This is a genomic window from Plantactinospora sp. CNZ321, assembly GCF_004217235.1.
In genome coordinates this window covers 5,470,263-5,931,635 of record NZ_SHKQ01000001.1, presented here as the reverse complement: position 1 = coordinate 5,931,635, position 461,373 = coordinate 5,470,263, and the positions used below count along the sequence as shown (strand labels likewise).

General features: G+C 72.4%; 368 protein-coding genes, 4 tRNA genes and 15 pseudogenes (2 of these 387 running past the window's edge). 212 read left to right on the top strand and 175 right to left on the bottom strand.

The genetic code is table 11. From position 1 onward, the window contains the following. The 5 genes from EV371_RS25555 to ispG all read left to right on the top strand — a co-directional run. Positions 1-1,193 carry the 3' portion of an ATP-binding protein gene (locus EV371_RS25555; RefSeq protein ID WP_165436833.1) on the top strand. Its footprint begins 1,045 nt before the window's first position, so 1,193 of the gene's 2,238 nt are visible here — the last part of the coding sequence; the start codon falls outside the window, past its left edge; its stop codon occupies positions 1,191-1,193. Positions 1,194-1,213: 20 nt separating this feature from the next. Further along, entirely contained in the window at positions 1,214-1,855 is a 642-nt protein-coding gene (locus EV371_RS25550; RefSeq protein ID WP_349340527.1) for a response regulator, read from the top strand. Between the two features lie 109 nt (positions 1,856-1,964). Continuing rightward, the gene (gene dxr, locus EV371_RS25545) at positions 1,965-3,176 is read left to right on the top strand and encodes a 1-deoxy-D-xylulose-5-phosphate reductoisomerase (protein ID WP_130464296.1); all 1,212 of its coding nucleotides are present in this window, start codon (positions 1,965-1,967) and stop codon (positions 3,174-3,176) included. Further along, positions 3,176-4,417: a site-2 protease family protein gene (locus EV371_RS25540; protein WP_130464295.1), complete on the top strand. Its 1,242-nt coding sequence runs from the start codon at positions 3,176-3,178 to the stop codon at positions 4,415-4,417. Before dxr ends, EV371_RS25540 begins: the two co-directional genes overlap by 1 nt. 7 nt (positions 4,418-4,424) lie before the next feature. Further along, complete coding sequence (gene ispG, locus EV371_RS25535; protein ID WP_130464294.1) at positions 4,425-5,597, top strand: flavodoxin-dependent (E)-4-hydroxy-3-methylbut-2-enyl-diphosphate synthase; 1,173 nt, start codon at positions 4,425-4,427, stop codon at positions 5,595-5,597. Positions 5,598-5,754: 157 nt separating this feature from the next. Here the strand turns inward: ispG and EV371_RS25530 are convergent, their stop codons facing one another. The 8 genes from EV371_RS25530 to EV371_RS25495 all read right to left on the bottom strand — a co-directional run bounded on the left by EV371_RS25530 (position 5,755) and on the right by EV371_RS25495 (position 16,763). Beyond that, positions 5,755-6,327, bottom strand: a complete 573-nt coding sequence (locus EV371_RS25530; protein ID WP_130464293.1) for a helix-turn-helix transcriptional regulator — start codon at positions 6,325-6,327, stop codon at positions 5,755-5,757. Positions 6,328-6,493: 166 nt separating this feature from the next. Then, positions 6,494-8,599: a CotH kinase family protein gene (locus EV371_RS25525; protein ID WP_486484786.1), complete on the bottom strand. Its 2,106-nt coding sequence runs from the start codon at positions 8,597-8,599 to the stop codon at positions 6,494-6,496. Positions 8,600-8,602: 3 nt separating this feature from the next. Beyond that, positions 8,603-9,469 carry a VTC domain-containing protein gene (locus EV371_RS25520; RefSeq protein WP_130464292.1) on the bottom strand — a complete coding sequence of 289 codons (867 nt, stop codon included), beginning with the start codon at positions 9,467-9,469 and terminating at the stop codon, positions 8,603-8,605. Beyond that, on the bottom strand, positions 9,466-10,068 hold the full coding sequence (locus tag EV371_RS25515; RefSeq protein ID WP_130464291.1) for a DUF4956 domain-containing protein: 603 nt from the start codon (positions 10,066-10,068) through the stop codon (positions 9,466-9,468). Before EV371_RS25515 ends, EV371_RS25520 begins: the two co-directional genes overlap by 4 nt. A 265-nt stretch (positions 10,069-10,333) precedes the next feature. After that, positions 10,334-11,923, bottom strand: a complete 1,590-nt coding sequence (locus EV371_RS25510; RefSeq protein ID WP_130464290.1) for a glycosyl hydrolase 53 family protein — start codon at positions 11,921-11,923, stop codon at positions 10,334-10,336. Between the two features lie 165 nt (positions 11,924-12,088). Next, positions 12,089-13,693, bottom strand: coding sequence for an arabinogalactan endo-1,4-beta-galactosidase (locus tag EV371_RS25505; RefSeq protein ID WP_130464289.1), 1,605 nt, complete (start codon positions 13,691-13,693; stop codon positions 12,089-12,091). A gap of 197 nt (positions 13,694-13,890) precedes the next feature. Further along, the gene (locus tag EV371_RS25500; protein WP_130464288.1) at positions 13,891-14,499 is read right to left on the bottom strand and encodes a dihydrofolate reductase family protein; all 609 of its coding nucleotides are present in this window, start codon (positions 14,497-14,499) and stop codon (positions 13,891-13,893) included. 101 nt (positions 14,500-14,600) lie between these two features. Continuing rightward, positions 14,601-16,763: a beta-galactosidase gene (locus EV371_RS25495; RefSeq protein ID WP_130464287.1), complete on the bottom strand. Its 2,163-nt coding sequence runs from the start codon at positions 16,761-16,763 to the stop codon at positions 14,601-14,603. Positions 16,764-16,945: 182 nt separating this feature from the next. On the opposite strand from EV371_RS25495, the gene EV371_RS25490 reads away from it, so the two are divergent. The 5 genes from EV371_RS25490 (at position 16,946) to EV371_RS25470 (ending at position 22,183) form a co-directional block, all read left to right on the top strand. Next, positions 16,946-18,247: an extracellular solute-binding protein gene (locus EV371_RS25490; RefSeq protein WP_130464286.1), complete on the top strand. Its 1,302-nt coding sequence runs from the start codon at positions 16,946-16,948 to the stop codon at positions 18,245-18,247. 45 nt (positions 18,248-18,292) lie between these two features. Further along, positions 18,293-19,222 (top strand): carbohydrate ABC transporter permease, encoded by a 930-nt coding sequence (locus tag EV371_RS25485; RefSeq protein WP_130464285.1) that lies wholly within the window; start codon positions 18,293-18,295, stop codon positions 19,220-19,222. 1 nt (position 19,223) lies between these two features. Further along, positions 19,224-20,141, top strand: coding sequence for a carbohydrate ABC transporter permease (locus EV371_RS25480; protein ID WP_130464284.1), 918 nt, complete (start codon positions 19,224-19,226; stop codon positions 20,139-20,141). Positions 20,142-20,232: 91 nt separating this feature from the next. Further along, positions 20,233-21,261: a substrate-binding domain-containing protein gene (locus EV371_RS25475; RefSeq protein WP_207230608.1), complete on the top strand. Its 1,029-nt coding sequence runs from the start codon at positions 20,233-20,235 to the stop codon at positions 21,259-21,261. 82 nt (positions 21,262-21,343) lie between these two features. After that, positions 21,344-22,183, top strand: a complete 840-nt coding sequence (locus EV371_RS25470; RefSeq protein WP_130464283.1) for a GNAT family N-acetyltransferase — start codon at positions 21,344-21,346, stop codon at positions 22,181-22,183. A gap of 73 nt (positions 22,184-22,256) precedes the next feature. Here the strand turns inward: EV371_RS25470 and EV371_RS25465 are convergent, their stop codons facing one another. Continuing rightward, the gene (locus tag EV371_RS25465; RefSeq protein WP_130466211.1) at positions 22,257-23,558 is read right to left on the bottom strand and encodes a cation:dicarboxylate symporter family transporter; all 1,302 of its coding nucleotides are present in this window, start codon (positions 23,556-23,558) and stop codon (positions 22,257-22,259) included. Between the two features lie 252 nt (positions 23,559-23,810). After that, positions 23,811-24,662, bottom strand: coding sequence for a DUF998 domain-containing protein (locus EV371_RS25460; RefSeq protein ID WP_130464282.1), 852 nt, complete (start codon positions 24,660-24,662; stop codon positions 23,811-23,813). Between the two features lie 236 nt (positions 24,663-24,898). Between EV371_RS25460 and EV371_RS25455 the strand changes: the two genes are divergently transcribed. The 3 genes from EV371_RS25455 to EV371_RS25445 all read left to right on the top strand — a co-directional run bounded on the left by EV371_RS25455 (position 24,899) and on the right by EV371_RS25445 (position 28,540). After that, positions 24,899-25,717 carry an SAM-dependent methyltransferase gene (locus EV371_RS25455; protein ID WP_130464281.1) on the top strand — a complete coding sequence of 273 codons (819 nt, stop codon included), beginning with the start codon at positions 24,899-24,901 and terminating at the stop codon, positions 25,715-25,717. Positions 25,718-25,719: 2 nt separating this feature from the next. Further along, the gene (locus EV371_RS25450) at positions 25,720-27,936 is read left to right on the top strand and encodes an EAL domain-containing protein (protein ID WP_130464280.1); all 2,217 of its coding nucleotides are present in this window, start codon (positions 25,720-25,722) and stop codon (positions 27,934-27,936) included. Between the two features lie 100 nt (positions 27,937-28,036). After that, entirely contained in the window at positions 28,037-28,540 is a 504-nt protein-coding gene (locus tag EV371_RS25445; RefSeq protein WP_130464279.1) for a DUF456 family protein, read from the top strand. 417 nt (positions 28,541-28,957) lie between these two features. Here EV371_RS25445 and EV371_RS25440 read toward each other — a convergent pair whose 3' ends face one another. Continuing rightward, positions 28,958-30,070: an ImmA/IrrE family metallo-endopeptidase gene (locus EV371_RS25440; RefSeq protein ID WP_207230607.1), complete on the bottom strand. Its 1,113-nt coding sequence runs from the start codon at positions 30,068-30,070 to the stop codon at positions 28,958-28,960. Beyond that, positions 30,067-30,780: a hypothetical protein gene (locus tag EV371_RS25435; RefSeq protein ID WP_130464278.1), complete on the bottom strand. Its 714-nt coding sequence runs from the start codon at positions 30,778-30,780 to the stop codon at positions 30,067-30,069. Before EV371_RS25435 ends, EV371_RS25440 begins: the two co-directional genes overlap by 4 nt. 218 nt (positions 30,781-30,998) lie before the next feature. Here EV371_RS25435 and EV371_RS25430 point away from each other — a divergent pair, with 218 nt between their 5' ends. Further along, the gene (locus EV371_RS25430) at positions 30,999-31,634 is read left to right on the top strand and encodes a YHS domain protein (protein ID WP_130464277.1); all 636 of its coding nucleotides are present in this window, start codon (positions 30,999-31,001) and stop codon (positions 31,632-31,634) included. A gap of 16 nt (positions 31,635-31,650) precedes the next feature. On the opposite strand, the gene EV371_RS25425 is transcribed toward EV371_RS25430, so the two are convergent. From EV371_RS25425 to EV371_RS25415, 3 genes are all read right to left on the bottom strand, one after another. Continuing rightward, positions 31,651-34,692: a BTAD domain-containing putative transcriptional regulator gene (locus tag EV371_RS25425; protein ID WP_130464276.1), complete on the bottom strand. Its 3,042-nt coding sequence runs from the start codon at positions 34,690-34,692 to the stop codon at positions 31,651-31,653. An 83-nt stretch (positions 34,693-34,775) separates the two neighbouring features. Beyond that, complete coding sequence (locus tag EV371_RS25420) at positions 34,776-36,407, bottom strand: SulP family inorganic anion transporter (RefSeq protein WP_207230606.1); 1,632 nt, start codon at positions 36,405-36,407, stop codon at positions 34,776-34,778. Then, the gene (locus EV371_RS25415) at positions 36,404-36,736 is read right to left on the bottom strand and encodes a metalloregulator ArsR/SmtB family transcription factor (protein ID WP_130464275.1); all 333 of its coding nucleotides are present in this window, start codon (positions 36,734-36,736) and stop codon (positions 36,404-36,406) included. The genes EV371_RS25420 and EV371_RS25415 overlap by 4 nt, the downstream gene beginning before the upstream one ends. 177 nt (positions 36,737-36,913) lie before the next feature. On the opposite strand from EV371_RS25415, the gene EV371_RS25410 reads away from it, so the two are divergent. The 4 genes from EV371_RS25410 to EV371_RS25395 all read left to right on the top strand — a co-directional run bounded on the left by EV371_RS25410 (position 36,914) and on the right by EV371_RS25395 (position 40,921). Beyond that, the gene (locus EV371_RS25410; RefSeq protein ID WP_207230605.1) at positions 36,914-38,284 is read left to right on the top strand and encodes a glutamine synthetase family protein; all 1,371 of its coding nucleotides are present in this window, start codon (positions 36,914-36,916) and stop codon (positions 38,282-38,284) included. A 199-nt stretch (positions 38,285-38,483) separates the two neighbouring features. Then, a complete protein-coding gene (locus tag EV371_RS25405) occupies positions 38,484-39,257 on the top strand; it encodes a 3-oxoacyl-ACP reductase (RefSeq protein WP_130464274.1) in 774 nt (257 codons plus the stop codon). A gap of 82 nt (positions 39,258-39,339) precedes the next feature. After that, the gene (gene map, locus EV371_RS25400) at positions 39,340-40,197 is read left to right on the top strand and encodes a type I methionyl aminopeptidase (protein ID WP_130464273.1); all 858 of its coding nucleotides are present in this window, start codon (positions 39,340-39,342) and stop codon (positions 40,195-40,197) included. A gap of 13 nt (positions 40,198-40,210) precedes the next feature. Next, positions 40,211-40,921, top strand: coding sequence for a VIT1/CCC1 transporter family protein (locus EV371_RS25395; protein WP_130464272.1), 711 nt, complete (start codon positions 40,211-40,213; stop codon positions 40,919-40,921). Positions 40,922-40,977: 56 nt separating this feature from the next. On the opposite strand, the gene EV371_RS25390 is transcribed toward EV371_RS25395, so the two are convergent. The 3 genes from EV371_RS25390 to EV371_RS25380 all read right to left on the bottom strand — a co-directional run bounded on the left by EV371_RS25390 (position 40,978) and on the right by EV371_RS25380 (position 42,543). Then, a complete protein-coding gene (locus EV371_RS25390) occupies positions 40,978-41,478 on the bottom strand; it encodes a nitroreductase/quinone reductase family protein (RefSeq protein WP_130464271.1) in 501 nt (166 codons plus the stop codon). A gap of 137 nt (positions 41,479-41,615) precedes the next feature. Beyond that, on the bottom strand, positions 41,616-42,038 hold the full coding sequence (locus EV371_RS25385) for a ferritin-like domain-containing protein (protein WP_130464270.1): 423 nt from the start codon (positions 42,036-42,038) through the stop codon (positions 41,616-41,618). A 52-nt stretch (positions 42,039-42,090) separates the two neighbouring features. Then, positions 42,091-42,543 (bottom strand): hypothetical protein, encoded by a 453-nt coding sequence (locus EV371_RS25380; RefSeq protein ID WP_130466207.1) that lies wholly within the window; start codon positions 42,541-42,543, stop codon positions 42,091-42,093. A gap of 242 nt (positions 42,544-42,785) precedes the next feature. Here EV371_RS25380 and rimP point away from each other — a divergent pair, with 242 nt between their 5' ends. The 11 genes and pseudogenes from rimP to EV371_RS25325 form a co-directional block, all read left to right on the top strand. Beyond that, positions 42,786-43,475: a ribosome maturation factor RimP gene (gene rimP / locus EV371_RS25375; protein ID WP_130464269.1), complete on the top strand. Its 690-nt coding sequence runs from the start codon at positions 42,786-42,788 to the stop codon at positions 43,473-43,475. Further along, positions 43,472-44,527, top strand: a complete 1,056-nt coding sequence (nusA, locus tag EV371_RS25370; protein ID WP_130464268.1) for a transcription termination factor NusA — start codon at positions 43,472-43,474, stop codon at positions 44,525-44,527. The genes rimP and nusA overlap by 4 nt, the downstream gene beginning before the upstream one ends. Before the next feature lie 15 nt (positions 44,528-44,542). Continuing rightward, positions 44,543-44,887 carry a DUF448 domain-containing protein gene (locus EV371_RS25365; protein ID WP_130464267.1) on the top strand — a complete coding sequence of 115 codons (345 nt, stop codon included), beginning with the start codon at positions 44,543-44,545 and terminating at the stop codon, positions 44,885-44,887. A 93-nt stretch (positions 44,888-44,980) separates the two neighbouring features. Beyond that, positions 44,981-47,959 carry a translation initiation factor IF-2 gene (gene infB, locus EV371_RS25360; protein ID WP_130464266.1) on the top strand — a complete coding sequence of 993 codons (2,979 nt, stop codon included), beginning with the start codon at positions 44,981-44,983 and terminating at the stop codon, positions 47,957-47,959. A 157-nt stretch (positions 47,960-48,116) separates the two neighbouring features. Beyond that, a complete protein-coding gene (locus EV371_RS25355; protein ID WP_130464265.1) occupies positions 48,117-48,410 on the top strand; it encodes a DUF503 family protein in 294 nt (97 codons plus the stop codon). Between the two features lie 160 nt (positions 48,411-48,570). Beyond that, entirely contained in the window at positions 48,571-49,086 is a 516-nt protein-coding gene (gene rbfA, locus EV371_RS25350) for a 30S ribosome-binding factor RbfA (RefSeq protein WP_130464264.1), read from the top strand. After that, complete coding sequence (locus EV371_RS25345; RefSeq protein WP_486484785.1) at positions 49,083-50,165, top strand: DHH family phosphoesterase; 1,083 nt, start codon at positions 49,083-49,085, stop codon at positions 50,163-50,165. The genes rbfA and EV371_RS25345 overlap by 4 nt, the downstream gene beginning before the upstream one ends. Positions 50,166-50,217: 52 nt before the next feature. Next, positions 50,218-50,625: a hypothetical protein gene (locus EV371_RS25340; protein WP_130464263.1), complete on the top strand. Its 408-nt coding sequence runs from the start codon at positions 50,218-50,220 to the stop codon at positions 50,623-50,625. Beyond that, positions 50,622-50,831 (top strand): DUF6186 family protein, encoded by a 210-nt coding sequence (locus EV371_RS25335; protein ID WP_130464262.1) that lies wholly within the window; start codon positions 50,622-50,624, stop codon positions 50,829-50,831. The genes EV371_RS25340 and EV371_RS25335 overlap by 4 nt, the downstream gene beginning before the upstream one ends. A 654-nt stretch (positions 50,832-51,485) precedes the next feature. Beyond that, positions 51,486-51,797: a hypothetical protein gene (locus EV371_RS25330; protein WP_130464261.1), complete on the top strand. Its 312-nt coding sequence runs from the start codon at positions 51,486-51,488 to the stop codon at positions 51,795-51,797. A 45-nt stretch (positions 51,798-51,842) separates the two neighbouring features. Continuing rightward, a pseudogene (locus EV371_RS25325) lies at positions 51,843-52,028 on the top strand (alpha/beta hydrolase); the annotation flags it as partial. 87 nt (positions 52,029-52,115) lie between these two features. Here EV371_RS25325 and EV371_RS25320 read toward each other — a convergent pair. Both EV371_RS25320 and EV371_RS25315 read right to left on the bottom strand, forming a co-directional pair. After that, complete coding sequence (locus EV371_RS25320; protein WP_130464259.1) at positions 52,116-53,690, bottom strand: hypothetical protein; 1,575 nt, start codon at positions 53,688-53,690, stop codon at positions 52,116-52,118. A gap of 520 nt (positions 53,691-54,210) precedes the next feature. Then, on the bottom strand, positions 54,211-54,474 hold the full coding sequence (locus EV371_RS25315) for a hypothetical protein (RefSeq protein ID WP_130464258.1): 264 nt from the start codon (positions 54,472-54,474) through the stop codon (positions 54,211-54,213). Positions 54,475-54,711: 237 nt separating this feature from the next. On the opposite strand from EV371_RS25315, the gene EV371_RS25310 reads away from it, so the two are divergent. From EV371_RS25310 to EV371_RS25285, 6 genes are read left to right on the top strand one after another with little or no spacing between them, the layout of a single operon-like run. After that, positions 54,712-56,478 (top strand): S1 family peptidase, encoded by a 1,767-nt coding sequence (locus tag EV371_RS25310; RefSeq protein ID WP_130464257.1) that lies wholly within the window; start codon positions 54,712-54,714, stop codon positions 56,476-56,478. Then, a complete protein-coding gene (locus EV371_RS25305; protein ID WP_130464256.1) occupies positions 56,475-58,697 on the top strand; it encodes a tetratricopeptide repeat protein in 2,223 nt (740 codons plus the stop codon). Before EV371_RS25310 ends, EV371_RS25305 begins: the two co-directional genes overlap by 4 nt. Positions 58,698-58,740: 43 nt before the next feature. Then, positions 58,741-60,255 carry a VWA domain-containing protein gene (locus EV371_RS25300; protein WP_165436832.1) on the top strand — a complete coding sequence of 505 codons (1,515 nt, stop codon included), beginning with the start codon at positions 58,741-58,743 and terminating at the stop codon, positions 60,253-60,255. Beyond that, positions 60,252-61,469 carry a hypothetical protein gene (locus EV371_RS25295; RefSeq protein ID WP_130464254.1) on the top strand — a complete coding sequence of 406 codons (1,218 nt, stop codon included), beginning with the start codon at positions 60,252-60,254 and terminating at the stop codon, positions 61,467-61,469. Before EV371_RS25300 ends, EV371_RS25295 begins: the two co-directional genes overlap by 4 nt. 8 nt (positions 61,470-61,477) lie before the next feature. Beyond that, positions 61,478-62,866: an ABC transporter substrate-binding protein gene (locus tag EV371_RS25290; protein WP_130464253.1), complete on the top strand. Its 1,389-nt coding sequence runs from the start codon at positions 61,478-61,480 to the stop codon at positions 62,864-62,866. 41 nt (positions 62,867-62,907) lie between these two features. Beyond that, positions 62,908-64,371 carry a hypothetical protein gene (locus EV371_RS25285; protein WP_165436831.1) on the top strand — a complete coding sequence of 488 codons (1,464 nt, stop codon included), beginning with the start codon at positions 62,908-62,910 and terminating at the stop codon, positions 64,369-64,371. Positions 64,372-64,392: 21 nt separating this feature from the next. Here EV371_RS25285 and EV371_RS25280 read toward each other — a convergent pair whose 3' ends face one another. From EV371_RS25280 to EV371_RS25270, 3 genes are read right to left on the bottom strand one after another with little or no spacing between them, the layout of a single operon-like run. Next, on the bottom strand, positions 64,393-65,217 hold the full coding sequence (locus EV371_RS25280; protein ID WP_130464251.1) for a hypothetical protein: 825 nt from the start codon (positions 65,215-65,217) through the stop codon (positions 64,393-64,395). Continuing rightward, positions 65,214-65,882, bottom strand: a complete 669-nt coding sequence (locus EV371_RS25275) for a hypothetical protein (RefSeq protein WP_130464250.1) — start codon at positions 65,880-65,882, stop codon at positions 65,214-65,216. The genes EV371_RS25280 and EV371_RS25275 overlap by 4 nt, the downstream gene beginning before the upstream one ends. Continuing rightward, on the bottom strand, positions 65,879-66,493 hold the full coding sequence (locus EV371_RS25270; RefSeq protein WP_130464249.1) for a hypothetical protein: 615 nt from the start codon (positions 66,491-66,493) through the stop codon (positions 65,879-65,881). Before EV371_RS25270 ends, EV371_RS25275 begins: the two co-directional genes overlap by 4 nt. Before the next feature lie 182 nt (positions 66,494-66,675). Here EV371_RS25270 and EV371_RS25265 point away from each other — a divergent pair, with 182 nt between their 5' ends. Both EV371_RS25265 and EV371_RS25260 read left to right on the top strand, forming a co-directional pair. Beyond that, the gene (locus tag EV371_RS25265) at positions 66,676-68,028 is read left to right on the top strand and encodes an MATE family efflux transporter (RefSeq protein WP_130464248.1); all 1,353 of its coding nucleotides are present in this window, start codon (positions 66,676-66,678) and stop codon (positions 68,026-68,028) included. A gap of 383 nt (positions 68,029-68,411) precedes the next feature. Next, on the top strand, positions 68,412-68,852 hold the full coding sequence (locus EV371_RS25260; RefSeq protein WP_130464247.1) for a DUF5980 family protein: 441 nt from the start codon (positions 68,412-68,414) through the stop codon (positions 68,850-68,852). Between the two features lie 74 nt (positions 68,853-68,926). Here the strand turns inward: EV371_RS25260 and EV371_RS25255 are convergent, their stop codons facing one another. Next, positions 68,927-69,940: a DUF5954 family protein gene (locus EV371_RS25255; RefSeq protein ID WP_130464246.1), complete on the bottom strand. Its 1,014-nt coding sequence runs from the start codon at positions 69,938-69,940 to the stop codon at positions 68,927-68,929. A 252-nt stretch (positions 69,941-70,192) separates the two neighbouring features. Between EV371_RS25255 and EV371_RS25250 the strand changes: the two genes are divergently transcribed. After that, a complete protein-coding gene (locus EV371_RS25250; RefSeq protein ID WP_130464245.1) occupies positions 70,193-71,344 on the top strand; it encodes a right-handed parallel beta-helix repeat-containing protein in 1,152 nt (383 codons plus the stop codon). An 18-nt stretch (positions 71,345-71,362) separates the two neighbouring features. Here EV371_RS25250 and EV371_RS25245 read toward each other — a convergent pair. Continuing rightward, positions 71,363-71,581, bottom strand: a pseudogene (locus EV371_RS25245) (transposase); the annotation flags it as partial. Between the two features lie 255 nt (positions 71,582-71,836). On the opposite strand from EV371_RS25245, the gene EV371_RS25240 reads away from it, so the two are divergent. Continuing rightward, positions 71,837-73,057: an IS110 family RNA-guided transposase gene (locus EV371_RS25240; protein ID WP_207230562.1), complete on the top strand. Its 1,221-nt coding sequence runs from the start codon at positions 71,837-71,839 to the stop codon at positions 73,055-73,057. A gap of 1 nt (position 73,058) precedes the next feature. On the opposite strand, the pseudogene EV371_RS25235 reads toward EV371_RS25240, so the two are convergent. After that, positions 73,059-74,057 (bottom strand): annotated as a pseudogene (locus EV371_RS25235) (IS256 family transposase); the annotation flags it as partial. 185 nt (positions 74,058-74,242) lie between these two features. Between EV371_RS25235 and EV371_RS25230 the strand changes: the two are divergent. Together EV371_RS25230 and EV371_RS34630 are read left to right on the top strand one after the other, a co-directional pair. Then, a complete protein-coding gene (locus tag EV371_RS25230) occupies positions 74,243-74,743 on the top strand; it encodes a DUF7008 domain-containing protein (RefSeq protein ID WP_486484784.1) in 501 nt (166 codons plus the stop codon). Next, positions 74,740-74,982: a DUF7008 domain-containing protein gene (locus EV371_RS34630; RefSeq protein WP_486484783.1), complete on the top strand. Its 243-nt coding sequence runs from the start codon at positions 74,740-74,742 to the stop codon at positions 74,980-74,982. The genes EV371_RS25230 and EV371_RS34630 overlap by 4 nt, the downstream gene beginning before the upstream one ends. Positions 74,983-75,307: 325 nt before the next feature. Here the strand turns inward: EV371_RS34630 and EV371_RS25225 are convergent, their stop codons facing one another. Then, positions 75,308-75,484, bottom strand: coding sequence for a DNA-binding protein (locus EV371_RS25225; RefSeq protein WP_130466205.1), 177 nt, complete (start codon positions 75,482-75,484; stop codon positions 75,308-75,310). A gap of 227 nt (positions 75,485-75,711) precedes the next feature. On the opposite strand from EV371_RS25225, the gene EV371_RS25220 reads away from it, so the two are divergent. The 3 genes from EV371_RS25220 to EV371_RS33545 are packed head-to-tail and all read left to right on the top strand — an operon-like array spanning position 75,712 to position 78,508. Beyond that, positions 75,712-76,023 (top strand): DivIVA domain-containing protein, encoded by a 312-nt coding sequence (locus EV371_RS25220; RefSeq protein WP_486484970.1) that lies wholly within the window; start codon positions 75,712-75,714, stop codon positions 76,021-76,023. Then, positions 76,023-76,334 carry a hypothetical protein gene (locus tag EV371_RS25215; RefSeq protein ID WP_349339117.1) on the top strand — a complete coding sequence of 104 codons (312 nt, stop codon included), beginning with the start codon at positions 76,023-76,025 and terminating at the stop codon, positions 76,332-76,334. Before EV371_RS25220 ends, EV371_RS25215 begins: the two co-directional genes overlap by 1 nt. Then, a complete protein-coding gene (locus EV371_RS33545; RefSeq protein WP_165436830.1) occupies positions 76,331-78,508 on the top strand; it encodes a hypothetical protein in 2,178 nt (725 codons plus the stop codon). The genes EV371_RS25215 and EV371_RS33545 overlap by 4 nt, the downstream gene beginning before the upstream one ends. Positions 78,509-78,572: 64 nt before the next feature. Here EV371_RS33545 and EV371_RS25210 read toward each other — a convergent pair whose 3' ends face one another. Beyond that, entirely contained in the window at positions 78,573-79,154 is a 582-nt protein-coding gene (locus tag EV371_RS25210) for a Uma2 family endonuclease (protein ID WP_130464244.1), read from the bottom strand. Positions 79,155-79,352: 198 nt separating this feature from the next. On the opposite strand from EV371_RS25210, the gene truB reads away from it, so the two are divergent. The 5 genes from truB to EV371_RS25185 all read left to right on the top strand — a co-directional run bounded on the left by truB (position 79,353) and on the right by EV371_RS25185 (position 85,974). Further along, on the top strand, positions 79,353-80,246 hold the full coding sequence (truB, locus tag EV371_RS25205) for a tRNA pseudouridine(55) synthase TruB (RefSeq protein WP_130464243.1): 894 nt from the start codon (positions 79,353-79,355) through the stop codon (positions 80,244-80,246). Between the two features lie 48 nt (positions 80,247-80,294). After that, positions 80,295-81,239, top strand: coding sequence for a bifunctional riboflavin kinase/FAD synthetase (locus tag EV371_RS25200; protein ID WP_130464242.1), 945 nt, complete (start codon positions 80,295-80,297; stop codon positions 81,237-81,239). A gap of 227 nt (positions 81,240-81,466) precedes the next feature. Then, positions 81,467-81,736 (top strand): 30S ribosomal protein S15, encoded by a 270-nt coding sequence (gene rpsO / locus EV371_RS25195; protein WP_130464241.1) that lies wholly within the window; start codon positions 81,467-81,469, stop codon positions 81,734-81,736. A 312-nt stretch (positions 81,737-82,048) separates the two neighbouring features. Beyond that, positions 82,049-84,439 (top strand): polyribonucleotide nucleotidyltransferase, encoded by a 2,391-nt coding sequence (locus tag EV371_RS25190; protein ID WP_130464240.1) that lies wholly within the window; start codon positions 82,049-82,051, stop codon positions 84,437-84,439. A gap of 158 nt (positions 84,440-84,597) precedes the next feature. Further along, a complete protein-coding gene (locus EV371_RS25185; protein WP_130464239.1) occupies positions 84,598-85,974 on the top strand; it encodes a M16 family metallopeptidase in 1,377 nt (458 codons plus the stop codon). Positions 85,975-86,037: 63 nt separating this feature from the next. Here EV371_RS25185 and EV371_RS25180 read toward each other — a convergent pair whose 3' ends face one another. Genes EV371_RS25180 through EV371_RS25170 form a run of 3 tightly spaced genes read right to left on the bottom strand, consistent with a single transcriptional unit; the run spans position 86,038 to position 88,807 of the window. Then, positions 86,038-87,567 (bottom strand): FtsX-like permease family protein, encoded by a 1,530-nt coding sequence (locus tag EV371_RS25180; RefSeq protein ID WP_130464238.1) that lies wholly within the window; start codon positions 87,565-87,567, stop codon positions 86,038-86,040. Next, the gene (locus tag EV371_RS25175) at positions 87,564-88,268 is read right to left on the bottom strand and encodes an ABC transporter ATP-binding protein (RefSeq protein WP_130464237.1); all 705 of its coding nucleotides are present in this window, start codon (positions 88,266-88,268) and stop codon (positions 87,564-87,566) included. The genes EV371_RS25180 and EV371_RS25175 overlap by 4 nt, the downstream gene beginning before the upstream one ends. Then, on the bottom strand, positions 88,265-88,807 hold the full coding sequence (locus EV371_RS25170; protein WP_130464236.1) for a PadR family transcriptional regulator: 543 nt from the start codon (positions 88,805-88,807) through the stop codon (positions 88,265-88,267). The genes EV371_RS25175 and EV371_RS25170 overlap by 4 nt, the downstream gene beginning before the upstream one ends. A 101-nt stretch (positions 88,808-88,908) precedes the next feature. On the opposite strand from EV371_RS25170, the gene dapB reads away from it, so the two are divergent. After that, positions 88,909-89,706, top strand: coding sequence for a 4-hydroxy-tetrahydrodipicolinate reductase (gene dapB / locus EV371_RS25165; protein WP_486484969.1), 798 nt, complete (start codon positions 88,909-88,911; stop codon positions 89,704-89,706). 45 nt (positions 89,707-89,751) lie between these two features. On the opposite strand, the gene EV371_RS25160 is transcribed toward dapB, so the two are convergent. Next, complete coding sequence (locus EV371_RS25160) at positions 89,752-90,345, bottom strand: GNAT family N-acetyltransferase (RefSeq protein ID WP_130464234.1); 594 nt, start codon at positions 90,343-90,345, stop codon at positions 89,752-89,754. Between the two features lie 35 nt (positions 90,346-90,380). Between EV371_RS25160 and EV371_RS25155 the strand changes: the two genes are divergently transcribed. Beyond that, positions 90,381-91,685, top strand: coding sequence for a glycosyltransferase 87 family protein (locus EV371_RS25155; protein ID WP_349339125.1), 1,305 nt, complete (start codon positions 90,381-90,383; stop codon positions 91,683-91,685). Between the two features lie 9 nt (positions 91,686-91,694). On the opposite strand, the pseudogene EV371_RS25150 reads toward EV371_RS25155, so the two are convergent. Continuing rightward, a pseudogene (locus EV371_RS25150) lies at positions 91,695-92,135 on the bottom strand (GNAT family N-acetyltransferase); the annotation flags it as partial. Positions 92,136-92,215: 80 nt separating this feature from the next. On the opposite strand from EV371_RS25150, the gene EV371_RS25145 reads away from it, so the two are divergent. Further along, positions 92,216-93,445: a DNA glycosylase AlkZ-like family protein gene (locus EV371_RS25145; RefSeq protein WP_130464232.1), complete on the top strand. Its 1,230-nt coding sequence runs from the start codon at positions 92,216-92,218 to the stop codon at positions 93,443-93,445. Between the two features lie 107 nt (positions 93,446-93,552). Then, positions 93,553-94,119, top strand: a complete 567-nt coding sequence (locus EV371_RS25140; protein ID WP_130464231.1) for a DUF2752 domain-containing protein — start codon at positions 93,553-93,555, stop codon at positions 94,117-94,119. 82 nt (positions 94,120-94,201) lie between these two features. On the opposite strand, the gene EV371_RS25135 is transcribed toward EV371_RS25140, so the two are convergent. From EV371_RS25135 to EV371_RS25125, 3 genes are all read right to left on the bottom strand, one after another. Beyond that, the gene (locus EV371_RS25135) at positions 94,202-94,582 is read right to left on the bottom strand and encodes a VOC family protein (RefSeq protein ID WP_130464230.1); all 381 of its coding nucleotides are present in this window, start codon (positions 94,580-94,582) and stop codon (positions 94,202-94,204) included. Between the two features lie 96 nt (positions 94,583-94,678). Further along, the gene (locus EV371_RS25130; RefSeq protein WP_486484782.1) at positions 94,679-98,110 is read right to left on the bottom strand and encodes a S8 family serine peptidase; all 3,432 of its coding nucleotides are present in this window, start codon (positions 98,108-98,110) and stop codon (positions 94,679-94,681) included. Positions 98,111-98,396: 286 nt separating this feature from the next. Beyond that, complete coding sequence (locus EV371_RS25125; RefSeq protein WP_130464229.1) at positions 98,397-99,512, bottom strand: helix-turn-helix domain-containing protein; 1,116 nt, start codon at positions 99,510-99,512, stop codon at positions 98,397-98,399. A gap of 689 nt (positions 99,513-100,201) precedes the next feature. Between EV371_RS25125 and thyX the strand changes: the two genes are divergently transcribed. From thyX to EV371_RS25100, 5 genes are all read left to right on the top strand, one after another. Beyond that, complete coding sequence (thyX, locus tag EV371_RS25120; RefSeq protein WP_130466202.1) at positions 100,202-100,945, top strand: FAD-dependent thymidylate synthase; 744 nt, start codon at positions 100,202-100,204, stop codon at positions 100,943-100,945. Between the two features lie 46 nt (positions 100,946-100,991). Next, the gene (gene dapA / locus EV371_RS25115) at positions 100,992-101,915 is read left to right on the top strand and encodes a 4-hydroxy-tetrahydrodipicolinate synthase (RefSeq protein WP_130464228.1); all 924 of its coding nucleotides are present in this window, start codon (positions 100,992-100,994) and stop codon (positions 101,913-101,915) included. 64 nt (positions 101,916-101,979) lie between these two features. Beyond that, positions 101,980-103,668 (top strand): ribonuclease J, encoded by a 1,689-nt coding sequence (locus tag EV371_RS25110; RefSeq protein WP_130464227.1) that lies wholly within the window; start codon positions 101,980-101,982, stop codon positions 103,666-103,668. A 145-nt stretch (positions 103,669-103,813) separates the two neighbouring features. Continuing rightward, positions 103,814-105,448, top strand: a complete 1,635-nt coding sequence (locus EV371_RS25105) for an alpha-lytic protease prodomain-containing protein (protein ID WP_130464226.1) — start codon at positions 103,814-103,816, stop codon at positions 105,446-105,448. Between the two features lie 204 nt (positions 105,449-105,652). Then, positions 105,653-106,123: a DUF2784 domain-containing protein gene (locus EV371_RS25100; RefSeq protein WP_130464225.1), complete on the top strand. Its 471-nt coding sequence runs from the start codon at positions 105,653-105,655 to the stop codon at positions 106,121-106,123. Here the strand turns inward: EV371_RS25100 and EV371_RS25095 are convergent. Then, complete coding sequence (locus EV371_RS25095; protein WP_130464224.1) at positions 106,065-107,675, bottom strand: type III secretion system chaperone family protein; 1,611 nt, start codon at positions 107,673-107,675, stop codon at positions 106,065-106,067. The two genes, EV371_RS25100 and EV371_RS25095, sit on opposite strands and share 59 nt — an antisense overlap. A 353-nt stretch (positions 107,676-108,028) precedes the next feature. Between EV371_RS25095 and EV371_RS25090 the strand changes: the two genes are divergently transcribed. The 8 genes and pseudogenes from EV371_RS25090 (at position 108,029) to pspM (ending at position 117,657) form a co-directional block, all read left to right on the top strand. Next, positions 108,029-110,500 carry an FtsK/SpoIIIE family DNA translocase gene (locus tag EV371_RS25090; RefSeq protein ID WP_130464223.1) on the top strand — a complete coding sequence of 824 codons (2,472 nt, stop codon included), beginning with the start codon at positions 108,029-108,031 and terminating at the stop codon, positions 110,498-110,500. Positions 110,501-110,603: 103 nt separating this feature from the next. Beyond that, entirely contained in the window at positions 110,604-111,527 is a 924-nt protein-coding gene (locus EV371_RS25085) for an ornithine cyclodeaminase family protein (RefSeq protein ID WP_130464222.1), read from the top strand. A gap of 167 nt (positions 111,528-111,694) precedes the next feature. After that, positions 111,695-113,206 carry a 30S ribosomal protein S12 methylthiotransferase RimO gene (gene rimO, locus EV371_RS25080; RefSeq protein WP_130464221.1) on the top strand — a complete coding sequence of 504 codons (1,512 nt, stop codon included), beginning with the start codon at positions 111,695-111,697 and terminating at the stop codon, positions 113,204-113,206. 97 nt (positions 113,207-113,303) lie between these two features. Beyond that, positions 113,304-113,978: a CDP-diacylglycerol--glycerol-3-phosphate 3-phosphatidyltransferase gene (pgsA, locus tag EV371_RS25075; protein WP_130464220.1), complete on the top strand. Its 675-nt coding sequence runs from the start codon at positions 113,304-113,306 to the stop codon at positions 113,976-113,978. A 157-nt stretch (positions 113,979-114,135) separates the two neighbouring features. Further along, entirely contained in the window at positions 114,136-114,663 is a 528-nt protein-coding gene (locus EV371_RS25070) for a nicotinamide-nucleotide amidohydrolase family protein (RefSeq protein WP_130464219.1), read from the top strand. Positions 114,664-114,983: 320 nt separating this feature from the next. Beyond that, a pseudogene (locus EV371_RS25065) lies at positions 114,984-115,292 on the top strand (helix-turn-helix domain-containing protein); the annotation flags it as partial. Positions 115,293-115,975: 683 nt separating this feature from the next. After that, entirely contained in the window at positions 115,976-116,839 is an 864-nt protein-coding gene (locus tag EV371_RS25055; RefSeq protein ID WP_130466201.1) for a PspA/IM30 family protein, read from the top strand. 38 nt (positions 116,840-116,877) lie between these two features. Next, a complete protein-coding gene (gene pspM, locus EV371_RS25050) occupies positions 116,878-117,657 on the top strand; it encodes a phage shock envelope stress response protein PspM (protein ID WP_130464218.1) in 780 nt (259 codons plus the stop codon). Positions 117,658-117,695: 38 nt separating this feature from the next. Here the strand turns inward: pspM and EV371_RS25045 are convergent, their stop codons facing one another. The 9 genes from EV371_RS25045 to EV371_RS25005 all read right to left on the bottom strand — a co-directional run bounded on the left by EV371_RS25045 (position 117,696) and on the right by EV371_RS25005 (position 132,222). Then, the gene (locus tag EV371_RS25045; protein ID WP_130464217.1) at positions 117,696-121,349 is read right to left on the bottom strand and encodes a multicopper oxidase domain-containing protein; all 3,654 of its coding nucleotides are present in this window, start codon (positions 121,347-121,349) and stop codon (positions 117,696-117,698) included. Between the two features lie 185 nt (positions 121,350-121,534). Further along, positions 121,535-122,425 (bottom strand): DNA-formamidopyrimidine glycosylase family protein, encoded by an 891-nt coding sequence (locus tag EV371_RS25040; protein WP_130464216.1) that lies wholly within the window; start codon positions 122,423-122,425, stop codon positions 121,535-121,537. Positions 122,426-122,551: 126 nt separating this feature from the next. Next, positions 122,552-122,797: a CPCC family cysteine-rich protein gene (locus EV371_RS25035; protein WP_349339139.1), complete on the bottom strand. Its 246-nt coding sequence runs from the start codon at positions 122,795-122,797 to the stop codon at positions 122,552-122,554. 109 nt (positions 122,798-122,906) lie between these two features. Then, the gene (locus EV371_RS25030) at positions 122,907-123,683 is read right to left on the bottom strand and encodes an SAM-dependent chlorinase/fluorinase (RefSeq protein ID WP_130464215.1); all 777 of its coding nucleotides are present in this window, start codon (positions 123,681-123,683) and stop codon (positions 122,907-122,909) included. A 70-nt stretch (positions 123,684-123,753) separates the two neighbouring features. Beyond that, the gene (locus EV371_RS25025) at positions 123,754-124,689 is read right to left on the bottom strand and encodes a siderophore-interacting protein (protein ID WP_130464214.1); all 936 of its coding nucleotides are present in this window, start codon (positions 124,687-124,689) and stop codon (positions 123,754-123,756) included. Positions 124,690-124,796: 107 nt separating this feature from the next. Continuing rightward, positions 124,797-126,047 (bottom strand): FAD-dependent oxidoreductase, encoded by a 1,251-nt coding sequence (locus EV371_RS25020; protein ID WP_130464213.1) that lies wholly within the window; start codon positions 126,045-126,047, stop codon positions 124,797-124,799. Positions 126,048-126,132: 85 nt separating this feature from the next. Continuing rightward, the gene (locus EV371_RS25015) at positions 126,133-126,738 is read right to left on the bottom strand and encodes a helix-turn-helix transcriptional regulator (RefSeq protein WP_130464212.1); all 606 of its coding nucleotides are present in this window, start codon (positions 126,736-126,738) and stop codon (positions 126,133-126,135) included. Positions 126,739-126,796: 58 nt separating this feature from the next. Then, positions 126,797-127,267: a hypothetical protein gene (locus EV371_RS25010; protein ID WP_130464211.1), complete on the bottom strand. Its 471-nt coding sequence runs from the start codon at positions 127,265-127,267 to the stop codon at positions 126,797-126,799. Positions 127,268-127,425: 158 nt separating this feature from the next. Continuing rightward, the gene (locus tag EV371_RS25005; RefSeq protein WP_486484781.1) at positions 127,426-132,222 is read right to left on the bottom strand and encodes a DEAD/DEAH box helicase family protein; all 4,797 of its coding nucleotides are present in this window, start codon (positions 132,220-132,222) and stop codon (positions 127,426-127,428) included. Positions 132,223-132,394: 172 nt separating this feature from the next. Here EV371_RS25005 and EV371_RS25000 point away from each other — a divergent pair, with 172 nt between their 5' ends. The 9 genes from EV371_RS25000 (at position 132,395) to EV371_RS24960 (ending at position 142,109) form a co-directional block, all read left to right on the top strand. Further along, positions 132,395-132,832: a hypothetical protein gene (locus tag EV371_RS25000; protein ID WP_486484780.1), complete on the top strand. Its 438-nt coding sequence runs from the start codon at positions 132,395-132,397 to the stop codon at positions 132,830-132,832. 125 nt (positions 132,833-132,957) lie between these two features. Next, the gene (locus EV371_RS24995) at positions 132,958-134,205 is read left to right on the top strand and encodes an IS110 family RNA-guided transposase (RefSeq protein ID WP_130464209.1); all 1,248 of its coding nucleotides are present in this window, start codon (positions 132,958-132,960) and stop codon (positions 134,203-134,205) included. A gap of 397 nt (positions 134,206-134,602) precedes the next feature. Continuing rightward, positions 134,603-137,584, top strand: a complete 2,982-nt coding sequence (locus tag EV371_RS24990) for a Na+/H+ antiporter subunit A (protein ID WP_130464208.1) — start codon at positions 134,603-134,605, stop codon at positions 137,582-137,584. Then, positions 137,581-138,075 carry a Na(+)/H(+) antiporter subunit C gene (locus tag EV371_RS24985; RefSeq protein ID WP_130464207.1) on the top strand — a complete coding sequence of 165 codons (495 nt, stop codon included), beginning with the start codon at positions 137,581-137,583 and terminating at the stop codon, positions 138,073-138,075. Before EV371_RS24990 ends, EV371_RS24985 begins: the two co-directional genes overlap by 4 nt. Continuing rightward, a complete protein-coding gene (locus EV371_RS24980) occupies positions 138,072-139,577 on the top strand; it encodes a Na+/H+ antiporter subunit D (RefSeq protein WP_130464206.1) in 1,506 nt (501 codons plus the stop codon). The genes EV371_RS24985 and EV371_RS24980 overlap by 4 nt, the downstream gene beginning before the upstream one ends. After that, the gene (locus EV371_RS24975) at positions 139,574-140,272 is read left to right on the top strand and encodes a Na+/H+ antiporter subunit E (RefSeq protein ID WP_486484779.1); all 699 of its coding nucleotides are present in this window, start codon (positions 139,574-139,576) and stop codon (positions 140,270-140,272) included. The genes EV371_RS24980 and EV371_RS24975 overlap by 4 nt, the downstream gene beginning before the upstream one ends. Next, entirely contained in the window at positions 140,269-140,529 is a 261-nt protein-coding gene (locus EV371_RS24970; RefSeq protein WP_130464205.1) for a monovalent cation/H+ antiporter complex subunit F, read from the top strand. The genes EV371_RS24975 and EV371_RS24970 overlap by 4 nt, the downstream gene beginning before the upstream one ends. Continuing rightward, complete coding sequence (gene mnhG, locus EV371_RS24965; protein ID WP_349339146.1) at positions 140,526-140,903, top strand: monovalent cation/H(+) antiporter subunit G; 378 nt, start codon at positions 140,526-140,528, stop codon at positions 140,901-140,903. Before EV371_RS24970 ends, mnhG (EV371_RS24965) begins: the two co-directional genes overlap by 4 nt. Positions 140,904-141,104: 201 nt before the next feature. After that, on the top strand, positions 141,105-142,109 hold the full coding sequence (locus tag EV371_RS24960) for an Imm1 family immunity protein (protein ID WP_130464204.1): 1,005 nt from the start codon (positions 141,105-141,107) through the stop codon (positions 142,107-142,109). 26 nt (positions 142,110-142,135) lie between these two features. On the opposite strand, the gene EV371_RS24955 is transcribed toward EV371_RS24960, so the two are convergent. Continuing rightward, on the bottom strand, positions 142,136-142,519 hold the full coding sequence (locus EV371_RS24955; RefSeq protein WP_130464203.1) for a sensory rhodopsin transducer: 384 nt from the start codon (positions 142,517-142,519) through the stop codon (positions 142,136-142,138). After that, complete coding sequence (locus EV371_RS24950; RefSeq protein ID WP_130464202.1) at positions 142,519-143,709, bottom strand: D-arabinono-1,4-lactone oxidase; 1,191 nt, start codon at positions 143,707-143,709, stop codon at positions 142,519-142,521. Before EV371_RS24950 ends, EV371_RS24955 begins: the two co-directional genes overlap by 1 nt. Positions 143,710-143,987: 278 nt before the next feature. Between EV371_RS24950 and EV371_RS24945 the strand changes: the two genes are divergently transcribed. Genes EV371_RS24945 through EV371_RS24935 form a run of 3 tightly spaced genes read left to right on the top strand, consistent with a single transcriptional unit; the run spans position 143,988 to position 147,491 of the window. Then, a complete protein-coding gene (locus EV371_RS24945) occupies positions 143,988-145,352 on the top strand; it encodes a CNNM domain-containing protein (RefSeq protein WP_130464201.1) in 1,365 nt (454 codons plus the stop codon). Further along, a complete protein-coding gene (locus EV371_RS24940; RefSeq protein WP_130464200.1) occupies positions 145,349-146,413 on the top strand; it encodes a hemolysin family protein in 1,065 nt (354 codons plus the stop codon). The genes EV371_RS24945 and EV371_RS24940 overlap by 4 nt, the downstream gene beginning before the upstream one ends. 52 nt (positions 146,414-146,465) lie before the next feature. Next, positions 146,466-147,491 carry a sporulation protein gene (locus EV371_RS24935; protein WP_165436829.1) on the top strand — a complete coding sequence of 342 codons (1,026 nt, stop codon included), beginning with the start codon at positions 146,466-146,468 and terminating at the stop codon, positions 147,489-147,491. A gap of 56 nt (positions 147,492-147,547) precedes the next feature. Here the strand turns inward: EV371_RS24935 and leuE are convergent, their stop codons facing one another. Both leuE and EV371_RS24925 read right to left on the bottom strand, forming a co-directional pair. Then, positions 147,548-148,216, bottom strand: coding sequence for a leucine efflux protein LeuE (gene leuE / locus EV371_RS24930; protein ID WP_130464198.1), 669 nt, complete (start codon positions 148,214-148,216; stop codon positions 147,548-147,550). Further along, positions 148,213-149,496 carry a GNAT family N-acetyltransferase gene (locus EV371_RS24925; RefSeq protein ID WP_130464197.1) on the bottom strand — a complete coding sequence of 428 codons (1,284 nt, stop codon included), beginning with the start codon at positions 149,494-149,496 and terminating at the stop codon, positions 148,213-148,215. Before EV371_RS24925 ends, leuE begins: the two co-directional genes overlap by 4 nt. Positions 149,497-149,535: 39 nt before the next feature. Between EV371_RS24925 and EV371_RS24920 the strand changes: the two genes are divergently transcribed. From EV371_RS24920 to rny, 11 genes and pseudogenes are all read left to right on the top strand, one after another. Continuing rightward, the gene (locus EV371_RS24920) at positions 149,536-150,876 is read left to right on the top strand and encodes an aminotransferase class I/II-fold pyridoxal phosphate-dependent enzyme (protein WP_130464196.1); all 1,341 of its coding nucleotides are present in this window, start codon (positions 149,536-149,538) and stop codon (positions 150,874-150,876) included. A 71-nt stretch (positions 150,877-150,947) separates the two neighbouring features. Beyond that, on the top strand, positions 150,948-151,646 hold the full coding sequence (locus EV371_RS24915; RefSeq protein ID WP_130464195.1) for a UdgX family uracil-DNA binding protein: 699 nt from the start codon (positions 150,948-150,950) through the stop codon (positions 151,644-151,646). A gap of 72 nt (positions 151,647-151,718) precedes the next feature. Then, positions 151,719-152,861, top strand: coding sequence for an acyl-CoA dehydrogenase family protein (locus tag EV371_RS24910; RefSeq protein ID WP_130464194.1), 1,143 nt, complete (start codon positions 151,719-151,721; stop codon positions 152,859-152,861). A gap of 170 nt (positions 152,862-153,031) precedes the next feature. Next, positions 153,032-154,375, top strand: coding sequence for an MFS transporter (locus EV371_RS24905; RefSeq protein WP_130464193.1), 1,344 nt, complete (start codon positions 153,032-153,034; stop codon positions 154,373-154,375). A gap of 42 nt (positions 154,376-154,417) precedes the next feature. Beyond that, positions 154,418-154,618, top strand: coding sequence for a DUF3046 domain-containing protein (locus tag EV371_RS24900; RefSeq protein WP_130464192.1), 201 nt, complete (start codon positions 154,418-154,420; stop codon positions 154,616-154,618). A gap of 216 nt (positions 154,619-154,834) precedes the next feature. Then, positions 154,835-155,449: pseudogene (gene recA, locus EV371_RS34625) on the top strand (recombinase RecA); the annotation flags it as partial. Next, positions 155,441-156,313: pseudogene (locus EV371_RS34620) on the top strand (LAGLIDADG endonuclease); the annotation flags it as partial. The pseudogenes recA and EV371_RS34620, both read left to right, overlap by 9 nt. Positions 156,314-156,484: 171 nt before the next feature. Next, positions 156,485-156,988, top strand: a complete 504-nt coding sequence (locus EV371_RS34615; RefSeq protein ID WP_486484968.1) for a hypothetical protein — start codon at positions 156,485-156,487, stop codon at positions 156,986-156,988. A 24-nt stretch (positions 156,989-157,012) separates the two neighbouring features. Then, positions 157,013-157,747, top strand: coding sequence for a regulatory protein RecX (locus EV371_RS24890; protein WP_130464191.1), 735 nt, complete (start codon positions 157,013-157,015; stop codon positions 157,745-157,747). 175 nt (positions 157,748-157,922) lie between these two features. Further along, positions 157,923-158,213: a hypothetical protein gene (locus tag EV371_RS24885; RefSeq protein ID WP_486484778.1), complete on the top strand. Its 291-nt coding sequence runs from the start codon at positions 157,923-157,925 to the stop codon at positions 158,211-158,213. 575 nt (positions 158,214-158,788) lie between these two features. After that, a complete protein-coding gene (gene rny, locus EV371_RS24880; RefSeq protein ID WP_130464190.1) occupies positions 158,789-160,564 on the top strand; it encodes a ribonuclease Y in 1,776 nt (591 codons plus the stop codon). Positions 160,565-160,682: 118 nt separating this feature from the next. Here the strand turns inward: rny and EV371_RS24875 are convergent, their stop codons facing one another. The 7 genes from EV371_RS24875 to EV371_RS24840 all read right to left on the bottom strand — a co-directional run bounded on the left by EV371_RS24875 (position 160,683) and on the right by EV371_RS24840 (position 166,568). Beyond that, positions 160,683-161,564, bottom strand: a complete 882-nt coding sequence (locus EV371_RS24875) for an ABC transporter permease subunit (protein ID WP_130464189.1) — start codon at positions 161,562-161,564, stop codon at positions 160,683-160,685. Continuing rightward, a complete protein-coding gene (locus EV371_RS24870) occupies positions 161,561-162,217 on the bottom strand; it encodes an amino acid ABC transporter permease (protein WP_130464188.1) in 657 nt (218 codons plus the stop codon). Before EV371_RS24870 ends, EV371_RS24875 begins: the two co-directional genes overlap by 4 nt. An 88-nt stretch (positions 162,218-162,305) precedes the next feature. Next, positions 162,306-163,241, bottom strand: coding sequence for a glutamate ABC transporter substrate-binding protein (locus EV371_RS24865; RefSeq protein WP_130464187.1), 936 nt, complete (start codon positions 163,239-163,241; stop codon positions 162,306-162,308). Between the two features lie 59 nt (positions 163,242-163,300). Further along, positions 163,301-164,053 (bottom strand): ATP-binding cassette domain-containing protein, encoded by a 753-nt coding sequence (locus EV371_RS24860; protein WP_130464186.1) that lies wholly within the window; start codon positions 164,051-164,053, stop codon positions 163,301-163,303. Between the two features lie 320 nt (positions 164,054-164,373). Beyond that, positions 164,374-164,469 (bottom strand) — tRNA-Sec (locus EV371_RS24855). Between the two features lie 331 nt (positions 164,470-164,800). After that, entirely contained in the window at positions 164,801-165,151 is a 351-nt protein-coding gene (locus tag EV371_RS24850; RefSeq protein ID WP_130464185.1) for a hypothetical protein, read from the bottom strand. Between the two features lie 1,117 nt (positions 165,152-166,268). Continuing rightward, positions 166,269-166,568 carry a hypothetical protein gene (locus EV371_RS24840; RefSeq protein WP_130464183.1) on the bottom strand — a complete coding sequence of 100 codons (300 nt, stop codon included), beginning with the start codon at positions 166,566-166,568 and terminating at the stop codon, positions 166,269-166,271. A 372-nt stretch (positions 166,569-166,940) separates the two neighbouring features. Here EV371_RS24840 and cutA point away from each other — a divergent pair, with 372 nt between their 5' ends. Then, entirely contained in the window at positions 166,941-167,273 is a 333-nt protein-coding gene (cutA, locus tag EV371_RS24835) for a divalent-cation tolerance protein CutA (protein WP_207230604.1), read from the top strand. On the opposite strand, the gene EV371_RS24830 is transcribed toward cutA, so the two are convergent. Then, on the bottom strand, positions 167,251-168,432 hold the full coding sequence (locus EV371_RS24830) for a helix-turn-helix domain-containing protein (protein WP_130464182.1): 1,182 nt from the start codon (positions 168,430-168,432) through the stop codon (positions 167,251-167,253). The two genes, cutA and EV371_RS24830, sit on opposite strands and share 23 nt — an antisense overlap. 672 nt (positions 168,433-169,104) lie before the next feature. Between EV371_RS24830 and EV371_RS24825 the strand changes: the two genes are divergently transcribed. After that, entirely contained in the window at positions 169,105-169,587 is a 483-nt protein-coding gene (locus EV371_RS24825) for a hypothetical protein (RefSeq protein ID WP_130464181.1), read from the top strand. On the opposite strand, the gene EV371_RS24820 is transcribed toward EV371_RS24825, so the two are convergent. After that, the gene (locus EV371_RS24820) at positions 169,533-169,832 is read right to left on the bottom strand and encodes a DUF2277 family protein (protein WP_130464180.1); all 300 of its coding nucleotides are present in this window, start codon (positions 169,830-169,832) and stop codon (positions 169,533-169,535) included. The genes EV371_RS24825 and EV371_RS24820 overlap by 55 nt on opposite strands. A 79-nt stretch (positions 169,833-169,911) precedes the next feature. On the opposite strand from EV371_RS24820, the gene miaB reads away from it, so the two are divergent. Further along, positions 169,912-171,405: a tRNA (N6-isopentenyl adenosine(37)-C2)-methylthiotransferase MiaB gene (miaB, locus tag EV371_RS24815; protein WP_130464179.1), complete on the top strand. Its 1,494-nt coding sequence runs from the start codon at positions 169,912-169,914 to the stop codon at positions 171,403-171,405. Positions 171,406-171,474: 69 nt separating this feature from the next. On the opposite strand, the gene EV371_RS24810 is transcribed toward miaB, so the two are convergent. Continuing rightward, positions 171,475-172,683, bottom strand: coding sequence for a DUF349 domain-containing protein (locus tag EV371_RS24810; RefSeq protein ID WP_130464178.1), 1,209 nt, complete (start codon positions 172,681-172,683; stop codon positions 171,475-171,477). 201 nt (positions 172,684-172,884) lie between these two features. Between EV371_RS24810 and EV371_RS24805 the strand changes: the two genes are divergently transcribed. The 3 genes from EV371_RS24805 (at position 172,885) to dapF (ending at position 175,745) form a co-directional block, all read left to right on the top strand. Next, entirely contained in the window at positions 172,885-173,778 is an 894-nt protein-coding gene (locus tag EV371_RS24805) for a class III extradiol dioxygenase subunit B-like domain-containing protein (RefSeq protein ID WP_486484777.1), read from the top strand. After that, on the top strand, positions 173,775-174,725 hold the full coding sequence (gene miaA / locus EV371_RS24800) for a tRNA (adenosine(37)-N6)-dimethylallyltransferase MiaA (protein WP_130464177.1): 951 nt from the start codon (positions 173,775-173,777) through the stop codon (positions 174,723-174,725). The genes EV371_RS24805 and miaA overlap by 4 nt, the downstream gene beginning before the upstream one ends. A 174-nt stretch (positions 174,726-174,899) precedes the next feature. Continuing rightward, positions 174,900-175,745, top strand: coding sequence for a diaminopimelate epimerase (gene dapF, locus EV371_RS24795; protein WP_130464176.1), 846 nt, complete (start codon positions 174,900-174,902; stop codon positions 175,743-175,745). 73 nt (positions 175,746-175,818) lie between these two features. Here the strand turns inward: dapF and EV371_RS24790 are convergent, their stop codons facing one another. Further along, a complete protein-coding gene (locus tag EV371_RS24790; RefSeq protein WP_207230603.1) occupies positions 175,819-177,345 on the bottom strand; it encodes an NAD-dependent malic enzyme in 1,527 nt (508 codons plus the stop codon). A 605-nt stretch (positions 177,346-177,950) separates the two neighbouring features. Between EV371_RS24790 and hflX the strand changes: the two genes are divergently transcribed. Together hflX and EV371_RS33540 are read left to right on the top strand one after the other, a co-directional pair. Next, complete coding sequence (gene hflX, locus EV371_RS24785; RefSeq protein ID WP_130464174.1) at positions 177,951-179,402, top strand: GTPase HflX; 1,452 nt, start codon at positions 177,951-177,953, stop codon at positions 179,400-179,402. A gap of 123 nt (positions 179,403-179,525) precedes the next feature. After that, complete coding sequence (locus EV371_RS33540; protein WP_165436828.1) at positions 179,526-181,319, top strand: hypothetical protein; 1,794 nt, start codon at positions 179,526-179,528, stop codon at positions 181,317-181,319. Positions 181,320-181,436: 117 nt separating this feature from the next. Here EV371_RS33540 and lexA read toward each other — a convergent pair whose 3' ends face one another. After that, on the bottom strand, positions 181,437-182,222 hold the full coding sequence (gene lexA, locus EV371_RS24775) for a transcriptional repressor LexA (protein WP_349339162.1): 786 nt from the start codon (positions 182,220-182,222) through the stop codon (positions 181,437-181,439). A 265-nt stretch (positions 182,223-182,487) separates the two neighbouring features. Here lexA and EV371_RS24770 point away from each other — a divergent pair, with 265 nt between their 5' ends. The 10 genes and pseudogenes from EV371_RS24770 to EV371_RS24745 all read left to right on the top strand — a co-directional run bounded on the left by EV371_RS24770 (position 182,488) and on the right by EV371_RS24745 (position 191,268). Next, a complete protein-coding gene (locus EV371_RS24770) occupies positions 182,488-182,814 on the top strand; it encodes a LysM peptidoglycan-binding domain-containing protein (protein ID WP_130464172.1) in 327 nt (108 codons plus the stop codon). A gap of 301 nt (positions 182,815-183,115) precedes the next feature. Beyond that, positions 183,116-183,628, top strand: coding sequence for a transcriptional regulator NrdR (gene nrdR / locus EV371_RS24765; protein ID WP_130464171.1), 513 nt, complete (start codon positions 183,116-183,118; stop codon positions 183,626-183,628). Between the two features lie 70 nt (positions 183,629-183,698). Continuing rightward, positions 183,699-184,175: pseudogene (locus EV371_RS33965) on the top strand (vitamin B12-dependent ribonucleotide reductase); the annotation flags it as partial. Between the two features lie 9 nt (positions 184,176-184,184). Next, positions 184,185-185,057, top strand: a pseudogene (locus tag EV371_RS34610) (LAGLIDADG family homing endonuclease); the annotation flags it as partial. Positions 185,058-185,234: 177 nt separating this feature from the next. Continuing rightward, positions 185,235-186,431 (top strand): annotated as a pseudogene (locus EV371_RS33955) (adenosylcobalamin-dependent ribonucleoside-diphosphate reductase); the annotation flags it as partial. Between the two features lie 90 nt (positions 186,432-186,521). Beyond that, positions 186,522-187,709: pseudogene (locus EV371_RS33950) on the top strand (LAGLIDADG family homing endonuclease); the annotation flags it as partial. Next, a pseudogene (locus EV371_RS33945) lies at positions 187,710-188,924 on the top strand (TSCPD domain-containing protein); the annotation flags it as partial. Positions 188,925-189,145: 221 nt separating this feature from the next. Next, the gene (locus EV371_RS24755) at positions 189,146-190,081 is read left to right on the top strand and encodes a DUF2332 domain-containing protein (protein ID WP_130464169.1); all 936 of its coding nucleotides are present in this window, start codon (positions 189,146-189,148) and stop codon (positions 190,079-190,081) included. A 172-nt stretch (positions 190,082-190,253) separates the two neighbouring features. Continuing rightward, the gene (locus tag EV371_RS24750) at positions 190,254-190,535 is read left to right on the top strand and encodes a DUF5522 domain-containing protein (RefSeq protein ID WP_130464168.1); all 282 of its coding nucleotides are present in this window, start codon (positions 190,254-190,256) and stop codon (positions 190,533-190,535) included. A 187-nt stretch (positions 190,536-190,722) separates the two neighbouring features. Next, positions 190,723-191,268, top strand: coding sequence for a hypothetical protein (locus tag EV371_RS24745; RefSeq protein WP_130464167.1), 546 nt, complete (start codon positions 190,723-190,725; stop codon positions 191,266-191,268). Between the two features lie 10 nt (positions 191,269-191,278). Here EV371_RS24745 and EV371_RS24740 read toward each other — a convergent pair whose 3' ends face one another. Further along, positions 191,279-191,965, bottom strand: a complete 687-nt coding sequence (locus EV371_RS24740; protein WP_130464166.1) for an iron-dependent transcriptional repressor DtxR — start codon at positions 191,963-191,965, stop codon at positions 191,279-191,281. Between the two features lie 98 nt (positions 191,966-192,063). Between EV371_RS24740 and EV371_RS24735 the strand changes: the two genes are divergently transcribed. Further along, on the top strand, positions 192,064-192,936 hold the full coding sequence (locus EV371_RS24735; protein ID WP_130464165.1) for a sulfurtransferase: 873 nt from the start codon (positions 192,064-192,066) through the stop codon (positions 192,934-192,936). A gap of 196 nt (positions 192,937-193,132) precedes the next feature. After that, on the top strand, positions 193,133-194,314 hold the full coding sequence (locus tag EV371_RS24730; RefSeq protein WP_130466194.1) for an acetoin utilization protein AcuC: 1,182 nt from the start codon (positions 193,133-193,135) through the stop codon (positions 194,312-194,314). 115 nt (positions 194,315-194,429) lie between these two features. On the opposite strand, the gene EV371_RS24725 is transcribed toward EV371_RS24730, so the two are convergent. Next, positions 194,430-195,380 carry a TetR family transcriptional regulator gene (locus tag EV371_RS24725; protein WP_165436827.1) on the bottom strand — a complete coding sequence of 317 codons (951 nt, stop codon included), beginning with the start codon at positions 195,378-195,380 and terminating at the stop codon, positions 194,430-194,432. A 169-nt stretch (positions 195,381-195,549) separates the two neighbouring features. On the opposite strand from EV371_RS24725, the gene EV371_RS24720 reads away from it, so the two are divergent. Together EV371_RS24720 and EV371_RS24715 are read left to right on the top strand one after the other, a co-directional pair. Continuing rightward, positions 195,550-196,476 (top strand): ATP-binding cassette domain-containing protein, encoded by a 927-nt coding sequence (locus EV371_RS24720; protein ID WP_130464163.1) that lies wholly within the window; start codon positions 195,550-195,552, stop codon positions 196,474-196,476. Then, the gene (locus EV371_RS24715) at positions 196,473-198,101 is read left to right on the top strand and encodes an anibiotic ABC transporter (protein ID WP_130464162.1); all 1,629 of its coding nucleotides are present in this window, start codon (positions 196,473-196,475) and stop codon (positions 198,099-198,101) included. The genes EV371_RS24720 and EV371_RS24715 overlap by 4 nt, the downstream gene beginning before the upstream one ends. 201 nt (positions 198,102-198,302) lie before the next feature. On the opposite strand, the gene sigB is transcribed toward EV371_RS24715, so the two are convergent. Continuing rightward, a complete protein-coding gene (sigB, locus tag EV371_RS24710; protein WP_130466193.1) occupies positions 198,303-199,253 on the bottom strand; it encodes an RNA polymerase sigma factor SigB in 951 nt (316 codons plus the stop codon). Positions 199,254-199,644: 391 nt separating this feature from the next. On the opposite strand from sigB, the gene EV371_RS24705 reads away from it, so the two are divergent. Then, entirely contained in the window at positions 199,645-200,433 is a 789-nt protein-coding gene (locus tag EV371_RS24705; RefSeq protein WP_130466192.1) for a sporulation protein, read from the top strand. A 107-nt stretch (positions 200,434-200,540) separates the two neighbouring features. Here EV371_RS24705 and dtd read toward each other — a convergent pair whose 3' ends face one another. The 5 genes and pseudogenes from dtd to EV371_RS24680 form a co-directional block, all read right to left on the bottom strand. Then, positions 200,541-200,963 (bottom strand): D-aminoacyl-tRNA deacylase, encoded by a 423-nt coding sequence (gene dtd / locus EV371_RS24700; protein ID WP_130464161.1) that lies wholly within the window; start codon positions 200,961-200,963, stop codon positions 200,541-200,543. A gap of 4 nt (positions 200,964-200,967) precedes the next feature. After that, on the bottom strand, positions 200,968-202,452 hold the full coding sequence (locus tag EV371_RS24695) for a DUF7782 domain-containing protein (RefSeq protein ID WP_207230602.1): 1,485 nt from the start codon (positions 202,450-202,452) through the stop codon (positions 200,968-200,970). 103 nt (positions 202,453-202,555) lie between these two features. Continuing rightward, the gene (locus EV371_RS24690) at positions 202,556-203,758 is read right to left on the bottom strand and encodes a CPBP family glutamic-type intramembrane protease (protein ID WP_130464160.1); all 1,203 of its coding nucleotides are present in this window, start codon (positions 203,756-203,758) and stop codon (positions 202,556-202,558) included. Positions 203,759-203,914: 156 nt separating this feature from the next. Then, positions 203,915-204,354, bottom strand: a pseudogene (locus EV371_RS24685) (cupin domain-containing protein). 124 nt (positions 204,355-204,478) lie between these two features. Further along, complete coding sequence (locus tag EV371_RS24680; RefSeq protein ID WP_130464159.1) at positions 204,479-205,066, bottom strand: hypothetical protein; 588 nt, start codon at positions 205,064-205,066, stop codon at positions 204,479-204,481. A gap of 426 nt (positions 205,067-205,492) precedes the next feature. Between EV371_RS24680 and EV371_RS24675 the strand changes: the two genes are divergently transcribed. The 3 genes from EV371_RS24675 (at position 205,493) to EV371_RS24665 (ending at position 208,271) form a co-directional block, all read left to right on the top strand. After that, positions 205,493-205,927 carry a VOC family protein gene (locus tag EV371_RS24675; protein WP_130464158.1) on the top strand — a complete coding sequence of 145 codons (435 nt, stop codon included), beginning with the start codon at positions 205,493-205,495 and terminating at the stop codon, positions 205,925-205,927. A gap of 291 nt (positions 205,928-206,218) precedes the next feature. Next, positions 206,219-206,797, top strand: a complete 579-nt coding sequence (locus EV371_RS24670) for an HhH-GPD-type base excision DNA repair protein (protein WP_130464157.1) — start codon at positions 206,219-206,221, stop codon at positions 206,795-206,797. 256 nt (positions 206,798-207,053) lie between these two features. Continuing rightward, on the top strand, positions 207,054-208,271 hold the full coding sequence (locus tag EV371_RS24665; protein WP_130464156.1) for a low temperature requirement protein A: 1,218 nt from the start codon (positions 207,054-207,056) through the stop codon (positions 208,269-208,271). 66 nt (positions 208,272-208,337) lie between these two features. Here EV371_RS24665 and EV371_RS24660 read toward each other — a convergent pair whose 3' ends face one another. Both EV371_RS24660 and EV371_RS24655 read right to left on the bottom strand, forming a co-directional pair. Then, positions 208,338-208,655, bottom strand: a complete 318-nt coding sequence (locus tag EV371_RS24660; protein WP_486484776.1) for a hypothetical protein — start codon at positions 208,653-208,655, stop codon at positions 208,338-208,340. A gap of 84 nt (positions 208,656-208,739) precedes the next feature. Beyond that, positions 208,740-209,027 carry a hypothetical protein gene (locus EV371_RS24655; protein ID WP_130464155.1) on the bottom strand — a complete coding sequence of 96 codons (288 nt, stop codon included), beginning with the start codon at positions 209,025-209,027 and terminating at the stop codon, positions 208,740-208,742. 156 nt (positions 209,028-209,183) lie between these two features. Between EV371_RS24655 and EV371_RS24650 the strand changes: the two genes are divergently transcribed. After that, on the top strand, positions 209,184-209,540 hold the full coding sequence (locus EV371_RS24650) for a DUF3099 domain-containing protein (RefSeq protein WP_130464154.1): 357 nt from the start codon (positions 209,184-209,186) through the stop codon (positions 209,538-209,540). Positions 209,541-209,635: 95 nt separating this feature from the next. Here the strand turns inward: EV371_RS24650 and EV371_RS24645 are convergent, their stop codons facing one another. After that, complete coding sequence (locus tag EV371_RS24645; protein WP_130464153.1) at positions 209,636-210,637, bottom strand: PfkB family carbohydrate kinase; 1,002 nt, start codon at positions 210,635-210,637, stop codon at positions 209,636-209,638. Further along, positions 210,634-211,551: a pseudouridine-5'-phosphate glycosidase gene (locus EV371_RS24640; protein WP_130464152.1), complete on the bottom strand. Its 918-nt coding sequence runs from the start codon at positions 211,549-211,551 to the stop codon at positions 210,634-210,636. The genes EV371_RS24645 and EV371_RS24640 overlap by 4 nt, the downstream gene beginning before the upstream one ends. Positions 211,552-211,658: 107 nt before the next feature. Between EV371_RS24640 and EV371_RS24635 the strand changes: the two genes are divergently transcribed. The 3 genes and pseudogenes from EV371_RS24635 to EV371_RS24620 all read left to right on the top strand — a co-directional run bounded on the left by EV371_RS24635 (position 211,659) and on the right by EV371_RS24620 (position 214,671). After that, a complete protein-coding gene (locus EV371_RS24635; RefSeq protein WP_130464151.1) occupies positions 211,659-211,877 on the top strand; it encodes a DUF3039 domain-containing protein in 219 nt (72 codons plus the stop codon). Positions 211,878-211,916: 39 nt separating this feature from the next. Next, a pseudogene (locus EV371_RS24630) lies at positions 211,917-212,555 on the top strand (trimeric intracellular cation channel family protein); the annotation flags it as partial. A 391-nt stretch (positions 212,556-212,946) separates the two neighbouring features. After that, on the top strand, positions 212,947-214,671 hold the full coding sequence (locus EV371_RS24620; RefSeq protein ID WP_130464150.1) for a DEAD/DEAH box helicase family protein: 1,725 nt from the start codon (positions 212,947-212,949) through the stop codon (positions 214,669-214,671). 232 nt (positions 214,672-214,903) lie between these two features. Here EV371_RS24620 and EV371_RS24615 read toward each other — a convergent pair whose 3' ends face one another. Further along, positions 214,904-215,137 carry a DUF7455 domain-containing protein gene (locus EV371_RS24615; protein ID WP_130464149.1) on the bottom strand — a complete coding sequence of 78 codons (234 nt, stop codon included), beginning with the start codon at positions 215,135-215,137 and terminating at the stop codon, positions 214,904-214,906. A 244-nt stretch (positions 215,138-215,381) separates the two neighbouring features. Further along, positions 215,382-217,028 (bottom strand): RNA polymerase sigma factor, encoded by a 1,647-nt coding sequence (locus EV371_RS24610; protein WP_130464148.1) that lies wholly within the window; start codon positions 217,026-217,028, stop codon positions 215,382-215,384. A gap of 288 nt (positions 217,029-217,316) precedes the next feature. On the opposite strand from EV371_RS24610, the gene EV371_RS24605 reads away from it, so the two are divergent. Beyond that, positions 217,317-218,141: an inositol monophosphatase family protein gene (locus EV371_RS24605; RefSeq protein ID WP_130464147.1), complete on the top strand. Its 825-nt coding sequence runs from the start codon at positions 217,317-217,319 to the stop codon at positions 218,139-218,141. A gap of 112 nt (positions 218,142-218,253) precedes the next feature. On the opposite strand, the gene EV371_RS24600 is transcribed toward EV371_RS24605, so the two are convergent. Next, a complete protein-coding gene (locus EV371_RS24600) occupies positions 218,254-218,799 on the bottom strand; it encodes a LytR C-terminal domain-containing protein (RefSeq protein ID WP_130464146.1) in 546 nt (181 codons plus the stop codon). 424 nt (positions 218,800-219,223) lie between these two features. Here EV371_RS24600 and EV371_RS24595 point away from each other — a divergent pair, with 424 nt between their 5' ends. Then, the gene (locus EV371_RS24595) at positions 219,224-219,520 is read left to right on the top strand and encodes a DUF4193 family protein (protein ID WP_130464145.1); all 297 of its coding nucleotides are present in this window, start codon (positions 219,224-219,226) and stop codon (positions 219,518-219,520) included. Positions 219,521-219,718: 198 nt separating this feature from the next. Then, entirely contained in the window at positions 219,719-220,576 is an 858-nt protein-coding gene (locus EV371_RS24590) for a hypothetical protein (protein WP_486484967.1), read from the top strand. A 54-nt stretch (positions 220,577-220,630) separates the two neighbouring features. Here EV371_RS24590 and EV371_RS24585 read toward each other — a convergent pair whose 3' ends face one another. After that, a complete protein-coding gene (locus tag EV371_RS24585; RefSeq protein ID WP_207230601.1) occupies positions 220,631-221,260 on the bottom strand; it encodes a DUF3093 domain-containing protein in 630 nt (209 codons plus the stop codon). Positions 221,261-221,302: 42 nt separating this feature from the next. Here EV371_RS24585 and dut point away from each other — a divergent pair, with 42 nt between their 5' ends. The 4 genes from dut (at position 221,303) to EV371_RS24565 (ending at position 224,135) form a co-directional block, all read left to right on the top strand. Next, positions 221,303-221,890: a dUTP diphosphatase gene (gene dut / locus EV371_RS24580; protein ID WP_130464143.1), complete on the top strand. Its 588-nt coding sequence runs from the start codon at positions 221,303-221,305 to the stop codon at positions 221,888-221,890. A 110-nt stretch (positions 221,891-222,000) separates the two neighbouring features. Beyond that, on the top strand, positions 222,001-222,741 hold the full coding sequence (locus tag EV371_RS24575; protein WP_130464142.1) for a DUF3710 domain-containing protein: 741 nt from the start codon (positions 222,001-222,003) through the stop codon (positions 222,739-222,741). Between the two features lie 271 nt (positions 222,742-223,012). Then, a complete protein-coding gene (locus EV371_RS24570) occupies positions 223,013-223,393 on the top strand; it encodes a single stranded DNA-binding domain-containing protein (RefSeq protein WP_130464141.1) in 381 nt (126 codons plus the stop codon). A 43-nt stretch (positions 223,394-223,436) separates the two neighbouring features. Further along, positions 223,437-224,135, top strand: coding sequence for a DUF3159 domain-containing protein (locus EV371_RS24565; protein WP_130464140.1), 699 nt, complete (start codon positions 223,437-223,439; stop codon positions 224,133-224,135). Between the two features lie 104 nt (positions 224,136-224,239). Here EV371_RS24565 and EV371_RS24560 read toward each other — a convergent pair whose 3' ends face one another. Together EV371_RS24560 and EV371_RS24555 are read right to left on the bottom strand one after the other, a co-directional pair. Further along, a complete protein-coding gene (locus EV371_RS24560; protein ID WP_130464139.1) occupies positions 224,240-224,932 on the bottom strand; it encodes an NAD-binding protein in 693 nt (230 codons plus the stop codon). A gap of 1 nt (position 224,933) precedes the next feature. Next, positions 224,934-225,599: an NAD-binding protein gene (locus EV371_RS24555; protein WP_130464138.1), complete on the bottom strand. Its 666-nt coding sequence runs from the start codon at positions 225,597-225,599 to the stop codon at positions 224,934-224,936. A 209-nt stretch (positions 225,600-225,808) separates the two neighbouring features. Here EV371_RS24555 and EV371_RS24550 point away from each other — a divergent pair, with 209 nt between their 5' ends. Then, positions 225,809-227,941 carry an amino acid permease gene (locus EV371_RS24550; RefSeq protein ID WP_130464137.1) on the top strand — a complete coding sequence of 711 codons (2,133 nt, stop codon included), beginning with the start codon at positions 225,809-225,811 and terminating at the stop codon, positions 227,939-227,941. Continuing rightward, the gene (locus EV371_RS24545; protein ID WP_130464136.1) at positions 227,928-229,355 is read left to right on the top strand and encodes a TRAM domain-containing protein; all 1,428 of its coding nucleotides are present in this window, start codon (positions 227,928-227,930) and stop codon (positions 229,353-229,355) included. The genes EV371_RS24550 and EV371_RS24545 overlap by 14 nt, the downstream gene beginning before the upstream one ends. Positions 229,356-229,474: 119 nt before the next feature. On the opposite strand, the gene EV371_RS24540 is transcribed toward EV371_RS24545, so the two are convergent. Then, on the bottom strand, positions 229,475-229,726 hold the full coding sequence (locus EV371_RS24540; RefSeq protein WP_130464135.1) for a hypothetical protein: 252 nt from the start codon (positions 229,724-229,726) through the stop codon (positions 229,475-229,477). Between the two features lie 414 nt (positions 229,727-230,140). On the opposite strand from EV371_RS24540, the gene dxs reads away from it, so the two are divergent. Continuing rightward, positions 230,141-232,132 (top strand): 1-deoxy-D-xylulose-5-phosphate synthase, encoded by a 1,992-nt coding sequence (gene dxs / locus EV371_RS24535; RefSeq protein ID WP_130464134.1) that lies wholly within the window; start codon positions 230,141-230,143, stop codon positions 232,130-232,132. Positions 232,133-232,326: 194 nt separating this feature from the next. On the opposite strand, the gene EV371_RS24530 is transcribed toward dxs, so the two are convergent. Further along, positions 232,327-233,517, bottom strand: coding sequence for a hypothetical protein (locus tag EV371_RS24530; protein ID WP_130464133.1), 1,191 nt, complete (start codon positions 233,515-233,517; stop codon positions 232,327-232,329). Positions 233,518-233,705: 188 nt separating this feature from the next. On the opposite strand from EV371_RS24530, the gene EV371_RS24525 reads away from it, so the two are divergent. Continuing rightward, complete coding sequence (locus tag EV371_RS24525; RefSeq protein ID WP_130464132.1) at positions 233,706-235,688, top strand: DUF6311 domain-containing protein; 1,983 nt, start codon at positions 233,706-233,708, stop codon at positions 235,686-235,688. Between the two features lie 143 nt (positions 235,689-235,831). After that, positions 235,832-237,715 carry a DUF6311 domain-containing protein gene (locus tag EV371_RS33940; RefSeq protein WP_486484966.1) on the top strand — a complete coding sequence of 628 codons (1,884 nt, stop codon included), beginning with the start codon at positions 235,832-235,834 and terminating at the stop codon, positions 237,713-237,715. 40 nt (positions 237,716-237,755) lie between these two features. Here the strand turns inward: EV371_RS33940 and EV371_RS24515 are convergent, their stop codons facing one another. Then, complete coding sequence (locus EV371_RS24515; RefSeq protein ID WP_207230823.1) at positions 237,756-239,576, bottom strand: hypothetical protein; 1,821 nt, start codon at positions 239,574-239,576, stop codon at positions 237,756-237,758. 187 nt (positions 239,577-239,763) lie between these two features. Between EV371_RS24515 and EV371_RS24510 the strand changes: the two genes are divergently transcribed. From EV371_RS24510 to EV371_RS24500, 3 genes and pseudogenes are all read left to right on the top strand, one after another. Further along, positions 239,764-241,110 carry an outer membrane protein assembly factor BamB family protein gene (locus tag EV371_RS24510; protein WP_130464130.1) on the top strand — a complete coding sequence of 449 codons (1,347 nt, stop codon included), beginning with the start codon at positions 239,764-239,766 and terminating at the stop codon, positions 241,108-241,110. 79 nt (positions 241,111-241,189) lie between these two features. Then, the gene (locus tag EV371_RS24505; protein ID WP_130464129.1) at positions 241,190-241,876 is read left to right on the top strand and encodes a response regulator; all 687 of its coding nucleotides are present in this window, start codon (positions 241,190-241,192) and stop codon (positions 241,874-241,876) included. Between the two features lie 8 nt (positions 241,877-241,884). After that, positions 241,885-243,030: pseudogene (locus tag EV371_RS24500) on the top strand (sensor histidine kinase); the annotation flags it as partial. Between the two features lie 254 nt (positions 243,031-243,284). Here the strand turns inward: EV371_RS24500 and EV371_RS34605 are convergent. Further along, entirely contained in the window at positions 243,285-244,370 is a 1,086-nt protein-coding gene (locus tag EV371_RS34605; RefSeq protein WP_486484775.1) for a DUF2637 domain-containing protein, read from the bottom strand. 334 nt (positions 244,371-244,704) lie between these two features. On the opposite strand from EV371_RS34605, the gene EV371_RS24490 reads away from it, so the two are divergent. Then, positions 244,705-245,088 (top strand): VOC family protein, encoded by a 384-nt coding sequence (locus tag EV371_RS24490; RefSeq protein ID WP_130464128.1) that lies wholly within the window; start codon positions 244,705-244,707, stop codon positions 245,086-245,088. Positions 245,089-245,285: 197 nt separating this feature from the next. On the opposite strand, the gene EV371_RS24485 is transcribed toward EV371_RS24490, so the two are convergent. The 3 genes from EV371_RS24485 to EV371_RS24475 all read right to left on the bottom strand — a co-directional run bounded on the left by EV371_RS24485 (position 245,286) and on the right by EV371_RS24475 (position 250,076). Then, positions 245,286-246,188, bottom strand: a complete 903-nt coding sequence (locus EV371_RS24485) for an RNA polymerase sigma-70 factor (protein WP_130464127.1) — start codon at positions 246,186-246,188, stop codon at positions 245,286-245,288. Between the two features lie 598 nt (positions 246,189-246,786). Next, entirely contained in the window at positions 246,787-248,886 is a 2,100-nt protein-coding gene (locus tag EV371_RS24480) for a 3-hydroxyacyl-CoA dehydrogenase NAD-binding domain-containing protein (RefSeq protein WP_130464126.1), read from the bottom strand. Continuing rightward, on the bottom strand, positions 248,883-250,076 hold the full coding sequence (locus tag EV371_RS24475; RefSeq protein WP_130464125.1) for an acetyl-CoA C-acyltransferase: 1,194 nt from the start codon (positions 250,074-250,076) through the stop codon (positions 248,883-248,885). Before EV371_RS24475 ends, EV371_RS24480 begins: the two co-directional genes overlap by 4 nt. Positions 250,077-250,285: 209 nt before the next feature. On the opposite strand from EV371_RS24475, the gene galE reads away from it, so the two are divergent. After that, on the top strand, positions 250,286-251,323 hold the full coding sequence (gene galE, locus EV371_RS24470; RefSeq protein ID WP_130464124.1) for a UDP-glucose 4-epimerase GalE: 1,038 nt from the start codon (positions 250,286-250,288) through the stop codon (positions 251,321-251,323). A gap of 203 nt (positions 251,324-251,526) precedes the next feature. Here the strand turns inward: galE and EV371_RS24465 are convergent, their stop codons facing one another. Both EV371_RS24465 and EV371_RS24460 read right to left on the bottom strand, forming a co-directional pair. Then, entirely contained in the window at positions 251,527-252,849 is a 1,323-nt protein-coding gene (locus tag EV371_RS24465; protein ID WP_130464123.1) for an HRDC domain-containing protein, read from the bottom strand. Between the two features lie 123 nt (positions 252,850-252,972). Then, positions 252,973-253,545: a DUF3000 family protein gene (locus EV371_RS24460; protein ID WP_130464122.1), complete on the bottom strand. Its 573-nt coding sequence runs from the start codon at positions 253,543-253,545 to the stop codon at positions 252,973-252,975. A 159-nt stretch (positions 253,546-253,704) separates the two neighbouring features. Here EV371_RS24460 and hemE point away from each other — a divergent pair, with 159 nt between their 5' ends. Genes hemE through hemQ form a run of 3 tightly spaced genes read left to right on the top strand, consistent with a single transcriptional unit; the run spans position 253,705 to position 257,019 of the window. After that, positions 253,705-254,787, top strand: coding sequence for a uroporphyrinogen decarboxylase (gene hemE / locus EV371_RS24455; RefSeq protein WP_130464121.1), 1,083 nt, complete (start codon positions 253,705-253,707; stop codon positions 254,785-254,787). 19 nt (positions 254,788-254,806) lie between these two features. Continuing rightward, positions 254,807-256,285, top strand: a complete 1,479-nt coding sequence (gene hemG, locus EV371_RS24450; RefSeq protein ID WP_486484774.1) for a protoporphyrinogen oxidase — start codon at positions 254,807-254,809, stop codon at positions 256,283-256,285. Next, the gene (hemQ, locus tag EV371_RS24445) at positions 256,282-257,019 is read left to right on the top strand and encodes a hydrogen peroxide-dependent heme synthase (RefSeq protein WP_130464120.1); all 738 of its coding nucleotides are present in this window, start codon (positions 256,282-256,284) and stop codon (positions 257,017-257,019) included. The genes hemG and hemQ overlap by 4 nt, the downstream gene beginning before the upstream one ends. Positions 257,020-257,117: 98 nt before the next feature. On the opposite strand, the gene EV371_RS24440 is transcribed toward hemQ, so the two are convergent. From EV371_RS24440 to msrB, 3 genes are all read right to left on the bottom strand, one after another. Continuing rightward, positions 257,118-257,600, bottom strand: a complete 483-nt coding sequence (locus tag EV371_RS24440; protein ID WP_130464119.1) for a GNAT family N-acetyltransferase — start codon at positions 257,598-257,600, stop codon at positions 257,118-257,120. A 93-nt stretch (positions 257,601-257,693) separates the two neighbouring features. Beyond that, positions 257,694-257,957 (bottom strand): Prokaryotic metallothionein, encoded by a 264-nt coding sequence (locus tag EV371_RS24435; protein ID WP_130464118.1) that lies wholly within the window; start codon positions 257,955-257,957, stop codon positions 257,694-257,696. Between the two features lie 36 nt (positions 257,958-257,993). Continuing rightward, complete coding sequence (gene msrB, locus EV371_RS24430; RefSeq protein ID WP_130464117.1) at positions 257,994-258,422, bottom strand: peptide-methionine (R)-S-oxide reductase MsrB; 429 nt, start codon at positions 258,420-258,422, stop codon at positions 257,994-257,996. Between the two features lie 131 nt (positions 258,423-258,553). Between msrB and EV371_RS24425 the strand changes: the two genes are divergently transcribed. Both EV371_RS24425 and ligD read left to right on the top strand, forming a co-directional pair. Then, positions 258,554-259,087, top strand: coding sequence for a hypothetical protein (locus EV371_RS24425; RefSeq protein WP_130464116.1), 534 nt, complete (start codon positions 258,554-258,556; stop codon positions 259,085-259,087). A gap of 68 nt (positions 259,088-259,155) precedes the next feature. Beyond that, positions 259,156-260,187, top strand: a complete 1,032-nt coding sequence (gene ligD / locus EV371_RS24420; protein WP_130464115.1) for a non-homologous end-joining DNA ligase — start codon at positions 259,156-259,158, stop codon at positions 260,185-260,187. 264 nt (positions 260,188-260,451) lie between these two features. On the opposite strand, the gene EV371_RS24410 is transcribed toward ligD, so the two are convergent. From EV371_RS24410 to EV371_RS24400, 3 genes are all read right to left on the bottom strand, one after another. After that, the gene (locus EV371_RS24410) at positions 260,452-260,919 is read right to left on the bottom strand and encodes a GNAT family N-acetyltransferase (protein WP_130464113.1); all 468 of its coding nucleotides are present in this window, start codon (positions 260,917-260,919) and stop codon (positions 260,452-260,454) included. 111 nt (positions 260,920-261,030) lie between these two features. Beyond that, complete coding sequence (locus tag EV371_RS24405) at positions 261,031-262,599, bottom strand: alpha/beta hydrolase (RefSeq protein WP_486484773.1); 1,569 nt, start codon at positions 262,597-262,599, stop codon at positions 261,031-261,033. Between the two features lie 31 nt (positions 262,600-262,630). Next, positions 262,631-263,725 (bottom strand): ATP-dependent DNA ligase, encoded by a 1,095-nt coding sequence (locus tag EV371_RS24400; RefSeq protein ID WP_130464112.1) that lies wholly within the window; start codon positions 263,723-263,725, stop codon positions 262,631-262,633. 140 nt (positions 263,726-263,865) lie between these two features. Here EV371_RS24400 and EV371_RS24395 point away from each other — a divergent pair, with 140 nt between their 5' ends. Then, on the top strand, positions 263,866-264,090 hold the full coding sequence (locus EV371_RS24395; protein WP_130464111.1) for a hypothetical protein: 225 nt from the start codon (positions 263,866-263,868) through the stop codon (positions 264,088-264,090). A 32-nt stretch (positions 264,091-264,122) separates the two neighbouring features. Here EV371_RS24395 and EV371_RS24390 read toward each other — a convergent pair whose 3' ends face one another. Next, positions 264,123-264,326, bottom strand: a complete 204-nt coding sequence (locus EV371_RS24390) for a hypothetical protein (RefSeq protein WP_130464110.1) — start codon at positions 264,324-264,326, stop codon at positions 264,123-264,125. A gap of 191 nt (positions 264,327-264,517) precedes the next feature. Continuing rightward, positions 264,518-265,699 carry an FAD-dependent oxidoreductase gene (locus EV371_RS24385; protein ID WP_349340652.1) on the bottom strand — a complete coding sequence of 394 codons (1,182 nt, stop codon included), beginning with the start codon at positions 265,697-265,699 and terminating at the stop codon, positions 264,518-264,520. Between the two features lie 81 nt (positions 265,700-265,780). On the opposite strand from EV371_RS24385, the gene EV371_RS24380 reads away from it, so the two are divergent. Then, positions 265,781-266,467, top strand: coding sequence for a TetR/AcrR family transcriptional regulator (locus EV371_RS24380; RefSeq protein WP_130464109.1), 687 nt, complete (start codon positions 265,781-265,783; stop codon positions 266,465-266,467). 136 nt (positions 266,468-266,603) lie between these two features. On the opposite strand, the gene EV371_RS24375 is transcribed toward EV371_RS24380, so the two are convergent. Next, the gene (locus EV371_RS24375; RefSeq protein WP_130464108.1) at positions 266,604-267,647 is read right to left on the bottom strand and encodes a glutathione S-transferase C-terminal domain-containing protein; all 1,044 of its coding nucleotides are present in this window, start codon (positions 267,645-267,647) and stop codon (positions 266,604-266,606) included. 90 nt (positions 267,648-267,737) lie between these two features. Then, entirely contained in the window at positions 267,738-268,556 is an 819-nt protein-coding gene (locus EV371_RS24370) for an isocitrate lyase/phosphoenolpyruvate mutase family protein (RefSeq protein ID WP_130464107.1), read from the bottom strand. A gap of 69 nt (positions 268,557-268,625) precedes the next feature. Between EV371_RS24370 and EV371_RS24365 the strand changes: the two genes are divergently transcribed. Both EV371_RS24365 and EV371_RS24360 read left to right on the top strand, forming a co-directional pair. Beyond that, the gene (locus EV371_RS24365; RefSeq protein WP_130464106.1) at positions 268,626-269,645 is read left to right on the top strand and encodes a winged helix-turn-helix domain-containing protein; all 1,020 of its coding nucleotides are present in this window, start codon (positions 268,626-268,628) and stop codon (positions 269,643-269,645) included. Between the two features lie 206 nt (positions 269,646-269,851). Beyond that, entirely contained in the window at positions 269,852-270,352 is a 501-nt protein-coding gene (locus tag EV371_RS24360) for a DUF1990 domain-containing protein (RefSeq protein ID WP_130464105.1), read from the top strand. A 40-nt stretch (positions 270,353-270,392) separates the two neighbouring features. Here EV371_RS24360 and EV371_RS24355 read toward each other — a convergent pair whose 3' ends face one another. The 10 genes from EV371_RS24355 to EV371_RS24310 form a co-directional block, all read right to left on the bottom strand. Beyond that, positions 270,393-271,313 carry a DNA glycosylase family protein gene (locus tag EV371_RS24355; RefSeq protein ID WP_130464104.1) on the bottom strand — a complete coding sequence of 307 codons (921 nt, stop codon included), beginning with the start codon at positions 271,311-271,313 and terminating at the stop codon, positions 270,393-270,395. 297 nt (positions 271,314-271,610) lie between these two features. After that, entirely contained in the window at positions 271,611-272,597 is a 987-nt protein-coding gene (locus tag EV371_RS24350; RefSeq protein WP_207230597.1) for a Pecanex-like protein 1, read from the bottom strand. Between the two features lie 17 nt (positions 272,598-272,614). Further along, the gene (locus tag EV371_RS24345; RefSeq protein WP_130464103.1) at positions 272,615-272,854 is read right to left on the bottom strand and encodes a hypothetical protein; all 240 of its coding nucleotides are present in this window, start codon (positions 272,852-272,854) and stop codon (positions 272,615-272,617) included. A 913-nt stretch (positions 272,855-273,767) separates the two neighbouring features. After that, entirely contained in the window at positions 273,768-274,520 is a 753-nt protein-coding gene (locus tag EV371_RS24340) for a zf-HC2 domain-containing protein (RefSeq protein WP_130464102.1), read from the bottom strand. Continuing rightward, a complete protein-coding gene (locus EV371_RS24335) occupies positions 274,517-275,209 on the bottom strand; it encodes a sigma-70 family RNA polymerase sigma factor (protein WP_130464101.1) in 693 nt (230 codons plus the stop codon). The genes EV371_RS24340 and EV371_RS24335 overlap by 4 nt, the downstream gene beginning before the upstream one ends. Positions 275,210-275,396: 187 nt before the next feature. Then, a complete protein-coding gene (locus EV371_RS24330; protein WP_130464100.1) occupies positions 275,397-276,254 on the bottom strand; it encodes a fused MFS/spermidine synthase in 858 nt (285 codons plus the stop codon). 114 nt (positions 276,255-276,368) lie between these two features. Next, positions 276,369-277,340 (bottom strand): hypothetical protein, encoded by a 972-nt coding sequence (locus EV371_RS24325; protein WP_130464099.1) that lies wholly within the window; start codon positions 277,338-277,340, stop codon positions 276,369-276,371. Beyond that, positions 277,337-279,820: an AAA family ATPase gene (locus EV371_RS24320; RefSeq protein WP_130464098.1), complete on the bottom strand. Its 2,484-nt coding sequence runs from the start codon at positions 279,818-279,820 to the stop codon at positions 277,337-277,339. The genes EV371_RS24325 and EV371_RS24320 overlap by 4 nt, the downstream gene beginning before the upstream one ends. Further along, positions 279,820-280,965, bottom strand: coding sequence for an exonuclease SbcCD subunit D C-terminal domain-containing protein (locus EV371_RS24315; RefSeq protein WP_130464097.1), 1,146 nt, complete (start codon positions 280,963-280,965; stop codon positions 279,820-279,822). Before EV371_RS24315 ends, EV371_RS24320 begins: the two co-directional genes overlap by 1 nt. A 138-nt stretch (positions 280,966-281,103) precedes the next feature. After that, positions 281,104-282,930, bottom strand: coding sequence for an ATP-binding protein (locus EV371_RS24310; protein ID WP_486484772.1), 1,827 nt, complete (start codon positions 282,928-282,930; stop codon positions 281,104-281,106). Positions 282,931-283,232: 302 nt separating this feature from the next. On the opposite strand from EV371_RS24310, the gene EV371_RS24305 reads away from it, so the two are divergent. Beyond that, positions 283,233-284,624 (top strand): glycerophosphodiester phosphodiesterase, encoded by a 1,392-nt coding sequence (locus tag EV371_RS24305; RefSeq protein ID WP_349340658.1) that lies wholly within the window; start codon positions 283,233-283,235, stop codon positions 284,622-284,624. A 47-nt stretch (positions 284,625-284,671) separates the two neighbouring features. Here EV371_RS24305 and EV371_RS24300 read toward each other — a convergent pair whose 3' ends face one another. Further along, a complete protein-coding gene (locus EV371_RS24300) occupies positions 284,672-285,415 on the bottom strand; it encodes a pyrimidine reductase family protein (RefSeq protein ID WP_130464096.1) in 744 nt (247 codons plus the stop codon). 149 nt (positions 285,416-285,564) lie between these two features. On the opposite strand from EV371_RS24300, the gene EV371_RS24295 reads away from it, so the two are divergent. From EV371_RS24295 to EV371_RS24270, 6 genes are all read left to right on the top strand, one after another. Next, positions 285,565-286,110, top strand: a complete 546-nt coding sequence (locus EV371_RS24295; protein ID WP_130464095.1) for an IS1096 element passenger TnpR family protein — start codon at positions 285,565-285,567, stop codon at positions 286,108-286,110. A gap of 395 nt (positions 286,111-286,505) precedes the next feature. Beyond that, positions 286,506-287,816 (top strand): extracellular solute-binding protein, encoded by a 1,311-nt coding sequence (locus tag EV371_RS24290; RefSeq protein WP_130464094.1) that lies wholly within the window; start codon positions 286,506-286,508, stop codon positions 287,814-287,816. 127 nt (positions 287,817-287,943) lie between these two features. Next, positions 287,944-288,927, top strand: a complete 984-nt coding sequence (locus EV371_RS24285) for an ABC transporter permease subunit (protein ID WP_130464093.1) — start codon at positions 287,944-287,946, stop codon at positions 288,925-288,927. A 62-nt stretch (positions 288,928-288,989) separates the two neighbouring features. Then, the gene (locus EV371_RS24280) at positions 288,990-289,823 is read left to right on the top strand and encodes an ABC transporter permease subunit (RefSeq protein WP_130466182.1); all 834 of its coding nucleotides are present in this window, start codon (positions 288,990-288,992) and stop codon (positions 289,821-289,823) included. After that, positions 289,820-291,253: a GH1 family beta-glucosidase gene (locus tag EV371_RS24275; RefSeq protein ID WP_130464092.1), complete on the top strand. Its 1,434-nt coding sequence runs from the start codon at positions 289,820-289,822 to the stop codon at positions 291,251-291,253. The genes EV371_RS24280 and EV371_RS24275 overlap by 4 nt, the downstream gene beginning before the upstream one ends. 175 nt (positions 291,254-291,428) lie before the next feature. Next, positions 291,429-292,472, top strand: coding sequence for a substrate-binding domain-containing protein (locus EV371_RS24270; RefSeq protein ID WP_130464091.1), 1,044 nt, complete (start codon positions 291,429-291,431; stop codon positions 292,470-292,472). A gap of 69 nt (positions 292,473-292,541) precedes the next feature. On the opposite strand, the gene EV371_RS24265 is transcribed toward EV371_RS24270, so the two are convergent. Together EV371_RS24265 and EV371_RS24260 are read right to left on the bottom strand one after the other, a co-directional pair. Beyond that, the gene (locus EV371_RS24265; RefSeq protein WP_130464090.1) at positions 292,542-293,819 is read right to left on the bottom strand and encodes an acyl-CoA dehydrogenase family protein; all 1,278 of its coding nucleotides are present in this window, start codon (positions 293,817-293,819) and stop codon (positions 292,542-292,544) included. 76 nt (positions 293,820-293,895) lie between these two features. After that, positions 293,896-295,005, bottom strand: a complete 1,110-nt coding sequence (locus EV371_RS24260; protein ID WP_130464089.1) for a phosphotransferase — start codon at positions 295,003-295,005, stop codon at positions 293,896-293,898. A 211-nt stretch (positions 295,006-295,216) separates the two neighbouring features. Here EV371_RS24260 and EV371_RS24255 point away from each other — a divergent pair, with 211 nt between their 5' ends. The 4 genes from EV371_RS24255 (at position 295,217) to EV371_RS24245 (ending at position 300,554) form a co-directional block, all read left to right on the top strand. Further along, positions 295,217-296,017, top strand: a complete 801-nt coding sequence (locus tag EV371_RS24255) for an ACT domain-containing protein (protein ID WP_349340661.1) — start codon at positions 295,217-295,219, stop codon at positions 296,015-296,017. A gap of 70 nt (positions 296,018-296,087) precedes the next feature. Then, positions 296,088-296,654: an ACT domain-containing protein gene (locus tag EV371_RS34600; RefSeq protein WP_486484771.1), complete on the top strand. Its 567-nt coding sequence runs from the start codon at positions 296,088-296,090 to the stop codon at positions 296,652-296,654. Positions 296,655-296,693: 39 nt separating this feature from the next. Then, complete coding sequence (locus tag EV371_RS34595; RefSeq protein ID WP_486484770.1) at positions 296,694-297,176, top strand: GNAT family N-acetyltransferase; 483 nt, start codon at positions 296,694-296,696, stop codon at positions 297,174-297,176. A gap of 522 nt (positions 297,177-297,698) precedes the next feature. Next, positions 297,699-300,554, top strand: coding sequence for a glycoside hydrolase family 9 protein (locus tag EV371_RS24245; RefSeq protein WP_486484965.1), 2,856 nt, complete (start codon positions 297,699-297,701; stop codon positions 300,552-300,554). A gap of 214 nt (positions 300,555-300,768) precedes the next feature. Here EV371_RS24245 and EV371_RS24240 read toward each other — a convergent pair whose 3' ends face one another. Further along, entirely contained in the window at positions 300,769-301,074 is a 306-nt protein-coding gene (locus EV371_RS24240) for a hypothetical protein (RefSeq protein WP_130464087.1), read from the bottom strand. 94 nt (positions 301,075-301,168) lie between these two features. Further along, positions 301,169-303,175, bottom strand: coding sequence for a glycoside hydrolase family 3 protein (locus tag EV371_RS24235; RefSeq protein ID WP_349340664.1), 2,007 nt, complete (start codon positions 303,173-303,175; stop codon positions 301,169-301,171). Between the two features lie 365 nt (positions 303,176-303,540). On the opposite strand from EV371_RS24235, the gene EV371_RS24230 reads away from it, so the two are divergent. The 3 genes from EV371_RS24230 to EV371_RS24220 all read left to right on the top strand — a co-directional run bounded on the left by EV371_RS24230 (position 303,541) and on the right by EV371_RS24220 (position 306,086). Then, entirely contained in the window at positions 303,541-303,933 is a 393-nt protein-coding gene (locus EV371_RS24230; protein ID WP_130464085.1) for an integrase, read from the top strand. Between the two features lie 111 nt (positions 303,934-304,044). Then, positions 304,045-304,608 (top strand): SigE family RNA polymerase sigma factor, encoded by a 564-nt coding sequence (locus tag EV371_RS24225; protein ID WP_130466181.1) that lies wholly within the window; start codon positions 304,045-304,047, stop codon positions 304,606-304,608. After that, positions 304,605-306,086: a WD40 repeat domain-containing protein gene (locus tag EV371_RS24220; protein ID WP_130464084.1), complete on the top strand. Its 1,482-nt coding sequence runs from the start codon at positions 304,605-304,607 to the stop codon at positions 306,084-306,086. Before EV371_RS24225 ends, EV371_RS24220 begins: the two co-directional genes overlap by 4 nt. 73 nt (positions 306,087-306,159) lie before the next feature. Here the strand turns inward: EV371_RS24220 and bsaP are convergent, their stop codons facing one another. Both bsaP and bioB read right to left on the bottom strand, forming a co-directional pair. Continuing rightward, entirely contained in the window at positions 306,160-306,360 is a 201-nt protein-coding gene (gene bsaP, locus EV371_RS24215; protein ID WP_130464083.1) for a biotin synthase auxiliary protein BsaP, read from the bottom strand. A 2-nt stretch (positions 306,361-306,362) separates the two neighbouring features. Continuing rightward, positions 306,363-307,358, bottom strand: coding sequence for a biotin synthase BioB (gene bioB / locus EV371_RS24210; protein ID WP_130464082.1), 996 nt, complete (start codon positions 307,356-307,358; stop codon positions 306,363-306,365). Between the two features lie 298 nt (positions 307,359-307,656). On the opposite strand from bioB, the gene EV371_RS24205 reads away from it, so the two are divergent. The 4 genes from EV371_RS24205 to EV371_RS24190 all read left to right on the top strand — a co-directional run bounded on the left by EV371_RS24205 (position 307,657) and on the right by EV371_RS24190 (position 311,982). Continuing rightward, positions 307,657-308,793 (top strand): aminotransferase class I/II-fold pyridoxal phosphate-dependent enzyme, encoded by a 1,137-nt coding sequence (locus EV371_RS24205; RefSeq protein WP_130464081.1) that lies wholly within the window; start codon positions 307,657-307,659, stop codon positions 308,791-308,793. Positions 308,794-308,839: 46 nt separating this feature from the next. Beyond that, positions 308,840-309,544 carry a dethiobiotin synthase gene (bioD, locus tag EV371_RS24200; protein ID WP_130466180.1) on the top strand — a complete coding sequence of 235 codons (705 nt, stop codon included), beginning with the start codon at positions 308,840-308,842 and terminating at the stop codon, positions 309,542-309,544. Between the two features lie 65 nt (positions 309,545-309,609). Further along, positions 309,610-311,265 (top strand): histidine kinase, encoded by a 1,656-nt coding sequence (locus tag EV371_RS24195; protein ID WP_130466179.1) that lies wholly within the window; start codon positions 309,610-309,612, stop codon positions 311,263-311,265. A 102-nt stretch (positions 311,266-311,367) separates the two neighbouring features. Then, complete coding sequence (locus tag EV371_RS24190) at positions 311,368-311,982, top strand: response regulator (RefSeq protein ID WP_486484964.1); 615 nt, start codon at positions 311,368-311,370, stop codon at positions 311,980-311,982. Between the two features lie 51 nt (positions 311,983-312,033). On the opposite strand, the gene EV371_RS24185 is transcribed toward EV371_RS24190, so the two are convergent. Together EV371_RS24185 and EV371_RS24180 are read right to left on the bottom strand one after the other, a co-directional pair. After that, positions 312,034-312,852: an ABC transporter permease gene (locus EV371_RS24185; RefSeq protein WP_486484769.1), complete on the bottom strand. Its 819-nt coding sequence runs from the start codon at positions 312,850-312,852 to the stop codon at positions 312,034-312,036. Further along, positions 312,852-313,790 carry an ATP-binding cassette domain-containing protein gene (locus EV371_RS24180; RefSeq protein WP_130464079.1) on the bottom strand — a complete coding sequence of 313 codons (939 nt, stop codon included), beginning with the start codon at positions 313,788-313,790 and terminating at the stop codon, positions 312,852-312,854. The genes EV371_RS24185 and EV371_RS24180 overlap by 1 nt, the downstream gene beginning before the upstream one ends. A 261-nt stretch (positions 313,791-314,051) precedes the next feature. Between EV371_RS24180 and EV371_RS24175 the strand changes: the two genes are divergently transcribed. Continuing rightward, on the top strand, positions 314,052-314,591 hold the full coding sequence (locus tag EV371_RS24175; protein ID WP_130464078.1) for a signal peptidase II: 540 nt from the start codon (positions 314,052-314,054) through the stop codon (positions 314,589-314,591). Between the two features lie 117 nt (positions 314,592-314,708). Here the strand turns inward: EV371_RS24175 and EV371_RS24170 are convergent, their stop codons facing one another. Together EV371_RS24170 and EV371_RS24165 are read right to left on the bottom strand one after the other, a co-directional pair. Next, positions 314,709-315,872, bottom strand: coding sequence for a cytochrome P450 (locus tag EV371_RS24170; RefSeq protein ID WP_130464077.1), 1,164 nt, complete (start codon positions 315,870-315,872; stop codon positions 314,709-314,711). Positions 315,873-315,881: 9 nt separating this feature from the next. Beyond that, positions 315,882-316,574 (bottom strand): 50S ribosomal protein L11 methyltransferase, encoded by a 693-nt coding sequence (locus EV371_RS24165; protein WP_130464076.1) that lies wholly within the window; start codon positions 316,572-316,574, stop codon positions 315,882-315,884. A 276-nt stretch (positions 316,575-316,850) separates the two neighbouring features. Here EV371_RS24165 and EV371_RS24160 point away from each other — a divergent pair, with 276 nt between their 5' ends. Together EV371_RS24160 and EV371_RS24155 are read left to right on the top strand one after the other, a co-directional pair. Then, positions 316,851-317,744, top strand: a complete 894-nt coding sequence (locus EV371_RS24160; RefSeq protein WP_130464075.1) for a hypothetical protein — start codon at positions 316,851-316,853, stop codon at positions 317,742-317,744. A gap of 355 nt (positions 317,745-318,099) precedes the next feature. Next, positions 318,100-319,395 (top strand): extracellular solute-binding protein, encoded by a 1,296-nt coding sequence (locus EV371_RS24155; protein WP_165436826.1) that lies wholly within the window; start codon positions 318,100-318,102, stop codon positions 319,393-319,395. Between the two features lie 233 nt (positions 319,396-319,628). Here EV371_RS24155 and EV371_RS24150 read toward each other — a convergent pair whose 3' ends face one another. Both EV371_RS24150 and EV371_RS24145 read right to left on the bottom strand, forming a co-directional pair. After that, positions 319,629-320,603 (bottom strand): IniB N-terminal domain-containing protein, encoded by a 975-nt coding sequence (locus EV371_RS24150; RefSeq protein WP_130464073.1) that lies wholly within the window; start codon positions 320,601-320,603, stop codon positions 319,629-319,631. Between the two features lie 360 nt (positions 320,604-320,963). Beyond that, complete coding sequence (locus tag EV371_RS24145) at positions 320,964-321,935, bottom strand: WYL domain-containing protein (protein WP_130464072.1); 972 nt, start codon at positions 321,933-321,935, stop codon at positions 320,964-320,966. Positions 321,936-322,050: 115 nt separating this feature from the next. On the opposite strand from EV371_RS24145, the gene EV371_RS24140 reads away from it, so the two are divergent. Next, positions 322,051-322,485: a VOC family protein gene (locus EV371_RS24140; protein ID WP_130464071.1), complete on the top strand. Its 435-nt coding sequence runs from the start codon at positions 322,051-322,053 to the stop codon at positions 322,483-322,485. A gap of 151 nt (positions 322,486-322,636) precedes the next feature. Here EV371_RS24140 and EV371_RS24135 read toward each other — a convergent pair whose 3' ends face one another. From EV371_RS24135 to EV371_RS24105, 7 genes are all read right to left on the bottom strand, one after another. Continuing rightward, positions 322,637-323,530, bottom strand: a complete 894-nt coding sequence (locus EV371_RS24135) for a hypothetical protein (RefSeq protein WP_130464070.1) — start codon at positions 323,528-323,530, stop codon at positions 322,637-322,639. 233 nt (positions 323,531-323,763) lie between these two features. Next, a complete protein-coding gene (locus EV371_RS24130) occupies positions 323,764-325,947 on the bottom strand; it encodes an SGNH hydrolase domain-containing protein (RefSeq protein WP_130464069.1) in 2,184 nt (727 codons plus the stop codon). Positions 325,948-326,158: 211 nt separating this feature from the next. Beyond that, positions 326,159-327,640: a rhamnulokinase gene (locus EV371_RS24125; protein WP_130464068.1), complete on the bottom strand. Its 1,482-nt coding sequence runs from the start codon at positions 327,638-327,640 to the stop codon at positions 326,159-326,161. Positions 327,641-327,719: 79 nt separating this feature from the next. Further along, positions 327,720-329,783 (bottom strand): bifunctional aldolase/short-chain dehydrogenase, encoded by a 2,064-nt coding sequence (locus EV371_RS24120; protein ID WP_130464067.1) that lies wholly within the window; start codon positions 329,781-329,783, stop codon positions 327,720-327,722. A 2-nt stretch (positions 329,784-329,785) separates the two neighbouring features. Beyond that, positions 329,786-330,949 carry an L-rhamnose isomerase gene (rhaI, locus tag EV371_RS24115; RefSeq protein ID WP_130464066.1) on the bottom strand — a complete coding sequence of 388 codons (1,164 nt, stop codon included), beginning with the start codon at positions 330,947-330,949 and terminating at the stop codon, positions 329,786-329,788. 1 nt (position 330,950) lies between these two features. Beyond that, positions 330,951-331,319 carry an L-rhamnose mutarotase gene (locus EV371_RS24110; protein ID WP_130464065.1) on the bottom strand — a complete coding sequence of 123 codons (369 nt, stop codon included), beginning with the start codon at positions 331,317-331,319 and terminating at the stop codon, positions 330,951-330,953. Between the two features lie 154 nt (positions 331,320-331,473). Continuing rightward, complete coding sequence (locus EV371_RS24105) at positions 331,474-332,508, bottom strand: substrate-binding domain-containing protein (protein ID WP_207230595.1); 1,035 nt, start codon at positions 332,506-332,508, stop codon at positions 331,474-331,476. A gap of 422 nt (positions 332,509-332,930) precedes the next feature. On the opposite strand from EV371_RS24105, the gene EV371_RS24100 reads away from it, so the two are divergent. Beyond that, complete coding sequence (locus tag EV371_RS24100; RefSeq protein WP_130464064.1) at positions 332,931-333,890, top strand: DUF6807 domain-containing protein; 960 nt, start codon at positions 332,931-332,933, stop codon at positions 333,888-333,890. A gap of 152 nt (positions 333,891-334,042) precedes the next feature. Here the strand turns inward: EV371_RS24100 and EV371_RS24095 are convergent, their stop codons facing one another. The 4 genes from EV371_RS24095 to EV371_RS24080 all read right to left on the bottom strand — a co-directional run bounded on the left by EV371_RS24095 (position 334,043) and on the right by EV371_RS24080 (position 337,503). Further along, positions 334,043-334,939, bottom strand: a complete 897-nt coding sequence (locus EV371_RS24095) for a carbohydrate ABC transporter permease (protein ID WP_486484768.1) — start codon at positions 334,937-334,939, stop codon at positions 334,043-334,045. Next, positions 334,936-335,901: an ABC transporter permease subunit gene (locus EV371_RS24090; RefSeq protein ID WP_130464063.1), complete on the bottom strand. Its 966-nt coding sequence runs from the start codon at positions 335,899-335,901 to the stop codon at positions 334,936-334,938. Before EV371_RS24090 ends, EV371_RS24095 begins: the two co-directional genes overlap by 4 nt. Positions 335,902-336,131: 230 nt before the next feature. Beyond that, on the bottom strand, positions 336,132-336,713 hold the full coding sequence (locus EV371_RS24085; RefSeq protein WP_130464062.1) for a TIGR03086 family metal-binding protein: 582 nt from the start codon (positions 336,711-336,713) through the stop codon (positions 336,132-336,134). Between the two features lie 187 nt (positions 336,714-336,900). Then, positions 336,901-337,503, bottom strand: a complete 603-nt coding sequence (locus EV371_RS24080; RefSeq protein ID WP_130464061.1) for a TetR family transcriptional regulator C-terminal domain-containing protein — start codon at positions 337,501-337,503, stop codon at positions 336,901-336,903. A gap of 798 nt (positions 337,504-338,301) precedes the next feature. Here EV371_RS24080 and EV371_RS24075 point away from each other — a divergent pair. The 3 genes from EV371_RS24075 to EV371_RS24065 all read left to right on the top strand — a co-directional run bounded on the left by EV371_RS24075 (position 338,302) and on the right by EV371_RS24065 (position 338,565). Further along, positions 338,302-338,374 (top strand) — tRNA-Gly (locus EV371_RS24075). Positions 338,375-338,406: 32 nt separating this feature from the next. Beyond that, positions 338,407-338,477 (top strand) — tRNA-Cys (locus tag EV371_RS24070). 13 nt (positions 338,478-338,490) lie between these two features. Then, positions 338,491-338,565: transfer RNA gene (locus EV371_RS24065), tRNA-Val, on the top strand. A 421-nt stretch (positions 338,566-338,986) separates the two neighbouring features. Here EV371_RS24065 and EV371_RS33535 read toward each other — a convergent pair. The 4 genes from EV371_RS33535 to EV371_RS24050 form a co-directional block, all read right to left on the bottom strand. After that, positions 338,987-339,145 carry a hypothetical protein gene (locus EV371_RS33535; RefSeq protein ID WP_165436825.1) on the bottom strand — a complete coding sequence of 53 codons (159 nt, stop codon included), beginning with the start codon at positions 339,143-339,145 and terminating at the stop codon, positions 338,987-338,989. 422 nt (positions 339,146-339,567) lie between these two features. Further along, positions 339,568-340,350, bottom strand: coding sequence for a hypothetical protein (locus EV371_RS24060; protein ID WP_130464060.1), 783 nt, complete (start codon positions 340,348-340,350; stop codon positions 339,568-339,570). A 35-nt stretch (positions 340,351-340,385) separates the two neighbouring features. Beyond that, complete coding sequence (locus tag EV371_RS24055) at positions 340,386-343,562, bottom strand: RHS repeat-associated core domain-containing protein (RefSeq protein ID WP_486484963.1); 3,177 nt, start codon at positions 343,560-343,562, stop codon at positions 340,386-340,388. Continuing rightward, positions 343,559-347,659: an IPT/TIG domain-containing protein gene (locus EV371_RS24050; RefSeq protein WP_130464058.1), complete on the bottom strand. Its 4,101-nt coding sequence runs from the start codon at positions 347,657-347,659 to the stop codon at positions 343,559-343,561. Before EV371_RS24050 ends, EV371_RS24055 begins: the two co-directional genes overlap by 4 nt. Before the next feature lie 187 nt (positions 347,660-347,846). On the opposite strand from EV371_RS24050, the gene EV371_RS24045 reads away from it, so the two are divergent. Further along, positions 347,847-348,998 carry a Dyp-type peroxidase gene (locus tag EV371_RS24045; protein WP_207230594.1) on the top strand — a complete coding sequence of 384 codons (1,152 nt, stop codon included), beginning with the start codon at positions 347,847-347,849 and terminating at the stop codon, positions 348,996-348,998. Here EV371_RS24045 and EV371_RS24040 read toward each other — a convergent pair. Continuing rightward, a complete protein-coding gene (locus EV371_RS24040; RefSeq protein ID WP_130464057.1) occupies positions 348,985-349,446 on the bottom strand; it encodes a helix-turn-helix domain-containing protein in 462 nt (153 codons plus the stop codon). The genes EV371_RS24045 and EV371_RS24040 overlap by 14 nt on opposite strands. Before the next feature lie 596 nt (positions 349,447-350,042). Between EV371_RS24040 and EV371_RS24035 the strand changes: the two genes are divergently transcribed. Together EV371_RS24035 and EV371_RS24030 are read left to right on the top strand one after the other, a co-directional pair. After that, the gene (locus tag EV371_RS24035) at positions 350,043-351,461 is read left to right on the top strand and encodes an extracellular catalytic domain type 1 short-chain-length polyhydroxyalkanoate depolymerase (protein ID WP_130464056.1); all 1,419 of its coding nucleotides are present in this window, start codon (positions 350,043-350,045) and stop codon (positions 351,459-351,461) included. Between the two features lie 468 nt (positions 351,462-351,929). After that, positions 351,930-353,747: a carbohydrate-binding domain-containing protein gene (locus tag EV371_RS24030; RefSeq protein ID WP_130464055.1), complete on the top strand. Its 1,818-nt coding sequence runs from the start codon at positions 351,930-351,932 to the stop codon at positions 353,745-353,747. Between the two features lie 190 nt (positions 353,748-353,937). On the opposite strand, the gene EV371_RS24025 is transcribed toward EV371_RS24030, so the two are convergent. Continuing rightward, the gene (locus EV371_RS24025; RefSeq protein WP_207230593.1) at positions 353,938-354,411 is read right to left on the bottom strand and encodes a CcdC protein domain-containing protein; all 474 of its coding nucleotides are present in this window, start codon (positions 354,409-354,411) and stop codon (positions 353,938-353,940) included. Between the two features lie 65 nt (positions 354,412-354,476). On the opposite strand from EV371_RS24025, the gene EV371_RS24020 reads away from it, so the two are divergent. The 5 genes from EV371_RS24020 (at position 354,477) to EV371_RS24000 (ending at position 358,848) form a co-directional block, all read left to right on the top strand. After that, positions 354,477-355,094, top strand: a complete 618-nt coding sequence (locus tag EV371_RS24020) for a TetR family transcriptional regulator C-terminal domain-containing protein (RefSeq protein WP_130464053.1) — start codon at positions 354,477-354,479, stop codon at positions 355,092-355,094. Between the two features lie 294 nt (positions 355,095-355,388). Further along, positions 355,389-355,883, top strand: a complete 495-nt coding sequence (locus EV371_RS33935; protein WP_207230592.1) for a hypothetical protein — start codon at positions 355,389-355,391, stop codon at positions 355,881-355,883. A 142-nt stretch (positions 355,884-356,025) separates the two neighbouring features. Continuing rightward, the gene (locus EV371_RS24010; protein WP_165436824.1) at positions 356,026-357,318 is read left to right on the top strand and encodes a serpin family protein; all 1,293 of its coding nucleotides are present in this window, start codon (positions 356,026-356,028) and stop codon (positions 357,316-357,318) included. A gap of 155 nt (positions 357,319-357,473) precedes the next feature. Then, positions 357,474-358,202 carry a methyltransferase domain-containing protein gene (locus tag EV371_RS24005; RefSeq protein WP_130464051.1) on the top strand — a complete coding sequence of 243 codons (729 nt, stop codon included), beginning with the start codon at positions 357,474-357,476 and terminating at the stop codon, positions 358,200-358,202. A 136-nt stretch (positions 358,203-358,338) separates the two neighbouring features. Further along, positions 358,339-358,848 (top strand): DUF1877 domain-containing protein, encoded by a 510-nt coding sequence (locus EV371_RS24000; RefSeq protein WP_130464050.1) that lies wholly within the window; start codon positions 358,339-358,341, stop codon positions 358,846-358,848. Positions 358,849-359,232: 384 nt separating this feature from the next. Here the strand turns inward: EV371_RS24000 and EV371_RS23995 are convergent. The 5 genes from EV371_RS23995 to EV371_RS23970 form a co-directional block, all read right to left on the bottom strand. After that, positions 359,233-360,656, bottom strand: a protein-coding gene (locus tag EV371_RS23995) for an IS3 family transposase (RefSeq protein ID WP_486484910.1) whose coding sequence is annotated in 2 segments (ribosomal slippage) — positions 359,233-360,305 and positions 360,305-360,656 — 1,425 coding nt in all. Because the reading frame shifts where the segments join, the coding sequence is not laid out codon by codon here. 1 nt (position 360,657) lies between these two features. Continuing rightward, the gene (locus EV371_RS23985; RefSeq protein ID WP_130464049.1) at positions 360,658-361,632 is read right to left on the bottom strand and encodes a hypothetical protein; all 975 of its coding nucleotides are present in this window, start codon (positions 361,630-361,632) and stop codon (positions 360,658-360,660) included. Between the two features lie 51 nt (positions 361,633-361,683). Then, entirely contained in the window at positions 361,684-362,466 is a 783-nt protein-coding gene (locus tag EV371_RS23980; RefSeq protein ID WP_130464048.1) for a hypothetical protein, read from the bottom strand. Positions 362,467-362,566: 100 nt separating this feature from the next. After that, positions 362,567-365,341: a BTAD domain-containing putative transcriptional regulator gene (locus EV371_RS23975; RefSeq protein ID WP_130464047.1), complete on the bottom strand. Its 2,775-nt coding sequence runs from the start codon at positions 365,339-365,341 to the stop codon at positions 362,567-362,569. 111 nt (positions 365,342-365,452) lie between these two features. After that, positions 365,453-366,547, bottom strand: a complete 1,095-nt coding sequence (locus tag EV371_RS23970; protein ID WP_486484767.1) for a glycoside hydrolase family 5 protein — start codon at positions 366,545-366,547, stop codon at positions 365,453-365,455. A 337-nt stretch (positions 366,548-366,884) separates the two neighbouring features. Between EV371_RS23970 and pta the strand changes: the two genes are divergently transcribed. Next, on the top strand, positions 366,885-368,966 hold the full coding sequence (pta, locus tag EV371_RS23965) for a phosphate acetyltransferase (RefSeq protein WP_130464046.1): 2,082 nt from the start codon (positions 366,885-366,887) through the stop codon (positions 368,964-368,966). Further along, positions 368,963-370,090 (top strand): acetate/propionate family kinase, encoded by a 1,128-nt coding sequence (locus tag EV371_RS23960; RefSeq protein ID WP_130464045.1) that lies wholly within the window; start codon positions 368,963-368,965, stop codon positions 370,088-370,090. Before pta ends, EV371_RS23960 begins: the two co-directional genes overlap by 4 nt. 31 nt (positions 370,091-370,121) lie before the next feature. On the opposite strand, the gene EV371_RS23955 is transcribed toward EV371_RS23960, so the two are convergent. After that, entirely contained in the window at positions 370,122-370,631 is a 510-nt protein-coding gene (locus EV371_RS23955) for a hypothetical protein (protein WP_130464044.1), read from the bottom strand. 325 nt (positions 370,632-370,956) lie between these two features. Between EV371_RS23955 and EV371_RS23950 the strand changes: the two genes are divergently transcribed. Then, positions 370,957-373,299: a protein kinase domain-containing protein gene (locus EV371_RS23950; RefSeq protein ID WP_130464043.1), complete on the top strand. Its 2,343-nt coding sequence runs from the start codon at positions 370,957-370,959 to the stop codon at positions 373,297-373,299. Between the two features lie 94 nt (positions 373,300-373,393). Here EV371_RS23950 and EV371_RS23945 read toward each other — a convergent pair whose 3' ends face one another. The 8 genes from EV371_RS23945 to eccCa form a co-directional block, all read right to left on the bottom strand. Next, positions 373,394-375,637 (bottom strand): transglutaminase TgpA family protein, encoded by a 2,244-nt coding sequence (locus EV371_RS23945; RefSeq protein WP_130464042.1) that lies wholly within the window; start codon positions 375,635-375,637, stop codon positions 373,394-373,396. Continuing rightward, complete coding sequence (locus tag EV371_RS23940; RefSeq protein ID WP_130464041.1) at positions 375,634-376,761, bottom strand: DUF58 domain-containing protein; 1,128 nt, start codon at positions 376,759-376,761, stop codon at positions 375,634-375,636. The genes EV371_RS23945 and EV371_RS23940 overlap by 4 nt, the downstream gene beginning before the upstream one ends. Beyond that, entirely contained in the window at positions 376,761-377,744 is a 984-nt protein-coding gene (locus EV371_RS23935) for an AAA family ATPase (protein WP_130464040.1), read from the bottom strand. Before EV371_RS23935 ends, EV371_RS23940 begins: the two co-directional genes overlap by 1 nt. A 16-nt stretch (positions 377,745-377,760) precedes the next feature. Further along, positions 377,761-380,352: a fibronectin type III domain-containing protein gene (locus tag EV371_RS23930; RefSeq protein ID WP_130464039.1), complete on the bottom strand. Its 2,592-nt coding sequence runs from the start codon at positions 380,350-380,352 to the stop codon at positions 377,761-377,763. Positions 380,353-380,511: 159 nt separating this feature from the next. Continuing rightward, complete coding sequence (locus EV371_RS23925) at positions 380,512-381,324, bottom strand: hypothetical protein (protein WP_130464038.1); 813 nt, start codon at positions 381,322-381,324, stop codon at positions 380,512-380,514. Then, a complete protein-coding gene (locus EV371_RS23920; RefSeq protein ID WP_130464037.1) occupies positions 381,321-383,387 on the bottom strand; it encodes a hypothetical protein in 2,067 nt (688 codons plus the stop codon). The genes EV371_RS23925 and EV371_RS23920 overlap by 4 nt, the downstream gene beginning before the upstream one ends. Positions 383,388-383,438: 51 nt before the next feature. Next, a complete protein-coding gene (locus EV371_RS23915; protein ID WP_130464036.1) occupies positions 383,439-384,131 on the bottom strand; it encodes a hypothetical protein in 693 nt (230 codons plus the stop codon). 109 nt (positions 384,132-384,240) lie between these two features. Then, complete coding sequence (eccCa, locus tag EV371_RS23910; RefSeq protein ID WP_130464035.1) at positions 384,241-388,203, bottom strand: type VII secretion protein EccCa; 3,963 nt, start codon at positions 388,201-388,203, stop codon at positions 384,241-384,243. A 78-nt stretch (positions 388,204-388,281) separates the two neighbouring features. Between eccCa and eccD the strand changes: the two genes are divergently transcribed. From eccD to EV371_RS23890, 4 genes are all read left to right on the top strand, one after another. After that, a complete protein-coding gene (gene eccD, locus EV371_RS23905) occupies positions 388,282-389,667 on the top strand; it encodes a type VII secretion integral membrane protein EccD (protein WP_130464034.1) in 1,386 nt (461 codons plus the stop codon). Positions 389,668-389,672: 5 nt separating this feature from the next. After that, positions 389,673-391,106 (top strand): type VII secretion protein EccB, encoded by a 1,434-nt coding sequence (eccB, locus tag EV371_RS23900; protein ID WP_130464033.1) that lies wholly within the window; start codon positions 389,673-389,675, stop codon positions 391,104-391,106. A gap of 189 nt (positions 391,107-391,295) precedes the next feature. Further along, entirely contained in the window at positions 391,296-391,604 is a 309-nt protein-coding gene (locus EV371_RS23895) for a WXG100 family type VII secretion target (RefSeq protein WP_165436823.1), read from the top strand. 22 nt (positions 391,605-391,626) lie between these two features. Further along, positions 391,627-391,914 (top strand): WXG100 family type VII secretion target, encoded by a 288-nt coding sequence (locus tag EV371_RS23890; RefSeq protein WP_130464031.1) that lies wholly within the window; start codon positions 391,627-391,629, stop codon positions 391,912-391,914. Positions 391,915-391,977: 63 nt separating this feature from the next. Here the strand turns inward: EV371_RS23890 and EV371_RS23885 are convergent, their stop codons facing one another. Continuing rightward, a complete protein-coding gene (locus EV371_RS23885) occupies positions 391,978-393,348 on the bottom strand; it encodes a S8 family serine peptidase (protein ID WP_130464030.1) in 1,371 nt (456 codons plus the stop codon). Positions 393,349-393,524: 176 nt separating this feature from the next. On the opposite strand from EV371_RS23885, the gene EV371_RS23880 reads away from it, so the two are divergent. Genes EV371_RS23880 through EV371_RS23845 form a run of 5 tightly spaced genes read left to right on the top strand, consistent with a single transcriptional unit; the run spans position 393,525 to position 412,803 of the window. Beyond that, positions 393,525-393,926, top strand: a complete 402-nt coding sequence (locus tag EV371_RS23880) for a YbaB/EbfC family nucleoid-associated protein (RefSeq protein ID WP_130464029.1) — start codon at positions 393,525-393,527, stop codon at positions 393,924-393,926. Then, positions 393,923-394,264: a hypothetical protein gene (locus tag EV371_RS23875; protein ID WP_130464028.1), complete on the top strand. Its 342-nt coding sequence runs from the start codon at positions 393,923-393,925 to the stop codon at positions 394,262-394,264. The genes EV371_RS23880 and EV371_RS23875 overlap by 4 nt, the downstream gene beginning before the upstream one ends. 22 nt (positions 394,265-394,286) lie before the next feature. Then, positions 394,287-412,022 carry a toxin glutamine deamidase domain-containing protein gene (locus tag EV371_RS23855; RefSeq protein ID WP_165436822.1) on the top strand — a complete coding sequence of 5,912 codons (17,736 nt, stop codon included), beginning with the start codon at positions 394,287-394,289 and terminating at the stop codon, positions 412,020-412,022. Then, positions 411,976-412,239 carry a hypothetical protein gene (locus EV371_RS23850; protein WP_130464025.1) on the top strand — a complete coding sequence of 88 codons (264 nt, stop codon included), beginning with the start codon at positions 411,976-411,978 and terminating at the stop codon, positions 412,237-412,239. Before EV371_RS23855 ends, EV371_RS23850 begins: the two co-directional genes overlap by 47 nt. Positions 412,240-412,242: 3 nt before the next feature. Next, the gene (locus tag EV371_RS23845) at positions 412,243-412,803 is read left to right on the top strand and encodes a hypothetical protein (protein WP_130464024.1); all 561 of its coding nucleotides are present in this window, start codon (positions 412,243-412,245) and stop codon (positions 412,801-412,803) included. A gap of 54 nt (positions 412,804-412,857) precedes the next feature. On the opposite strand, the gene EV371_RS23840 is transcribed toward EV371_RS23845, so the two are convergent. Beyond that, positions 412,858-414,549: a right-handed parallel beta-helix repeat-containing protein gene (locus EV371_RS23840; protein WP_130464023.1), complete on the bottom strand. Its 1,692-nt coding sequence runs from the start codon at positions 414,547-414,549 to the stop codon at positions 412,858-412,860. An 85-nt stretch (positions 414,550-414,634) separates the two neighbouring features. Here EV371_RS23840 and EV371_RS23835 point away from each other — a divergent pair, with 85 nt between their 5' ends. Then, entirely contained in the window at positions 414,635-416,344 is a 1,710-nt protein-coding gene (locus EV371_RS23835) for a type VII secretion protein EccE (protein WP_130464022.1), read from the top strand. Beyond that, positions 416,341-417,078, top strand: coding sequence for an SseB family protein (locus EV371_RS23830; RefSeq protein WP_130464021.1), 738 nt, complete (start codon positions 416,341-416,343; stop codon positions 417,076-417,078). Before EV371_RS23835 ends, EV371_RS23830 begins: the two co-directional genes overlap by 4 nt. 141 nt (positions 417,079-417,219) lie before the next feature. On the opposite strand, the gene EV371_RS23825 is transcribed toward EV371_RS23830, so the two are convergent. Next, a complete protein-coding gene (locus EV371_RS23825) occupies positions 417,220-418,452 on the bottom strand; it encodes an RCC1 domain-containing protein (protein ID WP_130464020.1) in 1,233 nt (410 codons plus the stop codon). 353 nt (positions 418,453-418,805) lie between these two features. On the opposite strand from EV371_RS23825, the gene EV371_RS23820 reads away from it, so the two are divergent. After that, positions 418,806-421,952 (top strand): AfsR/SARP family transcriptional regulator, encoded by a 3,147-nt coding sequence (locus tag EV371_RS23820; RefSeq protein WP_349340442.1) that lies wholly within the window; start codon positions 418,806-418,808, stop codon positions 421,950-421,952. 40 nt (positions 421,953-421,992) lie between these two features. Here the strand turns inward: EV371_RS23820 and EV371_RS23815 are convergent, their stop codons facing one another. The 8 genes from EV371_RS23815 to EV371_RS23780 form a co-directional block, all read right to left on the bottom strand. Beyond that, complete coding sequence (locus EV371_RS23815) at positions 421,993-423,096, bottom strand: glycoside hydrolase family 183 protein (protein WP_130464019.1); 1,104 nt, start codon at positions 423,094-423,096, stop codon at positions 421,993-421,995. 166 nt (positions 423,097-423,262) lie between these two features. Next, positions 423,263-424,672 carry an ABC transporter substrate-binding protein gene (locus tag EV371_RS23810; RefSeq protein ID WP_130464018.1) on the bottom strand — a complete coding sequence of 470 codons (1,410 nt, stop codon included), beginning with the start codon at positions 424,670-424,672 and terminating at the stop codon, positions 423,263-423,265. Between the two features lie 40 nt (positions 424,673-424,712). Beyond that, on the bottom strand, positions 424,713-425,543 hold the full coding sequence (locus EV371_RS23805) for an ABC transporter permease subunit (RefSeq protein ID WP_130464017.1): 831 nt from the start codon (positions 425,541-425,543) through the stop codon (positions 424,713-424,715). Continuing rightward, complete coding sequence (locus EV371_RS23800) at positions 425,540-426,487, bottom strand: ABC transporter permease subunit (protein WP_207230591.1); 948 nt, start codon at positions 426,485-426,487, stop codon at positions 425,540-425,542. The genes EV371_RS23805 and EV371_RS23800 overlap by 4 nt, the downstream gene beginning before the upstream one ends. Positions 426,488-426,856: 369 nt before the next feature. Continuing rightward, complete coding sequence (locus EV371_RS23795; RefSeq protein WP_130464015.1) at positions 426,857-427,717, bottom strand: hypothetical protein; 861 nt, start codon at positions 427,715-427,717, stop codon at positions 426,857-426,859. 80 nt (positions 427,718-427,797) lie between these two features. Further along, entirely contained in the window at positions 427,798-428,130 is a 333-nt protein-coding gene (locus EV371_RS23790; protein WP_130464014.1) for a helix-turn-helix transcriptional regulator, read from the bottom strand. 78 nt (positions 428,131-428,208) lie between these two features. After that, positions 428,209-430,380: an RNA polymerase recycling motor ATPase HelR gene (helR, locus tag EV371_RS23785; protein ID WP_130464013.1), complete on the bottom strand. Its 2,172-nt coding sequence runs from the start codon at positions 430,378-430,380 to the stop codon at positions 428,209-428,211. Positions 430,381-430,836: 456 nt separating this feature from the next. Then, complete coding sequence (locus tag EV371_RS23780) at positions 430,837-431,667, bottom strand: class II fructose-bisphosphate aldolase (protein WP_130464012.1); 831 nt, start codon at positions 431,665-431,667, stop codon at positions 430,837-430,839. 122 nt (positions 431,668-431,789) lie between these two features. On the opposite strand from EV371_RS23780, the gene EV371_RS23775 reads away from it, so the two are divergent. From EV371_RS23775 to EV371_RS23755, 5 genes are all read left to right on the top strand, one after another. After that, positions 431,790-433,130: an FGGY family carbohydrate kinase gene (locus EV371_RS23775; RefSeq protein ID WP_165436821.1), complete on the top strand. Its 1,341-nt coding sequence runs from the start codon at positions 431,790-431,792 to the stop codon at positions 433,128-433,130. Next, positions 433,127-434,128, top strand: coding sequence for a 1-phosphofructokinase (gene pfkB, locus EV371_RS23770; protein ID WP_130464010.1), 1,002 nt, complete (start codon positions 433,127-433,129; stop codon positions 434,126-434,128). Before EV371_RS23775 ends, pfkB begins: the two co-directional genes overlap by 4 nt. Positions 434,129-434,209: 81 nt before the next feature. Then, positions 434,210-434,932 (top strand): methyltransferase domain-containing protein, encoded by a 723-nt coding sequence (locus EV371_RS23765; RefSeq protein WP_130464009.1) that lies wholly within the window; start codon positions 434,210-434,212, stop codon positions 434,930-434,932. A 595-nt stretch (positions 434,933-435,527) separates the two neighbouring features. After that, a complete protein-coding gene (locus EV371_RS23760; RefSeq protein ID WP_130464008.1) occupies positions 435,528-436,088 on the top strand; it encodes a CBS domain-containing protein in 561 nt (186 codons plus the stop codon). Then, positions 436,085-436,282 carry a hypothetical protein gene (locus EV371_RS23755; protein ID WP_130464007.1) on the top strand — a complete coding sequence of 66 codons (198 nt, stop codon included), beginning with the start codon at positions 436,085-436,087 and terminating at the stop codon, positions 436,280-436,282. The genes EV371_RS23760 and EV371_RS23755 overlap by 4 nt, the downstream gene beginning before the upstream one ends. Before the next feature lie 25 nt (positions 436,283-436,307). Here EV371_RS23755 and EV371_RS23750 read toward each other — a convergent pair whose 3' ends face one another. Both EV371_RS23750 and EV371_RS23745 read right to left on the bottom strand, forming a co-directional pair. Further along, the gene (locus EV371_RS23750; RefSeq protein WP_130466173.1) at positions 436,308-436,670 is read right to left on the bottom strand and encodes a DUF488 family protein, N3 subclade; all 363 of its coding nucleotides are present in this window, start codon (positions 436,668-436,670) and stop codon (positions 436,308-436,310) included. Positions 436,671-436,734: 64 nt separating this feature from the next. Further along, a complete protein-coding gene (locus EV371_RS23745) occupies positions 436,735-436,998 on the bottom strand; it encodes a hypothetical protein (protein WP_130464006.1) in 264 nt (87 codons plus the stop codon). Positions 436,999-437,463: 465 nt separating this feature from the next. On the opposite strand from EV371_RS23745, the gene EV371_RS23740 reads away from it, so the two are divergent. The 7 genes from EV371_RS23740 to mnhG (EV371_RS23710) are packed head-to-tail and all read left to right on the top strand — an operon-like array spanning position 437,464 to position 443,967. Next, the gene (locus EV371_RS23740; protein ID WP_130464005.1) at positions 437,464-437,949 is read left to right on the top strand and encodes a cation:proton antiporter regulatory subunit; all 486 of its coding nucleotides are present in this window, start codon (positions 437,464-437,466) and stop codon (positions 437,947-437,949) included. After that, a complete protein-coding gene (locus tag EV371_RS23735; protein ID WP_130464004.1) occupies positions 437,943-440,813 on the top strand; it encodes a Na+/H+ antiporter subunit A in 2,871 nt (956 codons plus the stop codon). Before EV371_RS23740 ends, EV371_RS23735 begins: the two co-directional genes overlap by 7 nt. 14 nt (positions 440,814-440,827) lie before the next feature. After that, positions 440,828-441,241, top strand: coding sequence for a Na(+)/H(+) antiporter subunit C (locus EV371_RS23730; RefSeq protein WP_130466172.1), 414 nt, complete (start codon positions 440,828-440,830; stop codon positions 441,239-441,241). After that, positions 441,238-442,743, top strand: coding sequence for a Na+/H+ antiporter subunit D (locus tag EV371_RS23725; RefSeq protein WP_130464003.1), 1,506 nt, complete (start codon positions 441,238-441,240; stop codon positions 442,741-442,743). The genes EV371_RS23730 and EV371_RS23725 overlap by 4 nt, the downstream gene beginning before the upstream one ends. After that, complete coding sequence (locus tag EV371_RS23720; RefSeq protein ID WP_130464002.1) at positions 442,740-443,294, top strand: Na+/H+ antiporter subunit E; 555 nt, start codon at positions 442,740-442,742, stop codon at positions 443,292-443,294. The genes EV371_RS23725 and EV371_RS23720 overlap by 4 nt, the downstream gene beginning before the upstream one ends. Beyond that, entirely contained in the window at positions 443,291-443,620 is a 330-nt protein-coding gene (locus EV371_RS23715) for a monovalent cation/H+ antiporter complex subunit F (protein ID WP_130464001.1), read from the top strand. The genes EV371_RS23720 and EV371_RS23715 overlap by 4 nt, the downstream gene beginning before the upstream one ends. Further along, the gene (gene mnhG / locus EV371_RS23710; RefSeq protein ID WP_130464000.1) at positions 443,617-443,967 is read left to right on the top strand and encodes a monovalent cation/H(+) antiporter subunit G; all 351 of its coding nucleotides are present in this window, start codon (positions 443,617-443,619) and stop codon (positions 443,965-443,967) included. The genes EV371_RS23715 and mnhG (EV371_RS23710) overlap by 4 nt, the downstream gene beginning before the upstream one ends. Before the next feature lie 149 nt (positions 443,968-444,116). Here mnhG (EV371_RS23710) and ygiD read toward each other — a convergent pair whose 3' ends face one another. After that, positions 444,117-445,001 carry a DODA-type extradiol aromatic ring-opening family dioxygenase gene (ygiD, locus tag EV371_RS23705; RefSeq protein ID WP_486484766.1) on the bottom strand — a complete coding sequence of 295 codons (885 nt, stop codon included), beginning with the start codon at positions 444,999-445,001 and terminating at the stop codon, positions 444,117-444,119. A gap of 597 nt (positions 445,002-445,598) precedes the next feature. Between ygiD and EV371_RS23700 the strand changes: the two genes are divergently transcribed. From EV371_RS23700 to metG, 3 genes are all read left to right on the top strand, one after another. Continuing rightward, a complete protein-coding gene (locus tag EV371_RS23700; protein ID WP_130463999.1) occupies positions 445,599-446,420 on the top strand; it encodes a rod shape-determining protein in 822 nt (273 codons plus the stop codon). Positions 446,421-446,587: 167 nt separating this feature from the next. After that, positions 446,588-446,908 carry a TraR/DksA C4-type zinc finger protein gene (locus EV371_RS23695; RefSeq protein ID WP_130463998.1) on the top strand — a complete coding sequence of 107 codons (321 nt, stop codon included), beginning with the start codon at positions 446,588-446,590 and terminating at the stop codon, positions 446,906-446,908. A 348-nt stretch (positions 446,909-447,256) separates the two neighbouring features. Further along, positions 447,257-448,816 carry a methionine--tRNA ligase gene (metG, locus tag EV371_RS23690; protein ID WP_130463997.1) on the top strand — a complete coding sequence of 520 codons (1,560 nt, stop codon included), beginning with the start codon at positions 447,257-447,259 and terminating at the stop codon, positions 448,814-448,816. Positions 448,817-448,858: 42 nt separating this feature from the next. Here the strand turns inward: metG and EV371_RS23685 are convergent, their stop codons facing one another. From EV371_RS23685 to EV371_RS23650, 8 genes are all read right to left on the bottom strand, one after another. Next, complete coding sequence (locus EV371_RS23685; RefSeq protein ID WP_486484962.1) at positions 448,859-450,085, bottom strand: MFS transporter; 1,227 nt, start codon at positions 450,083-450,085, stop codon at positions 448,859-448,861. Between the two features lie 128 nt (positions 450,086-450,213). Beyond that, positions 450,214-450,975, bottom strand: a complete 762-nt coding sequence (gene narI, locus EV371_RS23680; RefSeq protein ID WP_130463995.1) for a respiratory nitrate reductase subunit gamma — start codon at positions 450,973-450,975, stop codon at positions 450,214-450,216. Further along, positions 450,972-451,592, bottom strand: a complete 621-nt coding sequence (narJ, locus tag EV371_RS23675) for a nitrate reductase molybdenum cofactor assembly chaperone (protein ID WP_130463994.1) — start codon at positions 451,590-451,592, stop codon at positions 450,972-450,974. Before narJ ends, narI begins: the two co-directional genes overlap by 4 nt. After that, positions 451,589-453,268 (bottom strand): nitrate reductase subunit beta, encoded by a 1,680-nt coding sequence (narH, locus tag EV371_RS23670; RefSeq protein WP_130463993.1) that lies wholly within the window; start codon positions 453,266-453,268, stop codon positions 451,589-451,591. The genes narJ and narH overlap by 4 nt, the downstream gene beginning before the upstream one ends. Next, positions 453,268-456,933 carry a nitrate reductase subunit alpha gene (locus EV371_RS23665; RefSeq protein WP_130463992.1) on the bottom strand — a complete coding sequence of 1,222 codons (3,666 nt, stop codon included), beginning with the start codon at positions 456,931-456,933 and terminating at the stop codon, positions 453,268-453,270. The genes narH and EV371_RS23665 overlap by 1 nt, the downstream gene beginning before the upstream one ends. 187 nt (positions 456,934-457,120) lie before the next feature. After that, a complete protein-coding gene (locus EV371_RS23660) occupies positions 457,121-457,741 on the bottom strand; it encodes a vitamin K epoxide reductase family protein (RefSeq protein ID WP_207230589.1) in 621 nt (206 codons plus the stop codon). Further along, positions 457,741-458,490, bottom strand: a complete 750-nt coding sequence (locus EV371_RS23655) for a thioredoxin domain-containing protein (protein WP_207230588.1) — start codon at positions 458,488-458,490, stop codon at positions 457,741-457,743. Before EV371_RS23655 ends, EV371_RS23660 begins: the two co-directional genes overlap by 1 nt. Before the next feature lie 70 nt (positions 458,491-458,560). After that, positions 458,561-459,001 carry a hemerythrin domain-containing protein gene (locus EV371_RS23650; protein WP_130463990.1) on the bottom strand — a complete coding sequence of 147 codons (441 nt, stop codon included), beginning with the start codon at positions 458,999-459,001 and terminating at the stop codon, positions 458,561-458,563. 189 nt (positions 459,002-459,190) lie between these two features. Between EV371_RS23650 and EV371_RS23645 the strand changes: the two genes are divergently transcribed. The 3 genes in view from EV371_RS23645 to EV371_RS33925 are tightly spaced (each overlapping or abutting the next) and all read left to right on the top strand, a layout consistent with a single transcriptional unit that may run on beyond the window. Continuing rightward, positions 459,191-459,946: a helix-turn-helix domain-containing protein gene (locus EV371_RS23645; protein ID WP_130463989.1), complete on the top strand. Its 756-nt coding sequence runs from the start codon at positions 459,191-459,193 to the stop codon at positions 459,944-459,946. Then, the gene (locus tag EV371_RS23640; RefSeq protein ID WP_486484765.1) at positions 459,943-461,208 is read left to right on the top strand and encodes a hypothetical protein; all 1,266 of its coding nucleotides are present in this window, start codon (positions 459,943-459,945) and stop codon (positions 461,206-461,208) included. Before EV371_RS23645 ends, EV371_RS23640 begins: the two co-directional genes overlap by 4 nt. Next, positions 461,205-461,373, top strand: partial view of a hypothetical protein gene (locus tag EV371_RS33925; RefSeq protein WP_207230587.1) — the start only. 1,067 nt of this gene lie beyond the right edge of the window; only the first 169 of its 1,236 coding nucleotides appear in the window; it begins with the start codon at positions 461,205-461,207; the stop codon falls past the right edge of the window. Before EV371_RS23640 ends, EV371_RS33925 begins: the two co-directional genes overlap by 4 nt.

Here is a 461,373-nt window from a genome sequence, read left to right as displayed (position 1 = left end):
GGATGATCCGGATCGGCGGTGCGGCGCGCATCCAGAGCCGTCCCGGGCACGGCACCACCGTCACCCTCAGCTGTCCCCGTGCCGTCCCCGAGGTCAGCGGCAACGACCAGGAGATCATCGCCACCTCGTTCCAGCGCGGGCTGCGCTGGGCCGTCGTCGTGATGAGCCTGGCGATCCTGCTGTTTCTCGATCTGCCGCGGCTGCTGTCCAGCCGCGAGGCGTACGCCGTGTTCTGGCCCCAGATCGTCACCTGGGCCGGCCTGGTCGCGGTGACCCTGGCCGTGGCCGTCGCGACCTGGCGCGACCGCCCGCTCGGCCGGTGGCGCCCGCCGCTGCTCGGGTTGGTCTTCGCGCTCTCCGCCCTGGCGACGATGTCGGTGCGGCCGGAGTACCTGCTCGGTGCCGCGCACTGGTCGGAGGGGGACGCGGGCTGGCAGGTCGTACTGCTCATGATGGACGCCCGGATTCCGGCGTTCGTCGCCGTGCTCGCCGCCCATTACCTCATGACGTTCGGGCAGGCCGCCCTCGCCGGCCAGGCTGCCCTGAGTGTCGCCGGCGCGGTCAGCGCGACCTGGGCCGTCCTCGCCTACCAGCTCGCGATCGCGATGATCGCCGCCGTGCTGCGGGGGATGGCGGCCTCGTCCGCCCAGGCGCTGCGCGCCGCCGAACGGGTGCGCACCTCGGAGGCGGTCGCCCGGCACCTGCACGCGGACCGGACCAGCCGGCTCTCCGGGCTGGGGGCCGGCACCGTACCCCTGCTCACGGGCCTGGCCTCCGGCGAGCTGGACCCGGGCGACGAGTCCGTGCGCCGGATGTGCGCGGCCGAGGCCGCCCGGATGCGCCGGCTGATCGCCGCCGAGGACACCGCCGACTCGTTGTCGCACGAGCTTCGGGCCTGCATCGAGCTGGCCGAGCGCAACGGCGTCGCGGTCTCCTTCGCGGAGTGCGGCGACCGCCCCGAACTGCCACCGCTGGTCCGCCAGCGGCTCATCGAGCCGGCCATAGCCGCCCTCGCCACCGCCCGGGGCAGGGCCCGGCTCACGGTCGCCAGCACCGGCGGGACGGTGACCGTCAGCGTCGTCGCCGCGTGCCCGCCCCCACCACCGATGCCGGACGGCGGCGGGGTCCGGCAGTCCATGACGGTCGTCGGAGATCGCCTGTGGATCCAGGCCGCCTGGCAAGAAGAGCGATGACTGCGCTGACAGGGGGAACGATGATCACTGCGGTAGTCGTGGACGACCACCCCGTCGTCATCGCCGGGGTGCGCGCCTGGTGTGCCCTGGCCGACCCGCCCATCGACGTCGTCGCCGCCGGCCCGACCGTCTCCGTCGCCTGGCTCGACCCGGGTGACAGGGCCGACGTCGTCGTCCTGGACCTCCAGCTGGACATCGCCGGCCCCGCATACGGTGACCTCAAGCGACTCGTCGACGCGGGTCGCCAGGTGGTCGTCTACAGCATGCGGAGCGACCGGGACAGCGTCCTCGCCGCCCTGGACATCGGCGCCTTCACCTATCTCACCAAGGCGGAGGGCGAGGAGCACCTGGTCGCCGCCATCACGGCCGCCGCGGCCGGGACCCCGTACACCCCACCCGCCCTCGCCGGTGCCTTCGGCACCGACGAGCGTCCCCACCGCCCACGGCTCTCCCCCCGCGAGCAGCAGGTGCTGATCGAATGGTTCCACTCCGAGTCGAAGGAGATGGTCGCCCGCCGCCTCAACCTCACCGTCCATCGGGTCAACTCCTGCCTCGAACGGGTACGCATCAAGTACGCCAACCTCGGCCGCGAGGCACCGACCAAGGCCGCCCTCGTCGCCCGGGCCCTACAGGATGGCCTGATCACCACCGATGAACTCTGACCCGGAACGTGATCGCCCCCGTCGTCCGACGAGGCCGGGGGCGGCACCTCGGGGGCGAAGGGCCGAGGCTCCCGGCGGAGGCCCGGAGCCGGTCCGCAAGAATGGCGGGGTGAGTTCTCCGCGCGAGATCGTCCTGCTCGGTTCGACCGGCTCGATCGGCACCCAGGCGATCGACATCGTCCGGCGCAACCCGGATCGGTTCCGGGTGGTCGCGCTCGGTGCCGGTGGCGGCAACGTGGCCCAGCTCGCCGCCCAGGCCCTCGAACTGGGGGTCGAGGCGGTCGGGGTGGCCAGGTCGTCCGCCGCCCAGGACCTGCAACTGGCCTTCTACGCCGAGGCCACCAAGCGGGGCTGGGCCAGCGGCGACTTCAAACTTCCCAAGATCGTTGCTGGGCCGGCCGCGATGACCGAGCTGGCCGAGTGGCCGTGCGACATCGTGCTCAACGGCGTCGTCGGTTCGCGGGGGCTGGCGCCCACCCTGGCGGCGCTGCGCGCCGGGCGTACCCTGGCGCTGGCCAACAAGGAGTCGCTGGTGGCCGGGGGACCGGTGGTCCGGGCCGCCATGGCGCGACCGGACCAGATCGTGCCGGTCGACTCCGAGCACTCGGCGCTGGCCCAGTGCCTGCGCGGCGGCACCCGGGCCGAGGTGCGCCGACTGATCCTCACCGCCAGCGGCGGGCCGTTCCGGGGCCGGCGGCGGGAGGAGCTGACCCGGGTCACGCCCGAGCAGGCGCTGGCCCATCCCACCTGGAACATGGGGCCGGTGGTCACGATCAACTGCGCCAACCTGGTGAACAAGGCGCTGGAGGTGATCGAGACCCACGAGCTGTTCGGCGTGCCGTACGACCAGATCGACGTGGTGGTGCACCCACAGTCGATGATCCACTCGATGGTCGAGTTCGTCGACGGCTCGACGCTGGCCCAGGCCAGCCCGCCGGACATGCGGCTGCCGATCGCACTCGCCCTCGGCTGGCCGGACCGGGTCGCCGGGGCCGCCCCCGCGGTCGACTGGACGGCGGCGCAGAGCTGGCGCTTCGAGCCGTTGGACGAGGCGGCGTTCCCGGCCGTACGCCTGGCCAAGCAGGCGGGTACGGTCGGCCGCTGCCGCCCGGCGATCTACAACGCGGCCAACGAGGAGTGCGTCGCCGCCTTCCTCGCCGGCCGGCTGCCGTTCCTCGGCATCGTCGACACCCTGGAGCGGGTGTTGGAGGCGGCACCGGATTTCGCCGAACCGGGTAACGTCGAGGAGGTGCTCGCCGCCGAGTCCTGGGCGCGGGCGCATGCCCAGGAGATCATCGCGGAAGCGGTGGAAGGAGCCTGATGCTGTATCTGCTCGGGGTGGTGGCATTCGCCCTGGGGATCCTGATCTCGGTGAGCCTGCACGAGGCCGGGCACATGCTCGTGGCCAAGCGGTTCGGGATGAAGGTCACCCGCTATTTCGTCGGTTTCGGCCCCACCATCTGGTCGTTCCGGCGGGGTGAGACCGAGTATGGCGTCAAGGCGATCCCGCTCGGCGGATTCTGCAAGATCGTCGGCATGACGCCGCAGGACGACGACGTCGACCCGGCCGACGAGCCCCGGGCGATGTGGCGCTACCCGCTCTGGAAGCGGACCGCCGTGATGGCCGCCGGTTCGGTGGCGCACTTCACCCTCGCCATCGTCACCCTCTGGTTCGCCGCCATCTTCATGGGGCTGCCCAACCCCGACTACCCGACCACCACCGCCGAGATCCGCAACGAGCCGGCCCGGATCGAGATCGCGCCCTGTGTGGTTCAGGAGAACGAGGCCCGGGCCTGCCAGCCCGGCGACCTGGCGAGCCCGGCGGCCCAGGCCAACCTCCGCGACGGTGACGTGATCACCGCGATCGGCACCATGCCGGTGGCCAACTGGGGCGACATGCTGGACGCCATCCGGGCGACCAAGCCCGGGCCGGTGGAGGTGACGTACCTGCGGGACGGCGCGAGCCAGGGCACCCGGGTCAACCTGGCCGAGGTGCAGCGCCCGCCGCAGGACCAGGTGGACGGCCCGGTCGGCCCGGTCTCGGCCCTGGGGGTCGGGCTCGGCACTCCGCCGGTCATCACCTACAGCCCGGCCGGTGCCTTCGGGGCCACCGCCGACTTCACCGGTCAGATGGCGGTCAACACCGTCAAGGCGCTCCAGCGGCTCCCGCAGAAGGTCCCGGCCCTCTGGGAGGCGATCAGCGGCGAGAAGCGTGACATCGACACCCCGATCAGCGTGGTCGGGGCGAGCCGGCTCGGCGGCGAGGCGGTCCAGCACGGGCTCTGGGAGGTCTTCGTCCTCCTCTTCATCTCGCTGAACTTCTTCATCGGCGTCTTCAACCTGCTTCCGCTGCTGCCGCTGGACGGCGGGCACATCGCCATCGCCTGGTTCGAACGGGTCCGGTCCTGGCTCTTCGCCCGGCTCGGCAAGCCCGACCCCGGGCGGGTCGACTACTTCAAGCTGATGCCCGTAACGTACGCTTTGATCCTGATCGGCGGCGCGTTCACCCTGCTCACCATCACCGCCGACGTGGTCAATCCGATAACCCTGATCCAGAGGTGAAGACAGAGTGACCGCCGTCAGCCTCGGCATGCCCGCCGTACCGCCGCCACCGCTGGCGACCCGGCGGGTCAGCCGACAGATCAAGGTCGGTTCGGTGCTGGTCGGCGGCGGCGCGCCGGTGTCGGTGCAGTCGATGACCACCACGCTGACCGCCGACGTCAACTCGACGCTCCAGCAGATCGCCGAACTGACCGCCTCCGGCTGCCAGATCGTCCGGGTGGCGGTGCCGTCGCAGGACGACGTGGAGGCGCTGCCCGCGATCGCGAAGAAGTCGCAGATCCCGGTGATCGCCGACATCCACTTCCAGCCGAGGTACGTCTTCGCGGCGATCGACGCCGGCTGCGCGGCTGTCCGGGTCAACCCTGGCAACATCCGGCAGTTCGACGACAAGGTCAAGGAGATCGCGGCGGCGGCCTCGGCGGCCGGGGTGCCGATCCGGATCGGGGTCAACGCGGGTTCGCTGGACAAGCGCCTGCTGGCCAAGTACGGCAGGGCCACCGCCGAGGCGCTGGTCGAGTCGGCGCTCTGGGAGTGCTCGCTCTTCGAGGAGCACGGCTTCCGGGACATCAAGATTTCGGTGAAGCACAACGACCCGGTGGTGATGATCCGGGCGTACCGGCAGCTCGCCGAGGCGTGCGACTATCCGCTGCACCTCGGGGTGACCGAGGCGGGGCCGGCGTTCCAGGGCACCGTCAAGTCGGCGGTGGCGTTCGGCGCGCTGCTCGCGGAGGGGATCGGCGACACCATCCGGGTCTCGCTCTCCGCCCCACCGGTGGAGGAGATCAAGGTCGGCTCGGCCATCCTGGAGTCGCTGGGGCTGCGCGAGCGCGGGCTGGAAATCGTTTCCTGTCCCTCCTGCGGCCGGGCCCAGGTCGACGTCTACAAGCTGGCCGAGGAGGTCACCGCCGGTCTGGAAGGGCTGCCGGTGCCGCTGCGGGTGGCGGTGATGGGTTGCGTGGTCAACGGTCCCGGCGAGGCGCGGGAGGCGGATCTCGGGGTGGCCTCCGGCAACGGCAAGGGGCAGATCTTCGTCAAGGGCAAGGTGATCAAGACCGTGCCCGAGGGGCAGATCGTGGAGACCCTGATCGAGGAGGCCGTGCGGCTCGCCGACGAGATGGGTGCCGAACTGCCCGAGGAACTGCGCGACATGGTCGTCAAGCCCACCGTGACGGTGCACTGACCGCCGTCAAGCCCACCGTGACGGTGCACTGACCGCCGTCAAGCCCACCGTGACGGTGCACTGACCGCCGTCGGGCAACCGTGACGGCGCACTGAGCGCCGTCCGGCGAACCGTCCCGGTTGCCCGACCGCCAGTCCGGCTTACCCGCCGGCTCCGCCTACTCCGACTCGGCGAGGATGGCGTACAGCTTGCGCCGGGTCTCGTCGAGCACCTGGGCGGCCCGCTCCCGCTGGTCGTCCGTACCGGTCATCATGACCTGGCGCAGTGCGTTCATCGCCTGGAAGCCGGCCTCGCGGATGTCGTGCCAACTGTTGATGGTGTCCTGGGCGAACTCGGCCCACGGTGGCTGCTCCGCCGCCGCGGCCGCCTCCGCCTGCCCGGCCTCGGTGAGCCCGAAGCGCCGCCGCCCGCCGCCCGACTCGGTGCTGCCGGCGATCAGACCCTCGTCCTCCAGGAGTTGCAGGGTCGGATAGATCGACCCCGGGCTCGGCCGCCAGGCACCGCCGGTGCGCGAGTCCAACTCCTGGATCATCTCGTAGCCGTGCATCGGCCGCTCGGTCAGCAGCGCCAACACCGCGACGCGGACGTTCGGCCGCCGTCCCCGGCCGCCGCCACGTCCCCGGCCACCGCCCCGGCCGTGCCCGTAACCGTGTCCTGGCGGCGGGAAGCCGAAGCCGAAGCCTCGCCTCCGGCCCTCCTGCATCTGGTGAAACCCTCGGTGAAACCCCATCCGAGCCTCCTCTGAGTGTCGCTGATACGTTCACGATATATCGCCAAGCTATCGACGACAACCGGGTTGGCTCCAGGCTGTCGGCTCGGCGGGGTGGCCCGGAACACGCTGCCGGCGCCGACCAGGGGGTCGGCGCCGGCAGGGGCTTTGCGCTAGTTGCGGAGGGTCAGGACGCCGTACACGTCGGGGTGGGCGGGCTGTTGGTGCCGTTCCAGGTGCCGAGGAACCCGAAGGTGGCACTGGCACCGGCACCCAGTGCCCCGTTGTACGCGACGTTGGTCGCGGTCACCGAGGCACCGCTGGTGGTGACCGTCGCCTCCCAGGACTGGCTGACCGTCTGGCCGTTGGCGTACGTCCAGTTGACCCGCCAGCCGGTGATCGCGGCCGAGCCGGCGGTGACCCGTACGCTGGCCTGGAAGCCGCCGTTCCACTGGCCGACGACGCTGTAGGTCGCCGTACACGTGCGGCCCGAGGCCGGCGGAGTGGTGGCGGGCGGCGTCGGCGGCCGGGTGGTGGCCGGCGGAGTCGTCGGTGGAGTCGTCGGCGGATTGGTCGGACCGCCGGAGCCCCAGCCGCCGGTGGTGTCCAGCCACGCCGCCCGCTGGAACATCCAGTCCCGCATGTACTGCACCTGTCCCTGCCAGGTCGGCGAGGTCGGGGTGTAGAACGGGCCGAGCATCCGGGTGCTCAGGTTCGGCCAGCGCTGGAAGTTCCGCTGTGCGGCGGCGGTCAGCGGGGCGGTCAACCGGTCGATCCGGGCCTGGAGTTGGGCGTTGGAGAGCACCCCCTGGCGGAGCTGCTGCCAGCGAGCCTTGACCCGGTTGACGAAGGCCGGGTCCTGGAGCAGCCGCTGGAACCAGTCGTTCGCACTCGGGGACCGGGTTTGCTGGTGCTGCCAGCCGGCAATCTGGTCGTTCTGGAAGTAGCCACCGACCCCGAACGTCAGGTCGAAGTCCCAGAGCGGGCCGGCGACGATCTTGCTGTCCCGGTCCTTGTGGAAGTACGCGCTGCGCAGGTACGCGTCCATGCCCCGGCTCAGCTCGTTGACGATGAGCTGGTTGACGAAGGAGTCGACGTCGATGAAGGACGAATAGCCGGTCACCGGATCGGCGAACCCGGGACTGCGCAACAGGTCGTGGAACTGCTGGATGTGCTGCCGCAGCCATTCTGCCTGCTCGGGTTGCAGCGGGTCGGGGTCGACCACCTCCAGGTAGTGCCAGCAGGTCGCGTCGGCGCCCTGGCAGGGCAGGATCGGCTCCTCCGCCGCCATCCACTCGAACTTGAAGATGTAACCGCCGGTCAGCTTCGGCAGCGTGATGTCGTCCTCGTCGAGTTGCTTCAGGTCGAGCCGGTTCTTCGAGTTCTTGATGGTCTCGATGATCAGGTAGACCCCGAGGTAGTCGTTCGTGGCCACCGGCTGCGCGTCGGTGTTCACGTACACCTCGGCGAAGGCGAAGCGCGGGGCGTACAGGCCCATGTCCTGGCCCAGGCCGTGCATGAAGGCGTCCCGGATCAGCGCCTTGTCGGTGTACGGCCCGCGCAGCACCCAGTCGGAGTCGGCCGGCATGCCCAGCAGCGGCAGGTCGACGTCGTCGTCGGCGTTGTCCCGCAACTCCAGCCGGTACGGCGTCTTCGGGAACATGGCGCTGGACTGTCCGCGCAGGTGGAAGGCGCCCCGGCTGACCAGGCTGGGCGCGGCGGAGAGCGAGGTCGTTCCGTTCACCGGGGAGAACTGCATGACGGCGGCGTCGATGTACTCCCGCCCGGGTGCCCCGGCACCGTACGCGTCCAGCAGCAGGACCGGGAGGTCGTGGTTGGTGCTCACCGCGCGGGCGACGTACATGGCGGTGCCGGGCTCGCCGGTGGCGGCGCCGCCGACGTACGCCTGGGCCCGCAGTTGGGTGGTGCGGGTGAACCTCAGCGGGGTTCCGGAGTAGACCGGTGAGCTGGCCGTGGGGGGTTGGCCGTCGGTGGTGTACCGGACCTCCGCCCCGCTCACCGTGCTGCCCAGCGCGACCGAGACCTCTGCCTGGAAGGTGCCGCTCGGCACCGAGAAGGTGATGTCACCGGTCGGATCCGCCTGGGCCACCGCCGGATCGGCGGGGCCGCTCGCCGGTGCGCCGGCGGCCGCGCCGCCGCTGCCCGCCGTCGTGTCCTGGGCGACCGACACCGGACGGTCGGACCCGCCGCCCGGTCCCGGCGCGGGGCCCAGGGCCGGGCCCATCGCCGCGGCGACCAGGGCGCCCGCCAGGTAGTAGCCGAGTGTGCGCATTTCCTACTCCGTTCCAGAGCTGGTGGGGGGACGGACCGCGCTCGCCACGAGGCTGGGGCCGGGCCGCTCGGCGTCGGGGTGGGTTCGGTGGCCGTCGGTGGCCCCGAGGAGGGTGAAGTGCCTGCGCAGGGTGCGGCGCCAGGGTGCGCACGGCAGGTCCGGCCGGAGTGCGGCCAGCCCGGTGGCGTACTTGGAGATCCGCACCGGGCGGTGACCCCGCGCCCAGAGCAGGCGGTCCACGCAGGACGCGGTCGAGCCGGTCTTGGTCTCGACCACCGCCAGCCCCGGCAGCCGCAGCGGCGGACCGGTGTCGCCCTCCCAGGTCAGCTCGGTGTCGATGGTCACCCGGCTCACCGTCGCGGTTAGGAAGAGCGTGCTGCGCTGGTACCGGGTGACGAGGACGGGGGCGAAGGCGCGGTCCCCGACCTCGATCGACTCCCTCGCGAGTACCTCCTCGACGAACCGCCGCCCGGCCGAGAGGCTCGTCTCGTGGTCCGGCTGGTACGGCAGTCGGTCCTTCACGGTGTTGCCCCGGGGGCCCCGGGTCTTCACCTCCAGCCAGCACTCCGCCGAGTCCAGATAGGTCCGGGTGCGAACCTTGAACCGGCGACGCCGGCGCTGGGCGGTGAGCAGATAGCTGGTCAGCTCCGGGGTGTCGAAGTACACGGAGCGGTAGCTGAAGCAGCGGCGTCCGTCGATCTCCAGGGCCAGGGTGTCCGGACCGACCTGGGCGACGATGTCCCGCGCCTCGCTGACCGGCAGCACGTACTTGCGGTCCACCCGGGTCTGCAACGCGGCCCGTTCGGTGAGCTCGTCGAGGCAGATCGGTTTCAGGTGCGCCGGTGGGGCGCAGTCGACGGCGGTGGTCATCGTGGCACCGCGCCGCTGGTCACCGGGACGTTACGGACCGCCTGCCGCACCGACGGGTGCGAGTACCGGACGTCCACCAGGGTGGTGTCGTTCACCAGGTCGAGGCGCTGGACGCTGGCGGAGTGGACCCGGGCGCCGAGCTTCTGTTCGAGGTAGGCGACCAGCGCGACATGGTCGGTGATGGCCGAGTCGAGGAACATGCTCTGCCGTCGGTAGTTGCGGAACAGTCGCGGATGGTCGCCGACGAACATCACCACGAGGATCAGCGCCATCATGGTCGGGACCTGCCACGCCGGACCGCCGCCGAGAGCGGAGAGGATGCCGAGCGCCAGCGCCGAGAAGTAGTACGCCACCTCGTGCTGGTCGAGCTCGGTGGAGCGGAGCCGGATGATGGAGAGCACTCCGAAGAGCGCCAGACCGAGACCCAGGCCGGTGCCGGTGCTGCTGGTGCCGAGCGAACTCGCCACCGCCATCACCCCGATGTTCACGCCGAGGTACGCGGCGACGAGGTCGCGACGCCGGTGGCGTGGAAAGTAGAGCCCGAACACGAGCAGAGTCACTGCGACGATGTCCGCCGCAAAGAGGGCGAGTTGGGGCATGGGTCCTGTCCTCCTGGATACATCCGGTGGCCGGTTGGTAAACGGACGCCGACTACCAGGTTACATTGAAGGACTTCGATCCCGAGTCCGCTCCACCGCTAACAGCTTGTAACGGGTTTTATTTACAGCCGTCTATCCTACGGGAGGGTGCCCGGGCACCGCCGACCGGGCGCCCGTCGCCAACACGCGAGGGCGGCTCCCGCCCGGACCAGCCGGAGGGGAGCCGCCACAGGTCTGCCGACCGGTCCCGGCCGGTCGACCCGGGTCACACCGAACCGAAGACCGCCAAACCCGGCAGCGCACGGTCGCCGTAGTCGAAGAGCGCCTGGTTTTCCCAGCCGTTGCCGGAGGACGGGTTGGTCGGGTCCCAGCCGTTGCCGGGCACCGCCGTCCAGGTGGGCTCCCAGTAGAAGACCCCCAGGCCCCGCCCGTTCGGCACCGCGCGGACGACGTCGAAGACCGCCCGCAGCGCGTCCGCCTGGCCCTGCGGGGTGGCCGGATAGCCGCCGGCGGACTGCAACGAGGAGTTGAAGATGTTCGGCTCGCTGTCGTCGGCGTTCAGGGTGAAGCCGTACGCGGTCTCGGCGACCAGCACCGGCCGGCCGTACCGGGAGGCGAGGTCGTTCAGGTTGGCCTGGAGACTGCCGAGGGAGCCGTGCCAGTAGAGGTAGTGCGACACCCCGATCACGTCGAACGGCACCCCTCGCGAGGTGGCCTGGTCGAACCACCAACGGTGCTGCGAGTTGTTGCCGCCCTCGGCCAGGTGCAGCATCACCTGGGTCGAGCCGTTCACCGCCTTCACCGCGTTGCTGCCGGCGGTCAGCAGGGCGGCCAGGTTGGCCCAGTTGTTGCTGCGCCCGTCCGGCCAGAGCATGCCGTCGTTGATCTCGTTGCCGACCTGCACCATGTCGGCCGTCGTACCCTGCGCCCTCAGCGCGTTCAGCACGTCGTACGTGTGGTTGTAGACCGCGTCCCGGAGCTGGTTGAAGCTGTAGCCGCTCCACGCGGCGGGCTTGTTCTGCTTGCCCGGGTCGGCCCAGCTGTCCGAGTAGTGGAAATCGACCAGCAGCCGCATCCCCCGGGCCTTGATCCGGCTGGCCATGGTCAGCACCCGGGCCTTGTTGTTGTAGCCGTCGGCCGGGTTGACCCAGACCTTCAGTCGGGCGTAGTTGACCCCGTTCGCGGTGAGCAGTTGCAGTGGGTCCCGCTCGGTGCCGGCCGCGTCCCGGTAGACGCCGCCGCGGTCCTGGCTCTTGAGCAGGGTGGAGATGTCGACGCCGCGGATAGGGACGCCCCCGCCCGGGTTGCCGGTGCCGCCGCCGGTGAACTCGACGTCGTCCACGTTGATCCAGTTGCCGGCCCGGGCGTCGGAGACCACTGCGGCGGTGCACTGCCCGCTGGTGACCTGGGCGGTCACCGATACCTGGGTCCAGGTGGAGGTGGTCGGGATGTTGGTTCGCTGCTCGGCGCCGCCGCAGTTGCGCAGCGCCAGGTACGCGGCGACCTGGCCGCCACCGGAGCGGACCCAGGCCCGCAGCGTGTACGACCCGGAGCCGAGCCCGGTGAGCTGCTGGTAGGTCTCCACCCGGTAGGCGCCGGAGGCCCAGTGCGACAGGCGGTAGTTGCCGGACCGCCCGCCGGCCTCGGTGAAGCTGGCACTCTGCTGGCCCGAGCCGGACGACTCGGACCAGCCGGGCGGGCTCTGGCTGGCACCGGAGGACTCGAAGCCCGGGTTGCTGATGGTGGCGGCGGCGCGGACGGGGCTCGGGGCGGGGCCGGCGACCAGGCCGGTGGCGAGCAGTACGGCGCCGAGAGCGGCGGCTGCCGTACGGAGCGGATGGGACGGACCGCTCATGGGACTTCCTTCCGTCGAGGGGATGGGTGCCCGGCGTACCCGCGCTGGTACGCCGGCCGGCAGGTCGGATGCCGTCGGCGTCGCGGCGGTACGCCGGCCCACCTGGCGTTCATCTGGCGGCGCCGCGTTCATCGGGTGGCGTCCGTTCATCGGGTGGCGTCGCGTTCATCTGGCGGCGTCGCCGAGTACCCGCAGTCCGGGCAGGGCCCGGCCGGAGTAGTCGAAGAGTGCCTGGTTCTCCCAGCCGTCCCCGGAGGTCGGGTCGGCCGGATCCCAGCCGGCTCCGGCGACCGCGGTCCAGGTCGGCTCCCAGTAGAAGACGCCGAGCGCACCGGGGACGGCGGCGACGGTGGTGACCATGTCGCGGATCGCGTCGGCCTGCCCCGCGGGCGTGGCCGGATAGCCGCCGGCCTGTTGCAGCGAGGCGTTGAAGATGTTGGTCTCGTGGTCGTTCTCGGCCAGCGTGAAGCCGTACCCGGTCTCCACCATCAGCACCGGCTTGCCGTACCGGGCGGTGAGGTCGAGGAGGTTGGCCTGGAGCGAACCGAGTGGGCCGTGCCAGTACGTGTAGTGCGAGACGGCGACGAGGTCGAACGGCACGCCCCGGCTGACCGCGTTGTCGAACCACCACCGGTGCCCGCCGTTGTTGCCACCCTCGGCCAGGTGCAGCGCGACCCGACTGCGTGGCGAGGCGTCGGTGACCGCGGTGCTGGCGGCGGTGAGCAGCGCCGCCAGCCCGTCCCAGTTGTCCCAGCGCCCGTCCGGCCAGAGCAGCCCGCCGTTGATCTCGTTGCCGACCTGCACCATGTCGGCCGGGGTGCCCTGCCGGCGCAGGCTGGACACCACGTCGTAGGTGTGGTCGTAGAGCGCCTTACGGAGCTGGTCGAAGGGCAGCTCCGCCCAGGCGGCGGGCTTGAACTGCTTGCCCGGGTCGGCCCAGGTGTCGGAGTAGTGGAAGTCGACCAGCAGGCCCATCCCGAGCGCCTTTGCCCGGCGCGCCTTGGCCAGCACGTCCGCCTTGTCGCTGAACCCGTCGGCCGGGTCGACCCAGACCTTCAGCCGGGCGTAGTTGACGCCGTTCTCCGCGAGGATCCGCAGCGCGTCGCCGGGCCGTCCCCGGTGGTCGCGGTAGACCGCGCCGTGGTGCTCGTTCTTGGTCAGGTGCGAGACGTCGGCTCCGGCGATGCGTAGCGCGGGGGCGCCGGCCGGCCGGGTGGCCGGGCGTAGCGTCAGGTCGTCGAAGTGCGCCCAGTCCCCGGCGTGGCCGTCGGAGACCAGCGCCACGGTGCAGCGGCCGGTGCTGACCCGGGTGGTCAGGGCCACCTCCACCCACCACTCGGCGCCGGTGCGGGGCAGGTCGACGCGGCGGCCCGGCCCGCCGCAGCCGGTGAGCGAGACGTACGCGTCGCGCTGGCCGCCGCTGGCCCGCACCGAGACCCGCAGGGTGTGGTCGCCCCGGCGCAGCCCGGTGAGCCGCTGGACGGTCTCCACCCGGTACGACCGGTCGGCCCAGTGGGTGAGCCGGTTCCCGCCTGACCGGCCGCCCGGCTCGACGTAGCTGGCGGACCGCTGGCCCCGCTCGGACCAGCCGACGGGCGAGCCGTCCGGGCCGGCCGCCTCGAAACCCGGGTTCCGCACGGTTCCCGATGGCACGGTTGCCGTCGGCACGGAGAACCCGGTGCCGGTTCCGGCCGCCGCCGGGGATGGCTGGGCCACGACGACGGTGGCGATCAGCGCGACGGCGGCGGAGGCGACTCTTGGCTGCTGCATCGACAAACGCTCCTCGGTGGACTCGACCAAGGGGCCCAGGCGGCTCCGCCAGGGCCTCGACCTCGCCCACCAGCGCCGTGATTGGGAGCGCTCACAACCCGAAGTTTGCCGGTGCTGGCTGCAATAACGCTGGATTTAGGCGGATGGCGAGCGATTGCTCCTGTGAGCGCTCACAGAACCATCCGCATCCAACGATGTCAAGAGGTCTCCGACGCTCGCCGCCGCCGCTGGTACGTCGCGATGATCACCCCGGTCGTGGTCGGAACGGCATCGACCAGCTCCAGTGTGTCGTACCCCGTCTCGCCCTCGGCGAACAGCTTCGTCCCGGAGCCGAGTGTGATCGGGTGGATCGACAGTGTGTAGATGTCGACCAGGCCGGCCCCGGCCAGCGACCGCACCAGCTCGCCGCTGCCGAGCACGACCAGGTCGCCCTCGACCTCGCGCGTGAGCGCGGCCACCGCCGCGGTCGCGTCACCCTTCAGCAGGGACGAGTTCTGCCAGGGCAGAGGCTCGGCCAGGCTCCGCGAGGCGACGTATTTGTGCTTGCGGTTGAGGACCTCGGTGTACGGGTTGCCGTCGGTCTGCCTCGGCCAGTAGCCACAGAACTTCTCGAACGTGCGGCGGCCGAAGAGCAACGCGCCGTCCGCACGCATGCCCCGGCCCATCGTCTCCGCCATGACGTGGTCGGCGTACGGGGTGGCCCAACCGCCGTGCCGGAAGCCACCCCGGGTGTCCTCGTCCGTCCCGCCCGGTGCCTGCATGACCCCGTCGAGCGTCACGTTCACCACCACAACGAGCTTTCCCATCGTGCTCTCCCCGCCTCCAGGGCCAGTCCGTCGCCGGCCCGTCACCAGCTAGACGAACGAGCCGCCCCGACATCGACAACGGACGGGACACGACCGCTGGATCAGGTGCGCAGCACCCGTACGCCGCCGGCCGGCACCCGGAGCACTCGATCGTGGACGGTGCCGTCGACCAGGTCGGTGCCGCTGGCCGGCAGTTCCGCGTCGCGGTCGGCGTGGTTGATCGCGACCAGGAACCGGCTGCCGTCCGCACCCGCGCGCCGGACCAGCTCGACCCCGTCCGGCACCCCGTCCGGCGGGACCAGGCCCGCGTCCCGGTACGCCGCCCGGAGCACCGGGGCCAGCCCGGCGGTATCCAGCCGGGTGGAGACGTACCAGGCGTGGCCGGCACCGAGAGCGTGCCGGGTGACCGCCGGTCCACCGGCGGCCGGACCGTCCCGATAGCTCCACACCGGCGTGGCGCCCTGCGGCACCACCACCTCCGCCCAGACGTCCGCGCTGATCTCCGCGCCCGCCGTCGCCCCGGTCGTCCCAGCCCCGGTCGGCCCGGTCGTCCCGGTCGGCCCGGTCGGCCCGGCCTCGGTCGGCCCGGTCGTCCCAGCCCTGGCCGGCCCGGCCGTCACCGTCTCGACGAGCCGGACCGTCTCGCCGGAGCGCAGCGGCAGGAACTCCTCCACGGTCAGCCCGAGCAGGTCGCGCAGCGCACCGGGATGGCCGCCGGGATGCACGGTGTCGTCGGCGTCCACGATCCCGGAGAAGTACGAGACCAGCAGCGTCCCACCGCCCGCCACGTACCGGCGCAGGTTCTCCGCCGCGGCCGGCGTGGTCAGGTAGAGACTCGGTACGACGACCAGCGGGTAGCCGTCGAGTGCCCGCTCCGGGTGGGCGAAGTCCACGGTGATCCGGTCCCGCCAGAGCCGCTCGTACCAGGCCGCCATCCGCTCCCGGTAGTCCAGGTCGACCGAGGGCCGCCAGTCCAGCTCAACGGCCCACCAGGACTCCCAGTCCCAGAGCACCGCCGCGTCGGCGACCACCCGGGTGCCGCGCAGCGGTTCGAGGCTGGGCAACTCGGCGCCGAGCGCCACCACCTCGCGCCAGATCCGGGTGTCGGTGCCGCCGTGCGGCAGCATCGCGCTGTGGAACTTCTCGGCGCCGAACCGGGACGCCCGCCACTGGAAGAAGAGCGCCGACTCGGCGCCCCGGGCCAGGTGGGCCAGGCTGTTGCGGCGCAGTTCGCCGGGGCGCTTGGCGATGTTGCGGGGCTGCCAGTTCACCGCCGAGGTGGCGTGCTCCATCAGCAGCCACGGCCGACCCCCGGCTACCCCCCGGGTCAGGTCGGCGCACATCGCCAGCTCGATGTGGTTGTCCGGTTCCTCGGCCCGCAGGTAGTGGTCGTTGGAGATCACGTCCACCTCGGCGGCCCAGCGCCAGTAGTCGATCGTCTTGCAGTTGGCGATCATGAAGTTGGTGGTCACCGGCACGCCGGGGGAGAGCCGGTGCAGGATGTCCCGCTCCCGCCGGAAGTTCGTCAGGTGCGCGTTGGAGGAGAAGCGCAGGAAGTCGAGCTGCTGGGCCGGGTTCACCGCGGTCGGCGCGGCGAGCGGCGGCTCGATCTCCGCCCAGTCGGCGTACCGCTGGCCCCAGAACGTGGTGCCCCAGGCCGCGTTGAGCCGGTCCAGGTCGCCGCCGTACCGGTCACGCAGCCAGTCCCGGAACGCCTCGGCCGAGGTGGCGCAGTAGCAGAGCGCGTTGACGCCGCCGTACTCGTTGTGCGAGTGCCACAGCACCAGCGCGGGGTGGTCGGCGTAGCGGCGGGCGAGCTGTTCGGTGATCCGCGCGCTGGCCTCGGCGTACGCGGGTGAGCTGGGGCAGAACGACTGTCGGGCGCCCCCGCCCTGCGGCACGCCGTGCCGGTCCACCAGCCGGGCCTGCGGGTGGCGGCGGCGGAACCAGGCCGGCGGTGCGGCGGTCGGGGTGGCCAGGTCGACGCCGATCCCGCCGTCGTGCAGCAGGTCGAGCAGCCGGTCGAGCCAGCCGAACTCGAACCGACCCTCGGCCGGTTCCAGCAGGGCCCAGGAGAAGATCCCGACGCTGACCAGGTTCACCCCGGCGACCCGCATCAGCTCGACGTCCTCGGCCCAGACGGATTCCGGCCATTGCTCCGGGTTGTAGTCGCCGCCGTACGCCAGGCGGGCCAGCCGGGGCAGCGGTCCGGCCCGGCCGGCAACGTCCTCGGTGGCTACCACAAGGTGCGGGGTCTGACTCATGCGGGATCTCCGAACTGTGCGCGCTCCCAACGGTAGTGGGCATGATTGCACACCGATCTACAAGGTAAACAAGTGCCAAACCGTGTCTTGACATGATCGATCCAGGGTCCAAGACTGTGAGCGCTCCCAGTTGTTTCTGGTCGATCACGAGCCGATGACACCACGGAAACTGAGAGGTTGAGATGACCCGTACGCTCGGCGCGAAGATCCTGGCGGTGGCTCTCGGCGCCAGCCTGGTCGCCGCCTGCACGTCCAATGCGAACGACGACCCGGCAGAGCCGGCCGGCCCGGTCGAGCTGACCTTCTGGTCCTGGGCGCCCAACATCGAGAAGCTGGTCGACCGGTGGAACGCCGACAACCCGGAGACCAAGGTGACGCTCAGCAAGCAGGCCGGTGGCGGCGACATGGTCACCAAGCTGCTCACCGCGGCCAAGGCGGGCAACCCGCCCGACCTCGCCCAGGTCGAGTACCAGTCGCTGCCCACCCTGGTCAGCAACGACGTACTGGCCGACATCGCCGAGCAGGCCAAGCCGCTTGCGGAGAAGTTCTCCGAGGGCAGCTGGCAGCAGGTGACCCTCGGCACCGACGCCGTCTACGCGATCCCGCAGGACGCCGCGCCGATGATGCTCTACTACCGGACCGACCTCTTCGCGCAGTTCGGGCTGACCGTGCCGAAGACCTGGGAGGAGTTCGCGCAGACCGCCCGTACGCTGCGCGGCAAGACGAAGAAGCACTTCCTCACCACCTTCTCGGCCAACGACCCGGGCTGGTTCGCCGGGCTGGCCCAGCAGGCCGGCGCGAACTGGTGGGGGATCGACGGCGAGTCCTGGCGGGTCACCGTCAACGACGCCGGCACCAAGAAGGTCGCCGACTACTGGGGCGGGCTGGTCGGCGAGGGCGTGGTCGACGGCAAGCCGATGTACACCCCGGAGTGGAACAAGTCGCTCAATGACGGCACCCTGCTGGCCTGGCCGAGCGCGGTCTGGGCCCCCGGCGTACTGGTCGGCAACGCGCCGGCCACCAAGGGCAAGTGGGCGATGGCCCCGCTGCCGCAGTGGAGCGCCGGTGAGAACCGGACCGGCAACTGGGGCGGCTCCTCCACCGGGGTCACCGAGGCCTCCAGGCACAAGGCGGCGGCGGTCCGCTTCGCCACCTGGCTTAACACCGACCCGGCCGCCACCACCATGCTGGTCCGGGAGTGCGCCGTCTACCCGGCGGCCCGGGAGGCCCAGTCCGGCCCGGCGCTGGCCTCACCGCCGGACTTCTTCGCCAACCAGGCGGACTTCTACCCGCTGGCCAAGCAGATCGCCGACACCGCCGCCGGGGTCACCTGGGGACCGAACGTCAACGTCACCTACGAGGCGTACCAGGACGCGTTCGGCAAGGCGATCACCGCCAAGACGCCGTTCGGCGCGGCGGTCGACGCGATGCAGACCGCGACCGTGGACGACATGCGCAAGAACGGCTTCACCATCGCCGGCTGACCAGCCGGGCAGGCAAGACCGACCGGCCGACCGAACGGAGAGTCGATGCCCACGGCCACCCCCGGGGTGCGCCGCCGGGGAAGGCGTACGGGAATCCCGTACGTCTTCCTCGCCCCGGCGGTGATCCTGTTCCTCGCCTTCTTCCTCGCCCCGATCGGGTACGCGGGGTACCTGAGCCTGCGCAAGGTCCGGATCTCCGGGCTGGGGCTCGGCCGGGGCTCCCGGACCGAGGTCTTCGCCGGGCTGGAGAACTACCGCAACGCCGTCACCGACTCCGAACTCTGGTCCGGGGTGCTGCGGGTGCTCGGCTACGGGGCGCTGCTGCTGCCGACCATGCTGGGGCTGGCGCTGCTCTTCGCCCTGCTGCTGGACCGGCCCCGGGCCCAGCTCGCCCAGTTCAGCCGTACCGCGATCTTCCTGCCGTACGCGGTGCCGGCGGTGATCGCCAGCCTGCTCTGGGGCTTCCTCTACCTGCCGGCGACCAGCCCGCTGAACGACCTGCTGGCCCGGTTCGGGCTGCCCGAGCCGGACCTGCTCGGCACCGACGTCGTCTTCTACGCGGTGGTCAACATCGCGCTCTGGGGCGGTGTCGGCTTCAACATGATCGTGCTCTACACCGCGCTCCGGGCCATCCCGCCGGAGCTGTACGAGTCGGCCCGGCTCGACGGCTGCTCCGAGATCCAGATCGCGCTCCGGATCAAGATCCCGCTGCTCGCCCCGGCCCTGGTGATGACCACGCTGTTCACCATGATCGCCACGTTGCAGGTGTTCAGCGAGCCGATGACGCTGGCGCCGATGACCAACTCGATCTCGTCGACCTGGACCCCGCTGATGAAGATCTACCGCGACGCGTTCGCCACCGACGACCGGTACGCCGCCGCGGCCACCTCGGTGCTGATCGCCGCGATCACCCTGGTCCTGTCGCTGGGCTTCCTGCGCCTGGTGCAGAAGCGGGCCTTCGGACAGGAGCAGTGAGATGGCCGGAGCCGACACCGTCACCACCCCGACCACGCTCGCCGCACCCGGGCCGCCGGCCCCGACCCCTGCCGGTGGCCGGGGCCCCGGCCGGCTGTCCCGGCTGGTACCGACCGCGATCCTGCTGATCGGGGCGTTCTACTGCCTGCTGCCGGTGGCCTGGGTGGTGGTTGCCGCCAGCAAGGACGCGGCCACCCTCTTCACCAGTTCGACCTTCGCCCCCGGCGACGCGCTGATCGCGAACGTGACCGACCTGTCGACGTACCGGGACGGGCTGTTCTGGCGGTGGATGCTGAACACCGTGCTCTACGCCGGGGTCGGAGCGGCGCTCTCCGCCGCCGTCTCCGGGCTGAGCGGCTACACCCTGGCCAAGTTCCGGTTCCCCGGCCGGTCGGTGGTGTTCAACGTGCTGCTGGCCGGGGTGCTGGTCCCGGGGATCACGCTGGCCGTGCCGCAGTACCTGCTGCTGGCCAAGGTGGGGCTGACCGACACGTACTGGTCGGTGCTGCTGCCCAGCATCATCAGCCCGTACGGCATCTACCTGGCCCGGATCTACGCGGCGGCGGCGGTACCGGACTCGGTGGTCGAGGCGGCCCGGGTGGACGGCGCCAGCGAGATCGGCATCTTCCGCCGGGTGGCGCTGCCGATGATGGTGCCCGGCCTGATCACCGTCTTCCTGCTCCAGTTCGTGGCGATCTGGAACAACTTCCTGCTTCCGTTCATCATGCTCGCCAACGACGAGCGGTTCCCGGTGACGCTCGGCCTCTACACGCTGCTCAACCAGGGCAACACCCAGCCGGCGCTCTACCGGCTGGTGATCGCCGGGTCGCTGCTGTCGATCATCCCGCTGGTGGCGCTCTTCCTCTCGCTGCAACGCTACTGGCGCATCGACCTGCTCTCCGGGTCGACCAAGGCGTAGCGGGTTGTCTCGGGACGGCGGCGGAACCGGGGCGAGCTGTGTCACAAGCTCCGGTGCCGCCGCCGGCTGCCGGCGCGGGGACAATGACAGGGTGACCGCGCCTGATCGCAGCCGTATCCGCCGGACGAGGCCCCGCCCGACCATGGACGACGTGGCGGCGGTGGCCGGCGTCTCCCGGGGCACCGTCTCCCGGGTGCTCAACGGCGGGCACAACGTCAGCGGCCCGGCCCTGGAGGCCGTCCGGCGGGCGATCCGCAAGACCGGTTACGTGCTCAACCAGCATGCCCGGAGCCTGGTCACCCAGCGCTCGGACTCGGTGGCGTTCATCCTCTCCGAGCCGCAGGACCGGCTCTTCGAGGACCCGAACTTCAACATCCTGCTCCGGTGCTGCACCCAGGAGCTGGCCGAGCACGACATCACGCTGCTGCTGACGATCGCCGGCACCCAGGAGGACCGCAAGCGGGTCGGCCGGTACGTCACCGCAGGCCACGTGGACGGCGCACTGGTGGTCTCCACCCACGCCGGCAGCCCGCTGTTGGACGAGCTGGACTCCCGGGGCCTGCCGTTCGTCGTCGTCGGCCGCCCGCTCGGCCGGGACTCCGACGTCAGCTACGTGGCCGCCGACGACCGGGGCGGCGCCCGGCAGATGGTCAGCTACCTGCGGTCCCGGGGGCACCGGACCATTGGCACCATCACCGGCCCGCTGGACACCTCCGGCGGGGTGGACCGGCTCGCCGGCTACCACGACGTGCTGGGCGAGACCGACCCCCGGCTGGTGGTGACCGGCGACTACACCCACGACGGCGGTGAGGCGGCGATGGAGCGGCTGCTGCGCCAGGTGCCGGAGCTGGACGCCGTCTTCGTCAGCTCGGACCTGATGGCCACCGGCGCGATCGCCGCGCTGCACCGGGCCGGCAAGCGGGTACCGGACGACGTCGCGGTCGGCGGCTTCGACGACTCGAAGGTCGCCACCACCTCCGTACCCCGCCTCACCACCGTCCGGCAGCCGTGGGCGCGGATCAGCGCCGAGATGGTCCGGCTGCTCCTCGGCCACCTGGCCGGCGACTCGCACGCCGCGGTCATCCTCCCCACCGAGCTGGTGATCCGGGAGTCCGCGTAACGGCCGGGGTGTCCGGACCCGCCCGGAGCCGGCGCGGTGATCCGGCCCGTTCCGTGGCCGATGATCTGGCACGCTGGAGGGCGTGCTGATGGTGCCGGTACGCCAGCTCGGAGAGGCCGAACGCGGCGCGGTGGAGCGGATCCTCGACCACGACCCCTTCGCCGCCGCGCAGGTGGCCGAGCGGGTCGCCGCGAACGGTCTGTCCTGGTGGCGGGCGGACGGCCGGGTGCTCGGCTACGGCTCGCGGGACAACCTCGAAGCAGTCTGTTGGCTGGGCGGCCAGGTCACCCCGGTCTGCGCCGGTGCAGCGGCGATCGCCGCCTTCGCCGAGGCGCTCGGTGCCGAGGAACGCACCTGCTCGTCGATCGTGGGGCGGGCCGAGGGGGTACTCGGGCTCTGGGAGCGGCTCTCCGGGCGGTGGGGACCGGCTCGGGACGTACGCCCGAACCAGCCGCTGCTGGCCACCGGGGCGGTGCCGCGGGTGGCGCCGGACCCGGACGTGCATCCGGTCCGGGCAGGCGAGATCGAGGCGCTCTTCCCGGCGGCGGTGGCGATGTACACCGAGGAGGTGGGAGTCTCGCCGCTGGCCGAGGATGGCGGGCGGGCGTACCGGCAGCGGGTCGCCGAACTGGTCCGGGCCCGCCGGGCGTACGCCCGGATCGTCGACGGCCAGGTGATCTTCAAGGCGGAGCTGGCGGTCGTCACCCGGCGCACCGCGCAGATCCAGGGGGTCTGGGTCGATCCGGCCTGGCGGGGGCGGGGGATCGGCGTCGCCGCGATGGCGGCGGTGGTCCGGGACGCGCTGGCCCGGGTCGCCCCAACGGTGAGCCTCTACGTCAACGACTACAACGCCCCGGCCCGCCGGGTCTACGAGCGTTGCGGATTCCGCTCGGTCGGCACCTTCGCCACCGTCCTGTTCTGAGCTGCCCCGTTCCGGAGACGGATCGTGGTCTTCTGCTGCCCCTCCAGGGGCAGCAGAAGACCACGATCAACCGTCAGGCGGGTTGTGGGGCTGGGGCGGGGTCGCGGGTTGGGTGGTCGGTGGGCGGGTTCTCGTCCAGCAGTTCGCGGCGGCCGGCCGCGTCGTACGCGGCCCGGTCCAGTACGCCCTCCCGGGCGGCCACCACGGTCGGCACCAGCGCCTGCCCGGCGACGTTCGTGGCGGTGCGGATCATGTCCAGGATCGGGTCGATGGCGAGCAGGAGACCGGCCCCGGCCAGTGGCAGGCCCAGCGTGCTCAGGGTCAGGGTGAGCATCACCAGCGCCCCGGTCAGCCCGGCGGTCGCGGCCGAGCCGACCACCGAGACGAAGGCGATCAGCAGGTAGTCGAGCGGGCTCAGGCCGATCCCGAAGACCTGGGCGACGAAGATCGCGGCGAGGGCCGGGTAGATGGCGGCGCAGCCGTCCATCTTGGTGGTCGCGCCGAACGGCACGGCGAACGCCGCGTACTCGCGCGGCACGCCGATCCGTTCCACCGAGCGCTGGGTCACCGGCATGGTGCCGACCGACGAGCGGGAGACGAAGGCCAGCTCGATCGCGGGCCAGGTGCCGGCGTAGAAGCGCAGCGGGTTGAGCCTGCCGGCGACGATCAGCACCAGCGGGTAGACCACCAGCAGCACGATCGCGCAGCCGACGTAGACGGCGGTGGTGAACTTGGCCAGCGGCGCCAGCAGGTCCCACCCGTACGCCTCGACGGCGTGCCCGATCAGCCCGAGGGTGCCGATCGGCGCGAGCCGGATCAGCCACCAGAGCGCCTTGTGGGTGATCGCCAGCAGCGCCCTGTTGACGTTGACGAACGGCTCGGCGGCGGCGCCGACCAGCAGTGACGCGACCCCGGCGACCACGGCCAGGAAGACGATCTGGAGCACGTTGTTCTCGACGAACGCGCCGACCGGGTTCTCCGGGATGATGCCGGTGAGGAAGTCGGTCCACGAGCCGGTCCGCTCCGGTGCCTGGGCACCGGCGACGTCCAGGGTGACGCCCCGGCCCGGGTTGGTCAGCAGGCCCAGCCCGATACCGACGGTGACCGCGATCAGCGCGGTGATGCCGAACCAGAGCAGGGTCTTCAGGGCCAGCCGGGCGGCGTTGGCCACCCCGCGCAGGCTGACCACGCTGACCACCAGGGCGGTGAAGACCAGCGGCGGTACGGCGAGCCGCAGCAGCTGGACGAAGATGCCACCGATCTCGTCGAGGGTGGTGCCGAGCCAGGAGATGTCGGCGGCCCGGGCCAGGTAGCCGAGCGCGATGCCGAGGACCAGACCGGCGAGGATCTGTGCGGAAAATGGAATCTTGCGAATGGCGGAGAATACCGAAGTCATCGAACGGAATCCCTACATCTGGATCCGGCGGCGCGGTCTGCTGGCCGGGGGCACGCCGGATCTGCGGTCTGCGGTCGGCGGGACGGGTCAGCCGAGACAGCAGCCGCTGGCCTGTAGTCGCAGATCGACATAGAGGCGCACGGTCAGAAACCAGACGTTGGTCATCGTCAGGAGACGATACGACGCCGCAGCCGGCAATGAAAGGACAGGTCTCCGTGAGGCGCCTTACAGCTACCGGCTGAGGCTCCCCATCGGTGGCCCATCCCGCTCCCGGTCGGCGGCGCCGTCAGTGAGGTTCGGGATCGTGGGTGTGGAGACGACCAGCGTGGCGGGTGGCCGGGTCAGCGCCATGGTCAGCGCGGTGGCGACTGCCCAGCCGGCCAGGTCGAGCAGGAGCAGCCGTTCGACCGCACCCATCAGGACGCTCCGGCCGACCAGCAGCATGGCGAGGCCGGCGACCGCCGACAGTGGCAGCGCGACCGCGGCGGCGATCGCCGAGATCCGGCGCAGCGGCCGGGCCGCCCCGGTCGTCCCGGCCACCGCCAGCATCGCGAAGACCGTGCCGGCCACCGCCGCGACGCTGGCGCCGCCGTGCACCAGGTCGGCCAGGGTCACCTGGTCGAAGGGCGGCAACGGGCAGGCGGAGCGGCAGCTCACCCCGGCCGAGACCACCGTGGCGACCGCGCTGGCCACCAGCAGCCCGGCCGCCAGCCGCAACGCGGCGGGCAGGGCCGCGCCGAGCAGTACCAGCCCGGCGGCGGTGGCCAGTAGCCCGACCCGGTACGGCCAGAGCGTCGTACTTCCCGACGCGCCGGCCTCGCTGACGTAGGCGGCGAGTTCCGAAGCCGGACCGGCGGCCACGGCGACGGCCACCGCGACGGTGCCGAGCAGCGTGCAGGTCGCGGCGGCGAGCGCGACGGCCGGCCGGCGGACGCCGCCAACCTCCCGGCGGGTCACCGCACCTTCCCCGCGGGTCACCGCACCTTGCCGGCGGGTCACCTCAACCTTCCGGCGGGGCACCTCGACATCCCGGCGGGTTACCTCGACCTCCCGGTGGGGCACCTCGACCTCCCGGCGGGTCATCTCCCGGCGGCCGGTCGGACGACCGGGCCATCGACATCGGTCTCCCGGAGGAACTGTGCCTGCGCCATGCGGCCAAACCTATCCCGCCGCCGGGCCGCCGGTAGAAGATCCGCTGGGCAGGCCCTAAAGTGTGGGTCCATCACCACGACCCGCCGGTTCGCCGGTGCTGCCTGCCGGGGGCACAGGTCGTGGCCGACCAGCCCCTGCACGGGCCGGAGTGACGAGCTGAGGCGGACATGCGACTTCCGGACGGGCTACCCGCGGACATCGATCTGACCCGGCCCAGTGCCGCCCGGGTCTACGACTACTTCCTCGGTGGCGCACACAACTTCGAGATCGACCGGCAGCTCGCCGAGCAGATCGCCGGGATGACACCGAACCTGGCCGAGACGATGCGGGCCGGTCGGGCGTTCCTGCGCCGGGGCGTACGGATGCTGGTCGACGAGGGCATCGATCAGTTTCTCGACATCGGCTCCGGCATCCCGACCGTAGGCAACGTGCACGAGGTCGCCCAGGCGCTCAACCCGGCCGCCCGGATCGCGTACGTCGACATCGACCCGGTGGCGGTGGCGCACAGCCGGTCGATCCTGGCCGGCAACGAACACACCGGGGTGATCCATGCCGACCTGCGGGAGCCGGAGCGGATCCTGGCCGAGGCCGAGAAGCTGGGCGTGATCGACTTGCGCCGCCCCGTCGCCGTACTGCTGGCCGGGGTGGTGCACTTCATCCCCGACTCGGACGACCCGCAGCGGATCCTGGCCACCCTGCGCGCCGCCACGGTGCCCGGCAGCTACCTGCTGATCTCGCACTCGACCTACGAGGACCAGCCTCCGGAGATGCTGGACGCGCAGCGCCTCTCCGCCCGGACGTCGACCGAGATCACACTCCGTTCCCGGGCCGAGATCACCGCGTTCTTCGGCGACTTCACCCTCGTCGAGCCCGGGGTGGTGCACATGCCGCTGTGGCGACCGGACGAGCCCACCGATCCCGGCGAGCACCCGGAGCGGCTCGGCGCGTTCGGCGGCGTCGGCCGGCACGACCGCGACGCGGGCTAGCGGTGTCGACCTCGGCCGCCGGAGCCGGCGGCGACGAGTCGGCGGACGACGAGCCGCCATTCTCCGCCGCTGGCCCGGGCGTCGACCAGCCCGGCGCGCAGCGGTACGCGGAACGCTGGGCGCGGGAGGTGGCCAGCTGCGGGTACGTGCCGACGAGTACCGCCGAGAACCGGCGACAGATGCTGGCACACACCGTACGGCTGGCCGAGGCGGTGCTGGCCGAACCGTTCACCCCACAGCCCGGGTACGAGGTCGGCCGAGCCCTGGTCGAGGCGCACCTGACCGGGCCGGACGTGCTGGACCGGTCGGTACGCGCCCTCGGCGAGCGGTTCCGCCGGGTCGTCCTGCCGGACCTCCCCGAGCCGGTGGCGACACCCCGGATCGCCGCCCTCCAGGGCACCCTGTCGGCGGGATTCGCCGGTGCGCTGCGCCAGCGGACCCTCGGTCAGCAGGAGCGGATCGCCCAGTCCGTCTTGGAGGCCCGGGACCGGGTCGAGCGGGCTCTGCGGGACAGCGAGGCGCGGTTCCGGGCCGTCTTCGTCGACGCCGCGATCGGGATCGGCATCGCCGACATCGACGGGCAGATCGTCGATGTCAACCCGGCCTTCGCCGAGCTGCTCGGCTACTCCATCGCCGAACTGCGTGAGATCAACGTGGCCGCGCTGTTCCATCCCGACGACGCGGCCGGGATGTGGGAGCTGTACCAGGAGCTGATCGAGGGCAAGCAGGACGCCGTACGGGTCGAGAAGCGCTACTACCGCAAGGACGGCAGCGCGGTCTGGACCGATCTCGCGGTCTCGCTGATCCGGCACGACGACGGGCGACCCCGGTTCACCGTGGCGATGGTGGAGGACATCACCGAACGGCACGAGCTACAGCAGCGGCTGCGCTACCAGGCCCTGCACGACCCGTTGACCGGGCTGCCGAACCGTACCCTCTTCTTCGACCGGCTCGGCGAGCTCTTCGCCACCGGCGCGCCGGACGACCGGGTCGGGATCTGCTTCCTCGACCTCGACGGCTTCAAGGCGGTCAACGACAGCCTCGGGCACGACCTGGGCGACAACCTGCTGGTCACCGTCGCCCGGCGGCTCGCCGACTGCGTGGCGGAGCAGGGGCACCTGGTCGCCCGGATGGGCGGCGACGAGTTCGTGATCCTGATCGACCACAACGCCGGCTGCCGGGCGGTCAAGGCCGTGGCCGACCTGGCGTTGGCGGCGGTCGCCGAGCCGGTGCAGGTCGGCGAGCACCGGCTGTCGGTGTCGGCCAGCATCGGCGTGGTCTCCGGGCCGCTCGCCACCACCTCGGTCGCCGAGCTGATGAAGGCCGCCGACGTCACCCTCTACTGGGCCAAGGCCGAGGGGCGGAGCCGGTGGGTGAGCTACGACCCGGCGCGGCGGGCCCGCGAGCAGACCCGGTCGGCGCTGATCGCCGGCATGTCCACGGCGCTGCAGCGGGGCGAGTTCATGGTCGAGTACCAGCCGATCGTGACCCTGGCCGACGAGGCGATCTGTGCGGTGGAGGCGCTGGTCCGGTGGCGACATCCGGAGCTGGGGCTGCTCGGCCCGGACGGCTTCATCGGGCTGGCCGAGGAGACCGGGCTGATCGTCGAGCTCGGCCGCTGGGTGCTGACCCGGGCCTGCGAGGCGGCCAGCCGATGGCACCGGGAGTTCCCCGACGCCCGGCTGGTGATCAGCGTGAACCTGGCCGCCCGGCAGGCCCGGGACCCGGCCGTCGTCGGCACGGTCTCGGACGTGCTGCGTCAGACCGGGCTCCCGGCCGACCTGCTGCAACTCGAACTGACCGAGAGCGCGGTGATGGCCACCGCCGGCGAGCCGCTGCCCGCGCTGCGCCGGCTGGCCGCCCTCGGGGTACGCCTCGCGATCGACGACTTCGGCACCGGCTACTCCAACCTGGCGTACCTGCGCCGGCTGCCGATCCACAACCTCAAGCTCGCCGGCCCGTTCGTCGAGGGGATCCGGTCCAGCGACCGGCAGGGCCTGGTGGACGGCCGGATCGTCGACGCGCTGGTGCGGCTCGCCCACGCGCTCGGGTTGACCGTCACCGCCGAGGCGGTGGAGACGCCCGGCCAGGCGGACCAGCTCCGGGCGCTCGGCTGCGACGCCGCCCAGGGCCGCTACTTCGCGGCGCCGGCGCCGGAGGGCGAGATCACCAGGTGGCTGACCGCCCGCGCCGAGCGACGTCGGGACCGGGTCACCTGATGTCAGCAGGCAGCAGTCAGCGGCCAGCAGTCAGGTGCCGGGTGGCGGCGCCGGGTGGCGGGTGCGGCGTGACCGGCGGCGGTAGGGCACCCTGGGGAGCGTGGACGTGACCGACACCGAGTCAGTGGTGACCCTCCTGTGTGGCGTGGCGATCGTGATCGGCGTCTGCGGGGTGATCGTGCCGATCATCCCCGGGCTGATCCTGTGCTGGCTGGGCGTACTGGTCTGGTCGTTCTTCGGTGACGGCGAGGGGTTCGGCCGATGGGTGGTGCTCGGCCTGGCCACTGTGATCACGCTGCTCGGCAGCACGATCAAGTACCTCTGGCCGGGGCGGAACCTGAAGCGCAGCGGGGTGCCGACGAGTTCCCTGCTCGCCGGGGGCGTACTCGGGCTGGTCGGCTTCTTCGTGGTGCCGGTGGTCGGGCTGGTGCTCGGCTTCGTACTCGGGCTCTGGCTCGCCGAACTGGCCCGGCTCGGGGACGCGAAGCAGGCCTGGCCGTCCACCCGGCACGCGCTGTCGGCGGTCGGGCTCGCCCTGCTGGTCGAGTTGGCCGCGGCGCTCGGCATCACCGCCGTCTGGCTGGTCGGCCTCGTCCTCACCTGATCCTGGCGAGGCGGATCCGCAGACCCTTGCCGGTGCCAATGCGAGTGCGAGCGCGAGCGCGAGCGCCTGTGCCTGTGCCTGTGCGGACGCGGTGCGGTGCGGCGGCGCGGGGCGGGCGCTGGCACGACCTGCGCCGTACCTGATGAGAGAGGTGACCGCGCCCCGCGCCGCCGCGGGAGGCCGGGTTGTCCGAGAACCCGGCGTCGGGCCCCGGGTGGGCCCGTTCGGGTCCGGCGATGCCGGACCGGCGCGCCGGGCTTGCGCGATGCCGTCCGGTCAGGCCAGGGACCCGGCACGTCGGCATCGACGTGCGGTGTGCGGTTCCTGCCTTGTCACGGCTCTGATCATCCTCGGCGTAACGCCGGGTCGGCAACGCAATTACCGGCGTCGGTGCCCACGCTGCGGAGTCAAGTCGCCTCAACTGAGGGTGATGTCCAGTTCGGGTACGTGCTCGGTGGCGGCGGCCAGCACCGCGTCGGTGAGCGTCGGCGGCAGGCCGGCCAGGGTCGCCAGTCGGTCGACGGTTACCTGCTGCCGGCCGAGGAGTTCGACCGCCCTGCCGAGCAGCGACGGCTGCTCGCGGGGGCCGAGGTCGCCCGGCTCCGGAAAGCCCCACTGGGCGAGCAGCGCCATCCCGCGCCGGTAGGTGTGCTCCCGGTAGACGCCGAGGTCGTGACCCCGGTAGACCAGCGCCTTCAGGCTGATCCCCCAGCGGCGCTTGACCTCGTGCAGCCGGTCGAAGTCGAGCCGGGGCGGCAACTCGTCGCGCAGTACGGCGCTCGGGGCAAGGAACTCCGAGGCGAACGCGGTCGCCTGCCGCTCCAGAAGCTGGCTGCCCGGCTCGGCGTCGTGGTGCATCAGCAGGTGACCCAACTCGTGCGCGGCGTCCATCCGGGACCGGGCCCGATCGTCCTTGCCCGGGTTGAGGAAGACGAACGGCCGCTGGCCGTACCAGTGCGAGAACGCGTCGACCCGTTCGGAGACGTCCGGCAGGGCGAGCACGATCACGCCGGCCGACTCCAGCAGCCGCACCATGTGCGGTACCGGGGCGCCCCCGAGGCCGAACGCGTCCCGGGCGGCGACGGCGGCGGCGCGTACGTCGGCGGGGCCGGTCGGCTCGGCCAGCTCCAGGTGCGGCAGGCGCAGCCGGGGGAGTCGGAGCTGGCGTTCGACCACCTCCACCACCCGCCAGGCGAGTTCGCCGAACGCCTCCGCCTGGTCCCGTTCGGCCTGGCTGGTCGTGCGCAGGCTGCGGAAGTGCGCCTGCCCGGAGGTGACCGGGACGGGAAAGCCGGCGGCGAAGAACTCGACCGGCATCGAGAGCGCCAGGGCCAGCCGGGCCAGCGTGGCCGCCGACGGGCGGGCCTGGCCCAACTCGTACTGGCTGACCGCCGCGGCCGTCACCCCGACCTGCCGGGCCAACTCGTTCTTGCGCATCCGCCGCCACCGGCGGGCCAGCGCCAGCGCGTGCGGCGCGAACGCGGCGGCGGCTGCGGCGGCGGGTACCGGCGGTCGGAGCCGACCCGTCACGCGGACCGCTCGCCCGGACGGCCGAATGCCGGGCCGAACGCATCGGACCGGCCGCTCCGGTCGTCGGGCTGGATGGCCAGCAGGTCCAGCTCGGGGATCGGCGGCTCATCGATGCGGGGCTGCGGCACCGCCCCGGCCACGACCGGCAGCGGTGCCCCGGCGGTGGCCGGCTCACCGAACCAGAGGCGTACCTCGAACCAGGGCGAGCCGCTGTCCCGGTTGTCCCGGGGCAACCCGATGTAGGCAACCGCCTCGCCGGTGACGATGTCGCCGGTGTGCGCGATCCGGATGTGCCGCTTCGGCGGTACCACCTCGGCGAAGACCTCGGGGAACTGTCCCTCGTCGTCGAAGGCGAGCTGCCCGTCGCGGCTGTTCTCCACCGCGCCGCCGAGCCGGGCCTCGCTGCCCTCCCAGCGGATCGACTCGATCCCACCCTGCAGCGAGTAGAGCCGGACGACGTAGCCGGCGCAGAGGATCTCCAGCGAGTTGTCCTCCAGCCGGACCCGGATCCCGTCCACCCCGTCGAACTCGGCCTTGCCCAGGTTGGTCAGGTTGCGCCAGACGGTGGTGCCGAAGCTCATCGCGTCGTCGCCGAGCTCCGGCTCGTGCCGGTCCGCGGCGCGCCGGTAGACCTGCTGGATCAGCCGACCCAGCCGGTCCAGCACGCCCCGCTCGTCCAGCGCCGCCACCGCTTCGCCCAGCAAGCTCATGCGGGAAAACCTAGCCGATGCCCCGGATGATATTGCCAAAATCAAGTGCCGACACGCCACGACTGGCAGCGGTCCGACCCGCCACGGCTGCGAGCGGTCCGACCCGCCACGACTCGGAGTGCTCCGACAGGCGGGCGGCTGCGAGCGCTCCGACAGACGGCTGCGAGCGCTCTGACAGCCGGGAGTGCCAACCTGCCGGACAGGAGGTGTAGCAGAGAATGATCTTTATCGAGGTGATCGCCGTCAAGGGGCGGCTAGACCCGGCGGAGCGCGCGCGGGTGGCCAGGCGACTCGGATCGCTGGCGGAGTTGGGGGGTGGTTCGGATGGTTCGCAGACGCAACCCGGCACGGCGGAGGTCTTCCGAACGATGTTCCAGGTGGTGATCCACGAGCCGGAGGTGTGGGTGACCGGCGAGGAATTGGTCACGTCCGCCGATCCGGCCCGCTACGTCGTCCGGGCGTATGTTCCCGCACCCTGGCGCAAGGACCTCAGCCAGGTGCTCATCACGCACGTGACGAGGGTGCTCTCCGAGGCCGGCGGTGGGACCCCGGCCGAACCGGCGGGTGCGGCCGCCGCCCGGGTGCAGGTGCACGTGCTCGGCGTCACGGAAGGGTCCATCGGGATCGGCGGCGAGGCCAGGACCTCCACCGACCTGGTGGACATGCTGGGTGCGCCGTACGAGGCGGACCTCGCCGCCGGACGAGCGGTCCGGGACCCGCTCTGCGGGGTGATCATCCCGCTCAACGAGCACGCCGTCACCCTCGAAATCGCCGGTACCCTGTACGGCTTCTGCTGCCGGGGGTGTCGGGACGCCTTCCTCGCCAAACGGGATGCGGAGGGCGTGCCGGTGTGAGGACTGGCCCGCCGCCTCAGATGTCGCCGACCAGCTCCAGCGCACCGTCGCGGTCCAGGCGTCTGCCCCGGTCGTACGCGGTCCGGTAGCCGGCGCTGCCCAGCATGGCCGGTAGGTCCCGGGTCAACCGGAGCACGTCGGGGTTTCGGGCGCTCGGCGCCCCGGCCAGGGCATGTGCGGCGCCGAGCACCTGGGCCGCCTGCGCCGACCGGCCGGAGCGCCGGAGCAGATCGGCCACTCCGACCCCGACCATGGCCACCATCGGCAGGTCGGGCATGGTGAGCGCGAGCGCGTACGCCTGGCCGAGGTGTCGAGCCGCCGCGTCGAGATCGTCGGTGGCGACGGCGAGCCGGCCCGCTCCGGCTGAGTACAGCGCCCGGTACGCCGGGTCGCCGTCGACGTCGGCCAGTTCAAGGAGGTGTTTCGCCTCCCCCAGGTCTCCGTCGTACCGGGCCAGGTCCGCCAGCCCGAGCCGGGCCAGCGCGACGTGCCGGGTCGACGGTGCCTGGTCGAGCACGTCCCGCAGTTCGTCGCGGGCTGTCGCGAGATCGCCCGCGTCGATCCGGACCATCGCCGCCCAGACCCGCTGGTCGGCGTCGGTGCCGAGAACGCGGAGCAGCGCCATCGTCTCGTCCAGTGCCGCGACCGCCCGGTCGTAGTCGCCGGCCGACAGGTGGGTGGAGGCCAGCGACATCAGCGACAGGGCCAGGCCCCAGCGGTCGCCGGCTTCGCGGAAGCCGGCGACCGCGTCGGTCAGCGCCTGACGACCGGCGTGGGCGTCACCGGCCGTGCCGAGCAGGAACGCCCGGGCCAGCCAGAGCATCGCCCGGGTCCACGGCTCGGGGTGGGACAGGTGCCCGTCGAGGGCGGAGATTCCGGCGCCGAGATCGCCGTCGACCAGGGCGAGCAGCGCCCGGGCGAGCGCGGCCACCGGCCCGGTTCCGGATACCGGCCCGGCCACCGCCGACGCGTCGGCGAGGTCGCCGGCGAGCATGGCGCTGAGCAGGAAACTCGCCACCGCATCCAGCCGGACGTCCTCAGGCACGGCGCCCGGCACCCCGAGCGCGTCGCGCAGCCGGCTCGCCCCCTCGGCGTGGTCGCCGTGGATCGTCCAGAACTGTCCGAGGGCGGCGCCCAGACGTACGGCGGTCGCGGCGTCGGCGTCCTCGACCGCGAAGCGCAGCGCGGTGCTCAGGTTCTCGCGTTCGGCGGTGAGCCGGGCGATCCACGGAAGCTGGTCGGCGCGACGCAGGTGCGGAGCGGCCCGTTCGGCCTGGTCGAGGTAGCACGCGGTGAATGCGGCCCGGGCAGCGGCCAGCCGGCCGGTGTCGGTGAGGCGTTCCAGGCCGTACGCCCGGATCGTTTCGAGCATGCGGTAGCGGCCGCGGCCGGCGTCGAACTGGAGCAGGGACTTGTCGACGAGGGCGTGCAGGAGCTCCGAACCGATCCCGACGTGCTCCGCGGCGGACGCGGTCAGGCTCGTGGGGAACACGGCGAGCCGTTCGGCCGCGTCGCGCTCCGCCTCGTCGAGCAGGTCCCAGCTCCAGGAGACGACCGCGCGCAGCGTCCGGTGCCGGGGTAGGGCGGTGCGGCTTCCGTGGGCGAGCAGCGTGAACCGGTCGTCGAGCCGGGCGGCGAGATCGGTGACGGACATCGACCGGAGCCGGGCGGCGGCGAGTTCGATCGCCAGCGGCAGGCCGTCCACCCGGCGGCAGATCTCGGCCACCCTCCGATCCGCAGGAGGGTCGGGTTGGACGGACCGGGCCCGATCGGTGAACAGCCGTACCGCGTCGGCCGGGTCGAGCGGCGGCACCGGGCAGATCGCCTCGCCGGGGATGTTCAGCGGTTCGCGGCTGGTGGCGAGCACCCGCAGTCGCGGACAGCGGCCGAGGAGGTCGGCGGCGAGCCGGGCGGCGGCGTCGACGAGATGTTCGCAGTTGTCCAGCACGAGCAGCGGCTCCCCGACGGACAGCACCTCGACCAGCCTGGTCGGCAGGTCGGCGGTGACCCGGAGGCCGAGCGGGGCCGCGACGGCCCGGGGGACGTCGTCGGGATCGGTCACCGGGGCCAGCTCCACCAGCCAGGCCGGACCGGGCAGGTCGGCCAGTACCGTACCGGCGAGCCGGGTCTTGCCGACCCCACCCGGCCCGACCAGCGTGACCAGCCGGTACGTCCGGAACTGCTCCGCGATCCGTCGCCGCTCGGTGTCCCGGCCGACGAAGCTGGTCAATGCCGCCGGCAGGTTGCCCCGGGCAGGCCGGCCCGCTTCCGCCTCCGCGCTCTTCTCCGGTCCGGCGTTCTGGTGGCCCCGCCCGGTGACCGCGGTCGGCTCGCCGCGTAGCAGCATCAGGTGGATCTTCCGCAGCTCCGGCCCGGGGTCGTTGCCCAGTTCGTCGGCGAGCATCCTCCGGTACGCCTCGTAGGCGGCGAGCGCCTCGGCCGGCCTGCCATCGGCCTGCAGTGCCCGGATCAGCAGCACACGCAACCGCTCCCGCAGCGGGTACGTCGTGGTGAGCTGCTCCAGCCTGGCGATGGCCGGTCCGGCGGCGCCGGTCGCCAGTTCCGCCGCCAGCAGGTCTTCGTCGGCCGTCAGCCGCAACTCCCGCAGCCGCGCGATCACCGCCCCCGCGTACCGGGTCTGGGCGACGTCGGCCAGCGGATCCCCGCGCCACAGCGCGACCGCCTCCCGCAGCCGGGCGGCGGCGAGTGGCGCGTTCCCACCGTCCAAGGCTCTGCGGCCCTCCCGGGCCAGCCGCTCGAACCGGAACGTGTCCACCGAGGCGGGCGCGACATCGAGCAGGTAGCCGGTCGGTGTCGAGCGCAGCACCGACCCGTCGGGTAGGGCGTGCCGCAGTCGGGACGCGAGCGAGTGCAGCGCGTGCGTCGGCCGTCGGGGCCCGCCGTCCGGCCACAGCGCCTCGACGAGGGCCTGGGTGCTGACGACCCGGCCGGGGTCCAGGGCGAGCCGGATCAGCAGCGCGCGTACCCGTACCCCGCCGACGTGCATCGGCGCGTCGCCGGCCACCACCTCCAGCGGTCCCAGTAGACCGATCCGCATGACACCACTGTGCCACCGCCGTGCGGTCGTCCCGGACGGCCACCCGGATGTTGGCGCCGGACCCGGGCAGCGTCCGGCGGCGGCTATCCCGAGCGCAGGGCGGCGATCGCGGTCGGGGCATCGACGTGCACCCGCTCCCGCAGCAGGGCCAGCACACCCAGGGCGGCAAGCGCCCGGCGATGCTCCGGGCGGATCCCGGACAGGTGCACCGTGATGTTCCGGTGGTGCAGGTCCTCGATCGCGTCGCGCAGGGCCAGCGCGCCGGAGGCGTCGATCGCGGTGACCCGGGACAGCCGCAGCAGCACCACGTCGACCCCGTCGACCCGGGAGAGCGCGTGCCGGAGACGGTGCGCGGCGGCGAAGAAGAGCGGTCCGCTCGGCCGGTACACGGCGAGATGCGGCAGGTGTTCGCCGTGCGGCACCTGGTCGACCCGCATGGAGCCGGCGACCTTGCGCAGGGCCAGGCCCCCGGCGACGATCAGGCCGAGGAGCACCGCGGCCACCAGGTCCAGCAGCACCGTCGCGCCGGCGGTGAGCACCAGGACGAGCGCGTCGGAGCGGCCGGCCCGGACCAGCGCGCGCAGCACGCCGACGTGCACCATCCGGACGGCGGTGGCCAGCAGCACCCCGGCCAGCGCCGCGATCGGGATGCCGGCGACCAGCGGGGCCGCGGCGAGCATGACCACCGCGAGGACGAGGGCGTGCGACAGGGCGGCGAGCCGGGAGACCGCTCCGGCGCGTACGTTGACGGCGGTCCGGGCGATGGCGGCGGTGGCGGGTACCCCGCCGAAGAGCGGCGTCACGATGTTCGCGATGCCCTGCCCGAACAGCTCCCGGTCCGGGTGGTGCCGTTCACCGCGCCGCATCCCGTCGGCCACGGTGGCGGAGAGCAGTGACTCCAGGGCCGACAGCGCCGCGACGGCGACCGCCGAGGTGAGCAGCATCCCGACGGCGTCCAGCCGGAGGAAGGCGAGCGTCGGCTGGGGCAGCGTCGACGGCAGCGCGCCGATGCGGGCGACGTCGATGTGCCACACCTGGGCACAGACGGTTGCCGCCCCGACCGCGAGCAGGGCGGCGGGCACCTGCGGCCGCCACTTCAGCACGACCAGCACCAGGACCGCGACCCCGACCGAGAAGGCCGCCGACGGCCAGTGCGGGTGCGCGGCGAACGCCGCCAGCGCACGTACGGCAATCGACAGCACCTGCTCGCCGTGCGCCGGCACCCCCAGGGCGGCCGGCACCTGTTGCAGGAAGATGACGATCGCGATGCCGGCGGTGAAGCCCTCCACCACCGGGGCGGGTACGAACCGGACGTAGCGTCCGGCCCGGACGATCGCGAGCCCGACCAGGATCAGGCCGGCGAGCAGGCCGACGGTGAGCACCCCGCCGGGTCCGAACTGCGCGACGATCGGGACCAGCACGACGGTCATCGCCCCGGTCGGCCCGGACACCTGGAGGTTGGAGCCCCCGAAGACGGCCGCCAGTGCACCGGCGACGACGGCGGTCACCAGCCCGGCGGCGGCACCGAGTCCGGAGGCGACGCCGAAGCCGAGCGCCAGCGGCAGCGCGACCACCGCGACGGTGAGCCCGGCGAGCAGATCGGCCCGGGGGTTGCGGCGTACCGCGGCCAGGTCGGCCCGGCCGGGCAACAGGCCGGCGAAACCCACCCTGTCTCCGGCGTCGGCACCCGCCCGGCCTCCGGCGTCAGCGTTCACTCGGGCTCCACCGTCAGCGACGCCAGCAGTTCGGCCTGGCCCCGCAACATCTCGGTGAGGATGCGCCGGGCGGCCCGCATCAGGTCGGCCACGTCCGGGCCGGCCAGCGCGTAGACGACGGTCGCGCCGTCCCGGGTCGACACCACGATCCCGGCCCGGCGCAGCACCGCGAGCTGCTGGGACAGGTTGGAGGCCTCTACCTGGGTCTCGGCCAGCAGTTCGCGTACCGGTCGGGGACCCTCGCCGAGGAGTTCGAGCACGCGTATCCGGATCGGATGCCCGAGCATCCGGAAGAAGTCGGCCTTCGCCTGGTACAACGGAACTTGCATGTGTGCAATTGAAGACTTCTTCAAATAGACACCTCGACCCGGGGGTGGCGATCGTGATCTCGGTCACCCGGCGCACATCAGTTGACGTGGATCTTCGGAAGGCGCACGATCTCGGGCAGAGGCGTGACGCCGGTCACACCTTGCGTCCCGCCCTGGATCCGGACGAAGGAGACGCCGATGAGGGCCCGAATTCCAGCACTGAGCCTGGAGGCGCTCCGGGTGGCCGTCGACGGCGGCGAGATCGACACCGTGGTGCTCGCCCTGGCGGACATGCAGGGGCGGTTGCAGGGCAAGCGGTTCCACGCGCCGTACTTCCTCACCGACGTGCTCCGGCGCGGCAGCGAGGGCTGTGACTACCTGCTCGCCGTCGACGTGGAGATGAACACCGTCGACGGGTACGCGATGTCGAGCTGGGAGCGCGGCTACGGCGACCTGGCCATGGTCCCCGACCTGAGTACGCTGCGCCGGGTCCCCTGGCAGCCCGGCACCGCGATGCTCCTGGCCGACCTGCGCTGGCCGGACGGCAGCGGAGAGGTGCTCGCCTCGCCCCGGCAGATCCTGCGCCGCCAGCTCGACCGGCTCGCCGGGCACGGGTTGACCGCGTACGCCGGCACCGAGCTGGAGTTCGTGCTCTACCGCGACTCGTACGAGGAGGCCTGGCGCCGGGGTTACCGCGAGCTGACCCCGGCGAACCTCTACAACGTGGACTACTCGCTGCTCGGTACCGCCCGGGTCGAGCCGCTGCTGCGGCGGATCCGCACCGAGATGGCCGGCGCCGGGCTGACCCCGGAAAGTGCCAAGGGCGAGTGCAACCTCGGCCAGCACGAAATCACCTTCCGGTTCGCCGACGCCCTGACCTGTGCCGACAACCATGTCGTCTACAAGAGCGGGGCCAAGGAGATCGCCGCCCAGGAGGGCATGTCGATCACCTTCATGGCGAAGCCGAACGAGCGCGAGGGCAGCTCCTGCCACATCCACTTCTCGCTGCGCCGTGCCGACGGGCGGTCCGCGATGCTCGGCGACGGTCCGGCCCGGCTGTCGCCGACCGGCACCCGGGTACTGGCCGGGCTGCTGGCGACGATCCCGGACTTCAGCCTCCTGCTGGCGCCGAACGTGAACTCGTACAAGCGGTACCAGCCCGGGTCGTTCGCCCCGACAGCGCTGCGCTGGGGCGCCGACAACCGCACCTGCGCGCTGCGGCTGGTCGGGCACGGCCAGGGGCTGCGGGTGGAGAATCGGCTGCCCGGTGCCGACGTCAACCCGTACCTGGCGATCGCGGCGCTGGTGGCGGGGGCGGTGCACGGGATCGAGGCGGAGTTGGAGCTGGAGCCGGAGTTCGTCGGCAACGCGTACGCCGACGAGTCCGCGCCCCGGGTGCCGGGTACGCTGCGGGACGCCCTCGGCCGCTGGACGGCGTCGCCGCTGGCCGCCGCCGCGTTCGGGGCCGAGGTGGTGGCGCACTACGCCAACCAGGCGCGGGTGGAGTTGGCCGCCTTCGACGCGGCGGTGACGGACTGGGAACTGCGCCGCGGTTTCGAACGCCTCTGAGTCGACGCCCGGTGACGAGACGTCGACGCCCGGTCGAGGTGACCCTCTTCCGGAGTCGGACTGCCCCGGCTATCGACCACGGGCCGGAACATCGGCGAGGATGCCGGAAGCGCGCCGGTGCCTGCCGAGCCGGCGCACGGGCCGGTGCAGGGGTCGGCGCAGGGGCCGGTGCAGGGGCCGGCGACGGAAAGGAGCCGCGATGGCGCTGAGTGATCGACTGGCCGGGCGGGTGGCGGTGGTGACCGGGGCCGGCAGTGGGATCGGGCTGGCCACCAGCCGCCGGCTCGCCGCCGAGGGGGCATACGTGGTCTGCGTCGACATCGCGGACGACGCCGGGCGGACCGCCGCCGACGAGGTGGGCGGCGAATTCGTGGCCTGCGACGTGAGCGACGAGGCGCAGGTACGCGATCTCTTCGACCAGGTCGCGGCCCGGCACGGCCGGATCGACATCGCGTTCAACAACGCCGGCATCTCGCCGCCGGAGGACGACTCGATCCTGGAAACCGGCCTGGACGCCTGGGAGCGGGTGATCCGGGTCAACACCACCAGCGTCTACCTCTGCTGCAAGTACGTCATCCCGCACATGTTGCGCCAGGGCAGCGGCTCGATCGTCAACACCGCCTCCTTCGTCGCGCTGATGGGGGCGGCCACCTCGCAGATCGCCTACACCGCCAGTAAGGGCGGGGTGCTGGCGCTGACCCGGGAGCTGGGCGTGCAGTTCGCCCGGCAGGGGATCCGGGTGAACGCGCTCTGCCCGGGGCCGATCATGACCCCGTTGCTGCGGGAACTCTTCGCCGAGGACCCGGAGCGGGCGGCCCGGCGGCTCGTGCACGTGCCGATGGGGCGGTTCGGCGAGCCCGTTGAGATCGCCGCCGCGGTCGCCTTCCTGGCCAGCGACGACGCCTCGTTCATGACCGCCGCCCAGTTCGTGGTCGACGGAGGGATCACCGGCGCCTACGTCACCCCGCTGTGAGGCTCCGGGTGACCTGCCGCCGGGTGTCGTACGGGTCACCGAGGCGTGAGCGCGGCCGGGCGGCGACGTTAGGCTGGAAGTCATGACCGTCCGTGCGCCGTTGACCCCTGGCACCCTCTCCCCGTGGCGCCAGGTGCCCTCCCACATCGTCCGCCCCGAGTACGTCGGCAAGAAGCGGCCGAAGGAGTGGCGCGGCTCGCACGTCCAGTCCGCCGAGACGATCGAGAAGATGCGGGTCGCCGGCCGGATCGCCGCCCAGGCCACCCAGCTCGCCGGTGAGCACTGCAAGCCCGGCGTCACCACCGACGAGATCGACCGGGTGGTGCACGAGTTCCTGATCGACCACAACGCCTACCCCTCCACCCTCGGCTACAAGGGCTTCCCCAAGTCGTGCTGCACGAGCCTCAACGAGGTGATCTGCCACGGCATCCCGGACTCGACGGTGCTGATGGACGGCGACATCATCAACGTCGACGTGACGGCGTACCTGGACGGGGTGCACGGGGACACCGACGCCACCTTCTGCGTCGGCGAGGTGGCCGAGCCGGCCCGGCTGCTGGTGGAGCGGACCCACGAGGCGATGATGCGCGGCATCCGGGCGGTGGCACCGGGCCGGCAGATCAACGTGATCGGCCGGGTGATCGAGTCGTACGCCAAGCGGTTCGGCTACGGGGTGGTCCGGGACTTCACCGGGCACGGTATCGGCGAGGCGTTCCACAGCGGGCTCTACGTGCCGCACTACGACAGCCCGCGGCCGACCGACGTGATGGAGCCGGGGATGACGTTCACGATCGAGCCGATGATCACCCTCGGCACCCACGAGTACGACGTCTGGGAGGACGGCTGGACCGTGGTGACCAAGGACCGGCGCTGGACGGCCCAGTTCGAGCACACCATCCTCGTCACCGAGGATGGCCACGAGATCCTCACCCTGCCGTGACGGGCCGGCACCCGTGACCGACGCGGCCGTGTCGGTCGGCGAGCCCCACCACGCCGACGTCTCCGGCGGCTGGCTGCGTCCCGCCGTGTTCGGCGCGATGGACGGGCTGGTCACCAACATCGCCTTGATCGCGGGCGTCGGCGGCGGTGGGGCCGCGTCGCACACCATCGTGCTGACCGGCTTCGCCGGGCTGGTCGCCGGGGCGATCTCGATGGGGCTCGGCGAGTACACCAGCGTGCAGTCGCAGAACGAGCAGGTGGCCGCCGAGGTTGCCAAGGAGCGCCGCGAGCTGGAGCGGAACCCGTCCGGCGAGGCCCGGGAACTCGCCGATGCCTGGGTGCGGCGAGGGCTGCCCCGGGACCTCGCCGAGCAGGTCGCGGACGTACTCCGGCACAACCCGGAGGAGGCGCTGCGGGTACACGTCCAGGAGGAGCTGGGAGTCGACGTCGACGAGCGGCCCAGCCCGTGGACCGCCGCCTTCTCGTCGTTCCTCTGCTTCTCGGTCGGGGCCGTGGTGCCGCTGCTCACCTACCTGCTCGGCTTCTCCAACCTGTGGCTGGCGCTCGGGGTGGGCGGTCTCGGCCTCTTCGTCGCGGGTGCGGTCGTCGCCCGGTTCACCAACCGGAGGTGGTGGGTCAGCGGTGGCCGACAACTACTGCTCGGCGCGGCGGCCACCGCCGCGACGTACCTGGTCGGCCGGCTCGTCGGCGTCGGCGTGAGCTGACGGTACGTCGATCGGGCGGTCCGCCGCCGGGCCGGAGGTCGCCGTGCTCCGCTGACCTACCCGGGCGGGGAGGGACGCCGTTCGAGTCGGAAGACCCGGATGTCGCGTCCGCCGGCCCGCCGGACATAGGTCCGGTACGCCGGCCACTCGGCGACCAGCAGCCCCCACAGCCGCTCCCGTTCGGCGCCGGTGACCGGCCGGGCCTGGACCGGGATCCGGTTGCCGTCGACGGTGACCGTGGCGTTCGGCTCGGCGAGCAGGTTGAGCGCCCAGGCAGGCTGCTCGGGGCGCCCCCAGTTCGAGCCGGTCACCACGAACGCGTCGCCGTCGGGCACGTAGAGCAGCGGGTTGCTGCGCGGTCGCCCGGACCGACGCCCGGTGGTGGTGATCAGCAGCGACGGCACCACGCCGAGCGCCACCACCCGGCCCCGGGTCAGCCTGGCGACCAGCCGGTCGGCCGGGACCAGTAGCGGCGTGCAGGCGGCGAACCAGCGTGCGTGGCCGAGTCGGCGTACGGCCCGGCCGAACGCCGAGACCGGTCTTTCCAGAGCGGACATCGGTACAGTGTGCCGGCTGACGCCCGCCCCGGTGGCCCGCACCGCCGTCCGTCCTTGCGAAGACCGCGGGCAGACTTCCCCACGCCCCGCCCCGCCCCGGTCGGTTCGGTCGGGCCCGGTCGGTTCGGTCGGCCCGGTCAGGTCGGGCGGCCCGGGAACGGCACCGTGGCCGGGTTGACCCCGGCCGTCCTGCGCCACCGGGTGGCCCGGACCGCCGCGTCGGTGAGCCCGTTCAGCGCCCGGGTGCGGTCGGCACCTTCGGTCGCCGGCAGCGCGGCCCGCCAGACCGCCGCGGTCCGCTCCTCGACCTCGACCGCCAGTCGCAACGCGCTCGCCTCGTCGGTGACCGCGAACGGCAGCTCGTACGCCGGCTCGGCCACCGGCACCGGACCGCCCCGTTCGGTGAGGAGCAGCACGAGCCCGTCCCGCCGGCTGCGGTGTGCCGCCTCGGCGGAGCGGGCCTGCTCGGCGGCGCCATCCGAGAGCCGTACCCCGACCAGCCCGTACGCGTAGATCGCCGCGTGCTCGGCGGCCAGTGCCGCCGCCAGCGCCTCGGACATCAGACCGCCTTCCCCTGGTCCCGCTCTCCCCGGGGCCGGTCGCCGCGCCCGGTCACCGGAGCACCTCCAGGTGCGTCGCCCGGGCCGCGGCGATCGAGCCGACCAGCGCGGCGCGGTCGGCCGGCGCCCCGGCGCAGGCCTGCGCGGCGGCCTCCCGGCCCTGCCGCTCGGCCTCCCGCAACTGGCCGAGGAGCGCCGTGGAGGACCCGGCGCCGGGGTCGGTGCCGGGGACGGTGGCGGTGGGGCTCGGCAGGGCGGTGCCGGTCACCCGGGACAGTTCCGCGGCGTGCGCCCGGTGTGCCTCGGCGACCGGGCGGAGCCGGTCGGCCAGGTCGGGAAACGCGGCGATCGCGGCCTCGTGCCGGGCGGCGAGGTCGAGGGCACCGGTGATCAGCGGCGCCAGTGGGTCCGGTGGCGGCGGATCGGGCTCGCCGCCGAAGAGCCCACAGCCGCTGAGCGAGCCGGTGGCACCTACCAGCGCCGCCAGGGCGACGGCCTGTACCACCTCGCGCCGGGACCGCCCCGCCGCGCCGATCGTCTGGTTCGGGTTGCCGCTGCGCACCCGGCAAGTCAACACCATCGGTGCCGCCGACGGGGCCGGCGCGCTCACCGCGGCGTCGTCGGTGCGCCGATCGGGCTCCGGGCCCGCCAGCACGTTACGCTCTGCGCAGCCGCCGGACACGTCAGTCCGGTGGCACGCTGGTATGGCTGCCGGACGGAACCGGCGATCACGAGGGAGGCGCGGAGATGACGCAGCGTGGCCGGAACGCCGGTCGGCCCAGGGCGGGTCGCCGGACTCCGGACCGTCCCCGCGAGGACCCGTCCGCGCGTCGGCTCCGGCTCCGTGCCGTGATCGAACCGGTGGTGACCGCCGCCGGCTACGACCTGGAGGACCTCTCGGTGTCCCGGGCCGGCCGGCGGTACGTCGTCCGGGTGGTCGTGGACGGCGACGGCGGGGTCAGCCTCGATGCGGTGGCAGACGTCTCCCGGCTCCTCTCCAAGGCGCTCGACCAGGCGGAGGAGACCGGTGGAGACCTGGTCGCCGGGGAGTACCAGCTCGAGGTGAGCTCGCCCGGCGTGGACCGACCGCTGACCCGGCCCCGGCACTGGCGACGCAACGTCGGCCGGCTGGTCAAGGTGACCGTGCGAGGCCCGGGTGAGCGCCCGGAGCCGGGCGGCGTCGACGAGTGGCCGCCGGCGGCCGGGGACCGGCAGCTGACCGCCCGGGTGGTCGCGGCCGACGACGAGCGGGTAGTGCTGGAGACCGACGCCGGACCGGTCGGCTGGGCGTACCCCGATCTCGGGCCGGGTCGGGTCCAGGTGGAGTTCAGCCGGCTGGACGAGATCGCCGAGGACGATCCGACCGGTGCCGGCGATGATGACTATGACGACGTCGGCAACGGCGACGACGAAGATGTGGAGGGCGAGGAGCGGTGAACATCGACCTCGCGGCGTTGCGCGCCCTGGAGCGCGAGCGGGAGATCCCGTTCGACACGATTCTCGCGGCGATCGAGACGGCGTTGCTGACGGCGTACCGGCACACCGAGGGGGCCCAGGCACACGCCCGGGTCGAGATCGACCGCAAGACCGGTGCCGCCCTGGTGTACGCACAGGAGCAGGACGCCGAGGGCGCGGTGATCCGGGAGTTCGACGACACGCCGCACGACTTCGGCCGGATCGCCGCGATGACGGCGAAACAGGTCATCCTGCAACGGCTTCGCGAGGCCACCGACGAGGTGCACTTCGGCGAGTACGTCGGCCGGGACGGCGACCTGGTCACCGGGGTGGTGCAGGCGCACGAGGCGCGCAGCGAGAAGGGCATCGTCTCGGTCGACCTCGGCAAGGTCGAGGCGGTACTGCCCCAGTCCGAGCAGGTCCCCGGCGAGTTGTACGAGCACGGCCAGCGGATCCGCTGCGTGGTCGTACACGTGGCCAAGGGCTTCCGTGGCCCGCAGATCACCCTTTCCCGATCGCACCCGAACCTGGTGAAGAAGCTCTTCGCCCTGGAGGTGCCGGAGATCGCGGACGGCACCGTGGAGATCGCCGCGATCGCCCGCGAGGCCGGCCACCGGACCAAGATCGCAGTCCGGTCCACCGTGGCGGGCGTGAACGCCAAGGGCGCCTGCATCGGCCCGATGGGGCAGCGGGTCCGGGCGGTGATGAGCGAGCTGCACGGCGAGAAGATCGACATCATCGACTGGTCGGAGGATCCGGCCCAGTTCGTCGGCAACGCGCTCTCGCCGGCCAAGGCACTCCGGGTCGAGGTGGTCGACGCGACGACGCGTACGGCCCGGGTGACCGTGCCGGACTTTCAGCTCTCACTGGCCATCGGACGGGAGGGGCAGAATGCCCGGCTTGCCGCCCGGTTGACCGGTTGGCGGATCGACATCCGTCCCGACACCGAGCAGATGCCGAGCCAGGCGTCGGCGGGACGGCAGGGCGGTCCTGATCACGCGGCCGAGGCGGACGGCGCGATCTCGGCCGGGTAGGGGTAGACTTTCCCAGTGGTACGACGCGCGGAGCCGGAGCGCACCTGTGTGGGCTGTCGGCACCGGGCGCCGGCCGGCCAGCTGCTGCGGATCGTCGCGGTCGGCGATGAGACTGGTCACAGCCTCCGACCCGATCCGACCCGTAAGCTGCCGGGGCGGGGAGCGCACCTGCACCCCGATCCGGCCTGCTTCACGCTGGCAGTGCGGCGTCGGGCCTTCGGGCGGGCGCTGCGTGTCGCTGGCGTACCCGACGCGAGTGAGTTGGCCGAGCACCTCCAAGGCGTCGACGACCACGACCGGCCATCCGGCCGGGCGGGATCGACGCAACGGAACCCGAGCAAGGTAGGACGACCGACATGAGCACACGATGAAGTCCCAGAAATGACCAGGCTTCAAGTGCACGAGTGAGGTCGCTGCGGGTGCTGCCCGCACGACCTCGGAGTGAGGAGTGCAGTGGCAGGCAAGGCCCGCGTACACGAGCTGGCTAAGGAGCTCGGGGTCGAAAGCAAGACCGTTCTCGCCAAGTTGAAGGAAATGGGCGAGTTCGTCAAGTCAGCGTCGAGCACCGTCGAGGCCCCGGTGGCCCGGCGGCTGCGTGGCGCCTTCGTCGCGTCTCCGGAGCCGGCGGCACCAGCCGCCGCCCCGACGCCACCGCCGGCACCCAAGGCGGCTCCGGCACCGGGTCCGGGAGAGCCGAAGGTCGCCGCGAAGCCGGGACCGCCCCGTCGGCCGACACCGCCGACGAAGCCCAAGGGCCCGGTGCCCGGTCCGCCGCAGACGGCGACGCCGGTCGCCAAGCCGGCGAGCGCGCACGACATCGAGCTGGCCGCCGCCGAGGCGCGCGCGGCCGCGCTGAAGGCCGAGCAGGAGGCGACGGTCAAGGCCGCCCAGGCGGCTCGGCAGCAGCGCAACGACACGGTCCGGCGGGAACCGCCGGCCGACGGCGGCCCCACGAACCGGCCGAAGCCGGGTCCGGGTGCCGTTCCGCCGCGCCCGGGTGGTGCCCCGTCGGGCGCCCGTCCCGCGCCGCCCGGCGCCCCGACGCCCGGCCCCGGCCGGCCCGGTGGCCGTCCGCCGGCGCGCAGTGGCGGTAACAACCCGTTCGGCATCACGCCGGGCGGGCAGCGTCCGGCTGCCTCGGGTGGGCCTCGGCCCAACCCGGCCAACATGCCGCCGAGGCCGAGCCCGGCCTCGATGCCGCCCCGGCCGAGTCCGGCGTCCATGCCGACGCAGCGGCCCGGTCGTCCCGGTGGCGGCCCCGGTCGCCCCGGTGGCGGTGGCGGCGCCGGTCGTCCCGGCGGTGGCGGTGGCGGCTTCCGTGGCGGCCCCGGTGGCGGCGGCGGTGGCGGCTTCCGTGGCGGCCCCGGTGGCGGCGGCGGAGGCGGTTACCGCGGTGGTCCCGGTGGCGGCGGCGGTGCCGGTGGTGGCTACCGCGGTGGTCCCGGCGGCGGTGCGCCGGCCGGTGGCGGTCGCCCCGGTGGTGGTGGCCGTGGCCGTGGCGGCGGTGCCGCGGGTGCCTTCGGGCGTCCGGGCGGCAAGCCGACCCGGGGTCGCAAGTCGAAGAAGCAGCGCAGACAGGAGTTCGACAACCTGTCCGCACCGACCATGAGCTCGGGCGCCCCGCGCGGTCAGGGCCAGGTCATCCGGCTGCCTCGCGGCGCGTCGCTGTCGGACTTCGCGGACAAGATCAACGCGAACCCCGGTTCGCTGGTCCAGGAGATGTTCAACCTGGGCGAGATGGTCACCGCGACCCAGTCCGTCTCCGACGACACGCTCCAGCTGCTCGGTGAGCATCTCGGCTTCGAGATCTCGATCGTCAGCCCGGAGGACGAGGATCGCGAGCTGCTCGCCCAGTTCAACATCGACCTGGACGCCGAGGTCGACTCGGACCGGCTGGTCAGCCGCCCGCCGGTGGTGACCGTCATGGGTCACGTCGACCACGGTAAGACCAAGCTGCTCGACGCGATCCGCAAGGCGAACGTGGTCGAGGGCGAGGCCGGCGGCATCACCCAGCACATCGGCGCGTACCAGGTGCGTGTGCCGCACGAGGGTGAGGACCGGGCGCTGACCGTCATCGACACCCCGGGTCACGAGGCGTTCACCGCCATGCGTGCCCGTGGTGCCCAGGTCACCGACATCGTGGTGCTGGTGGTCGCCGCCGACGACGGCGTCATGCCGCAGACGATCGAGGCGCTCAACCACGCCAAGGCGGCGGACGTGCCGATCGTGGTGGCGGTCAACAAGATCGACAAGCCGGAGGCCAACCCGGACAAGGTTCGCCAGCAGTTGACGGAGTACGGTCTGGTCGCCGAGGAGTACGGCGGTGACACCATGTTCGTCAACGTGGCGGCCAAGCCGGGCATCGGCATCGAGGACCTGCTCGAGGCGGTCCTGCTCACCGCCGACGCGTCGCTGGAGCTGACCGCTCCGATCGACGGGCCGGCCCAGGGTGTGGCGATCGAGGCGCACCTGGACAAGGGTCGCGGTGCGGTGGCCACGGTGCTGGTGCAGAAGGGCACCCTGCGGGCCGGCGACTCGATCGTCGCCGGTGGGGCGCACGGCCGGGTCCGGGCCATGCTGGACGAGAACGGCAAGCCGGTCACCGAGGCCGGGCCGGCGCGTCCGGTCATGGTGCTCGGTCTGACCGCGGTGCCGGGAGCGGGTGACACCTTCCTGGCCGCCGAGGACGACCGTACGGTCCGGCAGATCGCCGAGCAGCGGCAGGCCCGGCGGCGGGCGGCGAGCTTCGCCAACTCGCAGCGGCGGCCGAGCCTTGAGACGATCATGGAGCAGCTCAAGGAGGGCGAGAAGACCTCGCTCAACCTGGTGCTCAAGGGTGACGGCTCCGGCTCGGTGGAAGCGCTGGAGGATGCGCTCTTCAAGCTCGACATTCCGGCGGAGGTCCAACTGCGGATCATCCATCGGGGTGTTGGTGCCATCACGGAGAGCGACGTCATGCTGGCCAGCGCCTCGTCCGAGGCGGTCACGATCATCGGCTTCAACGTCCGGGCCTCGAACAAGGTCCGGGAGATCGCCGACCGCGAGGGTGTGGAGATCCGGTACTACACGGTCATCTACCAGGCCATCGAGGAGATCGACGCCGCGCTGAAGGGCCTGCTCAAGCCGGAGTTCGAGGAGGTCGAGCTGGGCAGCGCGGAGATCCGCGACGTCTTCCGCTCGTCCAAGATCGGCAACATCGCCGGTTGTATCGTCCGGTCCGGTGTCATCCGCCGCAACGCCAAGGCGCGGCTGCTGCGTGACGGGACGGTCGTGGCCGACAACGTCACGATCAGCTCGCTCAAGCGGTTCAAGGACGACGCCACCGAGGTCCGGGAGGGCTTCGAGTGCGGTCTGACGTTGAGCAACTTCAACAACGTCCAGGTCGGGGACATCATCGAGACGTTCGAGATGCGCGAGAAGCCGCGCGCCTGAGCGAGTCGAGTCGGATACCGGTGGCCGGAACCCGTGCGGTTCCGGCCACCGGCCTGTCCGGGGTCGACGGCCTGTCCGGAACCGCCGGTGGTCCGGGGCGGCGGGTGGGGCGGAAAGGCGTCGAGCAACGGGGCGCAGATGCCGTACCCTTCCCGCCGTGTATACCGGAACCGCCCTTTTCGACCTGCTGCTGCCCGGAGACTCGCGCTCCCTGAAGGCGAAGCGGTCCTACGTGCGCCCCATCGTCGCCGCACTGCGCAAGTTCGAGGTCTCGGCCGCCGAGGTGGGGGCGCTGGACCTGTACGGCCGGGCCCAGATCGCCGTCGCCCTGGTCGCCTCCGAGCCGGAGCACGTCGGTACGGTGCTGGACGCCTGCGAGCGGCTGGTCGCCGGCCGGCCGGAGGTCGAGTTGCTCTCCGTGCGGCGCCGGTTGCACGGTGCGGACGACTGAATCGGCCGCTGGCCGGGGGTATTCGGCCGGTACGGCCAATGGCGACGGCGGCGGCGAGGCCGCAGGATGCGCGGGTAGTGTTTCCCAGGTCGGCCGGTCCGGCCGCGGCGCCCAGCGCCGCCGGTCCGGCCCGGAAGCAGATGGGCGTGGAGGTGCGGAGATGACGGACCAGGCCAAGGTGCGTCGGCATGCGGAGCGCGTGCGGGAACTGGTGGCGTCGGTGGTGCGTACCCAGATCAAGGACCCCCGACTCGGCATGATCACCATTACCGACGCCCGGATCACCCCCGACCTGCGGGACGCGACCGTCTTCTACACGGTGCTCGGCGACGCATCCGACCAGGCGGCCACCGGCGCCGCGCTGGAGAGCGCCAAGGGACTGCTGCGGAGCACCGTCGGCAAGGCACTCGGGCTACGTCACTCGCCCAGCCTGACCTTCGTCCTGGACGACGTGCAGGACCAGGTGAAGCAGATCGACGAGCTGCTGGCGGCGGCCCGTTCCGCCGACGCGGAGGTGCAGCGGCTGGCCGCCCGGGCCGCGTACGCGGGCGAGCCGCAGCCGTACAAGCTCGACGCATCCGACGACGAGGTCGACTCCGACGGCGACGAGGTCGACTCCGACGAGGGGCGGGACGAGGACCGGCCGCCGGCCGGAGACGGCGGAGACCGGCGGTGAGCGGCGTACTGCTCACCGACGTGTCCCAACCGACAGCCGGAGTGCCGACCGAGGCCGAGTGGGCGGCGGCGGTCTCGGCGATCACCCGGCTCCCCGCCGACGGCCGGGTACTCCTGATCTGCCACGTCAACCCGGACGGGGACGCGCTGGGCAGCATGCTCGGCTTCGGACTCGGGCTGCGCCGGCTCGGCGTACGGCAGATCCAGGCCACCTTCCCTGGGCGCCCGGAGGTGCCGGAGCCGCTCCAGGCGATGCCCGGCCAGGAGTTGCTGGTCCCGGCTACCGCCGCCGACCCCGACCCGGACCTGGTGATCTGCTTCGACGTCGCCGCCGTCTCCCGGCTCGGTGACCTGGCCGACCGGCTGGACCGGGCCGGTACCGCCATCGTGCTGGACCACCACGCCTCGAACACCCGGTTCGGCGGGATCCACCTGGTCGACCCGGACGCCGCCGCCACCTCGGTGGTGGTGGAGAAGCTGCTGGTCCGGCTCGGTGTGCCGCTGGACGCGGGGATCGCCGAGTGTCTCTACGTCGCACTGGCCACCGACACCGGCTCGTTCCGGTTCGACATGACGACGCCGGCCGTGCACGAGATGGCCGCCCGGCTGCTGGCCACCGGTATCCGTCCCGGCGAGATCTCCCGGCGGATCTTCGACACCCGGCCGTTCGGCGCGGTCCGGCTCTACGGCGACGTGCTCGGACGTACCCGGTTGGAGCCGTTGGCCGCCGGTGGGCTGGGGCTGGTCTGGACGTACGCGACCCTGGACGACCTGGCCCGGCACGGGCAGCGCCCGTACACCCTGGAACCGCTGATCGATTCGGTGCGCTGCACCGCCGAGGCGGACGTGAGCTGCGTACTCAAGCAGGTCGCGGAGGGTGAGTGGGCGGTCTCGATGCGCAGCAAGGGCGCCACCGACGTGAGTCGGGTGGCGGTGGCCCTCGGCGGTGGCGGGCACCGGCTGGCGGCGGGCTTCACCGGTTACGGGTCGGCATCCGAGGTTGTCGAGGCGATCCGGGCGGGGCTGACGGATGCTACCCCGAGCGGCTCCACCTCGGCGGACCAGCAAGATCGGGAGTGACGCGGGCGGCATCTGCCTTTTCGCAGGGCGGTGCCACGGGGACAATCGGCTCATGGAACAGCAGCCGGAGCTTCCTGCGGATCTGCCCCGGGCCTGGGACCGACCGGTCGTCACGGTTCCGACCCTCACCGTACTTTCCCTGATCGGCGGGCAGTTCCCGTCGTTCTCGACGCAGGCGAACATCTACGCCATCGGCACCGGCGGCGCGCTGGTGTGGATCGGGCTCTCCAACCGGGTGCCCCGGCGGCCGGTACCGCACCGGCTGCGGTCCGGCGCCGTCTGGTGGCTGCTGCCGATACTCGTCTTCGGGGTCTTCGAGGCCAGCACCTTCATGCTCGGCTCCCGGGACGACTTCCCGACCTTCTCCAAGATCGCCGACCCGCTGCTGGACGACTCGTTGATCCGCTCGGTCGGCTACCTCGCGTGGCTCTCCGCGTTCTGGGGGCTGGTGCGCCGATGAGGTACGTCGCGATCGGTGGCTTCACCGTGGCGCTGCTGCTCTTCGTGGCGGTCGAGTGGGCCGCCCGCCGGGAGGGCTCCCGGATCCCGACCTTCGGCGACGTCTGCGCCTACGTCATGCGGTACGAGGTGGGCCCGGTGCCGGTCGGCCGAATCGCCCTGTTCGGCTTCTGGTGGTGGGTGGGCTGGCACTTCTTCGCCCGCTGACCGCGACCCGGTCGTCCTCTCCGGTCATCCGGTGGCGTGCTGTGGCGCCGAGTCGGCTGGCCAGCCGACACCGTCCCGGATCGCGGGAATGCCGCACAGGATGTGGACCTGAACGATAACTTGGGTAAGGGAACTGAACGATACCTAGGGTCGGCGCTATCCAGCGTCGACGCCACCTGGGGTTTGTCGCACCCGTCCCACCCGTGACCAGGTGTGGCAACCCGTCGCAGACCGCCTGCCTCCCAGGGTCGATCGACCCGGGGGTCACGCCGTTCCGGCCGCCCCGTCCGGAGACCCCGGACCCGTCCCGGCCGATCAGCAGGACCCTGTCGCGGTGGACCGCGCCGTGCGGCGCCACCCGCCCTGGAAGGAGCCACGCCATGGCCGCCAAGCCGACCCCACCCAAGCCAGAGAACACCGACGAGGCTCGTGAGCAGGCTCGTCGCGCCCTCCAGACGTCGATGGACACCCGTCAGTGACCGGTCGCGGGGCGGCGTAACGGGTCAGATCCCGGCCGCCCAAGGAGCCGGCGCGGCCACCCTGTCGGTTGTGGACGATCGAATGGCCGTGCCCGGTACGTTGACGTTGGTATATTGCTTCCCCGACGGGCCCCGTTTGCCGGGTGACGGCCCCGAAGCCTGACGGGGAGGCGGAATGACGCAGCCGGTCCGGGTCAACGTGCCCGGGGTGCGGACGGTGGGTGGCGAAATCGTCAGCCACGGCACCGAACTCAAGCGCAATGTCGCGGCGGTCGAGGGCCAACTGGTGCCGCCCGCTGGACCCGGGGTGAAGGGCTGGGCCACCCTCGACGCGGTGACCAAGGCCTCGGACGGCTGGGAGGCATATCTCAAGGGGCTCGGCGGCCGGATCGAGGCGTCCGGACAGTCCCTGATCGACTCCGCCAACAACTACCAGAGCTCGGACGAGCGCGCCGGCCAGCGCTACGGCGGGATGCGAGTCCGATGAGCGTTCGCCGCCCCGGTCGCCGGGGACCCGACCGCGGGGCTATCCGATGAGTTCCAGAACGGACTGCGGGCCACCCACGACGGCGAGCCGTCCCGCCACGTCGTACTCGGGCACAGCTGCGGCTCGACGGTGATCGGGCATGCCGCCACCGGGGCCGGGATCAACGCCGACGCCGTGGCCTTCGTCGGCTTCCCGGGCGTGGACACCAACGGGAGTCGATCCGGACAGGTCACCTGCGGGCCGTGAACCGTCCGGGGACCGGGCGCCCCGGAGCCGGCGCCGATGGAGGGCGACCAGGGTCCATGAGTGCAGACCGGTTCACTTCCGCCAGGAGGGCAGCATCCGTTGGGACATCTCGCGCCAGAACCATCGGACCCGGTGCCGTGAGGTGAGCCAGGAGATCGAGCCGGGCACCCAGGGCCATCGGTGCCCAACCAGGTCGATCTGGCGCGCGCAGAAGACCTCGTCCATCGGGTACGCGAGTCCTTCGCTCTGCGGTGGCAGGGGGCAGAGCCGGTAGGGGCAGTCGCCGAGGCAGGTCGAACCGGGTTCGGCTGGCCGGCTGGCCCGCCAACTGTGGCCGGGCTGCATCGGGGTCGGATCGACGGTGAGGCAGGGTGGCAGGTCGGTGCGGTTCGCCTGCGCGAGCCGGCGGGCGCGGTCGGCCGGCGGGTTGTTCGGCCGGTCGGCGAGGTTCAGCAACAACATGACGTCGGCGAGCAGGCGCTGCGCCTGCTTCGTCAGGACCGTCCACCCCACCGCCTCCGGGCACCAGGAGTCCTGGTAGCGCCGGACGTTCGGCTGCGAGGTGTAGGAGCCGATCCGTCGGACGATGTCCTGCTCGTCGACCCAGCAGTGCCGTTCCGGGTGCCCGCTTCGCAGCGCCTGCACGCAGAGGTCCCCGGCCTTCCGGACGAACGGGTGCACGGCCGGTCGGTCCGGTGCGGGGGCCTCGGCTCCGCCGCCGGCGATGCTGAGCCAGAAGTCGACCAGGCCGCGTGGGTCGGTCGTGGGCCCGTACGTCGGGAGTCCACGGCGCGGGTCCTCCGGCAGTGACAGCAGGGTGAGCGCCTGTACCAGAGCGAGCTGGGAGTACCAGTACCGACTGTGCCGGAGTGCGGTTTCGGCGTGTTCGATCAGCCGTAGCCGGTGTGCCGCGCGGTCTTCCGGGATCCGGCAGTTTGCGGCGAGCCGGAAGCCCTGGGCGAGGTGCATCTCGTCGATGATCCGGTCGTCGGTGTCGGACCCGGTCAACAGGTCGAGCCAGTGCCGCAGGTTCTGCCGGGCCGCCTCGTGGTCTTCCGGCCCGTCGTCGGGCCTGCTCGATACGCAGTGCAGCGGGGCCAGCCAGGCGAGCATCTGGCGCTCCTCGGGCGATCTCACGGGCGGGGCGGACTCGTCCGGTGGACCGGTGCCGATCGCGGTTCGGGGCGGTGGTGCCGGCTCCGGCCACCCGGGCAGTCCGCGTACCGTGCCCGGCCCGAGCCGGGCGATTTCGCGTACGGCGGTGAGCCGGATCCGGTACGACGACGCCGCCTGGTGGATCATCTGGAAGAACCGCTGGTATCCGGGTTCGGGGACGTCCATGCCGGCGCGCCGTCGACTGTCGAGCAACTGGGCGGCGGCGCCGAACCGGCGGATCAGGACCTGCTTCGCCTCCTCCAGCGGCCGGTCCGTGATCGAATGGTCTTCATGCAGGTCGGGCCAGCGGTCGGCGATCTGGTCGACCAACTGCCGGTGCCGGGACTCGGTGAGCCGGCTGTCGATGTCCAACGCGGCGGCGAACGTCTCGACGGCCTTGGTCCGGTCTCCCCGGAAGATCTTGACTCCGCCGGGCCGTACGTCGACCGGCGTGCTCCACTCCGTGGCGGCCTCGTGCAGCCAGGCGACCACCTGCCTGGCCGTCTCCTGCCGGCCGGGGTCGCCGACGGAGTAGCAGGAGTAGAGGGTGAGCGCGGCGAGCAGTTCCCGGGCCGAGCGGTGCCCGAACGCCAGCGTCAGGAAGAACCACTCGCGCTCAGGTGCTGACTGCCGCCCCGATTCCGGCTGCCGCCCCGATTCCGGTGGATGGTCCGACAGCGCGTCTGGATGGTCCGACAGCGCGTCGCGAAACGGCGGGAGGACGGCGTCGAGGAGCCGGGCACCCAGGTACGCCTGGATGACGCCGTGCTGGAATCAGACATAAATTGAACAAACACCGCAAAGTCAGGCTAGTGCAGTTGGTGATGGCCCGATGTCGGGTCCCGGAGGTCGTGCCAGCGCTTCGTCTGCAGGGGCGACGGGTGGGCGGACCGGGAAATAGTGCCTTCACCCGACGCACCGACGCCGGAAGGCAATATTTCCCTGAACTGGCAAGCCTCGAAGGACTACCGCCCCGCGTTGGGGATCGGCCCGGCTGTCCGGCTCCTCGCTGTCAGCCCAGGACGCTCACGTACTGGCGAGCGGCGGCGGCGCTGCCCTGGATGAGGGTGGCTGCCTCGGTGAGCCGCTGCTTACTCTGCTCCGCACGCTGGATCGCCTCAGCGATCATGGCGTGGTTGGTGCCAGCGGCCACCGCACGGAGACGGGTCAGCACCTGCTCGGTGTTCTCGATCGACGACCGGATCTGGTTGAGCGTGGTGTTTCCCTGCTCGGCGGCCTGGGCGAGCGCGGCTTTGACTTCCTCGATGCTGGCCATTCGAGTCCTCCCCGATACCGGATGCCCTGCTGCGGCTGAGCCTGTGTCAGGCCGACCCAAGCCACGTCCAGTGGCGGTTGAACACTATCGGAGACGGTCCAGCCAGTCATCCGGCCTGGCGGCCAGCCGGTCATCCGGTCCGGAAGCGTCGCCGAACTCCGGGGGCCAGCAAGGAAGACCGATTTCCGACCTTGTTACGGGTGGCATCGATCCGACGCGTGCGAATAACGTTGCCGTGTGTCGCATTCGGGCCGCGCTCAGTGGCGGGCATGCATCCGGGACGAGCGCGCCGGAGTCCGCGGTGCCGGCGTCGTCCTCGGCGACCGGCACGTGCTGACCTGTGCACACATTCTCCTCCCGGGCCGGCCCCCCGAGCCGGGCGAGGTACCCGGCAGACCGTCCCGGGACTTCGAGGTGGAACTCGTCGGAATCCGTCCGGGCGTACCGCCGGTCCGGGCCCGGGTGGTCGACGGCTGCTGGAAGCCGCCGCAGGACGACCAACGGGCCGACCTGGCTCTGCTCCGTCTCGCCGAGCCGCTGCCGTCCGACACCGGACCGCTGCTGCGCCGGCTGCCGTCCGGCGCCCGGCGCACGGTACGGATGTTCGGCTTCCCCGCGATCGTTCCGACCGGGGTCTGGGCCCGGGCTCGGCTTGCCGGGGACGGTGGGCCCGGCGGCGAGTGGATCCAACTCGACTCCGAGTCGACCGGTCCGGCCGTGGAGCCCGGGTTCAGCGGCACCGCGGTTTTCGACGAGGAGACCGACCAGGTGCTCGGGATCGTGGTCAGCTACCTCGCCGGCCGGGGCTCGGCACTGTCCTGGATGATCCCGGTCGAGACGATCATCAGGTACCTGCCCCGGGTCCGCGAGTGGGTCAGCGGCGACTCGGCGGTCGACGCGAGCTTCGCCGCCCCGGCCGGCCCGGTGGCCACCGACGAGACGGTGGTCCGGCAGCTCACCGACTTCCTCGCCCCGGGCGCACCGCCGGACGCGCAGATCATCGTCACCGCCCCGGGCTCGGCGGCGCACGCCGCCCTCCGCGACGTCGTCGTGCGGGCCAGTCGGGAGTTCCGGCCCACCGACCGGGGCGGACCCGGGTCGACACCGGTAGGGGAGCCCTCGCCGGGCCGGATCGATCTGGCGCTCGACGTCTCGAGCCGGACCGTGGACGAGGTCAGCAGCCGGATCGTCAACTGGATGAGCGTCGGTGCCGCCCCGGAGAAGTCGCTGGCCGACAGCATGGCCGGTGAACCACCGGCGATGAACCTGGTGCTCGACGGCGTGGACCGGGCGGCCGATCCGGCGGCGCTCGTCGCCGAGGTGGTGCGACCCATTGCCGACCGGGTGGCCGGACGCGACATCCGACTGTTGCTGGTCTTCCACGACGACCACGCGCCGAGCCTGACGAACGCCGCGCTCGAACTGCTGGCCGCCCGGGTCGCCGACGTACGGGCGGCGGAACAGTCCGTTCGGGAACGGTACGCGTATGTCGCCGCCCGGGTCAGCCCGGTGCGGGCGCCGTCCTCGCACGAGCCGGGGCTGCGGCTGCGACTGACCGCGCTGCGGGCGGCCGCCATCCGCCCCGGCGACACCCCGCTGCTGCCCGGCATCGAGTCGTGCCGACGCAGGGCCGACCGGGCACTCGACGCCGCCAGGCAGACCCGCCGGCAACTGGAGGCACTCCTCGACGAACGCGACCGGCTGCGGGACCGGCTGGACGGTTACCGGTCCGGCGTACCAGCGCCGCTGCGCGAGGACCGGGACCTGACCGCGCTGTACCGCGAGGCCCACGAGGCGCTCTGGCAGGGGCCGGCGGACCTCGCCGCCTGCGCCGTGCTGGTCGACCGGTATGCCGCGACGATCCGCCGCGGTGCCGCCGAGCACGACGAGCACGACGAGCACGACGAGCAGCGTGCCGCCGAGCCCAGGGGGCAGCGTGCCGCCGAGTCGGACGATCCGGGACGGGGCGACGGGCGGGGCGACGGGCGGGGTGCGGCGTGGTGACGGAGAGGTGCAATCGTCCGGACTGCACCGGGACGGTGGACGAGACCGGCTTCTGTGACACCTGCGACCGCCGGCCGCTGCCGGCCCCGATCACCGTGCCGCCGGCGTCCTCCGGCACCGGTTCGACGGTCTCCGGCGGCCCGTCCTGGCTGGTCGGCGGCTTGGTGCCGTTGCCGGAGCTGGAGCCCGCCGACCCGGTCAGCCGGCTGCGCGGCGACACCGAGGTGCCCGAGTCGAGCCGGTTCTGCAACGGATGCGGAGCGGAGGTCGGCCGGGGATACGCCGGCCAGCCCGCGTTGCCCGAAGGAGCCTGCGGCTGGTGCGACACGCCTTTCTCCTTCGTGCCGAAGCTGCGCCGGGGCGACCTGGTGGCCGACCAGTACGAGGTCGACGGCTGCCTGGCCCGGGGCGGCCTCGGCTGGGTCTACCTGGCCCGGGACACCCACCTGGACGGCAACCCGGTCGTCCTGAAGGGACTTATCACCAACGACGCGGCGGCGCTCCGGCTGGCGGTCGCCGAACGCCGCTTCCTGACCACCGTCGACCATCCGAACATCGTTCGGATCTTCAACTCGGTCACCCACCGCGATCCACAGAGCGGCGAGCAGACCGGTTACATCGTGATGGAGTACCTCAACGGGCAGTCGTTGCAGGACGTGCAGGAGGCCGCCGCCCGGGGTACCGCCCCGCTGCCGATCGAGCACGTGCTCGCGTACGGGCACGAGATCCTCGCCGCGCTGGAATACCTGCACGATCGGGGCCTGCTCTACTGCGACATGAAACCGGCGAACGTGATCCGCTGCCCGAACCGGATCAAGGTGATCGACATCGGTGGCGTACGCCGGATCGACGACCGCGCCAGTCCGGTGGTGGGTACCGAATTCTTCCAGGCCCCACCCGAGGAGGTCCGCCGGCACGGGTTGACCGTCCGGTCGGACATCCACACCGTCGGCCGGACCCTCCAGGTGCTCTTCGAGGTCAGCGACGAGGGGAGACCGGCGGCCCCGGCCGGCCCCGACGGGATCGCGTTCGGGGTGGAGTCCTTCGTCCGGCTGGTCAACCGGGCCGTCGCCGGGTACGACCGCCGGTTCGCCAGCGCGGCGGAGATGTCGCAGCAACTCAAGGGGGTGCTCCGGGAACTGCTGTCGGTGCGCACCGGCCGTCCCCATCCGGCGCGGTCGACGGTCTTCGCCCCGACGCCGGTGCTGCTGGACGGCGGGCTCGGGGCCGTACCGGGGCTGGAGGTCTGGATCAGGGGCGGGACCGGGCTGCTCGACATCGCGCCGCCGGCGCCGTCCTGGGCCGCCGGCGGCCTGCCACCGCCGATGGTGGACCCCGACGACGAGGCGGTGGACCTGCTGGCGACCGCCGGGGCGGCGGACCCGCGCGGGCTGATCGAGAAGCTGACCAACTCCGGCCTGCGTTCGCCGGAGGTCCGGCTCGCGCTCTGCCGGGCGTACCTGGAAGCGGGTGACCTGGACAGCGCGGCCGGCTCCCTGGACGCGGCGGTCTCCGACCTCGGCGCCCGGGCCGACCACGACTGGCGGATCCGCTGGCACCGGGGCCTGCTCGGGCTGGCTGACGCGGACGTGGCGGCGGCCGAGACCGAGTTCAACGCGGCCTACTCCGACTGCCCCGGCGAGATCGCCCCGAAGCTCGCCCTCGGCTTCTGCGCCGAGCACCTGGCCGACTACTCCCGGGCCGGCCGCTGCTATCAGGCGATCTGGCGGCGTGACCGGAGCGAGGGCAGTGCCGCGTTCGGGCTCGCCCGGCTACGGCTGCGCGACGGCGACCGGGCCGGGGCGGTGCGGATCCTGGACGAGGTGCCGAGGGAGACCCTGCACTACGAGCGGGCCCGGGTGGCCGCGGTCCGGATCCTCTGCGGCCGGCTACCGTCCGGCGGCCCGACCGCCGACGACGTGGCCGAGGCGGTACGCCGGCTGCCCGCGCTGCACCTCGACGGCGGCAACCAGACCGGAGAGGCCAGGGAGAGGTTGACCGCGCTGGTCCAGGCGGCGGCGCTCGACCTGTTCCGCGACGGCGCCGGGAACGGCCTCGGCGACGGCGGTGAGGTGCTCGGGCCGAGGCCGACCGAGCACGACCTACGGCAGCGGCTGGAGCGGTCGATGCGGGTGCTCGCCACGCAGGCCCGGACGCTCGACGACCACGGCGCACTGGTGGACCTCGCCAACACGGTGCGGCCGAGGACCCCGTGGTGACGGTCCGCTGGGAGGCGGCGGCGATTCGATGGGAGGTGCCGCGGTGACATTGGAGCCCGGTGGGAACAGCCCGCCACACGTCTTCGGGCTGGAGGTCGTGCAGAACCCGTACCGGTCGACCGCGGACACCGGCATGGCGGTCCTGCTCCGGGTGACGGCGCGGTCCCCGGCCGACGCGGCGGTGCCGGCGCCGACCTCGGCCGGGGTGGTGGTGCTGGTCGACTGCTCCAGCTCGATGAGCTACCCGCAGTCCAAGATAACGGCGGCCAAGCAGGCCACCCGGGCAGCGATCGACTGCATCCGGGACGGCAGCCGCTTCGCGATCGTCGCCGGAACCGACACCGCCCGGATGGTCTATCCCGCGCGGTCGTCGATGGCGGTGGCGAGTGACAGCACCCGGGCGGCGGCGAAGCAGGCCGCCGGACACCTCTACGCCAGCGGCGGCACCGCGATGGGACGCTGGCTGCGGCTGGCGGACCAACTGCTGAGGCCGTACCCGGAACTGGCGCGGCACGCGATCCTGCTGACCGACGGCCGCAACGAGCACGAGACGCCGGAACAGCTCGAAGAGGTACTGACCGGTTGCGCGGGCACCTTCGTCTGCGACGCCCGCGGCATCGGCGAGGACTGGGACCACCGTCAACTGTTGCGGATCACCTCCGTGCTGCGCGGCACGGCCGAGGCGATCGGCCAGGTCGACGAGCTGGTCGCCGACTTCGAGTCCATCATGGACAGGGCGATGGACAAGCAGGTGCCGGACCTGCGGATCCGGCTCACCACCGCTGCCGGGGTACGGGTCCGGTCGGTTCGCCAGGAGACGCCGACGATCTCCGACCTCACCGAGCACGCGACCGTGGTGGACGACCGGACCACCGAGTTCTACACCGGCTCCTGGGCGGGGGACGAGACCCGCGACTTCCTGGTGGACCTCTCGATCGGGTACGGATCCGACGGCGACCGGCCACCGATGGAGGAGGAGGTCCGGGCCGCCCGGGTGGATCTGCTGATGGCGGGGGAGCGGTGCGCCGCCCCCCGGCCGATCGTGCTGCGCTGGACGGACGACCCGGTGGCGCCGACCCGGATCGAGCCGGTGATCGCCCAACGCCTCGGGCAGGAGGAACTGGGCGATGCCGTCACCGCCGGCTGCGACGCCCTGGAGGCGGGAGACCGGCAGACCGCCGAGGCACAGCTCGGCCTCGCCGTCGGCCTGGCGGAGCGGCTCGGCAACACCGAGGTCCTGCGCCGGCTGGTCGGGCTGGTGGAGGTCACCGGCGACCCCGACCGGCCGGTACGGCTGAAGGAGGACTGGACCCGCAGTGCGCTGCTGCGGGTGGCGATCAGCTCGGTGATGGTCGGCGACGGCGAGTCGCCGTGGCAGGCCCGCCGGAAACAGCCCCTGCCGCGGCAGACCCCGCGGTCGGCGGAGCCGGCGGCGGGGACGGGCGCCGCCGACCAGGCCTGTCCGTGCGGACGGATCTCACCGCCGGGCAGGGCGCGCTGCGAGGCGTGCCGTCGCCCGTTCGGCGCGCCTCCGGCCGATGACGGGGAGCGCCGATGACGACTCCGGTCGGCTCGACGAAGCCCAACCGGACGAAGCCCAACCGGGCGGAACCCAACCGGGCGGTGACCAGCCGGACGGAGCCGGCGGCGGGCGGTGCGGTGCCGCCGAGCACGACCCGGGGTACGCTGCTGCGCCTGCTCGGCTGCCTGCTCGGCGCGACCGTACTGGTGCTGGCCAGCTCCCTCGCCGTGATCTGGGGCACCCACCGCAGCGCCGAGACCGTACGCACCCGGAGCGTGCCCGCGGTGATGGAGCTGGCGGCGGTGCGTACCGCCCTGGTCCGGGCCGACACGGCGGCGATCACCAGCTTCCAGACCCGACAGTCCGGGCTCGTCGGGCCGGGCGAGGAGTACCAGAACCAGATCGCCGTCGCCAGCCAGGGCCTGGCACAGGCCGCCGAGGACATCGGATCGGAGGGCGGCAGCAGCGGACAGATCCAGGTCGTGGAGGGGTTGCTGGTCGCCTACGTCGGCCTGATGGGGCAGGCCCACGCGCACTACCGGCAGAGTGGGCCGGGTGGTCTGGCCACCGCCTACGCCTGGTACGCCTCCCGGCTGCTGCACTCCGACGACGGAATCCTCGCCCAGCTCGACACGCTGCTGGCGGCCGAGACCGAGGCGCTGGAAGCGCGGCTCTCGTCCGGCTGGCTGAGCCCCGGCACGACGCTGCTCTGGGTGCTGCCGGTGCTGCTCCTGCTCTGCCTGCTCGTCGGCGCGCAACGCTACCTGCGCCGGCGGTTCCGCCGGACGGTCAACTGGGGCCTCGCCGCCGCCACGGTGCTGCTCGTCGTTCTCACCGCCGGTACGTCGTTCGTGTTGGTCTCGAAGGAGCAGCTCGCCGACGCCCACGCGGAGCTGTCGGAGGTCCGCCGGCTGTCGGCCGAGCAGTCCGCCGGCGCCGACCACCAGGGGATAGCCGCGCTCGACGAGCTCCTCGCCGGGTTCTGCTCCCGGGCGGACGGGTGCACGGTGAGCAGCGACGTGTTCCGGGGCGGTCTCGAAGCCGGGTCGCCGGCACCGGCCGTGTCCGCGCCGCCGGTGGCGGACCGGGAGGTGCTACGCCGGGCCGGGGAGGTCGACGACCAGGCGGCGCTGGCCACCGGGGCGACCTCCGGCGCGTTCGTCGTACTGCTGCTGGCGTCGCCGATCGCGCTCCTGGTCTGGCTGGGGCTGCGTCCGCGCATCGAGGAATACCGGTACCGGTCGAGATGAGACTCCGCATGCGACGCATCCGTGCCCACCTGGCCCTGCTGCCGGTACTCCTCCTCGGCCTGGGCCTGGGCGGCTGCCTGGGGCAGCACGACGAGGAGACGGTGACCGTGCTCGCCTCCTGGACCGGCGCCGAGGAGGCGAGCTTCAGGGACGTGCTCAACGCTTTCGAGGAGCAGTACGACGTCGAGGTCGACTACCGGGGCACCCGCGCGGTGCGGCAGATCCTCCTCGCCGAGGCGCAGAAGGGTACCCCACCGGACGTCGCGGTGCTGCCGACCCTGAGCGAGTTGGCGGCGTACCTGCGGCGGGGAGTACTCCGGCCGCTCGACCGCGATCCCGCGTCGTCGATGAGCCCACAGTGGCGCAGGCTGGCCCAGCTGAACGCGACCGGCGGGCTGGACGTGGTGCCGATCAAGGCCGACCTGAAGAGCCTCGTCTGGTACCTGCCGGAGCGGACGCCGTTCGACGCGGCCGGACCGCCGCGAAGCTGGGAGGCGCTGGTCGAGGCCAGCGAGGCACTGGCGGCGGCCGGGAGGACGCCGTGGTGTGTGGGGATGAGCGCCACCCCGGGCTCCGGCTGGCCGGGGACGGACTGGCTGGAGGACATCCTGCTGCACCGCTGGGGGGTGGCCGCCTACGACGCCTGGTCGGCCGGCCGGCTGCGCTGGGACTCCCCGGAGGTGCGGGCCGCCTGGACGGAGTGGGGGCGGCTCATCCATCATCCGGGGATGGTCCGGGGCGGTAGCGCCGCCGCCCTGCTGACCGAGTTCACCGACGCCGGCAGGCCGATGTTCACCAGTGAGCCCGGCTGCCTTCTCGAACACCAGGCGTCGTTCGTGATCGGCATGCGGGCGGGATACCCGGACGACGGGCCGGGCCGGGTCATCCAGGCGGCGGACGTGCGGGCCGCGGACTTCTTTCCCTTCCCGACCTTCGACGGCGCCGGTCCGGACGGCCGGGGTCGGGACGGCTCCATGGTCTCCGCCGACTTCGCCGGGCTGTTCAGCGACAAGCCGGCAGCCCGTCACCTGATCGAGTTCCTGGCCACCGACGAGGCACAGCGGATCTGGCAGGGCAGCAGCGCCGGCAGCTTCTTCTCGGTCAACCAAGAGGTCCGGCAGAGCATCCCGACCAAGCCGGCGGTCGGTGACCGGCCGGACCGGCGGCCCGAGGTGAGCGACCGGGTGGCGGAGACGCTGACGGCGAGTCGGAGCCCGCTCTGTCTCGACGCCTCGGACGTGATGCCGAGCGGGATGGCGAACGCGTTCCAGCACGCCGTACTCGAGTACCTGCAATATCCCGACCGGCTCGACTCGCTGTTGGAGGATCTCGAACGACTCCGCGCCGGCACCGCGCCGGACGAGTGGCTGCCGGGCGCCTGCAGCGCGCCCCGGTAGAGCGCTGCACGCCGTCCGGACCCGGCGGTACCCTGTCGGCCGTGATCGGGGGCTCGGATGGCACGGCGGCGGTTACCCGAACGGTGACGCGGGCGCCGCGCCGGCGCCGTACGCTCAGCGCGGCGCTGCCGGAGGCGCTCGCCGTACTCGGCAACTCGCTGCGGCTGCTGGTCCGGCACTGGCCGGTGCTGTTCGCGCTCTACTTCGCCGGGGCAGCGGCCCGAGAGTTGGTCGTGCTCGGCGCGGTGCAGGTGAGCAGGATCAACGGTGTCCTGGGGCTGCTGGTCGCCGTCCTGGGGCCGATCGCCACCCTCACCGCGCTGGTATTGATGCTGCGCATCCTGCGCCCGTCCCTGCCGTGGCTCTCGGCCGTGCCGACCGAGCCGGCCGCTCCCGTCAGGACCCAGCCGGCAGCTCCCGTCAGGACCCAGCGGGCAGCTCCGGTTGGGAGCCAGCCGGCGGAGGACGGGACGGTTCGTCCGCCGCACCGCAGGAGTCTCCTCGACCACCTGGGCAGCGCGCTCGTGCCGTTCCTCGCCGTCTACGCCTCCTGGGGGTACCTCCAGGAGAACCTCACCGACTACCTCTACCGGGTCTTTGTCGACACCTACCTCGCCGACGCCGCCATCTTCACCGACCCGGGCAGGGTCGCCGAGAACGCGGATCGCCGGATCCCGCTCGGCCTCACCGGCACGATCATGGCGGTGGTGGCCGTCGCGGTGGTGCTGCGCTGGCTGCTCGGCAGGTGGCAGGAACGGTCCCGGATGGGCTGGCTCGGCATCCCCGGCGCCTACGTCGAGATCATCTGGATCTCCGTCGTCGCCGCCACGATCGCGCAGGCACAGGACCCGCTGCTGCAATGGCTCCGGGAGCGCCGGGTCGTCGTCTGGCTGCTCGACTCCTGGCATGCGCTGGTCGACCAACTCGGACCGCTGTCCGAGCCGGTCCGCGCCGCCGGGGCGTTCCTGGTCGGTGCGGCCGGGTCGGTGCAGGTGGCCATCGTCGTACCGCTGGCCTGGCTGACGGTCGGTGCCGTCGTCTACGGCCATCAGCTCACTCCACCACCGCCGACCGAGACCGACCTGGCGGAACGGGCTGCCCGGCGGTGGCGGGCGCTGCCCCGACCGTTACGCGCGATCGGCACGAACCTCGGTGCAGACCTCCGCGAGCGGTTCACGCCGATGGTGCACGGCGTACGGCTGATGGTTCGGGCCGGTCTGGCTCCGATGCTCCTCTTCTGCCTGGCGTTCCTGCTGGCCCAGACCGCCCGGGAGTGGCTCTGGGAGGCGGAGCGGTTGATCATCGGCGGGCAGGACCTCCAGTCGGTGTGGATCCCGCTCTCCGGGCAACTGGGCCTGCTCAACGACGCGGTCGGCACGGTGCTGCTGGCCTGTCTGCTGGGTGCCGCCGTGGACCGGGTCCTGCGGCTCCAGCCGCCGTCGGCACGCGCCGCCGAGCCGTCGACCGCCGAGTCGTTGGCGGAGGAGTCGTCGCCGGGGGTGTAGGGGGGAGTCGTCGGTCGGGGATCAGCCGAGCGGCAGCCGGGCGTAGCGCGGTCGTTGGGTCGCCTTGACGATCCACACCGCCGCCGGGACCGCCGAGTCGGGCAGGACGAAGTACGCCTCCGTCTGGAAGGACCGCACCGCCGGGTCGTCCGCGACGCACCGGGGAATCGGCAGACCCGCCCCGCGAAGCTCGGCCGGGTTCCAGCTGAACAGCCGACCGTCCCGGTCTTCCAGATAGGACAGGCACCCGATCAGCGCCTCCGGAGTGGAGGGCTCGAACACCAGCACCGCGCGCCAGACGCGTACGCCCGCCGGCAGCGTGACCCGCCGGCTGCCGCGCGCCGGCACAGACGGCGCCTCGACCAGCTCCACCAGCCGGATCCGGGTATCGGAGAACCCCACCCATCCGTCGGCACCGACCCCGACCGGTTCGAGGTACTCCGCCTGGGAGTACCGCTGGTAGCCGTCCCGCATCCCCGGGCCGAGGGCCAGGACGAGGGCCGGCAGCAGAGCCAGCAGACCCCAGCGGTTACGTCGCCACCAGCCGAGCTGCCCGGTGCCCGAGCCGCCGGGCTCAGCCGGTGTCGCGGTCATGGGCGTTTCGTCGCCGCCGGAATGCTGGCGCGGGCCGGCCGAGGCGATGGCCGCGAGGGCGGCTGTCGGTGGCGGGTCGGGGTCGACCACCGGCAGTACCGCCGTGTCGACCTCGGCGTACCGGAGGATCACCGTCGGCGGGCCGGTCGACGGCGGCGGCGGGGCGAGTGGGTCCCGGTGGGGTGGTGCGGGCGGCGGGGCAGCGAGCGCGTCCGGACCCGGGCCGGGCGGGACCGGCGATGGTCGGGTCACGGTGTCACCGCTGCCGCGCTGGCCAGCGGTACCGGTGCCGGAGCGTTCGCCCACTCGTCGACCCGCGCCCGGTCGACGGCGGGCAGCGGCACCTCGGCCAGGTCGTCCATCCGGAGGTCGACCTGCTGCTGGGCGAAGTGTGCGGAAAGTCGGGTCGCCGCGTCCCTGGGCACTTCGAAGGCGAGGTCGCCCTCGACGGGTATCCCCGGCTGGAGGACCCGGCCGGCGCCGACCAGCGACTGGGTGAACCGGGTGGTGGCCCGGAACTCCCGGCCCCGCTGGTCGCGCAGGGCCGCGTACCCGATGCTGGTCGCCTTCTCCCGGGTCGTCAGGCGGACCCGCAGGACGATCCAGACCCCCGCCGTGTCGTACGCCTGGCCGCCGCCGGCAACCTTGGCGGCGCCTCGGACGCTCAGCACGGCGGCGTCGAACTGCCGGGTCGTCACCGTCTCGCCGAACCTGCCCGCCTGGACGAACGGCCGCTCCCGGGCCTCGGCGGCGCCGCCGTTGACCGGCCGCCAGTTGGCGATGGCGCCGCCGAGGGCCAGCGCCGCGACGATCAGGGTGCCGGCGCCGGCCCGGAGGCCGATCCGCTGTACGGGGCCGGGCGGCGCCCGATGACCGACGACGGAATTCGGGTCCGGATCCTCGGCCGGTACGGTCATCCGGCCCTCCGGTCCTGCACCGGCACCTCGACCTCGGCCCGGCGCTCGGGATCGCGCCACTCCCAGCTGTCGCTGATGGTGTCGAGTCGGCGCGTCGTGCCCCAGACCTGCACGGTCACGCTGGTCGGCACGGGAACGGCGTCGTCCTGCTGCCAGAGGAAGGCGAGCCGTTCGGGCAGGCCGGGGTTGAGATGGCTCGGCCTGCTGCCGTCGCGTACCAGCAGGACCTGACTCGCCCGCTCCTCGGTGACCCCGGCGACACCGGTCAGCCGGATGGTGTCCTTGAAGTCGGTACGGCTCTCGTCGGCCGTGTTCTCGACCGTCGCCAGTACGGTGAACCAGCGCCTGCCGTCGCGGAGGTGGAGCCTCGGTAGCTTTCCGACCAGCCGGCCGCCGGTGACGGTGACGTTCCACGGCCCACCGTCGACGACCTCGCCGACCGCGACGGTCGGCGCCTCCGGCCTGGCCACCGTGTCCAGGCCGCCGAACAGGCCCGAGGCGGCGAGCCCGGCCACGCCGGTGCCGAGGCCCAACCAGCGCAGTGGCACGGCCAACAGTCGGGCAGCCAGTCCCGATCGGCCCGCTCCCGGCCCCCCGCCGTGGTTCGACACGATCCCGCAGCATAGGCACTCGTCGCTGATCGGGCCAGTGCGGCGCGGTCGGTCCCACGGGGTGGACGCACCGGCGGGGGTCAGCTCGACAGCGCGCGTCCAGGACGGTGCCTCCCGGCCCGGAGTGGTAAGCCATGACCTTGCTTGCGTTCCTTACGAATGTCGTGCCAGCATCGTTCTCGATGAGTCAGCCCACCATCCCGACCGCGGGGGCCGCCTCCCCGCCGAGGGCGGTCGACGCCTCCGCGCGGAGGATCCTCGGACTCGCCCTGCCGGCCGTGCTGGTGCTGGCCGCCGAGCCGCTCTACGTGCTGGTCGACACCGCCGTGCTCGGGCACCTCGGCGCGGTGCCGCTGGCGGCGCTCGCCGTCGGTGGCCCGGTGATGACCCTGGTCGTCTGGATCGGCACCGTCACCGCGTACGGCACCACCGGGCGGGCGGCCCGCCGGTTCGGGTACGGCGACCGGGCCGCCGCCGTCGCCGAGGGCGTCCAGTCGTCCTGGCTCGCCCTCGGCGCCGGCCTGCTGCTGACGGTCGCCATGCAGTTCGCGGCGGGTCCGCTGGCGCGTACCGTCGCCGGAACCGGATCCCCCGAGGTGGCCGACGGCGCGGCACACTGGCTGCGGATCGCGGCGATCGGCGCCCCCGGTCTGCTGCTCGCGGCGGCCGGCAACGGCTGGATGCGCGGCGTGCAGGACACCCGACGGCCGCTCTGGTTCGTGCTCGGGCCGAACCTGCTCTCCGCGCTGCTCTGCCCGCTGCTGGTCTATCCGGCCGGCCTCGGCCTGGCCGGCTCGGCGATCGCGAACGCGGTGGCGCAGACCCTCTCCGGGCTGCTTTTCGCGGCCGCCCTGGTCGCCGAGCGGGTGCCGCTGGCGCCCCGGCCCCGGGTGATCGGCCGGCAGCTCGTGCTCAGCCGGGACCTGCTGATCCGGGGCGCCGCCTTCCAGGCCAGCTTCCTCTCCGCGACCACCGTGGCGGCCCGGTTCGGGGTGGCGGCCGTCGGCGCGCACCAGATCGCCCTGCAACTCTGGTTCTTCACCGCGCTGCTGCTCGACGCGCTGGCCATCGCCGCCCAGGCGCTGGTCGGGGCGGCGCTCGGCGGCGGCGACAGGGCGAGCGCCCGGCTGCTGGGCCGGCGGATCGCGATCTACGGCGGCCTCTGCGGCGTCGCCTTCGCGATCGTCATCGGGGCCGGTGCCGGGGTGGTGCCAAGCTGGTTCAGCGACAATCCACAGGTACGCGAGCAGGCGATGGTCGCCTGGCCGTGGTTCGTCGCGATGCAGCCGCTGGCCGGCGTCGTCTTCGCGCTCGACGGGGTGTTGATCGGCGCCGGTGACATCCGCTTCCTGCGCAACCTGACCGTGCTCAGTGGCTTCGGCGTCTTCCTGCCGGCGATCTGGCTCGCCTACGCCCTGGATCTCGGTCTCGGCGGCATCTGGGCCGGGCTCACCCTGTTCATCGTGGCCCGGCTGGTCGGACTGCTGCTCCGGATGCGCTCCGGCCGCTGGGCCGTACTCGGCGCCACCCGGTGAGTACGGCCGTCGGCGGCTCCTACCGAAACATGCCCACTGATACCGGAACATGCCACTGACCGAGAACTGTGATAGGTGACAGGTGCAGGTAGCCTGCCAGACGCCCACCCGTACCACGTCTGGGCCGACGTCGAGTTCGGAGGCACGGACGGGTCGGTCCCTGGCGAACCGTGAGGCGAAGCGGCCCGAGGAGCGGTGGGGACCGATCGACTGCGGGTAGTCGCGCACCTGTGGTGCCGGCGCGCGTCGCCGCCCGCTGTCCGCTGTCCGCCGTGCGGCGCCGACGGCTCGCGCGCTGTCTCAAAGCCGTCTGAAATCCGTTTGGCAGGCTCGCCGGTGAGTGGCGCTCCCGCGCCACCCGGACGAAAGGGTACGAGCTGGTGATGAAACGCTCCCGTACAGTCCTGCGGATCGCCGCCACAGCGGTGGCGACGATGATGATCGCCCTTGTCGGAGGCGCGGCGGCCTCGGCAGCGCCTGCTCCGACCACCACCGGCACCCCACCGAGTTGGACGCTCGTCGACGTGGGGCAGCGGCTCTGTGCCACCCCCGACGACCCACGTACGCTGTATTTCTTCGTGGTCCTCGACGGGACGTGGTCGGTGCCGATCACCGCCAGCTACACCGGTATGCCCGCCGGCACCGAGGTTTACAGCCCGCTGGTCGCCCAGCCCGGCTCCGGAGACGGCCACCGCGTGCAGATCTGGGCCGCCTTCCGGCTGAACGGCGCACCGCTCGGCCGGTACGTCCCGAAACTGTGGGCTGCGGACGGTGTCGTCACGCAGAGTGTCCCGGTTGTTCTCGACATCCGGTCGTGGTGTTGAGGACGTTTCGGGCCTGAGCTGACAGTCGTGTCGGGCGTCCGGGTGTGGCCACGCGGTACGCCCGACACGGGCGGTCAGTCGGGGTCGGGCATCAGGCCCTGGGCGCGGAGGTCGGCGACGTGTCGGGCCGGTGGTGGTTGGGAGTCGTGGTCGGAGGGGCGCGGCCCTTCCGGTCCGTCGGGGCCGACCCGGACGAAGGTTTCGATCCGGGTGACCCGGCACCGCACGCCGTTGATCTCGAAGTCGTCGGTACGCGGCGGCTGGTGTGCCGCGCGGGCGCGCTCGCACGCCGCCATGAACTCCTCGATCCCGGTGCTCTCGTCCATCCGGGGTCGCACGATGGAGAAAGAGCAGGCGTCCCGGGCGGCCTGTGGGGTCGGGTAGGCGTCGAACGACTTGGGTCGCCAACTGCCGTCGACGTACCCGCCGATGGTGAAACCGACCGGGAGCAGCACCACGTTGGGGTGGGTGTCCATGGCCCGGTAGGAGTCGGCGCGGACCTCCTCGGGGACGGTTTCCGCGCGATGGAAGGCGGAGGTCATCTCCATCCGGACGATGCCGTCGGTGAGTCCCGTGCCGGCGGTCGGGTCGATGACGAACCCGTCCACCTGGGACGGAGCTTTCTCCGCTTCGCCGGGCGGGTACGGGTCGGGGTCGGTGGGTCGGGGTGGCTCGGGCCCGTCCGGCCCCATCCGGATGAACGGTTGGGCGCGGATTATCCGGTATCGGCGGCCGTTGACGGTGAGGTCGTTGACGGGTTCCCAGTCGAGCAGTTCGTACGCGGTCTCGCACTCGGCCCGCTCGGTCGCGTGCTCGGGGGTGTCCGGTGTTTCACTGTGCCGCTTGCGGAGGTGGTGGGCGAGGCTGTCCCGGGCGTACTGCGGCTCTTCGGCGTCGAGCCGGATGATCCGCCACCGGCCGGCATCCAGTTCTTCGGCGAGGCCGAAGATCGGGGCACCCCACATGGTCTTGGGGTAGGCGAGCGAGCGACGCCGGGCGTCGTCCTCCGAGATCATCGAGACGGGATCGTCCCGCTGCTCGATCTTGATCAGCAGATGATCAGGCACCTGCATACCGTCATAGGTCATGCACGCATTGTGTTCCCTCGGTCACCGAGACGCAGCCCCGCCACCACCACAGTTCGTCCACGAATCTCAGCGTCTTCCCCACAACGCTCCACAAAAGCTTGACAAAGCCGGGATGGCTGCGGCCGGGCATCGGTCGGGGCGCGTCGTACGGGTGACCGTCGCGAGGTGCGCGTGACATCATGACGGTGCGAGAAATCGATCTCCGTCGGTGCCTCCAGGCGGTCGACGGGTCCGGGTACGGGGGGAGCGTCCGTGAGAAGTCTCAGGCATCTGTTCGCGGTGATGGTGCTCGGGCTGTCGACGGTGGTGGTGTGCACGTCGCCCGCCGCTGCCGAGGACGTCCAGGCCAGCTCTGCCCAGGGCGTCCAGATCATCTATCTGAACGCGGCCGGCGACGACGCCCGGGACGGCGCGACGCCCGCCACCGCGGTCCGCAGCCTGGCGCGGGTGCAGCAGCTCGTCGCCGCCGGTCCGCTCGACATGGACGTCGAGGTGCGCATCCACGCCGGCACGTACGTGGCCCAGGGCATCGTCTGGCAGACCTACCGTCCGGGCCACACAATTTCGTTCATGCCGGACGACTACGAGTACGGCGAGGGCATCGGGGGCATCGCGGCGCGGCCGGTGTTCCAGAACCGACGAGCCAGCGGATCGGGCCGGTACATCACCGGACCGTGGTTCTATGCCTGTCCCGGCAACCCCGGCCAGCCACTCGCGGAGGGCGGGACGTCCGGGTTGCGGTTCTACTACCTGCAGGTGGAGTACTACGCCAGCTCGGCCATCTCGCTGGACGGCTCGGCGGGGTCGTGCGGCGGCGGCTACCAGCGCTCGTCGGCGCCGGGCCTGCCCTCGGCGCGCGGACTTGACGGAAACACCGTCTTCGGGATGCTCCTCACGAAGATCGGCAACGCCTACACCGGCGGCTCGTGCGACAACCCCGACTTCCTGCGGTGCGGCTACGGCGGAATCGTGCTCACCGAGTCATCCGACAACCGCATCGAAAACAACCACTTCGTGGACCTGCGGAACTCCGAGAACAGCTATATCCACGCCATCTACGTCACCCACAAGAGTTCCCGCAACCGGTTCGTGGGCAACCGGGTGACCGGGGTGAGCAGCGAGCCGATCAAGGTGCGCGACGGCAGCAACTTCAACACGTTCGAGCAGAACGTCTTCGGCGCCAACGGGTTCCTCCGCTCCTCGCCGTCGATGGTCCACTACCGGGAGGAGGTGAACGAGGCCTCTGACGAGTGCGCGTCGTACCACGTCCGGTTCGCCAACAACGACCTCGGCACCTATCTCGTCGGCAGCACCGCCAACCTGCCGGCGTGGCTGATCACCCCGGCCGGCGCGACGTACAAGGGTGCCGCGGTGTGCCCGGGGGTCTGTCAAGTTAACGGCTGATCTTGGTTGTTGAGGTGGTCAGTCGTTGGCCGGGGTGAGCCGGCCATCGAAGGCGAGCTGGAAGGCGTTCAACGGTGCCTTCCAGCGCATGGTCCACCGCCGGCGTCCGGTGCCGGTGGGGTCGAGGCTCATCAACGCCATGTAGACGCACTTGAGTGCTGCGGCCTCGTTCGGGAAGTGTCCGCGGGCGCGGACGGCCTTGCGGATACGGGCGTTGACCGACTCGATCGCGTGCGTACCCGGTATGAAATCAGGTGGAGGCCCGCGTGGTGTTCCGCTGGTCCGGCACTCTTGGTCGGGCATACGGTGTGACCGTCCGGAACAGGGGCCTTCGGGGAACACGTATGGGCAGGCCGTTCTTGCTCGATGGGCTGCGAGCCCGTGTTAGTAGTTGGCCGCCCCTGCGACTGGTCCGGCTGCGCTGCGAGCGCGTATCCGTAGGTGTCGTTCCGTCCCAGCGGTTCCCCACCGATCGAGCAGCGGAGGGAGCAGATGATGGTCCGCTATATCGGTATGGACGTGCACCGCGAGTTCGCGCAGCTGGCGGTCGTCGAGGACGGCCTCGTGCGTGACGAGGGCCGCATCGGCGTGACGTCGGAAGCGCTGCGGCAGTGGGCCGCCGGCCTACGGGCTGATGACCAGGTCGCGTTGGAAGCGACGGGTAACAGCGACGCGATCGCGACCCTGTTGACCCCTGTCGTCGGCCGGGTGGTGGTGTCGAACCCGTCGAAGACCCGGGCGATCGCGGAGGCGAAGGTCAAGACCGACAAGGTCGACGCCCGGATTCTGGCGCAGTTGCTGGCGGCGGACTTCCTGCCGCCGGTGTGGCTGCCCGACGAGCGGATCCGTAGCCTGCGGCGGCAGGTGACCCGCCGCGCTCACCTGGTGCGCCAGCGCACCAGGATCAAGAACCAGGTCCACGCGATCCTGGCCCGCAATCTCGTCCCGACGCCGCCGGTGTCGGACCTGTTCGGCAAGACCGGACGGCACTGGCTGTCTCGACAGCCGCTACCAGCCGACGAGTCTTCCAGCGTGCGGGCGCTGCTGCGGCAGTTGGACTTCCACGGTGAGGAACTCGCCGTCGTGGATAAGGAACTCGCAGTCGAGGCGTTCGCCGACCCGGCCGTCGCTCGGCTGATGACCATTCCCGGCGTCGACGCGATCGTGGCGATCTCGATCGTCGCCGCGGTGGGTGACTTCACCCGGTTCAGGGACGCGGACAAGCTCGTCGCCTATGTCGGGCTTAACCCGAAGGTGCGTCAGTCCGGGAACTCTGCGCCGGTGCACGGCCGGATCAGCAAGGCCGGACGGGCGCACGTGCGTGGCGTCCTGGTCGAAGCTGCCTGGTCCGCCAGCCGAGCCCCGGGACCGTTGCGCGCGTTCTTCCAACGCGTCAAGGCACGACGCGGGTTCCCGACCGCTGTGGTCGCCACCGCCCGGAAGATGACCGCCCTGGCCTGGCACTTGGTGACCAAGGACCAGGACTACGCCTTCGCCCGCCCAGGCCTGGTCGCGCACAAGCGGCGCAAGCTCGAACTCGCCACCGGAGCACCCTCACGGCGTGGCAACCACGGAACCCCGGGTGCGGCCTACAACGACAAGCAACGACGCGCTGCCGAGACCGCTGCCGTCGAACAGGCCGAACGCGCCTACGAGGTCTTCGTCGCGCACTGGCAACCACACAATCCGGCAAAAACCCGAGCGAAGACTTGACGATTTCATCCGTGGAGCAGATGACCTTGCGGATCTCCACGTCGAAGGCGAGGAAGGGCACGAACTCGGCCCAGGCGTTCTCCCACAGCTTCACGATCGCCGGGTACTTGCGGCCCCATGCCTCGGCGAACTCCAGGAACCGTTCAGTCGCGGCATCCTCGGTCGCCGCGGTGTAGACCGGCTTGAGCGCCTTGGCGATCTTGTCCCAGTCCTGGCGGGCCGCGTAGCGGAACGAGTTGCGCAGCAGGTGGACTACACACGTTTGAACGATCGTGCGGGGCCACACCGTCGCGACGGCGTCCGGCAGGCCCTTGAGCCCGTCGCAGACGAGCATCAACACGTCCTGAACGCCGCGGTTCTTCAGCTCGGTGAGCACATGCAGCCAGTGCTTGGCGCCCTCGCCGCCGTCACCAGCCCAGATCCCCAGGATGTCGCGGTGCCCGTCGACAGTGACCGCCATGGCCAGGTAGATCGGCCGGTTCGCAACCTGACCATCGCGGATCTTGACGTTGATAGCATCGATAAACACAACCGGATACACCCTGTCGAGAGGCCGGTTCTGCCACTCGGCCATGCCGTCCATGACCTTGTCGGTGATGGTGGATATGGTCTGCTTCGACACCTCGGCGCCGTAGACCTCGGCCAGGTGCGCGGCGATCTCCCCGTGGGTCAGACCCTTGGCCGACAACGACAGCACCATGTCGTCGACGCCGGTCAGGCGCCGCTGACGCTTGCGCACGATCTGCGGCTCGAACGTCCCGGCGGCATCGCGTGGGACCCGGACCTCGACCGGCCCGACATCGGTGAGCACGGTCTTGGCCCGGCTGCCGTTACGAGTGTTCCCGCTGCCCCGACCCGCCGGATCGTGCTTGTCATAGCCGACGTGGTCGGTGATCTCACCGTCCAACGCCGACTCCAGCACACGCTTGGTCAGCTGCTGCAGCAGCCCACCCTCGCCGGTCAACCGCAGCCCGTCACCACGAGCCCGATCGACCAGCATCGCGATCAACTGCTCATCCGTGACCGCACCCACCGGCCCAGCGGCCGGCTGTCCCACGGTGGTCTCGGTCGTCATCTGGCGTCTCTCCCTTGATCGGTCGATCAGCCGTTATTTGTACAGTCCCGTGCCCGGCCCTGCCGGCGGGTGAGGTGCGGCTGATCACGGCGAACAACACCTACTGACTGGTGCTGCGGTGGTGGTCTGTCGGGCGTCGGCCGGCACCGTGTCCGTCCGGGCCGTGGCACGCCGCCGTCGCCTCGATCGGGTTTCTCCCGCCGGGGAACGGGGAACCGCGTTGGTCGGGATCGCAACGGCCGGAGTGTAAGCGGCGGTGGTCCATCGAGGGGTGGGAAAAGACGCAGGCCGCCGCGCTACGGGACTGGCTGCTGGATCGGCTGGAAGCGTCGGAGTTGTGGGGCGGGACGCCGGAGCCGCTGTCGGTGACGCAGTTCGCCGCCCGGGTACGGCATGACAAGGACTTCCGGTCGGTGCTGGATCTGTGGGTCGGGCACGAGGACTACAACCTGGCGAAGACGATCGACACGCTGGTTGCCGACGAGCATGTGCCGCATCTGCCGGCGCAACGGTACAAGCCGTCCGGGCTCCGGAGGCGGGCGCAGTGGGAGCGGACCCGGGCGTTGCAGCGTCGGGAGGACGCGGGGGAGAAGGTCGAGATCGACGTGTGAAGTACGCATCGGCGGACTTCGTGCGACCGTCGTACTGGCGGGCGCGGGGCAAGCTCGATGTGCCGAAGGAGCGGTTCATCTCCTATCCGGGCGCGAGCCGGGACACCGACGGCAGCGAAGTGCTCGGCTGGGCCGGCTGGGACCACCTGGCCCAGACGCAGGCGCTGGCCATGGTCTACCTGGATCGGAAGGCGCAGGAACTCTGCGTCGAGCCGCCGTCGACGGCTGGTCCCACGTGATCCTCGACGGAAAGCTGTTCGACTGCGACCGGCTCACCGAGACCACCCTGCCGGTCAAGGGTGAAACGATCGACGCCTGGTACTCCGGAAAGCACCGCGACTTCAAGGTCTCGGATCTCGAAGGCTGGCCAGATGGGCGGCGGCCCGTCTCAGCTCAATCCGGGCTCATGCCCCACGTAGACGCCTCGGACCTGCTGGCCGTAGACGAGGCGTTCGGCCTTGAGCTGGATCACGGTCTCGTTGCCCCCGCAGCACTCCATCAGCCGCCTGACCCGGCATCGAGCTATGCGCCTTCTGGTCGGCGTCGGTGTTGGCGGGCTGCCGGCTATTCGTCCAGGTCTGGACGGTGTTCTGCGATCCAGCGCTCGACGTCCTCGGCCAGCCATACGCGTCCCTGCCGCAACTCGGCCACCGGCTCCGGGAAGCTCCGGCGCTGTGTCAGCTCGTAGACGCGCTGCTTCGAAATCCCGCCCAGGCGCACGCGGATCTCGTGCGTGCCCATGAGCCGGAGTTTTGCCACGCTCACGACGGTAGGTTTCGCGGTCCTTGACCATCGGCAGGTTGATCGCAGACAACCTGCCTGAGGGACTTGACCTAAGGCAAGTACAGCGGCAAGCTGAGCTTCGAGTCGAAGTGCCCCATGCCTGGCCGGCGTACCTCCGGTCGGGCCGAGGTCACCGTCCATGTCCTGCTCCGACGTCGGGAAGGTTGGTGAAGGTGGTGGGCTATCTGCTCTGGTTGGTGTTACGGATAGACCGGCAGCCGCTGCGGCGGCTCGGGCCGGCGTACCGGTCGGGAACGTACCGGCCGCTGATGCCGTCCCAGGTGCGGACCCGTCGGTTCACCCCGGTCGGCTTCGGGCGGCGGCGCGGAGTCGACCCGGACGAGGTCGCCCAGTTCCTCGACCAGGTCGCCGGTGACCTGGCGCGGGCGTACACCGAATTGGCGGGCGTCCGGAAGCAGAACGCCCGGATCAAGGACGCCATGCGGCGCTGGCAGGCCCGGCCGGCGCCGACCGCCCACGAACTGGCGGGGCGCTGATGACCGAGCGGTACGTCGTACACGTGCCCTTCGCCGCGCCGACCCCGGCGACCGCCCGCATCCTCGCCCGGACGGCGGCCCGGACCCTCGCCCGGTTGCCGCAGGTCGACGTGGCCGAGGCGACCGTCTCGGCCGAGGACGACCAGATCGTGCAGTCCCGGCTCTTCTGCGACCGGCTGCTCGGCGGCGGCCGGCGGTGCGCCTTGCGCGCCGAACACCAGACCCCGTGCGCGGCCGTCGTGACCCCGGACGATCCGGAGGCGGACGGCACCGACCCGGCAGCCTTGCGGGTGTCGGAGCCGGCCGGGTGACCGGGCCGGTTCCGGCCGGGCCGCCGGTGCTGCCCTGCCGCGAGTGCGACGGCATGAGTTTCACCCTCGTCCCGTGCCGCTGCACCTACTACGGAGACCGGCTGCTGGTCAGCGAGGAGGATCGAACGCCCAGGGAGCCCTACCACGACTGCCTGGAATGCGACGGGGTCGGCACCGTCGGCCGGCCGTGCCACATCTGCCGGCAGACCGGCCGCCGTCGCGCCCAGTTCGTCCTCACCATGGCGAATCTGGACACCGGCACCCTCGCCTCGGTGAACGTCGTACCCGGGGTGGTGGAACCGCAGCGCTGGCCGGCCGACCACCGGACCTGGTGCCTGCCGCTCCCCCCGCTGCTACACGAACTGGCCGCCCGCGTCGGGGCCAAGTCCTGGACCGAGGTACGCCGGCCCGGCCCGCCGGAGGAGCCGGTGGTCCTGCTGCCGTCGCGCTGGCGCCCGGACCTGCCCCCGGCGGACCGGGAACTGCTGGAGGCGGAGGCGATCGCCGCGCAGTCGTACGATCCGTGGTGGCTCTACCTCGGCAGGACGACGAGTGAACCTCCCCGAGATCCGGCCGCCGAGCTGGCCCGGCGCTGCCGCCTCGCCGACCTGCTCTGCCTAGACCTGGTGATCGAAACCCGCCGGGACCGTAACGGCACCGGACTGAGCTGGCACCTGCGCTACGAGGTGCCCGACAGCCCCGTCCCCGCCGAGGGGCGCGGCCACGCCGACGACCTGCCGAGCGCGATCATCGGCACCAGCGAGCTGGACGCCCTCTACGGGCTGGAGGAACGCGGTCGCAGCGTCCCGGCGTACCGGTTGAGCTGCCCCGACCTGCCTCCGGCCGGCCCCGCCAGCATCGACCTCGACCAGCTCGAACGCCGGATCCTCGCCGACTGCGTCGACCTGCGGACCGGCGAACCGACCGCCGGTGCGCAGGCGATCTGGCGCGACGGCCGGTGGCACCACACCAGCCTGCGGGTCACCGACACCACGGACAATCTCAGCGAATCGTCGACCGGGCAGATCCACCAGCGGCGCAGGGTGCTGCTGCGGCGCGGCTGGCAGCCGCCGGCCCCGTCGTGGCAGGGCGAGCCTCTCCCGTACGCCGAATGCCCCGACTGCGACCCGGACAGCAACCTGCGGCGCTGTCACTGCCGACTCGGCGCCGGGGTCGCCGAACCCGACTGCCCGGCCTGCGCCGGCACCGGCCGCAGCCCGTCGGCGCTGCGCTGCCACACCTGCCGGGGCAGCCGCCGGCTGCACCAGACCGTGACCGTCACGATCACCGACCTGACCTGTCGGGTCGTCCACCTCACCTGGCAGGCCGACCCGACCGGCTGGCAGACCGGTGAACTCGGCTGGCACATCGCCCCGGACACCGTGCCGGGTGGGGAGCGGAGCTGGCGGACCGGGCGCCGGGTAGCCGCCCCGCACGTCGCCACCCAGCCCGGCGGCAAGCCGCTGCACCAGCTCCCCGGGCGGTTCCGGCTGGCGGAGTGGGCGGCCACCTTCGGGGTACGCCCCGACGACCTGATCGAACTCGACGGCGGCGGCGACCTCGATCACGACCTGCGGCACGGCACCGTCACCCTGCACCGGCCCGGGGACGACCCGCTGACCGCACACCTGACCGCAGCCGCCCGGGGCCGGCCCGGCGCCCGGCTATTCATGCTGGCCCGTCGCCCCGACGTACCGTCCCTGGCCGACCTGGTCCGGCTCGCCCTCGGACTGCACCTGACGCTCACGGTCACCGTCGTCGACCACGTCCGCAACACCGGAGACCTCCGGCTGGTGCAGGGCGAACGCTGGGAGGTGAACGTCGGCCCCGCCAGCGGGCCGGTCACCCCGGCCGACCGGCCGATCCGGTCCACTCCGGAGGCGGCGATCGCCTTCTGCCTCGACTATCTCGGACTCGCCATCGCCGGCACCGTCCCCGACGATCCGGTCGACCCGATCCCGGTGCCGCAGTGTCCGAACCCGATCGAGGTGGCCGACCCGGTGCCGCTGCTGCGCCGACTCGCCCGACACCACGCCGGCCAGCCCGTGGCCGTGCACTTCACGGCCGCCACCTGCGAGATCGTGCTCCGCGAACCCGACGGCGTACGCCCGCTCGTCACCGCGGCCACCCTGCCCGCCGCGATCGGCGCCCTCGGCCTGGCCCCGGGCGGGTGACCCGCCGGGCAGGTGCGACCCCGCCGGAACGGCCCTGTTGGACCCCGCCGGAACGGCCAGGACGTCAGAGCCGGTCGAACCCGGTGAGGTCGATGTCCAGATCGAAGGGCTCGGCGAGCTTCAGCCGGCCGTGGAAGATGCCGGTCGGCCGGTAGGCGCGGGACGACGCCGCCAAGGCGTGGACGTAGACGGTGGGTTGCCCGGAACTCTCCTCGACCCGCCAGAAGTGCGGGATGCCCACCTGGGCGTAGATCTGCGGCTTGCGTTCCCGGTCGCGCAGCACGGAGTCGGGCGAGACCACCTCCACCGCGAGCACCACCGCGTCCGCCGGATACCAGGTCTGGTCGTTGTCGACGTCGGCATCGGCGTGCACCACGATCAGGTCCGGCTCGGGGCGCTGCTGCGGGCCGAGCACCACCGACATCTCCCGCCGGACCCGGAACCGGTCCGTCGGCGCGGCGACGGCCAGCGCCTGCTCCAGCAGCCGGAGCACCTTCATGTGGAAGAGCTTCTGCGGGCTGACGAAGACGAGGCTTCCGTCGATGAACTCGGCGTGCGAGGGAAGGCCGGGAATCCGGTCGAGATCATCGGCGGTGAAGCCACCGGGCGGCGGGCGGAACCGTTCGTACACCGGCTCGGCACTCATCGCCTCACCCCTGCGGTCGACCTGCCCGTGACGCTCAGCATAACGAAGAGGGCCTTTCCGGCGTGGTGGTGCGCGCGGCAGCCCGTCCTTATGCGCGTACGGCGATCGGTAGCCTGACCGTCACGTTTCGGCGGCGTACGGTGGCGGCCGGCGGAGCGGCGGAGCGCGCGTCAGAGGGCTCTGGCACGCTGGTATCCCGTGAGCGGTGACGGTCTGATCGTGGTCGACAAGCCCGGCGGCATGACGTCGCACGACGTGGTGGCCCGGATCCGGAGGCTGGCCCGGACCCGTCGGGTCGGGCACGGCGGCACGCTGGATCCGATGGCGACCGGAGTACTGGTGATCGGGGTGGGCCGGGCGACCCGGCTGCTGACCTACGTGATCGGGGCAGGTAAGAGCTACACCGCGACGATCCGGCTCGGCCAGTCGACGGTGACCGACGACGCCGAGGGCGAGGTGGTCGGCACCGCCGACGCCGCCGGGGTCACCGAGGAGGCGGTACGCGCCGCCATGCTGCCGCTGACCGGTGAGATCGACCAGGTGCCGAGCGCGGTCAGCGCGATCAAGGTCGACGGACAGCGCGCCTACAAGCGGGTACGCGACGGCGAGGCGGTCGAGTTGGCCGCGCGTCGGGTCACGGTCTTCCGCCTCGACGTGCTCGACTCTCGTCGCAACACCGTCGACGGGCTGGCCGTGTTGGACGTGGACGTGGCGGTGGACTGCTCCTCCGGGACGTACATCCGGGCGCTGGCCCGGGACCTCGGCGCCGCGCTCGGGGTCGGCGGGCACCTGACGGCGCTGCGGCGTACCGCCGTGGGCGGCTTCACCCTGGCCGAGGCGGCGACCCTGCCGGAGCTGGAGGAACGCGCCCCGGACGTGGTCAACCTGACCGTCGAGGCGGCCGCCCGGCGGTTCTTCCCGCAGCGGCAGGCCAGCGCCGACGAGGCGAAGGTGCTCTCGCACGGCGGCCCGCTCGACCCGGCCGGCATCACCGGGCCGTACGCCGTCTTCGATCCGGCGGGCGGCCTGATCGCTATCGTCAGCGACCGGGACGGCCGAGCCCGGGCGGAGATCGTGCTCGCCCCGGCCTGAACGAGCGACCGAGCCGGGCAGGCGCACGGAAGGATGAAGGGACCAGGGATGCAGCGGTGGCGGGGGTACCACGGGGCGCCGGTGGGCTGGGGCCGGTCGGTGGTGACCATCGGGGTCTTCGACGGGGTACACCGGGGACACCAGGCGATCATCGGGCACGCCGTGAAGCGTGCCCGGGACATGGGCGTGCAGTCGGTCGTGGTCACCTTCGACCCGCATCCGGCCGAGGTGGTCCGGGCCGGGTCCCACCCGGCGGTACTGACCGAACAGGCCCGTAAGGCGGAGCTGATCGAGGCGCTCGGGGTGGACGTACTCTGCGTGGTCCCGTTCACCCCCGACTTCTCCCGGCTGTCGCCGGAGGCGTTCGTGCACGACGTGCTGGTCGAGCAGTTGCACGCCGCCCTGGTGGTGGTGGGGGAGAACTTCCGGTTCGGCCACCGGGCGGCCGGCGACGTGGCGCTGCTGGAGCGGTTGGGCCGGACCTTCGGCTTCGGGGTGGAGGAGGCGCCACTGGTCGCCGACGCCGACACGGTCTTCTCGTCCACCTACATCCGGGCCTGTGTCGCGGCCGGTGATGTGACCGCCGCCGCCACGGCGCTGGGCCGGCCGCATCGGGTGGAGGGCGTGGTGGTCCGGGGTGACCAGCGGGGGCGGGAGATCGGCTTCCCAACCGCCAACCTGCTCTGCCACCGGTACGCGGCGGTGCCGGCGGACGGCATCTACGCGGCGTGGCTGATCCGGCGGGGCGGCCGGGCGGGACAGCGCGCCGAGCGGCTACCGGCGGCCGTGTCGATCGGCACGAATCCCACGTTCTCCGGGCGGGAGCGCCGGGTCGAGGCATACGTACTGGACTTCTCGGGCGATCTCTACGGGGAACGGCTCGCCCTGGACTTCGTGGCGTACCTGCGGGAGATGCGCGGTTATGACGGCATCGAGCCACTGGTCGCGCAGATCAACGCCGACGTCGAGCAGACTCGCCGGGTGCTCGCCTGACCGCGGCCGCGGCGGACCGTCTGACCAGGGCCAACTTTCCCGGCCGGATGATCCGCCCAGGTCGGGCGTGCCCTGACTCGGCCGAACCCGGACAGGCTGGTAGCCTGGCGGGGACGTCGGATTACCGGCGTGGCCTCGCGTGCCTGCACGACGCCGCGGGTGCGAGGTCGCCCCGGCCCGGTCGCCGACCGGCCCGGGCGGACACGACAATCCGGAAACAGGGAGATATGGCGCTCGACCAGGCAAGCAAGGCCAAGATCCGCCAGGAGTACGCGACCGCCGAGGGTGACACCGGTTCACCCGAGGTGCAGGTGGCGGTGCTGACCAAGCGGATCGCCGACCTCACCGAGCACCTCAAGGTGCACAAGCACGACCACCACAGCCGTCGTGGTCTGCTGCTGCTGGTGGGTCGCCGTCGGCGGCTGCTCAACTACATGCAGAAGAAGGACATCAACCGCTACCGGTCGCTCATCGAGCGGCTCGGTCTGCGGCGGTGAGCTGAGCGGGGGAGCGGCCGTCCCGGTGACGGTCCGGCGGCAGGAGGTCGCCGAAGGCACCGACGGGCAGCCGCTCCACCCGCCCCACCTCGCCACACCCGTAACCAGGGGCCAGCGCGACCACCCGATGGGGAGCCGGTCGACGCACCGGTCCTCGGTAGTGGCCCCCGGGCCGGCCGGCACTGCCGGCGCCCCGGGCGCTTCGATCGAAGACCGGTTGTCTGAGCAGCTCCTCTGGCCACGGTCTCGCACCGGTGGATACCGGCGCGGAGGGCAGTCGCGGGCCCCCGATCGAAGGAGTGCTACCGCACCATGACCGAAACGTCCAGTCCCAACAGCACAGGCACGCTGGGTACCCAGCACCGCACCGCGGTGATCGACAACGGGCCATTCGGCACCCGTGAGATCACCTTCTCCACCGGGCGGCTCGCCCGGCAGGCCGCCGGCTCCGTCCTCGCCCAGCTCGGCGAGACCGTGGTCCTCTCCGCGACCACCGCGGGCAAGCAGCCGAAGGAGCAGTTCGACTTCTTCCCGCTCACCGTCGACGTCGAGGAGCGGATGTACGCGGCGGGCCGGATCCCCGGCTCGTTCTTCCGGCGCGAGGGGCGGCCCAGCGAGGACGCGATCCTCACCTGCCGGCTGATCGACCGGCCGCTGCGCCCGTCCTTCGTCAAGGGACTGCGCAACGAGGTGCAGGTCGTCGAGACCGTGCTGGCGCTCGACCCGCAGCACCCGTACGACGTCGTGGCGATCAACGCCGCGTCGCTCTCCACCAAGCTCTCCGGCCTGCCGTTCTCCGGCCCGATCGGGGCGACCCGGATGGCGCACGTGGACGGCCAGTGGGTCGCCTTCCCGACCATCGAGGAGCTGACCCGGGCCACCTTCGACATGGTGGTCGCCGGTCGCGCCCTGCCGGACGGCGACGTGGCGATCATGATGGTCGAGGCGGAGGCCACCGAGCACACCGTGGCACTGGTCGCCGGTGGGGCTCCGGCGCCGACCGAGGAGGTCGTGGCGAGCGGCCTGGAGGCGGCCAAGCCGGCCATCCGGGAACTGTGCCGGGCGCAGAGCGAGATCGCCGAGATCGCCGCGAAGCCGGTCGCCGAGTTCCCGGTCTTCCTCGACTACAACGACGACGTCTACGAGGCGGTCGCCGGGGTGGCGCGCGGTGAGGTCGCCGAGGCGCTGAAGATCGCGGGTAAGGCGGACCGCGAGGAGGCGCTGGAGCGGATCAGGGACCGGGTCGTCGAGGAGCTCGCTCCGAGCTACGAGGGCCGGGAGAAGGAGATCGGCGCGGCCTTCCGTTCGCTGAACAAGTCCGAGGTACGCTCCCGGGTGCTCCGCGAGCAGGTCCGGATGGACGGTCGCGGCGCGCGGGACATCCGGCCGCTGAGCGCCGAGATCGCGGTGCTGCCCCGGGTGCACGGCTCGGCGCTCTTCGAGCGCGGCGAGACCCAGATCCTCGGCGTCACCACGTTGAACATGCTCCGGATGGAGCAGGCGCTGGACACCCTCTCCCCGGAGAAGACCAAGCGCTACATGCACAACTACAACTTCCCGCCGTACTCGACCGGTGAGACCGGCCGGGTCGGGGCGCCGAAGCGGCGCGAGATCGGACACGGCGCGTTGGCGGAGCGGGCGCTGATCCCGGTGCTGCCCAGCCGTGAGGAGTTCCCGTACGCGATCCGCCAGGTTTCCGAGGCGCTCGGCTCGAACGGCTCCACCTCGATGGGGTCGGTCTGCGCCTCCACGCTGGCGCTGCTCAGCGCCGGTGTGCCGCTGAAGGCGCCGGTGGCCGGCATCGCGATGGGCCTGATCTCCGACGAGGTCGACGGCAAGACGCAGTACGTGACGCTGACCGACATCCTCGGTGCCGAGGACGCCTTCGGCGACATGGACTTCAAGGTCGCCGGCACTCCGGACTTCGTCACGGCGCTCCAGCTCGACACCAAGCTCGACGGCATCCCGTCGGACGTGCTGGCGGCGGCGCTGCAGCAGGCGTACGAGGCCCGGCAGGTCATCCTGGGCGTGATGCAGGAGGCGATCGAGGGCCCGGCCACGATGTCGGACTACGCGCCGCGGGTGACCACGGTGAAGATCCCGGTCGACAAGATCGGCATGGTGATCGGGCCGAAGGGCCAGACCATCAATGCCATCCAGGACGAGACCGGTGCCGAGATCTCGATCGAGGACGACGGCACCATCTACGTTGGCGCCACCAACGGCCCGTCGGCGGAGGCCGCGGTCGAGCGGATCAACGCGATCGCGAACCCGACGCTGCCGAAGGTCGGCGACAAGTTCCTCGGCACGGTGGTCAAGACCGCCGCGTTCGGGGCGTTCGTCTCGCTGCTGCCCGGCCGGGACGGCCTGCTGCACATCTCGAAGGTGGGCGACGGCAAGCGGGTCGAGCGGGTCGAGGACTTCCTCAACGTCGGCGACAAGGTCGAGGTGCAGATCGCCGACATCGACGCCCGCGGCAAGATCTACCTGGACAAGGTGCGGCCGGAGGGCGAGGAGGCGCCGGCCCAGCAGGCCGGTGGCGAGCGTCCGGCCGGCCGGGACCGCGGCGACCGTGGCCCGCGCGACCGCAGCGACCGGGACCGGGGCGACCGCGGTCCGAGCCGGGGCGACCGCGAGGGCGGCGAAGGTGGCGGCGAGGGCGGTGGCGGCGAGCCGCGCCGCCGGCGCAACCGGCACAGCTGATCGATCGCGCCGCGCCGGCCCCTGCCGCACCCGACCGGGTGGCGAGGGCCGGCGCGGCGCGCGGCATCATCGCACCGAACCGGTGTACGGGTGCCGTGCCGCACTGTCCGGCTGCGGCGTCCGCCGCGCCGTCGACGTACAGGTAGGAGCCAGGTCCTTTGAGTCGGGCGAAGCGAGTGTCGGGTGCGGATGGCGTCGGCGGTGTTGCCGCTGCGGCGGCCCGGGCGGTGACCCGGGTGGTGGACAGCGACCCGCTCGGCGGCACCGTACGCCGCACCGTGCTCCCCAGCGGCCTGCGGGTCCTCACCGAGGCGATCCCCGCGATGCGGAGCGTCTCGTTCGGCATCTGGGTGGCGGTCGGGTCCCGGGACGAGACGGGGCCGCAGTCCGGTGTCTCGCACTTCCTGGAGCATCTGCTCTTCAAGGGCACCCGTCGGCGCAGCGCGCTGGACATCTCGGCGGCGATCGAGGCGGTGGGCGGCGAGACGAACGCCTTCACCACCAAGGAGTACACCTGCTACTACGCGCGGGTGCTCGACCAGGACCTGCCGCTGGCCATCGACGTGATGTGCGACCTGGTCGCCGACTCGGTGCTGGCCGCCGCCGACGTGGAGACCGAGCGCGGGGTGATCCTCGAAGAGATCGCCATGCACGACGACGAACCCGGCGACGAGGTGCACGACCTGCTGGCCAGGGCGGTCTACGGCGACCATCCGCTCGGCCGGCTGATCTCCGGCACCGAGGAGACGATCTCGCCGATGTCCCGCCGGCAGATCCAGAGCTTCTACCGGCGTCGCTACACCGCGCCGTCGATCGTGATCGCCGCCGCCGGCAACCTCGACCACGGCGAGGTGGTCAAGCTGGTCCGGCAGGCGCTGGAGGGGACGGCACTGGACGGCGAACCAGCCGCGCCGGCACCGCTGCGCCCGGCCGACACCGGGGTACGCACCAGCCGGCCGGGCAGCATCGTCGAGCAGAAGGAGACCGAGCAGGCGCACGTCGTACTCGGCTGTCCCGGCATCGGCCGGCTCGACGACCGGCGGTTCGCGCTCGGGGTACTCAACAACGTGCTGGGTGGCGGCATGTCCAGCCGGCTCTTCCAGGAGATCCGCGAGCGGCGTGGCCTGGCCTACTCGGTCTACTCCTACTCCAGCCAGTACGCCGACACCGGCCTCTTCGCGGTCTACGCCGGCTGCGCCCCTGGCAAGGTCGACGAGGTTCTGGAGCTGGTCCGCGCCGAGCTGGCCGAGGTCGCCGCGCACGGCGTCACCGAGGCCGAGCTGGCCCGGGGCAAGGGCATGGCGAAGGGCTCCTACGTGCTCAACCTGGAGGACACCGGTTCCCGGATGAGTCGGCTGGCAAAGGGCGAGCTGCTCTTCGGTGACCTGCTGCCGGTTGACGCGCTGCTGGACCGGGTCGACGCGGTCAGCGCGGACGAGGTGAACGCCCTTGCTGCCGACCTGCTGGCCCAGCCGATGTCGCTGGCCGTGGTGGGTCCGTTCGGCGCGGACGACTTTCCGACCGCAGCCGGCTGAACCGGAGCGCGGACCACACCACGGCGCGGACCACCCGGCGTCTCGGGCACGTCGCTGACCGGTTCAGTCGGCCCGTAGCTCCGACGGGTTGGTGCTGGAGCGTTGCAGGAGCAGGCTGACGCCGACCACGGTGAGCACGACGAGCAGCGCGGCGCCGGCCAGGGCGGCGACGTTGGCCCAGGGCACCGGTACCGGAAAGGTCAGGGTGATATTCTCCCAGCCGACGTGCGTGGCCTGGTACGCCGGATCGGCGCATTCCACGGCGGTTCCGGTGCAGATGGTGCGACCCCGGTCGCCGGTCGCGGTGTCGGTGAACGAGCGCACGGCGAACATGCCGGCCAGGCAGGCTAGGGCGATGCCCGGCAGTGTCGGGATGAGAACCTGCCAGCACTGGGCGCGGGCGAGCACCGCCCGGGGGGTACCCGCCGCGACGAGCGCGGCGAGGGTACGGCGTCGGGCGACGGCGGACTCGACCAGGGCGACCAGCAGCGCGCAGGCGGCGAGGCCGAGCAGGCCGAGCAGTACCGTGTTGACGAGGTTGAAGACGTCGGCCCGGAACGCGAGGGTGCCGCTGGGGTCCCAGGGGGTGCCGCCGTAGCGCTGGGTGAACTCCCGGGACACGGCACCTCGGACCTCCGCATTGGTGACGAGCCAGGCGTACAGCATCATCGCACCGCCACCGAAGGCGGTCACCACCTGCATGACGGTGTAGGTGCGGGTGGCCTGGTAGGGGTCAACGAGGATCCGGCGGGCCGCGATGAGCACGCTCGGGCGTTTGGTCAGGCGCAGCAGCAGCCGTGCCGTGATGTGCCCGAGCCAGGCCGTGCCGAGCATCAGCCCGAGCAGCAGCAGCACCGTGCAGATCAGGATCGCGCCAATCCGGATCCCGTCCTCGGCGGTACCCAGCCGGTTCTGCCGGACGAACTCGGTGCGGGACGCGGCCTCCAGCGCGGTGAAGCCGAATAGCCCGACCAGGCCGAGCAGCCCCGGCCAGGCCCGTACCCGCCGCCGTTGCGCGGCGCGGACCAGACCGAACGGGGTGATCGCGACCCGTCGCAACAGCACGACGGTGAGCGCCGTCGCCAGCAGCGGAACCCCGAGCGCGACACCGACGATTGCCGGTACCGCCGGCAGCACGTCGGTGGGTAGTGTCCGGGTACCGCCGGGACCGGGATTGTCCAGCAGCGCGCGGCCGGCGAGGTATCCGGCCAGGCCGAGGAGCGTGCCGATGGTGGCCGCCACCCCGGTCTCGGCGGCGGCCACCTGGACCACCTGGGCCGGGGACGCGCCGGCCAGCCGGAAGGCCGCCAGGCGTCGGTCCCGGCCGGGTGCTCCCAGCCGGGCGCACTGCCCGAGAAGGAACAGCGCCGGCACGGTGAACAGGATCATCGCGAACGCCAGGTTCGCCAGCATCGACTCGGTGTTGAACATCCGGTTGTGGTACCGGTCGAGGGCCGGCGGCACGGCGAGCACGGTGGCGGCACAGAGCAGGATCAGGGTCGCCATCGCGGCGCCCAGCGCGGTGATGCCCACTCGGGCCCGGTCGGCGCGGGTTCCGGCGAAGGCCAGCCGCAGCACGTCCGCCGGTCTCACCGGACCTCCTCGACGACGAGCCGGCCGTCCGACTCCACCGTGCCGTCCCGCATGGTGATCTCCCGATCGGCGTACGCGGCCACCTGGGCGTCGTGGGTGACGAGTAGCACGCAGGTGCCCTGCTCACGGGCGAGCCGGACCAGTCCGGCGAGCACCTGCTCGCCGGAGAGACTGTCCAACGCCCCGGTCGGCTCGTCGGCGAAGAGCACCTCCGGTTCGGTCACCAACGCCCGGGCGAGCGCGAGCCGCTGCTGCTGTCCGCCGGACAGCTGGCCCGGGTACTTGTCGGCCAACTCGGCGATGTCGAGTTCGGTCAGCCAGCGCCGAGCGGTCACGGCGGCATCGCGGTAGCGCATCCCGCCCAGTTGCAGCGGCAGGGTCACGTTCTCGGTCGCAGTCAGGTCCGCCACCACCTGGCCGAACTGGAACAGCACCCCGAACACGGTCCGGCGCAGCCGCGACCGAACCTGTTCGCTCTCCGCCGCCAGGTTCCGGCCCTGGAACCACACCTCACCCCGGTCCGGCCGGAGGATCCCGGAGAGGCAGTGCAGCAGGGTTGACTTCCCGCAGCCGCTCGGTCCGGTCACGGCGACGATCTCGCCCCGACCCAGCGAGAGCGAGACGTCGTGGAGTGCGACGGTCTGCCCGAACGCCTTGCTGAGCTGCCGCGCCTCGATCGAGGTCGTCGTCGGGTCGGTCACGCCGACACCTCCGCCCGCAGCGCGGTGACCCGGTCGAGGGTGGTGGCCATCCAGCGCAGGTCGGCGTCGAGATGGTTGAGCAGGTAGTCCGCCGCGGCCAACTCGGTGACCGAGGTACCTGCGGTGGTCTTGACCTTCGTCAGTTTCCGCATCAACGCCAGGTGGCTGGCTCGCTGGGCGGTCAACAACGACCGCGCGGCGGTCTCGTCCGGGGTGGCCAGCAACGCGACGATCACCTTGATGAAGAGTTCGGCGGTGATCTGCGGGCTGGACGGCACCACCTGGCGCAGCCAGCCGTCCAGTTCGGACCGGCCCTGGTCGGTGAGCCGGAAGGCCACCCGGTCCGGACCGCCCACCCGTTGCGGGGCCGTCTCGGCGACGTAGCCGTGCCGCAGCATCCGGGCCAGCGTCGTGTACAGCTGGCCGAACGCGAGGGGTCGGACACCGGGCAGCCTGCGGTCGTACTCCCGTTTGAGCTCGTAACCGTGCCGGTCGCCCTGCGACGCGAGGAGGCCCAGCAGAACGTGCGAGGTTGACATGACGGCGACTATTCCTCATGGGAATAGTTGGGTCAAGCAGCGGCCGGGACACCCGGCGGACCTACCCCGGCCGGTGGGATAGGTTGTGCCGCGTGAGCGACGTGCGTGAACCCGGGGTCGGATCCGCTGCCGGGGCGTCCGGCCGACCGGGCGGGAGCCCATTGCGGGTCGCCGTGCTGGGTGCCGGTGGCCGGATGGGCGTCGAGGTGTGCCGGGCGGTGGAGAGCGCCGACGGACTCGACCTGGTGGCCAGGATCGACCAGGACGACCAGCTCTCCGGCGCCGCCGACGCGGGCGCCGAGGTGGTGGTCGACTTCACCAACCCGGACGTGGTGATGGGCAACCTGCGGTGGTGCGTCGAGCAGGGCATCCACGCGGTCGTCGGCACCAGCGGCTTCACCGGACACCGACTCGACGAGGTGCGTGACTGGCTCTCCGACAAGCCAGGGCTGGGCGTGCTGATCGCGCCGAACTTCGGCATCGGGGCGGTGCTGATGATGCAGTTCGCGGCCCGGGCGGCCCGCTACTTCGAGTCGGTCGAGATCATCGAACAGCACCATCCGAAGAAGCTCGACGCACCGAGCGGTACCGCCACGCACACCGCACGGCTGATCGCGCAGGCCCGGGCCGAGGCGGGTCTCGGCGCGGTGCCGGACGCCACCACGGACGAGGTGCCGGGTGCGCGCGGCGCCGACGTCGACGGGGTACGCGTACACGCCGTCCGGGCCGTCGGTCTGGTCGCGCATCAGGAGGTGCTGTTCGGCACCGCCGGTGAGACGTTGACCATCCGACACGACTCGTACGACCGGGCGTCGTTCATGCCCGGCGTGCTGCTGGCCGTGCGGGCGGTCCCGCACCGTCCCGGGCTGACCGTCGGCATCGACACGCTGCTGGACTGAAGCGACACGGGGCCGGTCCACGGGCGGCCGGCCGCTTGTGGCGGCTCAGCCCTGCCCGGCCTCGGCGGGCTCGGGCTCGACGGCGAGCGAGACGTGCAGCCGCAGCTGCGGCACCAGCAGGTCGTCGACGTCGAGCGCCCGGGCGGCCCCGTCCGGCTCCCAGCCGGCCGCGCCGAGGAACTTCCGGGTCGCGGTGTCTCCGTCGAAGGCCCAGGCCACCGCCGTGTCGAAGCCGTCGGTGCGCCACAGGTCGACGCTGGCGGCGAGCAGCCGGCTGCCGTGTCCGCGCCGGCCCCATCTCGGCTCGACCAGCAGGTCGGTCACCGCGACGACGCCCGGGCCGAGCGCCTCGGTCGGTTCCTCCGGTGCGAGCGCCTGCTCGTCGGGGGGGCCGGATGCGGCAAATCCCACCAGATACGATTGTTCGGCCTGCTCGACGGCGACCAGGACACGGTGCCGTTCGGAGGGTGGCGCCTCGACCGCCGCACTCCACCGGCGACCGAGCCACTCCTCGTCCAGGTTGTCGAGCACGTGCTTGGGCAGCATCCTCCGGTAGGCGACCCGCCAGGTCGCGAGTTGGATGCGTGCGATCTCGCCGGCGTCTGACGGACGCGCCGGGCGGACGTACCCGAGAGCCATGAGTGAGAAGCCTACGCAGGGCAGGGAGGGCGGTAATGGCGCAGGGTGCCGGTTGGCGTACCCGGTACCAGGTGCTATTCGTGATCGCGTTGGTGGTGCTGGTCGCCGGTTTCCTCTCCGTGGCGACGGCCCGGCACGGCTTCTTCGATCTCCGGGTCTACTACGGGGCGCTGCACCACTGGGTACGCGCCGACGGCGAGATCTACGACTGGCTCAAGCCGGACAGCAAGTACGGCTTCACCTATCCGCCGTTCGCGGCGCTGGTGATGCTGCCGCTGGCGTACCTGAACTGGCCGGCGGCGATGGTGATCAGCGTCGCGCTGACCGTGCTGGCCAGCGCGCTGCTGATCTGGTGGCTGGTCGACCCGATCGTCCGGCGGACGGGCTGGACCCGGTGGTTCACCCTGGCCGTCGCGTTCTGCCTGGCGGCGGCTTTCGAGCCGATGCGCGAGACGGTCAACTTCGGCCAGGTGAACATGCTGCTGCTGTTCCTGGTCGGCGCCGACCTGCTCTGGCTGGTCGCCCCGGTGACCCCGTTCGGGCGGCGGCTGCCGCAGCGCTACCGCCGCTTCGCCGGGGTCGGGGTCGGGCTGGCCACCGCGATCAAGCTGACCCCGGGCATCTTCATCGTCTACCTGCTGGTCACCGGCCGCTGGCGGGCGGCGCTGGTGGCCAGCGGCACCGCGACCGCGGTCACCCTGCTCGCCGCCGGGGTGGCCCCGGACGCGTCCCGGGAGTTCTGGACCACCGCGCTGTGGGACACCGACCGGGTCGGTTCGCTGTCGTTCATCTCGAACCAGTCGTGGCAGGGTGTGGTCGCCCGGCTCGACCCGGACCATCCGAGCACGCTGCTCTGGCTGGTGCTGGTGGCGGCGACGGTGGGTGTCTGGATCTGGCGGGTCCGGGGCTCGGCGGCGGTCGGGGACGAGGCGACCGGGCTGGCGCTGACCGGCGTGGTGCAGAGCCTGGTCAGCCCGGTCACCTGGGTGCACCACCTGGTCTGGCTGATCCCGGCGCTGATCCTGCTGGTCGACAACGCGTACGCCGCCCCGGCCGGCAGCGGGCGGCGGCGCTGGCTGCTGCGGTTCGCGGTCTTCGCGTACCTGGTGCTGATCAGCCGGCTGGTCTGGATCTGGGAGCGCCGCTTCGACGGCCTGCTCGGCTTCCTGGGCAGCAACTTCTACGTCTGGATCAGTGTCGCGCTGCTCTTCGCGCTACCGCTCCGGGGGCCCCGGCAGCTCGCCGAGCCGGGCGGCGTAGCGGAGTTCGACAAGCCCAAGCGGCGGCCGTCCCCCCGACCGCTGCAGTTCGTAGGTCGACCGCTCACCATCCGCGACTAACCCGGCCCGTTCGTAGAACCGGCGGGCCCGCAGGTTGTCGGCGAGTACCCAGAGTCGCAGCTCGGTCCAGCCGACCGCGGTCAGCTCGGCGACGGAGGCGGCGAGCAGTCGCCGGCCGACCCCGGCGCCCCAGTGTCCGGGCCGGACGTGCAGGCCGAGGATCTCGGCGTACCGGTGGTCGAGGCGGTCCGGGTCCTGGTCGGTGCGGTACGGCCCGACGGTGGAGAAGCCGAGTACCGTTCCGTCGCCGCCCCGGGCGACCAGGGTCCGGAACGGGTGATCGGGCTCGGCGGTGCCGAGGTCCCGGCGGCGTTGCGCCCAGGCGGCGACGTTCAGCCGGGCCAGCACCTCGGACGGCATGATCTCGGCGTACCCGGCCTGCCAACTCCGGACGTGCACCTCGGCGATGGCCAGGGCGTCGTCGGGGTCTTCGGGGCTGACGGCTACCATCAGGACGGTTTTATCCGGTTTCGCGGGCCAGGTCCAGCTCCTGTGCGACGTGTCGGACCCATCGGTTAGGGTCCCGGACGATGGCCGTACCTGAATCGTTGTCGCTGTCCCAGGCCCGGCGGATCGCGCTGGCCGCCCAGGGCTTCGCCGATCCGGCGCCCGGAGCCGTGCCGAACCGTCGGCACCTGCGCCGGGTGCTCGACCGGCTCGGCCTGCTCCAGATGGACTCGGTCAACGTCCTGCAACGCGCGCACTATCTGCCGCTCTACAGCCGGCTCGGGCCCTACCCGGCCGAGCTGCTCGACCGGGCCGCCTACCGCCGTCCCCGGGACCTCTTCGAATACTGGGGGCACGAGGCTTCGCTGATCCGGGTCGACCTGCACCCGGCGCTGCGCTGGCGGATGGCCGCCGCGCACACCGACGCCTGGGGCGGGATGCGCCGGATCGCCGTCGAGCAGCCGGCCCTGGTCGCCCGGGTTCTCGACGAGGTGCGGGCCGGCGGCCCGATGACCGCCGCCGAGATCGAGCACGACGCGCCCCGGGAGACCGGCAACTGGGGCTGGAACTGGTCGGCCGTCAAACGGGCCTGCGAGTTCCTGTTCTGGGCCGGTGAGCTGACCGCCGCCTCCCGGAACAGCTCCTTCGCCCGGGTCTACGACATACCGGAGCGGGTGCTGCCGCCGGAGGTGCTGGCCGCGCCGACCCCGGAGCCGGCCGACGCCCACCGCAGGCTGGTCGGGGTCGCCGCCCGGGCGCTCGGGGTGGCGGCCGAGCCGGAGCTGCGGGACTACTTCCGGTTGCCGGTCGCGGGCGCCCGGACCGCCGTCGCCGAGCTGGTCGACGCGGGCGAGCTGCTGCCGGTCACGGTGCAGGGCTGGCGGCTCCCCGCCTACCTGCACCGGGAGGCCCGGCTGCCCCGGTGGATCCGGGCCAGCACCCTGGTCAGCCCCTTCGACCCGCTGATCTGGGAACGGTCCCGCACCGAGCGCCTCTTCGGGTTCAGCTACCGGATCGAGATCTACGTCCCGGCACCGCAGCGGGTGCACGGCTACTACGTGCTGCCGTTCCTGCTCGGGGACCGGTTCGTCGCCCGGGTCGACCTGAAGGCCGACCGCAGGGCCGGCACGCTGCTGGTGCCGGCCGCCTGGGCCGAGCCCGGCACCGATCCGGTCGAAACCGCCGGGGTGCTCGCCGCCGAGCTGCACCGACTGGCCGGCTGGCTCGGCCTCGGCGCGGTGGCGGCCCCCGCCGGGGGAGATCTCGCCGGGCCGCTCGGCGCCGCCCTCGCCGGCATGCTCGCGGTACGGTGAGACGAGCCGGCCGGCGACCGCCGGGCCGGCCGGGCGAGGTGTCGCGGCCGTGGCGAGCGATGCCGACGCCGTGCCGGACGAGATGCGCGACGACGGGTGGGGCGGGAATGACGAGCGTTGACGAGAACCGGTCCGGCGGCTCCGGCCCGAACCCGGCCGACGCCCCGACCGGCTACCCGGACTACTCGGGCTATCCGGGCTATCCGCCGCCGTACCCGGCTCCCGAGCCCGATCGGCTGACCCGGTTCGTCACCCGCATCCAGGCGCGGGCGCCGCGCTGGCTCGCCCCGGTGGCGGCGCTCGGCTGTCTGGCCAGCGCCGCCGGGTACACGCTGCTCGTCGACCCGACCCGCAGCGCGCCCGACGCGGCGCCGTCCTGCATCCTCAAGCTGACCACCGGGCTGGACTGCCCGGGCTGCGGCGGCACCCGCGCCTTCTGGTACCTCCTGCACGGCGACCTGCCGGCGGCGGCCCGGCACCACCTGCTCTTCGTCTTCGCCGTGCCGGTCCTGCTCTACCTCTACGTCGCCTGGGCCGGGCGGCAAATCTTCGGCTGGCGACTGCCGCAGCTGGAGATCACCCCAAAGGCGATCGGCATCTTCCTCGCCGCCTGGGGAGTCTTCTCGGTGCTACGCAACCTGCCGTGGGCCCCCTTCGACATGTTCTACGTCTGAGCGCGGCCCGACCCGCCGCCTGCGGCCTGCCCGGCGCTTGCGGCCGGGCCCGGCGCTTGCGGTCGGGCCGGGTCCGGGCCGGCTATGTCTGCGGGTCCCGGTGTGACGAGCCGACCCGGTGCAGCGTGCCGTCCGGGTCGACGAAGGCGAACTCCCGCAGGCCGTAGGGGGTCTCCCGGACCTCGCCCAGCCGCCCTTCGACCCCCGACTCGGCCCAGCTCGCCCGCAGCGCGTCGGCGTCGGAGACGTAGAGGTAGACGGCCGACGCCGTCCGGGCGGGGTCGTGCTCGGCCCACTCCGTGAGGTGCAGGGAGACGGGCCCGCGCTCGACGAAGCCGTACCGCTCACCGCCGTCGTACGCCCGCACGGCGAAGCCGAGCCGTCGGTAGCGGTCGAGCGCGCTGTCCAGGTCGCGTACCGGCACCACCGGGGCGACCCGGTCGAAGCTGACCTCCTCGGCCATCCGATCCTCCACGTCGTCGACTCGGTATCCGTGGTGTGCTCCGCTGTCGGGTGCGACGTCTCGGACCGTACCGCGCCCGGCTGACACGTACGCCGGTCAGCCGATCTTGTACGCCCGGATGACCGACTGCGTCACCGTGTTCCCGGCGGTGTCGGTGGCGCTGGCCCGCAGCGAGACGTACCCCGGCTCGGCCGGATGCCGCAGCACCGCCTGCCCGGCGGTCACCTCCGCCGGAGTCCAACTGCCTCCGTCGTCGTACGAGACCTCCACGCTCAGGGTCTCGTTGGCGCCGGCTCCCGACTCGGGCTGGGCCGTCACCGCCACCGGTACGGTGCCGGTCTGCCCGGCGGGGGTGCTGTTGTCGCTGTCCACCCGGGGCGAGAACCGGACCGTGGAGACCGGCAGCCGGGCCGGCACATCCCCGTCGACGTGCCCGGAGCGGAAGGTCCAGGTCACGCTGACCCGGGTGGAGAGCGTCGCCGGCCCACCCCGTTCCGCCGTCATCGTCAGCCGGTAGTCGCCGGTCTCCGGCGGAAGTTCGATCGTCGCGTTCACCCCGTCGAGATCGGCCAGCACCCTGCCGTCGCGTTCCAGCGTGATCCGACCGGTGGCGATCGACGAGAAGCCGGCCCGGCCGACGCCGTCGCCGTAGAGCGGGGCCTGGACGGTGAGGGTGTCACCGAGCCGGGTCACCCACTGGTGCTCGTACGGCGGTGCCGCCACCGTCGGCCCGAACACCCCCCGGCTCCACTGCTCCTGGTACGACTGCCCGACCCGGTACGTCATCGGCGGCGCCACCAGGCTGGTCAGGTACGCCTGCTCCGCCCCGGAACCGGTCGTCTCGTCGATGGACCGGAACCACTGCGCCCGGCCGTCGGTGTTGTAGTACTCGATCCGGGTCGACGGCAGCGGGAACGTCATCGCGTGCGCGAATCCGCCCATCACCGACTCCGGCAGCACCGCCCAGGCCAGTTTCCGGCCGCTGCTGCCAGAGGACTCGTGGCCGTGGTCGGCCCGGACCGTGGCCAGGTCGGCGGCGGTCACCTGCCGGGTGAATCCGCTGCCCATCCGCCCCTCGTCGAGCCAGCACAGCAGGTAGGCGTACGAGTGGTCGGCCGGGTCGGCCGGGGCGAAGGTGGCGGTGGTCCGGGAGACGAAGCCGGCGGTCGCCCGGTCGGGACCGACCCGGCCGGTACGCAGCCGTTCGAAGGTGCTGCCGAGGGTGCCTACCTCGACGGTGCGCCCGGCGGCCAGCACACTGGTGGCCAGTTCGGCGAAGACCTGCCGGGCTCCGCTGTTCGGCACGGTCACCGAGATCGGCCGACCGAGCCGGGCGTCGAGCACGACGTTCCGGTCGCCGCTGACGTCCAGTTCGGGCTGGGCGAGGACGCTGGTCAGATAGGTGCCGTCCAGCGGGCTGGTGATCGCGGTGAGCGCCGAGTAGCGCCCCTTCGGCACCCGGAGGGTGGCCGTGCCGTCGCCGGTGACCGGCATCGAGATCGATGCGGCTCTGTCCAGCCCGGCCAGCATGGTCAGATAGCCGGTGGTCGGCTCGCCGGCCTGGCCGAGGTGCGAGACCTTGACGTCGTAGCTCTCCACCTCGCGGTCGACCGCCAGCGGGATGGGGACACTTCCGCCGCCGCTCACGGTCGCGGTGAGGTGGCCGGTGAGCTGTCCCAGCGGGCCGCCGTCGCCGGCCGTGTCGGTGGTGACGGTCGCCTCGGCGGTGCCGCCGGCCGGCACGGTGACGCTGGTCGGCGCGACCGCGAACATCCCGGCCGGTACGGCGACGCCGTCCGGTGCGACCGCCCGGACCCCGAGTCGCAACGTCACCGGCGCGGTCCCCGCGTTGTGGTAGCTGACCGTACGTCGGACGGGGGTGTCGTCGTCGTGTGGCCAGGCCTGCCGGCCGAAGCTCAGGCTCGGCGGGTCGGCGGTGACCCGCTGGTCGAGCGCCCCGGCGACGTCCAGCCGGCCGGCGCCCTGGGCGAAGACGCTGAGTTCGGGGTGGGGCCGGGCGGCCGCCATCAGCGCGGCCTTCAGGGTGGCCGCCGACAGTTCCGGCCGCTGTTGGGCCAGGATGGCGGCGGCCCCGGCGACGTGCGGGGCGGCCATCGAGGTGCCGGACATGCTGATCCCGCTCCCCGCGGGCACGTCCGGGCCGGAGTCGATGCTCCGGGCGGCGACGATGTCCAGGCCGGGCGCGGTCAGGTCGGGCTTGATGGCGCCGTCGCCGAGCCGGGGGCCCTGGCTGGAGAAGCCGGCGAGTCCGTCGGACTTGCTGACCGCGCCCACCGCCAGCGCCGCGTCGGCGGTGGCCGGCGAGCCGACCGTACCGGTACCCGGAGTGTTGCCGGCCGCGACCACGAAGAGCGTGTCGTGCGCCTCGGTCAACTGCCCGACGGCCTGCTCTATCGGGTCCACCACCGGACTGTCCATGCCGGTCAGGCTCATGTTGACCACCCGGGCGCCGGACTCGGCCGCCCACTGCATCCCGGCGATGATCGCCGACTCGGCACAGCCGCCGGCCGCGCAGACCTTGCCGTCCAGCAGTCGGGCGCCGGGGGCGACACCCCTGAACCGGGCCGCGCCGGTACCGGCCACTGTGGAGGCGACGTGGGTACCGTGTCCGGCGGTGTCCCGGTCGTCCTCGACGCCGTCGGTGAAGTTGCGCTCCCCGGTCACCTGGCCGGCGAGGTCGGGGTGGGTTGCGTCGATGCCGGTGTCCAGCACCGCGACCGTCACCCCGCTGCCGTCGAAGCCGGCGGCCCAGGCGGCCGGGGCGCCGACCTGTGGCACGCTCTCGGCGAGCGCGGGCCGGCGCAGGCCGTCAAGCCAGACGGTGCGAACCGTCGCCACCATGGCGACCCCGTTCGGCTCGGTACCGTTCGGCTCGGTTCCGTTCGGCTCGGTACCGGCCAGCTCGGTCCAGAAGCGGGGCAGCCCGGCCCGCTCCACCGCGATGGCCTGCCCGGCGACCGAGGGGAGGTCGCGGACCAGTCGCGCGCCGGCCCCGACGAGTGCGCGTTCTCCCTGCACCCGGTCGTCGGCACCGGCATACGTGACCACCAGCGGCAACTCCGCCCGGCGGTCGTAGCCGAACTCCAGCAGGGCGGTGACGTCGAAGAGCCGCTCGTCCAGCCGCCCGCTGCGGACCAGGGCGAGGGCGTCGGTCGGAATGACGTGCAGCCGGTCGACGACTCTCCGGGTCAGGAACCCGATGCCGGTCCGGCCGGGTCCCGGCTCCACGCTCGCCCTGAGGTCGGCGGTGACGGTGACCCGGTCCCCGGTGACCAGGCTGACCGTCCGGGCACCGGTACCCGCCGACGGGTCCGCCCCCGGCGTGCCGGTCGGGGTGGCCGGCCCGGCCGGCCCGGCGTATCCGGTGAGGCCCGGCGGTCCGGCCGTCGCGGCGGAGCCGGCCGAGGGTGCCGGTACGGCGATCGCGAGCAGTAGGGCGAGACTCGTTACTCCCCGCGTAAGCCTTTTAAGTGGATCCATGGTGTGCCTCCCCTGGATACCGGTCATACCGGCACTCTCCACCTCGACCGAAACACATCGTCGGGGGCACAGCAACATAGACGTCCATAGATTGAGATGGTCGCTGGCCGGCCGGTTGTCCAGGCCGGCCCCGGCGCCGGCTATCTCAGCGGGGTGACCCTCGCGCTCGACGGCGGGCTGACGGCGTGATTCGGATCAGCCCGGCCCGTCTCGGGAGCGCGCTCGCGCTGCTCCGTCCGGTGCAGTCCATGGTCGTACCGGACAGCACCGTGCTGGCCGGGCGGCGGCCGGCGCCCGTACTGGTGGCGGCTGGTCAGCGGTGGTCCTCCGGCATGCCGAGCCGGACGCCCAGCGCGGGCGTCGCGAGCTGCCACAGCACCCCGCCGTCCACTCCGAGTACCGCGCCCAGGTCGCGTAGCTCGACCTCGGTGGGCATCCGCCGGGCGGCGAGGATCTGGGCCACGGCGGTCGCGGGCATTCCGGTCCGGACGGCCAGCTCGGTGACGGTGGTCCGGCCGAGTTCGGCGTACGCGCAGAGGTACTGGGCAAGTGCCCGGTGCAGCAGCGGCGCGGCCGGCTCGATGTGCTGGGAGAGCTGCCCGAGCGAGCCGCGTCGCCGCCGTTCGAGGGCGGCCGACAGTTCGGCGGCACGGTGAGCCGACCCGGTGCCCGGCTCTCCGAGCAGCAGCACCTGCACCGTCAGCCGGGCGCAGTCGGCCCGCAGGTCCGCGATGTCGATCGCGATGTCCCGGCCGGGGCCGCCCGTGCCGGAACCGCGCCGGTACTGCCCGCTCGGCTGGTTGGCCTCCGGCCGGGCGTCCCCGAGCGGCGCGCTGTTCGGGGTACGGCCGCGTCGCGGCGTGCCGTGCCGGCCGGGTGCGGGCCCGTTCGTCCGGCGTACCGTGCCGATCGGCGCCGGACCGGCCGCGGTCCGACCCGGCCAACGTTCGGCGAGCCGGCCAGACCGGACGTTGCTTCCCGGACCCGCGATGCCGACCGGCTCGGCGACATTGTCGGAACCGAGATTGTCGGAACCGAGATTGTCCGGGCGGAGCCTGTCGGGGACGGTCCTCGCCGACCTGGCACGGTGTACAGCCCGTCGGGCGGCGGCCCGGTGCAGGGCGGCGGCCTCGGCCCGGACTCCGTCCCGGGACGCGTGCTCCGGCAGGCAGTCGATGATCATTTCCGTCGTGGACCAGGGCGGGCCGTGCCGGTATCGGCCGGAAAGGTGCTCGGAGAGGGTCTGCCGGGTGTAGCCGACCGGCAGGATGCGGCGCGCGGCGGCGGTACGCAGGACTTCCGCCTGTCCGCCCGCCAACCCCGGCCCGGCGACGAGGTGCCGGACGTAGAGCGTGTACGCCGCCGCCTCCGGGGTGGCGCAGCGGGCGCGGATCGTGTCGTCGTCGATGCCGGGGGGTCCGGGGGGCATGTCGGTTCGTCCTTGCCGAGGAGGTGGTCGCGACAGCGGCGCTGGGTGTCGGAACCGCGGGGGTAGGGCGGCGGTGCTCTTTTCCGACAGTCGACGGACCGGCGAGAGTACCTGCGGCTGCTCGCCGGTCCACCCGGCTGGCGGGCGGACCGTGGTCCTCCGTACCACCCGGTCGGCAAGCCCGGGCCGGCGCGGAGGACCACCTCCGAAGATCACTGATCGTGGAAGGTCGATGACAGAATGCCTCATCGCGCCCGACTGTGGGGAACCGGGTTGCTGCTCCTCGGCACCGCCGTGGCGACCGCGACCGCCCGGGCCTGGCTCCGCCGCCGCCATCCGGTGCCCGGCCACCCGGTTCGGTCGGACGATCCGCCGCAGGCCGGCCGATTCCGGCACCGCCCCCGACATCGGCGCCGGTCCGCCATCTCCCGCCCGCGCCGCCAGTAACCCCACGAAGCGCCAACCGGCAGCCGCTGTACGACGCGCAGGAAAGTGCTATTTCCCGGAAGGGGTGGCTACGTCGCGTACAGAGGCCACTACTTCCCCGATATTGCGCGATCATTCCCGGTCTCCGCCCCGGATCGGGTGTGACACCGGGGGGCGGGAGGTGCCGCCGACGGTTAGGTAGACAGGGCAGGGGGTCGTCGGGGGATCGTGCGGGGGCGACTAGAGTCCGAGGAATGCCGGAGATGGTGGTCCCCCAGGTCAAGGTCATCGCGTGGACGCACTTCGAGCCACCCGAGGACGTACCGTGGTCGACCGACGCGGACGGCGGCCAGGCGCTGGCCGAGTTCGCCGGCCGGGCCTGCTACCAGTCGTGGCGCAAGCCCAACCCGGCCACCGCGACCAACGCGGGCTACCTCGCGCACATCCTGGAGAGCCAGCACCTCTCGGTGCTGGAGCACGGCACGGTGACCTTCTACTTCACCGGCGTGTCCCGCGCGTTCACCCACGAGCTGGTCCGGCACCGGCACTTCTCCTACTCCCAGCTCTCCCAGCGCTACGTGCCGGAGCGCGAGGCCGCGATGGTGGAGCCCTCGGTGATCGCCGAGGACGCCGAACTGCACAAGCGGTTCGTGGAGGCGAGCGAGGCGAGCCTGCGGGCCTACAACGATCTGCTGGAGGGGTTGGAGCGGCGCTTCGCCGACGTCGAGAACCCGACGCTGCGCCGCAAGCAGGCCCGGCAGGCTGCCCGGGCGGTGCTGCCGAACGCCACCGAGACCCGGATCGTGGTGACCGGCAACTACCGCGCCTGGCGGCATTTCGTGGCGATGCGGGCCACCGAGGGCGCCGACGTCGAGATCCGTGAGCTGGCCGTCGAGTGCCTCCGGCAGCTTCAGCGCGTCGCGCCGAACGTCTTCGGCGATTTCACCATCAGCGCCCTGCCGGACGGTACCGAGATCGCCTCCAGCCCGTACGCCCAGTTGTCCTGAACCCTTCCCCGCCGGCCGGGCGGCGGCAGTCCGATAGGTTGTTCGCATGACCCACCACCACCCTGCCAACGCCGACCGGGCGGCGCCCCGCCCGTTCGGGCGCCTGCTCACCGCGATGGTGACCCCGTTCACCCCGGACGGTTCGCTGGATCTCGACGGCGCCGCCCGCCTCGCCGGCTACCTGGTGGACGAGCAGGGCAACGACGCGCTGGTCGTGAACGGGACCACCGGCGAGTCGCCGACCACCACGGACGCGGAGAAGGAGCTGCTGATCCGCACGGTGGTCGAGGCGGTGGGCGACCGCGCCCAGGTGGTCGCCGGGGTGGGCACCAACGACACCCGGCACACCATCGAGCTGACCGGTGCCGCCGAGAAGGCCGGGGCACACGGGCTGCTGGTGGTCACGCCGTACTACAACAAGCCGCCGCAGGCCGGGCTGGTCCGGCACTTCACCGAGGTGGCCGACGCCACCGCGCTGCCGGTGATGCTCTACGACATCCCGCACCGCAGCGGCGTGCCGATCGCCACCGAGACCCTGCTGCGACTCGCCGACCACCAGCGGATCGTCGCGGTGAAGGACGCCAAGGGCGACCTGGTCGCCAGCTCGGTGGTGACCGCCCGGACCGGGCTGGCCTTCTACTCCGGCGAGGACGCGTTGGCGCTGCCCGCGCTGGCGGTCGGCGGGGTCGGCCTGGTCGGCACCTCGACGCACCTGACCGGGGCGCCCACCAAGCAGATGATCGAGGCGTACGACCGGGGGGACATCGCCGAGGCGCTGACCCTGCATCGGCGGCTGCTGCCGCTGTTCACCGGGATCTTCCGCACCCAGGGCGCCATCCTGGTCAAGGCGGCACTGGCCGCGCAGGGCCTGCCCGCCGGGCCGGTACGTCCACCGCTGGTCGAGGTCACCTCCGACGAGATGGCCCAGTTGCGGGCGGACTGCGCGGCCGCCGGGCTGGAGCTGCCATGACGGGAGTCGGGAACACCGGTGGGAAGCGGGTTCGGGGCGACGGACGGGGATGCGGAGTGCGGGCATGAGCCAGCCGGGAATTGAGCTGGAGCTGCCGCCGGAGTTGCCCGAGGGCGGGCTCCGGATCGTGCCGCTGGGCGGCCTCGGCGCCATCGGGCGGAACATGACCGTCTTCGAGTACGGCGGCAAGCTGCTGATCGTCGACTGCGGCGTACTCTTCCCCGACGTCGAGCAGCCCGGCGTCGATCTGATCCTGCCGGACTTCGCGCCGATCCTGGACCGGCTCGCCGACGTACAGGCGATCGTGCTCACGCACGGGCACGAGGACCACATCGGGGCGGTGCCGTACCTACTCGCCCACAAACCGGATATTCCCCTGGTCGGCTCGCAGTTCACCCTCGCCCTGGTCGAGGCGAAGCTGGCCGAACGGCGGATCGAGCCGTACACCCTGACGGTCCGGGAGGGTGGCCGGGAGCGGCTCGGCCCGTTCGAGTGCGAGTTCTTCGCGGTCAACCACTCGATCCCGGACGCGCTCGCGGTGGCCGTCCGGACCCCGGCCGGGCTTGTCCTGCACACCGGCGACTTCAAGATGGACCAGCTTCCGCTGGACGGCCGGATCACCGACCTGGCCGGCTTCGCCCGGCTCGGGGCGGAAGGCGTCGACCTGCTCCTCTCGGACTCGACCAACGCCGAGATCCCCGGCTTCGTCTCGTCGGAGCGGGAGATCGGGCCGGTGCTCGACTCGATCTTCGCCAAGGCGCGCGGCCGGATCATCGTCGCGTCGTTCGCCTCGCACGTGCACCGGGTGCAGCAGGTGCTGGACTCCGCCGCCGAGTACGGCCGGAAGGTCGCCTTCATCGGCCGCTCGATGGTCCGCAACATGGGCATCGCCCGCGATCTCGGGCTGCTGCGCATCGAGCCGGGCCTGGTGGTCGGGCTGGACGAGGCGACCACGCTGCCGCCGGACCAGATCGTGCTGATGTCCACCGGTTCGCAGGGCGAGCCGATGAGCGCGCTGGGCCGGATGGCCACCGGCGACCACCGGCACATCACGGTCGCCCCCGGCGACACGGTGGTGCTGGCCAGCTCGCTGGTGCCGGGCAACGAGACCTCCGTCTACCGGGTGATCAACCAGCTCTCCCGGGCCGGCGCGACCGTGATCCACAAGGATGTGGCGAAGGTGCACGTCTCCGGGCACGCCCCGGCCGGCGAGCTGCTCTACCTGCTCAACGTGGTCCGGCCGAGCAACCTGATGCCGATACACGGCGAGTGGCGGCACCTGCGCGCGCACGCCCGGCTCGGCATCGAGTCCGGGGTCGCCGCCGACCGGGTGGTGCTCTGCGAGGACGGCGACGTCGTGGACCTGGTCGAGGGGCATGCCCGGGTGGTCGGCCACATCAAGAGCAGGTACGTCTACGTCGACGGCCTCGCCGTCGGTGACGTCGGCGAGTCGCTCCTGACCGAGCGGCGCATCCTCGGCGACGGTGGGTTCATCTCGGCGACCGTGGTGGTCGACTCGGTCACCGGCAAGGTGGTCGGCGGTCCCACCGTCTCCGCAAAGGGCTTCTCGGACGACCCGGACGCGTTCAACCCGGTGATCCCGCTGATCACCGAGGCGCTCGGTCGGGCGGCGACCGAGGGGATCACCGATCCGCACCAGTTGCAGCAGATCGTCCGTCGTACCGTCGGCCGCTGGGTGAACGACGCGTACCGGCGGCGTCCGATGATCGTCCCGACCGTGGTCGAGGTTTAGGCGCTGGGGCCCTTCCTTCTACGTATCGGGGGCGTTGTCGGTTCAGCCGATCGGCTGTGAGATTGCCCATCACCGATCCGTTCATCGTCGGCCGTTCGTCGGCCGTACCTCCCCGCGGGCTGCCCGAGGGTGAAGGAGACGGTTGATGGATCGCGGACGCGCGACGCGGAGCCGGCGAGGCACGGTCAGTCGGCGGAGTACGGCACAGCGGCGGGGAATCGCGATCGGGGTGACGGTGGCGACCGTCGCCGGGCTGGCGGCGGTGACCTGGCCGGCGCTGGCCGGTGAGGACCCGCCGCGATCGGAATCGGCGCCCTCCGGCCCGGCCCGGCAGCTCGTCGACGCGCTGCGCCGGGACCTGTCCCTGACCGAGCCGCAGGCACGCGCCCGGCTCGAACGGGAGCAGTGGGCCCGTGCGACGACGCAGCGGCTGCGTACCGAACTCGGGACCGGTTACGGCGGCACCTGGCTCGCCGCCGACGGCAACCGGTTGATGGTGGCGGTGACCGACCAGGCGGCCGCCGCCCGGGTACGCGCCGCCGGGGCCGAACCGAAGCTGGTCACCCGGAACTCCCGGCAACTCGACACGGTCAAGGCGGGCCTGGACCGGATCGCCGACGACGCCACCCCGGACATCGCCGGTTGGTACGTCGACGTGTCGAACAACCGCGTCGTGGTACGCGCCCAGCCCGGTACCGAGGCCGCCGTGCGGCGGTTCGTCCGGGCCAGTGGCGCCCCGGCCGGCGTGGTCGAGGTGGTCGCCTCGGCGGAGGCACCGGTGCCGCTGATCGACGTACGGGGTGGTGACCCGTACGTGATCGACGACCGGGCCCGCTGCTCGATCGGCTTCTCCGTCGTCGGGGGATTCGTCACCGCCGGCCACTGTGGAGCACCGGGCGCCACCACCAGCAGCCCGGACGGGGTCGCCCAGGGCGTCGTCTCGGCCTCCTCGTTCCCCGGCGACGACTGGGGCGTGGTGGAGACCAACGACGACTGGGTCCCGCAGCCGGTGGTCAACGACTTCGACGGCGGCACGATCCCTGTCGCAGGTGGGCAGGAGGCGCCGGTCGGCAGCTCGATCTGCCGCTTCGGCGCCACCACGGGTGCCCGGTGTGGCACCGTCGAGGCGCTGAACGCCACGGTCGTCTACCCGGAGGGTACGGTCACCGGGCTGACCCGGACCAACGTCTGCGCCGAGCCGGGTGACTCCGGCGGCTCCTGGATCTCCGGCGACCAGGCCCAGGGGGTCACCTCGGGCGGCTCCGGCGACTGCACGGTGGGCGGCACCACCTTCTTCCAGCCGCTGACCGAGATTCTCCAGGTGAATCAGCTCACCCTGGTCACGACCGCGAACGGCCCGGCGGCACCCCCGGCCGACCCGCCGGCCGCGACCGACCCGCCGGCAGCCAGCGAGCCACCCGCGACCGACCCGCCGGCCGCGACCGAGCCGCCGAGCCCGCCGCCGGGTTCCGAGTGCGCCGGGCACAAGGTGCGGAAGGCGGCGACCCTCGGGGCGGGACACCGCCAGGTGCAGCCCGCCGGTCGCTACTTCCGGGCCGGGCATGGTCGGCAGGTCGGCTGCCTGGACGGGCCGGTCGGGGCCAACTTCGACCTGGTACTCCAGCGGTGGAGCCGGGGCGGGTGGCGTACTGTCGCAGTCTCCGCCGGGCCGACCGCGGACGAGTCGATCTCCTACCGCGGCAGTGCCGGCTTCTACCGCTACCGGGTGGAGTCCCGGCGCGGCTCCGGCCCCTACACCCTCGGCTTCTCGGTGCGTTGAGCGGGCAGGCCCGCGCTGATCAGGTCGATCTGCGCCGAACGGGCCGCGCCTGCACTGAACCGGCCGATCCTGCACTGGGCCGCCGAGTCGGGTCGAGGCGGTCGGGTGCCGGGGATGATCCGAGTGTGCCGGCCGGCGGGCTGAGTATTCGTACCCGGTCCGCCGGCCGCCCGGCTGGGTAGCCTCTGTCCGGGGGAGGCGGCAATGGGTTACCGATTGTTGATCATGCTGGTCCTGGCCTTGCACTTCGGCTTCGTGGCCTATCTGGTGCTCGGCGGGTTCCTCGCCTGGCGTTGGCCGAGGACCGTCTGGCTGCATCTCGGTGCCGCCGGCTGGGGCGTGTTGGTGATCGCCGCTCACCTGGTCTGCCCGCTGACCTATCTCGAGCACTGGGCGCGGCGTCGGGCCGGCGACCCCGACGTCGGGCAGGGTTTCATCGACCGCTACATCGAGGGCGTGTTCTACCCCGAGGGGTACGCCGCGTTCGCCCAGGCGCTGGTCGCGGCGCTGGTCCTGACCTCCTGGCTCGGCCTGTTCGAACGGCTCGGCCTGTTCGAACGGCTCGGCCTGTTCGAACGGCTCGGCCTGCTTCAGCGGCTCGGCCTGTTCCAGCGGCTCAGGGCAGCCCGGCCACCGCGGCCGCGAAGGCGGCTCCGCTGGCGAGGGTCGCGTTGACCAGTACGGCGAGCTGACCGGCGGCGACGTCGTACTCCAGGTCGGTGCTGACGTCGCCGGCCAGCGCCAGTTCCCCCGCACCGAGATCCACGACGTACGCCTTGGGCAGCGGGCGGTCGCGGTTCCAGGTGTCGCAGAACTCGTACGCCTCGGCGAGCCGGCCCGCCGGCAGCCGGCGCTCGGCCGTCACCCGGGCATGCAGGATCTCTCCCCGCTCACCCAACCGGCAGAACTCGATCAGCGCGCCGCCCCACCGGCCGCCGACCGTGCCGGTCGGACCGAGCAGGTGATGGTCCGACCGGTCCCGCAGTACGTCCACGATCGCCGCCACGGTGAGCGGGCCCACCACCGCGAAGCCGTCGTCCGGGTCCCGGCACGCCACCGGTTCGGACTCGACCCCCGCCACCGGTCCCGGCTCGGTGTCCCGCTCCGGCTCGGTCTCCGGCTCCGGCGGTAGCCGTATCCGGCCGGGTACCGGGCGTTCGGCCAGCCAGGCGGCGAGCCGGCCGGACTGGTGACCCGTCCCGTTGCGAGCGTCGAACCGGCCCGCCAGGTCCTCGGCGGTGGCGGTCAGCTCGGTGTCCAGCGCGGCGACGGTCAACTCGGCGGCGCGCCGCCCGCCGTACCCGGGGCGATGGATCGGGTGCCGTGCGAAGCCGGCCGGACCGGCCAGTCGGCAGAGCACCGCCCCGGCGGCGGCGAATTCCAGCGCGGACGCCTCGTCGCAGCGGCGGTCCAGCTCGGGTAGGTGCCGGGCGAGGATCTCCAGTCCACGGTCGTAGTGACCGGTCAGCGCGGAGAACCGCAGGTGATCGGCGAGGAACGGGAACGCGGCCCGCTCCCGCCGATGTCGCCGGTACGCGCGTACGTGTGCGTCGGCTGCCTCGTCGGGACGGCCGAGCCGCAGGTACGCCAGTTGGATGGTGGCCAGTGCCCGCTCCGGTTGGTCGGGGCAGCGCGGTGTGCCGGCGAGTACCGGCTCGACCAACTCGACCGCCTCACTCCACCGGCCCCAGCCGGTGAGCAACCTCGCCTGGTCGGCCAGTTCGCAGGCGGCGCAGCCGCTCCACTCGTCCAGGGGCGCGGCCCGCCACCGCGCCAGCCACCGCCGGGCGGTCGGCTCGGCACCGAGGTGGTCGGCGATCCGGCAGCGCAGGGCGTACGCCGGCCGGAGGCTCTGCCCGGCCGCCCGGAGCCGCCGCTCCACATCGTCGAGGGCGGCCCCGGCCCGGGCCAGTCCGATCCGGGAGGTGCCGCAGAGTGCGGCCACCGCCTCTCGGTGGTAACCGGGCAGCCGGGCGGTGTCTGTGGCGTCGAACGCCTTCGGTGCCTGGTCGACGACGTCGAGACACCACCGCACCGGTGAGAGCATCCGCCACGGTTGGACCTGCCGGTGCACCTCGACCAGTGCCAGCCGGGCCGCGAAGCCCAGCCGGACATCCCCGTCGGCGTCGGCGTACGCGACGATCCGGTCCAGTTCGGCGACCTTGGTCGCGTCGTCCGGCCGGTCCCGGGCGTCTGCCAGGGCGGCGAGCAACTCGTCGCGGGTCACGCGGACGCGGGGCGGGAGCGGGTCAACGACAGGTTCTCGCTTTCACGGGACGGGGTCGGGTTCTCGCTTCGCGGGGGTGGGGTCGGCGTACGGGTCGGAGCGACGACCGTCGGTGAGTTTACTCAGCGTCATAGCTCGGTCACGACAGCACGCGGCTGCCGGCAGGTCGAGGTGTCGCCGAGAACCGGCTCGCCGCCATGACCCGGGCCTGCGGTACCGGGAGGTCAGATCGCCGACGGCGGGGGTACCGGGAGTGTGGACGGTGTTGCCGGCTGTGATCTGCGCTGTTAGCTGCCCAGACACGACGCGCAAAAGCGGGGAATCTTCAGCGCGCGCGGCTAACGTGTGAACTTATGGCGGGCCGTGCCTCCTCTCAGGCGAACCGGCGCCGGGGCGGGTCGACGACCCGGTCCGGCGGTACTCGGGCGGGCAACACCCGGGCGCGACAGTCGGCCCGGGGCCGGGGCGCGGCCGCACGCCGACCCACCCGGCCCAGTCCGGCGGCGTACGTCGGCCGGGCGATCGGGGCGACCTGGATGGGGTTGGCGCACGGCGTCGGCTGGGTCATGCGGGCGGCCGGCCGGCAGGCGGCGACCGCCCGGGACCTCGATCCGGAGCACCGCCGGGACGGCGCCGGTCTGCTCCTGCTCGGGCTGGCGATCCTCAGCGCCGTGGCGGTCTGGTTCTCCTCGGCAGGGCCGCTGGGCGGCCGCCTCGCCGACACCATCCGACTGTTCTTCGGCGCGATCTCGATCGTGTTGCCGGTCCTGCTGCTGATCGGGTCGGTCAGGCTGATGCGTGCCCCCGCCGAGCCGGAGCACCGGGGTCGGGGACTGGTCGGCTGGACCGCGCTGATCGTCGGCACGGCGGCGCTGCTGCACATCGGACAGCAGCCGGCCGACAACGACGAGCGGGACTACGCCGGCGGTTTGATCGGGGCCGGCGTGGGTGGCCCGCTGGAGAACGCGGTCAGCGCCTGGGTCGCCGTACCGCTGCTGGTGCTGCTGCTGCTCTTCGGGCTGCTGGTGGTGACCGCGACCCCGATCAACAAGGTGCCCGAGCGGCTCGGCCTGCTCGCCGGTGCGGTGCTGGGCCGGCCGGAGTCCGAGGAGGACGCCGAGCCGGCGTCGACGCGCGGCGCGGAGGGGCGGCGGTCGCGCCGCCGCCCGTCGCCGCTGCCGGTGCCGGGGGACGAGGACGAGTCCGGCTACGAGATCGACGCTCCGGCGCACGAGACGGTGCCGCTGCCGCGCAAGCCCAAGGGCAAGGTGCCGGCCGCCCGGAAGACTTCGGAGCCGCCGGAGCACTCGCCGGCACCGACCCGGGCCGAGCAGTTGGCGATCACCGGGTTGGCCGGCGACTACACCCTGCCGCCGGCGAACCTGTTGCGCCCCGGCGGTGCGCCGAAGACCCGCAGCCGGGCCAACGACGAGGTGATAGCCGCGCTGACCGGCGTCTTCGACCAGTTCGACGTGGACGCGGCGGTGACCGGCTTCACCAGGGGGCCGACCGTGACCCGGTACGAGGTCGAACTCGGGCACGGCGTGAAGGTCGAGCGGATCACCCAGCTCTCCCGCAACATCGCGTACGCGGTCAAGTCGCCGGACGTGCGGATCCTCAGCCCGATCCCGGGCAAGAGCGCGGTCGGGGTGGAGATCCCGAACAGCGACCGGGAGGACGTGGCGCTCGGCGACGTGCTCCGGTCCCGGGCGGCGGCGAGTGACCACCACCCGATGCTGGTGGCGCTCGGCAAGGACATCGAGGGTGGCTTCGTCGTGGCCAACCTCGCGAAGATGCCGCACATCCTCATTGCCGGCGCGACCGGCGCCGGCAAGAGCTCATGCCTGAATAGTCTACTTGTGTCCATTTTGACCCGGGCCACTCCCGACGAGGTGCGGCTGTTGCTGATCGACCCGAAGCGGGTCGAGATGACCAACTACGAGGGGATCCCGCACCTGGTCACCCCGATCGTGACCAACCCGAAGAAGGCGGCGGACTCGCTGGACTGGGTGGTCCGCGAGATGGACATGCGCTACGACGACCTGGCCGCCGCCGGGGTACGCCACATCGACGACTACAACCGCAAGGTCCGGGCCGGCCAGATCAAGCCGCCGCCGGGCAGCGAGCGGGAGATCCGGCCGTACCCGTACCTGCTGGTGATCGTGGACGAGTTGGCCGACCTGATGATGGTGGCCCCGCGCGACGTGGAGGACTCGGTCGTCCGGATCACCCAGCTCGCCCGGGCCGCCGGCATCCACCTGGTGCTGGCCACCCAGCGCCCGTCGGTCGACGTGGTGACAGGTCTGATCAAGGCGAACGTGCCGTCCCGGCTCGCCTTCGCCACCTCGTCGCTGGCCGACTCCCGGGTCATCCTCGACCAGCCGGGCGCGGAGAAGCTGATCGGCCGGGGCGACGGGCTCTTCCTGCCGATGGGCGCCTCCAAGCCGGTGCGCATCCAGGGCGCCTGGGTCACCGAGCCCGAGATCAACGACATCGTCAAGTTCTGCAAGGACCAGCGGGAGCCGGAGTTCCGGCCGGACGTGCTCACTCCGGCGCAGGACACCAGGAAAAAGGTCGACGAGGACATCGGCGACGACCTCGACCTGCTGGTGCAGGCGATCGAGCTGGTGGTCACCTCGCAGTTCGGCTCGACCTCGATGCTCCAGCGGAAACTGCGGGTCGGCTTCGCCAAGGCGGGCCGGCTGATGGACCTGATGGAGACCCGGGGCATCGTCGGGCCGTCCGAGGGTTCCAAGGCCCGGGACGTACTGGTCAAGCCGGACGAGCTGGAGGAGGCGCTGGCGGCGCTCCGGCCTGACGAGTGACCGGACGGGTGCCTGGACGGGGGACCGGACGAGGGCTCGGGCGGAGCCGGGGCCGCGGACCGGCGGTTGACCTCAACCATGGTTGACGGATCAGAATCCGGTTATGACCCAGTTCATCACCGACGCCGAGGTGGCGGCCCGACTGGATCCCGAGACGGCGATCCGGGCGATCCGGGACGCGCTGCTGGCGGCGTACCGAGGCCGGCTCGTCGCCCCGCCCCGGGTGGCCGCACCGATGGCGGGTGGCCGGCTGGTACTCGGCGCCGGACAGCTCGGCGGCGAGTGGTACGGCTTCGGCTCGTACGACACCTTCGGGCATGCCGAGGGCGAGCAGGTGGTGGCCCTGCACGACGCCGCTGCCGGACGGGTCCGGGCGATCGCGGTCGGCGAGGAGATCGGATCCCGGCGTACCGGTGCGCTCGGCGGGGTGGCGGTACAGGCGCTCGCCCGGCCGGACGCGGCCACACTCGGGCTGGTCGGTGCCGGTGGGCAGGCGTGGGCACAGGTCTGGGCCATCGCGGCGGTACGCCGGCTGCGCGAGGTCACCGTCTTCTGCCGTACCCCGGCCGGGCGGGAGAAGCTCGCCGCCCGGATCCGGGCCGAACTGGGCATTCCGGCCCGAGCGGTCGCCACCGCCCCGGAGGCGGTACGCGACCGCGACGTCGTGGTGCTCGCCACCACCAGTCCCACCCCGGTGATCTCGGCCACCGACCTGAGCCCCGGCAGCCACCTCAACACCATCGGGCCGAAGCAGGTGGGTCGGGCCGAGTTCGGCTCCGACCTGCTGGACCGGGCGGATCTGCTGGTCACCGACTCGCTGGCCCAGGCCGGGGCGTACGACCCACCGATGCTCGGCACCGTCGGGACGTACGCCGGACGGTTGCGGGCGCTGGGCGCGGTGCTGGCCGGCGCGGAGCCCGGCCGGACCACGGCGGACCAGGTGACCGTCTTCTGCTCGGTCGGCCTGGCCGGCAGCGAGGTGTTCCTGCTCGACCGGCTGACCCGTGAGCCGGGCTGGACCGGCTGACCCCCCGACTGCGGGGGCAGCCGGCACTGCGCCGCCGGATCGGGCCGCCGTGCTGGCTACCGGATCGGGCTGCCGTGCCGGCTACCGGATCGGGCCGCCGGTTGGGGTGACGCGCGGTGCGGGGCAGCCACCGTGCCGAGGCGGCGCCGCTCTCCCGGTAGGCTCGGATGGTGTCTGCCGATTCCTCCTCCTCGAACGCCGGCCGCCGGGTCGCGCTGCTCACCCTCGGCTGTGCCCGTAACGAGGTCGACTCGGAGGAGTTGGCCGCCCGGCTGCACGCCGACGGCTGGCAGGTGACCACCGACGGCGAGGGCGCCGACGTGGTGCTGGTCAACACCTGCGGCTTCGTGGAGAAGGCCAAGCAGGACTCGATCCAGACGCTGCTGGCCGCCGCCGACACCGGGGCCAGGGTCGTGGCGGCGGGCTGCATGGCCGAGCGGTACGGCCGGGAGCTCGCCGAGGGCATGCCCGAGGCCGGCGCCGTGCTCAGCTTCGACGACTACCCCGACATCTCGGCCCGGCTCGACGACGTGCTGGCCGGCAAGCAGCTTCCCGCGCACGCCCCCCGGGACCGGCGCGAGCTGCTGCCGCTGACCCCGGTGGCCCGGCAGGGCGGGGCGGTCGTGCTGCCCGGGCACGGCGGGACGGGCGGCCGTCCGGCCGGCGGCACCCTGCTGGCCGACGAGCACACCCCCGCGCACCTGCGCCCGGTGCTGCGGCACCGGCTGGACTCCGGCCCGGTCGCCTCGCTGAAACTCGCCAGCGGCTGCGACCGGCGCTGCGCGTTCTGTGCCATCCCGACCTTCCGCGGCGCCTTCGTCTCGCGCACCCCCGACGACCTGCTCGCCGAGGCGGAGTGGCTGGCCCGCTCGGGGGTCCGGGAGCTGGTACTGGTCAGCGAGAACTCCACCTCCTACGGCAAGGACCTCGGTGACCCCCGGCTGCTGGAGAAGCTGCTGCCGCAGCTCGCTGCCGTCGAGGGCATCGTGCGGATCCGGGCCAGCTACCTCCAGCCGGCCGAGACCCGCCCCGGGTTGGTCGAGGTGATCGCCACCACCCCCGGGGTGGCGCCCTACTTCGACCTCTCCTTCCAACACTCCAGCGAGGCGGTGCTGCGCCGGATGCGCCGGTTCGGCTCGACCGACCGGTTCCTCGAACTACTCGCGTCGGTGCGGGAGTTCGCCCCCGACGCCGGGGCGCGGAGCAACGTGATCGTCGGCTTCCCGGGCGAGACCAGGGCGGACGTGAAGGAACTGGAGCGCTTCCTCACCGCCGCCCGGCTGGACGCGGTCGGTGTCTTCGACTACAGCGACGAGGACGGCACCGAGGCCGCCGGTCTGTCGGGCAAGGTGTCACCGTCCACGATCAAGCGACGGTACGACCGGCTCTGCGCGCTCGCCGACGAACTCTGCTCGCAGCGGGCCGAGGAGCGGCTCGGCGCGGTCGTCGAGGTGCTGGTCGACTCGGTGGACGGTGGCCTGGTGGAGGGCCGGGCGGCCCACCAGGCGCCCGAGGTGGACGGCTCGACCACCCTGGTCGCTCCGGCCGGCGGCGGGGTCGACCTGGCCGCGCTACGCCCGGGTGACCTGGTCCGGGCCAGGGTCACCGGCACCGAGGGCGTGGACCTGGTGGCTGTACCGGAGGAGATGGTCTCGGCGGCGCCGCGTGGGGCGGGGTGACCGGGATGGCAGTGACGGTCCCGTCGGTGGCGGTCCCCGAGCGCGTCAACATCGGCGTCGGCATCGGGACGGCACCGTGACCGAGGCGGCGGATTCGATGTCGGCCACCGCGGGCGCGCCGGTGCCGGCCGGCACGGTCGAGCCGACGACGGGTCGGGGCGGTGCGGGTACCGAGCCGCGCCGGGTGGCGGCCGTCGATCCGGTACCCGGTCGGGTCGGTCCGGTCCCGGTGGTGAACGCGGCCAACGGGCTCACCGCGCTCCGGCTGGCGCTGGTGCCGGTCTTCGTCGGGCTGGTGGTCAGCTCGGGGATGGTGCACTCCGGCTGGCGGGTGGCCGCCTGCCTGACCTTCGCCGTCGCCTCGGCGACGGATCTGGTCGACGGGTGGATCGCCCGGCGCTGGGCACTGGTCACCTCGTTCGGCAAGGTGGCCGACCCGATCGCAGACAAGGCGCTCACCGGCACCGCTCTGGTCTTACTGTCCTGGTATGACCGGATTCCCTGGTGGATCACCGTACTCATCCTGGTCCGCGAGTTCGGCATCACGCTGATGCGCTTCTGGGTGATCAGGTACGGCGTCATCGCGGCCAGCCGGGGCGGCAAGGCCAAGACCGCCGTCCAGATCCTGGCCATCGTCTGGTATCTCTGGCCGGTGCCGGAGAGCGTGACCGGGGTCGGCCCCTGGATCCTCGGCGTCGCCGTGGTGGTGACCGTGGTGACCGGGCTCGACTACCTGGTCCGGGCGCTGCGGCTGCGGCGCCCGGCACCCTGACCGGCGTACCGGACGGACGGGCAGAAGCTGGACGGGGCAGAACGCCAACGCTGGACCGGCGGAACGTCGAGCGGACAGAACTCTCGACGGGTGGAACCCTGGACCGGACACACACGCAGGACCGACGGGACGCGGTGCCTGACCGGAGGAGGATCGGATGGACGACGACCCGGCCCGGGCGGCCGACAACGGGGCGGCGGCGGTCGTGCACGCGCTCGTCGACCGGGGCGCCACCCTGGCGGTGGTGGAGTCGCTCACCGGTGGCCTGCTGGCCGCCACGATCGTCGACATCGCCGGAGTCAGCGGGGTGTTCCGGGGCGGCCTGGTGGCGTACTCGACCGAGTTGAAGTCGTCGCTGGCGGGCGTACCGGCCGAGCTGCTCGCCGAGCGGGGCGCGGTCGACCCGGACGTGGCGGTGGCACTGGCCGAGGGAGCACGGACGCGCTGCGGCGCGGACTGGTGCCTCTCCACCACCGGGGTGGCCGGCCCGGAACCGCAGGACGGCAAGCCGGTCGGACTCGTCTTCGTGGCGGCGGCCGGACCCGCCGGCACCGTCGTACGCCGACTCGACCTGGACGGCAACCGGCTGCGGATCCGGATCGGCGCGGTGAGCGGGGCTCTGCACCTGCTCGCCGAGCGGCTGCACGCCGAGGCCGTCGAGAGTCCGGTCGGCGGCGGGCGCTGATCGCCCCCGTCGGTCGGCGCATTTCCCCTCGTTTCTCCACCCTGCCCAGCGGTGCAACCAGATCGGCCGACGGAGGGTGTGAAGATCGGACGGGCGGGGCGGGATGTCGCCGACGGACGCAGCGGGTACCGTTGCGGGAAGGCTCGGGCAGTCGACGTCGCGGGCACCCCGCAACGTGGTGGCACAGTTGCTGTCGCAACGACGAGGCGGCAGTTGCTGTCGCAACGACGAGGTAGCACAGCTGCGCAGGGCAGTGGGGTCGAGGTGACGGCGCGGTCCGACGTCCGGGAGAGTGTGATGCCCGCGACACGGGAGGTGCGATGGTCCTGCTACGCCGGGTGATCGGTGACGCGCTGCGCGCACGTCGGCAGGGACAGCACCGGACCCTGCGCGAGGTCTCCTCCGCCGCCAACGTCAGCCTCGGCTATCTCTCCGAGATCGAGCGGGGCCAGAAGGAAGCGTCGAGCGAGCTGCTGGCCGCCATCTGTGCGGCGCTCGGCGCCCGCCTCTCCGAGCTGCTCCGCGACGTCAGCGACACCGTCGAGGTGGCCGAGGGGCTGCCCGGGGTGCTGGCGCCGGTTCAGGAGAGCCCGGCGTCCGGGCGGGGCGGGGCGAGGCATCCGGAGTCCGGAGGAACGGTCGAGGAGGCCGCCCCGGCGTACCCGGGACCGGCCCGCCAGCCCGGTGCCGCCGAGTCGACCCGCCAGCCGGCGACCGCCGAGCCCGTATGGCAGTCCGCTGCCGCCGAGCCCGTACGGCAGTCCGCTGCCGCCGAGCCGGCACGTACCGAGCCCGCGGCGCAGTCGGCGCTGGTCGAGGCGTCCCTGGTCCGGCCGGCGCTGGCCGACCGGGCCCTGCGTACCCTCGCCGAGGGCGGCGTGCACCCGCTCGGCGCCGAGCCGGTACGTCAGATCACGACCGATGGCACCGTTTCGGTGACGGTACGGCAGGAATCGCCGCTCAAGGCGACCCTGCGAACCACCCGCCGGATCCGCCCGACCACCAACCCGGAGCGGGACGTCGTCTGCGTCGGCTGAGTCCCGCTGAGTCCCGCCTCGTCGGCCGAGTCCCACTTCGATCGGGTTCAGCTCCACTGACCGGTCCCTCAGGGCTCCCCGCGACCCGAAGGTGTGGCTCGCCGGGGGCGAACCGCGTTACGGTGGGCCCCTAGCGGCATATCCGGTGGATATCCCCCTGAGGTCGTATGCCGGGGTGGCGCGATCCTGGGACGATGGAGATCCTGTCGCGCGGGCGCCTTTCCTGGGCCGGCGGCACGGCCACCGGACTGATGACACTGAGGGGATACCGGGAGATGGCGAACCCGTTCGTCAAGGGCTGGCGCTACATGATGGCACTGTTCGGCGCCAAGATCGATGAGTACGCCGATCCCAAGGTGCAGATTCAGCAGGCCATCGAGGAGGCACAGCGCCAGCACCAGGCGCTCGTCCAGCAGGCCGCCGCGGTGATCGGCAACCAGCGCCAGCTGGAGATGCGGTTGTCCCGGCAGATGTCCGAGGTCGAACGGTTGCAGGGGATGGCCCGCCAGGCCCTGGTACTCGCCGATCGTGCCCGGGCCACGGGCGACGAGACCGAGGCGGCGAAGTACGAGCAGAGCGCGCAGACCGTCGCCACCCAGCTGGTTGCGGCCGAGCAGTCGACCGAGGACCTCAAGGCCCTGCACGACCAGGCGATCGGTGCCGCCGCCCAGGCACGCCGGGCGGTCGAGAACAACTCGATGATCCTGCAGCAGAAGCTCGCCGAGCGGGCCAAGCTGCTCAGCCAGCTCGAGCAGGCCAAGATGCAGGAGAGCGTGGCCAAGTCGCTGGAATCGATGTCCGCGCTCGCCGCGCCGAGCAACACCCCCTCGCTCGACGAGGTGCGGGACCGGATCGAGCGGCGCTACGCCAACGCGATGGGCCGGGCCGAGCTGGCCGGCAACTCCGTCGAGGGTCGGATGCTGGAGATTCAGAAGTCCACCCTCGACCTGGCCGGCGCGTCCCGGCTGGAGCAGATCCGGTCGAGCATGGCCGGCGAGAAGCTGGCGGGCGGGACCGCCAACCCGGCGGTCGAGTCGGCGGCTCCGGCCGCCGATCCGGCCGGGGTGGCCCGGCTGGACGAGATCCGGGCCAGTCTCGGCCGGGACAAGCAGGCCGGCGGCGGTAGCGCTGCGGGCTGAGCCGGCGTGGTCCGGCGGTCATCGGGAGTGAGGTCGAAATGGCGGATCTGCGAACCCGCCACCTGCGCCGGCTGCGGAGCCTGCGCCGGTCGGTACGGCGGTGGAGCGTGCTCGCGGGCGGTCTCGGCGGTGCCGCGGCGGTCCTCACCCCCTACCAGGGGCTGGGGCTGCCGGATGCGGCCTGGGCGGCGGCGGCCGGCGGTTCGGTGATGCTGGCCGTCTGGCGCTGGGCGGACCTGCGGGAGCTCTCCGCGCAGCCGGTGCCACCGGCTCCCGAGCCCGTGACCTCGGAACATGTCCGCGCCCGGCTGGTCGCCGCGGTCGAGCGGCTGCCCGCCGGGCGCCAGGCTCTCGTCGAGGTACGCCGGCAGCGCGCCCGGGTCGCCCTGCGCGGCACGGCCGCGGCCGAGCCGTGGCTCCGGCTGGACCGGGCCGCGACGACGATGGCCGGGCTCGCCGGCCGGTTGACCGGTCCCGCCGGCCCGGCCGTGCTGGAGGCGACGGTGGCGGAGGAGTCCCTCCGGGATCTCGCCGAGCGGGTGGCCAGTGTGGACCGGGCGGTACGGGTGGCGCCCGCCGACACCCGGGCCGAGCTGGAGACCGCGCGCCGGCACCTCACGGCCCAGCTCGACAGCGGTGTGTCGGCGTACGAGCGGCTGGTCGCGGCGGCGGCGGGCTTCGTGGCCGAGGAGGGGCGTGAGTACGACCACAACTCCTCGGTGATCCGGCTCACCGAGGCGACCGACCTGCTCCGGGGCGTCGCCGGTGGCCTGGCGGATCTGCGCTCCCGTACCGGCCCGACCGAGGCGATCTCCTGACGGCGTCGCCGGACCGGTCCGGCCCGACCGGGTGAGCGTCAGGCCGGGGTACGGATCGAGACCGAGCGGCTGACCCCGGAGGTACCGGCGGCGTTGCCGGCCTGGATGCGGTAGTGGTAGACGGTGTCGCGGGCCAGCCCGGTGTCGGTGAACGAGCGGGCCCCGCCCGGGATCGGCACCGTCGCCACCCCGGTGCTGAAGCCGGCGTCGGTGGCCCGGTGCACGGTGAAGCGGGCGACCGTGCAGGTCAGCGGCACCACCCAGCTCAGCAGCAGGCTGATCCCGCCCCGGCGGTCGGTCACGCCGTCGAGCGTCACCGTGAGGTCGGTCGGGGCCGCCGGCACCGCCGGGGTGACCAGGGTGCAGACGTTCGACCAGGGTGACGAGGCGCCGAGATAGCAGGTACGCACCCGGTAGTAGTAGGTGGTGTCCGGGGCGACCCGGGGGTCCGGGCAGCTTCCGGTGACCGGGACGGTACTGGCGACCAGACCGCTGGTGAAGGTCGGGTTGGTGGCCCGTTGCAGGTCGACGGTGGTGGCGAAGGAACGGTTCACCCAACCCCGGTTGACCCGCAGCGGCGGGTCGCTCGCCACCGTGGCGACCAGCCCGGTCGGCGGGTACAGCCGCACCACCGCGCTGGCCGTGTTCGAGTACGCCGAGTGGGCGACGCCGTTCTCGGCCCGGACCCGGTAGTGGTAGGTGATCCCGGGGGTGACGGTCGAGTCGACGTACCGGTTGTCGCCGGCCGGGACGGCGAACGCGTGCAGGTCGCGGGTGAAGCCGGCGTCGGTGGCCCGCTGCACCCGGCTGCCGGTGGGCAACGGGCCCGGCGTACCGGTGCCCCGGGAGTTGTCCGTCCAGGCCAGGACGATCGCCGGAAGCATCGTCGCCGAGCCGGGTTCCGGCGTGACGGCGAGCCCGGTCGGCGCGGCCGGCGAGAACCGCAGCACCATCGGCCGGGCCATCTGCGCGTCGGCATGGCCGAGCAGTTGGCAGTGCCAGACGTACTCCCAGCCGAAGTTGTGCGGCCGGTTGGTCACCGCCGCGGGTTCGCCGGTCGCCGGGTCGACCTGGGTGTAGCCCTCGGACGTCCCGGCCGGCCGGGACGGGTCGTGCAGCCGGGTGCTGTCCGCGACGGTGAACGGCAGCGGCTCGGGCAGCGTCGGCCGGATCGCCACGACCGTCGCCTCGAACGGGTTCATCCGGACGGTGTCCTTCCAGCCGACCTCGTTCGGCTCGGGCGGCTTGATCGCCCCGTCCCGGCCGACCCGGTTGACGAGCTGGACGTCCACGTGGTGGAAGTGGACGGACTGGGTGTCCATCCCGGTGTGGGTGATCCTCCAGAGCTGAGTGTTGTCGCCGGGGGAGCCGACCGGAACGGCCGGGTCGGAGGGGAGCAGCACCTCGGTCGGCGGATCGATCCGGGTCAGCGGGATCGTGGTCTGGACCAGCGAGCTGGTCTTCGGCAACTCGGTACCGAGCAGGAAATTCATCCGGCCGTACTCGGGGTCGAAGTCGGCCACGATCGCCTTGGGGCGCAACGGCAGGGTGACCGGTGAGTCACCGGCGTACGGAGTGAAGGTGATCGAGGTCTCCTCGACCGGGGCGTACGTGTTCCGGGGCGTGACGGTGCCGAACGCGGCGTCGTACGCCTTCTGCGGCACGATCGGCGGCGGCTGGCTCTGCCCGTACGCCCGGGGGAGCGCGCCCCGGAGCCGGTCGGTGTCGAACGGCGGCGCCGGCGCGCCGACCACCTGGATCTGCATCAGGGTCCGGGTGTTCGGGCCGTAACCGGGGCGGGTGGTCGGCGGGCCGCCCGACGTAGTCCGGTCCGGTGCACCGGTGTAGTGGTCGTTGCGCGGGTCGAACCCCGGCATCGGCGCCGGAGCGTCGTTGTAGAGGATCAGGTTCGACCCGGACGGTACCGACGAGAAGTCGACGATCACGTCGGCGCGTTCACCGGGGGCGAGCAACAGGGCGTGCTCGGTGACGTTGAGCACCGTCACGTCCCGCCGGTTGTACTGGTAGTTGATCGGCTGGCTGGGCAGCACCGCCACCTCCGGCAGCAGCCCGCCATCGGAGCCGATCTGGATCCAGTCCGGGCCGGCCGCGTTCGGGTCGGGGACCCCGCCGCACCGGCCGTCGGTCGGCCAGGCCGGCGGGAAGTCCGGGTTCGGCCGGGCCGCGACCATCGGCACCTCGCCGGCGTCGCCGTCGCGCAGCGTGCCGTCCGGATGCCACATCGGCGCGTTCGAGGCCGCGTAGTAGAGCTGGAGGTTCAGGCTGCGGTCGTTGCAGGCGTTGAGGATCCGGAACCGGTACGCGGCCGGGCGCAGCCGCAGGTACGGATAGGCGGCGCCGTTGACCAGCGGCGTGTCTCCGAACGCGTCCGGCACCGCCGACGGGACGGGGGTGCTTGGCTGGACCGGCGGCTCCCACGGCCGGATCGCCGGGTCGTAGTACGGGTTCGGCGCCGGTCCGTGGGTGATCCCGGTGAACGGCGGCCAGAACCAGGGCCCGTAGTCCCACCGCCCCATCGGGTTCGTCCCGGACTCGTTGTAGGGGTTCTGGCTCGGCATGTAGACGTGCGGGAACCAGAGACTGCCGGAGCCGCCCCAGCGGGCCACGTCCCAGGTCGGGTCCTGGGCGGCGAGCTGGATCTCGTCCGGTACGAAGGTTTTGTCCTGGAGTACCAGCACGATCTCCTCGGCCGGCAGTACGCCGTCGTCGACGAGCTGCCGCGCCACCGGATCCTCCAGCCGGTAGAGGCCGACCTGTCCGGAGTAGACGGTGAGCCGGGCGATCCCCTCCGCCTGGTCGTGGAGCCAGAGCAGCCGGCCGCTCTGCTTGTTGGGGTAGTAGGCGGTGCTCGCCCCGGCGGCCGGCTCGGGCATGTCCGGCACGCTGGCGTGACCGGCGCCACGCGGGTAGGCGGTCGGCTCACCGGCCGGGGTCGTCCACTGTGCCGGGCCGCCGTTGCTGATCCACGGGGTACGGCCGCCGTGCAGGTGCACCGCGGACCGGTTCTGCGGATAGCGTGCGGTCCCGCCGAGCGGACCCGTACCGGCACCCGGCAGGGTCGGGTCCACCGGCAGGAACAGCGCGCCCGCCTCGCCGATCGGCAGCCGGTTGACGTACTTGACCCGGACCGGGCGGTCCCGCTCGGCCAGGATCAGCGGCCCGAGGTGGTACGGCCGGGCCGGCGGGGTCACCGTGTTGTGCCCGGTGGCGTCGGTACCGTTGTTGAGCTGCCGGTACCCGCGCAGCCGGGTCGGCGGCAGGTCGGGGTGCAGTCGCTGGTGGTACTCCTGCACGCCGATCTCGTAGTAGTCGCAGCCCGGGTAGGTGGTGGTGTCCGGCACCGCGACCGGGATCAGGTTGCCCAGCTCGTTGGCGGTGTCGCCGGTCCGGGGCAGCGAGGTGACGAACTTGCGGATCCCGGTGCCCGCCGCCACCCGTCCGGCGGCGTCGCAGACCGGCAGCGGACTGTACGCGAAGTTCGGTACGAAGCCGAAGTAGTCCGGCGGGGCGGTCGGGTCCAGGGTGGGCGCGGCCAGCGGATCGCTGCTGGTCCGGGCGGCCGGCACCACCGTACCCGGTGCCCGGCCGGTGCCGGTCGGTCCACCGCCTCCGTCCTGTCGCCTGGCCTGCTCCGCCCGGGCAGCCCGGCTCGCCGCGAACCTCTTGAACATGACCGCACCCCTTCCCCGGGAAGATCAGCTCGACCGGATCGCTCCGCCGTCAGCGCCCGACGTCCCGCGACCGGTCCACCCTGACCGGCCCGGCGAGCTGCTGACGATCCGTAAGCAGTCAACCGCTTACCGCCAGTGTTGGATACGGTGGCCAGCTGGTGAAGGTGTCTCGACTTCGGAAACCTTCAGTACGTGGGGTGACCGGGGTCGGTGGGGGAGCGCCGCTCGGGCTCGGGCTGGCAGACCGGGCACCAGTAGGTGACCCGCTCCTGCTGCTCCCGCTTGCGGATCGTCGTGCCGCACCGGCGGCACGGCTCGGCCCGGCGGCCGTAGACGTAACTGGTCCGGCCCCGGCGCAGCGACCCGGTCGTGCTCTGCGTCCACCGCCCCCGGTTCGCCATCAGCAGCCGATGCGCCAGCGCCACCATGCCCGGCAGGTCCGGCACCTCCCGGACCGGCGTCCACGGTGACACCCCGCGCAGGAACAGCAGTTCGGACTTGTAGAGGTTGCCGATCCCGGCGAGGGTGGTCTGATCGAGCAGGGCCTCGGCGATGCTCCGACCCGGCCGGGCGGCGAGCCGGCGGACCGCCTCGGCCGGATCCCAGTCCGGGCCGAGCAGGTCCGGCCCGAGGTGCCCGACCAGCGACGGTTCCTCGGCGGTCGGGACCAGGGCGAGATCGTGCAGGTGGTAGCCGACCGCCACCGCTGCGGCGGTACGCAGCACCACCCGGATGGTGTGCGCGGGCCGGGCCGCCCAGCGCTCTCCCGGGGCGTACGTCCGCCAGGCGCCGTCCATCCGCAGGTGCGAGTGGAGGGTGAGCCGGGCCTCGCCGTCCGCGGTGCCGGTCGGTTGCCGTGTGCTGTCCGCGGTGCCGGTCGGTTGCCGTGTGCTGTCCGGAGTACGCAGCCGCAGCAGCAGGTGCTTGCCCCGGGCGGTGGACTCCAACACGGTCGCGCCGGTCAGGTCGGTGGCGGCGAGCCGGGGCACCCGGAAGTCGGTGGCGGTCAGCCGGTCACCGGCCAGGGCACGGTGCAGCGCGCGGGCCGTGTTCCATACGGTGTCGCCTTCGGGCACCCGTCCATCCTGATCCAGGCGTACGACCGCCGGTAGCGTACGCGCCGATCCGGAGGGCCGGTACGTCGCGGCTTACCCCGGGGGTGGGCGGCGGGGAGTCCGTGCCCTAGCGCCGTCCACCCGGGGTCAGGGCAACTCCTCGGGACGGGGCTGGCGGACCGCGTCCTGGTAACGCGGGTGGCTCGCGCCGTAGATGGCGTAGTTGAGCCGTGCGTCGGACAGGCTCAGGTCGCCGTTGGGGCCGCCCCGGGCGGTGTCGGCGTTCTGGTCGGTGGAACCGTCGTCGGTCCAGAAGCAGACCGGGCAGGTGCCGCCGCCGGTCCGGTGCGCGCAGCATGGGCAGGCGGCGACATCGATCGTGTGTTTCCCCACGCGGTAAGCATTTCACAGCGGCCCGGCGTGGGCACAGTAGACAGTTTCGTCATCCCGAGGTGCCCGACAGGGCGCGGATCAGCACCGGTACGCCGGCCGGCCCGGACCGTCACTCCAGCCGCAGCACGTCCCCCGGGCCGACGCCGAGGAGTTCGTCGGCGCGTCCCCCGTTGACCGCCACCGCCAGCCGGTCGGCCGAGTCCGGATAGACCACGAGTTCGCCGGCCCGGGCGTCGGCGAAGGTCCCGCCCCGGACCGCCCGCCGCCCGCCGATCCGGACCACCTGACCGAGGAGTCGCAGCGTGGAGCCGGGAGCGGCGAGCTGGACGTTGCCGAAATGGTCGACGGTCAGTACCTCGGCCTCCAGCCAGCCGTCGCCCGCCACGAGCACTGGTTCGGGCAGCCGTACCAGGGTTGCCGGGTCGACGGCCGGGCCGGCGTCGGTCAGGGATGCGCCGAGCGCGAACCGGGCGGCGGCCGGGGCGAAGATGTCCCGGCCGTGGAAGGTGCGGGACGGCTCGGGGAACCACTCCGGGCTGGTCAGCTCCGCCACCTCCACGATCCCGCCGAGGGCCTCCGCAGCCCGGGGGAGCAGCCCGTTGTCCGGCCCGACCAACACGCCGCCGGGGGTACGCAGGGCGACGCCACGTCGCGCGGTCCCCACGCCCGGGTCGACCACCGCCACGTGTACCGCCGGTGGAAGGTGTCCCACCGTCTGGGCCAGTACGGTGGCGCCGCGGGCGACGTCCCCGGCCGGCACCAGATGGCTGACGTCGATCACCCGGACCGTCGGCGCGATCCGGGCGACGACCCCGTGACAGGCCGCCACGAACCCGTCGGAGAGGCCGTAGTCGGTGGTCAGGCTGAGCCATGCGTAACCGGGCACAGCCGTCAAGGGTAGCCCGGCGAGGTGTTCGGTGCCGCTGGCTGGCGCCGCCGGGGGGCGCGGCTGGGCCTCAGGCCGCGTCGTCCGCCCTGCCGAGTCGCCAGTAGCCCATGAAGGCGACCGACTCGCGGTCGAGGCCGCGTTCGGAGACCAGATGCCGGCGCAGTGCCCGGATCACCCCGGACTCGCCGGCCAGCCAGGCGTAGTGCCCGTCGCCGGACAGGCCGACCGGCACCTCCCAGAGTTCGTCGTCGACGGACTCCTCCGAGGCGTCGCGTTGGGCCGGCCGGTCCGCCGGGAGAAGCCGTTCGGCGGCGGCCCGGACCGCCGGGATCAGCAGGCTGCCGTGCGCCGCACCCGAGCGGGGCAGCCAGCTCACGGTCACCAGCGGCGGAGCCGGAAGGTCGAGCACGTCCGCCGGTTCCGGCACCTCCAGCAGCACCTCGCCCCGGCTCTGCGCGGGCAGCCGTTCGACGATCGCGGCGATCGCCGGTACCGCCGTCTCGTCCCCGGCGATCAGCAGCGTGCGGGTGGCGAGCGCCGGCTGGAACTCCCGGCCGCCGTGGTCGCCGGGGTAGCCGTGGTCCGGTCCCATGATCTGGACCTGGTCACCGACTGCGGCGGCCAGTGCCCAACGGGCCGCCGGACCGTGTGCGCCGTACGAGCCGCCGTCGGGGTGCAGCACGATGTCGACGTCGACCTCGCGGACCTCCCGGCGTACCGCCCTCGTGGTGTAGGTGCGGAACGGGTTGCGCAGCTCGGTGGGGAGGGCTCGCCAGCGCGGGTACCAGTCGGTGCCCTGGGGAAGGTGGCGGAAGCCGTGTGCCGGGATCGGGAAGACGAGTTTGATCCGTTGGTCGTAGCCGGGATCGGCGAAGGTGGCGAAGTCGTCGCCGGTGAAGGTCACCCGGAGGAAGGAAGGGCTCAGCCGGTGCAGCCGGACGACCTCGGCCGGAAAGAACCGCCACGGGGCGACCAGCGAGGGGGCGGTGGAAAGCTGGGTCATCAGGCCAACCTCTCGGTACGACGCCGTCAGGTCCGACGGGCGCGGCGTGCCGCCAGGAGCGGCGTCGTTAGGTTAGCCTAACCTCGGAGAAAAGTCAGCCGAGGGGGTCACCCGTTACCCCGTCCCCAGCGGGTCGACCGGGTCCGGCGTACCGGCCCGGCCACCGCGGTGACCGGCTCGTCCCAGACGATCCGGTGGTCGAACTGCCAGGCCATCCGCTCCGGCTTGACCAACCGCATGGCCAGCGGCATCAGCAGGTCCCGCAGCACCCGCCCGACCGGGCCGGCCGCCTTGTCCCGGTTGGTACGTGCACCTATCGCGATGACCCGCTCCACCCGGGCTCGGCGCAGCCGCTCGTACGCGGCGAACGCCTCGGGATGCGGCAGGTCACGCAGGCAGCGGGCGAGCTGCACGGCGCTCTCCACGGCGAGTGAGGCTCCCTGGCCCGAACTGCTGGAGGGCGCGTGCGCGGCGTCGCCGATCAGCACCGACCGGCCCCGGCTCCAGGTCGGTACCGTCGGCAGGTCCTCCATCGGCCCGATCACCAGCAACTCCTCCGGTGTGGTCCGGTGCAGCAGCTCCGGCGCCGGGGTACGGGTGTCGTCGGCGAACGCCTCACGCAGCACCTCCAGCCAGCGCTGTGGGCTGGTCTGCCGTGCCTGCGCGGTGGTCATCGGGGCCTGGCGCGGAAGGTTGACGAACCAGCCGCCGCTGCCGTCGTCGAGAATCTGGTAGCCGAAGAAGGCGCGCTTGCCGAAGACCATGTGCATCCGGTCGCCGGTATCCGGCAGCCCGGTGCTCGCCATCTGGGCGCCGAAGCTGAGCAGGCCGCTGTAACGGGGGTGGGGAGCCGCCGGATCGATCAGCGAACGGGTGCTGGAGCGGAGGCCGTCGGCACCGATCAGGATGTCGGCGCTGGCCCGCGTACCGTCGGAGAAGTGCGCGGTCACCGCGTCGGCGGTCTCGGTGAGGTCGACCAGCCGGCGGCCGTGCTCGATCCGCACGCCCCGACCGGCCGCCTCGGCGTAGAGCGCCCGGTAGAGGTCGGGCCGCCAGACGAACCGCGTGCCCGGCAGGCCCGGCGGCGAGCTGAACTCGGCCAGCCGTCGGCCGGTCCAACTCTGGATCACCATCGCCGCCATCGGCACGCCGACCCGGCTGACCGCCTGGTCGGCGTCGAGTACGCCGAGCGCGGTCAGCCCGTTGGGCGCGATGCTCAGTCCGCCACCGATCCCGTCGGCGGTGCCCTGGTGGGCCTCGTAGACCGTGGCCTCGATGCCGGCCTTGTGCAGTGCCATCCCGGCCACCGGACCGGCGATGCCGCCGCCGATGACCAGTGCGGTACGGGTCCGCGCCATGGTCTCCTCTTCCGTTCCTCTCCCGGTGGGGCCCCGTGCCCCCGCCGGGTGCTCGTTTCCGGGGTGTCGTGCCCGGGGTTCTCGTTCACGGGGCCGACCGGCCGTGGAAGTCGGCCCACAGCCGAACCCAGTCGGTCTCCGGATCGGTGATCCGGTCGAGAAGGCGTTCGACGAACGCCGACTCCGCCTCCAGCAGCGCGAGCCGGTAGTCCTCCTCGACCAGGAACAGCCCCGGTACGCCCTGGGCCAGCGCCCCGTCGACCACGGCACGGATCTCGGCCCGCCGCGCGGCGAGCCGGTCCAGCCGGCGGCGCAGCAAGGCGGACACGTCACTGGGCGGCAGCGCCCCGATCAGCGAGAGCGCGGCCACGAACTGCGGATATTCGTGTCGGGGCTGCTCGACGAGTTCGTGCAGCCAGTCGCGTAACTCGGCTCGGCCCGGGTCGGTCAGCGCGTAGACCGTCCGTTCCGGACGCTGTCCCTCGCGGTTGGTCTCCCGGGCCGTGATGAAGCCGGCCCGGACGAGCTGCTGGACCACCATGTAGAGCGAGCCGTGGGTGAATTTGATGCTGCGATCGTCACCGTTGTCGCGCAGCATCCGGCTCAGCTCGTAGGGGTGCATCGGTCGCTGGCTCAGGTAGGAGAGCACGGCGAGCCCGAGCAGGTTGCCGACCTTGCGCTTCGTGGTCATCTACGTCTCCGCGTCGGGACGCGGGCCGGGCGCACGGCCCGCGTGGGCTGCGCGGCGGTTAGCCGGAGTGCGCCGGGTCGGCCACTCCGGGCGGCCGGCCCTCGCGGTGCGCCCGCCGCAGGTCGACCCAGTATTCCCGGGAGAGCATCGCGGTCAGCACGGCGAGGCCGCTGCGGCGGATCCGGACGTCGGCGTGCCGGAGTGCTCCGGTGAGCACGATCCGCCGGCCTCCGGCCGCCTTCGGCCGTTCCGGATCCGTGACCCGGGACCGGCCGGTCCGGGACAGGTCCCAGTCGGTGATCACGGCGTCGTCCGGGACGAGCAGCGTGAGGGTGGCGTGCGCCAGGTCGGCGGTGATCCGGAGGTCGCCGGCCGGGATCCGCGGCGACCGCAAATCGAGCACGGCGACGCCACGGTGGGCGCGCACCTCGAACTCGCGGCTGGTCGTCCAGTGGCCGAGCCGCTTGGTCACGGTGTGTCGCGCGGATAGCCGGACGGGGGTGTCGGGGCTGGTCTGTGCGGTGGGCATCCGGGTGCTGCCTCCTCTGTCTCGTGCGGCACAGCTGATAGTCAGCTCCGACTATCCGGTAATGAATAGTCAGTGTCAACTATTAGGTTGAGGCGTGAGGCCCACCGCGGGCCGTGCGCATGGTGCCTGGGGCGGGTTGGTTGGCCGACCGGTTCGGATCAGCCGCGCAGCCGTAGCCCGCGCGGCGTCGTCCGGAAGCCGGCGTCGGTCAGCGCGGCGCGCAGCGGCGAGGCGTGCACCGAACCGCCGTCGGCGCGTTCCACCGCCAGCGCGCCGAGCGCCCCGGAGGCGACCGCCGAGGCCAGCGCCTGGGCGGCGGCGGTCAGCGCAGCGCTGTCGTCGGTGAACGAGAGCAGGGTCCGGCCGCCGCGCTCGACGTAGAGCACCAGCGCACCGTCGACCAGTACCACCAGCGCACCCGCCTTACGCCCGGCCCGGTGCCCGGTCGCCGTGCCGGCCGAGCCGCCGGCGGGGTCGACCGTGGCGTCGCCGGAGTCGATCACCCGGGCTGGCCAGGGCAGCGCGGCGCCGTACGGGTTGGCCGGGTCGGTGGCGGCCAGCACCCGGGCCCCACCGACCCGGCGGCGCAACTCCTCCGGATCGGCGAGCGCCCGCAGCCGGTCCACCGCGCCGGGTACCGCGAACTGGGCCGCGCCCAGCCCTTCGACGAAGTAGCCACGGCGGGCCGCCCCGCGCTCCTCCAGAGCGGAGAGCACCGGGTAGACGCCGGCGAAGCCCCCGGCCACCCCTTCGGCGACGACCGCTCCCCGGGTCACCACCCCGTGCCGCTCCAGCAACACGTCGGCGAGTGCGGCGGTCCGGCGGGTCGGGTCGGTGTCCCGCTCGGGGAGTCGGGACCAGCGCCCGGCGACCGTCGGCGGCCCGCCCCGGGCCGGCAGCGCCGGGCGACCCGGCCGCCGGTAGCGGGTCCGGGGCGCACCGGTACGCGGCCGGTGCGCACCACCGCCGCCGAGTACGGCGCGCAGCGGCCCGAGGGTGTCGTTGGTCAGCCAGCCGGCCCAGACCAGCTCCCACACCACCCCGACCAGCGTCGCGTCGTCGACCGGACCGGCAGCCCAGCCGGCGCCCCGTTCGCTTGCGGCGGCGCCCCGTTCGCCGGCGGCGACCCGTTCGGCCAGTGACCGGAAGAAGAGCGCCTGTCCGTCGGCGAGCGCCGCCAACACCGCCTCGTGCAGCGGGGTCAGCGCCAGCGTCTCGTCCGGCGGCGGCAGCAGTAGGGCGGCGCTGTCCGCGTACGTCAGGGTGATCCAGCCGTCGCCCCGGCCGATCGCGCCGGAACCCGCCCACACCACCTCGCCGCTGGCGCACAGTTCGTCGAGATAGCCGGGGGAGTAGTCGGCGACCCTGGCGGGCAGGACCAGACTCTCCAACGCGGACGCCGGCACCGCAGCCCCCTGCAACTGCTCCACCACGGCGGCGACCGCCTCCACGCCCCGGGCCGCCGCACCGACCTGCTGCCAGCGGGGCAGGAAGGTGGCCAGCGCCCGGGCCGGCACCGGCTCGATCTCCCGGCGCAGCGCGGCCAGGGAGCGGCGGCGCAACAGGCGCAGTACCTCGGCATCGCACCACTCCGGTCCGGCGCCGGTCGGCGAGAACTCGCCGGAGACCACCCGCCCGTCGGCCCCGAGCCGACGCAGCGTCTGCTCCACCACGAAGACCCCGAGCCCGAACCGGGCCGCGCAGGTGGTCGCGGCGAAGGGGCCGTGCGTCCGGGCATACCGGGCGACGAGATCGCCGAGCGGGTCGGCCACCGGTTCGAGGTACGCCTGCGCCACCCCCACCGGCAGGGCCACCCCGAGCGCGTCCCGATAGCGACCGGCGTCCTCGACACCGATCCAGCGCTCCTGCCCGGCGACCCGGACCCGGAGGATCCGCCGGGCCGCCGCCAGCCCGGTCAGCCACTCCGGTGCGACCCCACGCTCGGCCAGGTCGGCGTCGGAGAGGTCGCCGAGCAGCCGCAGCAGCTCGACCGCGTCCTCGGCGTCCCTGGGGCGGCGCTGCTCGGTCAGCCAGCGCAACTGCCGCTCGGTCTCGGCCACCACCGCCGGGTCGAGCAGCTCCCGCAGGTCGACCCGGCCGAGCAGCTCGCCGAGCAGGGCCGAGTCGAGCGCCAGCGCGGCGGCCCGTCGTTCGGCCAGCGGGGCGTCGCCCTCGTAGAGGAACGCGCCGACGTAACCGACGAGCAACGAGCGGGCGAACGGTGACGGCCGGGGCGTCTCCACCTCGACCAGCCGGACCTTGCGGGCGGCCACCTCCCGCATCAGCGCCACCAGGCCGGGCAGGTCGAAGACATCCTGGAGGCACTCCCGGGCCGCCTCCAGGGTGATCGGGAAGTCGGCGTACTCCCGGGCGACGTCGAGCAGTTGGGCGGCCCGCTGGCGCTGCTGCCAGAGCGGCTGACGGCGGCGCGGGTCGCGGCGCGGCAGCAGCAGGGCGCGGGCGGCGCACTCCCGGAACCGGGCGGCGAACAGGGCCGACCCACCCACCGACTCCTCGACCAGGGCCGCGATCTCGTCGGGGTCGAAGGTCACCAGTTCGGCGCCGGGCGGATCGTCGGCGGTGTCGGGCAGCCGGACGACGATGCCGTCGTCGGAGGGGACCACCTGGGCGTCGACGCCGTACCGCTCGGTGAGCCGGCGGGCGATGGCCAGCGCCCAGGGCCCGTTGACCCGGGCGCCGAGCACGCAGTGCACGGCGAGCCGCCAGTCGCCCAGCTCGTCGCGGAAGCGCTCCACCAGCACCGTCCGGTCGTCCGGCACCGCCCGGGTGGCGGCCTGCTGATCGCGCACGTACGCCACCAGGTTGCCGGCCGCCCAGTCGTCCAAGCCGCCGGAGCGCAGCGCCGCCCGGGCCGCCTCGTCGTCGGCGCGGACCAGTCCGCGCAGCCGGCTGCCGAGCGCCCGGCCCAGCTCGACCGGCCGGCCGAGCTGGTCGCCCTTCCAGAACGGCATCCGAGCCGCCTGACCGGGTGCGGGCGAGACCAGCACCCGGTCCGGGGTGATGTCCTCGATCCGCCAGGACGACGAACCGAGCAGGAAGACGTCGCCGACCCGGGACTCGTAGACCATCTCCTCGTCCAGCTCACCCACCCTGGCCGCCCTACGACCACGCCGGCTCGGCCCGCCTGACACCGCGCCGTGATCCGGAGTGGTCGCGGCACCGGCAAGGAAGACCCCGAACAGTCCCCGGTCGGGGATGGTGCCGCCGCTGGTCACCGCCAGCCGCTGCGCCCCGGGTCTGCCGGTGAGCACGTCGGCGGCCCGGTCCCAGACCAGCCGGGGGCGCAGTTCGGCGAAGGCGGTGGAGGGATAGCGCCCGGAGAGCATGTCGAGCACGGCGTGCAGGGCCGAGTCGGGCAGCTCGGCGAAGGGCGCGGCGCGGCGTACCAGCGCGGTGAGGTCGGCGACCCGCCACTCGTCGAGGGCGACCATCGCGACGATCTGCTGGGCGAGCACGTCCAGCGGATTGCGTGGATAGTGCAGTTCCTCGATGGCACCGTCGGTCATCCGTTCGGCCACCACGGCGCAGGAGAGCAGGTCGCCCCGGTGCTTGGGGAAGACCACCCCCCGGGAGACCGCGCCGACCTGGTGCCCGGCCCGGCCGACCCGTTGCAGGCCGGCGGCGACGCTCGGCGGGGCCTCGATCTGCACCACCAGGTCGACGGCGCCCATGTCGATGCCGAGTTCCAGGCTGGAGGTGGCGACCACCGCCGGCAACTGGCCGGACTTGAGCGCCTCCTCGATGTGCCGGCGCTCCTCCCGGGACACACTGCCATGGTGTGCCCGGGCGATCACCGGCGCCGCCCCGGTCGCCGCGCCGGACTGTGCCATGATCTCCGCCGGCAGCCGGGGCGGCGCGGCCGGCCGACCCGGCGCGGTCCGACCACCCCTGTCCCGGTCGCCGAACGCCGGGCGGCGGCCCCCAACCCGGTCGGTCGGGTCGGGCAGCCCGGCCCCGTCGGTCGGGTCGCGGGGCAACCCGATCCCGTCGGTCGGGTGGGGAGTCAGCTCGGCCTCGTCGGCGGCCAGCTCGTTGAGCCGGGCGCAGAGCCGCTCCGCGCTGCGCCTGGAGTTGGTGAAGACGATGGTCGACCGGTGCGACCGGACCAGGTCGTAGACCCGTTCCTCGACCGCCGGCCAGATCGACGCCCGGCGCGGATTGCCCAGCTCGTCCTCCGGCGCCTCCTGCTCGTCCAGCCGGGTCATGTCCTCGACCGGCACCTGCACGCTGACCTCGATGGTCTTCGCGGTCTCGGGCTGCACGACGGTCACCGCCCGGGCGCCGCCGAGGAAGCGTGCGGTGGCGTCGATCGGGCGCACCGTCGCGGAGAGCCCGATCCGCTGCGCGGGTGCGGGCAGCAGGTCGTCCAGCCGTTCCAGGGAGAGCGCCAGGTGGGCGCCGCGCTTGGTGCCGGCGACCGCGTGCACCTCGTCCACGATCACGGTCCGCACGCCGCGCAGCGAGTCCCGGGCGGCGGAGGTGAGCAGCAGGAAGAGTGACTCCGGCGTGGTGATCAGAATGTCCGGCGGCGTACGCGCGAACGCCCGCCGCTCGTCGGCCGGGGTGTCCCCGGTGCGCATCCCGACGGTGATCTCCGGCGGCGGGAGACCCAGCCGGGCCGCCGCGTGCCGGATGCCGGTGAGCGGGGCGCGCAGGTTGCGCTCGACGTCGACGGCGAGCGCCTTCAGCGGGCTGACGTAGACCACCCGGCAGCGCTGCCGTGGGTCGGCCGGGGCCGGCTCGCGAGTGAGCCGGTCCAGTGACCAGAGGAACGCGGCGAGGGTCTTGCCGGAGCCGGTCGGGGCGACCACCAGTGCGTTGTGGCCGGCACCGACCGCACGCCACGCCCCGGCCTGGGCGTCGGTGGGTGCGGCGAACGCCGCGTCGAACCACTCCCGGGTCGCCGCACCGAAGGCCGCCAGCACATCGCTCACCGACCCATGGTGCCCGGTCGGTCCGACAGGTTCACCGGAACGGTTGTCCGCATGCCCGGTTGATCGTTGTTTTCGCCTGAGATGGGGACTAAGTCTCACTTAACTGCTTGCGAATGAAGTGCAACGTACAGTAACTTTTCCGAAACCCAAGCCCTGCGCCAAGGGGGTACGGATGACCGGCGCTCCGCGCGATGTCCCCGCCGCCACGGACGTGCTGACCCGTCGGGTCGAGGCCTATCTGACCGTGGCGCGGGCCGGCCTGCGCGGCGCCGACCTCGAACTTGCCGAGCGGCTCGTCGACTGCCTGCGCCAGTTGGTCGCCGCCACCGCCACCGCCAGCGCGGCGGACCGGGCCCGGGTCCGGGCCGCGGTGCACGCCCTGGTGCTGCGCCGGGCGGCGCACGGCCGGGTGCTCCCCCGACGCTCCCTCGCCACCGCTCAACATGTGATCAACCAGGTCGTCCGGCAGCTCGGCCGGGCCGACCTGGCGGTGCCGACCCTGTCAGTAGTCCGCGTGCCTGGCGGCGCGACCCCGAGCGGGGTGAAAATCGGGCTGGGCCGTCCGGATGTCGTCGTCTCGTCTTGGCGCTGTGAGCCCGTCTGTCAGTAGGACGCTGAGGATCTTGATGACAGGCACCCGGAACTGTTGCTTCGAGCACGCGTGTCAGACTCTTCAGCCTGTTGATCCTCCCGGACGGCCCGCCTTGATGGCCGGTGAGGGAAGGAGACACGGCCATGGATGTGGTGAATCGTCGATGCGCGGGCATCGACATCAGCAAGACCGACGTCAAGGTGTGTGTCCGGACGCCGGGGTCGGGTCAGCGGCGTCGCCGAGAGGTTCGGACGTTCACCACGATGACCGCGGATCTGCTGGTGATGCGGGACTGGCTGCTGGCCGAGCAGGTCACGGTGGTCGGTATGGAGGCCACCGGCGCCTATTGGAAGCCGGTGTTCTACCTGCTGGAACACGATATGGACTGTTGGCTGCTCAACGCCCGGCACATGAAGGCGGTGCCTGGACGCAAGACCGACGTCAAGGACTGTGAGTGGATCGCTCAACTGGTCGAGCACGGTCTCGTGCGGGCCAGTTTCGTGCCTCCGGAGCCGATCCGACAGCTACGGGACCTGACCCGCTACCGCACGGAGATCATCAGAGAGCGGACCCGGGAGGTTCAGCGCCTGGAGAAACTCCTGGAGGATTCGGGGGTCAAGCTGTCGGCGGTGGTGTCGGACCTGACCGGCAAGTCCGCCCGAGCGATGCTGGAGGCCCTGATCGCCGGCGAGCGTGACCCGCAAGTGCTGGCCGAACTCGCCATGGCCAGCATGCGCCGCAAGCGGTCGCTACTGACCCAGGCGCTCACCGGCCGGTTCGGCGACCACCACGCGTTCCTGGCTCGTGTCATGCTCGACCGCATCGATGCGTGCACCGCCATGGAACAGCGCCTCAGCGACCAGATCGATCAGCAGGTGCGGCCCTTTCGTCGCCAACTCGACCTGATCGAAACCATCCCTGCCGTCGGTCGCCGCGCCGCCGAGGTCATACTCGCCGAGATCGGCGCCGATCCCAGCCGGTTCCCCACCGCCGCTGACCTGGCCTCCTGGGCAGGCATGTGTCCCGGTAACAACCAGTCCGGCGCGCGCAGCGCACCCGCCCCCACCCGCCACGGAGATCCCTGGCTCAAGTCCGTCCTGGGACAGGTCGCCGTTAACGCCGCCCGCACCAAGGGCACCTACCTGGCAGCCCGCTACCGGCGTATCGCCTCACGACGAGGCAAGAAACGCGCCCTCGTCGCGGTCGGCCACTCCGTCCTGATCGCCGCATGGACCATGCTCACCCGCGACCTGCCCTACCACGACCTCGGCGGCGACTACTTCACCGAACGACTGGACCCGCACCGCAAAGCCCGCCACGCCCGACGACTCCTCGACCAGCTCCACCAACTCGGCTACCAGACCACCATCCAACCCATCGAAGCCACCTGATCTCAACCCTCGGCAGGACGCCCGATTTTCGTGTCAGACGCCCCGGACGGCACCGCTGCCCGTACCACCCTCCAGTCCCGCACGGCACCGGCCATCCTCGATCAGGGCCCGACCCACGGCGTCGACTCGCCGTGCACCGTCGGGTGATCCCGCGTACCGAAGCCGACTGGCCACCGAAGACGGCCAACTCCACCGATTGTTCGGCCTGGCCCGCCCGCCTGGCCGCTGACTCGCCGCCTGGCCGCTGACTCGACAGCCTTGGCCCGCATGATTGCCGACTCTGACCCCACTCGGGTGGTTTCGGGCAATTCCGCGCGTCGGGCCGGAGTCTGGCGTGTGATCTGTCTGAGTCCACGTCCCCCGGGCCGGACCATATCGACACATACCTGGAGTACGCATGCTGACGCTGCTGGCGCTGCACCTGGTGGCCGCGGCGCTGGCACCCGCGTTGGTACGCCGGTGGGGTCGCCGGGCCTTCCTGCCGTTGGCGGCCGTCCCGGCCAGCGCGTTCGGGTGGGCGCTCTGCTACGCCGGCACGGTCCGGGACGGGCAGGCGATCGTCGAGGCGTACCCCTGGGTGCCGAAACTGGGCCTCGAACTGGCGCTGCGGGTCACCACCCCGTCCTGGCTGCTGATGCTGCTGGTCAGCGGGATCGGCGCGCTGGTACTGGTCTACTGCGTCCGCTACTTCGACGCCGACGAACCCGGGCTCGGCCGGTTCGCCGCGATCTTCGTCGGCTTCGCCGGAGCCATGCTCGGAGTGGTGGTCGCCGACAACCTGCTGCTGCTCTACGTCTGCTGGGAGCTGACCAGCGTCTTCTCGTACCTGCTGATCGCGCACCACCCGGAGCAGCAGGCCAGCCGGCGATCGGCCAACCAGGCGCTGCTGGTCACCACCCTGGGCGGCCTGGTCATGCTGATCGGCTTCGTCATGCTCGGCCAGCACGCCGGCACGTACCGGTGGTCGGAGATCGCTGCCCGACCGCCGCCCCCCGGCGGGTACCTCGGGATCGCGGTGGTGTTGATCCTGGTCGGCGCGCTGAGCAAGTCGGCGATCTTCCCCACCAGCTTCTGGCTGCCGGCCGCGATGGCCGCGCCGACTCCGGTCAGCGCGTACCTGCACGCCGCCGCGATGGTGAAGGCCGGTGTCTACCTGGTCGCCCTGCTCGCCCCCGCCTACGCGCAGGTCGGGCCGTGGCGACCGGTGATCTACGTGACCGGGGTCGTCACCATGCTGGCCGGCGGCTGGGCCGCACTGCGCCAGGTCGATCTGAAGCTGCTGCTGGCGTACGGCACGGTCAGCCAGCTCGGGCTGCTGGTCGTGGTCTTCGGTGCCGGCACCCCGGACGCCGCGCTCGCCGGCGTCGCGATGCTGCTCGGGCATGCCCTGTTCAAGGCGACCCTGTTCCTGGTGGTCGGGATCGTCGACCGGCGGGCCGGGACCCGGGACCTGACGGTGCTCTCCGGGCTCTGGCGGCGGATGCCGGTGGTCTGCGCGACCGCCGTACTCGCCGCGGCCTCGATGGGCGGGGTGCCGCCGCTGCTCGGCTTCGTCGCCAAGGAGGCGATCCTCGGTGCGTTCACCGCGGATCCGCCGTTGCTCGCCGCGCTGCTGCTCGGCACCGTACTGACCACCGCGTACAGTGCCCGGTTCGTCTGGGGTGCGTTCGCCGGCCGGTCCGGGGCGGAGCCGACTCCGGCCCGCCCGGTCGAGACCGTCCTGCTCGCCCCGGCGGCGCTGCTCGCGGTCGCCGGGCTGGTGCTCGGGGTACTGGCCGGGCCGCTCGGTGAGACAGTCGCGCCGTATCCCCACATGTTCGGGAAGGTTGCGCACCAGCTCACGTTCGTGCCGGCCCCCGGCCTCGTCCTGGGGCTGTCGGTGCTGGCCTTCGTCGCTGGGCTGCTGCTCTTCGCGCTGCGTGCTCCGGTCGGCGCGGTACAGGCCCGGCTGCGGGCCCCGTTCGACGGGGACACCGCCTACCAGGTGCTGAGCCGGGGATTCGACCGGGTCGCCGTGGCGGTCACCGGTGCGACGCAACGCGGTTCGCTGCCGCAGTACCTCGGCATCATCCTGGTCGCCCTGGTGCTCGTGCTGGGCGCCGGGCTGTCGGATGGCCCGTGGACGGGGCGGATCGGGTCCCTGGACCACCCGCGGCAGGCCGTCGTCGGGGTGGTGCTCGGGATCGCCGCGGTGCTGGCCGTCCGGGCCCGGCGCCGGCTTACCGCGGTGATCCTGGCCGCCGTCACCGGTTACGGCACCGCGATGCTGTTCGTGCTGCACGGCGCGCCCGATCTGGGGGTGGCCCAGTTCCTGTCGGAGACCGTCACAATCGTGATCTTCGTGTTGGTGCTGCGCCGGCTGCCGGCCCGGTTCTCCGTCCGGCCGCTGCGGCGCAGCCGGTGGGCCCGGGTCGCTCTCGGGGTGGCGGTCGGGATGGTGGTCGCCGCGATCGCCGTCGCCGCGACCGGCGCCCGGCGGGCGCCGCCGATCTCGGCCGAATTCCCGGAGGCGGCGCACTCCTTCGGGTACGGCCGCAACGTCGTCAACGTGACCCTGGTGGACATCCGGGCCTGGGACACCATGGGCGAGATATCCGTGCTGGTGGTGGCGGCGACCGGGGTGGCGAGCCTGATCTTCCATCGGCGACGCGGTCCGGACCGGCCCCGGCGGGACGACCTCAGGCCGCCGCCCGGCCCCGAGCGGGTCTGGCTGCGGGCCGGGTCGACGCTGCGGACCCGGCGCCGGTCGATCGTTTTCGAGGTCGTCGTCCGGCTGATCTTCCACACGGTGGTGATCTTCTCCATCTTCCTGCTCTTCGCCGGCCACAACGCCCCCGGCGGCGGCTTTGCCGGTGGCCTGGTGGCCGGGCTGGCCCTCGCGGTCCGTTACCTCGCCGGTGGCCGGCACGAACTCGACCAGGCGGCCCCGGTCGACGCCGGAGTGGTGCTCGGGGTCGGCCTCTTCGTGGCCGTCGGCACCGGCCTGCTGGCCATGACCACGGGCGGCGAGGTGTTGCGCAGCACGCTGCTGAAGCCGAAGCTGCCGCTCGTCGGCGACCTGCACCTGGTCACCTCGATCTTCTTCGACATCGGCGTCTACCTGGTCGTGGTCGGCCTCGTGCTGGGCATCCTGCGCAGCCTCGGCGCCGAGGTGGACCGGCAGATCGAGGTGGTGGACGAGCCGGGCACGGGTCTGCGCACGGACCGGCCGGCCGGTCCGGCGCAGCGAGCGGCAGCCCGTACGGGTGTGGCACCGGGTGTGGACGCTGCAGCGGGTGCGGCAGCCGGTGCGGCGGAGGCTCCGGACGGGGCGGACGCCGGACCGGACTCCGGGTCGGCCCACGGGCTCGGGCCGGGCGGCACGGAGGACCCGCGATGACCCCGAACCTGGTACAGGCACTGGTCGTCGGGGTGCTGTTCGGCTGCGGGGTCATCCTGCTGTTGGAGCGCAGCCTCAGCCAGGTGCTGATCGGGGTGCTCCTGTTGAGCAACGGCACCAACCTGCTGCTCCTGCTCGGCAGCCGGTCCGGCGGGGCACCGATCGTCGGGGTCACGCCGGAAGCGGAGATGAGCGACCCACTGGCTCAGGCGATGGTGCTGACCGCCGTCGTGATCACCCTCGGCCTGACCGCGTTTCTCCTGGCGATGGCGTACCGGAGCTGGCAGTTGACCGGGCACGACGAGGTACGCGACGACCCGGAGGACCGCCGGATCGTCCGCCGTGCCGAGCGGCGCGAACTCGCCGGTCCGGACGACAACGCCGGCGAGGGACCCTGGCCCCCGTCCGGCGGGCCGGTGGGCACCGACCCGGAGCAGGTCGACCCGGAGCCGGCGCCGCGCCGGCTGGACGACGAGGCGGGCCGGGCATGACGTACCTGGTACCGCTGCCGGTGGTCGTACCGTTGCTCGGCGCGGCGCTGGCCCTGGTCCTGGCCCGCCGGCGGATCGCGCAGCGGACGACCAGCGTCACCGCCCTGGTCGTCACCCTCGTCGTCGCGGGCATGCTGCTCTGGCAGGCGCACTGGTACGGCCCGTTGGTGATGCACGTCGGCGGTTGGCCGGCTCCGCTCGGCATCGTCCTGGTCGCCGACCAGTTGGCCGCGCTGATGCTGGTGGTCTCGGCGGCGGTGACGCTCTGCGTGCTGCTCTACTCGATCGGGGAGGCCCGGACGGATCCCGGCGAGCGCACGCCGGTGGTCATCTACCACCCCACCTACCTGGTGATGACGGCCGGCGTGACCAACGCCTTCCTGACCGGCGACCTGTTCAACCTCTTCGTCGGCTTCGAGATCCTGCTGGCGGCCAGCTACGTGCTGCTCACCCTCGGCGGCACCCAGGAACGCATCCGGGCCGGTGCCACCTACGTCGTGGTCGGCCTGATGTCGTCGCTGATCTTCCTCGTCGCGGTCGGTCTGGTGTACGCCTCCACCGGCACCCTGAACCTCGCCCAGTTGGCGAGCCGGCTCGACGACCTGCCGGCCGGCCTGCGGTTGGCGCTGCACTGCGTACTGCTGCTCGCCTTCGCCATCAAGGCGGCGATCTTCCCGCTGGCGGCCTGGCTGCCGGACAGCTATCCGACCGCGCCGGCCCCGGTCACCGCGGTCTTCGCCGGCCTGCTGACCAAGGTCGGCATCTACGCGATCATCCGGACCGAGACGCTGCTCTTCCCCGACAACCGCGTCGGTGACCTGCTGCTGGTGCTGGCCCTGCTGACCATGCTGGTCGGCATCCTGGGCGCGATCGCGCAGTCGGACATCAAGCGGCTGCTGTCGTTCACCCTGGTCAGCCACATCGGATACCTGCTCTTCGGGGTCGCGCTGGCCTCGGGGCCCGCCCTGACCGCCGCGATCTTCTACGTCGTGCACCACATCACCGTGCAGACCACCCTGTTCCTGGCGGCCGGCCTGGTCGATCGGCGGGCCGGCAGCACCAACCTGGACCGGATCGGCGGGCTGGCCCGGGTCGCCCCGCTGCTCGGGGTGCTGTTCCTGGTGCCGGCGCTGAACCTCTCCGGGATCCCGCCGTTCTCCGGATTCCTCGGCAAGCTCGGGCTGTTCCAGGCCGGGGTGTCGGTCGGCGGGGTGCTGCCCTGGCTGCTGGTGGTCGCCGGCACCGCCACCAGCCTGCTCACCCTCTACGCGACGACCAGGGTGTGGAGTCTGGCGTTCTGGCGCCCGCCCCGGCTCGCCGATCCCGAGGCGTCGGCCCGGCTGCCCCGGCTGATGGTCGGCGCCACCACCGTCCTGGTGCTGCTCGGGGTGGGACTGACGGTGGCGGCCGGCCCGCTCTTCGCGGTCAGCGCCCAGGCCGCCGACGACCTGCGGGAACGCGCCCCGTACGTGCGGGCGGTGTTCCCGGGTGGCCCGCCGTGACCGACGACGCCCGGGTGTCCGGCCGGGACCCGTCGCGCCGGGTCGTGCCGGGCTGGTCGACGTTGCGACACAGACTCCGTTACCCGCGGCGCTGGCGGGCGCTGCGGCACCCGGCTCCGGATCGGCGACGCCGGGCTCCGGAACGGCGGCGCTGGCGGGACCACCTGATCACGGTCGGCTGGCTGGTCGTGGTCTGGAGCCTGCTCTGGGGCAGGTTCACCGTCGGGAACCTGCTCGGCGGCGTGCTGGTGGCCGTGGTGATCCTGGTCTTCCTGCCGCTGCCCCGGGTCACCTTCGGGGGCCGGCTCCGGCCGCTGGCGCTGGCGAGGTTCGTCGGGTGGTTCGTCGTCGAACTCGTGGTCGCCAGCGCGCACGTCAGCTGGGTCGCGCTCCGGCCCGGGCGGCCCCGGAACGCGATCGTCGCCGTCCGGCTGCGGGTGCGCACCGACCTCAACCTGGCACTGACCGCAGAGGTGCTGTCGCTGCTCCCCGGCACGCTGATCGTGGAGGCCGACCGGGAGACCGGAACGCTCTACGTGCACGTGCTGGACGTGCGCGGCGCCGAGGACCTGGACCGGAGCCGGGAACGCGTCCTGGACCTGGAGGCCCGACTGGTCCGCGTCGTCGGTTCCGGGACGGAACTGCGGCTGCTCACGCCGACCACTGGGAACGCCGAACCGGGAGGACCATCATGACCGTCGTCGCCGTTGTCGTCGCCGTCCTGCTCTCGACCGCGGCGGCGCTGGCGCTGGCCCGCGTCGTACGCGGCCCGGCGCTGTTGGACCGGGTGGTCGCCGCCGAGGTGCTGACCTCGATCATGATCGGGGCGCTCGGTGCCGAGGCGGCGATCAACAAGCATTCCACCACGCTGTCGATCCTGCTCGGGCTCAGCGCCCTGGGCTTCGTCGGCTCGGTGGCCCTGGTGCGCTTCGCCGCCGGGGAGGAGGCGTGAACGGCGAGGTCGTGCTCGACGCGCTGGTCGGGATCTTCCTGGTCGCCGGTGGGCTGCTGAGCCTCGTCGCCGGAGTCGGGCTGGTCCGCCTCCCGGACGTGCTCAGCCGGATGCACGCGGCGACCAAACCGCAGGTGCTCGGCGTCCTGCTGATCCTGCTGGCGCTCGCGGTGAGCCTGCGCAACGGCGCCGACCTGGCCGCACTGGCGCTGATCGGCGGGCTCCAGCTCACCACCGCGCCGCTCGCGGCCCAGATGATCGCCCGGGCCGCATACCGGACAGGGCGGATCCACCGCGAGTCGCTGGACGCCGACGAACTGGCCGGGCAGCGGATCGGCCCCCCGGACGACCACCCTGACCAGGACCGGGCGTGATCAAGGAGGGTGTCCGACGTGTGCCACCCCGGCGGATCTCCTGGCGGAGGACCGCGCGGTGGGCGGAGCAGAGCGCGCCGCCGGCCGGTCAGGTCGGTCCGGCGGGGTGGCGACTCGGGTGGCGATCGTGGTCTGATCACTGCCGTCGCGGCCCTGACAACCGGCCGCGACGGTCGATGACGGCAGGATGCGGGGGGATGGATGGACGGGACAGCCGACCAGATCGAGGCGGTACGGCGCAGCGGTGCGTCCTCGTTGGATTTGTCCGGCCACTCGTTGGGAACCCTGCCGGAGTCGTTGGCTGAGCTGACCGGCCTGACCAGGTTGATCTTGGTTGACAATCAGCTGTCGGCACTACCGGAATGGCTGGGGAACCTGACCGCCCTCACCGAGCTGGGCCTGGGCAACAACCAGCTCACCGTGCTGCCGGAGTCGCTCGGCAACCTGACCGGCCTGACCTGGCTGGGCCTCTCCGGTAACCGGCTGTCGACGCTGCCGGAGTCGCTCGGCAACCTGACCGCCCTCACCTGGCTGGACCTCTCCGGTAACCGGCTGTCGACGCTGCCGGAGTCGCTCGGCAACCTGACCGCCCTCACCTGGCTGGACCTGACTGACAACGAGCTGTCGGCGCTGCCCGAGTGGCTCGGTGACCTGACGGCGTTGACCCGACTGGATCTGACCAACAACCAGCTCACCCGGCTGCCGGAGTCCCTGGGGTCCCTGGCCGCGCTCACCCGGCTCGATCTGGTCGGTAACCGCCTCACCGTCGTGCCGCAGTGGCTGCGTGATCCCACGACGCGCCGCCAGCCGGTGAACGCGCCCGTCCAGGCGTGGATCGATGACACCTGCACCACCGTGACCGGTGCCACCGACCTCGACGACGTGTTGGACCGGGTGCCGTCCAGCGGCGTATCGCTGGTCAGCGAGGACGGAGTCCGGTCCCTGCACGTCACCCTTGACGGCGGGCGATCCGGGCTGGTGTGGGAGGACGAGCGCGACGTACTGCTCAGTTGGGGACCCGTACCGCCGGGCGCGCCACCCGGCATGACAGCCGGTGACGCCGAGTACGTCTTCTCCGACCCGTGGTTCACCGTCGAAGGTGCCGAGCCCGGCGAGATCACCGAGGGGCTGGCCCGGCAAGCGGCCCACGAGTTCCTGGGCACCGGCCGTCGACCCAGCAACGTCCAATGGGTCGACAAGCCATAGTCGGCACGTTGGTTGGTCGTGGGGGTTCAGGAGTCGGCGGGAAAGGCGATCGTGCCGGTCAGTCCGAGGGCGCCGGGCAGCCGGGTGTCCTGGCGCAGGAACTGCACCACGACCGGGACCGGCGAGCGGACGACGCAGCCGAACCGCCGGCCCAGCACGATCGCCTCGGGATCGACCAGGTCGTTGAGGCGTACGTGCCGGATCCGGCGCGCGCCGACGGTGACCGGGTACGGGCCGACCGGCTCCCGGTCCTCGTAGTAGACGGTGATCCGCAGCTCGGCCGGCTCGTCCCCGGTGTTCAGCACGGACAACTGGTCGAAGCTGGTGAATTCCGGTTCCGCACCGTTGCTCGGGAACGGGATCCGGCCATCCGGGATCACCCATACCCGCCCGCCGAGCCCGGCCGCCATCAGCCGTCCCTCAGCAGCCGGGCGAGGTCGGGAGTCAGGAAGACCTCGTCCGGGTCGAGCCGGCGGCGGACGTCCTCGAAGCTGTCCCACCGTGGATAGATGCCGCGCAGCGCCCGGGCGGTCAGCGAGTGCTTCTTGCCCCAGTGCGGGCGGCCGTCGTGCTGCCGGAACACCGCCTCGACGTCGGCGAAGTACTCCGTGTACGGCAGGGAGTTGTTCTGTAGGCAGGCGATCGTCGTGCTGGTGCGGCCGTATTCGGGACTGAGCCAGATGTCGTCCGCGGCGACGGTGCGCACCAGGACCCGCCAGGCCACCCCGACGCGGTGCCGGTCCAGGATCCGGCGCCGGATCTCGGTGAAGCAGGCGTGGAAGGCCTCCGACGGAATGGTGTACTCGATCTCCTCGAAACGCAGCTCGCGGTGCCGGGGGATGGTCCGGTGGCTCGGGCCGGCCTCGGCGATCCGGGGTTCGCCGACCGGGGTGAGTTCCGGCTCCTCACCGCGGTGGTTGAGGGTGCGGATCTGGGTGGTGTCGGTGCGCGGATACCAGTAGAAGTCCATGTTCCGGTTCTGCCGCTGCAACTGGTGCAGGTGGTCGAGGGTCCAGGCGATCGACGAGCACCAACTGCGCCGCCGCAGGTCGTAGCTGGGGGCGAGTCGTAGCGTCAGCGTGGTCACCACGCCGAGCACGCCGAGGGAGAGCCGCGCCGCCGGCAGCAGGTCGGGGTTCTGCGATCCGGAGATCTCCAGCACCTCGCCGGTGCCGGTCACCAGCCGTACCCCGGCGACCTGGGTGGAGAGGTTTCCGAAGCGCAGCCCGGTCCCGTGCGTACCGGTGGCGGTGGCGCCGGCGATGGACTGCACGTCGACGTCGCCCAGGTTGTCCATGGCGAGCCCGGCCTCGTAGAGCGATTTGCCCAGTTCGCCGAGCGGCACCCCGGCGCCGACGGTGGCCAGTTGCAGATCGTCGTGCCGGTGCAGGGTCCGGGGCAGCGCGGCCAGGCTGACGAGTACGTCGTCGGTCCGGACCAGGGGACTGGAGGAGTGACCGGAGCCGACCGGCCGCAGCTTGGTCGAGGTCTGCCGGGCCCGTTCGACGAGTGCCCGGACGGCGTCCTCGCTCTCCGGCATGGCGTACTCCCGAGGGGTGAACCGGAGGCTCCCCGACCAGTTGCGCCACTCCCGCCCCAACGCGCCCTCCCTTCCCGGCTGCCGGCCGGCAGCCGCGCGGCGAGTTCCCGGACCGACCGACCGGGACGGATCGGGACATGCGTCTCTACCCGGCCGACGGTCGGGAAAACGGCTCTGTTCGGGGCCGGGCCGGCGGTGGTTGTCCGGGCGGTGTTCCGCGGGGCTCGGTAGGATGGCCTGGTGATCGACTCAACTGTCCAGGAGGGCAGCTGTAGCCAGCCGGGTCGGACCCGGCGTCTTCCGCACCAGCCGCGACGACGGGGAGCGCTGAGTACCCCGTGTTGATCGCGCTCGGTCTCCTGTTGATTGTTCTGCTCACCGTGGCGACCGGGTATTTCGTCGCCCAGGAATTCGGTTATGTCGCCGTGGATCGGGGCAAACTACGCCAGCTTGCCGACGACGGTGACGTCGCCGCGCAGCGTGCCCTCACGGTCACCGGCCGGCTCTCCTTCATGCTCTCCGGAGCCCAGCTCGGGATCACCGTCACCGCCCTGCTCGTCGGTTACGTCGCCGAGCCGTACCTCGGTGACGGCCTGGCCGAGCTGCTCGGCACGGCGGGCGTCTCGGCCGCGGTCAGCACCCCGCTCGCGGTCGCGCTGGCCCTGGTGATCGCCACCGTCGTGCAGATGGTCTTCGGTGAACTCGCCCCGAAGAACCTCGCCATCGTCCGGGCGGAGGCGCTGGCCCGCGCCCTGAGCCGTTCCACGCTGATCTACCTGGCCGTCGCCGGGCCGGTGATCCGGCTCTTCGACGCCGCCGCGACCCGGCTGCTGCGCCGGGTCGGCATCGAGCCGGTGGAGGAGTTGCCCAGCGGGGCGACGCCGGAGGACCTGGAGCAGATCATCGCCGAGTCGCGCGAGGAGGGGCACCTCGACGCCGAAATGTCCACCCTGCTCGACCGGGGTCTCGACTTCCGGCAGCTCACCGCCGCCGAGGCGATGGTGCCCCGGGTCGACGTGTTCACCGTCCGGGCCGACGAACCGCTCAGCCGGCTGGTCGAGCTGCTCGACACCGGGCACTCGCGCTTCCCGGTGCGCGGCACCGAGGGCGTGGACGACCTCGTCGGAGTGGTCGGCATCGCCGACGTACTCGGGGTGCCGCCGGCGCAGCGGGCCAGCACCCCGATCGGGGCGGTCGCGGTACCCCCGTTGCTGGTGCCGGCGACGCTGCCGCTGCCGACGGTGCTGGACCGGCTCCGGGCCGGGCACCGCCAGCTCGCCTGCGTGGTCGACGAGTACGGCGGGTTCGCCGGGGTGATCACCCTGGAGGACATCGCCGAGGAGCTGGTCGGGCCGATCCGGGACGAGGACGACCCGCCCGAGCGGGCCCCGGTCCGGCAGGCCGACGGCTCCTGGGTGGTGCCGGCCCGCTGGCGGATCGACGAGGTCGCCGACAGCACCGGGATCACCCTGCCCGAGGCCCCCGAGTACGACACCCTCTCCGGCCTGGTGATGCGGGAGCTGGGCCGGATTCCCGAGGTCGGCGACCGGCTGGAGATCCGGCTCTCCGCCGAAGGCGAGCCGGATCAGGAGGCGAGCCTGCCCCGGGCCCACGTCGAGGTGCTGGCGGTCGACCGGCACGTCGCCGACTCGGTCCGGCTCCGGGTGCTGGTGCCGCAGGGCGAAGCGGAGCGCACCCGGTGAGTACGACCTGGGCGTTGCTGGTCTCCGTGTTGCTGCTCGCGCTGAACGCCTTCTTCGTGGCCGCCGAGTTCGCCCTGCTGGCCGCGAAGCGCTACCGGTTGGAGCAGGCCGCGGCCTCCGGCGGTCGGGCCGCCCGGGCCGCGCTGGACGGAGTACGCGAGCTGACCCTGATGCTGGCCGGCGCCCAGTTCGGCATCACCGTCTGCACCCTGGGCCTGGGCGCGCTCGCCGAACCGGCGATCGAGCGCCTGCTCAGCCCACTGCTGCATGCCGTCGGCCTGCCCGAAGCGGCCAGCCACGTGATCGCGCTGGTCTTCGCGCTCGCGCTGGTCACCTTCCTGCACCTGGTGGTCGGCGAGATGGCGCCGAAGTCGTGGGCGATCACCGACCCGGAGCGGTCGGCCGTGCTGCTCGCGCTGCCGTTCCGGGCGTTCGCCCGGGTGGCCCGGCCGATCCTCTCGGCGCTGAACGGGCTCGCCAACGTGACACTGCGGCTCGTCCGGGTACGCCCGGAGGAGCAGTTGGCGGTGGCACACGGGCCGGAGGAGCTGCGGATGCTGCTCCAGCAGTCGCACGAGCACGGCCTGCTCGCCGCCGACCAGCACGAGATGCTGACCAGCATGCTCGAACTCCAGGGCACCACCGTCGCCCAGGTGATGGAGCCGGTCGAGACGATCGTCTCGGTACGCCCGGACGACTCCGCGGAGCGGATCGAGGAGGTGTGCCGGTCGAGCGGCCGGTCCCGGCTGGCCGTCTTCGAGACGCCCGGTGAGGTGGCCGGGCTGGTGCACGTCCGGGAGGCGGTCCGGGCCACCACCGCCGGCCGGCCCGCGACGGCGCGGGAGCTGATGACCGAGCCGTTCACCCTGGAGGCGACCGCGACGGTCACCGAGGCGGTGGCGGCGATGCAGGCCGAGCAGGTGCAGTTGGCAATGGTCAGCAACGGTGCCGGTGCCGGGCGACCGGTCGGCTTCGTCGCGTTGGAGGACCTGCTGGAGGAGGTCATCGGGGAGTTCGACGACGAGACCGACCCGATTCCGCGGGGCCGCCGGCTGCGTTGAGCGACCGGGTCGACGACCAGCCGACCCGCTGCGTCGGCGGGAGGGGGCGACGGTGGGTTTCGGGGGACTCCTGCCGGGTGCGGGCCTGACCGTGCGGACCACGCTGACCAATCCGAGTACCCGGCCGGGGCTGTCGCTGCCCGGTCGGGTCACCGTCACCGCCGGCGGGTCGCCGGTGACCGTCGACGGTGTGACCCTCGGCCTGGTCACCCGGGTCGAGCCGGCCGGCGGCGAGCTGGAGTACCAGCCGGTGGAGTTCCACCGGACCGCCGCCGCCGGGGCGTTCGTGCTGGCGCCGGGCGAGCGCCGGATCCTCGACTTCGGCGTGCCGGTGCCCTGGGAGACGCCGGTGACGGTGGTCAACGGGCACTGCCTGCTCAACCTGCGGATGGGACTGCGGGCCGAGGTCGCGGTCAGCACGCTGCTCGACCGCGGCGACCTGCGCCCGGTGTACGTGCACCCGCTCCCCGCCCAACAGGGCGTGCTCGCCGCGCTGGCCGAGCTCGGCTTCGAACTGCGCCAGGTCGGGCTACTCGCCGAGCGGCTGCCCGGGATCGACCAGCGGCTGCCGTTTCACCAGAAGATCGCGTACTGGGCGGCACCGCTGTACGGTGGCCCGTTCAGCGAACTGGAGGTGTCGTTCTTCACCGACCCGTACCGGGTGGAGGTGCTCTTCGCGCTGGACCGCCGGGTGGCGCTGGCCGGCGCCGGGCACCTCAGCTTCAGCCGGTTCCGGGTGGCCCACCGGGGCGCGGCCGAGCTGGACTGGATCACCGTGGTGGACAGTTGGCTCCGGTACGCCGTACAGCGGCACTCGGCCACCGCCGCCGGCTATCAGGTCCGTACGGAACGCAGCCCGTCGCCGCCGCCCCGCCCGACCGACCCCGACCGGTCGCACCCCGGCCCGTCCGGCACCAACACCCGGGACAGCGGGCAGCCGGGCGAGGAGCCCCGGGGGGCCGCACCGGCGGCGGGCCACGACCCGGACCGGGGGTTGCGCCCGATCGGCGGTGGCGAGGGCGGCATCGGCGGCGGCGCGGGCGGAGCCGGCGGCTCCGGCGGCGGCAGCGGAACCTGAAAGGACGAGCCCCCTCTCATCGCTTTCCGTTGTAGCGGGGGCCCTTTCTTTCCACCTCAGCCGGCGCTGGCGGTGGCGAGCTTGATGCCGAAGCCGAGGAAGAGTGCCCCGATCCCGGTGGTCGCGCCGGCGGCCAGCCGCCGGCGGCGGCGGAACTGTACGGCCAGGAACGTGCCGCTGAAGATCAGCATGGTCAGGTAGAGCGCGCTGGTGACCTGGGCGATCGCGCCGAGCAGCAGGAAAGACAGTGCCGGGTAGGGATAGGTCGGATCGACGAACTGGATGAAGAAGGAGATGAAGAAGAGGATCGCCTTCGGGTTCAGCAGGCTGATCACCGCCGCCCGGCGGAACGGTCGGTCCGCCGCCGCCGGCCGGGTGTCGACCAGTGGCGCGACCGCCGGGTCGTGCCGGGTACGCCAGCGCCGCCACGCCCCGCGGAGCATCGTCAGCCCGACGTAGCCCAGGTAGGCCGCGCCGGCGTACTTGATCACCATGAAGATCGGCGGGTACGCCTTGAGCAGCGAGGCGACCCCGGCGGCGGAGAGCACCATCAGCACCGCGTCGCCGAGGAAGACCCCGGCGGCCGCCCGGTAGCCGGCACGTACCCCGGTCTTCGCGGCGGTGCTGAGCACGTAGAGCGAGTTCGGCCCGGGCAGCAGGATGATGGCGACCGTGCCCAGCACGTACGTCCAGATGTCGGTGATCCCCAGCACGCCGGTCATCATCGCCCCACCGACACGGCCTGTCGAAGCCTTTCCTGGAGCCTGAGCTGTGCCTTCGGCCACTCGTCGGCGAGCATCACGTACTGCACGGTGTCCCGCCACGAGCCGTCCGGCCGGATCCGGTGTCGCCGGAGCACCGCCTCCCGGGTCGCGCCGAGCCGCTCGATGGCGCGCTGCGACCGCTCGTTGCGGATGTCGGTGTGCCAGACCACCCGCTCCGCGCCGAGTTCGTCGAAGGCCCGGGCCAGCAGCAGCAGCTTCGCCTCGGTGTTCACCCCGGTGCGCCACCAGGGCCGGCCCAGCCAGGTGTGTCCGATCGCGACGCGGCGGTGCCCGGGGTCGATCTCGTAGTAGGAGGTGGTCCCGACCACCTCGCCGGTGGCCGCGTCGAGCTGCACCCACGGCACCCGCTCGCCCCGCCAGTGCGCATCCAGGGCGGTCCGGACGATCTCGGCCATCCCGGCCGGGTCGCGCGGCTGGACGACGCTCAGGTGGGACCAGACCTCCGGCGCGCGGGTCGCCGCGTACAGGGCGTCGACGTGCGACTCGGCCAGTGGCTCGAGCCGGACGTGCGTGCCGGCCATCGCCGCCGGGGTGTGCCAGCGGGAGCGGTCGGTGCGCAGGTACGCCGGCAGCGGGGCGGTCACCCCGACGTCCGGCTCGGGCCGCCCGGCGACGGTACGCAGCGGCAGCACCCCGGCCCAGTGCGGCAGATCGTGGTCGGCGGGCTCGTCGCGTACGCCGCCGCTGCGGGTGCGTAGCGAGACCTCGCGCAGCGGCAGAGCCAGCAGGGCGGTCTCGGCCAGCTCCCGGCGGCTCGGCGGGCGGCTGTCGGCGCTGCGCCCCCGACCGACCTTCTCGACCAGCGCGGTGAGCACCCTCCGCTGCTCCGACTCGTCGCCGACCAGGTGTGCGGTGCCGTGCGCGACCAGCGAGCGGTAGTTGGCGCTGTGGTGGAACTGGGAGCGCCCGTAGACCAGCCCGTCCAGCTGGGTCACCGCGACGCAGACCGGCAGCCCGGTGTCGCTCCGGGCGGCCAGCAGCGGCCGGCTGCCGGTCGAGCCGTGCAGGTAGAGCGTGTCGCCGACCCGGACGTGCAGGGTGGGCAGGAGTCGGGGCTCACCGTCCACGACGAACCCCAGGTGGCAGTGGTACGCCTCGTCGAGCAGCTCGTGTGCGGCGTCCCGTCGGTAGCTCATCCTCGACCGGTCGCGGGTGGCGGTGGTCCGCCGGGTCTGCGGGTAGCTCTCGGGTGGATCGTTCGGATGCTGGTGCTCGGCCATCTCGCGCTCGCCCTTTTGTTATAGTACAATCTCTGAACTGTGACAGCACATTATCAGATCGTCGGCACCACGGCGGCCCAGATATCGGCCAGCGTGGAAACCGGGGTCCGGACCGGCGAGCTGCCGGCCGGTGCCGCACTGCCCGCCGTCCGGACCCTGGCGCAGCGGCTCGGGGTCAGCCCGGCCACGGTCGCCAAGGCGTACCAGGGACTGCGCCAGCGCGGGGTGGTGGAGACCGCCGGCCGGCACGGCACCCGGATCCGCCCCAAGCCGCCGGTCACCGGCCGCCGCGCCGCGCTGCGGCTGCCCACGCCACCCGGCGCGCTCGACCTGTCGGTCGGCGAACCCGACTCCCGGCTGCTCCCGCCGATCGGCCCACAGTTGGCCGCGCTGGCCGGCGCCACCGGTGCCTCGGTCAACTACCGGGGCGGCGGGATACTGCCGGAACTCGTCGACGTCGCTCGGGAACGGCTGGCCGCCGACGGGGTGCCGGCCGAGGCGGTGACGGTGACCGGGGGCGCGTCGGACGGCATCGAACGGCTGCTGGTCAGCAACCTGAGCCCGGGCGACACGGTCGCGATCGAGGATCCGGGCTGGGCCAACACCATCGACCTGGTCGCCACGCTCGGCCTGCGGGCGGTGCCGATGCCGGTCGACGACGCCGGCCCCACCCCGGCCGGGTTGCGCGCCGTGCTGGCCGCCGGCGCCCGGGCGGTGGTGGTGACCAGCCGGGCACAGAACCCGACCGGGGCGGCGGTCACCGCCGAGCGTGCGGCGGCGCTGCGCGCGGTACTGGCCGACCACCCCGACGTACTGCTGGTCGAGGACGACCACGCCGCCGAACTGGCCGTCGAGCCGCTGCACAGCCTGGCCGGCACCACCCGGAACTGGGCCTTCGTCCGTTCGGCCAGCAAGCCGTACGGTCCGGACCTGCGGCTCGCCGTGCTCGCCGGGGACGAGGTGACCGTGGCCCGGGTGGCGGGCCGGCTGAGGGTCTGCTCCGGCTGGGTTTCCACCCTGCTGCAACGGCTCACGCTCGCGCTGTGGCGGGATCCGGCGGTCGCCGAGCGGATCGCGGTGGCCCGGGCCAGTTACGCCGACCGGATCGCCGCGCTGCGCGCCGCACTCGCCGAGCGCGGGTTGACCGGGCACGGACGTACCGGGATCAACGTCTGGTTGCCGGTGCCCGACGAGACCCGGGCGGTCGCGGTGCTGCGCGACGCCGGCTACGTGGTGGCGCCCGGCGCGCTGTTCCGGTTGGCCAGCGGGCCGGGCATCCGGATCACGGTCAGCCCGCTCGCCGCCGCCGACATCGCGCCACTGGCCGACGCGGTGGCCCGGGCCGCCGCGCCCGCCACGACGCCCACCCCGAGTGCCTGAAAGAATCTTGCGACCGCCACGCCGGCCGCGTGGAGTGCGTGAGCCGTGGGGTACGGGGTAGAACATGCGCTATGCCTGAGACGGAGACCGCCCCCGGAGCGCAGGAGTTCATCCCACCCGATGCCGACAGCCTGGCCGAGTTGCGCGCGGCGGCCGGCGGCTGCCGGGGCTGCGAGCTGTACCGGGACGCCACCCAGACGGTCTTCGGCCGCGGCGACGAGCGGGCCCGGGTCGTCTTCGTCGGCGAGCAGCCCGGCGACATGGAGGACCAGAAGGGACTGCCGTTCGTCGGGCCGGCCGGCCACCTGCTGCGACGCGCGGTGGACGAGGCCGGCATCGACCCGACACAGCTCTACATCACCAACGCGGTCAAGCACTTCCGCTTCGAGATGCGCGGCAAGCGCCGGCTGCACAAGACCCCCGACCGGGTGCACATTGTCGCCTGCCGGCCCTGGCTGGTCGCCGAGTTCGCCCGACTGCACCCCGAGGTCGTGGTGGTGCTCGGCGCGACGGCGGCCAAGGCGCTGCTCGGACCGTCGTTCCGGGTCACCCAGTCCCGGGGCGTACTGCTGCCGTGGCCCGAGTCGGCACAGCGGCCGGAGGACTTCGCCAAGGTACCGGTCGGGCCGACCGGCGAACGCGAGTCGGTCGCGCCTACCCGGCTGGTCGCCACCATCCACCCGTCCGCGGTGCTCCGCGCCGACGACCGGGACGCCGCGTACGCCGGCCTGGTCGCCGACCTGAGGGTGGTGGCCGGGGCGCTGGGCTGATCGCCGTACCGGGGGAGGCGCGTCCCGGCCGGCCCTTGGGTCCGCCGGTGGCGCCGGGGCAGACTGACCGGCATGGAACAGCACCTCTACCAGCCCGTGCACGACGAGTTCCGCCAGCTGTGCCGGACGTTCCTCCAGCGCGAGGCGGTGCCGCACCACGACCGGTGGGAGGCGGACGGCATCGTGGACCGCCAGGTGTGGCGCCGGGCCGGTGCCGCCGGACTGCTCGGAACGGACATCCCCGAGGAGTACGGCGGCGGCGGTCAGCGGGACTTCCGGTTCAACGCCGTACTCGTCGAGGAGATCGTCGGCAGCGGCTGTTCCGGGCTCGGGTTCGGGCTGCACAACGACGTGGTGGCGCCGTACCTGAGCGAGCTGGCCAGCGACGAGCAGCGGGCGCGCTGGCTGCCCGGCTTCTGCACCGGTGACATCGTCACCGCGATCGCGATGAGCGAGCCGGGCGCCGGAAGTGACCTGGCCGGGATCCGCACCACCGCGACCCGGGACGGCGGCGACTACGTCCTGAACGGACAGAAGACCTTCATCACCAACGGCGAGCTGGCCGACCTGGTCGTGGTGGTGGCGAAGACCGCGCCGGAGCGCGGCGCGCACGGCGTGAGCCTGCTGGTGGTCGAGCGCGGCGCACCCGGCTTCAGCCGCGGGCGGCGGCTGGCCAAGGTGGGGCTGAAGGCCAACGACACCGCGGAACTCTTCTTCGACGAGTGCCGGGTGCCGGCGGCGAACCTGCTCGGTACGGAGAACAGGGGCTTCTACCACCTGATGGCGAACCTGCCCCGGGAACGGCTCGGCATCGCGGTCGCGGCGGTCGCCGCCGCCGAGCGGCTGCTCGCGGTCACCCTCGAACACGCCCGGTCCCGCCAGGCGTTCGGCAGGCCGATCGGCGCCTTCCAGCACAACCGCTTCCTCCTCGCCGAGCTGGACACCGAGGTCACCATCGCCCGCACCTTCCTGAACCACTGCGTCGTCGAGTTCAACGCGGGCCGGCTCTCCGCGGTGGACGCGGCGAAGGTCAAGTGGTGGACCACCGAGTTGCAGAACCGGGTCGCCGACCGCTGCGTCCAGCTGCACGGCGGCTACGGCTACATGCTGGAGTACCCGGTCGCCCGGGCCTGGCTGGACGGCCGGGTGCAGACCATCTACGGCGGTACCACCGAGATCATGAAGGAGATCATCGGCCGCGACCTGGGTCTGTGAGGCGTCGACGGTCCGCGCTACGCCGTCGGCGAATCGGGGTTGAACCGGGCCCGAAGGCCGTGCTTCGATCCGCGGGTAAGGATGGCACCCGCCCACCGCTCCTTAGGGGCGGACGGTGTGTGCCTCCCGCCGGCAGCGGCGGGTCCGAACGGGGGACGGGGGCGGTTGGCATGACGGCGGAAGTAACCACCGAAGTCGACGGCCGTCCCGGCGCGACGGCGCCGGCCGAGGTCGCCCGGATCCAGCGGCGCACGCTGCTGCTGCTCTGCCTCACCCAGATCGTCGGCGGCACCGGGATGACCATCGGGATGACCGTCGGGGTGCTGCTCGCCGCCCGGCTCGGCGGCACCGGGATCTCCGGTCTCGTGCAGAGCGCCTCGGTGGTCGGCGGCGCACTGCTCGCCGTACCGGTGAGCCGGATCATGCGCGACGGGGGCCGGCGGCCCGGTCTGATCGTCGCGTACCTGACCGGCGCGCTGGGCGGTGTCCTGATGATCGCGGCGGCGGTCGCCGACTGGGTACCGCTGCTCTTCGTCGGCGCGTTCTTCTTCGGCGGTGGCACCACCGCCGGGCTCCAGGCCCGGTACGCCGCCGTCGACCTGGCCGAGCCGGCCCGCCGGGGCCGGCACCTGTCGATCGCCGTCTGGGCCACCACCATCGGCGCGGTGACCGCCCCGAACCTCGCCGCGCCGGCCGACCGGGCGCTGGCCTGGACCGGGGTACCCACGCTGGCCGGCCCGTTCGTCTTCAGCGTGCTCGCCTTCGGGCTGGCTGCCGGCGTACTCCTGGTGTTCCTCCGGCCCGACCCGCTGCTGACCGCGCGCCGGCTAGCGGCCGCCGCCGCATCCGGCACCGGCGCATCCGGCACCGCCGCACCCGGCACCGGCGCCCGGTCCGGGCGGGACGACGGCCTGCGCGGCGCCTTCCGGGTGATCCGCGACCTGCCGGCGGCCCGGCTCGGCATCTCCGCCGTCGCGACGGGGCACCTGGTGATGGTCGGGGTGATGGTGATGACCCCGGTACGCCTCGGCGAGTGGCACTCCGACGCCCACCTGCTCCGGGTGGTCGGCATCGTGCTCAGCCTGCACATCGCCGGGATGTTCGCGCTCGCCCCGGTGGTCGGCTGGCTCACCGACCGGGTCGGCCGGCGGGCCGTGATCCTCGGCGGGCTCGGCCTGCTCCTCGCCGCCTGCGCCGTCGCCGGGACCGCCGGGCACGACACCGTCCGGATCTCGATCGGGCTCACCCTGCTCGGGCTGGGCTGGTCCGGCACGATGGTGGCCGGCTCGACCCTGCTGTCGGAGTCGGTGCCGGCCGAGGTACGCCCGGCGGTGCAGGGGCTCTCCGACCTGACCATGGGGCTGGCCGGGGCGCTCGCCGGGGCGCTGAGCGGGTTTGTCATCCAGGTTGCCGGCTATCCGGTGCTCAACGCGCTGGCGGCGGTCGCGGTGGTCCCGCTGCTGGCGCTAGCGTTGCGGACGGCGCCGCCGCGGGTGCGGGCAACCGGTGCCTGAGGACGGGCGGGCGGGTGCCCGTCGCGGAAGGGGATTGGTGCGGTGCGGCTGACGGACTTCTGGGCGCGGCTGGAGCAGGCATTCGGCCCGGCGTACGCCGGCAGCATCGCCGCCGACCAGGTGTTGCCGCAGTTGGGGGGCCGGACCATCCGGCAGGCGCTGGAGGCCGGCGAGGAGACCGTCGTGGTGTGGCGGGCGGTCTGCGCGGCGTACCCGGACCGGGTGCCGGCCCGGCTACGCTGACCTTTGATCGACGCGCGTCTCAAAGTGATCGTTTGGGCACTTGCAGTAGTTTGGCGTGTCGTGTGCCGAGTCGTACACCTGTTCGGCTATTGTCCACAGCATGGTGCTCGTCCACAGGTCACGGCCGGCCGGCTGTTTTCTGTCGGACCGAGGGCCTAGCGTGTGCGCGTGACGAAAAGCTCAGCGAAGATGCCGGCGAAGGCAGGGGTGGCAACCATGGCGGCAGGACCTGACCGGGAGAAGGCACTCGACCTTGCTCTCGCTCAGATCGACAAGCAGTTCGGCAAGGGCTCGGTGATGCGGCTGGGGGAGCGGCCGGTCATCCAGACCGCCGTGATCCCGACCAGCTCCATCGCGCTCGACGTGGCGCTCGGCGTGGGGGGCCTGCCGCGCGGCCGGGTCGTCGAGATCTACGGACCGGAGAGCAGCGGTAAAACGACCGTCGCGCTGCACGCGGTCGCCAACGCGCAGAAGGCCGGCGGCATCGCCGCGTTCATCGACGCCGAGCACGCCCTCGACCCTGAGTACGCGAAGGCGCTCGGTGTGGACACCGACGCGATGCTGGTCTCCCAGCCCGACACCGGTGAGCAGGCGCTGGAGATCGCCGACATGCTGATCCGGTCCGGCGCGCTGGACATCATCGTGATCGACTCGGTCGCCGCGCTGGTGCCGCGCGCCGAGATCGAGGGCGAGATGGGCGACAGCCACGTCGGCCTCCAGGCCCGGCTGATGAGCCAGGCGCTGCGGAAGATCACCGGTGTGCTCAGCCACACCGGCACCACCGCGATCTTCATCAACCAGCTCCGGGAAAAAATCGGTGTTATGTTCGGTTGTGGATCATGGGACACGAGGGTGACCCTGGCCGACGGATCCCAGGAGCTTCTCGGCAAGATCGTCACGGAGAAGATGGACGTCGAGGTGCTCTCCTACGACGGCGACCTGGGTTGTCTCCGGCCGCGCCGGGTCGTCAACTGGTTCAACAACGGTAAGACCGAGGAGTTCCTGCGGTTCAAGGTGGATCGGGCCGGCGGCGGCGCGGGGCATGGTCGAGCGATCATGTCCATGACCCGTAACCACCTCATCATGACCCCCGGTGGTTGGCGCGAGGCCGGCGAGCTCGCGGTCGGCGACCGGGTGATGCTCGCACAGCCGCACCTGCTCGGCCCCTCACAGTGGCAGATCGTGCTCGGCTCGCTGATGGGAGACGGCAATCTCTCGCCTGCCGCCCGGCCCGACAGTGAGAGCGGACGGTTCCGGATGGGACACGGCGCCAAGCAGGCGGCCTACCTGGACTGGAAGGTCTCGCTGCTGGCCAACGTCCCACACTGCCGCAGTTCCAACGCCAAGGGGGCCGTCTTCGCCGACTTCACACCGCTCGCCGAGCTGGGCGAGTTGCGTCAGGCGGTCTACCTGGGCGACGGCAGGAAGCACCTGAGCTGGGACTACCTCAAGGAGCTCACTCCGCTGGCCCTTGCTGTGTGGTACATGGACGATGGGACGTTCACCCTGCGCTCGAAGGGGCTCCAGGAGCGGACCAGGGGCGGCAGCGGTCGCGTCGAGATCTGTGTCGAGGCGATGAGCGAGGGAAGTCGGCAACGTCTCCTGGAGTACCTGCGCGACGGTTGGCGCCTCGACGTCAAACTGACCCGCCGAGGTAAGCGGCAGGTCAATGTTTTGCGGTTCACCACTGCCGCGTCGGAGAAGTTCCAGGAACTCGTGGCGCCCTACATCCCCGAATGCATGGAGTACAAGCTTCTGCCGAAGTTCCGTGGGCAGTGCGCTGTGGTGCCGGAGTTCATGGCACCCGTCGTGCATCCGCTTCCCGCGCGGATTCTCGACATTGAGGTGCGGCGCGACTACAAGAGGATGGATCGGTTCGACATCGAGATCGAGAGTTCGCACAACTACCTCGCGGACGGCATTCTGGTGCACAACAGCCCCGAGACGACCACCGGTGGTCGGGCGCTGAAGTTCTACGCCTCGGTCCGGCTCGACGTGCGACGCATCGAGAGCCTCAAGGACGGCACCGACGTGGTCGGCAACCGGACCCGGGTCAAGGTCGTAAAGAACAAAGTTGCGTCCCCATTCAAGCAAGCAGAGTTCGACATCATGTATGGCAAGGGCATCTCCCGGGAGGGCTCGCTGATCGACGTCGGCGTGGAGCAGTCGATCATCCGCAAGTCCGGCGCCTGGTACACCTACGACGGTGACCAGCTCGGCCAGGGCAAGGAGAAGGCCCGCGAGTTCCTGCGGGAGAACCCGGACGTGGCGGCCGAGATCGAGAAGAAGATCCTGGAGAAGCTCGGTGTCGGACTGGCGGCCGGGACGGACGCGACCGGCGGGCCGGAGCTGCCGCCGGTGGACTTCTGACGTCTCGACTGAGTCCACATCAACGTGCCAGGACGACGTGGAGCCCGTACGGGCCGGGGGTGGGACGCCGCCCCGTCGGCCCGTACGGGCAGCAGCGGCACCGGCCGTGCACGCCGGGGCCGGTCAGGTGGCTCCGGCACCCCGTCCGGGCGGTGGCCCGCCGGGGCGGCGGGACCGGATGATCCGGCAACCGACGAGTCGCCGACGCCTGCTCGTGACGACGCGGAGCGGGCCCGGGAGATCTGCCTGCGGCAGCTCGCCGTGCGCCCGCGTACCCGGGCCGAGCTGGCCACCGCGCTCGCCCGGCGGGGCATTTCCGAAGAGGTGGCCGCCCAGGTTCTCGACCGCTACGACGAGGTCGGCATCATCGACGACGCCGCTTTCGCCCGGGCCTGGGTGAGCAGCCGTCACCAGGGCCGAGGGCTCGCCCGTCGGGCGCTCGCCAACGAGCTGCGCCAGCGGGGCGTGGACGCCGACATCGCGACCGAGGCGCTCGGCGAGTTGGACGAGTCGACCGAGGCCGAGACCGCCCGGCAACTGGTCGTCCGGAAACTGCGTACCGCCACCGGCTCGCCCGAGGCGGTCTTCCGGCGGTTGGTCGGAATGCTGGCCCGGAAGGGCTATCCGCCCGGGGTGGCGATCCGGGCCGTCAAGGACGCGCTGGCCGAGCGGGACGCCGAGGCGGCCGAGTTCGCCGACCAGATCGACGCGGACGCGCTGGCCGAGGCCGGCGCGGAACCCGATCGCGACGCTCTCTAGTAGTACTTTGTCGAGGGGGGCATTGGCGGCGACACGGACATCGTTGCGGCGGTGGGCGGGCGTGCCCAGGTGGGTTCGGGTCGTGGTGATCGCCGCTGTTTGTGTCTTTGCGTATGGCGGGATTGTTCACTTGGGCGATGTGCTCGGTGTCCGGCCGGGTGGTCCAGGTCCGTCCGTGCCGGCGTGGCTGATGTGGTACTTCACCTCGCTGACCGTCTTCGACCCGCTTGCGGCGCTGTTGCTGGCGCTGCGCCGGCTTGAAGGGCTGTTGCTCGGCTGTCTGGTGCTCGCCAGCGACGCGGTGGCGAACGGGTATGCCAACTACGTGCTGGACACCGCGCCTGGGATCACGCTCGGCCGGATCGGGCAAGCGTTCGTCACGGTACTCGCGGTTGCACTTGTCGCTGCGGCGCCCGGGGTTGCACCCTGGCTGCACGGGCCGGGACGTCTCGGACTACTGCCATGATCGAAAGACGGTGCCGGGTCAGGCTGCTCGAGTGGCCGGTTGGCTGCCGGCTGGGAGCGCTTCCGTTTCGACCGCCAGAGGTGGTCACCGAGGCCCGAGGCAGGAGTCGGATTCCGGACTCGCCCCCTTATGCCCACCCCGCTATCAGCCTCCAGTGAGCGTGCCGTCGCGCTACGTCAGGCACCTGGCCGGATCATGAGTTTCTTGACCGAATGCCCCATCGCGACCTAGCCTCGCCTTAGACGAGTTTTCCCGACCATCGCAGGCTAAGCGCACAACATAGATCGCGTAACAGTACGGCATCACTTCGGGCCAGTTCAGTGGCCAGATACTCGGTTACCGGGCGGGCCGGTCCGGCAACCGCAGCACCAGCAGCACCCGGTCGTCGGCGGTGTCCCCGGGGGCACTGCCCGGTGGCCGTACCCTCGGCCAGCCGCCTCGGTCGGGCGTCGTGACAGCCGTAGGGGCATCCTCACCCACGGGATGCCACTCCGGCGCTTGACGGGCACAGGGGAGGCGGCCATGACCGAGCGGGCCAGGATCGGTAGCGGGTTCAGTCACGCCGGAGCGCACCGGTGAGCGGCCTCGAAGGGATACTGCTGGCGGCCATCGTAGGGCTGGTCGCGCTGGTGCTCGTCGCGATCAGCCTGGGCGCCCGGGCGCTGCGCCGGATCGGCAGCGTGGCCGCCGCGCCGCCGCCGGACGATCCGGCCTTCGTCGCCGAGAAGGACCGGCAGGAGCAGTCGCTGGCCGCGCTGCGTACCGCCGCGGACGAGGCGTCGTCCAGCGTCGACACGGCCAAGTCGGCCGCCGCCGCGGCCCGGGCCGACGCTGCGGCCGCGAAGGCCGAGGCGAGCGCCGCCCGGGCCGAGGCGCAGCGGGTGCTGGACGCCGCCCGGGCCGAGGCCGACACCGTACTGGACCGGGCACACCGGCAGGCCGAGGCGGACGCCGAGCAGGTGCGCGCGGCAGCCCGCCGCAGCGGCGAGCGGGAGATCTCGCTGCTCGCCTCCACCACCCGGGAACAGGCGGCGGAGGTGGAGCGGCGAGCCCAGCGGATGGACGATCGGGAGCGGCTGCACACCGAGGAGGTGGAACGGCTCGCCGAGCGGGAGCGCCAGCTGACCGCCGCGACCGCCGAGCTGGCGGCCCGGAAGGCGGCGCTGGTCGCCCGGGAGACGGCCCTGGCCGAGGCGGAGGAGCAGCGCAAGCGGGAGCTGGAGCGGATCGCCGGGCTGACCGCCGACGCGGCCCGGGCCGAGCTGGTGGAGGCGATCGAGGGACAGGCGAAGCGGGAGGCGGCGATCCTGGTCCGGGACATCGAGGCCGACGCCCGGAACACCGCCGAGCAGCGGGCCCGGCACATCGTGGTCGACGCGATCCAGCGGGTGGCCAGCGAGCAGACCGCGGAGAGCGTGGTCAGCGTGCTGCACCTGCCCGGCGACGAGATGAAGGGCCGGATCATCGGCCGCGAGGGGCGCAACATCCGGGCCTTCGAGTCGGTCACCGGGGTCAACCTGATCATCGACGACACTCCGGAAGCCGTACTGCTCTCCTGCTTCGACCCGGTGCGCCGGGAAATCGGCCGGTTGACCCTGGAGAAGCTGGTACTCGACGGTCGGATCCACCCGCACCGCATCGAGGAGGTCTTCGAGACCGCCAAGCACGAGGTGGAGCGGCTCTGCCAACGGGCCGCCGAGGACGCCCTGGTCGAGGTGGGCATCACCGAGATCCATCCCGAGATGGTGAGTCTGCTGGGGCGGTTGCGCTACCGGACGTCGTACGGGCAGAACGTGCTCAAGCACCTGGTCGAGACCGCGCACATCGCCGGGATCATGGCCGCCGAGCTGCGGCTGGACGTGCCGCTGATCAAGCGGTCCGCGTTCCTGCACGACATCGGCAAGGCGCTCACCCACGAGGTGGAGGGAAGCCACGCGCTGATCGGCGCCGACCTGGCCCGCAAGTACGGCGAGGCGGAGGAGGTCGTGCACGCGATCGAGGCGCATCACAACGAGGTGCCGCCGCAGACCGTCGAGGCGGTGCTGACCCAGGCCTCCGACGCCTGTTCCGGCGGTCGGCCGGGCGCCCGCCGGGAGAGCCTGGAGGCGTACGTCAAGCGGCTGGAACGGATCGAGGAGATCGCCGGCGGCAAGTCGGGCGTGGAGAAGGTCTTCGCCATGCAGGCGGGCCGGGAGATCCGGGTGATGGTCAAGCCGGACGACGTCGACGAGATCGGCGCGGCGGTGCTGGCCCGGGACGTGGCGAAGCAGATCGAGGAGGAGCTGACCTATCCCGGTCAGATCCGGGTGACCGTCGTACGCGAGTCCCGGGTCACCGAGATCGCCCGCTGACGGCCCGTCCTCCTCGAACCCGCTGGTGAAGCCAGCCTCACGCCCCGGCCTGAATGCCATTTGGTGGCGGCCGGGAGGTGAGGCTGGCTGCGTGAGGAGAGCGGCGGCGCGGACTGCCTCAGCCGACGCTGGCGGTCCCGCTCGCGGGGTTACCGATGTCCTCGGTTTCCGCCACCGGGGCGGCCGTCTTCGGAGTCCGCATCATCCGTTTCTGGAGCCACCAGGCCAGCATCGAGAGCAGGCCGCAGATGGAGATGTAGATGACGGCGATGATCAGGTACGTCGGCACGTACGGCAACCCGAACGACAGCCGACCGCCGATCGTCTTGCCGACGTAGAGCAGCTCCGGATAGGTGATGATGAAGCCGAGCGCGGTGTCCTTGAGCAGCACGACCAGCTGGCTGACGATCGCCGGCAGCATCGAGCGCACCGCCTGGGGCAGCAGGATCAGCCGGAGTACCTGGTTCTTCCGCAGGCCGATCGCGTACGCGCCCTCGGCCTGGCCCCGCGGAACGGCGTTCAGGCCGGCCCGGAAGATCTCGGCCAGCACCGAGCCGTTGTACAGGGTCAGCCCGATGACCAGGGCCCAGAGCTTGTCGATCGGCCAGCCGTACTGCAGCGGCACGTAGTAGCCGAAGAAGATCAGGATCAGCAGCGGGATGGCCCGGAAGAGTTCGACGACGAAGCTCGCCGGCGCCCGCAGGATCCACCGGTCGCTGAGCCGGGCGCTGGCGAAGACGGCGCCGAAGAGCAGGGCGAGCACCGTGGCGATGCCGGCCGCCTTGAGGGTGGCCCAGAGCCCGTTGAGCAGCTCGATCTGTACGGCCTCGAACTTGAACTGCTCCCACTTCAGCGCCTCGAACTGGCCGGTCTGCCACAGCCGGTAGCCCACGAAGGCGATCAGACCGGCGATCCCGGCGATCGCGAGGATCCCGATCAGGCCGTTGCGGCGGCGTGCTTTCGGCCCCGGCAGGTCGTAGAGAACCGTCGCCTGACTCACCGTGCCACCGTCCACTTACGCTCGAGGAACCGCTGGAGGTAGACCAGCGGAAGGATGAGGATGAGGAAGCCGATCGTGATCCAGAGCAGCACGGCGAACTGCGGTTCACCCCGCTCGGCCATGTACGCCGGGATGGCACCGGCCTCCAGCACAGAGAATCCGGCGGCGATGGTGGTGTTCTTGAGCATCGCGATCATTACGCTCATCATCGGCGGCACCATGGAACGGAACGCCTGTGGCAGGACGATCAGCCCGAGTACCTGGTCGAAGGTCATGCCCAGGGCGCGGGCCGCCTCGGCCTGTCCGGCCGCCACGGTGTTGACGCCGGACCGGACCACCTCGCAGACGAATGCGGAGGTGTAGAGCGTGAGCGCGATGCAGGCGGCCGGGAAGTAGTCGATGTTGACGTCGAGTTTCGGCACCGCGAAGACGAGGAACGCGAAGACCAGCGTCAGTGGGGTGTTACGCAGCAGGTTGACGTACGCCGCCCCGAACGCGCGCAGCGCGGGAACCGGGGATACCCGCATCGCACCGAGCAGGGTGCCGAGAACGAGGGTGAAGACGGCGGAGATCAGAAAGAGTTCGACGGTATTGGTGAACCCGTCGACGAACAGGTCCTGGTTGTCCGTCAGTACACGGAAGAACTCGCCCATGCCTCGCTCTCAGTCGTCGCCAGGCCGGGCGGGGAGCGGGAACTCCCCGCCCGGCGTCGTTAGCAGATCAGCTAGCCTTTAGCGGCTCTCAGTACCGCTCCAGCGTCGGCGGGCTCGCCGGGGAGCCGGACTTGCCCAGCGTGCCGTCGTAGATCTTCTGCCAGGTGCCGTCGGTGAACGCCGCCTCGATCTGGTCGTTGACGTAGTCCCGCAGCGCCTTGTCGTCCTTGGGCAGGCCGATGCCGTATTTCTCGGTGCTGAACGGCTCGCCGACGACCTTGAGCTCACCGGCCGCCTGCGCCGCATAGCCCTTGAGGATGGCGTCGTCGGTGGTGAGCGCGTCCACCTTGCCGTCCAGCAGCTGCGACACGCACTCGGAGTACGTCTTGAACTCGACGATGTTCTCCGGCTCGGTCAGGCCCTCGTCCCGGATCTTCTGGATCGGGGTCGAACCGGTCGCGGAGCAGACCTTCTTGCCCTTGAGGGTGTCCTTGCCGGTGATCGCGCTCTCGTCCTTGCGGACCAGCAGGGACTGCCCGGCGACGTAGTACGGCCCGGCGAAGGAGATGTCGTTCTTCCGCTTGTCCGTGATCGAGTAGGTGCCGACGTAGTAGTCGACCTCGCCACCCTTGATCGCGGTCTCCCGGTTCGCCGACGGGATCTCCTTGTATTCGATCTTCGACGGGTCGATCCCGAGCTTGCTCGCGATGTACTGGGCGATCTCGATGTCGAAGCCGCAGCGGGTGCCCTGGGCGTCCTTGTAGCCGAGGAAGGGCTGGTCGAACTTGACGCCGACGGCGACCTTGCCGGCCGCCTTGATCTTGTCGTAGGTCGGGCTGCCGGTGATGGCGACGTTGGAGGCCGGGGTGAAGGTGGTGCCGGACGACTGGCAGGTGTCGCCGATCGGCGCGTCGGAGCCGTTGCCGGCGCCACTCGGCGTCGGCGCGCCCTCTTCACCGCAGGCCGCCACCGACAGGGCGAGCGCCGCCATAGCGGTCAATGCCGCCATGCGTGCGATACGCATTATCTTTCTCCTCCTCTTGGTGGAGCGGCGCCCGCAGCGACGCTCCACATACTGGACAACTAGTGGGTCAGGATCTTCGACAGGAAGTCCTTGGCCCGCTCGCTGCGCGGGTTGCCGAAGAACTCGTCCGGCGGCGCGTCCTCGACGAGCTGGCCGTCGGCCATGAAGATGACCCGCTTGGCAGCGTGCCGGGCGAAGCCCATCTCGTGGGTGACCACGACCATCGTCATGCCGTCGGTGGCCAGCGAGGTCATCACGTCCAGCACCTCGCCGACCATCTCCGGGTCCAGCGCGCTGGTGGGCTCGTCGAAGAGCATCGCCTTCGGCTGCATGGCCAGGGCCCGGGCGATCGCGGCCCGCTGCTGCTGCCCGCCGGAGAGCTGGGCGGGGTACTTGTCTGCCTGGCTCGCGATTCCGACCCGCTCCAGCAGCTGCATGGCGCGGTCCCGGGCGACGGCCGGCTTTTCCTTGCGGACCTTGATCGGGCCGAGGGTCACGTTGTCCAGAATGCTTTTGTGGGCGAAAAGATTGAACGACTGGAAGACCATGCCGACCTCGCTGCGCAACCGGGCCAGGGCCCGCCCTTCGGCCGGTAGCGGCTGACCGTCAAACGTGATCGTCCCGGAGTTGATCGGCTCCAACCGGTTTATCGCGCGGCACAGCGTCGACTTTCCGGAGCCGGACGGGCCGATGACCACGACCACCTCGCCCCGCTGCACGGAGAGGCTGACGTCCTGCAACACGTGCAACGGGCCGAACCACTTGTTGACGCCGTCAAGCCTGATGAGCGGCTGGTCGGTCGTACCGGTCACGTCGTCTCCTCGCTGCGCTCGTCGGCGCCATGACCCGGTGTGCTGAGCCGGCTGACGCCGTCGCTCCGCTCGGTCATGCCCCTACCTGTCTCGTCCACGATCTGTCGCACCGGATTCCGCTGAATCGGTGACGCAACTCTAGGGGACCTGACGTGCTGGAATGCAATCGAGTTCATCACGGGGCGGTAACACCGCCAGCGCCGATCGGGGCTGTCTGCTAGGACTTGTTGACTCTGAGTGACGCCCCGCTGATGGTGCCTCTCGAGCGACGCGGACTGCTGGTGACCGAACCTGACATCGGAGTGCAGCGGGGGATGAGCTGGCGGAGGCGTACGGGAATCGAACCCGCCCGACCGAGCTACTCGGTCGCATCGGTTTTGAAGACCGTGAGGACCACCAGGCGCCTGCCCGCCTCCGTGGCCAGCGGCGTTGTTCCGCCCCTGATCGTAGGGGGTGCGCCATTCGGGTGCTTCGCGGAGCCGCCTATCAGCCCCATCGACTGGACCCGGCATGGACACGTCGCGACACGACCCTGATCACCGACCTGCCGGACACGCTGGAGGTGTTCGTCGCGCTCACTGCGGCGCATCAGGGCGTAGCCACGTCCGCCCGCGCCACCCGTACCGGCGGGGACCCCGGTGCCCTGTCAGCGGGGCTAGGTTCGGTAGCCCTGGCTGCGGGGGTGAGACACGCAGCACGGCGGCCCCGGTCTCTTCAGGTGCCGGGGCCGCATCGTCGTGCGGGGCGTCAAACCCGGGCGGCTTGTACGCCCTTGGAGTGGTAGTCGGCGCGCGCTGCCGGGCCCTGACCCCAGTTAGCGGTGCATCCCTCGATCGCGTGGATCGCGCTGCGGATGACCGCCATCGACTTGCTGATGGCGGTCGCTTCGTCATCGGCGGCGATGACGAGCTCCACTACTACTGCCCCGCGGTCCGCTTCGCTCGACGTGGCAACGTCTCCAATGTCGCTGTTGCAGGCTTCCAGGTCGAGTAGCGCGTCCATCAGCCGCTCGCCTTCCCGGTGAAGCTCCTCCGTCGGCAGTCGTGAGCCGCCTGGCAGCCGTACGGCGAACTCGTGGGCGATGTGTACCTGCATCATCTGCTCTTACCCCCTCCTTCGTCGCTCCAACAACTCTTCTGCCGGGCCCACTTGATCACTTCTCTGCCATAGTTCGGGTTTGATGGAGTCAGGTGGACCTGTCGCTGGTGTAACCCGCAGGGGCAGCGGACGGTGTAGTACTTCGGCGGGTCAAGAATCTTGTACCCATGTCGGTGAAGGACCTTCAGTACAACCTCAAGATCCTTCTTTGGGTGCTTCTTCCAGTAGCCCAATACTGCCTCCTGAGAGGGGCTCAGGGTAGCGTTTGTGCAACACAGGACAGGTCCCCGGTGACAAATCGGACAAGGGCATACGTGCTTTGACGCCCAGCATGACTGTCACACGGCGAATCGGACAACCGTACGGATGGTTACCGCTTGATGTCGGAGCGGTGCTGAAGCGGCCCTGATCATGCAGCGCGGCCCTGTCCCAGCGGTAGTCCTTGACGGCGGGGACGAACAGCTGGTGATGCTCTGGCCCACCCTGATCACCGCCCTGGCCCGGGACCCGGACCGAGCGGCGACGAGCGGGTCAGCGGAGCCGGCGCCGTCGACCCGGCCCGCCCGGTCAGCTCCGGAGTCCTCTCGGCGCTCGCCACCCTGCACCGCGACGTCCCGAAGGCCGCCCGACGCTGCGCCGAGATCCTCGGCCAGCCACACCGGGCCACCCGGGACATCCCCGGCCACCTCCGGCTTCTGCCGACCTGGCACGCCCGGATGATGGCCACCAACGCCGCAGAGCCGCCCAGCAGCTCGGCACCGAGGTGACCGGGTGGCTCGGCCTCTCACTCCCGGCGCGCTCGGCCTGATCGTCCCCGACCGGCGCTGCTGGGGTACTGCCCGAACCACGACGACCCGCTGACCCTGCCCGCTCCGGCTGCCGTCAGTCGACGGCAGGCTGCCGAGCTGTGGATAACTGGGTGCCCTGTGGATGGACGCCTGATCATGCTCCGGGTGTGGTAGGCGGGCTGTCCGGCCAGCACGCCGGGCAGGCACACAACCGCGTAACCGTGCCGGCGCCATCACCGATGATGACCGCACCCGGGCAGCCGTGCGGCGTGTCGCTCGGCAACGGTGGCGGCCGGTCCGCGAGCCAGCACGACATACAGATCGTCGTCTCACCCATCGGCGGCCAGCCGTCCCCGTAGCGTCTGCGTCACCTCACGCAGCTCCTCGGCGGTCACCTTGTCCGGGTGGGCAGCGCGGGTCAGGATCTCCGCGGCCTGCCCCGGCACCGGGTCGCCGATCCGGGTGAAGTCGCCGATCCGGGTGAAGTAGTCGACGGCCCACGTCAGGTACCGGCACTGCCCGTCGTCGTCGCACTGCCAGCAGCGGGCACTGTTGCGGTGCATGTGCAGGAACCGGCGGGCCGACAGGTCCTCCAGCGTCGCCGACCAGCCGTCGAACATGCTGGTCATCGACGACGCCTTGGCATCCGCACCCAGCGACGCAGCTCCGGATCCCACCGGTAGTCCTTGACCTGGTGGAGCCGCATCCAGATCCAGCCGCGAGTACGCCACAGCAGCACGTGATCACCTCCGGTACGCCACGGCGCCCCGGAGCACAGGTCACGGAGCGCCGCTCATGTGGTGGATGGTCAGGCCGGTCCGGAGCGTCCGGGGGGACGGCGCCCCGGACCGGCCGGGGCCGCACGGTTGCGACCGGTGGTCCGACGTCCACCGCCGTGCGTCCCCGCCCGTCAGCCTCGCCGGTCAACCCAGGCGCAGGACAGCCACGGCGCGTCCCCCTGGCTGTCCGCCGCGCTGTCCGCGGACGGCTACCCTCTCCCTGTGACCGACTATCTGGAAGTGGCCACGGCAACCGAGACGGGGGAGGCCGCGGTGGCGCTCGCCGAGCATGCCGTCGGGGCCCGGCTGGCAGGCAACGCACAGGTTGTTGGGCCCGTGACCAGCGTGTTTTGGCACCTCGGCGAACAGGGCACCGGGGAGGAGTGGCGTCTGCTGCTCTACACCACGGCGAACCGCTACGCGGAGCTGGAGGCACTGCTGCTGGAGCGTCACCCGTGGGACAACCCGCAGGTGACGGCCACCCCGATCGTGGCCGGATCCGCGGCATGCCTGGCCTGGCTGTCCGAATCGGTCAGCCCCGAGGCCGGCCGCTGACCAGACCTCGCAGCTCGGTGGTGCAGGGCAGCAGCGCGTACGGGCCAAGCCGACCCAGGAACGCCTCGATCCGCTGCCCTGGCCGGGTCGATCCCACCCCGGTGGACAGCCGGACGGCGCGGCCGGCGGTGGCGCAGCCCTGCTCGACCTCGTTCGCGTCCAGGTAGGCGTCCGCCAGCCACGACAGGTACAGGGCCTTGTCCCGGGCGTGCGTGTCCTCGTACCGGCCGAGCACTGCCTCGAGGATCGGGATCGCCCGCATCGGCCGCCGCAGGACGGCCCAGCAACGACCTGCCATGATCTCCGCCTCGCGGTGGTCGACCCAGTACACCCAGTCGGGCTCGGGCCGGCCGTGGCGCTCAGTGAGGCACGTGGCTCCGAGGTCCAGATGCCGCTCTGTGTCGTCTGCGTGCCCGTTAACGGCGTGCACCCACGCGCGACGCAGATGCAGCAGCGCCCGGACGACCGGTGTCGCCGACTCGGCAGCCGTGTCGTACGCCGCCGTCATCGTCTCCGTCGCCCGGCGGCCAAGCGCCAGCTCCTGGTAGGCGAGGAAGACCATGGCGTTACCCGCCAGCGGCAGATCCCCGATGTCACGTGCGACCGCCAGACTGGACCGGTACCAACGCTCGGCGTCGTCGTGCCGGCCGGCGTCGAACGCCGCCCAGCCGGCCATCTGCGCTTGTTCCGCGAAGACCCTGAGTAACTCGCGCCCGGTGCTCTCTGTGTAGCTGCCGTCCTGGACGATCCGCAGCGTCGATTCCAGTTCGGTCGAGTACATCGCGACCGTGTCGGCGCCGCCGAGGTAGTCGTCGATCCGCCGTAGCCGGGCGGTCCGATCGGCGATCTGCTGGGGTGTGTCGGCACCGACCCGGCGGCCGTGGTGGAGGATCGCGTGCGGGAGCGCGACGGCCAGGCCAGCCCGGGCGATCACTTCCCGGCGGCGCATGCCGGTGCCGGCCAGTGCGGCGAGCGCCCCGCCCGCCCCGAGCGCCTCGTCGATGCGCTCGGCCGCCTGCGGCGTGGGCTCCTTCATCCCGGTCTCCAGCTCGTGCAGGTAGCTCTTGCCGTAGAAGGCGGTGGCGGCCAGCTTGCGCAGCGACATGCCGCGCTCGGTACGCAGTTCGCGCATCCGAGCCGCGAACCCGGTTTCAGGCATTGAGACTCCCAGGTAGCGGTCTGGGCGGCGGGCCGCCGGCCGCTACTCCGGCGCCCGCCACTTCGGACGGTACAGCCAGCGGTAGCGTGGCGTCACGCGTCGTCGGATGACCTCTCGACTGCTCGCCGCGCCATCTCTGCTGGCCGGTCGCACTCGATCTCGGCGCGGATCTGACCCAAGATCTCGGTCAGCCGTTCGTGACCTCCCGGCCCTTGGGATGTCCGGGTCGAGTGGTTCGACGTGGCTCACGTTCGGCGCGATGACCGGGGCGGCCAGAAGGTGCCGCCCCCGGCTACCGGGGAGGCGTTCGTCCCGCCGCACCTGCGGACGACGTCACGGGGCGGACGGCGGTCACCGGCGGTCTGGGGTCACGGGACCGGAGCCCGAACTGTCCGGTGGGCGACCCGGATCGCCCGAACAGGACACGCTCGGTGAGCGCCTCCGGCGAGCTGCGCCGGAACCGAGTCCTTCTCCGACTACAATAGGTAGTCAAGGGTCGTCTATTTCGGCGGATATGGTCACAGACCGGTAACTTAGCCGCTCTCGACCTGGTGTGCCCGGCACCATCGGGGGTGAGGCCGTCACACCCAGGTACGGGATGTCCGGTCCGACGGGGGATGCCCGACCGAGACCCGGCATCCAGCCACGAACGATTACGGCGAGGAGGCGGCAATGATCGAGCTGTGGAACTGGAGGACGGAGGGGCGCGTCGCCGCCTCGGAGATCCGCCTCGCACTTGCCGACGCGCTCGACGTACCGGTGCTGCCGCTCGGCGGGGTCGACCTGGCCCGGGTGCCGTCCGGCGCGCTGCTGGTGGACGTCTGGCACCGTCCCGGCGACTTCCCGAGCTCCGTCGACTGCTACGGCGTGCCGGCCGGGCTGCCGGAGGTCGGCGCCGTCGCGGCGTTCGCCCGCCGGCTGGGCCGGGCCTGTCTGCTGCCGGACGACACCCTCGACGCCGGCCGGCACCTGCTGGTCGCGGCGGACGGCACCATTCGGCCCGTGCACCACGACGTGCGCGACACCGAGGAGGGCGAGATCCTCTCCGAACAGCGGCTCTGCACCGTACTCAGCCCGCGCTGCCGGGGGTGGTCACCCTGTCAGCGGTCGCGCTGGGTCCCGGACTCGGTGATCCCGGCGCTCGCCGCCGCCTGACCGTTCGCCGCCGCCTGGCCGTTCGCCGCCGCCTGGCCGGAGCCCTTCACCACGAGCTGGTCGAGCAGGGTCCGGGTCGCCTCGGCCACCGCGGCCACCGCCGCGTCGAAGGCCGCCGCGTTGTGCGCGGCCGGGGTGCGGAAACCCGAGATCTTCCGGACGTACTGCAACGCCGCTGCCTCGATGTCCGTCTCGGTGACGACCTCGGCGTACGGCTGGCGAAGGGTCTTGATGCTCCGGCACATGGCGCTACCTTCCGGTCGAGCGGGGTGGACGTCCCGGGGGAACAGCCTTCCCGGGCCCTGCGGATACTCTGTCACTGTCATGACTACCGCAGCCCCCGGCAGCCCGCGTACCTATCAGGTGCGCACCTACGGCTGCCAGATGAACGTGCACGACTCCGAGCGGATCTCCGGACTGCTGGAGCAGGCCGGCTACGTGCGCGCGGCCGATTCCGACGATCCGGACGTGGTGGTCTTCAACACCTGTGCGGTGCGCGAGAACGCCGACAACCGGCTCTACGGCAACCTCGGGCACCTCCGCCCGGTCAAGAACAAGCGTCCCGGCATGCAGATCGCGGTCGGCGGTTGCCTGGCCCAGAAGGACCGGGGCGAGATCGTCCGCCGGGCCCCCTGGGTCGACGTGGTCTTCGGCACGCACAACATCGGTGCGCTGCCGGTGCTGCTGGAGCGGGCCCGGCACAACGCCGCCGCCGAGGTGGAGATCCTGGAGTCGCTGGAGATCTTTCCCTCCACGCTGCCGACCCGTCGCGAGTCGACGTACGCCGGCTGGGTGTCGATCTCGGTGGGGTGCAACAACACCTGCACCTTCTGCATCGTGCCGGCGCTGCGCGGCCGGGAGAAGGACCGCCGCCCCGGCGACATCCTGGCCGAGGTTCGCGCCCTGGTCGCCGAGGGTGTGCTCGAGGTCACCCTGCTCGGCCAGAACGTGAACTCGTACGGCGTCGAGTTCGGTGACCGGCTCGCCTTCGGCAAGCTGCTCCGGGCCACCGGGGAGGTCGACGGGCTGGAACGGGTCCGGTTCACCAGCCCGCATCCGAAGGACTTCACCGACGACGTGATCGCGGCGATGGCCGAGACCCCGAACGTCTGCCACTCGCTGCACATGCCGCTGCAGTCCGGCTCGGACGACGTGCTCCGGGCGATGCGCAGGTCGTACCGGGCCGAGCGCTACCTCGGGATCATCGAGAAGGTCCGGGCGGCGATGCCGGACGCGGCGATCACCACCGACATCATCGTCGGCTTTCCCGGCGAGACCGAGGCGGACTTCGTCCGCACCCTGGAGGTGGTCCGGGAGGCGCGGTTCGCCTCGGCGTTCACCTTCCAGTACTCGAAGCGTCCCGGCACCCCGGCTGCGACCATGCCGGACCAGTTGCCCAAGCAGGTGGTCCAGGAGCGGTACGACCGGCTCATCGCGGCGGTCGAGGAGATCACCTGGGCGGAGAACCGGAAGCTCGTCGGTACCCCGGTCGAGGTGCTGGTCGCGGTCGGCGAGGGACGTAAGGACGAGCGGACCGGACGGCTCTCCGGCCGGGCCCGGGACGGCCGGCTGGTGCACTTCGCCGCCGGCTCGTACGAGGGGCGGATCCGGCCCGGTGACGTCGTGCGGACCACGATCAGCTACGCCGCGCCGCACCACCTGAACGCCGACGGGGAGCCGCTGGCGCATCGGCGTACCCGGGCCGGTGACGCCGCCGAGGCGGGGCGTGCCCCGCGTACCGGAGGGGTGTCGCTCGGGCTGCCCACCGTCGGCGTGCCGCCACCGCTGCCCGCGTCCGCGGCGGCCTGCGACCGCTGAGGCGTGCGCGGGCCGGCATCAGGATCGACCGGCGCCCCCGGGCGGACCAGGTCCACCCGGTGGCCCGGCTCAGCTCGACTGTTCGGCCAACTCCAGGAACCGTCGCTTGGCGGTGAGGGCCTGCTCGGCCTCGCGGATTCGCTTCGCGTCGCCGGCTGTCCTGGCCCGCTCCAGCCGCTGCTCGGCCTCGGCCACCTGGTCGCGCATCTGCGCGAGCAGCGGGTTGGCCGACGGCTCGGTCCGCCGCCACGCCGAGTCCATCGCCTGGCGGACCTTCTCGTCCACCGCACGCAGCCGCCGGTCCAGGTTGGCCGCCGCGTCCCGGGGAACCCGGCCCGCCTCGTGCCACTGTCCCTGGATTTCCCGCAGCTTCGCCTGCGCGCCGCGCGGGTCGGCGTCGACGTCGAGCGCCTCGGCCTCGACGAGCAGGGCCTGCTTGCGTTCCAGGTTGCCGCGCTGCTCCGCGTCCCGGGCCGAGAAGACCTCGCTCCGCCGGGAGAAGAAGCTGTCCTGGGCCCCCCGGAACCGTTCCCAGAGTCGCTCCTCGGCCTCTTTGGAGGCACGCGGCGCCGCCTTCCACTGTGCCATCAGTTCCCGAAGCCGGTTGGCGGTGGCGGCCCAGTCCGTCGAGTCTGCCAGCGACTCGGCCTCGACGACCAACTCCTCCTTGGCCGCCTGGGCCTGCTTGCGCTGGGCGTCCAGGGTGGCGAAATGCGCCCCGCGCCGCCGGGTGAAGCCGTCCCGAGCGGCCGCGAACCGCTTCCACAGCTCGCCATCGGTCTTCTTGTCGACGCCGCGGATGGTCTTCCACTCGTCGAGGATCTCCTTGAGTCGGTCGCCCGCGGTCTTCCACCCGGTGGACTCCGCGGCGAGCTTCTCGGCCTCCTCGACCAGCGCCGTCTTCCTGGCCACCGCCTCGGCCCGGGCGGTTTCCCGGGCGAGGCGGGCCTCGCCCGCCTTGCTCTCGGCGAGTGTGGCCAGCCGGTCCAGTCGGATGGCGAGCGCGTCCAGGTCGCCGACCACGTGCGCCTCGGGGAGCGACGCCCGTAGCCGCCGGATGGTGGCGAGCGAACCCGACGGGTCCGCCGCCCCGGAATTGAGCCGGGCCTCTGTCAGGTCGACCTCGGTGACCAGGTCGGCGAAGCGGCGGGCGAAGTGGGCGAGGCCTTCCTCCGGCGCACCGGCCTGCCAGGAACCGACCATACGCTCGCCCTCGGCCGTCTTGACGTAGACGTTTCCGTCCGCATCCACCCGTCCAAAGGCAGTCCAGTCACTCATGAGCCCATCCTCGTTCTCCCGGCGCTGCCGGAGATGGGGGTCCCCGGCGGTCGCCGCCACGGCGCAGCAAAGTTTCTCCCGGCATTGTCACAGGTCCAACCCCGTCCGCGTCGAGCGCCTATCGTCGACCGTGACCATACGGTGTCCTTGACCGCACCCGGATCGTCTGCCCTTCGGGTGTAAGGTTCGCCCCCCGCTACGGTGGTGGGCGTGCCATTGGTCGCCGCCGCCGTCTGCCCGCACCCGCCGATGATCGTTCCGGAACTGGCCGTTTCCGCGTCCGGCGAGCTGGATGATCTCCGCCTCGCCTGCGCCGGGGCGGTCGATCGGGTGCTGGCGACCAGGCCGGACCTGGTAATCGTGGTGGGGGCCGGCGAGCGGACCGTCCGGCACGGGCCGGGCGACGCCGGCAGCTTCCGACCGTACGGGCTCGATCGGGTGCTGCGACTGGGTCCCGACGGTACCCGGACCGGGCGGGCGGACCTCCACCCGGAGCTGGAGGGCAACGACCTCGAACTGCCGCTGAGTCTGCTGATCGGTGCCTGGCTGCTGGACCGCGCCGGTGCCACCGGGCCGCGCCGGGGACAGAGCGTCGCCACGGATACCCCGGCGGACGAGTGCCGGCGGATCGGTGCCGAACTGGTCGCGGATCCGGCCGGCCGCATCGCGCTGCTGGTGATGGGGGACGGGTCGGCCTGCCGGGGCCCGCGCGCACCGGGTTACGACGATCCGCACGCCCAGCCGTACGACGACCGGGTCGCCGCGGCTCTCCGGGACGCCGACGGTTCCGCGCTGCTCGGGCTGGAGCCGGAGCTGTCGACCCGGCTGCTGGTCGCCGGCCGGGCGTCCTGGCAGGTGCTCGCCGGTGCGACGGCCCGCAGCGGCGGATCCTGGCACGGCGACCTCAGCTACTACGCGGCGCCCTACGGAGTCAGCTACTTCGTCGCGACCTGGACCCCGTCCCGGCCGACCGGATCGCCCGGATCCGGCGGCGCGCACCGGCCGCCGCGATCTGCCGAACCGCACCGGCCGCCGCGATCCGCCGAACCGAAACGGCCGCCGCGATCCGGCGCGCCGGACGGAGCGCCGGTATGAGCGGGCGTGCCCGGATCGTCGCGGTGGTCGGCCCCACCGCCACCGGCAAGTCCGACCTGAGCATCGACCTCGCCAAGGCCATCGGCGCCGAGGTGGTCAACGCCGACTCGATGCAGCTCTATCGCGGGATGGACGTCGGGACCGCCAAGCTGACCCCGGCCGAGCGCGCCGGGGTACCGCACCATCTGCTGGACATCTGGGCGGTGACCGAACCGGCGAGCGTGGCGGCGTACCAGACACTGGCTCGGGCGGCCGTTGCCGACATCCTGGACCGGGGCCGGGTACCGCTACTGGTCGGTGGCTCTGGGCTCTATGTCCGGGCGGTGCTGGACGAGTTCGAGTTCCCCGGCACGGATCCGCTGGTCCGGGCGCGGTTGGAGGCGGAACTCGCCGAGTCGGGACCGGCGCCGATGTACGCCCGGCTGCGCGCCGCCGATCCGGTGGCGGCGGAGAACATTCTGCCCGGCAACGGGCGACGGATCGTACGGGCGCTGGAGGTGATCGAGCTGACCGGTGCGCCGTTCACCGCCGCACTGCCTCGACCGACCCCGTACTACGACGCCGTGCAGCTCGGGGTGGACCGGGCGACGGAGGCGCTGGACGAGCGGATCGCCCTACGGGTGGACCGGATGTGGGCCGACGGGCTGGTCGCCGAGACCCGGGCCCTGGTCGAGCGGGGACTGCGGGACGGCCGGACCGCCAGCCGGGCGCTCGGTTACCAGCAGGTGCTGCGGCTGCTCGACGGCGAGATCTCCGAGCCGGAGGCACGGGCCGACACGATCCGGGCGACCCGACGGTTCGTCCGGCGGCAGCGCTCCTGGTTCCGTCGCGATCCCCGGATCCACTGGTTGGACGGGGCCCGGCCGGACCTGGCGGAGGCGGCCCTCGCACTGCTCGCCGACCCGTCCGCCACCACCCCGGTGGAGCCGGCCCGCGACCCCCGCTGACCCGTCGCCGGCCTGCCACCGCCCACGTCACCACCGTTACCGCGCCAGATCCTCCCTCGGGACCGCTGGAACCGTGGGGACCGATGGTGCCGGAGGGGCTGCCCGGGCGCACCGATGGTGGGCTCGGGTGAGGGTGCCCGGCGGGGACGGGGTCCGCTCGGGGATGATGGAGGAGTGCGGTTCACCAAGGGCCACGGCACCGGCAACGACTTCGTGCTCCTGCCCGACCCAGATGGCCAACTCGGCCTGACCCCGTCGATCGTGGCGGCGCTCTGCGACCGTCGGCGCGGCATCGGCGCGGACGGCGTGCTGCGGGTCGTCAGGGCGGCCAAGCACCCGGACGCGGTCGGGTATGCCGGCGCCGCCGAGTGGTTCATGGACTACTGGAACTCCGACGGCTCTTTCGCGGAGATGTGCGGCAACGGGGTACGGGTCTTCACGAAATATCTGATCTCCAACGGGCTGGCCGAGCCGGTCGACGGCAGCCTGCCGATTGCCACCCGGGCCGGCGTGGTCCGGGCCGAGGTGACGGCCGGGGAGATCGCGGTGGATCTTGGGCGCCCCCGGATCACCGGAGGAGCGGTGGCCACCCTCGGCGGGCTGACCCTGGCCGGTACCGCCGTGGACTGCGGTAACCCGCACCTGGTCTGCGTACTGCCGGCGAGCGTCGCGCTGGCCGGACTCGATCTCACCCGTCCACCCGGGTTCGACCCGGCGGCGTTTCCGACCGGGGTGAACGTCGAGTTCGTCGCTGCCGGGGAGCCGGTCGACGGCGCCGATCTGCACGTGCGGATGCGGGTCTACGAGCGGGGCTCGGCGGAGACGCTCTCCTGCGGCTCCGGCGCCTGCGCGGTGGCGGCGGTGGCGTTGCGGGACGTTGGGCGTACCAGTGGCGCGGTGGCGGTGGACGTGCCCGGCGGCCGGCTGACGGTGACCCTGGACGACGAGAGTTGTTGGCTCGCCGGCCCGGCGGTGCTGGTCGCGCACGGCGAGATCGACCTGGCCGCGTTCACCGTCTGAGTCTCCCGGTCGCCGGTCGCCGGTCGGCCTCCTCAAGCTCCGGTACGGACCCTGGCGCGGGTCGCCGGGACGGTCAGCTCGACAGCGGGCTGGCCGGGGCGGCGGCCTCGGCGGCGACCTCGGGCAGGTCGGCCGGCCCGGGGTCCGCGGCCGGCGGGGGAGCGGGCTGCTGCGCCGCGGCCCGGACCGCCGCGGCCACCGCCGGTGCCACCCGGGAGTCGAAGACGCTCGGCACGATGACCGTCGGGTTGATCTTGTCTGCCCCGACGACGTCGGCGATGGCCCGGGCGGCCGCGATCGCCATCTCCTCGGTGAACTGCTCGGCGTGCGCGTCGAGCATGCCGCGGAAGACGCCCGGGAAGGCGAGCACGTTGTTGATCTGGTTGGGCTGGTCTGACCGACCGGTGGCGACCACAGCCGCGTGCCTGCGCGCGTCCCGGGGATCCACCTCCGGGTCCGGGTTGGCCAGCGCGAAGACGATCGAGTCGGGGGCCATCGCGGCGACATCGTCGCCGGTGAGCAGGTTGGGAGCGCTCACCCCGATGAAGACGTCAGCCCCGCGCAGGGCCGCCTTGAGCTCGCCGGAGAAGGCGTCCCGGTTCGTGTTCTCGGCGAGCCACTGCCAGGCAGGGTTCAAGCCGGCCAGGTTGCGGTGCAGCGGCCCCTGTCGGTCGTACGCGATGATGTCGCCGACGCCCTGCCGGAGCAGCAGTTTCATGATGGCCGTACCGGCGGCACCGGCACCGGAGACCACCACCCGGACGTCGGCGAGCTTCTTGCCGACCACCCGGAGGGCGTTGGTGAGCGCGGCGAGCACCACGATCGCGGTGCCGTGCTGGTCGTCGTGGAAGACCGGAATGTCGAGCAGTTCACGCAGCCGGGTCTCGATCTCGAAGCACCGTGGCGCGGCGATGTCCTCCAGGTTGATCCCGCCGTACTGCGGGGCGATCGCGCGGACGATCGAGACGATCTCGTCCGGGTCCTGGGTGTCCAGCACCACCGGCCAGGCGTCCACCCCGCCGAACCGCTTGAAGAGTGCGGCCTTGCCCTCCATCACCGGTAGTGCCGCCGCCGGACCGATGTTGCCCAGCCCGAGTACGGCCGAGCCGTCCGTCACCACCGCGACGGTGTTCCGCTTGATGGTCAGCCGCCGCGCGTCGGCGGGGTTCTCCGCGATGGCCAGGCAGACCCGTGCGACTCCCGGGGTGTACGCCCGGGAGAGCTCGTCCCGGTTGCGCAGCGCCACCTTCGGGGCAACCTCGATCTTGCCGCCCAGGTGCAGCAGGAAGGTCCGGTCGGAGACCTTGCGAACGTCCACCCCGTTCAGCCCGGTCAACGCCTTCACCACCTGGTCGGCGTGGGTGGCATCGGCGGTGTCGCAGGTCAGGTCGACGACCACAGTGGTGGGATCGGAGTCGACCACGTCGAGCGCGGTCACGATGGCGCCGGCCTCCCCGACGCAGGTGGTCAGCCGGCCGATGGCCGAGGCGTCCGCCGTTACGCTGATCCGGATGGTGATCGAGAATCCGGCGCTCGGCAGTCGGGTGATCGCCACGTGGTCCTCCGTCGTATTCCGCGGCTTCGTTGCCGTTGTCTGCATTCTCGCGTGCCGGGCCGGAGCCGCCATCGGCCGGGCCGGCCTCCGTCGCCATCCGACGACCCGCACCACCCTAGGCCGGGTCGCCGACGCCGCCGAAGCCAGCCCGGGCGGTTGAGACACCATCGACGTACCCTGCGGGGTTCTTACCGGGCCGGCGCCCGGCCGGGAATGTTCCGGCGGTGCCGCCCGTTGCGCAAGCTGCGGTTGCCTCGCGCCCGACGCGGTCGCCGGGCGGCCGCGTCAACGGTCGATGCCAACGGCTGATGCCAGCGGTCGGTGGCCAACGTTCGATGGCCAACGTTCGGGACGCCGACGGCTGGTCTGCATAGCGGGTGCGGGCATATCCGGGTGCGTGCGAGGGACGCGCGTGTCACGATTGAATGCCACCGGCGCGCACGGCCCACACCGATCCACCCGGAGAAGCCGCAAAGCGCCCAGACGGCGTGAGAGGCTCGAGATGGCCGCCCGCCCGGGCAACCGGAAACCCGGGCAACGAGACCCGCAAAAGAGACTCCGGGCAACCGGAGACCCGGCAACGGGAGCGTCAGGCCCGAGCGGAGACCGGAAACATCGAGACCGGAAACACCCAGATCAGGAGGAACGGCTTGCGAGACCAGGAAAGCTTCGTTCGGTTGGCCGACGAGGACCTTGACGCCATCGTCATCGATGGCGACGTCACCACCGGCGAGCTGGAACTGGAGGACCGCCAGGCGCTTCGCCGGGTCGCGGGCCTCTCCACCGAACTCGCCGACGTCTCCGAGGTCGAATACCGGCAGCTCAGGCTGGAGCGGGTGGTCCTGGTCGGCGTCTGGACGGACGGCACGGTGACCGAGGCGGAGAACTCCCTCGCGGAGCTCGCCGCGCTCGCCGAGACGGCCGGCTCGCAGGTGCTGGAGGGCCTGATCCAGCGGCGCAACCGGCCGGATCCGGCCACCTACATCGGCCGGGGCAAGGTCGACGACCTCGGCTCGGTGGTGGTGGCCTCCGGCGCCGACACGGTGATCTGCGACGGCGAGCTGTCCCCGTCCCAGCTGCGCAACCTGGAGCAGCGCACCAAGGTCAAGGTGGTCGACCGGACCGCGCTGATCCTCGACATCTTCGCTCAGCACGCCAAGAGCCGGGAGGGTAAGGCCCAGGTCGAGCTGGCCCAGCTCGAATACCTGCTTCCCCGGCTGCGTGGCTGGGGTGAGAGCCTTTCCCGGCAGGCCGGCGGTAGCGGCCGTGGCGGTGGCGCCGGTGGTGGCGTCGGGCTCCGTGGTCCCGGTGAGACGAAGCTGGAGACCGACCGGCGCCGGATCCGTATCCGGATCTCCCGGCTCCGCCGCGAGATCAAGAACATGCGGACCGCCCGGATCACCAAGCGGGCCCGCCGGGCCCGCAACGGCGTGCCGGCCGTGGCCATCGCCGGCTACACCAACGCCGGCAAGTCCAGCCTGCTCAACCGGCTGACCAATGCCGGGGTACTGGTCGAGGACGCCCTCTTCGCCACGCTGGACCCGACGACCCGCCGGGCGTACGCCTCGGACGGCCGGGTCTACACCCTGGCCGACACCGTCGGGTTCGTCCGGCACCTTCCGCACCAGATCGTCGAGGCGTTCCGCTCCACGCTTGAGGAGGTCGCCGACGCAGACCTGGTCGTGCACGTGGTGGACGGTGCGCACGCCGACCCGGAGGAGCAGGTCCGGGCGGTACGTGAGGTGCTGGCCGAGGTCGGTGCGGACAAGCTCCCCGAGCTGCTGGTGGTCAACAAGACCGACGCGGCGGACGAGGAGACCCTGCTCCGGTTGAAGCGGGAGTGGCCGGACGCGGTCTTCGTCTCCGCGCGCACGGGGGCCGGCGTCGCGGACGTCCGGGCGGCGATCGAGGCCCGGTTGCCCCGTCCGGCGGTGGAGGTCCGAGTGGTCCTTCCCTACGATCGGGGTGACCTGGTCGCCCGGGTACACCGCCGGGGCGAGGTACTCGGCACGGCGCACCTGCCGGAGGGGACGAAACTGCACGTACGGGTGGACGAGGCGCTCGCCGCGGAACTGGCGCCGTACCGGGAGGTAGTGGCGTGACCGGCCGCTCCGTTGGCCGGTGACGGGCTCCATCGGCCCGGTGACGGACTTCGTTGGCCCGGTGACGGAGGGTTGATCACGCCGCGTCCCCGGTTGGCGGCGACTGCATGCGACACTGAGCGGATGCGGCGAGTCCTCTCCATGGTGCCGGTTGTCTCCGGCGTGCTCGGGTTGAGCCTGGGCCTGGTCGGAGCCAGTCTCGGTTTCGGAGCTGTCGCGGCCTCCGCCGCCGCCGGCAAGAAGGTCTGCACCATCACCGACGAGCGGATGACTGAGCTCTCCGGCATGATCGCCACGTCGAGTGGTTACGTGATGATCAATGACGGAAGTGAGGATCCGTCCCGGGAGCGGGTCTTCCTGCTGGACACCAAGTGCAAGCTGAAGAAGACCGTCCAGTACGCGAGCAACCCGCTTGACCCGGAGGATCTCGCGCTCTCTCCGGACGGCAAGACGGTCTGGATCGCCGACACCGGCGACAACGGCGACGAGCGGCGGACCAGCGTCGTGCTCTGGAGCATGCCGGTCAGCGGTGCCAGCAAGCCGGTGCTGCACCGGCTGACCTTTCCCGGCAACAAGCGGCACGACGCCGAGGCGCTGCTGATCGGGTCCGACAACGTACCGCTGATCATCACAAAGGCGACCGGCAAGGCCGAGATCTACCGCCCGAAGGCGGCCCTGAAGAAGAACAACGACGAGGGTGTGCCGCTGGCGAAGGCCGGTGAGATCACCCTGCCGAAGTCCTCCACCGCCAACCCGTTCGGCGCGGCGGGCCGGGTGACGATCACCGGCGCGGCGCGGTCGCCGGACGGCAGCCGGATCGCCCTGCGTACCTACGCGGACGCCTTCGAGTGGGACGTTCAGGACGACGACCTGGTCAAGACACTGACGACTGGGAAGCCTCGGATGACGCCCCTGGCCGACCCGTTCGGCGAGGCCATCGCCTACACCCCGGACGGCAAGAATCTCCTCACCGTTTCGGACGTCGCGTCACTCGACCAGGACCTGGACGTGACGGTGCTGAGCTACACCCCGAGCAACGAGGTGGCGGCCGCGGCCGACGGCTCCGGTACCGACAAGAAGAAGTCCGCGAAGTCCTGGACGGATTCGTTGACCCTCGACGACATCACCTACCTCATCGCGGCCGTGGGGGTGCTCGGCGCCCTGCTGGTCGGGCTCGGCGTCTTCGGGATCGTGCGGTCCCGCCGCCGGCCCAGGGAGGACGGCCTGGGAGCCGTTGGACCCGACGGTGACGACGTCGATCCGAGGGCCGGCCGGGAGGGCGCCTCGGGCGGCGACCGGGACCGTCCCGGTGGCCGGCGAGCCGACCACGACGACGGGGCGGACTGGGGTCCGGCCCGGTCCGGCGGGTACGACGACGGCTACCGCTCCGATCGCCCGGCCGACGACTACGAGCCGGTCGGCCGGGGCAGGCCGTCCGGCGGTGTGTACGGCGGGAAGCCGGTCGACGGCGGCGGTGTGTACGGCGCGAAGCCGGCCGGCGGAGGCGGCGTGTACGGCGGCGGCCGTCCTCCGGGCGGCGCCGGCGGCCGGCCCCATGGTGGCGGTCGCCCCCCACAGGGCGGTGGCGTCGGTCGCCCCCCGGGTGGCGGTGGTCGCCCACCAGCCGGCGGCGGCGTGTACGGCGCTCCCGCTGGCGGTGGTGGTGCTCCGGCCGGCCGGCCGCGGGCCGGTGGCGGCGGTGTCTATGGCGGCCAGCCGCCGGGCGGCGACGGCCACGGTAACGGCAACGGTCGGGGTGCTCGCCCCGGGCCGGACGACCAGTGGGGCGATCAGCGTGGCGGCCCGCCGTGGAGTGGCCAGGGCGCCGGGCCCCGGGGCGGCGGGCCCCGGGGTGCCCAGTACGGCCAGCCCCGGCAGCGCTCCGGCGGGCATCCCGACGACTACGACTACCGCTGATCCGAGCACACCACCGGCCCGGCCGCGCAGATTCCGGCTCGATCCACCGCTGCTCCGGGATGGGTCCGACCCGCGTCGGGCCCATCCCGCCGGCGGTGGGGACCAACGGCCGGTCCGTCAGATCCGGCGGAGCACCGCCACGACCCGGCCCATGATGGTGGCGCTGTCCCCGGCGATCGGGTCGAAGGCGGAGTTGGCCGGCATCAGCCAGACGTGCCCGTCCCGGCGGCGGTAGGTCTTGACCGTCGCCTCGCCGTCCAGCATCGCCGCGACGATCTCTCCCGAGTTCGCGGTCGGCTGCTGGCGGACGACCACCCAGTCGCCGTCACAGATCGCCGCGTCCAGCATCGAGTCGCCCTTGACCTGGAGCATGAAGACCTCGCCCTCGCCGACCAGTTCGCGGGGGAGCGGGAAGACGTCCTCGACGGCCTGCTCGGCGAGGATCGGGCCACCGGCGGCGATCTGACCGAGCAGGGGCACGTAGGCCGGGGTCGGGCGCTGCGCCCGGGCGGTCTCGTCGTCGATCATCTCGCTCGGCGGGCGGACGTCCACCGCCCTTGGGCGGTTCGGATCGCGCCGGAGGAATCCCTTGCGTTCCAGTTCCTTGAGCTGATAGGCCACGCTCGACGGGGAGACCAGGCCGACTGCCTCGCCGATCTCCCGGACGCTGGGCGGGTAGCCGTAGCGCTCCACCCAGTCCCGGATGAACTCGAGGATGCGGCGCTGCCGGGCGGTGAGGTCGGCGGTGACCAGGTCCGGGAAGGCGCTCACCACCGGCGTCACCGCACGCAGTGCGGGGGCGCCCTCCCGGCTCCGCGTTCCGGCCGCGCGTCGGCTGGCCCGGGTGCCAGGTGTGGCGCTCTTCTGGGGCTTCTGCCGGCTCGTCCGGTCCTCGGTCGACACGTCGTCCTCCTGATGGCGGTGGGGGTGCCTTGGCGGCTCGTGGTGCGTCGTGGCTCGTGGTGCGTCGTGGCTCGAACCCGGTCCCGCGTGTCGCACGGTCCCGTTGTCGATGGTCAAAACCGTATAGGTGAGATCACGTAGTTTCAAACATCTGTACGACATTCTGTGCGGCGTGTCGCCTCCGTCGGCTCGACATCGAACGCGTGTTCTGATAAACCATCGTACGTCCGTTCGTTCGAACTGATGTTCGACCTTGGAGGTCGCGATGGGTGCGACGGGATATCCGAGAACCTCCCAGGGTGGCGGCCGGCTGCGGCTCACCCGCCGGGGGCGGCTGGTCGTGACCCTGTTCCTGCTGCTCCTCGTCGCGGGACTGGCGGCGATCCTCTCGCCCGCCTCCCGGGCCGCCGATCCGCCGCGTTCGCCCGAGACGGCGGTGGTCCGGCCCGGTGACACCCTCTGGTCGGTTGCCGAGCGGCACCGGCCCGGCCGGCGCCCGTTCCCGGTGATCGACGAGATCCGCCGGCTCAACGGGCTCGACGACCACACGGTGCACGCCGGTCAGCGGCTGATCCTGCCGGCCAAGCGGTAACCACTCGCCGACAGCGCGGTTGGAGAAGTTGCGGGCCGCGCCACGCCCCGTTCAACTTGACCTCGGCTCGTCGGCGACATACGGTCGACCCCTAGATGTAGTAGTGACAAGGGTGTAAGTCGCCTAGAAGTTGGGGTTTCACTACCCACAGCTCTCAGGTTCGCGCAACGCCACGGGAGCCGCCGAAGGTGGCTGGCCCGTAGGTGCCGGCTGCCTGTGGGCGGGGCCGCGTTCGTGGCGGCCCGACGGGGTGGTGGTTCCGCCGGCCCGGCGGTTCCCGCGGTTGCGAAGGAGGTCGGCGATGCGGTGTCCGTACTGTCGGCACGCCGACTCCCGGGTGGTCGACTCGCGCGAGGCCGACGACGGCCAGCTGATCCGGCGCCGACGGGCCTGCCCGGAATGCGGCAAGCGGTTCACCACGGTCGAGGAGCCGGTGCTCGCGGTCGTCAAGCGCAGCGGGGTCACCGAGCCGTTCAGCCGGACGAAGATCATCGGCGGGGTGCGGAAGGCGTGTCAGGGCCGTCCGGTGGACGACGACGCGATCGCCCTGCTGGCCCAGCGGGTGGAGGAGACGGTCCGGGCCAAGGGCGCGGCCGAGCTGCCCAGTCACGAGGTGGGGCTCGCCATCCTGGGCCCGCTGCGCGAACTGGACGAGGTGGCCTATCTGCGCTTCGCCAGCGTGTACCGGTCGTTCGAGTCGCTGGACGACTTCGAGCGGGAGATCGACGCGCTGCGGTCGGCGGCGGTGGCGCGGAGCCGGTCGGCGGTGGACGGCGTCGGGGCCGCCCTGCCGGCGGGCGAGCCGGCCAGTTAGTTCTTTTGGGAAACAGATCAGCGAGGCCGTACGGCGGGAAGAGTCGTGCGTGCGTAAGGGGGCGGATGAGATGTCGGGGGAAGGTGTGACAGCAGGTAAGTCACGTACCCGGGCGGCGGCGGCGACGGCCGGCCTGAAGGTCGAGCGCGTCTGGACCACCGAGGGGGTGCACCCGTACGACGAGGTGACCTGGGAGCGCCGGGACGTCGTCATGACGAACTGGCGGGACGGCTCGATCAACTTCGAGCAGCGGGGCGTCGAGTTCCCGGAGTCGTGGAGCGTCAACGCGGCCAACATCGTCACCACCAAGTACTTCCGGGGCGCGGTCGGCACGCCGGAGCGGGAGTGGTCGCTCAAGCAGCTCATCGACCGGGTGGTGCGGACGTACCGGGCGGCGGGGGAGCAGCACGGCTACTTCGCCAGCCCGGCCGACGCCGAGGTCTTCGAGCACGAACTGGCCTGGATGCTGCTGCACCAGGTGTTCAGCTTCAACTCGCCGGTCTGGTTCAACGTCGGCACCGCCTCGCCGCAGCAGGTCAGTGCCTGCCAACCGTACGACTCGCTGGTGAGCACCCCGGGTGGACTGGTGCCGATCGGTCGGCTCGTCGAGGAGAACGCGGTCGGCACGAAGGTTTACGACGCCCACGGGCTGACCAAGATCCTCGCGGTAAAGGCCAATGGCGTGAAAGACGTGTTGCGGCTGCACACCAAGGCCGGTTACACGCTTGATGTCACCGCCGACCACCTGGTCTGGAAGTCGACGGGCGAGGAAAGCGGCCAGTTCGTGCCCGCCGGCACGCTCGTCGCTGGCGACGCCCTCCAGTGGCACCGCCGGGACGCATACGGCGAGGACGAGATTCAGCTACGGGAGATCGCCGAGGCTGCGTTGGCCGGATGGATGCAGTCGGACGGCTTCGTCGGGCAGTACCCGCACGGTACGAATCGGTCGATGACGATCGAGGCCATCACGGTCAACGACTACGAGCTCGACTGGGTGGTGACCGCGATCGACGAGGTGTTCCCGGGAGCACACCGACACGAGCGCGAGGTCGCGACCCAGGACGAGAACCCGGACTGCCGGCGTACCCGCCTCTACGGCGAGCACCTGCGGCCCTTCGTGGACAAGTGGGGCCTGCTGCACCGGGGGACCGCGATGGAGGTGCCGGCCGCCCTCTTCACGGCACCGCTGCCGGTGGTCGCCGCGTACCTGAAGAGCATTTTCCAGGCCGAGGGGTACGTCTCGGCGCGGGAAAGCTCCACCCGGGTGGCGGTCGACATGGTGTCCGAGAAGCTGGTCCGTGGCCTGCAACGGCTGCTGCTGCGTTTCGGGATCTTCTCCCGGGTCTCCTACAAGGCCGACAAGCGGGAAGATCGTCTCGGTTGCTGGTCGCTGGGGATCCAGAATGACGGCGACCGGCAGATCTTCGCCGACGAGATCGGGTTCGTCGATGTCTGGAAGTCGGACCGGCTGGAGCAGGGGTTCGGCAAGCCGGGTCGGGCCGCGAAGCCGACCAAGCGGGTGCAGATCGACCGGATCGAGCGGCTCGGCCCGATGGAGGTCTACGACATCCAGACCGAGTCGGGGGAGTACCTTTCCGACAATCTCCGCGTGCACAACTGTTTCATCCTCGCCGTCGACGACTCGATGGACTCCATCCTCGACTGGTACAAGGAAGAGGGGCTGATCTTCAAGGGCGGCTCCGGCTCCGGGGTGAACCTCTCCCGGATCCGCTCCTCCAAGGAACTGCTCTCCAGCGGCGGCACCGCCTCCGGCCCGGTCAGCTTCATGCGCGGTGCGGACGCCAGCGCCGGCACCATCAAGTCCGGCGGTGCGACCCGGCGGGCGGCCAAGATGGTCATCCTGGACGTCGACCACCCCGACGTCGAGGAGTTCGTGCTCACCAAGGCGCGGGAAGAGCACAAGATCCGCGCGCTGCGGGACGCCGGCTTCGACATGGACCTCGGTGGCTCCGACATCGTCAGCGTGCAGTACCAGAACGCCAACAACTCGGTTCGGGTCTCCGACGAGTTCATGCGGGCGGTGCAGGACGGCGGCACGTTCGACCTGCGCGGCCGACTGGACGGCAGCGTGATCGAGACTGTCGACGCCAAGGGGCTGTTCCGGACCATCTCCCAGGCCGCCTGGGAGTGCGCCGACCCCGGCCTGCAGTACGACGACACGATCAACGACTGGCACACCTGTCCGGAGACCGGGCGGATCACCGCCTCCAATCCCTGCTCGGAGTACCTGCACCTGGACAACTCCTCGTGCAACCTGGCCTCGCTCAACCTGATGAAGTTCCTTCGCGCCGACGGCGGCTTCGAGGTGGCGAAGTTCGTCAGGTCGGTCGAGCTGGTCATCACCGCGATGGACATCTCGATCTGCTTCGCCGACTTCCCGACCGAGAAGATCGGCGAGACCACCCGGGCCTACCGGCAGCTCGGCATCGGGTACGCCAACCTCGGCGCGCTGCTGATGGCGACCGGCCACCCGTACGACTCGGAGAGCGGCCGGTCGGTGGCCGCCGCGATCACCTCTCTGATGACCGGCACCGCCTACCGTCGCTCGGCCGAGCTGGCCGCGGTGGTCGGCGCCTACGACGGATACTCCCGCAACGCCGAGCCGCACAAGCGGGTGATGCGCAAGCACGCCGCCGCGAACGACGCGATCAAGCCGACCGGTACGGTCGCGACCGAGATCGTCCGGGAGGCCACCAGGCAGTGGACCCAGGGCAACAAGACCGGTGACAGGGCCGGCTGGCGCAACGCCCAGGCCAGCGTGCTCGCACCCACCGGATGCCTGACCCCGGACACGCTGGTCACGACCGACCGTGGCCTGACGCGGCTCGGCGAGATCGGCGACGTCTACGGCGATCGGTGGCAGGACCTGGACATGCGGGTCTCCACCGACGAGGGTGCCCGCAGGGCCACCAAGTTCTTCGTCAACGGGGAGGAGCCGACCCGGCGGGTGGTCACCGCCAGCGGCTACGCGATCCAGGGCACCCTCGTGCACCGGATCAAGATCGTCGACGCACAGTCCGGCGAGTGGGTCTGGAAGCGGATGGCGGACGTCGCCCCAGGGGACCTGGTTCCGATCCAGCTCGGCACGTTGGTCGGCGAGCCGCGTCGGGTGCCGCTGCCAGTGCTCGACCAGGCGTACTACGCAGGCGACCGTCGACTGCACGCGCCCGACCAGGTCGACACGGACCTCGCCGAACTGGTCGGCTACTTCATGGGCGACGGGAGCCTGCACGCCGAAGGTCTGCGGTTCTGCGTCGCAGACACCGATCTGGACGTCGTCGAACGGCTGCGGGTGCTGAGTAAGGGGCTTTTCGGTCTGGAGCCGGTTGTCACGGCACGGACCGGCTACCAGGAGGTGACGCTGCAGTCGGTGCGGTTGGCCCGGTGGTGGCAGACGGCCGGATTCGCCAAGGCCCTGCCGCAGGCCGACCACACCGGCAAGGGCTGGTCACCCAGGGTGCCGTCGGCGATCCTGGAGACCAACGACCCCGCTGTGTACGCGGCGTTCCTGCGCGGTCTGTTCGAGGCGGACGGTACTGTCGCCGCCGGTGTGCCGGCTGTCTCGACATCGACCGAATCGTTCGCCGCCGAGGTCCGGACGCTGCTGCTCACGCTCGGGATGGCCACCACCACCCGGCGGACGACCAGCGGTATGGGCCCCGACATCTGGCAGGTTCGGCTGCGCAACCTGGAGCACGCCCTGGCATTCGAGGAGATGGTCGGCTTCATCGGAGAGCGCAAGGCTCGCCTGCTGGTTGTCGAGCCGACCCAGACCGGCAACAGGGACCGGATTCACCTGCCTGGCGGGCTCTGGGAACTGCTCGTGCCGGCCGGCCACGAACTGCGTGACGCGGTCACCCAGTCGCTGCGCAAGACCGGCGGGGTGCCCCGGGCAGTGGCGATGCGGCTTTTCGCCGAGACCGGTGACGACCGGCTCGGGCATGCGCTCGGCTACCTCTTCGAGACGGTCGCGGCAAACGAGGACAGCGGTATCCAGCCGACGTACGACCTGTCGGTGCCGGAGAACGTCACCTACGTCGCCAGCGGCTTCGTCAGCCACAACACCATTGGCCTGATGATGGACTGCGACACCACCGGGGTGGAGCCGGACCTCGCGCTTGTCAAGTTCAAGAAGCTGGTCGGCGGCGGCTCGATGCAGATCGTCAACCAGACCGTGCCGCGCGCCCTGCGCAGCCTCGGCTACCCGGAGGAGCAGGTCGAGGCGATCGTCGAGCACATCTCCGAGCACGGCCACGTGATCGACGCACCCGGGCTGAAGCCGGAGCACTACGCCGTCTTCGACTGCGCGATGGGCCAGCGTTCGATCGCCCCGATGGGGCACGTCCGGATGATGGCCGCCGTGCAGCCGTTCATCTCCGGCGCGATCTCCAAGACGGTCAACATGCCGGAGGCGGCGACGGTCGAGGAGGTCGAGGAGATCTACTTCGAGGGCTGGAGGCTCGGTCTCAAGGCCCTGGCGATCTACCGGGACAACTGCAAGGTCGGCCAGCCCCTCTCCGCCGCCAGGAACGAAAAGGAGAAGGCGGTCGAGCCGGCTTCCGCGGAGAAGGCGGTCGAGAAGGTCGTCGAGTACCGGCCGGTGCGTAAGCGGCTGCCGAAGAAGCGCCCCTCCGAGACGGTCTCGTTCTCGGTCGGCGGGGCCGAGGGCTACCTCACCGCCTCGTCGTACCCGGACGACGGCCTCGGCGAGGTCTTCCTGAAGATGTCGAAGCAGGGCTCGACGCTGGCCGGGGTGATGGACGCCTTCTCGGTGGCCATCTCGATCGGCCTGCAGTACGGCGTGCCGCTGGAGACGTACGTCAGCAAGTTCACCAACATGCGGTTCGAGCCGGCCGGGATGACCGACGACCCGGACATCCGGATGGCGGCCTCGGTGATGGACTACATCTTCCGCCGGTTGGCGCTGGACTTCCTGCCCTACGAGCGCCGGGCCGAGCTGGGCATCTTCACCGCCAAGGAGCGGGCCGCGCAGCTGCGGGCCGAGGCCGAGGCGGAGAACGGGGTGGACCTCGCCGCGATGGCCGCCTCGGCGCCGGTGGAGACGACCAGGCCGGAGCCGGCGGCGGAGCGGCAGCAGGTCGAGGTGGTGGCGGAACGGCCGGCGCCGACGGTCGGCTCCTCCACCGAGCTGCTGGAGTCGGTGCTGGGAACGGCGGCCGATGCACCGCTCTGCTTCACCTGCGGCACCAAGATGCGCCCCGCCGGCAGCTGCTACGTCTGCGAGGGCTGCGGTTCGACCTCCGGTTGCAGCTGACCTGATCCGGATCGCGGTCGTAGCCGACGGCCGGAACCGCCCCTTGTGGGCAGCACCGACGGTTGTCACGGCGACCGCCCGACCCTCGACGGGGTCGGGCGGTCGCCGCGTTCCGGGACGGATGATCTCGCCGCGCGGGCCGGGCGGGACAGTGATCAGGGATACCCCGGCGCGAGGGCGCTCCGGTAGGACGTCGGCCGGGTCGCTGGGATCATCGGTACATGACGATCGCCCGCCGCTACCTGGAGTTCGGCACCCGTGAGGCCCGAGGCGTGTCGCCCGGGTACGAGCGGCTCTCCCTCGCGGTCTCCCGCGACGACGTACTGCTCAACCTGATCGGCACCCTGCCGCGGGCCAAGCAGCAGCCGAACCTGCTGTTCGGAGTGGTACGGCTGCTCGGCGGTCCGGTCGACGAACCGGCGGCGTTCCGCGAGTACACGGTGGCGAACTGGCCGGTGATCGCGGCCGAGATGCGTACCCGGGCGACCCAGACCAACGAGGCCGGCCGGTGTGCGCTGCTGCTGCCGGTACTCACCTCCCTGCCGCAGCCGCTCGCGCTGCTGGAGGTCGGTGCCTCCGCCGGGCTCTGCCTCTACCCGGACCGCTACGCCTACCGTTACGGTGACCACCGTCTCGGGGCTGGTGCGCCGGTGCTCGACTGCACCGCCACCGGAGTGGCGCCACCGACCCGGCTGCCGGAGGTGGTGTGGCGGGCGGGCCTGGACCTGAATCCGCTGGACGTGACCGATCCGGCCGACCTGGCCTGGCTGGACGCCACCATCTGGCCGGAGCACGCGTACCGGCGGGCCCGGCTGCGGGCCGCGGCGGCGGTCGTCGCGGCCGAGCCGCCGCTGCTGGTCCGGGGCGACCTGGTGGACGACCTGCCGGCGCTGGCCGCGCAGGCCCCGCCCGAGGCGACCCTGGTGGTCTTCCACACCTCCGTGCTCTACCAGGTGCCGGCGCCGCGCCGGCAAGCCTTCGCCGACCTGGTACGCGGGCTGCCCGGCCACTGGATCGCGAACGAGGCTCCGGAGGTGCTGCTCCACGACGGGTTGCCGGAGCCGCCGAGCGACGCGTTCCACAACGTGCTCGCGCTGGACGGCAGGCCGCTCGCCTGGACCCGGGGGCACGGCCAGTCGATGCTCTGGTTCGGATAGCGGCTGCCCCGACGCGTCCTGCGGTGGGCCGGTCCGAGGTCTCGGGAGCGTCCGGCGGTGGGCCGGTCCGGGGTCTCGGGAGCGTTCGGCGGTGGGTCTTGGGGCGTCGGGAGCGTCCGGCCGGCGGGGTCCGTTCGAGGTATCGGAAGCGGGTTGTCGTAGGGTCGGCGCGATGGGCGGTCCGGAGGAGCAGGAGAGCGGCCGGCGCCTGCCGCTGGCACCCCGCCGGCTCGACCAGCCGCACCCGTCCCGGCTTCCGGTGACGCATCCGGACCGGGAGCGGATCCTGACCGCGCACGCCGCCGCGCTCGCGGCCGGCGAGTCCGGCTATTCCGACCCGGCCACCGGGCTCTTCGTGCTCACCGCCGGGTTCCTGGCCCGGCGCGGCACCTGCTGCGGCCGCGGCTGCCGGCACTGTCCGTATCTGGATGACCCGACGCCGCCGACCGGCTGAGCCGGGGCACCGCCGTCGGTCGGTCCCGCAGGGGCGGGCCGCGCCGGGAGCGCTGCGGAGGAGGCGGTGCGAAGGGATGGGCTGCGGAGGAGGCGGTGCGGACCGGGGTTTCGCCGGGCGCGCCGAAGCCGTACGGTGTCCGACGGATTCCCCTGGCGTTCGGGCCGGGCGGGTGGGGAGGTGCGAGGTGCGCGGACGACTCTGCCTGATCGCTGGCGGTCTGCTGCTGCTGACCGGCTGTGCCGAGGAGGCCGCACCGCAGTCGGTCGGGCCGGCGCCGAAGGTGGTCCGGTTGCCGGCGTCGGCTGCCGGCGGTGCCTGTCAACTGGTGGAGTACGCGGCGATCGAGCAGGCCATTGGCACCAGGTTCGAGGTCGCGGCGGCGAGCCGGCATGGCAAGACGGACACCTGCGTGCTGCGTGGCGAGGCCGAGGCCCGACCGGAACTCGCGCTGTCGGTGACCCCGACCACCGCCGACGGGTCGATCTTCGCCGACGAGGTGGTGCCGAGCGGCGGCAAGACCGTCAAGGGGCTGGGCAAGGCCGCCTACCGGGCCACGACGGCTCCGTCGAAGACCGTCGGCAGCGCGATCGAGGTGGGCTGGCTCAGCGGTAAGGGGCGGCTGGTCAGCCTCCGCTTCACCTTCGCCGCCGGCGAGGATCGGGACAAGGCCGACGCCCTCGCGCCAAAAATGATCAATCTGGCGAAGATGCTCGAAAGCAACCGCCTCTGACCGGCGCCGCTCAGGCCGCGGCGACGAAGACCCGGGAGGCGACCTCCCGGGGCAGCCGTACCTTGTCGCCGGAACGGTCGATGGTGACCGCGTCCCGCTCCTGCGCCACCGTCACCATCGCGCCCGGGTCGACTCCGGCAGCGTGCAACTGCCGCAGTACGTCGCCTTCCTTCTGGACGCTCTCGCAGATCCGCCGGACCACCACGGGGCCGCTCAGGCCGGGGAAGGCGAGATTGCGTTCACCCTCGCTGAGCGTCTCCACCGCTACCTCCGGGTCGGGGCTCAGCGCCTCCAGGCCCGGGATCGGGTTGCCGTACGGCGACCGGGTGGGGCGGTCGAGCAGCTCGAAGACCTTCTTCTCCACCGCGTCGCTCATCACGTGCTCCCAGCGACAGGCCTCCTCGTGGGCCTCCTCGTAGGGCATCCCGATCACGTTGACGAGCAGGAGCTCGGCCAGCCGGTGCTTGCGCATCACCGAGATTGCCTGCGTGCGGCCGAGCACGGTGAGCTGGAGGTGCCGGTCGTCCTCGACGGTCAGCAGGCCGTCGCGCTCCATCCGGGCCACGGTCTGGCTGACAGTCGGACCACTCTGGCGCAGCCGCTCGGCGATCCGGGCACGCAGCGGCGGCACCCCCTCCTCCTCCAGTTCGAGGATGGTGCGCAGGTACATCTCGGTGGTATCGACTAGGTCGTTCACGTCAGTGGTCCTCCCGATCACGATGGTACCTCGGGGAACCGATATTCAGTGTCGCCGAGCTGGGGCGGTTCCGCACCGGATGGTGTTGACTGGACGGCGTGTCCGCACCGGATGATCTCCTCGTCGATGTGGCCGGGCTCACCGCCGAGCTGGCGTCCACCGAGCCGCCGGTCGTCCTGGACGTCCGCTGGCGGCTCGTCGGACCGCCCGGCCGCACGGACTACCTGGCCGGGCACCTGCCCGGCGCGGTCTTTGTCGACCTGGACCGGGAGCTGTCCGGGCCACCCGGGGCGGGCGGCCGGCATCCGCTGCCCGAGCCGGCGGCGTTGCAGCGGGTGCTGCGCGCGGCCGGCGTCCGCACGGGTGGCCCGGTGGTGGTCTACGATGGCGGCGACGGCATGGCGGCGGCACGGGCCTGGTGGACGCTGCGCTGGGCCGGGCATGCCGAGGTCAGGGTGCTCGACGGAGGCTTCCCGGCGTGGGTCGGGGCCGGGCTGCCCGTCAGCACCGAGCCGCCGGCGCCGACGCCGGGGGACGTGACCGTACGCCCGGGTGGCATGCCGGTGCTGGATGCCGGCTCGGCCGCCGAGGTGGCGGCGGCGGGGGTGCTGGTCGACGTCCGGGCGGCGGCGCGCTACCGGGGCGAGACCGAACCCGTCGACCCGGTCGCCGGGCACATTCCCGGTGCGGTGAACGTACCGGCCACCGAGTACGTCGGGGCGGACGGTCGGCTTCCGTCCGCCGAGGCGCTGCGGGTCCGGTTCGCCGAGGCGGGCGTCCGGCCCGGAGTGCGGGTCGGCGCGTACTGCGGTTCGGGGGTGACCGCCGCGCAGGCGGTGCTCGCCCTGCACCGGGCCGGGTATCCCGAGGCGGCCCTCTACGTCGGGTCGTGGAGCCACTGGATCACCGACCCCGAGCGGCGGGTCGCGCTCGGCGCCGATCCGGCCGACCCGGCGCCGGACGCCGACTGAGCCGGCGCTGCGTCGTGGTGCCGGCGCGCGGCACGTTGCGTTGTGGTGCCGACCTGCGGCACGTTGCGTCGTGGTGCCGACCCGCGGCACGTTGCGTCGCCGTGCGGCGGGCGCCTCGCGTCGCGGTGCCCGGCGCGCGGCGCTCCGGGGTATGCGGTCGCGGACGGTCCTCGGTCGTCATGCGACGATGAAGGACATGTCGGACGACACGGTGGTGGTCTGGGACGAGAGTCTGCTGGCGTACGACCTCGGTGACCACCCACTCGACCCGGTACGGGTCGAACTGACCGTGGCCCTGGCTCGGGAACTCGGCGTACTGGACCGGCCCGGCGTGCGCGTGGTGGCGCCCACCCCGGCCGACGACGCGGCACTCGCCCGGGTGCACCGGTCGGACTACCTCGACGCCGTCCGGGCGGCGCCGAGCGACCCGCTCTTCTCCGGATACGGCCTCGGTACGCCAGACAACCCGATCTTCGACCGGATGCACGAGTCCAGTGCCCTGGTGGCTGGGGCGAGCCTGGCCGCGGCCGAGGCGGTCTGGCGCGGCGAGGCCCGCCGGGCGGTCAACGTGGCCGGTGGCCTGCACCACGCGATGCCGAGCCGGGCGGCCGGGTTCTGCGTCTACAACGATCCGGCGGTGGCCATCGCCCGGCTGCTGGACCTCGGTGCCGAGCGGGTGGCCTACGTGGACGTCGACGTGCACCACGGTGACGGGGTGCAGGAGGTCTTCTACACGGATCCCCGGGTGCTGACGATCAGCCTGCACGAGACGCCGTTGGCGCTCTTTCCCGGCACCGGGTTCTCCGACGAGACGGGTGGCCTGGGGGCCGAGGGGAGCGCGGTCAACCTGCCGCTGCCGCCCGGCACCGGCGACGCGGGCTGGCTGCGGGGCTTCCACGCCACCGTTCCGGCGCTGCTGCGTGCTTTCCAGCCGCAGATCCTCCTCACCCAGTGCGGTGCGGACAGCCACCGGCTCGATCCGCTCGCCGATCTGCGGCTGAGCGTGGACGGGCAGCGGGCGAGCTATCTGGCGCTGCGAACGTTGGCTGACGAACTCTGCGAGGGGCGTTGGGTGGCCACCGGTGGCGGCGGCTACGCGCTGGTCGAGGTGGTGCCCCGGGCCTGGACGCACCTGCTCGCGGTGGCCACCGGCGACCCGATCGACCCGGCGACGCTGACTCCGCCGGGCTGGCGGGCGCTGGCCACGGCCCGCCGTCCGGAGCGGGAGGTACCGCTGCGGATGACCGACGAGGCGGACTGCTCGTACGAGCCGTGGCAGCCGACCGGTGAGCCGGATGCGGTGGACCGGGCGATCATGGCGACCCGCAAGGCAGTCTTTCCGCTGCACGGGCTCGACCCGCAGGATCCGGGGTCCTGACCCGCCACCGCCCGAGGATCTGGCACCGTCGTCCGATGCCCCGGCACCACCGTCCGTCGGCCCGGGGATCGGCACCGCCCGCAGCCCGTCGCAAAATAGTGTCGAAACCGTCTCGTTATGCCTCGGGACGGCTCGGCTCGGCTGCCCGCAGATGCCGGTAGAGAGTGGCCCGGGAGACGCCGAGGCTGGCGGCGATCTGGTCCACGGTGTGCAGGGCGGCCCCGTGCATGGCCCGCGCCGCCCGGACCTGCTCGGCGCTGAGCCCCGGTGGGCGCCCCGCCCGGCGCCGCCGACCCGGCTGGAGCCGCTCCGGGCCGGCGTGCCACCCCGCCGGAGCGGGGGACGGCGGTGCCGGGGTGAGGGACGGCGGTGCCGGGGAGTCGGATGCCGGCTCCGGAGCGTCGGATGCCGGTGCCGGTGCCGGTGCCGGGGCCGGGGCGGGGGACGGCGGTGCCGGGGCGTCGGATGGCGGTGCCGGGGCGATGGATGTCGGAGCGTCGCGTGACGGTGACGGTGACGGTGACGGGGCGCCGAGGAGTCGGGTAGCGCCGTCGAGCAGCGCCGCCCTCAGTTCGTCGTCCGGCACGTCGGCGAAGAAGACGATCGGATCGCCGAGCATGCCGGTCGCCTGGATTGCCCGGATCCGCTCCAGCCGGGTCGCGTCCGCTCCGGCGACCAGGTCGTACGCCTTGGTGGCGAGCCGCATGATCCGGGTATACGTGCTGCCCCGGGCGAGCAGCGTCAAGTCGTGGTAGAGCGTCTTCAACGGACGGCGGTGCCGTAGCAGGGTGTCGACCCAGCCCTCCAGCGCCGCCCAGCGGGCCGCCGGCCAGGGCAACCGGGCCGCCCGGTCCAGGGCCGCCTCCAGGTCGGAGACGAGCGGCTCGGCGAGCGCCACCAGCAGGTGCTCCTTGGTGGGGAAGTGGTAGAGGATGCCCGCCTTGGTCAGCCCCAGCCGGTCGGCGATCTGCCGCAGCGAGGTGCGCTGGTAGCCCTGCGCCCCGAACAGGTCGAGGGCGGTACGGAGGATCCGGCTCCTGGTGTCGAGGGCGGGCGATCGTTCCATTCGCCCAGCGTACCGACGACTGACCGACGATCGGGAGATCTGTGACGGTCGTCCTACCATCGGTCAGTACACTGGCGTCGAGACCGTCACGATCTGGCTTGGCGCGTCGTCCTGGCCGACAGACGGCGCGGAATCGGCAAGCGTAATCGGCAACTAGCAAGGGAGCGTCATGACCGCGATCTCGGTGGCCGGCCTGGTGAAGACCTTCGGAACCACCCGCGCGCTGGACGAACTGGATCTGACCGTCCGCTCCGGTGAGGTGCACGGGTTCCTCGGGCCGAACGGGGCGGGAAAGTCCACCACCATCAGGATCCTGCTCGGCCTGCTCCGCAAGGACGCGGGCGAGGTCGACGTACTGGGCGGCGACCCCTGGCGGGACGCCGTGTCGCTGCACCGCCGGCTGGCGTACGTGCCCGGCGACGTGAACCTATGGCCCAACCTCTCCGGTGGGGAGGCGATCGACCTCTTCGGCGCGCTGCGCGGCGGCCTGGACCGGGCCCGCCGGGACGAACTGCTGCAGCGCTTCGACCTCGACCCGACCAAGAAGTGCCGCACCTACTCAAAGGGCAACCGGCAGAAGGTGGCGATCGTCGCGGCGTTCGCCTCCGACGTGGAACTGCTGGTGCTCGACGAGCCGACCTCCGGGCTGGACCCGTTGATGGAGGCGGTCTTCCGGGAGTACGTCACCGCGCTGCGCGACGCGGGCAGGACGGTGCTGCTCTCCAGCCACGTGATGTCCGAGGTCGAGGCGCTCTGCGACCGGGTCAGCATCATCCGGGCCGGTCGTACCGTCGAGTCCGGCACCCTGGCCGAGTTGCGCCACCTGACCCGTACCCCGATGACGGTCGAGACGGAACGCCCGGTCGACGGGCTCGCCGACCTGGCCGGGGTGCACGCGGTTACCGTCTCCGGCGCGACCACCCGGTTCGAGGTCGAGTCCGGCACCCTCGACCCGGTGCTGGCTCACCTCGCCCGGTTCGGCGTACGGACCCTGACCAGTACGCCGCCGACCCTGGAGGAGTTGTTCATGCGGCACTACGGCGACGGTTCCGCCGCCGCACCCGGCCAGCGCCCGTTGCCGGCGGGTGCCCGATGACCGCGTTCACCGGCACCGCCCGGCTGACCCGGCTCGCGCTGCGCCGGGACCGGGTGAAGCTCCTGGTCTGGGCGCTGGCCGTGCCGGGAGTCGGCGCCGCGGTCGCGCAGAGCGTCGCCGGCATCTACGCCACCGAGTCCGATCGGATCGGCTACGCCACCACCAGCGCGGCGAGCGTGGTCGCCCGGGCGTTCAACGGCCCGGTCTCGGGGCCGAGCCTCGGGTCGGTGGTCACCGCCGAGGCGTACACCACACTGGCCCTGCTCGCCGCGTTGCTCAGCACCTTCGCGGTGGTCCGGCACACCCGGCAGAACGAGGAGACCGGGCGGGCGGAGCTGCTCGGCTCGGCGGTGGTCGGCCGGCATGCCCCGCTGACCGCGGCCCTGCTCACCGTGCTGGCCGCGAACCTGCTCAGCGGGCTGCTGCTCGCCCTGGCGCTCGCCGCCGGGGGCCTGCCGATGGCCGGCTCGCTCGCCCTCGGTGCGGCGATCGCCGGAATCGGGGTCTCGTTCGCGGCGGTCGCCGCGGTGACCGCCCAGATCTCCGGCACGGCGCGCGGCGCGAACGGCATGGCGGCGGCCGTCGTCGGGCTCGCCTTCCTGCTCCGGGCCGCCGGAGACGCCTGGGGAACCGTCTCCGCCGACGGGATGCGGGTGGTCAGCGCCTGGCCGTCCTGGATCTCCCCGCTCGGTTGGGCCAACCAGGTCCGGGCGTTCGACGGCAACCGCTGGCCGGTACTGGCCCTGACGGCCGGATTCGCGCTGCTCGCCGTCGGTACGGCGTTCGTGCTGACCGCCCACCGCGACCTGGGCAGTGGGGTACTGGCGGTCCGCCGGGGGCCGGCGGTGGCTGCCGGCAGCCTGCTCAGTCCCGGTGGTCTGGCCTGGAGGTTGCAGCGCGGTGTGGTGCTGGGCTGGGCGATCGGCGTCGTGGTGATGGGGCTGTCGATGGGCTCGGTCGGTGACCAGTTGGACAGCTTCGTCGGCGAGAACGAGGCCGCCAGCGAGCTGATCACCCAGCTCGGTGGCACCGACAAGCTGACCGACGCGTTCCTGGGCACCATGATGGCGATGTTCGCCCTCGCGGTGGCCGGCTTCGCCGTGCAGGCGGTGCTGCGGCTGCGGACCGAGGAGGCCACCGGAGCCCTGGAGGGGATACTCGCCACCGCGGTCAGCCGGCCCCGCTGGCTGCTCAGCCACCTGCTCTGGGCCGCGCTCGGCACGGTTGCCCTGCTGACGCTCGCGGGTGCCAGCACCGGGCTCGGCTACGGACTGGTCACCGGCGACGTACCCGGGCAGGTGGCCCGGCTCACCGTGGCCGGGCTGGTCCAGGCACCGGCGGCGCTCGTCGTCACCGGCCTGGTGGTGGTGCTGTTCGGGCTGTTGCCCCGGCTGTCGGTGGCGCTGTCCTGGTCGGCGTTCCTGCTCTGCGTCGTGCTGGGTCAGCTCGGCGCGTTGCTGGAGTTGCCGCAGCCGGTACTGAACCTGTCGCCGTTCACCCATCTGCCGGCGGTGCCGGCCGCCGACCCGAGCGCCACGCCGATGGTGGTGTTGCTCGGCGTCGCGGTCGCGCTGACCGCACTCGGCCTGGCCACGTTCCGCCGCCGGGACCTGGCGGTCGGCTGAGAATCCGGCGTCTCGGTTGAGAATCCGGCGGTCGGCTGAAAATCCGGCGGTCGGCTGAGACCCGACGGTCGGGTGAGACCCCGGTGGTCGGGTGAGACCCCGGCGGTCGGGTGAGGACCGACGGGCGGCCCCGGACCACGGGCACGCCACCGGGAGTCCTCGCCACCTGTGTCTGGTGGCGAGGACTCCCGGTGGTACGGCTCAGCTCGCGTACGCCTCCAGCCGGTCGGCCCGGGACGGGTGGCGCAGCTTCAGCAGGGTGACCTTCTCGATCTGGCGGATCCGCTCCCGGGAGAGCCCGAACTCCCGCCCCACCTCGTCCAGGGTGCGTTGCCGGCCATCGTCCAGGCCGAAGCGCAGCCGGATCACGGCCTGCTCGCGGTGCGAGAGGGTGGCGAGCACGATCTCCACCTCGTTGCGGAGCATGCCCGCCGAGACCGCGTCACCGGGCTCCTCGCGGGGGTCGACGGCGGCGACGAAATCCCCGAGGGCGCTCTCACCGTCCTCGCCGACGGCCTGGTCGAGGCTGACCGGCTCCCGGTCGTACGAGATGAGTTCGATGACCTGGAACTCCGGTACGCCCAGCGCGGCGGCGACCTCGGCCACGGTCGGCTCCCGGCCCAGCTGGGTCGCCAGGTCGCGGCGGGCCCGGACCATCCGGTTGACCTGCTCGACCATGTGTACCGGGATGCGGATGGTGCGGGCCTGGTCGGCCATGGCTCGGGTGATGGCCTGCCGGATCCACCAGGTGGCGTAGGTGGAGAACTTGTAGCCCTTGGTGTAGTCGAACTTCTCGACGGCCCGGATCAGGCCGAGGTTGCCCTCCTGGATCAGGTCCAGGAACGCCATGCCCCGCCCCGTGTACCGCTTCGCTATGCTGACCACCAGCCGCAGGTTCGCCTCCAGCAGGTGGTTTTTCGCGCCCCGCCCCTGGGCGGCGACGATCTCCAGGTCCGCCCGCAACTCCGCCGGCAGTACGCCCCGGGTGTCGCCGTTCAGCTTTTCCTCGGCGTAGAGCCCTGCCTCGATCCGCCGGGCCAGCTCCACCTCCTGTACGGCGGTGAGCAGCTTGGTCCGGCCGATACCGTTGAGGTACGCCCGGACCAGGTCGGCCGAGGCGCCGCGCTCGTCGGTCGCGTCGAGGTCGACCATGACAGGCCCGCCGTCTCCGGTCGGCTCGTTGTCGACGCCGGCCGCGCTGGCCGGGTGAGTGTGGCTCTCGCTGTTGTGCAGAACCATCATCTGTCGCCTCCCCGCTTCGACATGTGGCGCGTCCCAGCGGACAACCGCGCTGGTGACACATAGCTTGGCCGGTGGCGCGTGAAGCGGAGGTGAGGAGAGCGTCGGGTTGGCATGAAACCGGGAGAACGCGTGGCGATAATTCGTCCGCTTTTCCGTCCTTGAACCGATCGATCACCCGGTCGGCCGGGAGCCTGCCCGCGACGAGTGCTTGCCGGTGCCGGGCGACAAGCGCGGAGGGTGCTTGCCGGTGCCGATTACCGTGCGGGACGGGAACAGAGATCAATGACGAATGGAGGACGTGGTGGTCTTCAAACGGTTGATGCAGGCGATGGGTGTGGGCGGTCCGTCGGTCGAGACGGTGCTGACCAACCCGAACTGCCGGCCAGGCGGTTTTCTCGAGGGCCAGGTCCACGTCGCCGGCGGCGACCACCCGGTGGATGTCGAGTACGTCGCGCTCGGCCTGGTGACCCGGGTCGAGGTGGAGAGCGGTGACAGTGAGTACAACACCACCCAGGAGTTCCACCGGCAGCGGGTGACCGGCCCGTTCCGGTTGGAGAGCGGGCAGCGTCACGACATCCCGTTCCGCTTCGAGGTGCCGTGGGAGACTCCGCTGACCGAGATCGGCGGCCAGCACCTGCACGGGATGACCATGGGTCTGCGTACCGAACTGGAGGTCGCCCGGGCGGTGGACAAGGGTGATCTCGACCCGGTGGCGGTGCATCCGCTGCCCGCGCAGGAGCGCGTCATCGACGCCCTGGCGCAGCTCGGCTTCCGGTTCAGCCGGGCGGACGTCGAGCGCGGCCACATCTACGGCGTGCAACAGAGCCTGCCGTTCTACCAGGAGATCGAGTTCTATCCCGGACCGCAGTACGCCCGTGCGATCAACCAGCTTGAACTGACCTTCGTGGCGATGCCGCAGCAGCTGCAGATCGTGTTGGAGATCGACAAGCGGGGTGGGCTCTTCACCGAGGGCCGTGACGCGTTCGGCCGGTTCACCATCGACTACGCGTCGGTGGACCGGACCGACTGGACCAGACAGCTCGACAGCTGGCTGCGCCAGTCCATGCAGAAGCGCGGCCTGTTCTCCTGAGCTTCTCCGCTTCTGGGCCTTCGGCTTCTGGGCCTTCGGCTTCCTAGCCTCTGCGCTTCTGAGGCTGCCCGCGCTGCTCTGCCCGGCCGGGCCGGTGCTGCTGGCTCCTACAGCTCCAGCAGCACCGTACGCGGGCCGACGTTCACGCTCTCGACGAGCATGTGTGCCTGGAACCGGCCGGTCTCCACCTTGGCGCCCCGCAGCCGCAGCGCCTCGACGAACGCCGTCACCAGCGGTTCGGCCAGCTCGGCCGGGGCCGCCGCGCCCCAACTCGGCCGGCGGCCCCGCCGGGCATCGCCGTAGAGCGTGAACTGGCTGACCACCAGCAGCGGTGCCCCGAGGTCGGCGGCGGACCGCTCGTCGTCCAGGATGCGTAGCTCGTGCACCTTCCGGGCCATCGTCTCGGCGGTGGCCGGGCTGTCGGCGTGGGTCACCCCGAGCAGTACCAGCAGCCCGTCGGAGATCGCCCCGACCACCTCGCCGTCCACCGTCACGCTGGCCCGGCTGACCGTCTGCACCACCGCTCGCACGGCGTCAGTCTGCCACGGGCGCCAGGACGCCGCGTTCCATCAGGTGCGCAATGATCGGCCCGGCCGCGTCGGCAAGGTCCTCCGGCGGTACGTCGTGGGCCAGCGCCAGCACCGCCAGCTGCTCGCGCAGCGGCACCTGGCCGTTGGCCCCGCCGACCAGGGCCAGCACCAGCGGGTCCACCTCCTCGGTCCAGCGCAGCCCGTGCGACTGGACGAGGATCTGCCGGTCCACCGCCCAGCCGTCGTCGCCCATCGACGCCTCCTGGCGCAGCTTCAGCCCGTCGACCGCGCGGAACCGGGTCGCCAGCAGCGCCTCGCCGTCCCGGCCCCGCAGCCAGTCCTGCCGGTCGAACCAGGCCGCGATCTGCTCCCCCATCGGCGGCTGTACGGCCTGCCGCAGATCCTCGACCCGGAGCACCGGATCGGTGCTGCCGCCCCGGCGCAGGTTCACCACGCCGAAGCCGATCGCCTCGACCTTCTGCGCGTCGAACCAGTCCAGCCAGGCGGCGACCCGGTGCGGGTCCGCAGCCTCGCTGGCGTCGGCAAGCCACAGGTCGACATAGGCCATCGGGTCGGCGACCTCGCGCTGGATCACCCAGGCGTCCAGCCCGGTGCCGGCGAACCAGCCGGCGACCCGCTCGCCCCAGTCCTCCCCGGCCACGTGCAGCCAGTTCGCCAGGTACTGCATGGTGCCGCCCTCGGTGAGCAGTCCCGGTGCGGCGGCGGCCAGTTCGGCGCCGATCCCGTCGCCGACCCGGCCCGAGTCACGGTAGCTGTGCGTGGTGGTGCCGGGACCGACCACGAATGGCGGATTGCTCACCACCAGGTCGAAGCGACGACCGGCCACCGGCCTGACCAGGTCGCCCTTGCGCAGCTCCCAGTGGTGTCCGTTCAGCGCCGCGGTGGTCGCGGCGAACCGCAGTGACCGGTCGGAGACGTCGGTGGCGGTCACCGAGCGGGCGTGCTCGGCCAGGTGCAGCGCCTGCACCCCGCTGCCGGTGCCGAGGTCGAGGGCGGTGCCGACCGGGCGCCGGATGGTCGCCCCGACCAGCGTGGTGGTCGCACCGCCGATCCCGAGTACGTGGTCGGCCGCGAGCGGCTGGCCGGGCCGGGCACCGGCCGGTACGTCGGAGAGGACCCACCAGGAGTCCCCGTACGGCTCCAGGTCGACACCCTGGCGCAGTCCGTCGCCGACCCGTTCGAGCAGCCCTCCGGCGAGCGCGTCGGCGAGCGGGAGTGGGGCGAACGCGTTCCGTACCGTGGCCTCCGGCTCGGTCTGGGCGCAGACGAAGAGCCGGATCAGGGTGGCGAGCGGCTCCCGCTCCTCGGTGACCCGAAGCGCCGCCCGGTAGTCGTTGCGGGCCAGTCCGCTGGTCGCTGCCGGGCCGAGCCGGTCGGCGATGCCGCTCGAGGTGTAGCCCGCGCTGGTCAGTGCCGTCCGGAGCTGGTCGACCCCAGCCGGGGACAGCAGCATCTCGTTCCCGTCCACGGCGTCCATCCTGCCCGCCGGCCGAGCCGGACCGGCCCGCAACCCCCGCAGTTCGAGGCCCGGAACCACCCCGTCGGGTGTAACCGGGCGCGACACTCGAGAATCAGTCGACCGGTTCGATCGGCGTTTCCCCAGCTCCCGACCGCTGTGTCGGCTCGGGGGCGGCAACCGTCGGCTGCCCGGTTCCGCCAGCCGGCTGCCCCGGACCGGTCAGCGGATGCCCGGGGGCGACGGCCGGGTGCGCCGGATTGGGGAACGGATGCCCGGGGGCAGCGGTCGGGTAGCCCGGATACGCGGACAGTGGATGTCCGGGGGCGGGCATCAGGTACCCCTGGGCTCCGGGAAGTGGATGTCCGGGGGCGGGCATCGGGTACGACGGTGCGGGGGTCGGACGGTCGGGCGCGACGGTCGGCAGCCGGTGGCGCCGGGCCAGCCAGAGCACCACGGCGGCGTAGCCGGCGTGCACCAGCAGGCTGACCACGAACATCTGCCAGGGAGCGTCGGCGGCCGTCTCCTCGCTGGCGAGGTCACCCACCGCCGCCGCGCCAATGAACGAGGCCAGGTTGGTCACCACGTGCAGCGCGATCGCCGCCTCCAGGCCACCGGTACGGATGGTCAGCCAGCCGAGCACGCCGCCCACGATCGTCAGGTCGACGAAGCCCCACCCGGTGCCCCAGCCGTGGGCCAGAGCGAAGAGCACGGCCTGGAGGGCGATCGCCGGCCACGGTGTGCGGAGGAAAGCGCCGACGGCCTGCAACAGCCAGCCCCGGAAGACGTACTCCTCGGCGGCGGCCTGCAACGGCACCAGCAGGAGCAGTACGACAAGCGCGCCGAGGAAGCCGGCCCAGCCCGGCCAGCCGCTGTCGACGGCTCCGCCGTCGTCCGTGCCGCCGGTCAGCGACAGCAGGCCGATGCCGCCGCCCAGCAACAGCAGCACCGCCGGTACGGCGACAAGCGCACACCAGCCGAGCCAGCGCCAGCGCAGCCGGCCGAGCACCGAGGAGACGGTACCGGCCGGACGGGCCTGCACCCAGCGCGCCGCGAGGAGCACGAACGGCAGCGCGGCGGCGATGGTGGCCAGTAGCAGCGCGAGGTCACCCACCGTGCCGAGGGTCGGCAGGCCGTCCGGCCCGTCCGGTCGTCCGGCCAGGAGGGCGGCCGCGGTGCCGATGCCGGCCAGCAGGCAGAGGACGACGAAGGTCCCGCCGAGGATCAGCAGGGTGCCGAGCAGCGGGCGCCACCAGCGGTGCCGTTCCGTGCGGGCCAGCCGGTGGTAGGGGGTACCCGGCGCAGGTGCGGTAGTCATCCGGCAAGCGTGCCGTACCGGCGCCGGCCGGACATCGGCGGTGGTGCACGGCCGGACATCGGCGGTGGTGCACGGCGGATCGGCGGTGGCGCTCGACCGTGAACGGCTGTTCTCGACGGGATGCCGCCGCCGGTGCCGACCCGGGCCGGGGTCGGCTCAGGCCAGATGGAAGTCGGCGAAGTCGAAGCCGGGCGCCACCACGCAGCTCAGCAGGACCGGCTGGTCACCCGCCGGCTCGGCCGACTGCCAGACACCGCCGGGGACCACCGCCTGTGGCCGCTCACCGGCGGCCACGTCGGGGCCGAGCCGGACGTCGGTCGGTTTCTCCGCCGGTACCCTGGCCGCGCCATCGAGCCGCAGCCGCAGCGGGCCACCCGAGTGCCAGAGCCACAGCTCGTCGGAGCGGACGACGTGCCAGCGGGACCGTTCCCCGGGTTGCAGCAGGAAGTAGATCGCGGTCGCGGCGGCACGCGATCCGCCGTACCCCTCGGGGTCGAAGGCGTGCGTCGAGCGCCAGGTCTCGCGGAACCAGCCGCCCTCCGGGTGGGGGCCAGGTCGAGCTGCTCGGCCAGCGGGGGCCGGCGCGGTGTCGTCACGGCTCGACCTCCACTCGGGTACGCCGGGTCCGGCGACCGGCGACCGGCAGTCTACCGAGCGGGGTACGCCCGGGCTGGCCGGTACGGAAGTGGATACGCCCCCGCCTCCGGTCGTGCCGACGGGTCAGAGCCCGGCCGCCTCGTCGTAGCGGCGGCGCAGGTCGGCCATCTCCGAGGTGTCCAGTGCCTCCTTGAGCGCCAGTTCCTCGTACTTGTCCGGGAACATGTCCCGCAGTCGGTCGACGAACCGGACGTCGTCGGTCGCCTCGACGACCTGGATGCCCGGCGGTTCGGTGGACATGTCCACGATCACCGGGCCGGCCAGCTTGACCGCCCAGTCCCAGGGTCGATCCTGCTCGGCGACCCCGCAGAGGTGGAAGCCGTAGACCGTCTGCACCTCGGCGAGCGTGCTGACCCCGCTCGGCTCGAAACCGTAGACGTGTACGCCGCAGATGATCGACGGCTTCTTGCCGTCCTTCTCGGCGGTCGCCTGCTGCACGTGATGGCCCGAGTGTTGGTGCTGCCCCGGGTCGACAGACTCCAGAGTGGTCCGCAGCCGGGTCGTGATCTGCCCCCGCAGATCCGCTGGTCCGGCCTCCGAACCGGCCGTGTTGACCAGGATGACGGTGCCGGCCGACACCGCCAGCAGGATGACCGCCACCCACACGAAGCGGTTGCGGTACCACCCCGCGAAACTGTTCCGGGTAATCATGATCGTGTCTCATCTCGTCGCCGGGTTGGTGCGTTGGCAGATCTCGTCGGACGTGCCGACCCGTGCGGGGTAGGTGTCCGTCGTTGGCGGAAACTGGCCCGGCGAACGCAGCGCGGATCCATCTGGCGTCGCGGCGGCGCCGCTGCCGACACTGCTCTAGCTCCCGTGCTGGCCGTTCCCAGTGCGGTTGCCCCCGCACTGCGGCGATATGAGCCATTCCAGCACGCCCCGCCCCACCCCGGCAATATCGACGATGCTCAGCATCGGTGAATGCCCGGTGGAGCACCCCGGCACAGCCGCCGCCCCCGGGAGTGTGGAGCGCGGCTTCGGCCCGGGGCCGAGGGTCCCGTACTCGGATCCCGGCGATGTGTCGCCTGGTCGGAGGGGTCCGGTCGAGCCGGCGAAGTCCCCCTCTATGCTCGGCCGATGGCGTCGGTCAAGCAGATCCAGGTCACCTTCGACTGCGCAGAACCCGAGCGTCTTGCTCGTTTCTGGTGCGAGGTGTTGGGGTACGTCGTTCCGGCACCGCCGGAGGGGTTCGCCACCTGGGACGATTACAGTCGCTCGCTGCCGCCCGAGCGACAGGGCACAGGGTTCGCATGCATTGATCCCACAGGTGTGGGACCGCGGCTCTACTTCCAGCGCGTCCCCGAAGGCAAGGTTGTCAAGAATCGGCTGCATCTTGACGTACGGGTCGGCACCGGGCTCGTCGGTGAGGAGCGCCTGGCCGCACTCGAGGCCGAATGCGCACGACTGATCGCGCTCGGCGCGGCACGCGTGCGACTGCTGTCTGCCGATGGCTACAACGAGTCTTGCCTCGTGATGCAGGACATCGAGGGCAACGAGTTCTGTCTCGACTGAGTCGCCGCGAGGGAGTGCGTTCTCGCCGGGTGCCGTCCACCGGAGCGTGGCGGAGCGTGGCGGAGCGTGGTAAGCAGCCGACCGTGGCCCGACGGTTGTCCGTGGTCACCGGCTCGACGCCGGACCGGGTGGTGACCTGTGGTCAGGAAGCAGGTTCCGGGCCGCGCCGGCCAGGAACAGCAGTGCCGAGGGCAGGAACGGATCGGAAGGGATGGACTCAATCGTGTGATGTCCTCGGCACCCGTCACCGCGCCGCGAACTGCCACCCGACGACTGCGGCATCATCAGACCATGGAACTCTCCCTTCCGATCGATCCTGCGGCGAACGAACTCGTCAATCGGGATCCTCTGGCACTCGTGATCGCGCTCGTGCTCGACCAGCAGGTCAGCATGGAGAAGGCCTTCGCCGGCCCGTACGAGTTGGAGAAGCGGCTCGGCCACATGCCGGACGCGGCCGAGTTGGCCGGCTTCGACCCGGAGGCGCTGGCCGTGATCTTCGCCGAGCGCCCCGCCCTGCACCGGTTTCCCAAGGCGATGGCGGCCCGGGTGCAGGAGGTGTGCCGGACCCTCGTCGAGCGGTACGACGGTGACCCGAGCCGGCTCTGGTCGGAGGCGGCGGACGGTCCGGAGCTGCTGAAACGGATCACCGGGCTGCCGGGCTTCGGCAAGCAGAAGGGGCAGATCTTCCTCGCCCTGCTCGGCAAGCGCTTCGGTGTGCAGCCACCCGGCTGGCGTGAGGCGGCCGGTGACTACGGCGTCGAGGGCGCCCACCACTCGGTCGCCGACGTGGTGGACGAGACGTCGCTGGCGAAGGTGCGCGAGCACAAGCAGCAGATGAAGGCCGCCGCCAAGGCCGCGACAGCGGGCTGAGCCACCTCGGCCGGGCCGGCGGTGACCAGCCGCCGCCGCGAAGATCTGGAGGGCGGCGCTGATCGGGAGGGCGTTGCTGGGTCGGTGCGGCGCTGGTTCGGAGGGCGGCGCTGGTTCGGTCCGTGGCAGCGCCGCTGACCGAGGCTGACTCGTTGAGTGGTGAGATCGTCGACACTCAGGGGGCAGTGTGCTGGTTACGACGGCTCCGGCCGGGTACCTCTCGGGCCGCCGACCGGACCCGCCGGGCTGACGTCGGATGGCGGACATCCCGGCGGACCCGCTGCTGCGTGCCGAGTCCAGTTCGCAGCGGGCCACCTTCCTGGAGTTGTTCCTGGACCTGGTCTTCGTCTTCGCGCTCACCCGGGTCTCCCAGCGACTGGTCGAGGACTTCACCACGGATCAGCGCATCGTGCTCGCCGAGGCCGGTCAGACGCTGGTGCTCTTCCTGGCGCTCTGGCTGATCTGGACGTCGACGGCCTGGGTCACCAGCACCCTGGAGCCCGAGGCGTTCGCGGTGCAGGGCGTCGTGGTGATCACGGTGGTCGGCAGCATGGTGGTGGCGGTCGCGTTGCCGCAAGGGTTCGGCGAGCAGGGCCTCATCTTCGTCGCCGCATATCTCGCGGTCCAGTTCGGCCGGCTCGGGTTCTTCCTGGTGGCGACGCGTGGCCGGGCCGTCGGGGCCGATACGGCGGGGCCCCGACGGGTACTCGTCTGGTCCGGGTTCACCGCTATGCCGTGGCTCGTCGGGGGACTGGCCGGCGAAGGCGGCCTCCGGGGGGTGCTGTGGACCATCGCGATCGCGCTGGACTATCTCGGGTTCACGCTGGGCTGGCCGATTCCCCGGCTCGGCCGCTCGCGGTACGGCGCGGGGCCGTTCGCGGGGGAGCACCTGGCCGAGCGCTACCAGCAGTTCCTGTTGATCGCGCTCGGTGAGTTGATCCTCGTCACCGGGGTCACCTTCAGCCGCCAGGGCAGTGCCTTCACACCCGCCCGGACCGGCGCGCTGGGGCTTGCGCTGCTGACCACCGTGCTGCTGTGGCGGATCTACTTCTACCGGGCCGGGCACGTGCTACCCGCCGCGTTCATCCAGGCCCAGAATCCGGCCCGGTTCGGCCTCTCGGCCGTGTACACGCACCTGATCATGATCGCCGGGATCGTACTCACCGGAGTGAGCTACGAACTGACCATCGTTCATCCGCTCGGGGCCGTCGTGCCCGGCTGGCTGATCGTCGTGCTGGGCGGTCCCGCGCTGTTCCTGCTTGGGCGGGCCGGTTTCGAGTTCCAGGTGTTCGGGCGGATCTCCCGGCCCCGGGTGGGCGGTCTGTTCCTGCTGGGGGCGGTGGTACCGGTGGCGGGCCGGTTGCCGCTGCTGGCGGTTGCCGGCACCGCCGCCGGGGTGTTGCTCGGGGTGGCCCTTTTCGACCTGCGCCGCTCGCGCCTTCAGATGCCCGAGCAGCCGAGGCCGCCGGTCTGATCGGCGGTCGGCTTCGGGTGGCGGCCGGCTGTCCGGTGGCGGTCGGCTGTCCGGTGGCGGTCGGCTTCAGGCGGCGGTCGGGTGGGCGAGCGCGGCCAGGGCCCGGCGGACGTCGGCCAGCGACACCGTAGCCGAGTCGTCCAGGTCAGCCAGTCCGGCCTCGATCCACTGTCGCATCAGCGTGGTCACCCCGATGCCCCGCGCCTCGGCCGCCGAGCGGACCCGTTCGTAGGTGTCCAACGGCAGGCGTACGGAGCGGCTGACCATCGGTACGTCGGTGTCCGGGGTGGGCAGCTCGACCGGCGGCGCGCCGTCGACCAGATCCGCGAGTTGATCGTCTCCGGCGTCGAACCGCTTGATGGCATCGTCTCGGTGCACAGTCATCGCCTCCTCCTCGTCTCCGTGCTCGATCTCGTGATCGATCCCGGTCTCCTGGTGCGCGATCTCGGGCCCGCCCGGTGGACGGACTCATCGCCGTCGCCCCTGGATCGCCTCCTCGTAGCGCTTGGACTCGATCTCGGTCAGGTCACGCGCGGAGAGGATGTCCCAGTCGTTGTCAACTTGATCGGCTTCGGCCAGCAGGATGGCCAGTCGTCGTCCGCGCCGTGCCGTGGCGTAGACGACCATCACGTCGTCGCCGAGGTGCCGGATCACCCGTCGGGCGCTGTGCAGCGCCTCCCACACCTCGCCCGGCGTGACGTCGTGGACCCTCAGGTTTCCCAGCGCCTCGTCGGTGAAGCTGAACCTGCTGCCCACGCGGGCGAGCGTACCACGGACGTAATACGCCGAGGGTGGTGCACGCCAGGCTCCGGGACGGCCCGGTGCCGATCCCCGGGCGAGTGCGAGGATAGGGAAGGCACCCCGGGATGGGAGAGTTCCGGGAGGACCGACCGCATCCCTCCGGAGGCCGTGGTGAAGCGTCAGGCGTACCAGCCAATCCTGATCACCGATGCCTCGCGCAGCCAGGACGACCAACTGCGTAGCCGCCAGCGCCGGTACATCGTGATGATGTCCATCCGGGCGGTCTGTATCGTCGTCGGTGCCATCCTGGTCGGTGCCAAGGCGCCGCTGCTCTGGCTCTGGCTGCCGTTCTGCGCCGCCGGCATGGTGCTGATCCCATGGCTGGCGGTACTGCTCGCGAACGACGGCCCGCCCAAGGAGCAGCACCGGATAGGCGCCAAGCTGCGTCGTAGGCAGCGGCACGAGCCCTCGCCCCGGGCCTTGTCCGCCGAGGAGCGGCCACACCGGGTGATCGACGCCGAGCCGTGATCCGGCGCGTCCGCTCCGGTCGGTGGTCTCGTCCGGGCCGGTGACCGTGGGGCGTGGCGGGTGCCGTGCGACCTGGCGAGCCGCGCGGCACGGGCTCAGCCGACCGTCCCGACCGATGGCCGGGCCCCGAGGATGCCGACCGCCGCCGCCCCCAGTGCGGTCGCCCGGTCCAGCGCCTCGGCCGCAGCCGCCCCGGCGGCCCAGGCCGCCAGCAGACCGGCCGCGAACGCGTCTCCGGCCCCGGTCACGTCCCGCACCGGTACCCGGCGGGCCGGCACGGAGAGCAGCTCCCCGCCGCGCTCGGCCCAGACCGCACCGGCGGCACCGTCCTTCACCACCACGTGTCGAATCATCCCGGTCAGGGCACGCGCCTGGCTGGGTGGTGAGCCCGGGCCGGCCAGTACCGCCGCCTCGTCCGCGTTGGCGAGCAGCAGGTCGGCATCGCGGACCCAGGCCAGAAACCCCGCCGCGCCGACCCGGCGCAACGGTTCGGCGGAGGCCGCGTCGACGCTGGTGGTGAGGCCGCGTCCGCGAGCAACGGCCAGCGCGTGCCGGCCGGCCTCCCGCGACGCGGCGTCCAACAGGGTGTACCCGGACAGGTGCAGATGGCTCGCGTCCGCGCCCTCGCCCAGCGCGGCCTCCACCTGCTCCGGGATCAGCCGCAGGTTCGCACCGCGCTGGGTGACCATGGTCCGCTCACCCTGCCCAGCCAGCACGATCACGGTGCCGGTCGGCACGTCCGGGTACCGCCGCACCGCGCACCGTACGCCCAGCGCGGTCAGCTCAGCGAGCCGGGACGTGCCAGCGTCGTCGGTGCCGACCGCGCCGACCAGGGTGACCGGGCAGCCCCGCCAGGCCAACCAGGCGGCGGTGTTGGCGGCCTGGCCGCCACCGGTGACCCGGATGTCGGCCGAGGTGTCCGAGCCGGGCGAAACCGACCCAGCCAGTACCGCCAGCACGTCGGTGACGATGTCGCCGACCACGACGATCCTGGCCGCGGAGCGGTCCGGACCGGTGCCCTCGCAGAGGGCCGGGTCGCGGGCTCCGGAGGGGTCCGGGTCGGTGGGATCGGGCGCGCCGGGGTCCGGAGTGCTCATCGGGTGGCGGAGGCCACGGCGATCCGGGCCGCGAGGGCCGCGTTGCGCAGGATGATCCGGATGTTCACCGCCAGGCTGGCGCCCTCGGTGGCGGCGTGGAAATGGGCCAGCAGGAACGGGGTGACGGCCTTGCCGGTAACCCCGTCGGCGGCGAGCCGGGCCAGCCCGTCGGCCAGGGTACGGTCGTGCAGCGCCGGATCGAGTTGCTCGCCGGTGGGGAGCGGGTTGGCCACGATCAGCGCACCCGGCTGGACTCCGTGCGCCGCTCGGGCCGCCAGTACCGCCGCGACCTGCTCCGCTGAGTCGACCGACCAGTCCAGGTCGAAGCCGCCGTCGGTGACGAAGAAGCCGGGGAAGCGACGGCTGCGGTAACCGACCACCGCCACGCCGAGCGTCTCCAGCCGCTCCAGCGTCGCGCCGACGTCGAGGATCGACTTCACCCCCGCGCAGACCACCGCGATCGGGGTCCGGGAGAGGGTGGTCAGATCGGCCGACTCGTCGAAGGTCTGTGCCGCCTCCCGGTGCACCCCACCCAGCCCGCCGGTGGCGAAGACCCCGATCCCGGCCGCCGCCGCGACGGCACTGGTGGCGGCCACCGTCGTCGCCCCGTCCGCCCCGCTCGCCGCGGCCACCGCCACATCGCGTACGGAGAGCTTGGCCACCCCGTCCGAGGAGGCCAGTCGGGTCAACTGGGCATCGTCGAGGCCCACCACGAGTTGGCCCTCGACCATGCCGATCGTCGCCGGTACGGCGCCCTCGGCCCGTACCGCCGCTTCGATCTCGCGGGCCACCCGCAGGTTGTCCGGGCGGGGTAGCCCGTGCGAGACGATGGTGCTCTCAAGGGCGACGACGGGACGTCCGGTGCGCAGTGCCTCGGCCACCTCGGCGCCGTACCGGATCTGGAAATCGCTCACGGTCAACCACCGTACGGGCCGGTGTCGGCGGGTGTTCCGGTGGACCGCTCGGCAGTGACCTGCCAAACTTGAGCGTTGGCGGGGTCACCAAGGGAGGAATCACTGCCGTGAGCACTGAGGTTCTCGAGCGTCCGGATCTGAAGGACGCAGACACCGGACCGGAAATGTTCCACTACGTCCGGAAAGAAAAGATCGCCGAGAGCGCGGTCATGGGGACCTTCGTGATCGCGCTCTGCGGTGAGACGTTCCCGGTCACCAAAGCCGCCAAGCCGGGCTCACCGGTCTGCCCGAGGTGCAAGGAGATCTACGACTCCATGCGGGACTGACGCGCGCGGCCGGCGCCCTCGCGCGCGTAGCATCCTGCGGTGACCGCCGCAGCCGCCCTGCTCCTCGCCGATCTCACCGGCGTGGCGATCTTCGCCGCCTCCGGCGCGTCCGCCGCGGTGGTGAAGCGGCTGGACCTGTTCGGAGTGGTCTTCGTCGGCTTCGTCGCCGCGCTCGGCGGCGGCATCTTCCGGGACCTGGTGATCGGCGACGGGCCGCCGCTGGCCTTCGCTGACTGGCGGTACGCGGTCACCGCGACGGTCACCGCCACCGCGGTCTTCTGGCTACACCCCCAGTTGACGCGACTGCGTACCACCGTGCTTGTCCTCGACGCGGCCGGGCTCGGCCTCTTCACCGTCACCGGTACGCTCATCGCGCTCGACGCCGGCCTGCCACCCCTCGGCGCCGGCATGATCGGGATGATGGCCGGGATCGGTGGCGGGCTGGGGCGGGACCTGCTCACCGGGGAGATCCCGGTGGTACTCCGCCGGGAGATCTACGCGTTGGCGGCGCTGGCCGGCGCGGTCGCGGTGGTCGGCCTCGACCGGGCCGGTCTGGCCCGGCCGGCTCCGCTGATGGCGGCGGCGCTCTTCGTCTTCGCCCTCCGGCTGCTGGCCCTGCGCCGACGCTGGTCGGCTCCGGTGCCGACCGACCGGCCGGCCGGCGGCGACTCCGGCCCACCGCACCGGCGGGTCGAGGGCGAGCGGCTCCCGGACCGGCGGGTCGAGGGCGAGCGGCTCCCGGACCGGCGGGTCGAGGGCGAGCGGCTCCCGGACCGGCGGGTCGAGGGCGGAGGGCTCCCGGACCGGCAGGTCGACGGCGGGGCCCACCCGGAGGGGTGGGCCGACGGCGAGCGGCCGGCGGAGCAGGACCGCTGAGCTGGCGTGTCGCTGCGGCGGACGCTCGCCGAGGCGTGGGTCGGCGGGTGTGCCAACCGTGCCTGGTGTGGCAATGGTGTCGCCTGGGGCGGGCGGGTCCGGCTGGTTATGCTGGTACGGCCTTCGCGCTCGGTCCGGTCGCGGGGGCGTTTTCGTGTGGTCGGATACCTGGCCGTCGGAGGGGAGAGTTCGCGTGGGAGCCCGACTGCCAGTTCTCGAGTCGTTCCCGGCGCTGCGCGCGTGGCAGCGTAAGGCGTTGGTGGAGTACCTGCGTCGCCGTTCCGAGGACTTCCTGGCGGTCGCCACCCCCGGCGCCGGCAAGACCACCTTCGCGCTGCGGATCGCCGCCGAACTGCTCGCCGACGGCACCGTCGAGGCGGTCACCGTGGTCGCACCGACCGAGCACCTGAAGACCCAGTGGGCCGTCGCGGCGGCCCGGGTCGGCATCCAGCTCGACGCCGCGTTCCGCAACGCCGACCTGCACTCCTCGGCGGACTTCCACGGCGCGGTCGTCACCTATGCCCAGGTCGGCATCGCCCCGCAGGTGCACCGCCGCCGGACCATGACCCGACGGACCCTGGTGATCCTCGACGAGATCCACCATGCCGGCGACTCCCGGTCCTGGGGCGACGGGGTCAAGGCCGCCTTCGAGCCCGCCGTACGCCGGTTGATGCTGACCGGTACGCCGTTCCGGTCCGACGAGAACCCGATCCCCTTCGTAACCTACGAGCGGGGCAACGACGGCCTGCAACGCTCCCGGGCCGACTCCGTGTACGGCTACGCCGAGGCGCTCGCCGACGGGGTGGTCCGCCCGGTGATCTTCCTGGCGTACTCGGGGGAGACCCGGTGGCGGACCAGTGCCGGGGACGAGTTGGCGGCCCGGCTGGGCGAGCCGATGACCCAGGACCTGATCGCCCAGGCGTGGCGTACCGCGCTGGACCCGGCCGGTGACTGGATGCCCCAGGTGCTGCGGGCCGCCGACGCCCGGTTGCAGGTGCTCCGGGCGGGCGGGGTCTCCGACGCGGCCGGCCTGGTGATCGCCACCGACCAGCAGGCAGCCCGGTCGTACGGCCGGCTGATCGAACGGATCACCGGGGAGCGGGCGGTGGTGGTGCTCTCCGACGACCAGGGTGCCTCGGCCCGGATCGCCGCCTTTTCCGCCTCCGACCAGCGCTGGATGGTGGCGGTCCGGATGGTCTCCGAGGGGGTCGACATTCCCCGGCTGGCCGTCGGCGTCTACGCGACCAGCGCCTCCACCCCCCTCTTCTTCGCCCAGGCGATCGGGCGGTTCGTCCGGGCCCGCCGGCCGGGCGAGACCGCGTCGGTCTTCCTGCCCAGCGTGCCGCACCTGCTCGGGCTGGCCAGCGAGATGGAGGTCGAGCGGGATCACGTGTTGGGTGAGCCGAAGCGCGGCGACGGGCTCGACGACGACCTGCTGGAGCGGGCGCAACGCAACGAGCAGGCCAGCGGGGAACTGGAGAAGCGGTTCGAGGCGCTCTCCGCCACCGCGGAACTGGACCAGGTGATCTTCGACGGGGCGTCCTTCGGCACCGGTGCCCAGGCGGGTACCCCGGAGGAGGAGGACTATCTCGGCCTGCCTGGTCTGCTCACCGCCGACCAGGTCGCGGTGCTGCTGAACAAGCGCCAGGCCGACCAGTTGGCCGCCCAGCGCCGCCGGAAGAACGCCGCCGAGCCGATGCCGGCGCCCCGGCCGGAGAGCCGGCCGCTCAGCGCGGCGGAGCGCCGGGTCAGCCTGCGCCGCCAGCTCAACGCGCTGGTGGCGGCGCACCACCACCGGACCGGGCTGCCGCACGGCAAGATCCATGCGGAGCTTCGCCGCCGCTGCGGCGGCCCGCCCAGCGCACAGGCCAGCATCGAGCAGCTCGAGGAGCGGATCGCCACCGTGCAGACCCTGTGACGACGCCCAGATGCCGTGCCACGCCCAGGTGCCGTGCCACGCCCAGACGCTGTGTTATGCCACCGTCTGCTCTGACGACGTTCATACGCGGTGCTGACGGAGGCGGTCGGTCCAGGCCGTCCAGGCCGTCTTGCGGCCGATCGTCGATGCTGTCGGCAATCGGCACTGTCGAGGAATAGACGACCGGAGGTGCCCACCTGGGGCACCTCCGGTCGACTATGTCCTGATTGGGTTAGTTCGCCATCAAATCGGCGCCCCGCCAGCTGAACTCGGGATCGGCCGCGTACCGAACCGTGATCTTCACGAGATCCTCGGCGTACTTGTTCGCGTGATGCCCACAGAACACCAGCTCGCTCCCACCCGCCAGGGTGACTCGAAGCTTGCCGGCCGCGTTGCAGCGGTCGCACCGTTCATCGGCGGCTGGGGGAGCCACCGTCTCGGGCGGCGGCGTGAGGGTCGGGGTCATCGCCTTCCTCCTGCGGTCGTCACCGATGAACACTCTCGTCGGTCATTGCTCACCTATCGTGCAACACCCTTGTGGGGTGTGGCCTTCCCAGTGTGCCCCCGGGGGACCGATGTCACACGTACTGGAGACAGTGTGCCGTGCCACCAGGGTGCCACGTCAACGATCACGCGTGGGGACCAGCCGATCACCGCATGCCCGATGTACGTGTGGTGATCAGATGGACACGGCTGGTTGACTTTTGGGGTCAGTCAAGATAATCGCGTAGCACCTGCGAGCGGGAGGGGTGGCGCAGCTTCGACATCGTCTTGGACTCGATCTGCCGGATCCGCTCGCGGGTCACGCCGTACACCTGGCCGATCTCGTCCAGGGTGCGCGGCTGCCCGTCGGTCAGCCCGAAGCGCAGCCGCACCACGCCGGCCTCCCGCTCGGAGAGCGTCTGGAGCACCTGCTGGAGCTGGTCCTGCAGCAGCGAGAAGGAGACGGCGTCGACGGCGACGACCGCCTCGGAGTCCTCGATGAAGTCGCCGAGCTGGCTGTCCCCCTCGTCGCCGATGGTCTGGTCGAGCGAGATCGGCTCCCGGGCGTACTGCTGGATCTCCAGCACCTTCTCCGGTGTGATGTCCATCTCCTTCGCCAGCTCCTCCGGAGTGGGCTCACGGCCCAGGTCCTGGAGCAGCTCGCGCTGGATCCGGCCCAGCTTGTTGATCACTTCGACCATGTGCACCGGGATGCGGATGGTGCGGGCCTGGTCGGCCATGGCTCGGGTGATGGCCTGCCGAATCCACCAGGTGGCGTAGGTGGAGAACTTGTAGCCCTTGGTGTAGTCGAACTTCTCGACGGCCCGGATCAGGCCGAGGTTGCCCTCCTGGATCAGGTCCAGGAACGCCATGCCCCGCCCGGTGTACCGCTTGGCCAGCGAGACCACCAGCCGCAGGTTCGCCTCCAGCAGATGGTTCTTGGCCCGCTCGCCGTCCCGGGAGATCCAGCCCAGGTCCCGGGCCATCTCCCGGACGAGCTTCTCCTCGCCCTCCTCGGCGGCGCGCAGCCGCTCGGCGGCGTAGAGCCCGGCCTCGATCCGCTTGGCGAGCTCGACCTCCTGCTCGGCGTTGAGCAGCGGGACCTTGCCGATCTGCTTGAGGTAGGCCCGGACCGAGTCGGCCGACGCGGTCAGCTCGGCGTCCCGGCGCGCCTGCTTGAGCGCCTCGGACTCCTCGTCGTCCCACTCGAAGTCGTTGTCGGTCGCGGCGTCGGCGGCGTCCGCCTCGGCGGCCTTGGTCAGTTCGGCCGGTTCCTCGACCACCACGTCCTCGATCTCGGCGGCGAGCTCCTCCGGATCGATCTCCTCGCCCGGACCGTCCGGACCGCCGCCCTTGGCCGGTGCGGCGCCCTTGGCCGCCTTGGCCGGGCCGGTGCCGGCGGCCTTGGCGGCGGCACGGCCGGCCTTCGCCGGGGCCTTGGCGGCCGTCTCAGCGCCCTTCGCGGCCGGCTTGGCGCCGGCTGGCGGCGACCCGCCGTCGGCCGCGAGCGTCGGCTTGCGGGCCGCCGGCTTGCGGGGCGCGCCGGCCGACTCGTCGGCGGCAGGCGCCTGCTTCGGCGCCGGCGGTGCCGACTTCTTGGTCGCCTTGGCGGTGGTCGCCCGCGAGGCGGGGGTGGCGGACCGCGCGGCGGCGACCCGGCGACGGGTACTCGCCGAGCCGTCGACCACGACGGTCACCCCCGCGTCGGAGAGCGCACGCAGGATCTTCTTGGCCTGGGCCGGAGTCACCTCAGCAGACTCGACCGTACGCGCCAACTCGGCCGACGTGAGCTGGCCGCCGGCGCTCTGCGCGTGGGCGATCAGGGTGTCGGTGAGCGAGCGTACGTCGGCGCCGATGTGGCGGGGTTCTGTCACGAATGACCTTCCGGAGGCGATGAGCGAGCACGGCCGGATCGGCCGGCGCAGCGCTATGCGGTGTGTCGGGCCGATGTGGTTGAGGGACCCCCGTGTCCCGGGCCGACCGATGCTCGGCGGTCCGTGGCGCGTGGGCAGGCGTGAATTGTAGCGCCGTCTGCGGCGATCATCCTGCGCCGCACGCCGGAGACGTGGTCCGGGGCCACCGACCCGATGCGCGTGTTGACTTTGTAAGGATGATACTCGCGCCGGGGGCGGGACGTCACAGGCGTGCGGGAAGGGGACGTCATGGACGGCACGACACCGGCTCCGGAGGAGCTGCTGAAGATCGCGGTCGAGGTGGCCCGGGCGGCGGCGGATACCGCGTACCGGATGCGGGCCGAGGGGGTCGCCGCGGTGGCCACCAAGAGCACCGCGACCGACGTGGTCACCGCGGCCGACCGGGCGGTGGAGCGGCAGGCGGTGGCGGCCCTGCGGGCGGCCCGGCCCGGCGACGCCGTGCTGGGCGAGGAGTACGGCGACGCCGAGGGCGCCGGCCCGGCCGGCGGCAGCCGTGTACGGTGGATCCTCGACCCGATCGACGGCACCGTGAACTACCTCTACGGGCTGCCGCACTACGCCGTCTCGCTGGCCGCGGAGGTCGACGGCGAGGTGGTCGCCGGTGTGGTCCGGAACGCGGCCACCGGGGACGAGTGGACCGCCGTCCGGGGTGGAGGTGCCTACCGGGCCGGACGGCGGCTGACCGGCTCGGTGGAGACCGATCTCGGCCAGGCGCTGGTGGCCACCGGGTTCGGGTACGATCCCGCGCGCCGGTCGCATCAGGCCGCGGTCCTGCACCGGCTCGTCGCGCACGTCCGGGACATCCGCCGGTTCGGTGTCGCCTCGATCGATCTGTGCCTGGCCGCCGAGGGCCTGGTCGACGGCTACTACGAAAAGGGCCTGAACCTCTGGGACCACGCGGCCGGCGGGCTGGTCGCCACCGAGGCCGGGCTCCGGGTCGACGGGCTGGCCGGTGCCGGCCGGGGACCGGATCTGGTGATCGCGGCCCCGCCGGCGCTGTTCGGGCCACTGCACGACCACCTGGTCCGGTTCGACGCGGCCGGCGGCCCCTGAGCGGACCCTCCACGGGTCCCTGGGCGGAGGCGGCCGGCGGCCGGCGGCCCTGGATGGTCGGCGAGGGCGACCCTCCAGGCCAGCGGCGACCCTCCGGGCCAGCCAGGTCGGGTCAGCTCAGGTTGGGGTCGGCGCACGTCCGCGGCGGCAGCTGCGTACTGTCGCTGTCCCGCTGGGTCAGCGCCTGGTTGACCTCGGTGATGGTCGCCAGCTGCTTGAACTCGCCGCCGAGGACGACGTCGACCACGTCGTCCTCGCGTTCGAGCTGGAACTCCGGCTCCGCCTCGTTCAGGAAGTACGCCCTGAGCACGTGGTACGAGCCGACGCCCTTCGGCCCGTACCGCAGCACCGCGACCTCGTCGTCGATGCCCTTCTTGTTCGGCTCGTCGCCGGCCTTGAGGACCTTGAACTGCCGGTTCTGGAAGTCGGTCTTCACCGTGTTGGCCAGGCCGATCGTCTCGGTCGCGTTGTAGACGTTGATTTTGATGTCCTTCGGCAGCCGCAACCGGGTGTCGGCGAGCTTGTCGCCTTCCTGGCAGTCGCTGGCGACCTCCTTGCCGGCCTGGGTGTCGCGGACGAGGGTGACGGCGACGAAGACCATGGCGATCACCGCGAGCACGCCGACGACGACGAGGGCCCGGACGCGCGCGAAACTCATCTGCTTGGCTCCTGCGAAGGTGGTGTGTGGAACAGACGCCGGCCGGCCGGCCGGGCGGGTCGCTGTGGCTATCGAGTATGCCGGTGCCGGCGGCGGTTGTCCGACCGGGTGCTGAATCCGCCGGGTTTGTCGGCGCGCCGACGACGATCGGCCGATCAGTACCCCTATCTTCGTGTCGCCTGAGTCACATTGGGAACAACTCCGCGCGCTCGGACGTACATGCATGCCGCAGGGACGGTATACATGCCTCGCCCGAAGGGGGGTAAGGTACCCCGCTCGCCGGGGGAGTTTCGCCCGGCGGCCGCGACCCGGAACGTGCGCCGGGTCGGGCGACCGGAAGTAATGGCCGGCCAGCGGGAACCGAAACAGCGTCCTCCGGCGTTACAACCGGAAGCGACTATATCGATATGGGAGAGTGAGACCGATGGCCACCGACTACGACGCCCCGCGTCGCGACGAGGTCGACCTCGGCGAGGACAGCCTGGAAGAGCTCAAGGCTCGGCGGGTCGACTCACAGTCGGCCGCCGTGGACGTCGACGAGGCCGAGGTCGCCGAGAGCTTCGAGCTGCCCGGTGCCGACCTGGCCGACGAGGAGCTCACCGTGAAGGTGCTGCCGATGCAGTCGGACGAGTTCCGCTGCGGGCGCTGCTTCCTCGTGCACCACCGCAGCCAGCTCGCGGTGGAGCGCAACGGCGAGCTGATCTGCCGCGAGTGCGCCTGACCGCAATGGCCGGAGTGGTCTTCCCGGTCAGGGAAGCCGGTCCGCCGGGTACGGGGTGAGTCTTCCGGGACGGGGGGAGCGGCGACCTCCACGGGTGGAGGTCGCCGCGCGTGATTCGACATGCGGGGCTGGCGGGCAACTGCTTGACTCGATGCGCGTGGTGGTACGCCCCACCGACGACACGTGCTGGAGGTCATGATGAGCCGCTCCGACCGGGCGTCCGACACGTCCTCGCCGGGACCGACCGACACGTCCTCGCCGGGACCGACCGACACGTCGTCGCCGGGACCGACCGACACGTCCTCGCCCGACGCCGGGCCGAGGGCGGACCTTGAGCTGAGTTCGACTGTCGCGGCGCTCACCGCGGACGAGCTCAACCAGTCCCGTCGGCGACAACTGCTCCGCCGGCTGGTCGGCCAGGTGCGGACCGGGCGTCCCGGCAACCTGTTCAAGCCGAAGGCGGCGGTCCGCTGGCTCACCGACACGGTCGCGGAGATCGCGCCGCACATCCCGGTGCGGGACCGGGAGACCCTGCTGCGGCACTTCGACGGCCTCGACGGGGACGCACTGGCCGACCGGCTGGTCCGCAACGCCGTGCGGGCCACCGCGGGGGTCGGCGCGGCCGGTGGCGGAGTCGCGGCGGTGGAGTGGGCGGCCACCCCGACCCTGCTTTCGGCACCGGTGTTGCTGGCCGCCGAGACCGTTACCGTGGTCGCCATCGAACTCAAGCTGATCGGCGAACTGCACGAGGCGTACGGCGTGCGGCTGCCCGGAGGCACCAGCCAGCGCGCGGTGACCCTGCTTCGCTCGTGGGCGGCCCAGCGCGGAGTCAATCCGCTACTGCCCGGTGTCGGCGTCGGCGCGGTACTCGGCACGGCGGCCCGTAACGAACTGCGGGACCGGCTGCTGCGGCGGTTCGGCCGCAACCTGACCACCCTCGGGCCGTTCCTCACCGGTGCGGCGGTGGCCGGCTTCCTCAACGGCCGGGCCACCCGGGGACTCGGAGACCGGGTCCGGGAGGACCTCCGGCAGGGCCCCAAGGCGCTCGGCGGATAGTCGCACGCACCGTCCCGGGCGCGCCGCGCGGTCACGGGCGGCGTATCGGGCGGGTCAGTGCGGGTCGCGGTGGGCCCGGTCCTGATGGGTCCGGTCCCCGTGGGTCCGGCTCTCCCCGTGGGTCCGGCTCTCCCCGTGAATCCGATCCTCCCCGTGAATCCCGTCCTCCCCGTGAATCCGGTCCTGCGGGGTCCGGGCCGGGGCGCTGGACGCGAGGATCGCCTCGGCCAGGCGTACCGGATGGCGGGAGCTGACCACCCAGTAGGGGGTCGGGTCGGCCGGGTCGTCGAGGACGACCTGGACCGCCCCCGGCACCCACGGGCGCTGTACCACGAACGCCATCGGGTCGGCACCGACCCCGAGCACCTCGCGTCGGCCCTCCGCGTCCAGCGGGATCGCGTCGGCGACGAACCGCACCGGCAGCCGGGCGTCGTCGACCAGGAGTTCGCCGTCGCGTACGGCAACCTGGATCCGGCCGAGCCAACCGAGACCGACGGCGGCCAACGGCAACAGCACCACGAACGGCAGCCAGGCTCGCACGCCGGTGCCGCCGAGCCAGAGTTCGGTGGCGAGCAGCGCGGCGACGACGATCCCGGCCAGCCAGAGCCACCAGGGCAGGGTCAGCCGCTCGGTGTACCCGGCCCGGGCCGGGACGGCGGCGGGCTCGGAACTTGTCGGTGCCACGCTGGAAGGGTACGGCCCTGCGCGCCCCGTCGACCCGGCAGGATGGGGGCACCACAGGTGGAGCCGCGAACCTGCCAGGAGAGTGAGAGCGTGACACACGTCCTGCCCGTACCCGTCCGGCGACTCGATCCCGACCTGCCGCTGCCGGCGTACGCCCATCCAGGCGACGCCGGGGCCGACCTGGTCGCCGCCGAGGAGGTCGAGATCCCTCCCGGCCGGTGGCGGCTGGTCCGGACCGGCGTCGCGCTCGCCCTGCCCGCCGGCCACGTCGGGCTGGTCCATCCACGATCGGGGCTGGCGGCCAGGCTCGGTGTGACCGTGCTCAACGCGCCCGGTACGGTCGACGCCGGTTACCGGGGCGAGATCCTGGTAAACCTGATCAACCACGACCGGGTCCGCCCGGCGAAGATCTCCCGGGGGGATCGGATCGCGCAGCTCGTCGTGCAGCGGGTGGAGCGGGTCGAGTTCCTGCCCGTCGACGAGCTGCCCGACTCCGTCCGGGGCGCGGGTGGGCACGGCTCGACCGGCGGACATGCCGGGCTGGTCGCCGCCGACCGTCCTGGCGACCGGGTCGAGCCGGAGGATCGGGTCGAGGCGGGCGACCGGGTCGAGGGGGCGGGTAGGCGGTGAACCGATCGGAAAAGGGTGCCCGGGTCGGCTGTCGCCGTACGCCGTGGCCGACAATGCGAGTGAGTTCCGCCGATCCGGCAGCCGGCAACGGAAGGTAGCAGGTAAGCACGATGATCTTCTCCCGAGGACGCGGCGGGCGCCACTCCCGCGACGAGCGCTCCGGTCGGCAGTCGGCCGACCCCCAGGACCTCGCCGCTGCGGCCGAGCCCGAGGGACCCGGGCACGGACCCTACGACGTCGGCGACGCGCCGCCGGACGTGCAGCGGCTCGACCTGGGCAGCCTGCACATCCCGGCCGTCCAGGACGTGGAGGTACGCGTCCAGGCCAACCCGGACGGCGTGATCCAGCAGGTCGTCCTGGTGCACGGCGAGAGTGCCCTCCAGTTGGGGGTCTTCGCGGCACCGCGTACCGAGGGGATCTGGCCGGAGTGGCGGGACGAGATCCGCACCTCCCTGGCGGCCGACGGGGTGGTGGCCGAGGAGGCGGACGGCGAGTACGGCACCGAGTTGCGGGCCCGGGTCCGTACCCCGGACGGCGGCATCGCCGACCTGCGATTCGTCGGCGTCGACGGGCCGCGCTGGATGATCCAGGGCGTCTTCCAGGGGCGTGCCGCCAGCGACCCCGCCGCCGCCGGACCGCTCGCGGAGTGCCTGAACGGGCTGGTGGTCGACCGGGGGCAGGAGGCCAAGCCGGTCCGCGAGCCGCTGCCGCTGCGGCTGCCCCGCGAGGCGGCGGCCGCGGCCGAGCCTTCGCCGGACGGTGACGGGTCCGGGGCGCCGGTCAACGGCGTCGTCTCCGGCCAGCAGCACCCGCGCCGGTCCGGACCACGACCCCACCGCGACGGCTCCTGACCGCGGCTAGCCGTTTCCCGGCCGGCAGCCCCGGCCGGCAGCCCCGGCCGGCAGCCCCGGCCGGCAGCCCCGGCCGGCAGCCCCGGCGGCTGGTCGGCGGCTGGTCGGCGGCTGTCGGCGCTTCGCCGCGCCATCGGTCGGACGGGTCGGCAACCCGGCACGGCTGAGCAGGTGCACGCGTACCGAACCGGCGTACGCTTGCGGCACGGCTTCACGCCAGTCGTGGCGAGCACGCGCTGGGCGGGCGCGTGGAGGAGGGTGACACCGGGTCATGGCGACCGACCAGGGCCGGCTCTCGTGGCGGAGCTTCCTGCAACGGCTGACCGCGAGCGAGGCCGAGATCGAGGCGGAGGAGCTGCGCCGGGAGAGCGCCGAGTTCGGCAGTACCCCGGCCGGGCAGTGCAGCCGGGGACAGGTGGTGTCGGTCTCTGGTCGGCTCCGTACGGTGGTCTACACCCCCCGGACGAACCTGCCGACCCTGGAGGCGGATCTCTACGACGGCAGCGACGTCGTGACCCTGGTCTGGCTGGGGCGCCGACACATCTCCGGGATCGAGCCGGGCCGGCAATTGACCGCACGCGGTCGCATTGCGGTACGGGATGACCGTAAAGTCATCTACAACCCGTACTACGAGCTGGAGTCGCCGCGGTGAACAGGGACGACGGCGACTGTAACCGCGACCGGAAGACACACAGATGACCGCTGGACAGCCCCGCACCGACAGGACGGGCAGCGACCCGACGGCCGCCCGGAGCGAGGAGGAGGAACCGCTCCCGAGTCTGACCGAGCAGATGGCCGAGCAACTCGGCGGCTGGCGCGGGATGGTCGAGTCCAGCGTCCCCGTGGTCGTCTTCGTCGCGGTCAACATCATCGCCGAGCTGCGTCCCGCGGTGATCGCCTCGGTGGCGGTCGCGGTGCTGATCGCGGTCGTCCGGCTCTTCCAGCGGCGGCCGGTCCGACACGCCGTCAACGGCCTGGTCGGGATCGGCATCGGCGCCATGATCGCCTGGCGTACCGGTGACGAGCGGGACTTCTACCTGCCCGGCATCCTCTACGGCATCCTCTACGGGCTGGTGCTGCTCGGTTCGGCGGTGATCCGCCAGCCGCTGGTCGGCTGGATCTGGTCCATCATCGCGGCAGGGGGCCGGTCGGAGTGGCGGCAGGATCCGCGGCTGGTCCGCACCTTCACCCGACTCACCGTGCTGTGGGGCGTGGTGTGGCTGGCCAAGGTGGGTGTGCAGGCCGGGCTCTACCTGGCGGACATGGACACCGCGCTGGGCGTCGCCCGACTGCTGCTCGGCTATCCGCCGTACGCGCTGCTGCTGGTGATCACCATCTGGGCGGTCCGCCGGGTGAACCGGGCCCCGGCGGTACCGGCCCCGCTCGGCGGCTGACCGCCGCGGGCCGGACGTCACGTGCGCCGGCCGGCCTTCACGTGCGCCGCCGGCCGGACGTCACGTGCGCCGCCGGCCGGACTCCGCGTCGAGTTCTCCGGCGCTCAGCCGCTGCTGCCGCGGGTCCGTTCCACGCTGTCCGCGCCGAGGATCACCTTGCGGACCTCGTCCTCGACCTCGGCGGTGCAGACGAAGATCAGCTCGTCGCCGGCCTCCAGCGGATCGTCAGGGGTCGGCACCAGCACCCGCTTGCCGCGCAGGATGGCGGTCAGCGCCGAGTCCCGGGGCAGCGGCACCGAGTGGACCGGATGCCCGACGTACGGTGCGGTCGGCGGCAGGGTGATCTCGACCATGTTCGCCTCACCCTGCCGGAACGTCATCAGCCGGACCAGGTCGCCGACGGTCACCGCCTCCTCGACCAGCGCCGCCATCACCCGGGGCTTGCTGACCGCGACGTCGACCCCCCACTGGTCGGTGAAGAGCCACTCGTTCTCGGCCCGGTTGACCCGGGCGACCACCCGGGGGACCGCGAACTCGGTCTTGGCCAGCAGCGACAGCACCAGGTTCACCTTGTCGTCGCCGGTGGCGGCCACCACCACGTCGCAGCTGGCCAGGTCGGCCTCCTCAAGGCTGGTCAGCTCGCAGGCGTCGGCGAGCACCCACTCGGCGGCCGGTACCCGTTCCGGGCGGAGCATCTGCGGCTTCCGCTCGATCAGCATCACCTGGTGTCCGTTCTCGATCAGCTCCTGCGCGATCGAGCGGCCGACGTTGCCGGCGCCGGCGATGGTGACCCGCATCTCAACGCCCTCCTTCCGGCGGCGAACCCGCCACCGTCGTCACCTGATCGGCGATGTCGTCGGTGACCAGCATGGAGACCTGGTCGCCCTCCTGGAGCACGGTGGACGCGGTCGGCAGCGCGGCGATGCCGAACCGGGTCAGGTAACCGACCCGGGCCCCGGTGGCCTCCTCCAGGCCGCGCACCGGCCGGCCGATCCAGTCGTCGTGCACCGGCACCTCGATGACCGAGACGGTGCTGGTCGGGTCGCGGAAAATTTCCACATGTCCCTCCGGCACCAGGTGCCGGACCATCCGGTCGGCGGTCCACCGGACCGTGGCCACGGTCGGGATGCCGAGCCGCTCGTAGACCTGGGCCCGCTTCGAGTCGTAGATCCGGGCCACGACCCGGGAGACGCCGTACGTCTCACGAGCCAGCCGGGCCGAGATGATGTTGGAGTTGTCACCGCTGGAGACGGCGGCGAAAGCGTCGGCCCGCTCGATGCCGGCCTGGCGGAGCACCTCCGCGTCGAACCCGGCGCCGGTGACGGTGATCCCGCCGAACTCCGGGCCGAGCCGGCGGAACGCGTCGGCGTCCTGGTCGATGACGGCGACCGAGTGGCCGCGCGACTCCAGATTGTGCGCGAGGGTCGAACCGACCCGGCCACAGCCCATGATCACGACGTGCACGGCAAGTCCTCCCGGGTCACCACGGGACCGACCCGTCCGGTGGGGTGATGTCACCATGAGCGTAGTGCGGTCCCCACCGGCGTCCAGCGGGTCTCCCGGCGGCGATGCGGATCCTCGGCGAGCGCTAAAAGCGCCGTGTCGGCCGGATCACTGGAAGATCGGCTGCACCGGCCGGCCGGTCGGACCCGACGGCCGTACCCTTACCGGTTGTGGCCAGTCCCACCTCGCTCGTCAAGCGCCTGCTGCTGGGCCGACCCTTCCGGTCCGACAGGTTGCAGCACACCCTGCTGTCGAAGCGCATCGCGCTGCCGGTGTTCGCCTCCGACGCCCTCTCCAGCGTGGCGTACGCCCCGGACGAGATCCTGCTGACGCTCTCGATCGCCGGCGCGTCGGCGTATCTCTTCTCGCCGTGGGTCGCCCTGGCCGTCGCGGTGGTGATGCTCACGGTGGTGGCGAGCTACCGGCAGAACGTGCACGCCTACCCCTCCGGCGGCGGCGACTACGAGGTGGCCACCGTCAATCTCGGGCGCAGGTTCGGCGTCGGGGTGGCCAGCGCGCTGCTGGTCGACTACGTGTTGACCGTCGCGGTCTCGGTCTCCTCCGGGGTGGCCAACCTCGGCTCGGTGCTGCCGTTCGTCGCCGAGCACCGGGTCGGGGTGGCGGTGACCGCTGTGGTGCTGCTGACCGCGATCAATCTGCGTGGGCTGCGGGAGTCCGGCACCGCGTTCGCGATCCCGACCTACGGCTTCATGATCGTCATCATCGGGATGATCCTCACCGGGCTGGTCCGGATCTTCGTCCTCGGCCACGACCTCCGGGCGCCGAGCGCAGACCTGGTGGTCAGCGCCGAGCACGCCAACCTGACCGCCTTCGCGATGGCCTTCCTGCTGCTACGGGCCTTCTCCTCCGGCTGCGCCGCGCTGACCGGGGTGGAGGCGATCTCCAACGGCGTACCGGCGTTCAAGCCGCCGAAGAGCCGTAACGCCGCCACCACGCTGCTGATGCTCGGCACGGTGGCGATCGTGATGATCATGGGAATCATCTGGCTGGCCCGGCTGACCGGCCTGCAGTTCATGGAGAACCCGGCCCGGCAGCTCGCACACGGCCCGGTCGGATACGTGCAGCAGACCGTGACCGTCCAGCTCGGCCAGGCCGTCTTCGGCAACGGGATCCTGCTCTTCGTGGTGGCCGGCGTGACCGCGCTGATCCTGTTCCTGGCCGCCAACACCGCGTTCAACGGTTTCCCGGTGCTCGGCTCGATCCTGGCGCAGGACCGGTACCTGCCCCGGCAGTTGCACACCCGGGGCGACCGGTTGGCGTTCTCCAACGGCATCGTCTTCCTCGCGCTGACCGCGATCCTGCTGATCGTCGCCTTCCAGGCCGAGGTGACCCGGCTGATCCAGCTCTACATCGTCGGCGTCTTCGTCTCGTTCACGCTCTCCCAGGCGGGGATGCTCCGGCACTGGAACCGGCTGCTGCGTACCGCACGGGATCCGGCGGTCCGACGGAGGATGATCCGGTCCCGGGCCATCAACGCCTTCGGGATGGGTCTGACCGGGGCGGTACTGGTGGTCGTCCTGGTCACCAAGTTCCTGCTCGGCGCCTGGATCGCCATCGCCGCGATGGCGGTGATCTACGCCATGATGCTGGGCATCCGCCGGCACTACGACCGGGTCGCCGCCGAGCTGACCCCGGCCGAGGGCCGCCCGGTGCTGCCGGCCCGCAACCACGCGATCGTACTGGTCAGCAAGGTGCACCAGCCGACCCTGCGGGCGGTCGCCTACGCCCAGGCGACCCGGCCGGACACGCTGACCGCGCTGACCGTGAACGTCGACGAGGCGGACACCCGGGCGGTGCAGACCGAGTGGGAACGGCATGGGATGACCGTCCCGCTGACCGTGATCGACTCGCCGTATCGGGAGATCACCCGGCCGATCCTCGACTTCGTCGCGTCGGCCCGCCGGGAGTCGCCGCGCGACGTGGTCACCGTCTTCATCCCCGAGTACGTCGTCGGGCACTGGTGGCAGAACCTGCTGCACAACCAGAGCGCACTGCGGATCAAGGGCCGACTCCTCTTCGAGCCCGGGGTGATGGTGACCAGCGTGCCGTGGCAGCTCGCCTCCACCGCCCGGAAGAACCTGGACCGGTTCGACGCCACCCTCAACCGTGGACCGGCCCGGGGCCCGCGCGGCGGTGCCCCGGTCGGTGGTCTGCTCGGGCCGCCCCCACGGTCGAACACCGCAGCCGTGCCGGCGCCGCCACCCTCGCTGGCCGGTACCGACCTCGAAGAGTCTCCGCCCGCACCCGGGCGGGAAACGGCGGTCCGTGATGAGCCCCGGTGAGCGGTCCCGGGCGTCCTTCGTGGGCCCGGGTGAGGCGGAGCGGGTCGAGCTGACCGTCGGCCCGGCGGCACACGGCGGGCACTGCGTGGCCCGACTGGACGGGCAGGTGGTCTTCGTCCGGCACGCGCTGCCGGGGGAGCGGGTCGTCGCCGAGATCACCGAGGTTCGTCGGGACTTCCTGCGGGCGGACGCGGTGACCGTACTCGACTCCTCGCCGGACCGGGTCGTCCCGCCGTGCCCGTGGGCGGGGCCGGACCGGTGTGGCGGCTGCGACCTTCAGCACGTCGCGCCGGCGGCGCAGCGGCGCTGGAAGGCCGAGGTGGTACGCGAGCAGCTGCGCCGGCCGGGCGGGCTGACCCCGGAGGAGATCACCGCGCTGGACGTCCGGGTCGACGAGCTGCCCGGCGGCCCGCTCGGCTGGCGCTCCCGGGTCCGGTACGCCGTCGACGCCGCCGGCCGGGCCGGACTGCTCAAGCACCGCTCGCACGAGGTGGTCCCGATCGACAGGTGCCGGATCGCCCGCCCGGTGATCCAGGAGCTGCCGGTGCTGGCACCGAGTGGTCGACGCTGGCCCGACGCCGACCTGGTGGAGGTGGTCGCCTCCTCGGCCGGCGACGTGACCGTCCGCGGGCGGCGCAACACCAGCGTGCTCGGCGGCGGCGACCTCGGCGAGGCCACTGCCCCGTCGTCGCCCGTCCCGTCGTCGCCCGTCCAGTCGTTCGAGGGTGCGTCGTCCGGCAGTCCGTCGTCCGGCAGTCCGTCGTCCGGCAGTCCGAAGTCCGGCAGTCCGACGTCCGGCAGTCTGACGGATGGTGCTGCCGGCGGTGACGAGGTGGTGCGGCGGATCCGGGAGGTGGCGGTCGGCCGGACGTGGCGGCTGCCGCCGGAGGCGTTCTGGCAGGTACATCCGGTGGCGGCGGAGACGCTGGCGACGGCCGTACTCGACCTGCTGGCGCCCCGGGCCGGCGAGTCCGCGTGGGACCTCTACGGCGGTGCCGGGCTCTTCGCGGCGGCGCTGGCCGGCCGGGTCGGTCCGGCCGGCCGGATCACCCTGGTGGAGTCCGCTGAGCCGGCGGTCGAGGCCGCCCGGGAGAACCTCGCCGACCTGCCGCAGATCGAGGTGGTCCGGGCCTCGGTCGGGCCGGCGCTGCGGCGACGCCGGATCGTCGGGCCGGTCGACCTGGTGGTGCTGGACCCGCCGCGTGCCGGTGCCGGTGCCGAGGTCGTCCGGGCGGTCGTCGCGGCCGCCAGCCGGGCGGTGGCCTACGTGGCCTGCGACCCGGCCGCCTTCGCCCGGGACGCCCGGACGTTCCGGGAGGCGGGCTGGCGACTCGCCGCGCTGCGCGGCTACGACCTCTTTCCGATGACCCAGCACGTGGAGCTGGTGGCGCTGCTGCTGCCCGGCGACGGCTGAGCCCGGCGGAGTGGCGGGGATCTGGCGGACCCGGGACGCGCCGGACGGTGTTGATGTCGACCCGGAGGAGTCACGGGACGCGGAGCTGCGGGACGCGGGGGCGTGGCCCCGGCGCGGGTTCAGGGGGTGGCGTGCAGCGCGGACCGGGGTGGGGTGGGGGCCGCCTCCGCATCCCGGCGGGCGGCCCGGGCGGCGGCCCGGTCGCGGAGCCGGATCCAGGCGACGATCAGCAGAATCAGCGGCAGCAGCGGCAGCGTGACCAGCAGCACAACGCCGACCGCGAGAACCTGGCCGGCGGCGTACCGGCCGGATGTCGGGGCGGTTCGAGGGCGGCCGGGAGACCGGCCGGGGCGGGAGCCAGCAGGCGACATGTCGAGACCTTAGGGGAGGGTGGGAATACCGGCCATGCTACGGCCCTTGGCGGCATCTGCCCGATTTTTCGTTCGTTCGGCCGAACTCCTCCCCACCACTCGCGGTACCGAGTCGTCGACTGTCCGCGACGGTCCCACCGTCCGGTCAACGGGACTCTGCTGATCGCCAATCGCCCGTCACCGGCCGACGAGCCGCCTCGCCGGCCGGGCCGCTCCCGACCGGCTGTCCTGGCGCACCGAACCCCCTCCCGCCCGCGACCGGCGCGGCGTCATCCGTGGCGCTGCTTCGGCGGCCCGGCTGCGGGCCGGCGCGGTCCCGATAGACTCTGCGGCTATGAGCCTGTGTAGGGAGCGAATCAGCCAGCCCAGTGCCGTGCGGCCCGATACCCCTGCCGAGCGTGGCGAGGTGACGGCATGACCGTGGAGGAGTCGGAGACGTCCGCCGGACGGCTTCTGGGTACGGTCCGCGGGCCGCAGGACGTCAAGCGGATGTCCGCCGAGGAGCTGGCGCTGCTCGCCGCCGAAATCCGGGACTTCCTGGTCGCGAAGTGTTCCCGGACCGGCGGGCACCTCGGCCCGAACCTCGGGGTGGTCGAGCTGACCCTGGCCATGCACCGGGTCTTCGACTCGCCGCGGGACCGCTTCCTGTTCGACACCGGCCACCAGGCGTACGTGCACAAGATGCTCACCGGGCGGCAGGAGGGCTTCGACCAGCTCCGCCAGCGCGGTGGCCTCTCCGGCTATCCGAGCCAGGCGGAGAGCGAGCACGACCTGATCGAGAACTCGCACGCCTCGACCGCGCTCTCCTATGCGGACGGCCTGGCCAAGGCGTACGCGCTGCGCGGCGAGTCGCGCAACGTGGTGGCGGTGGTCGGTGACGGGGCACTGACCGGCGGCATGTGCTGGGAGGCGCTGAACAACATCGCCGCCGCCCGGAACCCGCTGGTCATCGTCGTCAACGACAACGGCCGGTCGTACGCGCCGACGATCGGCGGTCTCGCCGACCATCTCGCGACGCTGCGGCTCAACCCCGGCTACGAGAAGGTGCTGGACGCCGTCAAGGAGGCGCTCGGCTCCACCCCGCTGGTCGGCAAGCCGATGTACGAGGTGCTGCACGCGGTCAAGAAGGGCATCAAGGACGCGGTTGCCCCGCAGGCGATGTTCGAGGACCTCGGCATCAAGTACCTGGGCCCGGTCGACGGGCACGACGTGGCCGTGATGGAGTCGGCGCTGCGCCGGGCCAAGGGCTTCGGCGCGCCGGTTATCGTGCACGCGGTGACCCGCAAGGGCCTCGGCTACCGCCCGGCCGAGGAGGACGACGCCGACTGCCTGCACAGCCCGAGCGCCTTCGACGTCGAGACCGGCAAGCTGCTGGCCGCCCCGTCGGTGAAGTGGACGCAGGTCTTCGCCGACGAGTTGGTCGCGATCGCCGACGAGCGGCCGGACGTGGTCGGCATCACCGCCGCGATGGCCGAGCCGACCGGGATCGCCGCGTTGGCCCGAAAGTACCCGGAACGGGTCTACGACGTCGGCATCGCCGAGCAGCACGCGGCCACCTCGGCCGCTGGCCTGGCCATGGGCGGCCTGCACCCGGTGGTGGCGGTCTACGCGACCTTCCTCAACCGTGCGTTCGACCAGGTGCTGCTCGATGTCGCCATGCACCGGTTGCCGGTGACGTTCGTGCTGGATCGGGCCGGGATCACCGGCCCGGACGGGCCGAGCCACTACGGCATCTGGGACATGTCCGTCTTCGGGGTGGTGCCCGGGCTGCGGATCGCCGCGCCCCGGGACGCCGCCACGCTGCGGGCGGAACTGCGCGAGGCGGTCGCCGTCGAGGACGGGCCGACGATCGTGCGCTTCCCGACCGGCGCCGTCGCCGCCGACCTGCCGGCGGTACGCCGGATCAACACCGGCTCGGTCGCCGGCGGGGTGGACGTACTCGCCGAGTCCGCCCGTACCGACGTGCTGCTGGTCGCGGTCGGCGCGTTCGGGCAGCTCGGCGTCGAGGTGGCCGCCCGGGTCGCCGAGCAGGGCTACGGCGTGACGGTGGTCGACCCGCGCTGGGTCCGGCCGATCCCGCCGGAGCTGGTCACGCTGGCCGGCAGCCACCGGCTCGTGGTCACCGTCGAGGACGGCGTACGCGCCGGTGGGGTCGGGGACGCGCTGGCCAAGGCGCTGCGCGACGCCGACCTGCGGGTGCCGCTACGCGACCTCGGCGTGCCGTCGGTCTGGCAGCCGCACGGCACCCGGGCGCAGATCCTCACCGACCTGGGGTTGACCGCGCAGGACATGGCTCGGGACGTCACCGGCTGGGTTTCCCAGCTCGACGACGAGCCGATCGCGCCGGTACGGGTGACCGCCTCCAACGGGGACCGGGCGGCGAAGGGACACAACGGCCGGCGCTGACCCCGCCGACCAGCCTTCGCCCTCCCCGCCGACCAGCTTTCCCCTCCGGGCCGGTGTGGGCTTCGCCCTCCGCGCCGGTGTGGGCTTCGCCCTCCGGGCCGGCGTGGTGAGTCCCGGCCGGCAAGGTGGCGCGGCCGGTTGTGGCCAGTCAGTTGCCGTGGCGCGGCCGGCTGGTTGCCCCGTGGCGCGGCGGGTCAGTTGCCGCCGGCCGAGCGGTCGGTGGTCCTGTCCGGGGCGATCAGGCTGAACGTCTCCCGGGTGGCCGGCTTCGGCACCACCACCAGGCCGGGACGGTCGACCAGGCGGGTGGTGTTCGGCGGCAGCGCGAGGCTGGTCTCCGAGTTCGGCTGCCAGGCCAGCACCACGACCGGGCTGGACAGCGGCAGGACGTACGCCTGGAGCGGCTCGAGCCGGTCGGCCGCCGAGACCAGCGGCGGACCGTCGGCGGGCCGGAGCAGGGCCGCCGTCATCATGCCATCGTCGGTGCGCCAGCTGATCTGTTCGAGCCTGGCCGGCTCCGTCCCGGCACCGGCCAGCTCGACCTCGGCCAACTCCTTCGTCGAGAGCCGGTCGATCGGCCAGGAGACCGGCACCGATCCGGGATGGGCCTCGCCGTGTACCCGGTGCGGGATGCTGCCGAACGGACCCGTCTTGGTGCCGAGGGCGCAGGTGTCCAGGCCGTCCAGCACCGAGGCGCCGGAGCCGGTGTCGTCGCCGACCAGCGGATAGCGAGGCCCATCGATGCCGGTGCCGAGGTCGATGAGCCGGTCGGCGGCCTTGCCGTTCGGCAGTGACTCGCTGGGGCGCAGCCGGGCGGTCACGGTGCGGGCGGCGCAGGCCGGCACCGCGACCGGGCCGGTCAGGCCGTCGGTGATGGCCAGCGGCCGACGGTCCGGCCCGAGGAGCCGGTCCACCCGGGAGGAGACGAGATAACGCCGGCCGGTGGGCAACTGCACCGGCAGCACGTCGGAGTAGACCAGGTAGCCCGGTTCGGTGTACTCGACCGCCCGGTCGACCACGAACTCCGCTCCGTCACCGGTCAACTGCAGCAGCCAGGAGCCGGCCTCGCCGGGCACGTCGGCGGCGACCAGCGCGAGTCGGCCACCGTCGACCTCGCCGAGCCAGAGGATGCCGGAGGAGGGCAGGTGCACCCGGTCCTCGACGGGGGAGCGCCACTCGTCGACGGCCCGGGCCACCGCGGCGCTCGCCTCTGCATCGCCTGCCAGGGAGCCCCGGGACGGCCACACCTGGAGCGTGCCGTCCAGTGTGTCGTAGCCGACCCGCAGCGCGACCGGAGGTTCCTTCGGGATGGTGCCGCACCCGCCGGTGAGGAGGGCCAGGGTGAGGGCCGCGCCGACGATCCCGCTCCGAGGGAGTGAACCCACCTGTGCTCCCGATCCGCCTCAGTCGTCAACAGAAGCCACATCCTACGAGATCTCGGACGTGCCTCGGGCGTGACCCGGGAAAGCCCGACCGATCGGGGACCGGCGCTCCGGCAACACGGCTCGCCCTGCGGAAACCCGCCGCCCAGGCAACTGGGACCAATGGGGTACTCCTGTAGACTCCGCCGACTGTGACGCTTGCCGAGCCACGTCTGCACACCACGCCGGACCCGGAGAGTCCCGAGTCAGGAAGCCGAACGGCGACCGGGACCGACCGGGGCTCGGCGGGCTCGGGCACCGGTTCCGAGACCCGCTCGGATACCGCGAGGGCGGCGGGCAGCGACCGGGATCCGGCGTCGCGATCCGGCGCCGCGGGCGAGGACGCGGGTACCCCGGACCGGACCATCGGCCGCCCGGCCACCCGGCCCGCCCGCTGGCCCACCTGGCGGCGCGACCTCGCCGTCTACGCGGCCTTCCTGGTCGCCGGCCTCTGGGTGACCAGCCAGATCTGGCTCGACCCGGCCGGCCGGGTCGCCTCGCTCTACAGCAGCGACCCCGCACAGGTGCAGTACTTCCTCGCCCACTCCGTCCGGGTGGTGTTGCACGGTGAGTTCCCGTTCTTCACCGACCGGCTGAACTATCCTGACGGCGTCAACCTGATGGCCAACACGGCGATCCTGGGCCTGGGCATCCCGATGGTGCCGGTGACGCTGCTGTTCGGCCCGGCGGTGTCCTTCGTGGTGCTGGTGACGATCGGCCTGGCCGGCACCGCCTCCGCCTGGTACTACGTGCTCTCCCGGCACCTGGTCGGTGCCCCGGTCGCGGCGATCGTCGGCGGCTGGTTCTGCGGCTTCTCCCCGGCGCTGCTGTCGCACGCCAACTGGCACCCCAACATCATCTCGCAGTTCCTGCTGCCGTTCATCGTCTGGCGGGTACTGGCGCTGACCCGCTCCACCCGGCCGGTCCGGGACGGCGTGATCCTCGCCCTGCTGGTCACCTACCAGGCGTTCATCAACGAGGAGATTCTGCTCTTCACCGCGATGGCCTGCGGGGTCTTCCTGCTCGCCGTGCTGGTGCAGGAGCCGGGCCGGTGGAGGGCGGCGTGGCGCCCCCTCGGCGCCGGGCTGGCGGTCTGCGGCGTGCTCGCCGGGGCGTTGCTGGCGTACCCGCTGCTGGTGCAGTTCGCGGGGCGGCAGGCGTACCACGGGCTCAGCGACGCGGTCCGGGACTACGGCAACGACCTGGCCGCGTTCTTCGTACCCGGCTCCACCACGCTCGGCGGCAACCAGCGGGCCAATCTCGACCTCGCCCCCAACTACTCCGAGGAGAACGCCTTCTTCGGCTGGAGTCTGGCGCTGCTGACCGTCGCGATCGTGGTCTGGCTCCGCCGCGAGGTGGTGATCCGGGCGCTCGCGGCGACCGGCCTGCTCTTCGCGATCCTCTCGCTCGGCGAGCGGGTCTCCTGGTGGAACCGGGGCGCCATCTGGGGACCGTGGGACGTCCTGGTGAAGGCGCCGCTGCTCGACGCGGTCGTGCCGACCCGGTTCGGCCTGATCACCACCGTGGTGATCGGGCTGATCCTCGCGCTCGCCACCGACCGGGCCTGGAAGCTGGAGGTCGCCGACCGGCGGGCGCTGCGGGCCGTGGTGGTGGCCGCGCTGGCGATTGCGCTGGTGCCGATCCTGCCACTGCCGCTGCGCGAGGTGAGCCGGCCGCCGGTGCCGCACTTCATCACCTCGGGCCAGTGGCGGCCGTACGTCGGACCGGACCAGACACTGGTGCCGGTGCCGATCCCGGCGATGGGGCACACCAACGGGATGCGCTGGGCCGCCGCCGTCAACCTCGACTTCAGGATGCCCGGCGGCTACTTCCTCGCCCCCCGCAACGGCAACACCGGTGACCCCGGCCGGTTCGGCGGGCGGCCCAGCGGGCTCAGCGCGGTACTCGACCGGGTCGCCACCAGCGGCCAGCCGGCGACGCTGAACGACCGACAGCGCCGGCGGGCCCTGGACGAGTTGCGGCACTGGCGGGCCGCGGTCCTGGTGCTGCCGGTGCGGCAGGACAACGCCGAGGCGCTGCGCAGCACCGTCGACCAGTTCGCCGGCCCGGCCCGGCGTACCGCCGACGTGTGGCTGTGGGATGTCCGCGCCCTGACCAACCGCACTGCTGGGTGAGCGGGCAGGGGCGATCCGCCGAGACCGCGCCGGACGTCGCGGTCGAGGCGGCCGGGCCGGCGGCGACCACCGGTCGGCGGGCGGTGCTGCGACGCCTCGCCGCAGACCTGCGGGGTGCGCTGCGACGCAGCGTTGCGGATCGGCTGGGTGCGCTGCGTAGCTGGTCGGCGCGGCGCCGTGGTCCGCTGGTCGACACGGCGGTCGTGCTGACCTATCTCGCGGTCGCCGGTTACGTCACCTCCGGGCTCTGGCGGCATCGGGACCGGATGACCTACGCCAGCAACGACATGATGCTCTTCGAGTGGATGCTGGCCCGGGCCGCCCGGGCGGTGACCCACCTGGAGAACCCCTTCTACAGCACCGCGTTGAACGCGCCGGACGGGATCAACCTGATGGCGAACACGTCGGTGCTCGGCCTCGGCGTGCCGCTGACCCCGGTGACCCTGCTGGCCGGCTCGCAGGCCAGCTACCTCCTCGCGGTCGTGCTCTCACTGGCCGGTACGGCCACCGCCTGGTACCTCTTCCTGTCCCGCCGGATCGTCGACTCGCGCCTCGGCGCGGCCGTCGCCGGCCTGTTCTGCGGGTTCGCACCCGGAATGATCTCCCAGGCCACGGGACACCTGCACATGATCGCGCAGTTCCTGGTGCCGGCGATCCTGGCGGTGGTCTTCGACCCGCGCACCGACCGGGTGATCCGCCGTGGCGTACTGCTCGGCGTGCTGGTCGGGTACCAGGTCTTCCTCGGTGAGGAGGTGCTGGCCTTCCTGGTGCTGGCCTGCGGGCTCTTCACCGTCGGCTACGCGGTCTCGGCCCCGGGGACCGCCCGGCGGCTGGCTCCGGCGTTCCTCGGCCGGCTCGGCGTCGGCGCCGGAGTCGGGGTGGTGCTGCTGGCGTACCCGCTGTGGTTCCAGTTCTTCGGGCCGGGGCACTATCGCGGGCTGCCGTTCGACCCGAGGGCGTACCCGCTGGACCTGGCGTCGTTCACCGCCGCCTCGCGGCAGTCGATCACCGGCCACGACACGGTGCCGGGCATGCTCTCGCCGAACCTGACCGAGGAGAACTCCTTCTTCGGGCTCGCGCTGATCGTGCTCTGCGCGGTGGTGGCGATCTGGCAGTGGCGGCGGCCGCTGGTCCGGGCGCTGGTGCTCTGCGTACTGGTCTTCTCCGCGTTGTCGCTCGGCGAGGAGGTGCGGCTTAACGGGGAACTGCTGGACCTGCCCGGCCCGTACCGACTGGTCTCCGGGGCGCCGCTGATCGACCTGGCGGTGCCGGCCCGGTTTCCGCTGATCTGCGTCCCCGCCCTGGCGATCCTGCTGGCGCTCTCCTTCGACCGGGTCTTCCGCCACACGGCGAACCCGAGTGCCGCTCCCGGCGGTGCCGCAGATGCCTGTGGTGCCGGGGATGCCTGTGGTGCCGCGGATGCCGGTGCCGTGGACGGTGGTGCGGCGCCTGGCGGTGCGGTGCCCGCGCGCGGGCCGGGCCGGGCCGGCGGGCGGGTGCCGGTCCGGCTGCTCTGGACCGGGGCGGTGATCGCCGTCCTGCTGCCGGTGGCGCCGACGCCGCTGCGCACCAAGCCGGTCTGGCCGGTACCGGAGTTCGTCGCCAGCGGCGAGTGGCGGTCGTACGTGCCGCCGGGGCGTACCCTCGTGGCGGTCCCGCCTACCCGGGGCTCCGAGGCGACCGCCGGGATGTACTGGTCGGCCCGGACCGGCCTGGCCTTCACCGCGCCGGGTGGCTACTTCATCGGCCCCACCGGGCCGGACGATCCGCAGGCCCGCTGGGGTGCGCCGGACCGCCCGACCGCCGTGCTGCTCGACCGGGTCGCCGCCACCGGTGAGGTGCCGCCGATCGGCGAGGCCGAACGACGGCAGGCGATCGAGGACCTGCGGCACTGGCGGGCCGCGATCGTGGTCCAGGGTGGCCTGCACCGGGGAGTGCCGGTGCGGGAGACCCTCGACCAGTTGCTCGGGCCGGGCCGGGACATCTCCGGCGCCTGGGTGTGGGACGTCCGCGCCCTCGTCGGCTGACCCGTCGAGCCGTGGGGGTTGCCTTTTACCTTCTTGGCCGTCAGTTGACGAGCGCGCGGACGTCCCAGAGCCAGACGTCGTCCACCCGCTGCCCCGGGCCGAGCAGGCCGGCGAGCAGGACGTGCAGCGCGGGTGCGGCCGGGTGGTCGCCGAGCACCACCACGGAGGCCCGCCAGAACCGCAGATCCTCGATGGCCTGGCGGCGGTTCTCCTCGGTGACCACCGGTGCCGCACCCCGGTCCATCGTTCCGTAGATCAGCAGGCTGGTCGGTCGGGACGGGGCGCCGAACACCCCGTAGCCCTGCGCGTCCGGCCCGATGAAGTATCCGGCCGGGATCGGGAACGCCTGCCCGGTCAGCGCGCTCCAGCGCAGCGTGGAGAGGCCGTGCACGTTGCTCGGGATGGGTACCGGGACCAGGGTCCGGCCCGCCGGCACATAGGGCCGCCAGGCCCCGGAGGTGATGAACCGCGGCGGCGGGTCGACATGCATGGCCGGCAGCGGGCGCGGGACGATCGGCAACAGCGCGAGCGCGACAGCGGCGTACGCCAGGATCCGCAGCCGCCGTGCCGGGGCGGTGTCGTTCGAGGTGGCCGAGGGCGGCCGGGATTTCGCTACCTCGTTCCAGGCGAGCGCGACCAGGATTCCGACGGTGGCGACCGTGATCAGACTCAGCCGGGTCGGCATCATCATCTCGATCAGCGGCAGGTCCTCCGGCAGCAGACGCCACGGTCCCTCGAACTCGGTGAGCTGCCCGTCGTAGCGGATCTGCCGGCCCAGCGAGGCGAGCGCGAACCCGGCACCGAGCAGCGCGACGATCCGGGCGACGATGGACGTCCGCCAGAGCAGCACCGCGACCAGGACGGCCAGCCCGACGAGCGGCCAGCCCAGCCAGGTGTTCTGCTCGGTGACCCCGATGGTCTTCTCCACCTCCGGCGAGCCGGCGATGGTGTCCCGGGAGTAGGTGACGAAGGCACGCAGGTCCTCGCCCCAGTTGTGGAAGACGCCGCCCTGCAGACCCCGGTAGGACTGCGGGCCGTTGAACTGGTACCAGATCGGGTAGCCGGCCAGCAGCAGCGCCACCACGCCGCCGACGCCGAGACCGCGGAGGAAGGTCCAGATCCGGTTGCGCATCAGCGACCAGCGGAAGGCGACGTGCAGCGGCACGGCCACCCCGCAGGCCAGCGCGGTGAGCAGCAGCATCTCCTCGTTGATGAAGATCTGGTAGGCCACCAGCAGCCCCAGCACCAGCCCGTTGCGCAGCCAGCGGCCCGGCTCGCCGAGCCGGAACACCCGGACCACGATCAGCGGGAGCAGGAAGTTGGAGACGAAGTTCGGCTGCCCGTTGGCGTGGTGGATGATGCCGGGTGCGAAGCCGAGGAACGCCCCGCCGACGAACGCCGCGGCCCGGGAGGAGACCAGGTGCCGGGAGAGCATCCAGTACGAGGTGGCGGCCGTCGCCGCGAGCGCACCGCCGAGATACAGCGCGTACGTCACCTGCGGGCCGAACAGCCAGGTGAGTGGGGCCAGCGGCAGGGTGACGCCCAACAGCGAGGTGTTGGCCATCATGTTGACGCCGTCCGGGGCGTTCTGCCGGGCCGAGAAGAGCGGGTTCTCCAGGTGCTGCACCGAGTACGCGCCGTGCGCGAAGAGCCACTCGAACCAGCTGTGGTCGGTCGGCAGATGCGACGACACCCGGTGGTTGACGTCCACCCAGTAGTTCGCGCAGACGAAGATCCCGAGCAGGACGTACGCTCCGATGGCCAGTACGTCGACCCGCGCGGGAGTCCGGAAGGCCCACCACTGTCGAGATCGATCGACTCTCGTCGAGCCGGCTTCGGCGTCCGAAGAATTGTCCACCACCGGAACTGCCACGAGGCGCCATCGTACAGGTGACTTCGCGTCCGAATTGCCGCCACCCGCCCCGGGTTCCCGGAGTGTGCCGGCGGGTGGTGACGACCGATACGGGCGATCGCGGCGTCGCGGCGGCGAGCCGCCGGAGCCGGAGATCCGACGCCGGCAGGGCCGGCGGAAGTGGGGGAGGAGTGAGATGCCCACCATCGAGTTGGGCGAGTTGGCTGTCGGGTCCCGCCCCGGGCGGGCCGAGCCGGACCGGACCGCGACTCGGCGGACGAACCGGCGCCGGCCGCCCCGGTCGGGGCTGCTCGCGGCGGTGCTGGCGGGGGTGCTCGGCACGGTGGCGGCCGGTGACCCGGTGCCCCGCCCCTGGCCGGAGACGGTGCTACCGACCCGGCTCGGCTCGTTCGTGTACGCCGAGCGGGACCGGATGTTCGTCGTCGAATCCGATCGGCCCGGTCGGGGCGGCCCGGAGCTGACCGCGTACCGGCTGCCGGCGGCGGAGCCGGAATGGCGGGTGACGCTGCCGGCCGACGACGTCGCGAACCTCCAGATGGTCGGCGAGCACCTGCTGCTGGCACGCTATCCGAGACCGGCGTCGGGCAGGGCACCTGGGCTGACCGTGCTGGATCCCTCGACCGGCGCCGTGGCCTGGGACCGCGAGGCGAGCCTGATGACGGTCAGCAGCGGCGGTGACCTGCTGCTCCAGACGACGACCGGGGACTGGCGGCCGGGGGAGAACGGGCCCGGCACGTTGGAGGCGGTGGATCCGGCCACCGGCGCCGCGCGGTGGTCGCTGCCGGTACCGGCCGGCGCCGTGCCGTTGCTCGAAATGTCGGCGGTCGACCGGGCGGTACCCGTCCGGGCCTCGACCCTGGTCCTCGTCCTGCCGTCCGGTCGGGTCGAGGTGCGCGATCTTGGCACCGGCGAGGTCGTGCGGGCCGCCCAGATGCCGGCGCCGGGCGCCGGGCCGCCGACGCCGACCGGGTGGGTCGAGGTCGCCGCCGGCCTGCTCCTGGCGTACGACGAGAACGCGGTGACCGCGTACGGGCTGCCGGAGCTGGACCGGCGCTGGTCGGTCCCGAACCCGCCCACCAAGGAGTACGCAGCGTTCACCTGCGGAGCCGACCTGTGCAGTCTGCGTCCCCAGCGCGGGGTACACGTCCGGGACGCGGGGACCGGCCGTACCCGCTGGTCGGACCCGCGCTGGACCGGCCTCTGGACCGTCGGCGACGACCTGGTCGCCAGCCAGGCCGGTGCCGACGAGTCCCAGCTCTTCGCCGTCCTCGATCCGGCCACCGGACGGGTACTCGCCGACCTCGGTACCTTGGCCTTCCTCACGCCGCGCGGATCGCGGTTCGTCGGCGTCCGGTACGGCGCGGACCGCCGGGCCTGGGTGCTGGAGTTCGATCCGGTCACCTGGCGGGGTCGGCTGCTGACGGTGCTGTCCGGGATTTCCGGCGACTGCGGGGTGACCGCGACCAGGCTGCACTGCCGGCGGCTGGACGCCTCGACCGGGGTGTGGCGGCTGCCGGATTAGCCGGCCCGGTCCGGCGCATCGAGCTGTCACTTGTCGAGCCTGGATAGGTTGTCCCCTAGAGGCAGCCGGGGAGGTCGTGGTGCGGGTACTGGTGGTGGAGGACGAGCGCAACCTGGCCGACGCGATCGTCCGTGGGCTGCGCCGGCAGGGCATGGCCGTCGACGTCGCCTACGATGGTTCGACCGGACACGAGATGGCCTTCGTCACCCGGTACGACGTGGTGGTGCTCGACCGCGACCTGCCGGGCGTGCACGGCGACCAGATCTGTGCCGACCTGGTCACCTCGGACGCGCTGACCCGGGTGTTGATGCTGACCGCCAGCGGTACGGTCGCCGACCGGGTGGAGGGCCTCCAGCTCGGTGCCGACGACTACCTGCCCAAGCCGTTCGCCTTCGACGAGCTGGTCGCCCGGGTGCAGGCCCTCGGTCGCCGGGCCACCCCGGTCACCCCACCGGTGCTGACCGTGTCCGACCTGGTGATCGACCCGGCCCGGCGGGTGGCGACCCGGGGCGGGGCGGCGGTGGACCTGACCCGCAAGGAGTTCGGCGTGCTGGAGGAGCTGGTCAAGGCGCGCGGTGCGGTGGTGTCCAGCGAGGAACTCCTGGAACGGGTCTGGGACGCCAACACCGACCCGTTCACCACCACCGTCCGGGTGACCGTGATGACGCTGCGGAAGAAGCTCGGTGAGCCGCCGCTGATCGAGACGGTGGTCGGCGCCGGCTACCGGGTTTCGGACCCGTCCGTGCCGGGGCAGGTGAGCGCATGACCGTCTATCTGACCCGCCGCCGGCCCCGGGTACGGCCCACGCTGCGGCTCCGGCTGACCCTGCTCAACGGCGTGTTGCTGATCGGTGCCGGTGCGATTCTGGTGCTGCTCGCCTGGCTGCTGGTCGGGGACGCGCTGACCCCGGACATCCGGCTCCGGTCGAACCCGACGCTCGAGCTCTCCGACGGGCGGACGGTCGGCGCGATCGAGTGGCAGCGCGAGATGGCGCAGGCGGCGAGCCGGGAGCTGCTGGTCAAGGGGTTGCTGGCGCTGCTGGTGATAAGCGTCGTCGGGGTCGCCGGGGCGTACGCGGTGGCCGGCAGGGCGCTCCGCCCGCTGCACCAGGTCACCTCGACGGCCCGACGGCTCGGCGAGGCGACCCTGGACCAGCGGATCCGCTACTCCGGCGCGGACGACGAGGTGGCCGAGCTGGCCGGCACCTTCGACGCGATGCTGGACCGGATAGGGGATGCCTTCGAGACGCAGAAACGCTTCGTCGCCAACGCCTCGCACGAGCTGCGTACGCCGCTGGCGGTGATGCGGACCGAGATCGACGTCACGTTGGCCGACGACGAGGCGGACGTGGCGGAGTACCGGCGGATGGCCACGGTGGTCCGGGACGCCTCGGAGCGGGCCAACAACCTGGTCGACGCGCTCCTGGTGCTGGCACGCAGCGAGGCGCAGTCGGGCCGCCGGTTGGCCCGGAAGGCACCGACCGATCTCGCCACCGGGGCCGGTGCGGCGCTCTCGGCGGTCCGGAACGAGAGCACCCGGCTCAAGCTCCGGGTCGAGACGGCGTTGGCCCCGGCACCGGTGGTCGGCGATCCCGGCCTGTTGGAGCGGCTGGCCGGCAACCTGATTGAGAACGCGGTGCGCTACAACCACCTGCACGGACGGATGTGGGTGCGTACCGGCTCGGATCCCGAACAGGCCTGGCTGGTGGTCGGCAACACCGGCTTCGAGGTGGAGCAGGCGGACGTACCCGGGCTGTTCGAGGCGTTCCGGCGGGGTGGTCGGGAGCGGACCGGCGCCCGGGGATCCGGGCTGGGACTGTCGATCGTCCGGGCGGTCTGCGACGCGCACGGCGGCACTGTCAGCGCGATCGCCCAGGACGGTGGCGGGCTGGAGGTGACGGTGACTCTGCCGGCGGCCGAGACCACCCCGGTGGTGGCCGCCTCGGCGGCGGTCGGCGGCGGTCCGGTCGCCATGCCGTTCCGGCCGGTGCCGGCGGAGAGCGCGAGCAGCACGGCCAGTACCGTCTCGCTCGACCGGGCCGCACCGGTCGTCCTGCCCGCCCCGGGTACGCCGGCGGAGGCGCATCCCGGCACCCCGACCGGACTGGCCGGGCTGGCGGAAACGGCCGGCACCGACCCGAGACCCGGTTCGACGATCGATCCCCGGTAGCGGATTCAGGCGACGAGGTCGAGTTCACGTACCTCGCGGCGGATCGCCCGCAGCCGGGCGGTGGTGATGCCGAGTTCCTGCGCCACTTCGGCGTCGCTGGCCTCGGGTCGCTCCGCCTGGATCGCCGCCGCCAGTGCGGCGGTCTCGGTGATCGGGCGGCGTGGCCGTGCCGCGGCGGCCGGCTTGGCCGCGCGCCCGGTCGAGGCCCGCCGCCCGGCCGTTCCGGCCGCTCCCTTCCTGGTCCTGGTCGCACCTCCGGCGCCCGCTGGCGCCGCCGCACCCGTTTCCCCGGGTGTCTCCGGCCGCTTCCCGCCGTGCCTGCCCGGCTCCGTCCCGCCGTGCGCGCCGATTTCCGTTCCGCCGTGCGCGACGATTCCCGTTCCGTTGGGTGTGCCGGCTTCCGTTCCGTTGGGCGGGGTGGCTCCCGTTCCGTTGGGCGGGGTGGCGAGGATCTCGCCGATACCCCGGCCCAGAGGCTCGACCGCGCCGAGTGACCCGCCGCCCGCCGCCGGTCGCCGACGAGCTGCGGCCGCCCCACCCGGTCCGGCGGCGGCCCGGTCGGATCCCGAGGCCGGGTCGGATCCCAAAGCCGGGTCGGATCCCAAAGCCGGGTCAAACGCTCCGGTCCGGGCAGCACCGGGCGGGGCGGCGGGGTTCGCCGGACCGGACCCCGCCGTGGCGGCGGCCGTCGCGGCCTCTGCGGTGGCGATCCGGCCACCCAGCTCCACCAGGCAGATGCTGGCCACCACGATCAGGCCGTCGACCGACAGCGGCAGCAGGTACGGCGACGCGCCCGTCTCGCCGTACCGGGCGGCCACCCCGACCATGTGCCAGTACGACACCCAGGCGGCGATCCCGGCGATCGTGGCGGTGGCGGCCATCCGGGCGAACGCCAGTGAGCGGCGGTGCACCGGCACCCGAGAGATCAACTCAACGGTGAGCAGCAGTGCCAGTGGTGGCCAGGCGGCGATGGCCTGGCTGATCGGGTTGTCCCGCGCGTGCAGGATGTTGGCGACCACCGAGGCGGCGACCCCGAGGGCCAGGGTGGCGCGTACGGCCCAGCGGACCCGGCGAAGCTGTGGGAGGGGCACCGGTCGCTCCTTGCCTGTCGTCGTGCTTCCTCTCGGCCCAGCGGACCAGCCGGCCTGACCGCTCATCCTTACGGCCGAAGCGGTCCAGCCGGTGTACCGGCTGAATTTCCGGCGTGTCGCTCACCGCCCGGTGGCCATCCGTGTGCTTCGCGTTGCGATCCCGGGGGGCACATCGGTTGCCGAACCCGTACCTCCGTGCCAAACTTGCCGCCGTCAGCCCGGATCATGGAGGGAGGTGCGGTAGATGGTTGCGCTGTCCTTTTCCGCGCCTCGCCTCGGCCACCGCTGACCGATCCGCGTTCCTCCGCGAGGCGCACACTCCACTGGAGGATTCGTGAGTTCCATCATCCACAACGTCAGCTTCGACTGCGCCGATCCGTACACGCTCGCCAGCTTCTGGGCGAAGGTGCTGGACCGGTCCCTGCATCCTGATGACCGGCCCGGCGACGACGAGGTCGGGCTGCCGGCGCCGGACGGCACTACGCCGCAGGTCTTCTTCCAGCGGGTGCCGGAGGGCAAGTCGGGCAAGAACCGGCTGCACATCTGCCTGCAGCCCGAGGACCGGACCCGGGACGAGGAGGTCGACCGGCTGTTCGGGCTGGGCGCCACCCTGGTCGCCGACCACCGGCGCCCGGACGGCACCGGCTGGGCGGTGCTCGCCGACCCGGAGGGCAACGAGTTCTGCGTCGAACGCAGCGCCGCCGAGCGCGCCGGCTGAGCCCCGCGTAGCAGCTGGGCCCCGGCGTAACAGCTGGGCCCCGCGTAGCAGCTGGGCCCGGCGTACCGGTTGCGTGACGCGTACCGGTAGGAGCGGTCGCGGGTGCCGGGCCCGTCCCCGCCGGCAGCGGTGGGGGACGGGCCCGGGTCAGCTCGGCAGCCGGCCGGCTGGCGTTCGTCCGCACCCCGGACCGACGTTCATTGCCGCGTGAGCGACGTTTCGGATCCGAGGTGGGTCAGCTTCTCGGGGTTGCGGACGTAGTAGAGACCGGTGATGCGGGCCTGCTCGACCCGAACCGCCAGGACACCGTCGAGTTCGCCGTCGATTCGGAGCACGAGCGCCGGGTTGCCGTTGACCATGGTGGGATCAACGGTGACGGTGACCAGGCCTTCGGCCCTGCCGAGACCACCGATGATGAAGCGGGCGACCTTCTCGGCGCCGATGACCGGCCGGGGCGATGCCTGCTTGAGGCCGCCGCCGTCGCTGATCCCCACGACGTCAGGGGCGAGCGTGTCGATCAGGCCCTTGAGGTCTCTGGTCTCCAGCGCGCGCCGGAACGCACCCAGAACCGCCCTGGTCTGGCTCGGGGAGACGGCCGCGCGGGGGCGGCGGGCGTCGACGTGCCGGCGGGCGCGGTGCGCGATCTGGCGGACGGCCGCCGGGGTCTTGCCGACGGCGGCGGCGATCTCGTCGTAGCCGATGCCGAAGGCCTCGCGCAGTACGAAGACGGCACGTTCGGTCGGTGAGAGTGTCTCGAGGACCAGCATGAGCGCCATCGACAGACTCTCGGAGAGTTCGACGTCCTCGGCCACGTCCGGCGTGGTGAGCAGCGGTTCGGGTAGCCAGGCGCCGACGTACGCCTCCCTGCGGCGCTGCACGGTGCGCAGCCGGTTGAGCGACTGCCGGGTCGTGATCCGGATCAGGTAGGCACGCTGGTCGCGTACCTGTTCCAGGTCGACCTTGATCCACCGCAGCCAGGTTTCCTGGAGTACGTCCTCGGCGTCGGCCGCCGATCCGAGCATCTCGTACGCGACGGTGAACAGCAGGTTGCGGTGGGCGACGAAGCTCTCGGTCGCCGGGTCAGTGGCTCGGTCGTTCATCGCAGGCCGCCCGGGAAAGCGCCGGTGGCGCTGGGGAGGAATGGGCGGTCATGCGTGGTGTCGGTGGTTCTCGGCATAGTGTCGGCGCCTCCGTCCCGGCGGAACTGTCGGTTGCGGCGGGGATGGTTGCAGTCTGCCGATCACCCCCTCCCACGACGGTGGTTCTGTGCGGTCCGAGGCTGAAATCTCCCGCTTCCAGCCTGGGAGAAGCATCAGATTCCGGCATTCTCCTTCGCGGCCCGCATCCGGTCGTCGTCGAACTTCCGGCCGCGACGACCGGTACGTCGCGCATGCTCGGCAACGACCTGCCAACCGCAGATTCCCGTCATGATGCCTCCTAGGCCTCCAGGGGTTCGGCCTCAAGACACCGCGGGACCAGCCGTTGTGACATGCCCGAGCGGACAGGTACCCGGACGCTCTCCGGCTTCCGCTCCGGCCGCCGGGTGTCCCTCGTGGCGGGCCCGCGCCAATCCTGCCGCCATCGCCGCTCGTCGCGGGCGTCCGGGCAGATCGCGGTGCTCAGGAACCAGGCCAGGTCGCACAACGCGTCGTGCGACTCGCCGGGACCGGTCCCCGAGCACCGCGATCGACGGGTTGATCAGCCGGGCAGGCTGGCCGCGCCCCGGGGCAGGAAGCGGCGGCCGGTGATCCGCTCCGAGGTGCCGGTGCGGTCCAGGTACGGCGTGACACCGCCGAGATGGAACGGCCAGCCGGCGCCGAGGATCATGCAGAGGTCGATGTCCTGCGGCTCGGCGACCACACCCTCGTCCAACATCAGCCGGATCTCCTGGGCGAGCGCGTCCAGCGCCCGCTGGCGTACCTCCTCAGCGGTCAGCGGTGCCGAACCGACCTCCAGCAGCCCGGCCACCTTGGGGTTGACGTCGCCGTCGACCACCAGTGGCATACCGGACTCGGCGATCCGCTTCAGGTTCTCGCCGACCGCGAACCGGTCCGGGAAGGCGGCGTGCAGCGTGCCGCCGACGTGGTACGCCACCGCCGGCCCGACGAGCTGGAGCAGCGCCAGCGGGCGCATCGGCAGGCCGAGCGGATCGAGTGCGGCGTCCGCCACCTCGGGCGGGGTGCCGGCGTCCACGGCCGCGATGATCTCGCCGAGGAACCGGGTCAGCAGCCGGTTGACCACGAAGGCCGGTGCGTCGGCGACCAGTACGCAGGACTTGCGCAGCTCCTTGCCGACCGCGAAGGCAGTGGCCAGGGTGACGTCGTCGGTCTGCTCGCCCCGGACGATCTCCAGCAGCGGCAGCACCGCGACCGGGTTGAAGAAGTGGAACCCGACCACTCGCTCCGGGTGCGCCAGGTCGGCGGCCATCGCGCCGACCGAGAGCGAGGAGGTGTTGGTGGCGAGTACCGTGTCCGGGCTGACGATCTTCTCCAGCTCCGCCCAGACCTGCTTCTTCACGGCCAGGTCCTCGAAGACCGCCTCGATCACGAAGTCGGCGTCGGCGAAGACGGCCTTGTCGACCGAGCCGCTGACCAGACCGCGCAGCTTGGCGGCCGTACCCTCGGCAAGCCGGCCCTTGCCGACCAGCTTGTCGATCTCGGCGTGCACGTAGCCGACGCCGGAGTCCACCCTGGACTGGTCGAGGTCGGTGAGCACCACCGGAACCTGGAGCCGGCGGGCGAACAGGAGCGCGAGCTGCGACGCCATCAGGCCGGCGCCGACGATGCCGACCTTGGTCACCGGGCGGGCCAGGCCCTTGTCCGGCGCGCCGACCGGCCGCTTGGCCCGGCGCTGCACCAGGTCGAAGGAGTAGAGGCCGCTGCGCAGCTCCTCGCTGAAGATGAGGTCGGCCAGCGCCTCCACCTCGGCGGCCATCCCCTTCGGCAGCCCGTCCGGGTCGCCGTCGGCGGGCCCGGCCGGTGCCTCGCGGGCCAGTTCCAGCAGCTCCAACGCCCGGTACGCGGCCGGGACCGCGCCGTGCAGCCGCTCGTCCAGCGTCTGCCGGGCGAAGTAGAGCACGCCGTCCCACATCTCCCGGTCGACCTCCGGACGGGTCACCTGGACCTCGCCGCGCACCACCTGCGCGGCCCACTCCAGCGAGCGCTCCAGGAAGTCGGCCGGCTCGAAGAGCACGTCCGCGATGCCCAGCTCGGCGGCCTGCTTCGGTTTGAGCATCCGGTTCTGCATCAGCGGGTTCTGGATGATCACCTGGGCCGCGCCGGCGATGCCGATCAGGTTCGGCAACAGTTGGCTGCCGCCCCAGCCGGGCACCAGGCCGAGCGAGACCTCGGGCAGGGCGAGCGCGGCGGCGCCGCCGTGCAGCGTCCGGTAGTGGCAGTGCAGCGCCAGTTCCAGCCCGCCGCCCATCGCGGCGCCGTTGACGAAGGCGAAGGTCGGCACCGTGCTGGTGCGCAGCCGGCCGAAGACCCGGTGGCCGAGCCGGCCGATCTCGCGGGCCTGGTCGCGGTCCGCGAGCAGCGGCATGCCGGTCACGTCGGCGCCGACGCAGAAGATGTACGGCTTGCCGGTCACCGCGACGAACGCCGGCTCGGCGGCGAGCGCCTCCGTGATCGCGTCGTCCAGACTGGAGAGTCCGGCCGGGCCGAAGGTGTTCGGCCTGGTGTGGTCGAAACCGTTGTCCAGGGTGATCAGCGCGGCGGGTCGGTCCAGCCCCGGCACCTGCACCAGGCGCAGCAGTGCCCGGGTGACCACCTCGTTCGGGTTACCTGGAACCGTCATTTCTCGCCGCCCTCCCAGTTCGGGTTCTCCCAGATGACCGTGCCGCCCATGCCGATACCGATGCACATCGCGGTGAGGCCGTACCGCACCTCGGGGTGTTCGGCGAACTGCCGGGCGAGTTGGGTCATCAGCCGTACTCCGGAGGAGGCGAGCGGATGACCGACGGCGATCGCCCCGCCCCACGGGTTGACCCGGGGATCGTCGTCGGCGATGCCGAAGTGGTCGAGGAAGGCCAGCACCTGCACCGCGAACGCCTCGTTCAGCTCGAACAGGCCGATGTCGTCGATGGAGAGCCCGGCGATCCGCAGCGCCTTCTCGGTCGACGGGATCGGACCGTAACCCATCACCTCCGGCTCCACCCCGACGAAGCCGTACGACACCAGCCGCATCGACACCGGCAGCTTGAGTTCCCGGGCGACGTTCTCGGCGGCGAGCAGGCTGGCGGTGGCCCCGTCGTTGAGTCCGGCCGCGTTGCCGGCGGTGACCCTGCCGTGCGGGCGGAACGGCGTCTTCAAAGTGGCCAGTTTCTCCAGTGAGGTCTCCCGGGGCGCCTCGTCGACGGTGGCGAGTCCCCAGCCGGTCTCCGGGTCGCGGGTCGCCACCGGCACCAGGTCGGGCTGGAGCTTGCCGTTGGCGTACGCCTTGGCGGTCTTCACCTGTGAGGCGAGCGCGTACGCGTCGGCGCGCTCCCGGCTGATCTGCGGGAGCCGGTCGTGCAGGTTCTCGGCGGTGGCACCCATCACCAGGGCGGAGGGGTCGACCAGCTTCTCGGCCAGGATCCGCGGGTTGGGGTCCACGCCCTCGCCCATCGGGTGCCGGCCCATGTGCTCGACGCCACCGGCGATCGCCACGTCGTAGGCGCCCATCGCGATGCCACCGGCCACGGTGGTGACCGCGGTCATCGCCCCGGCGCACATCCGGTCGATGGCGTAGCCGGGCACCGTCTTGGGCAGCCCGGCGAGCAGCGCGGCGGTACGACCGATGGTGAGGCCCTGGTCGCCGGTCTGGGTGGTGGCGGCGATCGCCACCTCGTCGACCCGCTCCGGCGGCACGGGGTTGCGTCGCAGCAGTTCGCGGATGCAGCGGATCACCAGGTCGTCGGCGCGGGTGTGGGCGTACATCCCACCCGCCTTGCCGAACGGGGTGCGGACGCCGTCGACGAAGACGACGTCTCGGACTTCACGGGGCACTGGAGCCTCCTTGCCGCAGGGGCCCGGGTGGGCGGGTACCTCGGATGCTACTAGCCAGTAACTATGGCCGTTTGTGCCCCCGGTGTGGCTCGGGACACATATCGTCCGGCTTGATGCCCTAGTAATCACACTATCGCCAGCTAAACAGCGAGCAATAGTGAAAATGCTTCCGAATCGGCCGCAGTCGGCGAATCCAGTCAGGAGTCCGGGTGAAGGTGCTGGTCACCGGCGGTGCCGGCTTCATCGGCAGCACCATCGCGTCGGCCTGCCTGGACGAGGGCATCGAGCCGGTGATCCTGGACAGCCTCTGCACGGGTCGGGTCGAGTTCACCCGGGGGCGGATCTTCTACCCGGGTGACATCGCCGACGGCGCGCTGATCGACCGGATCTTCGCCGAGCACCCCGAGATCGGCGCGGTGGTGCACGCTGCGGCGCTGATCGTGGTGCCGGAGTCGGTCAGCGAGCCACTGCGCTACTACCGGGAGAACGTCGCCAAGTCGCTCGACCTCCTCGACCACGTGATCCGCAACGGGGTCACCCGTTACGTCTTCAGTTCCTCGGCCGCGATCTACCGCACCGGTGCCGACCTCTCGGTCGACGAGAGTTCACCACTGGAACCGGCCAGCCCCTACGCCCGGACCAAGGCGATGATGGAGACGGTGCTCGCGGACACCGCCGAGGCCACCCCGCTGCGGGCGCTGTCGCTGCGCTACTTCAACCCGATCGGTGCCGATCCGCTGCTGCGTACCGGTCTCCAGTTGCCCCGGCCCACGCACGCGCTGGGCAAGCTGATCGACGCCTGGACCGACGGCGGGGAGTTCCTGATCACCGGCACCGACTGGCCCACCCGGGACGGCTCGGGAATCCGCGACTACATCCACGTCTGGGACCTGGCCCGGGCCCACGTCTGCGCGCTGCGCCGGTTCGACGAGATCCTTCCGCCCGGTGGCGACCGGTCGGTGGAGGCGATCAACCTCGGCACCGGGGACGGCACCACCGTCCGGGAACTCGTCGCCGCCTTCGCCGAGGCGGTGGGGCCGGTACGCACCCGCGATGCGCCGCCCCGCCCGGGCGACGGGGCCGGCTCGTTCACCCGGAGTACCCGATCCCGGCTGCTGCTCGACTGGAAGCCCGAGTACTCCGTCGCCGACGGCATCCGGCACGCGGTGCAGTGGTGCCGGGTCCGCGACGAACTGCTCGGCGTCCGCCCGCCGGCCCGGCACCTGCACCACTCCGGCGGACGCTGACCAGACCACCACCGCCCAGCACGCCGCCCAGCACGCCCGTCACCCGACTCGGCAAGGCGACGAGACGTCAGTGGGTGTCAGCAGGCGACGAGGTGTCAGCAGGCGACGAGGTGTCAGCAGGCGACGAGGCGTCAGCAGGCGTCGAGACGTCAGCAGGTATCAGCAGGCATCGAGGTGTCGGGGCGTCGGGGCGTCGGGCGGCGTCAGCTCTCCGGCTCGGCCAGCGCCGCCGCGAGTCCCTCGGCGATCAGGCCGACCTGCCAGTTCCGGGCACCGTACCCGCGCAGGGTCTCGGCGACCGTGTCCGGCGTGATCTCCTCCGGCGGGATCCACGCCAGCCGGCGGACCGAGTCGGGGGTGATCAGGTTCTCCGGCGGCAGGGTGTGCGCCGCCGCGATCCTGGTCACCACCTCGCGGCACCGGGCCAGCCGGGCCGCCGCCACCGGGTCCCGCTCGGCCCAGCGGTGCGGCGGGGGCGGGCCGTCGATCGTCGGGCTCACCGGCAGCGCGTCGTCCGGCAGTTGCCGGGCGTCGGCGAGGGCGTCCAGCCAGGTCCGGACGAGGCGGCGCACCGAGCGGCCGCCGAAACCGGGCAGCATCAGCAGGGTCCGCTCGTCCTTCGGATCCATCTCGGCGGCGGCGATGATCGCGGCGTCGGGCAGTACCCGGCCGGGTGCCGAGTCACGGCGGGCCGCGATCTCGTCCCGGGCGTACCAGAGCGACCGCACCCGGGCCTGTGCCCGGGCCCCCCGCACCCGGTGGATGCCGGAGGTCCGCCGCCACGGGTCGGGCCGCTGCCGGGCCGGCTGGGTGCCCCAGGCCACCAGCGCGGCGAACTCCTCGGCCGCCCACTTCGCCTTGCCCTGGTGCTCCAGCTCGACCGCGAGCTTGTCCCGCAGCTCGGTGAGCATCTCCACGTCCAGTGCGGCGTAGGTCAGCCAGGACTCCGGCAGCGGCCGGCTGGACCAGTCCGCCGCCGAGTGGTGCTTCTCCAGGGTGAAGCCGAGCAGTTGCTCGGTCAGCGCGGCCAGCCCGACCCGTTCGAATCCGGCGAGCCGGGCGGCCAACTCGGTGTCGAAGAGCCGTCTCGGCCGTAGCCCGAGGTCGGCGAGGCAGGCGAGATCCTGGCTGGCGGCGTGCAGTACCCATTCGGCGTCGGCGATCGCCTCGTCGAGGGTGTGCAGGTCGCCGAGGGGCAGCGGGTCGATCAGCGCGGTGCCGGCCCCGGCCCGCCGGAGCTGGACCAGGTAGGCCCGCTGGCTGTAGCGGTAGCCGGAGGCGCGCTCGGCGTCGACGGCGACCGGGCCGGTGCCGGCCGCGAATCGGGACACCACGTCGGCCAGGCCGACGGGGGTCTCGACCGGAGCCGGGGTGCCGTCGCGAGGGGTGAGCAGCGGTACGGGCCCGCCGGGCGTTGGGTCGGGCCCCACTGTCTCGGGATCCGGCGCGGACGCCGGAAGGCTGTGCGGCTCGTCCCCTGCTCGGCGTTGCGCGGCCCGACGGCGCAGGGGTGGTTCGTCGGTCACCTGACAACCCTAGTCTTCACGGAGATTGGGGTCGCGCAGCCGGTCCGGCGAGTCGGGTCCGATGGGCCTGCCGAGCCCGCCGAAGCGGTTGGGGCACAGGGGGTCCCGCGTCAGCGGGGGTGGTCAGGCGGCGCCGGCGGGACGGGCATGCGGCAGCACGGTGACACCGGGCGGCGGCAGCCCGGCGGTGGATGCGAGCAGCGTGCACCAGGCCAGCAGATGTGCCCGCAGGTCGTCGTCGACCGGGGTCCAGGATGCGCGGATCTCGATGTCACCGGCGGCCGGCGGGCCGGCCAGCTCGCCGAACCGGGTCGACATGGTCTGGGTCACCGTGCCGCCGAGCGCCCGGTAGGCCGCGTCCCGCGCCTCCAGCGCGTCGGTCAGCCAGGTCCAGCCGACGCCGGGCAGCAGCGGGTCGGCGGCGAGGTCGATCTCCAGCTCGGCGGTGACGTAGGTGACCAGGCGCAGCGTCCCCTCCCAGCTCTCGTGTCCGGCCGGGTCGTGCAGCAGGATCAGCCGTCCGGTGGCCACCTCCTCGCCGTCGCGCCGCACGCTGGCGCTCAGCGCGAAGGCGTAGGGGGCGAGCCGCTGCGGCGCACCCACCTCCTCCAGCGCGATCTCCGCGCGCGGCGCCGCCGACCGCAACCCGGCCACCGCGCGGGCGAAGGTCTCGGGCAGGACGATCGGGGAGGCCATATCCGCAGCCTAAGCCGATCGCCGGCGCCGTGGTGGGGCGCCGCGCCGGTCGGCCCGACCGGTCGGGCCGACGCCGGGCCCGACGCGGGTACGTCTGGCAGGCCACAAAACCCGGCGGTGCGCGCCGGCGAGGTCGGGGCGCGTGGCACGATGGCGCCGATGACCACCACGACTGCGGGCAACGCGGCCCGAGACGATCACCCGGGCCCGGGCGGCCCGGCCGATTCGCCGTTCGTCCGGGCCTGCCGACGGAAGCCGGTGCCACACACCCCGGTCTGGTTCATGCGGCAGGCCGGGCGTTCCCTGCCCGAGTACCGCGAGGTGCGGGCCGGGATCCCGATGCTGGAGTCGTGCCGCAGGCCCGAACTGGTCACCGAGATCACGCTCCAGCCGGTACGCCGGCACGGCGTGGACGCCGCGATCCTGTTCAGCGACATCGTCGTACCGGTGGCGGCCGCCGGGGTGGATCTGGACATCGTGCCCGGCACCGGCCCGGTGGTGGCCGAACCGGTCCGCACCCTCGCCGACGTCGACCGGATCCGAGCCATCGACCCTTCCGACGTCTCCTTTGTGGACGAAGCGGTTCGGCTGCTCGTGGCCGAGCTGGGCGACACCCCGTTGATCGGCTTCGCCGGGGCGCCGTTCACCCTGGCCAGCTATCTCGTCGAGGGCGGGCCGTCGCGCAACCACGTACGCACCAAGGCGCTGATGCACGGCGCCCCGGACGTCTGGCACGCCCTGCTGGGCCGGTTGACCGAGATCACCCTCGCCTTCCTCAGAGTGCAGATCGACGCGGGTGTCTCGGCGGTGCAGCTCTTCGACTCCTGGGCCGGGGCGCTCTCCGAGGCCGACTACCGCCGGTTCGTGCTGCCGCACTCGGCGACGGTGCTGGGCGCGCTGGCCGACGCGGGCGTGCCGCGGATCCACTTCGGGGTCGGCACCGCCGAGCTGCTCGGCGCGATGGGCGAGGCCGGCGCGGACGTGGTCGGGGTGGACTGGCGTACTCCGCTGGACGCGGCGACGGTGCGGATCGGGCCGGACAGGGCGGTGCAGGGGAACCTGGACCCGGCGGTGCTCTTCGCGCCCTGGGAGGTGGTCGAGGCCGAGGTGCGCCGGGTGCTCGGCGAGGCGGCCGCCGCCCCCGGGCACGTCTTCAACCTCGGGCACGGCGTGCTGCCGGAGACCGATCCCGAGGTGCTGACCCGGGTGGTCGCCCTGGTGCACGAGGCCACGACGAGCTGATCGGAAGGCAGGGACGGGGGTGAACGACCAGACACGGTCCGGCGGGCTGCGAATCGCCGTGGTCGGCGGCGGCATCACCGGGCTGTCCGCCGCGGTCCGGCTGCGGGACCGGCTCCCCGCCGACACCGAGATCATCGTGTACGAGCAGTCCGGTGCGCTCGGCGGCAAGCTGCGTACCGGGTCGCTCGCCGGTGCGACGGTCGAGTTCGGCGCCGAGGCATTCCTGACCCGTGACCCGGCCGGCGGGGACTCGGCGGCCGTCGCCCTGGCCCGCCGGGTGGGGCTGGCCGACGCGTTGGTGCACCCGGCGGTCGGGCGAGCCGCGCTGGCCATCGGTGGCGAGCTGCGGCCGATGCCCTCGGGCACCCTGGTCGGGGTACCCGGCGACCTGGCCGCGGTGGCCCCGGTGGCCCGGCCGGCGGCGGAGCGGGACGTCGACGAGGGCCGCCCGCTGCTCGGCCCGGACTCCGACCCGACGGTCGGCGAACTGGTCCGGCGGCGGCTCGGCGACGAGGTGGTGGACCGGCTCGTCGACCCGATGCTCGGCGGGGTGTACGCCGGCCGTGCCGACGAGCTGTCGCTGGCCGCCACGATGCCGGGGTTGGCCCGGGCGGCGCGCATCGAGCCGACCCTGACCGGGGCGGTCCGGGCGGCGCTGGCCGCCGCGCCCCGGCCCGCCGGTAGCCCGGTCTTCGCCACGGTCTCCGGTGGGGTGAGCCGGCTGGTGGCCGCCGCGGCCGAGACGGCACGGGCCGAGATAAGACTGAACGCGGCGGTCCGGGAACTGCTGCCCGTGCCGGGCGGCTGGCGGCTGGTGATCGGCCCGACGCGTGACCCGGAGCTGGTCGAGGTCGACGCGGTGGTGCTGGCCCTGCCGGCCCGGCCGGCCGCCCGGCTGCTCGGCGGCGTCGACGTGGCCGTCGGCGCGCTGGTCGGCCGGCTCGACTACGCCAGCGTTGCGCTGGTCGGCCTCGCCCTGCCCGGTCCACCGCCGGACGACGCGGCGAGCGGTGACCCGCTGCCGGCGGCCGGTGGGGCCGTGCTGCCGGCGGACCTGTCCGGGTTTCTGGTGCCGGCCATCGCGGGGACCCTGGTCAAGGCGGCCACCTTCTTCACGAACAAGTGGGCGCACCTGCGCCAACCGGACGGCATGCTGCTGCTGCGCGCCTCCGTCGGTCGGCACGGCGAGGAGCACCTGCTGCAACGCGCCGACGACGAGCTGGCCTCGGCGGTGCACCGTGAGCTCTCCGAGCTGCTCGGCGCCGCACTGCCCGAGCCGGTCGAGAGTCACGTGCAGCGGTGGGGCGGTGCGCTGCCGCAGTACGCACCCGGTCATCTGGATCGGGTGACCGCGGCCCGGTCGGCGCTGCGGACCGCACACCCGACTCTGGCGCTGGCCGGCGCCGGTTACGACGGGGTCGGGATTCCGGTCTGCGTACGCTCCGGCGAGACCGCGGCCGAGGAGATCATCAAGGTGCTGGGAGTATCGAAGGTATGACTGCGGAACAGACCGACGGCTCGGCGCGGGGCAACGTGGGGCAGACCAACGCGGCGCGGCTGCGCGAGCTGAACGAGAGCATTCGCTACACCATGTGGTCGGTGTTCCGGGCGACCGGCCCGCTGCCCGAGGTCCGGGACGGTATCGCGGCCGAGGTCGAGTCGCTCTTCGAGGAGTTGGCCGGCAAGGACGTGGTGGTGCGGGGCAGCTACGACGTCTCCGGGCTCCGCGCCGACGCGGACCTGCTGATCTGGTGGCACTCGTCGTCGAGCGACGCGCTCCAGGACGCGTACGGACGGCTGCGGCGTACCGCGCTCGGCCGGCAGTTGGCACCGGTCTGGTCGCAGATGGCGCTGCACCGGCCGGCGGAGTTCAACAAGAGCCACATACCCGCGTTCCTGGCCGGCGAGCCGGCCCGGGGTTACGTCTGCGTCTACCCGTTCGTCCGCTCCTACGAGTGGTATCTGCTGCCGGACGCCGAGCGCCGGGAGATGCTGGCCGAGCACGGCGGGCTGGCCCGGGGCTATCCGGACGTCCGGGCCAACACGGTCGCCTCGTTCGCCCTCGGCGACTACGAGTGGTTGCTCGCCTTCGAGGCCGACGAACTGCACCGGATCGTCGACCTGATGCGCGACCTGCGCGCCTCCCGGGCTCGCCGGCACGTCCGCGAGGAGGTGCCGTTCTTCACCGGCCGGCGCCGCAGAGTCGGCGAACTGGTCAACGCCCTGCCCTGACCTGACCTAGGCCCGCCGTGCCACGCTTTCCACGCTAATGGCGGCATCGCGCGGTGGCCAGGCGTCGGGCAGAGTCCAGCAATCGGATGCCGGCGCGGCTACACCGGGTCGCGGCGCATCGGCACGTGTGCGATGCCGTCCTCGACGTACTCCGGGCCGCTCACCGTGAAGCCGTAACGGGTGTAGAAGTCGACCAGGTACGCCTGGGCGTCGAGTACGCAGAGCCGGGAGCCGACCAGGGCCAGCGCCTCGCTCATCAGCCGCCCGGCGTGTCCGCCGCCCCGGGCCCGGCGGGCCACCACCACCCGGCCGATCCGCTGCACCCCGCCCGGCTCGGCGAGCAGCCGCAGGTACGCGATCGGCACGTCATCGCTGGCCAGCCAGAGGTGCCGGGTGCCCGGCTCGACGTCCCGGCCGTCGAGTTCGGGATAGGCGCACTCCTGCTCGACCACGAACACGTCGGACCGCAGCTTCAGCAGGTCGTGCAGGGTCCGGGCGGTGAGGTCGGCGAACGACGCGATCCGGAGCTCGATCCGGTCCTGGGAGTCCGACTGGAGCGGTGGCGTCTGCGACGGGTGCATCCCGTGATGCTAGGCCGCGGCCCGTACCGCTGAGGTGTCAGGAGGGGGCGCTGCCAGAGCAGAATCCGGTGATGAGGGCCCCTTCCTTGCAGGTCAGGCTGGGCGGGCGCCGACGGCGTCGCGGATCTCCGCACCACGCTCGCCCTCGACCGCCCGGGCGCAGTGCCCGCAGCAGAAGAAGCGGCCGGAGACCTCCACGCCGTGCCCGATGATCCGGATGCCGCAGTGCTCGCAGACCGGGGCGAGCTTGTGCGCCGCGCACTCGAACGAATCGAAGGTGTGCACGTCCCCGCTCGTCGTGCGCACCTCGAACGTCAGCCAGTAGTCGTTGCCGCAGACCTCGCAGGTCGTCGCCATGTCGAATCCCCCCGTATCACCGCATCTGCGGCCATACTACGTGGTCGACGGGTCCAGGCGCATCGAGATCGAGTTGATGCAGTACCGGGCGTTCGCCGGGGTGAGGCCCTCGCCGTCGAAGCGGTGCCCGAGGTGCGAGTCGCAGTTGGCGCAGCGCACCTCGATCCGGACCATGCCGAGCGAGCGGTCCTCCAGGTAACGGATGGCGCCGGGCAGGGCCCGGTCGAAGCTCGGCCAGCCGCAGTGCGAGTCGAACTTGGTGTCGCTGGAGAAGAGTTCCGCCCCGCAGGCCCGGCAGCGGTAGGTACCCGAGGTCTTGGTGTCCACATACTCGCCGGTCCACGGGCGCTCCGTGCCCGCCTGGCGGAGCACCTTGAATTCCTCGGGCGTGAGCCGGATCCGCCACTCCTCCTCGGTGCGGGGCAGGTTGTCTCCCCGGTTGTCCCGGACACTGTTGTCAGCCATGCCCCAACGGTACGGCGGAGATCGTGCGGCGGCTAAGCGCCGGAGGTTCGCCCCAAGCGCCCGTCGATCGACTGAAAACAACGAGAAACACCTGATTAATCACCGGGCGGTCACCGGGTCGTTGACAGGACATGCGAGCGGCCACCAGGCCGGGCGGGCAGAGACGGCGACGCGAGCACCGGCTGGTGCTGGCCGAGTTCCGGCTGACCTGGCGGCAGGCGGTGGTCCGGGGACTGCGCTGGGGTGGCCTGGGCAGCGGTGCCGTGATCGTGATCGCCGGTGCGCTGCCCGGGCAGCGGGAACTGACCGGGTGGGTCTGGGTGGCCGTGCTGGCTCCGCTGCCACTCGGGGTGCTCTGCGGCGGCGTCGACCGGCTTCGGGCCCGGAGCCGGCTGGAGGAGGCGGGGCTGCGGGGCCGGGCGTACGGGGCGTACGCCTTCGTTGCCTGGCACCGGGTGGTCGACGTCCGGGCGGAGCGCCGTCGGGGCCGTACCGTCGTCGCCGTCTACCTCGGCGACGACCGGCCGATGCGGCTCTACGCCCCGTACGACGGTGGGCTGCTCGACCGGGACCCGCGGTTCGAGCAGAAGCTCGTGCTCATCTGCCAGGTCTGGGAGGCGCACCGGCACGGCAGCCGGGCGCCGGAGGTGCGCTCCCGGCCGTGAGGCCGGGCCGACGGTCGGCGTCTCCGTGTCCGGCCACCGACGTCGGACCGGTGGCATAGGGTCGGCGCATGGCTGGTGGCAGCGCGAAGGCGAAGCCCGTCGAGGTCGAGGTGGCCGGGCACACGGTACGGCTGAGCAGCCCGGACCGGGTCTACTTCCCCCGTCGCGGGTTCACCAAGAAGGACATGTTCGACTACTACCTCGCGGTCGGTGACGGGATCATGCGTGCGCTGCGTAACCGCCCGACGGCGCTGCAGCGCTTCCCCGAGGGCATCGAGGGGGAGATGTTCTACCAGAAGCGGGTGCCGGCCCGGGGCGTACCGCCGTGGATCCGGACCGCGAAGATCCAGTTTCCGAGCGGCCGGAGCGCCGACGAGCTATGCCCGGCCGACCTGGCGCACGTGGCCTGGGCGGCCCAGATGGGGACCGTCGTCTTCCACCCGTGGCCGGTCCGGGGCGGCGACGTCGACCGCCCCGACGAGTTGCGCATCGACCTCGACCCGCAGCCGGGCACCGACTTCGCCGACGCGGTGGAGGCGGCCGGCGAGGTGCGCGGACTGCTGGACGAACTCGGCGCGACCGGCTGGCCGAAGACCTCCGGCGGCCGGGGCGTGCACGTCTACCTGCGGATCGAGCCGCGCTGGACCTTCACCGAGGTACGCCGGGCGGTGATCGCGTTTGCCCGCGAGGTGGAGCGGCGTCGCCCCGACCTGGTCACCACCGCCTGGTGGAAGGAGCAGCGCGGCGAGAAGGTCTTCATCGACTACAACCAGATGGCCCGGGACCGGACGATCGCCTGCGCCTACTCGCTGCGGGCCAACGCCCGGGCCACCGTCTCCACCCCGGTCACCTGGGACGAACTGCCGGACGTGGAACCGGACGACTTCGACCTCAGGACCGTGCCGGAGCGGGTGGCGAAGATCGGTGACCCGCACGCCGGCATCGACGACGCCCCGTGGGACATCAGCCCGCTACTGGAGTGGGCCGACCGGGACGACCGGGACGGCTCCGGCGACCTGCCCTATCCGCCGGACCACCCGAAGATGCCGGGCGAGCCGAAGCGGGTCCAGCCGTCCCGGGACCGCGACCGCAAGGAGTGAGCGGCCCCCGGGACGTCGGGCGCTACGGTCGGCCCCTGGAAGGCCTCTGCGGGACTGCTCCATCCGGGAGATCGTTGGCGGAACCCTCCCGGTGGTTCAGGGACTGACGACCTTCGTCACGAAGGCTCGCCACGAGTCGGGCGCGAAGGTCAGGATGGCCCCTGCCGGTGGTCGCCCATGATCGAGCAAGGCGGGGCGTTGCTATCTTCCTCACGATCCGCTCTGCAATGGCGGCGATGTCGCCGTCATCGACGATGGATGGCGTCACAACGACAGTTTCATGCCTTCGTGGCTGGCCCGGAAGCCCAGTGCGGCATAGAACCGGTGTGCGTCCGTACGCTGCTTGTCGGTGGTCAGCTGGACCAGCCGGCAGCCGCGTTCCCGGGCCTGATCCACCGCCCAGTCCATCATTCGCCGACCGATTCCCTCGCCGCGCAGGTCGCGTCGGACCCGGACCGCCTCGATCTGCATCCGTTCGGCGCCGCGCCGGCTCACCCCGGGGATGAAGGTGAGCTGCATCGTGCCGACCGGTTCGCCGTCGAGTTCGACGACGATCAGCTCGTTGCGCGGGTCGGCGTCGACCGCCTCGAAGCCGGCCCAGTAGGCGGCGTCGATGTCCTCGCCGGTCGGCTCCGCCGGCTCCCGGCTCGCGGCCACCTCGTCGTCGAGCAGCATCGCGACGATCGCCGGTACGTCGTCCCGGCTGGCGGTCCGGAAGATCAGCTCACGCATGCCCTCAGCCTGGCACATCGACTCTGCTCGACGCGGTCGACTCGGCAGCCGGTCGGCCGCGACGGCCGGCCGGCCCTCCCGGCCCGAGCCCGGTCGGAGACCGCAGGGGCGTCAGCGGGCCGGGCAGGTGGTGCCGGCGCTCGGCGGCTTCAGGTCGATCAGGTAGTCGTCGACCGCGTTGGTGATGCAGCGGGTCTGCGGGTAGGCGGTGTGCCCCTCGCCCTGCCAGGTCAGCACCACGCCGACGTCGAGCATCTCGGCCAGCTTCGGCGTCTGCTCGTAGGGCGTGGCCGGGTCGCCGGTGGTGCCGACGACGACGATCGGCGGGGCGCCGGTCGCCGGGCCGGTCGGGTACGGGTCCCGCTGGCCGGGCCAGAACTCGCAGCTCAGCATCCCCACCGCCAACGGGGCGCCGAACAGCGGGTACTTCTCGCGCCACTGCGACTGCAACGACCGGATCCGATCGACGCCGACCCGGTCCTCCTCGTCGGCGCAGTTCACCGAGAGGTTGGCGTCGAAGAGGTTCGTGTAGCTGCCGTCCTCGCTCCGTTCGGCGTACGAGTCGGCGAGTGCGAAGACCTCCTTCGGGTCGCCGTCGGCGAGCGAGTCGATCGCGGCGGCGAGCTTCTGCCAGCCGGCCTCGGTGTAGAGCGAGGAGATCACCGCGTAGAAGACCCAGCCGGCGGTGGCCTCCCGGCCGCCCTCGCCGCGTACCGGAGAGACCCGGGCCTTCTCCAGCGCGTCCGTCACCGCGCCCCGGGCGTCCGGGGCGATCGGGCACCGGCCCGGAGTGTCCCGGCACCAGTTGGTGAAGTTGGTGAAGGCCCGCTCGAAGCCCTTGGCCTGGCTCTCCGAGCCGGCCACGATGTCCTGCTCCGGGTCGACCGCGCCGTCGAGCACCAGCGCCCGGACGTTACGCGGGAAGAGCTGGGCGTACGTCGCGCCGAGCAGGGTGCCGTAGGAGTACCCGAGGTAGCTCAGCTTCTCGTCGCCGACCGCGGCCCGGATCGCGTCCATGTCGTGCGCGGCCTGCTCCGTGGAGTAGAGCCGCAGCCGCTCGCCGTACCTGGCGCCGCAGGTGTCGCCGATCCGCCGGTTCAGCGCCACCAACTCGTCGAACTCCGCCTGGCTCGCCGGGTCCAGCTCGAAGCCGAAGCTGCGGTCCAGGTCGGCGTCGGAGACGCACTTGACGGGGGAGGAGCGGGCCACGCCCCGAGGGTCGAAGCCGATGATGTCGAAGCGCCGGGTCACCTCGTCCGGCAGCCCGCCGAAGCTGGCTCCGAACGACAGGTAGACCGCCGAGTCGACGCCGGACCCACCGGGGCCGCCCGGGTTGATCAGCAGCGAACCGATCCGGTCCTGCTGCTTGGCCGACCGGATCCGCAGCAGCGAGATCTCCAGCTTGTCGGTGCCGGCACCGCCGGCCGCGTTCCAGTCCGCGGGTACGGAGATGGTGGCGCAGTCGTACCGCATGTTGGGCGCGCCCCGGCCGACGAGCTTGCGCGGCACCTCCGGACAGGATTTCCACTTCGCGGTACCGGTGCCGCTCGGCCCGGCCGCCGAGCCGGCGCGCTCCTTCTCGTCGTCGGGCCGGAACATCGGGATGGTGCAGCCGGCGACGAGCAACACGACGGCCAGGAGACCGGCCAGGGGCAGCCGGCGAGGGTACGAGCGGGCCAAGAGATCCTCCGTGATCGTTGCGACCGTCAGGCTACGCGCCTGGGGCGAGCGGGTCGCCGCGGAGCACCTGGTCGACGTCGAACCGGATCGGACGGTCGAGTTGGTCGTACCCGCAGGAGGCCGGCTCCCGGTCGGGCCGCCAGCGGACGAACTGGGCGGTGTGCCGGAACCGGTCCCCCTCCATCGCGTCGTAGCCGACCTCGGCCACCAGTTCCGGCCGGAGCGGCTCCCATTCCAGGCTCTTGGTGCCGGACCACCGACTGGGGCCGCCGGGGATGCGCTGCCCGCTGGTGTGGTCGCCGTGCACCCACGGGTGCTCCTCGACGCCCTCGCGGTACGGCGCCAGCTCGTCGAGGAGCTCGGCGCGGCGGGCGGCGCTGAACGACGCCGACACGCCGACGTGGTGCAGGGTGCCCCCCTCGTCGTGCAGGCCGAGCAGCAGGGAACCGACCACCGGGCCGGACTTGTGCCAGCGGAACCCGGCGACCACCACGTCGGCGGTACGGGTGTGCTTGACCTTGAACATCAGCCGCTTGCCCGGCTGGTAGGGGATGTCGGCAGGCTTGGCGACCAGCCCGTCCAGCCCGGCCCCCTCGAAGATCTCGAACCACCGGGCCGCCGTCTCCGGGTCGGTGGTGGTCTGGGTGACGTGCACCGGCGGTACGACCCCGCGCAGCTCCTGGACGAGCCGGCCGCGGCGCCGCTCGTAGGGCTGGTCGACCAGCGACTCGTCACCGATGGCGAGCAGGTCGAAGGCGACCAGGTCGGCCGGGGTGGTCTCGGCCAGCATGTTGACCCGGGACGCCGCCGGATGGATGCGCTGGCTGAGCAGCTCGAAGTCGAGTCTGGGAGCGCCGTCCGGGCCGTCCCGGCGGATGACGATCAGCTCGCCGTCGACCGCGCAGCGGGTCGGCAGCTGGGCCCGGGCCTGCGCCACCACCTCCGGGAAGTAGCGGGTCATCGTCTTGCCGCCCCGGCTGGCCAGCTCGACCTCGTCACCGTCGCGGAAGACGATGCACCGGAAGCCGTCCCACTTCGGCTCGTAACTCATCCCCGGGCCGGTGGGGATCTTCGGCACGCTCTTCGCCAGCATCGGCTCGACCGGCGGGTTGATCGGCAGTTCCACCCGGCCAAGTCAACCAGATGGGCGACGGGCCGGGGTCCCCCTGGCCGTACCGGTCGTCCCATCGGCACCACCGGGCGCAGGAGTTTCGCGTCGGCCACCGCGCGTGACGTGTTTACGCAGCTCAGAGCTATCTTCGCCGGATGCGGGGCTGGGTGTGCGTCTGCTGCGGCCGGTGGCAGGTGAGTGTCGAGCGGATCGCCGGGAGGTACCTCTACCGGCTGGCGTACCGCTATCACCCGGAGGTGGGCGGGGTTGACGTACTCGGGGAGGTGGGGTCGGTGGCGGCGCTGGAGCGACTGCTGCGGATCCGTACCCCGGTGACCCTGGCCGACCTCCGTGAACGTCCGGCCGGCAGGGCCTCGTAACCGAGCTGCGTGTGTCGGCTCGTCGCGCGTTACTACAGCGCCTTCGCGATCTCGGCCAGCACGTCGGCCGGGACCTCGACCGCGGTCTCGTGCGCCGGGATGTCGAGCTGGGCCAGTGCCTCCGGGTCGGAGACGCGCCAGCCCTGCACGATGAAGGTGTCACGGTCCGTGCGGTACAGCGACGGGCAGTTGTTGATCTGGGACTGCGCGGTCTTGCGAATGAAAGTGAGCTTCACGATCGGGCCTTTCACTCCTTTTATGCCGCTTCGGGCCGGATGCCCTAGCGGTCTGTGTTGCATTATGCGGCCAATCAGGACGTTCGGGCACGGATCACAGCAACGTGGTGGCGTGAATGTAGGTGAATGGCCGATTCATCTCGCGCCTGACCCGCGGGGATTTCTGGTAAGGGCCGCGCATCGGCGCAGGTTCAGGCGCGGGGCTCGGCCGGGGGGTGCCAGTCCGCGTACCGGGCCATCGAGCGGAGTGCGACCCGGGGCGGGGTCAGGCGCATCATCACGTTCCGTAATCCGACCGCCAGCGGGTTGCGCAGCTGCTGGCCGAACCGGCCAATCTGGTACGAGGCCCGGGCGACCCGCTGGCTGCGCGGGCGGCGCTCCGCGTCGTACCGGGCCAGGCCGGCCGGCACCCCGACCCCCTCGGGGAGGCACGAGCCGAGCACCACCGCGTCCTCGATTGCCTGGGCCGCGCCCTGGCCCAGATTCGGGGTCATCGCGTGCGCGGCGTCGCCGAGCAGCGCGACGGCGCCCCTGACGTAGCTGCCCAGCGGGGTGCCGAGATGGTAGAGGTCGTTTCGGAGCACCCCGGACGGGCTGGTCGCGTCCAGCAATCGCGGGATCGGCGGGTGCCACGACCCGAAGCGCTCCCGCACCGCCGCCAGCTCGTCGGCGTCGCGCTGCCCCTCCGGGGCGGTGACCGCGCCGAACCAGTAGACCCGGCCGTCGCCGAGCGGCACCATCCCGAACTCGGCGCCCGGCGCCCAGGTGATCGCCACCAGCAGTTCGCCGGTCCAGGGTCGGTCCGTCACGCCCCGCCAGGCGGTGCTGCCGACGTACGCCGGGGCCGGGGTCTCCGGCCACAACCGCCGGCGTACGACGCTGCGCAGCCCGTCGGCCCCGACCACCAGCTCGGCCCGGAGCGTCCGCCGGGCGCCCTCGCAGACGTAGCTGACCTCGGCCGGCGGGCCGGCGACCACCTCGACCACCTCCGCCCCGGTGACCACGGTCGTGCCCTCGGGCAGCGCGGCGTGCAGGATCTCGTGCAGCCTCGCCCGGTGGATGCCCAGCGACTCCGTGCCGAGCTGGTCGACCAGGTCGGCGGCGGCCATCCGGGCCAGCCAGCGGCCGTCCGCGGTACGGCTGCCACCGGCCGCCTCCACCCGACCGGCCGCCCGGATCCGCTCCCCGAGGCCGAGCGCCGCCAGCCCGGCCAGCGCGTTCGACATCAGCGTGATCCCGGCGCCGGCCGTGCCGAACGCGGGCGCCCGTTCCAGCACCGTCACCCGCCAGCCCTGCCGACGCAGCGCCAGGGCGGCGCAGAGGCCGCCGATGCCGGCGCCGACCACCACCGCGCTCCGATCCAACGTGCCCAACGTGCACCTCCGGTAAGCGGTCCTTCTACGCCTGTAGAAAGGCATACTACAGGCGTAGAAGAGCGGGTGGAGGGAGTACGGGTGACCGCTCGGCGGGACCGGTTCGCCGTCATCACCGACGCCGCGATCGAACTGGTGGCGGAGCTGGGCATGCGCGGGCTGACCCACCGGGCCGTGGACGGCCGCGCCGGCCTGCCGCTCGGCTCCACCTCGGCGTACTTCCGGACCCGGAAGGCGCTCATCGAGGCGGTCGTACGCCGCCTCGCCGACCTCGACCGTGCCGACCTCGAAGCCACCGACCTGCCCGTCGAGGCGGCCACCGGACCGGCGGTCCCGCCCGGTGGGAGCGGGCCACTCGGACCCCGGGAACTCGACCAGCTCGCCAACCGGATAGCCGGCCTGCTCGACCGCTGGCTGACCGCAGGACGTATCCGGACACTGGCCCGGTACGCCTGCCTGCTGGAGGCCACCCACCACCCCGAGCTACGGGAGATTCTGTCGTACGGCATCGCCTCCCGGACCCAGGCCCGTGCGCTACTCGGGCAGGCCGGAGCGGCAGATCCCGAGCGGAGCGGCAAGCACCTCGTCGCCTGCCTGGACGGGCTGCTCTTCGACCGTCTCGTCGGCGCCGGCTCGCTCGACGCGCCGGTTCCGGGGAGCGAACAGAGCCGGCAGGACCTCTACCAGGCCGTCCGGACCGTACTCTTCGCGATGGCCGCCACCGGCTCCCCGGCGCCCGGCGGCCCGGATACCGGCGACAACGCCTGACCGGTCGCAGGGCCGACCGGTCGCAGGGCCGCTTCCGGTCCGGCTGGCGCTCCGCAGTGGCCGCCCGCTCAGCCCGGCCACCGTCGCCCGCCGCCTCTCCGCGCTGATGACGCCGACAGCGGCCCTGCGTCGACGGTCAGCCCGCCAGCGGGATGTGCCCGGCCGGCACGGTCTCGTCGGCGCGTGGCGGTGGCGGCGGGGTGCCGTCCCCGAACGGGCGGCCGCCGAGCGCCTCCCGGCCGTGCGGCTCCAGCCAGTTCCGCAGGTCCGGTCCGAGCGGCACGATCCCGGTCGGGTTGATGTCCCGGTGCACCTCGTAGTAGTGCCGCTTGATGTGGTCGAAGTCGACGGTGTCACCGAACCCGGGCGTACCGAACAGGTCCCGGGCGTACGCCCACAGCACCGGCTGCTCGGTCAGCTTCTGCCGGTTGCACTTGAAGTGCCCGTGGTAGACCGCGTCGAACCGGACCAGGGTGGTGAAGAGCCGCACGTCGGCCTCGGTGATGCTCTCCCCGACCAGGTAGCGTCGCCCCTCCAGCCGGGCCGACAGCCAGTCCAGTCGGTCGAAGAGCCGCCGGTACGCCTTCTCGTACGCCTCCTGGCTGCCGGCGAACCCGCACCGGTACACCCCGTTGTTGACATCGGCGAAGACGACCGCGTTCACCTCGTCGATCTCGTCCCGCAGCGGCTCCGGATAGAGGTCGGGCGCACCGGATCGGTGGTACGCCCGCCACTGCGTCGACAGGTCGATGGTCATCTGGGCGAAGTCGTTCGTCACCACCTGCCCGGTCGGGACGTCCACGATCGCCGGCACCGTGATCCCGCGCTCGTATCCCGGGAACCGGGCGAAGAACGCCTCCTGGAGCCGCTCGATGCCGAGCACCGGGTCCCGGCCGCCGGGGTCGAGGTCGAACGTCCAGCTCCGGGCGTCGTGGGTCGGCCCGGCGACCCCCATCGACAGCACGTCCTCCAGCCCGAGCAGCCGGCGGACGATGATCACCCGGTTGGCCCACGGACAGGCCCGGCTCACCACCAGCCGGTACCGGCCCGGCTCCACCGGATAGCCGTCCCGCCCGTCGGCGGTGATCCGGGTGGCGATGTAGCGCTGGTCCCGGGTGAACTCCTCGCCCGGGTTGACGTAGCTGCCCTCGGTGCTGTTGCCCTCTGTGGTGTTCGCCATTGCGCTATCGTTCCCCAAACTTCCGCCGGAACCACCGCCGGGCGGTCCGAATCCGGGTCGGGCCCGGCACACCGGGCGTCGGCGCGGCAGTCAGCGACGCATCAGCTCGTTGACCGCCCCGTAGTCCAGGGCGCCGGCGAGGGCGTCGTAACCGCCCGACCCGTACACCTCCTCGGCGGCCCGCCGGACCACCGCGTACGCCGCCGTGGCCACCGACGAGCCGAGGCTGACCCGGGCCACCCCGAGCCGGGCCAGCTCGGGTACGGCCGGCGCGCCGGGACCGGCGAGGATGTTCAGCGGTGCCGGGATGCCGGCGACCAGTGCCGCCACCGTCTCCGGGTCGACCACCCCGGGCACGAAGATCCCGTCGGCGCCGGCCAGGAGATAGTGGGCCGCCCGGTCGAGGGTCTCCGGCACCCCGCCGGTACCCCGCAGGAAGGTGTCGATCCGCGCGTTGACGTACAGCGGAATCCCGACCGCGTCCGCGACGGCCCGGGTGGCGGCCAGCCGGGCCGACTGGTCGGCGACGTCGCGCAGCCCCGGCCCGCCGTCCGGTGCCGCGTCCTCCAGGTTCACCCCTACCGCACCGGCGGCCAGCACCGCGCGGACGGTCTCGCCGACCTGATCCGGGGTCGCCCCGAAACCCGTCTCGATGTCGGCGCTCACCGGCACCGAGACCGCCGCCGCGACCCGCCCGACGAGTTCGGTGGCCGGCTCCCGGCCGAGGACGTCGCCGTCCGGGGCACCGAGGCTCCACGCCACCCCGGCGCTGGTCGTCGCGACGGCCCGCGCGCCGGCCGCCGCCACGATCCGGGCACTCGCCGCGTCCCAGGCGTTGACCAGGACGACCGGGTCGGCGGGGACGTGCAGGGAACGGAACAGCTCGGCGCGAAGACGTTGCTCACTCATGGTCGGTAGTCTCCGCCGCCCGCGCGGCAGGCCGTATCCTTTCAGCTCTGCCTAAAACGAGAGGTCGACGTGGTCTCCATCGGTCTGCCGGGCGGCGCCGTCGCCCGGATCCGGTTCGCGGTCTCCTGCCTGTGGGAGGTCGCGACCAGCGTCCGGGTGCTGCGCGACGCCGGCGACCACGCCGTGCACCTGCCCTGGGCGACCCGGGTACGCCCCCGGCTCGTCGACGCCGGCCTGATCCCCGCCCGGACCGCGCCCCTCGGACCGGCTGGTGCCGGGACGGCCCGGGGCGGGCTGCTCTGGCAGCTGATCCCGGCCCGGCCGCACTACCTGCCCGACTTCCTCACCCCGGCACCCGAGGGACTCACCCCGGACCTCGACACCGAACTCGCGACGCTGCTGGCCACCCCGGCCGAAACGGTCCGGGCGGACCTCGACGACTATCCCGGCCGGGACGCCCCGGAAGTGCGCCACCTGTACGCCGACCCGGCCGACGGGCTGCGCCGGCTCGCCGACGAGATCGTCCGGTACTGGCGGATCGCGCTCGCACCGGACTGGGCCCGGATCCGGCTGCTGCTCGACGCGGAGGTGCACCACCGGGCCCGGCGGCTCGCCGCCGACGGCGCCGCCGGACTCCTCAACGACCTGCACCGGCAGGTCCGCTGGGAGGGGGAGACGCTGGCCATCGCCCAGCAGCACTGCACCGCCGCCGACCTGCCGGACGGGAACGGCCTGGTGCTGATCCCGTCGGTCTTCGTCTGGCCGTCGGTGGCGAGCGTCCCGGCCCGCCCGGCGCCACAGCTCGCGTACCCGGCCCGGGGCATCGCCACGCTCTGGGAGACGCCCCGGCAGGCACCCGGCAGCCTGGCCGCGGTACTCGGCAGGGGCCGGGCCCGGGTACTCGCCGAGATGCGGTCACCGGTCTCCACCACCGAGCTGGCCCGGCGTACCGGGCTCTCGGCCGGGGGCGTCTCGCAGCACCTCGCCGTGCTCCGGGCCGCCGGGCTGGTGGCCACGCACCGGACCGGCCGGACCGTGCTGAACAGCCGCACCACCGTCGCCGAGGCACTGCTCTCGGTGGCCGGCTGAGGTCGCCCGCCGCCACGCCGCGGGCCGCTCAGCCCTCCGGGCAGGTGCGGTACCCGGATCTGCCTAGCGCTGCGCCTCGGGGGCAAGCAGGTCCGTCCCGGTCCCGGCCGCACCGGACGACGGCTCCCAGCGGTTAGGCTGCCGACGGAATCGACGCCGTGGCCGTGCCCACCCCGGCGGGTAGCTCTGCGAGGAGGCGCCAGGCGATGCCCGGACTGACCTATCCGGAGGTCGGCGCCACCCGCACCGGCCGGCTGCCGCCCGGATACCGGCACCTGCGCTACCGGGCCGCCCTGCCTCCGGGCGCGTTCGAGCTGGCCGGCGAGGCGGTGCTCACCTGGCGGATGCACCGGGCCATGGGGGTGCGGATCGACGCCAGCGCGCCCCGGGCCGAGCCGGGCTGCACGGTCACCGCCGGGCTCGGGCTGGGCCGGCTGCGGCTGGCCGCCCCCTGCGAGGTGGTCTGGGCGGTACGCGACGAGCACCGGGCCGGCTTCGGCTACGGCACTCTGCCCGGGCATCCGGTCCGGGGCGAGGAGGCGTTCCTGGTGCAGCGCCTCGACGACGGCGAGGTCCGGTTCACCGTCACCGCGTTCAGCCGGCCGGCCGGTCCGCTGGCCCGGGCCGCCGGGCCGCTGCTGCCGCTCTTCCAGCGCGGGTACGCCTGGCGCTGCGCGTCGGTGCTCCGCCGGCTCGCCGCCGGCTGAACCGCAGCCGGGCGGGGCCAGCGGCGGCGAAACGTCGCGATCAGAACCGGGCGAAGGAGCGGATCGGCATCCGGGGACCGAACCGGGGCGCGTGGTGGCCACCGGCCTCCAACAGCCGGCAGACCCGACCACGGTGGCCCCGGAACGGCTCCAGCAGGGCCAGCATCCGAGCGTCGTCGCCGCGCGCCTCGCCGGCAAGCGCCCAGGCGACCATGTTCGGGAAGTGGTAGTCGCCGACGCTCACCGCGTCCGGGTCCCCGAAGGCGATCCGGACCACCTCGGCGGCCGTCCACGGTCCGATCCCGACGATGGCGGTGAGCCGGCGGGTCGCCTCGACCGGGTCGGCACAGCGTTCCAGCCGGTCCGCCCCGGCCGCCGCCCGGCGCAGCGTCTCCGCCCGCCGCCGCTCCACCCCGAACGGGTGGAACACCCAGTACGGCGCTCCGGCGATCACCGCCGGCTCCGGCGGGACCCAGAGCCGGGGCAGCGGGCCGGGGGCGGGTACCCCGAACCGGCGCACCGTCGCCGAGTACGCCCGGAACGCCTCCCTGCCGGTGACCTTCTGCTCCAGGATCGCCCGCAGCAGCCGGGGGAAGATCTGCCCGGTGGCCGGCAGCCGCAGCCCTCGGTGGGTGCTGGCCAGTCGCGCCACCAGCGGGTGTGCGGCGGCGAGCCGGTCGAAGCCGGTCAGGTCGTCGCGGAACCCGGCCACGGCGTCGGCCCGGTCCACCACCCAGCCGCCGCCCGGCCCGTAGCCGTCGGCGACCAGGTCACCGCCGACCCGGCGCAGCGCCAGCGTCCCCGGCCCGTCCGGGGTACGGGTGGCCCACCAGAACGTGCCGTCGACGAACCGGGCGCAGGGGTCGTGCGTCCCCATCGCCAGCGACCCGACCGAGCCGGCGAGGTGGTAGCACTCCGGCGGCCGCAGCAGCCGGCTCGCGGTCGGCCCGGTGTCGGTCACCCGGACACTCTGCCACGAGGGACCGGGCCACGACGGGACGGCACCGGAACGGGTCCACGACGGGACGGCACCGGAACGGGCCCACGACGGGACGGCACCGGAACGCCCGTGCGCGTTCCGGTGCCGTCCGGCCTCAAGCGGTGTCAGGTGGGTCCGATCCGGTCCTCCTCCTCTCGGTCTCTCGTCATCGGACTTCCCTGGTGGCGGCGGGGTTGGGGACCGGTCACCGCCGGTGGTGCGGGATGTGGCGGGAGCGTTTCACCGCTGCGGCCGCCGGCCGGCCCGAGCCGGCCGGAATCACCTGACGGTGATCCGCACTACGTCGAAGGCCGGCACCTGGTTGGCGCGGGTCATCATCGGGACCCGGTGCGAGCCGTCACCGGCCCACACCGCGCACTGCGCGGTACCCCGCTGGGTGAGCCCCGGCACGGTCACCGTGACGGTGTCCGGCCGGGCACCGCCCTGACCGTCCTCGGTCGCCACGAAGAACGCCGGTACCGGCGCCGGGTCCGGCGCGGTGCGGCTGCTGGTCAGCATCCGGCAGGCGGAGTGGAAGTGGCCACGGACCAGGCCCTCCTCGGTGAGGAAGGAGCTCTCCTTGTAGTAGCCGCCCTGCCCGGCCGCGAGGAACCGGTCCCGGACCAGGTTGCGGGTGCTGACCTGAAGCGTGAACTGCTGGTTGACCCGGACCGAGTTCGGCGCCCGGGTGATCAGCAGGGACGGGTTCTGCTCGGGGGCGCCGACCTCACCGAACGCGGTGCCCACGCAGCGCGGGCCGTTCTGGAAGCCGTCGTGCGTCTGGAGGTCGCTGTCCGCACAGTCCGCGCCCAGCGGCTCGAGCGCGGCCGGGTTGCCCGGCGCGGGGGTGCCGCCGGTGCCCGAGCTGGGCGTGCAGTTGGCGTCGCCGCGGCCGGGCCGACCACGCTGGGCCAGGGTGCCCGGCTCCTGCCCGTCACCGGGGTGCTGGATGGCGCCGTGGTCGTGGTACGACCGGGTCTGCGGCTGCGCCGCCGTGCCCGGACCCTCGGCGACCGCCGAGGAGGACGGGGCCGGCGTGCCCGGAGCGCTGGTCGACGGCGCGGAGGTCGCCGGCGCCGGAGCGGTCGGGCAGGGCTTGGCCGCCGACGGCCGACCCCACCGGTTCCACGTGCCGGCGTTCGAGACCTGGGTCACCGTGACGATCGCGCCGAACACGCCCAGTGTGGCCAGTACGGCGATCAGGCGCTTGTTGCGTGGTGGTCGGTTCGAGCGCCGCCGTGAGGAGCGGACGGGGGTGTTCTTCACGTGGTGCCACCTCTTCCTTAGAGGGTTCGGTCAGCGAGGTCGGAGTTCAGCGGGACCAGGCTGGTGGTGCCGACGGCCAGGAGGCCGTCGGCCGAGTGCGGGATGCTGGGCGGGCCGTCGACGAGGCGGACCCGGAATCCGGCGATCGGCGCGCTGTCGACCCGGCGGGGGTCACCGGGCGCGGCGCTGGCCACGGAGATCGGCGAAGCGAAGGACGATCGGCGGTCGCCGGGTGGCAACCCGTATATCGCCTCCATCTTCCCGCCTTTCCGAAATATTCAGCCGGTAACGGTGCGAAAAAACCGTACGGAATGCGTTGGCTGAGAGTCAAACCGTGGTAGAGAAGATAGGGATCTCTTGAGGTCCACTTAAAAGGAACTTATGTTTCGGTGGGCGAACCATCGGCAGCCCCGTCGGGGGTCGTCGCCCGCGGTCGGCGGGGACTGGCCGCAGTGGCCGGTCGAAAGCGATCCCGGACGGGCCGCGACGCCGGCCCGTCCGGGCCGGCGTCGCAGCCGGACATCGGCGGTTGCCGCGCGCCGCGTCCGGGATCGTGGCGGCGACCGACCGCGCCTATCCTGGCAACGGTCGGCCGCCGGGTCCGTGAGGCCGTACCGATGGTTCAACAGCCGCCGTTCTCCTCCGGCCGTGCCGGCGGCGGGGTGGCCGGCTTCGGGGCCGCAGGCTCGGCGACCACCTTCGCCGCCGGCCACGCGTGGCAGCGGGGTCGGTGTCCGGAGTGGTTCCCGCCGGTGCGCAGTTTGTCGACGCCGCGGGCGCCACGTCGGCCAGGACGGCGCCAGCCGGTACCGCGTCGGTCCGCTTCGTCGGTGCCACGTCCCCTCCTCCGCTGGACCGGTTGCCGGAAGGTACGGCCGTTCCGGCCGCCCGGATGAGCTATTCGCCGTGGACAATTTCACAGTGAAAGGTTGAACTCTTGCCCGGTGCGGTACGTACAAATCATGCACCCGCTGGTGCGTGCTTTCCGGCTGCTCGGCGAACTTGGGACGGCCGGCGATCCGATTCTGGGCGCGCAATTATCCGGGGAGTGGTGTCGCCGGGACGATGCGTGTATCGCCGTCACGTCGAGGGCCGCGAACGCCGTTTCCGGACCTGCGCGCCGGAAACCGCCGCCCGCACCTGCGACGGGCGGGGAGTGGACCGGTCCGGTCAGGTCGGCACGGTCACCAGCGGGGCCATCGACCCGTCGTCCCCGAGCACCTGCACCTGGAACCCGTCGATGTCGTCCGAGCCGCTGGAGGTGGCGGCCTCCAGCATGAGTGGGTTGGGCTGGGCCTTCGTCCCGTAGCCGGCGGCCGGCACCTTCCAGCTTGAGAGCGCCTCGGTCTTCCCGCTCCGGTGGATCAGCACCAGCCGGCACTCCTTCGGGCCGGAGAGCCCGCGCAGCGAGTAGGAGATCCGGGTGCCCCAGGGCGTCGAACCCAGGACCACCTCCATGGTCACCCCGCTGTCCGGGTCGGTGGCGGTGAACCGCTTTCCGGTCGGCGCGGGCCGTCCGGTGGCGCCCGGACCGCCGGTGGCCGTGCCGGTGCCGGGCGGCTGCGCGGTCGTCCCGGGATCGGCGATCCGGGTCCCGGTGAACAGCGCCAGACCGGTCAGCATCGCCACCAGGACCACACCGGCCGCCAGGCTGTAGAACCGCCGGCTCCGGGCCCGCCGCCGGTCCGCGCCGACCGCCGCCACGACCCGGTCGAAGAGCTGACCGTCGGAATCGGCGCGCTCGGCCACCATCAGGTCGTGCCCGTCGACATCGCCCAGCAGGTCCACCACCGGCAGCAGCGACTCCAACTCCCGCCCGCACTGCGCGCAGCTCGCCAGGTGCTCCTCGAAGCGCAGGGTGTCGCGCTCGTCCAGGACACCGAGCGCGTACGACGCGACGTCCCGGTGGATCTCGGCGTTCACTCGGTCACCCCCCGCTCCAGCAGGGCCGCCCGGAGTGCCCGCAGCGCGTAGTAGACCCGCGACTTCGCGGTGCCGAGCGGCAGCCCCAACTCCTCGGCCGCCTCCGGCACGGTGCGCCCCCGGAAGTACGTCGCCACCAGCACCTCCCGGTGCGGCTGGCTCAGGGTGCGCAGGGCGTCCGTGATCGTCATCATCCGGAGCACCCGGTCCGTGTCGTCCGATTCGGAGAACCCCTCGAGATCCCGGTCGTAGGTCTCGGCGGGGCGGGCCTGCTCGCTGCGGTGGTCGTCGATCACGATCCGCCGGGCGACGGTGACCAGCCAGGGGCGTAGCGACGACTGGCCGTGGGTGCCGAGCCGGTGCGCGTTGCGCCAGGCACGTAACAGCGTCTCCTGCACCACGTCCTCGGCGCGCTGGCGGTCGCCACCGGTCAGCCGCAGGACGAACATCAGCAGTGGTTTGGCGTGTTCCTCGTAGAGCACTCGAACGAGCTCGTCGGAGTGCCTCGTCTCGGCGGGGGTCGAGTTGTGGCGGCCGGCAGCCGGTCGCGATGTCACCGGCCCATCATTCCGTCCGGTTGGCGGCGCGTCGAGACCTTTCCGGTGCCGAATTGCCCGGCGTTGCGAGGTGGCGCACATTCGCCCCGGCATGACCGTGTCGGCATACCATCCACCGGCTACCGCCTGCATCCCACCCATACCTCCGCGTCGAAGGCGCGCGAGCCGGGCCCCGCCGTGGGGCCGGTCGATCCGCCGCGCCCGGGGTCCGGTCGATTCGCCGCCGGGAAGTACGGATCCCGGCCCGGGCCGGATCAATCGACGTCGAAGAAGTTGCGCCGGACCTGCGCCCCGGCGGCCGTCTGTCCGATGTGTCCGGCTAACGGGTGATGGTGAAACTGCCCGGCGGAGGTGCCATGGAGGGTCGGGCGGCGGTGTCGGCGACCACCCGGGCGCCGTCGGTGAAGCGATCCAGCTCGGCGCCGGCCAGCACCCGGCCGGGAAACCAGTCTCCGGCGGCGCGCCGGACCAGTTCGGGCACCGGCAGTGCGACCCGGCTGCCGGCCAGCACCAGGTTGCCGTACCGGCGGCCGCGCAGTACCGCCGAGTCGGCGATCAGGCAGGCCTCCGGGAGCACGGCCCGGACGGTGGCGACCTGGGCGCGGGCGTACCGCAGCGGCGGGCCGTCGGCGACGTTGACCAGGTGCACGCCGCCGGGGCGCAACACCCGGGCCGCCTCGGCCGCGAACTCCACCGAGGAGAGGTGCGCCGGGGTGCGGGCACCGGCGAAGACGTCGGCCACCACCACGTCGTAGCTGCCGTCCCGGACGGTACCGAGCACCTCCCGGGCGTCGCCCACCCGGACCCGCAGCCGGGGATCGGTCGGCCAGGGCAGCTTCTCGCGGACCAGGTCGACCAGGGCCGGGTCGATCTCGACGACCCGCTGCGTCGAGCCGGGCCGGGTGGTCGAGAGGTACCGGGGCAGGGTCAGCGCCCCACCGCCCAGGTGCAGTACCCGCAGCGGCTCGCCGGCCGGCGCGACGAGGTCGAGCACGATGGCGATCCGGCGGACGTACTCGAACTCCAGGTGGGTCGGGTCGGCGAGGTCGACGTGCGACTGCGGTGCCCCGTCGACCAGCAGGGTGTACGAGCCTGACCGGTCCGGGTCCGGGCGCAGCTCCGCCAGGCCGCTCGCCACCCTCACCGCGACCGCGTCGGCCCGCCGTTTCCGCCCCACGGGTGAAGTATCGCCGGCCGGCTCACCGGTCCCGGCGGGGGCCGCCGGAAGGAGCCCTTCGGCACACCGCGCCCGGTCGGCGGATCGGGCGCTGGTAGGGGCCGGCGGTCCGGCTCAGCGGGTGTGTGCGGCCCCGGCGGCCCGGGTGGTGGCCAGGGCCAGGGCGCGGTGCAGCAGCCGGCCGTCGCCGAGCCGGGCCCGCAGCCGGCGTTCCAGCCCGGCGATCGGGATCAGGTTCTGCGGCGCCCGGGGGTCCTTGTACGGCGTGGAGGCGAACTTCGGCAGCGTGACCAGGGAGAGGTTCGCCAACTCGATCGCCTGCTGCTCGGCCAGCTCGGCCGAGCACTCGACCCGGACGATCCCGGCCCAGGGGCCGCGCCCCGAGCCGGGCAGCCGCAGATACCACGAGTAGCCGCCCCAGGCAGTACCGAGCCGGAAGACCGGGGAGCGTTCCCGGGCGGCCAGCCCGGTGACCAGCGCGGTGTGCCGAGCGTCCAGGTATTGGCTGTGCTGCGTCTTGATGTAGCCGAGGGTGCGCGGCAGCTGCCGCCGACTGCGCAGCGGGCCGTCCACCACCAGCAGGTCGCCATCGTCCCGGACCGCGCCGGAGACCTTCACCTCAAGTGCGGTCAGCGGCGCCTGGACCGCCGCCGGCAGCTTGCTCAGCTCCCCGGTCCCGCTGAGCCGGTGTACGGCGTACCGGATCTGCCCGGCGACCACGTCCTGGGCCGACGGGCTGGCGGTGAAGAGTCCCCGCTCCACCTCCGCACCGGCCAGCTCGGCGGCGCCCCGGCGCAGGTCGCACCGGACCACCCCGGCGGCGTACGAGGCGGCCAGCCCGGGGAAGGAACTGCCGTCCGGCTCCTCGGTCCAGACGCTGGCGTCGATCCGGCGTACCCCGTCGACCAGCAGCACCACGTCCGGCGGCGCGATCGTGTCCGGGGCGGCGAGCGGGCGCCACTCGTCGGCGGGCAGCTCGACGTCGGTCTGCACCTGGGCGCTGCTCGGCGCCGCCGGGCCGCCGGCCGCTTCGAACGAGGCACCGTAGGCCGGGTCCCAGGCGTCGACGAAGAGCCGGGTGCTCACCGGCCGGTCCGTTCCACCCGGGAACTGCGGGCGTCCTTGCGTACCTCGAACCGGACCGGAATCCGTTCCGCCAGCGCCGGTACGTGGGTGACCACCCCGACCATCCGGTCGCCCCGGGCGGCCAGATTCTCCAGGGTGGCGGCGACGGTCTCCAGGGTGGCCGCGTCCAGGGTGCCGAAGCCCTCGTCGAGCACGATCGACTCCAGGCTGGCGGTGGTGGTCGAGAGCCCGGCGAGCTGCTCGGCCAGCGCCAGTGCCAGCGCCAGCGAGGCCTGGAAGGTCTCGCCGCCGGAGAGGGTCCGGACCGCCCGGCGCAGCCCGGCGTCGTGGTGGTCGAGGACGAAGAACTCGCCCTTGTCGTGTGTCAGGTCGTACTGCCCGTCGGTGAGTTCACGCAGGATCCGGGAGGCCCCGTCGACCAGCATGTCGAGCGCCTCGGCCAGCAGCCAGCGTTCGAAGTTGTTGGCCCGCAGGTGCCCGGCGAGCGCCTTGGCGACCCGGGACTCCCGCTCGTGCCCGGCCCGCTGTTCGGTCAGCTCCCGGGCCTGTTCCCGGCGCTCGACCAGCCGGCGGTGCTCGGCCTCGGCCCGTTCGAGCGCCACCACCGCCAGCCGGACCGGGTCGGCGTCGGCTGCCGGCCGGTCCAGCCCGACGGCGGTGAAGAGCGCGGCGATCCGTTCGACCACCGCGTCGACGCCGTCGTGCGCCTCGGTCACCGCCGAGGCGGCGTCGGCCCGCCGGGCCCGCCGCTCCGCACCGGCCCGGGTCGCCCAGTCGGCGAGCCCGGCCCAGGCGGCGGTCACGTCCGCCCGGTCGGCGGCCGGCGGGCCGAGCCGGGCCACCCCGTCCCGCACCGTGTCGAAGGCGTGCCAGGCACCCCGCAGCCGCTCCTCGGCCGCCTCCACCCCGGCCCGGGCCCGCCGGGCCGCCTCCCGGGCCGCGCGTACCGCGCCGCCGGCCGCCTCCAGGTCCCGCCGGAGCCCGGCGAGCAGGTCGAGCCGCTCGCGCAGCGCGGCCGGGCCGGGGGAGTCGACCAGCCGGGCGTCCAGGTCGGCCAGCCGGGCGGTGAGCTGTTCGTGCCGGGCCCGTGCCTGGTCGAGGGTGCGCTCCAGGTCCCGGGCGGCCCGATCCCGCTCGGCGACCAGCCGGTCGGCGGCATCCGCGGCGGCCCGGGCGGCCTCGCCGGCCTTTTTCGCGGTGGCGACCGCCGAGCCCGCCGGCAGTGGTGGCACCTGGGTCACCGGCTGGGTGCAGACCGGGCAGGGCGCCCCGGCGTGCAGGTGGGCCCGGAGCGCCGCCGCCCGGTCGGCGGTCTGCGCCTCCTGGTAGGCCACCCGGGCCGCCTCCAGCTCGGCGGAGGCCCGCTCCGCACCGGCCCGGGCCGCCGCCAGCGCGGCCACCGCCGCGTCGTGGTCGTCGCCGGCCGCCGCCAGCGCGCCGGCCAGCGTCGCCGCCTCGCCGGCCACCTGCTCGCGTTCGGTGTGCGCCTGTTGGAGCAGCCGCAGCGCCGCCGGGTCGCCGGCACCGGCCAGCTCGCCGCGGAGCTTCTCCTCGCGTTCCTCGGCCACGGTTACCGCCGCCGACGCCTCGGTCACCGTTTCCCGGGCCGCCGCGACCGCCTCGGCGACCACCGCGAGGTCCCGGGGCGGCCGGACCCGATCCAGCTCGGCGAGTTCGGCGTCGAGTGCGGCGAGCGCGCGCTCCGCCTCGGTCGCGGCGGTACGGGCGACCCGCAGCTCGGGTACGGCGGCGTCGACCCCGTCGGCCAGCTCCCGCATCGCCTCCACCCGGCCGGCGGCGGTCGCCAGCGCCTCGTCGTCGATCCCGGTGAGCCCGTCGAGCATCCGGTCGACGGCCTCCAGCGCGGCGTCGGCCCGGGTCGCCCGCGCGGTCGCCCGCTTCTGCACCTCCTCGTAGACGCCGAGGCCGAGCAGGTTGACCAGGATCTGCTGCCGGGTCGCCGGCTTGGCGTGCAGGAAGTCGGCGAACTGCCCCTGCGGCAGCAGCACGCAGCTGGTGAACTGCTCGTACGGCAGCCCGACCGCCTCCAGCACCGCGGCGTCCATCTCGGCCGGGGTGCCGGCGATCACCTCGCCGAGGTCGTCCGGGCTCAGCCCGGTGTCGAACTTCGTCACGTCGAAGCCGGGCGGCATCAGTTGCAGCCCGGCGTTGCCGGTCTTCACGTTGCCCCGGCCGTCCCGCCGGACCACCCGGGTCGCGACGTAGCGCGCGCCGGCCGACTCGAAGACCAGCCGGACCCGGGCCTCGTTCGCCGACGGCGCCAGCGCGTTCGCGATGCCCCGGGCGCCGCCCCAGCGCGGCACCGTGCCGTAGAGCGCGAAACAGATCGCGTCGAGCACGCTGGACTTGCCCGAACCGGTCGGTCCGACCAGGGCGAAGAAGTCCGCGTCGGTGAAGTCGACGGTGGTGGCGTCCCGGAAGGCGGTGAAGCCGGCCAGGTCGAGCCGGAGCGGACGCACTAGCTGGTCGCCTCCTCGTAGAGTTCGTCGAAGAGTTCGCGCACCCCGTCGTCGGCCTGGCCCCGGCTGGCCAGGTAGTCGCCGAACAGCTCTCGCGGGGAGCGCCCGGCGCGCCGCGCGGCCCGGGTCGCGCCGGCGGCCGGCAGCATCTCCGGGTCGATCCGCACCTCCAGAGCCCGGGGGAGCAGCTCCTGCACCTCCTCGCGCAGCCCGGCCCGGGGTGCCTCCCGGACGTAGACCCGCAGCCACGCCGTACGGTCGTCGACCTTGGCGAGCTCGGCGAGGGTGCCGCGTACGGTGCGCAGCGGCGCCGCCGCGGTGATCGGCACTTCCCGGACCCGGGCGGCGGTGCGGGTGCTCACCTCGACGATGCTGACCGAGGGGCGGTTCTCCTCCTCGCCGAAGTCGATCGCCAACGGGCTGCCGCTGTAGCGGATGTGGCAGGGCCCGAGCACCTGCTGTGCCCGGTGCAGGTGGCCCAGGGCCACGTAGTGCGCACCGCTCGGGAAGACCGAGGCCGGTACGGCGTAGTTGAGCACGGTGTGCGCCTCCCGCTCGCCGCCGCCGGCCCGGGCGCCAACCACGGTCAGGTGACCGGTGACCAGGTGCACCCGGTCGGGGGAGTCGAAGCTCTCGGTCAGCCGTCCGAGCACCCGCCCGATGTGGTCGGCGTACGTCTGCACCGCCTCGGCGGCGGTCAGCTCGTACATCTCGACGGCCCGGACCGCGTACCGCTGGGAGAGGAACGGCAGCGCGACCAACCGCCACGCCTCGCCGCCGCCGGTGGTGCCGTCGATGACATGCTCGGCCGGGTTGTCCCGGACGCTGCCCCGCAGCGCCACCCCGGCGGCCTCGGCCCACGGGCGCAGCGCGTCCAGGGCCGGGCCGTTGTCGTGGTTGCCGCCGATCGCGACGACCTGGGCCCCGGTCCTGCGCAGCGCGGAGAGCGCCCGGGTGACCAGCCGGGTCGCCTCCGGGGTCGGCGCGGCGGTGTCGTAGAGGTCTCCGGCGACGATCACCAGGTCGGGGGACTCGGCCCGGGCGACCTCGACCAGTTGGGCGAGGGCGTCCCGGTGCTCGCCGATCCGGGACTGTCCCTTGAGGACCTTTCCGACGTGCCAGTCGGAGGTGTGCAGGATCTTCACGGTCGCCCAACCTCGTTGCCGTTCGTTCGCGACTGCGGGGCTCGCAAAACCGGCTCACTCCTCGCGCTCACGGTGCTGCCGTTCGTTCGCGACTGCGGGGCTCGCAAAACCGGCTCACTCCTCGCGCTCACGGGAAACCTAGAAGGGGATGTCGTCGTCGGAGAGCACGCCCGACCGGGAGCCGACGACCGCGAACGGGTCGGCGGCCTGGGTGATCGAGCGCAGTGTCCCGGTCGGCGCGGTGCCGGCCTCGGAGACCCGGGTCGCCCAGGCGGGGAAGGGGAAGTCCAGGCAGAGCGGCACCGGGATGTCCGGCTGGTTGACGAACATCGTGCCCGGCTTGGCCAGCAGCGCCCGCTGCCGCTGTGCGGCGGGGAGGAAGCCGTACTCCGGGCGGGATGCCTCGGCCGGGTCGAGCCGGCCGACCACCCGGATCGCCGAGTTGGTGACGATCCGCCGCTCCACCTCGCTGGCGGTCTGCTGGGCGCCGATCAGGATCACCCCGAGCGACCGGCCGCGCTCCGCGATGTCCAGCAGCACCTCCTTGATCGGCGAGGAGCCCTCCCGCGGGGCGTACTTGTTCAGCTCGTCGAGGACGACGAAGAGCAGCGGCTTGGCGGTGCCGGCCTTCTCCTTGCGCTCGAACTCGGTCTTCAGGGTCACCCCGACCACGAACCGCTGCGCCCGGTCCGGCAGGTTGTGCAGGTCGACGACGGTCACCTGGGCGCTCTCGGCGGTGTTCACGCTGTGCGGGCGGCGGGTGGCCAGGTCACCCCGGATCAACCGGGCCAGGTCCTTCTTGCTGCCGATCAGCCGCCGGGCGAAGGCGTTGACCGTGCCCATGTTGACCGCGCTGCCGGCCCACTCCGAGCGGGTCTCGTCATCGGTGAGCTGCTCGACGATGTGGTCGACCAGGTCGGGGTAGGAGTTGATCCGTACCCCGTCGACGCTGACCCCGCCGTCGGCGGACTGGGCGTACCGGTGCAGGTGGGCGGCGACGGAGTGCACGACCATGGTGTATTGCTGACGCTCGTCGTCGGCGTCGGCGAAGACGTACGGCAGGAGGCGGTCGGCACAGAACTCGGTCAACGTCCAGTAGAAGCTGTCCACCCCGGCGAGCCGGCTGCTCACGTCCGGGGTGCCGGAGGAGTCGCCGGCCCGGGGCGGGGCGTAGACCCGCACGTCCGGGAACGCCCCGGCCGAAAGCCCCAGCTTCGCGTAGGTCTCGGTGGTGGCCGCGTCGAGCCGGCTGTTGGGGTGGTCGAGGAAGAGCAGGTCCTCACCCTTGACGTTGAAGATCAGTGCCTTGGCGTTCACCGCGTCGCCGCCGAGCACCCCGGAGCGGAACACCGAGTAGAGCAGGAAGGTGGCGAAGCTGGTCTTGGTGGCCACCCCGGAGATGCCGGAGATCGAGACGTGGGCGCCCCGGCTGCCGTCCAGGAAGTCGGCGTTGAGGAAGACCGGCACGCCGTCCCGGCCGATCCCCATCGGCACCCGGCGTTCCATCCGGTCGAAGTGCAGCGCCGCCGACCGGGCCTCGCCCTCGGCCCGGTAGACCACCGCGCCGGGCGACGGCGGCACGTAGAACTCCGGGTCGACCCGGGTGGTGGTGATCTCGGCCGCCTCCTGCACCATCGCCGGCAGGGTGCCGTCGGCGATGGCGAAGACGTCGGAGTCGAACTGCGCCCCCTCGTGCCGGGCCCGGACCTGGGTGACCACCCCGGCGATGGTGACCGGCTCCCGGTCGGGCAGCTCGCGCCGGGTCACCACCACGTCGTCGAGTTGGAGGTAGCTGCCCGGGGTGACGGCCGTCCAGAACTGCAACGGGGTGGCGTCGGCGGTGCCCAGCACCCGGCCGACCGCCGCGCCCGGTCCCTCCGGCGGGCTCTCGGTCACGGCGCCACTCCGGTGGGTGTCGTCCCGGTGGGTGCCGACCCGGCCGGTGTCGATGCGGCCGGTGTCCATCCGGCCGGTGTCGCCCGGGTCGGGGTGGGGATCTGGTCAAGACACACGAGTCGCATCCTGCCTCACTGGTACGACACCGTGCCACGCGGCGCGGCGACGACGGCCGGCGCTCCGCCGAGTTCGTCCCGAACTCGACTGGACACGGCTGGTTTGCGGCACCTTAATCAGATCTTGACGTTCCGTTCCCCGCCGTCCCGCTAACCTCATGCGCCATGATGACCCTCAATCCGTCACCGGACCGGAACAACACGCCGGTTCCGGCGGGACGCGGAACCCATCGGAGCCGGCGTGTCCCGGCGCTCGTGACCGCCCTGCTGCTGGCCGCCACCGTCGGCGCCGGAGCCGCCGCCACCACCGACCCGGTACCGGCCGCCGCCGAACCGGGCCGGGTGCACGTGTCGGAGAACTTCGACGCCGGCACGCTGCCGACCGGCTGGCGTGCGATCGACGGCAACTGGCGGGTACAGAACGGCCGGCTCTACGGCACCTCGACCGGTTCCACCCAGAACAACAAGATCACCTTTGGCGCGTACCTGGCGCACTTCCGGTTCGAGGCGACCGTACGCTTCGAGTCGGTGAACGCGAGCACCCGGTGGGCCGCGTTCGGCCTCGACGTACCGGCGAGCGGGGCCACCCCGTGGTGGATCGCCACCATGCGCAGCGGCACCACCGCGGCCAACGGGCTGGAGTTCGCCGAGCGCACCACCGCTCCCTCGTGGAACGTGACGGAGACCGCCGCCGCGCCGACCGCCGCCGGCACCGGCCGGGACGTCCGGGTCGCCATCGAGGTGCACGGCAGCCAGGCCCGGTGGTCCTTCGAGGGTCGGGAGCTGCTCCGGACCAGCAGCCTGCGCCGGTCCGGTACGGCCGGACAGGCGCTCTTCGTCAACGGCTCCACGGTCTCCTTCGACGACGTCCGGATCACCGAGCTGGCGCCGAGCGCCCTGCTCCGCTCGCCGGGCAGCCCGGTCGCGGTGATCGCGCACCGGGGTGCCTCGGCCGCGGCACCGGAGAACACCCTGGTGGCCCAGGAGGTCGCCCGGCGGGGCGGCGCGGACTGGATCGAGAACGACGTGCAGCCGAGCAGCGACGGCGTGCCGTTCGTGTTGCACGACTCGACCGTGGACCGCACCACCGACGGCACCGGGGCGATCCGCTCGCTGACCAGCACCCGGCTCAAGACGCTGGACGCGGGCTCCTGGTTCGCCCCGCACTACGCCGGGGTGCCGATACCGACCCTGGCCGAGCAGTTGGCGGACCTGCGCACCCGGGGCGGTCGGCTGGTGCTGGAGATCAAGGGGGCGCACAGCCGGGCCGAGGTCTCCCGGATCGTCGCGCTGGTCCGCGAGCAGCAGATGGCCGACCGGGTACTGGTGCAGAGCTTCGATGTCGACGTGCTGCGGTACACCCGCGAGCTGGCCCCGGAGCTGCCACTCGGGCTGCTCCGCAGCACCCTGGACGCCGATCCGGTGGCGATCTCCACCGAACTCGGGCTGGCCACCTACAACCCCTCCTCGGCGGCGCTGCTCACCCGGCCGGCGATCATCGGTGACCTGCACCGGGCCGGAGTCGCGGTGATGGTCTGGACGGTGGACGCCCCGGCCGGCTGGCGGCAGGTGGACGACCTGGGCGTGGACGGAATCATCACCAACCGCCCGGCCGAACTCGTCGGTTGGAACTCCGCGCAGGAGTAGTGGCGCACCGGCGGTGCCCCGAGGTCCGGGGCACCGCCTCCGGCGGCTCAGTCGCGGGCGTACCGCAGCAGCAGCTCGTCCCCGGCGGCGAGGACGTGTCGCAGCGACATCCCGCGCGGTGCGGTGGTCGGCCCGGCGGTGATCCGTCCGGCGCCCGGACCGGCCAGCATCGGCGCCACCGTCAGGCAGACCTCGTCGACCAGACCGGCGGCGGTGAGCGAGCCGAACAGGTGCGGTCCGCCCTCGCAGAGCACCTGGCCGTGCCCACGGTGGTGCACTTCGGCGAGGCCGGCGGCCAGGTCGACCTGCTCCTCGCCGTGCCGGAGCAGCTCGGCGACGTCGGCGAGCCCGGCCGGCGCCTCGGCCCGCTCGGTGGTGAGCACCACCGGCCGGACCGGTGCGTCCGCGAAGGCCGCCGACTCGGGGTCGAGGTTCAGCGCCCGGGAGACCACCACCAGGGTCGGGTACTCGGCCAGCCCGTGCTCCCGGCGCCAGGCCCGCCGCCGCTCGTCCAGCCGGAGCGAGCGGTACGCCTCGTGCCGCAGCGTGCCGGCGCCGACCAGCAGCCCGTCGCAGGCCATCCGCAGCAGCCCGAAGACCCGCTTGTCCGGCGCACTGGAGAGCCCGGCGGAGTGCCCGTCCAGCTCCACCGCGCCGTCGACGCTGGCGACGAAGTTCACCCGCAGGTGTGGCCGGGCGAGGCGCGGATAGAGCGCGATCAGTGCCGGCTCGTCCAGCGGCGTCGCCGCCGGGTCAGGCCACAACCTGGTTATTCCGACATTACCGGTCATTCGGTGACCGGACCGGTGACCGGAGGGACGGGTGCGGGGGTACGGTGCTGGCAGTCGCACCAGTTGCGACCGCGGCAGTCGACGTGCCTGTTGTCACGGCAGGCTCGGCAGATCATGCCGGTAAGCCTATGCCCGGAGGGTGGGAGACGATGCGCCGTCAGATCTTCCAGCTCAAGGTGTCGCTCGCCGACGTCACGCCGTCGGTCTGGCGGCGGGTGCTGGTGCCGGGCGGCTACACCCTGGACCGGGTGCACCGGGTGTTCCAGTCCGTACTCGGCTGGCAGAACTGCCACCTGCACTCGTTCGACATCGACGGGGTGCAGTACGGGGTGCCGGACCCGGAGGGGGAGTTGACGCTCCGCGACGAGCTGGACACCCGGCTGGACGCGGTGGCGACGAAAGGCGGCCGCTTCCTCTACACCTACGACTTCGGCGACTGGTGGGAACACGACGTGACCGTCGAGGACGTCTTCGGTGCCGACCCCGACGAGCGGTACCCGGTCTGCTCCGCCGGCGCCGGGGCCTGCCCGCCGGAGGATGTCGGCGGCCCGTACGGCTACCGGCGGTTCCTCGCCGCGATGGCCGATCCGGCCCATCCGGAGCACGAGGCGCTGCGGGAGTGGCTCGGCCGCCCCTTTGCCCCGTCGACCTTCGACCCGGGCCGGGCGACCACCCTGGCGCGCTGGCTCAGCTAGGGATTCGGTTACCCACCGGTTGGTCCATACCGCCGGCCGGGGCGTCACCTCGGGGATGCCGGGGCGTTACCTCGGGGATAACGCCCGCTTTGCGGGTGAGTGACCCGGCGCCGTCGGTAACGAAATGGGAACGCTCCCAGATGCCCATTGACACCCCAGAAGCGCGCCGGCAATCTCATGGGAGCGCTCCCGGGGTCTGTGGTCAACGCCACACAACCACCGGCGACGCGTCGCACCGAAATCCCACCGCGCGGCTCCGGGCCTCCGTCCGGCGGTTGCGTCGGCGGGCGGACACGCACCTCGGCACCACCGGGAAAGCACGGCACCAGCAGCGGGACACACACGAATCTCCGCCACCACCACTACACGAGTTACCCACCTGAGAGGGGTCAGGGATGAGCGTCATCAGGCGCCGGCTCCGCACGGCCGCGGTCGCCGCGCTCGCCGCGGGCGTGGCTCTCGGCAGCACCGCGTGCAGCAAGAGCGACAACGACGGGTCCAGCGGCGAAGGGGGGCAGGTCAAGCTGGTCCTGCAGACCTTCCAGAACTTCGGTTACGACCAGGCGATCAAGGACTTCGAGGCAGCCAACCCCAACATCAAGGTCGAGCACCAGAAGATGGGCGAGCTGCGCGACTTCCAGCCGAAGCTGGTGCAGTGGCTCGCCGCGGGCAGCGGCGCCGGCGACGTGGTCGGGCTCGAAGAGGGCGTACTGCTGGGCTACGTACAGAACCACGACAAGTTCGCCAACCTGCTCGACCTCGGTGCCGGCGAGCTGAAGTCCACCTTCCCGGAGTGGAAGTGGAACAACGCCCTGACCCCGGACGGCAAGAAGCTGATCGGGCTCGGCACCGACGTCGGCGGCCTGGCCATGTGCTACCGCCGGGACCTCTTCGAGCAGGCCGGTCTGCCGACCGACCGGGAAGAGGTGTCGAAGCGGATCACCACCTGGGACGACTACATCGCGCTGGGCAAGGAGTTCAAGGCCAGCGGCAAGGTCAAGGCTGCCTGGCTGGACAGCGGGACCAGCCTGATGCAGCCGTACATCATGCAGAACTCCGAGACGTTCTTCTTCGACAAGGACAACAAGTTCATCGGTGACACCAACCCGATCATCAAGCAGACCTGGGACATGGGCCTGCAGATGGCGGCCGACGGGCTCACCGCCAAGGCGCAGCGCTGGAGCGCCGACTGGGACGCCGCCTTCAAGAACTCCGCCTTCGCCACCCTGCCCTGCCCGGCCTGGATGACCGAGGGCGTCATCAAGCCGCGCTCCGGCCCGGCGAACGCCGGCAAGTGGGACATCGCGACGATCCCGGGCGGCGGCGGCAACTGGGGCGGCTCCTACCTCGGCATCCCGGAGCAGAGCAAGCACAAGGAGGAGGCCTACAAGCTGGCCAAGTACCTGACCAGCAAGGAAGGCCACCTGGCGGCGTTCAAGGAGGCCGGCGCCATGCCGTCCGACATCGCCGGCATCGAGGACCCGGCCTTCAAGGACCAGAAGAGCGAGTACTTCAACAACGCCCCCACCGGCGAGATCTTCGGTGCGAGCGTGAAGAACATGAAGCCGGTCTTCCTCGGCGCGAAGCACCAGCAGATCTGGGAGACGGTGGTCGAGCCGCAGATGCAGGCGGCCGAGCGCGGTCAGCTCAGTTCGGACGCCGCCTGGAAGAAGGCGATGGACGAGGCCAAGAAGCTGACCAGCTAGGTCGACCGATGACCTGCCGCGCCCACGGGTGACCCGTGCCCGTGGGCCGGCGCTGGTGCCCACACCCGCGGAGGGTGTGGGCACCAGCGCGAGGTCACGGCGGCCCACCTCCCCGGAAGGACCCGCAATGAGCTCTGCTGTCGGCGCGGCACCACCACGGCACGCTGCCACGCCACCCACTCCGGAACCGGCGCACCGTCAGCGGTCGTACCGCCTGGGCCGCTGGGACATCAAGTACTCCCCGTACCTCTACATCGCACCCTTCTTCATCCTCTTCGGGATTTTCGGCCTCTTCCCGGTCCTCTACACGGTCTACGTCTCGCTCTTCGAGTACGACCTGCTCAGCGACACCAAGGAGTTCATCGGCCTGGAGAACTACCGCGTCGTCCTGGCCGACACGCAGTTCTGGAACGCCGCTTACAACACCGTCGGCATGTTCGTGGTCAGCACCGTGCCGCAGCTCGTGGTGGCGCTCATGATCGCCAACCTGCTGAACCGGCAGATGCGGGGCCGCACCCTGTTCCGGATGGGCATCGTCATTCCCAACATCACCTCGGTGGCGGCGGTCGGCATCATCTTCGCGCTGATCTTCGCCGACCGGTACGGGCTGGTGAACTGGCTGCTCGGCACCGTGGGGATCGACCCGATCGCCTGGCGGGACAATCGCTACGCCTCCTGGTTCGCCATCGCCTTCATGGTCGACTGGCGGTGGACCGGTTACAACGCGCTGATCTACCTGGGCGCGATGCAGGCGATCCCCAAGGACCTGTACGAGTCGGCGGCCCTGGACGGTGCCTCCACCTGGCGGCAGTTCTGGAAGATCACCGTGCCGCTGATCCGGCCGACCATTCTCTTCACGATCATCATCTCCACCATCGGCGGTCTCCAGCTCTTCACCGAGCCCCTGATGTACGGCTACGGGCTGATCCGCGGTGGCGCCCAGAACGAGTTCCAGACGCTGGCGATGTACATCTACGAGCGGACCTTCACCGGAAACTTCGAGTACGGCTCCGGAGCCGCGATGTCCTGGCTGCTCTTCCTAATGATCATCATCTTCGCGGTGATCAACTTCGTGCTGGTACGTCGCTCGGTCAAGGGGGAGCAGAAGTGACCACCATCCAGACCCTGCCCCGCTCGGTCGCCCCGCAGCCGCCCCGCCGCCGGCGCCGAACCATGCCCGGAGCACGGCTCTGGGAGGCCAGCCCTCTGACCTACCTGGCCCTGGTCGCCGGCTCGATACTCTCGATCTTCCCGATCGTCTGGTCGTTCATCATCGCCTCCCGGGACAACGGCGCGGTGTACGAGATGCCGCCCACCCCCGGCGGCAAGCTCTTCGAGAACATCGACCGGATGCTGGCCAACGAGGACGCCGCGTTCCTCTACGGCCTGGCCAACTCGTTCGTCGTGTCGACCGTGGTGACCGTCTCGGTGATCTTCTTCTCCACGCTGGCCGGCTTCGCCTTCGCCAAGCTCAGGTTCCGGGGAAGCAACGCCCTGCTGCTGTTGATCATCCTGACCATGATGGTGCCGACCCAGCTCGGCATCATCCCGCTCTACCTGATGATGGTGGAACTGGGCTGGACCGGCACCCTCCAGGCGGTCATCGTGCCGTTCCTGGTCCAGGGCTTCGGGGTCTTCATGATGCGCCAGTACGCGACGTCCGCGATCAGTGACGAGCTGATCGAGGCGGCCCGGCTCGACGGCTGCTCCACCTGGCGGGTCTACTGGAACGTGGTGCTGCCCGCACTGCGGCCGGCCGCGGCAGTGCTCGGCCTGCTCATCTTCATGCAGACCTGGAACGACTTCCTCTGGCCGTTCGTCGTGCTCACCCCCGACACGCCGACCGTGCAGTACTCGTTGAAGATCCTTTCCTCGGGCCCGTACCAGACGGATTATGTAGCTCTGTTCGCCGGTACCGCGTTGGCGACCCTGCCGCTGTTGATCGTGTTCATCATCTTCGGCCGCCAGATCATCGGCGGCATCATGGAAGGCGCCGTCAAGTCGTGAGCAACACCGCGAGCCCAGAGTCCACGCAACTGCTCGAAAAGGGTGTGGGCGCCACGTTTCCGCCCGGTTTCGTCTGGGGCACCGCCACCGCGGCGTACCAGATCGAGGGCGCGGTGCGTGAGGGCGGTCGAAGCGCATCGATCTGGGACACCTTCAGCCACACCCCGGGCCGGGTCCTGCACGGCCACACCGGTGACGTCGCCTGCGACCACTACCACCGGTACCGCGACGACGTGGCGCTGATGGCCGAGCTGGGGCTGAAGGCGTACCGGCTCTCGGTGGCCTGGCCCCGGATCCAGCCGGACGGGCACGGCCCGGGCAACCAGGCCGGGCTGGACTTCTACCGGCGGTTGACCGACGAGTTGCTGGAGCACGGCATCGAGCCGTGGATCACGCTCTACCACTGGGACCTGCCGCAGGCGATCGAGGACGCCGGCGGCTGGCCGAACCGCGACACCGCCGCCCGGTTCGCCGAGTACGCCGAGCTGACCGTCGCGGCCCTCGGCGACCGGGTCCGGCACTGGATCACCCTCAACGAGCCGTGGTGCTCGGCGTTCCTCGGCTACGGCTCCGGGGTGCACGCGCCGGGGCGTACCAATCCGGGTGAGGCGGTCCGGGCGGTGCACCACCTGATGCTCGGGCACGGCCTGGCCACCCGGGCGATCCGGGCGGCCCGGCCGGACGCCGAGGTCGGGGTGACCCTCAACCTGTACGCGGTCTCCCCGCAGACCTCCTCCGACGGCGACGCGGACGCGGCCCGCCGGATCGACGGGCTGGCCAACCGGATCTTCCTGGACCCGGTGCTGCGCGGCAGCTACCCGGCGGACGTGGTGGCCGACCTGGCCACGGTGACCGATTTCGGTCACGTCCAGGAGGGTGACCTGGAGACCATCTCCACCCCGATGTCGTTCCTCGGCATCAACTACTACAGCCGGCACGTGGTGGCGGCCCCGGTCGAGGGCGTCGAGCCGGAGCCGTACTGGCGGGCCCAGTCGAGCTGGCCCGGCAGCGAGCAGGTCCGGTTCGTCACCCGGGGCGTGCCGGTGACCGACATGAACTGGGAGATCGACGCCCCCGGGCTGGTCGAGACCCTGGAGCGGGTGCACCGGGATTACCCGGAGCTGCCGCTCTACATCACCGAGAACGGCTCCGCCTTCGTCGACGAGGTGGTGGACGGCCGGATCGACGACGTCGACCGGCTCGACTACTTCGACGCACACCTGCGGGCCTGCCACTCCGCGATCACCGCCGGAGTGCCGCTGCGGGGCTATTTCGCCTGGTCACTGCTTGACAACTACGAGTGGGCGTGGGGGTACACCAAGCGCTTCGGCATGGTCTACGTCGACTACGACAGCCAACGCCGGATTCCCAAGTCGAGCGCCAGGTGGTACGCCGAGGTGATCCGACGTAACGGTCTGGCCGCACAATGAACCTTCGTCAACCCCGCTGCGCGGTCCGTCGTGACCACAGGTGAAAGTCGGGACGCCGGCACCGTGCCGTCCAGGTTGAAGAAGGTTCAATAGGCGTGGTCAGCCAGTATTGGGGGTGCCCGGCACCGGCCCGCACGGGGCCGGTGCCGGACATCCGACGTCGGAGGGACAGACGATGACAACCCAGCGCACCCGCTCGCTCGGGCGGCCCACCCTGGATGCGGTCGCCGCCCGCGCCGGAGTGGGGCGGGGCACCGTGTCCCGCGTCGTCAACGGATCACCACAGGTGAGCCCGGAGGCCCGGGCGGCGGTGCAGCGGGCCATCGCCGAGCTGGGCTACGTGCCCAACCGGGCGGCTCGGGCCCTGGTCACCCAGCGGACCGACTCGGTGGCCCTGGTGGTCTCCGAGTCGGAGGAGCGGGTCTTCGGCGAACCGTTCTTCGCCGGCATCGTGCGCGGGATCAGCTCCGCACTGCTGGAAACCCCGATGCAGCTCTGGCTGGCGATGGCACAGTCCCCGGCCGAGCGGGAGCGGGTCGAGCACCACCTGACCAACCAGCACGTGGACGGGGTACTCCTGCTCTCGCTGCACGACGCGGATCCGCTGCCCACCCTGCTGGAGCAGCGCGGGCTGCCGACCGTGCTCGGTGGCCGGCCGGCCCGGATGCTCGGCGACCCGTCCGGGGCGTACTTCGTCGACGTGGACAACGCCGGCGGCGCCCGACAGGCGGTCGAGCACCTGGTCGGGCAGGGCCGCAAGCGGGTGGCGACCATCGCCGGCCCGCAGGACATGGGCGTCGGCGTGGCCCGGCTCGCCGGCTACCAGGACGCGGTACGCACCAGCGGCGGGCTGATCAGCGAGGCCATGATCGCGTACGGCGACTTCAGCGAGACCAGTGGCGCGGCGGCGATGCGCCGGCTGCTGGACAGCTGCCCCGAACTCGACGCGGTCTTCGTCGCCTCCGACCTGATGGCCTGCGGGGCGTTGCGGGCGCTGCGCGAGTCCGGCCGCCGGGTGCCGGAGGACGTCGCGGTGGTGGGCTTCGAGGACGCCCCGATCGCCCGGCAGACCGAGCCGCCGCTGACCACCATCTTCCAGCCGATGGAGGAGATGGGGCGGCAGATGGCCCGGCTGCTCGTCTCGCGGATCAAGCGGGAGGAGCGCGAGGTGCCGTACGTGCTGCTCGACACCCACCTGGTGCACCGCGCCTCCGCCTAACCCCTCCGCCTGCCTCCCGGAAGGCCGCGCCGCAGGCGGACGGCTCGGTGCGGCTCAGTCGCCCGTGGCTCAGTCGCCCGTCCAGCGCCGCAGTTCACGGCGGGCCAGCCCGGCCCGGTGCACCTCGTCCGGGCCGTCGGCCAACCGCAGCGTCCGCGCGTGGGTCCAGAACTCGGCCAGCGGGGTGTCCTGGCTGACCCCGGCCCCGCCGTGCGCCTGGATCGCCTTGTCGATCACCCACTCCGCCATCGCCGGAGTCACGATCTTGATCGCCTGGATCTCGGTGTGCGCGCCCTTGTTGCCGACGGTGTCCATCAACCAGGCGGTCTTCAGCACCAGCAGCCGGGCCTGCTCGATCCGGACCCGGGACTCGGCGATCCACTCCTGCACCACGCCCTGCTCGGCCAGTGGCCGGCCGAACGCGACCCGTCCGGCCGCCCGCCGGCAGAGGAGTTCGAGGGCGCGCTCGGCCATCCCGATCAGGCGCATGCAGTGGTGGATCCGGCCCGGCCCGAGCCGCGCCTGGGCGATCGCGAAGCCGTCCCCGGGCCCGCCAATCAGATGGTCCGCGGGCACGCGTACGCCGTCGAAGTCCACCTCGGCGTGCCCGCCGTGCGCGCCGTCGGAGTAGCCGAAGACGGTCAGGCCGCGCCGCACCGTCACGCCCGGGGTGTCCCGGGGTACCAGCACCATGCCGTGCTGCCGGTGCCGGGGGGCCGCCGGATCGGTCCTGCCCAGCACGACGAAGAACGCGCAGCGCGGGTCCATCGCCCCGGTCGACCACCACTTCCGCCCGGTGACCACGTACTCGTCGCCGTCCCGTTCGATCCGGGTGGCGATGTTGGTCGCGTCCGAGGAGGCCACCTCGGGCTCGGTCATGCAGAACGCCGAGCGCAGTTCGCCGTCGAGCAGCGGGCGCAGCCAGCGCTCCCGTTGTGCCGGACTGCCGTACTCGACCAGCAGCTCGATGTTGCCGGTGTCCGGGGCGGCGCAGTTGAGCGCCTCCGGGGCCAGGTGCGGGCTGCGGCCGGTCAGCTCGGCCAGCGGGGCGTACTGGAGGTTGCTGAGCCCGGCGCCGTACTCCGGGTCCGGAAGGAAGAGATTCCACAGGCCCCGGCGCCGGGCCTCCGCCTTGAGTTCCTCGACGATCGGCGGCCGGCGCCACGGTCCCGCCGAGGTCGGTCCGGCCGCCCCCGGGTCGGTCGCGGTGGGATGGGCCGCCCCGGGGGCGGCCGCCGCGGCGACCTGCTCGGCGTAGACCGGCTCGGCCGGCAGGATCCGGTCGGTCAGGAAGTCGTGCAGCGCCTCGTGCAGTTCGGCGGTGCGTGCGTCGAATCCGAAGTCCATCGAATCTCCTCGGCAGGTCAGCTCGTGGGTGGTTTCCGGTGTGCGCTCCCGTTGGTCTGTGCGGCGGGGGCCGGGGTCAGCCCCGACGGAACGCGGTCAGCCCGTACTCGACCAGCGGATCGACGAGGTCGCCGATCCGGTCGAAGCCCTCGCCGACGGTCTGCCCCAGGGTGTGCCGATAGTGGATGCCCTCGCAGATGACGGCGAGCTTGAAGCAGCCCAGCGCCACGTGCCAGTCCAGCGGGCCGACGTCGACGTCGCTGCCGGCCGCGTACCGCTCGATCAGCTCGGCGCCGGACGGGAAGCCGGCGCGCGGGCCGAGCCCGTCGGCGACCGGGTTGTTCTCGGCCGCGTCGGAGTCGCCGAGCACCTCCCAGTAGGTCAGCAGCAGACCGAGGTCGGCGAGCGGGTCGCCGAGGGTGGCCATCTCCCAGTCGAGTACCGCCCGGATCGTCACCGTCGCGGTCTCCGGCGGATCGCCACCGGCCGGCCCGCAGTCGGCGATCAGGTTGTCGAGGCGGTAGTCGCCGTGCACGATCCGCCCGGCGTTCCAGCCGTCCGGTGCGGTCGCGGTCAGCCGACGGCGCAGCTCGTCGATGCCGGGCAGCGGCCGGCTGCGGGACCGGTCGAGCTGCCCACCCCAGCGGCGCACCTGCCGGGCCAGGAAGCCCTCCGGCCGGCCGAAGTCGGCCAGCCCGACATCGGCCGGGTCGACGCCGTGCAGCGTCGCCAGCACGTCCATCATGCCGAGCGCGAGCGCCCGGCGCTGGGCCGGCGTCAGCGGGTCGGTCTGGCTCCGGCTCCGGTACACCACCCCGGGCACCCGCTCCATCAGGTAGAACGGCGCGCCGAGCACCGCCTCGTCGGCGCAGTGCAGCAGGGTGGCCGGCACCGGCACCCCGGTCGGGGCGAGCGCCGAGATCACCCGGAACTCCCGGGCCATGTCGTGCGCGGTGGCCAGCACGTGCCCGAGCGGCGGCCGGCGGAGCACGAACTCGCGCCCGCCGGTCCGGACCAGGTAGGTGAGGTTCGACCGGCCGCCGGCGATGAGTTCCGCCCGGAGCGGACCGGCCAGCAGGTCGGGGCGGTGCGCCGCGAGATGCCCGGCCAGGCGGTCGAGGTCGAGCCCGGACGGCGACCCGGCGGGTGGCTCCGGCCGGACGGCGGTGGCCGGCGGATCAGTCATCCGAAAAGTTGATGGCATCCCGGCCGTCGAGTCAAGCCCGGGCCGCTGCCGGCCCACCCACCGGGGGCGGCACCCCGGCGTCCTCCGGACGGACCCGGGATGTCGCTGCCGGGACATGCAGCGGCAACAGGGGCGAAATGCTCATCGGGCAGCCTGGTTGACAGCTCGCCGGCGGCACGCGCGCCGGTCCGCCGACGGAGGGGGACGGAACATGTTGCTGAGGGTTCGGGTGACCCTGCCGGATCGCCCCGGAACGCTCGGTCAGGTCGCTCGCACGCTGGGGGTCGCCGGTGCCGACATCGTCGCGGTGGTGGTCCTGGAACGGCTGGGCGGCCGGGCCGTCGACGACTTCACGGTGGTCTGGCCCGGTGCCTCCCGGGTCGACCGGCTCTGTGCCGGGCTCGGCGCCATCCCCGGGGTACGGGTCGACGGCATGTGGCGGGCGATCGGCGCGTCGAGCGGGGGCGGACAGGACGCCGAGCTGCTCGCCCAGATCGCCGCGAACCCGGCCGACGGGCTCGCCACCCTCGTCGACGCGGTACCCGGCCTGCTGGCCGCCGACTGGGCCGCCGCGGCCGTGGTACCGGCGGACTGGGCGGCGCGGACCGGTCCGGGCGCCGGGACGGTCCGGGGCGGCGGGGCGCCCGCCGTGGCGTACGCGAGCTGGCGGGCACCGGCCCCGCTGGAGTTGCCCGAGGTGACCCCGCTGCGGGCCCGGGCGCTGGACGGGCCGGCGGGCACGCACTTCGCGGTCGCCCCGTTCGGCCGGGCGGGGCTGGTGCTGGTGCTGGCCCGGGTGGACGGCGACGGCCTGTCGGCGGCCGGTTTCCACGGAACCGAGGTGGACCGGATCGCCCACCTGGTGCGGGCCGCCGCGACGATCCTCGGCGACCGACTCGACCTGGTCAGCGCGCCACCGCCACCGACCAGCCCGGCCGGCGCGGGGCCGTCCAGGTCCGTCGGCGCGGGCCCGTCGCCGGGCCGCCGGTCGGGCGGTTGCCGGCGATCGTGACCCGGCCGGGCTGAGCCACGACAGGCGGGTGACAGCGGGGGCGGGCAGGCGGGACCGGGAAGGATCGCAGATGGCACTGTGGCAGCTCAGGGCGACCGTGGCCGACCGGCCGGGATTCCTCTCCGTACTCACCGCGAGCCTGGCACTGCGCGGGGTGAACATCCTGACCGTCCAGGTACACACCACCGAGGCGGGGGCGGTCGACGACTTCCTGGTGGACGCGCCGGCCGAGTTGACTGCGGACGACCTGGTCGCGGCGGTGCAGCGCGGGCGCGGCCGGGACTGCTGGGTGGCCCGCTGCGAGGCGCAGGGGCTGGCCGATCAGCCGACCCGGGCACTCGGCCTGGCCAGCCGGCTGGTACGCGACCCGGGCGCCCTCGATGAGTCGCTGCGCAGCCTGCTCGGCGCGGACTCGGTCACCTGGCGGCCGGTGGCGGCCGGCCCGACCGGTGCGGAGCGGGGCTCCGGGGCGATGCGACTGCCCGACCCGTACGGCGGCTCGTTCGAGGTGCACCGGGCGGCCCCGAGCTTCACCCCGGCCGAGTACGCCCGGGCCCGGGCACTGGTGGAACTGGCCGGTGCGGTGGCCAGGCGGGCCGTCGATCCGGTGACCCTGGTGCTGTCGGACGGTGCCTAGCTGACCGTACGTCCCGCTCTCCCCGAGGACCTACCGGCGGTGCTCGCTATGCACCGGCGCTGTTCGGCGCGGAGCCTGCGCCTGCGCTATCCGGCCAGCGGTGCGGCGACGCCGGGACGGCTGCGCCGGCTGCTCTCCCCGGCGCGCGGGGTCGCCCTGCTGGCCTGCGCGGGTGGCGCGGACGGCCAGCCCGAGCGGGTGGTGGCGATGGCGAACCTGGCGGCCGAGGGGATGCTCGCCGAACTCGCCCTGCTGGTCGAGGAGGGCTGGCAGCGGCGTGGTCTCGGTGGCGCCCTGTCTCGCCGCCTGGTCGGGTACGGCACCCGGGCCGGCTACGCCGCGCTGCTCGCACACACCCCGGCGGGAAACGTCGGGATGCTGCGCATCCTGGACCGGCTGTCCCTCCCGAGCACGGTGGACCGGGACGGCGAGCTGCTGACCGTCACGGTGTCACTGCACGACCGGCCCGCCGTGGCGCCCCCCGTGCCCGCGCCTCCGCCCGTCGAGCTCCCGACCCCCTGAGATCCCCACCGCCGCCAAGGGGAGTCCTTCTGCTCGTAGTGCCCTCCGGCGCCCAGCGAAGGCACTATTTCCCTGAAACAGTACGATCCTGCGCTCGTCGCGGACGAGGGGTCGGCGGTTTGGGTGCTTCACAAACCGGCAATGGCGCGGTTACATTGTTGGCTATCCATGGGAGCGCTCCCGGGCTTCGATGGACCAAGATCCAACCCCCTCGCACCGGCATCACCGCAGCACGGTTTTCCCAGGCCCAGCACCCGCGTCGTGCACCGCGCAGGGAGAGGGGCGGATGCGCCCACATCCGCCCCTCGTGTCCTCCGCTACGCGTCGCCGCGCGCGGCTCCACGGACAGGAGCAATTCTAGTGCGCGACCGCATCGCCCCGGCCCGGCCGAACGGGCAACGTCCCCGGCCCGGTCCCCGGCCCAAACCAGGCGCCCGGCAACGCCTCGACGGTCGGCAGCGACCCGACGGCCGGCAGCGACCCGACCGCGGCCAGCGGCCGGGCCGCTGGTACCTCCGCGCGGTGGCCGCCGGCACCACCGCGCTGGCCGCCGCCGCGGCGCTGGTCCTCACCGGGGTCGCCCCGGCCGCCGCCGCACCGTCACCGGACGGCCCGACCGCCGGAGCGGGAGCGGCCGCGGCCGCCGCGCCGGCCTTCAACTACGCCGAGGCGCTACAGAAGTCGCTCTACTTCTACGAGGCGCAGCAGTCCGGCGAGCTGCCCGACTGGAACCGGGTCTCCTGGCGCGGCGACTCGGCGCTGACCGACGGCTCCGACGTCCGGCTCGACCTCACCGGCGGCTGGTACGACGCCGGTGACCACGTCAAGTTCGGCTTCCCGATGGCGTTCAGCACCACCATGCTGGCCTGGGGCGCGGTCGAGTACCGCAGCGGCTACCAGGCCTCCGGCCAGCTTCCGCACCTGCTCAACAACCTGCGCTTCGTCAACGACTACTTCATCAGGGCACACCCGTCCGCGAACGTCCTCTACGGACAGGTCGGCAAGGGCGACGACGACCACAAGTGGTGGGGTCCGGCCGAGGTGCTGCCGATGGCGCGGCCGGCGTACAAGATCGATGCCAGCTGTGGCGGCTCGGACCTGGCCGGCGAGACGGCGGCGGCGATGGCCGCCTCCTCGATGGTGTTCCGCCCCACCGACCCGGCCTACGCGGACCGGCTGGTCACGCACGCCCGCCAGCTCTACAGCTTCGCCGACACCGTGCGCCGGGCCTACCACGAGTGCATCACGGACGTGACGAACTTCTACCGATCCTGGAGCGGCTACCAGGACGAACTCGTCTGGGGCGCGATCTGGCTCTACCGGGCCACCGGGGACGCCAGCTACCTGACCAAGGCGGAGACCGAGTACGACCGGCTCGGCACCGAGCAGCAGTCGAGTACCCGGATGTACAAGTGGACGGTGGCCTGGGACAACAAGCAGTTCGGCGCGTACGTGCTGCTGGCCAACCTGACCGGCAAGCAGAAGTACGTCGACGACGCCAACCGCTGGCTCGACTACTGGACCGTCGGAGTGAACGGGGAGAAGGTGCGCACCTCCCCGGGCGGGATGGCGGTGCTGGACACCTGGGGCGCGCTGCGGTACGCCGCCAACACCGCGTTCGCGGCGCTGGTCTACGCCGACAAGACCACCGACGCGACCCGGAAGACCCGGTATCACGACTTCGCGGTCCGGCAGATCAACTACGCCCTCGGCGACAACCCGCGCAACTCCAGTTACATGATCGGCTTCGGCGCCAACCCGCCGAAGAACCCGCACCACCGCACCGCGCACGGCTCCTGGTGGGACAGCATGCAGGTGCCGGAGGCGACCCGGCACACCCTCTACGGCGCCCTGGTCGGCGGCCCGTCCTCGCCGAACGACGCGTACACCGACAACCGGAGCGACTACGTGATGAACGAGGTCGCCACCGACTACAACGCCGGGCTGACCTCCGCGCTGGCCCGGCTCGTCTCCGAGTACGGCGGCACGGCGCTGGCGAACTTCCCGCCGACCGAGACGCCGGACATCGACGAGATCACCGTGGAGACCACGGTGATGCAGGCCGAGCCGAGGGCGACCGGGATCAAGGCGATCGTCTACAACAAGTCCGCCTTCCCGGCCCGGGCGCTGACCGACTCCTCGTTCCGGTACTACTTCCGGCCGGAGGGCGACAGCGCGATCCAGGTGACCAGCGGCTACACCCAGGGCTGCCCGGCACCGACGGCCGCCCGGCAACTCTCCGGCGACATCTGGTACGTCGAGGTCGACTGCTCCGACTACACCATCGCCCCGGCGGGACAGTCGGCGCACCGGATGGAGGTGCAGTTCAAGATCGGCGTACCCGAGGGCGGCACCTGGGATCCGAGCAACGACCCGTCGTACCAGGCCGCCGCCGGGCCGAACCCGAAGGTGGCCCTCTACGAGGGCGGCTCGCTGATCTGGGGCAGCGAACCGGCACCGTCGGCCCCGGACACCACCGCGCCGAGCCGGCCGGGCACCCCGAGCGCCGCCGGGGTCACCGCCACCGGTGCCACCCTGAGCTGGGCCGCCGCCACCGACGACGTCGGGGTCACCGGCTACGACGTGTACCGGGAGAACGGCGCCACCGACGTCCTGCTGGGCTCGGTGCCGACCCCGACGTTCGCGGTGACCGGGCTGGCGGCCGAGACGACGTACCAGTTCTACGTGGTGGCCAAGGACGCCGCCGGCAACCGCTCGACGGCGTCCGCGCCGGTCTCGGTGACCACCAGTCCGGCCGGGACCGGCGACACCACCCCGCCCGGTACGCCCGGCGGGCTGACCGTCTCGGCGGTGACGACCAGCGGGGCGACCCTGGGCTGGACCGCATCCACCGACGACGTCGGGGTCACCGGTTACCGGGTCTACCGGGAGGCCGGCGCCACGGACGTGCTGCTCGGCACGGTGACCGGCACGACGTACCCGGTCACCGGGTTGACGGCCGGCACCACGTACCAGTTCTACGTGGTCGCGTTCGACGCGGCCGGCAACGTCTCGGCGGCGTCGGCGCCGGTCTCGGTGACCACCACCGCCGAGCCGGCCAGCGGCTGCCGGATCGGCTGGACCAGCAACGACTGGGGTACCGGGTTCAGCGGCACCGTGACCGTCACCAACACCGGGACGAGCACGATCCAGGGCTGGACGCTGGAGTTCGCTTTCACCGCCGGCCAGCGGATCACCCAGGCCTGGTCGGCCACCGTCACCCAGTCCGGAACGGCGGTGACCGCCACCAACCTCTCCTACAACGGCACGCTCGCCCCGGGCGCCTCGACCAGCTTCGGCTTCAACGGCACACACACCGGCAGCAACCCCCGGCCGGCGTCGTTCACGCTCAACGGCGCGGCCTGCGCGACCGGCTGAACCGTCCCTGGCCGGTCCCCGCCGGGGCCGTCGGGTGGTACCAGCAGGCCACCTGACGGCCCCGGTCCGGCGGGCCGAGCCGTCCGTGCCCCGGCCCAGCTACCGCAGGAAGCCGCGGTGATGCGCCGGCAGCCGCACGCCGGGATCCCTTGGTCCGACGCCCGGGCACCCCACCGACCGGTCCAGCGCGCCCGGATGCACGGGCCCGGTCCGGTCAGTGGCCGTGCCGTTCCGCGATCCGGTCGACCGCCTGCTTCGCCTCCCGCAGCCCCACGCCGGTGGCGTCCCGGTACGCCTTGATCGCCGCGATCCGCTGTCCCTTCTCGAGGTACGCCGACACCTCGGGCAGGACCGGCTCGGCATCGGTCAGGCCGAGATGCTCCATCACCAGGTCGAGCTTGCGTTCGACCCGGCGCAGCCGGGCGATGCCGTCCCGGTGGCGTCGCGCGGCCGACGACGACTCCGTCCAGAGCAGCACGAGCAGGGGGAGTACGACGGCGAGGAGGAGCCAGGAATCCATTCAAGCACGGTACGGCGGGAAGCCGTCCTGCGGACGTCGCCGCCGCCGGCTTCCGGATCACCGGGCCGGCGGCGGCGCCTCGTCGACCCTGGCCTCAGCGGGTCCGCAGCCCGTACCCGTACGGGAAGAGCGGGCGGTAGTTCCGGTCACCGACGTTGATCGGCACCTGCGCCTCGCTGCGCGGCCAGCTCACCGAGAGCCGGCCGGTGAACGGCCGCCGGCCGAAGAGCACGTCGGCCACGCCGGCCCCCTCGCTACCGGGCAGCCAGGAGGCGACCAGCGCGTCCATCTGGCCGAGCTGGTCGGTGACCACCTGCGGCCGTCCGGAGACGACGAGCACCACGCAGGTGTCGATCGCGCCGCAGACCCGCTCGATGACCGCCCTGTCGCCGGCCTGGAGGGAGAGCGACTTCTCCTCCTGCTGCGGCGTCGTGCACCAGGCGCACTCCGGGCCGCCGACGTCACCGAACCCCTCGGCGTACGGCGTCTCGCCGACCACCACGACGGCGACGTCCGAGCCGGCGGTCGGCGCGGAGCCGTCCGCGCTGTAGGTGACCCGGGCGCGCGGCGCCACCTCGCGGATGCCCTCCAGGATCGTGGTACCCGGGATGATGTCGCCGGAGGCGCCCTGCCAGGTGATGGTCCAGCCGCCGGCCTGGTTGCCGATGTCGTCGGCGTTGCGGCCGGCGACGTAGATCCTGGCGTCCCTGCGCAGCGGCAGCGCCCGGTTGCTGTTCTTCAGCAGCACCTGCGACTCGGCGACCGCCCGTCGGGCCAGCGCCCGGTGCGCGCGGCTGCCGACCTCGTCGACGTCGTCGGCGGAGGCGTACGGGCGCTCGAAGAGGCCGATCTCGAACTTGGCGCGCAGGATCCGGCGTACCGCGTCGTCGATCCGGGACTGGCTGACCCGGCCGGCCCGCACCTCGGCGAGGAGCAGGTCGATGAAGTGCTTCGCGTTGTTCGGCACCATGAACATGTCGATGCCGGCGTTCACCGACGTCCGTACCTTGTACGCGGTCAGCCCGGCCACGCCCGGCTCGTCCGGGTCGGGGATCTGGTGGATGCCCTCCCAGTCCGAGACGACGAAGCCCTTGAACCGCTGCGCCCCCTTGAGCACATCGGTGAGCAGCTCCTTGTGCGCGTGCATCTTCACCGGGTTGCCGATCCCGTCCTCGATCCAGTCCACGCTGGAGAACGACGGCATCACGCTGTCCACGTCGTGCCGGCGCAGCGCGGTCCAGAACGGTGCGAGGTTGGTGCGGGCGAAGTCGGCCCGGGTGGTGACGGTGACGCCCTGGTCGATGACGTACCGCTGGGAGCCGGGCGGCAGGCTCTCGTTGGCGTCGGCGGCGGCCTGGTCGTACTCGGTGTCGCCGTCCCCGGCGTAGTGCTTGACGGTGGCCAGCACCCCGGCGTCGCGCAGCCCGTCGATGTAGCTGCTCAGCTCGCCGACGAGCCTCGGCTCCTCGCTGAACGCCTCGTACGCCCGGCCCCAGCGCTCGTCCCGGGACACGCAGAGGCACGGGGCGAAGTTCCACGGGATGCCGGTGGCCTTCACCTCCTCGCCGGTCGCCTTGCCGATCTGCCGGACGAGCGCCGGGTTGCGGGTCGCGCCGAGGCCGATGTTGTGCGGGAAGACGGTGGCACCGTAGACGTTGGCATGCCCGTGCACCGCGTCGACGCCGTAGATGATCGGGATGCCTAGCCGGGTGCTCATGGCTTGCCGCTGGAAGTTGTTGATCATCGACACCCAGGCTTCCGGGGTGTTCGGGGTGGGGACGGAACCGCCGCCGGAGAGCAGCGAACCGAGGCCCCACTGGGCGACCAGCGTCGGGTCGGCGTCCACCGCCGCCCGCTCGGCCTGGGCCATCTGGCCGACCTTCTCGGCCAGGGTCATCCGGCGGAGCAGGTCGTCCACCCGCCGGTCGATGGGCAGCCTCGCGTTGCGGTAGTCGGGCTTGCCGCCGTGCCCGGCCGCGATGGCTCCGGTGGCGGTGCCCTCGGGTGCCGCCGCCGCGCTGCCGGCGGGTAGCAGCGAGGTGATCAGTACTCCGGTGAGCAGCGTTATCAGTGATGTCCGGGATCGCGAGTGTGGACGCATGTCGTGCCTCCAGAACGGATCGGGTGCGCGCCACGCCCGATCCTGCCGTCGGCGATAAGACAACGTCAATATCTGACTGTAAGGAGTCCTTCCTGAAAGCGCTCTTTGTGTAGCCTTCTGTTCGCTTTCATAGGGATTCATGGGGTGAACTTTGTCAGTGCCGCAGGACCGGGTGACGGCTTCGCCTCCGGCCCGGAACCGGCGGATCTGCCCCGCAGCTTCGCAGACCCGCCGGCCGACCGGCATCGGCGCGGACCCTCCCCGGTCCGTGGTCGCCGTACCCTCGGCAAGTGAAGCGGACCGGGGCATCCCGGGGCGGTAGCCGCGCCGCGTTGGCCCGAAATCGAGAAGGGGTGGACGTCGCCGTGAAGTCCAGACTGCGTCGGCTGTACGCCCACGACCGAGAGTTCGCCTGGACGGCCCGGATCCACTACGTCCGGACCGGGCAGGGGGCGCGCCGGTGCGTCCGGGTACGCGTCTGGGGCGCCGGCAAGAACAGCCGGGCCCTCCAGGCGGACCTGCTCTCCACGCCGGACTCGGCGGGACAAGGCGACCGAGAGGTCATCGACGACGGGTATCCCGGGCCGAGGCACGTGCGGGCGGTGATCGACCACGCCCTCCGGCACGGCTGGCAACCGGAGGAGATCGGCGGCACCTTCGTGCTGACCGGCGCCGGGCACGCCGAGGCGCTGCTCCTGCCCGGGTTCGTCGTCACCGATCTGCTGCTGCTCGCCGAGCGGGCGACGCCCGGCGGATAAGCGCTGCCGGTTTCCCGTGGCCGGGCGGTCGTGGATCGGCAACCCGTGCCACCGCCGGGTCCACCCACCCGAGCGAACCATCCCGAGCGTGGTGATGGTCAGGAGGTGCGTGTGGATCCAGAGGAGTCGTTCCGGGAGTACGTCGCGGGCCGGGTGGCGGCGCTGTCCCGCACCGCGTATCTGCTGACCGGCGACCGGCACCTGGCCGAGGACCTGGTGCAGCTCACCCTGATCCGGGTGGCCCGACGCTGGGAGCGGCTGGTCTCCCGAGGCGACCCGGACGCGTACGTCCGGCGGACCCTCTACACCCAGCACGTCTCGATGTGGCGGCGCCGGTGGCGGGTGGTCGAGTTGCGCGCCGAACCGCCGGAGGTGACCGCTCCGGACAGCACGGAAGGGCTGGCCAGAGCCCTGGTGGTACGCGACGCGCTGCGCCGGCTCGCGCCACGGCAGCGCGCCGTGCTGGTGCTGCGCTACTTCGAGGATCTGACCGAGGTGGAGGCGGCCGCCGCACTCGGCTGCTCGGTCTCCACCGTCAAGAGCCAGACCCGGGACGCGTTGGCCCGGCTGCGGAGTCTCGCTCCCGAGCTGGCCGAGTTGATCGGCCCGGGCACGGCCGGCGGGCGACCCTCGACCGTGCACGTGTCGGCGGTGGACAGGGAGGGACGAGGATGAGCGACGGGCTGCGTACGGTCCTGGCCGAACTCGCCGACCGGATGCCGCCGGCATCCCCCGGCGACGTGTGGCGGGCCGGGCGGCGGATGCGCCGACGCGACCGGCTCCGGCTGGCCACCCGGCTGGCCGTGGTGCTGGCGGTGCTGGTCTGCCTGGTGCCTCAGGTGCTGCGCTACCGGCCGCTGGCGGAGCCGGCCGGCGGCCAGGCGGCGGTGCCGAACCGGGTCTGGACCCCGTGGATGTGGCAGGGCACGGTCGGGCAGGATCCGAACGGGCCGGCGACGCTGCTGTTCAGCGGCGACGGGCTCGGACTGCGCGGCACCGACCTCTTCGACCACGAGGGCAAGGTGGCGGTGGTCGGGCAGGACGGGTCGTACCGGATGCTGCTGTACGGCGGAGCGGAGACCGTCGCCGGGGAGGCGGTGCAGATCTCCCCCGACGGCAGGTACGTGGTGCAGGGGCATCTCGCCGGCGCCGAGCGGGGCTGGCTGGTCGTCACCGACCTGGTCGACGGGCGCAGCCGGACGGTCACCGGACCGGAGGGCCGGACCTGCTGCGCCACCCCGCTCGCCTGGGCCCCGGACGGCGGTGCGGTGCTCGCCATGGAGACCTCGGAGACGCCGGTCGGCGTCGATCCGGTCACCGGGTACGTGATCCAGCCGGCCAGGCTGGTGCTGCACGACCTGACCACCGGGACCAGCCGGGTGCTGGTGGACGAACTGGGCGACCGGTGGAAGCTGCGTACCGCGTCCCTGGTCGCCTTCTCCCCGGACGGCCGCTGGATCGCGGTCAGCCAGGGCAGCCGGGTGAGCCTGGTCAGCCGGACCGGCGCGGTGGCCTGGAGCCGGGACCTCGGCCCCGGACGCCACCTGGCCGGAGTGGGTGCGTTCACCCCGGACGGCCGGCGGATCGCCACGGTGACCCTGGACGGCTGCCGGGACGAGTGCGACAGTGTCGCGCTGGCCGCCCGGACCTGGCGGTTCGGCTACCTCGACGCGCGGACCGGTGCGGACGGCACCGGGGCGGCGTTCGGACCGGTCACCGCGATGGCGGTCCGGATGCTCGGCTGGCGGCTCGGCACCGACCCGGTCGTGTTGACCTACCGGCCCGAGGGTGGTGCCCGGAGCGGTCCGGGGTTCAACGACACCGGATGGTGGGAGGTCGGCGACGCCACCCTGGTCGCGCTGCGGCCCGGTGGCGGCTCGGAGGTGTTGGTCGACTCCCCGGGCGAGGTGCTGGCGATGGACGTACCCCGGAATCTGCTCGAAGCCGGCCGGTTCGGCGGACCCGCCCGGGCGCCGGCGCCCCTTCCGGCCCGGCCGGTCGCGCTGGTCCTGGCCGTCCCGCTCGGCCTGCTGCTGATCGTCGTCGGCGTCCCACTGGCCGTGCTGTTCGGGTCGTGGCGTCGACGGCGCAGCCGGGCGGACGGCCTCCGGCACCCCCGACCCGGGGCAGGTGCCGGCGGGATTCCGGCCTGACCGGCCCGGACGGGTGCGAACCACGCCGGGCCGGCGCCCTGCCGGGCTCCCGGCGTGGCCCGGTATCCAGGGGTCAGCCGGCGGAGGTGGTCTCGCCGTGCGCGACGCAGACCGCCGACCAGCCGGAGGGAAGCACCTGGACCTTCATCCTGCGCCGGCAGGAGGCGCAGAAGCGCGGCGGCTCGAACTCGCGGGCGGCCCGGCAGGCGTCGTGGCTGCCGGTGGCGGCGGCCTCGCCGCACCGGTCGCACCAGTTGGCCGTCTCCGTCGACATCGTCACAGCGTCGCCGAGAGCGCCTTCACCGGCATCTTCAGCTCGTCCAGCAGCGCCAGGTCCTGGCCGGCCGGGCGGCCCAGGGTGGTCAGGTAGTTGCCCACGATCACCGCGTTGATCCCGCCGAGCAGGCCGTCCCGGGTGCCGAGGTCGCCGAGGGTGATCTCGCGGCCGCCGGCGTACCGGAGGATGGTCCGGGGCATCGCCAGCCGGAACGCGGCGATGGCCCGCAGCGCGTCGCGCGGCGCGACCACCGGCTGGTCGCCCAGCGGGGTGCCCGGCCGGGGGTTGAGAAAGTTCAGCGGCACCTCGTGCGGGTCCAGCTCGGCGAGCTGCGCGGCGAACTCGGCCCGCTGCTCGACGGTCTCGCCCAGCCCCAGGATGCCGCCGCAGCAGACCTCCATGCCCGAGGCGCGGACCATCCGCAGCGTCTCCCAGCGCTCCTCCCACGAGTGCGTGGTCACCACGTTCGGGAAGAAGGAGCGGCAGGTCTCCAGGTTGTGGTTGTAGCGGTGCACCCCCATCGCGACCAGCTCGTCGACCTGGTCCTGGGTGAGCATCCCGAGCGAGGCGGCGACCTGGATGTCCACCTCGGCCCGGATCGCGGCGACGCCCTCGCGCATCTGCTTCATCAGCCGCTCGTCCGGGCCCCGGACCGCCGCGACGATGCAGAACTCGGTGGCCCCGGTGGCGGCGGTCTGTTTCGCCGCCTCGACCAGGGACGGGATGTCGAGCCAGACCGACCGGACCGGCGAGGCGAACAGCCCGGACTGCGAGCAGAAGTGGCAGTCCTCCGGGCAGCCGCCGGTCTTCAGCGAGACGATCCCCTCGACCTCGACCTCCGGGCCGCACCAGCGGACCCGCACCTCGTGCGCGAGCTGGAGCGTCGCCGACAGGTGCTCGTCGGGCAGCCGCAACACGGCGAGCACACCGGCCTCGTCGAGACCGACACCACCATCGAGCACCTGGGTACGGGCCCGGTCGAGGATTTCTGGCATGGGTCGTACCCTACAAGCGGACCGCCGATCGATGTCGGCCCCACCCGCCGAGCTGCCCGGACGGCGCTGCGGACGTACCGGCCGGGGTCCGACCGGTACGGCGGACGGCCAAAGACCGCGACGGGTGGTATTTTCGCCGGTCGGGGCCCGTCGCGCGGGCGACGCCACCGGCTCCAGGTCGCGCGACCCGCCGACCGGGCCCGACTTCCGCGGGGTCCGGCGGGCCGCAACTGCGGAACGTGCGGCGATCGGGTTTCCGACAGCGCCCGGGGGCGGACGCGGACCAGTGGGGGTGGCGGTGCCGAGCTGGCTGGAGGGTCTCGACCGGCGGGCGCGGCTGCGCGCCAAGGCCGGGCTGAGCCGCCGGCTGCGGCCGAGGAGCGCCGTCGAGGACACGGTCGACCTCGCCGGCAACGACTACCTGGGACTCTCCCGTCATCCGGCGGTGATCGCCGCCGCTGCGGAGGCCCTGGCCGGGTACGGCCTCGGCGCCACCGGGTCCCGGCTGGTACGCGGCTCCACCGAGGCACACCACGCGCTGGAGTCCACTCTCGCCGACTGGCTCGGCACCGGGCGGGCCCTGGTCTACTCCTCGGGCTACCTCGCCAACCTCGGCGCGGTCCGCGCCCTGGTGCAGCCCCGCACCCTGCTGATCTCCGACGCGCACAACCACGCCTCGCTGATCGACGGTTGCCGGCTCTCCGGCGCGGAGACCCGGGTCACCCCGCACCTGGACGTCGACGCGGTCGAGGCGGCCCTGGCCGGGGCACCGGGCCGGCCGGCGGTGGTGGTCACCGAGTCGGTCTTCTCGGTCGACGGCGACCTCGCCCCGCTCGGGCGGTTGCACGCGGTGGCCCGCAGGTACGGCGCCCTGCTGCTGGTCGACGACGCGCACGCGCTCGGGGTACTCGGTCCGGCCGGGGCGGGCGCGGTGGCCGGTGCCGGGCTGGCCGGTGAGCCCGACGTGGTGGTGACGGCGACCCTCTCCAAGGCGCTGGGCGGAGCCGGCGGGGTGGTGGCCGGGCCGGTCGAGCTGGTCCGGCACCTGATCGACACCGGCCGCACCTTCATCTACGACACCGCCCCGCCGCCGGCGGTGGTCGCCGGGGTGCGCGCCGCCGCCGGGCTGGCCCGGGTCGGCGACCCGCTCCGGGCCGAGCTGGCCGACCGGGCGGCCGCGGCGACCCGCCGGCTCGGAGCGGCCGGGCTGGAGGTCTCCGCACCGGCCGCCGGGGTGGTCTCGGTGACCGCGCCCGGCCCGGAAACCGCGGTGACCTGGGCGGCGGACTGCCGGGACCGGGGTGTCGCGGTCGGCTGCTTCCGGCCGCCGTCGACCCCGGACAACCGCTCCCGGCTGCGGTTGACCATCAACGTCGGCATCGACCGGGCCGACTTCGACCGGGCCCTCGGCGTGATCGTGGAGTGTGCCCCGTGACCGGGACCGGAGGTGTCTGGTGAGTAGCGTGGCGTGGCGGGGCCCGATCCTGGTCACCGGCACCGACACCGACGTGGGCAAGACGGTGGTCACCGCGGCGATCACCGCCGCCGCCCAGGCCGCCGGGCTGCGGGTCGCGGTCATCAAGCCCGGCCAGACCGGTACGGCGACCGGGGCGGAATCCGACGTCGACACGGTGAACCGGTTGGCCGCGCCGATGACCGCGCGCACCCTGGTCAGCTATCCCGATCCGCTGTCACCGCTGGCGGCGGCCCGGGTCGCCCAGGCCGAGCCCCTGGAGCTGTACGCGGTCGCCGACGAGATCAGGGCCGACGCGGAAAAGCACGACCTGGTACTCGTCGAGGGGGCCGGCGGGCTGCTGGTTCCGATGGGGCTGCGCCCGTCCGGCGAGGCGTGGACCCTCGCCGACCTGGCGGTGTCGATCGGCGCCCCGGCGGTGGTGGTCACCCGGGCCGGGCTCGGCACGCTGAACCACACCGCGCTCACCCTGGAGGCGCTGGACCGGCGCGCGGTGCCCTGCGGCGTGGTGCTCGGCGCCTGGCCGGCCGAGCCCGAGCTGGTGCACTGGGCCAACCTGCGGGAACTGGTCCCGAACACGATCGGCGGGCTGCCGGACGGGGCCGGCACCCTGGAGCCCGGGGTGTTCCGCCGCTCCGCGCCGGGCTGGCTCACCCCGGCCCTGTACGGCGTGCTCGACGACTGGCGGGCCTGGGCCGAGGAGGTCAGTTGACCAGGCCGGTTGCTGACTTTCGTCAGTAACCGGCCGGCGACGGCGGCTTGTAGCCTGGCCGGGTGATGGCCGGAATCCCGCGCGGGAGGGGTGCGCGAGCTGGGCGTGGCCGGCGACGACCTGCCGGCGCGCTGCGCCGGCGCGACCGCATCCTCGACCTGGCCCTCTGGTCGGTGATCTCGGCACCGATCGCGGTGGCGCTGCTCACCCCGCCGCATTCGTCCTGGCTCCCCGTCCGGCTGGTCGGTTCGTTGCTGGTGACCGGACTCGCGGTGCTGGCCAGCCGGCGGGCGCCGCTGCTCGGGCTGCTGCTGGTGGTGCTGCCGACGGTCGGGGACGGCAATTTCCTGTTCGGGATTCCGGTGTTGAGCTATCTCGTCGGGTTGCGCGAGCGCCGCTGCGCCCCGGCCGCACTGCTCTTCGCCGGAGTCGGGTTCGGCGGTACGGTCCTCAACCTCGGCCTGCTCGGCACCGACGCCGAGGTCTGGTTCCTGCTCGCCGGCACGCTGCTGTTCGGCGGCGTCTTCCCGTGGCTGGTCGGCCGTTACCACCGACAGCACCGGGCCCTGGTGCTGGCCGGCTGGGAGCAGGCGGACCTGCTGGAGCGGGAGCAGCGCGGTGCCGCCGAGCGGATCCGGATGCGGGAGCGGGCCCGGATCGCCCAGGACATGCACGACTCGCTCGGCCACGACCTGAGCCTGATCGCGTTGCGGGCCGGCGCCCTGGAGGTGGCGGCGGACCTGGACGAGCGGCACCGGCGGGCCGCCGGGGAGCTGCGGGCCAGCGTCGCGCTCGCCACCGACCGGCTCCGCCAGGTCATCGGGGTACTCCGGGACGACGCCGAGCCGGCGCCCACCCGACCACCGGGAGAACGGGTCGAGGAACTCGTCGCCCGGGCCCGGGCCGCCGGGATGGCGGTACGCCTGCTGGTCGAGGAGGACTCCCCGGCGGCCGGGCCCGAGGCCCCCGTACCGCCGATGGTGCAGCGGGCGGTCTGCTCGGTGGTGCAGGAGGCGCTGACCAACGCGACCCGGCACGCCCCGGGTGCCGCCGTGACGGTGGCGGTGCACCGGGGCACCGACCGGGTCTCGGTGCGGGTCGGCAACGACCGACCACCGGCCGGAGCACTGCCCGGGGTCCGGGGCGCCGGGTCCGGCCTGGTCGGGCTCCGCGAGCGGGTACGCCTGGCCGGCGGCACCCTGCGGGCCGGCCCGGACGGCGGCGGCTTCGAGGTGTACGCGGAACTGCCGACCGGGCTTCCGTCGGAGACCGGGCCCGCCGCACCACCGGAGGCGGCGTACCCGGGCCGGTGGCCGGTGGTGGACGTGCCGGCGCCGCCGGCCGGGCCGGCCGGAGCCGTCACCGCGCACCGGCTGCGCTCGGCCCGGCAGCGGGTCCGGCGCAGCCTGCTGGCCGCGTTCACCGTCCCGGTCGCGATCGGTCTCCTGCTGGTGCTCGCCTACTATCCGATCGCCACCTTCGGCGCCGTGCTGGACTCCGACCGGTACGCGCGGCTGGAGATGGGGCAGGACCGGGCCGAAGTGCGCGACCTGCTGCCGGACCGGCAGGTCGTCGCGCCGTCCGCTGCTGCCGCCCGGCCGGTGCCGGCCGGTGCCACCTGCGAGTTCTATTCCGACGGAGCCTTCCCGTTCGGGCAGGCCGTCTACCGGGTCTGCTTCCTGCACGGGCGGCTGGTGGTGAAGGACCGCCTCGGCGGTTGACCGCCCCGCCCGCCCCGCCGCTGCCGTGCCAACCGCCGGCGGTGGCCCGTACCGAGTTGAGGAGTGCACGTGATCCCCGTCCTGCTGGCCGACGACGAGGCGATGATCAGGGCCGGTGTCCGGGCGATCCTCGCCGCCGACCCCGAGATCGAGGTGGTCGCCGAGGCCGCCGACGGGCGCGACGCCGTCGAGCTGGTCCGGGCGCACCGGCCCCGGGTGGCGCTGCTGGACATCCGGATGCCCCGGCTCGACGGGCTGGCCGCCGGGGCGGAGATCCGTCGGCTGGTACCGGAGACCGCGGTGGTCATGCTGACCACGTTCGGCGAGGACGACTACATCGCCCGGGCGCTCGGCGAGGGGATGAGCGGTTTCCTGCTCAAGTCCGGCGACCCCCGGGAGCTGATCGCCGGGGTGCGGGCGGTGGCGGACGGCGCGGCGTACCTGTCGCCGAAGGTGGCGCGGCGGGTGATCGAGCTCGGTGGCGGACTGCTGGCCCGGGCACCGGCCGCCCGGGAGCGGATCGAGGGGCTGACCGAGCGGGAACGGGAGGTGCTGGCGCTGGTCGGCGCCGGGCTCTCCAACGCCGAGATCGGCCGGCGGCTCTTCCTGGTCGAGGGGACGGTGAAGAGCTATCTGAGCAGCATCTTCACCCGGCTTGGGGTACGCAACCGGGTGCAGGCGGCGATCATCGCGTACGAGGCGGGCCTGACGGACTGAGTCGAGCCGTGGGCGGGCCCTACCGGCCCGGGGCAGGGCCCGCCGTACGGCTCAGGCGTCCCGGCGGCGCAGTACGGCGAGCCCGGCCAGCAGGGCCGCGACCGCCCAGCCGGCGACGATCAGCAGGCCGACCAGTGCCGGATAGGCATCGGACTCGCCGCGCAGGAAGTGCAGACCGGCACTGCCGGGCAGCGCGTCGGCGATCGCGTTGAGCGGTCCGAGGTCGGGCAGCCGCAGCATGGTCGGCACGATCGCGAGCAGCAGGAAGAGCGTGACCAGGGTGCCGACCGCGCCGCGCAGCGCGGCTCCGAGGCCGAGAGTGCAGACACTGATCAGCGCCAGGTAGCCGGCCAGCCCGACCGCGTGCCCGACGGTCTCGGCCGGCTCGAGCCGGCCCCACTCGCCGAGTACGGCGCCGGCGACGGCGGCACCGAGCCCGCCGAGCAGCAGACCGGTGCCGAAGGTGACCCCGGCGACCACGGTGGTCTTGGCCAGCAGCATCCGGGCCCGGGACGGGATCCACTGCAGCGTGCCGCGGATCGTCCCGCTGCTGTACTCGCTGGTGATGGTGAGCAGGGCGAGTGCGATCACCGCGAACTGGGTCAGCTCGACGGCGTCGACGGCGATCCGGCCGACCGCCAGTACGCCCCGGTCGTTGGCCGGGTCGTCGTCGGTGTTGCCGTTGGCGACGTAGATGGCGAGTTGCCCGGCGGTGGCGGCCATCAGCAGCGCGCTGGAGAGCAGGCACCACCAGACGGAGCGCACCGACCAGAGCTTCGTCCACTCGCTGGCGATCGCGCCCGGAAGCCCACCGCCGGACGGCGGGTGGCCGGCATCCCGGCGGGTGGTGCGGGGGAGGGTGTCGCTCATCACGCCTCTTTCCGTTCGGAGGTCCCGGACCGGGCGCCGGAGCCGGCTGGGCCGGCGCCGGTGAGTTCGAGGTAGGCATGTTCGAGGGACGCCTCGGTACGCAGCCCGTGCAGTCGTACCCCGAGTTCGTGGGCCAGGTCGCCGACCTGGGCGACGCTGCTCCCGGTGACCAGCAGTTCGTCGTCGCCGACCCGCTGGACCGTGGCGTGCCGGCCGACCAGCCCGTCAGCCAGCCGGGCCAGTGCGGCCGGTTCGGGGCTGGCCACCCGGACGGTGGCCGGCGAACTGCCGGCGATCACCTCGGTGACGGGGGCGTCGGCGAGCAGCCGACCGTGGCCGATTACCACGAGTTGGTCGGCCGTGAGCTGCATCTCGCTCATCAGGTGGCTGGAGACGAAGACCGTGCGCCCCTGCGCGGCCAGCGACCGCATCAGCTCGCGGATCCACCGCACCCCGTCCGGGTCCAGCCCGTTCACCGGCTCGTCGAAGATCAGCACGCTCGGGTCGCCGAGCAGTGCGCCGGCGATGCCCAACCGCTGGCCCATGCCGAGCGAGAGGGTGCCGGCCCGCTTCCCGGCCGCCTCGGTCAGCCCGACGGTGTCGAGGACCTCGTCGACCCGGCGTACCGGAATGCCGTTGCTGCGGGCCATCGCGGTCAGGTGGGCTCGGCCGGTCCGGCCGGGATGCACCGCCCGGGCGTCGAGCAGCGCGCCGACCTCCCGCAGCGGATGCCGGAAGCTCCGGTACGGCCGGCCACCGACCAGCGCGGTCCCGGAATCGGGCCGGTCCAGACCGAGGATCATCCGGATCGTGGTGGACTTGCCGGCGCCGTTCGGCCCGAGGAAGCCGGTGACCCGGCCCGGAGCGATCGACAGGGAGAGTCGGTCGACCGCCGTGGTCGGGCCGAAGCGCTTGGTCAACTCGGTTAACGTGATCATGAACCCTTCCGCTGTTCGCAGTTGCTCAGCGGCGACGATAGGAATCCGGACGGCGGTCACACAGCGGGCGATGGAGGGTCGGCGGGGCTGACTTTCGGCAGGTGTGCCGGTGGGCTGACGCCGGGATGCCGGCGGGCTTCGGGTGGGATGCCGGCGGGCTTCGGGTGGGATGCCGGCGGGTACGCCGCAGCGGCAGTCCGGTCGGCCAGCGACGTAGGCTGGTGCCGTCCGGGCAGCCGTCGGTGCTGGAGGTCTTCTGTCATGCAGCAGGTCGAGGCGGATTCCTCGATTTCCGAAGCGGGCCGGGTGGCCGGCGCGACCCGGTGGTATCCCTGGGTGCTCACCCTGGGCGCCGTGATCGTCCTGGTGGACCAGGTCACGAAGTACCTGGCCGTGGCCGCCCTCTCCGACGGCGGCGTCGTACCGGTCCTCGGCGACCTACTCAGCCTGCGGCTGCTCTACAACCCGGGCGCGGCGTTCTCGATCGGCACCGGTGTCACCTGGATCTTCACCATCATCGCGGCCGTCGCGGTGGTCGCGCTCACCGGGGCCGCCTGGAAGGTCCGCAACCGGGCCTGGGCGCTCGCCCTCGGCCTGCTTCTGGGTGGCGCCGGCACCCACCTGCTGGACCGGCTCTTCCGGGAGCCCGGGTTCGCCCGGGGCCACGTCGTCGACTTCATCGACTACGCCGGCTTCTTCGTCGGCAACGTCGCCGACATCTGCCTGGTGCTCGGCGGTGCGCTGATTCTCCTGCTCTACCTGCGCGGGATCGACATCGACGGCCGGCACGACCGAGCCTGACCCGAACGGGCCCGGGCGGGCCGAACGGCCCGGGTGGAGCCGACCGGTGGCGCTCGGGCCGTGCCGGTGGCGCCCGTGCAGGTGGCGCTCGGGCCGTGCCGACCGGCCGTGCGGGAGTCAGCGGCGGGCGACGACCAGCGCGTCCGGCATCCGGAACGAGAGGTTGTCCGGGCACCAGGGCGCCCGGAGCACGGTCACGTCGGCCAGCAGCGGTGCCGTCTCGGTGACCACCACCGCCGCTTCCAGCCGGGAGAGCTGGGCGCCGACGCAGCGGTGCGCCCCCGCCCCGAACGCCAGGTGCCGGCGGGAGCCGCGCTGCCCGGGGACGAACGCCTCCGGCGCGGCGACCACCGCCGGGTCGCGGCCGGCGCGGGCCAGCCAGAGCACCAAACTGGTCCCCTCCGGTACGCGGGTACCGGCCAACTCGGTGTCCCGGGCCGCCAGCCGGCGCCAGGTGACGATCGGCGGCTCCAGCCGCAGCCCCTCCTCGACCACGTCCTCGACGTCCACCGTGCCGGCCCGCACCCCGGTGACCACCTCCGGGCTGCCGGCGAGCCGGTGCAGCAGCAGGGTGAGGAACTGCGAGGTGGTCTCCTGCCCGGCGACCAGCAGGAAGAACAGCGCCCCGACGACGACGTCCGGCGGGTGGCCGGCGGAGCGCAGAGCGCCGGCCAGCCCGGCGCCGGTGGCGGCGAACTCCCGCAGTACGGCGTGGAACCGGCCCACCACGTCGGCCAGTACCCGCTGCCGTGCCGGGTCGACCGGGGCCCAGAACAGTTCCAGGGCGGCCCGGGTGAACTCCTTGACCACCTCGGCCGGTGCCTGCGGCAGCTCGACCAGCCGGGCAAGTACCAGCAGTGGCAGGTCGGCCGCGAGGTCCGCGTACAGGTCGACGGGTTCACCGGCGTCGAGCGCGGCGTCGAGCCGGCCGACCCGCTCCCGCACGACGGCGGTCAGCCACGGCCGCTGGGCGGCGACCCGGTGCGGATGCAGCGCCTCGGCCACGATCCCCCGGATCTCCGGGTGGCTCGGACCGCCGTTGTTGGCCAGGGTGGGGGGCAGCCGGAAGCCGTGCCGGGCGAGTATCCGGAGCGCACCGACCGGGATCGGGGTCATCGCGTCCAGCGCGTTGTCCGGGCGGAACGTGCCGGGATCGGCGAGTACCTGGCGGACCAGCGCGTGCCGGGTCACCACCAGGTGTTCGACCCCGAGGTGGTCCGGCACGGCGACCACGTCCGGCCACCTCCGGTCGACCGGCTCCTGCCAACTGCGGAACAGCACCCGACCACGCTAACCAGTGGGGTCGCCGCGGCCGGTGTCGCCGGCCGCCGGGGTGACCTTCGTCAGCTCCCAGACCCGGCTGTGCTTGACCCGCACGCTCTCCAGGGCGACCGTGACCGGGATGTCGTAGCCGGCCAGCGGCTGGAACCGTTCCCGGGGCAGGTACGCCCGCTCCGGATCGCCGACCAGCACGCGGGCGCCGGCCCGGGCCGCCCGGATCAGGAACCGGAGCACCCGGTTGGCCATCGCCTGGCTGTAGAAGACGTCGCCGGCCAGCACCACCTGGGCGCCGCACGCGTCGGCGTCCAGGACGTCGCCGAGTTCACCGGCCACCGCCGCCCCGTTGGCCTCGGCGTTCACCTCGATGGCGGCCAGCGCCATCCGGTCGATGTCGACGGCCCGGACCTGCGTGGCGCCGGCCCGGGCGGCGGCGATCGCCACCAGTCCGGAGCCGGACGCCAGGTCCAGCACCCGCCGGCCGGCGACCGTCTTCGGATGGTCGAGCAGGTAGCGGGCCAGCGCCTGACCGCCGGCCCAGGCGAAGGCCCAGAACGGTGGCGGCTGCTCGCTGCGGAACTCGCCCTCGGTCAACTCCCAGAGCCCGATCGGCTCGGCCGCCTGGTACAGCCGGATCTCCGGCACGGCGGAGACCGGGGTCAGGCGCGCGTACGTTCGGACGAACTCGGCCGGGCTCTCGGACACAATCGCTGATTGTGCCGGTCAGCCCGCCCGGTACGCCGTCCACCCCGGCCGCCCTGCGTTCGGGGCTCCGCGCTCGGGCGTGTCGCGGGGGAGTGGTGACCGGTTCAGCACTGCGCGTCAAACCCACCCTCTTCATTGCTGAATGGTGCTGATACACCAGTCTTCCGCTCGTTCCGGGATGCCCATAGCGTCCATCGGGTACGCAACTCGGCGCACGGATGGGTGGTGGTGACGGTGTGGCGGCTCGCGGGCCGGCTCGGGGCCACGCTGGGGTGCGTGACCATCGGTTGGGCGATGCTGCCGGCCGCTCCGGCCGGGGCGGCTCCCGGATTCGACACCGCGCTGACCCGGCTGCCTGGCCGGTTCGTCGCCGGAGCCGGCGCCGAGACGATCACTGCGGTGGTCTCCACCACCATCGGCGGCGAGTGCCGCAAGGTCCGGTGGTCGCTGGTGCTGCGGGCGGACGGCCTGCGGCTCGACCAGATCGGGGTCGACCGGATCGAGCAGGGCGGGGTCGTGCCGATGGACGTCCGGGTCGAGGGCGGGCGAGCCCGGCTCACCGATCGGGACCTGGATCCGGGCACGCTGTGCCGGGGCCGAACGGTCACCGCCCAGTACCGGCTGGCCATCGACGACGCGGTGACCGGCGGGCGGATCGAGTTGACGGTGGAGGCGTTCGACGCCCAGTCCCGGCTGCTCGACCGGCAGAGTGCCGCCCGCGAGGTGGTCAGCGAGCGGGGCGGCCCGGCGCGGCGGCGCGCACCGGCCCCGACCGCACCGGAGCGGGCCCGGCCCACCCCGACCGAGGCGGCACCGAGCCCGACCGAGCCGTTCGAACCGGAACCGACCGAGCCGGTGGAGGGCGACGCACCGGTACTCGCGGAGGGACCGGACGGGGCCGCCGGATCGGACGGGGGTGGATCGGGCGGCGGCGAGGCCAGCGCCACCGCCGGTCGGGGCGGGCCCGGGCTGACCACCGTCAGCTTCGCGGTCGGCGCCCTGCTGCTCTTCCTCGGCGCCGGCCTGCTGCTCCGGCTCCGCTCCGTCAGCCGGCTCGCGGAGGCGGCGCCGGCCCCGCTGCCCCGGGGTCACCACCAGACCGCCGTCCGGCGTGGCCATCCGGAGGCGGCACGCCGGCGCGGCGCCGCCTTCCGCCACCATCTGGACTGAACGGGGAAGCGGCGGATCGCCTCGGGTACCGGCCCCGGCTAGGTTCCGTTCGTATAACGGTTCGGCCAGGCCGGTCCGGTTTCCGGCGTTCTCGCAGGTCCGGCTCCCCTTCGTCGCGGCGGTGTCTCTTGACAAGCGGCCCGCGTCACACCTAGCGTCCGGTCCTGTTGGATCGTTTCATTGCCGTACCGCACGACCTGTCACCGTCAATTGCCGCCCCCGCGACCGGCCCACGTCGAGGGAGGATCCCGCTGCCCGCGCCCCAGGCATCCCTGCGCCCGCTCAGGCAAGCGGTTTCCTGTCTCGTCGTCTCCGCACCCCCCACTGCTGGTCGCCCCTGGGAAGGAGAATGTCCATGCTGCACACCCGACGGGCCCGCCGAGCCGCGAAGGCCGCAACCCTCGCCGCGGCGGCCCTGCTCGTCCTGCCGCTGGCCGCCTGTGGTGGTGACGACGCCTCGGACGGCCCGGTCACCCTCGACTTCACCTGGTGGGGCAACGAAGACCGGGCCAAGGTGACCGAGCAGGCCATCGACCTGTTCGAACAGAAGCACCCGAACATCAAGGTGAACACCTCGTTCGGCGCCTTCGACGCGTACTTCCAGAAGCTCTCCACGCAGATCGCCGGTGGCGACGCACCGGACGTGGTGCAGATGGACCGCGCCTACCTGCGGGAGTACGCCGACCGCAACGCCCTGCGCGACCTCACCGAGTACATCGAGGACGGCACCCTGAGGGTCGAGGACATCACCAAGACGCTGCTGCCCGCCGGCAAGGTGGGCGACGCGACGTACGCGGTGCCGATCGCCCAGAACACCCAGGGCGTCGTCTACGACCCCGCGCTCTGGGAGAAGGCTGGCGTGGCGGCGCCGAGCCCCGACTGGACCTGGGCCGACCTCCAGGCGGCCGGACAGAAGCTGAGCCAGTCCAGCGGTGGAAAGGTGGCCGGCTTCGGCGACTTCGGCTTCGCCATCGACTGGTTCGACATCTGGCTGCGCCAGCGGGACAAGGCCATCTACACCGACGACGGCAAGCTCGGCTTCACCGAGGCGGAGCTGACCGAGTTCTGGACGATGACCGGGCAGATGCGCTCGGTGGGGGCGCTGGCGCCGCCGGCGCTGACCACCCAACTCGACGGCTCGGTGCAGAACTCGTCGCTGATCAAGAAGGGTGTGACCGCTGAGGTCAACTACGACTCCGGCTTCACCGGCATGGTCAGCGCGTACGGCGCACCGCTGGCCATCGCGCCGATGCCGAGCGACACCCCGAAGCGGGGGATGATCGCGGCGATGTCGATGGCGTACAGCGTCGCGCAGCGCAGCGAGCACCCCAAGGAGGCGACAATGCTGGTCGACTTCCTCATCAACGACATCGAGGCGGGCAAGGTGCTGGCGGTCTCCCGGGGCATGCCGGCCAACGCGAAGGTCCGGGACGCGATCGCCCCCAGCCTGTCCCCGAACGACAAGCTGGTCTACGAGTTCGAGCAGTCGGTCGTCGACAAGCTGCTGCCGACGCCGCCGCCGCAGCCCAAGGGGGGCGGTGCGGTGAAGGCCGAGTTCCAGCGGATCTACGACGAGGTCATCTTCGACCGGATCTCGGCCGCCGAGGGAGCCAAGCGGGTCATCGACGAGGCCAAGAGCCAACTCGGCTGACGCGCAGCAGCGCCGCCACCGCGAGCGCGAGGTGCCCCCGTCCCGGCACGGGACGGGGGCACCTCGCGCTCCGGGTGTCCGTCGCGGTGTCAGCCCGGACCGCCCGGCCGGTTCCCGGTGGGGGAAGGGCAGGCGCCGCGACTCGTTCCCGATGCGGCCAGCGAAGATTCGACGGCGGTGGCCGGACCAGCCGCTTTCCGGTCCGGCCACCGCCGTCGCGGTGCGGGTGCGGCTCAGAGCACGCCGTCGGTGAGCAGGTCACTGGTGCGGCCCAGGTCGGCCCCACCCACCAGCCCGGTCACGCTGCCCAGGCTGCCGTCGACGGTCCCGGTGACCCCACCGACGGTGCCACCCAGGTCCGTGACCTCGCCGACGGTGTCGGTGACGCCGCCGAGGCCGATGCCGCTCAGCGTCCCGTCGACCGTGCCGGTGACCCCGTCCACGGTGCCGTGGATGTCGGTGACGCTGCCGAGGTCGGTGACGTTGCCCAGGTCGGTGACGTTGCCCAGGTCGGTGACGTTGCCGGTGACGTTGCCCAGGTCGGCGATGCTGCCCAGGTCGGCGATGGTGCCGAGGTCGGCGATGTCGGTCAGGTCGGTGACCGTGCTCAGGTCCGTAACGCTGCCCAGGCCGCCGGCGCCGACCAGGCCGGTCGTGCCGGCGACGGTGGAGGTCACGGTGTTGGCGGCGAAGTCGGCGGTGCCGAGTACACCGTCCACGGTGTCCACGCCGCCGGCGGTGCCCAGCACCGCCGAGTCGAGGGTGTCGGCCACGTCGTGCACCCCGGACAGGTCGACGCTCAGGCCGCTGTCGAGGCCCAGCACCGGCAGGGCGGAGCTGGCGCCGATCTCCAGGCCGTTCGGGTCCACGCTGACGGCGCCCAGACCGACCACGCTGACGTCGGCACCGGTGCTGTAGACGCCGGCGGTGAACTGGTTGGCGACGGTCTGGACCTGGCCGACGACGCTGGTCGGGCTGAGGCTGACCGACCCGAGGCCCAGGCTCTCCACCGCGCCGAGATCGGTCAGCCCCTGCAGCGGTACGGAGTCGACGACCAGCGGGACGACGTCCGCGACGTCGCCCGGGACCACGTCGCAGAGCCCGACGCTCTCCAGCGTGCCGGTCGGGTCCAGTTCGTACGCCGCGCGTAGGTCCGCGTCGCTGAGCAGGTTGACCACGAACTCCTGCAGGGTCTGGGTGGCTTCCACGCCGGGAGTCGCCTCGGGGGCCGGGGCCGGGGCGGGGGCAGGGGCAGGGGCCGGAGCCGGGGCGGGGGTCTCCACGGTCGGTGCCGATTCCACGGTGACGATCTCCTCAGAGGTATGGGCGGGATGATCTGGGCATGTCGTTCCAGACCTGGCGCCGACCGTACGGCGTTACCGACGTACCGGACATCGGGGACGGTCCCCGGTTCTCGCCCTAACCGGTTGGGTCCGGGATCCCGTCGCGAGTTAGGGGCATAGGGGCTGCGGTCGACAGGCCACCCGGGCCCACCCCCCGGCGGTCGCCGCGGCTCGACGAGAGCGGCCGCGCCGGGGGCGGCATGCATCGGCGACCGGTCGGGTGGACTACACCGCCCGGTCCGACCTGGAACGGCCGCGTGCCCGGTCCAGCCGTCCGGCCAGCACGCCGAGTTCGTCGGTCAGCTCGGTGGGTTCGAGCACGGTGAACTCGGGGCCGAGCAGGGCGAGGTGCAGCGCCAGGAAGCCGAGCGAGTCGGCACCGGTGCGCAGCAGGCAACTGTGCCGGTCCACCGCCTCCACCAGCCCGGCCGTCGGCGGGATCCGCTCGGCGACCTCGGTGGCCGGCGCGTGCACCAGCACCCGGGCCCGGAACCGGTACGGCGCCGCCCCGACCGAGTCCGCGACGAAGCTGACCGGGTCGGGCGGGTCGTGCGGGGTGAACCGCAGCCCGGTCGAGCGGAGTTCGCCGATCCGGTCCGCCCGGAACGTCCGCCAGGCGTCCCGGTCGGTGTCCCGGGCCACCAGATACCAGTGCCGGCCGGTGTGCACCAGCCGGTGTGGCTCCACCCGACGGACGCCGGCCGTACCGTCCCGGCTGCGGTATCGGAGCGTGAGCCCGTGCAGGTTCTGGCACGCCTCGGCGATCGCGGTCAGCAGGTCCGGGTCGACGCTGGGTGTCCCGCCGGCCAGCGGAACGGTGCTCAGCCGCAGCGCGGCGGTGCGTCGGCGCAGCCGGGCCGGCAGGATCCGTTCCAGCTTGACCAGCGCGCGCAGCGAGGTCTCGGCGATGCCGATGACGCTCTGGCTGGCCGCGGTACGCAGGCTCAGCACCACCGCCACCGCCTCCGCGTCGTCGAGCAGCAGCGGCGGCAGCGTCGACCCCGCGCCGAGCCGGTAGCCACCGGCGACGCCTGGGGTGGCCCGGACCGGATAGCCGAGGTCGCGCAGCCGGGCCACGTCCCGGCGCAGGGTACGCACGGTCACGCCGAGTCGCTCGGCCAGTTCCGAGCCGGTCCATTCGGGCCGGGTCTGCAGGATGGCCAGCAGTCTCAGCAGCCGCGCCGAGGTTTCGAGCATTTCCCGAGTCTGCCAGCAAACCAGGAACGATCCTGTCCGCAATTGCGGCTAGCGTGCCAGCCATGGAGATGATCAGCCTGCTCCGTGACCCGTACCGGGCCCGGAGGTGACCGCCATGGCGTACGAGTTCCAGGTGACACAGGACAGCGCCGACCCGCACACCCTCGCCGACTGGTGGGCCGAGACGCTCGGCTGGCAGGTGGAGCCCTCCGACGAGGCGCTCATCCGCCGCATGCTCGACCAGGGGCACGCCACCGAGGACGACACCAGGACCCACCACGGGGTGCTGGTCTGGAAGGCGGGGGCGGCGATCCGGCATCCCGAGGGGGTGCGGCGGGCGCCACGGGTGCTGTTCCAGCTGGTGCCGGAGGCGAAGACGGTCAAGAACCGGATGCACCTCGACGTCCGGACCGGGACCGAGGACCTCGGGCCGGTGGTCGAGGCGCTGGTGGCGCGCGGGGCGACGGTCCTGCACGAGGGACGCCAGGGTCCGTTCGCCTGGGTCACCCTCGCCGACCCGGAGGGCAACGAGTTCTGCGTCAGCCGCTAGGCGTCCCGGCCGCCCGCCCGGTGCGAGGGTGCGGAGCGAACGCCGGCACAACCGGATGTACCTCGGCATCCGTCTCGGCGGTGACGACCGCGACCCGGTGGTGACGACAGCATGAGGTCGTCACCACCGAGTCTGGCCCGGCTGAGCTGGGCTAGGACGCGACGTAGCCGTCGAACACGTGGACTCCGTCGGAGGTCGCTCCGCTGGCCTTCTCCCGGTTGGTGTTGAAGTACAGCTTGCCGCCGCTGAGTCCCACGCCTTCGATCTCGAACATCTCCGGGTATGCCGAGGACGTGATGCGGAAGGAGAGGTCGGTGGCGGCGGGCGCGGTTCCTGTCGTCGTCGGTGAGACGTTCCGATAGACGAGCACGACGCTGCGGTTGTCCTTGGCCAGCGGGTTGTAGAGAACCTGCTTGTTCTCGTCGTAGAAGAACCCCTGGTTGGTGAAGCTCGCCAGGTCTGGCACCACGGCGCCGTTGACGAGGGCGCCCTCGACCTGCAGGGTGAACGCCTTGGTCAGCTCGATGGTCCCGGAGTTGGCGCGCAGCGGGAGGCTGCCGTTGTAGATCGTCCGGCTCTTCTTGAACATGAACGTGATCGTGGTGCTGGTGACCGAGACTCGATTGATGCCGGAAACATCAAGCAGGGCCCCGTCGAGACGTACCTGGTATGAGCCGACGTAGTAGTAGGTGGTGCCCTCGTAGCGGAGCTTCACGAGTTGCGCGCCGGTCTCGTTCATCGTGACGATGAACATGTGGTGCTGTCCGTCGATGTCGACGATCGTTATGTCGTTCCCGTGCCCGAGCCAGGTGTTGGTCGTCGTGTTGTCGGTGCCGTTCTTCATCTGCACCCGCGCACCGGTGGTCTTGTGGACCCGGTAGATGGCGGAAAGGGTGTTGGCCTTGCGGGCCTTGACCGAGTAGAGGTAGGTGGCTCCGGCGGCGAAGCCCTGCACCCCGGTGGCACCGCTCGTGTCGGGCAGGGTGGCCAGGGTGGTGTAGGTGTTGTAGTAGGCCGCTTGGGCTGGTTGTCCAGACAGGACCAATAGCCCGAGGACGGCCGCGCCCACAACAGACAGACGTCTACCGAATCGCATGCTCTCCCCCGTACTTTGACGATCCGAGGCCCGGTGCCCCAGAGATCGACGGGTGCAGGCTATTGCGCGATGGTTGGACGGTCAAGGCGCGACAAAACACCCGGACATGCCGCACGGTCCGGATTCCGAGGTCGGGTGAGAGTGGACCGACTTCGACGTGCGCGGCGTCGCCGAGCAGTGCCTCAGGGGGCGGCCGGCGCGAGGATCCGGTCCAGCGCGCTGCGCAGCCGTGGGGCGAGCGTGGCGGCGTAGGTGGCGGTGAGGTGCTGGTTGTCCCGGTAGACCAGCACTCCGCCGATGACCGGGGCGCAGCGCCGGGCGGGACAGATCGCCGTGGTCAGGTCGATCCGGTCGACCTGGTCAAGGTCCTTCAGCGCCGCGAGCTGGGCGGCTCCGGCGCTGGCCGCCAGCGCGACCCGTCGGTCGGTCGTGCACCGGGTCAGCCGATCGGGGTTTGCCGCCACGCATTTCGGGCTGTCGGCGGCGAGGATCGGGGTGTCCCGGAGCACCACCGTGGGCACCCCGGCCGAGACCAGGTCCGACCAGGTTCGGCGCATGCCGTCGACCAGCGCGTCCTGGGCCGACCTGCCGGTCAGGGCCCGGTCGCCGGCCATCGGCTGGTACCGGGCACCGGTGGTCAGCAGCAGCCTGGGCCGCTCCGGGCCGGTGAGCGCGGCGTGGACGTCGCGGTACCACTCGGCGCAGGCGTCCCGGATCCGTCCGGTCAGCACCGCCAGGCGGAGGAACGGGCAGCCGGGGTTCAGGTAGGTGACCAACCGCCAGCGCTTCTCCACCGCGACCGCCTGGAGCGCCGGTACCCAGCTCGCGGCGTGCCGGTCGCCGGCCAGCGCGACGGTGAACTCGGCATCCCGGTCGCCGTACACGCAGGAGCGGACCTCGCCGCTGGCCGCAGGCGGGAAGCAGCGGTGCCGGTAGACGTCGGGCAGGTCGTTCGGGGCGTCGGCCGGCTTCGGGATGATCGACCGGACCCGGTCGACCGGAACGCCGGCCCGGCTGGTGCGGGGCGACCGGCCCAGCGCGGCGGCGCCCGGTGCCGGCGGGGACGTCGGGCTGACCAGCGACGACACCGGCGCGGCGGCGGGCCGCGGGGTCGGCTGCTCGGGCGGCCAGACGCTGAGCTGGAAGAGCAGCCCGGCGAGCACTCCGGCGGCGGGGAGCAGGGCGCCGACCCGGAGTACCTGCCCCGGTGACCATCCGTCCAGGGCACCGGTTCGGGCCGGCATCTCGACGTACCGGTGGGTGAGCACGGCGAGGATCACGGCCCCGCCGAGTACGCCGAGGTAGGCCGTCGGCGGGAGGTCGCCGAACCGGGCGTGCGCGGCGACCAGTAGCGGCCAGTGCCAGAGGTGGAGCGGATAGCTGACCGACCCCAGCGCCCGCAACGGCCGTGCGCCCAGTGCCCGGTACACCCCTCCGGGTCCCGTCGCCGTACCCGTGGCGTCGGCCGGCCGGGCGATCGCGCCGCCGGCGATGATCGCGGCCGTACCGAGCGCGGGCAGCAGGGCCAGCGGTCCGGGAAACGCCGGACCGGGCCGCAGGGTGAGCACGGCGAGCGCGACGGCGGCCAGTCCCGCCCAGCCGAGCAGGGTACCGAGGCGCCGGGGCAGCCCGGCCAGCCGCGCCCCGAGCAGGGCGAGCCCGGCACCGAGAGCCGGCTCCCAGAACCGGGTGGTGGTGACCAGGAAGGCGCCTCCCGGTTCGGCTGCGGTGTACCAGACCGACCAGCCGAACGAGCCGACCGCGAGCAGACCGATGGTGCCCAGCAGCGGGCCGGTCAGTGCCAACCGGCCGGTGCCGCGCCGGCTCCACCGGCGTACCGTCCAGGCCGCGATACCGGCCGCCAGCAGCGGCCAGACCAGCATGAACTGCGCGCCGACCCCGACTGCCCAGAGCGGGGCCAGCAGGCTGGCGTCGGCATCCGGGACGACCGCCTGGGCGTCCTGCGCGGCGAGCCGCCAGTTCAGCACCTGCCCGGCACCGGCCAGCACGTCCCATCCGGTCGCGGACCAGCGGTCACGGGGCAGGAGGGCCACCGCCAGCGGCAGCGACGCGGCGACCACCAGCGCGCCGGCCGGCAACGCCCGGCGGACCCGCCGGGCGAAGAATCCGGTCAGGTCGATCCGGCCGGTCCGCCGCCAGGTCCGTAGCAGGGCGCCGGTGACGAGGAAACCGGAGATCACCAGGAAGACGTCGACACCGACGAAGCCGCCGGGGACGAGGCCGGTACCGGCGGCACCGAGCAGCAGCGATCCGATGGCGATGGCGCGTAGCCCGGTGAGGTCCGCCCGGCTGTCGGCCCGTCCGAGGCCGTCCGTCCGGGATCGCGGCCGCGACTGCGTCACCATCTGTCAACCTCCGGCGGTTATCTGTCCAGTTCGTCCCTTCTTAACAGATAAGTGCGCTGATAGATGTCTTTTGCCAGTTCCGAGCGTGGCTCACCTCGGCGCCGGTGACCCGCGACTCGCCGGTGATGCCGGCCGGGGCGGGGCCCCGGCCGGCCGTCGTCGGCGCGGCCGGGACCGGCTGTCCGTCGGCCCGGCCTGGGCGGGACCGCGGCTATCCGTCGGCGAGGCCGGCCCGGGCCGCCGCCGCCCGCCAGGCGGCCTCGCCGCCGGTCCGGGGCCGGTACGTCCGGGTCGACCCGGCACGCCGCAGCAGCCCGCGCAGTTCCGCCGGCCCGCCGTCCAGTACGCCGAGCGCCCGCGCCTGCACCAGCGCGTTGCCCAGCGCGGTCGCCTCCACCGGCCCGGCGACCACCGGCAGTCCGCAGGCATCGGCGGTGAGCTGGCAGAGCAGCTCGTTGCGGGCCCCGCCACCGACCACGTGCAGCACGTCCACGTCCCGGCCCGAGAGTCGCTGCGCCTGGCGTACCGCGACCCGGTGGGCCAGGGCGAGACTGTCCAGGATGCACCGGGTGGTCGCCGCCGGCCCGTCCGGTACCGGCTCGCCGTGCCGGGCACACGCCCGGGCGATCCGGGCCGGCATGTCACCCGGCGGCAGGAACTCCGGGTCGTCCGGGTCGACCACGGCGGCCAGCGAGGGCTGCCGGGCCGCGGCGGCGAGCAGCTCGGTCAGGTCGCCGACGGCACCTCGGGACCGCCACACCCGCAGCGATTCCTGGAGCAGCCAGAGCCCCATCACGTTGCGCAGGTAGCGGACGGTCCCGTCCACCCCGGCCTCGTTGGTGAAGTTGGCCGCCCGGCTCGCCTCGGAGAGCACCGGCGCCGGCAGCTCGACCCCGACCAGCGACCAGGTGCCGCAGGAGATGTAGCCGAACCGGTCGTGCTCGGCCGGTACCGCCGCCACCGCCGACGCGGTGTCGTGCGAGCCGACCGCGGTCACCGGCACCGGCCGCTCGGTACCGACCGCCTCCCGCACCTCCGGCCGCAGCTCGCCGACCGGGTCGCCGGGCTGGCGTAGTGGGCCGAACAGCCGGGCCGGCAGCCCGGCCCGGGCGATCAGCTCGGTCGACCACCGCCGGGTACGCACATCCAGCAGCTGGGTCGTCGAGGCGTTGGTCACCTCGCTCCCGGCCACCCCGGTCAGCCAGTAGCCGAGCAGATCCGGGATGAGCAGCAGCGTCTGCGCCCGGTCCAGGGCCGGGGTGCCGAGTTCGGCGGTGAGCTGGAACAGCGTGTTGAACGGCAGCAGTTGCAGCCCGGTCGTCCGGTAGAGGTAGTCGGCGCCGAGCGCCGCGACCACCCGCTCCGGCACCCCGTCGGTACGCCGGTCCCGATAGTGCACCGGGTTGCCGACCAGCGCGCCGGTGGCGTCCAGCAGGCCGTAGTCCACCGCCCACGAGTCGATACCGACGCTGGCCAGGTCCGGCCGGCGGCGCAGCGCGGCCCGCAGCCCGGCCAGTGTCTCGGCGTAGAGCCGAGGAACGTCCCAGTGCAGCGTGTCGAGCAGCCGGACCGGCCCGTTGTCGAACCGGTGCACCTCGGTCAGTGCCACCCCGTCGGCGCCGACCTCGGCCAGCATCACCCGGCCGCTGGCGGCGCCGAGGTCGACGGCGGCCACGGCGGTCGAGCCGCTCATCGAAGCAACGCCGCGCTCGTCGCAGGAACGGCCGCGCTCGTCGCAGGAACGGCCATACTGATCGCAGGAACGGCCGCGCTCATCGCAGGAACGCCGCGGCCACGCCGGAGTCGACCGGTACGTGCAGTCCGGTGGTGTGCGACAGCTCGCCGCCGGTCAGCGCGAAGACCGCGTTCGCGACGTGCTCCGGCAGCACCTCCCGCTTCAGCAGGGTGCGCCGGGCGTAGTACGCGCCCAGCTCCTCCTCCGGTACCCCGTACACGGCGGCGCGCTGGGCGCCCCAGCCGCTGGCGAAGATCCCGGAGCCGCGTACCACACCGTCCGGGTTGACCCCGTTGACCCGGATGCCGTGCTCGCCCAACTCGGCGGCGAGCAGGCGTACCTGGTGTGCCTGGTCCGCCTTTGCCGCGCTGTACGCGATGTTGTTCGGCCCGGCGAAGACGGAGTTCTTGCTGGAGACGTAGACGATGTCCCCGCCGAGGCCCTGGTCGAGCATCAGCCGGGCGGCGGCCCGGGAGACCAGGAAGGAGCCCTTGGCCATCACGTCGTGCTGCACGTCCCAGTCCGCCTCGGTCGTGGCCAGCAGCGACTTCGAGATGGAGAGCCCGGCGTTGTTGACCACCAGGTCGACCCCGCCGAAGGCGAGCGCGGCCTCGGCGAACGCCGCCTCGATCCCGGACGCGTCCGTCACGTCCACCGGCACCGCGACCGCCCGGTCGGTGCCGCCGATCTCCCCGGCCACCTCCGCCGCACCCTCGGCGTTGCGGTCGGCGACCACCACGCAGGCGCCCTCGGCGGCCAGCCGCCGGGCGATCGCCGCGCCGATCCCGGAGCCGCCGCCGGTGACCAGCGCTACCCGGCCGGCCAGGGTCTTCGGCTTCGGCATCCGGCGCAGCTTCGCCTGTTCGAGTTGCCAGTACTCGATCCGGAACTTCTCCGCCTCGTCGATCGGGGCGTACCGGGAGACCGCCTCCGCACCGCGCATCACGTTGATCGCGTTGAGGTAGTACTCGGCGGCGACCCGGGCGGTCTGCCGGTCCCGGCCGAAGCTGAACATCCCGATCCCGGGCACCAGCACGATCGCCGGGTCGGCGCCGCGGATCGGCGGCGAGTCCGGGCCGGCGTAGCGCTCGTAGTAGGCCCGGTAGTCCTTCCGGTACGTCTCGTGCAGCTCCCGCAGCCGCGCCACCACCTCCGGCAGCGGCGCGTCCGGCGGCAGGTCCAGCACCAGCGGCCGGACCTTGGTCCGCAGGAAGTGGTCCGGGCAGGAGGTGCCGAGCGCGGCCAGCCTCGGGTGCTCGGTGCGGGAGAGGAAGTCCAGCACGGCCTCGTCGTCGGTGAAGTGTCCGACCTGGAACCGCCCCTGCTGCCGGCTGTCGGTGCTGGCCAGCCCGCGCAGCGTCGGGGCCAGTGCGGCGGCCCGCTCCCGGCGTCGGTGGACCGGCAGCGCGGCGTACTCACCGATCACCGCGCCGAACGGCTCCGGCCGGCCGTGCTCGGCCAGGAACCGGGTCGCGGTCTCGATGATCTCCAGCGATCGGGCCTCGCACTCGGCGCTGGTGGCGCCCCATGCGGTGATCCCGTGCCCGCCGAGGATCACGCCGATCGCCTGTGGGTTGTCCCGGGCTATCGCGGCGATGTCCAGGCCGAGCTGGAAGCCGGGCCGGCGCCACGGCACCCAGAGCACCCGGTCGCCGAAGCAGCGGCGGGTCAGCTCGGGGCCGTCGGCGGCGGTGGCCAGCGCGATCCCGGCGTCCGGGTGCAGATGGTCGACATGCGCGGCGTCGACCAGGCCGTGCATCGCGGTGTCGATCGACGGTGCCGCACCGCCCCGGCCGTGCAGGCAGTGGTCGAAGGCGGCGACCATCTCGTCCTCGCGGTCCACCCCCGGGTAGACATCGACCAGGGACCGCAGCCGGTCCAGCCGGAGCACCGCCAGCCCGGCCTCGGTCAAGGTACCGATGTCCCCGCCGGAGCCCTTGACCCAGAGCAGTTCGGTCGGGCCGCCGGTGACCGGGTCGGTGCCGGTCGCCTTGACCGAGGTGTTACCGCCGCCGTAGTTGGTGTTGCGCCGGTCGGCGCCGAGCCGGTGTCCCCGGCCGAGCAGCGCGGCGACCTCCGGATTGGTCGGTCCGGTGCCCATGGTCACGCCCCCCAGCCGGCCTGCTGCCCGCCGACCCGCTCGGCGGCGATCCGCGCTGCGTACCCGGAGCGGGCGTACGCGGCCATCGGGTCCGGATCGAGGCCCATCTCCTCGCGTACGCTCGCCAGCAGCGGTCGTACGTCGGTGTTGTAGGCGTCCATCAGCACCCCGTTGGCGCCGAGCACGTCCCCGGCGGTCTGCGCGGCGGCCAACGCGTCGGCGTCGACCAGCAGTGCCTTGGCGGTCGCCTCCTGGACGTTCATCACCGAACGGATCTGCGCCGGGATCTTCGGCTCGATGTTGTGGCACTGGTCGAGCATGAAGTTCACCCCGGAGGAGGCCCGCAGCGCGTCGGCCCGGACGATCTCGTGCATGATCCGGAAAAGCTGGAACGGGTCGGCGGCGCCGACCATCAGGTCGTCGTCGGCGTAGAACCGGGAGTTGAAGTCGAAGGCGCCGAGCTTTCCCTCGCGCAACAGGAAGGCGACGATGAACTCGATGTTGGTGCCCGGGGCGTGGTGGCCGGTGTCGATCACCACCTGCGCCCGCTCACCCAGCTTCAGGCAGTGCGCGTACGCGGTGCCCCAGTCCGGCACGTCGGTCAGGTAGAAGGCCGGCTCGAAGAGCTTGTACTCCAGCAGCATCCGCTGGTCCGGCCCGAGCCGGGAGTAGGTGGCGTGCAGCGCCTCGGCGAGCCGGTCCTGCCGGGCCCGGATGTCGTCCTGGCCCGGGTAGTTGGTGCCGTCGGAGAACCACAGCTTCAGGTCCCGCGAGCCGGTGACGTCCATGATGTCGACGCACTCCAGCAGGTGGCCCAGGGCCTTGCGCCGGATCCGCGGGTCGGGGTTGGTGACGCTGCCCAGCCGGTAGTCGTCGTCCTGGAAGACGTTGGTGTTGATGGTGCCGATCCGCACCCCCTGCTCGGCCGCGTACGAGGCGAGCTTGCCGAAGTCGTCGACCCGGTCCCAGGGGATGTGCAGCGAGACCACCGGGGCGACTCCGGTGTACGCGTGCACCTGTGCCGCGTCGGCGATCTTCTCCTCCGGGTTGCGCGGCACCCCCGGCTGGGTGAACACCTTGAACCGGGTGCCCGAGTTGCCGTACGCCCAGGAGGGCACCTCGATCCGCTGCGCCCGCAGCGCCGCCCGGACGTCGGTCTCGGTCATGTCAGGCCTCCGTTGTGTCGAGCGCGGTGTTGCCCAGCGCGGCGAGTTGCGCGTCCAGGTGGAAGATCTCGTCGAGGACGACGAACCCCTCGTCGGGGCGGCGGCCGTCGAGTCCGACGAAGAAGGGGGCCATCTCGGCCTGCCACCGGGCGTTGACGTCGGTGGCCTCCATCGCGGCGAGCGACGCGGCCAGGTCCTCGGTGCGGAAGTGCCCGACCAGCAGCCCGTCGTCGTGCAGGAAGAGTGAGTAGTCGTGCCAGCCGGCGGCGCGCAGCGCCCGGAGCATCTCCGGCCAGACCGCCGCGTGTCGTTCGCGGTATTCGGCCAGCCGGTCGGGCCGGACCCGGAGGACGAAGCAGACTCGCCGCATCGGCGGCCTCCCAATGAATGAACCGTTTCAACACGTCGCACCCAACATACGAGCGCCGTCACTGAACTGTCAAGAAACCGGGCCGGTCCGCCGACGGCCGCCGGGGCCGGGCCCGCAGGTCAGCTCGGCGTGCGCGTCGGTCCGGGAGTACGCGTCAGCCCGGGGTACGGGCGTACTGGCTGGACTCCCGGACCACCAGCTCGGGTTCGAAGATCACCTGTTGGTGCCGGTGGTTCTCCGGGTCGTTCGCCTCGTCCAGCATCAACTGTGCCGCCGTCTGGCCGAGCCGCTGCCGTGGCTGGCGTACCGAGGAGAGCGGCACCGCCGCCGCGGCGGCGAAGTCGATGTCGTCGTAGCCGACCAGCGCGATGTCCTCCGGCACCCGCACCTGCTGCCGGGTGAGTTCCTGGAGTACCCCGAGCGCCAGCAGGTCGTTGGCGCAGAAGACCGCGGTGGCCCGGGCGGACCTCGGCTGCCCGAGGATCCGCGACGCGGCGTCCCGGCCGGCCGCCACGGTCGGGCTCGGTGTCTCGAACCGGCGCAGGGTCTCCTCGGCGAGCCCGGCCTCGTCCAGCGCGTGCACGGCACCGTGGTAGCGATCCCGCACCTGTTCCAGTCGCCACGGGCCGCCGACGAAGGCGATCCGCCGGTGGCCGGCCTCCACCAGGTGCCGCATGGCCAACTCGCCGCCGAGTCGGTCGTCGACGGCGACCGAGCAGACGTCCGGCCGGGTCGAGCGCCGGTCCAGCAGGACCACGAGTACGCCCCGGTCCCGGAGCCGGACCAGCCGTTCGTTGGCGTCGTCGACCGGGGTGATCAGCACTCCCTGGACCCGCTGCTCCTCCAGCAGGTCCAGGTATCTGCTCTCCTTGGCCGGGTCGCCGTCGCTGTTGCAGAAGATCACCGCCATCCCGGCCGCGCCGGTGGCGTCCTCGACCCCCTTGGCGACGTCGGTGAAGAACGGGTTCGCCACGTCCAGCACCACCAGGCCGAGGGTGCGGCCCCGGCCCCGGCGCAACTGGCGGGCGGCGTCGTTGGGCACGAAACCCAGCTCGTTGATCGCGGCGAGTACCCGGTTACGGGTTGACGCCGCGACGATGTCCGGCCGGTTGAGCACGTTGGAGACCGTGCCGACCGACACTCCCGCCTGGCTGGCCACGTCGCGGATGCTCACCGCTGGTCCCGGCACCACCGTCTCCTCCCGCAGCCCCGATCGTCGGGCTGAAACGTGTCAAGATTATCCGGCGATGCGACCCGGCAGCGTGCCGGACCCTGAATCCGGCGCACCGGCCCGTCGACCGCGCGAGGCGACAGTAGCCCTCCGGCGCACGGCCCCGGGGGCACCTCGCCGGTCGGGTGGCCGGCCTCGCCCAGCTGGGCGTGGTCCGGACCGCCTGGCCGCCGTCGGTCCGGGGGCACCGTGCACCGTAACACCGAGCCATTCTCCGTCAGCGGCGCGTGGCGGTCGCCGATCGGCGCCGTGGCCCGGCGCCGTGGTTCCCGCACGGCGCCACCCTCGGTACCCTGTCCGGCAGGGGAAGCGCTTTCCCATGCGGTGTCACCGACCGGCACCCACCCACCCATTCGAGCGAGGGACCGAGGACGGCGAGCATGGGCGAGGACCTGACCGGGGTACGGCTGCAGGTGCGCGGCGAGACCGTGGCGGAGTACATCCTCGACGACCCGAACGTCGACCCGCGCTGGGGGCCCCGGCCATACCTGCATCCGGTGCGTACCCTCGCCGGGGTCGTGGTGACCGACACACTGCCCGAGGACCACCGCTGGCACCTCGGAGTCTCCGTAGCGATGCAGGACGTCTCGGGCACCAACCTCTGGGGCGGCCGGACCTACGTCCGGGACGCCGGCTACACCTGGCTGGACGACCACGGCCGCATCGTGCACGACGCCTGGTTGGCCGACGGACCGGCACCGAGCGCCGCCCCGTCCGGAGCCGCCCCGTCCGGCGATCGCCCGGGTGACGGTGGCCCGGGTGACGGTGGCCCGTCCGGCGGTGGCCCGGGTGACGGTGGTTTCGCCCAGCGGCTGCGCTGGCTGGATCCGGCCGGCGCGACCCTGCTGAGCGAGGAGCGGCGGGTCGCCGCCGCCGAGCTCGCCACCCGCGCCGACGCCTGGCTGCTCGACTTCGGCTACACCCTGACCGCACCGGCCGACCGGGACATCCTGCTCGGCAGCCCGGCCACCAACGGCCGGCCGGACGGCGCCGGGTACGGCGGCTTCTTCTGGCGGGTCGCCCCGGGGCCCAACCGGGCCTTCACGGCGGGCGCCGAGGGAGAGCAGCGGGTCAACGGCAGCACCGAGCCCTGGCTGGCGATGGTCGGCGCGGCGGCCGGCGGCCGGCCGTACACGTTGGTCTTCGCCGGCCTGGCCGACGGCGACCACTGGTTCGTGCGGACCGGGATCTACCCCGGGGTCTGCGTCGCGCTCGCCTTCGACCGGACCCTGCCGGTCCCGGCCGGCACCGCGGTGCGGCGCCGGCACCGGATCGTGGTCGCGGACGGCGAACTGACCCGCGACGAGGTCGAGGCGCTGAGGCCGGCCCTGGTCTCCTGACCGGCCCCAGCCCCGCTCGGCGGACCCGACCGGGCGCCCCGGCCGCACCCGGCGGACCCGATCGTCAGCCCGTCGGCGCCGCACGCCGGCCACCGAGCCGACCGCCAGCCCGTGAGCCCTCCAGCCCTCCAGCCTGTCGGCCCGTCAGCGTGTCAGCCCTTCAGCCCGGAGGTGGCGATCCCCTCGACCAGATAGCGCTGGAAAGCCAGGAAGAAGAGCAGCACCGGGACGATGCTCAGCACCGACATCGCGAACATCGGCCCGAATGCCGACTCGCTGGTCTGGTCGATGAAGAGTCGCAGCGCCAGCGGCAGCGTGTACGTCTCCGGGTCGTTGAGGTACACGAGCTGGCTGAAAAAGTCGTTCCACGTCCAGATGAAGGTGAAGATGGCGGTGGTGACCAGGGCCGGCTTGAGCAGCGGCAGGATCACGTACCGGAAGGTGAGCACCGGGCCGCAGCCGTCGATCTCGGCCGCGTCGTCGAGTTCCCGGGGCAGGCCCCGGATGAACTGCACCATCAGGAAGACGAAGAACGCGTCCGTGGCGAGCAGCTTGGGCAGGATCAGCGGCACGAAGGTGCCGACCAGGTCCAGCTTCTGGAAGATCGTGTACTGCGGGATCAGTACCACGTGGTACGGCAGCATGATGGTCAGCAGGGTGAACGCGAACAGTGGGCCGCGGAGCCTGAACCGCAGTCGGGCGAAGGCGTACGCGGCCAGCGCGCAGGAGACCAGGTTGCCGATCACCGCGCCGACCGCCACGATCACCGAGTTGGCGAAGAACTGCCAGACGCCGATCCCGGCGATCCCGTCCAGCGCGGCGGTGTAGTTCTCCGGGGCCAGCCGGCTCGGCAGCAGGCTCAGGCTGGAGAGGATCTCGTCGGTCGGCTTGATCGAGGTGGCCAGCAGCCACGCCACCGGATACAGCAGCAGGGCCAGTACGGCGATGATCAGCGCGTGCCAGCCGACCGTACGCAGCCGGGCCCCGGCCGCACCCGGCCGCCGAGCCGCCGGAGTACGGGTCGGCAGGCCGTCGGAGAGAGTGCTCACCGGTCCTCCCCGGAATAGAACACCCAGCGACGCGAGGTGCCGAAGAACAGTGCCGTGATGATCGCGATGACGAGCAGCAGGATCCAGGCCATCGCCGAGGCGTAACCCATCCGGAACTGCGAGAACCCGCGTTCGTAGAGGTAGAGCGTGTAGAACAGGGTCGAGTTGCTCGGTCCGCCCCGGCCACCGCTGACGATGAACGCCGGGGTGAACGCCTGGAACGCGTGGATCGTCTCCAGCACCAGGTTGAACAGGATGATCGGGGAGAGCATCGGCAGCGTCACCGACCGGAACGTGCGCCAGGTGCCGGAGCCGTCCACCGCGGCGGCGTCGTACAGCTCGGTCGGAATCTGCTTGAGACCGGCCAGGAAGATCACCATTGGCGCGCCGAACTGCCAGACGGCCAGGATGATCAGCACGTAGAGGGCGTAGTCGGGTTCGTTGATCCAGCCGCCGGTGTCCCAGCCGAAGGTGCCGGTGACCGAGTCGACCACACCGGCGTCGGTGAACATCGCCCGCCAGACCAGCGCGATTGCCACCCCGGTGCCGAGCAGCGAGGGGGCGTAGAAGGCCGACCGGTAGAACCCCTGCCCGCGCCGCTTGCGATTGAGCAGCATCGCCACCGCGAGGGCGGCGGCCAACTTCAACGGTACGGAGATCAGCACGTACATCGCGGTGACCTTGGCCGAGGCGAGGAACCGCGCGTCGTCGGCGAAGAGCCGCTGGTAGTTCTCCAGGCCGACCCACTGCGGGGAGGTGAAGAGGTCGTAGTCGGTGAAGGACAGGTAGAGCGAGGCGAGCATGGGGCCGACGGTCAGCAGCAGCGCCCCGACCACCCAGGGGGAGAGGAAGAGGTACGCGATCCCGGGCCGGTTGCGCCGGTATCGGGGCCGTGCTCCGCTGCCGGCACCGCCCGGTGCGGCAGGCCGGGGCGGTGGCCTGCGCAGGGTCCCAGTTGTCATGGTCGACTTTCCCATCGGCTCCTGGCGCCCACACCCGCGCCGGGGTGTGTACACGCCCCGGTGGCGGGCGGTGATGAAACCATTCAACAAACCGCACGAAGGTACCGTCGACTGGCGGGGCCTGTCAACGGAGGCTCTGTCGACCGGAGCGGACGCCGGGCCGACCGGCGGAATGGCGGCACGTGGATGAATCGATTCAGAGGGTCGATCGAGAATTCGAGAGCGCGGCCTCACGAGTCGGGACGCCACCCCGGATCCCGGCCGAACCCGGCGACGAGCCGGTCCTGCTGGCCCGCCTCCGGCCGAACCGGTACGGCCGGGTCGGTCAGCCCACTGTCCCGGTACAGCGACGTGTGCCGGGCGAACCAGCGGGCACACTCCTCGACGCCGGCCGGATCGAGCCGGGGTTCGACGCCGATCGCCACCGCCAGATCCCAGCCGTGCACCAGGTGTTCGGCCAGCAACTGGTGCAGGTACTCCCGGCCCGGCGTCGGCCCGGCCGACAACTCGACCGTCCGGTCCAGGACGGCGGGGTCGGCGACGGCCCGGCACGCCTGGTCGGCCGCGTCCCGGGCCGAGGCGGCGGGATCGGCGCCCAGCAGGTCACCGGAGAACCGGTCGCCGACCTCGGCCAGCGAGGCGCCGTCGAAGAGCGGCACCGACCAGCACTCCTCGCCGACCACGTGGTTCACCAGGGTCCGGACGTCCCAGTCGGCGCAGGGCGTCGCCCCGGACCACCGGTCGGCACCGACCCGGCCGACCAGGTCGGCGAACCCGGCCACCGTGCGCCGGTACGTCGTCAGCAGTTCCATGGCCCGATTCTGCCCGGCCACCCCGCCGCCCGCCCGGGAAGCGGCCCGAGTCGAGCGCGGTCAGCCAGGTGCACGGAGACCGAGCCGAGCGTCGGCCGCACCGAAGGGAGACCGAACCGAACGAGGGCCGAGCCGGTCGACGGCAGCGGTTCGTCGGGTGTGCCGACCGACCCGGTCAGCCGCACGATCAGTCCAGTTGGTCGGCGAGCAGTCCGAGTTCGCGGGCGACCGAGAGCCGCACCCACTCGGTGAGCTGACGGCGCGGTATCACCCGGTAGTGCACCGCCATCTGCACGGCCAGCCCGTCGATCAGGCCGTTGATCCGCCAGGCGGCTCCGGCCGGATCGTCACAGTTGAACACCCCGGCCGCGACCCCGGCCGTGATCACCTCGCCGAGCCCTTCCCGCCGGCGCAGGTCGAACCGCCGCGACACCTTCTCCAGCTCCGGCGTGCGCAGTGACTCCGACCAGCCGTCGATCCACATGGCCCAGGACCGGGACCGGCCCGGCGGGACGTAGAGGCGGAGCAGCTTCTTCAGCTTGACCAGTGGGGTGGCGGGGGAGCGGAGCACCGTCTCGAGTCGGGCCAGATCCTGCTCCGCGGCGTACGCGAACGCCTGGGCGACCAGTCGCTCCTTCGTGGCGAAGTGGTAGAAGACCAGCGCCTGGCTCACCCCGGCGGCCTGGGCCACGTCGGCCGTACGCGTGTTGGCCAGGCCACGCGTCGCGATCACGTCGCAGGCCGTGCGTAGTAGCGCATCCAACCGCACCTCTGCCGCACGTCTCGTCACGCGGCTACGTTAGCCCATTCCGGTCGGCACAATAAGCTATCAACACGTCGGATAAGTTACTAGCGGGTCAGACTGTCCACTAGCGCATCAGAAGCCGCACGTCCGCCCCTCACTCGTCACACTGAAGCGAGTCAACCACCGGGCCGGAAGAGATCGGTAACCTTCGGTACCTCGTAGTAGTGTCCGCTTCTGCCAGACGGTGTGGCCAGAATCCCTCCGGCGGCGGAGGCCGACCCCGATCCGGAGGGCTCGGCGGGATCGGTCGCCTGGATCGGGCGGGACGAACTTGCCGCCCTGGCCACCCCGGACCGCAACGCCGCCGTGACCTACGACGACGAGGAGCGACCGGCCCGGCAAGTCACCGGCCCGGCAAGTCACCGGCCCGGCAAGTCACCGGCCCGGTCGAGACCGGGGTGGCGTTGGTCGCCTTCGACGGTATGCGAGGAAGACCAGCGGCAGCACGCCGGCCAGGAAGACGATCAGACCTCCACGCCGCGAAGTAACCCGTCCGCCCCCTCCGCCGTCCCTCCGCCACTACCCCGACCGTCCTTCATTCCAGGTTCCTAGGATGCTGTAGGGGCGGTGGCGGAGGGCTCGCGAGTATCTGCTGGAACCAGCGGCAGACAGCTCTGCGCCCATCCACCGATCCGACCGGGCCGTGATCAGGCCGGTACTGGGACGTCGGGAAGGGCGTGCGTGGCCAGCGATCCTGACGCCGCCGACCGGGGCCCCGAGTTGGCATCTGATCGCGGGCTCGGCTAAAGTTCTCATCCGTCACCGGAAAACTTCGGAAGACAAGCGGACGTAGCGCAGTTGGTAGCGCATCACCTTGCCAAGGTGAGGGTCGCGGGTTCGAGTCCCGTCGTCCGCTCGGAGATGCCGCCACATGTCGGGGGCTACCTCGGTGGAGTGGCCGAGAGGCGAGGCAACGGCCTGCAAAGCCGTGTACACGGGTTCAAATCCCGTCTCCACCTCGGCTACAAGCGAGGGCGATTGGCGCAGTGGGAGCGCGCTTCCTTGACACGGAAGAGGTCACTGGTTCAAACCCAGTATCGCCCACCAGCTATGTAAGCAGGTCAAACGGCTCGTTACCAGATCATCGGTAACGAGCCGTTTCTTTTCTGCTCCTTACGGTGGGAGCAAACTGGGAGCACATGATCATCTACGGCGACCCTACGACGGGGCGGCGTCGGAGGCGCCGACGTGGGCCGCTCGACGGTTGCTTCGGACGAGGCGCAGCGGGACAGGCGGATCTCGCGTAGTGGCCTGCGCTGCTACAACTGCCGGTCCAGCCGTTATGGCGATCTGGTGTGCTGCGTCCTGGGCCTGACCCGGTTTGGCGGACAAGGCCACGCACCGCCTCTGGGCCGTACGCGTGGGCCGTCCCACGTCAGACCCGCGTGTTCAGGCTGTCGTCGACCTGCTCGCCGACTCTCGCCCTGACCAGGCCGAACAGCTAGCCCGAGCGATCGAGGACTTGTCGTTACGTGATGACGCGCTCGTTGAGGTCGCCCTTGCCGTCAACGTCGCCGGCGATCCGGAGCGTGGGGAGCGGATCGTCGATGAGCTTGACAGGCTCTGGCAACAGGCGTACGCGCTGGCACAGCTCGCACTCGACGCGCGGCCGGCCGGGAACGTACATCGCTTGCCGGTCCTCGCAGACGCTGCCAAGGAACTGCTACCTGAACGAGGCAACAGTCGAGGCGCCGTCGAGCTGATGTGCTGCTATCCGAGGGGGATGCGACTGTCGGGTAGAGAAAGGGGAGGTAGTGGAACCTGAATCCTACTGCGGATGCGGGGCACCGGGTTATTGGTTGAATGCCGGAACGGTGGCGCACCACCACCGTGCCCCACCCTGCGGCGGCGGATGCCGGCGAGTCTGATCCGTGTAACCGTGTTGAAACTCGTTCAGTGGCTGTGACCTGGTGTTTTGAGGATCGTATCCGGCTGCCCGGTGGTACTCGTCGAAACGTCATGTGCAGCTTTCTGTGGCAGCCTGCCAGCTTCCCAGATCACACCATGTGTGCTGGTTCTGGCGCGGTATGGGAACCGGCTTCGCACGGATCAGGACTGGACGTGGCGGAGGGTGTCCGCGGCGAGGGCGATGTAGGTGGGCACGGCGCCCTTGCGCTCGAAGTCCTTCGGGCGGATCCACAGCTGTCGCTGACCCGCGCCGACACTGCGTTGCATGAGGCTGATCAGGAACTCCTGTGCCCGGGGAGCGTACTCCGAAGGGCTGCGCCCCAGCTCGGCAACGGCGGCCGACACCGTGGTTTCCGGGTCCGGAACGTAGACGTAGTCCTCCCCGACCGGCAGCTTCTGCGCGGTCAGGTCCACGCCGAAGCGGAACTCCACCTTGACGAGCTGGGCATCGCTGAAGTCGTTGCCGTGGATCTCGTTCCGCTCACGCAGGACGAGCTCCCGATAGCCCGGAGGCACCGGCAGGCTCCCGGCGCCCCGCTGCGCGTCGACGGTGGCGGCATAACGTCCGGCGCCGTTGAGCGGGCCGCCCCAGAACCGCAGCCCGGTGATCCGCCCGTTGAACGTGCAGTCGACGAACTCCAGGTAGTCGGGCACCACCTGGGTCGCCCGCACGCTTCGGAAGGCGCACCTGACGAACCGGGTGAAGCCGCCGAGCGCCCGCAGCGACGTGCCGTCGAAGGAACAGTCGACGAACTCCGTCTGCTCCATCCCCGCGCCGAAGCCCGCGTCGTTGATGCGCGTCCGGTCGAACCGGCAGTCGGTAAAGGTCGAGCCGACGGAAACGAACTGGTCCAGCGTCCGCCGTGAGTAGTCGGCGCCGACCACCTGCTCGTGTCGGACGCTGACGACCTGCCGATCCGGCATCTTGGCCCCACCTTCCGCTCGTGCCTGCGGCCACGCTACTTCGTCCACTGGTAGGTGGCGTAGTCGCAGGTGGCGTACGCCGGGTCGTAGCCCTTCTTGGTCTTGTCCGTGCCCTTCAGTTTGTGCGCGGACACCTGGCCCGGCGTGGTGAGTTCGATCAGCTTCCCGGTCAGCGTGTCGAGGAAGTCCGGGCCGACGGTGCGGTAGTCGAACCGGTCGCCGTAGCGTTCTTTCAGCGCGTCGCGGGTCATCTTGTGCACCTCGGAGCCGCGGAAGCGATCGATCAGCCACGGCTCGTCCTTCAACGCCTCCCGCTGGCTGTCGGTCAGCCGCTGGTCGATTTCCTCGAAGCCCTTGTCCGCCATCTCCTGGGCGGTGTCCTCGACGATCTTGCGCGGGTCGTCGGGGTCCTCGTCCGGCAGGTTCGGGCCCCCGCCGCAGTTGTTCGGCTTCTTCGGCTTCGTGCCCATCGGGTCGACCTGGGCGGTCGGCTGGTTGGCGACGTACGCGTACGGGTTGGTGCCGCCCGCGCTCAGCCCGAGCGGGTCCTTGCTGATGAACCGTTGCTGGCCGGGCGCGTAGTAGCGGTTGCGGTAGTGGTACAGCCCGCCGCCGTCGTCCTCCCTGCCGGTGAACCGCGTCGGGTTGCCCAGATCGTTGCCGGTCGCCGTGGTGCCGCCGTAGGGGTCGTAGGTGTACTCCCCGCCGATCGCCGAGCCGTCCGTCGTGGCGATCGTGCTGCCCAGCGCGTCGGTCAGCAACGACTGCGAGCCGCCGGCGGTACTACGCGAGAACACCTCGTCGACCGCGCCGGTGAGCATGGTGGCCAGGACCGCGTCGCCGCTCTTCTCCTGCAACGCGTTGAACCCGTCGTAGAGGTAGCTCGTGGTGGTGGCGCCGACCGTGCGGCTGGCCCGTCGGCCGAACGCGTCGTACCCGAACGAGACGGTCGTGTCCCCGCGCGTGAAGCGCGTGAGTTCGTTACGCGCGTTCCAGGCGTACGTCGCGTCGCCGTCGGCGATGACGTTCCCGTCGTCGTCGTACGTGCTGCCGGAGCGCTGGTCGGCCGCGTCATAGGTGACCGGCCCGGACGCCTCCGGCAAGGTGACCCGCGCGTACGCACCGTCGACGTGCACCGGCCGGCCGAGCGCGTCGAGGGTGTAGCCGATCGTGCCGAGAGTGTTGGTGCCGTACTTGTACGTAATTGCGGTCAGCCGGCTGGCGTCGTCGTACCCGTAGGTCTGCGCGACGCCTCCCGGCAACGAGAGCGAGGCACGCCGCCCGGCCGTGTCATAGCCGATGGTCGCGGTCTGTGCCCCGCGGGTGACTTCGGTGAGCTGGTTGGCGTCGTTGTACCCGTAGGTCGTGTCGGGCTGCCCGGCGACCGTCATCGAGATGCGCCGGTCCGCGGTGTCGTAGCCGTAGGAGACCGTGCCGTTCGAATCGGTGACGTCGGCGGTCCGGTCGAAGTCGTCCGGCGTGATGGTGATGGTCCCGGCCGCCGAGTCCACGATGGTCCGGCGCCGGCCGGCCGCGTCATACGTGTAGCCGACCTCGCTCTCCTCGGCGTCACCGTCTACGCCGTAGCGGATCGACGTGATCTGGTCCAGTGCGTCGTAGCCGTAGACGGTCAGCTTGCCGGCGGCACTGCGAACCGTCTCCGGGTTGCCGTTCCGGTCGTAGGTGTAGCGGGTCGTCCGGTTCAGCGCGTCGGTGATCTCGAAGAGCCGATCGGAGTCGTCCCACATGTAGACCGTCGTGTGGTCCCGGGCGTCGGTGACCCGGTGCAGGTTCCCGTTCTCGTCGTACTCGGACGTGGTGGTCCGGCCGAGCGGGTCGGTGAGTGACCTCAGCCGACCGGCCCCGTCCCAGGTGGCGGTTGTGACGCCGCCCTGGGCGTCGGTCGAGCGGATCAACCGGCCGGCCGCGTCGGCGAACGACCGCCGGACGTTGCCCAGCGGATCGGTCGCGGAGACCGTGTCGCCGAGGTGATATCCGTACTGCGTGGTCTTGTTCGCCTTGTCGATGGTCTTGACGACCTGCCCGGACTCGTTGGTCTCGAGCGTGATCACGCGGTTCATTGCGTCGGTGACCGTGTGCAGCGAACCGTCCGGACGGTAGCCGAAGGTGGTGGCGTGTTGCAGCGGGTCGACGATCTTGCTCACCTGGCCGAACGGGCCGTTCCGCTCGATCGTGTTGGTCCGCGCCTTCGCGGTGCCGGACATCTCGGTGATCGTGGTGATCTCGCCGCCTGGGTCGTAGGTCAGCTCGGTGCGCCGGTTGAGCGCGTCGACGTACGCGGTGGCGAGGTTCGTCCCCGGCTGCCGGGTGATGGTGACGGTCCGGGCGAGCGGCGTGCCGTACGCTGCCGTGTCGCTGGTGATGAAGCCGTCGTCGTTGAAGGTGACCCGCCGGACGTGCCCGTTCGGGTCGGTCAGCTCGGTCGCGGTGACCTTGTTGGCGGCGTTGGTGGTGTAGGCGAATCGGTAGGTGGCGCCGCCGGGCATGGTCTGCAGTCGCACCCGCCCGTTGGCGTCGTATTCGTTGGTGAGGTAGACCGTGCCGCGGGCATCCTCGATGGTCTTGAGGCGACCGGCATCATAGGTGTAGGTCGTGACGCCCTGGTTGACGTCGGTGACGGTGTGCAGCCGGCCGTCGCTGTGGTAGGTGTAGCGGACCGACCGGCCGAGGACGTCCTCGGCGCGGGTGATCCGGTTGCCGGCGTCGTAACTGAATTTGATCCACTTGCCGTTGGGGGAGGTGACCTGGGTTATCGGTCCGCGGGCGCGGGTGATGCCGTCGGTCCACGGCGCCGAAGGTGCGCGGGTGATGGTGATGGTGTTGCCGAACCTGTCGCGGATGGCCTGCAGCGGCGCCTCGTCACCGAAGACGTAGGTGGTGCCGTCGCGCAGCTTGAGGTCCCAGCCGTCGCCGTTCCAGGTCAGCATCGAACCGCCGAACTCACTCGGTGTGGGGTCGGCGACGAAGACGCTGTTGATGTAGCCGTTGGGTGGTTCGCCGCCGGGGCTGACGCGGTGGTAGCGGATGCGGCTGCCGCCGGGCAGGACCAGCCAGCACTCGTAGAAGCGGTTCTCCGAGTAGAGGTCCAGGCTGTAGTTGAAGTATGAACCGACGCCGAAGGCGCGCCGGCCGGTGTCGCTCTGCTGGTAGGTGCGGCTGACCTGGAGCGGCATGACGTCGTCGACGGTCAGGTCGGTGTGCTCGTCGAGGAGCAGACCGGTGCCGAGGTCGACCGGGTCGCCGCCGCGGCCGCCACCGGCGGCCTGGGGCTGGGCTTCCGGCGGCGGGTCCTCGCCGGGGTGATCAGCATCGCGCCGGTGAACTGGTAGACCTCGGTGCCCTTGTTCGGCTCGACGCGCTTGCCGTCGGGGGTGACGGTGCCCTTGCCGTAGATGAACCAGCCCTTGCCGGCCGGGTCGTAGTGCCAGAAGTCCATCGACGCGCCGGGCTTGGCGTGGGTGAAGTTCGGATAGATGACCCGGACACCGGTTGGGAACACATACGAACTGCCCGGCTGCACGGTGAAGTAGCTGGGCACCCGCGAGCGGGGCAGCGGGAAGGGTGCCCGGTCGATCGGAACTGCGGTGATGCCGAGCTCGGTGACCACCTTGCCGTTCACGTCCCGGACCACGGCACCGTCGGGCAGTTTGACCTCGAGGCCGGGGATGACCGGGCTGGAGATGGTCACCTCACCCTTGGCGGGCGAGGCGAATTTCACCGTGTTCTTCGTGTCCAGTTGGGTGAGCCAGACCGTGTACGGCAGCACGGTGGTCTGCTTGTCGCTCAGGTCGACGCCGATGTCGTGCAACCCGAACGCGCGCTCCGGCGACGAGGCCGTGCCGCCGTCTACCCGCAGTACCCGATGCCCGGCCCGCAGGCCCTCGAGCAGGAACTGTCCGTTGGCGTCGGTGCGCACGCTGGTGCTGTCGACGCTGACCGTGACGTCAGCGAGCGGCTTGTCGTCGATGGTGCGGACGCGTCCGGAGAGCGCGGTGACGCCGGGCCCGGCACGCAGCGGGTTGGCGAGCTGCTGCTGCGGAGCGCCGCGCCCGGTCGACCAGCCGTGCCCGGCCAGGTTGAGCTTGCTGGGCCGCCAGGCCGCGCCCGCCTGCGCCGACGTGGTGGCCGGCGGAAGCAGCTCGGCCGGGTACCGCTTGGCGTGCGGCGAGTCGGCCCTCTGGACCTTCTCCGGCACGGCGGCGCCGGTGGCCAGGTGTGGCTGTGTGTTCGACGGGTGAGCGTCCGGGGTCTGCGCCGCCGCGGCCGTGCGGGTGCGCAGGGTGCCGGTCGCGCTGCCGGTGTTCGAGTTCGGGCTGATCAGGATCTCGTAGGTGCCCGTGGTGGGCAGCGTCGGGATGTTGACCGTCGCGCCGCCGGCCAGCCAGCTCAGCGCGGCGCCGTCCGGCCGTCGAACCCAGACCGACGGATAGTACGGGTTGGTCACGTTGGTGAACCCGATGGCGAGATTCTGCCCACTCGTGCCCGCGTAGGTATACCAAGTGCTCTGACCGACGCGGGTGACGTTCTGCGTCTTGGCCGCGTTGAGAGCCCAGGCGCCGCCGGAGATCTGGGCGGACGCGGTCACCGTCACTGAACCCGTTCCGCGGTCGGTCGGCATGACCGACAGCCGGTAGGTGCCCGCGGTGAGCTGATAGGTGTCCAGGGCGATGATCTTCGGGATGGTCTCGCTGATCGCCATCACGCCGGTCGGGCCGACCAGCCGGACGTAGAGGGTCGAGGACGCGAAGGTCCAACTGGTGAAGCCGAAGGACAGCCGCTGCCCGGCGGTGACGGTGAGGGTGGTGTCCACGTAGCGGCCCGCGGTCGTCACGGACAGCGCCTTGGCCGCGCCGCCGATCGCGGTGGCGCCGGCGTCGACCGACTGCACCAGCGCGAAGGTCAGGGAGCCGTTGGTCGCCGCCCGTGGCTGCACGGCGAGCCCGTACGTGCCCGCCACCGTCAGTGGTTCGAGCGCCCGCCACACATCGTCCAACCATCCGGAATAGACGGTCGTGCCGTCCGGCCGAGTGATGTCGATCCAGACCTGGTATTGGTAGTTGTAGGCGCTGACCGCCATGCTGAGCCGCTGGCCGACGGCGCCGGTGAAGGTGGTTCTGGTCGGCTGGCCGGGACGCGACGAGGTGACGGTCTTGCTGGTGCCGAGGGTCAGCGCGCCACCGGCGATTGTCGGTGAGGCGGTGACCAGCACCGAGCCGGTAGCGCCCGCAGCCGGGCGCAGCACGACGCGGTAGCTGCCGGCGGTCGCGGTGGTCACGGTGATGGCGCTGAGGCTGTAGACGTACTCGTCGTGGACCACGACGCCGGCCGGGTTGACGACGCTCATCGTGATGCGACCCTTGGAAGGCAGCGCCCAGCTACTGAACGCGAGGGTGACCTCGCTGTTGGCGGTGCCGGCGACCGTCAGCGCGACCGCCCGCCCGGCCGAGAACGACACGCTGGTGCCGGCGCCGGTCAGGCTGAGCGAACCCCCGCTCTGCGGCTGCCACAGCCCAAGCGTGTAGGTGCCGGTGCCCGAATTCGTACTGATCGTCAGTGTGTAGGTGCCGGTCGCGGGCAGCACCCCCAGATCCGTCCAGCTGGCCTGCACCCCGATGGTGGCGAGCGTGCTGCCATCGGGCGCGGTGACCTCGACCCGCGGGTAGTAGGGCATGGTGTAGTTGGTGAACTCGAGGCCGAGACCCTGCCCGGCGGTGCCGGCGAAGGTCAGGCGTGAGTCCTGCCCCGGCCGGGAGGCGGTCACCGACCGCGTGGTGCCGACCGTGATCGATCCGGCGTCGTGCGGGGTCGACGCGGTGATGGACAACGATCCGGTCGCCAGGTCGGCGCTGCGGAACAGAACCGTGTAGCGCCCTGCGCCGACCGTGGTGAAGTCGACATCGAAGTGCGGCAGGTTGAGGATGTGCCGCCAGTAGCCGTAACTGCCGGCGCGCGGCCAGACCACCGGTACGCCGTTGGGGTCGCGTACCTCCACCGTCATCGACTCGGACGGCAGCGTGACGCCGGAGACGCCGAGCCCGATGCGCTGGTTGGCGGCCGCGTCGATGCTCAACTCGGCCTGCTGCCCGGCGCGGGCGAACTCCACCGGGGTGGCCCCGCCGTTCAAGGTCAGGGTGCCGAGGACGTTGCTGGACAGCGTCGCGGTCACCGCGCCAGTGGCGGTGGTCGAGGTCGGCTTGAGCACGATCTGATAGGTGCCGCTGGTCGGCAACGGCGTGATCGACCATCCACCCCGAGATTCCGACTGTAACCACGGCGAGTCGTACTCGTCCCGGCCGATCGACCCGCCATACGGCGTGTACCCATAGATCGCGATGTCGCCCACGGTGGACCCGGTCAGGCCGAGGCTGAGCCGCTGACCCTTGGTGCCGTTGAAGCGCAGCACGGCCACCTTGCCCGCGTTGCTGAAGCTCACCGCGGTGGCGGAGCCGTCGATCGCCAACGCCCCGGTGAAACCGATGTCCGTGGCGACGAACGGCTGGGACACCGCGACGAAGTCGTTTGCGCTGGTGGCCAGCCCGCCGGGGGTGGCGACGCTGATCTTCCCCGAGACAGCGGCGCCAGGCACCAGCACGGTCAGGCTGGTGGCGGAGGCGGCGGTGACCCGAGCTCGGGTACGGCCGAAGGAAACGTTGTTCTGCTCCCGCTCGACAGAGAACCCACTGCCGGTGACCGTTACCGTCGTGCCCTCGGCGCCGGTCGCCGGGCTGAACCCGGAAACGGTCGGCGCGGGGGTCGCTGCCGTGACGGTGAACGGGCTGCTCGCGGTGGCCGAACCGGTCGTCACGGTCACGTCGCCGCTGGTCGCACCGGCCGGCACGACAGCGACGATCCTGGCAGTCGATGCCGTGGTGACGGTCGCGGGTGTGCCGTTGAACCGCACGGTGTTGTCACCGGTCGAGGCCGTGAAGCCGGTGCCACTGATCGTCACCGAAGCGCCGACCGGTGCGCGGCTGGGCGTGATAGCGGTGACGGTCAGCGCGCCGGCCGGCGAGCGGGTGACCCCGGTGGGGTTGCCGGCGTCGTCATAGGAGTAGCGCGCTCCGGCGCCGTCGGCCGACGTGCTGACTCCGCGGAGCTGCCCGGCCGCGTCATACGCGAAGTCCGCCGGGGCGGCTGCGGCGGTGGGCGCGGGTCCCCTCTCGGCGGGCGCGGTCGGGACGGCTCGCGCTGGTGGCTGCGGGGACGCCTCGGCCCTCGGGGGGTGGGGCAGCGAAGTGATGATGACCAGACCGGCAGCGACCGCCACCAGCAACCGACGTCGAATCATGCGTGTCCTCCCCCGTTCGCACACGATGAGTCATTGTCGCCGGGTTGGTAGATCGACATCGATGATTTGGTGTGAATGCGGGACAAGAGCGGGACAACGCAGGTCAGACGCGCTTTCCTCGAACGCTTTCCCACGATCCACTGTGGTGTGGCGGTCAGGTCGACGCGCTGCGTCGAGCACGTCCGCCGTGACGGCTGAGATCGCGGCGCGCCGTCCCGGGCTTGTCCCGCTTTCGTTCCGGCTCTCGGCTCGACCTCCGGCCGCGCCCTATCATGGCCGCATGCGGCGACGAACGATGCTCGCGGTAGCGGCCGGCGCCACGCTCGCCGGCTGTTCGTCCAGGGCTGCACCCGCGCCGGCGCCGGCGATCGTCCACCAGCCCGGCGTCGTGACGCCGCCGCCGGAGTTCGCCACGCTTATCGCCCTCGACGTGGCCGGCGCCGGCCTGGGCGCATCTCTCGGTCGGATAGCGACGCTGGTCGCGCAGGTGCACGCGAGTAAGGCCGCGACCGTGACGGTCGCGGCCGGCGCTTCGCTGTTCGACGACCGGTTCGGCCTTTCCGAGGTACGCCCGCAGCACCTGACCGCCATGCCGTCGTTCCCGAACGACGTGCTCGATCCGGCGCAGTGCCACGGCGACCTGCTGCTGCAGATCTGCGCCGAGCGCCGCGATCTGGTCGCCGCCGTCGCGGCCGACCTGACGAGGCCGGAGGGGCTCACGGCCCGCTGGCGGTGCGACGGCTTCCGGGCGGAGAACCGTACGACACCTGGCGGGCTACCGACCACCCGCAACCTTTTCGGTTTCCGGGAAGGTGCGGGCAATCCCGACCCCCGCGACGATGCGCTGATGGACCGTGTGGTGTGGGCGCGCGACGGCGAGCCAGCGTGGGCGGCCGGCGGAACGTACCAGGTCGTGCGCATGATCAGGTTCGCCACCGAGCTGTGGGACCGGGACCCGGTGTCGCACCAGGAGGCGATTCTCGGCCGCCGGCGCGACGACGGGACGCCGCTGTCCGGCGGCACCGAGGATGCACACGTCTCCTACGACGCCGATCCGGACGGGCGGAGCACACCGCTCGACTCGCACATCCGGCGGGCGGATCCGCGCACCCCCGGTAGCGAGCGCCATCGCATCCTGCGACGCGGCTACTCGTACAGGAAAGGTCTCGATCAGGGGTTGATCTTCATTTGTTTCCAGCGGGACGTCCAGGCGGGGTTCGCCACGGTGCAGAACCGCCTGACTGGCGAGGCGCTGCAGCGGTACGTTCTGCCGTTCGGTGGAGGCTATTACTTCGTACCGTCATCGATCGACGTCCTGCGCGGCCTCACGACGAGCTGATCAGCCGCTGCGCTACCCGCAATCGGTTGGCCGCGTCGGTACTCAACCGCAGCACCGTCAGCAGGTGCTCGGGCACCTGGTCACCCCGCGCCCGGGCCTCGCTGATCGCGTCCGCTGTCACCCGCGAGATCCGGCCCAGATGATTCTCGACCGTGCTCAGCTCACGCAGGGGGCGCGCGGAGGAGCGACAGGCCCGCCGGGCCGCGCGGGCCCGCACCCACAGCGGCCGCAACTCGCCCTGATCGGCACCGGCCTGCTCACACAACGCGGCCACCACCTTCCACGGCGGCACGATACGGCCCGACAGGTAACGGGACAGTGCCGAGTCGCTGGCGAAGGTTGCCGACTGCAACTCGCGAAGGGTCTTGCCGGATCGGTCTTGCAGCGACCGCAGGCCACCGGCCAGATCCTCGGTGGGTGACGCCGTCTCCGATGGTTGATTGATCAAAATCTGGCCCCCTCGGCGAGTGACGACTACAACCGAGTCTAGAGTCGACTCTCACCCCCTGTATTGTCCAGATCCCGTATGCGTGTTCGCGGAGTATCGAGATCAATCGCGCTCTTCCGCCGGCGGCAGCGAGGTGGCGGCGCGCGTCGGCGTAGCGGTCCGGATCGCTTCGGGAGAGGTAGACCGGGCTGAGAGCCCGCATCCGTAGCGACAGCCGGGCGGGTCCGGCCGTGACGGCATCCTGCCGAGGCGGGTCCAGGGCGCTCCACTGCGGCGCCGGCACCGCGGCCGAGCCGCCGGTGATCTCGTCAGTCGCCGGGAACATCCGGTCCAGCAGCTCGGCGGCCTTCGAATCGACGACCCGGAGGTAACCCGCCACCGGCGCAGGTCGGGGCGCAGGGTCGCTGGTGCCGGACCTGACGGCGTCGGAGCCGCGGGCGGATCACCGAACTCCCATGCCTGATCGAGCTGAGCTGGTCGGTGTGGCACGTGTCGTGCGGGATCACACTCTCGGGCTCGGCAACATTAGGCGATTAGTTGACGGTCGTCAGCGGAGTGTCTAGTGTTTTCGATAAATCGTCATCGATGGAGGTGTCATGAGACGAACCAGGGCGGCGGTGGCTGGGTTGGCCAGCTCCCTGCTCCTCGCCGTGGGTGTTGTCGCCCTGTCTCCGCCGGCGTCCGCAGCGTCGTTGGTCGAGGTGACCAACTTCGGCAACAACCCAGGCGGCATGCGGATGCACATCTACGTGCCGGACAACCGGCCCGCCAACCCGGCGATCGTGGTCGCCATGCACGGCTGTGGCGGGTCGGGGCCGGGCTTCTACTCGGGCAGCGAGTTCGCCTCGCTGTCGAACCAGTACGGGTTCATCGTGATCTACCCGAGCGCCATGCAGGAGGCCGGATTCGGTAAGTGCTTCGACACCTGGTCGGACGCGTCCAAGCGTCGCGGTGGTGGCAGCGACCCGGTCTCCATCGAGTCGATGGTGAACTACGCCCGGACGCAGTACGGCGCCGACATCAACCGGGTCTACGCCACAGGCAGCTCGTCTGGCGGCATGATGACCCAGCACATGCTCGCGGTCTATCCCGACCTGTTCAAGGCGGGTGCGTCCTTCATGGGCGTGCCCTTCAACTGCTTCGCCAACGCGGCTGCCTACCCGCCCGGCGGCCCGTGCACCAACGGCTCGATGAACCGGACCCCCCAGCAGTGGGGTGACATGGTTCGAGCGGCGTACCCCGGCTACACGGGACCTCGCCCGCCGATCCAGCTGTGGCACGGCACCAACGACACCCTGGTGCCGTACTCGCTGCTCCAGGAGTCGATCGAGCAGTGGACCAACGTGCACGGGCTGAGCCAGAACCCGACGTCCACGGACACCCCGCAGGCCAACTGGAACCGCCGCCGCTTCGGCACCCAGGTGGAGGCGTACGCGATCCAGGGCGCCGGGCACAGCCTCCCGTCGAGCGGTATGGCACGGGTCGCCATCCAGTTCTTCGGCCTGGACCGGACGACCCCACCGACCACTCCGCCGGTGAACCCGACCACCCCGCCGGCTACCGGTAACCCGACGAGTCCGCCGACCACGCCTCCGGTGACTCCGACCGTGTCGCCGACCGTGCCGCCGGGTTCGGCGTCCGAGATTCGTGGTGCGCAGTCGGGTCGGTGTGTGGATGTGCCGAACGCGTCGCGGAGCAACGGTACCCGGGTGCAGCTCTACGACTGCAACCGGCAGTCGAACCAGTCGTGGACGTACACCTCGGACAGGCAGTTGCGGGTGTACGGCGATATGTGTCTGGATGCGGCGGGTTCTGGTAACGGTGCGGCGGTGCAGATCTACGGTTGTCATGGTCAGGCCAACCAGCAGTGGAATGTCAACTCCAACGGGACGATCAGTGGGGTGCAGTCCGGGCGGTGTCTGGATGCGTGGAGTACGGCCAACGGGGCGCAGATCCAGTTGTACGACTGTCATGGACAGACCAACCAGCGGTTCAGCCTTACGCCTGTCGGGTGACGGGTTGATGGAGTACCTCTGAGACAGGCTGGCCGGACGGGCGGGCTCGGCGTCACGCCGGGCCCGCCCGGATCGCGCGGGCACCGCACCACCCGGGAACAGCGCGTGCAAGGCCTCCATCGCCTCGACCGGGCGCGCCACCAACGGCTGCTCCACCGAGACCGATTGCCGCTTCTGCTGGACGATCGCCGGATCCAGCACCGCGGCGATGCGGGCCTGCAGAACCTCGTTCCTGTCCGCGAAGCGCGGAAGACGATGGCCTCCCCGACGCCCGCCGCCCGGGCGATCTGCGCGGTGGTGACGCCGGTGCCCCTGCTCGACCAGCACGGGCGAGGCCGTCGCGCTGCCATCCGGCGAGGCGGACGAATCGATCATCGACGATGGCCCCGAAAACTGTCGTCACTCATTTATAGTTGTCAATGTGTTGCATGCACCTCCCGTCCCATCCATCTGCGTCAGGACAGATTCATGAAACGCATCCCGCTGAGAGGCATCGTCTCCACCGGGCTCGCGATCGTATTGATCGCCGGCCCGCTGGAGGCACCGGCCACCGCGCAGGCGACCGTCCCGATCACGCTGACCGGCGCCACTGCCACCAGCCCCAGCGCCGACGTCACCATCGCCGGGCGGGCCGTGACCATCACCGCACCGGGCACCTACGAGATCACCGGCACCCTCAACGACGGTTACCTGAACGTCGACACCTCCGCCTCGGGCACCGTCGACCTGATCCTCAACGGCGCCACCATCACCAACTCCAGCAACGCGCCGCTGCAGGTCACCGACGCCGACGAGGTCGTGATCACGCTCGCCGCCGGCACCACCAGCCGGCTCACCGACGCGACCAGTTACGTCTATCCGGATCCGAGCACCGACGAGCCGAACGCCGCCCTGTTCAGCACCGCCGACCTGCGGATCACCGGGACCGGGGCGCTGGCCGTACGGGGCAACGCGTACGACGGAATCACCAGCAAGGACGGCCTGGTCATCGAGTCAGGCACGATCACGGTGAACGCGGCCGACGACGGCATCCGAGGCAAGGACTTCCTCGACATCACCGGGGGAAGCCTCGACGTCACCGCCGGCGGCGACGGCATCAAGTCCGACGACGCCGAGGTGGACCGGGGGCGGCTCGCCATCACGAACGGCACGGTACGGGTGAACGCGGGTGACGACGCCATCAAGGGCGAGAACACGGTCGCCATCTCCGGCGGCACCGTGACCGTCACCAACTCCTTCGAGGCGATCGAGAGCCGGCAGGTCACCATCGGCGGCGGCACCGTCAACGTCACCGCCCGCGACGACGCGATCAACGCCGTCGAGGAAGGGTACGGCGACTTCGACGTGGCACCGAACGCTTTCGTCCGAGTCACCGGCGGGACCACCGTGGTCAACTCCAGCATCGACGGCATCGACTCCAACGGCTCGGTGACCTTCGCCGGCGGCACGGTCGTGGTCAGCGGACCGACCACCGGCAGCCCTGGCGAGGGTGCGATCGACGCGAACGGCCCGGTCTACTTCACCGGGGGCACGATGCTCGGGGCGGGATCGACCTCGATGGCGGTGCTGAGCCTGCCGCCGACCTCGGGCCAGGGCTGGGTCGCCCCGCAACTGTCCAGCAACCAGCCCGCCAATGCCCTCCTGCACCTGGTCTCCGGCGGCCAGGTGCTCGCCTCCTACCGCGCCCCCAAGAGCTTCCGGGAGGTGGTCTTCTCCTCCAACCGGATCCAGCACGGGCAGACCTACGAGGTCTACCTGGGCGGCAGCCTCTCCGGCACGACGATCGGCGGCATGGCCACCACCGGCGGCAGCGTCGCCGGAGCCACCCGCCTGATGACCGTCACCGCCGGGCAGTACCGCGGCGGCCTGATCGGCTGGCCGCCCGGCGGTCCCGGCTGGCCGCCCCCGACCACCCCGCCGCCCGTCACCCCACCGCCGAATCCGACCACGGCGCCGCCGAATCCGACGACTCCGCCGCCGAGCACTGGCGGCTGCACAGCGTCATACTCCATCGCCGGCCAGTGGCAGGGCGGCTTCCAGGGCGACGTACGGGTCACCGCCGGCTCGTCCGCGATCAGGGGTTGGCGGGTGACCTGGACCTTCGCCAACGGCCAGACGATCACCCAGTCCTGGAACGCGACCATCAGCGCCAGCGGCTCGGCGGTAACCGCGACCAACGTTGCCTTCAACGGCTCACTCGGCGCCGGGGCCAGCGCCAGCTTCGGGTTCCTCGGCACCTGGAACGGCAGCAACAGCGCGCCGACCCTGAGCTGTGCCGCAACCTGATCGGGTAGCGCCCCCGTTCGTCAACGTCCCGATCGCCGCTCGAACGGTGGAGCCCGACACCACCCCGGTGTCGGGCTCCACCGGCAGCGGCCACCAGGTACTGACACTCCACTGCCTCGGTGCGCCGAAGGTCGCGCGGGCGGTGGCGTGGAGCTATCGGCCGCGCCGCGAGCGTCTCGGCGTTCGGCGGTCATCGCCGACCGGTCGCGAACGGTACTCCGGTCGACAGCGCGCGCCTGCCGAGCGTGGCCAGTTCGCCGAGCAGGCTGACGCCGATCGACAGCGTCATCGGGCGAGCCTCGGCCCGCACGCCGGCGTGTACCGCGAGATAGCCGAGGCCGGCACTGATCGCGAACGAGGCGACCCAGACCGCCACGGTCCAACCGCTGTACCGCTGCCAGAGCACGCCGCCCTTCCTGAACAGCCGTACGGTGGTGCCCCGCACGGCGCCGAAGACGAGCCCGACGACGGATCCGGCGACGACCCAGCCAATCTCGGTGCCGGTCAGGTGGTCGACCTTCGTGAGCGCGTAGATGCCGATGCCCACCAGCACCAGGGGTGGTACGGCCAGGTCCCGCCCGTTCAGCGGCTCACCCACGAAGCGCTTCACGACGACCGCGATCACCCCAACGACGACGACGGCAGCCAGCAGCGAGGAATCCACGACACCCTCCCGATTTAGCATGTCGGTGCCAAAACACGTTAGCACGAGTATGCTAAAAAGGTGGCATGCCCAAGGTCGTGGATCCGCAGGCCCGCCGCCTGGCGGTCACCGAAGCGGTCTTCCGGGTCATCGACCGGGAGGGCCTCGAAGGGGCGACGCTGCGCAACATCGCCGACGAGGCCGACCTGGCCATCGGCTCGGTGCGGCACTACTTCACCGGTCACACCGACTTGACGATCTTCGCCTTCGGTGCACTCCGCGACCGGGTGACCGCGCGCATCCTGGGACACGTCGAACGGCTGCTCGGTGCGGACCCGGCCGATCCCGCGATCGATCAGCGCGCCGCGGTCGCGGAACTCCTCGCCGAGCTGCTGCCACTCGATGAGCGGCGTCGGCAGGAGGCCGTGGTCTGGCTCGCGTTCGTCACCGCCGCGCGCACCCGACCCGAGCTTCAGGAGCACGCACGCAAGCTGTACGACGGGATCCGGATGGTGGTGAGCCGGGTGCTCGACCGGGCGCGGCAAGCCGGCCGACTCCGGGACGACCTCGACCTCGCCGTGGAATCCGAGCGACTCAGCGCGCTGCTCGACGGCCTCGCCATGAACGCCGTACTGCAACCCGACCGGCTGCCACCCGCCGTGCTTCGCCAGGTCCTCACCAGCCATCTCGACAGCCTTGGATAATCGCGGTGACCCCGCCTGCCGCTACCTGGGCCAGCGGCGTGGCGCTACGACGACATGGACGGCCTGGTCGGTGACAGGTACAAGACCTGGTCGCAGTGGCGCGGCTACGACCGGGTCCGGGTAGCAAAGGCAGCGCCTGACCGGTGCCCTGAAGGCAGGCGGGCCGGGGGAAGCGATCGGCCGCGGTACGCCGTGACCCTTTGACGCACGCGAACTCCGCCCACCCGCCGGCCCTGGACGGCACAAGCCGCCCGTCCAGGGCCGGCGGTGCGCGGTGGGCGGTGCCAGGAGGCGGTGCATACCGTGGTCAGGCGGGTGGGTGTCCCGGTGCCGGAGTGGCCACCGGCTCTGCGTAGGAGAGCGGCCGTATTCGGCGAGGGCGTGGAAGGCTGCCTTCGGCGTCCACGAACCGTCCGGCAGGACGCGGACGATCCCGCGCGCGGCGAGGTCATAGTCGCGTTCCGGGTCGTCGGTGGTCGGCAGGTGCCGGTTCGCGAACGTGTACACGAATGCCGCCTCCACCCCGCCGGCCTCGTAGTCGCGCAGCAGGTCCAGGATGTAGCGGGCCTGGCCATCCTCGTCGCGCTCCAGCTCGGCGGTGAGCTTCGCGGCCCGGCCGTCATCGTCGTACGCCACCGGCTCCGCCGCGCCCGCGACGTCGGCTGCGCCGCGGAACGTGCAGCAGCCGAACTCGGTCGCGGCGCACGGCTTGCCCTGCCCCGCCGCGGCCGCCAGGGTTTGCGGGAACGCTGCGGCGTTGGTCGCGTCGCGGTACCCGGCGTCGCCTGAGAGTCACGACGACCGGGTGGGGTGTGGTGAGGCTGGCACGCTGATGGTCATCGAAACCTCCGACGATGACTCATCGTTCAATCTCTATGAATTTACGGCTTCTACCTGGCGCCTTCCGGTACGACTGCTCTACCGTCGCGGTATGGTTTCGCGTCGATCGATCCTGCGGACCGTACCGCTTGTGGCGGCTGCCGTTACCGCCGCCCCGGGACATCCCCGGTGGCTCGGGGCGCCGTCCACGGCGACGGATCCGGTACGTGTGCCCCCTGACCCGGCTGCGGCGGAGGCCGCCGCGGTTGCGCTCCGCGGCTTCACGGCCGACCTCTACCGCACCGTGGCGTCGACCCGGCCAGGCGGCAACGTGGTGTGCGCGCCGTACTCGGTCGGGCTCGCGCTCGCGATGACCAGGGCGGGCGCCGGCTCGACCACGGCGGACGAGATGGATGCCGTGCTCCACGCGCCGTATCCGCGACCCGGCGCGCTCGACACCGGGCTCAACACCGTCGATCAGTTGCTCGCCGGCCAGTACCAGGACGGCGACGGCGTCAGGCAGCCCCGGCTGAGCACGGCCAACGCCGTGTGGACACGGTGCGATCTGGGTCTGCGACCAGGTTTCCGGGACACCCTGGCCGGCTACTACGGTGCGGCGCCGCACCCGGTCGACTTCCGTGGTGCGCCGGAGATGGCCCGCCAGGAGATCAACACCTGGGTGTCCGACCGGACGAACGCGAAGATCCCGGAACTGTTGTCGCCCGATGCCGTGAGTACCGACACCAGCCTGATCCTCACGAACACGACCTACCTCATGGCGGCCTGGAGATATCCGTTCAGGATGACCGGCACGGTGCTGGAACCGTTCACCCGGGATGACGGCAGCCAGGTCGACGTCCCGATGATGCGCGGGCCGTTCGACAGGATGGGCTACCTGGAGGGGGACGGGTGGCGCGCGGTCGACGTGCCCTACGGCGGTGGCGATCTGGCCATGGCCATCGTGATGCCGACCCGGGACGATCTCGCCGCGGTCGAGGCGAACCTCGACGTGACGTGGCTGGGCGCTCTGTTGACCGGGTTCCGGTTCGTCGACGTCCAACTGCGCCTGCCCCGGTGGACGTTCCGCCTGCCGGCCAAGCTGCGTGCCGCGCTGAGCAGCCTCGGCATGCCCACGGCGTTCTCGTCACAGGCCGACTTCACCGCCATGAGCACCGAAGCAGCCCTGTGCATCGACGACGTGGTGCACGAGACGTTCATCGCGGTGGACGAGAAGGGTACCGAGGCGGCAGCCGCGTCGGCCGTCATCATCCCGCCGCCGTCGGTCCCGCAAGGACCGCAGTTCTTCGTCAACCGGCCGTTCCTGTACGTCATCCACGACCAGCTCACGGGCGTACCCCTGTTCATAGGCCGGGTGCACGACCCGCTGACCACCGGCCCGGCCTGACCGGAGCGCAAGGGCGGGTGCGCCCCGCTGTCGAGCAGCCCGGTTGGCCTGGGATGCCCGGCGGTCGACCAACGAGCGGCTTTCTCAGGTGCGCGACCAGGCCGAGCGCCTGCGGAGGTTCGTCGGGGGTACCTGGTTACCGCTACGGTGCTGCCGTGCCCGATGCGATCTTTGCCCATCCGCGCCTTGCCGCTGTCTACGACACGTTCGACGGCGAGCGCGCAGACCTCGACGCGTATCTCCGCGTCGCCGACGAGTGTGATGCCCGTCACGTGCTCGACGTCGGCTGCGGTACAGGGTCCCTGGCCATCCTGCTGTCGCGAAGCGGACGACAGGTGACCGGTGTGGATCCCGCCGGAGCATCTCTCGACGTGGCGAAGTCCAAGCCCGGGGCCGCATCGGTCACCTGGATCCAGGGCGACGCGACGACGCTTCCCGCGCTGTCGGCTGACCTCGCGATGATGACCGGCAACGTGGCCCAGGTGTTCCTCGACGACGATGACTGGAGCGCGACGCTTCATGGCATTCGTGGCGCGCTGCGCGACGGCGGCCATCTCGTGTTCGAGACGAGGCGCCCGGAACGCCGCGCCTGGGAGGAGTGGGCCGTCGATACCGGCCCCGTCATCCGGAACATTCCGGGAGTCGGCGAGGTCGAGCAGCGCAGGGAAGTCACCAGGGTGGCGTTGCCGTATGTCTCCTTCCGGTACACGTACAGGTTCGCCTCGGACGGCCTGGAGGTGCGGTCCGACTCCACCCTCAGGTTCCGCAGTCGTGCAGAGGTTGAGGAGGCCCTGACGAGCAACGGTTTTGCCATCCTCGACGTTCGAGACGCGGCAGACCGCCCTGGCCGGGAGTACGTCTTCGTGGCGCGACGAACGCACTGACCGCACCGACACGAAACGATGGCTGCGCTGCCGCTCCCGCCGAGCGACTGGCCGACGGCGACGATACCCCTGCGTCGGGTCTGTTGAATGCGCACCGCAGGCAGGTGGCGGCCTGCGGTCTGGAAGACTCTCGGGCGTGGCGGTAACACAGCAGTTGGCGCGGCTGTCGCCCGAGCAGCTCGCCAGGTGCCGCGGCTCGGTGGAGGAGTTGGACAGGCTCTGTTCGTTCGAGTTGCTGTCCTCGTCGGACTACCTGGATCTCGATTGGGCGCCGGCGCCGCTCCTCGGCGTCTTCGAACTGGCACGGGTCGGTCCGCCGATCCTGGCGGGGCTGCGACGGGGGCTCGGTGGCGACACGGAGGTCAATCCGGCGTACCGCGACCGACCGGAATCGGTGTCCGGACATCCTGTGACGGCGCTCGAATCCGACGCCGTCGCTGAGGTCGCCGGCCTGCTCGGGCAGGCTGAACCGCAGACTGTGCTGGTCGCACTGCCTGAGGACGCCGCCTCGGCGCGGCTGAGCATCGGCATGCGCGACTTCGATGGGCACCCGGGACCATATCTGCACCGGCATCTCGTCGCGCTGCGTGCCTTCTACGCAGACGCGGCCCGGCGGAGGCTTGCGGTTGTCCTCTGGTGGGACTGAGCCGCATCGCACCGGTCGCCTCCGGGTGATGGGCGCGCACCATGTTGAACCTTTTCGACCTGAACCACGCGGCGCTCACACACCGGGTCCGATCTTGCGCTCCGACGGACCGCAAGGGGAGGTTGAAAAAGGTTCATTGTGGTGGGCCATGATCGGGACCCCTTCCGGATCCAGCCAGCCTTCCGACCTCTGGCGGCCGGCCTGGTGACGCAGATCAAGCAGCGGGGCAGGGGTGGAGACCTCCGGTTGGCATGGGCGTCACCACCGCACACCTCGCCGGAGGTCTCCATGGATCAAGCCGGCACGCCGTCAGCAACACTCATGGTCACTACGGCTAGAAACCGCTCCACCGGAACCTGTCAAGATCAATGAGACAGGGATTGGTCACATTGTTTGTGTGGCGGCTGGTGGTTGGTTGATCCAGGCAGCGCCGGGGATGGGTGGCGGCGTGGGCTGCCGTGGGAAGCGGTTGGGGTTGGCCGCGTAGGCGGCGTTGAGGACCTCGGCTCGCTGGAGGCGGACCTGGTCGGCAGTGCCGAAGTGCACTGATGCCGGGGTGTGCAGGCCGATGCCGGAGTGCCGGTGTTCGTGGTTGTAGTAGGTGAAGAACTCCTGGCAGAACGCGCGGGCGTCGTGGATGGAGCCGAACCGGTCCGGGAACGCCGGGCAGTGTTTGAGGGTCTTGAACGCCGATTCGGAGTAGGGGTTGTCGTTCGATACTCGTGGGCGGGAGTGGCTGCGGGCGATGCCGAGGTCGGCCAGTAGCACGGCGACGGGCTTGGAGGTCATCGAGGTGCCGCGGTCGGCGTGGACCGCCTTCGGGGCGGCGCCGATACGGGCGATCGCGTCGGCGATGAACTCCTCGGCCAACTCGCCGGACTCTCGTGGCGCGACCTGCCAGCCGACGACGTACCGGCTGTAGATGTCGAGCATCACGTACAGGTCGTAGTAGACGCCCCGGTACGGGCCGTGCAGTTTGGTGATGTCCCAGGTCCACACCTCGTTTGGGGCGTGGGCGACCAGTTCGGGACGCACCCTGGGCGGATGCGCCGCTTGGCGGCGGCGCTCGCGCACCTCACCGTGGGCGCGCAGCAGCCGGTACATGGTCGCCTCGCTGCACAGGTAGGTGCCCTCGTCGAGCAGGGTCGCCCAGATCTGGGCCGGGGCCTTGTCGGCGAAACGGGGTGAGCGCAACACCGCCAGGACCTGCGCCTGTTCCGCCTCCGACAGTGCGTTGGCCGGTCTGCGCCGCGGCGCCGGCGGCGCCTTCACCGCCGCGGGCTTGGCCTGCCGGTAGTGGGTGGCCCGCGACTTGCCCAGCAGGTCGCAGGCTCGCTTGGTCGAGGTCAACGGCGCCAGTTCGGCGAACGCGTCGTCGATCACCCGCGCCGCCGCCGTTCGGGTGTCGGCTCCGCGCTCTCGGAGAGCAACCCCAAGAGCGCGTGTGCTTTTCCCACCACGTCCAGCGCCGCTTTCGTCCGCGCCAGCTCCGCCTGCAGGCGTTCGTTGTCCCGCCGCAGCCGCTCGTTCTCCGCCTGCTCCGGGCTCTTGCCCGGCCGCCGGCCCGGCCTGGACGCCGGCCCCGCCAAGGCTCCCGCGTCGCGGGCGCGGCGCCACTCGATGATGTGCGAGTGATACAGCCCCTCCCGGCGCAGCAGCGCACCCCGCGCGCCGGCCTCGGACAGGCCGTCGTACTCGGCCACGATCGCCAGCTTGTACTCAGCGGTGAACGTCCGACGCTTCGGCCGATCCGAGCGGGGTGAAGAGGCTGAACTCATCCGCCCATCCTCGCCCAGGCCGATGCCCATGTCAGCGATGCTCAAGGTCACGATCGTTGATGATCCCGTCTCGCCCTACTTCAGAAAATCCGGTTCTCCGGTGTCTCACAAGATCCTGGCAGAGAGGGCACTGGCGGGCCGAGCATTTCCAGGTCTTGCCGTCGTCCTGCGAGACGCAGACCACCAGGATCTTCCCGAGGATGGGAAGCCTGAAGGTGAAGAGGTGGAGCTTCGTCTTCGCGTACGTCACGCCCGACTTCTCGGCGATCTCGGCCAGCGCCCACCCGGAGTCCGGCCCCTCCAGGGTCGCCACCCGGCGCAGCGAGTCGACGTCCTTGCCGTCGACGAGCGTCTCGATATCCTCGGCCGAGGGCTCGACGTCGCCGATCAGCGTCTCCACCGCGTACGGGCCGTTGATGGCAACGCCGTTGGCCCTCTCGAAGGCCGCCTTCGTCCCCTGCACCGTGGTATCCCCGGAGAGGTCGAGAGTCAGGATCTGGCCGACCCCCAGACGCGCCTGGATGCATTCCCAGACCGTCTTGCCGCTGGCGATGCACATCGTCAGGCACCACTCCCGGCCGCCGGGTGCGGAGTTGGCAAAGAGCAGGGAGGATGTTGCCGTCCCGCTGTCGCCCCTGCCGTCGTGCACGCCGTCGGCGAGGTCGGCCATGGTCGTGTCGAGGAGGTCCCGGGTGCCCGGCATCGTGCCCAGCACCTTGACGTCGTCGATCTCCGCGCCGGTGACGAGCGCCGCCAGTTGGTCGACGGGGAGATGCCGGCCGCCGGCGTCGATCGCCAGCACCTTCTCCAGGTCGCCGACGGGCTGGCCGGTCAGCTCCTCGAACCGCTTGAGCATCATTCCCGGAGCACCCGGCTGGTCGGTGACCGTCGTCCGGGCGTCGCCCTCGGCGGCGCCCGACGGAGCGGGCGCGGTCGCCAACCCGACGACCAGGGCCGTGGCGACGATCATGGCCTTTCTGGTGGTGATCTTCCACGTTGCTGTCATCTGGTCCTCACCTCGTTGTCTCGGGAGCGCTGCTGGCGGGGTTGATGAGGACTACCAGCGGCACACGATCACCACGCCCAGGCCGTTGGGGGAGGGGGCCCAGTCGCAGTGCCGGTCGAGCCACTCGCCGATGTCGTGGATCGTGTCCGCGACCCATGCGAACACCGATTTGATCGCGCCCCACAGGCTGAGGTAGACGACGGTCGACTCGGGTGTGCCGCCGGCCTCGTCGATGACGTCCTTCGTCGACTTGGCCGGATCCGGCTTCTCGATGGTGTCCAGCACGCGTACGCCGGTGGTGTCCTTGCCGGCCAGCAGCGCCTCGATTTCCTCGGGGGTCCGCTCCTTGCCGTCGTCGACGGCTACGATCGCGCGGTCGACCGTCACCTCTCTGCTGCCGGTGACGGCCTGGGCGATGGCGGTGATCTCGCCCAGCGTGAGGTCGTTGCCGAGCGCGGGACCGGTGAACCGCCGGACCGAGACCGCGCCGGACGGATCGATCCGGATCTCGTCGGCCGCAATCGCCTTGTCCGTCCTGCCCCGATCCCATGCGAACACCCACTGTCCGCGGACGCAGTCGAACTGACCGTAGACCCGGCCCTCGGGTGCGGTCCCGGTACGGATGATCTCGTCTCGCTCGTCCACGTACTGGACCACGCAGTCGATGCCCTTCTCCGATGGCCTGCTGGTCTTGCTCCCGACCGTCGAGGACCCGGCGGCCGAGACATCGGCAGCGGAGGAGATAGCGGGGGAGGAGATGGCGGCGGAGGACCCGGCCAGCACCATCCCGCTGACCGCCCCGAGCACCGCGAGGCAGCGCGTCAAGCGTCTCATCGAACGCTCCGTTCCTGGAGGGAGAACTGGTGTCCGAAGAGTGCCGGCCCAGGCCGAAGCGGCCCTGAAAGGACGCTGAAACGGGTGACGTCAGCTGCCGTCAGCGGTGCCGGGCGGTGTCGAGCTGTTCGAGTTCGGCGCGGATCGACTCGGCGTCGGCGTCGCCGAGTTCGTCGAGGATGGCCAGGGCACGGCACCACGCGGTGCGGGCGGCGCCGAGGTCGGCGAGGGCCCGGTGGCTACCGCCGAGATTGACGTATGTACTCGCCTCGGCGTACCGGTCGTTGACCTGGGCGAAGAGTTCGAGCGCATGCTCGTAGCAGGCGATCGCCCGTTGGTCGTCGCCAAGCTGGTGATGGGTGTAGCCGAGGCTGTCCCAGGTATCGGCCTGGCCCTGGACGTCGTCCACCTCCTGCAGCATTCTCAGCGCCTCGCCGCACGACTCGAGGGCACGGTGGCAGTTGCCGAGCAGGGCTTCCTGCCAACCGACCGCGTTCAGGGTGTACCCCTGTCCGGCCCGGTTCCCGGTCCGCCGGAACAGGGCCAGCGCCCGCCGGGAATGGCTGAGTGCCTCGCGATACCGCCCCTGCCGCTCGGCCAACTGGCCGAGGTTCAGGCAGGTGTGTGCCCGCCCGGCATCGTGACCGACGGCGGTGAACAGGTCGAGCGCGCGCCGCAGGTGATCGTCGGCCTCGTCGTACCGGCGGAGCCGGGAGCAGGCGAGACCGAGGCTGCGGTGCGCGTGACCCTGGCCGGCCTGATCCCCGATCCGGGACGCGGCGGCGAGCGCGATGCGCTGGGTGCCGAGCCAGTCCTGCCAGTGCCCCTGCCGATGGAGGAAGCCGGCCATGGTCCAGGCGAGCCGCCAGGCGTGCCCCTCGAACCCGGACCGTGCGGCGAGTGGTACCGCGGCGAGCAGGACGGCGACCTCGGCGGTGAACCACGCCGTGGCCTCCGACCGGCTCCTGGGGCGTTCGGGCATCACACCGGCGCCCGGTGGCGGGAGGCTGATCTCGCTGAAGTGCGGGTGCAGCGCGAGGTCGGCGGTGTGCGCGCTGTGCAGGCAGTGGTCGAGCAGCCGGTGGAGGGCGGCACGGCGGTCGGGCGGTGGCTCGACCTCGTCGGCGAGGTCGGTGGCGTACGCCCGCAGCAGGTCGTGGAAGGCGTACCGGCCGTACGCGTGCTCGGTGAGGAGGTTCGCCCGACTCAGCTCGGCGAGCAGGGGACCGATCCGGTGCACAGCGACGCCTGCCAGACTCGCCACGGTGGGGGCGGAGACGTCCGGACCGGGATGCAGGCTCAGGAGCCGGAACAGTCGGACCGCGGCCGGGCTGAGCGTCCGGCACGACCAGGAGAAGACAGTTCGGACATCGGTGGCCTCGTCGCCGCCGTGAAAGGCGTCCAGGTCGCGCAGCTCACCGGCGATCGCGGCCAACGGGAAGTGCCGGTTGGTGGCGGCCCTGGCCGCGACGATGGCCAGGGCGAGGGGCAGTCGCGCGCATCGGTTGGCGATCTCGTCGGCTGCGGCGGGTTCGGCGGCGACCTGGCGCGCCCCGAGCCTGCGGACCAGCATGTCACGGGCTTCGGCAGCGCTCAGCAGATCGAGGACCACCGGTTGGGCGCTCTCGATCACGACCAGCGGGGTGAGCCGGTCCCGACTGGTGACGATCGCGAGGCAGTCGGGCGAGCCGGGCAGCAGCGGCCGGACCTGTTCGGCGTCGCGGGCGTTGTCCAGCACCACGAGCAGGCGCTTGCCGGCCACCAGCGTGCGGTACAGGCTCACCAGTGCGTCCGGTTCGCCCGGCATCCGTGCCGCCGGGACGCCGAGCGCCTCCAGGAATCCGTGCAGCGCTCGCGCCGGCTCGGTCGGGGTGGTCGACGAGTCGAAGCCGCGCAGGTTGACGTAGAGCTGGCCGTCGGGGAACCGCGCGGCGGCGCGGTGTGCCCAGTGCACGGCGAGCGCGGTCTTGCCGACGCCCGCGGTGCCGCACACCACCACGGCGCCGCCCCGGTCGACCGACGCGTCGAGGATGGCGAGTTCCGCGGCACGTCCGGTGAACGTCGGTACGGCCGGGGGCAGTTGCCCGGCGACCGACCGTGCCGCCGGCGGAGCGGGTACCGCGATGCTCCTGTCCTGGCGCAGGATGGCCTTTTCCAGATTCCGCAGCTCCGGGCTCGGGTCGATGCCGAGGTTGTCGTTGAGGGCGGCACGCAGCTGCCGAAACATGGCGACCGCCTCGCCCTGCCGGCCGTCGCGGTACAGCGCAAGCATGAGCTGTGCGTGCAGCTGCTCGTCGAAGGGGTGCTGCCGGACGAGCCTTTCCAGGTCGGGGATGAGCCGTGCGTACTCGCCGACGGAGAGCAGGGCCTCGGCGAGTGCCCGGTCGGCCGTCAACCGCAGCCGTGCCAGGTGTTCCGCCTGCTCCTCCAGCCAGGCGGACCCGGTCACGTCGGCCAACGGCTGACCACGCCACAGCGCCACCGCGGCCGTCAGGTGGGCCACCTGCTCGGTCCGGTCCGCAGACCGCCGGGCGAGTTCGAGGAGGCGCTCGACGGCCTGGACGTCGGTGGACTCCGGCCCGGTGTTCAGCACGTAACCGGGCGGGCGTGCCACGATCGACCGGGGCTCGCCGAGCACTCCGCGCAGATAGGACACGTGACGTTGCAACGTGTTCGCCACGGTGGCCGGTCGGCGCTCGCCCCAGACCACGTCGACGAGCCGGTCGACGCTGACGACCCGGCCCACGTGCAGCGCCAACGTCGCCAGCACGGCCCTGCGGCGAGCACCGCTCACCGCCTGCGGCCGGTCGGCGACGACCACCTCCAGCGGTCCGAGCAGCCGGACGCGCACGTCCGTGGCAACCGTCGACAGCACCGTTGCAGGCTAACTCTCCTGGTGAGAGAGTTTGATCTATCCGTCGCGCAATGGACACGCACCCGACCCGACCCCGCGGGGGTTGCGGACTCGCCGCTACGGTGTCGGGAGCTACAGTCCCCAGCCGTACCGGATCCGGTCGTGGCCGGAGGCGTTACGGACGGTCAGGTGGAGACTGGTGCCGCTGCCGCTGAGGGCGAACATCGAGTAGTAGTCGTAGCCGAGGCTCCCGGTCGGCTTGCCGCCGAGCGCGGGCCAGTAGACGCCACCCATCTGGTTGTCACGCATGACCTGTGTGACAGCGCGAATGTGCCGTACGAAGTTGTCGGTGCTGCCCGCGTCGGCGTAGTTCAGGCCGGTGGACATCGGCGCGCCGTACTCGGTCACGACCGCGCGGGAGGCACAGTTCCCGAGACGGGTCTGGATGTGGCTCCGGAAGGCGTCGTACGTCATCGCGTTGTAGAAGAAGGCGTAGTGGTGGAAGGAGAGCAGGGTTCCGCGCAACCGGCTGTCGTTGCAGACGTCCCGGAGATCCTGGCTGTAGCCGGTGCCGCCGACGAGCACCCGGCCGGGCACCGCCGAGTAGTGGTAGCTGAGCCAGTTCGCTGCGATGTTGCGCCAGTCCGCCGAACTGTAGCCGTGGGGCTCGTTCATCGGCTCGAAGTAGACATTGGTGTTGGAGCCGTAGGTGTAGGTCACGCGGGACCACATCGTGTTCCACGCCGCGAGGTTCGTGATCCTGCCGCCGGAGGCGGCGCCGTCCTCCCAGTAGGCGAGGATGACCTTGAACCCGCGGGCGGTGGCGGCGTCGATGGCGCCCCGGTAGTTGTTCCACCACGTCGTGCCGACGGTGTGGGTGTTGATCGGCAGTCGGACGGTGTTCACCCCCATGGCGGCCATATCGTCGTAGAGGGCGTTGGCCTTTGCCCGCACGGTCGCGTTGCTGTCGGACTGGCTCAGGCCGTGGAGGACGAGTGGGCCCGTGCTGAAGTTGTCGCCCAGCACGGCCCAGTTCATGCCCCTGAACTGATTGGTGACCGCGCCGGCGGGTGAGCCACCGAGGACGGCGGCGACCGGAATCAGCAACATCGCGGCCAGGGCGCCGACGAGGACGCGCCCCGGTGAGCGCCGGCGGGACGCCGATCCCTCGCCATGTCGAGTGTTGTTCATGGTCCTGGTCGATCTGGTGCTCTGTGGGGTCGTCAACGTCTCGTCCTTCCTCACGGATGCCGTCGCCGGCAACATATTGTTAGTCCGGTGTGAACGTCGACGCGACTTTTCGAACTGACTTGACCGGGAATAGACATAGACGCACATGAGTGATCCTGAGGCGATCTTCCGACTTCCATGATTCTTTAGATATTGACGACTCTCGCTCATGGTCGTCCAAGTGTGTCCGTTACCCGAAACCTCTCCATCGAAGACGAGAGGGGTGCGGATCGCCGCCGGGCGGCAGGAGGCCACCCGGATGACATGCCGGCACCACCCGGACGAGACAATCGAGATCCCTGTGCGGGTGGTACTGACGGAAGGTCGGTGAGCAGTGGCTCCCAGTGTTTACGTCGCCGGGCTCGGTCCCGGTGCGGGCAAGGCGGCCGTCGCGCTGGGCCTCGCCGAGCTGCTGTCCCGGCGGGTCGCTCCGCTGGGCATGTTCCGGCCGGTGGTGCCCACCACCCGCGACGACCCGGTGCTCACGCTGCTGACCGCGCGCTACCCGGTTGCCGCCGGTTACGCCGACTCGTTCGGAGTGACCGGCAACCAGGCGGCGGCGCTGGCGGCGGAGGGGCGACAGGAGGAGCTGATCGGCCGGATCGTCGAGCGCTATCGCGAGTTGGAGCGGCGCTGCGCCGCCGTGGTCGTCGTCGGTGGGGACGTCACCGACCTCGACGACGACGCCCCGGGCGGGCCGGACCAACTGCTCGGATTCCACGCCCGGCTCGCCACCGAGTTCGGCAGCCTGGTCGTGCCGGTGGTGGACGGGCTGGACCAGTCACCCGAGCTGGTCGCGGCGGCGGCGCGGACGGCGTACCACGACGTCGTCGGGGCCGGGGCCACCGTGCTGGCGGTGATCGCCAACCGGGTACCGGAGGGTACCCCCGCCCCGACCGGGCTGCCGGTGCCCGCGTACGCGATCCCCGAGGTATCGGCCGTGTCGGCGCCGACCGTGGCGGAGGTGGCGGCGGCGCTCGACGCGACCGTCCTCTCCGGCGACTCCGCGGCGCTGGACCGCGACGTGCTGGACGTGGTGGTCGGTGCCGCGCACGTACCGGTGCTCCTCGACCACCTCACCGACGGCTGTCTCCTCATCACGCCCGGGGACCGGGCCGACCTACTCGTCGCGGCCAGCGCGGCGCATGCCGGCGGAGCCGTCACCCTCGCCGGCCTGGCGCTCACCCTCGGCGAGCATCCGGACCCGCGCGCGATGCGGGTGATCGAGCGGCTGCACACCGGCCTGCCGGTGCTGGTGACGAAGAGCGACAGCTATGACACGATCGGCACCGTCAGCCGGCTCGAGGGGCGGCTCGCCGTCACCACGCCCCGCAAGGTGGAGGCCGCGCTCGGCGCCTTCGAGGCCCACGTCGACCCGGTCGAACTGATCCGTCGGCTGGACGTGACCAGATCCCACCGGATCACCCCGCTGATGTTCGAGAACGATCTCCTCGACCGGGCCCGCACGTCTCGCCGGCATCTGGTCCTGCCCGAGGGCACGGAGCCTCGGGTGCTGCGGGCGGCGGAGACCCTGCTCCGCCGGGGCGTCGCCGACCTGACGCTGCTGGGCCCCCCGTTCGAGATCAACCGCTGCGCGAGCGAGCTCGGGGTCGACATCACCGCGGCCCGGCTGGTCGACCCCGAGACCAGCGAGTGGCGGGACGCCTTCGCCGCCCGCTACGTCGAACTGCGCCGGCACCGGGGCGTGGCGCTGGACCTGGCGTACGACGTGGTGCGCGACGTGAACTACTTCGGCACGTTGATGGTCGAGGCCGGACTGGCCGACGGGATGGTCTCCGGAGCCAACCACACCACCGCGGCGACGATCCGACCCGCCTTCGAGATCATCAAGACCGAACCGGGTGTCTCCGTCGCCTCCAGCGTCTTCTTCATGCTGCTCGCCGACCGGGTCCTGGTGTACGGCGACTGCGCGGTCAACCCGGACCCCGACGCGTCCCAGCTCGCCGACATCGCGCTCTCCAGCGCCGACACCGCTGCCCGGTTCGGTGTCGAACCGAAGCTGGCCATGCTCTCGTACGCCACCGGCACCTCCGGGACGGGCGCGGACGTCGACAAGGTCGCCCGGGCCACCGAGTTGGTCCGGGCCCGCCGCCCCGAGCTGCCGGTGGAGGGGCCCATCCAGTACGACGCCGCCGTCGACCCGACGGTCGCGGCGACGAAACTGCCCGACAGCCCGGTCGCCGGTCACGCCACGGTGCTGGTCTTCCCGGACCTCAACACCGGCAACAACACGTACAAGGCGGTGCAACGGTCGGCCGGAGCGGTCGCGGTCGGCCCGGTGATGCAGGGGCTGCGCCGTCCCGTCAACGACCTGTCCCGGGGCGCCACGGTCAAGGACATCGTCAACACCGTCGCCATCACGGCGATCCAGGCGGCCGGAAGGGAATCCCCGTGACGAGAGTGCTGGTACTCAACTGCGGCTCGTCGTCGCTGAAGTACCGGCTCTTCGACGGCGTCCGGACCGTGGACCGTGGCCTGGTGGAGCGGATCGGCGAGCCCGGCGGCGACGCGCCGGACCACGCGTCGGCGCTGCGGGACGTGCTGGCCCGGATCGACCTGGCGGATCTCGGCGTCGTCGGGCACCGGGTCGTGCACGGCGGCACCGAGTTCACCGGGCCGACCGTCGTCGACGACGATGTCGTCGCGGCCATCGAGCGGCTGGTTCCACTGGCGCCGCTGCACAACCCGGCAAACCTGACCGGGATCACCGTGGCCCGACAGATGCTGCCGCGGGTGCCGCAGGTGGCGATCTTCGACACCGCCTTCCACACCACGATGCCCCCGGCCGCCGCGACGTATGCGCTCGACGCCGACCTGGCCCGACGCCTGGGGGTACGCCGCTACGGCTTCCACGGCACGTCGCACGCGTACGTGGCCCGGCAGACCGCGCGGCTGCTGGAGCGCCCGTCCGACGAACTCGACCTGATCACGCTGCACCTGGGTAATGGGGCGAGCGCCTGCGCGGTGTCCCGGGGCCGCAGCGTGGCCACCTCGATGGGACTGTCACCGCTCGCCGGCCTGGTGATGGGGACCCGCAGCGGCGACCTGGACCCGGCGGTGCTGTTCCACCTGCACCGGGTCGGCGGGCTGTCCGTGGCGGAGATCGACGAGTTGCTCAACCACCGCAGCGGGCTGCTCGGGCTGACCGGCGACAACGACATGCGCGGCGTACTGCGCCGCCGGGCGGCCGGTGACCCCGCCGCGAGTCTCGCCTTCGACGTGTACTGCCGACGCCTCACCGAGTACGTCGGGGCCTACCTCGCGGTGCTCGGCCGCCTGGACGCCATCACCTTCACCGGCGGGGTCGGCGAGCACGCGGTCGAGGTACGCGCCGGCGCGCTCGCCGGACTGTCGGGGCTCGGCATCGTCGTCGACCCGGACCGCAACGAACGCTCCGCGTCGGTCATCTCGCCGCCCACCGCACCGGTGAGGGTGTGCGTGATTCCGACCGACGAGGAGCGGGAGATCGCCGAGCAGGCGCTCGCGGTACTGACGGGCCAACCCGTACCAGGACCGTGAGCGCGCTACCCCGGCCGCCGGACCTACCCGGTCAGTTGTTGGAGAACGACCACAGGTGGCGCAGCGGCATGGTGGCGTAGTTCACCCGAACGCCCGCACGCACCTGCTTCTGGCCGGCCTCGCTCCAGTTGAAGTTGCACCTCGCCCAGGAACCGGCCCCATGGGTGTTGCGGCAGTACCGGTATGCCAGGCCCCGCTCGCTGTCGATCCGGGCCATCGCCGAGCGGCCGTCGGCGTCGTTGTCCTTCACGTACACGTAGTCACCGTCGTATTCGACGCAGACGATCGTGGCGCCGTAGGTGGAGGCCGGCGCGGTGGTGCAGACGCCGACCGGGTACGACACCTTGACGCCGGTCTGGCACGAGGCGTACGCCCCTTCACAGCCGACGAAGTAGAGGTCACCGTCGGCCATGCTCGGGGTCGGGGCGGCGAAGACGCCGACCGCCGTCACCACCAGGGCGAGGAGCGCGCCCCACAGCCGGCGGCCGGAGCCGGGCCGGGCCCGCAGACGTCCTTTCGAGACCATCCTGATCCGCACCATCAACGTATCCTCTTTCCGGTTGGGTTCGACGCGACGCGAGAACGGCCACAATCCTCTCAACGAAGGCCGTCGTTGATCATCTGAGTCGGCCATCCTTGAAGGAATCTTGAGAGCCACCGGGGGATGCCCGGTCCGCGCAGCCGGCCGGGCCGGGGGTACGACGGCCGGGAACGCGTCCGCGTCCTCGCCTTGCTGATCAAGGCCGTCTTCGCCGAGACTGGCGGGGCGGCACCGTGGCCGGCGCCCAGCGTGTCTCCGCCTGGCGTACGCCACCCGGATCGCCGTCGTTGGCTGACTCCGGACTCTTCGAGAAAGCGATGGGTACATGACAGACGGTCATGCGGTGCGGGCGATCGCGCCGGGATACCGGATCGTCAAGCGGGTCCGACGTGGCGCCGACTCGGCCGTCTACCACGCCGTCCGGGAAGACGACGGCGCGGAGGTCGCGCTGAAGGTGCTGCTCTCCGAGGCGTACCCGGTCGACGGGGAAGCGGCACGGCTGCGGCGGCTGCCACGCCATCCACACCTGGTACGCGTCCTCGACTCCGGCCGGACCGTGCACGGCTTCCCCTATCTGGCGATGGAGTACCACCCGGACGCCTCCTACGCGGAGGTGCTGGCCCGCTCCGGACCGCTCTCCGTCGACGAGGCGGTGCGGGTCGGTCTCGCCGTGGCCGAGGCTCTCGACGCGGCACACGGCGTCGGCCTGCTGCATCGGGACCTGACACCCGGCAACGTCCTGCGCGCCGCCGACGGCCCGCTGCTGACCGACTTCGGCAGCGCCGCCGTACCGGACGAGCTGGCCGGTACGGTCGCGCTCGACCGGCTCACCCCGGCGCACGCGTCCCCCGAGGCGCTGTTGCGGCAGGAGCAGGATGCCCGGTCCGACGTGTACGGCCTGGGGTCGACGGTATGGACGCTGCTCGCCGGCCATCCTCCGTTCGCCTCGCCCGACGAGCGGTCGCCCGACCCGTTCGAGTACCGCGAGTACGCGCTGCACCGGCCCGCGCCACCGGTGCCCCGGGACGACGTACCGCAGTGGCTTCAGGACGTGCTGGGCCGGGCGTTGGCCAAGGCGCCCGACGACCGGTACCCCAGCGCCAGGGCGTTGGCGACCGACCTGCGGGAGCGCCGGGCCGCCGTCCCGCTGGGGGAGCTCGGTCGGAACCGACGCGCGGCGCGGGTGACGGCAGCCGAGACGTCCTCCTCCTCCGAGGATGCGCGCCCGCCCGCGCGCCCCCCGGTACCGGTGATCCAGGTTCCCCCGTCCGGTTCGGCGCCGACCGGCCACACCACGCCCACCGCACCGATCGCGACTACCGCATCGGCCCCGGACGTCGCGTCCGGGTCCGCCACCACCTCCGGGTCGGTCCCGCCCACCACCCCGGCCCCGGCTGTCCCGTCAGCCCCGGCCCCGGCCGCCACACCGGCCCCGGCTGCCACACCGGCCCCGGCTGCCACACCGGCCCCGGCTGCCACACCGGCCCCGGCTGCCACACCGGCCCCGGCTGCCACACCGGCCCCGGCTGCCACACCGGCCCCGGCTGCCACACCGGCCCCGGCTGCCACACCGGCCCCGGCTGCCACACCGGCCCCGGCCGCCACACCGGCCCCGGCCGCCACACCGGCCCCGGTCGCCGCGCCCGTCCCACCGCCGGCCAGCGGCGCTGCCAGCCCGGTTCCGGCCTCCCGTCCGGAGACAGCGGCCGGGTCGTCTGGTCCGGAGACGGCGGTGGCCGGGTCGTCTGGTCCGGAGACAGCGGCCGGGTCGTCGGGCCTGGAGACAGCGGTGGCCGGGTCGTCGGGTCTGGAGACAGCGGCCGGGTCATCGGAGATCGAGCCAGGATCCCCGATCGGTCCGATGCACCGTTCCGCAGAGGCGCCGCGGGGACGGCCCGGGGACCACCGCGAGCCGGAGCCCGGGACACGAGGTACGGCGTATCCCAAGGCGGCCGACCCCGAGGAACGGCGTGTGGCCGATTCCGAGATGCGGCGGGTGGCCGATTCCGAGATGCGGCGTGCGGCCGATTCCGAGATGCGGCGGGTGGCCGTTCCCGCGGCACGGCGGATGGCTGACGCCGAGGGACCGCGAGCGGTGGAGCCGCAGGCTCGGCAACCGGTGGAGCCGCAGGCTCGGCAACCGGTGTGGGGCGCCGGGGCGCCGCGTCCGCTCGGCGTGCCCGAAGATGGGGGAGCGTCCTTCCACGACGACCTGTCGGAGTTTGACGACCCGGCGCCGCTGCGGGGCGGAACGCGCCGGACCCGGCGCCTCGGCATGGTTGCCGCGGCGGTCGTCATCTGCCTGGGTGCCGTACTCGTCGCCTCACTCGTCTACCGGACCGTCACGCCGGGTACGCCGGAGGCCGCCCAGATCGGACCGGGCGCCCCGGAGGACCTGCGACTCACCGACGAACGCGTCGCGGTCACCCTCACCTGGCGGGACACCAGCGATGGCAACGCGATCGTCTACGTCGTCGGCGCACCGCGTGGCAACGAGCCGACCACGCTGGCCAGCGCGGCCCGCGGGTCGACCTCGGTACGGGTCAACGGACTCAACCCGCAGGTGGAGTACTGCTTCCGGCTCGTCGCCGCGCTTTCGATCGACGAGGTGGCCACGTCAGGCGAGGCGTGCACGAACAGGTTCGGCGCCGACCCGACACCCAGCTGATCCGGTGCGAGTCGACAATGGACCCCGGTGGCTGCTCAGACAGGACGGACCGCCTCGCGGGTGGCCGATGGCCCCCGATCAGCCCGGTCGGCCGTCAGCGCCACCACAGTGGACGCGGGTCGAGCCACCAGGTCAGCCGGCGGGCCCGACGGGTGCGCCGACGCAGAGCCCGGCGGTAGGCCCGCACGCCCGCTACCAGCCGCTCGGTGTCGGCGGCTGCGGGCGTACGTTCGCCGAAGGCCAGGGCGTTGACCGCACCGGCCAGCGCGTCGACCTCGCCCCGCACACCGTCCCCGGTGGCGGCGACGGCGAGCCGGGCGACGTCGTCCACCGCGGCTGACCGGCCCAGCCGGTGTCCGGCCAGCCGGAGCCCGTGGCGCACCTCGGCCCAGGCGGCCAGCAGCCGGCTGGTGGGATCTCCCCGGCCGAGCCGGGCCCTGCTGCGCCAGAGCCGTGCCCCGGGCACGCCGGCCAGTACGGCGAGCGCGGCGGCCAGCGGTAGGAGCCAGCCCCACCCGCCGCGCTCCGCCGGGGTGGGACCGACCGGTGCCGCCGCGTCGACCGGCTCGTCGACCGGGGCCCCGGACTCGTCGACGTCGGGCTGGGCCGACGGGGTCGGCAGCGGGGCTACCGGCGCAGGCACCCGTCCGTCCACGGAGGACGCCTCCGGGGTGGGGTCGAACGCCACCCAGCCGATGCCCTCGAAGTGCACCTCGGGCCAGGCGAGCGCGTCGCCGGCCCGTACCTGGTACCGGCCGTCGTCGTCCGGCTGGCCGAGGTCGAAGCCGACCACCACCCGGGAGGGCATCCCCAGGCTCCTGGCCAGCACGGCGAACGCGGTCGCGAACTGTTCGGACGTGCCGCGCCGGCCACCGGAGGCGGCGGGCTGCAGCAGGAACCGGTCGAGGCTCGGGTAGCCGTTGCCGCCCGGTGCCCGGGCGTCGAAGACGTAGTTCCGCCTCAGGTGTTCGGCGAGCCGGCTGGCCTGCTCGTACGGGCCGCCGGTGCCGGCCGCCGACCGGGCGATCTCGTACAGCCGGCCGGGCCCGCCCGGCGGCACAGTGCGGCCGAGGTCGAACTGTGCGCCGGTGGCAAGTGTGGCGCCGGCCAGCCGCTCCGGCGTCCGCTCCGGCGGCCGGGCATCCACCGTGTATCGAAGGCCCTCGTGCAGTCCCTCCGGTGCGACAAGCGTCGCCGATCCGGCGTCGATCGCCACCCGTACGCCGGAGACCTCGCGGGCGCCGTCGGGGGCGGGCAGCCAGCCGCCGTCGAGTCCGACGACGGTCACCTCCTGCCGAGCCGGGCGTCCGGTTCCGTCCGAGCTGGACGGCAGCACCGCCCCCGCCGCGCGGTAGGTCTGCGCCGGCAGCCAGGTGACTCCGGTGAACTCGGTCAGCGTCACCAGCCGCAGCCGGGACGGACGGGTCGTCCGTACCTCCAGCAGCCGCTGGTCCGGCTCGGCGGCCCAGCCGGCCAGCAGGCTGAGCGGGTTGATCTGCTCCGGATTCTGGTACGGCGGGTCGACGTGGGCGCGCAGGTCCGGCGGCTGTCGGTCGGCGGTGGCCAGCAGCACCGCGCCGGTCGCGCCGGTGGCACCGGTCGCCAGCACCGTGAAGACGGCGATGGCGGCGACCGGGGCCCGGGGCCGACCCGGGCGCGCCGGGACCGGGTCGGGATGCGCCGGGACCGGGTCGGGATGCGCCGGGACCGGGTCGGGATGCGCCGGCCCGAACCGCCCGCCCCGGGTCAGCGCCAGGAGCACCACCAGCGCGGCGACGAGCAGGACCGGGTACCCGTACCCCGGCTGGTCGGCCGGGCCGACGAGGGCGATGGCCCCGGCGAGCAGCGTCACCGGCGGCAGTGCCGCGAGCGCCGGTCGGCGGGTGGTGAGCAGGGCGGCGCCGGTCGCGGCGGCGAGCCAGGTTCCGCAGAGCGGCAGGACCACCGTTTCCAGGGTCACCGGCAGCGGAACCGAGGTGGTCAGGATGCGTGCCCCGGAGTACCGGACCGCCGCCAGGACGGCGTCGGGCAGCGCCTCCGCCGCCGGCAGCGGCAGCCAGGTGCCGAGCCCGACGACCGCGACGCAGAGGATGACCAGCGCGGCGAGGATGGCGGTCGACGCGGCCAGCCGGGCGGCCCGCAGTCCGGCCGTGACGGCGGCGCCGCCGACCGCCGCCGCGCAGAGCAGCGCCGGAACCGGACCCGGGCCGTAGGTCGCGGCCAGCGGTAGCACCGCGGCACAGCAGGCGACCGTCAGTGTGAGGACGGCCGCCACCCGCTGCGTCGTCGTGCCGGGCGGCCGGTCGACGCCGGCCCGATGCCCACCGTCCCGGCTCACCGCAGCGCCCCGTTCCACCGATCGGCGAACTCGGCGGCGGTGGCGGCGGCCATCGCGGCGACGCCGGCCGGCACCGACGGGGCCTGGGCCCGCTTGCCGAGCAGGGCGACGACGACCGCGGAGTACCCGCTCCGGCTGGCCAGGACCGGCCCCAGGTCGCCGTCCGGACCGGACAGGAAGAGCAGCGTGTCGCCGGCCTGGTGACGGCGCAGCCCCGGCAGGGTGGCGGCCAGGTCGACCCCGGCGGTCGGCTGTACCTGGGCCAGCAGGTCCAGGCCGGCGTCTACGGTGCTGGCCACGGTCGGGCGGGAGGCCGGGCAGAGCGCGACCGGTACGCTGTCCCGGCCGGCTGCCGCGAGCACCGACGCGGCCGCCTCCACCACGTCTTCCAGGGCGTCGACGTCGATGCCGTACGACTCGGCGCGGTCGTCGACCAGCACGGCCAGCCGGGGCAGGGCGGTGTCGACGTGCTCGCGGACCATCAGGGTGCCGAAGCGGGCGGAGGTACGCCAGTGCACTCGCCGGAGATCGTCCCCGAGCCGGTACTCGCGGAGCGCGTGGAACGCGATGCTGCCGTGCGCCGCCGTGTCGAGCAGGCCGTCCAGGCTCGGCGCGGTGCCGAGTGGCAGCGCCCGCAGGTGTCGCCACCGGGGCCGGACCAGCACCCGGGCCGCCGGGGCGACCTGACGTTGCGCCCGGCAGAGTCCCAGCGGGTCGGCCCGGCCGACCCGCAGTGGCCCGACGGTCAGCACCCCCCGGCGATCGGTCGGCAGCGGATAGCCGACCCGGGCGGGGATCCCACCCCGGACCCGGACCGGGTTCGTGATGTCGTACTCCCCGAACGGCCCGTGCACCGGCTCGATGAGGTCGAGCAGCCGGGTCCGGCCGGAGACGGAGTGGACGTGCACCTCGGCCTGGCACTGCTCGCCCTGGAGCACCCGGTACGGCGTGACGATGCGCTCGGCCGTCACCCGTGGCGGCGCGCCCACCCAACCGGCGGCGAGCGCCACGCAGAGCACCGCGGCCCCGCCGAGCGTCGCGAGTTCCCGGTAGCCGACCAGGAGGCCGACCGCCAGCAGTACCGGGCCGGCGGCGAGCACCGTCCATCCACGACCGGTGGGCATCAGCGTACGGCGGCCTCGGGCGTGGGCACGGCCACCTCGCCCACGATCTCGGCGAGCACGTCGGCGGCGCCGCGACCGCGCAGGGCGCTGTCCGGGGCGAGGATCAGCCGGTGCGCGCAGACGCACTCGGCCAGCGCCTTGACGTCCTCGGGCAGCGCGTACTCCCGGTGCGCGGCGAGCGCGTACGCCCGGGTGGCCCGGGCCAGCGCGACGCAGCCGCGCGGCGAGAGTCCGAGCTGGATGTCGGGGTGCCGGCGGGTGGCAGCGGCGATCCGGCGGATGTAGTCGTAGATGTCGTCGTGCATCCTGACCCGCTCGGCGACGGTGGCCAGCCGGGCCACCTCGGCGACGGTGGTCACCGGGGTGAGCCGGTCCGGCGACCTGACCGCCGAGCCGCGCATCACCTCCAGCTCCGCCTCGGCCTCCGGGTAGCCGACCGAGAGCTTCATCAGGAACCGGTCGAGTTGCGCCTCCGGCAGCCGGTACGTCCCGTCCATCTCCACCGGGTTCTGGGTGGCGACCACCAGGAACGGCCGGGGCACGGCGTGCCGGACGCCGTCCACGGTGACGTGCTGCTCCTCCATCACCTCCAGCAGCGCCGACTGGGTCTTCGGCGAGGCCCGGTTGATCTCGTCGGCGAGGACCACGTTGGCGAAGACCGGTCCCGGGTGGAACTCGAACGACTGCTTCGCCTGGTTGAAGATGGTCACCCCGGTGACGTCGGCCGGCAGCAGGTCCGGGGTGAACTGGACCCGCCGCCAGCGCCCCTCGATGGTCGCCGCGACCGCCCTGGCCAGGGTGGTCTTGCCGACCCCGGGCACGTCCTCGATCAGCACGTGGCCCTGGGCGAAGAGCGCGGTCAGCGCCCGGCGTACCACCTCGGTCTTGCCGAGGAGCACGGTCGAGACGGCGCCGGTCAGCCGGTTGAACGTGCTGACGTAGTCGGCGACCTCCTCCGGGGTGGGTGGGGTCAGCGGTGGCACGGGTGGGTCTCCAGACTCAGTTGCGGCACCTGGTGATGGCGTCGATGGTGCCGTTGTGCAGGTTCACGAAGGCATACGGAACATAGTGGCCCCCGGCCTTGAAGATCCACTGGGCGCTCCGCTGGCCACCGTACGGCGTGCCGTCGACCATGTCGGAGGTGACCCGGCAGATCACGAAGATCGGGTAGTCGTCCGCGTTGTGCCCGACGGCCGAGCCCGGCCGCCAGCCGGGGGAGGCGAAGATCGGCACCCCGCCGTTGGCGGTGCAGAAGTCCGGGTCGGCGTTGTCCGGGCTGTCGTGGCAGTGGATGTTGGCGCTGGTCCCGCGCGGGTACGTCTCGACCCGCCGGCTGGCGGTGTCGCTGCGGCCGCCGCTGGTCGCGGTGACCTCCACCGTGTACGTCGTCTCCGGGGTCAGCCCGGTCACCTCGACCCGGTCGCAGCCGCGCGCCGACGACCCGCCGACGGTGGTCTCGCAGGTGACGGTCCCGCCGCCCGGGTTGGTCACGTCGATCAGCACGATGACGTCGTCGTCACCCTCCAGCACGTCCCTGATCCGGACGGTCAGCTGCGGCAGCGGAGTGACTCGGGCGGTGGCCGCCGGCCCCTCGCCGGCCGCGTTGACCGCGTGCACCGTCACCTCGGTCAGCGCCGCCGTACGGCGCACCGACAGGCTCCGGGTGCCGCCCGCGACCTCGCCGAGCTGCGCACCGTTGCCGTCGCGGACGACGTACCGCTGCACCGGGCTGCCGTTCGGCGCCGCCGCCTCCCAGGTGACCCGGTAGTCGTCGGTGTCGACCTGCCGGGCGGCGAGGTTCCTGGGCGCGCCGGGGCGGGTGAACGGGACGACCTCGTTGCTCGGCCGGCTCGGCGGGCTGGCGCCACCGTCCGCGCTCCGGGCCACCACCGTGAAGGTGTACGTCGCTCCCGGCGTCAGCCCTTCGAACTCGGCGGAGAGCCCGGTGACGGTCTGCGGCGGGTCGCTGCCGGCCCTGCCGTCGCGCAGCGGCCGGACCACGTAATCCCGGCCACCCTCGACCGCGGTCCAGGAGACCGTGACCCGGCCGGCGACGACGGTCGCGGTTGGCGCCCCGGGGGTCGGGGGCGCCGCGCCGACCGGGGTCACCGGCCCGGACAGTGCCGGCGGGCTGGTGCCGTACCGGTTTTCCGCCACCACCCGGAACCGGAACGTGGTGCCGTTCCGCAGCCCGGTGACCACGGTGGAGAGCTGGCCGCCGTCTACCGTGGTGCGTCCGCCGTTCCAGGTGATGACGTGCCGGTCGACGCCGGCACCGCCGGTGGTCGCCGCCCGGCCCCAGGTGAGCCGCACCTGCCCGTCGCCGGCGAGCGCGGTCACCGGCACCGGCACGCCCGGCGGGCCGGGCCGGCTGGCCGGCGGCCGGTTGTCCGGTGTCGGCCGGGGCCTGGTCTGGGTGGGCGCCGGCGGTGCGGGGGTGCTCGGTGGTCCCGCGCTGGCGGTCGGATCCGGCACCGCCGCACCCGGACCGAACTTGTCGACCACGCTGGTCCGACCCTGGCTGTCCACGACCGTGGCCGTCGGCGCGTCGACCCCGTTGATGAAGAGGTACTGCTCGCGTACCAGCAGCTCCAGCGGACCGGACGAGCGCGGCACGGTGACCGGCGGCTTCACCTCGTCGCCGTCGACCGTGTAGATCCGGACCAGCCCGGCCCGGTCGTCGGGCACGTAGACGCGCCCGGCGAACGGCACCGCGGTCCGGACGTCCGCCGGCAGCCGTAGGGTGCCGGTCGGTCCGCCCGCGGTGACGTCCCTGATGACCACTGCCGTCCGCTCCGCCGGCACGGTCACCACCGCCAGCCGGCCGACCGTGCGCTCCGGTACGACGGCACCGGTCAGCTTCGTCGGCGCCTTCAGCTCCCGCGCCTGGTCACCGGTGACCGCCACCATCGTGTCGCCGCTCCGGTCGATCGCGAGTACACCGGAGTCCAGCACGCTGAGCGCGAGGTCGTGGCCGGGCGTGGCGACCGGCACGGTACGGCTGACCGCCAGACCCGCCCCGTTCGGGGTCACCGCCACCACGGTGCCCTGACCGGGTAGGCCGAGCCACAGCGCGCCCGACGCGTCGTAGGCGCCTCCGACCAGCGGGGCGGGCAGCTGAAGCGGCTCGCCGCGCGCCTGTAGGGTCGCCGGGTCGAGCGGCCGGACGAGGCCCCTGGTCCGGTCGACCACCATGGCGCTCTCCCCGGACAGCAGTACGGCGACGTCGTTGGCCGGATCGAGGGAGAGCGAGCCGGAGAAGCCCATCCGGGCCAGGTCGACCGAGGTGACCCGGCCGGTCTCCAGGTCGTGCAGGAGCAGGAAGTTGTCGTCCTGCTCGACGCGGATGCGGTGCCCGCGCGAGTCGACCAGTGGCTGGCGCAGGTCGACGTTGCCCGAGTTGCCGTTGACCCGGGCGACCTCGCCCACCGGGCGGCTCCACAGCCAGGCGCTGCCGTCGAAGACGGACGGGGCCTGGCCCATCGCGCCGAGCCCGAAGGCGGTGCCGACCAGCGCGACGGCGACCGTGACGACCAGGGTGCTCGCCGAGAAGCTGCGGAGCCGCCGGGGAAGCGCCTGCGACAACGTCACGATGGGTCCTGCTTCCTGTTCATCACTCGCTCCTGAACGCGGTTCACTGATCCCTGTCCGGGCGGAGAGCTGGGGGCGGGCCGGGCACGCCGGCCGGGGTCGGCGGAGGCCGGCGCGGACCGGTCGGCGGGAGGGTGCGGCGAGGTGGTCGGCAACCGGTCACACCTCCTCGGCCAGGCATGCGGCGAGTTCCAGGAACGCCGCCCGGGTCGGGCGGCGGAGCCGGTCGATGTCGACGGCGGCACCCTCGGCCATGGCGTCGTCCCAGGGCACCCGGACGACACGTTCGTTCGGTCGCCACCGGCCGAGCCGGTCCCGCCGGCCGAGCCGGCCCACGCCGGTGACCGCGACCACGACCGACTCGGCGAGCTTCTGGTCGATCTTGTGCAGCCGGTCCAGGGTGCTCTCCGCCGCCGCCACCGCGTCCGCCGCGGTCGTCGTCACGACCACGGCGCGATCGGCGCGGGCCAGCGCGCCGTGCCCGATGTCGCCGCCGTCGACCCCGACGTCGAGGATCGTGTACGTGAAGTCGAGGCGCAGGTCGGTGACGAGCCTGGCCAGGGTGGGCCGGCCGAGCGGGGTGTCCCACGGGGCCCCGTCGACGACCGCGACGCTCGCCACGGTGGCCGGCTCGACCGCCCCGGCGGCATAGCTGGCCGCATCCGGTGCGATCGGCCCGCCGAGCCGCCGGGCCAGCGACGGCGTGCCGTTGCGGGTGTCGGCGAGCGCCACCTCGGCCGGCAGCAGGGTGCCGAGGGTCAGCGCGGTGCCGGCGGCGGTGCAGGTGGTGCCGACGCCGCCCTTGCCGGCGACGAACGCCACCACCCGTGGCGAGCGCTCACCCTGCCGCACCATCGCGGAGAGCTCCCGCTCCGTCAGGACCCGGGCGGTGCCTCTCGCCTGCCAGGCGACGGGCCGGCGGGGCGGCACCGCCTCGCTACGCGGCCCGTCGTCGTGTCGGGTGTCGGTCATCGGGACGGGTCCGCGCCCACTCCGGCGATCGCCGGTCCGGCCACCCGTACCGGGCGGTCGGCGGGAGCGGCGTCGACCATTCCGGTCGGGGCCGGCGGGGTCTCCCACAGCCCGTCTTCGGGGGCGAGTTCGGCACCCGGGGTGGAGGGCGGCGTCTCGGCTCGCGGCTGTGCCGCTCCGGCCTGGCCGTTCCGGGCGGGCCCGTGACCGGCCGGTCGCGGTGCCGGGCCCCGGGTGCCGGCCAGGGCCGGCGGCGGTGCGCCGGGTGCGGCCGGCCGGGCCTGGCCGGTGAGGTCGACCCGGGTGAGCCGGGCGATGTTCCACGGTCCGTCGTGGACCAGGCGCCGGATGCCACCGATGACCCGCTGGGGCGCGCCGCGGGTGGGGATCTGGTCGCGGCGGCCGAGGACCGGCGGGGTGCCACCGGCCGGTGGCAGCGCTCCACCGGCCGAGGCTCGGGCGCCCGCGAGGTTCGGTCTGCCCGGCCGGGTGTTGGTGGTGCCCAGCTCCTCTGAAAGGACGGCGGGCCGTGGTTGGCCGCCGGGGCGATCCGCCCGCCGCTGCCCGGGGCCAAGTGGTGGCGCCGCGCCGGGTGGGACCGCGCCGGCCGGGGTGGCGCCGGGGCGTGCCAGTCCGGGGCGTGCGGCGCCGGGACGGCCGTCGGCCGGACCCGGCCGCCCGAGAGGGCCGCCCGGTGCCGGTGGTGTCAGGCCGGGGCGGGCCCCACCGAGGCCGGGGCTGACCGGCGGGCGGGCGCCGGCCTGCGGCGGAAACAACCCGGGTGCCGGGACGCCGGGCCGGCCCAACACCGGTGGCGTACCCGGCCGGGCACCCGGTGGCGTGGGCACGGCCGGTACGCCGGGGCGGCCGAGCACCGGCGGGGGCGCCGTCGGGGGCCGGGGCACTGCCGGGCCAGCCCCGGGTGGTACGGAGGTGCCGGTGAGCGGCGGCACGCCGGCACCGGGCCGGATGACACCGGGTGGGGCGGGAAGTCCCGGACCTGGCGGGGGAGCCGGCGTACCGGGCACCCTCGGCACGGTCATGCCGGGCACCCGGGTCGCCGCGGTTCCCGGCGGGGGTGTGCCGGGAACCGGCGGTACCGCGCCGGCACGCGGTGGCGGCACCGCCGCGGGCGGCGGGGTAACGGCGCCGGGCGGCGCCGGTCGCCCGGCCGGCGGCGGTACGGTCCGTGGCGGAGCAGGAGCGGTGCCCGGTGGCGGTACGGCGCCGGGCGGAGCGGGAACTGCTCTGGGTGGGGGCGGGGCGGCGCCCGGTGGCGGTACCGCCCCGGGTGGCGGTGACCCGGCTCCCGGCGGGGCCGGCACGGTGCCCGGTGGCGGGGGAACCCCGGGCCGGGGCGGTGCGGTGGCGCCGGGCGGCGGCACCGCACCCGGCGGGGGCGCCGGGGCGAAGAACGGCACCGCCGCCAGGTTGGGGACGTTCTTCGGGCCGGCGAACTCCGGCAACGGCGGCACCTTGGTCGTGCCGGCCGTCGACACCATCGGGTTCATGATCTCCCGGGCGCGGCGGCTGTACTCCTCCATCGCCTCGGCCAGCTTCTCCGCCGGGCTCTTCCGGTTGGTGAAGAGGCCGATGATCGCGTCGCCGACCTGCTTCGAACCCGGCAGTTCGAGCTTGCCCGCCAGGCTCTTCTGGAACTCCTTCTCCTTGGCGGCCTTCTCCGCCGCCTCGGCGTTGATCTCGGCGATCCGCGCCTGGTACTCGGTCCAGAGCTGCTGCATCCGGCGCTGCGCATCGCCGATCATGCCGCCGAGCAACTGGATGTCGCCGGCGATCAGGTGCGCGTGGTTCGCCGCCTCGTACATGGACAGTGAGGAGACCGCGGAGTGCTTCGCGAAGGTCTCCGCCGCGCCGCCCGTCCAGGTCTTCGTCAGGCTGCTCTTCTGCTCGGAGAGCCGCTGCCCCGCGTCCAGGAACTGGTCGCCCAGCACCCGCCACATGTGCGCCATCTCCAGCACCGCTTCGTCGTTGAGCACCTTGGAGACGGCGTACAGCATCTCGATGCTGGCACCGGCGACGTCGGGATCCATTCCCTCCGGCATCGATGGCCTCCGTGTCTGGTCGGTGCGGTGGCGCGGAACGGCGCGGGCAGGTCAGGAGACCGTCGGAAGCCTCATCTCGCGCGCGGAGTCGTGCCGGGTCGACTCGTCGTACTTGTCGATCCCGGGCAGGTCCGGCCCGAGCTCGTTCTCGTGCGGCGAGACGTACGTCTGCGACGGTCCGCCGTCCCGCCCCGGCACCTCGACGACGGTGGCGCCGGTGTACGAGTCGACCCAGTACCCTCCGCTGTTCAGCCGGTCGACCCCGGCCTGGTTGGCCGCGTCACCCTTCGCGAGCTGCTCCTCGATGTCCCTGGTCAGGTCGTCGACGAGCGGCTGGTTCGCACCCTTCCCGCCCTGGGCCACGCCGGTCTCGTCCTTCTTCGGCTCGGCGAAGAGCAGGTCGACGACCTTCGAGTCGATCTTGTTGAGCGCGTTGGCGCCCAGCCCGTCGCCGCTCTGGTAGCTGGTCGAGATCATCTGCGCGCCCTGGGCGAGCGCGGCAACGCCGAGCGCCGTCTCCTGGAGCCGGGCCGTGGCCTCGGCCAGGCCCTCCCCGTGCCGCCGCCAGAAATCGGTCAGGGTGGGCAGCCCGGCCTGGGCCAGCCCGGCCGCGCTGGAGAACTGCTGCAACGCGGCGAGCGAGACGAAGCCGGCGTCGCGGAAGTCGTCGCTCGCCCGCTGGACCTTTTTCTGGAAGGTTTCCAGGTCGTCGGTCTCGACGTCGAAGCCTTCGTCAACAGCCATTGGGGACTCCACATCGTCCGCATCGGACCGTGCTCACTCTGGCGGGGTGTCCGGGTTGCACCGTCAGGCAGGATGATCTTACGTGCTACCTCGGGCAGCCGACAGAGGGCTACGGGTCGACGGCATGTGACGGTGCCGCCCAGGCGAGCTGGACCAGGCGGCTGCCATGCTGCCGGTCCACCAGCCAGCCGCGTCCGGGCGGCTGCGCCGACGGGCGTACCTTGCCCAGCAGCGGCCCCTCCTCCCGGTCGCCGGAGAGGATGATCCCGGGCGAGCCGAGTTCCCGCACCCGCAGCATGACCGGCTCGAACGAGGTCCGGGCCGCGCCGCCGGTGCGCCGGGCGAGCACCAGGTGCAGACCGACGTCGCTGGCCTGACCGAGGAAGTCCATCAGCGGGGTGAGCGGGTTGTTCTGCGGGCTCGCCGCGACCAGGTCGTAGTCGTCGACCAGGATGTAGAGGTGTGGGCCCTGCCACCAGCCCTGGCCGCGAAGCTGCTCGGGGGTCACGTCGGGGCCGGGAATCCGCTCCCGCAGTACGTCCACGACCTCGTCGATCATCCGGCGGGCCAGCTCGGCCGAGGTGGCGTACCCGATCAGGTGCCGCCCGCCGATCGCGCCGAGCAGCGCGCGCCGGTAGTCGACGATGACCACCCGGGCCCGGTCGATCGGATAGCGCGCCACGATGGACTGGGCCAGCAGCCGGAGGAACCCGGTCTTGCCCGACCCGGACTCGCCGTACGCGAGGAAGTGCGGGTACGCGGCGAAGTCCACCGTCACCGGGCGCAGATCGGTCTCGGCGATGCCGATCGGCAGGCCGGGCACGTCCGCCGGCTCGGGCAGCTCGGCGACCGGCAGCAGGGTGGGGAGCAGCCGCACCCGGGGGGCGGGCGGGCCAGGCCAGGCCTCGCTCACCTGGCGGACCAGCGCCGCCATGCCGTCGCTCGTGGTCTCCGGGTCACCCCGGCCGTCGACCCGGGGCAGAGTGGCCAGGAAGTGCATCTTCTCCGCGGTGATCCCCCGGCCGGGCATCTTCTCCGGCACGTTCATCGCGGTACGCCGGTCCAGCATCGAGTCGCCGGGCTCGCCGAGCCGCAGTTCGAGCCGGGTGCCGAAGACGTCCCGGACGGTGGGGCGCACGTCCATCCACCGGGTCGCCGCCGCGATCAGGTGGATGCCGTACGACAGGCCGCGGTTGCCGATGGTGACCACCGCGCTCTCCAGGTCCTCGAAGTCGGCCCGCACCGTTCCCCAGCCGTCGATGACCAGGAACACGTCGCCGAAGTCGTCGTTGATCCGGCCCTCGGCCCGCATCCGCCGGTACGTCGCCATCGAGTCGACCCGGTGCTCGGCGAAGACCCGCTCGCGTTCGGCCAGCAGTTGACCGACCTCGGCGACGGTACGACGCACCTCGCCGCCGTCCAGCCGGGTCGCCACGCCGCCGACGTGCGGCAGGTCGCGCAGCCCGAGCAGCCCGCCGCCACCGAAGTCGAGGGCGTAGAACTGCGCCTCGCGCGGGGTGTTGCCGAGGGCCATGCTGGTCAGCAGGGTGCGCAGCAGCGTGCTCTTCCCGCTCTGCGGCGCACCGACCACGAGCAGGTGCCCCACCCCGCCGGAGAGGTCCAGCCACAGCGGGTCGCGGCGCTGCTGCAACGGCCGGTCGACGACGCCGGCCAGCGCCCGCAGTCCGCCGTGCAGCCGTGGGTCACCGACGGTCAGCCCGCGCTCGGGGTCGATCCGCAGCGACGGGAGCAGCGTGTCCAGCGTGGACGGATCCTTCAGCGGCGGCAGCCACACCTGGTGCGCGGGTACGCCCCGGCCGCGCATCCGCTCGACGAGGATGTCCAGCAGGCTCTCGCCCCGGGCGTCGTCCTCGGCCGGCGACTGCGGCGTCGCCGGGGTCGCGGCCGGGGCGACGTACTGGGTGGTGTAGACGAGCACCTGGTCCGCGCCGACCGCCTTGACGGCGGCGCCGGTGGTACGCCGGTGCACCCCGGAGACGTACGCGGCCCGGAACCGGCGCAGCGGCTCGGTGGCGAACCGGAGGTAGCCGTGACCGGGGGAGCGGGGCAGCTCGTACGCGGCCGCGTCGCCGAGCACGATCCGGCTCTCGGCGGCGGAGAACGTCCGCAGCCCGATCCGGTACGACAGGTGGGTGTCCAGCCCGCGCAGCCGCCCCTCCTCCAGCCGCTGCGAGGCGAGCAGCAGGTGCACGCCGAGCGAACGACCCAACCGACCGATCTGGACGAACACGTCGACGAAGTCGGGCTTCGCGGAGAGCAGCTCGGAGAACTCGTCACAGACGATCAGCAGGCTGGGCAGCGGGGCCAGGGCCGCACCGGTGGCCCGGGCCCGCTCGTAGTCCCGCTGCGAGGTGAAGTTGCCGGCACTGCGCAGCAGCTCCTGGCGGCGCAGCAGCTCGCCGTTGAGCGCCTCGGTCATCCGGTCCACCAGCGGCAGCTCGTCGACCAGGTTGGTGATGACCGCGCTGGTGTGCGGCAGCGCCTCAAGCCTGGTGAAGGTCGCACCGCCCTTGAAGTCGACGAGTACGAAGTTGAGCAGCTCCGGGTCGTGCGTCGCCGCCAGCGCCAGCACCAGGGTCCGGAGCAGCTCGGACTTGCCGGAGCCGGTCGCGCCGATGAGCAGGCCGTGCGGGCCCATGCCGTCCTGCGCCGACTCCTTGAGATCCAGCTCCACCGGGGTACCGTCCGGGCTGACCCCGATCGGCACCCGCAGCCGGTCACGGTTGGGCCGAACCACCCAGGACCGGGCCGGGTCGTAGCCGTACGGGTCGCCGAGGTCGAGCAGGTCGGCCAGGCCCAGGTCGGCGGAGATCCGCCGGGCTCCGCGCCCGGTGCTGCGCAGCCGGACCGGCGACAGTTGCCGGGCCAGCGCCTCGGCGACGTCCGGGCGCAGCGCGTCGGCCCGCCCCGCCTCGGCGCTCCCCTCGTAGGTCGTGGTGGTCAGCGCACCGGCCGGGTCCACGTCGAGGACCAGGGTGTGCCGGTCGAGCTTGCGCGGCGGGGCCGTGTCGAGCAGCAGCATCGTGACCCCGGCCAGCCCCTCCTCGACCAGCAGGTGGTCGGAGCCGGAGACCGTGCCGCCGTCGACCACCACCAGCAGGTGCGGGACCGGTCCCGGGGTGCCGGGCGCCCGCTCGGTGAACCGGGTCCGGCCGGCCAGTACGTCGTCGAGCAGCGCCTCCAGGCCGGTGACCGTCGCGGACACCAGGCGCATCGCGCCGAGCGCGTCGGTACGGCGCGGGTGCAGCGCGTGCGGCAGCCACTTCACCCACTCCCAGTGCCCCCGCCGCGCGTCCGCGACGCAGAAGGCCACCCGCAGGTCCTCCGGTGCGTGGAAGGTCACCGCCTGCGCCACCAGGGTCCGGGCCAGGGACCGCCCGCGCTCGGCGTCGCCGCGCAGGTGGACCCGGGCGAAGCCGTCCAGCGCCATCACCACCGGCAGGTCCCGGACGACCGCGTAGGTGAGCAGGAACCTGCGTAGCCCCACCGCGCACATCGGATCCAGATCCTCGATCGGCCGGGTTTCCGGCGGGATCAGCGGGGTGGCCAGCTCGGCCGGTCCGAGCCCGATCCGGGCGGTGGCGAAGTCGGGATCGCCGGGCCGACGTTCCCAGAGCCGTGGGCTGGCCGCGACCGACCACAGGCCGTCCGGGGGCGGGTGCTGGTGCACCTGTGCGGCCCGCTGCCGCACGATGGTCCGGCGTACGGTACGGCGCCGTTGGGCGAGGTGGCGCATGTACTCCCGGCGGGCGGTGAGCATTTCCAGCCGGTTCGAGCCGCCGCCCGACATGCTGATCGAGGCGAGGATCATGCCGAGCGCGGAGACGCCGAACAGGCCACCCGTGACGTACGCCAGCGAGCTGCGGCTGTTTCCCGCGAACATCAGCGCCATCGCCACCGACCCGGCCAGCATCGGCAGCATCATCATCATCTGCGCCCAGCGTCTGCCGCCGGGTGGGACGATCTCCGGCGGTGACTCCAGCAGAACCTCACCGGCCGGGTACTCCGGCGCGGGCGAACGGGGCGGCCGGCGATGGGTCGTGGTGCTCAAAGTCCGCGCCCCCAGTAACAGCCCGACGGTTGCGGCACATGATAGACAGACGCCTGGCGGCGCGGAAGGTGGTGCGTGATGGCTGTGGACACGGACGTCGGGCTGACCCGGGTCGTGGTCGTGGCGCCCCGGCGCCGGCTCGACCTCGCGCTCCCGGAGCACCTGGTGCTGGCCGCGCTGCTGCCGGCGCTGCTGTCGCACGCCGGGGAGGAGGTCGTCGACTCCGCCGGTGAGCGGGGCGGCTGGGTGCTGCGCCGGACCGACGGCACGCTGCTGGACGTGGGCCGCAGCGCGGTCGCGCAGGGCGTACGCGACGGCGAGCTGTTGCACCTCGTGGCGGCGCACACCGATTGGCCGGAGCCGGAGTACGACGACGTGGTGGAGGCCATCGCGGCCGGCGCCCGGCAGGGCGGCGTGCTGTGGGACGGCCGGATCAGCCGCTGGGTGGGGGTCGCCGCCGCCGGGCTGCTGCTCGGCACCGCGCTCGCCGTCTGCATGGCAGCGGGTCCGAAGTGGACGATGCCGGCCTGGATCTGCTTCGGCCTCGCCGCGCTCTGTCTGGCGGCCGGTGCGTTGCTGACCCGCGTTGCCGGCGATGCCAGGGCCGGCTTCGCGCTCTGCGCCTTCGGCCTGCCGCCCGCGTTCGTCGGTGGCCTGTTGCTACTGGGCGGTGCCGAGCCGCTCACCGGGCTCGGCGCCCCGCATCTGCTGACCGGCTGCGTGCTGCTGCTGGTCGCGGCGGTGGCGGGCCTGCTCGCGGCGACCGCGCAGCGCTGGCTGTTCGCGGCGGCGGCGGTGGCCGCGACGGCGGGCGGGGCTGCGGCCGCCGCCGCGCTCGGCCCGCTGGACGGCGTACGCGCCGCCGCCGCGGTGGAGGCCGTGCTGCTGGTGCTCCTGCCGGCCTGCCCGGTGCTGGCCGCCCGGCTGGGCCGGCTGCCGCTGCCGGCGCTGCCGCGTTCCGCGGCGGACCTGGTCCGGGACGAGCCCACGCCGCCGGCCAGCGCCACCTTCGCCGCCGTCGCCCGGGCGGACCTGGTGTTGACCGGGCTGCTGGTCGGGGTCGCCACGGTCGCCGCGACCGGCCTGGTCGTACTCGGCCGGGCGGGCGGCACCGCCGCGCCGATCCTGGTCGGTGTGGTGAGCGTCGCGTACCTGATGCGGGCCCGGCTCTTTCCCACGCTGCGGCACCGGTTGCCGTTGCTGCTGACCGGGCTGACCGGGCTGGCGGCGCTGGCCGTCGGGCACACCGGGTCGCTGGCCGGCGATCCGCTGTGGGCGGTACCCGTGCTGGCCGGTACCGCCGTGGCGGCACTCACCCTGGGGGTGCGGTACCGCACCCGGCGGCCGTCGGTCTACCTGGCCCGGGTCGGTGAGGTGCTGGAGGTCGTCCTGGTGCTCTCGGTGGTGCCGGTGGCCTGCGGTGTCCTCGGCCTGTACTCGGCGATGCGCGGCGTGGCAGGCTGACCGCCGTGCAGACGCGACGCGACCAGTTGCAGTCGTACCAGTTCATGATGCAGCGGGTCGTGTCGGCCTTCGCCCACCAGGACACCGATCCGGTGCAGCCGGCCGGGCGTCGGCTGCTCGGCGCCGGGCTGGCCGGGGTGATGGTGGCCGTCCTCGGGCTGGCCGCGGTCGGCGTCTACGCCCTGCTCCGGCCGGGCGGGAACACGAACTGGCGGGACGGCAACGCCATCATCGTGGAGCGGGAGACCGGCACCCGGTTCGTCTTCCGGGACGGTGTGCTCTACCCGATGGCCAACTTCGCCTCGGCGGTGCTCGCACTGGAGAGCGAGGCGCGGACGGTCCGGGTGGCCGGGCGGTCCATGCTGGGCGTGCCCCGGGGTCCGGCGCTCGGCATCGTGGGCGCGCCCGACGCGGTGCCGCCGAAGGACCGGTTGCTCGGCACGCCGTGGACGGTCTGCGTGCAGCCCGCCCGGGACGACCGCGGCCGGCCGGCGGCGGTGACCACGCTGAAGGTGGGGCGGGGCGCGGCGGCCGGGCGGGAGCTGGGCGACGACGCACTGCTCGCCGAGGAGGTCGCGACCGGCCGGTTCTTCCTCATCTGGCACCAGAGGCGGTACGAGATAGCCGACCCACCGGTGGTGTTCACCGCGCTCGGCCTGGACCAGCAGCCGCGGACGACGGTGAGCGCGGCCCTGCTCGACACGCTGCCCTCCGGGCCGAGACTGGCTCCACGCCGGGTCGAGCGCCGGGGCAGCCCGTCCACCGTGGTCGCCGGTGCCCGGATCGGCCAGGTGTACGTCGTGGAGAGCGCCGGTGCGCAGCGACAGTACCTTCTGGTGGCCGACGGGCGGCGGTTCGCGGTGGTGACCGAGGTCGAGGCGAACCTGCTGCTGGCGGACCCGGCCACCCGGGCGGCGTACCCGGGTGGGACGCCGCGGGCCCGGCCGCTCAGCCCGGCAGACGCCGCCGCGGCGGAGAAGCGGCCGGCGACGGCCCTCGGGGCGGATGCCCCGCCGGCCACGCCACCTCGGATCGTCGCGCCGTCGTCGGCGGACGCCGTCGTCTCGGCGACCTGCGCGGAGTTCCGCGACGCGGTGAATCCACCCCGGATCGTGGTCGACGTACCGGCCGACCAGGTGGGTCCGGTCGGCTCGGCGCCGCGGGGTTCGGCCGGCGGCGTGCCGTTGGCCGACCGGGTCGAGGTGGCGCCGGGCTGGGCAGCCGTCGTGGCGGCGATGCCGTCGGCCGAGGCGCCGAGCGGCACCCGCTATCTCGTCACCGACCTGGGCGTGCGGCACGCCTTGTCCGACCCCCGGGTGCAGGGCTACCTCGGGTACGGTGCGGTCGAGCCGGTGGCGTTGCCGGCCGCGCTGGTCGCCCGGGTGCCGGTGGGACCGCCGCTCGATCCGGTAGCCGCCCGTCGGCCGGTGGTCGGCTGACTCCTCGGCACGCCGACCCGTGCCGGCGCGTGCCGCCGGCAATTTGATGTTGGTGCCTTCCGTGGCAGGGTACCGCTCGCTATCCTTCCAGCAGGATGGGGCCAGTATGATCGTCCACTTTGGGCGCCTACCCACACGGAGGTGAGAATCACCATGCCGGGTCCAGGTTACGATGCCGACGATGATGTGATGCTGCTCGCGACCATCAGGGCGATGGATATCGCCGGCCAGCTGCGCGGCGCGGCCGCGCGGATGAGCGGTCAGCTGGAGGCCGAGCTCAACCAGGCCACCTGGGTGGGTGCCGCCAGCAACGCGTTCACCGGCGTGCACGAGCGGATGCGGCTGGACATGGACCGGATCGACCAGGCGTTGGACCGCCTGGCCGGACTGGTCGGCGAGTCCGCCCGCGGATACCGGACGACCGACGACGAGGGCGAGGGCGTGGTGACCCGGGCCGGCGCCACGGCCGGCACCACCGGCTCCGCGCTGACCTGGTAACGGATCGGAAGAGGGGCCAACGATGCCAAGGATCAACGTGCAGTTCGCCGCCCTCGACGGTGGCGCGCAGACCCTGGAAGCGACGTACGGACAGCTCCAGGAGCTGATCGGTCAGCTTGAGGCGGCCGTGCGGCCGCTGGCCACGGAGTGGAAGGGCGACACGCAGGCGGCGTACAGCAGCTGCCAGGAGATGTGGCGGTCGGCCGCCGACGACCTCGGCATCCTCGTGCAGGCGGTGAAGGACGGCGTCGTCCAGGCCAACGAGCTCTCGCAGCAGCGGGAGGCGGCCAACCGCGCCCTGTTCCCGTAGGAGCGACCTCTTCCCGCGGAGCAGCATCGTTCCCGTGGGAGCAGCATTGCGGGTTGCCGTGGTCTACCTCGGCCGCGGCGGCTCCGGCACGCTGAAGTACCGCTCGGCGAGGTCCTCGTCGCCGAGCTCGACCTCGACGGCGCCGGAGGTGGCGGGTGACCGTCGGCGGAACTGCCGGCGGACGACGACCACGGCGGCACACCCGGCCAGTGCGGTACCGACCGCCGTGGCGATCGCGACCGCCGTGGCGGTGAGCGAACGCCATCGCGCGGCACGGCGTGCCGCCTCGACATCGACGTCCCGCGCCGGCAACCCGGTCTGGCCGGTACCTTCGCCACCGGAGAGCACCTCGGTGACCGCCCGGTACGGGTCGACCATTCCGTGTCCGTAGGCGACACTGCCCGAGCCTCCCGCCACCGGGTTGGCCGTGGCACGCAGCCGGCGCGCGACCTCCACCGCGGTCAGGGCGGGAAAGGCGGCGCGGACCAGGGCGGCGGTGGCACTGACCGCCGCCGTCGCGATGCCGGTGCCGGACCGCACCGCGTGGCCGCGTACCGGGGTCGCGGCGAGTACCTCGGCGCCCGGTGCCACGAGGTCCACGTGTGACCCGATCGGCGAGTCGGACAGCCGCACGCCGGCCGCGTCGACCGCGCCCACCCCGAGCACCCCGGGATAGGCCGCCGGATAGCTGGGCGGATCGGCCGTGACGGTGTCCGAGGCGTGCTGGGCGCGGGTCCCGGTCGCCGCCACCACCAGCGCGTCCCGGCTCTGCGCGTACGCCACCGCCGCCCGCAGTCCGGCCGTGTGCCGGGTAGCGACCAGGGAGACGTTGATGATCTGGGCGCCGCCGTCGGCCGCGAGCCGGATGGCCGCCGACAGCGGCCCGGGCTCGACCACGCCCCCGTTGGCCCGCTCGGCGACCCGTACCGGCAGGATCGTCACACCCGGCGCGATGCCGACGAATCCGATCCCCTCGGCCGGCCGTGCGCCGATGAGGCTGGCCACCGCCGTTCCCTGTCCGGCGCAGTCCACCGCGCCGCCCGGCTCGTCGAGTTCGACATCCCAGCCCTGGGTGACCGCCCCCCGCAGCTGCGGGTGACCACCGTGCACACCGGTGTCCACGACCGCGACCCTGACGCCCTGGCCGGTGGTGGTCGGCCAGACCCGTCCGGGGGCGAGGATGAGCTGCTCGACCGGGGTCTGCGCGACCGTCTGCCCGGGCTCGACCCGTCTGGCGCACTGCGGCGCGGCCATCGCCGGCGCGGGCAACGCGACGGCCCCGGCCACCACCGGCGCGGGCAACGCGACGGCCCCGGCCACCACCGGCGCGGGCAACGCGACGGCCCCGGCCACCACCGGCGCGGGCAACGCGACGGCCCCGGCCACCGCCCAGGCGACCAGCGGGCCGATGAGGAGCCGTCGAGCACGGGTCATCGCGGATCCTTCCGCGGTTGCATCAGGAGGTTCGGCAGGTCGAGCGATTGTACATATTCGACGGCCGAACTAATCTTGGAAAACCTACGCCACCCGGGACCTGCTGGCCCGGATGGATCACGAATCACCGCAGGTCCCAGGGCTGGTCGGGGACGCGGCCGTTCGGGGGAGCCACCATGGAGGATGCCGCGTTGCGGGGCCGGGCCGAGGAGCTGATGGCCGAGGCCGAGCGGCTCCGGGCCGGCGTGGGTGATCTGCGCCGGCGCATCATCGAGGTTCGTGGCGAGGCCCGGTCCGACGACGGGTACGTCACCGCCGTGGTGGGCAACCGTGGGCATCTGGAGCGGCTGGACATCGACCCCCGGATCTACCGACGCCCCGACTCGAAGCGGCTCGCCGAGACGATCACCGACACGATCCGCCGGGCGGCGCAGCAGGCGGACCAGCAGGTCGAGGAGGCGGCATCGGCGTACTTCTCGGCCAACGACGTACGGGCCACGCTCGGCTTCGACATCGAGGGGATCTTCCGCAAGCTCGACGAGGAGTTCGACGTACTGAACCGGGAGGAGTCGCAGTGAAGGGTACGGACCTCGACTCCGATCCGGCCGAGACCGGTGGCCGCGCGATTCACGACGCGGCGACCAGAGCACTCGAGCAGGCACCCGCCGCGATCGAGAGGATTCGCGGCATCCTCGACGCGAAGCCCGCCGGCACCGGCGAGGAGGGCCAACGGTTCGACGAGGCCCATGACGCCGTGAAGACCGCGCTGAACGCCGCCGACCGGCTCGCCGAGTTGTTGCTGGAGACGGGTTCCAACATCCTGGCGGGGGTGGCCGGCACCATCTCCGACGACGAGTTGGCGGCGCGGCTGGTCGAGGACGCTGGCGTGCACGACATCCCCGACTTCAAATTCTGATCGCGGCGGTCGCGCCGTGGGCATGGGCAAGCCGGATTTCGGGGAGTTCTGGAACGTCTTCCGCGACTCGATCCTCACCGTGCTCGGCGGCAGTGGCTGGCCCGACGCGGACGAGGACCTGCTCCGCGACCTTGCCGAGGCGGAACTGCTGCTCGGTGAGATCCTGACCGACCTCATGACCGACGCCGGGGGCGGGGTCAACCAGACCCTGGCCGCCTGGGGTGGCGAGGTCGGGCCGGCCCTGCTCGACCGGTGGAAGCTGATCAGCGGCGACGAGGGCGGGCTCGCCGACGCCCAGCGGGTGATCTACGAGGCGATGTCGGCGGCGTACTCGGCACAGGCCGCCACCCACGGGGCCAAGGTCCGGCTCTGGTCGATGCTCTCGCTGACGCTGCTGTCGCTGTTTCCCATTCTGAGCCTCGCCGCCGCGGGCGGTCCGGGCGCGATGGCGGCGGCCGCCGCGGGCACGGTGGCGGTCGCGCGGGTCCAGGCCGCGAGGATCTTCGCCGGCTACGTCGCCAAGATGGGAGCCAGAAAGGTCGCCGGTGCGGCGCCGGTCAAGGCGCTGCCGGCCGGCACCGCCGCACTCGCCCGAGGCGCCGGCGCCCGAGGGCTGGGCGCAGGTGCCACGGCCAGGGGGGTCGGCACCGCGGCCAGGGGACTCGGCCCTGCCGCGGCGCGGGCCGCCGGCCGACTCGCGCCGACCGTGGCACGCTCCAGCGCCCGGTTCGGCGCGTTCACCGGCGGGGTCGAGGTTGTCGCGCAAGCCTACGAGCTGGGCGAGGGTACCCGGACCACCTTCGACGGCGGCGCGATCGGCGAGGCGGCGATCGGCGGTGCGGCGGCCGGCGCGGTCTTCCCGGTGGCCCGCGCCGGGCTGGCTCGGCTGGGCCGGTCGGAGCGGTTGCCGGCCGCCATCCTCAAGGACGGGGTGGCGATGGGTGTCGCCCTGCCGGCCAGCAACCTGATCGTGCACGGCCAGGCACCCACGATCGGCCAGTTCCTCGCCGGTGCGGCGATGGGCGGCGGGATGCGCGTGCTGGCCACCGGCGCGCAGCGCACCGGGACCGCGATCCGCAACCACCGGGACGCCCGGGTGGCCCGGGAACTGGCGGACGGTATCAACGGCATCCGTCCGCCGGGCACGGCGCCCGCCGTGGCCCTACGGATTCCACGGGACGGTGCACTCTCGACCGAGGGACCGGGTGCGTTCGGCAGGATCGACCTCGCGCCGCCCGCCCCGGGTCGGGGCGAAGGCGGCAGCGGTCCCGGCGGCGCACCCGGTGGTGCAACCGGCGGTGCTCCGGGTGGTGGCCCCGGCGGTGCGCCCGGTGGTGGAAGCGGCGGTGCGCCGGGTGGTGGAAGCGGCGGTGCGCCGGGTGGTGGTGCGGCACCGCGCGGCGGCGCGCCCGGTGGGGCGGGCGGGACCGGCGGACTGGTGCCGCGCGGCGAGCCCGGCACCGGCAGGGTGGGCACGATCGCCGAGACGGCTACCCCGACCGCCTCCGGTGGACGTACCGCCCCTGGTGGCGAACCGGGCATGCGCGCAGAGTTCGAGCGGGGCTTCAACCGGACCGAGGCCGAGGTGGCGGCCCGGAACGACACCCGGATGTCCCGGCAGCGGCTGGAGGCGTTGCTCAGGCCTGAGCCGGGCGACCTGGTCGCGGCCGAGCGCGCCTATCACGAGGGGCTGCTCGATCGGGTCCGTCCGGAGACGCCCAACCCGGCGGCGCCCCGCGAGGCGGCCCCGCCGGCAGCGCACCGTGAGTCCACGCCGGTCGTGGCGCCCCGGGAGACCGCACCCGCGACGGCGCCGCGCGAGGTCGGGGCCGGCACGGCGCCTCGCGACGCCGGCCCCACCCGGCCGGTCCCCGTGCCGCAGTCCACTGAGGACGATGCCGGCATGCCGCCGGCTCGGCCCGGTTCCGGCTCGGCCGCTGCCGGTGCCGTCGCGCCGCCGGTGCGGAGTGGGTCCGGATTCCCGCCACCCCCGCCACCCCCGGATGTCGGCCCGCCCCCGGTGACCGGTCCGCCGGCAGGGCAGGCGCCGCCGGCCACCTTCGGGCGGCCACCGGTGCAGGCTCCGCCGCCGGTCGCACCGCCGGTGCTGTCCGGGCCGCCGCCGGCGTCGCCGGTCCCGGCCGGGCCGTCCGGTACGCCGCCGGTTCAGGCCGGGCCGTCACCGGCGTCGCCGGTCCAGGACGGGCCGCCCGGTATGTCGCCGTCGGCGAGCGGGCCGCAGCCGCCGGCCGCCCCCGCTCCGCCGGCCCCGATCGCTCCGCAGGCGCCGGAGCCGATCCCACCGCAGCCGCCGGAGCCGATTCCGCCGCAGCCGCCGGAGCCGATTCCGCCGCAGGCGCCCGAGCCGATCGCTCCGCAGGCGCCGGAGCCGATCCCGCCGCAACCCGCCACGCCGGAGCAGCTTCCGCCGGAGCTGCCGGTGCCGGGTGCCCCGACTCCGGCCGAACCGCCGCCGGGATCGGGTGCACCGGCCCGGAGCACGCCGGCATCCGGGCCCGCGCCGGCACCGGGAGCGGACCCGACGGGCCCGGCCGGCCCCGATCTGCCGGTGCCCGTACCGGCTCCGCCGACCGGTGCCGCGCCAGGGCCACCGACGCTCCAGCCGACCGTTCCCGCTGCGGTGCCGACGCCGGGCGGACCGGATACGGCGGCGCAGGGCGGTTCCGGCGTCGCGCGCGGCGGCGTACCGCTGGAGGCGTTGCCGGGCAGGCTGCCCCCGACGCCGCCGCTGCCCCCGAAGGGGCCGGAGGTCGTCACGCCGGCGCACCACGAGGTCCCGGTGCCGCATCCGGTGCAGCCGCCGCTGCCGCGTCATCAGGAGCAGCTTCTCCAGCATCCGAAGGAGCAGGTCGGGACGGCGCCGATGGAGCAGCCCGCGCCGCGCGAGCCGGAACCGGTGCCCGGCGTACCGGCCGTGCCCGGGATCCCGGTCACGCCCGCGGCGGCCGACCCGGCGGCGCGGCCGGCGGCGCCGGGCGGGTCCGCGGCGCGGCGCGCACCCGACCGCACGGCGCACCGCCGTCGGATGCCACCGCGCGGCGCGGGCAGCCCGAACGGCCTGATCTTCCTCGGCCTGCCGGAGAAACTGCTGCCCCTACCCGTGGCCGCCGGGCAGTCAGTGGCGGCGGCGCGGGCGGCGGTACAGCAAAGGGCGGTGGCACACCAAAGGGCGGCGGTACAGCAACGAGCGGTGGAGCAGGAACGGGCAGCGGGGCAGCAACGGGGGGTGGAACAGCCGCGGTCGGCGGCGCAGCGGGCGGCCGTCCGGACCGTACGGAAGGCGTTGCTCGACCGGATCGCCGACAACAGGCGGGCGCGGAAGGCGGAGCGGGTACGCCAGCGGCTCGCCCCCCTCACCCCCGTCCAGCGGCGGTGGACCCCACGGACGTTCATCACCTCGACCGCGATGCCCGGATACGGCAAGGCAGCGGACCCCAACCCCAGGGGAGTGTTCGAGGCGATCAAGGAGGTCGCGCCGGAGCTGGGCAGGCTGCTGGGCAACCGGTACCGGTCGATCGCGTTCCGCCCGGCTGCGACCCTCGACAGCTTCGACGACACGGGCCTGGCGGGCACCCTGATCATCCGGTCGAGGGTCGGGCGCTCCCTGCCACTGCCGGTCGTGGTCGGGGAGCTGGACGATCCGGTGATGGCGCGGACGGAGTTCGATCCGGGGAGTGGCGTGCCGACCAGGATCGTCGTGGAGTCGAAGATCCCGCCGGGACAGGAAGAGATCTCCGTCCTTCGACAGCTCGTCCACGAGTTACGGGAGCTGCACGCCGTCCAGGCCGGACTGCCGGCTCGGCTGCGCCGGGGCGCACGCAAGCCGGTGGACGTGCTCGACCGGCATGCGAACGTGGGCGATCCACTGCGTACCCGGCTGAGCCCGAACGACCACGGCCGGCTCGGCGAGGCGATCGTCCTGGTCCGCAAGGGCCGGGAGGTGGCGGAGTGGATCGACGCGACCGGGCTGCGTGCCGGCTACCCGGGGGCCGAGCAGCGGTGGCCACTGGCCCGGGCGGCACTGCCGACCGATGTCGCCGAGCGTGTCGGGCGGGAGCGGACGAAGGGGGCCACGACCCGGCAGGACAAGGCCCTGATCACCCTGCACCGGGAGTTGACCGGGGTACACCTGCCCGGTTCGCGGTCGGAGCTCGATCCCGCCCAGGAGTGGTTCGACGCCTTCCGGCGCTCCGGCGGGCTCGACGCGGCCGAGCGCGTCGTGGGCCTCGGCGACGGCGACGTCCGACGGTGGATCGACGCGGAGGACGTACGGCTGCGCGCCGGCTACCCCGGGGCGGACCCCAAGTGGGAACTCGTCGCCGCAGCGCTGGACGAGGCGGGCGCGCAGGCGGCACGCGAGCACGTCGAACGGGTCCGCGCCGAGCCGGCCACGGATCCGGCCGGCCGGGCCCTGACCGCCATCCACCAGGCGCTGACCACGACCGGCGTCACCGATGGCACCGGCGAGCTGCGGTTCACCGGAGAGTTCACCGGCCTTCGCCGCGACGGTGACACCGGTGCCTGGCATCCGGAGTACCGGATCCGGGTGACCTCGTCGCCGGCCGACCCGGAGCTGGTCGGGATGGAACGGCTGGTCCGGCTCACCACCCGCGACGGTCTCGCCGACCGGGTGGACCGGCCGGAGCGGCTGGACCGGCCGGTGTGGGTTGTCCGGCCGGAGCCGGGACAGGCCGACGGACTCTCGGCCGGCTTCGAGGTCCGGCTGGAGGAGGTCGCCGACGGCGGCGCGGGCACCGGGCAGGGCGACCCGATCGTGGCGGAGTTCATCGGCTTCCGGCGGGCCGCGACGGGGGAGGAGTGGCATCCCGAGTACCTGATGGGGTTCCAGGAACCGCCGGACGGCCCGGAGCGGCTGCACCGCCGCCCGTGGTTGCTGCGGCTGCGTCCGGAGCAGGTCGACGGCCAGGTCCCGGCCGGCTTCGAGGTCCGGCTCGAAGCGTTCGTGGAGAGCTTCGACCTGGTGTACCGGGTTGCCAGGGGAGTCACCGAGGACGACCTGAGCCGGGCGGCCGCCGACACCGTCGAGGCGATCCGCGGCATGCGCGCCCACCTGGTGATGTCGAACCCGTCACCGGAGCAGATCGCGGTGGAGGGCGGGAAGGGCGCGATGACCCGACTGTCCCCCGCCGGGGCCGCCCTGGTCGGTGTCGACGTGCCCGGCCTGGTCGTCCGTACCGCGGTGACCGCGTCGGCCGCGTCCTTCGCCGGGGCGCTCTACGAGCCGCGGACGAACCGGCGGCTCGCCCTCGCCGCCATCGCGCGGTACGACTTCGACGCCCGGTTCGTCGATCCGCACCTGCCCACCGTCGAGGGCGCCCAGAAGGCGCTCGACGGTGCCCAGGAGGCGGTGCGGGAGGCCACCGGCGAGAAGGTCAAGGCACCCACCCTCGTCGAGCCGGTCCCCGACGAGGAGTCCGATGCCGAGTCCATGGAGGCCGGCGAGACCACCCCGGCACTGGCCGCGCTCCGGGACGCCCTCGTCGGCGCGAGGATGTTCGGGTCACGCCCGATAACCGAGGTCGGCGGCGCGCACGAGCACGGCGACACGTCGTACGACGCCCAGTTCGACGTGCGCGGCTGGCACGGGCTCAACCGCGAGGAGTACCGGCGGCGGACCGTACGGGTGCACGTCCGGTTCGAGCGCGGTAGCGGCACCCGGCCGGAGGCGGTGGAGCGGCTCGCCGGATCCGATCGGGAGCACATTCTCGTCCGGGTGGATCTGGCCCGGCTCAGGCCCCGGGACGTGGCGCCCTCGGACGAGCGGTACGCCGACGCGCGGCGCCGGACCATCCGGCAGGCGATCGAGCGGGGCGCCCAGGGGCTGCCCGTCGAGCGGCCGCGAACCCTGCGGGAGCGCGAGGCCGAGCTGCGGGACCCCTACCGGGTGACGCTGCCCCGCACCGAACGCTGGTCCCACCTGCACCAGCGGGCACGCGACAGGCTGGTGGACGAGCTCGACCAGGCGATCGTCGGGGACACCGTCCTGGACTCGGACCCGATCGTCAAGGTGACCGGGGCGCACGAGCACGGGCACGAGTCCTTCGACGCGCACTACGACGTGCGGGGGCGGTCGGGGCTCAACAAGTGGCGGGTACAGATGCATGTCGTCTTCGTACCCGAGTTCAACCGGGATCCGAAGCTCGCCTCGGAGCGCGCGCCGCTCCCGGAGCCGGACCACATCCAGCTCCGGCTCGACCCGAACAAACTGAAGCGGCCGGGGGAGCCGAAGCCGCAGGAGCCGGCCGCGGACGCCGACGAGGCGACCAGGGCCGGGTACCAGGCGGACCTGGCGCTGTACCGACAGTCCCTCGCCGAGTTCGCCGAGGAGCGCCGGCGGGACGGGAAGATGCCTCCCCGCCGGCCGCAGGAGGACGCCGACGACCTGACCCGCGCCGCGTACCAGGAGGAGCGGGACCGGTACGACGAGGAACTCGCGGAGGAGTACGACGACGCGGTCAAGACGTACTTCGACAACCTCCGGCGAGCCGTCGAGCGAGCCGTCCGGCCGCTGCAGACGGAGGGAATGCGGACACACCCGGTGCTGGACGAGGGTGTTCCGGCCGGGCAGGCCGGTCTGCAGGCCGGGCTGCGGGTGGGCGGCAGGGGCACCGCCGCGGCCGCCAGCACCAGCGCGGCCGAGCACGCGGCCGGGCTGTCCGGGGCGCCACCGACACCGCCGGCCGGGGGGACCCCTCCGGCACCGGCTCCGGGCTCGCTCCAGGAGGGACTGTCGGCGGCCCGACAGGGGGCGGCGACCGCGGCGCCGAACGTCGGCTCGGAGGTGGCCGACCGGGGTCGGCGGAGCGTCGAGCAGACGTACCAGCAGCAGGTTCGGGCGGCGCGAGTGGCCGCGAAGCTGGCCGATGCGAAGCATCTCGCCGAGCAGGTGCTGGCTCCCCGGGGCCGGGCGGCCGCCTACCGCCAGGACGGCGAGATCACGAAGTTTCTGCGCAAGGCGAGCCGGGCGGTCAGCTCCAGCGCCGCGCGGGCCCGGGCCGACTATCGGCGCTACCGGACGGATCCGCCCCTGGAGCAGCGGTTCGATCTGCCGCTGGACCGTGCCGCGCAGGCCATTCGGGTGCTGGAGCGAGAGGGCGGCGAGCATCACCGGCCGTTCGAACTGGAGGTCTCCGACGACTGGCGGGCCGTCACCGAACTGGAGCCGCTGCTGGAGCGGACGCTCGCCGAGAAGCTGGAGTTCGTCGCCGCCGGCCTCGGGCCGGTGGACGGCGCGGCCGGGCTGGCGCTGCTGCAGCGGCTGCCCGCCGCCGAGCGGGCCGGCGTCGTCGCCGACATCGACGCGATGCGGCGGCTGCTCGCATTCGAGGCGCAGGAGGTGGGCCGGCGCGTCGTCGACCTGGGCGGGCTGGACAAGCTGGCGGAGTTCGCGCAGAAGACGACCGCCGAGCGGATCGCCGCGCTCGCCGGCCGTCCGGCACCGCGCGGGTTCCAGCCGTTCGAGCGGCTCGGCGGTGTGGAACAGGCTAAGGCCCTGGCCGACCTGACGGTCTTCGTGGAGGTCACCGCCTTCGAGGAGATGTCGACCCGGGAGCAACTCCTGGCGCTGGACGTGCTGGCGCTGTCCCGGGCGATGTCGGTCTTCCGGCGGTCCTCCTTCACCGAGCGGGAGCGCCAGGCCGATGCGCTGAGCAACCTGCGGGATGTCGTGGTCACCGGGCGCGGCCTGCCGATCGTGCAGCGGCCTCTGCTGGCGGCCTTTCCGGAGCTGGCGGACTTCGACCAGAAGAGCATGCCGGTGCAGTTGAGCATCCTCGACGCGCTGGAGCTGACGCAGTGGCTGGCGGGCTTCCAACGGCCGGCGCTGGTCGAGAAGGTCGAGCTTCTCGACGAGCTGGGCACCTTCCGGCGGTTGACCAAACAGGAGAAGCTGACCGACGCCGAGCGGCTCAGGTACGTCGACCACCCGGACGAGCTGTCGCGGCTCACCGCGTTCGCGCATCTGACGCCGGTGGAGTACGCGAGCCTGCGCAGGGAACTGACCCGGCTCCGGGGACTGCCCACCGGTGCCCGGAAACGGCTGCTGGAGCGCCTCGACGAGTGGGAGAGGGAGAACGGCAGCGTCGAGGTGCCCGTCCGGAGATTCTCGATGTCGGGCCGGCCGGTCCGGGTCGGCGTACTCGTCGACAAATCCGAGTCGGTGCGCGCCGGTCTGACGGCGCCGGTGGCACCCGACGTGCACCTCGTCGTTCTCGCCGGCGCGGCCACGCCGGACGAGGTGGAGGCGATCGTCCGGAACGAACTCGACGGGATCCGTGCCGTGGCCGCGCTGCAGCGCGAGGCGTTCGTGCCGAGGCTCGCCGACGCGGCCGTGAAGATGGTGGTACCGGCCGCGCATCTCGGGACGCGGATGCTGCTGCACAGCGGAGACATCAGGTACGCGATCATCGCGGCCCTGCTCGGCGGGTACGCTCCGGTGCACGCGGGGACCACCCGGTGGCTGGCGGAGCGCAAGGCGTCCCGGAAGGCGGGCGCGGACCTCGAGGCCGGAACGCCGGACGGGATCACCCGGGCCGGCCTGGAACGCGACCTCGCCGACGCCACCCTCGCCGTCGATGCCCAGCGGGACCTGCTGCGGCACCGGCTCGCCGAGATCCTGACGGACCCGGGAGCCACGAGTGAGCGGTTGGAGTTCGTCGAGCGGGCCCGGCGAAGTCTGTCCTACTCGGACGACGAAATGGCCGAGTGGCTCGACGCGGTCGTGCCCGAGCTGGGGATCGAGACCCACCGGGTCGAGAAGCTGGCGAAGAACGTCTACTCCTACACGCCACGGCAGCCGGGCGACGGGCCGGGCCGGCACGTCGACCCCGTGGTCGTCGTCGTCGACCACGACCGGGTCGACGAGGTGCGGGCGGTACGGCAGGAGTCCGGCGGCATCGGCGACCTGCGCCTCGTCGTACCGGACCGGGTCTCGCTCGGCGATGCCGACGAGGCGGCGACCCGGACAGCCGTCCGCGAACAGTTGCGCGACCGCCTTGTCGAGGAGCTGGAGTTCCTCCGCGACCGCCCGGACGGCCGGGCCGGCCTGAAGGCGTACCTGCTGCGCAACCTCTCGACCGAGGGCATCGCCGGCGGATCGATGGGAATCTTCGCGGCGCAGAGCGGTAGCCCGGTGGTCCAGTACAGCGCGGAGGGCAGCGCGTACCGGCTGCTGCTGGGCGGCATGATCGACCGGTTCGTCGACGGGCTGACCGGGGTACGCCTGCACCAGCTCCGGCAACTGCTCGCCCGGAACGGATGGCCGACCCTGCACGACCAGGTCCGGACGGCCGACCGGATCGACCACCTGGCGGAGTACCACGGCGCGCTCAACCGCCTGCTCGACCAGGCGGACCTGATCCGGCACGACCAACTGCTCGGCCCCGCACCGCCGGTGCCGGGCGGCATCGTCCCGGCGGTGAGCGGGCTGCGCAGGTCCGCCGACCGGCCGAACCGGGACGCGGTGCTGGCGTACGCGGGCCGGCACGCCGCAGCCATCGCCGAAGGTCTGCCGGAGCTGTTCCGCAAGGCGGTCTTCGACTCGGGCAGGTCGACCGACGCGAACAGCTCGACGCTACAGCTCAGCTTTCGGCAGGGCCGCAAGGTGGTTGTCGCGCTGGACGCCGCGGAACTGCCCGACGGGGCGATGGCGAGGGTCGAACCGAACCGGCGGCACGTGCTGCGCGGAGCCGCCGACCCCGTCACGCACCGGGTCATCCTGGACTCCCGTACCGTCCGTGGGCTCGACCTGCGTCGGGTCGTCGGCCAGGCGCTGGCGACGGTGTACGCGCAGGAGACGGCCGGCGAGGCCGACCGGTACCGCCGGATCGCCGACCTGACCGTACTGGCCGGCGCCGCCCGCTCCGGCGTGACGCTCTTCGTACGGCGGCTCGCGGAAGCCGTCGACCGGTACGGGTACCGGGAGGGCACGCCCGGAGCCGAAGAGCGCTGGCTGCTCGACCGCGACCGCTTCCCGGCGGAGGTACGCGACCGGCTCGACCGGGCGCGCCGGGACCCGAGTCCACCGGTGCACGCCGAGGAGCACCCGGCGAGCGGATTCCTCCAGCGTGGCCGGGAGAGCCCGCTGACCGACGCGGAGATCGGCCAGCGCCTGCGTGCCCGCCCGCCGGAGGTGTTCGGCGGGAAGGTGGTCGACCTCGTCGTCTCCGGCGACGGGCTGCGCTCGACGGTCTGGAAGCCGGACGGCGTCGAGGTCCACTTCGCGCACCGGGCGGTACCCCCCGAGGAGCTGGTCATCCCCGGCGAACCCGACCGGGTCGCGGTGTCGCGGATCCGGCAGGGCTCCGGCACCGAGGAGGATCCGTTCGTCCTGGAGGTGTCGCGGCTGGCGCCGGACGCGGTGGTCGACCGGGCCGCGCCACACGAGATCGGGCACAAGGTGGCGGGTCCGGTGACGCGCGGCGCCGATCCGGAGCGGTACCCGCGCGAGGTCGAGCTGCGGGTCATCGGCTACAAGCTCGACGCCGCGACGGATCCGGCCGAGCTGGACGCGCTGATCGCGGACGGCCGGGCGCTCCGCGCGGAGCTGGGCCTGACGCCCGCCGCTGAGGGCGATGCCGAGCCGGGGTGGCTGGCACCGGACCTGGGGGCGATCCTGCGTGGCCTGGACACACCGGCGGAACAGCAGGCCCGGCAGGCGGCTGCCGAGCGCCGGCACGCCGAGCGGGCGGCGCGGGCGCCCACCGGAGTGGGCCGGACCGTCGCCGACGAGCGGCGGATCGCCGAGCGGGCCCGCCGGGCCGCGGTGCGCTGGCACGACCGCGCGGCCGCGCTCCGGATCGAGGCACGGCAGGCCACCGACCGGGCGGTGGACCTTCGCGACCTCGCCGAACGCGTCGCGCTGGCCGCCGACGCGCTGCCCGGTAGGGATCCGCGCCTGCCGTACCTGCGGGCGGCGGCGGAGCGGGTGTCGGGGCGGGCGGCGACGTTCGACACCCGGGCCGAGGTGGCGCTGCGGGAGGCCGAGGCCGCGGAGGCTCGGCGAGCGGCCCGGCTGGCCGACCACGATGCCGCCCTGACCCGGGCCGAGGTGGCGGGTACGGAGCACGCCGGTGCGGCGCCCGGCACCCCGGCACCGCCGTCGCTGGTGGCCCGGCACGCCCTGGAACGGGCCTGGCCGCGTGACGCGACGGGCGGGTTCCGGCGCCCCGACGTCCTGGACGCCGAGCTGGTACGCCTGATCAGCCCGTTCGAGGATTCGGTGGACGCTCAGGTGGTCCTCGCCGAGGCGTGGCTCTACCAGCGGCTGACGGTCAGCACTCCGGCGCCGGGCGTCGGCACCGGGATCGACGTGCCCGCGGCGATCGAGGAGCGCACCGGGGCGCGGTACCAGACCGTGCCGGCCGACCCGACCGGCACCGCGATCGACCGGGTGGTGCGGGCGGTCCGCGACGGCGGGGTGGGGGCGTACGCCTCGCTCGTGCTGTACCGGCCGGACGGCGGTCACGTCGTGGCGGCGGTGGTGCACGACGGTGCCGGGGTGCGGTTCGTCGACCCGCCGCACGGGCCCGCGGACTCGGCGGCGGAGCTCTACGGCGAGTGGGTGGTCACCGCGCCGGGCCACGTCGAGGCGCTGGTGGTCGACGCTGTCCACCGGCCGGTGCCGATCCCGGGCGCGCCGCGCGGCCTGCACAGTCGGTACCCGGTCCCGGTGGCCTACGACGCCGCCCTGCCGGAGCCGGACCGGGTGGCCGCACGGATCGCGCGGGAGGCCGCTGACCTGGCGCGGGAGTTCGTGACGTTGGCGAGACGGCGGGGGTGGGCCGCGACCGCTCTGGCGGAGGAGCGGCGCCTGATCGACGAGGTGCGGGACGGCCGCGAGAGCCGGATAGCGCACCAGCTCATGGCGGCGTACTCGGGCAGCAGCCGGGACAGCGCCCGCGGCGCCGGGCGCTTCGACGGGCTGATCGCGCTGCACCACGAGCTGGCCGCCGTCGCGGCGCGGATCGAGGCCGAGGCGGGTTCGCCGGAGGACCGGGCGACCGCGTTGCTGCGGGCCGCCGCCCACCAGCGCGGCGCGGATCAGTCGAACACGCTGGTCGAGGTGGCGGAGCACCTCGCGGAGCTGATGGAGGCGAACCGCCGTACCGTCGAGGACGCGAGGCAGCAGGCCGAGGTGGGGGTACGGCGAGGTGTGGCCGAGCACGAGACGCTGGTGTCGCGTCGCCGGGCGCTCGACGACGAGGTCGCGGTGCTGGCCGACCGGGTCGGTGAGCGCACCGGCGAGCTGGCCGACGAGGCGCGCCGGCTGGCACGCGAGCACCGGGCCACGGCCGCTGGCGCTGACCCGGGACCGTCTGCGGAGTCCGAGGTGCTGGCCAGCCGGCACGCCGAACTCCGCGACCAGGCGCACCGCGCCTGGCGGTGGCGCCGCGAGAAGATCATGGCCGCGCAGGCGCACGAGCGGGCCGGCGCGGATGCCGAGGCCCGGCGCTCCTGGGAGCGGGCCATCGGGTACGAGCGGGAGGCCCGCTCCGTCGAGCAGCGGGCCGAAGCCGTCCGCGCCGAGCTGACGCGGATCCGGCGACAGGAGGAGGCGGCGGGCGCGGCGCGGGCCGCGGCCAAGGAGGTCGCCGAGCGGTACGAGGTGGTGGCGGACGGCTGGGACCGGGTGCACGGCGGCGAGCAGGAGATCCGCGACAGCCGCCGGTTCACCGAGGGACACCTCCAGGAGATCGTCGGCTCCGATCTCACCCGTCATCGCCGGGCGCTCGAGCGGATGCGCAACATGGTCGAGGAGTACCGGCTCGACCGGTGGGCCGCCGAGCGGGAGGCGCAGGCGCGGTACCTGCGCGAGACCGGCGGGGACCAGGACGACGCGGCGTGGCTGGTCGACGAGGTGCTGGGCAGTTGGGACCGGCTCGTCGAGCGGCGGCGGGAACTGGACGAGGCGATCACCGCGCTCGGGGAACGGGCCAGGGTCGCCCGCTCCGACCACGACGAGGCACGGCGGACGGAGCAGGTGCTGGCCGCCGAGACGGCGTACGAGATGAACCTCACCGCGCAGGTGCTCGAAAGGGCCGACCAGGCGCACCGGCGGTTCCGGCAGGGGGATCCGGTCGGGTCCCCGCGGGTGCACGCCGACGAGGTGCGGGATTCCCGGTTCCGGCAGGCCGAACTCCCGGATGACGAGCCCGGGGTGACCGACGGGGAGATCTTCGCGGCGCTCGCCGGGCTGAACCTCGCCGTGTTCGCGGGCGATCCGGTACGCCTGGAACAGCCGGATCCGGCACATCTGCTGGCACACCTGACCGGCCGCGACGATCCGGTGCACTTCCGGGCGGCGGCATCCGACCTGCCGCCCGGCACCGTCGCCCTGACCGAGCTGCGGGCCGGCACCGGCGACGATCCGCACATCGTCAGGGTGACCAGGAACATCCGGGTCGCCGACCGGCCGGCGATCCTGCCCCGGGCCGCCGCCCACGAGATCCGGCACGCCGTGCTGCACCTGGCCGGGCACGACGGGCAACTGGCCGAGATCGCGGCGCGGCAGACCGAGCTGCTGATCGTCGCGGACCAGATGACGCGGGCGGCGGGCGCCGAATGGGTGGCCCTGCGCGCCGATGCCGATGCGCTGCGACGGCACCTCGCCGCCGGGTCCGCGCCGGCCGTCGAGGAGCCGGGCACCGCACCGCCCGACCCGGTCGCCTGGCGGGAGGCGTACCTGCGACCCGGCGTCAGCCCGCGCCTGCTCGACGCGCTGCGTACGATTCCGGCCCAGGTCGAGGCCGTTGCCACCGTGGTGGCCGCCGAACGGGACGCGCTCGTCGGCGTACGGCGAACCCTCCCCGACCTGGTCCGGCCCCACCTGGACCGGCGCCTCGGCACCCGGACCCCCGAGCCGGTCCGGGCGCGGTTCACGGATGCGGCGGCGCGGGTCGAGCTGGCCTCCCAGCGGCTGCACGGGGTCGACCAGGAGTTCCTGGCGTTCCGCACGCAGTTCCCGACGGACGGCGGACCCATCGTCGACGCGATGCTCGGGCAGCTCCGCGCTGTCTGGGAGCCGCTGGTCCGGGCGAAGAGCCGGGCCGGGCGGGCGAGTTGGCTGATGGCCGCACTCCGGCCCGGCCTCGACGGCAGGCGGCCCGATCCCGACGGGGCCGGCCGGCTCTCGGCCGTCACCGGCGCCCTCGACCGGGCGGTCGAGGTACTGGAGAAGCTGGTCGCCGAGCTGCCCCGGATCACCGCGCGGGCGGCGGGGACGGTCGACGAGCTGACGCACCGGTTCGGCCAGCCGGCGCCGGCCGCACCCGATCCGGCGCCGGAGATCGCATCCGGGCCCGGAGCCGAAACTCCCGGGGCGTGGCGGTACGCGGCCAGCCCGGCCCGGTATGCCGCCGTACGCGAACTGCCGGACCGGCTCGACCGGCAACTCCTCGAACCGCTGGAGGCTCCGCTGCGCTCCATCGCGGCGGTCCAGGAGGAGTTGCGCGCGCTCGACGGCATGCTCGGCACGCTCCGGGACGCCGGGCAGTGGCCGGACCGGGCCGCACGGGCCGCCCTGACCGGCCCGGCGGGGGAGCAGGTCCGGCGCGACGCGCTGCGGACCGCCGCGCAGGCGCTGCGTCGCCTCGGTGACCCGGCCGCGACCCCGTCGCCGCTGCCGGAGGTGCCGGCGCCGGCTGTGCTGCCCGGCGGCGAACAGATCGCGGACGTGCTGGCCCTGGCTGCCGGCGTCCAGCAGCAGCTGTCGAGCAGTGCGGGCATGGCGTCGGCGCTCGGCCGCGAGGTGGCCATGGTCGACGACCACCTGGTGCGGACCCTGGCCGAGAAGCGACCGGTGGACCCTGCCGGGCGGCTGGACGCCGCGGTCACCGCCGTACGCCAGGTGGCGGCCAGCTCCGCAGAGCTGGCGGACCGGCTGAACGAGCAGCGCTTCCGGCTGGTCCGGCTGATCGACCTGGCGCAGCAGGCCGCCGAGGGGGTGACGCCGGGGGACGCCCCCGCCGTACGGGTCGGCGAGATGACGGTCGCCGAGCTGGCGAGGTACTACCAGGTGGAGCCGGTACCGGCGGGGATCGTCCTCGCCCGGTCGTCCCAGGCGCGGGCGTTCGCCCGGGCGTTCCCGCCCGAGGACGGCGACTTCGTCGTGGTGGTGGACACGGTGACCGCGCCGGACGGCGAGATTCTCGGCTTCCATCCACCCGGTACACCGACGGGTCGCGACGAACTGATCGACGTCGCGGAGCTGTGGGAGCTGACCCGGCGGGCGATCGAGCTGTCCGGGCGTACGGCGATCCGCCGGGTCGTGCTGGTGGCGTCCGGGGCGGCGAGCGGGCCGGAGCCGCTGACCGCGCGGTTCCAGGAACTCGCCGGCAGCGCCGGCATCGAGGCCACCGTGGGCCCTCGCGGCACGGTGTGGCTCACCCCGCAGGGCGAGCCGTTCGTAGCCGCCGCCGGCTGGGACCCCCGGCTCGGGCGCCTGGTGCCGGCCGGTCCGGACGCGGGTTGGCAGGCGTCCACGACGGACGGTGCGACGACCCGGGTGGCCCTCGGGGCACCGCCGGTCCGGCCCGACCGGCTGGCGGCGGAGAACCTGGTCTGGATGGTGGACGGGGGGACCGACGGTGGGATCTCCGGCCGGGACGTCGACGTACCGGACGGGTTCGCGTTGGTCGTGGTCGCCAGGCGCCAGCCGGCCTGGCGGCTGGTGGCCGACCTGAAGGGCATGATCGCGCGCGGCGAGCTGCCCGCCGAGTTCCGCCAGCGTGGTCTGCTGCTGGCCCGGGTCGACGACCAGGCCGGTCCCGGCAAGCCGGCGGTCGGCACCGGCTCGTACGGTGCCGAGGTCGCCCGTGCCTGGGGCGCGCCGGTGCTGACCGCACCGGGCGACCTCTGGCTGCGGCCGGACCCGGTGGGCCGGTGGCGGATCCAGGTCGCGGGTGTCGAGTACGCGCCGGGTGAGGGGCTGCGGCCGGTTCCGCCGGTACGGCCGGCCGACCTCGACCGGATGCGGCTGTTCCACCCGGACGGGCGGGAGCCGACCTGGGTACGGCTGGGCGACGCGGACGACCTGCGGCGCACCGAACTGCTGGCGGCCTCCGGCGCACGCCCCGGGCCCGCACTGCCCGACGTCCCGTACGCGTCGGCGCTGGCCCGAGGCATCGAGTTCGCCGACCGGCCGGCCGGATGGGTCCGGCGTCCCCCGCTGCCCGGGCACGTCGACCTGCACGTCGAGCCGGCCGGGCCGGACGCCTTCGCACCGGGCGACCTGCTCCAGCCGCTCGACCCCGAGCGGCTCGGCGAAATCGTCCGCCGCTGGCGCGAGCAGGGCCTGCTCGGTCCTGAGCAGTGGCGCCGGGGCATCCGACTGCCCGGCGTGCCGGTCTCCACGTTCGACCCACGGGTGGCGCGGCTGGCGGTGGCCTCCGGGGAGTCCGTGCTGGTGCCGTGGGGGGAGACCGGCGCGTACGTCCGGTACGCCCCGGACGGGCGGATCGCGCCCTACTACGCGGCGTCCCGGCCGGCCCTGCTGGCGCCGGTCGGCGACGCCTTCCTGGCCGCGTCCGGTACGGAGTCGGTGGCGGATCTCCCGGCGCCGTACACCCCGACGGAGTACCCGCTCGCCGAGGCGTCCGGGCTGGCCAGGTACGGGGCGGTCGCCACCAGGGACGGGGTGGCGTTCGATCCGCCTCCGGGCTGGGAGGCGCCCGATCCGGTGCCGGGTTTCGTCGGTGTGTGGGCCCGGGACCAGCAGTGGTTGCCCGAACGGCTGGGACCGATGGCCGACGAGGGACTGCTCGGCCCGGCCCGGCGCGACACCCGGCTGCTGCTCGACCAACCGGCCACCCCGCAGAGCGCGGCCCGGCTGGCCCGGGCCACCGGGATGACCGTGGTCGCCCGCACCGACGGCCGGGAACCGTCCACAGAGCGCGCCGGCCTGATCCGGGACCGGGTGCGGCGCACCCCGGACGGTGCGGCCATCGCCCCCGAGATCGGCATCTTCCAGGAGTACGGGCCGGACGGCTCGGTGCGGCCGTACCTCCCCGAGACCTGGTCCAGCCAGCGCGAGCGGGATCTCTACGACCGGGCCGGTGACCCGCTCGACGACCTGCTCGGCGCGCGCCCCGCGTGGCGGGACGAGTTCGGCCGGGTCGCCTCCGGTGCCACCCGGCCCGTCCTGCTCGGTCCGACCGCGCACCGCTTGCCGCACTACGAGATGAGCCTGGTGACCGCGTTCCGGCGGTTGGCGGCGGGCGACGGCGACGACGGTCCGCCGTACCCGGTCATGCTGACGGCTCCGCCGTCGTTCCGGGAGGCGGACCTGCTGGCCGTCGAGGACGGCATCCTCTACCGGGTGACCGACGGCGGACGCCGGCCGCTGGATGTGGTGGACGGCGACTTCTTCCTGACCTCGGCCGGGCAGGTCGTCCTCGGGGTGCCCCGGGGCCAGGTCGCCGGCGCCGGCAGGCTCACCGTCAGCCGTGGGCGGCTGCGGCACGTGTCGGACACCGGGGACGATCCCCGGTTCGTCCTGACCGCCGTCCGGGAGCTGATCCAGCTCGGAGTCGAACCGGATCCCGCCGGGCTGCTGCTGTTCGGGTCCGACGATCCACACGGCAGGCTGACCCGGTTCGGCGCGGACGTCCGCCCGGCGACCGGCCGGGCCGAGCAGCCGCCACCGCCGCCGGCCGGTGCGGAGCCCGCTCCTGGTGCGGAGCCCGCCACCCGGTCCGGAGCTCGCGGTCCTGCTGGCTGACAGCGAGGCGATCCTGCTCGACCTCGACGGGCCGGCCGCAGACCTCTTCGCGGTTCGCCGCGTCGGCGTCCGGATAACCTGGTACGCGAACAAGCCGGCGAAGGTGGCACCGTATGCGAACGGCGGCCTCGACGTGGTCGTGGTCAGCATGCGGGACATCGCCGAGGCACTGCGCCGGCTGTGGTCCTCGGCCGGCGACGAGGAGACGGGGAGGTAGGCGGTGGCGTTGCCGCTGGAGCGGTCGGTGGAGGAGGCGCACCTCTACATGGCGCTGCGCCCGTGCGACGTGTGTGGCGAGTCCGATTTCGACTGCCAGAGCGCGGTCGTGATGGCCGAGGGGGACCTGGCCAGCCGGTACCACGGAGCGTGCTCCGGCTGCGGCACCGCCCGCCAGTTCGTCTTCCGGCTGCCCCAGACGGTGTCGCTGCCCGGCCGGGGGCTGCGGTTCGGCGGGCCCGAACCGTCCGAGTTGCTCGACGCCGGTGAGTGGCTCTGGGTCGCCGGCAACTTCGCGGCGTCCCGGCCGATCGGCGAGCTGGCCGAGCTGACCGAGACCGAGCTGACCGAGGTGCGCCAGGATCTGGCCGGCGCGGCCGCCGCCGTGGACGAGGTGCTCAAGTTTCTTCCGGAGGACGCCGAGGAGGTGCCGGACGACGCGTTCTGGTCGGAGCGGGGCCGGCGGGTGCGCGCCGACGACCCGGCCGAGTTCCGGCGCGACCGGCTGGAGGTCCGCCGGGACCGCTACCGGCAGGCGCTGGCGACCATCGGCGACCCCGACTGAGCGGATGAACCCGGCCGGAGGGGCTCGGCGGCGGCCCGCGGACCGCCACCACCGTCAGCGGCCGAGGACCGTGCGGAGGTCGGCGGCGGCGAGCCGCCGCAGGTCGGCGATGTCGGGCCGCCCTCCGGCGGCGAGCAGCCGCTGGGCCTGCGCCTTGCGTACCGCCTCGAACAGCTTGCGGGCCTCGCGGGCGTTACCGAAGTTCGCGTCCCGGCGTACCGTGCCGAAGTGGTCGAGCAGCAGTGCAACGGCCTCGTCGGTGAACTCGTAGTCCGACGCCGCGGCGATCCGCTGGGCGATCAGCACCAGCTCGTCGGGCTGATAGCTCTCGAACTCGACGGTGGCGGAGAACCGGGAGGCCAACCCGGGGTTGGACGACAGGAACTGCACCATCTCGTCGGTGTAACCAGCCGCGATCACCGCCACCTCGTCGCGGTGGTCCTCCATCAGCTTGACCAGTGTGTCGATGGACTCCTGACCGAAATCGGCGCGGGAGCCCGCCCTGGACAGCGTGTAGGCCTCGTCGATGAAGAGCACCCCGCCCCTGGCGGCCTCGAACGCCTCCGCCGTCTTCTCCGCGGTGTGCCCGAGGTACTGCCCGACGAGGTCGCGCCGGGAGACCTCCTTGAAGGTGCCCTTCGACAGTACGCCGAGCGCCGCCAGCAGCTTGCCGTAGAGGCGGGCGACGGTGGTCTTCCCGGTGCCCGGGGCGCCGGCGAAGATCAGGTGATGTCCGGACTGGTCGACGGCGAGCCCGGCGCTGTGCCGCCACTCGTTGACCCGGATCTCGTCGATGAGCCCGCGTACCTCGGCCTTGACTCCGGCGAGGCCGATCATGGCGTCCAGTTCCGCCAGCCGCAGCTGGATCGCCTCGGCGTCCTGCCGGTCCGGCTCCTGGCGGCCGGCGCCGACGCGGTTGCCGGCACCGGCCCGGATCGGCGCTTGGTCGTCGGACCCGGTGACCCGGGTGGTCGCCTCCCCGGCCACGTCGATGCCGGGCGGGCTGGTGTTCTCCACCCGGCACCCGGCCACCTCGCCGCCACAGCCGCGGCCGATCTGGATGCCGACGCCCTGGGTGTCGTGGACCCAGCAGTCGCGGATGGCCGGGGTGCTCTCGTGCACCACGACGATGCCCGCGTCGCCGGTGTGGGCGATCTCGCAGCCCTCGATCACCGGGCTGCCGAACTGGTAGACGTAGACGCCACGACGTCGGCAGCGGGTGATCGTGGTGCCCCGGATCTCCGGGTCGGCACCGATCCGGACGATCACGCCGTCGTCGGCGAGGTCGGTCAGCTCGCAGTCGGTCATCGTGCCGCCGGAGTCCTCGAAGAGGACGCCGTACTGGCCGCCGGTGACCCGTACCCGCTGGGCGAGCAGCCGGGCCCGGTCGCGTACGTCGACCGCCGCGCCGTAGCCGGTGCTGACCTCGGTCCGCTTGAGCGACACCGTGGCGCCGCGCGTACTGACCGCTGGCAGGTCACCGCCCCGGATCGTGAAGCCTTCGACGCTGACGTCACCGCCGCGCACGGTCAACGCCGGATACGGCAGGTCGCGCGCGTCCACCTCGACCGTGCCCGAGTCGTCCGCCGGAGCGAGCCGCAGCGTGAGCCCGTTGCTGAAGAGCGCCTCGCGGTAGGTCCCGGGGGTGACCAGCACGGTCGCGCCCGGCGGGGCGGCGGCGAGCGCTTCACCGATCGTGGCGTACGCGCCGTGCTGCTTCGGCGCCACCAGCAGAGTCCGTGTCATCCTGCGCACAGCATAGTCGGGCTGACATCGCGTCGGTACGCTGTGCCGACACTGATGATCTCCAACCGTGGTGAGGTTTCCGCCGATGTCGACTGTGGTCACCCGGGTTCCGACGGCGCCGCTGGTCGCCGCGCAGGTGGCCGTCGTCGGCGTGCTGCTGGCCGCCGCGTACCCGGTCGCCTGGTGGTCCTGGACGGTGCTGGCGGGCGGCCTCGGCGCCGGGGCGGTGGCGTTGCTGTGCCGCCGTCCAGGGCGGCGCGCCGGCCGGCGGGACCGGGCCCCGGGCGGGTCGCTCCGGGTGGGCACCGTGGAACGGGCTGGGCTGACGGTCGGCGTCGCCGAGGACGCCGGTGGCTGGTTCGCGGTCGCGGAGCTGGCTCCCCGGCTGGACCTGCGCCCCGAGACCGCCGCCCTTCCCCCGCTCACGGCTGTCGCCCGGGTCCTCGCCGACGGCCGGGATCCCTCCGCCGTCCAGCTCGTCTCGCACACCGTCGCCGCACCGACCACGCGACTGCCGCCGGACGCGCCGCTCCTCGCGTCCTACCGCGAGCTCGCCGCCGGGGAGTCCACGGTGGCGCACCAGGTCTCCTGGCTCTGCGTCCGGCTGGACGCCTGCGACGGCGCGGCGGTGATGGCCCGGCACGGCGGCGACCGGGCTGCACCGGCGCGGGCGACCGCCGCGGCGATCCTGCGGGCCAGCCGTACGCTCCGGCTGACCGGTGTCGCCTGCCGGGTGCTCGACGCCCGGGAGCTGACCGACGCGCTGACCCTGGCGAGCGTCGACGGGGTCGCCGCCAGCGGTCTGGCCCAGGTCTGTTACGGCGTGGAGAGCGTGCCGAAACCGCTGGCGGCGGCGGTTTCGGCGGCGCCGGCCGCCGCCACGACGGTCGCCACGACCGTGGCGACCGGCCCACAGGGACTGCACGCCCGCCGGCTGGTCCGGGTGGTCGCACCGGCGGGCGAACTGCGGCGGTGCGACACGGTCCTGCGGTCCGGTGCCCGCCGTGGCGGTGTGCCGGTCACCCGCCTCGACGGGCGGCACGCCCAGGCGGCGTACGCGGCCGGGCCGACGGGCGCGGCGCTGCCGCCCTCCGGCGGGTACGCCGTTGCCGGCGCGGCGGCCGGTCTCGACCCGCTGGACGTGCCGTGGCGTTCGATCGCGCCGGGAGAGACGGTGGAGCAGGCGGATCCGGCCGCGGCGGTGGGTGTGATGTTCGGCCGCGACGTCGACCGGCGCGCCACGGTGGTACGGATCTTCCGACCCTGGCCGACCGAGCTGGTGGTCGTCGGTGGCCACGTCACCGCTGCGGTGATCGCCCTTCGCGCCCTGGCCACCGGTGCGCTGGTCTTCGTGCGTACCGCCCGGTTCGCCGACTGGACCAGGCTGGCCCACGCCGGGCAGTGTCCGGACCGGCTCTGCGTCGGGGTGGAGCCACCGCCGTCGGCCGATCCGCACCGGCCGACCCTGGTCATCGACGACCTCGACCCGGACGGCGCCACCACCCGGGTGGCCCTACGGCCGTGGCAGACCCGACTCGCCGTGGTCAACCACCTGGCTCCCGCGGGCGCACGCCGGCTGGCCGGCGCCCACCTCGCGATCCTGCACCGGCTGGCCGAGGACGAGGCGGAGGTCGCCGCGGGCGCCCTGGACATGACCGGCGACACCCCGCAGGTGCTGACCAGGCTGCCCGACGACATGGTCGCGCTGGTCGGCGGTGGGGTGAACAGCTACACCTGGCTCGAACCGACCGACTGGGAGCGGGCCGTGACCGGTCACCGGGCGGCGGGTGGGTGAACGCCTGGCGACCGGACCGGCAGTTGCTGGCCGCGCTGCACGACGCGGCCGGCCGTGCCGACCCGGACACCTACCTGACCGTCCTGCTGGACAGCTGCGTCGTCATGCCCGGCGATCCGGCGGCGGGCCGGTGGGCGGTGGCGCAGACCGGAGACGGTCCGTGCGTGGTCGTCTACTCGTCGGCAGAGGCGCTGCGGGACAGCACGATCGACGCCCCGTCGTACGTCGTGTGGCCGGTCTTCGACCTGCTGTACGCGTGGCCCGATCCCGGCTGGTCGCTGCTTGTCGACGGCGGGCTGCCGACCGAGGTCCTCTTCGAGCCGGAGGCGGTGGTCCAGGCCGCCGAGCGGGCGGTGCGGGCCCATCCGCTCGACGCCGCGCTGTGGGCGGCGGCCGGCGAGCCGGAGTCCTATCTGGATGCGCTGACCACCGCCGACGTCGTGGTACCGATCCGGCCGGACGGCTCACCGTCGCGCGACCTGAGCGACCCGGACTTCGCCTGGTGGGTCGCGCCCGACGAGCCCGCTGTCGCGGTCTTCACGTCGCCGGCACGGTTGCAGGCACGCCTCGGCGACGTACCGTGGCTGGTCGCCGCCTTCGTCGACCTGGTACGGCACTGGCCGGACGGGTACGCCGCGCTCGTCGATCCGGACCACCACATCGGCGCGCGGCTGCCGATCGAGGTGATGGCCGCCATGGCGGCGGCCGTGCGGGAGCACCCGACGCCGTCCTGAGCCGGGCGCACCGTCCTGTCCGCCGGGCGCGTTCACGCCGTCGGCCCGGCCGCGGAGTGGCGGCCGGGCCGACGGGAGGTCGACCTCCTGGTCAGCCGCATTGCGGCGACCAGGGTGAGGTCCGAAATCCGGTGGTTGTGGTCAGCTCGGCAGGGTTACCTGTGCCGGGGTCGACCGGTTGGTGATGGTGCCGTCGCCGAGCTGTCCCGTCCAGTTGTTGCCCCAGCACCAGAGGCTGCCGTCGGTGCGGACGGCGCAGCTGTGATAGGTGATGACCAGGTCGCTGGTCCAGGTGGTGGCGTTGCCGACCCGGGTGGGGGCGGACCGGTGGGTGGTGCTGCCGTCGCCGAGCTGTCCTGCCCAGTTGTTGCCCCAGCACCAGAGGCTGCCGTCGGTGCGGACCGCACACGTCGAGTCGAGACTCGTGCTGACCGCCGTCCAGGCGGTGCCGCCAACCTGGATCGGTGAGGTCCGGTGGGCGCCGGCGACGCCCAACTGCCCGTACCCGTTCTCACCCCAGCACCACAGGGTCTGGTCCGCGCGTACCGCGCAGGTGTGGACGTACCCGGCTGCCACGCCGGTCCAGGTGGTCCCGGTGCCGACCTGCGTCGGCGTCGACCGGTAGCTCAGGGTGCCGATGCCGAGCTGGCCCATCGAACTGTCGCCCCAGCACCACAGGGTGCTGTCGGCACGCAGCGCGCAGGTGTGCGCGAAGCCGGTCGTGACGCTCGTCCAGTTGGTCGCCGTGCCAACCTGCACCGGGGTGGCCGCGATCTGGAGGGAGCTGTTGATCCCCAACTGGCCGTTGCGGTTGAAGCCCCAGCACCACAGGGTGCCGTCGGTCCGGATCGCGCAGGTGTGACTGTCGGCGGTGCTGACCGCCGCCCAGGTGGTCGCGGTGCCGACCTGGGCCGGCGTCGTCCGGTTCGTGGTGGTGCCGTCGCCGAGTTGGCTCCTGCGGTTGTTGCCCCAGCACCACAGCGTTCCGTCGGTCTGCACCGCACAGTTGTAGCTGGTGCCGGCGTCGATACTGGCCCAGGTGCTGGCGGTGCCGATCCGTAGCGGGGTGCCCTGGTTCGTGGTGGTGCCGTTGCCCAGCTGTCCGCTGGTGTTGCCGCCCCAGCACCACAGTGAACCGTCGGTGCCGACCGCACAGGTGTGTCCGTTGCCGGCGGCGACGCTGGACAGCGTCGGGGCGGCGGACGCGGCGTTCGGCGAACCGCGTTCGGCCGGACTCACGCCTGCGGCCGCCGTGCCGGCCGCGAGTCCAATGGCGAGGACGGCGATTCCGGCGGATGTCGTCGCCGTGGCGACGGCAGTTCTCGCTGAACGCCACCATCGGGCCCGCAGCCAAGCATAACGAGATTCGCTCATCTACTTCTCTCCAAACGACATTGATGCCTGAACGGTGGAGGCGGCGTTGCCCTGGTGGGTCGCGAGGCCGGTGCTGTCGGAGGTGGAGACGACGCGGCCCACCAAATTCATAGCATCGATCTTGTGTATTGACTAGGGGCAATGTCCTAATCGTTGAATGGTACGCCCTGGTCGTGATCGGGGCGGATGTGTCTATTGCCATGTCCGATGTAACCGTTTCGGCCCTCGAAGGTGACAGCGCGCGAGCCGTGTCGCGGGGTGGGGACGGCGTCGGCGATCTGTCGCGGCATCGGTGACCTACTGTTGGGGCCGATACCCACCCGCGGTGCCAGGGGGGCGGAGGGAGGACGCGGTTGCGGTTTAGCGTGTTGGGGCCGGTGGTGGCGCACGGGGCGGATGGGCCGGTGATCCTGGGTCCGGCCCGGCAGCGCACGGTACTGGCCACGTTGCTGGTGGAACCCGGAGTCGTGGTCTCACCCGAGCAGTTGGTCGACCGGGTGTGGGGGGAGCGCCCGCCGCGACGGGCCCGGGAGACGTTGCACACGTACCTGTCCCGGCTGCGTACGGTGCTGGGCGAGGCGAGTGGACCGGTGCTGGTCCGGCAGGCCCACGGCTATGTGCTCGACGTGGATCCGGCGGCGGTGGATCTGCATCACTTCCGGATCCTCGCCAGCGGGGCCAGGTCGGCCCGGGACGAGGAGGCCGTGGACCTGTGGTCCGATGCCCTGACGCTGTGGCGCGGCACGCCGTTCGCCGATGTGGACAGTGACTGGCTGCGCGCGGTCGCGGCGGGACTGGAGCGGGAGCGGTTGGCGGCCATGTTGGACCGCAACGATGTGCTGCTGCGCCGGGGCGAGTATGCCCGGTTGATTCCCGAGCTGTCGGCCGCCGTGCAAGCGCATCCGCTCGACGAACGGCTGGCCGGGCAGTTGATGCTCAGCCTCTACGCCGCTGGTCGGCAGGCCGACGCGCTGGCGCAGTTCCGGCTGCTACACGGACGGCTGGTCGACGAGGTGGGCAGCGATCCCGGGCCGACGTTGCGCGAGCTGCACGAGCGGATTCTGCGCCACGACCCGACGTTGGGCCCAACCACCGCCGTCGGGGCGGCCGGCCCAGCTGCGCCGCTCGGCGCGGTACCCGGATCGTCGGCTCCGCCGGGTGAACGCCGGTCGGAACCGCCGCGCCGGGCGCAACGCCCCGCGCAGCTGCCGGCCGACGTGACCAACTTCACCGGACGCACGGCCAGCCTGCGGCGGCTGGACACGCTGCTCGCGGCCAGCACCGGCGACCAGGCGCCGAACGCGGTGGTGATCGCGGCCATCGGCGGCACCGCCGGAGTCGGCAAGACCGCCCTGGCGGTGCATTGGGCCCACCGGGTGGCCGATCGGTTCCCGGACGGCCAGCTGTACGTGAACCTGCGGGGCTACGACCCGGAACAGCCGATGCCGGCCGCCGAGGCGCTGGCGTGCTTCCTGACCGCGCTCGGGGTGACCGGCCAGGACATCCCGCTCAATCCGAAGGAGCGGGCCGCCCGGTACCGCAGCGAGGTGGCCGGGCGTCGCATGCTGATCCTGTTGGACAACGCCGCCACCGTGGCGCAGGTGCGCATGCTGTTGCCCGGCACGGGCTCCTGCCTGGTGGTGGTGACCAGTCGGGACAGCCTGGCGGGGCTGGTCGTCGTGGACGGCGCGCACCGCCTCGACCTGGACCTGCTCGCGCCCGCCGAGGCGGTCGGTCTGCTGCGCCGGTTGGTCGGCGCCCGCGCCGAGGCCGAGCCGGTGGCCACCGCCGTGCTGGCCGAGCAGTGTGCTCGGCTGCCCCTGGCGCTGCGGGTCGCCGCCGAGCTGGCGGTGTCCCGGCCGCACAGCACGCTCGCCGAGCTGGCTGCGGAGTTGACCGACCGGCGGTCCCGGCTGGACCTGCTCGACGCCGGCGGTGACCCGTACGCCGCGGTGCGGGAGGTCTTCTCCTGGTCGATCCAACACCTGCCGCCGGACGCCGCCGACACGTTCCGGGTGCTGGGCCTGCATCCCGGTGCCGACCTGGACCCGTACGCGGTCGCGGCGCTGGCCGGCACCGACCTCGACCGGACGCGCCGGAGCCTCACCGCGCTCGCCCGGGCCCACCTGGTGCACCGGACCAGCCGCGACCGGTACGGCATCCACGACCTGCTGCGCGCGTACGCCAGTGGGTTGGCCACCGCCGAGCTTACCGACCGGCAGCGCCTGGACGCCCAGCGACGGCTGTTCGACCACTACCGCAACGCCGCGGTGTCCGCGATGGACGTTCTGCACCCGGCCGAGGCGCACCACCGGCCCGGAAGGGTCGCGTCGAGCGCCCCGGTACCGGACCTGGCCGCCGCGGGCTCCGCCCGCTCCTGGTTGGACAGGGAGCGGTTCAACCTGGTGGCCGTGGCCGCACACGCCGCCGCCTCCGGCAGGTCTGACTACCCGGTCGAGCTCGCCCGGATCGTGCACCGCTACCTCATCGACGCCCACCTCACCGAAGCGATCTCCCTCAACGGTCATGCCCAGCGTGCCGCGGAGCGGGTGGGTGACCTCGGCGGCGAGGCACACGTGCTGCGACAGCTCGGCGCGGCCTACACCCGGATGAGCCGGTACGAACTGGCCGTCGAGCACCATCAGAAGGCGCTGGCCCGGTTCCAGCGGCGCGGCGACCTCGTCGGTCAGGCGTTGACGCTGATCGGGCTCGGCGTCGCCCGTTTCCACCAGGGCAGGAACCAGGACGCGATCGAGCTCCTGCTGCGGGCTATCACGGTGTCCCGTCGGGCCGGTGACCGGCTCGGCGAAGCGCTGGCGCTGAACAACCTCGGCGTCTTCGAGCAGCGGCTGGGCCGCTATGCGGATGCCGGCGAGCACCAGCGGCGGGCGCTGGCGAGGTTCCGGGAGATGGGCGCCCGGGCCTTCGAGGCGACGGCGCTGACCAACCTCGGCGCCATCGAGCTACGGCAGGGCGGATATGCGCGAGCCGCGGAGCACCTACGGGAGTCCCTGGCCATGCTTCGCGAGCTGAACACCCCCATCGTGGAGGCACACACCCTGGACACGCTCGGTGTGCTCTCGCTGCGTCTCGACGACCCGGGGTCGGGGACCGCGTACTTCCAGCAGGCACTCGAGCTCTTCCGCCGGATCGGTGTGCGCGGCGCCCAGGCACGTTCGCTCAACGGGCTCGGTGAGGCCGCCCTACTCGCCGGCCGGCCCGCCGAGGCGCTGGCCCAGCACGCGGAGGCACTCGCCATCGCCAGCGAGACCGGCACCGGGCACCAGGCGGCCCGGGCCCACACCGGCATCGGCCACTCGCACCGGGCCCTCGGCGACCCCGACGCGGCGCGAAGCCATTACGAGCGGGCCCACGCCATCTACACCGAGTTCGACATGCCGGAGGCGGCGGACGTCCGGGGCCACCTCGGGACGCTCGTCCGCGTCGGTGATGGAGCCTGCCCGCCCCGGGACGCGACCGCTGGTGAACCTGGCGGGTGACGCCGTGGCCGGTGCACGGCCGGTGTCGAGGAGGTGCCGGTCAGGCCGTACCAACGAACTGGCTCACGTGATACGCGGTGCTCCTGCCGTCCGGTCCCCGGGTCCACTTGGAGACCATGAGGTGCAGGTCGTTCGGGTTCCGACTGGACCAGGGATGGATGAAGCCGCCGTACAGCGCGGGCTCCTGCCACGGGTAGACCTGCACCTTCTCGGCGGTCCAGACCCGGTCGGGGCCGCTGGCGGTACGGGTGACGATGCAGCCGGTGGCGCAGTTGAGGTAGGCCATCACCCAGGTACCGTCGGCCAGTCGGCGTACCGACGGCTCCCCGAAGCGACCGTTCAGAATCGGCGAGCACGGACGGCCCCAGCCCCAGTTGCTGCCGTTCCAGCCCCAGCCCTCGTACGACTCGGGGTAGAACATCCGGTCCCAGCGGACCCGGCGCAGCATCATCGGTCCGTCCTGCCGTCCGGACCGCACGGAGAAGACGTACACCCAGTCGCCGTCGCGCTGCATCGTCCACATCTGGAACGGGTCGGTGTTGCTGCCGTTGTTCCACCACTTCAGCGGGGTACGGACGAAGTCGTTGCCGTTGTCGGAGTAGGCAAGGCCGGCGTAGCGGGTCCGCCAGTGTGGTGCGTTCCAGTTCTCGATGCTCATGTAGGAGATCAGTTGTCGTCCGGTCTCCGGGAAGCTGATCCCGTCGTTGGGGATCACGGTGACCTCCCAGAGCCCGTCGATGCCGATCCCGTTGTGGCCGTTGTGCATCAGCTCCGGGGCCCGGCCGTTGCCGGCGACCCGGGCCGCGCTGTCGAAGACGACGCCGCCGGCCGCGCCGGGATGGACGTTGGAGCGCAACATGACCGGGGAGCGCCAGTCGTTCGGCAACGGCGGGCCTTCCGGCCAGGGCGTGTTGAAGGTGTCGCCGAAGAGGTAGCCGATGGAGCCGTTCTCCAGCACGTACGGGATGCCCAGGTCGGTGCCGGCCACCCGCCACCGGCTGTTGGTGTCCAGGTCGGCGCCGGTCAGACGCTTCTTCCAGCTGGCGGCCTGGGCGGTGCCGGGAAGCGCGAGCGTCGGCAGGATCGCCGAGGCCGCACCGACCGCGGCCACCCTGCCGAGGAACGAGCGACGGTTGAGTGTCATCTCTGGCCTTCCGGTGCGGGACGGCGGTGGAAGGAACGAACGCCGGGGTGAGGTGGCGGCCGGCGGGGACTCTGAAAGAATCCTTCACCGCCACCGTCCATCAAGTCAAGAACTGTTGGACCTCACCCCGGCCGCCCGCCGGCACCGGCACCGGCCGTCGGTGGGCTCAGCCGACCGACTTGTTGTAACTCTCGATCTCCGGCTGGACGCTCGCCGCAGCGTCCTTCAGCGCCTGTGCGGCCGGCTTGGCGCCGACGATCGCGGCTTCCAGGCCGTCCTCGGCGGCCTTGCGCGCCTGCGGCATCACCCCGAGCAGGCAGCCGGCGGACGCGACCGACGGCGGGAGAGCGTGCAGCTGGTCGACGGCGGTCCGGAACTGGGGGTACTGGGCCACCCAGTCCTTGTCGATCTGCTCCTCCAGAGCCTTCGGGTTGATCGGTACGTAGCCGGTGCCGGTGTGCCACTGGGCCTGCTGGGCGGCGCTGGAGGCGAACTTGACGAACTCCCAGGCTCCCCGCTTCTCGGCGTCGCTGTGGCCGACGCCGTTGATCCAGAGCGAGGCACCGCCGATGATCGGCCCGCCGGTCGACGCGTCGGTCACCTTCGGGTACGGCGCGGTGAGGACGGTGAACCTGCCCTTGGCGGCGTCGACGTACCCGCGCAGCACACTTGTGGATTCGAGGTGCATCGCGACGGTACCGGCCTTGAACGCCGCCTGGGCGTCGTCGGTCTTCCGGCCGGTGTTCGTCGCGTACCCGTTGCGCACCAGGTCAGCCCACCACTGCGCCACCTGCACACCGGTGGGCTGGTCGAACTGGACCTTCGTCGCGAGCTTCTCGCGCCCGTTGCCGTTGTCGCAGTACTCCTTGCCGTCGGTGGCGAGGAGTTGTTCGAGCAGCCAGCCGTAGATCGCGGCACCGAAGCCGTACTGGGTGGTCCTGCCGCTGTTGTCCTTGACGGTGAGCTGCTTGGCCAGCTCCCCGATCTCGGCGAGGGTCTTCGGTGGCTTGGTCGGGTCGAGCCGGGCCCGCTCGAAGGCCTCCTTGTTCAGGTAGAGCAGCGGGGTCGAGGAGTTGAACGGCATCGACCAGAGCTTGCCCTCGACCGAGTAGTAGCTGGCGATGTTCGGCTCGATCTCGGCGGTGTCGAAGCCGTCCTTCTCGATGAACCTGTACATCGGGACGACCTGCCGGGAGTCCACCATGAACCGGCTGCCGATGTCGTAGATCTGGATCAGCGCCGGGGTGCTCTTCTGCTGCACCGACGCCTTGTACTTGGCGATCGTCTCGTCGTAGTTGCCCTGGAAGACCGGTTTGACCTCGACCTTGCCGCCGCTCTGGGCGTTGAAGTCGGCGACCAGCTTGTCGACCGCGGCGGCGTTCGCACCCTTCATGGCATGCCAGAACTCGATGGTCGTCCTGCCCTCGGCGCTGTCGAGCACCTCGGGACCCGGTGCCTCCAGAGCCTCGGCCGAGCCGCCCTCGTCAGAGCCGGAGCCGCACCCGCCGACCAGCGCGGTGGCGACGAGCAGGGCGACGGCCACCACACCCGTCCGGTGTAGCCGCGAACTTGCCATTTCTACTCCTTTTGAGAGGTTCGATGGTCCTTGCCAGGGGTTATCGCAGTGCGCCGGCGGTGAGTCCGCGGACGATGTACCGCTGGCCGAAGACGACCACGGCCAACGTGGGGAGCAGGGAGAGCGCTACGCCCGCCAGGATCAGCCCGGGTTGGGCCGCCTCGGCGTCGTTGAGCTGGGAGATACCGATCTGCAGGGTCTGGAACTCGGCGTCCCGGACCAGGATCAACGGCCAGAAGTACTGGTTCCACGCGGAGAGGAAGACGTAGACGCCGACCGCGGCGATCGACGGCTTGGACAGCGGTACGATCACCCGCCACAACAACCGCCAGTGACCGCAACCGTCGATCACCGCCGCGTCCCGCAGCTCGGTCGGGAACTGCAGGAACGCCTGGCGCAGCAGGAAGGTGCCGAACGCCGAGGCGAGGAAGGGCAGGACCAGCCCGAGGTAGGTCAACCCGCCCCGGGCCAGTCCCCAGTCCGAGATCGCCAGGTAGTTGGGAATGATGATCGCTTCCCACGGCACCATCAGGGTGGCCAGAAAGAGACCGAAGGTCGCGGCCTTCGCCGGCATCCGCAGGAACGCGAAGGCGTACGCGGCCAGGATGCTGGTCACCACCTGGGCGAGGGTGATGACGCCGGCCTGCACCGCGGAGTTGACGTAGAACCGGCCCAGTGGAACCGACCGGAAGACGTCGCCGAAGTTCGCCCAGTGCAGGGCGCTCGGCACCAGTGACGGGGGATAGCTGGCCAGGTCACCGGGGCCCATCACGGCGCCGGCGAACGCGTAGTAGACCGGGAAGAGCACCGGGATCAGGGCCAGCCCGAGGACGACGTAGACGAGGATCCGGCCCGGGTTCGGTCTTCTCATCGGTAGTGCACCCGCCGCTCCAGGATGCCGAACTGGACCGCCGTGCAGATCAACATGATCACCAGCAGTACCACGGCCTGGGCGCTCGCCCCGCCGAAGTCGGACGACCCGAACGCGAACGCCCGCTCGTAGATCGAGTAGACCAGGGTGGTGGTCGCGTCGTCCGGGCCGCCCTTGGTCAGGATGTGGATCTGACCGAAGCTCTGCAACGCGTGGATCGTGGAGACCACGACCAGGAAGAACAGCTGCGGGGAGAGCAGCGGAACGGTGATGCCGGTGGCCAGCCGCCAGCCGGTGGCGCCGTCGAGCCGAGCCGCCTCCACCACCTCGGGCGGGATCGCCGCCACCCCGGCGGAGAGCACCAGGACGTTGTAACCCAGGTTCATCCAGACCGTGGCCAGGCCGACGGCGGGCAGCGCGATGGACGGATCGGTGAGCCAGTTGACCCGGTCGATCCCGAACGCCCCGAGCAGGCCGTTCGCGATCCCGATCGCCGGGTTGTAGATGACCGCGAAGACCACCGACGCGGTCGCCACGGAGAACGCGAACGGGAGGGCGAAGGCGGTCCGCAGCACCCGTACGCCGCGCAGCCGCGCCTCCAGCAGCAACACCACGACGAGCGCGCCGATCACCGCGGGTAGCACGCTGATCAGCGTGAACAACGCCGTCGTGGCCAACACCTCGCCGAACTCGCCGGACAGCATCTCGGCGTAGTGCTCGAGACCGACGTAGGCACTCGGCGCACCGAAGATGTCGTTGCCATGGACGGAGAGATAGAACGTGCGGGCGAGCGGCCAGAAGACGAACAGCGCGAAGACCGCGACCGAGGGCAGTAACAGCAGCCAGGAGAGCGAGGCTTCACGTCGTGGGCTGCCACCCGTGGCTGCGGGGGGACCTGCGGTCGTGCCGGTCCGGGGAGGTACGGCGACTGGCGGGGGAGGCACTGCCGCACAGTACCAACGCATTGATCCTGGTGGCATCGTCCCGGCTCGATCTTGATGCAGGAGTTACCGGTGCCCGACACCGGGACCTCTCGTGGTCCGTGCCGGCCCCACCCGCTGGCCGACGATCACCGCCGCGGCCTGCGCCGGCATGGATTGCCGCCGCCGATGCGGGGGCAGCCGGAGTCGATCGGAGGTGGGTTTGGATGACCGAGCGATCCGCAGGGGCACCCGGGTCGGACCGTCGACGTGAGGTCGCGGAGGCCGCTCCGGGCTCGGCGGAGACCGGAGCGGTACGCGCCGAAGACGGCAGGCCAAGCGCCGAGAAGCCTGGGTAGCTGGTAGTTCCGGAACTCCTACGCTCCGGAACGCCTAGACGCGGGCCTGGCGGCGGATGACGAGGGTGCCGGCGGTCAGTAGGGCAGCGGCTCCGACGACGAGCGTCCAGAACCATCGGCCCCCGAGAGTCTCGGGCTGACCCCACGCGCCGACGGAATAGAGCGCCAGCATGGCGGCGATCAGCGGGATGAGCAGCACTCCGGCCGCGATCGTGGCCCGGGCGTCGACGGCAACCCAGAGCAGGGAGCCCGCCATCAGGACGACGGTGGCCCCCGGTTGCAGGCCGATCGTCACGTCGTAGTCGGTGGGCAGCAGAACCACCGCGATCGGCACGGCCAGCAGCCAGGCAGCGGGTCGCCGCGTCCCCGGCGCCGGCCGGCGGATCAACGGAACGATCAACAGTACGGCGAGTGGAAGCGGCCAGACCGTCGACTCGGTCATCGCGAAGTCGCGGGTGACCTCGAGCGGTGGATAGTGTCGCGTACCGGTGTCGGCAATGCCGACGAGGCTGAGGTGCAGGACGGTCAGTGTTGCGGCGAGCGCGCCGAGCGTCGCCAGTAGGCCCAACGTGTACCGTCCGCCGGCTATCGCGATCAGGGCCGAGGCGGCGATGACGGTCGCCAGTGGATGGATCAACTGGGACGGATAGTCCAGGGCGCGGTTGGTGACCACCTCGGCGAGCAGCCTGCCGGTCTGCGTCAGGCTGCCCGCCGTGGCGTACGCCAGCAGCAGGAGCACGGCCAGCCGGAGCGCCCCGAGGAGAGGCCCGCCGGTCGAGCCCGCCCGGTGCGGCCCGAGGCGGTACCGCAGGCCGTGCAGGACCAGGACCGTCGCCTCCCGGAGGGTGGGGCGGCGCTGGTCGGCCCCGGCGGCCTCCATGAGCGTGCCGATCATCTCGGCACCGCGATCGCGCCGGTAGGGCCCCGGGTAGGCCCACAACAGCAGACGGTACCGCGCCTCGAGTGCCTGTTGGCTCATGCCGGCCCCACCGCCCACCGGCGCAGTGCCGGTGCCTCGGTGACGACGCGCGCGGCCCGGAGCATCCGATCGGCTTCGGCGCGGAGCGTCGCGGCACCCTCGTCCGTCAGCTCGTAGTAGCGCCGGGCCCGTCCGTTGACGACTTCCTCGTCGACGACGCGGAGAAGGCCTTCGGCGCTGAGCCGGTCGAGTGCCGCGTAGAGGGTGCCGGCCGCCATGCGCACCCGGCCGCCGGAAAGCTCCTCCGCGCGCTTGATGATCGCATAGCCGTGCAGTGGGCCGTCCATGAGCGAGGCGAGCGTGTAGTAGCTCGGTTCTCGGATAGTCATTTCCACATAGTATTAAGTTGATCTTAGTGTCGCAATACGCCACCTGCAACGCGCCAAACTGCGACTTCGTAGCGCCCGTCACGCGGTCAGGATGACGAGTTGCCGGGTCGCCCGGGTCATCGCGACGTAGCGGTCGACCGCTCCCTCGACGCCGTCGCCGAAACTCTCCGGATCGACGAGGACGACCAGGTCGAATTCGAGACCCTTGGACAGCTCCGGGGTCAGCGACCGGACCCGGGGCGTCGCGTGCGCCGCCGGAGCGATCTGGGCCGTCGGGGCGCCGATGACGCAGGCGATCCCCTCGGCGTGCGCGGCGAGCCAGCCGTCCAGGATCGAGGCCAGCTCCCCGACGGAGCCGTGCCCGACCGGGATGCCGCTGTTGCGGATCGAGGTCGGCACGTTGGCGTCCGGGAGCACGGCCCGGATGACCGGTTCGGCCTCCGCCATGACCTCCTCCGGCGTCCGGTAGTTGATGTTCAGCGAGGCCACCTCGATCCGGTCGAGCCCGATTCGGCGGAGGCGCTCCTGCCACGACTCGGTGAACCCGCGCCGGGCCTGGGCGCGGTCACCGACGATGGTGAGGCTGCGCGACGGGCAGCGCAGCAGCAGCATCTGCCACTCCGCGTCGGTGAGTTCCTGGGCCTCGTCCACGACGATGTGCGCGAACGGCCCGGCGTACGGGTCGGAATCGTCGGCGGACGGCGGCGCGACGCCGTCGGCCAGGACGTCCCGCAGGTCCCCCTGGCGCAGCATGGTCATCAGGCCCTCGCCGTCATCGTGTGCGGCGGAGGCGATCAGGTCGTCCACGACCCGGGCCATCTGCTCGCGCCCGACCGAGACGGCCGCGTCGTGCCGGCGTCGACGCTCGGAGTTTCTCGCCTCGCCGAGCCGCTGCCGCGCGGCGTCCAGGAGCGGTAGATCCGCCACCGTCCAGGTTTGGGCGTCCGGACGCTGTAGCTTGCGGATCTCGTCCGAACTGAGCCAGGGCGCGCATCTGTGCAGGTAGGCGGGGACCGACCAGAGGTCGCCGACGAGGTCGGCGGCGTCGAGCAGCGGCCACGCACGATGCAGGACCTCGCGTAGCTCCCGGTTCCGCTCCATCGACGCCCGGAACCGGGCCTCCGGTTCGTCACCGTCGTACTTCTCCAGCAGGATCGTGAGCAGGGTGTCCCAGATCTGCTCGCGCGCCTCGTTGTGCGGCGTACCCGGATCCGGTGCGTCGAACGCCGCTGCCCAGTCGTCGGGGCCCAGCCGGAGGTCGGACCACTCGGTCGCGATCGTCATCCCGCTCGCGGGCGGCTCCTCGTAGAACCGCACCGCCGCCTCGATCGCCGTGACCATCTCCGCGGACGACTTCAGCGCGGCGACCTCCGGATCGGTCTCGGCGACCGCCGTGACGCCCTCGGGGACGAGGTCCCGCAGTGTGCAGGTCCGGACGTCCTCCTCGCCGAGGCTGGGCAGCACGTCGGCGACGTACGCCAGATATGGCTCGTGCGGGCCGACGAAGAGCACACCGCCGCGCCGGTCACCGAGGCGGGGATCGGAATAGAGCAGGTACGCGGTGCGGTGCAGGGCGACGACGGTCTTGCCGGTGCCCGGACCGCCGTCCACGACGAGCGTACCTCGGGATCCGGCCCGGATGATCGCGTCCTGGTCGGCCTGGATGGTGCCGAGTACGTCCCGCATCCGGGCCGACCGGTTGCCACCCAGGCTGGCGATGAAGGCGGACTGGTCGTCGAGCGCGGCGTGCCCGTCGAGACCGTCCGGACTGAACACCTCGTCCCAGTAGTCGGTGATCCGGCCGCCCGTCCAGCGGTACCGGCGCCGACTGGCCAGGCCCATCGGATTGGCGTGGGTCGCCCCGAAGAACGGTGCGGCCGCGGGGGAGCGCCAGTCGACCAGCAGCCGGCGGCCGGTGCTGTCGGTCAGGCCGAGCCGCCCGACGTAGACCGGCTCGGCGTCGTCCGCGCCGACCATGCGGCCGAGGCACAGGTCCAGGCTGAACCGACGGAGCGTACGCAGCCGTGTGGTCAACCGGCGGACCTCCTGGTCCCGGTCCACCGCCTGCCGGCCCTTGCCGGCGGGCGCCAGGCGCGCGGCGTCGAGCCGGGCGGACAGGTCGGCGTACGTCTGCTCCAGGCTCTCCGCCATCGCCGCGAAGTGCCGGTCGTCGTCGGCGATCAGCGCCGGATCGGCCTTGGCCGCGAGGTTGTCGGGCAGGTCGAACACGGCGCTGGTCGGGTGATCCATGTCTTGGCTCCCAGGTGAGGTCGAGTGCGGCGAGGCCCTCCCGGGCAGACGGTGTCCACCAGGGGCCGGTCGGTGGGTGGCGCTACGGGCCGGGCGCTGTCAGACAGCCCGTGCCGGTGTCGCTTCGCCGGGGCGCTCGCGGGTGGCCCGATCGCCGGCACCGTCACCCCGCATCTAGCGCCCCCGTTTCCCGCGCATCCCGGCTTCGACCAGCGATTCTGCAGCACACCCCGGATCTTGCGGCAAGCCCCGGGGTGCGCTATACGTTAGAAGTGGCCGGGAGTAGCAACTCTCGTCCGTGATGCCCGACGTCGGTGGTGCCCGACCCCGTGATGCCCGACCCCGTGATGCCCGGCCCCGGGGTGCCCGACTCGGTGATGCAGACTCGGTGTTGGCCCTCCCGGGGTAGGCGCGTCCTCCCGTGGAGTCGAGGTGGGCTCGAACCTGGTCCGTCGCTCAGCCGAGCGTGCCGACCAGGTGGGCGACGGTCCGGGCGACGGCGTCCCGCGCCGGCGCCAGGTACCTCCGCGGGTCGACGATCGGCGTGGCGGCCAACTCGGCCCGGACCGCCTCGGTGAAGGCGACGTTCAGGATGGTGCCGACGTTGACCTTCACGATCCCGGCCCGCACGGCCCGGACCAGATCGTCGTCGGGGACGCCGGAGGAGCCGTGCAGCACCAGCGGCACGGGCAGCTTCTCTCGAAGCCGGTCGATGAGCGCGAAGTCGAGCGCGGCGGTCCGGTCGGTCATCGCGTGGGAGCTGCCCACCGCCACCGCCAGCGCGTCGACCCCGGTCGCGGCGACGAACTCGGCCGCCTCGGCCGGATCGGTGCGTACCCCGGGGGCGTGCGCCCCGTCCTTGCCGCCGACCTCACCCAGCTCCGCCTCCAGCCACAGCCCGCGCGCGTGCGCCCAACCGGCCGCCGCCGCGGTGGCACTGACGTTGTCGGCGTAGTCGAGCCTCGACGCGTCGAACATCACCGAGCTGATCCCGGTCCCCTCGGCCGCGTGGAGCAGGTCCCGGCTCTGGACGTGGTCGAGGTGCACCGCCACCGGCACGGCGGCGAGTTCGGCGACCGCGGTTACGGCGGCGGCGATCGGGGCGAGTCGACCGTGGTGGAATCGGACGGCGTTCTCGCTGATCTGGAGGATCACCGCGCGGCCGGCCTGCTCGGCACCGGCGACGATCGCCTCGGCGTGCTCCAGGGTGATCACGTTGAAGGCGGCGATTGCCGTACCGGCGGCACGCGCCCCGTCGACGAGTCGGCCGGTGGCGGTGAGGGGCATCTGGTACTCCGTTTCCAGAAGGTGCAACGTGTTGGGTGACTCTTGACAGCTCCCCCGACGGAAAGCAAGTGTGCCCGGCATCGGACAAGCGGATGGCACCGCAGCACAGCGGAGGTGACGAGGTGGCCGCTGCACTGCTCGTCGGCCTCGACGTCGGCACCACGGCCAGCAAGGCCGTGGTCTTCACCGACACGGGCGAGCCGCTGTCCCAGTCGTCCGCGACCACGCCCTGGAAACCCACCCGGACCGGCGCCGAACTCGACGCGACCGCCCTGCTCAGCTCCGCCGTCGAGGCCCTGGCCGGCGCGTTGGCCGCCGCCCCACCCGGCCCGGTCGCCGGACTCGGCGTGGCGAGCATGGGCGAGTCCGGCGTGCTGCTGGACCGCTCCGGCAGGCCGGTCGGCCCGGTCGTCGCCTGGCACGACACCAGGGACGAGACGGAACTGGCCGACCTGCGCGCCCGGATCGGCCCGGAGACGTTCGCTCGCACCACCGGGCTGCCGCTGCGGCACCAGTGGGCGCTCACCAAGCACCGCTGGCTGCGCAACCATCATCCGGAGACCCGGACCGCCGTACGCCGGCTCAACGTCGCCGAGTGGGTGGTCCGTCGGCTCGGCGGTGCCGAGGTCGCCGAGCAGTCCCTCGCGTCCCGGACCGGCTGGCTGCGCCTCGACGGCCGGCAATGGTGGCCCGAGGCGTTGGATTGGTCGGGGGCGCACGCCTCGCTGATGCCCGAGGTGGTGACCGCCGGAACCGCGCTCGGCACCGTCGAGGCGGGCACCGGACCCACCCGGCTGACCGGGGCCACCCTCACCGTCTGCGGTCACGACCACCAGGTCGCCGCGATCGGCGCCGGCGCGGTACGCCCCGGCGACGAACTGGACTCCTGCGGTACGGCGGAGGCGCTGGTCCGGTCGGTCCCGCCGGCCCTGGCCCCGGAGACCGTCGCCGGGCTGGTCGCCGCCGGGGTCACCGTCGGGTGGCACGCGCTGGCCGGCCGCTGGTGCCTGCTCGGCGCCACCACCGGGGGACTGGTGCTGCAACGGGTGCTGGCCGGGCTCGGCCTGGACCGTGCCGACCTGCCCCGACTCGACACCCTCGCCGGGCAGGCCGAGCCGGACCGGGTCGGGGTGCGGATCACCGAGGAGGGGCGCTCGGTGGTCGTACCGGCGGGGGAGGCCGCCGAGCCGGCGGAGATCTGGCGGGCGGCACTGGAGGCGGTCACCGAGGAGATCGGCGTCATCCACGACGCGATGACGGCGTACAGCGGGGGCCACCGCGACCTCGTCGCCGTCGGCGGCTGGTCACGCAGCGAGGCACTGATGGCGGTCAAGGCCCGCCGTCTCGGCCCGGTACGCCGTTCCCCGGTCGTCGAGGCCGGTGCGCGGGGTGCCGCTCTGCTGGCCGGCCTCGCGGCCGGGGTGTACGCCAGCGTGCACGACTTCCCGGACGCCGGCAGGTGATTCTCACCCTGACCCCGAACCCGAGCGTCGACCGCACGGTTGTCGTCGACGCGCTGACCCGGGGAGCGGTGATCCGCAGCCGTCGTGGCTGGAACGAGCCGAGCGGCAAGGGCGTCAACGTCGCGCTGGCCCTGCACCGCCACGGCCGGCCGGCCACCGCCGTCCTGCCGGTCGGCGGTGCGGTCGGCGCCCAGCTCTCCCAGATGCTCCGGGTGGCCGGACTGCCGGTCCGGGAGGTGCCGGTGCGGGGCGAGATCCGCAGCAACATCAGCCTGGTCGAGCCGGACGGCACGGTCACGAAGGTGAACGAGCCCGGTCCCGCGCTGGGCGCGGGGGAGACCGAGGCGCTGGTACGGGCCGTCCTGGACGACCTCGCCGACGTCACCTGGCTGGCCTGCTGCGGCAGCCTGCCCGGGGGCGTACCGTCGGACCTGTACGCCAGGCTGGCCGAGGCGGCCCGGTCCCGCGGTGTCCGGGTCGCGGTGGACACCTCCGGCGAGCCGCTGCGGGCCAGCCTCGCCGGCCGTCCGGACCTGGTCAAACCGAACTCCTCCGAGCTGGCCGAGCTGGTCGGCCGGGCGCTGCGGACGTTCGGCGACGTGCGCGACGCGGCGCTCCAGGTGCGTCGCCGCGGTGCCGGCGCGGTGCTGGCCAGCCTCGGTGCCGACGGCGCACTGCTGGTCGACGCCGCCGGGGTACGGCACGCCGAGGTGCCGGTGACCCGGGTGGTCAACGCCGTCGGCGCCGGTGACGCCGCCCTGGCCGGCTTCCTCCACGGCGGCGGGACGGGCGAGGCCGCGCTACGCACCGCGGTGGCCTGGGGCGCGGCCTCGGTCCAGCACGAGGGAACGCTCTTCTCCGCCGGCGACCCGGCACGGACGGTGCTGATCGGCACCGAAGTAGACCCGGACCGGCCGCTACGGGACCCCGACGTCGTCGCCCGCGCCGGGCAGGGCTCCCGGCCAGACCCCCGGGCCGACGACTCCCGGCCGGGCTGACCTGCGGCGGTGCCGCCGGCCGGTACGACGCCGCCTTTCGCTCGTCCGGCATCGTCGCCGCCCAGGAGGTACCCTCGACCGGTGTTCTCGCCGCAAGGCCCGTCCCTGCGTGAACTCTGCGTCCAGGCGCTCTCCTCGGTCGAGCGCGGCTACGATCTGCTCGCTCCGAAGTTCGACCACACGCCCTTTCGCACCTCGCAGGAGATTCTCGACGAGACCGCCCGCACGCTAACCGAACTCGGGCCGTTCCAGCACGGGCTGGACGTGTGCTGCGGGACCGGCGCGGGCATCTTCGTGCTCAGGTCCCTGTGCCGAGGACGGGTCACGGGCGTCGACTTCAGCGCCGGCATGCTCGCCCAGGCACGCGGCGCGCACCCGGAGGCCACCTGGGTGCGGGCCGACGCCCGAGCCCTGCCCTTCGCTGCGGGGTTCGACCTCGCGGTCAGCTCCGGAGCACTCGGCCATTTCCTGCCCACCGAACGATCCGTGGTGTTCGAGGGGGTGTACCGCGCGCTGCGACCCGATGGGCTCTTCGCGATTGCGGTCGGCGCGCCGCCGCCGCCGGCCTCGGTCTCGTACTGGACCACGCTCGGATTCGACCTGGTGATGCGAGTCCGCAACGCCGTGTGGCGGCCCCCGTTCGTGATGTACTACCGCACCAGCCGGCTGCCCGCGATCCGCGACGACCTGACGGCGGCTGGCTTCACCGCGGCGGCCGTCGCCCTGACCGCCCTGGGCCGGTACCGCGACGGCAGCCCCCGGTACTGGCTTATCCTGGGCCGTAAGCCGACGGACCCGCCGTGACGGGGCGGCCTTTGCGCGGGTGCCGGAACGACGAGGTGTGCTGGAGCCGCCAACCCGCACCGTCGTCGACCTTGCCGGCCCTCGGCAGTCTGGCCCCGACCCTGTCTGCGCGACGCGACCCTGTCCGGAGCCGGTGCGGCCAGGCGATTATGGAGGCACGGTGCCGGACCGGCCCCGTGGTGACACGGTACCGGACCGGACCAAGGCGCATGGAAGGGGGCGACGCTAACGGCTGCCGCCCGCCGTGACCCTGGCTGCCGCCCCGGCGTGACCTGAAGGAGTTGCTCGTGGGTTGGAGGTCTCGATTCGCCCTGATGCTCGCGGCCGGTGTCGCAGCGGTTCTGGCGGGAATGTTGGCCGTCGGGTACGGCGTGCTCGACCTGGTACTTATGGTCGTGATCGTGGGTGTGCTGGGTTGGTTCGTGACCGTTGCGCCGTTTCGCCCGCCGCGTACGATGCCCCGGATGCCCCCTCGTCCGAGCACCGTCCGACGCGGGTAACGGGTCGCGGGCCACGGCGAGCGACGCCGCCGGCACGGACTCTCGATGCAGGTACCGCTTGCGGTGCCTGATCCACCCACGGACAGGAGGAGCACATGCGGTGGCGGGTACGCGATGTGATGACGACGGACGTGATAACGGTGCACGATGATGCGCCGGTGACGCAGATCGCGGCCGTGCTGACGGAACGACAGATCAGCGCGGTCCCGGTCGTCGACCGGTTCGACACTGTCACCGGCGTGGTGTCGTGGACCGACCTGCGCGACACGGTGGAGACCGCCGAGGTCGGCACCGAGACCGGGGGCCGCTGGTGGGCGGCGCGGCTCTCTCGGCTGCGCTGGCCGAAGAGGGCGGCGGTGGACGTGATGACTGCCCCTCCGGTCACCGTCGCACCCGACGCGTCCCTGGCCGCCGCAGGCCGGTTGATGCACCGTCGGGAGGTCGGCCGGCTGCTGGTCGTCGACGACCGGAGCCGGTTGCTGGGCGTCGTGACCCGCAGCGACCTGCTCAAGGGGTACGACCGGCCGGACGAGGTCATCCGGAACGGGGTGACACAGCCGCTACCTATCAACGGACCGCATCCGTTCCGGCGTCCGGGATTGGACGACAACATGTCCGAGTACGGCGACCGCGGCGGATCGAAGGCGCGGATATGACCGGCCGACCAGTGGGCGCTGCGGCGACACCACAGATCCGGACCCTGCCCGACAGCGCCGTCGAGCCGGCGCGGCAGCTCGGCCAAGAGGCGGGAGCGGCACACACCGACTCCGCAGACTGGTTCCCCGCCGACATCGTCGACGAGTGGGGAGCGCAGTCCTTCCCGGCCAGCGACCCACCGGCCAACTGGTAGTCGCGAAGCGGGAAGGGTGGCGGTGCTACCCGGGGTGCCGTAGCAGCTCGGTCAGCACCGCCGCGTGGCTGTGTGCGACGTCCCTGGTCGCCGTCAGCAGCGTGACCGGTCCGCGCCGACACAGCGCGTCGAGCCGGTCGAGGGCGGCCGCCCGGGGCGGCTCCCGCAGCTCGGCGAGGTAGCGGTCCCGGAACTCGCCGAACCGGTCCGGGCGGTGGCCGTACCACCGTCGTAGCTCTGTGGAGGGCGCGACATCGGTGAGCCACTCGTCGAGTCGGGCGGTGGCCTTGGTCACACCGCGCGGCCACACCCGGTCCACCAGCACCCGCGAACCGTCATCCGGTGACGGGGTGTCGTAGACCCGGATCAGCCGAACCTCTCGGGACATCCCCACCTGCCGATCGTACGTCCGGTACCCGACCGTACCGGCACGGCGGGCGCGTGGCGTCCGCTCACGGGCGGCACGGCGACCGCTCACCCCGGTCCGCCACCGTCCCGCCGCCGGATATCAGGTGCAGGGCAACCGGGCCGAGCGCGAGCCCGGCGGCCAGTACGAAGCCGTGTCCCGTCCGCATGCCCGCCAGGATGGCCGACACGGCCACCGCCAGCAGCAGCCAGCCGGGCCGGCGGCTCCGGTTCGGTCGCCGCCCGCTGTGCGGGGCGGGCGGCCGGCCGGTGTGCTGGCGGGCGCGGGCCGGCGGACGATGAGGGTGCATGACTCCAGCGTCACCGGGTGCCGATCGAACGCCGAGGGGCGGCGCGGGACGACATCGGCGGCGCCGGATGCCGGCGGCCGGCAACCTGACCCGGGTCGTGGCACGCGGAGGGCGGCACGGCCGGCCCCGGGTGCCCGGTCGGCCCGGCGTTGCCCGTACCTGGAAACGAAGCAGGACCTTGATTGCCTGTGTCGCCCGATGGCACCGGCGCGTCGGCGGGCTAGGCTTGATCTGCGCCGGCAGTTCGGATTCGTCAGCGGTGCGTTCGTGCCGGCGCCAGGCCATGCGACCTGCCCGGGAGACGCTGCCACTCTGCTCGCGCGACCGAAGATCCGCGTGGGGCCGTCTCGTGACGGGCTCGCCACCGGCCCGACCGGTTGGACGCAGGCCACACGGGGTACCACCCCGCCCGAGCACGAGGCGGTCCGGCCGGGCTGCCGCATCCGATCCTGGACAGGAGTGCCCATGACGATGGAACGTACCGGTCTGCCCGGCGTGGGGATCTCTCATGTACTGACCACATGGGAGGGTAACCGCCTGGGAATCGTGTCACACCTCGACGGTCGGCACGTTCTCGTGCTCTACGACCGGGCCGAGCCGGAGCGGGCGATCGCCGACGTGACGTTGCGGCCGAACGAGGCCCGCTCGGTGGCGGACGTTCTGCACGCCAAGGTCACCATGGATCACGTCGCGGACCTGATCGAGCCGTTGGGTGGGGTGCAGGCGGTACGGATCCGCATCCGGTCCGGGTCGACGTACGTGAACCGCCCGCTCGGGGACACCCGGGCGCGGACCCGTACCGGAGCCTCGATCGTGGCGGTGCTGCGTGGGGAGGAGATCACCGCCTCGCCGGGCCCGGACTTCGTCTTCCGGGCCGACGATGTCGTGGTGGCCGTCGGGCACGACGACGGGCTTGCCCAGTTGCGGGATCTGCTGGCCGCCACGTGCTGATCGTTCTGCTGGCGCACCTGGCGGTCGCTGTCGCGGCGCCGCCGCTGGTGCGGTGGCTCGGTCCGCGGGCGTTCTACCTGCTGGCCGGGGCGCCGCTCGCCGCCGCCGCCTGGGCCGCCGCGCACACCAACGAGGTCCTCGGGACAGGCGCGGTCGAGTGGACCCATCCCTGGGTACGCCCGATCGGTATGTCGCTGGCGCTGCGGGTGGACACGCTGTCGTGGCTGATGGTGCTGCTCGTCGGCGGGATCGGCGCGCTGGTCCTGGTGTACTGCGCGCAGTACTTCGACGCGGACGAGCCGGACCTGGGCCGGTTCGCCGGTGTCTTCGTCGCCTTCGCGGGAACGATGCTGGGCCTGGTCGTCAGCGACGACCTGCTCCTGCTGTACGTGTTCTGGGAGCTGACCACCGTCTGCTCGTACCTGTTGATCGGGCACTCGGTGACCAACCGACCGAGCCGGCGGGCCGCGCTGCAGGCGCTGGTCGTGACGACCGCCGGTGGCCTGGCGATGCTGGTCGGCATCGTCATGCTCGGCGAGCACGCCGGCAGCTACCGGTGGTCGGAGGTGGCCGGCTCGCTGCCGGGCGGCTGGTACCTGGCCACGGCGATCGTGTTGATCCTGCTCGGGGCGTTGTCCAAGTCGGCGGTCTTCCCGTTCAGTTTCTGGCTGCCGGCGGCGATGGCGGCACCGACCCCGGTCAGCGCCTACCTACACGCGGCCGCGATGGTCAAGGCGGGAGTCTTCCTGGTCGCGCAGCTCGCACCGGCGGTCACCGTCGCCGGCGGTCCGGCGGCGACGACGTGGCGGGTCGTGGTGCTCGGCGCCGGCGTCGCCACGATGCTCTACGGCGGCTGGGTGGCGCTGCGGCAGTACGACCTGAAGTTGCTGCTGGCCTACGGGACGGTGAGCCAGCTCGGCCTGCTGATCGCCGTACTCGGTGCCGGCGGGCGGGATGTGGCGGTGGCCGGTGCCGCGATGCTGCTGGCGCACGCGTTGTTCAAGGCGGCGCTCTTCCTCGTGGTCGGGATCGTGGACCGGGCGACCGGCACCCGGGACCTGCGCCGGCTCAGCGGTCTCGGCCGGCGGGCACCCGCGCTCGCCGTGGCCGCCGGACTGGCCGCGGCGTCGATGGCCGGGATACCGCCGATGATCGGCTTCGTCGGCAAAGAGGCGATCTTCGTGGCCCTGTTCGACGCCGGGGTCACCGGCCGGGTGGTGCTGGCCGGTGTCGTCGCCGGCACCGTGCTCACCGTGGCGTACACGCTGCGGTTCATGTGGGGCGCCTTCGCGAGCAAGGCCGCCGTGCCCGGCGCGGACCCCGGCGTCGGCGCCGCGACGAAGGTGGACCGGAGGGTGGTGTCGGCGCTGCTGGCCGCGCCCATGCTGATCGCGCTGACCGGCGTTGCCGCCGGGATCGCCGCACCGCTGGTGGACCGCCTGCTGTCGCCGTACGCCGACCGTTTCGCGGCCACCGGGCCGGTGTACCACCTGGGGCTGTGGCACGGGCCGGGTGTCGCGCTCGGCCTCTCCCTGCTGGTGCTCGTGCTGGGTGCGCTGCTGTTCCGGGCCGGGGTGCCGACCGGTCGTCGGCCGGCGCGCGTCGGCGACGTTCCCGCATCCTCCGGCTACGACCGGTTGATGGCCGTGGTGGACCGGACCGCGGTGGAGGTGACCGGCGCCACCCAGCGCGGGTCGCTGCCGTTCTACCTGGGTGTCATCCTGCTGGTGCTGATCGCCGCGGCCGGCACGGTACTCGCGGTGGGCAGGCCGTTCGGGGAGCCGGTCCAGCTGTGGGAGGCACCGCTGCACGCGCTGCCGGTCGCGGTGCTGGTCGTCGCGGCGGTGGTCGCCACGGCTGCCCGCCGTCGGCTGACCGCGGTCATCCTGGTCGGGGTCACCGGCTATGCCATCGCCGGCCTGTTCCTGCTGTACGGCGCACCCGACCTGGCGCTGACCCAGTTCCTGGTCGAGACGGTCACGATGGTGATGCTGGTCCTGGTGCTCCGCCGGCTGCCCACCCACTTCTCCGAGCGGCCAGAGGTCCGGACCAGATGGCTCAGGGTCGCCATCGGCACCGCCGTCGGCACGGTGATGGCCGCCATGGCGTACGTCGCCGTCGGGGCCCGAACCGCGATCCCGGTCTCGGTCGACTTTCCCGAGCTGGCGGTGTCGTTCGGGGGCGGTCGCAACATCGTCAATGTCATCCTGGTCGACATCCGGGCCTGGGACACGATGGGTGAGGTCTCGGTCCTGGTCGCGGTGGCCACCGGCGTGGCGAGTCTGATCTTCCGGCGGGCCAGGCGACTGCACCGGCGTGGACCCGGTAGCCTGCCGCCGAAGCCACCGGACGGCGAACCGGTCTGGCTCATGGCCGGTCACACCGTGGCCGCCGGCCGCCGCTCCACGATGCTCGAGGTGATCACCCGGCTGCTGTTCCACGCGATCGTGCTGCTGTCGGTGTACCTGTTGTTCACCGGACACAACACCCCCGGCGGCGGGTTCACCGGCGGCCTGGTCGCGGCGCTGGCGCTGGTGCTGCGCTACCTGGCCGGCGGGCGGCACGAACTCTCGACCGCCGCCCCGGTCGACGCCGGTGCGGTGCTCGGCGCGGGCCTCTTCGTCGCCGTGGGCACCGGTGTCGGCGCCATGGTGCTGGGTGGGCAGGTCCTGCAGAGCGCGATACTCGACTTCCACCTGCCGCTGCTCGGGCACACGCACGTGGTCACCTCGACGCTCTTCGACATCGGCGTCTATCTGATCGTCGTGGGACTGGTCCTCGACGTGCTGCGCAGCCTCGGTGCCGAAGTGGACCGACATCAGGACGCCGACCGGAAAGCCGAGCAGACGGAGGAGATGGCGTGAAGGTGAGCCTGATCATGCTGGTCGCCGTCGGCGTGTTGTTCGCCGCCGGGGTGACGCTGCTGCTGGAACGTACGCTGACCCGGGTACTGCTGGGCGTGATCCTGCTCGGCAACGGCGCCAACGTGTTGATTCTGTCCACCGCCATGCCGGGGGACCCGCCGATCGTCGGCGCCGCCGCGCCCGGTGAGATGACCGATCCGCTTCCGCAGGCCATGATCCTGACCGCCATCGTCATCACGCTCGGGATGACGGCGTTCCTGCTCGCCCTCGCCTACCGCAGCTGGCGGCTGGTCGGCCACGACGAGGTGCAGGACGACATCGAGGACCGTCGGATCATGGCGATGGCCGAACGCGACGAGGGATCGGACGCCGCCGACGCCGATGCCGACGACGCCGACCGTGACGTGACCCGGGCGGTGCACCCGTGACCTGGCTGGTACCGCTGCCGGTGGTGATGCCGCTGCTCGGCGCGGCGGTGACGCTGCTGATGTTCCGGCGCCCCCGGATCCAGCGGGTGGTCAGTGTCGGCGTCCTGACCGCCACCCTGGCGGCTGCGGTGGCGCTGCTGGTGCTCTCCCGGTCGGGGCCACTGGTCGCTCCGGTGGGCGGCTGGCCGGCTCCGGTCGGCATCGTGTTGGTCGCCGACCAACTCGCCGCGTTGATGCTGGTGGTCTCCGCCGCGGTGACACTCTGCGTACTGGTCTATTCGATCGGGCAGGGTGTGGCGGACGGCGAGCGGGCGGCGCCGCTGGCCATCTACCACCCCACGTACCTGATCCTCACCGCCGGCATCACCAACGCGTTCCTCTCCGGCGACCTGTTCAACCTCTACGTCGGCTTCGAGATCCTGCTGGCCGCCAGCTACGTGCTGATCACCCTCGGCGGCACCGAGACCCGGGTCCGGGCCGGCACCACGTACGTCGTGGTGAGCCTGCTCTCGTCGGTCATCTTCCTCGCCGGCATCGGGCTGGTGTACGCCGCCACCGGCACCCTCAACCTGGCCCAGCTGGTGTCGCGGCTCGATGCGCTGCCCGACAGCGTGCGACTGCTCCTACAGGGGATCCTGCTGCTGGCCTTCGGCATCAAGGCGGCGGTCTTCCCGCTGTCGGCCTGGCTGCCGGACAGCTATCCGACCGCTCCTGCCCCGGTCACCGCCGTGTTCGCCGGTCTGCTCACCAAGGTCGGTGTCTACGCCATCATCCGCACCGAGACCCTGCTGTTCCCCGGTGGACGAGTGGCCGACGTGCTGACGGTCGCCGCACTGGCGACCCTGGTGGTCGGTATCCTCGGTGCCGTCGCCCAGTCCGACATCAAACGGATGCTCTCGTTCACCCTGGTCAGCCACATCGGGTACCTCCTGTTCGGGGTCGGGCTGGCCTCCCGGGCCGGCATCGCGGCGGCAGTCTTCTACACCGTCCACCACATCGTGATCCTCACGACGCTGTTCCTCGTCGCCGGGCTGATCGAACGACGTGGCGGCACCACCGCCGTCGACCAGCTCGGCGGGTTGGCCCGGACCACTCCGCTGCTGGGCGTGCTGTTCTTCATCCCGGCGTTCAACCTCGCCGGCATACCCCCGTTCTCCGGCTTCCTCGGCAAGCTGGGGCTGGTACGCGCCGGCATCCAGGACGGCAGGCCGCTGGCCTACGTCCTGGTTGCCGGGGCGATGCTGACCAGCCTGCTCACCCTCTACGCGATCGGCCGGGTGTGGAACCTGGCGTTCTGGCGGTCCCCGGTCGGCACCTCCGCCAGCGCCCCGCCCCGGAGTACGCCGCGGATGATGGTGGCCGCGACCGCCGCGCTGGTCGCCGCCGGCGTCGCGCTGACGCTGATCGCGGGGCCGCTGTACGAACTCACCGACACGGCAGCGGGCGACCTGCTGGCCCGCCACCCCTACGTGCGGGCCGTGTTCCCCGGAGGTGCGCCGTGACCGCCGTCCGCCCGGACCGCCGCATCCGCGACCGACTCATCGCCGTCGGCGGGCTGACCGTGCTGTGGATGCTGCTCTGGGGCGTGTTCTCCTGGGCGACGTTCTTCGGCGGGCTCGTGGTCTCCGCCGTCGTCATCACCGTCTTCCCACTGCCGCCGGTGACCTTCGCCGGACGGCCACGGGTGCTGGGGCTGCTGCGGTTCGCCGCCAGGTTCCTCCTCGACCTGGTGGTGGCCAGCGCCCACCTGGCGTGGACCGCGGTCCGGTTCCGGTACCGGCCGCACAGCGCGGTGATCGCCGTGCGGTTGACCGTCCGCTCCGACCTGAACCTCACCCTGTGTGGGGAGGCCGTCTCGCTGATTCCCGGCAGCATCATCGTCGACACCGACCGCGCCGCCGGGGTGCTCTACATCCACGTCTTCGACGTCCGCGACCGGAACGCCGTCGAGGAGTTCCGCCGCGAGGTCTACGCCCTGGAGGCCCGGATCGTGCGTGCCATCGGCTCCGCCGCCGAACTGAAGCAGATCACCAACGAGAGAGGTCACCGATGACCGTCGTCGCTTATGTCGTCGCGGTGCTGCTGGCCGCCGGATTCGGCCTGGCGCTGCTCCGAATCGTGCGGGGCCCGTCCACACTGGACCGCATCGTGGCCAACGACGTACTGCTCGCCATCGCCGTCGGCGCGATCGCCACCGAGGCGGCGTACACCCGTGACGCGACCGGACTGCCGATCCTGCTCGGGCTGGCCCTGCTCGGTCCGATCGCCTCGATCGCCGTCGGCCGGTTCGTCGACCCGGCGTCGCCCGTCGCCGGGCCGACACTCGAGCGTGAGGAGGGGCCGGCCGACGGGCAGCCCGGTCCCGCGGGGCAGCGATGACCGCGGCCGGCGTCGTCGACGTCCTCGCCGCCGCATGCCTGCTCTGCGGCGCCCTGCTGAGCCTGGCCGCCGGCCTCGGCCTGCTGCGCTTCCCCGACCTGCTCTCCCGGATGCACGCGGCGACCAAGCCGCAGGTGCTCGGACTGCTGCTCATCCTGACCGGCACCGCGCTGCGGCTGGGCACCGTCGTCGACGTCACCACGCTGGTGCTCGTCGGCGCGTTCCAACTCGCCACCGCGCCCGTCGCCGCGCACATGGTGGGCCGCGCGGCCTACCGCACCGGCCAGTTCCGCCGCGACCTGCTGGTCACCGACGAACTCGGCGCGCGGCAGAACGACGACGGGTAAACCGCCTGACCGTCGGCCCGGGCCGCGTCCTGGAACGCCATCCGGGCCCGGCGCCGCGGAGGTGTCCCGCCCCGTGCGACCGCCGGGAGGTCGGTACCGTAAGGCGACGCCGCCCGAGACCACGCCGACGGCCTGCCTCCGCCGGGTGGTCAGATGTTGGATCCGTCCGGCGGCAGGTCGGCCGGCGGCTGCGGGGAGCCGGCGCCACTGAGGGCGTCCGGGCGGCGCAGGCCGAGCGTGTACGCCGTCATCGAGAGCGACCCGTAGGCGTAGCCGTCGACCAGAACGTCGGTGCCCGGCGTGTCGGTGGCTCCGGCCAAGCCCGCGAGGTACAGGGCGGGGATGAAGTGGTCCGGGGTGGGTGCGGCGCGGCGGTAGTCGGGGTGGGCGTCGAGGGTCGCGAACTCGGTCGGATCGGTGAGCATCCGGGTCTTGGCATCCTCGTCGAAGCGCTGGGCCCAGTCGTAGCCCTCGTCGGTGAGCTTCCAGTCCATGCCGCGCAGGTTGTGCACCACGTTACCGCTGGCGACGATGAGTACCCCTCGCTTGCGCAGCGGCGCCAGCTTGGCACCCAGTTCCAGGTGGTAGTCGAGCGGCTTGTCGGCGTTGATGCTGAGCTGGACCACCGGAATGGAGGCGTCGGGAAAGGCGTGCACGAGCACCGACCAGGTGCCGTGGTCGATGCCCCAACTGTCGACGTCCGCACCGACCCAGGTCGGGTGGACGACGTCACTGACCTCAGCGGCCATCTCGGGTAGTCCGGGGGCGGGGTACTGCACCTCGAACAGTTCCTGGGGGAAGCCGTAGAAGTCGTGGATCGTCCGCGGCCTCGGCATGGCGGTGACGGCGGTGGCGTTGATGTACCAGTGGGCGCTGACGACCAGGATCGCGCGTGGGCGCGGCACGCTCTCTCCGAAGGCTCGCCATGCCGAGGAGTAGCGGTTGACCTCCAGCGCGTTCATCGGATTGCCGTGGCCGAAAAAGGCCGCCGGCATCGGGGTGTCCGGGGTGTTGACGGATTCTGGAGTCACCATCGTGCCCTTCCTCGCGCGTCCGGTGGTGGATCTCGATCATTATGGCCGCCGCCGAGACCATATGCGCTGGATATCCGCCTTCGGGGGCCGGCCCCCGGGCGCCGGGGCCGCATCCCCGCCCGCCGTCGCCCACCGGCTCTGACCCCAGCGCCCACCGGCTCTGACCCCAGCCTCATGCGCGGTCGCGCCCACCTTGCCGGTCGCCGGCAGTACGAAGCCGAAGACCTTGCCGGCGGCAGCCCATGCCGCAGCGGCGCGACAGGCGGATGCTCGAGGTTCTATCTGGTCGCGAGCGTGCGAGGAGGTGTGATGACGACCGGTAAGGCCACGAAGCTTCCGGGCGTCGCCAGCCTGCGCGCGCACGGCCTCGCTGCGCCGGCCGGCAGTGCACCGGTCGCGCCACCAGGTTCCGATGGTCCGGTGCAGGACAGTCCAGCGCCCCCGGTGCGAGTCGTCGCCACGGTGCGCAGAGGCACGGCTCGCTAGCCGCAGCGCCCCGACAGACCTGCCACACACCTGGCAGGCGACCGGCGCTACCAGCATTCTGCTCGGTCGACTCCGACGACCGATCGTCTTCGAGGTGGAAGGGGCTAGACGGTGAGCATCGTCGATCAGCACGGCGCCCTGGCATCGGCGTCCGCCTCGGGCACCCAGCGTACGGCCGGCGAGCCCACCGGCACCGAGCCGGCCGCGGTCGGCATCGACCTGGGCAGCGGCTACGCCCGGATCTGGGCCTCCGGACGCCCCTTGGTGCAGCTGCCCAGCCTCAACGACAGCCTGAGCAACCCCAAGCCCCTGGTGCAGCGCGGCCGCATCGCCGATGCGAACGGCCTGCGGAGGCTGCTGGACCGGATACTGTCCCGCTACCACCAACCGCTGCCGTCCGGAGCGGTCATGGTCGCCTGCCGACCGGTCCTGAGCAAGGCGAGCGACGACGAGGCCATGCGGGAGCTGCTCACCACGGTGTTCCAGCCGTCCCGGCTGATGCTCACCCCCACCATCCGCGCAGCCGCGATCGGCGCCGGCGCGGCACCGGGTCCGCTGCTCATCGCGGACGTCGGAGCGCAGCTCATCGAGGTCGCGATGCTGGCTGACGGGGGTCTGATCACCGCCCGCCAGGCGACCATCGGAGTCCGGGACCTCATCGGGCCCACCGCCGCCGATGTCGTCGTCCACACCGTCACCGACCTGGTTCAGGACCTACGCCGGGACGGCCGGGCGCGCGACGTCGACCGGGCCGCCGCGCACCGCGGCCTGGTCCTCGTCGGCGGCGGGGCCAACACGCCGGAGTTGGCCGCCCGGGCCACCGCCGTGCTGCGGCTGCCGGTCCGGTCGGCCAGACGTCCTCGCGTCGCCGCGGTGCACGGTGCCGGGCTGTCCGCCCTCGCTGCGATACGTCGCCGCCCGCGTCGACGCTGACCGGTCCCGGGCGAGCCCCACCGGCCACGCGGCACCGTACGGCCCCGGGCGGCGCCGTGGACCTTGCCGCCAGCCGTGGGACCACCGCCAGCCGTGGAACTGCCAGGAAAGTCGATCGTGAACTGCCAGGAAAGCCAGCCGTGGAACCTCGAGAAAGGTAGCCATCCATGACCACCGTCGACAACAACCGTCTACAGAACTTCCAGCAGGTCCTGCAGGCCCAGCTCGACCAGCAGACCGCCGAACTGGAGAAGCTCAGGACGCACCGCAGGAACCCCGAACAGATCGGCCTGGACCCGCAGACCGTCACCGCGCTCATCAACTCCACGCAGCGGGCCGTGGCCGACAACACCGAGGCATTGCAGCGGATGACCGACGGCAGCTACGGCACGTGCGAGCAGTGCCAGCGAGACATCCCCACCGAACGGCTGGAGATCCTGCCGCACGCCCGCTTCTGCATGCCGTGCCAGCAGGCGCGCAACCGCTGAACCGGCGGTGGGCCGGGCTGCCGCGGGTCCTGTGAGGTCGGACGGTCAGCGCGCCGGGGCCGCAGTCCGGCCCGTGGCACGCTGACCCCGATCTTCACCACCTGACGGAACCGCACGCACGCGTCCCGGGGCCAGACACCCCCAAAGGTCCCGGGGCGACACCCCGTGTCACGGGCGGCCGCGACCCCGGTGGCATCATCGACGCGGCCCGCTGCGCCGGTCGGGCGTACCGTCCTGTTACCCTTTTAGCCCTGTCGACGACCGCCGGGTGATCGCCGACCGATCGACGAGACAAGATTAGCCACACCGACAAGATTAGCCACACCTGAAGAGTAATCCGGGGGTAAGATGCCCAGCGCGGTGTTCCTGTCGACCACTATTCCATATGTCAATGCGAAGCCGCATCTCGGCCACGCCCTGGAATATGTGCAGAGTGACGCGTACGTCCGTTACCTGCGGCAGCACGGTCGGGACACCTTCTTCCTGACCGGCTCGGACGAGAACAGCCTCAAGAACGTGCTCGCCGCCGAGCAGGCGGGTGTCTCGCCCCGGCAGCTGGTCGACGACAACGTGCAGAACTTCACCCGTCTGATCGACGCACTCGAGGTCGATAATTCGTATTTCATCCGGACCAGCGTGGACCCGGACCACATTGCCGGTGCGACCGAGATCTGGCGTCGGATGGAGGCTGCCGGCGACATTTACAGCATGGCCTACGAGGGCCTTTACTGCGTCGGCTGCGAGCAGTTCTACAGCGAATCGGAACTCGTTGACGGGCTCTGCCCCGAGCATCTCACCCGGCCGGAGACGGTGGAGGAGACGAATTACTTCTTCCGCCTGTCCCGCTATCAGGACCGCATTCTCCAGGCCCTGGAGTCGGGCGAGCTGAAGATCACCCCGGCGTCCCGGGCGAACGAGGTGACGAGCTTCGTCCGGTCCGGCCTGGCGGACATCAGCATCTCCCGGTCGCGGTCCCGGGCCCGGGGCTGGGGGATCGACGTCCCCGCCGACCCGGACCAGGTCATGTACGTCTGGATCGACGCGCTGACCAACTACGTCAACGCGTTGGGCTGGCAGCGCGAGGACGAGCGGTTCGCCCGGTACTGGACCGACGCCGAACGCCGGGTGCACGTCGTCGGCAAGGGGGTCATCCGGTTCCACGCGGTCTACTGGCCCGCCATGCTGATGTCGGCCGGCCTGCCGATCCCGACCGACGTGGTGGTGCACGGTTACATCACGCTCTCCGGGCAGAAGATCAGCAAGTCGCTCGGCAACGTCGTCGACCCGGCCCAGCTTGTCGGGGAGTACGGGGTCGAGGCGGTCCGGCACTTCCTGCTCGCCGACTTCTCACCGTTCCTCGACGGCGACTTCAACGAGGAGCGGCTGGTCAACCGCTACAACGGGGACCTCGCCAACGGACTGGGCAACCTGGTCAGCCGGGTCGCCAGCATGATCGGCCGATACCGGGGCGGTGTGGTGCCGGCCGCAGGCCCGCTGGACGAGGCGGAGACGGCGCTGCGCGACCAGGTGACGGCCAGTGCGACCGGGGTACGCGCGGCAATGGACCGCTACGACCACCGCGAGGCGAACGCCCGGATCTGGGAGCTGGTCCGGCGGGCCAACGCGTACGTGGACGAGCGGGCGCCCTGGCACCTGGCGAAGCAGGAGAGCACGGACGAGGCAGCCCGGGTCCGGCTGGACACCACGCTGCACCACCTGGCGGGGGTGATCCAACAGTTGGCCGCCCTGATCGCGCCCTTCCTCCCATCCGCCAGCGAGCGGATCGGCACGGCGCTCGGCGCCAAGCCGGCCGATCTGCTGGAGCAGGGCGACTCGCTGCCGGACCTGACCGGCCGGACCGTGGAGAAGCCCGCCGTGCTCTTCCCCCGCATCGAGGTGGCCGGCTGAGCGGGATCCGCCCGCCCCGCCCGCGGCACCGCTGCCAGGTGCTCAGGATGGCGCGGCGCCGGCCGGTGGTCGCCCGCCGGGCTCCGTCCGGCGGGCGAGGCCGCTCATCTTGACGGCGGTGTAGACGGCGGCGGCCAGGGCGACGTCGGAGAGCAGCATCAGGCCGATGGCGTACGAACCTTCGACGCCGTACACCCAGCCCATGATCAGCGGCGGGACGAAGCCGCCGAGTCCACCGGCGGCACCGACCACGCCGGTGACGGTGCCGACCTTGTCGGCCGGGGCGACCCTGCCGACCAGCGCGAAGACCGCACCGCTGGCCGCGCCGAGGAGTGCGGCCAGGCCGAGGAAGCAGATCGTGGCGATCGGCATCAGCGCCGGCTGGAACGCCTGCACCACGGCGAAGACCGCGGTGCCCACGAAGCACCAGACGAGCACCGGCACCGGGTGGAACCGGTCGGAGAGCCAACCCCCGGCGGGTCGGGCGAGGACGGCGAGGATCACGAAGCCGGCGGTACGCAGTGCGGCGTCGCCCGCGGACAGGTCGTAGGCGGTACGCAGGTAGGCGGGCAGGTAGACGCTGAACGCGACGAAGCCGCCGAACCCGACGGCGTACAGGAAACAGAGCTGCCAGGTGACCGGCAGCCGGCCGACCTCGGCGACGCGTGCCCAGGCGGAGCCGGCGGGCCGCTGCCGGCCGGGTGCGTCCCGGATGAGCAGGAACGCCAGCACGGCGTAGCCGGCGAGGATCGCCGCGACGAGCAGGAACGGCGTCCTGGCGCCGTAGGCGTCGGCGAGTTGGACGGTGCTGAAGTTCGAGATGGCGGTTCCACCCATGCCGGCGCCGAACACACCGATGGCGAAGCCCCGCCGCGCGGGCGGGTACCAGCCGGAGACCAGGGGTACGCCGACGGCGAAGGCGGTGCCGCCGATGCCGAGGAAGAACCCGGTGACGATGAGCGCAGGGAAGGACGACACGACCGAGAGGGTCAGCACCGGGACGATGGTGGCCAGGCTGACGACCGGGAACATCACCCGGGCGCCGAACCGGTCGGTCAGGGCCCCGATCGGGATGCGGCCGATGGAGCCGACCACCACGGGGACCGCCACCAGCAGCGACTGGGCGGTGAAGCTGAGGCCGAGGCGCTCCTTGACGCCGGGCCCGAGGGGACCGAGCAGTGCCCACGCCCAGAAGTTCACCGTGAATCCCACGGTCGCCAGCAGCAGGTTGCGTCCGGCTCCGGGCGGGGGCGCCGCCGGGGGGTTCACGGCGGCGGAGGTCCGTGCCGCGGTACCACCTGTCGTCGTCATTTCTGTCTCACCTCGGGAACGCCAGGGCCGGAGCGCTGCCGGCACGCCTGCGCCGACGGATCGGTTCGAGTGGATCGCGTGGTGGGTCAGCCACGACGGCGGGTGGATTCCGTCGGTCGGGTCGGGAGCTTCGGCGGGCCCTCCCAGCCGGGCCGGGTGGGACGCAGACCGGGGCGGGGATCGCGGCTGCGGTACGGGACGTACGGGCGGGTGAGGTAGCCGACAGGTGCGCTGAAGGCGTGCACGAGCCGGGTGAACGGCCAGAACGCGAAGAGGGCGAACGCGGCGACGATGTGGATCTGGAAACCGATCGGGACGCCGGCCATGATCTCCGGGTCCGGGCTGAGGTAGAACAGCGACCGGAACCACGGCGAGATGGTTTCCCGGTAGTCGTAGCCGGCGCCGGCCACGTTCGCCCGCACGGTGGCCCAGAGCCCCAGCACGATCACCGTGGCCAACACCGCGTACATGGCCTTGTCGTTGCGGGTGGTGGCGGCGAAGACCGGGCCGGTGAGGCGGCGCCGGGCGATGAGGATCGCCATCCCGATCAGCGTGCAGAACCCGGCGACGGTGCCGATGAAGACCGCCATCAGGTGGTACGTGTGTTCGGTGATGCCGACCGCCTCGGTCCAGGATTTCGGAACGAGGAGGCCGCCGACGTGCCCGATCAGGACCATCAGCACGCCGAAGTGGAACAGCGGACTGCCCCAGCGCAGCACCGCCGTCTCGTAGAGCTGCGACGAGCGGGTGGTCCAGCCGAACTTGTCGTACCGGTAGCGCCAGACCAGCCCGCCGACGAGGACGGCGATGCTGAGGTAGGGGAAGACGACCCAGAGCAGGACGTTCATCGGCGGCCTCCGGTGGTGTCGACGAGCCCGAACGGTTCCAGGCCGACCTGCTCGACCGGTGGCCCCGTCCGGGCCAGCCGGATGGCGGCGGCGATGTCACCGGGCTGCGCGGGCGGCAACATGGCCAGCACCGCCCTGATGGCGTGCTGGTAGACCGACTTCTCGGTGTCCAACGCCCGGGCCAGCAGGTCGAGGCCGACCCGGTTCTCCCGCAGCAGCCGCCAGCCGGCGTCGTCGTGCGCGGCCAGGTCCAGCACGGCCGGCAGGTAGTCCGGCAGCTCACCGTCGACGGTCCGCAGGCCGGCGTTCCGGTACGCGGTGGCGAACAGCACCAGCGCCTCGCCGCGTCTGCGGGTGTCGCCGCAGGTGTAGTAGGTCAGGTGCAGGCAGCAGCGGCGGCGGAAGTCGAACAGCTCGACGTAGCCGCTCGCCAACGTCGTCGGGGGCGCCTCGGCGCGGTACTCGGCGACCGTCCGCAACGGTTCCGCCACCGTCGCCGGCACGCCGTCGAGAGCCGCTCGCAGGACCGGCAGCGCGGCCATGACGGCCTGGTCGGGATAGCGCAGCAGCAACGAGGCGGCCCGGGCCGCGACCGCGCGCCAGGTCGGCTGGCTCACTGCTCACCTCCGTCCTTCCGGGGCGGGAACAGCCCTTCCGGGGTGCCCTTGCCGTCCCAGTTGAGCAGGTTGATCCGGGTGCCCTTGTCCTCCGGCGCGGCGACCGAGTCGGCGGTCTGCCGGTCGCGCAACATGTGGAACGTCTCGACCTGGATCGGGGCCGGAGTCCCGGATGACTCCCCGAACGGGCCCTGGCCGTACGGGCCGCCGCCGCCCATCCCGGGCCCGCCCTCGTAGTCGAGGCTGCACTCGGTGCCGAGCTGTTCGAGCCGGTGCGCGTCCTCGGCGTGCGCGGCGGGGATGACGTACCGCTCGTCGTACTTGGCGATGGCGAGCAGCCGGTACATGTCGTCCAGCTCCTGGCCGGTCATTCCGACGGCGGTGGCGATGGACTCGTCACGTGGGTCACCGAGGTTGACCCGGCGCTGGTAGGCGCGCATGGCGCCGAGCCGGTTCAACACGTCGCGCACCGGTCCCGGGTCACCGGCGGTGAAGAGCCCGGCCAGGTATTCCAGCGGGATGCGCAGCGCGTCCACGGCGCCGAACAGGTTGTCCAGGTCCTCACCGTCGTGACCGGTGTCCCGCAGCACGTCCACCACCGGCGACAGCGGCGGGATGTACCAGACCATCGGCATGGTCCGGTACTCCGGGTGCAGCGGCAGCGCCACCTCGTACCGCATGATGAGGTCCCAGATCGGGGACCGCTGTGCGGCCTCGATCCAGTCGTCGGGGATCCCCGCCGCCCGTGCCGCGGCGACCACCTCCGGATCGTTGGGGTCGAGGAAGACCGACTTCTGCGCCGCGTAGAGGTCGTGTTCGTCCTCGACCGCCGCCGCCCGCGCCACGGCGTCCACGTCGTAGAGCATCAGTCCTATGTAGCGCAGCCGGCCGACACAGGTCTCGGAGCAGATCGTGGGCTGGCCGATCTCGATGCGGGGGAAGCAGAACGTGCACTTCTCGGCCTTGCCGGTCCGGTGGTTGAAGTAGACCTTCTTGTACGGGCAGCCGGTGATGCACATCCGCCAGCCCCGGCAGCGGTCCTGGTCGACCAGGACGATCCCGTCCTCGGCCCGCTTGTAGATGGCGCCGGAGGGGCAGGACGCCGCGCAGGACGGGTTGAGGCAGTGCTCGCAGATGCGGGGCAGGAAGAACAGGAACGCCTTCTCGTACTCCTCGCGGACCCGGTCGGAGACCTGCCGCAGTACCGGGTCCCCGGCGGCGATCTCGTTGCCGCCGGCCAGCGAGTCGTCCCAGTTCGCCGACCAGCTCACCTTGGTGTCCTGGCCGGTCAGCAGGGACTTGGGCCGGGCGACCGGGGTGTCCTCCCCGGCCGGCGCGGTGAGCAGGTGCTCGTAGTCGTACGTCCAGGGCTCGTAGTAGTCCCCGATGGCCGGCAGCTTCGGGTTGGCGAAGATGCTCAACAGCTTCTTCAGCCGCCCCCCGGCGCGCGGCTTGAGCCGGCCGGACCGGGTGCGCACCCAGCCGCCCTGCCAGCGCTCCTGGTCCTGGTAGGTGCGCGGGTAGCCCTGGCCGGGCCGGGACTCGACGTTGTTGAACCAGACGTACTCGACACCGGACCGGTTCGTCCAGGCCTGCTTGCAGGTGACCGAACAGGTGTGGCAGCCGATGCACTTGTCGAGGTTCATCACCATCGCCATCTGGGCCATGACGCGCATCAGTAGGACACCTCCTGGGAGCGGCGGCGGATCACGGTGACCTCGTCACGCTGGTTGCCGGTGGGTCCGAGGTAGTTGAACGCGAACGAGAGCTGGGCGTACCCGCCGATGAGGTGGCTGGGCTTGATCAGCAACCGGGTCAGCGAGTTGTGGATGCCGCCGCGTCGCCCGGAGGTCTCCGCCTTCGGTACGTCGATCACCCGCTCCTGCGCGTGGTACATGTACACCGTGCCCTCGGGCATCTTGTGCGTCACCACGGCCCGGCACACCACCACGCCGTTGCGGTTGACCGCCTCGATCCACTCGTTGTCGCGTACCCCGATCTTCGCGGCGTCGGCCTCGCTCATCCACATCGTCGGTCCGCCACGGGACAGGGTCAGCATGATCAGGTTGTCCTGGTATTCCGAGTGGATGGACCACTTCGAGTGCGGGGTCAGGTAACGCACGGTCAGCTCCAGCTCGCCGTCGCGGCCCAGCCGTGGTTCGCCGAAGAGCTTGTGCATGTCCAGCGGCGGCCGGAAGACCGGCAGTTCCTCACCGAGCTCCTGCATCCAGTCGTGGTCGAGGAAGAAGTGCTGGCGCCCGGTGAGCGTGTGCCACGGCTTGAGCCGCTCGGTGTTGATGGTGAACGGGGAGTACCGTCGGCCGCCGTGCTCGCTGCCCGACCACTCCGGGCTGGTGATGACCGGCACCGGGCGGGACTGGGTGTCGGCGAAGGTGATCTGCTTGCCCTCGTGCTCGGCGGACATGTCCGCCAGCCGCTGCCCGGTACGCCGTTCCAGGAAACGGAACCCCTCGGTCGCGACCCGACCGTTGGTGGTGCCGGAGAGCGCCAGGATGGCTTCGCAGGCCCGGATGTCGGTGTCGAGCCGGGGCCGGCCGTCCGCCGGCCCGCCGCGCACCTCGCCGTTGACCCGGCGCAGGTAGTCGATCTCCGGGGTGACGTCGACGGTGACCGCCTTGGTGGTGGTGCCGAGCCGGTCCAGCAGCGGCCCCAGCGCGGCCATCCGGTCGGCGACGGCGCCGTAGTCACGTTCCACGACGACGAACTTCGGCATCGTCCTGCCCGGTACCGCCGGCGCCGCACCGGCCTGCCAGTCGCGCACCACGCCGCCCGGGGTGGCCAGCGCGTCCGGGGTGTCGTGCAGCAGCGGTGCCGCGACGAGGTCCCGGCGGACCCCCAGGTGCCGGCCGGCCAGCGCGGAGAACGCCTTGGCGATGCCGTGGAACGCGGTGAAGTCGGTACGGGTCTGCCACGGCGGGTTGATCGCCGGGGTGAAGGCGTGGATGAACGGGTGCATGTCGGTGGTGTTCAGGTCGTGCTTCTCGTACCAGGTGGCGGCCGGCAGCACGATGTCTGAGAAGAGCGTCGTGGAGGTCATCCGGAAGTCGAGACTCAGCAGCAGGTCGAGCTTGCCCTCCGGGGCGTCCTCGTGCCACACCACCTCGGTCGGGCGCTTCTCCGGCGGCGCCTCGGCGGCGCGCAGCGACGAGTCGGTGCCGAGCAGGTGCCGGAGGAAGTACTCGTTGCCCTTGGCCGAGGAGCCGAGCAGGTTCGCCCGCCACACGGTCAGCACCCGGGGCCAGTTCTCCGGCGCGTCCGGATCGGTGCAGGCGAACCTGAGCCGTCCGTCGACGAGCGCGTCGGCGACGTGTCGGGCCGGGTCGTCCGGGTTCGCGGCGAGGGCCTCGTCGGCGAGGTCGAGCGGGTTGCGGTCGAAGGTGGGCATCGACGGCATCCAGCCCAGCCGGGCCGACTGGGCCAGCAGGTCGGCGGTGTGCCGGCCGGCGAACCGCCCCCGCCCCAGCGGCGAGGCGAGCACCTCCGCGTTGTACTGGTCGTAGCGCCACTGGTTGGTGTGGATGTACCAGTAGGCGGTGCCGATCATCTGCCGTGGCGGTCGTACCCAGTCCAGGCCGAACGCCAAGTGCGCCCACCCGGTGACCGGCCGGCACTTCTCCTGCCCGACGTAGTGCGCCCAGCCGCCGCCGTTGACGCCCTGGCAGCCGGTCAGCGTCGTCAGGGCGAGCATCGCCCGGTAGGTGGCGTCGGAGTGGAACCAGTGGTTGGTGCCGGCCCCCATCAGGATCATCGACCGGCCGCCGGAGCGTTCCGCGTTGTCGGCGAACTCCCGGCCGATCCGGGCCACCGCCGCGGCCGGCACCCCGGTGATCGGCTCCTGCCACGCCGGGGTGTACGGCTCCGCCGGGTCGGTGTACCCGGTCGGCCAGACCCCGGGCAGGCCGGGGCGGGCCACCCCGTACTGGGCCAGCATCAGGTCGAAGACCGTGGTGACCAGCCGGCCGGCCACCTCGGTGGTGGGTACGCCCCGGCGCATCACCTCGGGCAGGTCGTTGTCGAAGCGCGGCAGCGCCACCTCGACCGCCGCCCCGCCGTCGCAGCTGAGCCGGGGCACGATGTCGCCCAGATCCAGGTTCCACCTGCCGACCCCGGCCTCGCTGAAGCGGTCGCCGAGCGACCCGTTCGGCACCGCCGGCGCGTCGGTCGCGATGTCCCACAGCACCGGCCGGAACGCCGCCTCCCCGTCGGTCTCACCCAGGTCGGCGGCGGTGAGGAACTTGCCGGGGCGGTAGCCGCCACCCTCGACCGGTTCGAGGCTGACCAGGTACGGCAGGTCGGTGTACCGGGAGACGTAGTCGACGAACCGGGGCACCTGCCGGTCGACGAAGAACTCCTTGAGGACCACGTGCCCCATCGCCATCGCCAGGGCACCGTCCGTGCCGGGCTGTGCCGGCAGCCAGTCGTCGGCGAACTTGACGTTGTCGGCGTAGTCCGGCGACACCACCACGACCTTCTGGCCCCGGTAGCGGGCCTCGGCCATCCAGTGCGCGTCCGGCGTCCGGGTGACCGGCACGTTCGAGCCCCACATCACCAGGTAGGAGGCGTCCCACCAGTCGCCGGACTCGGGTACGTCGGTCTGGTCCCCGAACATCTGCGGCGAGGCGACCGGCAGGTCGGCGTACCAGTCGTAGAAGGACAGCATGCTTCCGCCGATCAGCGAAAGGAACCGGGCGCCGACGGCGTGCGAGACCATCGACATGGCCGGGATCGGCGAGAAGCCCGCCACCCGGTCCGGCCCGTACTCCTTGATCGTGTGCACGTGTGCCGCCGCCACGATCTCCTGCGCCTCGTCCCAGGTCACCCGCACCAGACCGCCCTTGCCGCGGGCCCGCTGGTAGCGGCGACGGCGCTCCGGGTCGGCCTGGATGTCCGCCCACGCCGCCACCGGGTCGCCCAGCCGCCGCTTCGCCTCGCGGTACATCTCCACCAGCACACCCCGGGCGTACGGATAGCGCACCCGGGTCGGGGAGTACGTGTACCAGGAGAACGCCGCGCCGCGCGGGCAGCCCCGGGGCTCGTACTCCGGCCGATCGGGGCCGACGCTCGGGTAGTCGGTCTGCTGCTGCTCCCAGGTGATGATGCCGTCCTTGACGTACACCTTCCACGAGCACGAGCCGGTGCAGTTCACCCCGTGGGTCGAGCGCACCACCTTGTCGTACGACCACCGATCCCGGTAGAAGCTGTCCGCCTCCCGGCCGCCGATCTGGTGCAGCGTCCGGCCGTCCGCGGACACCTCCGCCCGGCGTACCAGGCCGCCCACCGCCAGCAACGCCCGTCCCGCAGCATCGGTCACGCCCGCCATCTGCCCTCGTTCCCTCACTCGCCTCGGTGGTCCTCCCCGGCGGGCGCGCCCGCCGCGCCGTGGTGCCCCACGCTGGTACGTTCCGCGTCCGGACGCAAGTCGGCGACGCGACACGGACCACTTCACCGTGATCTTTCGAGATCCGCAGGGGCCATAGGTCCCGAACGGACAGGTCGGCCGGGCCGACCTACCCGAACAGCAGGTCGCCGTAGCGGAGCACGACGGCGAGGGTCAGGATCAGCAGCCAGATCACCACGATGACCAGATCGAGGTTGGCCCGCAGCCCTCGGACCAGGGCGGCCCGCATCCGGGCCGGCAGGAACAGGTTGCCGTCGCGGATGTTGACGTGGGTCAGGGCCGCGAACACCAGGGTCGTGGAGACGGTCACCAGCAGGCACCAGGGGCACAGCGCGCCGATATGAAACATCGACTGGTAGAACAGCCAGTAGGCGAAGCCGAGGCCGACGGCGTAGACCAGTTGCGCGGCGAACATGAACCAGCGCGGGAACCGCACCCCGCCCAGGTGGGCCACCGCCAGGGTGATCACCACCGGCTCGGCGACCAGCCCGAGGAACGCGTTGGGGAACCCGAGCAGCTGCGACTGCCAGGCGGCGGCCACGGTGCCGCAGCTGATCACCTCGTTGATGTTGCAGGAGAGCTCTGCGGCCGGATCGGCGGCCAGTTTGACCGCGTCGACCGCCAGCACGAACGAGGCGATCAGGCTCAGCACCGACGAGAGGAGCATGGTGCCGAAGATCCAGGCGTCGGTGTGCCGGACCCGGTGCAGCGTGCCGAGTGCGCCGGCCACTAGGTACCGCTCCTGGCCGCCGCCTCGACGGCCTCGGTCAGCGGGCCGGCGCGGTACACGTCGCCCTCGAACACCGTGCCGTTGATCCGCACCGTCGGGGTGCCCTGCACACCCGAGTCGAACGCGGTCCGGGTCACCTTGGCCACCCACGGTTCGAAGACGCGCTCGTCGAACGCGTCGACCACGTCCCGGCCGACTCCGGCCCGGATCGCCAGGTCGGCGATCTGTTGGTCGGTGAGCCCCCGGGTGCCCTCCCGGGGCTGGTCGTCGTAGAACGCGGAGTGCAACGCCCAGACCCGGTCCGGGGCCCGGTCGGCGACCGTGGCGATCGCGTTGGCCGCCCTGCTGGAGTATCTGCTGCCCTGCGAGGTGCGGTCCAGGAACGAGATCGGCCGCAGCTCCACCCGGGCCGTGCCGGCCCGGACGAGCCTGTCCAGTTCGCCGCCGTTGGCCTGCTCGAACTTGCCGCATGCCGGGCACATGTAGTCCAGGTAGATCTCCACGGTCACCGGCGCACCGGGCTGGCCGACCGGGATCGCACCGGTGGGGGTGAGGTTGGCGGGGGTGACCAGGGCCCCGCCAGCGCGGGCGGGTGGCTCGTCCTGGTTCGCGGCGTCGAACACCGCGAACCCGATGGCGATCACCAGACCGGCGATGACCAACCCGCCGACGGCGAGTGCCCAGTTGATCCGCCGGCCGCGCCGCGCCGCGACGGCCGCCTGTGCCCTGCGCGTTTCGCGGGACGTCACTCGCTGCTGTTTACCCATACCACGTCATCCGTTCCAGATCGAGAGGTGTGCACGAAGCAGCGGTCAGCTGCTATGCCGCGCTGGGTTGCCGCGCGGTGAGGCGGTCCCACGCCGGGATCGGCAGCGCGATCGCCGCCGCCGGGAACAGCCCGTGTTCCTCGTTGTCGATGTGCCGGTGCAGCCGGGTCAGGGCGGCCAGCACCGCCGGCCAGTCCGGTGCGGCGCGATCGACCGCGCCGAGGACGCCGTGGATGTCGTCGTGCTCGTCGCAGAGCTTGTCCACCGCCTCGGTCAGGCTGCCCTCCGCACGAAGCTCGACGAAGAGGCCGGCCTCCTCGGTGTCGGTGTGCGGCGTCAGCAGGGCGAGCAACGCGTCGAGCCGTACCAGCGGATCATCCGTACCGGACGTGATCGCCGTACGCAGACTCCCGGCCGCGTTGGCGATCGCCTCGTGTTCGGCGGTCAGTCGACCGATCACCGGGAACTCCCGGCAGCCGCAGTAGTTGCACACGATCGTTCCTCCTGACGATGACCCGTCGGTACTTCCAGCCTGTTCCCGGCCATCCCCGGCAGACAGGGTCTTTGGTCCCGTGCCGACCTGCCATCGGCACCCGGACGGCCGGGGTACGGAGGTCGGTGATCTGTGAGTTCGGACCCTCCCTGGGTTTTGACGCCGTTCGGCGTTATAACGTTGGGCACCATGGAAACGCCGCGAACGGGCCCCAGCGGGGAGACGATCGACACGCCACGCCACCGGGCGCTGGGCTCGGACAGTCGGGTGGCGATCCTGCGGTTGGTACGGGCCGCCCAGAGCGGTGTCACGGCCGCCGAGGTGGCGGCCCGGACCGGGCAGCACCTCTCCACGACCCGCGCCCACCTGGACCGGCTCACCGAGGCCGGGCTCCTGGTGAAGGCGCGGGCCAGCGGTGGGCAGCCGGGCCGTCCGGCCTGGCGGTACCGGGCGGCGGCCGCGGACCCGGCCCCGGCGCCTTACCGGTCGCTGGCGGCCGCCTTGCTCGATCACCTGTCCAGTCGCGCCGGTGATGTCCGGGAGGCTGCGGCGCAGGTCGGCCGGGGCTGGGGCCGGCACCTGGCGGCGGCCACGCCCGACCACGAGGACCCGGTCGACTCGGTGCTCACCGTCCTGGACGGGCTGGGTTTCGGCCCACGCCGTCAGCCGCCCGAAGCCGCCGACACCGTCCAGGTCCACCTGCACACCTGTCCGTTCCTGGAACTGGTGGGTCGGAACGCCGACGCCATGTGCGGGCTCCACCTCGGGGTCGTCCAGGGGGTCCTGGAACGCGACGGCGGCTCGGGCGAATCCGTGGTGCTGGAGCCCTTCGCCGCGCCCGAGGCCTGTGTCCTGCACCTGCCGGCACCGGCGCGGCCGTCGGAGGGGCAGCGGTCGGAGGGGCGGCGGTCGGAGGGGCAGCCACCGGAGGGGCGGCCGTCGTGAGCCATCCGGTGGGGGCGCCGGTCGGGGTGCCGGTCCGGTGGCGGTTGCCCGTCCTGGGCGCCGCGGCGCTCGCGTTGCTGGTCGGCCTCTACGCCGGTCTGCTCCTGCTCGGCGTCAGGGTGCCGGCGCCCGCCGTGGCGGTGGAACCACTGCACGGGCCGCTGATGGTGTTCGGCTTCGTCGGCACCCTGGTCGCCCTGGAACGGGCCGTCGCCCTCGGTGCCCGCTGGGCGTTGCTGGCCCCGGCGTGTTCGGGGTCGGGCGCACTGGTGCTGGTGGCCACCGGACCCGGCCTGGCCGGCAAGACCCTGCTCGTCATGGCGTCGGTGCTGCTGCTCGGCATCTACCGGGCACTGTGGCGGCGGCAGCCCGGCGTGGCGCTGCTCGCGCAGGGTTGCGGTGCGGTCGGCTGGTACGCCGCGACACTGTTGTGGCTGGCCGGCTTCCCGGTCGCGGAGACCGTGCCGTGGCTGGCGGTGTTCGTGGTGGCGACCATCGCCGGAGAACGTCTCGAACTGGCGCACGTCGGGCTGTCCGGCCGCAACGCCGAGCGGTGGTTCCTCGCCGCCCTGGCCGCGATGCTGGCCGGCGCCACCGCGGCCACCCTGTGGCCGGTGGTCGGAGCGCACCTGTTCGGCGCCGGGCTGCTGGCCGTCACGGCGTGGCTCGTCCGCTTCGACGTCGCCCGGCGCACGGTACGGGCGAGGGCGCTGCCCCGCTACGTCGCGGTGGGCCTGCTGGCCGGCTACGGGTGGCTGGCGCTGGCCGGCCTGCTGTGGGCCGGCGCCGGCCCCACCACCGGTGGTCCCCGGTACGACGCGACGCTACACGCGCTCTTCCTCGGCTTCGCCATGTCGATGATCTTCGTGCACGCCCCGGTGATCCTGCCGGCCGTACTGCGTCGGCCACTGCCCTACCACCGGTTGCTCTACGTCCCGCTGGCCCTGCTGCACGCCTCGCTGTCGATACGTCTCGGCCTCGGTGACGCGGCCGGCCTGGAGCCGGTACGTCGCTGGGCCGGCACCGCGAACGTGGTGGCGGTGCTCGCCTTCGCCGGCTGCGCCGTCGCCCTGGCACGGCGACGCCGCGGACCGGCCAGGACGACCCCGGCGGCCGAGCCGAGCCGACGGGCCAGGACGATGCCGGCGGCCGAGCCGAGTCGACCGGCCAGGACTACGTCGGCGGCCGAGCCGAGTCGACGGGCCAGGACGATGTCGGCGGCCGAGCCGAGTCGACCGGCCGGCGCGGCGGTCATTCCATGACGGACACCGTGCGGAGCAGGACGGCACCGGCCGGCGGGGCGGCCGGGCGGGCCGGTTGGCATCGCCGTACCGGGGCGCTGCCGTTGGCGTACCTGGCCGCGATCGTCGTCGTCGCGGTGGTCCATCCGGCACTGCCGTCCTGGCGGTGGCTCGCCATCCACCTGC

Excerpts from the sequence above, each read along its gene's own strand:
- ygiD (WP_486484766.1), bottom strand. The coding sequence starts at position 445,001 with ATGGTGACTCCAGAATCCGTCAACACCCCGGACACCCCGATGCCGGCG.
- EV371_RS23645 (WP_130463989.1), top strand. The coding sequence starts at position 459,191 with ATGGAAACGCCGCGAACGGGCCCCAGCGGGGAGACGATCGACACGCCA.
- EV371_RS25520 (WP_130464292.1), bottom strand. The coding sequence starts at position 9,469 with ATGACCACCGCCGTCGACTGCGCCCCACCGGCGCACCTGAAACCGATC.
- EV371_RS24335 (WP_130464101.1), bottom strand. The coding sequence starts at position 275,209 with ATGCAGGCGGTAGCCGGTGGATGGTATGCCGACACGGTCATGCCGGGG.
- EV371_RS23880 (WP_130464029.1), top strand. The coding sequence starts at position 393,525 with ATGGAGGATGCCGCGTTGCGGGGCCGGGCCGAGGAGCTGATGGCCGAG.
- EV371_RS24510 (WP_130464130.1), top strand. The coding sequence starts at position 239,764 with ATGCCCACCATCGAGTTGGGCGAGTTGGCTGTCGGGTCCCGCCCCGGG.
- EV371_RS24790 (WP_207230603.1), bottom strand. The coding sequence starts at position 177,345 with ATGCAGACAACGGCAACGAAGCCGCGGAATACGACGGAGGACCACGTG.
- EV371_RS25085 (WP_130464222.1), top strand. The coding sequence starts at position 110,604 with ATGACCCAGTTCATCACCGACGCCGAGGTGGCGGCCCGACTGGATCCC.
- hemQ (WP_130464120.1), top strand. The coding sequence starts at position 256,282 with ATGACTGCGGAACAGACCGACGGCTCGGCGCGGGGCAACGTGGGGCAG.
- EV371_RS23790 (WP_130464014.1), bottom strand. The coding sequence starts at position 428,130 with ATGACTATCCGAGAACCGAGCTACTACACGCTCGCCTCGCTCATGGAC.
- EV371_RS24460 (WP_130464122.1), bottom strand. The coding sequence starts at position 253,545 with ATGGCCTCCCCGATCGTCCTGCCCGAGACCTTCGCCCGCGCGGTGGCC.
- EV371_RS25455 (WP_130464281.1), top strand. The coding sequence starts at position 24,899 with ATGCGACTTCCGGACGGGCTACCCGCGGACATCGATCTGACCCGGCCC.
- EV371_RS25265 (WP_130464248.1), top strand. The coding sequence starts at position 66,676 with ATGAGTCAGCCCACCATCCCGACCGCGGGGGCCGCCTCCCCGCCGAGG.
- msrB (WP_130464117.1), bottom strand. The coding sequence starts at position 258,422 with ATGGCTGACAACAGTGTCCGGGACAACCGGGGAGACAACCTGCCCCGC.
- EV371_RS24190 (WP_486484964.1), top strand. The coding sequence starts at position 311,368 with ATGATCAGGGCCGGTGTCCGGGCGATCCTCGCCGCCGACCCCGAGATC.
- EV371_RS25155 (WP_349339125.1), top strand. The coding sequence starts at position 90,381 with ATGGCGCAGGGTGCCGGTTGGCGTACCCGGTACCAGGTGCTATTCGTG.
- EV371_RS23950 (WP_130464043.1), top strand. The coding sequence starts at position 370,957 with ATGACAGACGGTCATGCGGTGCGGGCGATCGCGCCGGGATACCGGATC.
- rimO (WP_130464221.1), top strand. The coding sequence starts at position 111,695 with ATGGTGTCTGCCGATTCCTCCTCCTCGAACGCCGGCCGCCGGGTCGCG.
- EV371_RS24750 (WP_130464168.1), top strand. The coding sequence starts at position 190,254 with ATGGGCGGTCCGGAGGAGCAGGAGAGCGGCCGGCGCCTGCCGCTGGCA.
- EV371_RS25295 (WP_130464254.1), top strand. The coding sequence starts at position 60,252 with ATGACGACTCCGGTCGGCTCGACGAAGCCCAACCGGACGAAGCCCAAC.
- EV371_RS23715 (WP_130464001.1), top strand. The coding sequence starts at position 443,291 with ATGACCGTCGTCGCTTATGTCGTCGCGGTGCTGCTGGCCGCCGGATTC.
- EV371_RS25505 (WP_130464289.1), bottom strand. The coding sequence starts at position 13,693 with ATGCAGCAGCCAAGAGTCGCCTCCGCCGCCGTCGCGCTGATCGCCACC.
- dut (WP_130464143.1), top strand. The coding sequence starts at position 221,303 with ATGGGGGCACCACAGGTGGAGCCGCGAACCTGCCAGGAGAGTGAGAGC.
- EV371_RS25335 (WP_130464262.1), top strand. The coding sequence starts at position 50,622 with ATGAGGTACGTCGCGATCGGTGGCTTCACCGTGGCGCTGCTGCTCTTC.
- EV371_RS24560 (WP_130464139.1), bottom strand. The coding sequence starts at position 224,932 with ATGCGGGTCACCATCGCCGGCGCCGGCAACGTCGGCCGCTCGATCGCG.
- EV371_RS25495 (WP_130464287.1), bottom strand. The coding sequence starts at position 16,763 with ATGAGTCAGACCCCGCACCTTGTGGTAGCCACCGAGGACGTTGCCGGC.
- EV371_RS25055 (WP_130466201.1), top strand. The coding sequence starts at position 115,976 with ATGGCGAACCCGTTCGTCAAGGGCTGGCGCTACATGATGGCACTGTTC.
- EV371_RS24100 (WP_130464064.1), top strand. The coding sequence starts at position 332,931 with ATGGGCGAGGACCTGACCGGGGTACGGCTGCAGGTGCGCGGCGAGACC.
- EV371_RS24110 (WP_130464065.1), bottom strand. The coding sequence starts at position 331,319 with ATGCGGCGAGTCTGCTTCGTCCTCCGGGTCCGGCCCGACCGGCTGGCC.
- pspM (WP_130464218.1), top strand. The coding sequence starts at position 116,878 with ATGGCGGATCTGCGAACCCGCCACCTGCGCCGGCTGCGGAGCCTGCGC.
- EV371_RS24810 (WP_130464178.1), bottom strand. The coding sequence starts at position 172,683 with ATGAGTGACTGGACTGCCTTTGGACGGGTGGATGCGGACGGAAACGTC.
- EV371_RS24145 (WP_130464072.1), bottom strand. The coding sequence starts at position 321,935 with ATGCTCGAAACCTCGGCGCGGCTGCTGAGACTGCTGGCCATCCTGCAG.
- EV371_RS24985 (WP_130464207.1), top strand. The coding sequence starts at position 137,581 with ATGACCCCGAACCTGGTACAGGCACTGGTCGTCGGGGTGCTGTTCGGC.
- EV371_RS25125 (WP_130464229.1), bottom strand. The coding sequence starts at position 99,512 with ATGCCCCCCGGACCCCCCGGCATCGACGACGACACGATCCGCGCCCGC.
- EV371_RS24995 (WP_130464209.1), top strand. The coding sequence starts at position 132,958 with ATGGATGTGGTGAATCGTCGATGCGCGGGCATCGACATCAGCAAGACC.
- rbfA (WP_130464264.1), top strand. The coding sequence starts at position 48,571 with ATGACGGACCAGGCCAAGGTGCGTCGGCATGCGGAGCGCGTGCGGGAA.
- EV371_RS24915 (WP_130464195.1), top strand. The coding sequence starts at position 150,948 with ATGCCTGAGACGGAGACCGCCCCCGGAGCGCAGGAGTTCATCCCACCC.
- EV371_RS24195 (WP_130466179.1), top strand. The coding sequence starts at position 309,610 with ATGGCCGGAATCCCGCGCGGGAGGGGTGCGCGAGCTGGGCGTGGCCGG.
- EV371_RS24545 (WP_130464136.1), top strand. The coding sequence starts at position 227,928 with ATGAGCCCCGGTGAGCGGTCCCGGGCGTCCTTCGTGGGCCCGGGTGAG.
- EV371_RS25330 (WP_130464261.1), top strand. The coding sequence starts at position 51,486 with ATGACGCAGCCGGTCCGGGTCAACGTGCCCGGGGTGCGGACGGTGGGT.
- EV371_RS24830 (WP_130464182.1), bottom strand. The coding sequence starts at position 168,432 with ATGCCTGAAACCGGGTTCGCGGCTCGGATGCGCGAACTGCGTACCGAG.
- pgsA (WP_130464220.1), top strand. The coding sequence starts at position 113,304 with ATGTCGGCCACCGCGGGCGCGCCGGTGCCGGCCGGCACGGTCGAGCCG.
- EV371_RS23955 (WP_130464044.1), bottom strand. The coding sequence starts at position 370,631 with ATGGTGCGGATCAGGATGGTCTCGAAAGGACGTCTGCGGGCCCGGCCC.
- EV371_RS23665 (WP_130463992.1), bottom strand. The coding sequence starts at position 456,933 with ATGGCGGGCGTGACCGATGCTGCGGGACGGGCGTTGCTGGCGGTGGGC.
- EV371_RS23695 (WP_130463998.1), top strand. The coding sequence starts at position 446,588 with ATGACCACCGTCGACAACAACCGTCTACAGAACTTCCAGCAGGTCCTG.
- mnhG (WP_130464000.1), top strand. The coding sequence starts at position 443,617 with ATGACCGCGGCCGGCGTCGTCGACGTCCTCGCCGCCGCATGCCTGCTC.
- metG (WP_130463997.1), top strand. The coding sequence starts at position 447,257 with ATGCCCAGCGCGGTGTTCCTGTCGACCACTATTCCATATGTCAATGCG.
- EV371_RS23885 (WP_130464030.1), bottom strand. The coding sequence starts at position 393,348 with ATGACCCGTGCTCGACGGCTCCTCATCGGCCCGCTGGTCGCCTGGGCG.
- EV371_RS24725 (WP_165436827.1), bottom strand. The coding sequence starts at position 195,380 with ATGGAACGATCGCCCGCCCTCGACACCAGGAGCCGGATCCTCCGTACC.
- EV371_RS24175 (WP_130464078.1), top strand. The coding sequence starts at position 314,052 with ATGCAGCAGGTCGAGGCGGATTCCTCGATTTCCGAAGCGGGCCGGGTG.
- EV371_RS25490 (WP_130464286.1), top strand. The coding sequence starts at position 16,946 with ATGACCCGTACGCTCGGCGCGAAGATCCTGGCGGTGGCTCTCGGCGCC.
- EV371_RS24125 (WP_130464068.1), bottom strand. The coding sequence starts at position 327,640 with ATGAGCGGCTCGACCGCCGTGGCCGCCGTCGACCTCGGCGCCGCCAGC.
- EV371_RS25405 (WP_130464274.1), top strand. The coding sequence starts at position 38,484 with ATGGCGCTGAGTGATCGACTGGCCGGGCGGGTGGCGGTGGTGACCGGG.
- EV371_RS24970 (WP_130464205.1), top strand. The coding sequence starts at position 140,269 with ATGACCGTCGTCGCCGTTGTCGTCGCCGTCCTGCTCTCGACCGCGGCG.
- EV371_RS24020 (WP_130464053.1), top strand. The coding sequence starts at position 354,477 with ATGCCCAAGGTCGTGGATCCGCAGGCCCGCCGCCTGGCGGTCACCGAA.
- EV371_RS23890 (WP_130464031.1), top strand. The coding sequence starts at position 391,627 with ATGCCAAGGATCAACGTGCAGTTCGCCGCCCTCGACGGTGGCGCGCAG.
- map (WP_130464273.1), top strand. The coding sequence starts at position 39,340 with ATGACCGTCCGTGCGCCGTTGACCCCTGGCACCCTCTCCCCGTGGCGC.
- EV371_RS23780 (WP_130464012.1), bottom strand. The coding sequence starts at position 431,667 with ATGCCCCTCACCGCCACCGGCCGACTCGTCGACGGGGCGCGTGCCGCC.
- EV371_RS24370 (WP_130464107.1), bottom strand. The coding sequence starts at position 268,556 with ATGAGTGAGCAACGTCTTCGCGCCGAGCTGTTCCGTTCCCTGCACGTC.
- EV371_RS24720 (WP_130464163.1), top strand. The coding sequence starts at position 195,550 with ATGACCGCGATCTCGGTGGCCGGCCTGGTGAAGACCTTCGGAACCACC.
- sigB (WP_130466193.1), bottom strand. The coding sequence starts at position 199,253 with ATGGTCGACCTCGACGCGACCGACGAGCGCGGCGCCTCGGCCGACCTG.
- bsaP (WP_130464083.1), bottom strand. The coding sequence starts at position 306,360 with ATGTCGACGGAGACGGCCAACTGGTGCGACCGGTGCGGCGAGGCCGCC.
- EV371_RS25500 (WP_130464288.1), bottom strand. The coding sequence starts at position 14,499 with ATGGGAAAGCTCGTTGTGGTGGTGAACGTGACGCTCGACGGGGTCATG.
- nrdR (WP_130464171.1), top strand. The coding sequence starts at position 183,116 with ATGCGGTGTCCGTACTGTCGGCACGCCGACTCCCGGGTGGTCGACTCG.
- eccD (WP_130464034.1), top strand. The coding sequence starts at position 388,282 with ATGGCTGTGGACACGGACGTCGGGCTGACCCGGGTCGTGGTCGTGGCG.
- EV371_RS24595 (WP_130464145.1), top strand. The coding sequence starts at position 219,224 with ATGGCCACCGACTACGACGCCCCGCGTCGCGACGAGGTCGACCTCGGC.
- EV371_RS25390 (WP_130464271.1), bottom strand. The coding sequence starts at position 41,478 with ATGTCCGCTCTGGAAAGACCGGTCTCGGCGTTCGGCCGGGCCGTACGC.
- EV371_RS24770 (WP_130464172.1), top strand. The coding sequence starts at position 182,488 with ATGGGTGCGACGGGATATCCGAGAACCTCCCAGGGTGGCGGCCGGCTG.
- EV371_RS24565 (WP_130464140.1), top strand. The coding sequence starts at position 223,437 with ATGACCGCTGGACAGCCCCGCACCGACAGGACGGGCAGCGACCCGACG.
- EV371_RS25430 (WP_130464277.1), top strand. The coding sequence starts at position 30,999 with ATGATCTTTATCGAGGTGATCGCCGTCAAGGGGCGGCTAGACCCGGCG.
- EV371_RS25525 (WP_486484786.1), bottom strand. The coding sequence starts at position 8,599 with ATGCGCACACTCGGCTACTACCTGGCGGGCGCCCTGGTCGCCGCGGCG.
- EV371_RS24285 (WP_130464093.1), top strand. The coding sequence starts at position 287,944 with ATGAGCTCTGCTGTCGGCGCGGCACCACCACGGCACGCTGCCACGCCA.
- EV371_RS24260 (WP_130464089.1), bottom strand. The coding sequence starts at position 295,005 with ATGACTGATCCGCCGGCCACCGCCGTCCGGCCGGAGCCACCCGCCGGG.
- EV371_RS23980 (WP_130464048.1), bottom strand. The coding sequence starts at position 362,466 with ATGAGACGCTTGACGCGCTGCCTCGCGGTGCTCGGGGCGGTCAGCGGG.
- EV371_RS24825 (WP_130464181.1), top strand. The coding sequence starts at position 169,105 with ATGATCGAGCTGTGGAACTGGAGGACGGAGGGGCGCGTCGCCGCCTCG.
- EV371_RS24850 (WP_130464185.1), bottom strand. The coding sequence starts at position 165,151 with ATGATGCAGGTACACATCGCCCACGAGTTCGCCGTACGGCTGCCAGGC.
- EV371_RS24295 (WP_130464095.1), top strand. The coding sequence starts at position 285,565 with ATGCGCCGTCAGATCTTCCAGCTCAAGGTGTCGCTCGCCGACGTCACG.
- EV371_RS24645 (WP_130464153.1), bottom strand. The coding sequence starts at position 210,637 with ATGAGCACTCCGGACCCCGGCGCGCCCGATCCCACCGACCCGGACCCC.
- EV371_RS24680 (WP_130464159.1), bottom strand. The coding sequence starts at position 205,066 with ATGATTACCCGGAACAGTTTCGCGGGGTGGTACCGCAACCGCTTCGTG.
- EV371_RS24255 (WP_349340661.1), top strand. The coding sequence starts at position 295,217 with ATGTTGCTGAGGGTTCGGGTGACCCTGCCGGATCGCCCCGGAACGCTC.
- EV371_RS23925 (WP_130464038.1), bottom strand. The coding sequence starts at position 381,324 with ATGACCGACACCCGACACGACGACGGGCCGCGTAGCGAGGCGGTGCCG.
- EV371_RS34615 (WP_486484968.1), top strand. The coding sequence starts at position 156,485 with ATGGATCGGTTCGACATCGAGATCGAGAGTTCGCACAACTACCTCGCG.
- EV371_RS24060 (WP_130464060.1), bottom strand. The coding sequence starts at position 340,350 with ATGCCGGATCGGCAGGTCGTCAGCGTCCGACACGAGCAGGTGGTCGGC.
- EV371_RS24675 (WP_130464158.1), top strand. The coding sequence starts at position 205,493 with ATGGCGTCGGTCAAGCAGATCCAGGTCACCTTCGACTGCGCAGAACCC.
- EV371_RS25145 (WP_130464232.1), top strand. The coding sequence starts at position 92,216 with ATGGCCGTACCTGAATCGTTGTCGCTGTCCCAGGCCCGGCGGATCGCG.
- EV371_RS25240 (WP_207230562.1), top strand. The coding sequence starts at position 71,837 with ATGATGGTCCGCTATATCGGTATGGACGTGCACCGCGAGTTCGCGCAG.
- EV371_RS25130 (WP_486484782.1), bottom strand. The coding sequence starts at position 98,110 with ATGACCGGTATCCAGGGGAGGCACACCATGGATCCACTTAAAAGGCTT.
- EV371_RS25010 (WP_130464211.1), bottom strand. The coding sequence starts at position 127,267 with ATGCCCACCGCACAGACCAGCCCCGACACCCCCGTCCGGCTATCCGCG.
- EV371_RS23805 (WP_130464017.1), bottom strand. The coding sequence starts at position 425,543 with ATGAGAAGACCGAACCCGGGCCGGATCCTCGTCTACGTCGTCCTCGGG.
- EV371_RS25225 (WP_130466205.1), bottom strand. The coding sequence starts at position 75,484 with ATGGGCACGCACGAGATCCGCGTGCGCCTGGGCGGGATTTCGAAGCAG.
- EV371_RS24185 (WP_486484769.1), bottom strand. The coding sequence starts at position 312,852 with ATGAGCGACACCCTCCCCCGCACCACCCGCCGGGATGCCGGCCACCCG.
- EV371_RS24090 (WP_130464063.1), bottom strand. The coding sequence starts at position 335,901 with ATGACAACTGGGACCCTGCGCAGGCCACCGCCCCGGCCTGCCGCACCG.
- EV371_RS24615 (WP_130464149.1), bottom strand. The coding sequence starts at position 215,137 with ATGACCCCGACCCTCACGCCGCCGCCCGAGACGGTGGCTCCCCCAGCC.
- EV371_RS25260 (WP_130464247.1), top strand. The coding sequence starts at position 68,412 with ATGAAACGCTCCCGTACAGTCCTGCGGATCGCCGCCACAGCGGTGGCG.
- rimP (WP_130464269.1), top strand. The coding sequence starts at position 42,786 with ATGACGCAGCGTGGCCGGAACGCCGGTCGGCCCAGGGCGGGTCGCCGG.
- dxs (WP_130464134.1), top strand. The coding sequence starts at position 230,141 with ATGACCGTGGAGGAGTCGGAGACGTCCGCCGGACGGCTTCTGGGTACG.
- EV371_RS23840 (WP_130464023.1), bottom strand. The coding sequence starts at position 414,549 with ATGACACGGACTCTGCTGGTGGCGCCGAAGCAGCACGGCGCGTACGCC.
- EV371_RS24050 (WP_130464058.1), bottom strand. The coding sequence starts at position 347,659 with ATGATTCGACGTCGGTTGCTGGTGGCGGTCGCTGCCGGTCTGGTCATC.
- EV371_RS24130 (WP_130464069.1), bottom strand. The coding sequence starts at position 325,947 with ATGGTGACGCAGTCGCGGCCGCGATCCCGGACGGACGGCCTCGGACGG.
- dapA (WP_130464228.1), top strand. The coding sequence starts at position 100,992 with ATGACCCACCACCACCCTGCCAACGCCGACCGGGCGGCGCCCCGCCCG.
- EV371_RS25070 (WP_130464219.1), top strand. The coding sequence starts at position 114,136 with ATGGACGACGACCCGGCCCGGGCGGCCGACAACGGGGCGGCGGCGGTC.
- EV371_RS24300 (WP_130464096.1), bottom strand. The coding sequence starts at position 285,415 with ATGACCGGTAATGTCGGAATAACCAGGTTGTGGCCTGACCCGGCGGCG.
- EV371_RS24310 (WP_486484772.1), bottom strand. The coding sequence starts at position 282,930 with ATGGACACCGGCCGCATCGACACCGGCCGGGTCGGCACCCACCGGGAC.
- EV371_RS25000 (WP_486484780.1), top strand. The coding sequence starts at position 132,395 with ATGACCGGCGCTCCGCGCGATGTCCCCGCCGCCACGGACGTGCTGACC.
- EV371_RS25460 (WP_130464282.1), bottom strand. The coding sequence starts at position 24,662 with ATGACCCGCCGGGAGGTCGAGGTGCCCCACCGGGAGGTCGAGGTAACC.
- EV371_RS24605 (WP_130464147.1), top strand. The coding sequence starts at position 217,317 with ATGGACGGCACGACACCGGCTCCGGAGGAGCTGCTGAAGATCGCGGTC.
- EV371_RS23940 (WP_130464041.1), bottom strand. The coding sequence starts at position 376,761 with ATGCCCACCGGTCGTGGATGGACGGTGCTCGCCGCCGGCCCGGTACTG.
- EV371_RS25105 (WP_130464226.1), top strand. The coding sequence starts at position 103,814 with ATGGATCGCGGACGCGCGACGCGGAGCCGGCGAGGCACGGTCAGTCGG.
- EV371_RS25090 (WP_130464223.1), top strand. The coding sequence starts at position 108,029 with ATGGCGGGCCGTGCCTCCTCTCAGGCGAACCGGCGCCGGGGCGGGTCG.
- EV371_RS25170 (WP_130464236.1), bottom strand. The coding sequence starts at position 88,807 with ATGTCAACCTCGCACGTTCTGCTGGGCCTCCTCGCGTCGCAGGGCGAC.
- EV371_RS24590 (WP_486484967.1), top strand. The coding sequence starts at position 219,719 with ATGAGCCGCTCCGACCGGGCGTCCGACACGTCCTCGCCGGGACCGACC.
- EV371_RS25275 (WP_130464250.1), bottom strand. The coding sequence starts at position 65,882 with ATGACCGTACCGGCCGAGGATCCGGACCCGAATTCCGTCGTCGGTCAT.
- EV371_RS24865 (WP_130464187.1), bottom strand. The coding sequence starts at position 163,241 with ATGCGTATCGCACGCATGGCGGCATTGACCGCTATGGCGGCGCTCGCC.
- EV371_RS23915 (WP_130464036.1), bottom strand. The coding sequence starts at position 384,131 with ATGGCTGTTGACGAAGGCTTCGACGTCGAGACCGACGACCTGGAAACC.
- EV371_RS24540 (WP_130464135.1), bottom strand. The coding sequence starts at position 229,726 with ATGTCGCCTGCTGGCTCCCGCCCCGGCCGGTCTCCCGGCCGCCCTCGA.
- EV371_RS25210 (WP_130464244.1), bottom strand. The coding sequence starts at position 79,154 with ATGAGTGCCGAGCCGGTGTACGAACGGTTCCGCCCGCCGCCCGGTGGC.
- EV371_RS24140 (WP_130464071.1), top strand. The coding sequence starts at position 322,051 with ATGGCGTACGAGTTCCAGGTGACACAGGACAGCGCCGACCCGCACACC.
- EV371_RS24280 (WP_130466182.1), top strand. The coding sequence starts at position 288,990 with ATGCCCGGAGCACGGCTCTGGGAGGCCAGCCCTCTGACCTACCTGGCC.
- EV371_RS25135 (WP_130464230.1), bottom strand. The coding sequence starts at position 94,582 with ATGGCCGAGGAGGTCAGCTTCGACCGGGTCGCCCCGGTGGTGCCGGTA.
- EV371_RS24240 (WP_130464087.1), bottom strand. The coding sequence starts at position 301,074 with ATGGATTCCTGGCTCCTCCTCGCCGTCGTACTCCCCCTGCTCGTGCTG.
- EV371_RS25480 (WP_130464284.1), top strand. The coding sequence starts at position 19,224 with ATGGCCGGAGCCGACACCGTCACCACCCCGACCACGCTCGCCGCACCC.
- rpsO (WP_130464241.1), top strand. The coding sequence starts at position 81,467 with ATGGCGCTCGACCAGGCAAGCAAGGCCAAGATCCGCCAGGAGTACGCG.
- EV371_RS23760 (WP_130464008.1), top strand. The coding sequence starts at position 435,528 with ATGCGGTGGCGGGTACGCGATGTGATGACGACGGACGTGATAACGGTG.
- EV371_RS34600 (WP_486484771.1), top strand. The coding sequence starts at position 296,088 with ATGGCACTGTGGCAGCTCAGGGCGACCGTGGCCGACCGGCCGGGATTC.
- narI (WP_130463995.1), bottom strand. The coding sequence starts at position 450,975 with ATGAACGTCCTGCTCTGGGTCGTCTTCCCCTACCTCAGCATCGCCGTC.
- EV371_RS24410 (WP_130464113.1), bottom strand. The coding sequence starts at position 260,919 with ATGCGTGAGCTGATCTTCCGGACCGCCAGCCGGGACGACGTACCGGCG.
- rhaI (WP_130464066.1), bottom strand. The coding sequence starts at position 330,949 with ATGACCGAGACCGACGTCCGGGCGGCGCTGCGGGCGCAGCGGATCGAG.
- EV371_RS24840 (WP_130464183.1), bottom strand. The coding sequence starts at position 166,568 with ATGACCAGCATGTTCGACGGCTGGTCGGCGACGCTGGAGGACCTGTCG.
- EV371_RS25020 (WP_130464213.1), bottom strand. The coding sequence starts at position 126,047 with ATGGCGCGGACCCGTACCGCACTGGTCATCGGCGGCGGCATCGCCGGT.
- EV371_RS25140 (WP_130464231.1), top strand. The coding sequence starts at position 93,553 with ATGACGAGCGTTGACGAGAACCGGTCCGGCGGCTCCGGCCCGAACCCG.
- miaA (WP_130464177.1), top strand. The coding sequence starts at position 173,775 with ATGAGCGGGCGTGCCCGGATCGTCGCGGTGGTCGGCCCCACCGCCACC.
- bioB (WP_130464082.1), bottom strand. The coding sequence starts at position 307,358 with ATGCCAGAAATCCTCGACCGGGCCCGTACCCAGGTGCTCGATGGTGGT.
- EV371_RS24980 (WP_130464206.1), top strand. The coding sequence starts at position 138,072 with ATGACGTACCTGGTACCGCTGCCGGTGGTCGTACCGTTGCTCGGCGCG.
- EV371_RS23730 (WP_130466172.1), top strand. The coding sequence starts at position 440,828 with ATGCTGGTCGCCGTCGGCGTGTTGTTCGCCGCCGGGGTGACGCTGCTG.
- EV371_RS24435 (WP_130464118.1), bottom strand. The coding sequence starts at position 257,957 with ATGGCGACGACCTGCGAGGTCTGCGGCAACGACTACTGGCTGACGTTC.
- EV371_RS23755 (WP_130464007.1), top strand. The coding sequence starts at position 436,085 with ATGACCGGCCGACCAGTGGGCGCTGCGGCGACACCACAGATCCGGACC.
- EV371_RS24270 (WP_130464091.1), top strand. The coding sequence starts at position 291,429 with ATGACAACCCAGCGCACCCGCTCGCTCGGGCGGCCCACCCTGGATGCG.
- EV371_RS25540 (WP_130464295.1), top strand. The coding sequence starts at position 3,176 with ATGCTGTATCTGCTCGGGGTGGTGGCATTCGCCCTGGGGATCCTGATC.
- leuE (WP_130464198.1), bottom strand. The coding sequence starts at position 148,216 with ATGATGACCGGCGTGCTGGGGATCACCGACATCTGGACGTACGTGCTG.
- EV371_RS25290 (WP_130464253.1), top strand. The coding sequence starts at position 61,478 with ATGCGACGCATCCGTGCCCACCTGGCCCTGCTGCCGGTACTCCTCCTC.
- EV371_RS24925 (WP_130464197.1), bottom strand. The coding sequence starts at position 149,496 with ATGGCCGAGCACCAGCATCCGAACGATCCACCCGAGAGCTACCCGCAG.
- EV371_RS25015 (WP_130464212.1), bottom strand. The coding sequence starts at position 126,738 with ATGACCACGAAGCGCAAGGTCGGCAACCTGCTCGGGCTCGCCGTGCTC.
- EV371_RS25435 (WP_130464278.1), bottom strand. The coding sequence starts at position 30,780 with ATGAGCTTGCTGGGCGAAGCGGTGGCGGCGCTGGACGAGCGGGGCGTG.
- EV371_RS25415 (WP_130464275.1), bottom strand. The coding sequence starts at position 36,736 with ATGCAAGTTCCGTTGTACCAGGCGAAGGCCGACTTCTTCCGGATGCTC.
- EV371_RS24440 (WP_130464119.1), bottom strand. The coding sequence starts at position 257,600 with ATGCACCCGTCGCAGACGCCACCGCTCCAGTCGGACTCCCAGGACCGG.
- EV371_RS24030 (WP_130464055.1), top strand. The coding sequence starts at position 351,930 with ATGAAACGCATCCCGCTGAGAGGCATCGTCTCCACCGGGCTCGCGATC.
- EV371_RS33535 (WP_165436825.1), bottom strand. The coding sequence starts at position 339,145 with ATGTACGTTCCCGGCCGGCCGCGCGTCGAGTGCGAGCTGTGCCAGCGC.
- EV371_RS24575 (WP_130464142.1), top strand. The coding sequence starts at position 222,001 with ATGATCTTCTCCCGAGGACGCGGCGGGCGCCACTCCCGCGACGAGCGC.
- EV371_RS23985 (WP_130464049.1), bottom strand. The coding sequence starts at position 361,632 with ATGACAGCAACGTGGAAGATCACCACCAGAAAGGCCATGATCGTCGCC.
- EV371_RS24180 (WP_130464079.1), bottom strand. The coding sequence starts at position 313,790 with ATGATCACGTTAACCGAGTTGACCAAGCGCTTCGGCCCGACCACGGCG.
- EV371_RS24990 (WP_130464208.1), top strand. The coding sequence starts at position 134,603 with ATGCTGACGCTGCTGGCGCTGCACCTGGTGGCCGCGGCGCTGGCACCC.
- EV371_RS24220 (WP_130464084.1), top strand. The coding sequence starts at position 304,605 with ATGAGCGACGGGCTGCGTACGGTCCTGGCCGAACTCGCCGACCGGATG.
- EV371_RS23825 (WP_130464020.1), bottom strand. The coding sequence starts at position 418,452 with ATGAGCGAATCTCGTTATGCTTGGCTGCGGGCCCGATGGTGGCGTTCA.
- EV371_RS23920 (WP_130464037.1), bottom strand. The coding sequence starts at position 383,387 with ATGCCGGAGGGAATGGATCCCGACGTCGCCGGTGCCAGCATCGAGATG.
- EV371_RS25100 (WP_130464225.1), top strand. The coding sequence starts at position 105,653 with ATGGGTTACCGATTGTTGATCATGCTGGTCCTGGCCTTGCACTTCGGC.
- helR (WP_130464013.1), bottom strand. The coding sequence starts at position 430,380 with ATGGATCACCCGACCAGCGCCGTGTTCGACCTGCCCGACAACCTCGCG.
- EV371_RS24035 (WP_130464056.1), top strand. The coding sequence starts at position 350,043 with ATGAGACGAACCAGGGCGGCGGTGGCTGGGTTGGCCAGCTCCCTGCTC.
- EV371_RS24955 (WP_130464203.1), bottom strand. The coding sequence starts at position 142,519 with ATGGCGGCCGGGCTCGGCGGGCGGGTATGGGTGATCCCGGATGGCCGG.
- EV371_RS25515 (WP_130464291.1), bottom strand. The coding sequence starts at position 10,068 with ATGCCCCAACTCGCCCTCTTTGCGGCGGACATCGTCGCAGTGACTCTG.
- EV371_RS24665 (WP_130464156.1), top strand. The coding sequence starts at position 207,054 with ATGGCGGACATCCCGGCGGACCCGCTGCTGCGTGCCGAGTCCAGTTCG.
- EV371_RS25340 (WP_130464263.1), top strand. The coding sequence starts at position 50,218 with ATGGAACAGCAGCCGGAGCTTCCTGCGGATCTGCCCCGGGCCTGGGAC.
- EV371_RS23810 (WP_130464018.1), bottom strand. The coding sequence starts at position 424,672 with ATGGCAAGTTCGCGGCTACACCGGACGGGTGTGGTGGCCGTCGCCCTG.
- EV371_RS33540 (WP_165436828.1), top strand. The coding sequence starts at position 179,526 with ATGCGGCGAGTCCTCTCCATGGTGCCGGTTGTCTCCGGCGTGCTCGGG.
- EV371_RS24755 (WP_130464169.1), top strand. The coding sequence starts at position 189,146 with ATGACGATCGCCCGCCGCTACCTGGAGTTCGGCACCCGTGAGGCCCGA.
- EV371_RS23855 (WP_165436822.1), top strand. The coding sequence starts at position 394,287 with ATGGGCAAGCCGGATTTCGGGGAGTTCTGGAACGTCTTCCGCGACTCG.
- EV371_RS24010 (WP_165436824.1), top strand. The coding sequence starts at position 356,026 with ATGGTTTCGCGTCGATCGATCCTGCGGACCGTACCGCTTGTGGCGGCT.
- EV371_RS23750 (WP_130466173.1), bottom strand. The coding sequence starts at position 436,670 with ATGTCCCGAGAGGTTCGGCTGATCCGGGTCTACGACACCCCGTCACCG.
- EV371_RS25315 (WP_130464258.1), bottom strand. The coding sequence starts at position 54,474 with ATGGCCAGCATCGAGGAAGTCAAAGCCGCGCTCGCCCAGGCCGCCGAG.
- miaB (WP_130464179.1), top strand. The coding sequence starts at position 169,912 with ATGACTACCGCAGCCCCCGGCAGCCCGCGTACCTATCAGGTGCGCACC.
- EV371_RS23815 (WP_130464019.1), bottom strand. The coding sequence starts at position 423,096 with ATGACACTCAACCGTCGCTCGTTCCTCGGCAGGGTGGCCGCGGTCGGT.
- EV371_RS24395 (WP_130464111.1), top strand. The coding sequence starts at position 263,866 with ATGCGGGGCTGGGTGTGCGTCTGCTGCGGCCGGTGGCAGGTGAGTGTC.
- EV371_RS24235 (WP_349340664.1), bottom strand. The coding sequence starts at position 303,175 with ATGCGTCCACACTCGCGATCCCGGACATCACTGATAACGCTGCTCACC.
- EV371_RS24375 (WP_130464108.1), bottom strand. The coding sequence starts at position 267,647 with ATGGCGAACACCACAGAGGGCAACAGCACCGAGGGCAGCTACGTCAAC.
- EV371_RS24425 (WP_130464116.1), top strand. The coding sequence starts at position 258,554 with ATGCGAGCGGCCACCAGGCCGGGCGGGCAGAGACGGCGACGCGAGCAC.
- EV371_RS24360 (WP_130464105.1), top strand. The coding sequence starts at position 269,852 with ATGCCCGGACTGACCTATCCGGAGGTCGGCGCCACCCGCACCGGCCGG.
- EV371_RS25550 (WP_349340527.1), top strand. The coding sequence starts at position 1,214 with ATGATCACTGCGGTAGTCGTGGACGACCACCCCGTCGTCATCGCCGGG.
- EV371_RS24485 (WP_130464127.1), bottom strand. The coding sequence starts at position 246,188 with ATGAACGACCGAGCCACTGACCCGGCGACCGAGAGCTTCGTCGCCCAC.
- EV371_RS24600 (WP_130464146.1), bottom strand. The coding sequence starts at position 218,799 with ATGAGTTTCGCGCGCGTCCGGGCCCTCGTCGTCGTCGGCGTGCTCGCG.
- EV371_RS23740 (WP_130464005.1), top strand. The coding sequence starts at position 437,464 with ATGACGATGGAACGTACCGGTCTGCCCGGCGTGGGGATCTCTCATGTA.
- EV371_RS25255 (WP_130464246.1), bottom strand. The coding sequence starts at position 69,940 with ATGACCTATGACGGTATGCAGGTGCCTGATCATCTGCTGATCAAGATC.
- EV371_RS24670 (WP_130464157.1), top strand. The coding sequence starts at position 206,219 with ATGGAACTCTCCCTTCCGATCGATCCTGCGGCGAACGAACTCGTCAAT.
- EV371_RS25160 (WP_130464234.1), bottom strand. The coding sequence starts at position 90,345 with ATGGCTCTCGGGTACGTCCGCCCGGCGCGTCCGTCAGACGCCGGCGAG.
- EV371_RS25045 (WP_130464217.1), bottom strand. The coding sequence starts at position 121,349 with ATGTTCAAGAGGTTCGCGGCGAGCCGGGCTGCCCGGGCGGAGCAGGCC.
- EV371_RS23795 (WP_130464015.1), bottom strand. The coding sequence starts at position 427,717 with ATGATCGGCACGCTCATGGAGGCCGCCGGGGCCGACCAGCGCCGCCCC.
- EV371_RS25110 (WP_130464227.1), top strand. The coding sequence starts at position 101,980 with ATGAGCCAGCCGGGAATTGAGCTGGAGCTGCCGCCGGAGTTGCCCGAG.
- EV371_RS25530 (WP_130464293.1), bottom strand. The coding sequence starts at position 6,327 with ATGGGGTTTCACCGAGGGTTTCACCAGATGCAGGAGGGCCGGAGGCGA.
- EV371_RS24820 (WP_130464180.1), bottom strand. The coding sequence starts at position 169,832 with ATGTGCCGGAGCATCAAGACCCTTCGCCAGCCGTACGCCGAGGTCGTC.
- EV371_RS25485 (WP_130464285.1), top strand. The coding sequence starts at position 18,293 with ATGCCCACGGCCACCCCCGGGGTGCGCCGCCGGGGAAGGCGTACGGGA.
- EV371_RS25025 (WP_130464214.1), bottom strand. The coding sequence starts at position 124,689 with ATGACCCAGCTTTCCACCGCCCCCTCGCTGGTCGCCCCGTGGCGGTTC.
- EV371_RS25510 (WP_130464290.1), bottom strand. The coding sequence starts at position 11,923 with ATGAGCGGTCCGTCCCATCCGCTCCGTACGGCAGCCGCCGCTCTCGGC.
- EV371_RS24905 (WP_130464193.1), top strand. The coding sequence starts at position 153,032 with ATGACGGCGGAAGTAACCACCGAAGTCGACGGCCGTCCCGGCGCGACG.
- EV371_RS23835 (WP_130464022.1), top strand. The coding sequence starts at position 414,635 with ATGTCGACTGTGGTCACCCGGGTTCCGACGGCGCCGCTGGTCGCCGCG.
- EV371_RS24960 (WP_130464204.1), top strand. The coding sequence starts at position 141,105 with ATGGACGGGACAGCCGACCAGATCGAGGCGGTACGGCGCAGCGGTGCG.
- hemE (WP_130464121.1), top strand. The coding sequence starts at position 253,705 with ATGACCACCACGACTGCGGGCAACGCGGCCCGAGACGATCACCCGGGC.
- EV371_RS24660 (WP_486484776.1), bottom strand. The coding sequence starts at position 208,655 with ATGACTGTGCACCGAGACGATGCCATCAAGCGGTTCGACGCCGGAGAC.
- EV371_RS24085 (WP_130464062.1), bottom strand. The coding sequence starts at position 336,713 with ATGGAACTGCTGACGACGTACCGGCGCACGGTGGCCGGGTTCGCCGAC.
- EV371_RS23895 (WP_165436823.1), top strand. The coding sequence starts at position 391,296 with ATGCTGCTCGCGACCATCAGGGCGATGGATATCGCCGGCCAGCTGCGC.
- EV371_RS24910 (WP_130464194.1), top strand. The coding sequence starts at position 151,719 with ATGGAACAGCACCTCTACCAGCCCGTGCACGACGAGTTCCGCCAGCTG.
- EV371_RS24480 (WP_130464126.1), bottom strand. The coding sequence starts at position 248,886 with ATGACGGTTCCAGGTAACCCGAACGAGGTGGTCACCCGGGCACTGCTG.
- EV371_RS24290 (WP_130464094.1), top strand. The coding sequence starts at position 286,506 with ATGAGCGTCATCAGGCGCCGGCTCCGCACGGCCGCGGTCGCCGCGCTC.
- EV371_RS25215 (WP_349339117.1), top strand. The coding sequence starts at position 76,023 with ATGACCGAGCGGTACGTCGTACACGTGCCCTTCGCCGCGCCGACCCCG.
- EV371_RS25190 (WP_130464240.1), top strand. The coding sequence starts at position 82,049 with ATGACCGAAACGTCCAGTCCCAACAGCACAGGCACGCTGGGTACCCAG.
- EV371_RS23745 (WP_130464006.1), bottom strand. The coding sequence starts at position 436,998 with ATGCACCCTCATCGTCCGCCGGCCCGCGCCCGCCAGCACACCGGCCGG.
- EV371_RS24715 (WP_130464162.1), top strand. The coding sequence starts at position 196,473 with ATGACCGCGTTCACCGGCACCGCCCGGCTGACCCGGCTCGCGCTGCGC.
- EV371_RS25385 (WP_130464270.1), bottom strand. The coding sequence starts at position 42,038 with ATGTCCGAGGCGCTGGCGGCGGCACTGGCCGCCGAGCACGCGGCGATC.
- EV371_RS25200 (WP_130464242.1), top strand. The coding sequence starts at position 80,295 with ATGCAGCGGTGGCGGGGGTACCACGGGGCGCCGGTGGGCTGGGGCCGG.
- EV371_RS24690 (WP_130464160.1), bottom strand. The coding sequence starts at position 203,758 with ATGACTACCGCACCTGCGCCGGGTACCCCCTACCACCGGCTGGCCCGC.
- EV371_RS24570 (WP_130464141.1), top strand. The coding sequence starts at position 223,013 with ATGGCGACCGACCAGGGCCGGCTCTCGTGGCGGAGCTTCCTGCAACGG.
- EV371_RS24120 (WP_130464067.1), bottom strand. The coding sequence starts at position 329,783 with ATGGGCACCGGACCGACCAATCCGGAGGTCGCCGCGCTGCTCGGCCGG.
- EV371_RS24155 (WP_165436826.1), top strand. The coding sequence starts at position 318,100 with ATGCTGCACACCCGACGGGCCCGCCGAGCCGCGAAGGCCGCAACCCTC.
- ligD (WP_130464115.1), top strand. The coding sequence starts at position 259,156 with ATGGCTGGTGGCAGCGCGAAGGCGAAGCCCGTCGAGGTCGAGGTGGCC.
- thyX (WP_130466202.1), top strand. The coding sequence starts at position 100,202 with ATGGTGGTCCCCCAGGTCAAGGTCATCGCGTGGACGCACTTCGAGCCA.
- EV371_RS25425 (WP_130464276.1), bottom strand. The coding sequence starts at position 34,692 with ATGCGGATCGGTCTACTGGGACCGCTGGAGGTGGTGGCCGGCGACGCG.
- EV371_RS24730 (WP_130466194.1), top strand. The coding sequence starts at position 193,133 with ATGTCGGACGACACGGTGGTGGTCTGGGACGAGAGTCTGCTGGCGTAC.
- narH (WP_130463993.1), bottom strand. The coding sequence starts at position 453,268 with ATGCGCGTCATGGCCCAGATGGCGATGGTGATGAACCTCGACAAGTGC.
- EV371_RS24870 (WP_130464188.1), bottom strand. The coding sequence starts at position 162,217 with ATGGGCGAGTTCTTCCGTGTACTGACGGACAACCAGGACCTGTTCGTC.
- EV371_RS24345 (WP_130464103.1), bottom strand. The coding sequence starts at position 272,854 with ATGGAGGCGATATACGGGTTGCCACCCGGCGACCGCCGATCGTCCTTC.
- EV371_RS24265 (WP_130464090.1), bottom strand. The coding sequence starts at position 293,819 with ATGGACTTCGGATTCGACGCACGCACCGCCGAACTGCACGAGGCGCTG.
- EV371_RS25410 (WP_207230605.1), top strand. The coding sequence starts at position 36,914 with ATGAGGGCCCGAATTCCAGCACTGAGCCTGGAGGCGCTCCGGGTGGCC.